Source organism: Delftia sp. 11MD (assembly GCF_050907895.1).
Taxonomy (GTDB): domain Bacteria; phylum Pseudomonadota; class Gammaproteobacteria; order Burkholderiales; family Burkholderiaceae_C; genus Comamonas; species Comamonas tsuruhatensis.
In genome coordinates this window covers 2,735,198-3,185,387 of sequence record NZ_CP194333.1, presented here as the reverse complement: position 1 = coordinate 3,185,387, position 450,190 = coordinate 2,735,198, and the positions used below count along the sequence as shown (strand labels likewise).

Below are 450,190 nucleotides of genomic sequence, written 5' to 3'. Positions count from 1 at the left end.
TCCAGGCTCACGGGCACGGTCAGTGTGAAAACGCTGCCCTGGCCAGGCGTGCTGGAGACGGTCAGCGTGCCGCCCAGCAGCCCCGCCAGATCACGCGATATCGACAGGCCCAGGCCCGTGCCGCCGAACTTGCGGTGCGTGCTGCCATCGGCCTGGCGGAAGGCATCGAAGATGAATTGCTGCTGCTGCTCGGCAATGCCGATGCCGGTATCGCGCACCGCGAAAGACAGCATGCCCTGGGGCGCGCAGGACACCTGCAGGCCCACCGAGCCCTTGGCCGTGAACTTGAGCGCGTTGGACAACAGGTTCTTGAGCACCTGGGCCAGCCGCATGGGATCGGTCTGCATGGTGGCGGGCACGCCCGGGTCCACGGTCCAGGACAGCTCCAGGCCCTTTTCGCGGGCAATCGGGCGCAGCGGCTCCATCAGCGTCTGCAGCGCCGTGGCAATGGTCACGGGCTCGGCGACCACGGTGACCTGGCCGGCCTCGATCTTGGACAGGTCCAGGATGTCGTTGATCAGCGCCAGCAGGTCGCTGCCTGCGGCGTGGATGGTCTGCGCGTACTTGATCTGCTCGGCCTGCAGATTGCCCGGCCTGTTGTCGGCCAGCAGCTTGGCCAGGATCAGGGTGGAGTTCAGCGGCGTGCGCAGTTCGTGGCTCATATTGGCCAGGAACTCGCTCTTGTACTGGCTGGCCAGCTCCAGCTCGCGGGCCTTGTCGGTCAGCGCGCCCTGGGCGCGCAGCAACTGCTCGCGCTGGTACTCCAGCTGCTGGGTCTGCTCTTCCAGGTGGGCATTGGTCTGCTCCAGCTCGGTCTGCTGGTGCTCCATCTGGGTCTGCGACTCCTGCAGGATGCGGCTTTGCTGCTCCAGCTCCTCGTTGCTCACGCGCAGCTCTTCCTGCTGGGCTTGCAGCTCTTCCGACTGGCGGCGCGTTTCCTCCAGCAAGGTCTCCAGGCGCGAACGGTCCAGGCCCGAGCGAATGGCCACGGCCAGCGATTCGGAGGCGCGCTCCAGCAGGCTGCGCTCGGCTTCGCCCACGGGGCGCAGAAAGCCCAGTTCGATCACGGCGAACACTTCGCCGTTTTCCATGGCGGGCACCAGCATCAGCTGCAAGGGGCTGGACTGGCCGGTGCCCGAGGAAATCTGCAAATGCTGGGCAGGCACATCGCTGACATGCAGCAGCTTGCGCGACGCGGCCGCCTGGCCCGCCAGCCCCTCGCCGGGCAGCAGCTTTTGCTGCAGTCGCTCGCGCGGCAGGGCATAGCCGCCGAACAGGCGCAACCCGCCATCGGCGCAGTCCACCACATAGCCGGCGCCCACATCGGCACGCAAATAGTTGGCCAGGTACTCCAGCGCCTTCTGGCCCAGGTCTTCCAGCCGGTGGTCTCCCTGCAACTGCTGCCCCAGGCCGGAAAGACCGGACGTCACCCACGACTGGCGCGCCTTGACGCGGTACTCGCGCACCGTCAGCGCGGCCGATGCCAGGATCAGGCCCAGCAGGATGAGGGAGCCGCCCCAGGAATAGTAGGTCGAGGTGGTGGATGCCTCCACCCACAGCTGGCGACGCTGGGCCAGCTCCCGTGTCTGGTGCGTGTAGAGGTCGTCGATCAGCTCGCGCAGCCGGTCCATGGCGTTCTTGCCCACGTCCAGGCGCACCAGGGCCATGGCGGCGTCCAGATCGCCGGACTTGCGCAGGTCTATGGTCTCCTGCAGCTCGCGCAGCTTCTGGGCCGATATCTCCTCGATCTGCGCCAGCAGCCGGTGCTGGTCGGAGTCATTGGAAGTGCGCGCCTTGAGCGCCTCCAGCTGCTGCATCAGCACATCGCGTGCCTGCTGGTAGGGCTGCAGGTAGGCCGGGTCGCCCGTGAGCAGAAAACCGCGCTGCCCGGTCTCAGCGTCCTTGAGCGAAGCATTGAGCTGGCTGAGCTGGCGCATGGCCAGTGTCGTGCGGTCCATGGCCACCACGGCCTGGCCTCGCGTCTCAGACGCCCTGAAATTGACGAAGGCAATGACCAGGGTGGCCAGTGCCGCCGCGCCAAAGCCGGCAACAAGTGTCCATGGAATGGCAAAGCGCTGGGTGCTCTGATTGCGGGAGGATCGTGGCATGCAGTGGAGTTTCTGGCAGGAAGGGACGGGGAAATCCGCCAAGGACTGTAAACGTTTTGCGCAGCCCTCGGCAGCACTGTGGCGCAGCTTGCGCTGGTTTCGGCGGCGCGCGACGCCCGCAGGCGCCATTGCAGCCGTTAACATGGCCCGATACTCTCCTTCCGGCACCCCGCTGCGGGCGTCGGCCCACTTTCCAGGACCCATTGCATGAAAACCTTTGCCATCACCGTCGCATCGCTGGCCGCTGCCGCTTCGCTGGTGTCCACCAGCGCCAGCGCTGCGGCTTCGATCTTCCTCAACGACACCATCGCCGCGCGCATTCCCGCCAGGGACCTGCCCGATGCCAAGGCCGCCGTGGCCAAGGTGCTCAACGAGGCCGCCGACGGCTCCGTGACCGAATGGACCAGCGGCCCGAACCGAACCAACCAGCGCGTGACGTTGGCCTTGCAGCCGCAGCAGACCGTGCAGACCGGGACGGCCGGAAGCTGCCGCCTGCTGTCGGCCGATGTGCGCCTGAAAAAGACCTCGGAAAACTGGCGCTTCTGGTTCTGCAAGCAGTCCGACGGATCGTGGAAGGCCAGCGGCAGCCAGCCCTGAGCAAGGATTGCGGTGGTCGGCGACCGGGAATCCGGCATGGACCTACGCCACCAGACCTGGGCGCGTGGGAGCATGTCGGCCGGAAGATAGACCACCGGAGAACAACCATGCCCCATGAATTTGTGCATGCCACGACACTTGCCAGACGGCTGGCCCTGGGCGTCGCCGCAAGCTCTTTGCTGACGCTGGCCGCCTGCTCGGGCGAGACCTCGTCGCAGCGCGCGGGATTTCCCATGGCCGAAGTGCCGCGCTTCAACCAGCCGCCACCGGACAAGCCCCTGCTGGGCCAGCCCGTGATCACGGCCGAGCAGGTCATGCCCCATGCCAAGGGCGACCCGCATGAGCCGTTGCCGGCTGCCGCGCCGCTGCCCGCCCGGGCGTCTGAACCGGCAAGCGGGTCAGGTGCCACCAACAAGGAAGATGCAGGCGGCGTGAATCCGGCCGCCGGCCAGGCCGCCGCCATCACCGACGGCCAGGGAGAGGGCTCCAAGTACGAGCTGGGCGCCCCCAAGTAACCTGGCCGGGCTCAGAACGAGGTCCAGTCCCCATCGTCCTTGCCAGTGGCGGGCACGGACTGCCGGGAGGCCGGCAGCTTGGCGGCTGCAGGCTTGGCGGCGGGTGCACCCGGGGACGCAGCAGCCGCAGGCGCGGCCAGCGGCCTGGCAGGAGCGCGCATCTGCGCTGCCGCAGGCTGTGCACGCCCGGCAGGGGCCGGGGCTGGGGCCACCGCCGGACGAGCGGACGCCACGCCCTCGATACGGAATACGCTCACTGCAGCGGCCAGCTGGTGCACCTGGGATTTGAGCGAGCCGGTTGCAGCGGCCGCCTCTTCGACCAGCGCCGCATTCTGCTGTGTCACCGTGTCCATCTGGGAAATGGCCTGGTGCACCTGGTTGATGCCGCTGCTCTGCTCCTGGCTGGCGGCGGTGATCTCGGCCACCAGGTCGCTGACCTGCTGCACGCTTTGCACGATGCCGTCCATGGTGCGACCGGCCTCGGCCACCTGGCGCGTGCCCGCCTCCACCTTGGAGACCGAGTCGGCAATCAGGTCCTTGATGTCCTTGGCCGCCGAGGCGCTGCGCTGCGCCAGCGCGCGCACCTCACCGGCCACCACGGCAAAGCCGCGGCCCTGCTCGCCGGCGCGCGCCGCTTCCACGGCGGCGTTCAGCGCCAGGATGTTGGTCTGGAAGGCAATGGAGTCGATCACGCCGATGATGTCGGCAATCTTGCGGCTGGACTCGCTGATGCCGCCCATGGTGTCCACCACGCCCGCCACCACCTTGCCGCCCTGCACGGCTGTCTGCGACGCCGAAGCGGCCAGCTGATTGGCCTGGCGCGCGTTCTCTGCGTTCTGCTTGACCGTGCTGGTCAGCTCCTCCATGGCAGCGGCCGTCTGCTCCAGCGAGCTGGCCTGCTGCTCGGTGCGCGAGGACAGGTCCTGGTTGCCCGCGTCGATCTCGCCCGAAGCCGTGGCGATGCTGTCGGCACCCGAGCGCACCTGCCCCACGACCTGGGCCAGGTTGTCGTTCATCTGGCGCAGCGCCTGCAGCAACTGGCCCGTTTCATCGCGCGAATCAACGGTGATGCGGCTGGTCAGGTCGTTGTTGGCCACGGTGCGCGCCACGCGCAGGGCCTCGGCCAGCGGCCTGGTGATGCCGCGCGTGATCCACCAGGCGGCCAGCGCGCCCAGCACGAAGGCCAGCGAGACCACCGTGATGATGGCAGCTCGACTGGCCGAGAAGCGCACCAGCACATCGGCGGCGGAGCTGTCGATGGCCGCGCGCTGCATGTCCAGCAGGCGCTGGACCATGTCGATATAGCGCTGCGTGGCGGGCTGGTATTGCTGGGTGAACAGGCGCTCGGCGTCTTCGGCGCGGCCCTCGGCCTTGGCCTTGGTCACCACGTCGCGGCCCGCCAGATAGCCGGCGCGCGCCTTCTTGATCTCGACCCAGATGTCCTTTTCCTCCTGGGTCTGCAGCAGCGGCTCGATGCGGTCCTGCAGCTTGCTGGACTGGCGCGAGGACTCGGCTGCGTCTTCGGCGAAGAAGGTGGCCAGCGAGGGATCGCTGCTCTTGGCAATGGCCGTGGTGCGGCGCGAACCCGAGTGGATGTTGCGGAACCAGTCGCTGATCATCCGCTCCTTGGCCAGGGCCACCTCGGTGATTTCCGTGGTCGAGCGGGCCATGTGCCCCATGCTGACGATGCTGGTGACACTGATGAGCAGCATGATCAGCAAAAGAATGGTGAAACCGCCTCCGAGACGAAGGCCTATGCGCAGATTTTTCATGATGGGGAAACAGGATGCGGGACGGAAACGCGGCGAAAACTAGTTCTTGAGGTAGGCGTCCAGCACCATGCGATTCCAGTTGGCCGAGCCGACCAGGGAATCGCCGAGCTTCTCGGCCGTCGCCACCACGGCGCTTTGCTGCTGCTGCAGCGCCTTGACCCGGTCGCCCAGGCTTGCCATGGACGAACTCAGCCGGCTGCCCGTGGACAGTGCATCGTTGGCGCTGTTTTCCACCGCCTTGCCAATGCCGGCCAGGGCCGAGGTCACGCCTGCGGGATCTGTGGCCATGGACTTTTCCAGGGCCTTGGCGTCCACCGCCAGCGTGCCGTCCTGGCGCTGGACGATGCCGATCCTGCCCAGGCTGGGCGAAGTCGCGCTGCCCGTGACACTCATGATGGCCGCACGCAGCTCGCGCAGCGCGCGGGTGGCCCCCACATCGGTGGTGGAGCCGGCGGCCGCGCTGGCATTGCCCTTGGCCGCGCTGGCGTTGTAGCGCGCCACCAGCTTTTCCAGCGCACCTTGGACCGACTGGGTGGTGCTGGTCGCCGTGAGGGCTGCCATCTCCTTGCCCGCCGTGGCCAGATCCACCAGGGACGACTTGAACTGCCCCAGCGCCGACAGCGAGGTCGAGCCCGCCTGGGCCTGGGCCGCAATGCGCTCGTGTGCCTTGGACAGCGAAGGCGCCAGCTTGCGGACTTTCTCCGCTTCGGTGGTCTCCGTCTGGGTGCTGTCCGTCTTCGTGGCGCCGGCCTGCGCATCGCTCTTCTTGATGGCCGAGTCCGAAGCCGTCTGCGCCGTGGTGCTGCTGTTGAGCCTGGACTGGGCTCGGGCCAACAGGCTTTGCACATTCAGGTTGTCGGTTCTGATGCTCATGTTCTCTTCCCTGTAAGTTTGCGGATGGTGCGGGCGCAGGGCCCGTCCACGGTTTGGCAGGGAGACTACCGGGACGCCGCCGCCGCAATGCAGGGATAAGCGGGCCGCTTACCCGCGACTTGCAGCCTTTGCCGGGCCGGATGCACGCCCGCCTTCGCCCAGCGGCCCGTGCGCCCATGAAAAAGGGCCTCCGAAGAGGCCCGTTCCACACATCCCGACCATCAAGCCGTCTGCTGCAGGGCTCCGTAGCGCTCGCGCGCCGTCTGCAGCATGTAGAAGGTGATGCGCTTGACCTCGGCACGGCTGTCGGCGATGTGCTGCTTCAGGCAGGACTGGGCCAGCGCGGCATCGCCGGCCTCGATGGCGGCAAGAATGGCGGCATGGTCGTCATAGGTTGCCGAGACGCGCGGCAGCTTGATCACATCCAGGCGGCGGATGATGCGGATGCGCTCTGTAATGTCCAGGTGGATGCGCGCCATCTCCTGGTTGCCGGTCGCGGCCACCAGGCCGGTATGGAAGGCCTCGTCCAGCGAGGCCACGACGGCGGGGTCGGTCTCGCGCTGCTCCTCGGGCACGCACCAGACTTCGCGCAGCGGCTGCAATGACTGCAGCGATTCGCCCACCAGGCTGGCCACGGCGCTGGTCTCCATCAGGGTGCGCACCTCGTACAGATCCTCGAAGTACTTGAAGTCGAAGGCCTTGATCTGCCATCCGCTCTTGAAGTGCACATCCACATAGCCATCGCGCTGCAACCAGAACAGCGCCTGGCGCACGGGCGTGCGGCTGACCTGCATGCGCGTGGCGATCTCGCCTTCACTGAAACGGTCGCCAGGCAGCAGGCGGAAATCGAAGATGTCGTTCTTCAGGCAGGTGTAGATCTGCGCAGCCAGCGAATGCGCGCTGCTTGCAGGCCCCTGGCGCGTCTCGCACACCGGCGAGGAAACAACCGCGATGCTCATGCGACTGCCGCGCCCGCTGGAGCACGCAGGCCTCGCCGCTGGCCGCCGCCAAGGCCTGGCAACGACATGCCCGGAGCCCTGAAGAAGGGCCAGGCCTTGCCTTCGACACCGGACTCGCGCATGGCCGAAGACAGGGTATACGCCGACCGTAGCAGCAATACCATTGCCTGATTTGCGATCAGGCAATGGGCAATGGTCCATTCACGCATTTAGTACTCTTTCTTGTACACAAGTTGGCAGTGGGATTTAATAAAGAAACGAATTGCGTTTTAATAATTGGACCTACAAGAATATCCTCGACAACGGCCGATCTTCGTGTATGCTCCGCGACTTGCCGCCGCAAAGGCCATACACACCATAGCGTTTGGCAACCCCCGGCACCAGACATTCAAAGTGACTGGACCAACACCAACAGGAACCCACTCGCGGTAATCCTGCGCATATTTGCGCCAATCCATTTTTTCCAGAGAGTTTCTGCACACACCTGGTGCAACGAGCACATCAATTTCCCCATGCCTGCGGCCATGGGTTTGTGTATTTGTTAAATATTGCAAGATATTGAGGCATTCAGCCTCTGACAGGAATGGAAGGCGGCTTTCTGTCAAGGAACTGACATGTGAATCTGCTAGCAGCGGCCTTGCGCGTGCAGAGACAAGGCACGTCCTGCCCGATATTCCATCCACCGCTCGATTCCAGCTTTCCATACTGGAAAGCCTCCATCGATGGATGGAGGCCATATTCCCGCGCATCCACGGCAAACCCACGCCGGATGCATCCGACGCGGGTTTGCCGCAGCAGCAAGCCTGCGCAAGAAGACTCAGGCTTCGCGGTTTTCCTTGATGTTGAAGCCCATCTGGCTCTCGGCGCCCTTGCCGCCCTGGTTGGTCTGTTCCCAGTACTGGGTCTTGACCTTGGCAGCCTGGAACGAGTAGTTGACAGTCACGGTGTCAGAGGAGTTGGCGCCGCTGACGGTCACGTTCGTCACCATGACGTCGGTCAGGGTGATCTTGGTGAACTCGATCTGCGAGCCACCGGCCTTGCACAGCGAGATGTCGACCTGGCCCAGGTGCTTGCCCGTGGCGCAGTGCTTGAGCACGGCGGGGTAGCACTTGTCCACCTTGGCGATGACGTTCAGGTCATGGAAGCTCACCTTGCCGGCGCCGGCACCGCCGCCGCTGGCCATGGTGTTGGGCTGGGTCGCGCCCCAGGTGAAGGAGTCGATGTCGGTCCAGCCCTTGTGGTTGGAATCCTGGGATTCGCCACTGGCGCCCTCGACCTTCATGAACATATCAACGGACATTGCACACCTCTCGAATTAATGGATTAAACGTTCGCATGCAACCCAATAGACCGACTGCATCGGATGGTTCACACGCGAACAAAGGGGAAAACCACTCCCGGGCAGAGCGCACGAAACCGATTCACTGAACATGTGATTCAGATCAGTGCGGCGCATACCCTGGATGGTCAAGGAATGTATTGACAATCGCCTGCAATCCTCACTGTCGTGAACCGCCCTCCTTTGTTGGAGCCGCGATGATAGTGGATAAGATCGGAAAAATACAAACAATTGGCCCGACTGAATTGTTACGGCCGATACATCTGAAAAAAAATGTATCCATCGCTTATCCATTCGATACGTGTCATGGCTTTTTGCAGAACTCAAGCTACACTCACGCCGCATTCGGAGTCCGATTGAAATACGATCTTGTATTCATGACGAGTCCATGACGTTCGTCTTTGGCCCCCGGCTTCAGACAATTGGCTGATCGAGGAAAACCAGCGGTTGCATAGACAGATTGCCGGTGCGATGCCGGCTTTGTGCTTGTCCAATGGCCTCGAACAGATTCGGCACCCTGGCACTGCGACAGACCTCGCCCGCCAGCGTGTGAAACAACATCTTGGGTGGGATTGCATGGATAGCGAAGCAGCATGTTCGACCAACTGCCTTCCGGCAGGTGTCCAGATTGGCGAATACCGCGTGCTCGATGTCATCGGCGAAGGCGGTTTCGGCATCGTCTACAAGGCCCGTGACCTCTCGCTGGACCGCGAGGTCGCGATCAAGGAGTACATGCCTTCGGCACTGGCCGGACGGCAAAGCTCCCATCAGGTGCATGTGCGCTCGCAGCACCGTGGCGCCTTCGACGCCGGGCTGCGCAGCTTCATCAACGAGGCCCGCCTGCTGGCGCGCTTCTCCCACCCCACCCTGGTGCATGTCTACCGCTTCTTCGAAGCCGGCGGCACGGCCTACATGGTGATGCGCCACTACGAGGGCCAGACGCTGGGCCAGGTGCTGAAGGCATCGTCCGGCCGCATGGATCAGGCCGGGCTCAGCGCGCTGCTGATCCCCTTGCTGGACGTGCTGGAAGTGCTGCATGCGCAAGACTGCTTCCACCGCGACATCGCGCCGGACAATATCTTCGTGCAGCGCGATGGCAGCCCCGTGCTGCTGGATTTCGGCGCCGCGCGCCGCATCATCGGCGACATGACCCAGGCGCTGACCATGGTGCTCAAGCCCGGTTTTGCGCCCATCGAGCAATACGTGGACGACGGCGCCATGCCCCAGGGCGCGTGGACCGACATCTACCAGGTCGGCGCCCTGATCCACCAGGCCGCCACGGGCCGCATCCCGGCCACCTCGGTCGCGCGCATGGTCACCGATCCCATGCAGCCGCTGACCTCCGAACAGGTCCCGGGCTACTCCGACGCTTTCCTGCAGGGCATGCAACGGGCGCTGGCCGTGCGCCCCCAGGACCGCCCCCAATCCATTGCCGAGCTGCGCAGCCTGCTGGGCCTGTCCACCGACGCCCGGGCAGCGCCTGCGCCGGGGGAGCCCAGCCCCATCTACATCCCGATCACGCCGCCTGCGTCCGTACAGGCCGCCATGGCCACCCAGTCGGCAGCCGTGCAGGCGCCGCGCTTCGTGCCGATCACGGAAATCTTCGTTCCTGCAGCAGCGCCGCAGGCAGCGCCCGCGGCCACGGTCATGCCCTTGCCTGCGGTCCCGCCTGTTGCATCTGTTGCACCGGTCCCTCCTGTCGCCACGGTCGCACCGGTGCCGCCCGCTCCCACCGCGCCTGGGGGTTTGGCAACAGGCGGCCCTGTCCAGCCATCTGCAGCCGCAGCCGCGCCCCAGATGACGCCTCAGGCATCTGCCGCCGATCCCATGGGCCTGGACAACGGTCCGTACATCGACATCGACCAGGCACTGCCCCCCGCTCAGCCTGCGCAGCCCCCGGTTCAGGCGCAGGCGCCTGCATCCCAACAGCCCGCCTCCGCACCCGCCGTTCAGGGCGCGCCCGCAGGGGTGCAGCCTCCGGCCGCTGCCGTCCAGGCAGTGCCCAAGGCCAGGCGCAGCGGCATGGCCGTGCCGATGGCCATCGGCGCCCTGGTGCTGGCGGCCATCGCGGGCGGCGGCGTGCTGTGGTACGACCATTCCCAGGACCAGGCCCGTGCCAAGACCCTGGCAGCCCGCGACAGCCTGGCATGGCAGCAGGCGCAAAGCCAGTCCAGCCTGGCCCGCCTGCAGGACTACCTGGACAGCTTCCCCGAAGGACAGCACCGCACCGAGGCCCAGGCGCTGCTCAAGCAGTTGCTCAACGAGGCCTCGCTGGCCTCCACGGAGCAGGTGCAGCCGATGACCCCGCCGGAGCAGGCCGCGCTGGCTGAACTCCCCCCTTCCCAGCCCGAGCAAGGGGCGCCCGTCGCCCCCGTCACGGTGGCCGCGGTGCCCGAGCCGTTGCCCACCGAGCCGCCCAAGACCGAAGCCCGCCCCGCCAAGCCCGCAGCGGCCACAGGCAAGGTGGTGTTCAGGGTCGTGCCCTGGGGCTATGTCTCCGTGAACCGCGCCCCGGCACGGACCAGCCCGCCGCTGACCCAGATGGAGTTGCCGGAGGGCGAGTACCGCATCGACATCAGCAACCCGGGTGCGGCCTCTACGGTGACCAAGACCATCACGGTCACCAAGGGCGAGTCGGTGACCGTGAACCATCTTTTCGAATGAGCGCGGCGCATGGCTCGACTGATGAACCACTGCTGGCGATGGATGCTGTGCACTGCAGTGCTCGGCCTGCCCTGCCTGGCGCATTCCCAGGCGGCATGCGAGGAGGCCGCGCCGGCCCAAACCGGCTCGGCAGGACGCCCGCAGCTGGCGCAGGGCATTGCGCTGTTCGAGGCGCGCGACCTGGCCCAGGCCGAGCGTGCGCTGCAGGCTGCGCTGTTTGGCGGGCTGGCGGATCCCATGGAGCGGGCCTCCGCCCACAAGTACCTGGCCTACACCTATTGCACGCACAAGGAATGGGCGCGCTGCGAGGCCGCCTTCGACGCCGCGTTCGCCGCCCACCCCGGCTTTGCGCTGCAGGCCTACGAGACCACGGGTACGCAGTGGCGGGACGCCTACAGCCGCGCCCAGGAACGCTGGACCCAGCGCTGCCCTGCCGCCCAACGGCTGCGCGTGGCACCCGCAGCGCCCACGGCCGGCGGCTTTGCACTGAACAGCCGCGTGATCACATCGATCACCGCACTGACATCGGGCTCGGCCCCGGTGCGCTCCGCCGCACTGGCCGCACGGCCTGAGACGCCACGGACAGATCACAACCTGCGCCTGAGGGTCAGCCCCTGGGCCAACGTGCTGATCAACGGCAAGCCGTCCGGCGTCACCCCTCCCGTCGTGCTGCTCAAGCTGGCGCCAGGCTCCCACACAGTGGAACTGCGCAACCCCGGCTTCGAGAGCTATCGGCAGGTGATCCGCATCACCGACGGCCAGTCGGTGACCCTTTCCCATGACTTTGATGCCCGATGACCATGTCCATGCATATCCCTCACTCCCTCCAGCGCCTGACCCTTGCCCTTGCCGTTGCCTTCGGGCTGGCCGCCTGCGAAACCGCACCCAAGCCGGTGGAGCCCGAGCCAGCACCGCCCGTGGTGCAGGCGCCTGTCGAGCCCGTCAAGCCCGTGGACCCGGTGGTGATCAAGGAGCAGGAGCTGGTCGAGGCCATCCAGCTCTACGTGGATGGCCGCTACGAGGATGCCATCACGGCCCTGACGCCCCTGTCCACCGCGCAGGAGCTGCCGATGAGCAGCCAGGTCAAGGCGCTCAAGTACATCGCCTTCAGCCACTGCGTGGAAGGCCGCCGCAAGCCCTGCCGGCAGCACTTCGACATGGCCCTGGCCCTGGACCCCACCTTCCAGCTGACCGAGGCCGAAAAGGGCCATCCCACCTGGGGCCGGGAATTCAACAATGCCCGCGCCGCGCTGCGCAACAAGCGCCCGGCGCCCGCGCGCAAGGCCTCCTGAGGCCTGCCGAGGCCCCCGACGCTTCCTGAAAACTGCCTAGCCTAAGACTCCATGGACAAAATCGAACTCAGGGTCGTGGACCACGATGGCGTTGCGGTCGACCGCCACTGGCATGCCGTATTCGGCATGGCAGGCGGCACGATCGGACGCAGTGGCCAGAACAAGCTCATCATCTCGGATCCGGACGCTTCCGTGGCGCGCGTGCACGCCATGGTCAGGCTCGATTCCGAGGGAGCCTTTGTTGCGAACCTGAGCGAGCGTGATCCCATCTGGGTGGCAGACCAGCCCGTGCGCTCGGGCCAGGAAGTGGCCCTGACACTGGGCGCGCGCATCCGCATCGGCGCCTACACCCTGGCCGCCGTGGCGCCGGGCACCCCTTTCGAAGCACCGGCCTCGCCCGGTGCAGCCGTGCCGGCGCCTGCCAGCGCAGCATTTGCAGCGGCTGTGACGCCCTCAGCACCTTCTGCGTCCTCAGCACGCTCAACGCCATCGGTTCCCTCGCCGGTCACGGCAATCCCGCAGCCACCGATCCAGCAGCCCCTCGCAGTTGACAGCCCGCTGCAGCCGCAAGCAACGGGGCCGGCAGAAGCTGCGCCACTGGCAGACGTTCTGCCTCCAGCCGCCGCCGGCATCGCCGATCCCTGGGAAGGCCTGACGGCGCTGAGCCTGGATGACATCCAGACCCCGCCTGCGCCTTCTGCCGAGAGTGCAATCCCCCCCGAGCAAGCGGCCATGGCGATGCCGCAGCCGGCCAGGCCGCAGCACCGCCCGCTGCTGATTCCCAATGATTTCGACCCCTTTGCACCGCCGCCCGAGCAGGCTCGGCAGCAGGAAGAAGGCTGGGCCGGCCTGCCCTCGCACGGCAAGGGCGAGCTGATTCAGCAGCGCCATGACGGCATGGTCCAAACGCTTCCCCTCAAGGGCCTGAGCACCGAGGCACTGCATGACGCCTCCCATACCGGCCTGCCTTCGTGCTTCGAGGCATCGCAAAAGCTCGATCCGCTCGCGCTGTTCGACCAGGGCGGCCTGCCCGGCGACGCAGCGCCGCTGCAACAGGCATCGGGCCGGGGCTCCGAGCTGGGCCAGGCCTTCAACCTGCCGCGCATGCAGCCGCCTGCGCAGCCTGCTGCACAGGGTGCAGCGGCGCCGGCCCAGCCGGCCGGCCTGGAGCAGTCATTGGCGCCTGCGGCGCAGACACAGCAACCTGTACAGGTTCAGGCCGCACCAACTGCCGTACCAGTTGCCGTACCAGCTCCCTTACCTGCCGCTGCACCAGTTGCTGCACCGATGGCCACGGCCCCCGCTGCCGCGACGGCCCCCGAAATCCCCGCCGAGCCCGTCGTGCTCGACGGACTGCTGCCCACCAACGGGCTGGACCTGGACATCTTCCAGTCCGGCGCAGGCCAAGCTGCGCCAGCCATCGTTTCTGCCGCAAGCGCTGCCGCCGCTCCCGCCAACACCAGCTCCAGCTCCAGCGTCCACTTCAACGCAGCCTCCAGCATCCTCGGCCAGGGCGCCGCCGCCATTCCCGTCGGCACCCTGCCCTGCACCGCCGCGCCTGTCGATGCTCCGGTGCAGCCCCAGCCGGCCGCCAGCGCCGCCCACGCCGACCTGCAGGCCCTGGCCACGGCCTTCATGGAAGGCGCGGGCCTGAACCCGGCCAAGACCCATTTCGAGGTCACGCCCGAATTCATGCGCACCTTCGGCGAAGCCCTGCGCATTGCCGTGCAGGGCACCATCGACCTGCTGGCGGCGCGCTCCGAGATCAAGCGCGAGTTCCGTGCCGGCGTCACCATCATTGCCACGGGCGCCAACAATCCGCTCAAGTTCCTGCCCAATTCCGAGGGCGTGCTCATGCAGATGGTCCACCAGACCTTCCCGGGCTTCATGAAGCCGCTGCCCGCCATGCAGGACGCCTTCCAGGATCTGCACGTGCACCAGCTGGCCCTGATGGCCGGCATCCGCGCCGCCTATGCCGAGGCCCTGACCCGGTTCGATCCGACCGAGCTGGAGCGCCGCACCGAAACCAACCCCGGCCTGCTGGACAAGCTGCTGACCAATGGCCGCAAGGCTGCGCTGTGGGACGACTACAAGCACAACTTCGACGTGCTGCGCCGCCATGCCGAGGACGATCTGATGGCCTTCTCGGGCCGCACCTTCGTCGAGGCCTACGAAAACGCCGAGCAGTCCGTGAAAGGCCAGCCGTGATCGCCTACCTCGACGGAGACGGCCACCGCTACAGCATCCAGGTGGCCAGCGCATCCCACAGCGGCAGGCGTTCCAGCAACGAAGACGCCATGGGCCTGATGGACCTGGGCGCCGCCGGCCTGTGCTGCACCCTGGCCGATGGGGCTGGCGGGCACGGGCATGGCGAACTTGCCGCCCAGCTCACGGTCCAGGCCGTGCTGGAGGGCTTCCGGGAGAACCCGCTGTTCGCCCCTGCCAGCCTGGCCTCCCTGATTTCCCAGGCGGAGCACCGCGTCAGCGGCCAGCAGTCCACCTCGGCCTCGCGCATGCACATGAGCGCCACCGTGGTGGTGCTGTGCATCGACCCAGGGCAGGGCCGCGCCCTGTGGGCGCACTGGGGCGACTCGCGCCTGTACTGGTTCCGCGCGGGCCGCATGCACCTGCGCACCGAAGACCACAGCCTGGTGCAGCAGCTGCTGCACGCCGGCCTGTACGAAGAGAACGACCCGCGCCGCCTGCCCAACCGCAACGTCCTGGCCGGCGCCATCGGTGCCGAAGGCCAGGTGCCGCCCAGCATCCGCTCCGCCGCCGTGGCCCTGGAGCCCGGCGATGTCTTCCTGCTGTGCTCGGACGGCCTTTGGGAGGGCATGCACGAGTCGGAAATGGAGCAGCTGCTGGCCGCGAGCCAGCGCCCCGACGAATGGATACAGCGCATGGTCGGCCGCGTCGTATCCAGCGGCAATCCGCACCAGGACAACCTCAGCGCGCTGACGGTGTGGATCTGCCCGCGTGACACCAATGACTGATATCGAGACAGGAGAAGCCATGTGGAAATCGCATGCACCGCATGTACCGCAAGCGCGCCGGCAGGCGCTGCAAACGCTGGGCGCCTTGGGCCTGGGCACGGCAATGGCGACCGGCCTGGCCGGCTGCGGCTCCCTCAATCCCCTGAGCCGCGCGCCTGAAGTGGCGCCCACGGCCGTGCCCGCCGCCGTGTTCGAGGTGGTGGCCGACATGGACATCAACCCCGACCGCGAAGGCATCCCCAAGCCCGTGCTGCTGCGCATCTACGAGCTGCGCGCCTCCGCCGCCTTCGACCGCGCCGGCTTCTTCGACCTGCAGGACAAGGACGACGGCCAGCTGGGCAGCGACTTCGTGCGGCGCGAGGAATTCCTGATCGCGCCCGGCCAACGCCAGGTGATTGAGCGCAAGGGCAACCCCGATGTGCGCGCCTTCGGCCTGTTCGCCGCCTACCGCGATCTGGAGCGCAGCACCTGGCGCGCCTCGGCCGCCGCGCCCAACTCCGTGGAGCTGCGCAGGCGGTGGTGGGGCATGGGCTCCACCGAAAAGCTGCAGCCCGTGCGCTACCAGGTGCACCTGACCCGCGAGGAGGTCACCGTGCGCATCCAACCCGCATCCCAATAAACGCACATCTATCCACCATGGTCTGGCAACGCAAAGTCATCTGGGCCGAAGGCATGTTCCTTCGGCCCCAGCACTTCCAGCAGCAGGAGCGCTTCCTGTTCCGGCAACTGCAGTCGCGCAGCCTGCCGGGACAGCCCTTTTTCTGGGGCTTCTCGGAACTGGAGCTGGACACCGATCTGCTGCGCATGGGCAAGCTGGGCATACGCTCGGCACACGGCGTGCTGCCCGACGGCACGCCGTTCCAGCTGCCGGGCGACGACGAGGCGCCCACCCCGCTGGACATCGGCAAGGACCTCAAGGACGTGGTGGTGCACCTGGCCCTGCCGCTGCGCCGCCTGTCGGGCAGCGAGGTCACCTTTGGCGAAGGCACGCAAAGCCCCGCGCGCTATCTCAGTGACGTGACCGAAGTGGCGGACAGCAACGACGTGGGCGCCCAGCCCGCCGAGGTGCAGCTGGGCCGGCTGCGCCTGAGCCTGCGCCCCGCCCACGAGCTGACCGAAGGCTGGGTCAGCCTGCCCGTGGCCCATGTGGTCGAGCGCCAGGCCAGCGGAGGCGTGCTGCTGGAGCCCGGCTTCATTCCCACCGTGGTCAACAACGGGCCCAGCTCGGTGCTCAATACCTTCTGCAAGGAAATCCACGGCCTGCTGCGCCAGCGCGGCGAGGTTCTGGCCCAGCGCATGATCCAGCCCGAGCGCGGCGGCATCGGCGAGGTCGGCGACTTCCTGCTGCTGCAACTCATCAACCACTGGACGGGCGCCGCCCAGCACTGGGTGCGCACCGGCAGCATCCATCCCGAGCGCCTGTTCGAGGAACTGCTGCGCCTGGCCGCCGAGCTGACCACCTTCGACCACGAGCGCCGCCGCCCCGAGGTGCTGCCCGTCTATGACCACGACGACCTGCGGCGCAGCTTTCCGCCGCTGATGCTGGAGCTGCGGCGCAGCCTGTCCTCGGTGCTGGAGCAAAACGCCATCCAGATCCCGCTGCACGACCGCCAGTACGGCGTGCGCGTGGCGCTGATCCCGTCCACCGAGCTGCTGACCACCTGCGACTTCGTGCTGGCCGCCCATGCCCAGACCACGCCGGAATTCCTGCGCACCCACTTCCCCACCCAGACCAAGCTGGGCCCGGTGGAGCGCATACGCGACCTGGTGAACCTGCACCTGCCCGGCGTCACGCTGCGGCCGCTGCCCATCGCCCCGCGCGAGATCCCCTACCACGCGGGCTACAACTATTTCGAGGTGGACACCACGCACGACCTGTGGAACCAGCTGCAAAGCTCCGGCGGCCTTGCCATGCACGTCTCCGGTGAATTCCCCGACCTGCAGCTGGAGTTCTGGGCCATCCGCCGCTGACGGCGCGACGCATCTTCCGACATGAACAGTTCCAACATCAGCCACCAAATGCCCTGGGGGAGAGACGGCGACGCGGGCCGTGCCGAAGGCGCAGCCAGCGCCTCGCCCGCGCCTGCCGGCCAGGAGCCGCTGCGCTCCAACCTGCCCGACGTGGTCAGCGGCGGCAACCCGCTGGTGGCCGCCGCCAACCAGCTGCTGAACCTCATCCCCCAGATCCGCGCCATGGTCACCAACGAAGACCCGCGCGCGCTGCAGCAGCTGCTGCTCGAACACATACGCGAGTTCGAGCAGCGTGCCGGCGCCAGCGGCGTGCCCATGGAAACCATCATCGGCGCGCGCTACTGCATCTGCACCGTGCTCGACGAAACCGCCGCCCAGACGCCCTGGGGAAGCGCAGGTATCTGGCCTCACTACAGCCTGCTCGTGGCCCTGCATAACGAAACCTGGGGCGGCGAGAAGTTCTTCCAGCTGCTGGCCCGGCTGGTGCAGACGCCGCACCAGCACATCGACCTCATCGAGCTGCTGTACTACTGCGTGATGCTGGGCTTCGAAGGCCGCTACCGCGTGATCGACAACGGCCGCGCCCAGCTGGAGACGCTCAAGGCGCGCCTGCTGCAGCTCATCGAATCGACGCGCGGCGACCGCAGCAGCCTGCTGTCCGTGCACTGGCGCGGCGTGCAGCGCCTGGCCTCGCCGCCCTGGGCCATGGTGCCGCTGTGGGTGGCGGCAGCCATCACGCTGCTGCTGGCGTTCTTCATCTACCTGTGGTTCAGCTACCGGCTGTCCAACAGCTCGGATGATCTGTTCGCCGCCATCAACGAGATCCGGTTCCCGCGCACCTCGGCGGCTGCCACCGTGGCCACCATCAAGCCGCGGCTGCGGCAGTTCCTGGAGCCCGAAATCCGCGAAGGCCTGGTCAGCGTGCGCGACGAAGCCGACCGCAGCACCGTCATCCTGCGCGGCGACGGCCTGTTCGACCCGGCTGCCACCGTCGTCAAGCCCCGCTACGTGCAGGTCATCCACCGCGTGGCCGCGGCGCTGGACGAAGTGCCGGGCAAGGTCATCGTCAATGGCTACACCGACAACCTGCCCATCCGCACGGCGCGCTTCCCGTCCAACTGGAACCTGTCGCAGGAGCGCGCCCAGGCCGTGTCCCAGATGCTGGGCGGCTCGCTGCGCGACCGCCAGCGCCTGCATGCCGAGGGCCGTGCCGACAGCGACCCCGTCGCCCCCAACAACACGGCCGAAGGCCGGGCGCTGAACCGGCGGGTGGAAATCGTCCTGCTGGTCGCGCCCCAGCAGCGTGACCAGCAACTGCAGGCCCTGCCTGCCGCACCCGAGACCAGGAACTGACCCCCATGATCCGTCGCATCGCCTCATGGCTGTTCAACCGCTACATGCTGGAGCTTCTGGGCCTGGTGGCCCTGAGCCTGCTCATCTGGTTCGTCGGCCCCCTCGTCTTCATCCAGCCCTACCAGCCACTGGGCAGCCCCACCGTGCGCTGGTGGTTGATCGCCGGCCTGTTCATCCTCTGGTTCCTGCGCCTGCTGCTGAAATGGTGGCGCGCACAGCGCATGAACGAGCACCTCATGACCGGCCTGTCCCGCCTGACCTCGCCGCGCGAGGCGGACGGCACGCCCGCTGCCGGCTCCGAGGAAGTGGCAGAGCTGGAGTCCCGCTTCAAGGAAGCCCTGGACACGCTGAGCAAGACCCGCTTCGGCCAGACCGAAGGCGGCCTGTTCGGGCGCTGGAACAAGCGCTACATCTACCAGCTGCCCTGGTACCTGATCATCGGCTCGCCGGGTTCGGGCAAGACCACGGCCCTGATCAACTCGGGGCTGGACTTCCCGCTGGCGGCCCAGTTCGGCAAGCGCGCCATCCCCGGCATGGGCGGCACGCGCAACTGCGACTGGTGGTTCACCGACCAAGCCGTGCTGCTGGACACGGCCGGCCGCTACACCACCCAGGAAAGCGATGCGGAGCAGGACAAGGCTGCCTGGAAGGGCTTCATGCAACTGCTCAGGCGCTTTCGCGGACGCCAGCCGGTCAACGGCGTCATCGTCACGCTCAGCGTGCAGGAGCTGCTCAGCAGCAGCGATACCGAGCGTGCCCAGCTGGCCCAGCTGATCGGCCTGCGCCTGAGCGAGCTGTGCGAGGAGCTGACCATCCGCTTTCCCGTCTACGTGCTGGTCACCAAGAGCGACCTGCTGGCGGGCTTCAACGAGTTCTTCGGCGCCATGAGCCGCGAGGAGCGCGCCCAGGTCTGGGGCTTCACCTACCCCTATGACGAAAAGACCCAGCGCTCGCCCGCCAGCGACCCGCAGGCCGCCAGCGCCCTGTACATGGAGGAATTCGACGCCCTGGTCGCCCAGATCAACCGCCTGTTGCCCCAGCGGCTGATGACCGAGCCCGATCTTGCGCGCCGCAGCCTGCTCTACGCCCTGCCCCAGCAGTTTGCCGGCCTCAAGGACGTGGTGCGCGACACGCTGGATGCGGCGTTCTCCGCCTCGCGCTTCAAGGAAAAGCCGCTGCTGCGCGGCGTCTACTTCACCAGCGGAACGCAGGAGGGCATGCCCTTCGACCGCGTGATGTCGGCCCTGTCGCGCCGCTTTGCGCTGCGCGGCCGCCTGCCGGCCGATGCCGTGCCCCAGCAGGGCCGCAGCTACTTCCTGGAGTCGCTGTTCAAGGACGTGATGTTCAACGAGTCCGGCCTGACCGGGCGCAACGCCAAGAAAGAGCGCCAGCTGCGCCTGATGCAGGCCGCCGGCCTGTGCGCCCTGCTGCTGGCCCTGGGCGGCGCGGCCCTGGCCTGGACGCTGAGCTACGAGAACAACCAGCGCTACCTGAACGAAGTGGCCGACAACGCCGGCACGCTGCGCCAGGCCGTGGAGGAATCCAAGGCCACCGATCCCGACAACGTGGTCGCCCTGGTGCCCATGCTCAACCACGCGGCGCGCGTGGCGCAGAGCAGCCGCTTCGAGGAATCGGCCCCGCTGGGCTGGCGCTGGGGCCTGCTGCAGGTGCCCAAGGTGCAGACGGCCGCCCACGCCACCTACCTGCGCCTGCTGGAAGACGCCTGGCTGCCGCGCCTGAGCAGCCATGTCGCGCGCTCGCTGCGCCAGGTCAGCACCGGCAGCCCCGAGGCCAGCTACGAAACGCTCAAGGCCTATCTCATGCTCTACGAGCCCGACCACTTCGACGCCACCTTCGTCAAGGCCTGGCTGCGCAGCGATTGGGAAAACACCCTGCCCCAGCATCTGGTGCAGGCCGGCCTGGTGGACCAGCTGTCCGAGCACCTGGACCGCCTCATCGACGGCCGCGTGGTGGTCTCCGCCCAGCCCATCGACGCCAACCTGGTCGCCGAAGTGCGCCAGCGCCTGGCCCAGATGTCGCCCGCCCAGCGTGCCTACAGCCGCCTCAAGCAGCTGCTGAACACCGGCGACAAGCTGCCGCCCGACTTCAGCGTGGTGCGTGCCAGCGGACCCGAGGCGCCCCAGGTCTTTGCGCGTGCCAGCGGCAAGCCGCTCACCCAGGGCATCAGCGGCCTGTTCACCTATGACGGCTACCACGGCCTCTTCCTGCACGAGCTGCCCAAGGTCACCACCTTGCTGGCCAAGGAGGAAACCTGGGTGCTGGGCCAGGCCGAAGGCCGGCGCAGCGTGGCCCAGGAAGTGCTCACGGGCCAGCTGGCCAACGAGGTCAAGCGCCTGTACCTGATGGAGTACGCGCGCCTGTGGGAAACCTTCCTGGCCGACATCCGCCCCATACGCACGGCCTCGCTGGAGCAGGCCGGCGAGCAGGCCCGCCTGTACTCGTCCGCCAACTCCAGCCTGGAGCAGTTCATCCGCGCCGTGGCCCGCGAGACCACGCTGGCCCGCCGCCCGGACCAGCAGGAAGGCGGCAGCTCGGGCAGCACCAGCAGCTGGCTGGGCGAGAAACTGCAGCGCATCCGCGAGGAACAGCAACAGCTCAGCCGCCTGACCGGCAAGCCGCTGAACGTGGGCGGCATGCTGGCCACCGGCACGCTGGAGGCCGACATCGTGGACTTCCGCTTCCGCGAATACCGGCGCCTTGCCACCAGCAACGGCTCGGGCCCGGCGCCCATCACCGCCAGCCTGCAGGTGCTCAACGAGGCGGCGGCCGTCATCGCCTCGGCGCGCCAGCAGGTGATCCAGGGCGGCGGCGTGCCTCCCTCGCTGAGCGGCACGCTGGAGAAGGTGCGCTCGGAGGCCAAGCGCGTGCCGCCTCCGCTCAACAGCATGTACGAGGCCCTGGCCACCTCCACCTCGTCCTTCGTGGGAAGCAGCGTGCGCAACACGCTGGGCGGCAACCTCAACGCCACCATCGGCGACTTCTGCCGCCGAGCCATCCTGGGCCGCTACCCCTTCACGCGCAGCGCCACGCGCGACGTGACCACGGACGACTTCGCCCGCCTGTTCGCCACCGGCGGCACCATGGACGAGTTCTTCCGCACCCAGCTGCAGACCATGGTGGACATCTCCACCGTGCCCTGGACCTTCAAGCAGGGTGTGGACGGCACGCCGGTGGGGGGCTCTGCCTCGCTGGCCGCCTTCCAGCGCGCGGCCTCCATCCGCGACGTGTTCTTCCGCGCAGGCGGCAACACGCCCGGCATCCGGCTGGAGATCAAGCCGCTGGACATGGACGCCTCCATCTCCCAGATGGTGCTGGACGTGGACGGCGAGATCGTGCGCTACCAGCACGGCCCGCAAATCCCCAAGGCCGTCTCCTGGCCCGGCACGCGCGGCACCGGCCAGGCCCGGCTGCAGATCACGGCGGCCGGCGCGCAGAACACCGGCATCGTGACCGAAGGCCCCTGGGCCCTGCACCGCCTGTTCGACCGCGCCCAGATCCTGCCGGGCAACTCGCCCGAGCGCTTCACGGCCATCTTCACCATCGACGGGCGCAAGCTGCGCATGGAAGTCACCACCAGCAGCGTCCTCAACCCATTCCGGCTCAAGGCCATGGAGGAATTCGAATGTCCGGACCGGCTGTGAACGCCATGACTGTCCAGCGGCCATGCGCCGCCTGGTGGGGCAAGCTGCCCAGCCAGGGCGATTTCGTCGGCCGGCGCATGCCCCACGCACTGACCATGCGCTGGGACGAATGGCTGCGCAACGGCATGGACCAGTTGCGCAGCGATGCGGCCGATGGCTGGTCCACGCGCTTCGTGCACTCGCCGCTGTGGTTCTTCCTGTGCCCTGCCTCCATCCTGGGCCAGTCCATGGTGGGCGTGATCGGCCCCAGCTCCGACCGCATCGGCAGGCTCTTTCCGCTGGCCATCATGGCCACGGTGGACGGCAGCTCCGGCATACCGGCGTCGGACCAGGACATCGAACGCTTTCTGAGCGGCGCACGCGATGCGCTCATCGACGCGCGACGCCTGCCCCTGTCGGCCCAGCAGCTCGACGAGCGGCTGGCCACCCTGCAATGGCCGTTCCAGCAGGAGCGCAGCGCGCCGGACAGCACCTCCATCCACAGCCTGCTGGCGGACCTTGACATGGGCGCCTCGCAAGGCAACGCCGCGCGCCTGCCGCGCATGGACTGGCGCGCCTGCATGCGCCCCGGTTCCACCACCTCCGTCTGGTGGATCTCGGCCACGCCGCGCCACGCCCCTGACGAAGTGGTCCAGCACGAAGTGCTGCACCGCCGCCTGTTCACCCGGCTGTTCAAGGGCGCCTGAACCCGCACAGAGCGCACGGCCCCTGCACACCAAACCCCAAGCCACATCGAATCCCGCCCATGGCCAATATCCAGGACCTGCTGACCGAGACCTCCGCCGAGCCCCCCTGCGGCCCGGACCTCACCTATGACAACGACTTCCAGTCCATGGAAAGCGCTGCGCAGGGCAAGGTCGAACAGCAGTTCGGCGACACCGTCATCCCCGCCGAGCCACCGGACTGGCGCGACGTGGAGCGCCAGGCCTCGGCCCTGATGCAGCGCACCAAGGACCTGCGCGTGGCCGTGCTGCTGTGCCGTGCCTGGACCATCCTGCACGGCCTGCCCGGCACGCTGCAGGGCCTGCAGCTGTGCGCCGCCCTGCTGGAGCGCCACTGGGAGCATGTCCACCCCCTGCCCGAGGACGGCGACGACTACTTCATGCGCATGAACGCCCTGGGCACCCTGTCGGACGTGACGGGCTTTGTGCGCGACCTGCGCAACGCCGACTTCCTGCGCGGCGCCCTGGGCCAGATCAGCGTGCGCGACGCCGAACTGATGGCCAGGGGCAACGTGCCCGAGGACCTGCCGCACCTGACCGCCGACGAGCTGCGCATGGCCTCGGCCCGCGCACATGCCGAGGGCCACGAAACCCTGCTGGCCGTCACCCCCGCGCTGCAGGAACTCGACCGGATCCGCGCCTGCTGCGAACAGCACCTGCCCAGCCACCAGCAGCCCGAGCTCGACGGCCTGCGCCAGCTGCTGCTGGCCCTCGGTCAATGGCTGCCCCAGTCCACAGGCGACGCCGACACGGCCGCTGAAACCGATCCGGCCGCACAGGCCGGCACCGGGGACGGCCTGGCATCCCAGCCCGCGCCCGGCACCCCCCACACCCCGGCACGCAACCGCGAACAGGCGATTGCCCAGTTGCTGGAAATCGCCGCCTTCGTGGAGCGCACCGAGCCCTCCAACCCCGCCCCCCTGCTCATCCGCCGCGCCGCCCGCTTCATGCGCATGGGCTTCATGGACATCCTGCGCGAACTGTCGCCCGACAGCCTGGCCCAGGTGGAAGTGATCACGGGCGCCCACCTGCAGGAGCAGCAGACATGAAGGCCAAATGCTGTTTCATGGCCCTGGGCGTGGGTCTCTCGACGCCAGCCTTCGCAGATGCCGGTGCACGGCATGCAAACGCCATCGAGCGCATCACGATCCGCGACGGCACCGCCAAAAGCGAAGACCCCCGCATCCATTGCGATTCACTGCGCATTGACGAAAAGCGCGCGCGCTACTTCCTGCGCCACGCCAAGTCCAGCAGCCAGTTCAATTACGCGCATGCCTATGAAACCGGTAGCTGCAGTGCCCGTGCCGTCGTGCGCTTCAAGGGCGGCCGCCAGGTCAATCTGACCATCGACAGCGGCACCGGCTGGGGGACGACGGAGAACAAGCGCTCCATCGCCTACCTCTACTGCGAGGAATGCACGGATCTGCTGGACCCGGACTTCGCTTTCAAGGAGCCGGCTGCCCCATGACACCCACCCCGTCCACCTGTTTCCACACGGCCTCTTGCGCCCTCAGCCCTTCGGTCCGCCGCAAGGCGGGACTCCAGGCTTTTTACTTCTGCGACCCATTTTTTTCTTGAAAGGAACACCCGCATGTCGCTCACCAAAACCGGCAAGAGTGGTCAGAAATTCATCGCGCGCAACCGTGCGCCGCGCGTGCAGATCGAGTACGACGTCGAGATCTACGGTTCGGAAAAGAAGGTGCAGATCCCCTTCGTGATGGGCGTGCTGGCCGATCTGTCGGGCAAGCCCGTCGATCCGCTGCCCGAGATCGCCGACCGCAAGTTCCTGGAAATCGACATCGACAACTTCGATGCGCGCATGAAGTCCATCAAGCCCCGCGTCGCCTTCCAGGTGGACAACACGCTGACGGGCGAGGGCAAGCTCAACATCGACCTGAGCTTCGAGAGCATGGAGGACTTCTCCCCCGCCGCCATCGCGCGGCGCGTGGGCGCGCTCAACTCGCTGCTGGAGGCACGCACCCAGCTGCACAACCTGCTGTCCTACATGGACGGCAAGCAGGGCGCCGAGGAGCTGATCGGCAAGGTGCTCAAGGACCCTGCGCTGCTCAAGTCGCTGGCCGCCGCGCCCAATATCACTGCCCCGCAGGCCTCGGGCCCTGCATCCGAGGCTTGAGGCAGCACATCAGGAAGGCAAGCACGTCATGAATACCGCAACCCAACTCGAACAATCGACCCAGGCGCTGGCCGGCAGCGAATTCGGCAGCCTGCTGCAAAAGGAATTCAAGCCCAAGACCGACCAGGCCCGCGAAGCCGTGGAAGCGGCCGTGCAGACGCTGGCCCAGCAGGCCCTGGGCTCGGCGATCACGCTGTCCAACGATGCCTACCAGACGGTGCAGGCCATCATTGCCGAGATCGACCGCAAGCTGTCCGAGCAGATCAACCGCATCATCCACCACGACGACTACCAGAAGCTCGAAGGCGCCTGGCGCGGCCTGCACCACCTGGTGACCAACACCGAGGTGGACGAGATGCTCAAGATCCGCGTCATGAACATCTCCAAGAAGGAGCTGCACCGCAACATGCGCCGCTTCAAGGGCGTGGGCTGGGACCAGAGCCCCGTCTTCAAAAAGGTGTACGAAGAGGAGTACGGCCAGTTCGGCGGCGAGCCCTTCGGCTGCCTGGTGGGCGACTACCACTTCGACCACAGCCCGCCGGACGTGGAGCTGCTCGGTGAAATGGCCAAGGTGGCCGCCGCGGCCCACTGCCCCTTCATCTCGGGCGCGGCGCCCGCCATCATGCAGATGGAATCCTGGCAGGAGCTGGCCAACCCGCGCGACCTGACCAAGATCTTCACCAACACCGAGTACGCCGCGTGGCGCAGCCTGCGCGAGTCCGACGACGCCAAGTACATCGGTCTGGCCATGCCCCGCTTCCTGGCACGCCTGCCCTACGGCGCGCGCACCAACCCGGTCGATGAATTCGATTTCGAGGAAGAAACCGACAGCGGCGACCACGGCAAGTACTGCTGGGCCAACTCGGCCTACGCCATGGCGGTCAACATCAACCGCTCGTTCAAGTACTACGGCTGGTGCACCTCCATCCGCGGCGTGGAATCGGGCGGCGCGGTGGACAACCTGCCGGCCCACACCTTCCCCACCGACGATGGTGGCGTGGACATGAAGTGCCCCACGGAAATCGCCATCAGCGACCGCCGCGAGGCCGAGCTCGCCAAGAACGGCTTCATGCCCCTGGTGCACCGCAAGAACTCGGACGTGGCCGCCTTCATCGGCGCCCAGTCGCTGGCCAAGCCCGCCGAGTACTACGACTCCGACGCCACGGCCAATGCCAACCTGTCGGCGCGCCTGCCCTACATGTTCGCCTGCTGCCGCTTCGCGCACTACCTCAAGTGCATCGTGCGCGACAAGATCGGCTCCTTCCGCGAGCGCACCGACATGGAGCGCTGGCTCAACGACTGGATCATGAACTACGTGGACGGCGACCCGGCCAACTCCTCGCAGGAAACCAAGGCCCGCAAGCCCCTGGCCGCCGCCGAGGTGCAGGTGCAGGAAGTCGAGGGCAACCCCGGCTACTACACCTCCAAGTTCTTCCTGCGCCCCCACTACCAGCTGGAAGGCCTGACGGTGTCGCTGCGCCTGGTGTCCAAGCTGCCTTCCGTGAAGCAGGGCGCGAAGTAAGACTGTCCGTCCACCTGGCTCCTGGTGCCGACACGCTCGCACCAGGGCCAGGCCCCATAACAAGAAACAGGCCTGGAGAAGCTTTCCCCTCCAGGACCCAACTCAGAGAGGCTTTTCATGCCCTGGAATGTAGACAACGCCGTCGCCACCCTGCAGACCAATGCCCGCGCCAGTTCTGCCGGCTACTGCGCGCGCTATGTGCGCGATGCGATCGGCGCTGGCGGCATCGCACTGCAGCGCACGCGTGATGCCAAGGACTACGGCACCAGCCTGGTGGCCGCCGGCTTCACACGCTACGACGCCATGCCCGAAGGTGGCTACAAGAAAGGCGATGTGGCGGTGATGCAGGGCTTCACCTCCTCGCCCGCCGGCCACATGCAGATGTTCGACGGAAGCGTCTGGATCTCGGACTTCAAGCAGAACGGCTTCTGGGCAGGCCCCGGCTACCGCACCCACAAGCCCGCTTTCAAGATCTACCGCCATCCCTGATGAGCCTGATGCGCCCATTGAGCCACGCCATGAACGCCTGTTCCAAAACCTTCTTCACCCTGCTGCTGGCCGGCACGGCCTGCGCCACGGTGCAGGCCGCCCCCGCCACGACAACGACGGCGGCAGCGGCAGCGGACATCTCCACCCTGTTCACCGACGCCCTGCATTGCCGCATCGAGTTTCCCGATGGCCGCGACGAAGCGCTGGCCCAGCGCCTGCGCGCGCAGGGCGTGACCGTGGTGGACCGCGCGCCCGGCGAAAGCCTGGACCTGCTCTACCTGTTTGCCACGCCGCTGGAGATCGATGGCACGCAGGTGTCCTCCATCACCGTGCGCGGCGGCAGTGGCAGCATTGTCGCGGCGCGCGCCACGGGCAGCCTGCAGGCGCTGGTCCAGCGCACCAAGGCCCGGCCGCAGGCGCGCAGCAGCTGGGATCTTGAAGGCTTTGGCGAGCTGCCCGCCCAGTACGCACGCGCCATGCCGCTCAGAAAGGGCCTGGACGAGACGCCACCGCGCATCGTCATCGGCCATGTGGCCGGCGAGGCGCCCGACGCCGTGCGCTGGGGCTGCCGCTCCTACGACGACTGACCGGGGCGCAGCCGCACCCCGCCCCTCTCTTTTTCCTGCGTTTTCACCATGCCCCTGCCCAGCTTCACCTCACAGCTTTCCCTGGACGAGCAACTCAAGGCCCTGAAGGACCAGATCCGCCAGGCCCCGGCCTCGGCGCCCCTGCGCGTCTACTACTTCCAGCTGCTGTGCGTGCTGGGCGAATGGCAAAAGGCGCTGGAGCAGTTGCAGCTGTGCGCGCAGCTCGACCCTTCGTGCGAGCCCATGGCGCGCGCCTACCGCGAGGCCATCCGCTGCGAGGTGCTGCGCGCCGAGGTCTTCGCCGGCAAGAAAAAGCCCTTTCTCATGGGCGAGCCCGCGCAATGGCTGGCCTGCCTGATCGACGCCCTGGCCCATGAAGGAGCAGCTGCCCAGGACCTGCGCGCCCGCGCCCTGGACGAGGCGCCCGCCACGGCCGGCCACATGGGCGAGCACCGCTTCGAATGGCTGGCCGACAGCGATACCCGCCTCGGCCCTGTCTGCGAGCTGCTGGCCCACGGCAGCTACTACTGGCTGCCCTTCGACGCCATTGCACAGATCGGCTTCGAGCCCGTGCAGGACCTGCGCGACCTGATCTGGCTGCCCTGCGAGGTCACGCTGCGCGAGGGCGGCGCGCTGCAGGGCTTCATGCCCGCGCGCTATCCGCTGGCGCCCGGCGATGACGACGCCGTCCGCATGTCGCGCCGCACGCAGTGGAGCCCGCTGGACTCAGGCTCCTCCGAGCCTGACGAATCCTCGGGCCACGTGGCCGGCCACGGCCAGCGCACCTGGGTCACCGACTCCGAGGACTTTCCCATGCTGCAGGTGCGCCAGCTGGCGCTGGAGACCGTCGGCTGATCTGGCCTGTCCCAATGACTGCCTATCCATATCGACACGCATGACCAACAAGACTACACCCAGCTTCCAATACGCAGGCACTTACGACCGCGCGGTGTTCCAGCGCGAATTCATGCAGCAGTTCGGCAAGGACGCGCGGTTCGATGCCGCTGCCATTCCTGCCGCCGCCCAACTGCTGGGCATGATCGAAAAGGACCCCGGCATCAACGACATCCGCTACGCGGCCTACATGCTGGCTACCGTGATGTGGGAGACGACCTCTCCGACCAGTGTGGAACGGATCGCAGTCAACAAGAAGGGTCAGCCGCTTCTGGACAAGCACAAGCGCCCCATCGTCGTGCGCGAGCGCAAATGGCTGATGACCATGGCGCCTGTCAACGAGGCGGGTAAGGGCAAGGGGCGGCGCTATCACGAGCCCGTGAAGATCAAGATGCAGCCTGACGGCAGGATACGCATCACCGAACAGGATGGAGACCAGTTTTACGTCTCTCCCAATGGCTCCGTGACGCCCCGCCAGGCCAAGGCGGTCATGGGCACCAAGGATGGCGGCGCCGCCGTCAAGGCCTACGAAACGGACGACGGTGCCGAGCAGGCGTTCTACGGGCGCGGCTACGTCCAGCTCACCTGGTGGTCCAACTATGCAGCCGCTGGCGTGGCCGTGGGCCGAGGCATGGGCCTGTTGCTGGACCCCGAACTGGTCAAGACACCCGAGGTGGCCTACGCCCTCATGTCACATGGCATGCGCACCGGGGAAGGTTTTGCCAACGGGCGACGCTTCAGTCAGTTCTTCCTGGGCAGTGCCACGGACTACGTCGGTGCGCGGCGCATGGTCAACGGCAGCGACCATGCCACCGACATCGCAGCCATCGCCACCAAGTTCCAGGCCATCCTCCTGGAGGCCCGCGTCCTCAAACCGGCAGCCACCGCCACGCCATGAAGGACAAGACAATGCCAAAAGCAAGTGCCACCCCGTTCCCGGCCACTCTTCGCTGCCCGCGCATTCTGCTGGCCGCCGTAATGTGCGTGGGCCCATGGCTTGCATCAGCTGCCGGCCCCGGCCCGTCCAATGCCATGCGCTGTGGCTGGTTCGACAACCCCACCCCGGGCAATGCATCGCTGACCGACAGCCAGGCCGAATGGACCATCGGCCAGCAGGGCGGCCACCAGGCGCGCGGCGAATGGCCGCATTTCACGGACCGTGACTGGGTGCGCACAAGTCATGGCAGTGCCGGTTATGGCTGCGCCTGCCTGAAGGTGTCCACTGACAATGGCAAAGAGCAGATCGTGCAGATCTTCTCTGCACGTGCACGGCCTCTCTCAGCCTGTCGCAAGGACCCTGCACTGAAAGGTAAGGAGCCCGAGAACCCACTGGCCGATTCGGGCCGCACTGGCCCTTGAGGACCCTGCATGCGCCCCAGTCCCCTCAACCCCATGCCCACGCTGCGCACGCGCCAGAACCAGGCGACCGCAGCCAAGGACCGGCTGCAGCCCGCCCTGCTGGACCGGCTGACCGACCATGAGCCCCATCTGCGCACCGAGCGGCCCGATGCGGTCTTCGTGAACGAATCCCGCCTGCGCGAGGCCCTGCTGCGCGACCTGGGCTGGCTGCTCAATGCGCGCGATGCCTGGGACCACGTGGAGATGGAGGGGCTGGAGCATGTGCAGCGCTCGGTCATCAACTACGGCATGCCGCCGCTGGCCGGCCAGCTGCTGTCCGAGCTGGACTGGGGCCATGTGGAACGCAGCATCCGCGAAAGCATCCTGGCCTTCGAGCCGCGCATCCTGCCCAAGACGCTGGCCGTGACGCTGCTGGCCTCCACCGAGCAGCTCAACCACCACAACACGCTGCAGTTCGAGATCCGCTGCCAGTTCTGGTCCATGCCCTATCCGCTGGAGCTGCTGCTCAAGACCAGCCTGGACCTGGAGACGGGCCAGGTCTCGCTGCAAAACCTCAGGGCCTGAGCCCGGACGCCGCCACACACACCATGAATCCCCGCCTCGTCGAGTACTACAACCGCGAACTGGCCTATCTGCGCGAGCTGGGCGCCGAGTTCGCTGCCGCCTTTCCCAAGGTTGCGGGCCGTCTGTCGCTGCACGACACCGATGTGGCCGACCCCTATGTGGAGCGCCTGCTGGAGGGCTTCAGCTTTCTGAGCGCACGCATCCAGCTGAAGATGGACGCGGAGTTCCCGCGCCTGTCCCAGCGCATGCTGGAAATGGTCTGCCCCCATTACCTGGCGCCCACGCCATCCATGGTGGTGGTCCAGCTCAAGCCCAGTGCCAAGGAAGGCAACCTGGTCGATGGATTCACCCTGCCCTCGGGCAGCGTGCTGCGCACCCACAAGGTGCAGGAAGAGCAGACCATCTGCGATTTCCGCACCGGCGGGCCGCTGACGCTGTGGCCGCTGGAGATACGCCAGGCCCGCCTGGGCGGCCCGGCGCTGGACCTGCCCCATGCGCTGGTGCCCCAGCTGGGCGAGGCCGGCGGCCACCTGCGGCTGCAGCTGGCCACGCTGGATGCCTCGCAGTGCATGCAGGTGGCGCTGGACCAGCTGTGGGTGTACATCCATGCGGGCGACGTCGTCGCTTCCCATCTGCAGGAGCTCATCCACACGCAGACGCTGGCCATCGTGGTCCACCACCCGCAGGACCCGCGCCAGGTCTGGGACGTGCTCCCGCCCGATGCGCTGCGCGCCGAGGGCCATGACAGCGAACAGGCCCTGATTCCCTATTCGCACCGCGCCTTCCAGGGCCACCGGCTGCTGCACGAGTACTTCGCGTTTCCCGCGCGGCAGCGGTTCTTCTCGATCAACGGCCTGTCGCGCAGCATGCGCCGCATTGCCCACGACGGCGTGGGCATCACGCTGCTGCTGCGCCGCGCCGCGCCCACGCTGGAGCCGCAGATCGACGCGGCCAAGCTGCTGATGCACTGCATTCCAGCCATCAACCTGTTCGAGTACACGGCGGACCGCCTGCACGTGGCCTCCAACGTGCACGAATACCACGTTGTTGCCGACCGCATGCGGCCGCTGGACTTCGAGGTCTACGGCGTGCAGGCCGTCACCGGCCACCACGAAGGCAAGACGCAGGACCGTGAATTTGCGCCGCTGTACGCATCCACTCACGGCCTGCACTCCACCGAGCAGGCCTACTTCACCACGCGGCGCGAGCCCCGGCTGTTTTCCGAACGCAGCCTGCGCAGCGGCCCGCGCACGCAGTACCTGGGCTCGGAAGTCTTCATCTCGCTGGTGGACCAGCGCGAGGCGCCGTTCTCCGACGAGCTCAAGCAGCTGTCCATGCATACCCTGTGCACCAACCGCGACCTGCCCCTGCTCATGCGCGTCAACCAGCCGGGCGGCGACTTTGCCCTTCAGGAGTCGGCACCGGTGGACTGGGCCCGCGTCATCGCCGGCCCCAGCGCCCCGATACCGGCCGTGGCCGATGGCGGCCTCACCTGGCGGCTGATCTCCCACCTGAGCCTGAACTACCTGGCCATGACCGACCTGTCCGACGAGGAAGGCGCGGCCACGCTGCAAGAGCTGCTGCGCCTGTACCTGGACCTGGGCAACCACCAACTGGCCGGACAGATCGCCGCCATCCAGGGCATGCGCATCGAACCCATCACGCGCCGCCTGCCCCAGCACCGCCAGCTCGTCTACGGGCGCGGCGTGGGCGTGCACCTGAGCGTGGACGAGCCGGCCATGGCCGGTGTCAGCCCCTGGCCCCTGGCCAACATGCTGGAGCGGTTCTTTGCCCGCCACGTGGGCGTCAACAGCTTCACCGAGCTGCAGCTGCACTCTCGCCAGCGCGGCCCCGTCGCGCACTGGGCGCCACGCCCCGGACAACGGCCCGGCATATGAGCAACGCCGCGCACGCTCCCCTTGCCCAGCCGGTGCCCGATCAGGACCCGGAGCTGCCCACCGTGCAGGCGAACGCGTCCGAGGACGCTCGGGCGCGCCTGTTCTGGCAGCGCCTGAGCGCCAGGCCCTACCAGTTCGACCTGATGCACAGCCTGCGCTACCTGCAGGCGCGCCACCCCGGCCTGCCGCGCCTGGGCCAGGCCACGCGCCCCAAGGACGAACCGCTGCGCCTGGGCCAGGACCCGTCGCTGGCCTTCGCGCCCGCCACCATCGCCGAGATCCTGCCCTCGCGCGCCGGCGAGCCCGAGCGCATGACGGTCTGGAACTTCGGCCTCTACGGCCCCAACGGACCGCTGCCCACGCACATCACCGAATACGTGCGCGAGCGCCTGCGCCAGCATGACGACGCCACGCTGGCGCGTTTTTCCGACATCTTTCACCACCGCATGCTGCTGCTGCTGTTCCGCGCCTGGTCGGACGCCCAGCCCACGGCATCGCTGGACCGCCCCGGCGAGGACCCCTTCGGCCGCTACATAGACAGCTTCATCGGCACCGGCCTGCCCAGCCAGCGCACACGCGACGACGTGCCCGACCACGCCAAGCGCTTTATGGCCGGCCACCTGACCCGCTGGACACGCAATCCCGAAGGCCTGTGCCAGGCCCTGTCGCACTACTTCCAGATCCCCGTGCGGCTGGAAGAAAACTGCCTGCACCACCTGGAGCTGGAACCCGGGCAGCAGACCCGGCTGCAAAGCCGCCCCTGCAACTCGCGCCTGGGAGTGGATGCCGTCGTGGGCTCGCGCGTGCCCGATGCGCAAAGCAAGTTCCGCCTGGTGCTCGGCCCGCTGGGCCTGGAGCAGTACCAGCAGCTGCTGCCCCAGGCCGCACTGTTCCAGACCCTGGTGGACTGGGTGCGCAACTACCTGGGCATTGAATACGCCTGGGACTATGTGCTGGTGCTGCGCCGCCAGGAAGTGCCTGCCGCCCGGCTGGGCAGCAGCACCCAGCTGGGCTGGACCACCTGGCTCACCCACGCCGAGCCCGCACAGGACGCGCGCGACTTCCGCCTGGACCCCGAAGCCTGGCTGCGCCAGCGCCGCCAGCCCGTGCGGGGCCGGCGCCCCGGCCCCGGCCCCAGTCCTCGAGCCACTGAATCACCGAACCACTGAATCACCACTTCCCTGCTCGCACACATGCCCACCGTACAGATCAAGTTCCCGCACAACGCACCGGTTCCTTCCACGCTGACGCTGGTCGAGGGCAACCGCCTGCGCGTCAAGATTGAGGCCGTCGCAAAGGCCTACAAGCTGGGTGCCAGGATCGATGCGCACAGCATTCTTGCGGCCCAGCCCCCCGTACACAACGCCCGCGCCGACAGCTGGCAATTCGACTTCGTGGCGCAGCAGCCCGGGCTCACCAAGCTCAGCATCGTGGCGGTGCAGGGAAGCGGGCTCAGCGTCATGCCCGCAGCCATCACCGTGCAGGTGGAGAAGAGCATTTCGCTGCCTGCGGAGAGCACGACGGAGGGGATGCTGGCAAGGCTGTTCCTGGCGGAAAGCGTCTCGCCGGGCGACACCTCACTGGCCTGGAATCTCGACAACGTGAAAACCGGAATGCAATGGATGCGCCGAGTCATCGAGAACCGCTTGAAAAGCGGAAAGCCTGAAGACTTCATGGCCCGCGGTGCCACCAGCGTCGAGGACATCGTCATGGCGGATGACCGGGGATCGGTCCAATTCCATGGCTTCAACGTCTATCCGAAGCTGGGTCCCGACATTGCCAAGAACCTCCGCGACTATGTGGACAACGCCAACAACGGCCTGCATCCCAAACGCAAGGCCTATCTGGACTTTGTGCAGGCGGCCCTGGACGTTGCCACCGGCGCGGTGCCGCCAGACCCTACCCCCACAGGCCTGTTCGCCTGGAGAACTGCGAAATCCAGCTCTCCCGGTGCCGACTTCATTCAGCACGCCGCGCTGGCTAGAAACATGTTCTACACACATGCCCGGCTGCGCAAACGCGACTGATCCCCAAACACATCGAAAACCAAGGAGGGCACTCCATGTCACCAACCCATACCGGATCAAGCGCTTTGAAACCGCATCGCCATTTCCCAATGGCCAGCCTTGCCACTGCCATTGCAGTGAGCGCCTGCTTGATAGGTGCCCAAGCCTCCGAATCATCGCCGCCCCCGGCATCGCCGGCTGAAATCAGCAGCCAGCAAACCCAGCCGACGGCTGCCGACTACTCTCGGCCTGCGCAGGAAAGAGTCGCGTCCATGACTGCGCTGCGGCAATACCTGAAGTTCAAGGATGAAGTCTGGGAAACCCAAAGAGCCCGCCAGAGCAATACCTTTTGCTTCGTGCAGCAGCGTCCCGACCATCCGTCCGATCCCGAGCCGAACGTGTGGATGGTCTGGCTCAATGGCGGCGAGATCGTCAATATGGGCTGGCATCTCTATTCGCCAAAAACGCTGACGAAAGAAGACGCCAAAGCGGATGGTGAAAGCCTGGCAAGAATGAAATCCATCAAGCTCGCGACCGACGTGCGGGAAACGGCCCAGGAAATCTACGGCAGCAGCTTCCTCGTCGAACGCGCCTGGGTGGACATGCTGCTGGCGCAGTGCAAGGCCAAGGGCCGCACCATCAAAGTGACTCCTGCCCGATAGCCGCATGCCGCATATCGGACGCAACCGCTTTCCCGGCCCATGCCGTGTCAGGCAAGGCCGTCGCCTGCTCGCAAGGTGTCTGCTGGCCACCCTGGCGGGGTCGGCCCTGCCTTTGCTGGCAGCGCCTGAAAGCGGGCGGGCTTCCGATTTCTCGCGTCCGGCGCAATCCCTGATTCCTTCTCCAGCCGCCCTGCGTATCTATTTGAAGAGCCGCCAGGCATCGACTGGCCCCGGAAAGCCTTCAGCCCTCCAGCGCTTTTGCTTCGTGCAACAGCACAACCGCAGCGCAGTCCCTGCGCGCTCGTCGGTCTGGATGGTCTGGCTGGAAGGCGGCCAGATCGCCAATCTGGGGCAGCGCCGCTTCACCGCCAAACCATCGCCGGATGAAGCGCAATGGGATGGCGATGCCTTGTCCGAAGCCAAGGCCATCCACCTCGCCGCCGACGTCCGTGAAACGGCGCAGGAAATCACCGGCAGCAGCTTCCTCGTCGAACGCGCCTGGGTCGACCGGCTGCTGGCGCAGTGCCAGGCCAAGGGCCGCAAGGTCGAAGTCCGCCCCCAACGCTAGCCGGCAATTCCTACCGCCCATTGATCCCTTCTTTTTAAGCACCCAAGACCCATGACAGAAATCAGCCGCCAATCCCTCTTCGGCAAGCTCAACCCGCTGCTGTTCAAGTCGCTGGAAGGCGCCACCGTGTTCTGCAAGCTGCGCGGCAATCCCTATGTGGAGCTGGTGCACTGGCTGCACCAGCTGCTGCAGGAAAACGATTGCGACCTGATCCGCATCCTGCGCCACTTCGACATCGCCTCCGACCGCCTGGCCGCCGATGTGCTGCGCCGCCTGGACCAGCTGCCGCGCGGCGCCACCTCGATCAGCGACTTCTCCGAGCACATAGAGACCGCCATCGAGCGCGGCTGGGTCTATGCCACGCTGATGTTCAACGACAGCCAGATCCGCAGCGCCTATCTGCTGTCGGGCATGGTGCGCACGCGCTCGCTGGCCAATGAGCTGCGCTCCATCTCGCGCGAATTCGACAAGATCTCCGAGCCCGCGCTCAGCGACGCCTTCGCCCGCCTGCTGCCCGACTCGCCCGAGGCACGCATGCGCGCGGCCGATGGCAGCGGGCTGGAAGGCACGCCGGGCGAAGCCAGCCAGGCCACGGGCACCGCGCCCGGCCAGGGCGGTGCGCTGCAGCAGTACACGGTGGACCTGACGGCCCGCGCCAAGGCGGGCGAACTGGACCCCGTCACGGGCCGCGATGACGAAGTGCGCCAGATGGTGGACATCCTGCTGCGCCGCCGCCAGAACAACCCCATCCTGGTGGGCGAGGCCGGCGTGGGCAAGACCGCCGTGGTCGAAGGCCTGGCCCTGCGCATCGCCCAGGGCGATGTGCCGCCGCCGCTGCAGGGCGTGGAGCTGCGCGTGCTGGACGTCGGCCTGCTGCAGGCCGGCGCCAGCATGAAGGGCGAGTTCGAGAACCGCCTGCGCGGCCTGCTGGACGCCGTGCAGTCCAGCACCACGCCCGTCGTGCTCTTCATCGACGAAGTCCACACCCTGGTGGGCGCGGGCGGCCAGGCCGGCACCGGCGATGCCGCCAACCTGCTCAAGCCCGCCCTGGCGCGCGGCACGCTGCGCACCATCGGCGCCACCACCTGGGCCGAGTACAAGAAATACATCGAAAAAGACCCGGCCCTGACCCGCCGCTTCCAGCTGGTGCAGGTGCACGAGCCCGACGAGCCCCGCGCCGTGGACATGCTGCGCGGCGTGGCCGCCAAGCTGGAAAACCACCACCAGGTGCGCATTGCCGCAGACGCCGTGGCCGCGGCCGTCAGCCTGTCGCACCGCTACATTCCCTCGCGCCAGCTGCCCGACAAGGCCGTCAGCCTGCTGGACACGGCCTGCTCGCGCGTGGCCATGGCCCTGCATGCCACGCCCGCCCAGCTGGAAGCCGTGCAGCGCCGCATCGAGGCCCTGGGCGTAGAGCAGGAAGTGCTGCTGCGCGAGGCCGCCCTCGGCCTGCCCACGGCCGAGCGCCTGCAGGCGCTGGAAACCGACCTGGCCGGCCTGCGCGAGCGCCAGGCCACGCTGGCCGAACGCTTTGGCCAGGAAAGCGCGCTGGCCCGCCGCATCCTGGAAACCGAGGCCGCCCTCATGGGCCTGAAGCCGCCCGTCTTCTCCACCGGCGCCGCCGCAGACCCGTCCGCTGCGGCACCGGAAACGGCCGCCGAAGCCACCTCAACCAAACCTGCCGAGCCCCCCAGCGTGGCCTCGCTGGAAGCGCTGCGCCGCCAGCTCGCCGAGCTGCAGGGCGATTCCCCGCTGCTGCAGCCCGTGGTCGATGCCGGCGTGGTCGCAGCCGTCGTGGCCGAGTGGACCGGCATTCCCGTGGGCCGCATGGTGCGTGACGAGGTGCAGTCCGTGCTCTCGCTGGCAGACACGCTGGAGAAGCGCGTCATCGGCCAGCGCCACGGCCTGGAGGCCATCACGCGCCGCATCCAGACCTCCCGCGCGCGGCTGGACGATCCGGGCAAGCCCATCGGCGTCTTCCTGCTCGCCGGCCCCTCGGGCGTGGGCAAGACGGAAACCGCCCTCTCCCTGGCCGAAGCCCTGTATGGCGGCGAGCAAAACCTCATCACCATCAACATGAGCGAGTTCCAGGAGGCGCACACCGTCTCCACCCTCAAGGGCGCGCCGCCCGGCTACGTGGGCTACGGCGAAGGCGGCGTGCTGACCGAGGCCGTGCGCCGCCGCCCCTACAGCGTGGTCCTGCTCGATGAAATCGAAAAGGCCCACTCCGACGTGCACGAGATGTTCTTCCAGGTCTTCGACAAAGGCTGGATGGAAGACGGCGAGGGCCGCTACATCGACTTCAAGAACACCGTCATCATCCTGACCTCCAACGTGGGCTCGGACCTGATCGCCAACATGTGCCGCGACCCGGACCTGGCTCCCACGCCGGAAGGCCTGGCACAGGCCGTGCGCCAGCCGCTGCTGCAGACCTTCCCTGCCGCGCTGCTGGGCCGCCTGACGGTGGTGCCCTACTACCCCATCTCCGACGCCATGCTGGAGCAGATCATCCGGCTGCAGATGCTGCGCATCCAGCGGCGCATCGAGGAACGCCACGGCGCGCAGTTCAGCTTCGATGAAGCCGCCGTGGACCTGGTGCGCCGCCGCTGCAGCGAGGTCGAATCGGGCGCGCGCATGGTGGACGGCATCCTCACCCAGAACCTGCTGCCGCGCATGGCTACCCACTTCCTGCAGGCCACCGTGCAAGGCCAGGAACTGCAAAGCCTGCATGCCGGCGCCAGCGGCGACGACTTCACGCTGGACGTGCGCACCCGCGCTGCGGAGCCGGCATGAGAAGGCACCGCCTGCCACGCGCCGCCACGGCAGTGATCGCAGCAGCTCTGCTGGCCGCCCCGGCTGCGCAGGCGCTGGACCTGGGCGCCATCGGCCAGGCCGCCGACACCGTGCAGCGGGCCTCGGGCGCCGCCACAGCCGGCCAGCAGGCGCTGGAGGCCGGCCGCAGCGCGGCCAGCACGGCCACCAACGCGGCCACCGGCGCCGCCAGCGAGGCCCGTGCCTGGTGGGACCGCAACCAGGCCCAGCCCGAGGCGGCACAGTCGGCGCCCTCCGGCGCCGCCCCCGTGCAGGACGACCAGGGCGGCCCACGCCGCGTCATGGCCGTGCTGGGCGACGCCTGGACGGACAGCGCCCGGCGCGGCCAGGCCGTGGTCGCGCTCATGGACCAGGGGCCGTACCTCGTGCAGCGCCAGGCCGCCCATGTGGCGCCGGCCAAGTCGCAATGGCTGGCCCTGCCGCGCGGCGACAGCACCGGCGTGGCCATCGAACTGCCCGGCGACCCCGACGGCACGACCTATGACCTGTCCACCGGCCGTGCCCGCCCCGGGGGCCGGGGCGTGCGCATCTTCGCCCTGTCCGTCCATGCCGACGTGCCCCAGCGCGCGGGCCGGCGCAGCCTGGACGCCATAGAGCAGCACGCCATGCTGCGCGCCAGCTCGGTGCGCACCGAATGGCCGCGCCAAAGCGGCGACATCCTGGAGCCCACGGGCGGCAAGCTGCTGGTCTGGGCCAGCGATGCCACGCAGCGCTTCCCTTCCGGCTTTGGCGCCGACGGACGCCTGTTCACCGCCGACGACCCCATGGTCACCCTGCCGCGCGGCTACACCGTGGTCACGCTGGAGCCGCAGGGCCTGCGCTTCGACCGCGCCCGGGAAATCGCCCTGGCCTTCCATGCCGTCCAGCCCGCGCAGGACATCGACCTGTCCCGCCTGGGCGCGGGCGATGCGGCCCAGGCCCTCATCGGCCTCATTGCCGAGCGCCACCCGCTGGCCGCTGCCAGCGGCTTTGATGCCGGCAAGCTGCGTGCCGACTACGGCCAGCGCCTGCAGACCGCCGCCGAGCGCGGCGACAGCGCCGCACAGGCCCAGGCCCTGGCAGAAATGGGGCAGCGCCTGGGCGATGGCCAGTACCGCGTTCTGCTGCCCGGCGGCCAGGCCTGGCCTGCCCGCACAGACCGGGGCCTGTCCCCGCAGCTGCTGGCACGCGGCAGCGTCAACCTGCCCATGCCGCGCACCTGGCTGCGCGAGGACGGCCGCATCGCCATCACCGGCGTGGCGCCAGGCTCTGCCGCCGCCAAGGCGGGCCTGCAGCCCGGCAGCGACATCCTCGCCATCGAAGGGGAAAGCCCCACCCGCTACCTGGACCGCATTGCCCCCGCCTCGCTGCGCGCCGGTGCCGAAGCCCGCCGCGCCGACCTGCTGGCGCTGGACCTGGGCACGCCCGCCACGCTGAGCCTGCGCACCGCAGCCGGCGCGCCCCCGGCCAGCCAGGAACAGACCCTGCGCCTGGACGCCGCCCCCGCCGCAACCACGGCCCTGCCTGCGGCCGAGCCCGCCCTCGCCTCCTTCCTGCTGCGCAGCGCCCAGGGCGGCAACCTGGCCTACATCGCCCTCGACAGCTTTGCCGACGGCGCCACCGGCCAGCTCAGCCGCTGGGAGGGCGCCCTGGCCGCAGCCACCCAGGCCAGGGTCACGGGCCTGGTCATCGACCTGCGCGCCCACCGGGGCGACGACGCCTACCAGCTGCTGCCCCACATGCTGGCCTCGCTCTACACACGCGACAAGCCGCTGCGCATGCAGGACGCCGCCCAGCGCCTGTTCGACCCCGCCGCCCGCGTCTGGCGCAGCCGTGGCGGCCTGGGCCTTCCGGCCCAGCTGCCGCTGGCCGCCTCGGGCACGCCCTTCACGGCCCCCATCGCCGTGCTCACCGGCCCGGGCTGCGCAGGCCCCTGCGAACTGTTCGCCGCCTGGCTGCAGCACAGCCAACGTGCCGACATCGTCGCCACCAGCGCCACGGCTGGCGCCACCGGCCCCGCCACGCGCGTGCACCTGCCGGCCGGCTTCATCGTGCAAGTCCCCCTGCTCGCAGAAACCGGCCCCGCTGGCGGCAACAACCCCGCCGCACAGGCCCAAGGCGTGACCCCGCGCCTGCGCGTGCCCGTGGACGCGGCCTTCACCGCCTCCATCCAGGCCGGCGGCGACCCGCTGCTGGACGCTGCCGTGCTCCACCTGGAGCGCGCCCGCGCTGTGCAGGCATCGCGCTAGGACCAGCCATCCATCGTCTTACGGAGACCCCTGAACATGCCACTTGCCATTACCAGCCAGCCCGCAGGACCGCAGTTCGCCATCACGGCCGATGCCCAAATGCCCACCATCACGGTGACTGCCGTCCTGCAGAACGAAGCGCTGCCTGCAGGGAGCACGCCCATCTTCGAATGGTCGGCCACGCTGACGTTCGAAGGCGGCACACCGCCTACCAACACCGCGTATGGAAGTGGCCGAAGCACTGCACACAGCCCTCTGCCACCGCAGACCAGCGCCAGCCCGAGCTGGCGCATCCCGTTCACCGAAGTCCGTGGAGGCCTGCTGACCGTGCAGGTCACGATGCGGGCGGCCGGTGTGGAGCGCCGGGCGCGCGCCACCTGGACCATCGTCGGCACCAATCCCACGAGCACCGCCATCCGTGCCTTTGCCAACAGCATTGGCGCCGACAGGATCGTGTTTCGAAAAAAAATGCGGCAGGAAAGCTCGCTGCAACAATTCCGCACTCCCGGCAATTGGCCGAAATACAGCAGCGATGGCCTGGGTGGCGTGGGCCTGTGCCAACTCACCCGACCGGCACCGACCGCCAATCAGACCTGGAACTGGAAGGACAACGTGCGCGGCGGCTGGAAGCTCTTCCTGGAAAAGGAGGCCTTCGCAAGGGCATATCCTGGCAAGCAGCGCAAGGGCGAGCGGTTCAAAGGTCTGGTCAGAGCCTGGAACCAGGCCCGAACCGCACAAGGATTGCCAGCCATTCCCGTGGAACTGCCGGACTACACGGCCGAGCAGCTCGAACTCGACACCCTGCGCGGCTTCAACGGCTATGCCAACAATCTGCATGAGTACCGCATACGCATGCAAGGCGATCAACTGTGGGTGACGGTCAGCGCCGACGGCAATACGGCCCGCGCCGAATGGGAAAGGATTCCCGCCGCCGAGCGCGGCGCCGTGGGCGATCGCAACTATGTCGACAACGTGCTTGCCCGCGAGGACTTCTAGCCATGCCCTGGAGTGCTACTTCCCGCCGCTTCGCGACGATTGGCGTAATGCTGGCCAGCGCTTTGCTGTCGGTCGCATGCACGCGCAATGCGGATGACAGCCCTGCCGTCTCGTCCGTGCAGGCGAAGCCGGCCAGCTTCGCCTCGTCGAACGACCAGGACCCGTACCGCTATCTCTATACCGTTTACTGCAACGGCACCGTTGATCGCCTGGACCTCGTCCAACGATCCAAAGTGGGCAGTTTCCAGCTGTCCGAGCGCAGCGGCAGCCCCCCTGCCGTTGCGGCGCTTGCACAGCCGGGAGTGCGCCCCGGCGGTTGCCTGGCCCGCTCCGTGGCCACGGACGATGCGCAGGATCGCACTGCCGCAATGGTCCACATCGTTGCCAGCAGCCATGTGGATCCCGATGCCGATGGCCGCAAGCCGTATCAGTTGCTGACATTCGAGCTGCCCCAATGGACACTGCAGCAGACCCGCAACCTGGGCAGCCTGGATGCACCGCCCCGTCTGGCCATCTCCGCCAACGCAAGCCTGACCGTGCAGCCCCGGGACGAGGACCCGGCTGCAGCCATGGCCGCGCAGGTTCAGTCCTGGGCGGGAGCCGATGCGATGACCTGGGCCAATGCCATCGAATGGTCAGCAGGCAATGTGCTGCTGACCTATGCCTTGCCCGATCAGCGCGGCACGGGCGCAGCGCTGGCGCTGCGCACGGATGCGCGCATCGTGCGCCTGGCCGAATTCCGCCATGGCTCCGGCGACATCCCCCCGGACCTGCGTTTGGCGCCGGGCGGCCAGTTCGTGCTGGCCACCATGAAGCGATCCGTCCCCCTTGGCGAGGGCCTCAGCAAGGTCGAAACCACCGGAGAGCTACGGCTGTATGGCGCTGACGGCCGCCAGCTCAGCGTTCTGAACCTGGAAAGCCTGGCAGGCAGCGTGCTTGCACTGAGCCAGTCCGGCAAGCTGGACCTGGACCAACCGCGCACCGACAACGACTGGTTCAACGTGGCCTTGACGCCTGGCGGCCTGGCTGTTTTCACCGACCGGCGCGGCAACTACCAGTTCATCGCGCTGGGGCACACCTTTCGCCCCGATCCCGTCATCGATCCAGCCCTGGATGACGCAGACGGCGCCCGTCCAGGGCTGGTGTACGCAGCCCGATAGCAGCAAAGGCACCTCTCCACCCGATCCACCGCCGGCGCACGCAGGTCCGCCCACCCGGACCTGACGCCCCCGCCCCTTGTCTACATCCAAGCACCGCGAGATCCGACACCATGACACGCAGAGTCACCATCAACACCCCCCTGGCAGACCAGCTGCAGCTGCGCCGGCTGCAGGGGCGCGAGGAAATCAGCCATCTGTTCGCCCTGGAGATCGACCTGCTCAGCGAGGACGACAGCATCGACCCCAAGGCCCTGCTGGGCAAGGGCGCCACCGTGGTGGTGGAGACCCAGGACGGCGGCAAGCGCTACATCGACGGCCTGGTCACTGCCTTTGGCATGCGCGGCCAGGACGAGCACCGCAACTTCCTGTACCGCGCACGCCTGTCGCCCTGGCTGTGGCTGGCCACGCGCCGCAGCGACTTCCGCATCTTCCAGAACAAGACGGTGCCGGACATCATCAACGAGGTCCTGGGCATCTACGGCCACCCCATGCAGCAGCGCCTGACGCGCTCCTACCGCACCTGGGAGTACTGCGTGCAGTACAACGAGACGGACTTCCAGTTCGTCTCGCGCCTCATGGAGCACGAGGGCATCTGCTACTACCACCAGCACAGCGCGGGCCAGCATGTGCTGACATTGGGCGACGATGTCATCGCCTCGCACGACCCGCTGCAGGGCGGTGCCGTCATCCCCTTCCACCCGCCGGGCAAGGCCGCCGTGGCGCGCGAGGAATGCATACACGCCTGGGAACTGCACCAGCGCGTCAAGCCTGGCCGGCACTACAACGACGACTACGACTTCAAGAAGCCCCGCGCCGAGCTGTCCAACATGCGCCGCAACCCGCCCGGCCACGCGCACGACGCCTACGAGATCTACGAATGGCCGGGCGGCTACACCGAGACCGGCGACGGCGAGGACTACATCCGCGTGCGCCTGCAGCAAAGCCTCACGCGCCAGAGCACGGTGCAGGGCCGCTCCAACCACCGCGCCATGGCGCCGGGCTACACCTTCACGCTGGACAACTATCCGCGCGGCGACCAGAACCAGACCTACCTGGTCACGGCGGTCGACTATGCCTTCGAGGAGAACCCGCGCGTCAGCGACGGCGGCAGCGGCGAAGGCTCGGTGCAGAAATTCGTGCTCCAGGCCCAGCCCACCAGCCTTCCCTTCAAGCCCCAGCGCATCACCGCCAAACCACGTACCACGGGCCCGCAGACCGCCGTCGTCGTGGGCCCCGCAGGCGAAGAGATCTGGTGCGACCAGTACGGCCGCGTCAAGGTGCAGTTCCACTGGGACCGCGTCGGCGGCATGAACGAGAACTCCAGCTGCTGGATGCGCGTGGCCACCAGCTGGGCCGGGCCGGGCTTTGGCGCCGTGCACATCCCGCGCATCGGCATGGAAGTCATCGTGGACTTCCTCAACGGGGATCCTGACCACCCCATCGTCATGGGCTGCGTCTACAACGCGGCCAACATGCCGCCCTGGGCACTGCCGGCCAACGCCACGCAATCGGGCATCAAGACCCGGTCGAGCAAGGGCGGCGCCCCGGGCGCGGGCACGAAGAACGGCCAGGGCGACGCCAACGCCATCCGCTTCGAGGACAAGGCTGGGCAAGAGCAGCTTTGGCTGCACGCGCAGAAGGACCAGCTCACCGAAGTCGAGAACGACGAGGACAAATGGGTGGGCAACGACCGGCGCAAGACCATCGACCGGGACGAGACCAACGTCATCCACCGGGACCGCACCGAGACCGTGGACCGCGACGAGACCATCACCGTGCACAACAACCGCACGGAGCGTGTGGACCACAACGAGAAGATCAGCATCGGCGACAACCGCAATGAAGACGTTGGCATCGACGAGAACATCTCCATCGGCAAGAACCGCAGCAAGACCATAGGCCGCAACGAGAAGGACAAGATCGGCAACAACTGGTCGATCAAGGTGGGCAGCTTCAAGACAGAGACCATCGGACTGGCCTACATGCAGAACGTGGGCCTGGCCAAGATGGTGAACATCGGCGCCGCCTACAACGTCAACGTGGGCGCAGCAATGGTGGTGAATGTGGGGCTGAGCCAGAGCACGACGGTGCTCATGAACCGCAGTGTTTCAGTGGGTCAGAACCAGTCCACCAGCGTGGGCAAGAACCGCACCGACGACACGGCCGACAACCATACGGCGACGGTCGGCAAGAACTCCGCCACCACCGTGGGCGAGGTGCAGACGATCACGGTAGGCAAGGAAATGGCCATCACCGTGGGTGACGCCATCGAAATCAAGTGCGGCAAGGCCGTGTTGCGCATGACCAGCGACGGCACCGTGCAGGTCAACGGACAGACGATCTCCATCAGCGGCAGCTCCAAGGTGACCGTTTCCTCCCCTGACAGCCACATCAACCCCGCTTGAAGGAAATCCCATGGCAATCGCACAAAAACGCCTTCCTGCCAAGCCATCCGACGTCGATGAGGCGCAACGCCTGCCGTCCAACGTACAGCTCCTGGCCGGGCAGGTCGTCGAGGTACTGGGGCAAGACCTCTATCTGGTGGCGTACACGCACGATCCCGCACTTTCGGTGCAAGCGCCTGCGGGCGTGCTGCTGCCGGTTCTGGTTCCGGGAGACGAGGTTTTGCTGGCAGTCCAGCCGACGGGGCGTGCCACGATCACCGCAGTGCTCTCACCCGCACCCACGGCGCCATGGGGACAAAGGAGCATCCACCTACAGTCGCAGGACTGCATCACGCTGGCCTGCGGGCAGGCCACGCTGAAACTCACGGCCCAGGGGCTTGCTCGCCTGGTGGCATTAACGATTGAGCAAGATGCGCGGGATCTGCTTGATCTGGACGCGGCCGAAGTCCGCATCAATTGAAGGCTGGCTCAGAGATGGATCTGAACACTTTCAAGACCACTGAGCACATGCGCGGCAAGCGTGTGTCGCCATATGAGGATCAGGTGCCCATGCTCGGGCTCGATGATCAGCGTGTCGAATTCCGGGCGTGCAGTGCCACGTTCACCGCGGAGCACCCAGCTCAGTTGCGGCCGGATCGCAGGCACGACGGTAGTGCCCATGCCCTGCGCGCTCAGGTTCATCCAGGCGATCTTCGTTCCTGGCTGCACCTGCTCGCGCCTGAACTGCATCCGGGGATGGGCGCAATTCCACGCGGCGGGATCAAACGAAGCCGGCATGCGCGTGAGAAGGCCTGGCGATGCGTCAACCTCCTTGCCCGTATAGCTGCCCCAGAGGGCGCGACGCGGCAACCAACTACGGCCTATGCAGCCGAAGCCGGCCGGCGAAACCCGGTCGACTGCAGAGCGAACCGGATCGTCAGGCCATTCGAGCTGATGCATGGGCTCGCCCTCCGGGGGCAGTCCTGCACTGAAGCCTGCTCCGATCGGATTGGCTCCGTGGAATACCTCCGGCTTTTCGGCATCCGCTCCCCCGAAGGCAAGGTTATAGGTAACAGGGACTTTCAAGGCGGGCTCCACCTCCTGTGCCAGGGGCAGCACTCCCAGGCGTCGGCGCCAGACCCGCTTGCCAAAGACTCTTATGACGCGGCTTTCACCGCCCACGGCCAGACCCGCATCGAAGTGGGCAGCGGGCTTGCCACCAGGAGCGTAGGCATAGCCGTTGAACAGCACATCCACCCGAGACTTGAGCGGAGCGATATCGGCCTCGTGGCGTACCACACCCATGGGTCCCTCCGCGCCAAAGAACTCATCGCCGCGAAACACAGGTACTGCATTGCCCTGGGCCACCGCGCGCCCTTCGAAATCCAGCGTGGCCTTGATCACCACGGTGGAGCACAGGGTGCCGTCGGCGCCATGTCCCGGCAGTATTTCCGCAGCAAACGGCGTCAGATTGTCCAGCATCGCTTGGGTTCCTCCTGGGGCGCATTGTCCCCCATGCATTCTCTTTTCGAGGGGGCTGCCAGGCTCTTTTCATCATGACCGTCATCGACCTTCCCATTCCCAGAGCCATCGACATTCCTGTGTCGGCCCAGCCGGCAGTGCGCATGGCCCGGACCCTGGTAACCCAGTACTGGCGCCGCTCCCATTTGCTCCAGCGTCCCGCGTCGCGCCCCGACGCATTTGCCGTGTTCGACGACAGCATCGTGCAGGCGCTGAGCGGCCTGAAGCAGCACCTGATGCACGCACCCGAGCTGGACCATGCCTGCCAGCACGCAATCGAAACAGCTGGCGCTGAAATCCTGGATGAGCCCTCCCGCATCTTCGCGCTGGCCTGCCTGCAAGCCCTGCACCTGCAACGCAAGCACATTCACGATGGGCTGGAGCGAACGCTGGGAGCCCATCTCCAGGCCCAGCCGAACGCGGTATTCAACGCCATGCGGTTTTGCTTCGACAACACCGTCGCCGAATACTTCACCTGGCTGCTCTCCCAGGGACAGCACAGGCAGAGCGCGCCATTGGCACAGTTGCTCCAGCGCCTCGCAATTTCCCGGCCGGCTGTCAGCGACGAATTCGCACAAGCCATCTCTGCATGGACATCCGGTCTGCCGGGCGGCCTGGCGGCCCTGTGTGATTGGCGATGCACCGGGCGTGGCGATGAAACCAAGGCCATCGCAGCCACGCAACAAGACAGCGATGCGCAGGCCGCCTTGCTGGCGCTGGCGCTCATGGGCAGCCGGCAGGAAACGCCTGTGGCACGCACTCTTTTGGCCCGGATGCCGCATTCCACCGTGGCCTTGGCCCTGCTGGCCGCCAGGGATGGACATGCGCTGGCAAGCGCCTTGCGGGAAGGCCGGCATCCCCAAATGCCCTGGGGCCTGCAGGTATATGCGGCCTCACTTGTGGGAGACGTTCCCCTGCTTCGCCAGCTCGCTGCCCATACGGCCTGGGACGACGAAGAGGCATGCCGCACCCTGGCTGACGCCACGGCCCTGCTCACAGGAGAACCCGCCGACATTGCCTTTGACTTGGGTCACGAGGCATCGGGCCGCTCCGCCACCATCGACGCCGCTTTGGCCGCACTTCCTCTGTCAGGGCCGGCCCTGCGTCTCGGACGCCCCCGCACGCAAGTGGTTCTGCAGGAGGCCGTGGCCATGGTAGGCGCGCCCTTGCGCCACCTGCTCTATCTGGAGCACCTCTCACGCGTGGGCGCAGCGCTGTGGATCGAGGCCGACGATCTGGCCGTCGTTCAGGCCCTGGCCTGCAGCACGGCCTCCGTGATCGAACGTGCGGCATTCAACATCGGCAGGGCACAACCATGAACCCTCTCGTCATCGCGGCCACTGGTGCATGCACCCCCATCGGGACCCGGGCCTGGCAGACCGGCTGCGGCTTCTTTGCTCGCCAGTCGAGCTTTACCCGGCAGGCCATTACCGGCCAGGCCGAGCACCGTGCCACCGTATCCCGGGTGCAAGCCATTGATGCAGCCTGCAAAGGAACGGAACGCCTGATCCGGCTCGCAGCCCCTGCCCTGCACGAAGCGTTGCGCGGCCAGCCGGCGCCTGCCGCAGGCTGGCCGCTGCAGCGGCCCATCCCCCTCTTCGTGGCACTGCCCGACTCCTTGCCTGAACTGCCGGGCTGGATAGACGCCGGCCGATTCGCACTGGAGCTTCCCCGCGCACTGGACCTCGCCGCAGAGTTCCTGCCCATCAAGGTCTACCCGGGCGGCGCAGTGGCAGGCGCCGATGCGCTGTCGCAGGCCTATCGTTTCATGCACGACAACCCCTCGGTGCCCGAAGTGATCATCGGCGGAGTGGACAGCTTCGTGGACACGGAGATCGCGGACGTGCTCTACCAGCGTCGCTGGGCCAAGGTCAACGGCGTCTGCGAAGGCTTCATTGCCTCGGAAGGCGCAGCCTTTGTACGGCTGTCCCGCAAGCCGGCCACTGCAGATTTCGTCACGGTCTATCCACCATTCTTTGCAGACGAGCCACGCTCACGCCTGGACAGCGACACCCTGCCCGATGGCCGCGCACTGATCGAGGCCAGCCACGGTGCGCTGAAGGCAGCGCACATGCCGGTCAACGCCCTGCACTCCTATTGGTCCGACATGGATGGCTCGGCATGGCGGGGCGCAGAGCTGGCCAGCCTCTCCGCGGCGCTGGCGTCACAGGGTGGCCTGCCGCAAGCCCAGGACCCGGCAGCATTGCTTGGTCAAATGGGCGCGGCCTGGGCGCCTCTCATGCTCAGCCTGTTCCATGAGATGCGCCAGTGGCTGACGCACCCCGTCATGCCGTCGCCCCTGGCAGGCCACGCAGGCCTGCTCACGGTCACCGGGCTGAACACCCGCGTGGCCGCCTGGAGCGCCACCTGGAATCGCCATACCCGCACGGCAGGAAGATCTTCCGCAGCCGGGCGGCGCCAATCCTCCATTTCCCAAGAGTCCTGAGTCCATCCATGGCCACCTACGTCAACGACCGCCGCGCCATCCACGAAGGCCGCAATCCGGCCATGATTCCTGGCCCGATCAACCCCGTCTTTCCCAAGCCCCAGGGACCACCGGTTCCCATCCTCAACATGGCCCATGGCCCGGGCCTGAAGAACGGCACGGCCACGCTCAAGATCGATGGGCACCCCGTGGCCGTTGCCGGCAGCCGCTTCGAGTCCATACCCGCCACGCCCGACAAGCTCGGTGGTATCGCGGGCGTGCGTTCTGGCGTTGTCGGCGGCGCGGCCGAGCCCACCAGCTACAGCAGCGATACCAAGTTCGAGAGCCGGGGCAGCGTGCGGTCCTTCGACACGACCAAAAGCAACGCCATGGTCATCAATCCTGGCTGGGCCATGCGCCTTGCCATGAAGGCGCTGCCCGGTCCCTATGACCAATTGGCGCAGAAGGTGATCGAAAAGCTGCCGGGCGCCTTCTCCAGCCAGTTGTCGGCCCTTGGAGAAAGCCTGGCCGATCCCAGCGCGCTGATCGGGCCCGCCCTCAAGCTCGTGGGCAAGCTCATTCCCGGCGTCAACCTCGTCGTCGGAGGGGCCGCCATGGCCCAGGCGGCCGAGCAAGTCGCCGAACTCGCCCAGGAAATCCAGGAGCTGCTGACACCGCCCCTGACCGACGAAAAAATCGACCAGATCGCCGAAGTTATCGCCGATGGCGTGGCCGCCATCACCATCGGCTTTGTCCTTGGCAAGATCGCCCAGCGCGCCAAGTCGCGCCGCAACCCCGTGGCACAGCGCACGGACAACAGCGTCAATCCCAACACGCAGGGCAATATCATCGATAACGCCTCCAAGGGAAGCATTGCCACGCCACCGACCTGCGAGCTGGGCACATGCCATCCCGTGATCTTTGCCACAGGCACCAAGATCCTGCGCGACACGGATTTCGAATTGCCCGGCCCCATGGCCCTGACCTGGCAGCGGTACTACCGCTCCAGCGACCGCCGTCCCGGCTGGCTTGGATGGGGATGGAGCACGCCCCTGTCCACCGAACTGGTGCTGGTCCACGATGCGGTGCATTACTACGACGCCCGCGGGCGCCGCATACAGCTGCCCGTGATTGCCGCAGGTACCAGCCACTTCGACCCGCGCGAAAAAATCACCGTCACCCACCACCAGCAAGGCGGCTGGAGCGTTGAAAGCGCCGATGGCACCCGACACCTGTTCGCCCCCCCGGCCACCGGCCAATGGCGTCTGCCACTGGTGCACCTGGTGGACCGCAATGGCAACACCATCAGCCTTCACTACCCGGCCTACACCGCCACAGGCATCGATGGCTGCGCGCCCCGCCCGCTGGGACTGACCGACAGCGCTGGCCGCAAGCTGCGCTTCACCTGGAGCGAAGACCTGGGCCCCTCCGGCCCGCTCCTGCAGGAGATCCACCTGGAATCCCGTGTGATCGACGGCGTGGAACAGGTCGGCGGCCTGCTGGCACGCTATGCCTATGGAACGGATGGCAACGTCCCGGATGACGCCCACGCCAACCTCCAGTCCGCCACGGATGCCATGGGCGGCGTGGCGCACTATCGCTATCGCCAGCACCTGATGGTGGCCTACAGCAGCCGCACCGGCTTCACCTACCACCAGGAATGGAGCCGGCTTGACGCGGGCGGCCGCGTCGTGCGGACCTGGACCGACGAGCCCGGCACGCTGGACACCCGCTTCGACTACGACCTGGGCCGCCGCACCACCCATGTCACCGACGCCCTGGGCCGGCGCAGCAGTTACGAATACAACGCCCGGCATGAGGTCATCGCCATCGTCGAACCCGGGCCGGATGGCCAGCCCGTCCGATCCGAGACGCGCATGGACGCCGCCGGCAACCCGCAACAGGCGCGGGACGCCATGGGCCGCATCACCCGCTGGCAATTCGACGGCCAGGGCAACCTGCTGGCCGTCACGGACGCATCAGGTGCCACCACCCGCCTCAAATACAACCAGCTCAACCTGCCCGAAGAAGTCACCGACGCGCTGGGCCATGTCTGGCGGCAGGCCTACGACGCCCAGGGTAACCTGGTCGAGCGCCTGGACCCGCTTGGCCACGCCACGCGCTGGAAATACGACACGCGCGGCCTGCCCGTCGCCATAGAAGACGCGCTGGGCAAAACCCGCCATCTGCAGTGGGACGAAGCCGGACAGCTCGTGGCCTACACCGACTGCTCGGGCCAGGTCACGCGATATGCGTGGGACATCCTGGGCAACCTCGTGGCCTCCACCGACGCCCTGGGCCAGACCACCCGCTACCTTCACGACGCGCTTGGACGCCTGCGCCGGATGTGGGGCGCCGATGGTTCCGAACATCACTATGCCTACGACCCCCAGAGCAACCTGCTTTCCTACACCGACCCGCAAGGCGCCATCACCCGCTACACCTACAACGGCCTGGACCAGCCCGTGGAGCGCCGCGATGCGCTGGGCGGCACGCTGCGCTACCGCTATGACGCCGTGGGCAGGCTCATCGCCCTGCAGAACGAAAACGGCGCCGTCACCAGCTTCACCTACGACGCCGCAGACAACCTGATCGAGGAAACCGGTTTTGACGGCCGCATACAGCGCTACCGCTACAACGCCGCCAGCGAACTGACCGAACTGCACGAGCGCGATGCCCACCTGCCCCCGGATACGCCCTACGATCCACGGCCCGACGCAGCCCTGCCCAAGCGCACCCTGTTTCGCAGGGATGTGCTGGGCCGCCTTGTCGCCAAGATCCACGTGGGCAGCGACGCGGCAGGTAATGGAGACGGAGGAACCACCACCTATGGCTACGACCTGCTGGGCCGCATGCTGCATGCCAGCAACCCCGATGCGCACGTGCGCTTCGCCTACGACGCTCTATCGCGGCTGGTGGAAGAGACCCAGGTGCACATGGCGCCCAGTGCAGACGAGCAAGCGCTGGCGACCTACAGCTATCGGCACGCCTACGACGCTCTGAGCAACCGCACGGACTGCTGGCTGCCCGGGGGCCGCCACGTCCAATGGCTCTACTACGGCTCGGGCCACCTGCACCAGATCCTCGCCGACGGCCAGGTGGTCAGCGACATCGAACGCGACGCCCTGCACCAGGAAATCGAACGCACCCAAGGCACGCTGACCAGCCGCTATGGCTGGGACCCCATGGGCCGCCTCACCTCCCACAAGGTCAGCCAGCAAGGCGCACTCAAGGGTCAGCCCGGCAAGCCTTCACCCCAGGCCCTCTGGGACCGGGATACTCCCCTGCCCTCTGGCCAGCGCATCGCCCGCCTGTACCAGTACGACCCCACAGGAAACCTCGTCGCCACGCGCGACGGCCTGCGCGGCGACAGCCAGTACCGTTACGACGCCCTGGGCCGCATCCTTGCCGCCCAGAAAAATGCTGCCGGCGGATCGCCCACCTCGGGCCGGAACCTGGAAACCTTCGCATTCGACCCCGCAGGCAATCTGCTCAACCCCAACCGTGGTGGAGACCTCAGCAGCGGCGGCACCAGCAACGAACGCGAACAGGTGCCCACCAACCGGCTCACCGTCTACCAGGACCTGCGCTTCCAGTACGACCTGCACGGCAACATCGTGGAGCGCCGCATAGGGTGGCACACCGTACAGCGCTTTCGCTACAGCGCCGAGCACCAGATGCTCGAATCCACGGTCACGCGCTACCACGACAGGCCCGAACCGAAGATCGCCGGATCGAACACGCAGCCAGAGCCTGCCGCCACCGTCCAGACCACGCGCTACCGCTACGACGCGCTGGGCCGGCGCATCGACAAGCATGATGCCTTCGGGCGCACCACCTTCCTCTACGACGGCGACCTGCTCGCCGGGGAAATCCGTGGCTCACGCCTGAGCGAATACCTCTACGAGCCCGACAGCTTCGTGCCCCTGGCCAAGCTGGAGTCGGAATGGAAGAGCGAGGAAAACCGCAACGCGCAGGCAGAAGCGGACCAAGCCAGCTTCGCCACCTACTACTACCACTGCGACCAGATCGGCGCCCCCCAGGAACTCACCGACGAAGCCGGCCGCATCGTCTGGGCCGCCAGCTACAAGGTCTGGGGCCAGACCCAGCAGCTGCAGTACCTGCGCACCGGCACGGACGATGCGGCGGTGTTCACCCACGACCAGCGCCCGCTGGCCCTGGCCGCCCAGGATGAGGTACAAAGCCTTGCGCTGGTGGAGCAACCGCTACGGTTCCAGGGACAGTACTTTGACGGCGAGACGGGGCTGCACTACAACCGGTTCAGGTACTACGATCCTGTGGTGGGAAGGTTTGTGCATCAGGATCCGATTGGGTTGGAGGGGGGTGATAATTTATTCTTGTATGCACCGAATACTAGTAATTGGAGCGATGCATTAGGACTAGCTCCCAAGAAGAGGTGCGGATGCCGCAGAGATCCATGCGATATTACAAGACACCGCGATCAACCATCACCACGTAGGCCCAAAGACTCGCATCATGTAGTTCAAGACGAATGGGCCAAAAGTCAAGGATACGCCAAATATAATTCAGGTGATGCGCCTTCTATTCTCTTAAATAGAAGTCCAAATCATGCCACAATCACCACGCGACAAAATGCCAGACGCGATGCTCGTGTTGCAGCAGGCAACGGGAAATGGTCAAGCACAATTCGAGAGGAATTTGAATATTCTTCAAAGGATCTTAAAGCTGCTGGAGTCTCGGAAAAATGCCGAAAGAGAGCACTAAAGAAGAGTTATCAGTATTTTGATGAAATTGGAGCATTTTGATTATGAATGATATTATTGAATCTATAAAAAATAGAGTATTAAATCAATATGACCGTGACCCACCCCTAGAAGAAAGAAATATTAATGATATATCCAAAATATTAAACCTGCCTGCAAATTACGTTGAGTGGATGCGCTGGGCCAACGGAGGAGAAGGGCAATTTGGTAGTCTATATTTATCATTTTGGCCAATAGATGAGCTGGAGATTCTAAATAATGATTTTTTGGTTAAAAAATATCTTGGGGATAAGGCCCTGTGTTTTGCCACTAATGGCGGCGGAGTAGGCTATATATTCAAACATCTTCCCAATGATTCTTCCGTCTGGGCTGTGCCTCTTGGTGATTTAGACTGGGCAAGTGCAAAAAAAATAGGTGATGATTTTCTCGATGCATTGCTCAATGCATTAAATCGAAGCGTCACCGAAGATTAGTCATTATGTAAAACTGTTCATATTCACAGCGGTGCATCTATTCGTAGGCAGCTGTGCTTTTCCGGAGGGTTAGACTTGTTTAATAGATCCGCCATACACATGGAACTTCAATACTTCCATAGAGTGGCGCGACAACTGGACAACAATCCACTGTATTTTTCAGTGGGCGCCGCGCATTGATCGCGATATGCATTCGAGCGCACCGCCCCGCGACATAACTGCGACATTCTCACCGGGGAAATCCGTGGCTCACGCCTGAGCGAATACCTCTACGAGCCCGACAGCTTCGTGCCCCTGGCCAAGCTGGAGTCGGAATGGAAGAGCGAAGAAAACCGCAACGCACAGGCAGAAGCGGGCCAATCCAGCTTTGCCACCTACTACTACCACTGCGACCAGATCGGCGCCCCCCAGGAGCTCACCGACGAAGCCGGCCGCATCGTCTGGGCCGCCAGCTACAAGGTCTGGGGCCAGACCCAGCAGTTGCAGTACCTGCGCACCGGCACGGACGATGCAGCGGTGTTCACCCACGACCAGCGCCCGCTGGCCCTGGCCGCCCAGGGTGAGGTACAAAGCCTTGCGCTGGTGGAGCAACCGCTACGGTTCCAGGGACAGTACTTTGACGGCGAGACGGGGCTGCACTACAACCGGTTCAGGTACTACGATCCTGTGGTGGGAAGGTTTGTGCATCAGGATCCGATTGGGTTGTTTGGTGGTGAAAATTTCTATTTATATGGGGTCAATCCAATTGAATGGATTGATCCTGCTGGTCTATCAACCCATCGAAATAGAATGGATCGGGTAGCAGGTAAATCTCCAGATCATCAAACACATCACAAAGTACCACAAGATATTTTTAACAAAAGACCTATTCTCAACTGCATAGACAGACACGCTTTAGAGAATCTTATCAATTTACCCAAGAAAACAGGGCAATTTGGAGGAAAGAAGGGAAAATGGTTTGGAAAATCCACCCACAATACTAATCACAATGACTATTCCGACGCCATATTATCTGCAATAGATAGAGAAATAGCATCATCGGGCGGATGTCCCAAGCAACTCTCAAAAAGAGTAAATGAAATGCAGGATTTCTTACACAAAGAGTTAAAAAAAGGAACGCCAATAATGAAAAGTGAAGGATCTACATTCAAACTTTGGGACGATCTCTTGAAAAAAGGAGGATTCTAATGACGACCATAACTGACTTTCCGGCAGATGTGCAGGAGATTTTAATTTTCATGAGGGATAATAAATTTCTCAGCACTATATATAAAGGCAGTGATAAAAATACAGAGATTGTCACAAATATACATAGAGCCTTAGAAATATATACAGATCAGGATACTAAAAAACCCTATTATTTTTTACAAGAAATATTTTCCTCCGCACAAAAGAAAATTGAAATCCCGCCTCCACCCAATTATTTGGAAAAATTTGCAATACATCGAGATTCGGAAAATTATTACGAAAAAATAATAAATAACAACAAACATCTTATTATGGAATTAGGTATAGATGACGATGACTATGAATTTCTAATGAATATATTTTATGAAGATTTGGTGTTTTGCGCAAAATCCAGATTATTCTCCGAGGAAAAAATAGATTTCTTTGAAAGAGTATTTAAAATATATAAGTCATCGGGATTTCCTTGTGGTTGGAAAGGCAGTAGCAATCCGAACAAAGGTAGTTTTGTGGTTTATTCCAAGAATTAGACTCTTGGCCAATTGAAAATTGATTCGCAAAAAACTGTTTTCAAACGATCATCACCCGTGAAATTTAATTTCATTTGGTTGAAATCACGGAAAACTAGATTTTGCAGAACTCCTCTCAAGAAGCCTGTGCGTACGTAGGCTACCGACAGCCACGACGCACTGGGCCGGCGAATCGACAAGCACGATGCCTTCGGGCGCCCCCCTCCTCTACGCCGGCGACCTGCTCGCCGGGGAAATCCGTGGCTCACGAAAGACCATGGATGCTTGAAGAGTATATGCAATCAGTGGAAGAGCTAAAGGATTTTGATTTTGATAAATATGTCGAAGACATGGCGTTATCTCATAAAGCCGTGAAACCAAAATTACCATCAACATAAGAAATATGATGAATACCGAAAGATTGCTATCCTTCCTAGGTCATACTTCGACAAGTGATGATTTTGAGTCATTTCTTCTCGAGAATGACATAAAAAAGATGCCAAAGGGAGATTCAACAACAAGAATAAAAACCAAAGACAAATTGATTTCCATGGAATTTGACCCCACAGATTCATACAAGGAAAAATATCTTTCCCCACCTATTGGGGATGGCTGGTTCACTTTTGAATCATTCGATATCAATAAAGGCTTTGAAAAAGAAAATCCATTCAACCTCGCTTTTGCAATGGACAAATCACAGGTTGAAGAAAAATTGGGAAAATCAGTCAGCAAGAATCAGGAAGACCTTGTCCAAGCGTATCAAAAGGACAACCACATAATTATCATATTCTATAAAAACAAGTGGAAAGGCATAGAAACCATAAGAATAAGAAAGATTAACAAATTCGACGCAAAGAATCTCAACCTTAAATAGAATCTCATATTCTATGGATGGAAAAATTCTCGTTTCATTCATTGGAAAATCTCCCAATGATCCTTCTTTCGATGCTTGGCTTCAGGAGCATCGAATCTTTGAACGACCTCATCTTGCAGAGCAAGACGAAGAATACGAAGAGGATACTGAAGCAGCAGCTATAAATGCAAGAAATAGCTAGATTGAAGAAAACGAGAAGCATAGCATTGCGTTGATCTATGAAAATCAAGACAACTATAATCGAATCTTTAAAGATAACTCCATCCATATGGACGGCGATTTTATTCTCAAACAGGTAGCTTTCTATGCTCAAGGAGTATCTAGCTATCGTGGTTTTCAGGGGACTCTAACTTTTGGCCTTGTTTTTTCAGATACCCAAACCTTAGTACATCAAAAACTAAGCAAACCCATTGCCTCCAGGTTTATTCATAACCTATCCGCCGATCTTTGGGCAACCCCAGATTGACACATAAATATAAGCTACGTGCATCTCACTGGAACCATTGCCATAATTCATATCCGCAGACCTAGTATGCCGCCTGCGCTTATACCAGGACCTGCACTTTGAATACGACGTGCGCGGCAACGTCACCCGCCGCACCCGCGGCAACCAAAAGACCGGCACCCAGGAAGTGCTGGACCTAACTTGGAACGCAGACCACCAGCTCGTCGAATCGAACACCACGCGCCACGGCGTCACCCAGGCCACCCGCTACGCCTACGACCCCACGGGCCGATGTGTCGCCAAAAGCGATGCCTTCTGCAGTACCCACTACCTTTGGGATGGCGACCTCATGGTGCACAGCCAGCGAGGTACAAGACAGGCGCTCTATATTTACGAGCCGGGGAGCTTTGTGCCGCTGGCCACCATTCAGGGAGCGGGCGAAGAGCACAGCACCTACTGGTACCAGTGCGACCAGATCGGAGCCCCGCTCGAGTTGACCGACGAACAAGGCCAGGTGGCCTGGGCGGCGGACTACAAGGTCTGGGGTGAGGCGGTCATGCGCAGCGTGTTGAGGACCGGCACCGATGATCGGCCGATCAGCGCGCGGGCTTGGGGAATCAAGGTCACTGTGCCAACTCCGCGCCGATCCGTCGAACAGCCACTGCGCTTGCAAGGACAACAATTTGATGAAGAAACAGGTTTGAACTATAACCTTTTCAGATATTACGACCCGAAAATTGGAAGATTTATATCGCAAGATCCTATCGGCGTAATGGGAGGCAGTAATTTATTTGAGTTCGCACTGAACCCATTGACATTGAAAGATCCATGGGGACTTAAATCTATTCCTCACACAGATACAAATGGTGGGAAAGGCTATGATATCTATGCAATCTGTAAAGAAGGCGGAGTCGTCGGCTATGTTGGGCAAACAGGTGACATGGATGTTAGGCAAGGCCAACATCGTGATTCAGGACGGCTACAAACTGGAGAAGATTTAAAACGTATTAGTAATGTACCCACTTATGGCGATGCTCGAGGCTTTGAACAAAAACTGATAGAGCATCACGATACTCTTGACGGAAAATGGGGATGCCCTTGCGGGAAAGGAAATATTGGAAATAAAAAGGTAGGCTACAACCGCGATAGCACCACAAGGCCTGCAGATCGACACAGTGCATTTGAAAAAGGCTATCAGAAAGCTGAAGAATGGTTAAAAAATGCCCCCTCTTCTCAAATTAACCCCTGCTAATATATGAAAATACGATTCAAGGAAGTTCAGCCCGGTGATATATTAGGCATATACATAGGAAATGGGTGCTACGCATATATGCGCCTTTTATACATGATAGCCGGCCATACATATCTGTGTGAAGTTTTTGAATTCAAGAGCACAAAGCTGGAATTTACGGAAGAGATACTTCATGCAAATCAGTTAACTCCACTTGTTAGTGCAAATTGGAAGGCATATCTTGACCCAAAATTTTGGCATGGAGAAGTGATTCACAGAGATAATTCATTTACCCCGCCAATAGATCGGATAAGCGACGCGAGACTAATGAATGTTTCCCAGATAATAAAATTCAACATGAACTGGACTCCAAATAGTGATCAAATGTTGATCATAGCTGAAGATGTTTGGGATGAAGAAAAACATGCTGCACTAAGTAAAAAGCACGCCAACTTAGAACTTTATGATATTCCAGAGAAGCTAATTTGTGAAATTAGAAATAAGCTCAAACTGAAGCCAACACTAGATTATAAAGACAGAACAAAACGAATGGAGATTTTTAATTGGCTGAAAAATAACAAGGTATATCTCGGATAAACAAAAATGGGAACTTGGAGTACAGAAATATTTGGCAATGATGAGTCATTCCATTGGCTTGGTCTATTGGAGAGAAAAAAAGATTATTCGTTGATCCGTGAATCTTTCGAAGAAATCAATGTAGCCAAAGATTCATATATTGAAATTGATTTAGCCTCTGGAGCGCTAGCGGCAGCAGAGGTTATTGCTCAAGCCTATGGACATCCAGGGTCATCAATCAATATTGTAGAGCGCATTGCAGAATGGCTCGAATTTGATTGCATTGAATCACCTTCACCTGACCTTTTGCCTATGGCTCGCCTGGCCGTAGGGCGTGTTCTGCGACCACCTTGCGAAGCTTTGGAGGGATGGCAGTCAGTGGAGGATTTGGAAGAGTGGTGTCAGCATGTAAGAGCGCTACAAGCACGACTGAATATGGTTAGCTGATAAAACAATTTATTCACACAACTCGCTACGCCTACGACCCCCTGGGCCGGTGCGTCTCCAAGAGCGATGCCTGCGGCAGCACCCACTACCTGTGGGATGGCGACCTCATGGTGCACAGCCAGCGGGGCGCAAGACAGGCGCTGTACATCTACGAGCCGGGGAGCTTTGTGCCACTGGCCACCGTGCGGGGCGCGGGTGAGGAACACAGCACCTACTGGTATCAATGCGACCAGATCGGTGCGCCGCTGGAGCTGACCGACGAACAAGGCCAGGTGGCCTGGGCGGCTGATTACAAGGTCTGGGGTGAGGCGGTCATGCGCAGCGTGTTGCGGACCGGCACCGATGATCGGCCTGTCAGTGCGCGGGCCTGGGGCTCCAAGCCCGTTGCACCGCCTCCACCACCACCCATTGAGCAACCCTTCCGGTTCCAGGGGCAGCAGTTTGATGAAGAGACGGGGCTGCACTACAACCGGTTTCGGTATTACGATCCGGTGGTTGGGCGGTTTGTTAGTCAGGATCCGATTGGTCTATTAGGTGGATCCAATCTCTTCCAATATGCACCCAACCCTGCTGACTGGATTGATCCTCTGGGGCTTTCTAATGGCAAATCTGTATGCCCTTGCGATTGCGAAATTAATCCTGTCACAGGAAAACCAAAAGGAACACTTCAAAAATTAGCGCAAAAAATTCGAGAAGCAGGCAAGCATAAGCCAGCTATCAACCAAAGAACGATTGCAGTCGGCCAAGATGAATCTGGCAACCTTCTAGCAGGGAGCAGCAATGGATTTGATGCCGGACAAAGAGAGATGGCTGATAAACTTGGTATCCGGCGTGTTCCAACATCAAAAGGATTGCATGCAGAAGAGAATTTAATGAAATGTGTCACTGGTTTGAAGTCTGTCGGAACGTCTAAGCGTGATCCTTGTGGACCATCTGAACATGATTGTGCCGGGCAACTAAATAGCTCTGGAATTGATGTTGACAATATTCATTAAGGAAAATTAAATGAATGAGAATAATTTTGAAATTTCCATTGATCATGCATTCGATGGAAATGGAGATACCGCATTTTTAATAAAAATAACAAATCAATTTATTGAAATTAATGTTTATATCCCATCCTCTCAAGCTGAAGAGTTAAAGAAATTAAATCTAGATTCTACTGAATATATAAAATTAGGTGAATCCGCCAACAGCCCAGTTCATTGGAAAAAAGGAGATGACAGAGATCTTTATCTTTTGATCGGGGAAGATTGTGAATCTTGGGATATAGCATTGACTATTAGCACCGAACTAATTACCGAAATTATTAATGGCATTGACGATCTTGCATAAAACAGGTCTTTCAAAAAGTAAAGCCACTTAAGACACTTGTAGAAATCTACAGATCTCGACGACCGCTGGCAGCGCTACATCTACAACGCCGCCGGTGAACTGACCCACGTCATCGAAGCCGGTGGCAGCGACGCCGGGCCCGGCAAGGTCACCTGCTTCGAGCGCGATGCCCTGGGCCGTCTGCTGGCCAAGCGCGCCCTGGGCCACACCGGCCCCGTGGAAGAAACCACCTACCGCTACGACGCCCTGGGCCGCCTGACCCAGGCCAGCAACGCCGCCTCCCACCTGGCCTTTGCCTATGACCCCATGGGCCAGTTGCTCAGCGAGACCCAGACCCTGCAGGCTCTCGGCAATGCCACAGGCCAGGCCCGCCAGAAACTGCAGCGCAGCCTCTCGCACGGCTACGACGAACTGGGCAACCGCACCCACACCCGCATGCCGGATGGCCGCACCCTGCACTGGCTGTTCTATGGCTCGGGCCATCTGCACCAGATCAACATCGCTGCAACACAAGGCCCTGACCAGCCCCCGGCCGCCCACCAGGTCATCGCCGACATCGAACGCGACGCCCTGCACCGCGAAGTGCGCCGCAGCCAGGGCGCACTGTCCAGCCGCTACGACTGGGATCCGGCCGGGCGCCTGCTGCGCCACCGCGCAGCGCTGCAAGGCAGCGGCCACGTGATCCGGCCCGGCAACTCCAACGCAACGCTGGAGCGTGGCTACGCCTACGACGCCGCAGGTCAGCTCATCGCCCGAGCCGACTCCCTGCGCGGCCGCCAGGACTTCCGCTACGACCCCACGGGCCGCATCCTCGCCAGCCTCCCGGCACAAGGCAGCCCGCTGGCCCGCGAACTGTTTGCCTTCGACCCCGCAGGCAACCTGCTGGACTCCATCCCCGGCAAAGACGGCCAACCCGTGGACACCACCCTGGGCGTCGTCGGCGACAACCGCCTGCGCTTCTACCAGGACCTGCACTTTGAATACGACGTGCACGGCAACGTCACAAAGCGCACCCGGGGCAACCAGAAAGCCGGTACCCAGGAAGTACTGGACCTGACCTGGAACGCAGACCACCAGCTCATCGAATCGAACACCACGCGCCATGGCGTCACCCAGGCCACCCGCTACACCTACGACCCCCTGGGCCGGCGTGTCTCCAAGAGCGATGCCTTCGGCAGCACCCACTACCTGTGGGATGGCGACCTCATGGTGCAAAGCCAGCGTGGGGGAAGACAGGCGCTCAATATTTATCTATAAGCCGGGCAGCTTTGTGGCGCTGGCCCCCATTCAAGGAGCGGGCGAGGAACACAGCGACGAGCAAGGCCAGGTAGCCTGGGCTGCGGTCTACAAGGTCTGGGGCGAGGCGGCCATGCGCAGCGTGTTGCGGGCCGGCACTTATGATCGGCCGGTCAGCTCTCGGGCTTGGGGTTCAAAGCCCGCAGCATCACCTCCACCCCCCCATCGAACCGCCCTTCCGATTTCAGGGGCAGGATCCGACTGGATTAAAAGGTTGAATAATCCTGTTCTTGAATTCGAACAATACAACCGGATGGATTGATCCATATGGCTTGGCATCGTTTAAACCCTGTCCCTGCACTTACAAGAAAATATTAGATAACATGAAAATGAATGGAAGAGGCTACGGTGCAAAATCAAATACAGCCAAAGATGGTCATCACATTATCCAAGATGCAGCGGCTAGAACCATACCGAAATATAGTTATACCGGAACACCAGCCATACAGCTGGTGCACCTTCTACAAAAATTGGATCTGAATACTATATTGCAACGCAAATTCAGCTTAAGTCAGGGGGGCGGAACATACGCTGCGAAAAGAAGAACAGGATACAAAGCAATTAGAAAGTCGGGATTGAAAGAAGAGCAGGCAAAATATTTATTCTTAATGCATGTCGCATCCTTATTTCAACAACCTTGGGGTTACATCAACAACACCCATGCAAACTGTAGCAAACAGGAGATGAAATGAATGAATCATACTTGAAAAATAATCCTAGAATCATTTCCAATATAAAGTCAATAATAAAAGAAATGGCTAATAAAAATTATGACGTATTGCATACAAAAAACCTGCTAGGTGATGCATCGCCACAGGAATATATTGAGCGTTCTCATGACATCTTTCGCGGAAAATTAATTACAATACCACCCGACGATGCATTGCAGAAATCATACGTATTTGACCTTCCCAAAGATCCTAATGATAAATACGCCATCGATGTATTTCTGTGGAGCAACGGCGAAGAAAGTGACGCTGTGGCAACCTTTTGCGTAAGAAGAAATCCTAAGTCCGATGCCCAAGCAGTTTATCTCTATGACCTAAAAATTCCATAACACTGCCGGATATACGCCCCCCGCCGGCCGTATCTTCGCCAGTCTCCCCTTCCAGGGCAACCCATGAGCCGGGAAATTTTGTGCCACTGGTCATCGTGGGCTTGATCAACTTGGCCTTGCAGGCGCCACTACGGACTCGAAAGGCGACACGACAATTACAGCGGACTATGGAAATCCAGATAAAGCACCTTTGAGCCAAAGCAAGGAATTGGGGAATATCAAAGACTAGGCCCTTATGGTCCAACGACACAACAGACAGCCGCTGTACAAAGACAACCTTGTGTAGTTTGTGGCCGCATTGAAGCAAAAATGGTAGCCGACCATATTGATCCACTTGTTGTGGAGCACTATCGAGTTGGAACTTAAGTTTTTTCAGTTCAGTTACACTATCCCTCATGCTCTAAAACTCAAGACGGACAAGCATCTGCATTCTCTAAATGTATGGCTGAAAAATATGAACAACCATAGCAATCTCAAGTCTCTTCAGAAAGAAAAATGTATCCTAGCTGGATCTCCAGAGTCTTATCCGGATGAGAGTTTACAAATTGGTATAGCATTGCAAACAAGAGGAAAACAACCTATAACAGGAATGAGAGCCAATCCTGAAAATGGGACTGCTGGCTGATATATTTGGGCAGGAGATTATTCTGAAGATCCTGATTTTTTCAGCCAATACACATTGGCCACGTCCCAGATGTATGGCCCGCACTAATGCCGTACTTGGCTCTTGCACCAGGTTATAGATTTATCATTGATGACGAGGGTTACGAGGATATTTGGCATGAGCCAGTTATTACTAAGAAATAAGGACCTTCTGCAAAATTCAGCTCTCCGAAACCTCAATCCCATCCAGCCAGCTTGATACGAATCATGATTAGCTGAAAATTTTTCATCAAATACATCAATCATCAAAAAATTCACCAAAACCAGTAATGAAGCATATTCTTTCATTTCACTGATTTTCATTTCAAACACTATTTAAATCCTCCAATGACTAGACAAGATATCTTAAGAGAATTTGGGAAGACTTTCATTACAGAGACAAGAGACTCCGCCATCGATAGAGTTTTGATTTGATACACGGAAATCTCAACACGCCTGAGTCCCTCAGATCTAGAGATTTCTATCTTTCTCTTTCGCAAGATCAAAAAGATGATTTCAAATATCTTGCGATCCTGGCTGTCGACTCTGCCATCTTCAGAGTACTCAGAATGACTGATCAAGGGATGATCGATATTAAATTCAACGATAGTGAAAGCATAGCTCAGCTAAGTGACGGTCTTGCTGGTGAGTTGTTTGGAGATAATGGCTGGATGAAAGAATTCAGTACCTATCCATCCACGACAATGTAGTTTCAGATATCGATGCGCCTTAATCCTTAGTGCCAAGGAAGCATCTATTTCTTTTTGATCATGCACACCATCCCTGAACTCGCCAGCCCCCAATCCTGGCAATCCACCCTGCCCTCCCGCCGCGCAGAGATTGCCCAAGCCATTCTGGAGGGGCTGCCGCGCGGCTTCGAGTTCGCCAAACCGTTCGTCTCTACAGAACCTGCTGAGGGCGCGGCACGGGAGGTTCCCTGCTTTTACGACGCGCAGCATGAGTCAACGCTGAAACTCGTGCTGGGCGGCGATTTCACCTACGGGGCAACGGCGCCGCGGCTTGCGACGTTGCGCGGTTTGATTCCTGCGGAGGACTGGTCCTTGATTGCGCCAGTGATCCATGCAGCGCATGAGGCGGGTCCCGTGCATGTGACCGCGTTTCTGATGGGCCGCTTTCCCACGTTCGAGTGGGTGATTGAAGAGCATGTGGAGTTGTGCGATGGGCTGGAGCGGCCTGATTTCTCCAGCGGAGACGCAGTTCCCCAGCGCGATCTGTCCGGGGATGTGTGCCTGACGCAGTTTGGCGATGGGCAGCTCAACCGCGCGGCCTCCAATCCCTGGGGAATGGCGGCGTTGGCGGTGGCCACATTCACCCGGCTGCAGGCCAGTCCGCACGAGTGGCGCATCCGTGGCGGTGCGGCGGCGTTCTATCCGTTTCAGCATCCCATGCAGCAGGCCATGCTGCTGACGGAGCTTCAGCTGCCGCTGGCCAACATGCCCGGGCAGATGGCGGGTCTGCGTCTGTGCCTAGATGTGCCAGCCATATAAGGGCATATAGGGCCATATGGGGGAAATCCGTGCACAGCCGTTGTTGTGGCGCTCCTGGCACAACAATGTTCTGGTGGCGTCATTTTTCGGCTTTAGGATGGCGGGCCATGCGCAATTCCCACTCCCTTTGGACGGCGGCAGCCCTGGGCCTGGCAGCCTGTCTCGGCACCAGCCCGGCCCATGCAGCCCGGCCCATGATCACGGACGATGCCCGCATCGTCGATGCCAAGTCCTGCCAGCTGGAAAGCTGGGTCAAGTCCAAGAAGGACAGCACGGAGTTCTGGGCCCAGCCGGCCTGCAATTTCACGGGCAATCTGGAGCTGACGCTGGGCGCGGCACGCACGCGAGAGGACGGCAGCAGCCGGACCACGGATGTGGTGATCCAGGGCAAGACCCTGTTCAAGGAACTGCAGCCCAATGGCTGGGGCTGGGGCCTGGCCGTGGGCAATGCCCGGCATCCGAATGACGAGGGCCAGGGCCGGGGGGATCTGTACGCCTATGTGCCCGTCACGTTCTCGCTGCGCGATGACCGGCTGTTCTTCCACACCAACGTGGGCTGGCTGCGCACGGCGCAGACGCATCGCAACCTCATGACCTGGGGCCTGGCCACCGAGGCCCAATTGAGCCAGAGCACCTGGCTGATTGCCGAGACATTCGGCCAGAACCAGGGCAAGCCCTTCTACCAGATGGGCCTGCGCTACTGGCTGGTTCCCAATCATGTGCAGGTCGATGCCACCTACGGCAACCGCGCGGGCAGCAGCACGCAGGAGCGGTGGTTTTCCATCGGCTTGCGGCTGCTGTCGTCACCGTTCCTGCCCTGAGCACTGCCTGGTGGCTGGCGTCGCGCCCGTATGCCTGCAGGCCCGGACGCCATGGAAACCGGTGCCCCGCACCGGCCGGTGCGGGGCGGTGCGGACCGTGCAGGACCGCAATGCCTGCCGCAGTGCCTATTTGTTGGGCTTGGCTGCAGGGCCGGCCGGGATGGCGGCGACGCCATCAGGCTTGACGTAGGTGACCGAGGTCACGTAGTGCACGCCGTCGTATTTTTCTGCACCGTTCGGGCCGGTACGCTCGCCGCCGCTGCGCTCGTCGTGCGTGGCTTCGGCCACGTAGGTGCCCTTCCAGGGCATGTCGAACTGCACCAGGCCCTGCTCGTCGGCATGGGCTTCCTTGCTCCAGCCCGATTGCACGGTCAGCACGACCTTGGCCTTGGGCAGGGGCTGGCCCTTGTAGATGACCTTGAATTCGCCGGCCTTGCCCGAGGGCACCACATCCAGCGTCAGGCGCGGGGCCTGGGCGGCAAAGCCGGTGATCAGGCGCGCGGCCGGGTGGTACCAGTTGCGCAGTTCCTGCTCGCCTTTCTTGCTGGTGTACAGCGGATAGCCGGCATCCTCGGCCACGATGCTTTCGCCCTGGCCGGCCTTGAAGGGTAGCGCAAAGCCGGTGCCGGTCTTGCGGCCATCGGCCGCCTTCTCGCCCTGGGCAGACACCAGGGTGGCCACGGGCTTGCCGAACTTGTCGAGCAGGCCCGGAGATGTCTCGCGCAGGTTGTCGCCAAACTCGCCAAAGCGGATCACGGCGGTTTCGCCGGCCGGCTGTTCCAGCCAGATCTGGTGGGCCTGGCTGGCGCCGCTGGCGGCCAGGAGTGCGGAGACAAGAATCCAGTGTTTCTTCATTGCAGCTTCCTCAAAGGACAAAAAAACAGCCATCGGCGCCACAACGGGCCGACGGCGTGAACGTGCTTGGGGAGTGGGGTGCGGCCGCATGGCGCCGCATTGACTATTGAATGCGAATGGTTTGCATTCTATGCGCATTGCACACCGCCCCGGCGCAGTTCACCAGGTGGCTGCAATGGGGTTCGGCCCAGCGCTCAGGCGGCATCCTCGATGCGCACCGGCTCGCCCGTGAAGGCCAGCGCCTCGGCGGCCTGCTCCCAAGGGCTCCGGTCAGCCGCCCTGGCCGGGCGCAGCACAAAGCCCTCGCCCTCCGCGTGCGTGGTGCTGTCGGCGGGCGGCAGCGGCAGGCCCATGCGCTCATGCGCCTGGGCCACCAGAGTGCGGGCGTAGATTTCCGCAGCCATGCTGCGCAGGCGCGGCTTGTAGACCTTGCCCACGTTGGTGGTGGGGAGCGCATCGATGATGCGCACATAGCGCGGGCGCGCAGGCGCTTCGTCCACGCCGGCTGCGGCAAAGGCCAGCAGTTCGGTCTCATCGGCCTGGGCGCCGGGGTGGAGCGCGACAAAGGCCACAGGCACCTCGCCCGCATAGGCATCGGGTGCGCCCACGGCGGCGCAGGCCTTGACGGCGGGATGGCGCTCCAGCACCTGCTCTATCACCTGCGGATCGATGTTGTGGCCGCTGCGGATGATCACGTCCTTGGAGCGCCCGCGCAGCCGCAGCAGGCCATCGTCGCCGACCGAGCCCAGGTCCCCCGTGATCAGCCAGCCGTCATCGGTGAGGTAGCTGGACGGCTCGATGCCGCCCAGGTAGCCGGAAAACAGATTGGGCGACCGGAACACCACCATGCCGGTTTCGCCGGGCGCCGCTTCCTGGTCCGATGGCCTGCCGTCAGGCCCCATGCGGCGCACGGCAAGGCGCGCAAACGGCAGGCGCAGGCCCACATGGCCCGCTGCCGCGTGCAGGCCAGGCGGCGTGATGGTGGAGATACCCGTCATCTCGGTCATGCCCAGGCTCTCGTGCACATGGAAGCCGCTGTGCGCCTTGAAGCGCGCCGCCACCTCCGGCGACAGCGGCGCGGCGCCCGTGCGGAAGTAGCGGATGGAGGACACATCGGCCCCCAGCAGCGGCACCTCCACCAGCGCGGCCAGCACCGTGGGCACGGCCGACATCAGCGTGGGCTTCCACTGTGCCGCCATGCGCCAGAAGCCGGCAATCACGGCCTTGTTGCGAAACAGCCCCGTGGTCGGAATGATGACGTGGGCCCCGGCCGAGAAGCAGGCCAGCGAGCCCGGCAGCACGCCCGCCACATGGAACAGCGGGTAGCCGTTGATGGTGCGGTCGGCCGTGTTCAGGCCCTGCATCTGCACGCTGGCCCAGGCGGTGTAGACCTGGGCGCCATGCGTTTGCACGGCGATCTTGGGCGCACCCGTGGTGCCTCCGGTATGGAAGTAGGCCGCCACGTCGCCGGCCTGGAGCTGGCGCCCGCTCACCAGCCGGTCGGAGGGCTGGGCGGCCAGGGCGGCGTTCAGATCGCTGGCGGGCCAGCGCTGTCCATCCCCCTGGGGAGTCCGACCTTCATGCGAGACCCAGAGCACATGCGCCAGATCCGCATCCAGCGCCGTGGCTTTCTCGCGGATGCCGGCATCGTCCTCGTCCGCCCAGGCGATCAGAAAGCGCGCGCCCGTGGTCCGCATCAGGGCAGAGATCTTCTCGGCACTCAGCAGCGGATTGATGGGCTGCACGATGCCCGCCGCCTCACCGCCCCACAGCGCAAAGTGGTACTCCATGCAGCCTGGCAGCAGGATGGCCACCGTGTCGCTGGCGCCCATGCCCAGCGCATGCAGGGCGTTGGCCGTCTGGTGGATCTTGCCCAGCAGTTCGGCATAGCTCAGGTGCCGGGCATCATCCACGCTGCCGGCCTGGGGCAGAAAGCTCAGCGCCCTGCCCTGGCCGTGCTCACGCGCGGAGTTGCAAAACAGGTCGTAGACCGTTTGCGCCGTGATCAGCCCGGCCATGGGCTGGCTTTCGATGGCCTCCACATCGGCCAGGGAACGCACGGCCCGCAGGGGCCGGAACATGGATTGCGCAGGAATAGGACTCATGGCCATGGGCTCACTCCGCGCCCAGGCCGTTGGTACGCACCACCTCGCCCCAGCGCGTGTAGTCGCTGCGGATCAGGCCCTCGGTGTCCTGGGGGTTGAGGTAGGCGGCCGTCACGCCGATCTTCTCGAAACGGTCGCGCACCTCGTCGGTGGCCAGCAGCTGGCGCGAGGTGGCGCTGAGTTTGTCGATGATGGCGCGCGGCGTGTCCCTGGGTGCCACCAGGCCGCCCCAGGACGATGCCTCATAGCCGCCAAAGCCCTGCTCGGCCATGGTCTGCACGCCGTCCAGCGCCTTCACGCGCTGCGGCGTGCCCACCGCCAGCGCCCTCAGCCGACCGCTGCGGATATGGGGCAGCGCAGACACCATGTCCGCATAGATCACCGGCACCACGCCGCCCAGCGTGTCGTTCATGGCTGGCGCGCTGCCCTTGTAGGCCACGTGCTGCATGGTGTGCAGCCTGGCGGATTTCATCAGTTCCATGCTCAGGTGGCCCGAGCTGCCCGCCCCGGAGCTGGTGTAGTCCAGCGTGGCGGGCTGCGCCTTGGCGTACTGGAACAGCGATTTGAGGTCCGTCACCTTGGGCAGCGACTGCGCATTGACCGCAATCACATTGGGCAGGTCGTAGATCTTGGTGACCGGGGCGAAATCCGTGGCCGGGTGGAACTTGACGTTCTTGAAGAAATGCGGCGCCATGATGGTGGGCGTGACCATCATCATCAGCGTATAGCCGTCAGGCGCTGCCGTGCGGAACTGGCCCGCCGCCACCGCGCCCGATGCGCCGGGCTTGTTCTCTATCACCACGGGCTGGCCCAGCTGGCGCGCCAGTGCCTCGGCGTAGACGCGCGCCGCGCCGTCCGTGGGCCCGCCCGGCGGGAAGGGAACGACCAGGCGAATCGGCCTGTCGGGCCAGGCGCCGGTATCGTTATTGGCCTGCGCCGCGCCGCACAGCGATGCGAACGCAGCCACGCCGATGGCGCCCAGCGCCATGCCCTTGGCCAACGCCTGTCTTTTTGTAATGCCTGCCATCTTGTCTCCTTGAATGCTTATGTGTTCTGGCTGGCCCATTCTGCCCAGCGCACCCTCTTTGACAATGGCGGCGGCGGTTGACATCATGTCAAACAATATTGACACCCCCTTGGACCGCAACGCATGGATCTCCTGGCATTCAACATCCTTGTCCAGATCATCGAACACGGAAACCTGAGCCAGGCGGCAAAGTTCTTGAACATGTCGCGGGCCAACGTGAGCTACCACCTGGCCCGGCTGGAGAAGTCCCTGGGCGCATCGCTGCTGCGCAGAACGCCCCAGGGCGTGGAGGCCACCGAGGTCGGCCAGCGCATCTACCGCCATGCACGCAACATCCTCAACGAGACCGAACTGGTGCGCGAGCTGGCCCAAAGCAGCACGGACGACATCTCGGGAAAGATCGGGCTGAGCGTGCCCACCGGCTACGGCCATCTGGTCATGGCGCCGTGGCTGATCGAGTTCAAGCGCGCCCATCCGCAGGTGGTGCTGGACATCCGCCTGGAAAACTTCATCGACAATCTGCTCAAGGACAGCGTGGACATCGCGATCCGCGTCATGTCCGACCCGCCGCCCATGCTGGTGGCGCGCGACATGGGGCCGGTGCGCTACAGCCTGTGCGCCTCCAGCGACTGGCTGCGCAGCCACCGCCTGCCGGAGACCCCGTCCGAGCTGTCGCGCACGCCGCTCATCACATCGGGCGGCGAAAGCGGCAAGGTGCGCCTGCAGATTGCGCGGAACGGCCAGCCGCTGGAGGAGCTGGACATCACGCCCACGCTGATGTCGCGCAGCTACCCTTTCCTGTGCGACTGCATCACCGGCGGCCTGGGCGTGGGGCTGGTGCCCGACTACATGGTGCGCCGCCAGGTGGAAGATGGCCGCGTCGTGCTGGCCATGCAGGACTACGAATTCAGCATCAACCAGGGCCGCATGTTCATGCTGTACATGCCCAACCGCTTCCAGTCCGGCGCCGCCCGGGCATTGATCGACTTTCTGAGCGACAGGATGGGCCTTGCGCGCATCATCCGGCCGGGTGACTTGGCCGACGGCACAGGCGTTGCGACCGCCGGAATGACGCTGGAACAAAGTTTGTAGACGACTGGTCGGTTTTTGCGTTAGACTTCGATCCCATGAAGAAACCCGCACAGGAAACACGCCAGCACATCCTTGATGTGGCCAAGGCGTTGATGACCCAGAAAGGCTACACGGCCGTCGGCCTGGCCGAGGTCGTCGCGGCCGCGGGCGTGCCCAAGGGCTCCTTCTACTACTACTTCAAGTCCAAGGAAGAGTTCGGCCAGGCCCTGCTGCAGGAGTACTTCGACGAGTACCTGGCCAAGATCGATGCGCTCATGGAGACGCCCGACCCGGCCATCTCCCGGCTGATGACCTACTTCCGCCATTGGACACAGAAACAATGCTCGGCCCATGCAGGAGGCCAGTGCCTGGTGGTCAAGCTGGGTCCCGAGGTCTGCGACCTGTCCGACGACATGCGCTCGGTGCTGCGCACCGGCACCGACGCCATCATCACCCGCCTGACCGACTGCGTGCGCGCAGGCCAGGCCGACGGCTCCATCACCTCCACCATGGATGCCCCCACGCTGGCCGAATCGCTGTACCAGCTGTGGCTGGGTGCCTCCCTGCTGTCCAAGCTGGGCCGGCATGAGGAGCCCTTTGCCGCAGCCCTTGTTTCCACGAAGCGGCTGCTGGGCTGAGCAGGCCTGGCCGCCGCTTTTTATTTGCCTTGCTTGTAGACGACTGGTCAACTTCAAACCCTTCACCTCTTACCCATCCCTCTTCCTTTTGTTCAACCACCACCACTGCACACCATGACCGACCACAGCCTTCACACCGATCTGTTCTCTCCCACCCAACTGGGCGGCCTGTCGCTCGCCAACCGCTTCGTCATGGCCCCGCTGACCCGCAGCCGCGCCGGCGACGACGGCGTGCCCACCGAACTGCACGCCACCTACTACGCCCAGCGTGCCAGCGCAGGCCTTCTGATCAGCGAAGCCGTCAACATCTCGGCCCAGGGCCGCGGCTACAACCTGACCCCCGGCATCTGGACCGAGGAACAGGTCGCCGGCTGGAAGAAGGTCACCGACGCCGTACATGCGGCCGGCGGCAAGATCGTGGCCCAGCTGTGGCACGTGGGCCGCTACTCGCACGTAGACCTGCAGCCCGGTGGCGTGGCCCCTGTCGCCCCCTCTGCCATCAAGGCCGAAGGCGTCACCTTCACGCCCAACGGCGTAGCCGAGGTGTCCATGCCCCGCGCCCTGGAAACCAGCGAAATCCCCGGCATCGTCGAGCAATACCGCCATGCGGCCGAATGCGCCAAGCGTGCAGGCTTTGACGGCGTGGAAGTGCACTCGGCCAACGGCTACCTGCTCGACCAGTTCCTGCGCGACTCCACCAACCACCGCAGCGACGCCTATGGCGGCAGCATCGAAAACCGCGCCCGCCTGACGCTGGAAGTCACCGACACCGTGGCCAAGGTCTGGGGCGCCGACCGCGTGGGCATCCGCCTGTCGCCCGTCACGCCCAACGCCGGCAACACGCCGCTGGACAGCGACGTGATGGCCCTCTACAGCTACCTCATCCCCCAGCTCAACCGCTTCGGCCTGGCCTACCTGCACGTCGTGGAAGGCGCCACCGGCGGCTCGCGCGAACTGCCGCCCGGCGTGGACCTGGACGCGCTGCGAAAGCTCTTTGACGGCGCCTACATGGGCAACAACGGCTATGACCTGGAACTGGCCATGGACCGCCGCGCCAAGGGCTTGGTCGATACCGTGGCCATCGGCCGCCCCTTCATCGCCAACCCCGATCTGGTGGCCCGCCTGCGCCACGGCAAGGAGCTGGCCGTGGCCCCGCACGAGGCCTACTACGGCGGCGGCGCCCAGGGCTACATCGACTGGCCTGCATTGGCGTAACTCCCCCTGAGCGGCTTACGCCGCTTCCCCCGTTGCACGGCGCCCTCTCTCGCTTCGCGGGAGGGGGCGTCCGGGCAACCGGCGACACCCTCGGTACGGGGCGGCGCGGCCGGCGTAGGCCCTTCCTCGGTGCCCCTTGCCTTGGGCTGCACCAGTTTTATGCGCCACGCCATCTACGGCACACTGGCTGATCCGTGTCCCCATCGAAAGACCAAGCCATGCAACTGCTGATCGTAGGCGCCACGGGGCTGGTGGGCAGCCAGGTGCTGCAACAGGCCCTGGCCGACAGCCGCATCACCCGTGTCGTGGCCCCGGTACGCCGGGCGCTGCCGGCGCATCCCAGGCTGCTCGCCCCCATCGTCGATTTCGAGCACCTGCCCGAAGGCGCCGACTGGTGGCGGGCCGATGCCCTGGTCTGCACCCTGGGCACCACCATCAAGACAGCCGGCAGCCAGCCGGCTTTTCGGCGCGTGGACCATGACTACCCGCTGCTGGCCGCCCGCCTGGCCCATCGGCACGGCACGCCCACCTATGTGCTGAACTCGGCCATGGGCGCCGACGCCGGCTCGCGCATCTTCTACAACCGCGTCAAGGGCGAGCTGGAGCGCGACCTGCAAAGCCAAGGCTTCGCATCGCTCACCTTCGTGCGCCCCGGCCTGATCAGCGGCCCGCGCACCGAGCACCGGGCGGGCGAGCGCTTCATGGTCAGCCTTCTTGGCGCCCTGGGCCCGCTGCTGCCCCGGCGCTGGCGGCTCAACCCCGCACACCGCATCGCCCATGCCTTGATAGAGGCAGCTGTCAACGCCAGGCCCGGTGTCCATATCGTGGGTTCCGAGGCGCTGGCCGAATGAGCCCGGCGCCTGCACGCGCAAAAACAGAACCCTTCAGGAACCCTTGCATGAACCCGCATATCGCCCCGGTCGATCTCGCCAAGTCCTACCGACTGATCAACCACGGCCCCACCGTCCTGGTCTCGGCACGCCACGGCGGCGTGGACAACGTCATGGCCGCAGCCTGGTGCTGCGCGCTGGACTTTGCGCCCCCGAAGCTCACCGTGGTGCTTGACAAGGCCACGGCCACGCGCGCCCTGGTCGAGCACAGCGGCATGTTCGTGATCCAGGTGCCTACGGCCGCCCAGTTGCAGCTCACGCACCAGGTCGGCACGCTTAGCCTGTCCACCGATGCCGGCAAGCTCGCCACCAGCGGCGTTCAGCTGTTCGGCATGGACGGGTTCGACCTGCCCTTCGTGGACGGCTGCGCCGGCTGGCTGGCCTGCAGGCTGATCCCCGAGCCCCACAACCAGCAGGCCTACGACCTGTTCATCGGCGAGATCGTGGGCGCGTGGTCCGACACCCGCGTATTCCGCAACGGCCACTGGCACTTCGAGGACGCCGACCCCGCGCTGCGCAGCCTGCACTACGTGGCGGGTGGGCAGTTCTATGCGATTGGGCAGGCGTTGAGGGTGCAGGAAAGCAAAGAATAGTTTCTTTTTCCATTTCAGAAATCTGGCAGTACTTCTACTGCAATGCTTGCTGCGTCCTGAAGATCAATACCGCATCTGCGGTATATTTTCACTGGGACAAACAATTCATTATTCCTTCCCGTGGGTGTTATTTTTCACATCAACTGAAGGGAATCAAAATGGAATGGAACTCAACAAGAAACCAGTGGACGCGTCAGCTTGTCTTTTCCTTGATCGCGTGTCCCATCGCGGTCTTGATGACAGGGTGCAGTGGTGCAGAGGAAGTCTTGGATGCCATCGCAGTCGCCACAGGAGATGGTGGCAAGCGTGTCAAGCTCACCGGTCCTATCATGGGCGATCAGCGCATGATCTGCATTGATAGTCCACCAAGCGTGGCACCGGCCGAATTGCAAAGAGAAATTGACAAATACCTGTTCAAGTCCATCCGTTGGGATAGTGGCACACCCGACAAGAAAACGACTGTCAACAAGGAAATCGAGGACAACCGGTCCTGCAGCTATCGGATATCACCTTACGAAACCATTTCCTGGGACCAGTTCGTTTCTGACGCCATCAATCAGCAATTGGCAGATTGGGGGAATTTCAGCGCAAATACAAATATGGCAGGCCAAAAATATATCGATGTCTGCATGAAAGACAATGAATGCGAGGATGGAGATATTCTAGCCATCACATTGAATGAAAGGGAAGTTGCTCGTTCCGAACTTTTCAACCAGCCAAGTTGTTTTGAGGTGCCCGTCAGCTCAGGAGTCAGCTATCTTGGCATACGGGCCATCAATGGCAGCGGCAACAAGGGAGCGTGCTCCTATGCGGATCGAAATACAGGGGAAGTGACGGTAAGCGGGGCCACAGGCGCGGGACGCACGCAGCTCTATAGCGTGCGTGGCGGCCAGGGCTCCTATGGATCACTCACCATCGTCAATTAGTTTTCGCATCCTGAAAGAGGATATGACCGCATATTGACCAGCTCAATAAAAAATTCGTTCGATAAACTCCTGGGTGCTGCAACAGTCCTGCGAGCTTTGATGTTTACAAAGGGCCAATCGCAAAATAAAGCGAATAGTGCCTGCAGCTCCTGAAAACTCCGCTCAAAAAATATTTCATCCCAGAGCCGGTGCCGAAGCCATCCCGCAAATGCGGTATGGCCTTGCGCACCATGGCTGGGAAGACTGCTGTCTAGGCGGATGAGGGAAACCATCGAATCCTTGCGCCGCCCATTCCCAATCGTTTGAAAGGCAGATACCCAATGACCAAGCAGACCCCCAAATTGCGCCCCACCCTCATCGCCGGTGCCGTGCTCGCGCTTACGGCTTGCGGAGGTGGCGGTGGCGGAGACAACGAAGTGACGCCACCGGTTGCACCACCAACACAAACGACCCAGGAGTTGGTGCAGAAGTACATGGATGCCAGACAGGCGCTGACCGCCACCCAGTTGCCCGCCAAAGGCACCGAGCGCTTTGCGCATCTCGACGACTGCTACCTGGGCAACGGCAGCAGCAAGGAGCGTCTGGTCACCCATTGGGATGAAAACCAGACCCAGGTCCAGGCCTCCAATGCCTATCAGATTGGGCGGAGCTTCGAAAATCTGCAAATCCTGGCAGAGCGCAAAGCCACCAATGCCGACGGATCCGCACGGCATGAGGTGGATATCAGCTACGACGAAAAATTCACGGACGGGACCAGCACAAGGGACCAGCGTGAAACGCTGATCGCAGGAAGCAGCAGCGGCACCTGCGCCACTCCCCGCAATGCAGCCGAGATGCGCAGCCTGGGCAATCAGCGCGTGGTAAGCGTGGGACTGGTGTCGCGCAACCGCGCCAATGTGATACGCCAGCTGTCCGACGGCGAACCGTCCTCCAGTCCGTTCCACTTGCGGCGCGAGGTGCAGTTTGGCATTTCCGATCCTGCTCGGCTGGCAACTTACGCCATTGTCAGTTGGCCGTCGGCGCAGGCAGGCGGCGCGCGCAACTCGCTCAAGCTGCTGTCGCCACGCATCATGCGCGATGCACCCGAAATGCAAGGCGTGCGGGGCAACGCCAGCTATGCGGACACCAACAACTTCCGGCAGTGTCGATCGAACGCCAGCAACGACGTGGCCAACGCCGGCACGGCAGATTGCACCAACGCGCAACTGGGTGTGGCCAACGACTCGTGGGGCTCCACCGTGCGCAGCGGGTTCGATGCTGCCGCCATGGCAGACGGTGACAACCGTTTCGCAGCGCTGGGCCTGGCAGCGGGAACCGAGGTGCGCTTCGATATCCATGCCGACGATGGCTGGAAAGCCGTCAACGGACAGCAAGGCAAAACACCCATCGCCACCTATCAGGTCACGCTGAAGAGCGGGTCTTATCCGTTTGCGCAGATACCTGTCAATGCCTATCCCCAGTTCAACACCATCTCGCCCTCAGAGGGCGAGATCGTGGCCGGCTTCAAGGCCGGCGGCGGCAGCGCGCAGGTTGTCTGGTCGGCTGCGCAACCGCCAGCGGGCAGCATGCCCATGGCACTTTCAGTACTCAGTTCCTACCGGCAGGGCGCTGCGGCGGGGTCTGCCTCCGGCCTGCCCACGGTACGCACGCCCAACCTGACCGTGCCTGTGCCCAAAGGAGCCACCTCGGCCACCATACCTTTTGGAGGCAAGCCGGACGGTGCATCGGCCACGAACTATGCCGAGTTCCTCCTCGTCTACGCTGACCGCAACGGCAGGGAGATGTACTACAACCTGCAATACACCCCCTGAAGCAAGGGCTGCGTGACCAGCGCCCAATCCATCGCCCAGCCCGCAAGGCGCTGCGCGATGGGCAGGGACTGTTCACACCATTCCCCACCCCTGCAGCAGTTGCACCAATTCCACCTGCCGATGGCAGCCCGTCTTGCGCATCAGGTTCTTCATGTGGGTGCGCGCCGTATGCCAACTGCATCCTTCCATCAAGGCATAGTCCTTCACGGTCTTTCCGCCTGCCAGAAGCAACAGAAGGCGGGTCTCGCTGGGTGACAGGCCCAGCATCTCGCCCACCAGGCCTTGATTCTGCAAAACCATGGAGCCGGGCAACGTCAGAAAGATCAGGGCCAGGGGCTGTTGCCACGGCGCGGCAAACGCATGGTTGGCCGCCAGAGGCAACGCAGTCAGCCTGAGCCGGGACTGGCTGGGCCGGCTGCCTTGGAGCACCAAGGCAGCCGCCTTTGCGGGATTGGCGCAAGCGGCGGAGACCAAGCCTTGCAAGCGTGCATGCGCCTCGCCCGATGTGCATCGCAGCCCGCCGTGCACACATTGCAACGTGCCGAATGTTGCGAGCAGGCGCTCTGCCGCCGGATTGGAATGCTGCAGCCGGCACCGAGCATCCACGACGAGCAGTGCCTGCGCCAGCGCATCCAGTGCCGCGAGTCCCCATGCTGCCTGGCCGCATAGCTGGCCCATGCGCGCGCGCAAGCGGCCGGCCCGCTCGATGTGCGGCATCAAATGCTCTAGGAATGCCTTGTCCTGTGCACCATAGACGCCGGCATCCCTGGGGCGCATGAAACTGATGAAATCACGCGCATTGCCTTCCACGCGAACGGTGGCAGCGGCGGTATGCCGCAGTCCCAGCGGAACCAGCCAATCCGTATAGACGCTATTCTGTGACGCCTGCCTGGCACTGATGTGCTCATGGTCCAGCATGACCTGGGCCACGGGCAGCCGCTGCACGGTTGCCATCCGCAGGTCGTTGTGCGCGTGGTGTGTCTCGTACTCCTGCATCAAGCCGTGATGCAGACCGAAGCTTTCCAGATTGCTTGCGCTTTGCGGAACGGCTGCCTCGCCAGCATTCAGCGTGAAATAGTGAAAGACGCCCGCCTGCAATTGCGCGCACATTCCCGCGAGCGCCTCGCTCCAGGCCTGGGGAGCGAGCACCCCCTCATACAGCTGACCGGCGATGGCATCAATGCGTTGTTGCACGGACTCACCTCGGCTGCAGGGATTGCAGCAGCCCCACCAATTCCACCTGCCGGTGGCAACCTGTCTTGCGCATCAGGTTCTTCATGTGGGTGCGCGCCGTATGCCAGCTGCACCCCTCTATCCGGGCGTAGTCCTTGACGGTCCTGCCCGTGGCAAGCAGCACCGCCAGACGCGCTTCCGAGGGCGACAAACCCAGCGCTTCCTGCACGAGTCCGGGACTCGGGCCAGAAAATGGCGTACCGGCATCCGCCATTACCAGCAAAGCCATGGGCCGCTGGCGGAACGCAGCGGCATGGCTGGGCTTGAGCGGCAGGACCGTCACCATCAACCGCAACGCAGAGCCTGCCGTCAGGCACAGCGCCCCGGCCAGGCCCTGTGCATGATGGCCGCAAGCCTGGGCCACAAGATGCAGCAGTTGCGCCTGGGCCTGCCCGTCAACGCAGCGCAGCAGGCCGTGGCGCACAGACAAGGCTTCGCAAAAAGCTGCCAGCAGGCAGTCGGCCGAGGGGTTGCAGTAGTGGATGCGGCAATTTGAATCCACAAGTGCAATGCCTTGCGGCAAGTTGTCCAGGGCTGTGAATCCCAAAGCCGCCTGCCGCGCCAGTCCGCCCATGTGCATGCGCAGGCGGGCGGCACGCGCCAGATCGGGCATCCACTGCTGCATGAAGACCCGCTCCTGTGCGCCATAGGTTCCACGGTCCGTGGGACGCATGAAACCCAGGAAGTCCTGCGTCCCCCCTTCGTCGCGCACCTTGACACCCAGCGTGTTGCGAAGTCCGTGGGGCGCCAGCACATCGACGTAGACCGCATTGCGCGACATCTCCCATGCGCTGAAGTGCTCATGGTCGAGCATGAACTGGCCCTGGGGCAGGCTCGCCACGACGGACATGCGCAGGTCCTCGCCAACGTAGTGGGTTTCGTATTCACGCAATTTATCGGCATCGATGCCCGCCAGGTCGTGGTTGTGCACGCTCTCGACCACCCCGCCACCAGTGCTGCCCAGCGTGAAGAAATGGAAAACGGACGCGCCCAGCGCCTGCCGCATGGCGTCCAGCGCAGACTGCCAATCCTCAGCGGAAAGTACTCCGTCGTACAGCAGTCCCGGTATTTGGCAACTGGCACCCTGTCGATCAATAAATTTGATGGAAATGAATTATTGATTCTTTATAGCTATTTTCAATCAGACAGCTCTGAATTTCGATACCGGTCTTGCCACGTCGATTTGGGGCAATGTTCACACGGTTGTATTGCACAATCCATCAATGCCCGCCGCCCCCGTCCGCTCCGCTCCCACGCGCGAAACCTATTCCGAACTGCAGCAGGCCTACGAGCACTACAACCAGCGCCTTTTTGACGATGCCCTGCCCCACTGCCTGATCACGCTGCAGCGCGAAAAGCGCACCTGCGGTTATTTCTCTGCCGCGCGCTTTGCCTCGCTGGACGGCAGCACCACCGACGAGATTGCGCTCAACCCCGCCTACTTCGCGGCGGTGCCCATCATCGAGACGCTGCAGACCCTGGTGCATGAGATGACGCACCTGTGGCAGCACCACTTCGGCAAGCCGGGCCGCGCGCGGTATCACAACGAGGAATGGGCGGACAAGCTGGAATCGCTGGGCCTCATGCCCTCGTCCACGGGCCGGCCGGGCGGCCGGCGCACGGGCGACATGATGGCCGACTACGCCATGGCGGGCGGCCCCTTCCTGGCGGCCTGCGATGCCTTGCTGACCACGCGCTTCCAGTTGAGCTGGTACGACCGCTTCCCGGCCATCGAGCATGTGGTAACGGGCCAGTGGAGCATGGCCACGCAGATCCAGGGCATGCAGGGTACGCAGCCGCCCATGTCCGCCGTGCCAGCCCTGGCCGAAGCCGTGCGGCCCGTGGGCACCTCGGTGGCGGTGGCGGGCTCCACCACGGGCGAGATGGCCGTGCAGCCGGCCAACAAGTCCCTGCGCGTCAAGTACCGCTGCGGCGGTTGCGCGGCGCCCGTCAATGTCTGGGGCAAGCCGGGGCTGAACCTGATCTGCGGGGAATGCCAGCAAAGCTTCGCCGCGCAATAGCTGGCACACCTTGCCCGGCAGGGCATTTGTATCGCAGGTGTATACCGGCCGAGACCATACAAAACCGCACGCAAGGCCGCGATGGCCCGGCATGCCGTCGCCACAATCGCACCAGCCTCTAGCTTTCCACCCACGATCCAAGGAATCTCCATGTCCTCATGGCTAACAAGCACACTACCCCGGCAAGATCCGCACCACAGGCGAACGCGATGGCACCGCGCGCAGCGATGATGGCCGCCTGGCAGTGGCGATCCAGTTGCCGCTGGAGATCTTCATTCCTGCACTATCGATATGCGCGGAGCCCAACGTCGTTTCTTCGAACTTTCCGCGCCTTCGTAGCATCGGCATTGCCGGCTGTCGGCTGATTCCATGCCACTGCAGGCATCGATGCAGAGCGCTGCGGCTGAGCTTGGGGGCGATCTCCAGGAACTGCCTCATGAGGTCGCCCAGCGATAGATGCACTTGCTTGCGCAGCGCAATTGCCAGGTGGGTGCAGCAGCCCGGGCGCCCTTCAATGGCGAACGCGATCGAATCCTATGGGCGTGCCATTTTTGTCCCGCACCTGGACCGCAAATCCCTTGTGGGGATAGTAGGTGAACCCCATGGATTGGTAGGTGGAAAAGGCCGGCACGGCACGGTTCTCGACAGATGCATCAAAGTTGAAGATGAACTGGCTGGTCGGCGATCCCAGGAACCGGAGGTAGCAGCGCACGATTCCGGGATACTCCGAGTCGCCAGGCTCACGTTGATAGTAGTGGCAGCTCGCGCTGTCGCCTTTGGCAAACTCCCCTTCCACCCGACTCAGCTCGAACATCAGATTTCCTTCACCCATGGCCTGGAAAGCCCAGAGTCCCAAAAGCGCCTCCGGGTTGGCCGCGCCATAACCGAACTGGAATTTCTCGATGGCCACCCAGTCTTCCCCAGGAAACTTGATCTGGCCCCGCAAAGGGGATTGAAAGGCGAGCTGGACCTCGCCCACATCGGCCACTTCCCGCCCGGTCAGGGCAGGGCCCCCAAAATAGCGGCCTCCCGCATAACGCTTGAGCCGGGCCTTGACATCGGGACTGGCCGTGGTTCCGACACCCATTCGGAGGTCGTACGTCATCTTCCCCACAGCCAAGTGAAAACTGGGGCTTCCATTGCTTTCATAGTTGTAGACCTGCATGACAAAGTTGCCATTTTGGACATCGATGGCCATTCCGCGTCCAGGCTTGCCGTTGAGCTCCTGGCTGACGATCCAGGTGCCAGGCTCTGGCACATAAAAGTGCATGCCGGAATCGCGCATTTCGCTAAAGCGGATTCCCTGGAACCTTTGGTGCAACATCCTGTGGCTCACATCAGCGGCGGCGTCGTAGCTGGCGTATTTGCTGCCACGCAGCCTGGTGCGCGTCTGTGGCGAGGCCGCTCGTGTAACAAAACCTTCAAGGCCGTGCACAGACTTGCGGATTTCAAAGACGGCGCGCTGCTGCTCGGGTGCGCCGCGCTCGAAGGTGACGTTGCACCGCACCCATCCGCCGGAGCCCATGGAGGTACAAGGATTGGAGGTGGCCAGAGAGCTTTCATACCAGGGGGAGGACGCCAGCAGCAGAGACTCCACGTCCCCGTTCGCAGGATCGCGGTACATGTCAATATGCCATGCCGATGTGGGTCGATCGGCCTCATCGAACTCCATGGCCACCCAGCTCTCGCGGAAATCGGGCTTGAGCAAAAACCCATCGGCCACTCCATCGAACCGGAAGCGGGACATGGCCACCTCCGGCTCGCCGGGAAACTGGATAAAGCCCGAGGTGGAGCTTTCGAACCGGATACGCACCTCGCCGGCCACCTCATCCTCCCGGCCTACGCGTTCGCCGCTACCAAAAAAGCGGCCACCACGATATTGAACCAGCCGGCCCTGGAATTGCACTCCATTGAGAGGACCGGAGGCTAGGTGGAACGTGGGCTGGCCTGCGCGGTTGTAGTTATAGACCTGCATGACCAGATGCTGGTTCTGCACGTCAATGGCCATGCCTCGGCCCGGCAGGCCATTGACCTCGGAGTCCACGATCCAGGTGCCGCTTTGGATGAAAATGGGGGTCGCAAAGCCGTTAGTGGCACAGGCGCACAAAAGTACGAAGCCATAAAATGCCTGTTTCAAAAAATTCATGATGATTCTTTTATGGCCTAAATCTGCCCATTAAATTTTAGCAGCTGGTGCCTTTGTCCACCAAATGGTGGGTTGACCGGAAGTCCGCCAAATCCAGGCATCGCAGATGACTTTAGATGCCCTGATTTTCTCAATGGAGAATACTGTCAAATCCTATGGGAGTACGATTTTTATCGAAAACCTGCACAGCAAATCCTTTCTCTGGGAAATGAGTTTTTCCATAAGATCTTTGATACGAGAATGCGGGAACTGCCCGGTACTCGGGTGAAAAATCAAAAGTGAAAATTTGCTGAAAATCTTCATTTTGATAATTCGTCACACAACGAACGGTTCCACGATATTCTAAAATTTTCTCATCGGGGTCATCAAAATGGCACATCACACTTTGACCTAAGGCATATTTTCCTTCAACCTTGAACAATTCCAGCCACCATCTTTGGTCCAACACATTTTGCAAAGCCCATATCCCGAGAAGCGCCTGCGGATTTTTTTCTCCATAGCCAAACTGAAATTTTTCCATATCCTTCCAAGACTCCCCAGGAAATTTCACCCGACCCTTCAGAGGCGACAGAAAGACCATTTGTACTTCGCCCACATCGGCGTCCTCATGACCGCTCATGCCATCACTACCAAAGTAACGCCCACCGGCGTAGCGTTTCAGCCGAGTCGTGACATCCATAGTGCCGGTCCCAGATGATGGATTATCGGAAACCTTGCCAACCCCCAGATGGAAACTGGGGTCACCATTTTCTTCATAGTTGTAGACCTGCATGACAATTACTCCGTTTTGCCAGTCCAGCGCCATTCCACGCCCAGGCTTGCCGTTGAGTTCGCTGCTAACGATCCAAGTGCCGGGCTCCGGCACATAGGTGTACTTGCCATGCAGATTCTTTGTATGTACCAGCCGATGGTCTACAGAATTAGCGTCATCGTAGAAATGATATTTATTCCCGCGCAGCTTTCTGATCAAATTTGGCAATGCAGTGCGGGTAATGAAACCCTCCAGTCCATTCACGGATCTTCTGATTTCAAATACCGCAGGCCTTTGCCAAGACTCTCCCTGCTCGAACATGACATCGCACCGTATCCAGCCGTCCTTCTTCAGGGTACAAGGGTTGACGGTGGACATGGATTTTTCGATCACCGGGGCGGATGCCACTGTCAGCGACAGTTTTTTATCAGGACCGGCGCCCTGCCTCAGTTCCAAATGCCATGCGGCATACGGGCTACCCTGTTCGTCGTACTCCATGGCCAGCCAACCCTCTAACGAGCCCGGTTTCAGAGCAAATCCCTCGGGCTCGGCGTCGAAACGAAAGCGAGACATGGCCACCTCCGGCTCGCCGGGAAACTGGATAAAGCCCGAGGTGGAGCTTTCGAACCGGATACGCACCTCGCCGGCCACCTCATCCTCCCAGCCTACGCGTTCACCGCTGCCAAAGAACCGGCCTCCCCGGTACTGGCTCAGGGGGCCCTTGAATTGCAGACCATTGAGCGGACCGGAAGCCAGATGGAACGTGGGCCGACCCGCGCGGTTGTAGTTGTAGACCTGCATGACCAAGTGCTGGTTTTGCACGTCGATAGCCATGCCCCTGCCCGGCAGGCCATTGAGCTCGGAATCCACAATCCAGGTACCGCTTTGAATGAAAAGCGGTGTCGCAAAGCCGTTGCCGGCACAGGCGCACAAGAGCAAAAGGCCATAAAAGGCCCGTTTCAGGAAGCACATAAAGAGGTTTGTTGCGTGTCGGTCAGTACGCCCGCCCATTGGAGCGCGGTAAATGTAACACCGCTTTCAAACCACCTCCTTCGCGGTTGGCCAGCACAATGCGCCCGCCGTGCGCCTTGGCAACGGCATCGGCAATGGACAGGCCCAGGCCAAACCCGCCAGAGCCCGCGTTGCGCGAGGCCTCCATGCGGTAGAACGGCTCCAGCACCTGGGCCAGTTGCTCCTGGGCAATGCCCGGCCCCCGGTCCAGCACGTCGATGCGCAGCAAATCGTCGCTGTCGCTGATGCGCAGTTCGGCGTCGCGGCCATAGCGCAGCGCGTTCTCCAGCAGGTTCTGCAGGCAGCGGCGCAGGCTGTGGGGATAGCAATCGAGCGGGCGCAGGGCGCGGCCCGTGATGGGGATGTGCACTCCATGCGCCTCGCCCAGGTCCTGGGCCACGCCCTGCACCAGGGCGTTGATGTCCAGCGCCTGGTGCTCGCCGCGCGCGTCGGCGCCGGTGAGCATGTCCAGCGTGGCGGTGACCATGGCTTCCATATCCTGCAGATCGCGGCGGAATTTGTCGCGCAGAGCTTCGGGCTCCAGCATTTCCGAGCGCAGGCGCAGCCGCGTGATGGGCGTGCGCAGGTCGTGCGAGACGGCTGCAAAGAAACGCGTGCGCTCGGCCACGCCATCGGCAATGCGCTGCTGCATGGCATTGAAGGCCTGAGCCGCCTGGCGCACCTCGCGCGGGCCGTCCAGCGGCAGGGGCGGGCTTTTGAGGTCCTTGCCCAGCGCGTCGGCCGCGCTTGCCATGCGCGCCAGCGGGCGCATGGCAAGGCGCACGGCCAGCAGGGCCACCACCACGACCACGATGATGCGCAGCAGGTAGATGCGCAGCACATAGTCGGCCAGCGCCCAGTAGGGCCTGACGGGGTAGCCGGCCTCTCCCTCCACGGCCTGCACCTGCAGCCACTGGCCGTTGCCCAGGCCCAGCAGCATGCGCACATGGGCCTCTGGCTCATGGGCGGTGAGCAGGGTTTCCGCGCCGCCGTGCAGCTCCAGCTCCAGCAGGTGGAACGGCACGGCCGCGCGCACGCGCCGCGCCAGCACATCGGCCAGCAGATCGCCGGCCATGGCGTCGGCCGCATCGGCGGGATCGGACGCCAGGTCCTCCATCAGGCGCCGCGCACGGGCCGCATCGATCAGGGTCAGCTGGTAGCCCTGCGTGCTCAGCGTGCCCACGGCGGCGGCCCGCGCCTCGGGCGGCAGCGAGGACAGCAGCAGCAGCGAATCGGCGGCGCGCGCGCCCAGCAGGCGCAGCGGCACCTCCAGCAGCTGGCTGCGCCGGCTTTCCCACCAGATGGTGCCCGTCAGCGCCTGGGCCGCCAGCATTCCGGCCACAAGGATCAGGGCCACGCGCCCGGACAGCGTCTGCGGCCACAGGCGCCGCAGCAGCGCGCCGGCCGACACCCAAGCCATCACGATGCCTGCGGCACCACGTCGCAGGTCAGCACGTCGCCGGCGTTGCGCACGGTGCGAATCAGGCTGGCCTGGCGCGCAGGGTCTTCCAGGTGCTGGCGCAGTCGGCTCACGCAGACGTCGATGGCGCGGTCCTGGGCCTGGCGCTCGCGGCCGAACACATGGTCGGCCAGGTAGTCGCGGCTCAGCGTGCGGTGCGGGTTGCTGGCCAGGGCGCAGAGCACGCGGTAGTCGGACTGGGCCAGCGGCACCAGCACGGCCTGGGGCGAGCGCAGCTCGCGCGCGCGCATGTCCAGCGTCCAGCCGGCAAAGCGCAGCACGGGCAGATGCTCCGGCTCGCTGGCCGGCGCCGGTGCCTGGGCCACGCGGCGCAGCACCACCTTGATGCGCGCCAGCAGCTCGCGCGGATCGAAGGGCTTGGGCAGGTAGTCGTCGGCCCCCATCTCCAGGCCCAGGATGCGGTCCAGCAAGGCGCCGCGCGCCGTGAGCATGACCACGGGGATGTGGGTGCGTTCGCGCAGGCTGCGGCACAGGGCCAGGCCGTCGGTGCCGGGCAGCATCAGGTCCAGCACGATGAGGTCGGCCGCATGCCGGCCCAGCCAGTCCCACATGGCCTGGCCGTCACCCACGGCGGCCGGGCGCATGCCCGAGGCGCGCAGGTAGTCGCACAGCAGCTCGCGGATGTCGGGATCGTCGTCCACCACCAGGATGCGCGGACCCTGGGCGGCCGGGGATGCGGCGGCTGGTGCGCTCATGGATTGCATTGGCGCACGGCGTTTTGTAATGGAATGTTGTGGCGGCAGCCTGTGCAATGGAGCATTGCATTTGCCCGGCGGTCGCTGCCCTGTCTGCGCTGTCGCGTCACTAGAGTCCTGCTCGTCAATAAGAACGATTTTCATTCCAGTGATTCGTCGCCATGTCTTCTCAGCACTCCAACAGTTTCCCTCCGGCCCTGTCCACCAACCTTGCGCTGACGCTGGGCGCCTTCTCCACCCTGGCCGTGGCCCAGACTGCGGCCGCTCCGGCATCGCCCCTGGGCACGGTCGAGGTCCGCTCCACGCGTGAGGCGCCTGCCTACCAGCCCGCCGCCGTGCAGTCGCCCAAGCTCACCCAGCCGCTGCGCGACACGCCGCAAAGCATCAACGTGGTGCCGGCCGAGCTGATCCGCGAGCAAAACGCCCAGAGCCTGCAGGAGGTGCTGCAGAACGTGCCCGGCATCACCTTCACCTCGGGCGAGGGCAATCTGGGCTGGGGAGATTTCTTCACCATCCGGGGCTTCTCGGCCGAGCAGGCCATCACCATCGACGGCGTGCGCGACGGCGGCATGGCCAGCCGCACCGACACCTTCAACCTGGAGCAGGCCGAGGTCTACAAGGGCACAGGCTCGGTGGAGTCTGGCGTGTCCGCCGTGGGCGGCAGCGTCAACCTGGTCAGCAAGGAAGCCAGGCGCGACACGTTCTACAACAGCTCGGTGGGCGTGGGCAGCGATGGCTACCGCCGCGCCACGGCCGACCTGAACCGCAGCGTGGGCGAGACCGGCGCCGTGCGCCTGAACCTCATGAAGCATCAGAACGACGTGGCCGGCCGCAACGTGGTGGACTATGACCGCTACGGCGTGGCAGCCTCGTTCGCCCACGGCCTGGGCACTTCCACGCGCACCGTGGTCAACGTCTTCCACCAGGTGGACGACAACATGCCCGATGGCGGCCTGCCCATTCAGCGCGGCACGGGCGGCCAGTTGATGCCGGGCGTGCCGCGCAATGCCTGGTACGGCGCCTCCAACCTCTACACCCAGCAGTCGCGCACGGATATGGCGACGGCCCGCGTGGAGCATGACCTCTCGCCCACGACCACGGTGCGCAACCAGTTCCGCTACGAGCGCTCGGACAACTGGAGCGTGCTGGCGCCCGCGCGCTTCAACAGCGGCAGCAGCAAGAACTCGCTGGGCTATGTGGGCCTGGGCGGGCTGGTGACGGCGCCGGGCGGCATCCTGTCCTATGGCGACTACGGCCTGGTGGACACCACGGGCGCCAATGCCTCGCTGCGCCTGGCCTCGGTGTCCGTGTCCAAGCGCTACACCATCGCCAACAACCAGACCGATGTGCGCACCAGTTTCGAGACGGCAGGTTTCAAGCACGACCTCACGGCAGGGCTGGAGCTGTACCGCGAGACCTATGGCGACCGCGAGCGCAGCATGGACCTGCCCACCGGGACGCTGGGCTTCGACATGGCCGACCCGGCCACCATCTTCCCGGGCACGCCCACGGTGGTGGGCGCGGGCAGCGCGCGCGCCACGGTGCAGAACGCGGGCGTGTATGTGAACGACACCATCACCTTCTCGCCGCGCTGGCAGGCCCAGACGGCGCTGCGCTACGACCGCTGGCAGGCGAACAACGGCGGCGCCAGCCGCACGGACGGCGCGCTCAGCGGCCGCCTGGGCCTGGTCTACAAGCCGGCCAGCGAGGGCTCCATCTATGTCTCCTACAGCCGCGCGGCCCAGCCCTCGGCCATGGGCGTGACCACGAACAACGGCGTCTACGGCACGGCCGCCCAGCTGGCCTATGCGCCGGCCCTGTCACGAACCTGGGAGGCAGGCAGCAAGTGGGACGTGCTGGGCGGGCGCCTGTCGCTGACCGGCGCCGTGTTCCGCACCGAGCTGAGCGAATCGTGGGAGTACAGCCCCGACAGCGTCTCGCCCGTGCGCGCCCTGCCCGCCAAGCGGGTGCAGGGTTTCGAGCTGGGCGCCCAGAGCGAGATCACGCCGCGCTGGTCGGTGTACGCCGGCCTGTCCCACTTGAAGAGCCGCCTCACCAAGGGCGCGAACGAAGGTGCCGAGGCCAGGAACGTGCCCGACTGGAGCGGCAGCGTCTGGACCTCCTTCCTGGTCACGCCCGCCGTCACCCTGAGCTGGGGCGCGCAGTACGTGGGCGAGCGCCGCTATACGGACAACGTCATGGTGGGCGGCCAGAACAATACGTCCAGCACCGTCAACGGTCCCAACGGCGTGCACCCCATCTATGTGGCCGACCACGAGAAAGCGCCCAGCTACTTCGTGCAGAACCTGGCGCTGAGCTGGCGCATCAACCGCCAGCTCACGGCCCGCTTCAACATCAACAACCTCACCAACCGCTTCTACTGGAGCCGCATCGGCGCCTCGCTGGACGGCTTCCAGCTCTACGGCGTGCCGGGCGCGGGCCGCACCTACACGGCGGGCCTGGACCTGTCCTTCTGAGCAGGGGCCACACCATGACATCCATCCAACGTCTCACCACACGCCGCGCCCTGCTGGCGCTGGCCGCAGCCTGCGCCGCCGCCCTGCTGTCCGCCTCCGCGCTTGCGGCCTCGCCTGCCGGCACCGCTGCCAATGCACCGGCCGCCACCGTGGTCGACATCGTCGGCCGCACGGTCGAAATCCCCGCCAAGGTGGAGCGCATCCTGCTGGGCGAGGGCCGCTTCCTCTACGCCCTGGCCCTGATCGAGGGTGACCAGCCGCTGGCCCGCATCGCCGGGTGGCAGGGCGAGCTGCCCTTCGCCGACCCCAACGGCTATGCCGACTACCGGCGCCGCTTCCCGGCCATAGACCGCATCCCGGTCATCGGCCGCACCTCGGAAGACAGCGTCAGCGCCGAGCAATCGGTCTCCACCCGGCCCGACATCGCCATCTTCGGCCTGGGCGGACATGGTCCGGGGCGCCAGAGCGGCCTGGTCAACGATCTCAAGAAGGCCGGCGTGCCCGTGGTCTTCATCGACTTTCGCGCCCAGCCCGTGCGCAACACCCTGGCCAGCATGCGCATCCTGGGCAAGGCCGTGCACCGCGAGGAACAGGCCGAGGCCTATGCGCGCTTCTACGAGCAGCACCTGCAGCAGGTGCGCCAGCGGGTGGAGGGCATTCCCACCAGCCAGCGCCCGCGCGTCTTCGCCGAGCTGCTGGCCGGCGTCTGGGACGGCTGCTGCCACACCGTGGGCAAGGGCAACATGGGCGAATTCATCGAGGCGGCCGGCGGCATCAACGTCGCGGCCGGCAAGGTGCCCGGCGCCATAGGCGACATGCACCAGGAAGCCCTGATCGCCGCCGACCCCGAGGTCTACATCGCCACCGGCAGCCGCCCGCAGAGCAACCGCCTCATGCTCAAGGCCGGCAGCGGCGTGGCGCCGGCCGACCTTTCGGCCAGCCTGCAGACGCTGACCGCGCGCCCCGGTTTCGAGGTGCTGAGCGCCGTTCGCCAGGGCCGCGCCCACGGCCTGTGGCACAACTTCTCCGACGCGCCCACCAACATCCTGGCCATCGAGGCCATGGCCAAGTGGTTCTACCCAGAGCGCTTTGGCGACATCGATCCCCAGGCCACACTGGACGAGATCAACCGCCGCTTCCTGCCCGTCCAGCCCATGCACGGCGCCTTCTGGGGCGATGCACCTGCCAAGGCAGCGGCCACAGCGGCCAGCGGAGCCGCGCGATGAACATGGCCGCCGACCTGCCCGTGGAGCTCGCCAGCCCGGCCGCCAATGCAGCACCGCTGGCCAGGGGCTACCGGCGCCTGACCGCCATGCGCGTGCTGGTGCTGGCCCTGCTGGCTGCGGCCATCGTGGGCGCGCTGCTGCTGGACTTCACCACCGGCCCCTCCGGGCTGGCGCTGGACCAGTTGATCGCCACCCTGGGCCATGCCGACCAGGCGCCGCCTGCGCTGCGCGTCATCGTCTGGGACATTCGCCTGCCCTACGCCTTGATGGCCGTGGCCGTGGGCCTGTCCCTGGGCCTGGCCGGCGCCGAGATGCAGACCGTGCTGGCCAACCCGCTGGCCAGCCCGTTCACGCTGGGCCTGTCCTCGGCCGCCGCCTTTGGCGCGGCCCTGGCCATCGTGCTGGACTGGAGCCTGCCCGGCGTGCCCACGGCCTGGGCCGTGCCTGCCAACGCCTTCCTGTTCGCCATGGCCTCGGCCCTGCTGCTGGACCTGGTGGCGCGCTGGGGCGGCATGAGCGCATCGGGCGTGGTGCTGTTCGGCATTGCCCTGGTGTTCAGCTTCAACGCCCTGGTCTCTTTGCTCCAGTTCGTGGCCACGGCCGAGGCACTGCAGGGCCTGGTCTTCTGGACCATGGGAAGCCTCTCGCGCGCCACCTGGCCCAAGGTGGCCGGGCTGGCCGCCGCGCTGGCCCTGGTGCTGCCGTTCTCGCTGCTCAACGCCTGGCGCCTCACCGCCTTGCGCCTGGGCGAGGACCGTGCCGCCAGCTTTGGCGTGGACGTGCGCCGACTGCGCCTGGGCGCCCTGCTGCGCATCAGCCTGCTGGCCGCGCTGTCCGTGGCCTTTGTGGGCAGCATCGGCTTCATCGGCCTGGTGGCACCGCACATCGCGCGCCGCATGGTGGGGGATGACCACCGCTTCTACCTGCCCGCCGCCGCCCTCATCGGCGCGCTGGTGCTGTCGCTGGCCTCGGTGGCGTCCAAGACGCTGATCCCGGGCGTGATCATCCCGGTGGGCATCGTCACCTCGCTGGTGGGCATTCCCTTCTTTCTGGCCATCGTGTTGCGCACGCGGGGGCGGACATGAGCACCACCCTGAACACCTCCCTGAATACCCCGCACTTCGCACCCACCTATCTGCCACCTCTCACGCAAGATGGTCTGCAGATCGAGGGTCTCAGCGTCGCCTACGGGCGCCGACGCGTCATCGACTCGCTGGACATCGCCCCGCTGCGCGCCGGCACGCTCACCGTGGTGCTGGGGCCCAACGGCAGCGGCAAGTCCACCCTGCTGCGTGCCCTGGCCGGCCTGGTGCGCGCCCAGGGCAGCATCACGCTGGAAGGCCAGGAACTGCAGCACGCCAGCCTGGCCGAGCGCGCGCGCCGCATCGTCTACCTGCCCCAGGCCCTGCCGGCCGCCGTGCACCTGCGCGTCATCGAATCACTGCTGGCCGCGCGCAAGGCCTCGCCACACACCACGCGCCCGCAGCAGGCCGGCTCCCCGGATGCGGTCACCCAGGCTGCCGCCCTGCTTGAGCACCTGGGCATCGCCCACCTGGCCATGCGCCACCTGGATGAGCTGTCTGGCGGCCAGTCCCAGCTTGCAGGCCTGGCCCAGGCCCTGATCCGCGAACCGCGCGTGCTGCTGCTGGACGAACCCTTGTCCGCCCTGGACCTCAACCACCAGTTCCACGTCATGCAGCTGGTGCGCGAGCAAACGCGCCGCCACGGCATGACCACCCTGGTCGTGCTGCACGACCTGGGCGCCGCCCTGCGCCACGCCGACCGCGTCATCGTGCTCAAGCAAGGCCAGCTGCTGGCCGACGGCCCGCCCGCCCAGGCCATCACCCCGCCCTGCTGGCCCACGTCTACGGCGTGCAGGCCCGGGTGGAGCCCTGCTCCCAGGGCCTTCCCCAGGTCATCGTAGACGGGCTGACGGCTGCGGCCTGAGCCCGGTCCCCGATTCCAGATCCATCCGCTTTTTTGGAGATTCCGAATGCATACCCGCATCACCGCCGCCGCTGCCTTGCTGGCCGCCTTCTGCCTGAACGCCCAGGCCCAGCATGCCCACCCCACGCCCGCATCCAGCGTGGCCCATCCCGCCTGCGAAACCACCATTGAAGGCCAGCCCGGCAAACGCTTCAGCCTGGCCGAAATCCGCGTCAGCGTGCGCTGCGAGAACTTCACCGTCCACCTGGTCCACACCGGCAGGAAGCCCTGGCAGGAAGCCGGGCACAACTGGGTGCTGGCCCGCAGCGCCGACATCGACGCCGTGATCGCCGACGGCCTGCGCGCCGGCCCCGACCGGGCCTGGGTGGACCACGCCGACGCACGCGTCATCGCCGCCACGCAAATGCTGTCGGGCGGTGAGCATGCCTCGGTCACCTTCCCCGTGGCGCGCCTGCGCAAGGGCGAGAGCTATACCTACTTCTGCTCGTATCCCTCGCATGCGCTGCCCATGCGGGGAAGGCTGGTACTGGAGGATTGAAGCCGCGTCACCGCGCGGCAAAGGCCCAAAGGGCCTGCGCGTTCAATGCAGCAGCGTGGCCACCAAGGTCACCTCGGGCACGCCTGCCAGCGCCTTGGACAGCGGGCACTGGGACTTGGCCTCCTGGGCGATTTTCTGGAACTGCGCATCGTCGATGCCGGGCACCTTGGCCTGAAGCGTGAGCGCGATGCGGTCGATCTTGAAACCCTCGCCATCCTTGGCAAGCCGGACCTTGGCCGTGGTGTCCAGCATCTCGGTGGCGATGCCCGCCTTCTCGCAGGCAAAGGCAAAGGCCATCGTGAAACACGCCGCATGCGCGGCGCCCACGATCTCCTCGGGATTCGTTCCCTTGCGGTCATCCCCGAAGCGGCTGCCGAAGCCATAGGGATGGTCCTTGAGCGCGCCGGTCTCCGTGCTGATGCGGCCCTGGCCGGTCTTGCCTGCACCTTCCCAATGGACGGAAGCGGTTTTCTCGGACATGTGTTTCTCCTGTGCGTTGGTTGGACAAGCCGCCATCACAGCACAGGCGCCACGGGGCAAGGCGTGGTCCCGGGGCGCGCCAGCCCCTGCGCGCACGTCCTACAGAGACAGAATCGACGACCCTGTCCCGGGCCATTCCTCCCTATTCGACACGAACAAAGCCATCTTCAAATTTCGGTGAAGAGACGCGGCGGACGGATGCGGCATCAAGTCGATCGGGTGCATTGCCGACCCGCTCGGGCGATCAGCACTTCTTCAGCCGAGGTTGCTGGCGTTGCCCAACTACGGCGAGGATATTGACAGTTTGCGCCTGGTCATCCACCTCATACAAAAGGTTCTGACCGGCAACACTGACGCGGCGGACACCATCGCCATAGCGCGGATCAGCTTCATACAAGCGCGGAAACTAGACAAGGCGGTCTGTGGAGCGCAGCACTTGCTCCGTGACGTTCTCCGCGTCCCACAGCGAAGCATGCTCGAGCAAATATTCAAAAAGCGCCCGCATATCCTCAATTGCAGGCGGACGCCAGTCGACCCTATGCGCCACCACGCAACTCCTCAGCACGATCCCGCAGGAGTTGCCGCACCTGATCCGTACTCATCCCGGTCTGTTTGTCCGAACGGGCGGCTGCCACCTTCGCGCGCACCCAATCGTCATATTCCGCCTGGGCCAGTTCCTCATCCGCCAAGCGCTGCAGCAGCTCCATCTTGTCGGAGCCACTGGTGGGGAGGATACGTGGCAGGTTCTCCGCAAGTTCACGAAGAAAATTGGCGTTCTCATAGTGCGTAGTGGTGGTCATAGCCGCTCTCCAGACGTTGCAGGCCGCACTGCCAGCGCAACAGACGGCTGTTACGCGGATGGACCTGACGGATGATGTTAGCCCACGGTTTGTCGCTCTTTCTGCCGCTCCATCGCGTGAGCAATCGGCACCCCGTCCGCGCAGCGGTGCCTGCGCCAAACCCGAGCCCAGGCCCCGCCCACCCCATGGCACTACAAAGACTGTGGATACCCCCGCCTGCGGCTGGATCAGCCTCCTGCCCCCTCACCCCACAAACACCTGCCGCGTATTCGTTCGCCCCACGATCACCGCCGCCAGCACCGCCGCCCCGGCCGCAACCCCAAAATTCGCCAGATAGGCCGCATGGGCCGAAGTCTCCAGCAAGGCCGCGAACAGCGATCCGCCAATGGCCAGGGTGGCCGCCACGGCAATGGCCTCGCACAGCTGCAGGGCCGAGCTGTTGGCGCCCTGCTCGCCGGGCGCGGACATGGACAGCGTGAGCACCGACAGGCTTGCCGACAGCAGGCCCATGCCCAGCCCCGACACGATCCAGCCCGCCACCGCCACCCACACGGGCACGGCCGGCCAGGCCACGGATGCCGTCAGCAGCACGCCCGCCAGCACCGCGCTGGTGCCCACGCGCAGGAAGCGGTGACGGCTCCAGCCGTTGCGGCTGTGTCCCTGGTACCAGGAAGCGGAGCACCAGCCCAGCGCACCCGCGCTCAGCACCAGCCCCGCCATGGGCGCTGACAGCCCGTGCTCGCGCGCCAGCACCAGCGGCAGGAACGCCTCGGCCCCGAAGAATGCTGCAAACACCAGACCGCGCAAGGCGATCACGCTGGGCAGCCCGCGCCCGGCGCGCAGCGTGCCGGCCGGCAAGAGCTTCCAGGTGCAGACCAGCGACAAGGCCGCGGCCACCACCACCGCCCCCAAGGCGCCCGCCGATTGCCTCTGCCCGCCCACATACAGAAGGCAGATGCCCGTGGCCGCGCCCAGGGCCCACAGCCCGCGCCGCACACCGCCCTGCATGCCCCGGCCATGGCCGCCCAGGCCCTGGAGCGCCGGGCGCAGCATCGCCCCGGCCGGCAAGGCCAGCAGGGGCACGCCCAGGAACACCCAGCGCCAGCCCAGGTGCTCCACCACCAGGCCGCTCAACGCCGGTCCCACCAGCGCGGGCACCACCCAGGCCGTGGCAAACGCCGCAAAAATGCGCCGCCGCAGTGCCTCGGGATACCGCCGGCCCACCAGCACATACAGCGCCACCGACATGCCGCCGGCCCCCAGCCCCTGAACCAGCCTCCCTGCCAGAAACACCGGCATGGAAGGCGCAAAGCCCGCCAGCAGCAACCCCGCCACAAAACACGCCATGCCAGACCACAGCGGCGCCGCCGGCCCGCGCGCGTCGCACCAGCCGCCCGCCACCGTCATGCCCACCACGCTGGTGGCCAGGGTCACGCCAAAGGCAACCGCATACAGCGGCACCCCATCGAGCGCGCGGGCCACCGCTGGCATGGCGGTGGCCACGGCCAGGGCCTCAAAGGCAATCAAGGCCACCAGCGAGACGATGCCGATCGTCGTCAGGCGGTAGGGGGAGGACAGGATGGACCAGCTCTCGGCGGTCGTCGGCCGGACATGATCGTCCAGCGTGAGGGAATCTTGATGGGGCATGGATGCCTCTTGGTTGCAGGGTCTGCGCCGGCCATGGCGCAGTGCCATGGCGACGAGAAGCCTGGAGCATGCAACCTCAAGTGCGGTTGAGATCAAGGGGGTCCTGCCCCCAAGTACCTCTTACCGCTCGATCACACGCCAATACTGGCCAGAGGAGCGGCTGGTGGCCGGCAGCATGACGGCAATGCCATTGTCATTGGCCGTATCCAGCACGACGGCATCCGACAGGAAGCGGTTGTAGAGATGGAACTGGCCCGGCAGGTCACTGGGCGCACAGCGCCATTGCTGGCCGCTGAAGCGTGGGGAGTCTCCCGCCGACGCCGTCATCTTCAGCTCAAGATGCGGTTTCCCGGCCACGCTGGTGACATCGAGCGCCATGGTGCCCGGTCCGAACGCCGCATTCTGGACAAGCCAGTAGCCCTTGCCGGTGCGCATGAACCTCCATCTGTCGGCGCCCAGAATCATGGCCGGGACGGAAATCTGCAATGGCTTGACGTTGTACAGCCCCGGGGGCGACACAAGGCCCGTGCCCTGCAGCAGCGCTACCGCGTTGCGCCTTTCACTCCAGTACAGGTTCTGCAGCCCGACCCATTGGCGGTCCTTGAGCATGGGGCATTGGTCGTACAGGTAGTCGCCCGTCTCGTAGCGTCGAAAATCCGCATCGCTGAGCCGCTGGGCCGAGAGTGCGTGCGCCTCGGCGGAGATCCGTGCCAGTTCCCGCATGGCGGCCGTCATGGCGATCAAGGGCGCAGACGAACCACGCACCGGCCTCACCGGCAAGATGCGGCGAGCATTTGCCAGGTCGGAGGCCACGGCCCGCCAGCGCAATGCCAGGGTGCTGAATTCCGTTGCCATCGCCTGCGGCGCAGGCCCAAGGCGGACCACCGCGTTTGCCGGTGGCGGCTGCCTGGCATGGTGCGCGGCGGCCACGCGAAGCAGCGAGGCATGACTTTCCAGCTGCGCCACGACGGGTGCAGCCGCCGCAATGGCCGTATCCATCTCCGTCTCGACGGCTGCGACACCCGCATTCCATCGGGCCTCGTCCAGCGGTGCGTCGGGGGCCAGCGAAACGGCATCCAGCTGGTCGCACAGCTGCTGCAAACGCCCCACGGCCTGCCCCAGCTTTTGCACCGTATCGGCCAGCCCGTCGATACGGGCACGCAGCGTGCCCCAAGCGGCCGATGCCGCCTTCAGCGAAGGGAACGACTGCATGCTCTCCAGGCTCCTTACCAGCGTCATGCGGCCGCTGGCATCGTCAAGATCCAGCCCGGTGAGGAACGAGAACTCGGCGATATCGGTCCATACCTGCCTTGCGACTGGCTCACGCGCGGGCTCGGCTTCGACGCGGCAGCTTGATGCCAGGGCGCCACCGCAGCACAGCGCCGTGGCAGCGGCGGGCAGCCACAGAAGCCGGGTCATTTGGCTGCAGTGCCGGCCATCAACAGGCGCAGGGCCCGAGGCGCTGCCGGCATCCGTCGGGGCTCCAGCACTTCGATCAGCCAGGTCGTGAACGGCGTCGGGCAGAGGTCTCCCAGATGCTGCGAGAACTCGATCTGGTCGCCGGCGTACGTGAAGTTGATCTTCAGGGGCGAGCAGAAAAGCCTCTCGTCCCCGTTGCCCGTGCTGTCGTGAAAGTCGCTGCCGGTCACCATATCGATATTGATGCGCTGGGCCGAGGCATCGGCAAACTCCAGCCAGGCCTGCACCGACGAAAGGCGGATGCGGCGGTAGCTGGCCAGTGCCGGATGGCTGGTGGCAATGGACAGGCTGATGGGCTGCCCATTCGCCAGCTGCTGCAGCAGCGCGGCGTCAGTGACCCGCAATTCCCGCCGCAAATCCCCTTTGGTCCTCGCATTGGCCGCCTGCGCGCTGGCGTGGTCTGCCAGCAGGGTGGCGTGTGCATCTGCCATGGCAGCGGCCGTGCCAGGCATCGACAGACGGTGGCCGGGCTGCTTGCCGGTCTCGTAGGCCTGTGCGGCGCGGACCCCGAAGCAGTCCACGAAGAAACCGCGGCGCGCACTTTCTGCCCTGAGGGTGATTTCCCCCTGCAGCCGCGCGCTGCGCTCCAGCTCTGTCAGCGCCTGCTGCTCCAGCGCCTGCAGGCGCTTGCGCTTGCCGATCACCGCAACGTACTCCAGCTTGAGCGTGGCAAGCTCACGGGCAATGGCATTCTTGGATGCGCTTTGCTCTGCCAGCAGGCGGCCATAGACGGCCACCTTCTGCACCTGTGTCTTGAGGGTGTTGGCAGCGTTGCGCACGGCCGCCTCGGTGCCTTCCGTGGCAAGCACCAGATCCAGCCGGTTGACTGCATCGTTCTCCAGCACCGTCCAGGCGGCCTTGGCTTCATTGGCATCCGGCATGAGCGCAAGTGCACGCATGGTGTCGCCCAGCTCCCGGGAAATCCCCTCGACATCCAGCCCGCCCAGCGGCCCACGGATCACCGGCAGCACCGCATTCAATGCGCCCTTGGCGGGATCCACCAGATTCTTGAGCGTGCTGGAGTTGTGCCTGGCCCATTGCAGCGGAATGGCAAACGACTGGCCCAGGGCCTTCAGCGCCTTGAGCGGGCCGTCTATGCTGCCGCCAAGCGTCTTGGCCTGCCCGTACAAATCCTTCAGGCCGAGCACGCCTTTCTGACCGGTCTCGGTCAACGCCTTCGGGTCGGGCGGCACGCCCACGCACAGGGCGGCCACACTGCCCGCGACTGCGATGACGCCAAAGGCGATTTCCAGGCTCATCTTCACGGTGCGCACGATCTGGGCAACGTTGCTTTCAAGCTTGAGCCGCATGGCGGCAAGTTCCGCTTCAAGCTCCTCCTGGCGCACCGTGCGTGCGGCGCGGTCAAGGGCCTCGATCTGCTGAATCAACCGCTGCTCCAGCTCGGTGCAACGTGCCTCCAGCGTCTTGAGGTCCAAGGTATCCCGGTCGGCAAACGCCTGCGCGACGCTGCCCACGGCACCTGCCAGCTCGCCGCTGGCGCGCAGGCTGCGCAGGTGGGCCTCCATGGCCGCCATCACCTCCTGCCGGGCCTTGGCCAGCGACAGATAGCTGCCTGCGCTCAGATCAGGAATCGGCCTGGCCAGCCCGTCAACGCCCATGACAGGCAGCAGACGCTGCAGCGAACCCGCCGCCTGGATCAACTCGCCAAACCCGGACTCGACCCCTGACCAGCGCGTGATCCAGCCCAGCGCCTCATGGCACAACGCCAGTTCGGCCGCGCTGTGGTCGCTATGGCCGGGCCTGCCCGCCATGCCGGCGCTCAGGGCAAACAGCGCGGCCAGCACCCTGTGCATCGGCTCGCCATGCTCCAGCAGGCCGGGCGGCACGGGGGTGTGCTTCACCACAGCCCGGTTGTCCTGCCACAGGAAATTGCTGAACTGCGGCCGCGTCACTGTGTCCCAGGCCTCCTCCAGCGCATAAGGGGTGTCGTGCGTGGGGCCGCCGTACAGCGTGAACCGGCCCTCCACGGCTTCCACGAAAATGCGCACCCTGCTGAGCTCGTTGTCCTCGTCATGCAGCATGCGCAGCACCGTCGTGCCTTCGGAAACAATGCGACGGGCAACCACCGTCAGCCGCCGCACCGCACCGTCAAGCCGCCTGTCGAACCCCTCGGGCACCACTACGGTATCGGCATGGATGTCCAGCGCCTGCAGGCCAGCCGCGTCGGCCTCTTCCAGCAACACCTTCAGGTCCACCACCAGATCGGCCACGATGCCGAAGGGATTGAAGCTGCCGTCCGGCGCCCGGCCACCGCTGCAGACCAGCGGCCCTGGCGGCACCAGGCCCTCGGCTCGGTAGCGATCGATCAGGGTTCGCAATTCAATGGGAGTTATCGCGGCAGTGAGCGCGGGAGTCATTGCTGAAGTCATGGCGGGTGGTTCCAGGTAAGGCACTGCACCTGTGCAGCGGTGGGACAAAGGCCGGAGCAGACCGCTCAGGCTGCCTTCTTGCTGGCAAGCTCCACCAGTTGGTCCACGCTCTGCGCCTTCTTCGGCGTGCCGCCAAAACGCCGGAAATGGTCTGCCTGTCCGGCGACACGCGCCCAGCCCTTCTTGGCCGTGCCCAGCACCACCGTCAGGCTGAACCAGTTTTCCCCTTGCAGGGACTTGCGGCCGGTGGTGCTCAAGACCTTGTGCATGTTGCCCAGATCGGCAGAAATCGCACGCCATGCCTCGCCCAGCGTCTTGAGCTTGGGACCCAGGTCTTCAATGCTCTTGCTGATGCTGTCAAAGCGATCATTGCTTCGGTTGTAGTAGCCGATGAAGCGCTCGTTCGTAGCCATCGTGGCCTGGATGGTTCTCACCTCATCCACCTTCTCGGCAATCTTCCTGCGCGTGACCGCAAGGTCCGCACCCACGCCGATATCCACCCCCGCCAGAATCAGCGGCCCGAAAAGCGGAATGGCCAGATAGGCCGGAGACGTGGACAGCACGATGACTTCATCCTTTTCCTTGCGGCGCAGGGCCTTCAAGTCGTTCTCCAGCTTCTCCACGGCGGCCTTCAGCTTCTGGTTGGCAGCACCCTCGGCGCCCAGAGTGGTCGTGAACTTCTGCTTTTGTCCATTGAACGCGGTCTTGCAGGCATTCAGGCGCATCAGTATTCCGTTGCCGTTGTCAAGAATGGAGTTCTGCAGCGCGAAGGCACGCACCGATCGCGCATTGGCGTCTTCAATCAACTGCTCCAGCGCGCTGCTGAAATTGCGCTTGATCTGCTCCGACCGCCCGCTGGGCGTATCGCTTTCCCAAACCTTGACCAGTGCCTTCCATTTCGCTTCCACCGCCGGCTCCGCCGATGGGGTAGGCGCTCCCTCCAGATCGAAACGGTCCACCAGCTCGATCAACCGCTCATAGGTGGTTGCCGCCACATCGTTGTACTGAACGATATCGTCGGCCAGCGTCAGCATCTTGTCCTGCACATCGGCCTTGAACTTCTGGCCGACACCCTTGAGCGTGACGAACAGCTCCACCGCTTCGGAAAACTCCGGCCTGAAAGCATCCTGCTTCTGCATGCCCAGCATGGCGCGCATCAGCTCCGTGGTGGTCGGGTTGTCGGTGACTGCAGACTCGAAGAACGTCGTCAGCCCGATCCAGTCCTCTGAACTGAGAACGGAAATTCCCTTGTAGATATCGGCAGACGGTGTGAATGCATTCGTTGAATTTGCAGAGTCGGACATGGCGAAGGCTCCTGATGGTGAAAGGCCGGATTCGGCCTCGAATCGGTGTGCAAACAAGCGGCGGCGTTGAAGAAATGACCGCACCGCAGTCATCGCCCGCCCCCCTTTTTGCGCTCCAGTCGACCGGATGCTAGGTAGCCACCGTGGCCCTGTATGTCCCCCAAACAAGTGACACAAATTCATACAGCACTGGGGATAAGGACAGCAGCCGGACTGCTCTCTCACACTCCAAGGAGCCTGTCCCCTGCGCGACCCATGGCAATGAGCACGATCAATCCATTGCCCCAAATGACAAGACAAGGAATTTTGCAGACCAGGCATACACCACCTGCTATGCAATCAATAGCGCATTGCACGCATTCATCGCCAGCCAGAAGACATCGTGAATGTCAATTTCTCTTGATTTCACCGCACCCATTGGCACAGGAATTCGCCTCACCCATAAATGTTGCAAAATGTTCGGCAATTTGAACGATGGAGGAGCGGGAGTGGCAAGAAAACGAAAGACCAGCACGGCAGAAGACCTCATGGATCTGATCGCCATGCTGCCCTGTTGGGCCGGCATCGCATTGGCTCTCACCAGCTACATGGTGCTGCACTCCATTGCCATCCGCCCCCTGCCTGCAGCCTTCAGCCCGTATCAGATAGGGCGATTGTCCACAACTGCCATTTGGCACCGTTGTGATCACCTCTTCCTCGCTCCTTGAAATCGGAGTTTCCCACTTGCAGATACCAAAATAAGCAATTTTTAAGGATTTAAATGACGATAGAACTCAGCGAACCGTTTGTCAGCAGCGCTCTTGAAAAACTGTCTTGGCAAGCCTTGGAAGATCACTTGAAAGGCATCATGTTGGCTCCGCCGGACGTCGACAAGCTGGTCGGACTAGTGCAGCGCAGTGAGGCGCTCGTCCTGAAACGACATGATCAAAAGAAGCAAAAGAACCGCGATAAGTTACTTGATAAGCTCGCAGGCTATCTGGATGCAAAGGGCTTTCCGAATCAAGCCGAGCTAGTGGGATCACACTCAGCCCGTTTAAACCAAATAGACAGCATCTATTGCTCGATTCTCGAATTACTTTCTAATAGCGATGCTGCGAATCTTTCTCCGGAACTTCGTGTCTCCGCATTGATCGAGCGATCCAATATAGAGTACGGCCTGATAGTTAAGCAGATGAACGAGGAAATCATCGCTACTGGGGAACTAGATCTTGGGAAAGTAACCATGCAGGGATCAAGTGGAAACGAATTCCACCCTGGAGGTGTTCACGAGGCCCTGCTTACGACTATAGCCAATACGCTCGGCATGGAGGCTCATATCAATCGATGGTATGACGACCAGGGCTTTCTTGTGTTGCCAGCGCTGCCAGTGCCGAGTAATCAGGACCAAATCACAGTGGGATCTGTACAGATGCTTGCAGTGGCTTGGGGGCACTGGCAGTTTTCTGAGCGGCGACATCGTTATTTGGGGGCTCCTTTGACTCGGATAGCAGAACTTGATCCTGCTTGGGCTGAGTTTGGGATCAAAGGCTTGTGGGATTCTCGTCCTGCAGATGACGATGTAGAGCTTTACAGTCAAGCTGCCAACATGCGACTAATGGAGCGTTTCAAGCAGCATTTGGCACCCGTTTTAACCAATCCGCACTATAAAAAATTGGTCTACGGCACTGAGGGTAAAGTTAAGCTTTTTCCCAATCAGGCAGTCTCACTTTTGGAGATTCATGCAGCGGAATGCCTCAGCCAACTGCTATCAGTTGATCTCAAACACGATCAGTCTGAGTATGCCGGACTGACTTTTTCGGAATGGATACGCGGCTACTCGGTTCTCCAAAATATCTCGGATAGTGCTATGGAAACAGGCGACGCAGATCGTTTGACTATGCGATTTAGTGAATCTCAACTCGTGGAGATGTTGCAGCGCCTAGGCCTCCAAGGCAACAAAGCCCATAGCTTTATCAGCCATGCAACCTACCGGAAGGCCAGCCGCGATCTGTTTGATCAGCCTTTGCTCAAACTAAAGGATGGAAGCTATTTGCTGCTTGCAATAGCTGCCGCAGCCTCTTCGATACCTAAAATAATTCTGTCAACGCTTGGAATGCTGGAGGTCAACCTTGACGCTCGTGGAAAGCGCTTCGAGAAGAGCATGATTGATCTTTTAAACCAGAATGGCATAAAGGCCAAGACGATCACCTGTACACGCGATAACGAGACATATGACTACGATGTCGCGTTTGTCTGGGGGGAATACTTGTTTCTGTTTGAGTGCAAGAGTCGTAACCTTCCCACCGGCGATCCTGCCCGGACCTACTTCTTCTCTCTTGGCATTCGCAAAGTCGTCAAGCAGGTCAACCGGTTGGCCGAGGGGCTCAATAAGCATCCCGACATCTTGAGTGTTCACATGCCCGAGGCGGTGGGCAAACGGATCGTGCATTGCGTAGTAAATTCTCTGCCGTTTGCAAAATTCACTGAGGAGAACAATCTCCATTTTGCGAACGAGGGTGGTATTTCCAGATTTTTCAAACAGTCGGAAATCGGCCCACGCAAGCTCACTCAAACAGGCTTGAGTGACATTGATCCAGCGTCAGTGATTGCGCATCTTTGGGATGGTGACAAGCCAACGCCGGAAGACTTCCTGAGACACCTTAGATCTCCCATTCAGCTTGCCCACGCTATTCATCACATGAGTATCAACCCAATCCACATCCCCGTGGGAAAGGACGAGGCTCTGCAGTTGTTTGAGTTTCAGCAGACCGACAAGAGCAATGACAGCCTTAGGGAGGCCTCCAAGCGAGCCGGCTATCGAACTGGTGGCGACTTAGTGCCTTAATCGATATATGCATGAATTGCTCTCAGGAGCTCGGCCTTATATGTTCAGTCCCACAGTGAGATGGTGCGGATGAAGTCTAAATCGGCTTGGATCTTTTCCCATGCCTCGCAAATAGCCCGGAATGGTGTCTTCCACCTGAGCGCCTTCAAGTGCTTGCCGAAGTTGTAGCTTTGAACGAAGGCCTGGACATGCTCCCGTAGCTGCTCCAGTCCTTCGTACTCGTACGCCTTGATCGTGGATTCCTTGATGGTCCGGTTCATGCGCTCAACCATGCCGTTCGTCCAGGGGTGATACGGCTTGGTATGCCTTTTCTCGATGCCATTTAACTTGCAGATGCGCTCGAAGATGTGACCGATGCATGTGTCGGTGACGCCGCCTCTGAAGCGCTCTTGCCCTGTAAAGGCCATGCCGTTGTCCGTCAGGACGGTATGTATTCGGTACGGAAAGGCTACAAGCACCTGCCGAAGGAAATGTGCTGCATTGGCTTTCGTGGCCCTGTCAAAGAACGCGACATGCGTGAATTTTGTGACGCGATCTATGGCAACAAACATGTGCTGTTTGCCACTGGAGATCTTCATTTCAGCGCTGTCGATGTGAACGAAGCCCAGCGTCGTTTCTTCAAACTTTCCGTGCCTTCGTGGCAGGTGTGTTGCGGGCTGTCGGCTGATTCCGTGACGCTGCAGGCATCGATGCAAGGCGCTGCGGCTGAGCTTGGGTGCTGTCTCCAGGAGATGTCCCATGAGATCGTCCAGCGACAAATGCCCTTGCTTGCGTAACGCAATTGCCAGGTGTTCTTGCTCTTAAGAAAGATGCCGGCTTGCTCTGTCCCGAGGACCCATGGGCTCGTCGAGCACCGAGGTGCGCGCACGCCACTTGGCCACGGTCTTGGGATTGATGCCGTAGAGCTTGGCCAATGACCGATGGGAGCCGGTCGCAGCCAGGATGTTGTGAATGGACGTATGTGGCCGATCGAACAGCTTGCCGATCTGGTGCAGGGTATCGCCCTTGCTCCAGCGATCCCACATCATGGCCTTCTGTGCTTCGGTGTAGTAGATCCGTGGTCGTTGCTTCATGACCAGCACTCCTTGCGCCAGGTGCAGTCATTGTGTTGCATCGACCGGTTGAATTCACAGCCGAGATCAGTCCTCAATAGATCCCCTCCAACTCCAACCCCGCTAGCGGCAACCAAACAACGCAGAAAGGCCACGCATTTCATGCGTGGCCGCCCAAGGCAGCATCCAGTCAGTCCTCTCTCACCCCCCCCGCTCGCTCACCTCCCCCATCACCCCCTCAAGCGCCTCTTCCTGCGCCTGAATAAACGCAAGTAATTGCCCAGGGGTCACCGGCTCCAAAGCATGCCCCGGGTAGGCACCCATGATCAAACTGGAAATCAGCCCCAACTGATCCTGCACGCGCCGCAGGCTGTTGTACTCGGGCTCGGAAAGTTGAAAGTACAGCATGGCAACTCCTCAATGAGCACGCTTGGCGGCTGACGGAAAGGAATGCCCATGCGCCAGAAGCACCGGGCCATGCAAAGGACTGGGGGAAGGTTCGGGCATTGACACGCCCGCAAAGAAAGCAGCCATAAGGCCTCCTGTGAGTTCGTCCAACTACACCTCCTGTTCAGAGAGGTGGCCGGGTACTTGAACACGGTCACAGGGCCGCCCGCAGATTTCCCCCGAAGAGTCTTGTATAGCTGCGCGCTACCCGGCCATAAAACGCATGCGCGCAAGCGCACGAATCGTATGGACGTGAAAAAGCCACTGCTTTCGGGAGTGTGGCGGTCCGCCTGTGAAGGTGTGTTCAGCACCTGGACGTGATGATACAGCGCTATGGTGCAGCGCCCGCATCCTGGACGTTGTCCGTTCGCCGCAGCTCAGCCAACGAGGCGCCGCGCTCAAAGACCCCAGCGCCCTCGGAACACAAGGAAGGCCCCCACGCAAACGCATAGCCAGACGCCCACCACCAGGGCGACTCCGGCACGGCTTCGGGGCTTGCGGCCCTGCGTCTGCATCCAGGCCTCGGCCTGCTGGCGGCTGTCGGCCAGCACGGCAGGGGGAAGCAGCCGCACGGTGAGCCAGATCAGCGCGGGCAGCAGCAGGACGTCATCCACATAGCCCAGCACGGGGATGAAGTCAGGGATCAGGTCGATGGGGCTCAGGGCGTAGGCGACCACAAAGGCGCCCAGGGCTTTAGGGCGTCATCGGGCTCTTGCAGGCAAACCACAGGGTGACGCCATCGCGCTTGATGCGTCGTGCCCAGGCCTTCAATTTTTCACTGGCTGTCATGGATATACGAGGTTGTGACCGGGCTGGATGATGGCGGCCGGCTGTTGCCGTTGGGGCTGCGCCGCCAGGCCCGCGCAGCACTCGATGATATGGAACGCCAGCCCGCTGCGCGCGGTGTCCTTGTATCGGGTCTTCATGACCGCATCACCACGGTGCCGTGCCTGTGGCCGCAAAGGCCCGCAGCACGGCGGTGCCGGCTGGCCTGGGCCCACCAAGGCACATGGCTGCACTGACTGGCAAAGCCTTGTCACCGCCCTCTTCCTCATTCCAAGTCCATATCGACTGCACTCAAGGCGTGCATCTCATATATGCATCTAGGAATAATCTGAAAATAATCAGCCACAAGCCTTTCTGCTTGACTTCCAGATACCCAAGAAATCAAATAGCCGGACTCCCACAACGGAATTCCCAGGCCATTGATTGACATCGGCCTTGGGAATGATTGCGAACGCGCAATTCCCACTCTCACATCTTGATCGGACCTGATTTCTCACAGGACCGAGGGTAGGCCTGCGTTTGTGATTTTTCTGGCATTTGGCAAACCACCATTTTCTTATTCATTCCATTAACCATTCGCTTGCAGGCCATGGCACCATCCACAGATCTCACCCGCCCGTATATCAGCTATGAAAAGGCCTTCAACAGGCAGATCACCCGCGCCATGGACAGCCAGCAGGTGGACGTGGTGGTACTCACGCCACAAGAGTTCCTAGGCGTCCTGCAAGACAGGTCGCGCAATGACCCGCGCCTGGAGGCCAGCCTGCGCGCCATCCTGGCCCAAAGCGCCCTGGGCCGGTATTGGACGCAGACGGCCAGCCCCAATGCCGGCAAACCCTGGACCATCCCCGCCTCCATGTTGGCCAATGACGCGTACCTGTTCACCAGAACGCTGATTGCATTGCGCCTTGCCGGTGCGCGCACCTATGTCAAGGCGACTCCCAAGGGCACCTATATCATCATCACGGGCCGAGCCGGGTTTCGCGGCAATCTGCTGCAGGGCACGCGCTTTCTCACCACCAATCCCCGCATGGTCCAGATGGGTCTGGGCATGCGCGGACTTCAGGGCGTTGCCAGAGGGGGCTTCATCTTGAGCTTGGTTGTGGGTATCGGCGTGGAGACATTGGACTTCATCTTCAACGACGAGAAGACCATGCATGACCTGGTGGGTGGGATTGGAGTGGAGGCGGTCAAGGCTGGGTTGGCGACGATGGTGGGCATAGGCGCGGGAATTTTTGTCGCAAGCGTAACCGCCATTGCTGTTTTTTCTTTAGGTGCCATGGCCTTAATGGTATTTTCTACCGGGATAGCTTTAAATGAAATAGATAAAATTTGGAAAATAAAGAAAAATGTTATTGCCTCACTAAGAATTTTGACAAACAGCACGCCTTCTGGCATATACCGCGTTAATACTGACGCTCTCGCCACAGAACAGTTGAGTGGCAATCATGAAACAACAGAGATCAAAGAAATACCCCAAGACCATCCTAAAAATTTACTATCCCCTATCAATCGCAAAAATTGATGAGTCTTAAAATGGACAAAAGAAATTTAACCGAAATCAGAAAATCACTAATATGGAGTATTCCACTTTTTCTGCTGCTTCTGACAATGTCAATTTGGAGTATTTTATATTCTCTATATCAAACCGTAGATGATTTAAACAAACTTGCCCCATCTGTAAGAATCACACCATTTGTTCCAATTGCGTTGTGTGTGCCAATAATTTCAATCACAGGAATTATCATTGCAATACAAAAATCAGTCCCTTGCACAGAAGACGCTATTAAAATCCCAACGCGTATTTTTTTATCCGCCATAGCCGTTGGAGTTTTTATTATGTTTTTTTGTATTTTTGCAGTTACTCCTCTTCAGTACTATGCCATGCCGAAACTGGGCTATACCCGCTGCAATATCCTGGAAGACCACCCCACCATTTATTTTACAGACTGGGTAAAGAATCCGGATTGGTGTGTGCGTGGAAAAAGCCGGAAATGGGTCAATGAGCAAGCTCGTTTGGGGAAATAAGGCAGCCGTACTCTTTTGAACGCAACGGCTGCAGTTACTATATTTACTAAAATTGGCTCAATTTTATTGATCGACGACCAAGCAGTCTTGCCGCGCAGAAACAGCAGCAAAAATTAGCAACCAGGAATACACAATGCAATATCGCGTCAAGCAGAACAGAAAAAATGCTATTTGGGTTATTCCTTTTGCCATAGCGCTGCTTATTGTCGATTTGTACCTTATCCGTGAAATTGTTATACCGGAGACTCTAGATCTCTTTGATCTTTCACCAGTAGTTAGAATAACACCACTATCTCCAATGATAGGCTCCTTCTGGGCAATCCCATTGACATTGATAGTGGCAGTTATTGCCAACGCAATTCCTTTCAAAAAGCAAACACTTAAAAAGGTGGAATGCATTCTCCTCTCTTCCACTTGCGTCAATATATTTTTTGCCGCTGTCGGATTTTTTGCAATACTACCTTTGCAGTACTACGCCATGCCCCAACTCGGATATACACACTGTAATATTCTAGAAGGTCACCCAAATAAAGATTCTATGGACTGGGTCAAAAACCCAGAATGGTGTGTGCGCGGCAAAAGCCGGGAATGGGTCAAGGAGCAAGCCCGTCTTGCCCAATGACCAAATGATTTTTCCCGGGTAGGTAAAGAGGGTCGAATGGCCTACCGGCCCAGGAACAGGCGGGTGGCGCGCAGGCCCAGGGGCGTCCAGTGCAGGCCCGGTGACATGGCCTGTACCAGCAACTCATGCTGGGCCGCTGGATCTAGCGTGGGGTAGCGCTGCTCGAAGAGCATCAGGTCGGTGTCCAGTTCCTGCGCGCTGCGGCCCGGGTCGGGTCGCGCGCCACGGGATGTGCGCAGGCGCTCGGCCACGCGAAAGCTCATGCGCCGCGCCGGTTTGCCGGGCTCGGCCACGGATTCGAAGGAGGCGCCATCCGCACTGGCCGGCCCACGCAGCCAGTCATGAATGACTTGCAGCTCATAGGGAGAGAAAACACCGAACATCTCTGCCCGCTCGCCCTGCAGCAGCTGCCAGAAGCGGCTTTCCTCCGCAGGCCGGTTGCGTTGTATCCAGCGTGCATGCTCCAGCGCGGCCAGGAAGGCAGGCATGTCCTGCGGACGGGACAGCCAGTCATTGACGCTGCGGCCGGCCACCTTGCAGAAGTCCGAGTGCGCGCCATGCCCGGAAGGCGATTTGCGCGCCAGGATGCGCACCACCTCAGCTTCGATATCGAACGACCTGATCACGTCCAGCGTGCTGGTGCCTGTGTCTGCCAGCCGGGCGCCTGCGCGTACGCGGCGCCAGTATTCGCCGCCATCGTCAATGCGCGGCGCGTTCTCCCAGGCGGCAATGCAGGCCCGCCGGGCATGGCCGGTGTCGGCGTTGTCCACGGTGACATGCAGCGTGAAGTAGTAGGGGTCTATTCCCAGTTCATTGAGTTCGTAGGCGGTGATAAGCAGGTGCAGCGGCAATTGCTCATAGCCCAGGTTGAATCCCACGATCTCGGGCAGGAACTGCTGTGCATTCCAGCCCAACGCCAGCTGTACCAGCCCCTGCCGGTACAGCTCGTCGGGCAGGTCCTCCACGGGATCAAGGCCATACCTGGCCAGCAGCTCCCGGTAGAGCTTGACGTGGTTCTTGTCGGCCATGCCGTCGCCCAGTTCTTCCACATAGGTGGTGACCAGGTCCGACATGCGTGAGTTGCCCGCGTGCGCGCACAGGCCGTAGAGCCAGGAACCGTCCACCAGCTTGGTAGGTGCCACATTGCGCAGGAAGTACAGGGCATGGGCGCGGTTGCCAAAGTAGCGGCGTGCCGCACCCGCCTTGCGCTCTGCAAGGTAGGCCTGGTACTGGGCGTGCACTTTTTCGACATTGGCACGCATCCAGTCGGTCAGGTGCTCCGGGTTGTCCGGCAGGCCATCGGCATCGGCAGAGGTCTCGGCGATCACGCCGTGCAGGAAGTCCGCAGCAGCCTGGCGCTCCTGTTCGGTGGGCAGATGGTTGGCCAGGCGCTCGTAGAGCGGCACATGCAGGAAAGAAGGCTCAAGCGTGCCTGCGCCAGCGGCCAGTTCGGTACGTGGGGGTTCCAGCAGTTCTGTGTTCATAGTGGGGCTTTGGTCCGTAACGCCTTCAGGATGCGGTGTGGCCCTCGGTACAGCCATCGGGCCAACGCCTTCCTGTGCGTCGTAATACGCCTACCCTTGGCGCAGGCGCCCGGGCCGGACCGCCGTCGCCCTGGCGCCCGCGCTCATGGCAGCGGAACAGGAACCGGCCCGGCCTTGCCGGCGAGCATTGGCTGGTACTGGGCGCCGGCCTGTTGGGCGTGGGCTGGGGCCCGGTTATGGACTAGCGCGGCGTCTTGCTGATACTGAGATAAAGCCGGTCTTCCTGTCGCTGCCCGGCCATCGCCTCACGCTGGCGTTCAGCGCGCATCCTGGTGCCCACGCGTACTCCCCCTCCCCACCACCTCAAACCCCATATCCTGCGCGGCCACCGCCACGCCACCGGCCATGCGCGCAATCAGTGCCTCTGCACCCAGGCGGCCGATGGCGGCGCCGTCCACGCGCACGGTGGACAGGGCGGGCCAGGCGTCCAGCGCCAGGGCCTGGTCGCCAAAGCCCAGCACGCCAAATTCCTCTGGCATGCGCAGGCCCAGCGCGTGGGCGTGGGAGAGAACGCCTTGCGCCAGCGCATCGGAGCTGCAGAAGACGGCATCGGCCTCCGGTGCCTGGGCGCGCAGGGCGTTCAAGGCATCGCGGCCACGGCCGGATTGGGGGATGGCTTCCGAGAAGACGATTTGCGCGGGAACCGGGGCACCGGCTTCTGCGGCGGCGCGGGTGAAGCCCAGGGCGCGGCGGGCGGCGCGGCTGTCGTCGGCGCGCAGGATAGCCGGGCGCCGGTAGCCGCAGGCGGCCAGGTGCCGGAAGGCTGCGCGGCCTGCGTCTTCCTGCGAGAAGCCGACCACCATGTCCAGCGGATGGGGCTGGTAGTCCCAGAGTTCGACCACCGGCACGTCGGCATTGACCAGCAGGCGCCGCGTGCGGGCCGTGTGCTCGGTGCCGGTGAGCACGATGCCGTCCGGGCGGCGGCTGAGCATGGCGGCCAGCCAGGTTTCCTCATGCTCCGGGTCATAGCTGGAGATGCCCAGCGTGGTTTCATAGCGCTGCGCGGCCAGGGTGTGGATGAGCGCATCGAGCATGTCGGAAAACAGCGAGTGACCCACCGAGGGCACGATGGCCGCCACCAGCCGCGTCTGGCGCGAGGTCAGCCCGCCCGCCAGGGAGTTGGGCACGTAGCCCGATTGCTCCACGGCCTGCGCCACGCGCAGCCGCGTGGCCTCGGCCACCAGTTCAGGCCGGTGCAGCGCGCGCGAGGCGGTGATGGGCGACACGCCGGCAATGCGGGCCAGGTCCTTGAGCGTGGGCGCATTGGCGTTGCGCAGGGTGCGGAGGGTCATGCGAGGCCTTTGCCTGGAATGGCGATGGAGAGGCGACTTGAGGATGATTGCGTGGTCATGTTAACGATGATGTCCATCAGCACGGTCTGATTGTTTCCCCTCGTACGTCCGAATGGAGAGCGCTGCCTTTGCTTGAAATGATTGCGCAATCATTCAAGAGGAGACCACCATGCGCCCTTCGCTCTCCAACCGCCGCAGCGCCATGGCGCGCCTGCTGGCTGCGGCCCTGGCTCCGGCCTCGATGCTGGCCCCGGCACACGCCCAGGCCCAGGCTGCCTGGCCCATCAGGCCGATCACGCTGGTGATTCCCTTCCCTCCCGGTGGCCAGACCGATGTGGTGGGCCGGCTGGTGGGAGAGCGCCTGTCGCAGCGCCTGGGCCAGCCCGTGGTGGTGGAGAACCGGCCCGGCGTGAATGGCTCGCTGGCCTCCGAGGCCGTTTCGCGGGCGCGGGCCGATGGCTACACGCTGGTGATTTGCGGGCCGGGCACGCACGCCATCAACCAGCTGGTCAATTCCAACGTGAAGTACGACGCGCGGCGGGATTTCACGCACATTGCCATGCTGGGGCGCGTGCCCATGCTGCTGCTGGCCTCGCCCAGGCTGAAGATCGCTTCGGTGGCCGACGTGGTGGCCCTGGCCCGGGCCAGCCCCGGCACGGTGAATGTGGCGCTGACGGGCATTGGCTCGTCCAGCCATGTGACGACGGAGCTGCTGCGCCAGGCGGCCGGCGTGAGCTTCAACAACGTTCCCTACAAGGGCGATGTGCCCGCCATGACCGATGTGATGGGCGGCCAGGCAGACCTGCTGTTCGTGCCCGCCACCTCGGCCGTGGGCTTTGCGCAGGCGGGCAAGCTGCGTGCGCTGGCCGTGGCAGGCGAGCGGCGTCTGGCGGCCCTGCCCGATGTGCCCACGATGGCCGAGGCCGGCCAGCCGCAGGTCGTCAACTATTCATGGACCAGCCTGGCGGGGCCGCCGGGCATGCCGGCCGATGTGGTGGAGCGGCTCAACCAGGCCTGCCAGTCCCTCCTGGCCGAGCCCGAGGTGGTGGCCCGGCTGGCCGCCATGAGCAACGAGCCCACGCCGGGCACGCCCGCCCAGGCCGCCAGCTTCATCGCCGCCGAGGTGGCGCGCTGGAGCGAGGTGGTGCGCAAGGGAAACATCCAGGTCCAGTGAAAAGCTCCAGGAGAGTCACCATGAGCATGCTGCCCGCCAATACGTTCAAGCGCGCGCTGCGCGAAGGCCGCCCGCAGATCGGCCTGTGGTCCACCATTCCCTCCCCCTTTGTCTGCGAGATGATCGGCGGCGCGGGCTACGACTGGGTGCTGCTCGATACCGAGCACACGCCCACCGACGTGCCGCTGATGCTGGGCCAGCTGCAGGCCGTGGCCGCCGCCCTGCCCGCACCGGGCGCCCTGCCCGTGCATGCCGTGGTGCGGCCCGCCTGCAACGATGCGGTGCTGATCAAGCGCTACCTGGACCTGGGCGCCCAGTCCCTGCTGCTGCCCTTTGTGCAGAACGCGCATCAAGCGCGGGATGCCGTGCGCGCCATGCGCTATGCACCCCAGGGCATGCGCGGCATGGGCGGTTCCACTCGCGCGGCTAACTTCGGGCGAACGGCCGACTATGTGGCACGTGCGGCCGACGAGCTGTGCCTGCTGGTGCAGGTGGAGACGGCCGAGGCGCTGGAGCAGATAGAGGCGATTGCGGCCGTCGATGGCGTGGACGGCATCTTCATCGGCCCCGCCGACCTGTCGGCCAGCCTGGGCTATCCGGGCCAGGCGCGCCACCCTGTGGTGAACCGGGCCATCGACCAGGCCATCGCCCGCATCCGCGCCTGCGGCAAGGCGCCGGGGATCCTGATGGTGGACGAGGCACGGGCGCGCGAATGCCTGGAGCTGGGCGCGCAGTTCGTGGCCGTGGCGCTGGACACGCTCTTGCTGCGCGACGGGCTGGATGCGGCGGCGGCGCGCTTCAGGAAAGGGCCGCTGGCCGCGAACACGCCAGGGCCCGCATCCACCGCCGGCAGCTACTGAGGAGCCCCACAACCATGACACGTTCCCCCGAATCCCTGCGCAGCGCACGCTGGTTTGCTCCCGATGATTTCCGCTCCTTCGGCCACCGCTCGCGCGTGCTGCAGATGGGCTATGGCTACGAGGACTGGATGGGCAAGCCCGTGATCGCCATCGTCAATACCTGGAGCGATGCCAACCAGTGCCACGCCCATTTCAAACAGCGCGTGGAAGACGTCAAGCGCGGCGTGCTGCAGGCGGGCGGCTTTCCGCTGGAGCTGCCGGCCATCTCGCTGTCGGAAAGCATGGTCAAGCCCACGACCATGGTCTATCGCAACTTCCTGGCCATGGAGACGGAGGAGCTGCTGCGCAGCCACCCGGTGGACGGCGCCGTGCTCATGGGCGGCTGCGACAAGACCACGCCGGGGCTGGCCATGGGGGCGATCTCCATGGGCCTTCCCTTCATCTACCTGCCGGCCGGCCCCATGCTGCGCGGCAACTGGAAGGGGCAGGTGCTGGGCTCGGGCTCGGACGCCTTCAAGTTCTGGGACGAACGCCGCGCCGGCCGCCTGGACGAGCAGGCCTGGCGCGAGATGGAAGCCGGCATTGCCCGCAGCCACGGCACCTGCATGACCATGGGCACGGCGGCCACCATGATGGGCATTGCCGAGGCCGTGGGCCTGGCGCTGCCGGGCGCTTCGTCCATTCCGGCCGCCGACGCCAACCACATCCGCATGAGCGCCGAGTGCGGCCGCCGCATCGTGCAGATGGTGTGGGAAGACCTCACGCCCGCCCGCATGCTCACGCGCGCACATTTCGAGAACGGCATTGCCTGCGCCATGGCCATGGGCTGCTCCACCAACGCCATCATTCACCTGATCGCCATGTCGCGGCGCGCGGGCCATCCGGTCAGCCTCGATGACTTCGACGCCTTCAGCCGCCGCGTGCCCGTGATCGCCAACATCCGGCCCAGCGGCGACCGCTATCTGATGGAGGATTTCTTCTATGCAGGCGGCCTGCGCGCCCTGCTGGAACGCATCCGCCTGCATCTGGACACCGGGGCCATGACGGTCAACGGCAAGACCCTGGGCGAGAACATTGCGGGCAGCCAGGTCCACCAGGACGACGTGATCCGCCCCCTGTCCAGCCCCATCTACGCCGAAGGGGCGCTGGCCGTGCTGCGCGGCAACCTGGCGCCGGACGGTGTGGTCATCAAGCCCAGCGCCTGCGCCCCGCACCTGCTGCGCCACACGGGCCGCGCCCCGGTGTTCGACGACTACCCCAGCCTCAAGCAGGCCGTGGACGACCCCCATCTCGATGTGAACGGCGAAGACATCCTGGTGCTGCGCAACGCCGGCCCCAAGGGCGCCGGCATGCCCGAATGGGGCATGCTTCCCATTCCCACCAGGCTGCTCAAGCAAGGTGTGAAAGACATGCTGCGCCTGTCCGACGCCCGCATGAGCGGCACCAGCTACGGCGGCTGCCTGCTGCACTGCTCGCCCGAGTCCGCCGTGGGCGGGCCGCTGGCCCTGGTCAAGACGGGCGACCGCATCACGGTGGACGTGCCCGCCCGCCGCATCCACCTGGAAGTCAGCGACTCAGAACTCGCCACCCGCCGCGCCGCATGGACGCCCCCGCCCGCGCGCTACGAGCGCGGCTATGGCTGGCTGTTCGGCCGCCATATCCTGCAGGCCAATGAGGGATGCGATTTTGATTTTCTGGAGACGGGCTTTGGGCTGGCTGTGCCGGAGCCGGATATTTTTTGAAGCATGCAAATCAATTCTTTCTTTCAGACTTCCCTATATGATGGAAATATTTTTTGATCCACATTGCATCAGAATATTGAAACCATGAAAGCAATTGAAAAGCAATTTTCCCAATGGGTCGACCAAACACTGTCCGGCGATCTGCCAGAAGGAATCGCGGCATTCCACTTCAATCTGTATGACTCGCCCACATCGCACGAGCTCCAGATTGTGGGCTGCCCGACCTACGACCCGCAGGACCCGGACTGGGCGTGCGATGACATATTCATGTCCGACGACCCTCACTTCGAGTTGCCGCACGAAGCCGTGGGAAGCGAGTGGGAGAAGGGACTTGCTGCTGCCAGGAAGCTGCTTGGCTCCTACATGGCCTCGGAAGCGGCAGGAGCCCTTCGGCTGCGCCAGTCGCAAGCGGTGAGCGCCGGTTTTGTGGATGGAGAACTCCACCTCATCTGGGCGCGAGATGCGTAATTGATGAATTCAGCTGGCGGGCAATAGATTTCATCCAAAAACTGGAATCCTGGGCCTGCAAGCAAGGCAGGCCTGTATATGTATCCGCTTTTGCTGACGGCGCAGTCCTACATTGCCGTTGGTCTTTGTCGTGAATAGTGGCTCTGTTCTCAACAAGGATTGACCCAAAGAAGCCAATGAAATAGCCATATTCGATTGAATATTTCTTGGTCACAATCATTTGTGCAGAAGTATTTTCGATAGCTATTTTCAATAGCGACTCGCCGTTTCCCAGTCCACGCGCACGCAATGCCCCCTGCCCTCCTGGGGCAGCCGCTTCCGTTGCCTTGCACCGCCGTGGACCTCAACCTAGAAGCAGAGGTGGCTGTGGACTTTCTCAGAAGCATCTTTCATCAGGCTCCGGAAATCGCGCTGTTCGCGGCCTTGGCGCTCGGTTACTGGGTGGGCAAGTTCAGGTTCGGGTCGTTCCAGCTGGGGGGCGTGGCGGGGTCGCTGCTGGCGGCGGTGCTGATCAGCCAGGTGGGGGTGACCATTGATTCGGGCATCAAGGCGGTGCTGTTTGCGCTGTTCATCTATGCCGTGGGCTTCGAGAGCGGGCCGCAGTTCTTCCGCTCGCTGGGGCGGCAGTCGGTCAAGGAGATCCTGATGGCCCTGGTGGTGGCCGTGTCGGGGCTGGTCACGGTGGTGGTGATTGCCCGGGTGTTCCATCTGGACAAGGGGCTGGCGGCGGGGCTGGCGGCGGGCGGGCTGACGCAGTCGGCCATCATCGGCACGGCGGGCTCGGCCATCGAGAAGCTGGGGCTGGCGCCCGACGAGGTGCAGCGCATGCAGGCCAATGTGGCCATCGGCTATGCGGTGACCTATATCTTCGGCTCCTTCGGCGCCATCATCATGTGCGTGAACGTGCTGCAGTGGCTGACGGGCCGCAAGATCCGCGAGGACGCGATCCAGGCCGAGCAGGAGCTGCTCAAGGGCGTGCGCGTGTACGGAACTGGCGAGTCACCGGCCGTGCCGGATCTGGTGGGCCGCATTTTCCGCGTGGGCCAGGCGGGCCGCACCGTGGCGGAGCTGGAGGCCAGCGCCACCGCCAACGGCGGCACGGTGACGGTGGAGCGCATACAGCGCAAAAACGCGATGGTGGGCGTGGACGGCAGCCTGGCGCTGGAAGCCGGCGACATCATCTTGCTGGTGGGCCGGCGCGCGGCCGTGGTGGCGCTGGGCGCCTCGGTGGGCGAGGAGCTGCAGGGCGCCGAGGGCATGGACGTGGTGATGGTGCGGCGCGACGTGGCCATCTCCAACAACCAGTACCTGAACCGCAGCGTGAAGGACATCCTGGACAGCCTGTCGCAGGAGTTCAAGCACGGCGTGTATGCGGTGGCGCTGATGCGCGCGGGCACGCCGGTGCCGATTGCGCCGGCCACCATGGTCATGCCGGGCGATGTGGTGACGCTGTTCGGCACGCCGCAGGATGTGCAAAAGGCTGCGCAGTCGGTGGGCCCCATCATCGTTCCCAGCGACAAGACGGACTTTGTCTTCCACGGCCTGGGCATCACGGTGGGCCTGCTGATCGGGCTGCTGGTGCTGCGCCTGGGCTCCATTCCCATCACGCTGGGCAGCGGCGGCGGCGCCCTGCTCGCCGGCCTGCTGTTCGGCTGGTGGCGCAGCCGCAAGCACACCTTCGGCAACATGCCCACGGCCGCTTCCACGCTGCTGCGCGACCTGGGCCTGGCCGGCTTCGTGGCCATGGTGGGCCTGCAGTCGGGCCAGCAGGCCGTGACCACGGTGATGCAGCAGGGCCTGACGCTGTTCCTGCTGGGCGTGGTGGTGACCATCGTGCCGCTGCTGATCGCCATGCTGTTCGGCAAGTACGTGCTGCGCTATGACAACGTGGCCGTGTTCGCGGGCTCGCTGTCGGGGGCGCGCAGCGCCAACCCGGCGTTTGGCGAGATTCTGGACAAGGCCGGCAACTCGATTCCCACGGCACCGTTCGCGATCACCTATGCGCTGGCCAATGTGTTCCTCACATTGCTGGGGCCGCTGGTCATCGCCTTTGCCTGATCACCCCTGACCGATCCCCAAGGACCACCAAGGACCATCACAAGGAGCTGCGCAATGAGCAAGGATTATCGGAGTCTGGCGAATTTGAGCCCGTTCGAACTCAAGGACGAACTGATCAAGGTGGCCTCGGGCAAGGCCAACCGCCTCATGCTCAATGCGGGGCGCGGCAATCCCAACTTCCTGGCGACCACGCCGCGCCGGGCCTTCTTCCGGCTGGGGCTGTTCGCGGCGGCGGAGTCGGAGTTGTCGTACTCCTACATGACGGTGGGCGTGGGCGGGCTGGCCAAGCTCGACGGCATCGAGGGGCGCTTCGAGCGCTTCATCGCCGAGCACCGCGACCAGGAGGGCGTCAAGTTCCTGGGCAAGTCGCTGAGCTATGTGCGCGACCAGCTGGGGCTGGACCCCGCCGCCTTCCTGCACGAGATGGTGGACGGCATCCTGGGCTGCAACTACCCCGTGCCGCCGCGCATGCTCACCGTGAGCGAGCAGATCGTGCGCCAGTACATCGTGCGCGAGATGGCAGGCGGCGCCGTGCCGCCCGAGTCGGTGGACCTGTTCGCGGTCGAGGGCGGCACGGCGGCCATGGCCTATATCTTCGAGAGCCTGCGCATCAGCGGCCTGCTCAAGGCCGGCGACAAGGTGGCCATCGGCATGCCGGTGTTCACGCCGTATATCGAGATTCCCGAACTGGCCCAGTACGACCTCAAGGAAGTGCCCATCCACGCCGACCCCGACAACGGCTGGCAGTACTCCGACGCCGAGCTGGACAAGCTCAAGGACCCGGACGTCAAGATCTTCTTCTGCGTGAACCCCAGCAACCCGCCGTCCGTGAAGATGGACCAGCGCAGCCTGGACCGCGTGCGCGCCATCGTGGCCGAGCAGCGGCCCGACCTGCTGATCCTCACCGACGATGTCTACGGCACCTTTGCCGATGAGTTCCAGTCCCTGTTCTCGGTCTGCCCCCGGAACACGCTGCTGGTGTATTCGTTCTCCAAGTATTTCGGGGCCACGGGCTGGCGCCTGGGCGTGATCGCGGCGCACAAGGACAACGTGTTCGACCATGCACTGTCGCAGTTGCCCGAGTCCGCCAAGAAGGCGCTGGACCACCGCTACCGCTCGCTGCTGCCCGATGTGCGCTCGCTCAAGTTCATCGACCGCCTGGTGGCCGACAGCCGCGTGGTGGCGCTGAACCACACGGCCGGCCTGTCCACGCCGCAACAGGTGCAGATGGTGCTGTTCTCGCTGTTTGCGCTCATGGATGAAGCGGACGCCTACAAGCAGGCGCTCAAGCAACTGATCCGCCGCCGCGAGGCCACGCTGTACCGCGAGCTGGGCATGCCCCCGCTGGAGAACCCCAACTCGGTCAACTACTACACGCTGATCGATCTGCAGAACGTCACCTGCCGGCTCTACGGCGAGGCCTTCTCGCAATGGGCCGTGCAGCAGTCCTCGACCGGCGACATGCTGTTCCGCGTGGCGGACGAGACCGGCATCGTGCTGCTGCCGGGCCGGGGCTTCGGGTCCGACCGGCCTTCGGGCCGCGCCTCGCTGGCCAACCTCAACGAGTACGAGTACGCCGCCATAGGCCGCGCCCTGCGCCGGCTGGCCGACGAGCTGTACGAACAGTACAAGGCGCTGGGCAAGGAGTAGGCCCTGCGCACAAGGCCCGCACGGCTCATCGCCCGCACGGCTCATCGCAGCTGTCGGGCCTTGACCACCAGCAGCGCCCCGGCCATCAGGCCCACACCGGCCAGTTGCACGGCGCCCAGCGCACGCCCGTAGACCACCCAGTCCAGCACGATGGCCGTCAGCGGATAGACGTACTGCAGCACGGCAATGCGGCCCAGCGTGAGACGGGCCATGCCTGCAAAAAGGATGGCATAGGCCAGGCCGGTGTGCAGCACGCCCAGCCCGGCCAGCCAAGCCCAGGACGACGGCGCCTGAGGCCAGCCATGAACCAGCGGCACCCACAGCAGCAGCACGGTGCCGACCGCGCACTGCCACCAGGCCAGCGCAAACGGCGTGACCACTTTCTCGGTCTTGGCCAGGATGGTCACGGCCGCATAGCACAGCGAACCGGCCAGGCACATCAGCAGTCCGGACACATGGTCCGGCCCCCAGGCCGCCACATCGCCACCCAGCAGCCCCGTGGTCAACACCAGTCCCAGCAACGCCGCCAGCATGGCCGCCACCTGCCGTGGCGCCACGGCCTCGCGCAGCACCAGGGTGCCGAACAGCATGATCCACACCGGCTGGATGTGGAACACGATGGTGGCCACGCCAATGGAGGTCAGCGGTATGGCCGCAAAGAACAGCGCCCAGTTCAGCACCATGAGGAGGCCCGTGGCCACCACCACCGGCCAGCTCCTGCCGCGCACGCGCAACTCCCCCATGCGGCCCGTGGCCAGGCCCCAGGCCAGCAGCGCCAGCGCGCCGAAGGCGCAGCGAAACAGCACGGTGACCAACGGGTGCTGGCGGGCCTCTTCCACAAATATGCCGACAGTGCCCAGCAGCACGCCGCCCGCGATCATCAGCCACTGGCCGCGTGTCTCCTGCGCTGTGGGAGCGGCTTGTGCGGTCGCGGCGGAAGCTAGGGATGCGGCCTGTAAGGAATGGGTTCTGTCTTGCATGGCCACGATCGTCTCGTGGCAGCAAATTCTCGTAAAGCAAATAGTTTGCAGGTTTAGTATTCGATATTCGAATCCATGGAGCATGCCGTGAACCACCCCGACCTGCAGATCGACTGGCTGCGCGCCCTGGTGGCCGTGGTGGATGCGGGCTCGCTCTCGGCTGCCGCGCCGCTGCTGCACCGTTCACAGGCCGCCGTGAGCATGCAGATCAAGAAGCTGGAGACCACCCTGGGCCGGCCCGTGCTGCTGCGCGGCCCGCGCCATCTGCAGCTCACGCCCGCAGGCGCCGAGCTGCTGGGCTATGCCCGGCGCATGCTGGAGCTGCAGGCCCAGGCGCAGCAGGCGCTGTTCGGCCCCGACCTGTCCGGGCGCGTGCGGCTGGGCGTGCCGGACGACTACGCATCCACCTATCTGACGCCCGTGCTGCGCAGCTTCGCGGGCCGCTACCAGGGCGTGGAGATCGAGCTGACCTGCGAGCAGTCCACCGCACTCATCCCGCAGGTGGTGCGCGGCACGCTGGACCTGGCCCTGGTCTCACGCGACAGGCCCCAGCGCGGGCGCCTGCTGTTCCACGAGCCCCTGGTCTGGGTGGGCGCGCCGCAGCACGAGGTGTGGAGGAAGAATCCCCTGCCGATTGCCGTCTACGAGGCCGCCAGCCTGGCGCGCACGGCCGCGCTGTCCAGCCTGGCGGCCCAGCGGCGCGCGCACCGCGTGGTCTATCACAGCTCCAGCCTTGCCGGCCAGCTGGCCGCCGTGGAAAGCGGCCTGGCCGTGGCGGTGTTCACGCGCTGCAGCGTGCCCCCGCACCTGCAGGTGCTGCAGAACCTGCCGGCCGGCTTCGAGCTGCCGCCGCTGGTGTCCATGGAAGTGTCGGCCCTGCGCAGCAAGGCCTCGCAGGGCTCGGCGGCCGTGGATGCCATGTATGGGCAGTTGATTGCGACACTGGGCCAGGCACCTCAGGAACTGACCAAGGCCTGACGCCTGGCGAGGTTCGGCAAGCATTCTGCGCACGCATTTCGCTGTATAGCTGCGCTCGCGCGTTCCCGTGCGCGAGCAATGGCTGGCCGCAGGGGCTGCCCTGGGCAACTTCCTCAATGCCGCCCACCATTTGGGCTTTGGTGCCATCGTGCTCAGTGGCGAGCGCTGTTTTGACCCGGCCCTGCATTCAGCGCTGGGTTTGCGCGAGGGCGAGCACCTGGCCGGCTTCATCAGCCTGGGCACCATCACCAGCCAGCCATCCCCGCGCGCAACGGTGGCGCCCTCTTCCATGCGCAGGGCATGGCAGGCGGAGCAGGCAGCAGCGGTCACGGCACAGGCCCTTCTCCAGCCAGACGGCAACCACGACAGCCACGGCAGCCACAGCAGCCACGGCAGCGATCTTTGAAGCCGCAGCCAGCGCGTGCAGGGTGGCGCACAGGTGGCGCACTGACTGCGCGGGGCGGTTAGAGTTGCGGGGCTGCTGCGCCCTCTTGCCCCCTCTTGCGCCCTCTTTTCCATCACGGAACAAGCTTTCATGATCATCCGGCCCCGCCCCCACTGGCTGCGCATGCTCTTCGTGCTGCGCGGCTCGGTGCTGCCCGACATCCTGCCCCAGCTGATGGCCGCCACCCTGTTCGCCGTGCTGGTCACGGCCCTGCACGGCCAGCTGTTCGCCTGGAAGGTGCCGCTGAACTTCGTGCCGTTTTCGCTGATCGGGCTCACGCTGGCCATCTTCCTGGGCTTTCGCAACAGCACCAGCTACGCGCGCTATTGGGAGGCGCGCACGCTGTGGGGCACCCTGCTCAACGAGACGCGCTCCCTGGTGCGCCAGGCCCGGACCTTGACCGACGCACCGCAGCACGCCCAGGCGCTGGCCTTGGTTCTGGCGGCCTTCGTACATGCGCTACGCCACCAGTTGCGCGGCACCGATGCCGCGGCCGACATGCGCCGCCTGCTGCCCACCGCCGACTGCGAACGCCTGGCCACGGCGCGCTTCAAGCCTGCCGTGCTGCTGCTCATGGCCGGCGAATGGCTGCAGGCGCGCCGCCAAGACGGCAGCCTGCAGCCGGTGCTGGTGCCCACCATGGAGGCGCCGCTGTGCAAGCTGGGCGAGGCACTGGGCGGCTGCGAGCGCATTGCGGGCACGCCCATCCCCTTCACCTACGCGGTGATCATCCACCGCACCATCTACCTGTACTGCCTGCTGCTGCCCTTCGGCCTGGTGGATTCCATCGGCTTCATGACGCCGGTGATCGTGGCCTTCATCGCCTACACCTTCTTCGCGCTGGAGGCACTGGGCGCCGAGCTGGAGGAGCCCTTCGGCACGGCACCCAACGACCTGGCGCTGGACGCCATGTCGCAGATGATCGAGGCCACGCTGCGCGAGCTGACCGGCGAGGTGCTGCCCCCTGCGCCGCAGCACAAGGATGTGCTGTTCCTGACCTGACCCCGCCTGCCGGCCCGGACAGCGCCAGCGGCACAATCTGCCACCCGCATCACAGAAAAAGGACAAGCGCCATGACGGAGACAAGCAAGGTCAAGGGACCGGCCTCGTATTTCCCTTCCATCGAGAAGACCTACGGCCAGCCGATTGCGCACTGGATGGACCTGCTGCAACAGCAGGACACCCGCAAGCACATGGAACTGGTGGGCTGGCTCAAGGCCCAGCACCAGATGGGGCACGGCCATGCGAATGCGCTGGTGGCCGTGTTCCTGGCGCAGGCCTGACCTGACCTGCACCCCGCAACCCTCAGCCGATGGCCGTGCCGAAAGCCTGGCGCACGGCGACACCCGCTTCGTCAAACAGGCGGCGTGATGCCGGCGCCAGCCCCAGCATGTGCATGCAGGCGTGCACCATGCCGGGCAGGCGCACGGCCTGCACCGCCACACCGGCCTGCGCCAGCCGCTGCGCATAGGCTTCGGCCTCGTCGCGCAGCGGGTCGTATTCGCAGCTGATCACCGTGGCAGGCGGCAGGCCTGCCACGTGGTCCGCGCGCAGCGGAGAGACAAGTTCGTGCCGCCCCGATGCCGCATCGCCCAGGTACGCGCCATAGCAGTACTCCATGGCCGCACGCGTGAGGTAGTGGCCCTCTCCAAACTGGAGGAACGACGGCGAGTCCATGGCCGCGTCCAGTGCCGGGTACAGCAGCAGCTGGTGGGCGATGGCCGGTGCGCCCGCCTCTCCCCAGCCTTCTTGCTGCCGCGCCAGCAGGCAGGCTGCGGCCGCGAGGTTGCCGCCCGCGCTGTCTCCGGCCACGCCGATGCGCCTGCGATCCAGGCCCAGCGCATCGGCCTGCCCAAAGGTCCAGGCAATGGCATCGCAGAAGTCATGCAGCGGCCCGGGAAAGCGGTGCTCGGGCGCCAGCCGGTAGTCCACCGAGACCACGACGGCGCCCGTTGCCATGGCCAGTGCGCGGCAGGGGTTGTCGTAGACCTCCAGCGAACCCAGGCACCAGCCGCCGCCGTGGGCGAAGACCAGGGCGGGCTGGGGCGTGGGTGTGTCCGAGGCCAGCGGCCGGTAGATGCGCACGCGCAGCGGCGCACCGTCGCGCGCGGGCAGCGTGAAGTCTTCGGTGCGGGCCACGGCCTCGGCCGGGCCATGCAGGGCGCGCAGCCCGGCGTCGGTGGCCTCGCGCAGCGCCGCCAGCGTGGGCTGCGTGGGCGGGGCCACGGCCTGGGTTGCCTGCGCCAGCTCGGCGAGATAGCGCGCAATGTCAGCGTCCAGGCCCATGGTCACAGCGTCCTTTGCAGGAAGGGCAGCAGCTCGGCGATGAAGGGCTCGGCGGCTTCCTCCATGATGAAGTGGCCGCAGCCCGGCACGATCACGCCCGACAGGTCATCGGCATGGCCGCGCAGCGTGGCCAGCGGCGCATCGGCCGTGGCGTGCTCGGCGCCAATGGCCAGCACGGGCATGGCCAGCGGGCGCAGCGCACGCTCGCGGTTCTGGCGGATGGTTTCGGGAATGGCGCGGTAGTAGGCAAAGCCGCCGCGCAGGCCACCGGGCGCCGCATAGGCATCGACATAGACGTCCACGGCCACGCGGTCGCGCCGCAGCGACCAGCGGTTGAACATGAATTCCAGGTAGGCACGCTCGCGCCCCGCGATCAGGGTCTCGGGCAGGTCGGCCAGCTGGTTGAACATGAAGTGCCACAGGAAGATGTTCTGCTCGGGCGGCGCAAAGATGCTGGGCTCGGGCGCCAGGCCAGGGATCACGGCCTCGGTCAGCGCCAGGGACTGCACGGCCTGCGGCTGGTCGCTGGCCAGCGCATAGGCCACCCACATGCCCACGTCGTGGCCGGCGACCTGGTAACGCTCATGGCCCAGCGCCAGCATGGTGCGGTGCAGGGTCAGCGCAATGGAGCCCGTGTCGTAGCCGGTGTCGGGCCGGTCGGAAAAGCCCGTGCCCGGCGGATCGACGGCAATGGCCTGGAAGCCCTGCGCCGCCAGCGCCTGCATGACATGGCGCCAGGCATACCAGGTCTGGGGCCAGCCCGGGATCAGCAGCACGGGCGCGCCCTGCCCGGCCGTGATGCAGTGGATGCGGCGGCCGTCGATGCGCACGTAGTCGTGCGAGAACCCGCAGGCCTGGTCTTCCTGCTTGCGCAGGGCGTTCGATGTGAAAGCGTTCATTGTTGGATTCTTTTTGAGGTTCTTTGGCTGCGGGCGTGCTCAGGCGATGCCGAGCATGGCGTTGATCTGGCGCTTGTCCACGGGGGCGCCGGCGAAGTCGTCAAAGATCTTGTCGGTCACGCGGATGATGTGGCGGTTGATGAAGTCCACGCCCTCGCGCGCACCGTCTTCCTGGTCCTTGAGGCAGCACTCCCATTCCAGCGAGGCCCAGCCCTGGTAGTCGTACTGGGCGAACTTGGAGAAGATGGCCTTGAAGTCCACCTGCCCGTCACCCAGCGAACGGAAGCGCCCTGCCCGCTCCAGCCACGAGGAATAGCCGCCGTAGATGCCCTGGCGCCCGCTGGGCAGGAACTCCGCATCCTTCACATGGAACATGCGGATGTGCTCGCGGTAGATGTCGATGTAGTCGAGGTAGTTGAGCTGCTGCAGCACGAAGTGGCTGGGATCGAACAGGATCTTGCAGCGCGCGTGCTGGCCCACCAGCTCATGGAAGCGCTCGAAGCTGGTGCCGTCGTGCAGGTCTTCGCTGGGGTGGATTTCGTAGCACAGGTTCACGCCCTGCTCGTCGCAGGCGTCGAGGATGGGGCGCCAGCGGCGCGCCAGCTCCTCGAAGGCGGTTTCGATCAGGCCGGCCGGGCGCTGCGGGAACGGGAACAGATAGGGCCAGGCGAACGAGCCCGAGAACGTGCCCATGTCGCTCAGCCCCATGCGGCGCGATGCACGGGCCGACAGCTTGAGCTGCTCCAGCGCCCAGGCCGTGCGTGCGGCCGGATTGCCGCGCAGCGCCTCGGGCGCAAAGCTGTCGCACATGGCGTCGTAGGCCGGGTGCACGGCCACGAGCTGGCCAAAGATGTGTGTGGTCAGCTCGCTGGCCACCAGGCCGTGCGAGGCCAGCATGCCGTTGACATCGTCGCAATAGGTCTGGCTGCTGGCGGCCGTGGCCACGTCGAACAGGCGCTGGTCCCAGGCGGGAATCTGCAGGCCCTTGAAGCCCACGCCGGCTGCCCAGCGTGCGATGTCTTCCAGGGAATTGAACGGTGCCTTGTTGTCGGCGAATTGCGCCAGATGAAGGCTGGGGCCCTTGATGGTCTGCATGTGATTTCCTTGCGTTGAGCTATTGTTTGTTGATCGACAAAGAATAGTATCACGCCAACGCGGCTGCTTTTGCGAAGCCGATGCAAGACAGCATCAAGGCGCCGCTAAGATGCCGCCCTGACTGTTGACAAGGATGAGGAAGATGGCCGGAAGACCCAGGGAATTTGACCGAGACCAGGCGCTGGAGCGCGCCATGCTGGCGTTCTGGCGGCGCGGCTACGAGGGCACGTCCATGGCCGACCTGGTGCAGGCGCTGGGCATTGCGTCAGCGCGCATCTATGCGGCCTTCGGCAGCAAGCAGGACCTGTTCCGCGAGGCCGTGCAGCACTACGAGGCCGGTGATGGCGGCTTTGCCGACCGCGCCATGGCCCAGGAGCCGCACGTGCGCGACGCCCTGGCCCGCGTGCTGCGCGATGCCGTGGCCACCTACACGGACGATGCCCATCCGCTGGGCTGCATGGTGGTCACCGCCGCCACCAATTGCGCCGAGGAAAACGAGGCAGTCGCCGCCTGGCTGGCCGAACACCGCCGCCTGCGCACGCAGTCCCTGATCGACCGCCTTCAGCGCGCGCTGGATGAGGGCGAGTTGCGCGCCGGCACCGATGTGCAGGCGCTGGGGGATTTCTATGCCACGCAACTGCACGGCATCTCCGTGCAAGCCCGCGATGGCGTGCCGCGCCAGCGGCTGCTGGCTGCAGTGCAAACCGCCTTGCTGCTGCTGGACACGGCGCTGGAGCCGGCGCTGCAGCCCGCAGCCAAGGCGGGCTGAGCCGTCAGGCGCCGAGCTTTTGCAGTTTTTGCAGCTCGGCGCGCAACTGGATCACGCTGGGCGTGACGATGGGGATGAAGGCCGATTCACGCCAGCGGCGGGCAAAGCCATCGTCCGCATCCAGGCTGTAGGCACGGCCACCGGCCGTCTGCAGCTCCAGCTGCATGGCCTGCTGCACGCAGTCGTGCAGGGCCAGGCGCAGCGCGAAAAGCCGCTCGGGCGCCTCCACGAAATCGCCGGCCTCGACACCGGCCTTGAGTGCCGCCACCGCCTGCTCCAGATGGCTGCGGGTATCGTCCAGCGGCTGCTGCAGCACATGCCCGCCCTGCCCCATGCGCGAGGCGGCCTGCGCACAGGCCGCGCGCGCCAGGCCGATGGACAGGCCGCATTGCATGCCCAGGAAGGCCGGCCGCACACGCGGCAGGAATCCGCCGGCGCGCTCGGCCAGCAAATCGTCTTCGGTGATGGCCACGTCCTTGAGTTGCAAGGCGGCGGTGTTGGTGCCGCGCAGGGCGATCAACTCCAGATCCGGCGAGCGCTCCAGGCCCGGCCGGTCGGACGGCAGGGCCACGATCATGGGCGGCGCGCCGTCGTCACGCGCCACGGCAATGGCGGCCAGAAAGCGCGGCCCGCGCAGGTTGGTGCACCAGGGCACGCTGCCGTTGAGCAGCCAGCCGCCCCCTTCCCGGGCCGTGGCGCGGATATTGAGTGCCTCCAGCCCGCTGAGGAATTTCATGATGTTGGACAGCCCCGAGGCACCGGCCGCCTCGCCCGCCAGCAGCGCGGGCAGCCAGCGCTCGCGCAGGGCCGCATTGCCGGTGTTCGCCAGCATCTCGATCAGCACGCGCTGGCCCCAGAAGGCAAAGGCGGCGGACATGGAGTGCGTGGCCACCTGGGCAATCGCCTCGATGGCATCGCCGGCGCTGCCGCCCTGCCCGCCCAAGGCATCAGCCAAGCCGTGGCCCAGCAATCCGGCTTCGGCCAGATAGGGCACGACGGCGGCCGTGGCCTCGCCGTTGCCGGCATCCAGCGCCTGGGCTCGTGCATCAAGCCATTGGCGGTTGGTGTCGGTCAGCAGGGGGAAATTGGGCATGGGCTCAGGCATGGGGTCGGGCATGGGGCTTGTCATCTTGCGGGTCACCATAAAAAAAGGGACCGCTGTGGGAACAGCGGTCCCTTGCCATCCTAGCGCAGCACACAGGCTGCGCAGATGACGCAGCGCAGGCTCAGTGCGCCGCCACCTTGCCGGGGCGTGTTTCCTCGCGCAGGGCCTTGACCTTGTCGCTCAGGCCGGGCCATGGCTGCAGGCCGTACTGGCTGCGCATGGTGTTGAGCAGCGTGGCGATCTGATCGTCGCTGAGGTTGTGGCGGAAGGCGGGCATGGTGCCCAGCTGCGGGCGCGCCGGTTGCGTGATGCCGTTGAGCACCACATGGATGGCGTTGGTCGGCGAGTCGCTGTACAGGTTGGTGTTCAGCGACAGCTGGGGACGCACCCCGAAGCTGCTGCCGGCCAGCACGCCGCTGGGATCGGCACGGTGGCAGGCCATGCAGGCGCCCTGGTACAGGCGATAGCCCTGGGCGTCGACCGGCAGCTTGGCAACCTCGGTCTTTTCCTTCACCAGCGCCTCGGCGTCACCCGTGCCAGCGGCATCGGCCACAGGCTTGCGGTACGACATCAGGTAGGTGGCCATGGCGTTGATGTCCTCGGCCGTCTGGTGGGACAGGCCTTCGATCACGGGCGCCATGGGGCCGGCGGCCACGCCGTGGCGCTCCGAGAAACCGGTCTGCATGTAGCGGACCAGGTCCTCGCGCGTCCAGGGTAGCGGAGCCACGGCCTTGTCGTTGAGCGCGGGCGCATCCCAGCCGTCGATGAAGGCGCCAGCCAGGTGGTCGGCACCCTTTTTCTCGGCGCCGAACTGGTTGCGCGGCGAGTGGCAGGCGGCGCAGTGGCCCAGGCCTTCGACCAGGTAGGCGCCGCGAATCCACTCGCCCGACTGGTTGGCCGGCGCGGGCTGCTCGCCCGGCTCCAGGTACAGCGCATTCCACAGGGCCAGGCCACGGCGCACGTTGAACGGGAAGTTCAGCGCGGTCTTGGGTGCCTGGTTGGAGACAGCCGGCTCGGTCATCAGGAAGGCATACAGCGCCTTCATGTCCTCATCGGTCACGCGGGTGAATGCCGTGTACGGGAAGGCGGGGTACAGGTAGTTGCCCTCGCGGTCCACACCATGGCGCATGGCGCGCTCGAAGGCCTCGTACGACCAGCGGCCGATGCCGGTTTCGGCATCGGGCGTGATGTTGGTCGAGTAGATGGTGCCGAAGGGGCTGGGCATGGCCAGGCCGCCTGCGTTGCGCTGGCCGCCCGGTGCCGTGTGGCAGACCGCGCAGTCGCCCATGTGCGCCAGGCGGCGCCCCTGGTCGATCTGCTGCTGGCTGAATTCCTGCACCGGGATCTGCTGCAGGGGCGCGATCTCGCTGCGGCCCGTGGCCAGCCAGAAGGCGGCGCCGGCCACGGCGGCCAGGCCGACCACGCCGAGGGTGATTTTCTTGAGTGTGTGCATGTTCCGGTCCTCCGCTCTCAGTTCTGTGCCTTGTCGGCCGGGGCTGCATCGGCAGCCTTTGCCTTGAGTGCGGCCAGCACGCGTGCCGGGGTGAACGGCACTTCGCGCAGGCGCACGCCGGTGGCGTCGAACACGGCGTTGGAGACAGCGGCGGCGCTGGGCACGGAGGCCGATTCGCCCGCGCCCATGGGGTCTTCGCCGGGGCGCTCGACCAGTTGCACGTCGATCTCGGGCAGCTCGTCAAAGCGCAGGATGGGGTAGCCGCCCCAGTCCAGCGAGGTCACGCCCTTGCTGTCGAAGGTCACGTACTCCTTGAGCACGCGGCTGGTGGACTGGATGATGTTGCCGTGCACCTGGTGGCGCACGCCGGCCGGGTTGACCATCTCGCCGCAGTCATGGGCCACGAAGACCTTGTCCACCTTGATCACGCCGGTCTCGCGGTCCACGGTCACGTCGCAGATCCAGGTGGCCCAGGCCGCGCCGTAGCCGGGGAACTTGCTGTGGTAGTAGCGGGCGTAGGCAAAGCCGCGGCCCTTGACCAGGCGCTGGTCGGCCGGCGCGGGGTTGCGGTGGGCCGGGCCGTCCTGCCAGCCGGCCTGCTTGCGGGCGGCGTGCGTCAGCGCCACGGCGCGCGGGTCCTTCAGGTAGCGCAGGCGGTAGGCCAGCGGGTCTTCGCCGGCCAGGTAGGCGCATTCGTCGATCCAGCATTCATGGGCAAAGACGTTGGGCAGGGCCGAGACGCCGCGCATCCACGAAGCGCGCACGATGGGCGCCGCATCCTGCGAGACCACGCGCATCTTGGGGTACTCGTACTGCGGGATGGCCGTACGGTCGCCCATCTGCAGCACCTTGGGCTTGTTGGGCACCTTGCCCGTCAGGATCAGGGCCAGGGCCGCCGCGTCGTTGGACGGGTAGCAGGTCTTGAGCTCATAGCCCAGCACGGCATGGTTCTCGTCCAGGCCGCCGCGCACGCGGATCAATTGGCCCGTGCCCTTGGGCTCCCAGGCGGCTTCCTGCTCGCGCATCAGCTGCACGCGCACCGGGCGGCCCACGGCCTGCGACAGCAGCACGGCGTCGGATGCCACGTCGTCCGCGCAATTGCGGCCATAGCAGCCCGAGGCTTCCAGGCGCGTCACATTGATCTGGTCGGCCGCCATGCCGGTCAGCGTGGCGATGTCCTTGCGCACGTCGTGCGGGTTCTGCGATCCGGTCCAGACCTGGATCTGGCTGGCGGACACCTCGGCCACGGCGCAGGACGGGCCGATGGAGGCATGCAGGTGGTAGGGCCAGACGTAGTCGGCCTCGATCACCTTCTTGGCGTCCGAGAAGGCCTCGTCAATGCCCGCGTCCTCGCGCAGCATGCGGTCGGTCTTCTCGTGCTTGACCAGGGTGTCGTGCATGGCGTTCAGCGACAGGTCGGGCACGCCGGCCCAGTCCTTCCACTTCACCTCCAGCTGGCGCATGGCGGCAATGGCCTGCTCTTCGCGCTCGGCCACGATGCCCACGAAATCGCCCTGCACCACTACCTTGACGATGCCCGGCAGATGCGCCACGGACTGTTCGTTCACCGAGATCAGGCTGCTGCCCAGCGGCGCCGACGCATCGGCACCGCCATAGGGCGGGCGCACCACGCGGCCGTGCAGCATGCCCGGCACGCGCACATCGTGCACATAGGCCAGCGCGCCCAGCACCTTGGCCGGAATGTCCACGCGCTGCACGGACTTGCCGATGTAGTTGAAACCGCCGGTGCGCAGCGGCACTTCCTTGTCCAGCGCAATGTTCAGGTCCTGGCCCTGGGCCAGTTCGCCGTAGCCGATGCGTCGCCCGCCCTTGGCCACCACCGCGCCCTTGGACGTGGTCAGTGCGGACACGGGCTGCTGCAGCTTCTCGGCAGCCAGGCCCAGCAGCAGCTGGCGCACCTGCGCGGCGGCCTTGCGCATGGGGATGGCATCCACCTGGATGGTGTTGCTGGCAATGGTCGGGCCCTGGTTGGGCGTGCGGCCCGTGTGGCCCAGAACCATGGTGATGCGTTCGAACTCCACATCGAGCTCATCGGCCACCAGCTGCGCCAGCGAGGTGCGGATGCCCGTGCCCAGGTCCACGTGGCCGTGGTAGGCCGTGACGCTGCCGTCCGCGCCAATGGCGATGAAGCTGCTCACCCGGTCAATGGGGGGAATGGGGAAGGCGCCGGCCACGGCGGGCGCCGTACCCGTGCTTTCAGCCACCAGGCCAGCGGCCGCCACCGAGCTGACCATGACCATGCCGCCCAGCTTGAGCAGGTTGCGGCGCGTCAGTTGAAGGGGGTTGGATGCACTCATGCTGCACCTCCCTGGGCGATCAGCACGCGGGCGCGAGCAGCCGCACGCATGATTTCCACATGCGTGCCGCAGCGGCACAGGTGGCCGGACAGGGCCTGGGTGACTTCCTCGTCGGTGGCCGTGGGCTTGTGGTCGAACAAGGCCACCAGGGCCATGACCATGCCGTTGGTGCAGTAGCCGCACTGGGCGGCCTGCTCGTCAATGAAAGCCTGCTGCACGGGGTGCAGTCGGTAGACGGCCTTGCCCTGTGCATCGGCTGCGGGCTTGCCGGCAGGCATCCCCGGCACGGCGGCCGGATGGGCGGCTTCCCAGTCACGCGCCACGCGGGCGTGCTCGGCCTGGGTCGCATCCTGGGACAGGCCTTCCAGCGTCGTGACCTTCATGCCCTGGACCACGCTCACGGGAACGGAGCAGGAGCGGGCCACCTTGCCGTCGATCAGCACGGCGCATGCGCCGCATTCGCCCAGGCCGCAGCCGAACTTGGGACCGTTGAGCTGCATGTCGTTGCGCAGCACATAAAGCAGCGGCGTCTCAGGGCTCACGCCCTGGATCTCGACCTCTTGTTGGTTGAGAGTGAATTTCATCGTATGCAAACCTTGTGGTTGACAACAGGTGCAAACCATAGGTGCGCACTGAAAAATCAGGCGTCAGGCACGCCGCAGCAGGGCCCGAAAAAGAAAGCCCACCGCCGGCGGGGTGGGCTATTTCACGTGGTTTTTAGAGGCAAGTCGGATGGCTGGCTGCCTGTTGTATGCAAACGATTCTATGCCTCGCACTTGCTCGCCGCTGCCAGCGTGCTGCCATCCCGGCACCCGCACAGACTGCGGATTTCCGTGGCTTTTTATGCACAAGACCAAACTCATCCATCGGAAATATCCACGAAAGCACAGCGCAGCAGGCTGATCAGTGAGCCTGCACCAAGAGCGAAAAGGAGTGCACCACCGCAGTGCACAGGAGGGCAGGACACGCTGCAGCAATTTCCGTCCGGATCTTTCAGCCATGCACGGCCGGGCATAGAGATCGCAGCCCGTCCAGGCGTTCAACGCGTCGGCTCGAAAATCACACCAACCCAGCAAAACACTCGGCTTTTACCTGCATCAAATTCCAGTGAGAACGCTTGAAATTCACGAATGCATCATGCGCAGCGCCTGCAAAACACCTGCTCGTCTGCAGGATCGGCACCACGCAAGGCTGCTGGCTGCCACCCCAAGCATCAGCGGGTGCCCGGTGTGATCTGGATCGTGCCAAGGCCCGAATCCATGGCCACACGCCGCCGGGGAGTCAGCCAATGCACCCACAGCCCCCAAAGCCACCCCAGCGCAAACACGCAGGCCAAGGCCAACATGCCCCAGCGCCCGGCAGACAGCGCGCTGTAAATCCAATACGGCATGCCCCCCAGGCCGAAGAGGCAGGCCCATCGCCGAAGCGCGGCGGAACGGGATTGGGACAGCCAGACGGCAAGGGCTGCGGGGAGTGCGAAGGCGATCTGATCGATGCTCATGACTGCATCATACTGTACAAATAAACAGCATTGCACAGAAAAATCCAGACGCTTGCACAAGGCACGTCGACGGGACGGCCACACCCTCTGATTTGTTCGCATCTCATCTGGCAAGCAGCGTACAGACTGGACTTGAAGGATTCCGAATCCGCACCGGAGTTTGGGTAAAGCGCGGCCCTTGCATCGCTCAATACCAGCACCGCCGGCCAAGAACCCGGAGTCACGGCTTATCCAGTTCCGCCCAGCCCGAAAGCGAGGGTGCACAGGATTTTGAAAACCCGCAGAACATACAGCGCCATACTGCGCAACGGCTCTTTAACCAAGGTTTACCTGGCAGTTTGAACGCATTCGGGACGGGCAATGGTGGTCATAGGGGGAAATAATCGAAAGCATGCAAACCGGTTCTTAAAAAACAGTTAATATTCGCGCTTCAATCCATGAAAGGCAAACTACCGTGAGCAACACATACAAAGAACTTCTGGCGCAGCGCGAAGCACTTGAGGCCCAGATCCAGACAGCACGCAAGCAAGAAGTCAGTGATGTGATCGCCAAGATTCGCGGTCTGGTTCAGGATTACGGCCTGACAGCCGACGACATTTTCACGGCACGCCGCGCCTCCTCCACCGTGGCCCCCAAGTTCCGCAATCCAGAGACAGGTGACACCTGGACCGGACGCGGCAAGCCGCCCGCCTGGATCAAGGACAAGGATCGCGCCCAGTTCGCCATCTGAAGCCCTGGATAAACGCCTCCATGAAAACAGCCTGCAGTCACTTGCAGGCTTTTTTCATTCTGGCCCCACCTGGAACGTGCACCTGAATTGGCGTGCCTGCACTTCTGCAGGGCGGCATTGCCCAGGCCTGGCCCCGTGCAATCGCGGCAAGCACGCGCACATGCCCTTAGACATGCACTGTGGATGGATGCCGTGGTTCAATCAGTCGGCCTGATCTGCATCTTGAAATTTCTCGCTGTAGAGACCGGCCCCCGACGTTCGGCCTTCCATGACAAAACAGATCTCCGCCCCGGACAGTGCCCCCACCGCACGCCGTCCTGACAAGCTACCGACCGCCTTTGGAACGACACCTGTCGCAGATGCACTCTTGCGGCCCCATCTGCCATTTTCAGGACAGCAGATTCTGTTCATCTCGTCATGCGACGATCAGCACACCCATCTGCTCCCTTTGCTCAAGGAGTGGGGTTTGGTGACCACGGCATGCCGCCATCCCACCGCGATTCGCCAGGATCGGCTACAGAAGTTCCACGTTGTCGTGCTGTGCGGGCCGAAGACTTCATGGAATGCCAAGGACGAAAACCGCCTGGTGGCAGGAGCGGCACGCATCATCGAATGTGAAGCCAGCCATCCCATGCAGCCCAGAGTGATCAATGCCCGCATCATCGCGGTATCCTGGCATTCACCGCAGGGGATTTTTGATGCGCTGACGATGGCGATCCATTCAACGCATCCCAACCCCGACAGCCTCCTGCCGACTGACGAAGTCGTCCATTTCGAGAAAATTGCGCCACCCATCAGAAATGCCTTCCTGGAATCTGCGCGCTCTTCTCTGGCAACCATCAAATCCAGCCCAAACTGCAAAGATGTGCAAAGAGAGCTTCACAACCTGTCTGGCTCACTGAGATTCTTTGATCTGGTCGAGTTGTCAATACGGTGCGCCGACCTGGAAAGCCGCATGGGCCATGATGGGCTGGCATATCACAGACATTCGCTCTCGCTGCTGGAGCTCCAGCTTGAAGCAGTCATCCAGGACATACAGGCACTGAAGGCGGAATGAACATGCATCATTGAGATCTCGATGATGTCACCCACCCACATTCCAAGGCATATTTCATAAGGTCTATGTCTCGCTCTATGCCGAGCTTTTGCATGGCCTTGACTTTTTGCGTGCTGATGGTCTTCTTGCTCCTGTTGAGCTTGGCTGCAATTTCATCAATGCGCAGGCCAGCAGCGTACAACCGCACTACCTCGGACTCCTTGGGGCTCAGCTCGGCAGGCACTCTTCTCTCCCCCTGCACTCCACCCAGCCCGCCCGCACCACCTCTTTCCAGCCGCTCGGCGATGGCTGGCGAAAAATAAACTCCGCCAGTGAATGCCGCGTGGATTGCGGGAACAAGATGCAGCACCGGATCGGCCTTGCTGACAATACTGATGTTCGAGACACGACCCAGAGCCTGGAGTATTGCCGAGTTATCCAGCATGGTCAGGACCACCAGACCCAATTTTGGGAATCTTCTCGATATATAACCGAATAGATGCAGTCCATCTCCATATTGCCCGGTCGGCATGGAGTAATCGGATACAAGCACATCAAAACCTCCCTCTTCCAGCTTTTGAATCAGATCGGTTGAATTTGAAACACTCCCATTCAATGCAATTTCTGACTCACCAGACAATTCATGCCTGACACCTGATATTATCCCAGGATGATCGTCCGCCAACAATACGGATATTTTCAGGTATTTTTTATAGTCCATGGTGCGTAAATATGAATAACCTGACACCAGCCGGCTTTCAACCTTTCTCACAAATCTTTCAGAACGTCCATGAAATTCACGAGCTCCACATCGACCGCTCGAAAATCTCGCGCATTGACAAGAGAAGAAATCCTATCAAGCGCCTGGACTATGTCATTGAACCCTGCCACTGCAAATGCCCCCTTCATGGCATGAATTTCCCTATGCACAGCCACGAGATCTCTTTTTTCCAAGGATTTCTTCAAGGAGATCAAGGATGCTTGTGTTGTTGAGACAAGAATGTCACGGTAGCCAGAAATCTTGCCTGTTCTTGCCGGCAATGCATCCACTTGGCAAACCCCGGACTTGCCGATATTTCTATCAATGAATTCCTTGATGCTTTTCAGGGAGGCTGGTTTGACGATGATGTCAGATATGCCGAATTTGGCACATTTATCCCTTTCATGCTTGCCTGCGTTTGCCGTTATTGCCCCCACTCTAATCCCGGGGTAATCCTTACGGATGTGCTGTGCAAGCACATAACCGTTCATGCCGGGCATCTGCAGGTCGGTTAGAACCAGGTCATAGGCCAGCTGTGCCAGCATGCTCAAGGCAGATTCCCCTCCTTCTGCAGAATCGGCCTCATACCCAATGATCCTCAGCTGATCCAGCAACAGCATTCTGTTAACAGGGTGGTCATCCACCACCAGAATCCTTGCCGAGAAATCCTCTCGCTCGTCCTCCGAAAGCAGGACATCGCCATCCTCCCAAGCGACAGCGGATGATGCGGGCTGCGCATGGTATGCGGGCAGCACCAGCTCGAAAATGCTGCCTTTTCCAAGGACACTTGAAAACCGGATCTCCCCTCCCATGAGGTGGGCCATCCGCTGGCACAGCGTCAGCCCAAGTCCGGTTCCTCCAAACTTCGTGGCGATTTCCGAGCCGGCCTGCTTGAACGCATCGAAGATGAACGCATGCTGCGAATGATGAATACCTATTCCAGTATCGGATACCTTGATGTTCAGCTCGCCGGATCTGTCGGATGCATATACCTCTATTTTTCCACTCTTGGTGAACTTCAAGGCATTGCTGAGAAGATTGTTGAGTATTTGCTTGATGCGCTCAGCATCGCCAAGATATCCAGACTTCAGCGAATCATCGATGGTCAGGGAAAATTCAATTTTTGCCTCTGTCACCAAGGGTTTATAGATGGATGCCACCTGCCTGATCACAGACTTGAGATCGAATCCGGCCATCTCGACACTCATCTGACCAGACTCGACCTTCGAGAAATCGAGGACATCATTCAACAGAGACAAAAGAGAATGTGAGGAATTCGAAATGATGTCCAGCCGTGTTTTCTGCTCCATGGACAGAATGCTTCTTCCCAGTATTTCCAGATTCCCCAGTATCGCATTGAGTGGAGTGCGTATCTCGTGGCTCATTACGGCGAGAAAAGATGATTTTTCATGGTTTGCCTCTTCCGCAGCCTTCTTTGCATCCTCCAGGCTTCTTTGGACCTGCTTGTGAGCCGTGATATCGGCAAACCCGCACAACAGCACGTTCCGACCTTGGTATTTTGCCTTCACCATGATCATGGAGAGCTCTGCAATGGTTCCATCGTTGGAAATCACCACCTCGCTGGACACGGGCACATAGTCACTTTTCCCGCCACCAAGATATTTCTCCACATAAACTCTGTGGAAATAGCCGATCAATAGCTCGCCAGGGACCGGGCCACGCAGTACTGCACTCTCCTTGTATTTGAACATCATGCTGTTTTCCAACAGCATTTTTTTCTCCTTGAAATCAAGAAGACCAAGTCCGTAAGGAGCCATGGCAATAATGGTTCGACTCAGCTGCTCGGTATCGAAAACATTCTTTGCCTTTTCATAGATTGGAATAAATACCTTTTCGTAGAAATATATCAAAAAACACCAGAACAAGACAATGAATATCAACGAAAGAATCAAATATACGAACGATTTTCCCTTTAGAAAAACCGCATCCTTCCACGAAAACACGTGGAGCAGAATCATGTTTGTATTCGATATCCTCGAGTAGTAATGAAAAAAACCATCCTTGTATACAGCACCATACTTGAACAGAAGATAGCGACTCACCAGGTTGCCTTGGAATTTCGATGATTCAATATCAAAGAAATCCGCTTTGCTGTAGCCCTCGGGTTCAACACCCAGGGCAACGCTTCCCTGGGAGTCCATGATCAGAAAGGAACTTCTATCCTCACCTTGCTGCATCAGATTCTCAATATGCTGGGTAGGCATGTCACTCACCACGGTGAGAAATGGCTTACCCCTATGGAATGCAGAAACAACAACCTGGAACGACATTTCACCCGTCAGAATACTTTTGGTCGGGGGAAGCCAAATGGGGTGGCGCACTTGTCCGGAATGAAGTGGAACGCCTTTGTCTTTCGGCAGCCCGGCAATCTGTTGCTGAAGCTCCAAGAGCATCCGTTCCCGCTCAGGCTCATCTGGAATCTGAGGCAGGAGAGCACCGATGAACCCGCCATCCGGACTGAAGGCATATACAGATATGGCTCTTCCATCCTGAAGAAAACTCGAGTTTGCCAGGTATGCAAGCTCCTCCAGCATATCCCTGTATCGCCTGCATGCAGGCTTGTCGCCCTTATCCTCGAGCAAAACCACCGGACTCACACCCGTGATCATAGCGCCCGGCCTGCCAACTCCCGCCGGTTGCGATATATGCGCTTGCCCCCAAAGCAATTCTGATGCGATTATTCCACGCATCATGATGACCTGCTTTGTTTCTATCTCCACCAGAATTCTAGTTCTCTTGTTCTGAAAAATTGACCTTCTTTCCTCCATGAAATCATTGAACTCGAACGATGCCGCAAATAACGCGACAATGATCACAAGGAAAGAAAAGATCAGCCCCCCACCAAAAAGCAGTCTCTTGTTATATCTGGCCAGAAGCAGAAGATCTTCCTTTTCTGCAATTTCTTTTTTATGGATTTCCATCTGGACATCGATATACAGCCATTGCTCAGGCCAATGATCGCCTCATGTAGTCGATAAAATCTTTGCAGGAAAGTGCTCTGGAATACAAGAATCCCTGGGCGACATCGGCATCCATCCTCCTGATCATTCCCAGATCATCAACGTCCTCCACTCCCTCAACAACCACCTGTGCCCGAACATCTTTCGCAAGCGACACCGCTTTGCTCAGCACTCTCTTTGCATGGGCCTGGTTTCTTGCAGCATGCAGCAAAGCCTTGTCAATCTTGATCTGGTTGAAAGGAACGCTAAGCAGGCGCCCTAGGGTCGAGCCGCCCACGCCAAAGTCATCCATTGCGCACTGAAAGCCACTCATTCGTAAATTCGCAATGACACCGCCCAGGGACTTGTCGAGATCATCCGCCCCATCTTCCGTCACCTCAAAACCGATATTTTCAGGGGAGACACCTGCATCCCTGATCACGCGCAATGCCGAATCCATCCACTCCCAGGATGCCGCCAGGGAGGCGGATACATTGATGCTGCAGATGAACTGCCCTGAAGGTGCTGCCGATTTGATGAAAGAGATGGACTGCAGGAGCATTTGGAGAGTGAGTTCATGCATCAATCCATGGTCTCCGATGGCCTTCATGAACGCAGCAGGTGGCAACAGTTCCGTGGCCGAAATAGGCCACCGGGCCAAGGCTTCCGCCCCGATGATTCTGCCCGAGCCTGCATGATGCAAGGGTTGAAAATGGGCAACGATTTCGCCGCTGTGCAAAGCGTTCGTCAACCTTGCTCTCGGGATCGGCAAGATCGTCCTGGGCTGACCCTCCGTCTTGGTCCGCCCCAGGATACGCAGCAGGAAATCCCCGTTGACCGGCACCTCTCTTGCCATTCTGGAGCGAGATATTGCACAGACGATGTTGAGTGCCAGGCTCCGGGCATAGTCAGCGACCGCATGGAATATTCTTGGTTCGCAGCTGCTGACAAGGATGATGGGAACATCCACTTCAGACAGTGCCAGATCATTGAGGAACCTCATCAGCTTTTCGCCGATGAAATCCATATCCACAAAGGCCGCATCCGCATTGAATTTCTTCAGTTCCGCCAGAAGCTCATCCGTATTGCTGATCCATTGAATGCCGTGAAAAATTCCTTGCTGTTTGCAACATTGCTGTATCCAATATGGGGCCATCGGATCGTTTGTGGCAACGATCATTCTTTTGCCATGATCGGGACTATTTTCTGGCATCAATCCATCCCATCTCTATTCCATAGCGAATGAGGTCAATGTCCTTGCGGATGCCCAGTTTATTCATGACCGCCACCTTGTGCGTACTGACCGTCTTGATGCTGCGATAGAGTTTTTTCGCTATTTCAGACACTGTCATTCCAGAAATGAAAAGGAGCAGAACTTCCTCTTCACGCTTTGACAGTTCTATCGATGTTCGTACCGCCCCGAGCCATTCGCCGCCAAGCAGTTTGCTTGCGCTCGGCGAAATGAATTGACCATCTGTGTATGCCGCATAGATCGCCGGCACCAGGCTCCCCAAAGAATCTGTTTTATGGACTATCCTGTAGATCCCCTGATTGGCAAGCGACTTGATGATCCCAATATTCTCAATCATGGTCAGCATCACGATCTTGACGCCGGGAAATCGTCGCCGGATGACATTCAGCATGACCAGGCCGTCACCATAGGTTCCGCCGGGCATTGAATAATCAGTCACCAGCACATCGCATTCGTTCTGCCTGAGAAAATTGATGATTTCCGTGGAGTTTTTCGCTCGACCCACAATCTCTATCTCATTTTTTTCCTCCAAAACACTTTCTATGCCTGCCAGAACTGCCGGATGGTCATCGGCAATCAGTATCCGCAAGACGAAATTTTTCATGACTCAAAAAAATAGCAAGAAGAACATTCCTATTCTAGGCAGTGGCGCACTAGGATTTAATTGGATTAATCTGATTTTTCCACTTCAAAATCTAAGATTTGTCTGATTTTTTGACCCAATTGCTGCGAATTCGGGCGTCAGTCCTAGGGAGCACTCCTAGAATTCAACAGATAGTTGAATCGGTGGTTGAATGCGTTGCAGGCCAAGCATCCGGACCAGACGGGAGTCTGTGGATGAGATGCACGCGCCCGGGCAGGAGCCCGCGACCGATGCCGGGGTGGGGCTGAAGCGACCTCACCCCATGGCCGAGCGCGTGAAGAGACCGCCAAATCCCGGCACAATCCGTGGATGCGAATCCTTCACACCATGCTGCGCGTTGGCAATTTCCAGCGTTCCATCGATTTCTACACACAGGTTCTTGGCATGCAGCTGCTGCGAACCTCAGAGAACCCCGAGTACAAGTACTCGCTGGCCTTCCTGGGCTTCGAGGGCGGCAACCCTGGCCAGGCCGAGATCGAGCTGACCTACAACTGGGGTACGGAGTCCTACGACATGGGCACGGCCTACGGCCATATCGCCATTGGCGTGCCTGATGCCTATGCCGCCTGCGAGAAGATCAAGGCGTCCGGCGGCAACGTGACGCGCGAGGCCGGCCCCGTCAAGGGCGGCACCACGGTGATTGCCTTTGTGACGGATCCGGACGGCTACAAGATAGAACTCATACAGGAGAACTCACGCGCCCATGCCGGCGTGCAGCCAGCTGGCGGCGAGAAGTTCGATCCCCTGCGCAATTCCTGATCCACGCAGCCCCAAAAACAAAGGCCCGGAGCGTTCATCGCTCCGGGCCTTTGTTTTTAGCTGCGGCTGCTGCCAGCCGCACTGCTGATTCGGTTCAATTCACCAGGATCACTTCCACCCGGCGGGCCTGGGCATTGCTGCCATCGGCCTGCAGTTGTTCGGGCTTCTTGAGTTCGACCTTTTCCTCGGCCACGCCCAGTGCCGACAGGGCAGCCTGGACTGCCAGGGCGCGCTTCTTGGCCAGTTCGGCGTTGAGTTCGGCGCTGCCGGTGGCGTCGTGGTATCCAGAGATCACGGCGCGCTTGCCGCCCTGCACACCAGCCACCACATCGGCCAGCGCTTCATTGGCGCCAGCCGCCAGCTCGGCCTTGGCCGATGCGAAGTAGAACTTGACCACGCCGTTTTCGACAACGACACGCGCCACGTCTTCCTCCAGGACCACAGGCGCCATCGCCGGCACAGGTGTGGCGCCGGTTGTCGTCTTTGCAGGACCATGCGCAATACCGCGCTGGTAGACCACGACACCCACGACCGTGGAGACGACGAGCGCAATCAGCGCAAACAAAAAGCCCAGGGCAAAACGTTGTTGGCTGTCGTCGTCGGATTGACTGAAGGACATGAAGCACTCTCCGTGAATGAACTGTTGAAGGAAACCAGAAAGACTGCGAAAAACCGGCCGATTGTAGAGGGCCGCCGCCAACGGCCCTGCGCACCGCCCAAGCCCCGTGATGCCACCCGGCACGAACTGTGGCGCCGCAGAGACAAAAGACCGGCCGTGCAAGGGCAACGCAGGCGCTTGTGCACCGTTTGGGCCGACAGGCGTTAAAACGTCATTGTTCCTTCACGCCACAGCGCCCATGTCCGCCCTGCCAGAATTCTCATTTGTCCGCCGAGAGTCCCAGCCCATGCTGGACGAGGCGCTGCACCGATGGGGCGGAAGCGATGACCTCTGGATCTTTGGCTACGGCTCGCTGATCTGGCGGCCGGATTTCGATTTCTGCGAACGCCGCACGGCCCGTGTCTTTGGCTGGCACCGGGCGCTGAAGATGTGGAGCACCATCAACCGCGGCACCCCCCAGAACCCTGGTCTGGTCTTTGGCATGCTGTCCGGCGGCAGCTGCCAGGGCATGGTGTTCCGCATTCCCCGGCACCACGGCCATGACGTCATGAGAAAGCTGTGGCAGCGCGAGATGGCCAATGCCGTCTATGACCCCCGCTGGCTGCCCTGCCGCACCGGCCAGGGCACGGTGCAGGCGCTGGCGTTCACGCTGTCCCGTCAAAGCCCCAATCACACGGGCGAGCTGGCGCCCGAAGACTATCGCCGCATCTTCAGCGAGGCCAAGGGCATCTATGGCAGCACGCATGACTATGCGCGCGCAACCTTCGATGAGCTCAAGCGCCTCGGCATCCGGGACCGTGCCTTGCAGCGCCTGCTCAGCTACGCGGGCCAGCCTGAAGCGGGTGCGCAAGCCGCGCGCTGACGCTTTGATGCGATTGATACGCTGATGCGCGCAGGCGCATAACGCTGCCCTCTCCGACATATCCACCGTATTGCACGCTGCAAGATGGCGGCTGCGCGCAATGCGCCTCACAACTTTTCCAGCACGGATATCAACCAGGAGATTGCCACCATGCGTTTGAACGCTTCCCCCTCCACCCCGTCCACCGCCGTGAAGCTGCTGATGGCAGCCGGCATGGTGCTGGCCCTTGGGGCCTGCGGCAGCCAGTCCAAGCCTCCTGCCGCAGCCGCGGCGTCCACCCCGGCAGCCGTCACCGCAGCCCCTGCCGCCCGCAACGTGGCCATGGCCCAGCTGCAGCCCACGCAAGGCAGCAAGGTCAGCGGCAGCCTGCAGTTCACTGCCCAGGCCGATGGCAGCGTGCGCGTTCAGGGCTCGGTTCAGGGGCTGGCGCCCAACAGCGAGCATGGCTTTCATGTCCATGAGAAAGGCGATTGCTCCAGCCCTGATGGCCTGAGCGCGGGCGGCCATTTCAACCCCACCGGCCACGCCCATGGCCGCTTCGATTCCGCTGTCCACCACGCAGGGGATCTGCCCAGCCTGCGGTCCGACGCGCAAGGCATGGCCAGCATAGATTTCGTTTCGCGCGGCCTGGCACTGGATCAGAGTCCCAACAGCGTGGTGGGCCGCGGCCTGATCGTGCACAAGGACCCTGACGACTACACCACGCAGCCCACCGGCAATTCCGGGGCGCGCCTGGCCTGTGCGGTGATCACGCGCGGATGATGTGCTCGGCCGGGTCTGCGTTCAGCGCAGGCAGTCGCGCAGCCACGCCGCGCACTGCTCGGCGCGCGCGCCCGGCCATTGGACGCTGACCGTGGTATCGCCACGGCGCAGCTCGACATGAATGGTGTCGGCAGCGCCCGCGCTGCCCTCACCGCTCAAGCTGCCGATTAGCCGCCCCCACCAGCCACGGCCCCGCAGGTCTTGGGCCGTGGAGGAGAGCTCCGAAGCTGGCGCTGGTGCTGGCGAATTCCGGGCTTGCACCACCGTTTCCCTGGCTGGCTCGGAGGCCGGCGCGGGCGCGACAGGTGCAGGCGCCTGCATGGTCGCCTTGCCCGCAGCGGGCTCCCCTCCCCCGCCTTCGAGCCGCGCGGCCAGATTGTTACCGAACTCCTCCCATATTCGGTCGGCCTTGGTCTTCATCACGCTCAGGCCGAAGGCGCCCAGACGGCCCAGCAGGTCCACGTCGATCTTGATGCGCAGTTCGGTGCCTCCATCCGGCGTGGCGCTCAGGAAGATTTCACTGCGCTGCTTGAGCGAGCTGGCCACCGAGGTGTCTTCTCCCGTTCCTTCCACGCGCAGATACTCGGGAGCGCGTTGCTCGACGATGCGTGTGCGCAGCTTGAATCTGGCGCTGATGAAGGAGATCTTCTGGTGCATCACCGCCACGTATTCGGTAGGGCTGACCACTTCGATGGACTGCATGCCCGGCACGGCACCTCCCATGACCTGGGGATCGAGCAACAAGGCCCATACCCGCTCTCGCGAGGCCGAAACAGTCAGGGTTTTCTCAATTTCCATGCATTTTCTCCGCGGCCACAAGGACCGATTCCACGATCTGGGTGTAGCCCGTGCAACGGCACAGGTTGCCGTTGAGGCCATGGCGAACTTCGTCCGCGCCGGGAAGGGGGTTGCGCCCCAGCAGATCGCAGGCGGCCATGATGAAGCCCGGTGTGCAGTAGCCGCACTGCAGGCCGCCGCATTGCATGAAGCTTTGCTGCAGCGGGTGCAGCCGTTGTGACGGGTCTGCGCCCGCACCCCCAGCAATACGGTCGGCCAGGCCTTCGATGGTGGTGAGCGCGCGGCCCTGGACCTGCACGGCCAGCAGCAGGCAGGACTTCACCACTTCGCCATCCAGCAGCACCGAGCAGGCGCCGCACACGCCCGTCTCGCAGCCGCGCTTGGTGCCCGTCAGGTGCAGGTCATCACGCAGAAAATCCGACAGCAGCCGGCGCGCAGGCACGTCCACGCTGCAGGGCTCGCCGTTGACGGTGCATTCGATGCGATGTCGGCTCATGCCAGCTCTCCTTGTTCCAGTGCCAGGTCCAGGCCAAACAGTTCGGCCACGGTGCGCCGCACGTTGACGCGCACCATTTCTCGGCGGAAATCCGCCGAGCCGCGCAGGTCCGAAACCGGTGTGATGTCGGCCGCGACGATGTCACCCGCCTCGGCCGCCAAGGCCCAGGTGAGGGCACGGCCTTCAAGAAAGCCCTCGGCGCGCCGCTGGCGCACGGGTATGGGCGTAGAGGCGCCCACGACGAGACGCGCGTCGCGGCAGATGCCCCCGGCGGTGTGCGCCACCAGGGCCACGCTGGCCAGCGGCCGGTGTTCGGCCGCTGTGCGCAGAAAGCGCGTGTACACACCGCTGCGCCGGTCGTCTCCTTGCCCCATGGGCGGCACGCGGATCTCGCTGACGATCTCGTCGCCTTCCAGCGCCGTGGCGTAGTAGTCGACCAGGAAGTCCTCGATGTCCAACAGGCGCTCGCCTCTTGCGCTGGCCAGCACGATCTGGGCGCCCAATGCCATCAGGCAGCCGGGCGGGTCGGTGGAGGGGTCGGCATAGCAGAGATTGCCGCCCACCGTGCCCTGATTGCGCACCTGCGGGTTGGCCATGCGCTGCGCCATGCCGGCCAGGACAGGATAGTGATGCGACACCAGCGGCGAGGCCGCCAGTTCGGCATGGCGCACCAGGGCGCCGATACGCAGGCCACGCACCGGGTCGAAGTCCAGGCCGCGCAACGCATCGATGCCAGCCAGCGAGACCAGGTGCGTGGGCGCGAGCATGCGCTGACGCATGCCCAGGATCAAGGCCGTGCCGCCGGCGATCACGCGGCAGTCCTCGCCCAGTTCGGCCAGCAACCGGCTGGCCTCCGCCACCGAGGTGGGCTCCAGGAAGTCGAAGTCATGCATGACGGCCCTCCTCGGCGCGTGCACGCAGCGCCGCCAGGATTTTTTCGGGCGTGATCGGCAGATCGCATATGCGCACGCCGATGGCGTCGTACACGGCGTTGGCGATGGCAGGCGCTCCCGGCAGGATGGCGGTTTCGCTGGCCCCTTTGGCGCCATAGGGGCCGTTGGGGTCGTTGGACTCGACAAAGCCGCCGCGCAGCAAGGGCACGGCGTCGGCCGTTGGCATGGTGTAGTCGGCGAAGTTGCCGTTGGCCAGGCGCCCGCCTTCCAGGTGCAGTTGCTCGTAAAGGGCCCAGCCCATGGCCTGGACGGTGGCCCCGTTGGTCTGCCCATGGATGGCGACGGGGTTCAGCGCCTTGCCGCAGTCGTCGGCCACATAGCTGTCAAGCACCAGGACCTGGCCGGTTTCCGTATCGACCTCGACCTCCACTGCCTGGGCCGCGAAGGAATAGGCCGGCGCGATGTTGCCGTGCAGCTGGGCGTCGTGCATCTGCGTCTGGGCATCCCAGGTGTGGCTGACCTGTATGCCCTCGCCGCCATGGCGCCAGATGTGCTGGCGTGCGAGCTCGGCCATGCCTGCCGCACGGTCGGTGCCGCGCACGCGCACCTGACCATCGGCCAGCTCCAGGTCGTCGACCTGCGCCTCCAGCACGACGGCGGCCAGGGCCAGCAGCTTGCTGCGGGCCGCCTGCGCGGCACCTATGGCGGCATTGCCTGCAGCCATGGTCACGCGCGAGGCCAGCGAGCCTATGGCGAAGGGCGTGCTGTCCGTGTCGGGTGCGGCCACGCGGACCTGCGACAACGGCAGCGTGAGTTCATGGGCGACGATCTGGCTGAGCATGGTGGCCGCGCCCTGGCCCATGTCGCACTCGCCACTGAGCACAAGCACCTGGCCATCCTCATGGATGCGCACCACCACGGTGGAGCCGTCCCAGTTGCCCATGGTGCGGTTGCCGCTGACATGCATGGCCGCGGCCATGCCCACGCCCCTGCGGCGGGCGCCAAGGGCCTGGCGAGGGCGGGCGCGCTTGCCGCGCCAGTCGATGGCATCGGTGGCCTGGTCTATGCACTCCTTGAGGCCGGCGCTGCCGATCTTCCAGCCATGCACTGTCACGTCGCCGGCTTGCACTGCATTGAGCTTGTGGACTTCGGCCGGATCCAGCCCCAGCTGCTCGGCCATGATGTGGATGTGGCTGTTGAGCGCGAACAGCATCTGCGTACCGCCAAAGCCGCGGAACGCGCCGTGCGGCGGGTTGTTGGTATAGACCAGGGTGGCGTGCGATCGGACGTTGCCCTGCCTGTGCATGTTGTCGCTGCGCATGGCACTGACGTGCATGACCTCGGCCGACAGACCCGCATAGGCACCGCACTCGGCAACGATGTGCACCTGCTTGGCGAGGATGCGGCCATCACGCGCCATGCCCAGCTTGAGCGTGATGCGCTCGGGGACGCTGGAGCAGCAGGCCAGGAAGTCCTCCAGCCGGTTGTTGACCAGGCGCACGGGCCGCCCGGTGCGCAGGGCCAGCAGGCCCGCCACAAGCTGGTTGTCGTCCTCGACGATCTTGCCGCCAAAGCCGCCGCCCGTGGTGGCCTGCACCACGCGGATGGCGGACACCGGCAGCTCCAGCGCCGCCGCCAGCCGGGCACGCGCCAGGAAAACCGACTGCGTGGAGGTCTGTACCAACAGGCGGCCATCGGCGTCGATGGAGGCCAGGGTTGCCATGGGTTCCAGGTAGCCCGGGTACTGCGCATGCGTGGTGTACGTGGCTTCGTGAACCAGATCAGCTGCGGCGAATCCGGCATCGGCATCGCCGCGCTCGAAGCGGATCTCGTGGGCGATGTTGCCCCGGCCCGGATGAACGCCGGGCGCTTCTTCATCCAGGGCTTCCTCGGGCGTCAGGATGGCGGGCAGTTCTTCGTACTCGACCTCGATCAGGTCCAGCGCATCGCGGGCGATCTCTTCTGTGGCGGCAGCCACGGCTGCCACCTCTTCCCCCGCAAAGCGCACCAGGCCGTCGGCCAGGATGCGCCGCTCCTTGTGGCTCACGCCCCAGGGCGTGCGCGGTGCATCTGCCCCGGTCAGCACGGCTTTCACACCGGGCAGCGCACGCGCTGCAGCAATGTCGATGCGCACGATGCGCGCATGCGGATAGGGGCTGCGCAACAGCTTGGCATGCAGCATGCCCGGCAGCTTGAGGTCGCCCGCGTACTGGGCACGACCTAGTACCTTGGACAGCGCCGTGACCTGGGCCGTCTCGCGGCCCAGCGTGGAATTCGAGGTATTCATGTCATTCAGCGGTGATGCCGAGTTCGCGGATCACCTTGCCCAGGCGCTCGTAGTCGGCAGCGTTGACATCGGCCAGCACCTGCGGCGACCCGCCCACGGGCACGGCACCGAAGGTGGCCATCTTTGCCGCCACCTCCGGCATCCTGAGGATCTCGTTGAGATGGGTGTTCAAGGTCTGCACCACGGCGGCCGGCGTGCCCTTGGGCGCGAAGAAGCCATTCCAGGCACCCGCGGCGATGTCCCTGTAGCCCAGTTCCGCCAGCGAAGGCACATCGGGCAGCAGGGGCGAACGCTTCGGGTCGGTCACGGCCAGCGCGCGCAGCTTGCCCGCCTGGATGTACTGGGCCACCGGCCCCAGCGTGACGTAGGCCAGTCCTACATGGCCCGCTGCCACATCGTTGACGGCCGGTGCCACGCCGCGATAGGGCACATGCTGAATGCTCACTCCGGCAGCGCGGTTCAGCCACTCGGCACCTATGTGCATGGGCGAGCCTGCGCCGGGACTGGCGTAGCTGAGCGTCTTGCCGGCCTTGGCCGCAGCCACCATGTCGGCCACGCTTTTGAATCCCGTGGAGGGATGGGCCACGAGCAGCACGGCCTGGCTGGCGGTCTGCACCACGGGGGTGAAACCTCTCAAGGGGTCATAGGTCGCGGCAGTAGGGAGCCTCATCACCATGGGGGCGATGGTGAAGGGGTTGGGCGTGAACAGCAGCGTGTAGCCATCGGGCACGGCCCGCGCAACCAGGTTGTTGCCCACGGTGCCGCCCGCCCCGGGCCGGTTGTCCACCACCACGGGCTGGCGCAGACGCACCGTGAGCTTTTCGGCGAACAGGCGCGCCATGGCGTCCGTGTCACCACCTGCGGGATAGGCGACCACCACGGTGATCGGCCTGGCGGGGTAGTCCTGTGCAAATGCCGGACCACAGACAGCGGTGGCAAAAGCCAATGCTGCAATGGTCAGGCCTTGCCGACGATGGGGGGTCATCACTGGCTCCTTTGAAAGCGCGGACATGCATCGGTCAGATACGGGCATGGCAGCTGGGGCTGGCTATGGGATGAATTCATACGATTCATCCATGAAACATTGATCCTCAAAAGAATCAATGACGATTTTCTCCGGCAAGTTGATGAATCAACTTACTGAAAACACCGATTGACCTCTATTGATTTCTCCAAAGAAATTCCACAAGACAAACGTCAGGCAGCCTGTGAAACAATTGATGGGAACATGTCCATCCCACCTTCTCCTTTCCCTGTGCCCAGCACGCCCGCAGGCAATCCCTGGACCCACCTTGACGAGGCAGGCAGCAGCCTGACCGTCGATGCCTTTCTGACCACGCTGATGAGCCAGGTGGGCAATGCGCTGCGGCGCACCATCACCGTGCCCTATGCCGATACGGCGGGCTTGACGGTTTCGGAGTGGCGGCTGTTGGCCCTTGTCGCGCATGCAGGCGAGTTGCCGTTCAGCGCGCTGGTGGTGCAATCCACTTCGGACAAGGCCCTGGTGAGCCGGGCGCTGCGGCTGCTCGAGGAACGCGGCCTGGTGGCCCTGCTGGCGCAAGGCTCCACTCCACGCAAGAAGATCCTGTGCTCCATCACGCCTGCGGGCCGGCAGTTGCATGACGAGGTGATGCCCGTGGCCCGGCAACACCAGGCCGCTGCTCTACTGGCGCTGACGCAGGAGGAACGGGAGGTGATGTATCGGGCCTTGCTCAAACTGCGCGGTTATTGCCAAGGCAGCCAAGCCGACCCAGCGACCGAAGGCGGCCCCGCTACGGCAGACGGCGAAGCCTGAATTCAGCCCACTTCAGGCCGGTTCTGCAGCAACACCTCAGCGCGCGCCAGATCGTCCAGCGTATCGATGTCGGTGAGCACACCAGCATCGTCCACATCGACCTGAACCACATGTCCGGCTTCGCGCAGCGCCTTCAGCACAGGCGCCCCGCCCTTCTCTCCGCTCAACGCCATGAGCGCCGCGCCGCATGCGGCGCCGAAACCCACGGGATGTCCACGCTCGCCTTGATGGACAGGCTGGGCGGCTCGGGCCCCCGCATGCAATGCATCGGCCACTTTCAGCAAGGTCTGTGGACTCACCAGCGGCAGGTCGGCCGGCAAGACCAGCCAGCCTGGCGCATCGGCTGTGGCACGCACGGCCGCAGACAGCGAATCGCCCATACCGGGGTGGCCCGCATCTTCCAGATGCCAGGGCAGGCCGCTGGCGCGGACGGCGGCCAGTGTGTGTTCCAGCACGGTGCTGCCGCCCAGCGGCGCGGCGAGCTTGTGCATGGCGCCGCCCGACGCGCGGAAACGCTCGCCACGGCCCGAGGCGAGGATGAGCACGCAGGGGCGGCCTTTGAAGTCTCTGAGCATGCGCAACTCTAGCGCAGCAAATGGCAGGTCGGGCGCAGGCACAATGCAGGCCATGAGCAGCATTTCCACCTCGATCGCCGATCTGCGCAAAAGCTACGAGCGCGCGGAACTCAGCGAATCGGCCTCCCTGGCCGATCCGCTGCAGCAGTTTGACCAATGGCTGCAGGAAGCCCTGAGCGCCCAGGTGCCCGAGCCCAATGCCATGACGCTGGCCACCGTGGGCGGCGACCTGCGGCCCAGCACGCGCATCGTGCTCATCAAGGGCTACGACGAGCGCGGCCTGGTCTGGTACACGAACTACGACAGCCGCAAGGGCCAGCAACTGGCGGGCAACCCCTTTGCCGCGCTGCAGTTCCACTGGGTGGAGCTTGAGCGCGTGGTGCGCATCGAGGGCCGCGTGGAAAAAGTCAGCGAGGCCGAAAGCGACGCCTACTTCAACAGCCGCCCGCTGGACTCTCGCATTGGCGCCTGGGCCAGCCCGCAAAGCCAGGTCATCAGCGGGCGCAGCGTACTGGTGGCCAATGCGGCCAAGTACGGCGCGCAGTTCCTGCTGAACCCGCCACGCCCGCCGCATTGGGGTGGATTCAGGCTGGTGCCCGAGCGCTGGGAATTCTGGCAAGGCCGCAAGAGCCGGTTGCACGACCGCCTTTGCTACCAGCTTGAAGCTGGAACCTGGCTGCGCCAGCGCCTGGCGCCCTGATCCCCTCGATTGCTGGCGCTGCTGAAACCCATCAGCCCGGCAGGCGCTGGGCCAGCCACAGCATCAGCGGCACGGTAAGCAAGGCCAGCGCAGTGGACACCGCGATGCTGGCGGACACCTCCTCCTGCATCACGCCATAGCGCTGCGTGAACAGGAACACGTTGGCCCCCACGGGCAATGCAGCCGCCGTGAACATCACGGCCACGGGCAGGCCACCCAGGCCGAAGGCCCAGGCCAGCGCAAGCATCAGCAGCGGATGCACCAGGTTCTTGACCAGCGCGATGCCAGCAGCCTCTCGCAAGTTCTGGCCCACCCTGGTGTAGGCCAGTGTCACGCCGACCAACAGCAGCGCCATGGGGCCCAGCGCCTGGCCCAGGACCTGTAGGGACCGGTCCACCGCTTCGGGCAGCACCAGCCCAGTCTGAGCGAACAGCAAGCCAGCGAGTATGGGCAGCGGCACAGGATGCACGATGCCGTTGCGCACGGCCTGCAGCACCGTGCGCCACATGGGGCGCGGTGCTCTTTGGCCGCAGCGCTGGCGTTCGTGGGCCTCGGCCAGCTCGAACACGATGGTGGCTGCGGTCAGCAGGATCAGCGCATGCAGCGAGACCAGGGTGAACAACGTGACAAGCCCTTCCTCCCCGTAGACCAGCCCCACCAGCGGCACGCCGATCATGACGGTGTTGCTGAACATATTGGCCAGCCCCCGCGCGGCCGAGCGCGTGGAAAAACCGCCCAGCACCATGGACACCACGAAGATCAGCGCAGTCGCCAGGAAATACAGGGCCACGGGCTGAAAGTCCAGCTCCTGTACCCGCACCGCACCCATGGTGCGAAACAGCAGCGCCGGCGTAAGCACCAGAAACACAAGGTTGGACAAATCCTTGATGGCTGTGGCACGCACCCAGGCCAGCCGGGCGGCAAGAAAGCCTGCTCCTATGCAAAGAATGACAGGGATGAGGGAGGCAAAGACGGGAGAGTTCACTGAAGCAGGACCGGGAAGCTGCGCCTGCGCAGGCTTGCGGCGCGCGCAGATTATGCGCCGCAGACCCGGCCCTGCCTCGTTCAGGCATCGTCCCGGGCCTCGAAGGCCCGGCCAGCCTCCACGGACGTGCCAAGGCTCAGATTCATGCCGAACAGCTCCCTTTTCTGGCGACTTGTCGCCACTGACATTCATCAGTCGATAACAAGGTTGCCACTCAACTTCATGTAAGTTACATTGAACATCCCTATTGGTTGATTCGTTTTGCTCTCGACGCCCATGACTTCATCACCATCCCAGGCACCCGCTGCCGGCAAGCCGCCGTCCACTGTCCCCGACGGACTGGCCCTGTTCCGGCATTGGCTGGAAACCGAGGGCACCAAGGGCTGGGATGCCCTGGACACGGCGCCCGACAGCGGCTACGAAAAGGTATGGCGTGCCTGGCTGCGCAGCCTGGGCGATGCGGGCATGCCAGCCAGAGAAAGTCCCCCCTCCCCCACCACGCCGAAAGGCAAAGTCAACGCAAAGGCCCGCGCCTGGCAACAGGCCACCGCCGTGGATGTCCAGAATTTCCTGCGCCCGCGCGAAGGCCAGTTGTCGGGCCACCAGCCCGGCCGCCGCATCAGCGAGGTCACGCGCAGGCGCTACTGGCGCCTGCTGGAACGCATCTACGACCATGCGCTGGACCACGGCTGGGTCAGCGCCAATCCCGCCGCAGGGTTGGCGCCGCAGGAGCGCCCCCCTGCCGAAGACGGCCAGGGCCATTGCCTTCCCGCGCCGCTGTGGAATGCCCTGCCCCGCCACATACCGATGGCCGACGGCTTTCAGTCGGCGCGCGACCGCGCCATCTTGCTGCTGCTGTACGAACTGGCGCTGGCGCCCGAGGAGGTGCGCGGCCTGTGCTGGCGCGATGTGCAATGCGCAGGACCAGGCGATGGCCTCCCCTGTCAATTGCATATCGATGGCGCACGCGCCGCGCAGCAGCGCACGCTGGATCTGTCGGAAACGGTGGTGAAGGCGCTGCAGGACTGGAAAGGCTTCAGCGCCGGCCAGCGCGGGCCGGAGGCCGTTCAACCCGGTGCCACGGTCTTTTATTCGCGCGAGGGGCAGCCGCTGTCGGTGCGCGTGCTGTTCCATGTGGCCTCGCAGCTGATACAGCGTGCCCATGCGGCCCAGCCCGCTTCTGCCCAGAAGGCGCCGCTGCACCGGGTCGGGCCGCAGGTGCTGCGCAACACGGCCATCGTGCAGTGGTTGCGCGCGGGCCGTGCCGAGACCGAAGTGGTGCAGTGGATAGGCGTCGACAGCGCACGCGCCCTGCGCCATCTGCAGCATTACCTGTAGCAGACGGCGCGGGAGCGCAGCGCGGGCAACCCGCCTTAGAACGACACCTTGACGCCCACGGTGATATTGCGCCCCATCAGCGGCGCAGCGTTCTTGATGAACGATGTGTGGGCGAAGGCCAGGCGGTTGGTCAGGTTGTTGCCCTTGATGAAGAACTGCCAGGGCGTGCCACCCGAGGTGCGCAGCGTGTAGCTGGCCGAGAGGTTGAGCATGCCGTAGCCGTCCGTCTCGGTCTCGTAGGCGGTGACACGGTTCTGGCGCAGCACCTGCACCCACTCGGCCTGGGCATCCCAGCCCTTGTAGAAGGTGTCCACGCGCAGGCCTACGCGCGCCGCGGGAATGCGCGGCAAGGCGGAGCCGTCTTCCAGCCGCGCACGCACGGCGTCACCGAACAGGGTCACGCCCCACTGGCGCGACAGCTTCTGGCGCACCTGGCCCTCCACGCCGGTGAAGCGTGCGTCGGCCTGGGTGTACTGCAGCAGTTGCAGGCCGTCATGCTCGTCCAGCGTGGCGCCATAGATATAGCCCTTGACGCGATGGTGGAAGGCATTGACGCTGAACGTGGTGTCCCCCGAGGTCTTGCGCAGGCCTATGTCCAGCGCCTGCGAGCGTTCACGCTTGAGGTCGGGATTGCCGCGCTCATAGGTGGATGTGGCCATGTGCAGGCCATTGGCATACAGCTCCTCGGCCGTGGGCAGGCGGTTGCCCTGCGTCAGCGAGGCCGACAGGCTGTAGCCCGGGGTGAACTTCCACACCGAGCCCAGCGAGAACGATGTGCCGCTGTGGCTGCGCGAGATGCCGCTTTGCTGGGCATCCACGGTCTGGCGCTCATGGCGCAGCGCAGCCTGCCAGCGCCAGTCCTGCCAGCGGTATTCCTCCAGCAGGTAGATGCTGTTGCGGCGGGTTTCGGTGGGCTGCACATAGGCCTCCTCCCCCTCGGCACTGAATTTGCGCTGCACGGTCTGCAGGCCGATGACGCCGCGCCAGCCGGCGATGGGCTCCAGCTCGGCCTCCACGCGCAGGTCATGGGCGCGGTTCTTGAAGGTGGTCGAGACCTGGCCGTCCTCGATCTCGTCATGGCGGTAGTCGGTCCAGCCGCCGCGCACGCGCAACGCCGCAATGCCTGCCGTCGGATTGCGCCATTCGCCGCGCAGATCCCAGCGCTCGCTGTTGAGGTCGACCACCGGCACGCTGCCATGGTCGTGATCGTGTTCTTCGTCGCCATGGTCATGTCCGTCCTCGTCGCCGTGGTCATGGCCGCCGCAGTGCAGATGGTCGCCATGGGTGTGGCAGCCCTCGAAGCTGTGGTTGTGGCCCGGCAGGCCATAGCGCGCGGTCTGGCGCGTGTAGGCCAGGCCCAGGTAGCCTTGCGTGCCGATCCAGGACAGGCCCAGGCTGCCCGTATCCGTGCGGTTGAAGCTGCCGCCCACGCGCCCCTGGGACTGGCCGTTGGGCGCCCAGCCGCTGCCCACGCGGTAGTCGCCGGCATCGCGCGCCATGCCCTCGGCGTGGATGGCCAGCTGGCCCGCGCCGCCCGTCAGCGAGAACGCGCCGGCCGTCTCGCCCGCGCCCGTGCTGCCGCGCAGCTGGGCCGAGCCCGTGATGCCGTTCTTGGGAATGGACGTGGGGATCTTGTCGTCCAGGATGTTGACCACGCCGCCCATGGCACCGCCGCCGCCGTAGATCAGCGCCGAAGGGCCGCGCAGCACTTCGATCTGCGTGGCCAGCATGGGCTCGCTGGCCACGGCATGGTCGGGGCTGATGGTGGAGGCGTCATGCAGCTCCGAGCCATCGCTGAGGATCTGCACGCGCGGGCCGTCCATGCCGCGGATGATGGGGCGGCTTGCGCCCGCACCGAAATGGCTGGCGTGGATGCCGGGCTCGCCGTCCAGCGTCTCGCCCAGCGTGGCGGCCTGGCGCAGCGTCAGCACATCGCCTTCCAGCACCGTGGCTGGCGTGGACATATCGGCCGAGGTCAGGCCCAGGCCGCTGGCCTTGACCGTCACCTCATTGAGCACAGGCGTGTCGCTGCGCGGGGCATCCGCCTGGGCGCCGGTGGCAGTTCCGGGCGCGGCGGCGACTCCAGCCTCCGCAGGCTCTGCTGCCATGGCCAGCCCTGCCATCGCGGGGCCGAGCACGCCCGCCAGCAGCAGTTGCTGCAGCAGCGGGCGCAGCTTCATCCTCTCCCCCTGCACCTTGGCGTCCTGGTGGTATTGCTTTGTTGTCACTCTCATCACTGGTCTTCCCGGCAGCGGCCGGCCACGGCCCCGGGGACGTGGGAATGCGGGCGCTGCAAAAAATGGCGTCGGAAACGGACAACCGGGGTGCGCCATGCAGGCGCACGCAGCCATCCGATCGGATATGCATTCAGGATCTGTCCAACCTGGGCACAGCGCCTCTTGCGTGCAATGCAGGAAGGCGCGCGCAAACAGCTTCAATGGGCGGGCGCATGCAGCGCCGCCGCCCAAGGTTCAAGCCGCCAGGCGGGCAGTGATGGGATGCGGGGGACCACGCGCATCGAAGAAAGCCGCCAGCACGCGGCCATCGCGCACGATGGGCGGCTGGGCGGGCTCGGCCTGTTCGCCCCAGAAAGGCGGCAGCGCCACGGCGGGCGGTGGCCCCGCCATGCCTTCGTGCAACTGGTCCAGCAGTTGGCAGTCCGCCGGGCCGTGGCCCGAGAACAGCGCATGCACCCAGTCGACGGGTGCAGCGCAGGAGGTGGCCACCACCTCGACCGGGCCATGGGCCGTGGCCGAGGCCAGGCCGCCAGCATGCACCACACGGTGCATCTGGCCCAGCAACGGCGCCAGTGCGATGGACCAGACCAGCAACCAGGCCAAAAGCCAACCCCGATTCGGCACGGCACCGCGCAACGCAAGCCGTGAGGCGGGCGCAGGCGAGTGGCGACTCGGGAGTTTGAAGGGCATGGATGAATCAGGAGCGGGTCAGGCAGCGCAGAGTGTATGCGCCAATTGGCGGGGCAGGTTCCAGCATCCCGTCACAAAGACGGGCGACTGCTCACAGCAGTGCACGGCGGGCAATGCCGCGCTCAATGCGCATGGCGCATGCCGCAGAACTTGCCCAGCGCCAGGCCCTTGCAGTCGGCCTGCAGCTGCTTGTGGCATTGCGCATGGTCACGCCCTGCCGCCAGACACTGTGCGGCGGCCTCGTGGGCCTTGGCCATCGAGCGGTGGCGCTCCATGTCGGCACGGGCATGGGCATCCAGTTGCACCGGGCCACCCTGTGCCTTGGCGTCCGCCGGGGTCTTGGCATGGTCATGGTCTTGGCCGTGATCGTGCGCCTGGGCCGCAGCGGCCAGAAAGACAGCGGCCAGGATCAGGGAAACGGAACGGAAGGGGGAAAAAGTCATGCGAGATCCTGAAGGGCTATGCAAGAGAAAAAGGGGAAGACGGCCACCTCACACGGACGGATCATTCCGGGAGTGCCCGGTGCCGCTGCAGACCTGGCACCGCCCCGTCACCGACACATCGATGGCCTGGCCCTGCAGGCCGCTGGCTGCCAGCGCCTGCCGCAATTGCAGCAAGGCGGCCTGCAGTTGCTCACCGCCCCCGCCTGCCTCGCCGCCCAGACGAAAGGCGCTGTGGCAATCCGCACACTCGAAGTGCGCAGCGGCGTCGCCTTCGCAGGCCGCGCCCTGAAGGGGCCTGCCGTACCGGGCCACGCGTGCCGCATCCACGCTGCGGCGCAACACGCCGGCTGCGGCCAGCCGGTCCAGCAGCCGGTAGACGGTGACGCGGTTGACCTGCACGCCCTGGGCATGCAGGGCGGCTTCCACATCCGCCTCGCTCAACAGCGCATCGGCGCGCGCCTCCCACAGCGCCAGCACGGCCCGCGTGGCACGGGTCGAACGCATGCCGCAAGGCAAGAGCAAGGGGGAGGGAGTCGGCGATGACATGGGCAATGCAAGAGCGGGCTGCAGAGCGCGACAGGACACCGTTATCGCAACCGGGTTGCATTATGCCCGCAAATCACAACCGCTTACACAACCCGCCCACCTGGGCTCATTGCTTGACCCAGCGCGCAAAGGCACCCCGGAATTTCTGCACCTTGGGCCCCACCACGAAGGCGCAGTAGCCCTGGCTGGGATGGTTCAGGAAGTAGTCCTGGTGATAGTCCTCTGCGGGCCAGTAGCTGGCCAGGGGCTGGACCTCGGTCACGATGGGAGCGTCATACGCGCCCGCCTGGGCCAGCTCGGAGATCAGCGTACGTGCGACCTCCGCCTGATGGTCATTCGTGGTGTAGATCGCGCTGCGGTACTGCGTGCCCACGTCGTTGCCCTGGCGGTTGAGCGTGGTCGGATCGTGCGTGCCGAAGAACACGGTCAACAGGTCGCGCAGCGGAATCACAGCAGGGTCGAACTGCACGCGGATGACCTCGGCATGGCCGGTCTGCCCGGTGCAGATGTCTTCGTAGCTGGGATCGTCCAGATCGCCATTGGCGTAGCCGCTTTGCACGTCGCTCACGCCGCGCACGCGGACGAAAACGGCTTCGGTGCACCAGAAACAGCCGCCGCCCAGATAAATGGTTTCAGTCGCCATATGCGCCTTTTCTGTGAAGAAATCGAAAAAATGACCACACGCAATGCATGCGGGCCGTCGCTCCTACAGGTTAGCCCATGCACAAGCCAGGTGACGACGAACGGTTCTGCGGTTACGATAACTAACCCATCAGTCATTAATTTTCCGTGACCGACTCCCCCGCCTCTTCACCCGCCCCCGCCGAGCCCTCCGGAAAGCGCAGCCGCCGCAAGCAGGAGCGTCCCGGCGAGTTGCTGGAAGCGGCGCTCGACCTCTTCGTGGAAAAGGGCTACGCCGCCACCCGCGTCGAAGAAGTCGCCGCCCGCGCCGGGGTCTCCAAGGGCACGCTGTTCCTCTATTTCGCTAGCAAGCAGGAGCTTTTCAAGGCCGTGGTGCGCCACAGCATCGCGGGCCGCTTCGGCGAGTGGAGCGAAGAGCTCGACAACTACTGCGCGCCTTCAACCGATCTGCTGCGCTACTGCTTCAAGTCCTGGTGGGAACGCATCGGCAGCACCAAGGCGTCGGGCATCACCAAGCTCATGCTCAGCGAGGCGGGCAATTTTCCCGAGCTGTCTCAGTTCTACCATCAGGAAGTGGTTCTTCCAGGCCATGAGCTGATCCGGCGCATCCTGCAGCGCGGCGTCGAGCGCGGCGAGTTCCGGCCCATGGATCTGGACCTGTCCGTGCACTGCGTGGTCGCCCCGATGATGTTTCTGATGATCTGGAAGCATTCGCTGGGCGGCTGCCTGCCCCATGGCGACTTCGATCCCGAGCAGTTTCTGGAATCCCAGATCGACTACCTGCTGCATGGCATGTGCCAGCCCCTTGCAGCCACCACACCACCCTCCTCCCCGCCCACACCATGAAGCGTCGCACCGGCTGGCTGATCGGCCTGGCCTTATTGATCGCCATCGGCGCCAGCGTATGGCGCGCCGCATCCACCCGGCACAGCAAGCAAAGCGCCATCGCCGCAGCTACCCAGCCGCGCGAGATGCCGGTGCGCGTGGGTCCGCAGGAGGTGGTGCCGCTGCAGCCGCGCCAGCTGCAATTGACCGTGCCCGTCAGCGGCGTGGTGCAGGCCGTGCGCAGCGCCGTGGTCAAGGCCTATGTGGCCGGCGAGCTGCGCGGCCTGCAGGTGCGCGAGGGCGACAGCGTGCGCAAGGGCCAGGAACTGGCCCGCGTGGACGCCACCGAGGTCGAGGCCCGCTGGCGCCAGACCCGCCAGCAGGCCGATGCGGCCCAGGCGCAGCTGCAGCTATCCCAGCGCCAGCACGACAACAACCAGGCCCTGGTCACGCAAGGCTTCATTTCGACCACGGCGCTGGCCACCTCCCAATCCAACCTCGACGCCGCACGCGCCAACCTGGCCGCCGCCCAGGCCGCCGCCGATGTGGCCCGCAAGAGCGTGACCGACAGCGTGCTGCGCAGTCCCATGGACGGGCAGGTCGCGCAGCGCCTGGTGCAGGACGGCGAACGCGTGGGCGTGGAAACGCGGGTGCTGGAGATCGTCGATCCGTCCGACCTCGAAGTCGTGGCCCAACTGGCGCCTGCCGATTCGGTGCGCGTGCAGGTCGGCCAGCAGGCCCAGTTGCAGGTCCAGGGCGCGGGCGACGATGTGGCCGCCGTGCCCGCGCGCGTGGCGCGCATCAACCCCAGCGCCCAGGCAGGTTCGCGCAGCGTGGCCGTCTATCTGCGTGTGCAGGCTGCACCGCTCAACGCAGGCGCCGCCGGCAGATCCATCCCCATCGTGCGCCCGGGCCTGTACCTGCAGGGCAGCATTGTCACGGGGCAGACCGAACAGTTGGCCGTGCCCCTGACCGCCGTGCGCACCGACCAGCCCCAGCCCTATGTGCAGCTGCTGCAGCCTGCGGGCGAGTCCGATGCGGACAAGAGCCTGCTGCGCGTGCAGCACCGCCCGGTCACGCTGGGCAGCCAGAGCGCGCAGGATGGCGCCACCTGGATCGCCGTGTCCAGCGGCCTGCAGGCCGGTGACAGGGTACTGGCCGGCAGTGTGGGCGGCCTGCGCGCAGGCACGGCGGTGCAGATGCAGCAAATGCAGCAGGCCCCGCAGCCCCAGGCTGCGCCAGCCCCCGGAGCCCGCTGACCATGTGGTTCACGCGCGTCAGCCTGGCCAACCCTGTGTTCGCCACCATGCTCATGCTGGCCCTCATGGTGCTGGGTGTGTTTTCCTACCAGCGACTCAAGGTGGACCAGTTCCCGAATGTGGACTTCCCCGTGGTCGTGGTCACGGTGGACTATCCGGGCGCCTCGCCCGAGATCGTGGAGTCCGAGGTCACCAAGAAGATCGAGGAAGGCGTCAACTCCATTGCCGGCATCAACGCACTGACCTCGCGCAGCTATGAGAGCACCAGCGTCGTCATCATCGAATTCCAATTGCATGTCGATGGCCGCCGCGCTGCCGAAGACGTGCGCGAGAAGGTGGCCTCGGTGCGCCCCACCCTGCGCGACGAGGTCAAGGAGCCGCGCGTGCTGCGCTTCGATCCGGCCAGCTCGCCCATCTGGTCCGTGGCCGTGCTGCCCCAGGCCGATGCCGGAGCCAAGGCGCCCGACGCCGTCGCGCTGACCAGCTGGGCCGACCAGGTCCTCAAGAAGCGGCTGGAGAACGTGCGCGGCGTGGGCGCCGTCAACCTGGTGGGCGCCACCCCGCGCGAGATCAACATCTACCTGCAGCCCGAGGCGCTGGAAGCCTATGCCATCACGCCCGACCAGATCGTGAACGCCGTGCGCAGCGAGAACCAGGACCTGCCGCTGGGCGCCATCCGCTCGCGCGAGCAGGAGCGCGTGGTGCAGATCGACGCACGCATGAAGCGCCCGCAGGACTTCGAGCGCATCATCGTCGCCCAGCGCGGCGGCGCTCCCGTGCGGCTGGGCCAGCTGGCGCGCGTGCAGGACGGCGCGGGCGAACTGGAGACCGTGGCCCTGTACAACAGCAGCCGCACCCTGCTGCTGTCCGTGCAGAAGGCCCAGGACGAGAACACCATCGAAGTCGTGGACGGCCTGAACGCCACGCTGCGCGAGATCGCCGCCGAAGTGCCGGCAGGCGTGCGGCTGGAGCCGATTGCCGACAGCGCCCGCCCCATCCGCGTGGCCGTCAACAACGTGCGCCAGACGCTGATCGAGGGCGCGGCACTGACGGTGCTCATCGTCTTCCTGTTCCTGAACTCCTGGCGCTCCACGGTGATCACGGGGCTGACGCTGCCGATTGCGCTGATCGGCACCTTTTTGTTCATGTACTGGTTCGGCTTCTCGATCAACATGATCACGCTGATGGCGCTGTCGCTGTGCGTGGGCCTGCTGATCGACGACGCCATCGTGGTGCGCGAGAACATCGTGCGCCACGTGCAGATGGGCAAGGACGCGCACGCCGCCGCGCTCGACGGCACGCAGGAGATCGGCCTGGCCGTGCTGGCCACCACGCTGTCCATCGTGGCGGTGTTCCTGCCCATCGGCTTCATGGGCGGCATCATCGGCAAGTTCTTCCACGAATTCGGCATCACGATCGTGGCGGCCGTGATGATCTCCATGTTCGTGAGCTTCACGCTGGACCCCATGCTCTCCAGCGTCTGGCATGACCCGACCATCCACGCCCATGGCGACAAGCGCGGCAACAGCCTTTACGACCGCACGCTGGGACGGGTCACGGCCTGGTTCGAGCGCGCTACCGACTCGCTATCCCACTTCTACCAGGACGTGCTGGGCTGGGCGCTGCGCCACAAGATCACCACGCTGGCGGCGGCGCTGGCCATCTTCGTGGCCAGCATCTTCCTGGTGCCGCTGCTGGGCACGGAATTCGTGCCCAAGGCCGACTTCTCGGAAACCACGGTGAGCTTCAACACACCCGTGGGCTCGTCCATCGAGGCCACGGAGGCCAAGGCCCGCCAGGTCGATGCCATCATCCGCGCCCTGCCCGAGGTCCGCTACACGCTGGCCACCATCAACACCGGCACGGCCCAGGGCAAGATATACGCCAGCATCTACATCCGCCTGCTGGACCGCCACCTGCGCCAGCGCAGCGGCGATGAACTCTCGGGCGTGCTGCGCGAGCAGCTGCAGAGCGTGCCCGGCATCACCGTCACCCATGTGGGCCAGCGCGAGCCAGTGGGCGGGCAAAAACAGGTCGAATTCTCGCTGCAGGGCCCGGACCTGGGCGAGCTGGAGCGCCTGAACCGCGTCGTGATGGAACGCCTGCGCGGCATTCCCGGACTGGTGGACCTGGACAGCAGCCTCAAGCCCGACAAGCCCGTGATCGACATCACCGTGCGGCGCGATGCGGCCGCCGACCTGGGCCTGTCGGTAGGCTCCATGGCAGCGGCGCTGCGCACCTGGGTGGCCGGCCAGACCGTGGGCAACTGGCGCGCCAGCGACGACCAGACCTATGACGTCAAGGTGCGCCTGGCGCCCGAGTCGCGCAGCACGACCCAGGACCTGGAGCGCCTGCCCTTCGCCCTGCCCTCCACCTCGGGCGACGGCGGCATGCGCATCGTGCGGCTGAACCAGGTGGCCACCGTCACGCCCGCCACCGGCCCCAGCCAGATCAACCGCCGCGACATGACGCGCGAAGTAGCCTTCAGCGGCAACGTCTACCTGCGCTCCAGCGGCGAGGTCTCGGCCGACATCCGCAATGCCCTGGCCGACATCGCCCTGCCGCCCGGCTACCGCACGCAGTTCAGCGGCGCCACCAAGAGCATGAACGAATCGTTCGGCTATGCGGTGTCCGCCCTGGCGCTGGCCATCATATTCATCTACATGATCCTGGCCAGCCAGTTCAAGAGCTTCCTGCAGCCGCTGGCGCTGATGACCTCGCTGCCGCTGACGCTGATCGGCGTGGTGCTGGCGCTGATGATGTTCGGCTCGGCCCTGTCCATGTTCTCCATCATCGGCGTGGTCATGCTCATGGGACTGGTCACCAAGAACGCCATCTTGCTGGTGGACTTCGCCATCCGCGCGCGCGGGCCGCACAGCGACCCGGACACCGGCCAGATCCGCGACGGCCTGCCGCGCGAGCAGGCCCTGCTGCTGGCAGCACGCGTGCGGCTGCGCCCCATTCTGATGACCACGCTGGCCATGATCTTCGGCATGGTGCCCCTGGCCTTCGCGCTCAGCGAAGGCTCCGAGCAGCGCGCGCCCATGGGCCAGTCGGTTATCGGCGGCGTGGTCACCTCGTCGCTGCTGACCCTGGTGGTCGTGCCCGTGGTCTATTGCTACCTTGACGACTTCTCCCAGTGGCTGCGGCGCCTGTGGAACGGCAACCGGCACGACGCGGCACCCGGCCAAGGCGCCGCCAGCGCCCCCACCCCGCCGCGAGACTCGTAGAATCAAAGGTTTGTCCTGACAAGTCTTTCTCCGGAGATACCCCATGAGCCTGCCCCTGAACAGCCTGCCCGAACACCACAGCGCCCAAGCGCACGCGCGCTACAACATGATCGAGCAACAGATCCGCCCCTGGAACGTGCTTGATGAAGAAGTGCTGGCACTGCTGGGCAAGGTGCACCGCGAGAATTTCGTGCCGCCCGAGCATGCCGGCCTCGCCTTCATGGACCTGGAAATCCCCCTGGTCGCCCCGGCCGAGGAAGCCGCCGCCAAGGGCTGGTGCATGCTGGCCCCGCGCATCGAGTCCCGCATGCTGCAGGACCTGAAGATCAAGCCCACCGACCGCGTGCTGGAAATCGGCGCCGGCTCGGGCTACATGGCCGCCCTGCTGGCCGCCCAGGCCAAGGAAGTCGTGACACTGGAGATCGTGCCCGAGCTGGCCGAGATGGCCCGCGAGAACCTGCTGGGCGCCGGCATCACCAATGCCGAGGTCAAGCTGGCCGATGGCGCCACGGCAGCGGCTGCCCTGGGCCAGTTCGACGCCATCGTGCTCAGCGGCTCGGTCGCCCAGGTGCCGCAGGCCCTGCTGGCCCAGCTCAACGACGGCGGCCGCCTGGCGGCCATCGTCGGCCAGCTGCCCATGATGCGTTTCACGCTGGTGCGCAAGAACGGCCACCAGTTCGAGACGAGCCAGCCCTGGGACGTGGTGACCGCCCGCCTGGCCAATTTCGAAGAGCCTTCGCGCTTCACGTTCTGAAACCCGCTGCAGCGGCCGATGCCCGCAGGACCATGGCCGCTGCCGCAACCCCATTCCATTCCGCAAGGATCTTTCCGATGCTTCCCCAAGTGCCTCCCGCGCAACTCAACGATTGGCTGACCCAGCACTCCAGCGGCTCCGATGCCCTGCCCCTGGTGCTGGACGTGCGCGAGCCCTGGGAAGTGGCCCAGGCCAGCGTACGCCCCGAGGGCTTCGAGCTGCGCTGCATCCCCATGGGCGAGATTCCCTCGCGCCTGCAGGAACTCGATCCGGATCACCCCACAGCCTGCCTGTGCCATCACGGCGCACGCAGCATGCATGTCGCTGCCTTCCTGATGAACAACGGCTTCGAGACCGTGGCCAATATCAGCGGAGGCATCGATGCCTGGTCGCGCGAGCGCGACCCAGGCGTGCCGCGCTACTGAGCGGCAACACGCAAAAGAAACCCGGGACACGGCGGCACACCCGCCGTCCCCGGTGCTTCGTGACGACTGTGTTTTGATTCGAGGACCTCTATGCCCCTGCTTCGGCCCCTTGCCCCTGTCGCTTCCGCCCTGACCCGCCCATACGCCTGGCCCCTGCGCCACATGGCCTTGCTGCTGTGCGCGGCGGGCATGGGCTCGGCCCTGGCACAGGCTCCTGCCCCAGCCGTCCTTGCGCCCGCCCCTGCGGCCCCGCAGTCTGCCCTGCCCTCTCTGACAGCCTCTGCGGCCTCGGGCCAGAACCTGTCCGAACTGGTGGCCAAGGCCCGCGGCTACGACGCCCAGTGGCAGGCCCAGCAGGCCGACGCCCAGGCCGCCGCCAGCCGCGCCGAGCAGGCGCGCTCGGGCCTGCTGCCCAGCGTGGGTCTGCAGGCCGGTGCCAACACCTCGCATGTGGAAGTCAGCGTGCTGCCGGGAAGCTTTCGCTCCCCCCAGCAGAACCTGCAGCTCAGCGCCCAGCAGCCGCTGTACCGCCCGGCCAACAAGATCGCCTACGACCAGGGCCAGCGCGGCATGGACGTGGCGCGCGCCCAGTTGGACAGCGGCGAGCAGAACCTGCTGGTTCGCGTGGCCCAGGCCTACTTCGATGTCCTCGGCGCCCAGGACAGCCTGGCCGTGGTCAAGGCACAGAAGGCCGCCATTGCTCAGCAGCTGGAATTTGCCAAGCGCAACTTCGAGGTCGGCACGGCCACCATCACCGACTCGCGCGAAGCCCAGGCCCGGTTCGATCTGGCCGGCGCGCAGGAAATCGCCGCTGAGAACGATCTGCGCGTCAAGCGCCTGGTGCTGGACCAGATCGTTGGCGCCGTGGGCACCGTGCCCCGCCCCCTGGCCCAGCCGCTGCAGTTGCCGGCCCTGATGCCCGCCGATGCCCAGTCCTGGGTGGACACCGCACTGCAAGCCCAGCCCCAGCTGCGCCAGGCCCGCCTGGCGCTGGACATCGCCCAGCTGGAAACGAAGAAAGCCGAGGCCGGCCACAAGCCCACCGTGGACCTGCAGGCCGGCTACGTGGTCAACCGCTATCCCAATGGCTCGGTCACGCCGCAGATCGGCACCAGCTACCGCACCAATGCCGCCAGCGTGGGCGTGGTCATGAATCTGCCCCTGTTCGCCGGCTTTGCCGTGCAAAACCGCATCAAGGAAACCCTGGCGCTGGAAGACAAGGCGCGCGCACAGCTGGACGACGCCCAGCGCAACGTGGAGCAGAGCACGCGCACGGCCTTCTTCGGCGTGCAGTCGGGCCAGGCCCAGGTCAAGGCGCTGGAGGCCGCGCTGGCGTCCAGCCAAAGCGCGCTGGACGCCAACAAGCTCGGCTACGAGGTCGGCGTGCGCATCAACATCGACGTGCTCAACGCGCAAAGCCAGCTCTACCAGACCCAGCGCGACCTGGCCCTGGCGCGCTACCAGGTGCTGCTGGGCCAGCTCAAGCTGCGCCAGGCCGCCGGCACGCTCAGCGACGACGACCTGCGCGCCATCGATGCGCTGTCGCTCCGCGCGCCAGCCCCTTGAATCCCTGAAGCGCCCGCACGGCCGGCAGTGCCCCGGGCTGATGCCCGGCCGCCGCAGGCCGCGCGCCTGGCGCAGCAGCCCTGTGCTCTGGCAAAGCCGAGGCACGCAAACCCGCCACGACCAGCATCCAGGCAGCCAGCGCGCACAGCACCGCCAGACGGCTCAGCAAGGAACAGCGGGAGAGTCTTGGCATGCGCGCCTTGCCTTCGTGGGAGTTGTCGAGCGGGCCACTGTGGCAAACCAGCCTGAAGACCTGCCCCGGCTTTCCTGAAGGGATGCTGAAGCGCATCGTCCCCGCCTTGACCGATACTCGCGGCAGCCCTCCCGCAGGCGCCGGTCCGCGGCATGGGAGCGGCACAGGAAACACACGATGAGACTGCTGCTGGTGGAGGACGATCTGGATCTGGGCAATGGCGTGCGCATCGCATTGGGCGATCACGCCATGGACGTGGTCTGGGTGCGCCGCCTGTCCGATGCGCTGCGTACGCTGGAGCAGCACAGCTTCGAGATGGTGCTGCTGGACCTGGGCCTGCCCGATGGCGACGGCATCAGCCTGCTCACGCGCCTGCGCCGCGAATGGCGCCGCCTGCCCGTGCTGATCCTGAGCGCACGCGACAGCCTGCACGACCGGCTGCACGGCCTGGACAGCGGCGCCGATGACTATCTGGTCAAGCCCTTTGCCCTGGCCGAACTGGTGTCACGCGTGCGCGCCCTGGCACGCCGCAGCTATGGGCAGGGCGACGGCACGCTGCATCTGCGCGGCCTGTCGCTGCACGAGCCCACGCGCCGTGTCAGCGTTGCAGGCCAGAACGTCGAGCTGTCCCGCTGCGAATTCGACCTGCTGGCCCTGCTGCTGCGGCGCATGGACCGCGTGGTCACGCGCAGCGGCATCGAGGAGGAAGTCATCCCGGGCGGCAGCGCCAACGGCAGCAATGCGCTGGAGGTCCATGTCTCCAACCTGCGCCGCAAGATCGGGCCGGGCTTCATACGCACGGTGCGCGGCATTGGCTATGTCATCGACTCGCAGCCGATGGCACCCCTGTCCTGACCATGACATCGCACACCCTGCAGGGGCACCAGGCCAGCCCGAGATGGCGCCGCTGGCTGCGGCCCACACTGGGCCGGCGGATGCTGCTGGCCCAGATGGGCGTGCTCACCGCGATCTGGACCGCGTTGCTGGTGGCAGCCATCTACATGGCCCACTTCCACAATGAATTGCTCGTCAGCAAGCCTGTCTACGAGCTCGTCATGGCTGTGGCCGAGGACCTGGCCGACCTTCCGGACCGCCAGCAGCACAGCCTGGCCGCGCTGGACACGGCCCTGCGCCATGAGTACGGCGACGGAGACGACGACATCCGCTTCACGCCCACGCTGCTGGTCTGGCAGCGCGGCCAGCTCCTGTACCGCTCGCCCACGCCGGCGCCCACGCTGCGCAACCGCGTGCTGGACACGGTCGAGGACATAGATTTCGAAGGGCAGACCTGGCGCATGAGCACGCTGCGCTCGGCCTCGGGCCAGACCGAAGTCACGCTGATGCTGCCGTCCTTCAAGGAAGTGCTGATCACCCTCAACACCCGCAGCTACTACCTGCTGCCGCTGCTGATCAGCCTGCCCTTCCTGGCCTTTCCTGCCTGGTGGTCGGTGCGCGCGGCGCTGCGCCCGCTGCGCCGCGTGGGCGACGAGCTGGCCACGCGCGGCCCCGACGACCTCAGCGCGCTCACCTATGCGCCGCCACACGCCGAGCTGCGGCCGCTGGTGCAGGACATCAACGCCCTGCTGGCCCGCGTGCGCTCCAGCAGCGAGCGCGAGCGCAACCTGATTGCCGATGCAGCCCACGAACTGCGCACGCCGCTGGCAGCCATGCACGTCAACGTCGAGGCACTGCTGCGCCTTGGCAGCGAACCGCGCCAGCAGGAACTCATGGACAGCCTGCTGCGCAGCAACCAGCGCGCCAGCCGCATGGTGGCCCAACTGCTGCAACTCATGCGCAGCGAGACCGAAGCGCCCGGCATGGCCATGCAGCCGCTGCGCCTGGACCTGCTGCTGGAGGACCGGCTCGCCGCACTCGACGCCCTGGCCTGCCGGCGCCCGGTGGAACTGGCCCTGGACGCCAGCGAGCCACTGAGCGTGATGGGCGAACGCGAAGGCCTGGTCTCGCTGATCGACAACCTGGTGGACAACGCCATCAAATACAGCCCCGCGCACGCCACCATCAGCGTGCGCCTGCAGCGCCAGGACGACCGGGCCGTGCTCCAGGTGCGCGACCGTGGCCCGGGCATCGCCGAGGCCTGGCGCCAGCGTGTCTTCGACCGCTTCTTCCGCGTACCCGACCAGAGCCAGAGCGGCAGCGGCCTGGGCCTGGCCATCGCCAGGACCGTGACCGAGCGGCACGGCGGCAGCATCGAGCTGCTCAGTGCGGAGGATGGCGGGCTGCTGGCGAGTGTGAGCCTGCCGGTGCTGCAGGAAGGATAGGGCCCTTGATGCGTGCATGGGCCCAGGATTGCAGAGCCAACAGTCCAGGAACTAGACTGGGCCCGTAACCCGTGAGCGAAGGAGCGCAATCATGAAATCCTGGCCTGTGCAAGATGCCCAAGACCACTTCAACGAGCTTCTCGAAGCCTGCCTGACCGATGGCCCGCAAGTGTTGACCCGGCGTGGCGCAGACACTGCCGTGCTCGTTCCGATGCAAGAGTGGCGCCGCCTGCATCCCGCTGCCGAACCTGCTTCGCTCAAGGAACTGCTGCTCTCGGAAGTGGGCCGCGCAGACCTCCTGATCCCGCCGCGCGGCCTGGCACACCGCAGGCCCATCGAACCCGCCAACTGAGTGCGCCAGAAATGTATTTGCTGGACACCAACATCATTTCAGAGCTGCGGCGCCCCAGGCCCCACGGAGCCGTCCTGGCCTGGCTTCAATCCCTGCCTGAGCCGGAGCTCCATCTGTCCGCGGTCAGCCTGGGCGAAATCCAGGCGGGCATAGAGCTGACCCGGCAACAGGATGCTGAGAAGGCCCAGGAAATCGAACGCTGGGCAGATCTGGTCTCCGCCTCCTACAACGTGCTGCCGATGGATGCCGAGACCTTCCGCATCTGGGCCCGGCTGATGCACGGGCGCTCCGATGCGCTGTATGAGGACGCAATGATTGCAGCCACGGCCATCCGCCACAGGCTGGTCGTGGCCACACGCAACATTCGCGACTTCACGAATTTTGGCGTGGCGCTTGTCAACCCCTTTGAGTCGCCCTTTCGCTGAACGGGCAAAAGCCCTTTTACTGCGCAGTCTTGCCTGCCCACCCCTGGCACAGGAGGATCAGGCGAGCGACTGCAACAGCCCGGCCACCGCCTGCGCCGTGGCCTGTGCGGCCCCGCGATGCTGGTCCAGGAAGCCGCGTGCCTGGGCCACGGCATGGGCGTGGGACTGGCGGTCCCCGGCCAGGTCCACGGCCAGGCGCAGCCCGTGCTCCATGTCGGGCGCCCGGAGCGCGGCGCCGGCTTCGCAGGCCAGGTCCGAGGCTTCGCTGAAGTTGAAGGTATGCGGCCCCAGCACCACGGGGCAGTCGCAGGCCAGGGCCTCGATGAGGTTCTGGCCGCCCAGCGGCGCAAAGCTGCCGCCCATGAGCGTGGCGTCGGCCAGGCCGTAGTACAGGGCCATCTCGCCCAGCGAATCACCGAGCCAGATGTCGATGTCATCCGCCGCAGCCCCGCAGGGCGGGCCACCCACCCACTGGCTGCGGCGCGAGACATGCAGGCCGCCGCCAGCCAGCAGCGCCGCCACTTCGTCAAAGCGCTGCGGATGGCGCGGCACGACCAGCCATTGCACGGCCCGGCCTGCCGGCCCCAGCGTGCGCAGGGCGGACAGCAGCATGGCCTCCTCGCCCTCGCGGCTGCTGGCCAGCAGCACCACAGGGCGGGACAGGCCGGACTTCCATTGCCGGGCGCACTCCAGCAGCGCAGCGTCCGGACGCGCATCGAATTTCAGGTTGCCGAGCACGCCGCGCACGGGCGCACCCAGCAGGCGCAGGCGTCGGGCATCGTCCTCGGTCTGCGCCCAGGCGGCGGCCAGGGCAGCATAGGTGGGCCGCGCCAGCGGCGCCACGCGCAGCGCCTGGCCCAGTGATTTGTCGCTGAGCCGTGCGTTGGCCAACGCCAGCGGCACGCCTTCTTCGCGGCAGATGGCGACCAGGTTGGGCCACACTTCGGTCTCCATGAGCACGCCGACCGCGGGCCGGAATTGCTGCACGAAGCGGCGCACGGCCGCTGGGGTATCCCAGGGCTGCCAGACCTGCAGGTCCCCGGGCTGCAGCAGCCGGCGGCCTTCGGTGCGGCCTGTGGCCGTGCCATGGGTCAGCAGCAGGCGCATACCGGGCAGGCGCTCGCGCAGCGCGGTCAGCAAGATGGCGGCAGCGCGCGTCTCACCCAGCGATACGGCATGGATCCAGATCCACCGGCCGCGTCCGTCCTGCCCCAGCGTGGCCGGCTGGTAGCGGCCAAAGCGCTCGGGAATGTGCTCGGCATAGACGGGCTCGGCCTCGGCGCGGCGCAGCAGCTTGCGGCGCAGCAGCGGCTGCGCCGCCCAGGTCACGGCGCTGTACAGCGCGCGCGCCCAGGACGTGGGAGAGCGTGAAGTCATCGCCTGGCGCGCAAATCAGTGCGCGGCGCCGCCAACCTGCGCGCCGGGCTTGACGCGCTCCAGCAGCGCCAGCATCTGCGCCTCGATGCGCGACAGCGCCTCCTGGGTCTGGCCCTCGAAGCGCAGCACCAGCACGGGCGTGGTGTTGCTGGCGCGGATCAGGCCGAAGCCGTCGGCCCAGTCCACGCGCAGGCCGTCGATGGTGCTGACCTGGGCCGGTGCGGCAAAGGTCTCGGCGGCCAGGGCCTGCAGTTCGGCGGCCAGGCGATGGGGCTCGCCCTCGGCGCAGGCCACGTTCAGTTCAGGGGTGGAGAAGCTGGTGGGCAGCGCGTTGAGCAAGGCGCTGGGGTCGGCCTCGCGGCTGACGATCTCCAGCAGGCGACAGCCCGCGTAGGTGCCGTCATCGAAGCCGTACCAGCGCTCCTTGAAGAAGATGTGGCCGCTCATCTCGCCGCCCAGCGGCGCGTCCAGTTCCTTCATGCGGGCCTTGACCAGGGAGTGCCCGGTCTTGAACATCACGGGCTCGCCCCCGGCCTCGCGGATGGCGGGCGCCAGGCGCTGCGTGCATTTCACGTCGTAGACGATGCTGCCGCCCGGCACGCGCGAGAGCACGTCCTTGGCGAACAGCATCATCTGGCGGTCGGGGAAGATGTTCTGGCCGTCCTTGGTGACGATGCCCAGGCGGTCGCCGTCACCGTCGAAGGCCAGGCCCAGTTCGGCGTCCGAGGTGCGCAGCGCCTCGATCACGTCGCGCAGGTTCTCGGGCTTGCTGGGATCGGGATGGTGGTTGGGGAATTCACCGTCCACTTCGGAGAACAGCTCGATCACCTCGCAGCCCAGGGCGCGGAAGATGCCGGGCGCCGAGGCCCCGGCCACGCCGTTGCCGCAGTCCACCACGATCTTGATGGGGCGCGCCAGCTTCACGTCGCCCACGATGCGCGCCTGGTAGTCGGCCTGCACATCGGCGCGGCGCACGCTGCCGGTGCCCGTCAGGGTCCAGTCGTCGCTCTCGACACGGCGGCGCAGCGCCTGGATTTCCTCGCCGTAGATGGCGCGGCCGGCCAGCACCATCTTGAAGCCGTTGTAGTCCTTGGGGTTGTGGCTGCCCGTGACCTGGATGCCCGAGCGCGCCAGTGTGCTGGCCGCGTAGTACAGCATGGGGGTGGTGGCCAGGCCGATGTCGATCACCTCGATGCCGACCTCGGTCAGGCCGGCGATCAACGCCGCGGACAGCGAGGGTCCCGACAGGCGGCCATCGCGTCCCACGGCCACCACGGTCTCGCCAGCCGCCAGGGCCGCCATGCCGAAGGCGCGGCCCACGCCAAGCGCGACCTCCTCGTTGAGCGTGGACGGCACGATGCCGCGGATGTCATAGGCTTTGAAGATGGAAGATGCGACCTGCACGTCGAAAACGCTTTCTCGTCGGTTGAAAACAGGGCGCCGCAGCCCGGAACCTGACCCGGCTGCGGCCCAAGCCGCGATTGTAGGCGCGGCAGGCTTGTAGGCGCGGCAGGCACGGGCGCCGGCGCACATCACCCCGGCTGAAAGCGGTTGCGCCGCGCGCCCTGCCTCACAGCTGCTGCTGCACCTGGGCCAGCGCAGCCGGGTCTTCCATGGTGCTGAGGTCGCCCGGGTCGCGCCCCTCGGCCACGGCCTGCATGGCGCGGCGCAGCAGCTTGCCGCTGCGCGTCTTGGGCAGCGCACTGACGAAGACCACGCGCGAGGGCCGGGCCACGGCGCCCAGCCGCGCATCGACCAGCTTCATCACATCGGCCTGCAGAGCCGCGCGCTCGGCGTCGCCTTCCAGCGCCGTGCGCGGCACGGCAAAGGCCAGCGCCGCCTGGCCCTTGAGCGCATCGGCCACGCCGACCACGGCGACTTCGGCCACCTGGGGGTGGGCGGAGATGCATTCCTCGATCTCGCGCGTGCCAAGGCGGTGGCCGGCCACGTTGATCACGTCGTCGGTACGGCCCAGGATGAAGAAGTAGCCGTCCTCGTCGCGTATGCCCCAGTCGAAAGTGCTGTAGATCATGCGGCCCGGAATGCTCTTCCAGTAGGTGTTGATGAAGCGCTGGTCGTCTCGCCAGACGGTCTGCATGCAGCCCGGTGGCAGCGGCCCTTCGATGGCCAGCACGCCCTTTTGCCCGGCGCCGAGCAGTTCCTCGCCCGTGGCCTCGTCGATCAGCTTGACGTCATAGCCATAGACGGCCTTGCCCGGGCTGCCGAAGCGCGTGGTCTGCTGCTCCACGCCGTTGCACAGCGTGAGGATGGGCCAGCCGGTCTCGGTCTGCCAGTAGTTGTCGATGATGGGCTTGCCCAGGGCCTGGCTGATCCACTGCGCCGTGGGCTCGTCCAGCGGCTCGCCGGCCAGCCACAGCGCCTTGAGGCTGGAGATATCGTGGCGGTGCAGGTACTCGGCATCATGCTTCTTGAGCACGCGGATGGCCGTAGGCGCCGAGAACATGTGGGTGACCCGGTACTTCTCCACGATGCTCCACCAGATGCCCGCGTCGGGGCGTATGGGCAGGCCCTCGTAGAGCACGGTGGCCATGCCCGCGATCAGGGGCCCATAGATGATGTAGCTGTGCCCCACGACCCAGCCGATGTCGCTGGTGCAGAAAAAGGTCTGGCCCGCCTCGGCCCCGAAGATCAGCGGCATGCTGGCGGCCAGCGCCACCGTGTAGCCGCCCGTGTCGCGCTGCACGCCCTTGGGGCGCCCCGTGGTGCCGCTGGTGTAGAGCGTGTAGCTGGGGTCGGTGGATTCCACCCAGGTGCAGACGACCTGGACGTCGGCGTGCAGCGCACGCAGGCTGGTCCAGTCGTGGTCGCGGCCGGCGCGCATGGGCGCAGGCGCCAGGCCACGGTCCACGATGAGCACGGCAGCTGGCTTGTGGCTGGCCAGTTGCAGGGCCTCGTCCAGCAAAGGCTTGTAGGCCACGACGCGCCCGCCGCGCGAGCCCGCGTCGGCACTGATGATGACCTTGGGCTCGGCATCGTCGATGCGCGAGGCCAGCGCCGCCGACGCAAAGCCGCCGAACACCACCGAATGGATGGCACCCAGCCGCGCACAGGCCAGCATGGCAAAGGCCGCCTCGGCAATCATGGGCATGTAGATCTGGACGCGGTCGCCCTTTTGCACGCCCAGCGACTGCAGCGCGGCGGCCATGCGCTGCACCTCGGCATGCAGTTCGCGGTAGGTATAGACCTTCTCGGTGCCGGTCTCGGTGGAGATGGCGATCAGCGCATTCTGGTCGGCGCGCTCGGCCAGGTGCCGGTCCACGGCGTTGTGGCAAAGATTGGTCTGGCCGCCCACGAACCACCTGGCGAACGGCGGGTTGTCATAGTCGCAGATGCGCTGGGGCGGCACATGCCAGTCGATGCGGCCGGCCTGCTCGGCCCAGAAGGCATCGCGCTCCTGGATGGAGCGGCGGTGGAAATCGTCGAAACGCGGGGCCATTGTCTGTCTCCTGTCGTTGTCATGGATTGGCGGCTTCTGAATTCATAATTATTCATAATGCGCTTGCCCAAAGCTGACAAATCCTGCACAGCGACCCGGGCCGGCCCCCTCCGTCCCATTCGTCTTTCATGGCCCCGCTTTGCGACGAGCGTAAAAAAAGGCGCCGTGCCGGCGCCTCGACGAAAACCATCGCTTCAGTGCCTTACTTGACCAGGGCCAGCAGATCCTTGAAGGCCGGGTGCTCGCAGCTGCGCAGCCACTCGAAGGCCACCATCTCCGTGGTCACCAGTTCGGCACCCGCGCCGGCCAGGCGATCGAAGGCAGCATCGCGGTTGCGCTCGGTGCGCGAGCTGCAGGCATCGGTGACGACCCAGACGTCGAACTCGTCCTCCAGCAGTTCCAGCGCCGTCTGCAGCAGGCAGACATGGGCTTCGCAGCCGGCAATCACCACCATGCTGCGCTCGGGCGCCTGCTGCTGGGGCTTTTGCAGGTGCTTGGGCAGGCTGCGCGCATTGCCGCCCTGGGGACGTGCAGGCGGACGCAGCCACTCGCCCAGTCCTTCGGACACGGCGCTGAAATGCATCTTGGACAGTGTCCTGTCGCACAGCGCGCGCAGTTGGGCATCGTTGGCACCCAGGCGCGAGGGGTTCTGTTCGGTGCCGAACACCGGCACTTCCACCAGATGCGCCAGACGAGCCAGTTTCACGGCATTGGCCAGGACTGCCGGGCCCTCGAAGATGGCCGGCATCAGGCGCTCCTGGTAATCGACGAGTACAAGCTGGGAGTCGGAGGCTTCAAGCAGCATGGCGGATCTTTCTTGGAATACGAGGCAGCGCGGGCCGCCCTTCTTATCGGAAAACAGGACAGCCCGCTATTGTCGCAGCTTGGGGGCCATCACCGCCGGGCGCCGGCGATTCCTGAGGTGGCTCAAAAACCCGGGCCTTCGGGGGTCTTATCGAATTTGTCCTACGTTTTTGCGTGGTAATCTCGCGCCCCATGTCCCGATGGCTTATCGCACTCCTGTTCGTCAGCGCCACTGCACACGCGGCTCCGCCCGAGCTGCGTGACGACGATATGAACCAGCTGCTGGTCAACCGCAGCCTCATCTCGCAGCTGCGCGAAGCCCGCCACCACATGGCGGAGCGCACTTCCGACTTCGTCAAGGAAGCCCGACAAAGCGTCGCCGAAAAGACCTCCGACCTGGTCGTGACCGCCATGGGCTTCATCGGCGTTCCCTACCGTCGCGGCGGCAACAGTGCCGAGACCGGCTTCGACTGCAGCGGCTTTGTCCGTGCCATCTACTCCGAGACCCTGGGCAAGGTCCTGCCGCGTCGCGCTGACCAGCAGGCACAGGCCACGGAAAAAATCGACAAGAACGAACTCAAGCCCGGCGATCTGGTGTTCTTCAACACCATGCGCCGCGCCTTCAGCCACGTCGGCATCTATGTCGGCGACGGCAACTTCATTCATGCCCCCCGCACCGGTGCACAGGTGCGCGTGGAAAGCATGCAAAGCGCCTACTGGGCCCGCCGCTTCGATGGCGCCCGTCGCGTGCAGGACTCCGACGGCCTGGGCCTGGATGCCAGCAAGGCTGCCTTGGCCATGCAGATGCAGGCAAGCCAGCTGCAGTAACCACGGCGGGCTGTCTGCCCTCCCCCAGTCCAGGCGCCTGCAGATGCAGGCGTTTTGTTTTTCAGGGCACTGCACTGCCTTCGTCCCAGGTTGAGACGCTGTCCGACAGGGCCGGCATGCGCCGGGCCCTAGAGTCGCGGCATGGAAGCTTCAGTTCGGAGAAAAGCATGATGTCCTTGATTGGCACCCTCATCGTTGGCCTGGTCGTTGGCCTGCTGGCGCGCGCACTCAAACCCGGCGACGACAGCCTTGGCTGGATCATGACCATCCTGCTTGGTGTGGCAGGATCGTTTCTTGCCAGCTATGTCGGTGTCGCCATGGGCTGGTATGAAGCCGGGCAGCCCGCTGGCTGGATCGCCTCCATCGTTGGCGCCATCGTCATCCTCTTCATCTACAGCCTGGTGCGCAGCAAGAGCGCACGCTGACCGCACCGGTGCCAGCCGCCTCCTCCGGCTGGCGCATTCTACTGATCGACATCTGCCCCGGACCCACTGGCACGCATGATCTTTCGCACATCGGACAAGACCCCTCCCCCTCCACCACCGCGCCACGATGTGGCGCAGGCCGCAGAGAGCGCGCGCAAGCTGCTGCACCGGCGTGCGCTGGTGGGAGCCGCAGCCAGCAGCCTGCCGATCCCGGGGCTGGACTGGCTGGTTGACGCAGCCCTGCTGGCGCGCCTGCTGCCGCGCATCAACCGTGAGTTCGGCCTCACGCCCGAACAGCTGGACAGGCTGGACCCCGGCAAGCGCGAGCAGGTGCAAAAGGCCGTGGCCATGGTCGGCTCGGTACTGATCGGCAAGCTGATCACGCGCGACATGGTGGTGCGCCTGGCACGCGCTGCCGGCATGCGCATGACGGCAACCCAAGCGGCAAAGTACGTGCCGCTGGCCGGCCAGGCTGCAGCGGCCGCTCTGGGTTACGCCACGCTGCGCTACCTGGGAGAGCGCCACATCCAGGACTGCATTCGCGTGGTCGAGCAGGCGGAGCTCGACATTCCCTCGCATCTGCCCACGCAGCTGGAACGCACGGCCCGCAAGGTCGAGCAGACCGACAAGCAATTGCATGAGCACGGCAAAAGCAAGGGCGAGGGCGAGCCCGGGGCCGAGCCATCCGGCAAGCGCCCGCGCTTTTGGCGCCAGCCGGACCGCGGCCCCTGGGGCCGCTCCCAGTAAATGGCGATCAGCCCAGGTCCGAGGCGCGGTGGCGCTCCGGCACCTGGGTGGCCTCGTCTCCCCAGGTGCGATTGACGCGGCGGCCGCACACCACCGCCGGCCGTTGGGCAATCTCGCGGGCCCAGCGCATCACATGCGTGTACTCATGGGCCGCCAGGAACTCGGCCGCGCCGTACACCTCGTTGAGCACCAGTGCGCCATACCAGGGCCAGATGGCGATGTCGGCAATGCTGTAGTGCTCTCCCGCAATGAAGGCGTGCTCGGCCAGCTGGCGATTGAGCACGTCCAGCTGGCGCTTGGTTTCCATGGTGAACCGGTTGATCGGGTACTCGAATTTTTCGGGAGCATAGGCATAGAAATGACCGAAGCCGCCGCCCAGGTAAGGCGCCGATCCCATCTGCCAGAACAGCCAGTTCAGCGTCTCGGTGCGTGCAGCGGGTTCGGCAGGCAGCAGCGCGCCAAACTTCTCGGCCAGGTACAGCAGGATGGAGCCCGACTCGAACACGCGCACCGGCGGCTCCACGCTGCGGTCCACCAGCGCGGGAATCTTGGAATTGGGGTTGACCTCGACAAAGCCACTGGAGAACTGGTCGCCATCGCTGATACGGATCAGCCAGGCGTCGTACTCGGCGCCGCCATGGCCCAGCGCCAGCAGCTCCTCCAGCATGATGGTGACCTTCACGCCGTTGGGCGTGGCCAGCGAATACAGCTGCAGAGGCTGCTGCCCCACCGGCAGTGTCTTGTCGTGGGTCGGCCCGGCGACCGGGCGGTTGATGTTGGCGAAGGTGCCGCCCGAGGGCGCAGGCTGCCATACGGCGGGCGGGACATAGGTGGAGCGGTCGGACATGCAGGATTCCTGTGGTTCGCGGGCATGGGAAAGGCGCCCGGCTGAAGGCCATTGTCCAGCCCCTGACACACTCCTGCCGCCGCGCGCAGAACGCCGCCACGGCGTCCGGGGATTTGCCACAATCGTTGCATGACTGCAGCCCCCACACCCTCCGCCCGCCAGTTCTGGCTCATGAAGAACGAGCCCGACGAATACTCCATAGACCATGCGCTGGCCGCGCCGCAGGCCACCATTGCCTGGGACGGGGTGCGCAACTACCAGGCGCGCAACTTCATGCGTGATGCCATGCAGGTCGGCGACGGGGTGCTGTACTGGCATTCCAGCTGCGCCGAGCCCGGCATCTACGGCATCGCCCGCATTGCCGGCAATCTGCGCACCGACGCCTCGCAGTTCGACCCGGCCAGCCCGTACTACGACCCCAAGTCTTCTCCCGACAAGCCGCGCTGGCTCACGCTGGACGTGCAGGCGCTGCGCAAGACACGCACGCTGCAGATTGCCGAGCTGCGCGCGCATCCTGAACTGGCGCAGATGCGTGTGCTGCAAAAGGGCAATCGGTTGTCGATCACGCCGGTCACGCCCGAGGAATGGAGCTTCATCGAAGGCCTGCTCAGGCACGGCTGAACACGCCTCGCACGGGCTGCTTTCTTACAAGCAAGAAGCCTCTTTCCTGCACTCCTGCCCTGCATCGGCCGCTATGCTTTTGGGCATTTGCGAACCTGGATTTCGCAAGCTGGAGGGACCATCTTCGTGCGCTGGCGAAAATCAAAAGCAAAAACAACCACTGGACCACTCAAGAGCGGCATGGCCGCGGCGCCAGGCCGCCTGCGGCTGGCGCTGCGCGATGCCATCGCCGCCTCGCTGGGCGCCATGCTGGCCTGGGAACTGTCCCACTACCTGCTGGGCCACCCCAGACCCGTCTTTGCCGCCGTCACCGCCCTGGTCTGCCTGGCGCCCGGCCTGCCCAGCCATCTCAAGCAAACCTGGGGCCTGGTGCTGGGCTGCGCCATCGGCATCATCGTCGGCGAACTGGCCTGGCTGCTGCCCGACACCATTCCCCTGCTGCGGCTGAGCCTGGCCTCGCTGGTCGCGCTGTCGCTGGCCGCCATGCTGGGGCAGCCGCCTGTGGTTCCGATACAGGCCGGCGTTTCCGTGGTGCTGGTCCTCAGCATGGGGCCCAGCGCGGCGGGCGAAACCCGGCTGGTCGACGTGCTGGTCGGCGCAGGCGTGGGCCTGATGTTCAGCCAGGTCATCTTCACGGCCAATCCGCTGCGTGCCGTATCACGTTCGGCAAGCGCGTTGCTGGGCCAGCTGGCCGACGGGCTGGACGCCACGCTGCGTGCCACCGCCACCCACGACACACCCGACGCCACCGTGGCACTGGGCCAGCTCACGCGCAGCAGCGATGCGCTGAGCGCGCTGCGCACCGCCATGGCGGAGGCGCAAAGCGCCAGCCGCTGGTCCGTGCGCGGACGCCTGGGTGGCGCGGCACTGCAGACCGTCACGGCGCGCTACGACCGCCATGCCGTGCGCCTGTACGCCAGCGCGCTGCTGCTGGGCGAAAGCCTGGTGCGCGGAATGTCGCATGACAGCGGCCTCATGCCGCGCGCCATCGTCCTGCACTGTGAATGGCTGATCGAAGCCTGCCGGCAACTGGCCGCCAATGGCAACGTGGTGGCCCTGCAGCCAGACGACGCCCTGGCCAGGTTGGCCGCCTCGGCCCCCCAGGCGCCCACCCAACCGCTGCCTGAGGCCTGGCTGCCCGCGCTGGACCACGCACGACAGATGGAAGAGGCCCTGAAGGCGCTCACAGGTTCGCGCGACGCGTGATCAGGCGGCAGCGCGTTCGCGCTGCCTTGCAGGCGCCGCGCTGATGCGGGCAATGGCGCCGGCCAGCCACCAGCCGATGGCGCACATGGCCGCCGTCACCACCCAGGTCCACTGCCATCCGCCCGCCTGCACTGCCACGGCCGCCACCAGAGGCGGCCCTGCAAACTGGCCCACGCTGGACCATTGCTGCATGAAGCCCACCGTGGTCGAAACAGTGGACTCATCGGGGGCAAGCCGCACGGCCATGGAAAACAGCGTGCCCGGAATCAGTCCCCCCGCTGCCGAGAACACAACTACCGCAGCAAAGCGCAGCCACAAAGGTGCCAACGGCTGGCCTTGCCATTGCACATAGGCCAGCAGCGCGCACAAAGCCATGCAGCCGAAGCCCAGGCGCAGCGCCCGCGATGCGCTCCAGCCGCCTTGCAGCAGACGGCCCGATGCCACATTGCCCACCATGTTGGCCAGCGCCACCACGGCCGTCAGCGTGCCCGACAACGCCGCTCCCAGGCCCGCCTCGGCATAGACCGTGGGAAGAAAGCCGATGACGGCCATCCACTGTCCCGAATACACGGCAAAGCCCAGCGCCACGCACCAGGGGCCAGGGCTGCGCAAAGTCAGCGCCAGGCGCGGACGCCACCCCCCGCCAGCCGCCGACGTGCCAACGGGTGCCTTCGGGCCGTCTGCCGGCACGCCGTACCACACGGCGGCGCAAGCCAGGGCAGAGACCAGCCCCAGAAGCAGCCACCACAGCGGCCAGGAAGCCCAGGCCATCACCCAGGGACCCAGCAGCAAGCCGATGGCACTGCCCAGCGGCATGTAGGTGCCCCACCAGCCCATGCGCGCGCTCAGATCGTGCGGCGCCACGCAGCGGCGAATCAGGCCTGGCCCCGGCATGGCGACCAGCAGAAAGCCCAGTCCTTCCACGGCGCGCAGGGCCAGCAACGGTGCAAAACCCGTGGCGATGGCGCCCAGTGCGCTGGCACCCGCCATCAACAGCAGGCCCGCCAGCATGCTGCGCCGCAGTCCCCAGCGGTCAGCCCCCAGGCCCACCACCAGGCCCAGCAGCATGCCGGCCACCTGCACGGTGGAAAGCAGAAAGCCGGCCTGCAGCAGGGACACGCCCAGCTGCTGCTGCAGCACCGGCACGGCCGGCGGCAGCTTGCCTACATGCAGGGCCGCGCTGACGCCGGCCATCACGACGATCCATGAGGGATGCACCCCCTGCCTTGTTGTTTCCATTGGATGCGGTTTCCTGGGGGCACATGCCGTGCGCCCTGTGGGTGATGTGTGAAGTATCGAAAGCATAGGCCAAGCGGCGCCCGCAAGCAGCGCCCCTGGCATCTGCCCACCAACCGGCTTGCGGCAGCGGGCATCGGCAGCGCATTCGACATAGCCCGTGGCACTGGAACGCCCAGGTGAGGCGCTCCAGCTGCGCGGCCAGGCATTTCCGCTGCCCCAGAAACAGCTTGGCCTGCGAGGCACCCCATGGCACCTCGCAGGCCTTGCATGCCGGGCAGAGGCCGCATGCGCTGCGGCCTTTCGCCCGTCCTCCCCCACCGATTCCTGTCAGGCCTTCATGGCATCACAGCCTCAGCTTGGCACTGGCCAGCAACACACCGAAGCCCACCAACATGCCGCCAAAGGCCCGGTCTATCCAGTGCCGTACGGCCAGCAGCCGGGCACGAACCCGCTGCGCGGAAAAGCACAGCGCCACGATGCAAAACCAACCCACATGGGCCAGCGAGATGAACCCGCCGTACGCCAGTTGCGTGGCCAGAGATGTGTCCTGCCCCACGATCTGCAGGAACAGGCTCACCACAAACACCGTGGTCTTGGGATTGAGCGCATTCGTCAGAAAGCCCGTGCGCAGCGCCGCCATGTCGGACAGTACGGCAGCCGGCTGGCTGGCCATTTCTCCGTCCGGCCGGCTGCGCAGCATGGTCACGCCCAGATAGATCAGATAGGCTGCACCCAGCAGCTTGACCACATCGAACAGCCAGGTGGCCTGCTGCATCAGCAACCCCACACCAAGCAAGGTATAGCTGACATGGACCAGCACGCCCAGGCCTATGCCCAGCGCCGTGAGCATGCCCGCGCGGCGCGAGCGCAGCAGGCTGTTGCGCGTGACCATGGCGAAATCCGCCCCGGGGCTGATCACGGCCAGCAAGGTAATGGTGACTACAGCTATCCATTCGGTCATGCATTCTCCGTTCGACTCAGTGCAACGCGGGATAGTATTGGCCTTCCATGAAAATACATAACGATGTTTTCTGACACAGTTAGTGAACTCAATTCACAGACTCCCAGCAAGCGGCTGCCGTCGTTGCAGGCCCTGCGCTGCTTCGAAGCGGCCGCCCGGCGGGAGAACTTCAGCAAGGCGGCTGAAGAGTTGCATCTGACCCACGGCGCCATCAGCCGGGCCGTGCGCCTGCTGGAAGACGATTTGGGCGTAACCCTGTTTGACCGCCGCAGCCGCCGCGTCTTCCTGACCGACGCTGGGCGCCATCTCGCACAGGCCGTGCATGAAGGCCTGGAGCGCATGCGCCAGGCGACGCAGGAGTTGCGCGCACGCGCGCGGCATGCGCGCCGCTGGGTGCTGTCCTGCGAACCCACCTTGCTGATGCGCTGGCTGATTCCCCGCTGGCCACAGTTCCAGCAAATGCATCCCGAGTTGCAACTGCACCTGGTGGCCGGCGGCGGCCCGTTCTCGTTTGCGGACGGGATCGACCTGGCCATACGGCGCGACGATTTCGCCCTTCCCGCAGGCTGCCATGCCGAAACGCTGTTCGCAGAGCGCATAGGCCCGGTCTGCCGGCCCGATCGCCTGGCGCAATGGTGCGACCGCCCCGCGCAAGAGCACACGCCCAGGCTGCGCGCCGATGCGCCCTTGCTGCAAAGCCGCACGCGCCCTGGCGCCTGGGCCACCTGGGCCGAGTGCAGCGGCCAGCCCCAGCCCTCGGGACCGCAGCTGCAGTTCGAACATTTCTATTTCACGCTCCAGGCTGCCGTGGCCGGAATGGGCGTGGCCATAGGCCCCTGGCAGCTGGTGCGCGACGACATTGCCAGCGGCGTGCTGGCGGCGCCCATGGGCTTTGTGGAGGATGGATCGCGCTATTGCCTGCTGTCCCCTGCCCCGCCTGCACCGAATGGCGTGCACGCCCAGTTGCTGCAGTGGCTGCGCTCCCAGGCCTGAGCCGGCCTGCGACCCGTACTACCCCCCAAAAGCACAAAGGCAGCCGAAGCTGCCTTTGTGTCCTTGCCCGTTCCGAAGGCCGGGCGTTGCGCTTACTTGCGCTGCGGCGGCAGGTCCGTGCAGGAGCCGTGCGCCACCTCCGCCGCCATGCCCAGGCTCTCGCCCAGCGTGGGGTGAGGATGGATGGTCTTGCCGATGTCCACGGCGTCGGCACCCATTTCAATGGCCAGCGCGATTTCGCCGATCATGTCGCCCGCATGCGTGCCGACGATGCCGCCGCCCAGGATGCGGCCATGGCCATGCGCCTCGGGGCTGTCGTCGAACAGCAGCTTGGTGACGCCTTCGTCGCGGCCATTGGCAATGGCGCGGCCCGATGCCGTCCAGGGGAAGACCCCCTTCTTGACCTTGATGCCCTGGGCCTTGGCCTGGTCCTCGGTCAGGCCCACCCACGCCACTTCCGGGTCGGTGTAGGCCACGCTGGGGATCACGCGGGCATTGAAGGCGCTGGCGGCCAGCTCCTTGTTGCCCTGCAGTTCACCGGCGATGACTTCGGCGGCCACATGGGCCTCGTGCACGGCCTTGTGCGCCAGCATGGGCTGGCCCACCACGTCGCCGATGGCGAAGATGTGGGGCACGTTGGTGCGCATCTGGATGTCGACTTCGATGAAACCGCGGTCCGTGACGGCCACGCCGGCCTTCTCGGCGGCGATCTTCTTGCCGTTGGGCGTGCGGCCCACGGCCTGCAGCACCAGGTCGTAGACCTGGGGCTCGGGCACGGTGATGCCGTCCTTGGCGGGCGCGAAGCTGACCTTGATGCCTTCGGGCGTGGCTTCGGCACCCACGGTCTTGGTGTTGACCATGATGTTGTCGAAGCGCGGCGCGTTCATCTTCTGCCAGACCTTGACCAGGTCGCGGTCGGCGCCCTGCATGAGGCCGTCCATCATCTCCACCACGTCCAGGCGTGCGCCCAGCGTGGAGTAGACGGTGCCCATTTCCAGGCCGATGATGCCGCCGCCCAGGATCAGCATGCGTTTGGGCACGCTGGCCAGGTCCAGCGCGCCGGTGGAGTCCACCACGCGCGGGTCCTTGGGCATGAAGGGCAGGTGCACGGCCTGGCTGCCGGCGGCAATGATGGCGCGCTTGAACTGCACGATCTTCTTGCTGCCGGTCTTTTCCTGGCCATCGCCCGTGGTCTCTTCCACTTCCAGGTGGTTGGCGCCGACGAAGTTGCCGTAGCCGCGCACCACGGTGACCTTGCGCATCTTGGCCATCTGGCCCAGGCCGCCGGTCAGCTTGCCGATGACCTTGTCCTTGTGGCCGCGCAGCTGGTCGATGTTGACCTCGGGCGCGCCGAACTTGACGCCTGCCACTTCCAGGTGCTTGACCTCGTCCACGACGGCCGCCACGTGCAGCAGCGCCTTCGAGGGAATGCAGCCCACGTTCAGGCAGACGCCGCCGAGGGTCTTGTAGCGCTCGACGATGACCACGTTCAGGCCCAGGTCGGCTGCGCGGAAGGCGGCAGAGTAGCCGCCAGGGCCACCGCCGAGCACGACCACGTCGCAGTCATAGTCGGCCACGCCACCAGCGTAGCTGGCTGCCGCAGGAGCAGGGGCCGGGGCCGCTGGAGCCGGCACGGCAGGTGCCGCGGCGCTGGCGGCTGCAGGAGCCGCAGCGGCAGCCTGGGGCGCAGCGGCCGCCTCGCCGGCAGCCTCCAGCGTCAGGACCACGGAGCCCTCGGCGACCTTGTCGCCGAGCTGCACCTTGAGTTCCTTGACCACGCCGGCGTGGCTGGAAGGAATCTCCATGGAAGCCTTGTCGGACTCCACGGTGATCAGGGACTGGTCCTTCGCCACGGTATCGCCGGGCTGGACCAGCAGTTCGATCACGCCCACTTCGGCGAAGTCGCCGATATCGGGCACCTTGATGTCGATGATTGCCATGTGTCGGGCCTCCGTTTACAGCAGGATGCGGCGGTAGTCCGCCAGCACTTGGCCCAGGAAGGCATTGAAGCGCGCGGCCGAGGCACCATCGATGACGCGGTGGTCATAGGACAGCGACAGCGGCAGCGTCAGGCGCGGCACGAACTGCTTGCCGTCCCACACGGGCTTCATCTGGCCCTTGGACAGGCCGAGGATGGCCACTTCCGGGGCGTTGATGATGGGGGTGAAGTTCGTGCCGCCGATGCCGCCCAGCGACGAGATCGAGAAGCAGCCGCCCTGCATGTCGGCAGCGCCGAGCTTGCCGTCGCGGGCCTTCTTGGCCAGCTCGCCCATTTCCTGGCTGATCTGCAGGATGCCCTTCTTGTCGGCATCGCGCAGCACGGGCACCACCAGGCCATTGGGCGTGTCTGCCGCGAAGCCGATGTGGAAGTACTGCTTGTAGACCAGGGTGTCGCCGTCCAGCGAGGCGTTGAACTCCGGGAACTTCTTGAGGGCCGCGACCACCGCCTTGATCACGAAGGCCAGCATGGTCACCTTGACGCCGCTCTTCTCGTTCTCCTTGTTGGTGGAGACACGGAAGGCTTCCAGGTCGGTGATGTCGGCCTCGTCGTTGTTGGTGACGTGGGGGATCATGACCCAGTTGCGCGACAGGTTGGCGCCGCTGATCTTCTTGATGCGCGACAGGTCCTTGCGCTCGACCGGGCCGAACTTGGCGAAGTCGACCTTGGGCCAGGGCAGCAGGTCCAGGCCGGCGCCGCCGCCGGAGCCGCCCTTGGGAGCCGCCGCAGCCTGGGCCTTGGTCTGCACGGCACCGGCCATGACGGACTTGGTGAAAGCCTGGATGTCGTCGGCCGTGATGCGGCCCTTGTTGCCCGAGCCCTTGACCTCGTCCAGCGGCACACCCAGTTCGCGGGCGAACTTGCGTACCGAGGGCGATGCATGGGGCAGCTTGCCCGTGGGCGCCACGGTGGGGTTGTGTGCAGGTGCAGCGGCAGGAGCCGATGCTGCAGCGGCAGCCACCGGAGCTGCAGCGGCCGGGGCAGCAGTTGCCGGTGCAGGGGCTGCAGCAGCAGGTGCCGGGGCCGCAGCCTGGGCTGCAGGCGCGGCAGCGCCCTGCACGCTCATCTGGCCGACCACGTCGCCCACATTGACCGTGTCGCCGATCTTGAGCGTCAGCGCCGTGATGGTGCCGGCCGCTGGCGACGGGATTTCCATCGAGGCCTTGTCGGATTCGACGGTGAACAGCGATTGCTCTGCCGTCACGGTGTCGCCGACCTTGACCAGCATCTCGATTACGGCCACGTCCTTGAAGTCGCCGATGTCGGGAATCTTGATGTCGATCTGCGTGGCGGCGCCCGAGGCCGCAGGTGCGGCAGCGGGAGCAGCGGCCGGCGCAGGCGCAGCAGATGCAGGCGCAGCCACGGGAGTCGGGGCAGCAGCTGCGGCTGCCGGTGCCGGTGCCGCAGCGTCTGCAGTCTCGATCACGGCAATGATGCTGCCTTGCTTGACCTTGTCGCCCAGGTTCACGCGCAGCTCCTTGAGCACGCCGGCGTGGCTGGACGGAATCTCCATCGATGCCTTGTCGGACTCGACGGTGATCAGCGATTGCTCGGCCTTGATCTGGTCGCCGGCCTTGACCAGCACTTCGATCACACCGACTTCATCGAAATCGCCGATGTCCGGAACTTGAATGTCTACCAATGCCATAGGTGTCTCCCGTTCTTACTCAGGCGTGCAGCGGGTTGATCTTGTCGGCCTTGATGCCGTACTTGGCGATCGCCTCGGCCACGGTGGTGGCGTTGATCTTGCCTTCTTCGGCCAGCGCGCGCAGTGCGGCGACCACGATGTAGTGGCGGTCCACCTCGAAGTGCTCGCGCAGCTTGCGGCGGAAGTCCGAACGGCCGAAGCCGTCGGTACCCAGCACCTTGTAGGTGCGGCCCTTGGGCATGTAGGGACGGATCTGCTCGGCGTAGGCCTTCATGTAGTCGGTGGATGCGATCACCGGGCCATTGTGCGACTGCAGCTGCTGCGTGACGAAGGGCACCTTCTGCGTTTCCAGCGGATGCAGCAGGTTCCAGCGGTCGGCTTCCTGGCCGTCGCGGGTCAGTTCGTTGAAGCTGGGGCAGCTCCACACGTCGGCGGCAATGCCCCAGTCGGCCAGCAGCAGTTCCTGGGCGAAGAAGGATTCGCGCAGGATGGTGCCCGATCCCAGCAGCTGCACGCGCAGGCCGCTTTCCGGCACCTTCTGGCCGGGCTTGCACAGGTACATGCCCTTGATGATCTGCTGCTCGGTGCCGGGCGTGAGGCCGGGCATGGCGTAGTTCTCGTTGAGCAGCGTGATGTAGTAGAAGACGTTTTCCTGCTCCTGCACCATGCGGCGCAGGCCGTCCTGCATGATCACGGCGACTTCGTGGGCGAAGGTCGGGTCGTAGCTCACGCAGTTGGGAATGGTGTTGGCCAGGATGTGGCTGTGGCCGTCTTCGTGCTGCAGGCCTTCGCCGTTCAGCGTGGTGCGGCCCGAGGTGCCGCCCAGCAGGAAGCCGCGCGCCTGCATGTCGCCGGCCGCCCAGGCCAGGTCACCGATGCGCTGGAAGCCGAACATCGAGTAGTACACGTAGAACGGGATCATGATCCGGTTGCTCGTGCTGTAGCTCGTGGCTGCCGCGATCCAGCTGCTCATGCCGCCGGCTTCGTTGATGCCTTCCTGCAGGATCTGGCCGGCCTTGTCCTCGCGGTAGTACATGACCTGGTCCTTGTCGACCGGGGTGTACTGCTGGCCAGCGGGGTTGTAGATGCCGATCTGGCGGAACAGGCCTTCCATGCCGAAGGTACGTGCCTCGTCCACCAGGATGGGCACGACGCGCGGGCCGATTTCCTTGTCGCGCAGCAGCTGCGTCAGGAAACGCACATAGGCCTGCGTGGTCGAGATCTCACGGCCTTCGGGCGTGGCTTCGAGGATGGCCTTGAAGGTGTCCAGCGCAGGCGCCGTGAACTGCTCGCTGGCCTTGACGCGGCGGTGCGGCAGGTAGCCGCCCAGGGCCTTGCGGCGCTCGTGCAGGTAGCGCATTTCCGGCGTGTCGTCGGCCGGCTTGTAGAAAGGCAGGTCGGCGATCTGGCTGTCGGGAATCGGGATGTTGAAGCGGTCGCGGAAGGCCTTGATGTCCTCGTCGCCCAGCTTCTTGGTCTGGTGAACGGTGTTCTTGCCTTCACCGATCTTGCCCATGCCGAAGCCCTTGACGGTCTTGACCAGCAGCACGGTGGGCTGGCCCTTGTGCGAGTTGGCCGCATGGAAGGCCGCATAGACCTTCTGCGAATCGTGGCCGCCGCGGCGCAGGTTCCAGATCTCGTCGTCGCTCATGTGCTCGACCATCTTCAGCGCGCGCGGATCGCGGCCGAAGAAGTTCTTGCGCACGTAGGCGCCGTCATTGGCCTTGAACGACTGGTAGTCGCCGTCGTTGCACTCGGCCATGATCTTCTTGAGCACGCCGTCCTTGTCCTTGGCCAGCAGCTCGTCCCAGCCCTTGCCCCACAGCAGCTTGATGACGTTCCAGCCGGAGCCGCGGAACTCGCCCTCGAGTTCCTGGATGATCTTGCCGTTGCCGCGCACCGGACCGTCCAGGCGCTGCAGGTTGCAGTTGATCACGAAGATCAGGTTGTCCAGCTTTTCGCGGGCGGCCAGGGAGATCGCGCCCAGCGACTCGACCTCGTCCATTTCCCCGTCGCCGCAGAAGACCCAGACCTTGCGGTTTTCGGTGTCGGCAATGCCGCGGGCGTGCAGGTACTTGAGGAAGCGCGCCTGGTAGATGGCCATCAGCGGGCCCAGGCCCATGGACACCGTCGGGAACTGCCAGAACTCGGGCATCAGCTTGGGGTGCGGGTAGCTGGACAGGCCCTTGCCGTCCACTTCCTGGCGGAAGTTCAGCAGCTGCTCTTCGGAGATGCGGCCTTCCAGATAGGCGCGGGCATAGATGCCGGGCGAGACGTGGCCCTGGATGTACAGGCAGTCGCCACCGTGGTTTTCGTTTTCGGCGTGCCAGAAGTGGTTGAAGCCGGCCGCAAACATGTTGGCCAGCGAAGCGAAGGAGCCGATGTGGCCACCCAGGTCACCGCCTTCGGGTGGGTGCAGGCGGTTGGCCTTGACCACCATGGCCATGGCGTTCCAGCGCATGTAGGCGCGCAGGCGGCCTTCGATTTCCAGGTTGCCGGGACAGCGCGCTTCCTGCGAGGCCTCGATGGTGTTCACGTAGCCGGTGTTGGCCGAGAAGGGCATGTCCACGCTGTTCTGGCGTGCATGTTCGAGCAGGTCCTCGATCAGCTTGTGCGCATATTCGGCGCCTTCACGGTCGATGACGGCCGACAGTGCGTCCATCCATTCGCGCGATTCTTGTTGGTCCAGGCCGGCGGGAACGCCTGCATTGCCTTGCGGGTCAGTCTGAGCTGTCATGGGAATGTCTCCTTGCAGAAGGTAGCGTCTTGGGGTCGAACCAGTGAGCGGCGCAGCGCGCCATCGCAGGCGGGTAGTTCACCACGCCTTGCGCGGCACAGACCCTGTCTGGCGAACTTGAAGATACCGATTCACTGCCTCAATGCTCGGCGAGTGTCGCATACTTTTTTCGAATTTCAAATGGTGCTTTTTGATTTCATAATTTGAAATTTTGCTGCAAACGCACATACAGTGAAGACCCCAAAGAACGTCGCCGAAGCGCCTGCGTGGCGACTCCAATACTCCTTAAAAACAGTCAGACTCTCCCCTACACTGGGCGCATGCAATCCTCCCCTTCCGAGCACGGCACGCACAGCCCTGCCCCCATGGCAGGCGTGGCCGCGCCAGTGCGCTGGTGGCGCAGCTGGTGGCGCAGTCTTTCCCCCACGCGCCAGGACCGCTTTGCGGCACTCGCCCCGCTGGCCGCCGTACTGATGTTCATGGCCGCCATCGTCGCGTCGTTCTGGTATCTGCGCATGGAGGAGATCGACCGCGAGAAGGAAGCGTTGCACCGCGACGTGGAATATGCCCAGCAGCGCGTGCGCCTGCGCCTGCTGGAGCGCCAGGAGCAACTGATGCGCATGGCGCGCGACATCAGCAACCACGATCTGGCCGAGTCCGATTTCGCCAGCCGCGCCGAAGCGCTCATCAGCCAGTATCCCGAACTGCAGTCCATCACCTGGATCGACTCCCAACGCCGCATTCTGGCCAGCCAGTCCGCCCCCACCGTGAGCAGCGACCAGTTGCGCATCCCCCGCGAGGTCCTGCGCGCCGGTGACGCCCTGGAGGCCTACCAGCTCGCGCGCGAGATGCAGCAGCCCATCTATGTGCAAGGACTGGCCCACAAGGGCGAGGCCGCGCCGCTGCTGCAGCTGCATGTGCCGCTGGCGCAGGACGGCCGCTACATCGGCGAGCTGCTGGGCGAGTATTCCGTGGACAGCCTGCTGCGCTACGGCACGCCCACCGAAATCATGGCCCGCTATGCCATGACCATGCTCGACAGCCGGGGCCAGGTTCTGGCCGGCACACCGCTGACGCCGCGCAAGCAAAATGCCACCGACCTGCTGCGCTGGCGCACGGTGGCCAATGAGGACGAGGCTCCGGTCGCCCTCGTGGGCAACAGTCTGGTGCTGCGCGCACAGGCCTACCGCACCTCGCTGGGCGTGGTGGGCAGCGGCCTGTTCTGGCTGGTGGGCACGCTCAGCGCGATGACGGCATGGCTGCTGCTGGCCACCTGGCGCCACACGCGACGCCGCCAGCGCGCGCAGGAAGCCCTGGTTGCCGAAACCAATTTCCGCCGCGCCATGGAGAACTCGGTGCTCACCGGCATGCGCGCGCTGGACCTGCAAGGCCGCATCACCTACGTGAACGCCGCCTTCTGCCAGATGACGGGATGGAGCGAATCCGAACTCGTCGGCCAGATGCCGCCCTATTCCTACTGGCCCGACAACGACTACGACAACCTGCACTCCAAGCTGCGCGAGGAGCTGTCGGGCAAGACCATCGTCGGGGGCTTTCAGGTGCGCGTGCAGCGCAAGAACGGCACGCAGTTCGACGCGCGCCTGTATGTCTCGCCGCTGATCGACGCCCACGGCCAGCACACGGGCTGGATGTCGTCCATGACCGACATCACCGAGCCCAACCGCATCCGCGAGCAGTTGTCGGCCTCCTACGAGCGCTTCACCATCGTGCTGGAGGCGCTGGACGCCTCGGTGTCCGTCGCCCCGCTTGGCAGCGCCGAGCTGCTGTTCGCCAACAAGCTGTACCGGCAATGGTTCGGCTCGCAGACCGATGGCCATCTGCAGCTCGTCGCCCAGGCCGGCGTGCTGCCCGTGCGCTCTCAGCCGCAGGGCATGGACGATGAGGATGGCCTGATGGGCCTGCCCACCGACTCGCTGACCAGCGCACGCAGCGAGAACGCCGAGATCTATCTGCCCGAACTGGGCAAGTGGCTGGAAGTGCGCTCGCGCTACCTGAGCTGGGTGGACGGACGCCTGGCGCAGATGGTGATCGCCACCGACATCACGCCGCGCCGCCTGGCCGAGGAGCAGGCCGATCGCCAGGCCGAGCACGCCCAGTCCGTCAGCCGCCTGATCACCATGGGCGAGATGGCCTCCAGCGTGGCCCACGAACTCAACCAGCCGCTGACCGCCATCAGCAACTACTGCAGCGGCATGCTCACGCGCCTCGAAAAAGGCACGCTGACCGAGGAGCAGATGAAGTTCGCGCTGGAGAAGACCGCCCACCAGGCGCAGCGCGCGGGCCAGATCATTTTGCGCATACGCTCCTTCGTCAAGCGCAGCGAACCCAACCGCACCCTGGCCCAGGTCACCGACATGGTCAGCGAGGCGGTGGAGCTGGCCGGCATCGAGCTGCGCCGCCGCAACGTACAGCTGACCTACCACGTGGCCGAGCGCATGCCGGCCATCATGGCCGACACCATCCTCATCGAGCAGGTGCTGGTCAACCTCATGAAGAACGGCGCCGAATCCATCGAGCAATCGGGCCGACCCAGCCACCAGCGCAACGTGGAACTGCGCGTGGTGCCGCGCACCATCGAGGACCAGCGCGTCATCGAATTCAACGTGCAGGACACCGGCAAGGGCTTGCCGCCCGAGGTGCTGGAGCGCCTCTTCGAGGCCTTCTTCACCACCAAGAGCGAAGGCATGGGCATGGGCCTGAATCTGTGCCGCAGCATTGTCGAGTCCCACCAGGGCCGTATGCGTGCCGAGAACCTCTACAATGGTTCCGAGGTTGTCGGCTGCCGATTTTCATTCTGGCTGCCGCTGGCCCCGCCGGGCGACGCGACAACGCCGGCAGCGACCATTGAACCCACAACAAGGACGATTGCATGAGCTTGATCCCCAAAAAAGGCACTGTGTACGTAGTTGATGACGACGAAGCGGTTCGTGATTCGCTGCAATGGTTGTTGGAGGGCAAGGACTATCGTGTGCGCTGCTTCGACTCGGCCGAGACCTTCCTCTCGCGCTACGACCCACGCGAAATCGCCTGCCTCATCGTCGACATCCGCATGGGCGGCATGACCGGCCTGGAACTGCAGGACCGACTGATCGAACGCAAGTCTCCCCTGCCCATCGTCTTCATCACCGGCCACGGCGACGTGCCCATGGCGGTGAACACCATGAAGAAGGGCGCACTGGACTTCATCCAGAAGCCGTTCAACGAGGAAGAACTGCTGAACCTGGTCGAGCGCATGCTGGACCATGCCCGCGAAGCCTTTGCCGGCCACCAGCAGGCCGCCAGCCGCGACGCCCTGCTGGCCAAGCTGACCAGCCGCGAAGCCCAGGTGCTCGAGCGCATCGTCGCCGGCCGCCTGAACAAGCAGATCGCCGACGACCTGGGCATCAGCATCAAGACCGTGGAGGCGCACCGCGCCAACATCATGGAAAAGCTCAACGCCAACACCGTGGCCGACCTGCTCAAGATCGCCCTGGGCCAGGGCCAGACCGCTGCGGCGGCCAAGGCGGCCGTCGCAGGATAAGCACCGACGCCTCCCCTGCTTTTTTCAAAGGGCTGCTAGCGCTTGACCAACAAGCCCTAGCAGCATTTTTATTTTGGTATCCACTGCAATGACAGCCCAACTCATCGACGGCAACGCCCTCTCCCGCCAACTGCGTGCCGAAGTCGCACAGCGCGCCACTGCCCTAAAGGCCCGAGGGACCACGCCCGGCCTGGCCGTGGTCCTGGTCGGCGACAACCCGGCCTCCCAGGTCTATGTGCGCAACAAGGTCAAGGCCTGCGAGGACGCAGGCTTTCATTCCGTGCTGGAGAAGTACGACGCCTCGATGACAGAAGCCGAACTGCTGGCCCGCGTCGAGGCGCTGAACAACGACCCCGACATCCACGGCATCCTGGTCCAGCTGCCGCTGCCCGCCCACATCGACGACCACAAGGTCATCGAGACCATCTCGCCGCTCAAGGATGTGGATGGCTTTCACGTAGCCAGCGCCGGCGCGCTGATGGTGGGTGAAGTCGGCTTCAAGGCCTGCACGCCCTATGGCTGCATGAAGATGCTCGAATCCATCGGCATGAAGGACCTGCGCGGCAAGCACGCCGTGGTCATCGGCCGCTCCAACATCGTCGGCAAGCCCATGGCCATGATGCTGCTGGCCGCCAATGCCACCGTCACCATCTGCCACAGCGGCACGGCGGACCTGGCCGCCATGACGCGCCAGGCCGACATCGTTGTCGCCGCCGTGGGCAAGCGCAATGTGCTGACCGCAGACATGTGCAAGCCTGGCGCCGTGGTCATCGACGTGGGCATGAACCGCAACGACGAAGGCAAGCTCTGCGGCGACGTGGACTTTGACGGTGTCAAGGAAGTGGCCGGCTTCATCACCCCCGTGCCGGGCGGCGTCGGCCCCATGACGATTACCATGCTGCTGGTCAACACCATGGAGGCGGCCGAGCGCGCCGCCGGCTGACCAGGAGCTGACAAGCATCGGGCAGCTCCCCGGGGAGCCGCTTGATTTCAATGCACCCGACGGCATCTGACACGCATGAGCAATCCCCTCCTCGAATCCTCCGACCTGCCCCTGTTCGATCGCATCCGCCCCGCCGACGTCGGCCCGGCCATCGACCATCTTCTGACCGGGGCCTGCGAGGCCCTGGAGACCGTCACGGCACCTGACTTCCCCGCGCGCTGGGATTCGATCTCCGCCGTGCTCGATGTCGCCACCGAGAAGCTGGGGACCGCCTGGGGCGCCGTCAGCCACCTCAACAGCGTGGCCGATACACCCGAGCTGCGCGCTGCCTACAACGAATCCCTGCCCAAGGTCACCGAGTTCTGGACGCGCCTGGGCGCCGACGAGCGGCTGTACGCCAAGTACAAGGCCATCGACCCTGCCACGCTCAACGTGGAGCAGCGCGCCGCATGGGACCATGCCATGCGCAATTTCGTGCTGTCTGGCGCGGAGCTGCAGGGTGAAGCCAAGCTGCGCTTTGCCAAGATTCAGGAACGCTCGGCCGAACTCACGCAGAAGTTCAGCGAGAACGCGCTGGATGCCACCGATGCCTTTGCCTACTACGCCACGGCCGATGAGTTGGACGGTGTGCCCCAGGACGTGTGCCAGGCCGCCCGTGCCGCCGCCGAAGCCGAAGGCAAGCAAGGCTTCAAGCTCACGCTGAAGATGCCCTGCTACCTGCCCGTGATGCAGTTCGCCACCAGCAGCGCGCTGCGCGAAAAGCTCTACCGCGCCTATGTGACACGCGCCTCCGACCAGGCAGAGGGCGATGCCCGCCGCTTCGACAACACGGCCAACATTTCCGAAATACTTGCCCTGCGCAAGGAAGAGGCGCAACTGCTGGGCTACCGCAACTTCGGCGAGATCTCGCTGGTTCCCAAGATGGCGCATTCGCCGCAGCAGGTGATCGACTTCCTGCGTGACCTCGCGCACCGCGCCCGCCCCTATGCCGAAAAGGATGTCGCCGACCTGCGCAGCTTCGCACGCAAGGAACTGGGCCTGGCCGATCCCCAACCCTGGGACTGGGCCTATATCTCCGAAAAGCTCAAGGAAGCGCGCTATGCCTTCAGCGAGCAAGAGGTCAAGCAATACTTCCCCGCCCCCAAGGTACTGGCCGGCCTGTTCAAGATCGTGGAGACGCTGTTCGACGTGGCCATCCGCCGCGACGTGGCGCCGGTGTGGCATCCCGCTGTCGAGTTCTATCGCATCGAGCGCAGCACGCCACAAGGCCCCCAACTGGTCGGCCAGTTCTACCTGGACCAGCCCGCGCGTTCGGGCAAGCGCGGCGGCGCCTGGATGGACGATGTACGCACCCGCTGGCTGCGCCCCGACAGCCACAAGCTGCAGACGCCGGTCGCGCACCTGGTCTGCAACTTTGCCACCGGCGTTGACGGCAAGCCGGCCCTGCTCACGCACGATGACGTGATCACGCTGTTCCATGAGACAGGCCATGGCCTGCACCACATGCTGACCCAGGTCAACGAGCGCGATGTCTCGGGCATCGCGGGCGTGGAATGGGACGCGGTGGAACTGCCGAGCCAGTTCATGGAAAACTTCTGCTGGGAGTGGGAAGTGCTCAAGCACATGACCGCCCACGTGGACACGGGCGAGCCACTGCCGCGCGCACTGTACGACAAGATGATCGCGGCCAAGAACTTCCAGTCGGGCATGCAGACGCTGCGCCAGATCGAGTTCTCGCTGTTCGACATGCTGCTGCACACCGAGCACGATCCGAAGGCCGACATCATGCCGCTGCTGGCCCAGGTTCGCGCCGAAGTGGCCGTGCTGCCCTCGCCCGCCTACAGCCGCTCGGCCCATACCTTCAGCCACATCTTTGCAGGCGGCTACGCAGCGGGCTACTACAGCTACAAGTGGGCCGAAGTCCTCTCGGCGGATGCCTATGCGGCCTTCGAGGAAACCATGCTGGCCGATGGAACCCCCAACCCCGAGACAGGCCGCCGCTACCGCGAGGCCATTCTTGAAGCCGGCGGATCCCGCCCGGCGATGGAGTCGTTCAAGGCCTTCCGTGGCCGCGAACCCCAGTTGGACGCGCTATTGCGCCACCAGGGCATGGCCGAGGCCTGAGCCTGGCAACCCGGTCTGCAGCGCCCCGATGGGGCGCTTTTTCCTGGCCCGGCAACTCCACCGGATGCGCGCAGCCACATCCTGCGACTCCAGAAGATGGCCCAGGATGAATGGCACGCTATGCTTGCAGGCACTCCTGTGCGGGCATCCATCCGGCGAGTGGTCGCCGCCCCGGCACGAAACCCTTCTTCCGAAACCGAGATCGTCCATGCAGTCTTCTCCCAGCCTTGGCCACGGCGCCCTGCGCCACCTGATGCCATGCCTCGCCCTCGCCTGCCTTGCCGCCGCGCTGCCAGCCGCCGCGCAGCAGGTCTACCGTATCGTCGGGCCGGACGGAAAAGTCACCTTCTCGGACCGCCCCGCCCAAAGCGCACAGCCGCAGGCAGCGCCCGCCGCCCAGGCAGTGGCGGGCGCCCCGGACAGCAACGCAGGCCTGCCCTATGCGCTGCGCCAGATTGCGAGCCGCTTTCCAGTGACGCTGTACTCCTCGTCCGATTGCACGCCCTGCGATAGCGCTCGTCAGTTGCTGCAGTCCCGGGGCATCCCCTATGCCGAGCGCCTGGTGCAGACCGAGGCGGACGCGGCAGCCCTGAACAAGCTCAGCGGGCAGACCGGACTGCCGTTTGCCACCATCGGCAAGCAGTTTCTGACCGGCTTCTCCTCCAGCGAATGGACGCAGTACCTGGATGCCGCAGGCTACCCCGCAAGCTCCCAGCTGCCAGCCCAGTACAAGCGGCCACCCGCGCAGCCCCTGACCACACCCAAGCCTGCCGCACCGGCCGCATCAGCGCCCGCCGCAGCACCCACCGCCGAGGAGCAGGCAAACAGGCGCGCCCCCATACCCGCCCCCGCGCCAGGTGCACGCACCAGCGACAACCCCGCAGGCCTGAGCTTCTAGGCAGACACTGCCGCCGTCAGGAGCCCGGCCGTGGATTCCATGCTGTCCGACGTGGCCTGGACCTTGGCCAGGCTGGGCATTCTTGTGGGCCTGCCTGCGCTCATCGGGTGGGTACTGGTGGCAAGGCCTTCGTGGCGAGAGCCGTTGCGGCTAACGTGCCTGGTGCTGGTGCCCTGCCTGATCACGCTGTGGTTCATGCATGACGGAGGCCTGGGCAACGGTCTCAACCGCCTGGCCTACTACATGACGACGGCTGGCTTCTTTGCCATCTACGCCGGGCTGGCGGCCGTCACCTGGCTCATTCAGCGCATCAAAAAGCAGCGCACGCAAGCCTCATTGCGCGCGCTGTGTATCGGTGGCATGGCCCTGCTCGTCTGGACCGCAGGCGCTGCGGTGTTCGAGAGCATCGGCTAGCAGCCGAGAGGCCAGGACCGGGTTCCTGCCTCAATAGTCGAGCGTCTGCACGCCTTCAGGCGTGCCCAGCAGGCAGACCGATGCCTTCTGGTGCGCAAAAACGCCCACGGTGACCACGCCGGGCCACTGGTTGACCTCGGACTCAAAGGCCAGCGGCGCAGCAATCTTCAGGCCGCGCACATCAAGAATGTGCTGGCCGTTGTCCGTCACCAAAGGAGCGCCGTCCTTCATGCGGATCTCGGCCCGGCCACCCCTGGCCTCGAAACGCCGGGCAATCTGGGCAGCAGCCATGGGAATCACCTCCACCGGCAGCGGAAAGTCTCCCAGCACCTCGACGCGCTTGGAGGCATCGGCGATGCAGACAAAGCGCTCGGCCAGCGCCGCAACGATTTTCTCGCGCGTCAGTGCCGCGCCCCCGCCCTTGACCATGTAGCCCCGACCGTCGATCTCGTCGGCGCCATCGATGTATACCGACAGGCGGTCCACCTCGTTGGCATCCAGCACCTTGATGCCCAGCGCCTTCAGGCGCTCGGTGCTGGCCACGGAGCTGGACACGGCCCCAGGGATCTGGTCCTTGATGGTGGCCAGCGCATCGATGAACTTGTTGACCGTCGAGCCCGTGCCGACGCCGACGATTTCGCCAGGCACTACGTAGGCCAGAGCGGCTTGCCCGACCAGGGCTTTGAGTTCATCTTGGGAAAAAGAGGCAGCAGATGTCGTCATGAGGGAAAATCCAGGTAATCCTTCGATTATCCCCATGTCTTTGATCCCCTACGCCCTGACCCGTCCCTTTCTCTTCGGCATGGACCCCGAATCCGCCCACGATCTCACGATGAACCTGATGGCAAAGGGGCAGAACACGCTCCTGCAGCAGGCCTGGGCCCAACCCATGGTGAGTGATCCCGTCGAGCTTGCCGGGCTCAGGTTCCCCAATCGCGTCGGCATGGCTGCAGGCCTGGACAAGAACGCACGCTGTATCGATGCACTGGCCGCCATGGGCTTCGGCTTCGTCGAGGTGGGCACCGTGACTCCGCGCGCGCAGCCCGGCAACCCCAAGCCGCGCATGTTCCGCATCCCCGAACGCAATGCGCTGATCAACCGACTGGGCTTCAACAACGAAGGCCTCGATGCCTTCCTGAGCAACGTCAAGCGCTCACAGGCCCGCGCCATGGGCAAGCCCATGCTGCTGGGGCTGAACATCGGCAAGAACGCCAGCACGCCCATCGAAGAAGCCACCAGCGACTACCTCAAGGCGCTCGATGGCGTCTACCCGCATGCCGACTACGTGACGGTGAACATCAGCTCGCCCAACACCAAGAATCTGCGTGCCCTGCAAAGCGACGAAGCGCTGGATGCCTTGCTGGGAGCGATTGCCGAGCGGCGCGAGCAACTGGCCACGCAGCACGGCAAGCGGGCGCCGGTGTTCGTGAAGATCGCACCCGACCTGGATGAGGAGCAGGTCGGCGTCATCGCCACCACGCTGCAGCGCCACGGCATGGACGGCGTGATCGCCACCAACACCACGATCAGCCGGGATGCCGTCAAGGGCCTGCCCCACGCCGAAGAAACGGGCGGCCTTTCCGGCGCGCCGGTGCTGGAGGCCAGCAACCAGGTCATCCGCCAACTGCGCTCTGCGCTGGGAAGCCGCTACCCCATCATCGGCGTGGGAGGCATTCTCAGCGGCGAAGATGCGGTCAGCAAGATCCGGGCGGGCGCCGATGTGGTCCAGATCTACAGCGGCCTGATCTATCGGGGCCCCTGCTTGGTACCAGAGGCCGCACGGGCCATCGCGCAACTGCGTTGACTGCCGCGTAATCCGCGTGCTGACCAAAGAAAACGCCCGGCATGCCGGGCGTTTTTTGTGCAAGAAGCCTTGCAAGGCCTTATCTCAGCCCCTGCGCTGCTGAAGGCGTGCCAGCAAAGGCATGAGTGTGGTGCCGATGCGGATCAGTTTGCGCGGCCCAATGACCAAGGCAGCGGCAGCCGCCACGCCCACGGCCACGGGGTGCAGACGCGCAAACGTTGCGACGCGCTCGATCAGCGGTGCATCCGGGCGCACGTGTGTGGCGGCACGGCTCAGCGCCCGGGCCTGGGCCACGGCCGCCGAGCGCGCCCTGAGGCGCTCGCGCTGCTGGGCAATGCGCTGCATCACCTGCTGCTGCTCCACGGTGGAAGTGGGCCACAGCGCCGCATTGGGGCCCGTGGGCCTAGGCCGCGCAACCTCGTCGCGGGATTGGGAAGCGTTGGAAGCATTGACCATGATTACAGCCTCTTCTTCAGCGCCTGCCAGTCCTGGCTCAGCTCGTTGCGGGTGAGGATGAAAGGGCGTGCCAGACGTCGTACGGCCGCAAGCAACTGCCACAAGGCAATTGCAAGGATAGCCAGCCAGCCGCCAAACAGCAGCCAGGCCACCATCACGCGGTGCTCGGTGTCCCAGAACTGCACCAGCACCGCCACGGACAGCATGAGCATGACCACGACGCTGAGTCCGGCCAGCGCAATCAGCAGCACGACCACGGTCTGCATGCTGCGCTTGTGCTGGACCCATTCAAGCCGAGCCAGGTCGGTACGGTCCTCGGCGGCAATGGCCAGCTCGATCACGGCAGCACGCCAGCGCGCCACCCAGGCATCCAAACCCAGAAGGGAAATCCAGTTCACAGGCATCCTTTTCTGGTCAGGCATGCCGTTGATCAGCGACGGCCCAGCATGAAGCCCAGCAAGGCGCCCACAGCCAGGGCTGCGCCAGCCACACGCCACGGCTCGTCGTGGGCATAGCGATCCGCCGCATAGGCGGCATCCTTGGCTTGGCGGGCCGCTTCCTGCGCGGCGCGCACAGCCGAGTCACGCACATTGGACATGCCGTCATCGATGCGCTGGCGCAGCATGTGGATTTCCGGCACGGCATCCAGCTCCTTGGCAGACAGCAGGCCACGCAGGTCGCTGACCAGTTTTTCAAGATCGGCTTGCGCGGTGGAGACGGTTTCAGTGATCGACTTCGTCATGATGAGCCTTTCTATTGAGGTGAAAACAAATACAGCGGGGAGCAGGCAATCATGTCGCCCGATACCTGTCACGCAACATGGGCAGGCCCTTGTTACATGCAAGCATCTTATCCAATTGTTCCCTGGCTTCCGGGAAGCGAGGGGGCCTGAGCCTTGTCAGACAAGGCCTGCCGTGGCCGTGTGTCGTGGACCGGCAGACCATCAGGCCAGCAGCTTCGCCACATGTGCGCCGATGGCCAGGCAGCTGGTCAGACCCGGCGATTCGATGCCCAGCAACTGCACCACGCCCGCAACGCCATGGACCTGCGGTCCCTGGATCGTGAAGTCTGCCGCCGCCTCGCCAGGACCGCTGATCTTGGGACGGATGCCAGCGTAGCCGGGCACCAGCGCGCCATCGGCCAGGGCCGGCCAGTACCGGCGGATCTCTGCATAGAAGGCGTCGGCGCGCGCTGGATCGACCTGCAGATCGCTTGCGCTTTCCACCCACTGCACATCGGGGCCGAACTTGGCCTGTCCACCCATGTCCAGCGTGAGATGAACGCCCAGACCTGCAGCCTCGGGCACGGGATAGATGAGGCGCGAGAACGGCGCGCGCCCGGACAGTGTGAAATAGTTGCCCTTGGCATAGAAGGCGCGTGGAACCAACTGCTGCGGAAAGCCTTGCAGGCGCGCCGCCAGCAACGGGGCATTCAGGCCTGCCGCGTTGACCAGGCTACGCGCCTGCAGCTGCGTGCCGTCGGCGGTGCGCAGCCACACGCCGCCAGACGTTGCGGCGGCCTCCTGCACCTCGGCATGGCAGACCACCATGCCGCCTGCGTTTTCGAGATCGCCCTGCAGAGCCAGCATCAGGCCGTGGCTGTCGATGATGCCGGTGCTGGGCGAATGCAGTGCCGCCACACACTGCAGCGCAGGCTCCAAGGCCCGTGCCTCGGGGCCATCCAGCCAGCGCAGATCATTGACGCCATTGGCCTCGGCCTTGCGCGCAATGGCCTGGAGCTGGCCGCGCTGCGCCTCATCCGTTGCCACGATGAGCTTGCCGCAGCGCTGGTGGGCAACGCCGCGTTCCTCGCAATAGGCATAGAGACGCTTGCGGCCTTCGACGCAAAACCGGGCCTTCAGCGAACCCTGGGGATAGTAGATGCCGGCATGGATGACCTCGCTGTTGCGCGAACTGGTGCCCGTACCAATGGCTTCAGCTGCCTCCAGCACCATGACTTCCCTGCCCTGCAACGCCAGGGCCCTGGCCACGGCCAGCCCCACGACGCCCGCCCCCACCACCACGCAATCGACCTGCTCGCTCATCCTGCCTGCCCTTTCGTCGTTCAGCCACTGATTATCAGACCGCGCCAGATACGAATACGCCGCAGATCACCGGGCTGCACTGGAATATCCAGGACCTGGAACAAATGGGAGCAACCAAAACGGAAAAGCCCTCCTGAACAAGTTTCAGGAGGGCTTGAATGGTGGGTGATACATGGATCGAACATGTGACCCCTGCCGTGTGAAGGCAGTGCTCTACCGCTGAGCTAATCACCCGTGAAGCACGGCTGCGAGGCCGTACTTCCTTGGAAAAAATTGGTGGGTGATACATGGATCGAACATGTGACCCCTGCCGTGTGAAGGCAGTGCTCTACCGCTGAGCTAATCACCCGTGAAGCATGGCTGCGAGGCCATGCTTCCTTGGAAAAAATTGGTGGGTGATACATGGATCGAACATGTGACCCCTGCCGTGTGAAGGCAGTGCTCTACCGCTGAGCTAATCACCCATGAAGCCGGCTGTGAGGCCCGCTTCCCTGGAAAAACTGGTGGGTGATACATGGATCGAACATGTGACCCCTGCCGTGTGAAGGCAGTGCTCTACCGCTGAGCTAATCACCCATATGTCGTTACTGCGACAAGACTTAGATTATGTCATAACTTCTAGGACTGATTTTCGAAGCTGCGCCAAATTGTCTTGCCGCCGCTCGATTTATCCATCTGCACCATCACGTCCTCGTGCGCGGCCAGCTCCTGATCATTGGCGCTCACCACGCGCAGCCTGAAGCTGCGCAGATCGACCTGCGCGACCACCAGGCCGCCCTCGGACTGGGCCGGCTCCTCCACCATCAGCAGGGCCTCCTGGCCTCGCGTGAGGTTGATGTAGACATCGGCCAGCAGTTCCGCATCCAGCAAGGCGCCGTGCAGCGTGCGCCCGGAGTTGTCCACTTCCAGGCGGTCGCACAGCGAGTCCAGCGAGTTGCGCTTGCCTGGGAACATTTCCTTGGCCATGACCAGGGTGTCGATGACACCGCTCACGCACTGCCTGATCGGCGGGCGGTTGGCAAGCTCCAGCTCCTTGTTCAGGAATCCCAGATCGAAAGGCGCGTTGTGAATGATGAGTTCAGCGCCTTGCAGATACTCCCAGATCTCATCGACCTTTTGCTCGAAGCGAGGCTTGTCCTTGAGGAACTCGGTGGTGATGCCGTGCACGCGCAGCGCGTCCGGATGGCTGTCGCGCCCCGCATTGAAGTACAGATGCAGGTTGTTGCCGGTCAGCTTGCGGTTGACCATCTCCACGCACCCCAGCTCGATGAGCCGGTCGCCGTTGTCGGCGGACAGGCCCGTGGTTTCCGTGTCGAGAATGATTTGACGCGACATGTGCTGGGTCCTCAGTGGTTTTCCTTGGCGTGGTTGAGCGAGTACTTGGGAATCTCGATGGTCACGTCCTCGCGCGCCAGGATGGCCTGGCAGGACAGGCGGGACTGCGGCTGCAGGCCCCATGCGCGGTCCAGCAGATCTTCTTCCTCTTCCTCGGCCTCGTTCAACGAGTTGTAGCCTGCCTTGACCACCACGTGGCAGGTGGTGCATGCACAGCTCATGTCGCAGGCGTGCTCGATCTTGATGTTGTTGTCCAGCAGTGCCTCGCAGATGGAGGTGCCGGCAGGCGCCTCGATTTCGGCACCCTGAGGACAGTATTCGGCGTGGGGAAGTATTTTGATAACGGGCATGGCGGATCTGCGTTCGGATCAGAAATCAGGAAAGGGATTGCACGCTCTTGCCGGCCAGGGCCTGCTGGATGCTGCGGTTCATGCGCTCGGCGGCAAAGGACTCCGTGCCCTTGGCCAGCGCCTGTGTTGCGGCCTCGATGACGGCGGCATCCTCGGAGCCCACGCTGGCGCGCAGGGCGTCGACCAGAGCGTCGATGGCTGCGCGCTGGTCTGCAGCCAGCACATCGCCATCGGCCTGCAGCGCGCTCTCCGTGGCCATGAGCATGCGGTCGGCATCGACACGCGCCTCCACCAGCGCGCGCGCCTGAATGTCCTGCTGGGCCGTGGCAAAGCCGTCCTGCAGCATGCGGGCAACCTCGTCGTCCGAGAGGCCGTACGAGGGCTTGACATGGATATGCGCCTCGACGCCGCTGATCTGCTCCTTGGCACCCACCGACAGCAGGCCGTCGGCATCCACGGTGAAGGTCACGCGGATGCGCGCCGCGCCGGCTGCCATGGGCGGGATGCCGCGCAGTTCGAAACGCGCCAGGCTGCGGCAGTCCGCCACAAGATCGCGCTCACCCTGCACCACATGAATGGCCAGGGCCGTCTGCCCATCCTTGTAGGTGGTGAAGTCCTGGGCGCGGGCCGTGGGAATGGTCTCGTTGCGCGTGATGATGCGCTCCACCAGACCGCCCATGGTCTCCACACCCAGCGACAGGGGAATCACATCCAGCAGCAGCATGTCGCCGCTGGAACTGTTGCCCGCGAGTTGATTGGCCTGAATGGCAGCGCCCAACGCCACGACTTCATCGGGATTGAGGTTGACGAGAGGATCGCGGCCAAAGAACTGGGCCACTGCCTCACGCACCTGGGGCATGCGGGTGGAACCACCGACCAGGACCACGCCCTGCACCTCGTCGCGCGTCAGGCCAGCGTCCTTGAGTGCGCGGCGCACCGCCGCCAGCGAGCGAGCCGTCAGATGGGCCGTGCTCGCATCGAAGTCGCCACGCTTGACATCGAAATGCACAGTGCCGGTGGACAGCTCTGCCGTGAACGTGGCGGCCTGAGCATCCGTCAATGCCTGCTTGCAAAGGCGTGCCGCCATGCGCCAGCGGGCCTTGTCCTCGGCGGTCTGCGGAACCACGCCGGTCTGCTGGGCCACCCACTCAGCCAGTGCCGCATCGTAGTCATCGCCACCCAAGGCCGAGTCCCCCCCCGTGGAGACGACCTCGAACACACCCTGGGACAGGCGCAGGACCGAAATATCGAAAGTGCCGCCACCCAGATCGTAGACGGCGTAAACACCTTCGGAGCCGTTGTCCAGGCCATAGGCAATGGCGGCAGCCGTGGGCTCGTTGATCAGGCGCAGCAGGTTGATGCCGGCGAGCTTGGCCGCATCCTTGGTGGCCTGGCGCTGCGCGTCGTCAAAGTAGGCTGGCACGGTGATGACCGCGCCATGGATGTCGTCGTTGAAAGTGTCCTCGGCGCGAAAGCGCAGCGTGGCCAGGATCTCGGCGCTGACTTCCACGGGGGTCTTCGTGCCATCGATGGTCTCGATCCCGATCACGCCACGACCGGCTTCTTGCTCAGCAAAGCGGTAAGGCAGCTTCTCCGGCGCGTCGATGTCCGCCAGCGTACGGCCCATGAAGCGCTTGGCCGAGGCGATGGTGTTGCCCGCATCGGTGGACAGCGCCGCCTGCGCGGCGTAGCCGATCTCGCGGCGTCCCTGGGGCAGATAGCGCACGACGGAAGGCAGCAGTACCTGGCCCTGATCATCCGGCAGGCATTCGGCCACGCCATTGCGGACTGCGGCGACCAGCGAATGGGTGGTGCCCAGGTCGATACCCACGGCAATGCGTCGCTGGTGGGGATCGGGGGACTGACCGGGTTCGGAAATCTGCAAAAGCGCCATGGAAATACTCGGGGAAATTGCAGGTCCGGGCCGGCCGGCCTGCCTTGTGAATGAGGGACTCTCGTGGGAGGTTCGGGTCGCGGACTATTGTCCCAGTTGATCGCGGCGACGCTCTATGTCCTGCGCAAATCGCGCAACAAACATGAGGGCTCTGACCTGCTGCACGGCCGCCTGGGCATCGTGCAGTTCATCGAGCTGGCGGCCGCATTCGGCCAGCATGCTCTTTCTGGCCTGCGACACTTCGCCGTCCAGCGCGTCCAAGGCGGCCTCGTCCTGCGCATCGTCCAGCGCCTCGCGCCATTCCATCTGCTGCATCAAAAAGGCGGTGGGCATGGAGGTGTTGTCCTCGGCACGCACGGGTGCACCCAGCAATTCGCAAAGATAGGCTGCTCGCCTGAGCGGCTCTTTCAGCCGTTGATAGGCCTCGTTGATGCGTACCGACCATTGCATGGCCACACGCTGCGCAGCTGCGCCCTGGGAGGCAAAGCGGTCAGGATGGGCCTCGCGCTGCAACTCCTTCCAGCGCGCGTCAATGGTGCTGCGCTCCTGCGCAAATTGGCGCGGCAGCGCAAACAGCTCGAAATCGTCCGATTGCAGGTTCATGTCGATAAAAAGCCGCCAGCACCGAAGCGATGGCGGCCTCTTGAGGGAGTAGAAAAGTCAGGGCCTGCCGGGCATGCCGCCAGGCCACCAGAGCCTGACCCCCCGGCAAATGCCGGTCAGATGCGAAAGCTCTCGCCGCAGCCGCAGCGATCGCGCTCGTTGGGGTTGTGGAACTTGAAGCCTTCGTTCAAGCCCTCACGCACGAAGTCCAGTTCCGTGCCATCGATATAGGCCAGGCTCTTGGGGTCGACCAGCACCTTGATGCCGTGGTCCTCGAAGATCACATCCTCGGGCAACTGTTCGTCCACATACTCCAGCTTGTAGGCCAGGCCAGAGCAGCCCGTGGTCTTGACCCCAAGGCGCACGCCGATGCCCTTGCCGCGGCGCGACAGGTAGCGGCTCACATGGCGGGCCGCGGACTCGGTCAGCGAGATCGCCATATCAGGCGGCCACCACCGCAGTGCGCTTGGCACGGTAGTCGTCCACTGCGGCCTTGATGGCGTCTTCGGCCAGGATGGAGCAGTGCACCTTGACGGGAGGCAGGGCCAGTTCTTCGGCGATCTGGCTGTTCTTCAGCGCAGCCGCTTCATCCAGCGTCTTTCCCTTGACCCACTCGGTCACCAGCGAAGACGAGGCGATTGCCGAGCCACAGCCATAGGTCTTGAAACGGGCATCTTCAATGACGCCGGTTTCAGGGTTGACCTTGATCTGCAGCTTCATCACGTCGCCACAGGCAGGCGCGCCGACCATGCCGGTGCCCACCGATTCGTCGCTCTTGTCGAACGAACCCACGTTGCGGGGGTTTTCGTAGTGGTCTACCACTTTGTCGGAATAAGCCATGATGTCTACCTCTTCAATACTTGATTCGCGTGCCGGTCGACGCTCAGTGCGCCGCCCACTGGATGGTGCTGAGGTCGATGCCGTCCTTGTACATCTCCCACAGCGGGCTGAGTTCGCGCAGCTTGACCACATTGGTGCGGATAGTGCTGATCGCGTAGTCGATTTCTTCCTCGGTCGTGAAACGGCCGATGGTCATGCGCAGGCTGCTGTGCGCCAGCTCGTCACTGCGACCGAGGGCACGCAGCACATAGCTGGGCTCCAGGCTGGCCGAAGTGCAAGCGGAGCCCGACGACACTGCCAGCCCCTTGATGCCCATGATGAGCGACTCGCCTTCGACGAAGTTGAAGCTCATGTTCAGGTTCTGAGGCACACGGTGCTCCATGCTGCCGTTGATGAAGACCTGTTCCAGATCCTTCAAACCGTTGAGCAGGCGCTGTTGCAGCGCATAGGCCTTGGCATTGCTCTCGACCATCTCTTCCTTGGCGATGCGGAAAGCCTCGCCCATGCCGACGATCTGGTGCGTGGGCAGCGTACCCGAACGCATGCCACGCTCATGACCACCGCCGTGGATCTGCGCCTCCAGGCGCACACGCGGCTTGCGGCGCACGTACAGGGCACCCACGCCCTTGGGACCGTAGGTCTTGTGCGCGGTCATGCTCATCAGGTCGATCGGCAACTTGGACATGTCGATCTCCACGCGGCCCGTAGCCTGCGCAGCATCCACATGGAACAGGATGCCCTTCTCGCGGCACAGCGCGCCGATGGTGGGAATGTCTTGGATGACGCCGATTTCGTTGTTTACGAAGAGCACGCTGACCAAAATGGTGTCGGGGCGCAGCGCGGCCTTGAAGGCCTCAATGTCGAGCAGACCATCAGGCTGCACGTCCATGTAGGTCACCTCAAAGCCCTGGCGCTCGAGTTCACGCATGGTGTCGAGCACGGCCTTGTGCTCGGTCTTGAGCGTGATCAGATGCTTGCCCTTGCCTTGATAGAAGTGCGCCGCACCCTTGATGGCAAGATTGATGGACTCGGTCGCGCCACTGGTCCACACAATTTCACGGGGATCCGCGCCAATCAGATCCGCCACCTGGCCGCGGGCCTTCTCGATGGCCTCTTCGGCCTCCCAACCCCAGGCATGGCTGCGCGATGCAGCGTTGCCGAAGTGCTCACGCAACCATGGGATCATGGCGTCCACCACGCGAGGGTCCACGGGAGTGGTCGCGCCATAGTCGAGATAGATGGGGAAATGCGGGGTCATGTCCATGACTGGCTCTTATCAAAGTTCCGGCTGGCAAAAATCGGGAAGGCGATGAACTCCGGTGAATCCATCCGGGCGGGCAGCACCGCGCCACACAGCCATGCGCAGCGGCGCCCTGCCCTCAGGGTGTCAAAAGTCGATCAGGACTTGGCGAAGGCGTTGCCCAGCGCGAATACCGAGTTCGGTGCATTCACGCGGATGGGCTTGACCACGGGGGCCGTGGAAATCGCACGACGCACTACGGGCTTGTCCTCGATCTGGATGCCCTTGGCCAATTGTTCGTCGACGAGCTTTTGCAGCGTCACGGAATCGAGGAACTCGACCATGCGCTGATTCAATGCCGCCCACAGTTCATGCGTCATGCAGCGGCCTGCTTCGCCCAGACAATTTTCCTTGCCGCCGCATTGGGTGGCGTCAATGGGCTCGTCCACGGAGACGATGATGTCGGCCACGGTGATGTCGCCAGCCTTGCGGGCCAGCGTGTAGCCGCCGCCGGGTCCACGGGTGGACTCGACGAGTTCATGGCGGCGCAGCTTGCCGAACAGCTGTTCGAGATACGACAGGGAAATCTGCTGTCGCTGGCTGATGGCAGCCAGCGTAACAGGGCCATTGTTCTGGCGCAGGGCCAGATCGATCATGGCAGTGACCGCAAAACGGCCTTTGGTGGTGAGACGCATTACGAGCTCCTTCAGTCAGGCTTGTACGTTACAGAAACACCCGCTCCAGCGATTTGACTGGAGTTGGGCACAGTCTCCGCCCTTACTCCGTCCTGTTCAAAAGGTTCAGAGCCCTTCTTTTCATCGAAGTTTTTGTTGTTGTTGAGTGTTGACCCTGAGTGTACCACATTCCCCATCAATTTTGTCGGGTAACAAGAGCCAACAGGCTTCAGACAAGGCACCGCCTCAGGAAACCTGCGCGGAAGAGCCTCCGAACAGTTGCTCCTTGAGCAGTGCCAGCTGATCGCGCACCCGCGCCGCCTGTTCGAACTCCAGGCTGCGCGCATGTTCGAGCATCTGCTTCTCCAGACGCTTGATTTCCTTGGCCACATCTTTTTCGGACATGTCCTCGACACGCGCTCTTTCGAGCTGATTGGCCTCCAGACGTTCCGCTTCCTTGCCGCTTTTTTCGCTGTAGACACCATCAATCAGGTCTTTCACCCGCTTGACAATCTGCTTGGGTTCAATGCCGTTTTCCTCGTTGAACGCCATTTGCTTGGCGCGGCGGCGCTCGGTCTCGCCGATGGCCTTCTTCATCGACTCCGTGATCCTGTCCGCGTAAAGGATGGCCTTGCCGTGCAGGTTGCGTGCTGCGCGGCCGATGGTCTGGATGAGACTTCGCTCGGCGCGAAGAAAGCCTTCCTTGTCGGCATCGAGGATGGCGACCAGCGAGACTTCAGGGATGTCCAAGCCCTCTCGCAGCAGGTTGATGCCCACGAGAACGTCGAAGACGCCCAGACGCAGGTCACGAATGATCTCCACGCGCTCCACCGTCTCCACATCGGAGTGCAGATAGCGCACCTTGACCCCGTTTTCGCTCAGGTAGTCGGTGAGCTGCTCGGCCATGCGCTTGGTGAGCGTGGTGATGAGAACACGCTCCCCGCGCTCGACGCGCAGGCGGATTTCCTGCAGCACGTCATCCACCTGGTTGGTGGCTGGGCGCACTTCGATTTCGGGGTCGATCAGCCCCGTCGGGCGCACAACCTGGTCCACGATCTGACCTGAGTGGGTTTTTTCGTAGTCTGCCGGCGTGGCCGAGACAAAGATGACCTGGCGCATGCGCCGCTCGAATTCCTCGAATTTCAGCGGCCGGTTGTCCAGCGCCGACGGCAGCCGAAAGCCGTACTCCACGAGCGTGGTCTTGCGCGAGCGATCGCCGCTGTACATGGCGTTGAGCTGACCGATCATCTGGTGGCTCTCGTCCAGGAACATGAGCGCGTCGCTGGGCAGGTAGTCGGTCAATGTGCTGGGGGGCTCGCCCGGGGCTGCGCCGGAGAGGTGGCGCGTGTAGTTCTCGATGCCCTTGCAGTGGCCGACCTCGGTGAGCATTTCAAGGTCGAAGCGCGTGCGCTGCTCCAGGCGCTGGGCCTCGACCAGCTTGCCGTCACCCACCAGTTGCTTGAGCCGCTCGGCCAGTTCCAGCTTGATGGTTTCCACGGCGGCCAGCACCTTGTCGCGCGGCGTGACGTAGTGGCTGCTGGGGTAGACAGTGAAGCGCGGAATGCTCTGGCGCACGCGGCCCGTGAGCGGGTCGAACAGCTGCAGGCTTTCAACCTCGTCGTCGAAAAGTTCGATGCGGATGGCCAGCTCGGAATGCTCGGCGGGGAAGACATCGATGGTGTCGCCGCGCACGCGGAACTTGCCGCGGCTGAAGTCCTGGTCGTTGCGCTGGTACTGCATGCGGATCAGCTGCGCGATGACGTCGCGCTGGTTGATGCGGTCGCCGGTACGCAGCGTCATGATCATGCGGTGGTAGCTTTCGGGTTCGCCGATGCCGTAGATGGCCGAGACCGTGGCCACGATGACCACGTCGCGCCGCTCCATGAGACTTTTGGTGCACGAAAGCCGCATCTGCTCGATGTGCTCGTTGATGGCGCTGTCCTTTTCGATGAAAAGGTCGCGCTGGGGCACGTAGGCCTCGGGCTGGTAGTAGTCGTAGTAGCTGACGAAGTACTCGACGGAGTTCTTGGGAAAGAACTCGCGGAACTCGCTGTACAGCTGTGCGGCCAGTGTCTTGTTGGGTGCGAAGACGATGGCCGGACGACCCAGGCGGGCGATCACGTTGGCCATGGTGAAGGTCTTGCCCGAGCCCGTCACGCCCAGCAGGGTCTGAAAGGATTCACCGTCCTGGATGCCCTCGACCAGCTTCTCAATGGCGGCGGGCTGGTCGCCAGCCGGTGGATAGGGCTGGAACAGCTCGAAGGGGGAGTCCGCGAAATGCACGAACTGGCCCGAGGCCGCAGGTGCTGGAGAGGAATCAGAGACTTCGTGCATGACGTGGGTTCGCAAAAGTGGGTATCGGCCGGCGAGATCGCTAGAATTCATGGGTTAACCCGAAAGCCTACCGCAGCTTGGGGCTAGCCGCGTTTTTTCCACCTCCCAAGACATCCCAAGGACGCTTCATGTCTCTGTTTACCGCCGTCGAAATGGCCCCCCGCGACCCCATCCTGGGTCTGAACGAGCAGTTCGCTGCCGACACCAACCCCAGCAAGGTGAATCTGGGCGTGGGCGTGTACTTCGACGACAACGGCAAGTTGCCCCTGCTCGAGTGCGTGCAGGCCGCCGAGAAGGCGATGATGGACAAGCCCACGGCCCGCGGCTACCTGCCCATCGACGGCATCGCTGCCTATGATGCCGCAGTCAAGGGCCTGGTGTTCGGCGCCGAGTCCGACGTCGTCAAGTCCGGCCGCGTGTCCACGGTGCAGGCCATCGGCGGCACCGGCGGCCTGAAGATCGGCGCCGACTTCCTCAAGAAGATCAGCCCCGCTGCCAAGGTGCTGATCTCCGACCCGAGCTGGGAAAACCACAAGGCCATCTTCACGAACGCCGGTTTCGAGGTGGGCACCTATGCCTACTACGATTCCGTCAACCGCAAGGTGAACTTCGAAGGCATGCTGGCCGACCTGAACGCAGCGGCCCCTGGCACCATCGTGGTGCTGCACGCCTGCTGCCACAACCCGACCGGCTACGACATCACGGCCGAGCAGTGGGACCAGGTGATTGCCGCCGTCAAGGCCAAGGGCCTGGTGGCCTTCCTTGACATGGCCTACCAGGGCTTTGGCCACGGCATTGCCGAAGACGGCGCCGTGATCGGCAAGTTCGTGGCCGCCGGCCTGAACATCTTCGTCTCGACCTCGTTCTCCAAGAGCTTCAGCCTGTACGGCGAGCGCGTGGGCGCACTGTCGGTGGTCGCCAACGACAAGGAAGAGGCGGCCCGCGTGCTGAGCCAGCTCAAGATCGTGATCCGCACCAACTATTCCAACCCGCCCACCCATGGTGGCGCCGTGGTGGCGGCCGTGCTGAACAACCCCGAGCTGCGCGCCCTGTGGGAAAAGGAACTGGGCGAGATGCGCGTGCGCATCAAGGCCATGCGCCAGAAGCTGGTGGATGGCCTGAAGGCTGCCGGCGTCCAGCAGGACATGAGCTTCATCACCACGCAGATCGGCATGTTCAGCTACTCCGGCCTCAGCAAGGACCAGATGGTGCGCCTGCGCACCGAGTTCGGCGTCTACGGCACGGACACGGGCCGCATGTGCGTGGCTGCGCTCAACAGCAAGAACATCGACTACGTCTGCCAGTCGATCGCCAAGGTGGTCTGACCGCCACCCCAGCCATCTGGCCCTGCGCCGGGTGAGAAGGCATGCCGCCAGCGCTCCCTGCCCTGGCGGCATTTTCTTTGTGCGGGCGGTTTTTGCATCCTGGCAGTCCGGTATGCGCCAGGTCTGCGCGGGTACCGGTGCGATCATCCGGGCAGCCGAAACATCGAATGAAGAACGAGACGCTCCATTCCCATGCCAGATCACGCCTGCCTCACTGCCGTCACCTCCTCGCCTGCAGACGGGCTGCCCCTGTCCGGCGTACGCATTCTGAGCCTGGCACTGAACCTGCCGGGTCCCGCCGCCCTGATGCGCTGCGCGGCCATGGGCGCGCAGTGCAGCAAGCTGGAGCCGCCCTCTGCGCAGCCAGGGCCTGCCGGCGCGGACCCGATGGCGCTCTACAGCCCGCAGGCCTATTCCGACATGCACCAGGGCATCGCGGTCTGGCAGGCACAGCTCAAGACCGAGGACGGACAGGCCGCGCTGCACAAGGCGCTGGACAGCGCCGATATCCTGCTGACCTCGTTCCGCCCCGCCGCACTGGCCAAGCTGGGGCTGGACTGGGCGTCGCTGCAGCAGCGCCATCCGCAGCTGTCGCTGGTGCGCATCGTCGGCAGCGCGGGAGCCCTGGCCGATGTGCCGGGCCATGACCTGACCTATCAGGCCGAGGCGGGGCTGGTACAGGGCGGCGCCATGCCACCCAGCTTGTTTGCCGACATGGCCGGTGCGCTGATGGCCAGCGAGGCCGTGCTCAAGGCCTGGCTGCTGCGCCAGCGCAGCGGCCACGGCAACCTGCAGGAAACAGGACTGGCACAGGCCGCGCAATGGCTGGCCCTGCCCTGGCACTGGGGCCTGACCCGGCCCGACGGAGATGTGGGCGGAGCACACGCAGGCTATCGCGTCTATGCCTGCGCCGACGGTTCGGTGGCCGTGGCGGCACTGGAGCCGCATTTCGCGGCACGCCTGTGCGCAGCAGCATCGGTGCCGGGCGATGGCAGCATCGCCTGCATGCGCAACCCGGCCACGCATGCGGCCCTGGAAGCCTTCCTGGCTGCCCTGTCCTGCGCCGAACTGGCAGACCTGGCCGAGCGCCACGACCTGCCCCTGCATCCGCTCGCCGCTCAGCCAGCGGCCTCGCGCCGCTTGTAGGCGAATGCCGAAAGGCAGCATCTGCGCACGGCCTACAAGCCGCCTGGGTCGCGGCTGCCCGCCGAGTATGAACATGCTGCTGCCGACGACCCTCTTTACCGCGATAGCCTGCTCCTCTTAAATCAGAACTGCGCATACAACCAGACAACCCGAACACATCTGGAAACACCCATAATCGGCTCATCTGGAGGCAGCCCCATGGTTCGAGAACATCCATCGACCGCCCCGCTATCCGGGATGCGTCAGCCACCTAGCCACTCAGCGCCTGGCCTGCAGCGCATCGGCGCCAGCGCCTAAGGCCGCCGCCGGGTCCCCCTTCCGTCCACCGCCTATGCAAAGCCAGCCCCCAGCCCATGTGCCGGTACTGCAGCTGGTGCAGCGCATCTGGCCCCTGGTGCTGGTGGTCGTGGTGCTGGTGGTCATGGCCAGCGGCAGCCTCTACCTTGTGTCTGCGGTGCGCGCCTTCGTGGCCGGAGAAAGCCTGTGGTCCAAGGCACAGAAGGATGCCATCTACGCCCTGAGCCGCTATGTGGACAGCGGCTCGGCGCGCGACCTGGCGCGCTTCGAGCAGGCCATGATCGTTCCTGCAGGCGACTGGCAGGCCCGCATGGCGCTGGACGATGTGCCGGCCAGGGTCAAGGACGCGCGCGCCGGCATTCTGCTGGGAGGCAACCACCCGGACGATGCCGACGCGCTGATCTGGCTGATGCAGACTTTTCGCCATGTCGAACTGCTGGAGGAGCCCTATCGTTACTGGAAGCAGGGCGACCAGTACCTGCAGCAGCTCGACCGGCTGGCGCAGGAGATAGAGCAGCGCCACACCGTGGGAAGCGTGAGCGCCGAGGACGTCATCACCTGGAAGCGCGAGATCGAGCAGATCAACGCCGGCGTCACACCCGCCACCCAGCAGTTCAGCGCCTCGCTGGGTCGCAGCTCCCGGCAGATGGTGATGTGGCTGCAGTGCATTCACCTGATGCTGGGCGTGGCGCTGATCCTGGTGGCGCTCTGGCATACGCGGCGCATGCTGCAGCAGCGCCAGCAGGTGCAAAACGACCTGCTGACCGAAAAGGAAAGGGCCCAGACCACGCTGGCATCGCTGGGCGATGCCGTGATCACCACGGACGCCCAGGGCGTGGTGGACTATGCCAACCCTGCCGCGCTGGGCCTGCTGGGCAGCAGCGAGCAGCAACTCAAGGGACGGCACCTGGCCAAGGGCCTGCATTTCAACAGCATCGACACCACCCAGACGGCGGAAAGCCTGCTGACCCATCTGCTGTCGGGTCGGCAATTGCGCGAAGAGCACACGCGGTGGCTGCGGCGCCATGACCGCAGCATCGTGCCGGTCAAGCTCATGGGCTCGGCCATCAGCGGCGGCGGGGAGCGCCCGGCAGGTGCGGTGATCGTGCTCAGGGATGTCTCGCGTGAGCAGCAGTATCTGGACCAGCTTTCCTGGCATGCCAGCCATGACGGCCTGACCGGGCTGGAGAACCGCGTGGAATTCGAGCGCCGCCTGCAGCGCCTGCTCAACCAGGGCCAGCACAGGCTGCGGCCCGCAGCCCTGCTGTACATGGATCTGGACCAGTTCAAGCTCATCAACGAGACCTGCGGCCATCCGGCGGGCGATGAAATGCTGTGCGAGGTCAGCCGTCTGCTGCTGCACAACCTGCGTGAGACAGACACCCTGGCCCGCCTGGGCGGCGACGAATTCGGCGTTCTTCTGGAGAACTGTCCGCCCGAGCCCGCGCTGCGCATTGCCGAAAAGCTGCGCCAGGCTGCCGAAGCCCTGCACGTGCACTGGGGCAAGCAGGTGCTGCGCACAGGACTGAGCATTGGACTGGTCCACATCGGCGGCGAGGTCCAGTCGGCCCAGGACCTGCTGCGCATGGCCGACATGGCCTGCTACCGCGCCAAGGAGCGCGGCCGCAACCGCATCTATGTCTACCGCAGCGACGACGGCGAATACACCCGCCACGTCAGCGAGATGGAATGGGTCACGCGCATACGCACGGCGCTGGAGCAGGAGCGCTTTTGCCTGTACGCACAAAGCATTGCACCGCTGCAGCCCGATGGCCAGCGCGGCCTGCATTTCGAGGTGCTGCTGCGGTTGCGCGACGAGCAGGGCCAGATCATCTCGCCAGCCGCGTTCATACCCGCGGCAGAGCGCTACGGCATCATGCCCACCGTCGACCGCTGGGTGATCGCCAGAACGCTGGCCACGCTGGCCGAGCATCCGGCCGCGCTGCGCCATATCGACACCTGCGCCATCAATCTGTCAGGCCCCAGCCTCGACGACGACGGGCTGCTGGACTTTGTGCAGGCGCAGCTGAGCACGCACGGCATCGCGCCGCAGCTGCTGTGCTTCGAGATCACCGAGACCAGCGCCATCGCCAGTCTGTCCAGCGCCACCCGGCTGATCCAGGCCCTGCGCACGCTGGGCTGCCGTTTTGCGCTGGACGACTTCGGCGTGGGCATGTCCTCGCTGACCTATCTGAAGCAGTTGCCCGTGGACTATCTGAAGATCGACGGCGGCTTCGTGCGCGACATGCTCCAGGACCCCAGCAACCACGCCATGGTGGAGATGATCAACCGCATAGGCCATATCCTGGGCAAGCGCACGGTGGCCGAGTATGTGGAAAGCCGGGAGATCGCCCAGGCCCTGCAGGCCGTGGGCGTGGACTACGCGCAGGGCTTTGCCCTGGCACGGCCCGTGCCGCTGGACACGCAGTACTTCGAAAGCGGTGCCCAGGCCGCCCGCCGCGAATGGCAGGGCACGCTGGCGCCGGCAGTCGGCTGAGGCGCGTCAGCGCGGCTTGCGCCCGCCCGGCGCGGCCTTGCGGCCGACCCCGGCAGCGCCTGCGGAGCCGCCCACGCCAGGGCGCGGTGGCAGGCCCGTGTGCTGGGTCAGCATGCGGCCGGGCTTGGGCTGGCTGGAGCGCAAGCGCACGTCGCCTCCGGGGTCGCGGGCCTGTGCCTGCGCCTTGCCCGGCCCCGCACTCTTGCCACCGGCCTTGTTGAGGGCATAGGCCTTGCCCTGCTGGGAGACAACGGCACGCGCGGCCACGCCCGTTCCCTGGGTGCTGTTCTTGCGGCGCGCGCTCTGGTAGCCGCCATCGACCAAGGGCTGGAAGGTGGGGATCAGGTGCTGCTTGCCGTTGCCGATGAGGTCGGCACGGCCCATGGCCTTCAAGGCCTCGCGCAGCAGCGGCCAGTTGTTGGGGTCGTGGTAGCGCAGGAAGGCCTTGTGCAGGCGACGGCGCTTTTCACCGCGCACGATGTCCACCGACTCCTCGTTCACGTCGCGCATCTGGCGACGCACCTTGGTGAGGGTGTTGCGACCCGAGTGGTACATGGCCGTGGCCGTGGCCATGGGGCTGGGGTAGAAGGTCTGCACCTGGTCGGCGCGAAATCCGTTCTTCTTCAGCCAGATGGCGAGGTTCATCATGTCCTCGTCGCTGGTGCCCGGGTGGGCGGCGATGAAGTAGGGAATCAGGTACTGCTTCTTGCCCGCTTCCTCGCTGAACTGCTCGAACATCTGCTTGAAGCGGTCATAGCTGCCTATGCCCGGCTTCATCATCTTGGTCAGCGGCCCGGATTCGGTGTGCTCGGGCGCGATCTTCAGGTAGCCGCCCACATGGTGCTGCACCAGTTCCTTGACGTACTCGGGCGACTTCACGGCCAAGTCGTAGCGCAGGCCCGAGCCGATCAGGATCTTCTTGATGCCCGGCAGATTGCGCGCGCGGCGGTAGATCTTGACCAGCGGGGCATGGTCGGTGTGCAGGTTCTGGCAGATGCCGGGGAACACGCAGCTGGGCTTGCGGCAGGCGGCCTCGATCTCGGGGCTCTTGCAGCCCAGGCGGTACATGTTGGCCGTGGGGCCGCCCAGGTCGGAGATGGTGCCGGTGAAGCCCTTGACCTTGTCGCGGATGTCCTCGACCTCCTGGATGATGGACTCCTCGGAGCGGCTCTGGATGATGCGGCCTTCATGCTCGGTGATGGAGCAGAAGGTGCAGCCGCCGAAGCAGCCGCGCATGATGTTGACCGAGGTGCGGATCATCTCCCAGGCCGGGATCTTGGTCTCGCCCTCATGGCTGCCGTTGGCGTCGGCATAGCTGGGATGGGGGCTGCGCGCATACGGCAGGCCAAAGACCCAGTCCATCTCGGCCGTGGTCAGCGGGATGGGGGGCGGGTTCAGCCACACATCGCGCGCGGTCACGCCTTCGCCGTGGGCCTGGACCAGGGCGCGGGCGTTGCCGGGATTGGTCTCCAGGTGCAGCACGCGGTTGGCGTGGGCGTAGAGGATGGGATCGGCCTTGACCTGCTCGTAGCTGGGCAGGCGCAGCACGGTCTTGTCGCGCGGCGGCTGCTTGCCCTTGCCGCGCAGCGACGGGTTGGGCACGAACTGGATGGTCTGAACGGCGGCGACCGAGGCGCCGTCCGGCTTCGCGTCGGCATCACCCTCTTCCTTGGAGCAGGTCTGGCCCTGGGCCTCGGCCTGCTCGCTGGTGGTCATGTAGGGGTTGATGTGGGGCTCGACCACGCCGGGCTCGTCCACCACGGAGGAATCCAGCTCGAACCAGCCCGCTTCCGACTCGCGGCGGAAGAAGGCCGTGCCGCGCACATCGGTAATGCTTTCCACGGGCTCACGCGCAGCCAGGCGGTGGGCCACCTCGACCAGGGCGCGTTCGGCGTTGCCGTACAGCAGGATGTCGCACTTGCTGTCCACGACGATGGAGCGGCGCACCTTGTCGCTCCAGTAGTCGTAGTGGGCGATGCGGCGCAGGCTGCCCTCGATGCCGCCCAGCACGATGGGCACGTCCTTGTAGGCCTCGCGGCAGCGCTGGCTGTAGACGATGGCCGCGCGGTCAGGGCGCTTGCCGCCCACGTCGCCCGGCGTGTAGGCATCGTCGGAGCGGATCTTGCGATCGGCCGTGTAGCGGTTGATCATGGAATCCATGTTGCCCGCCGTCACGCCCCAGAACAGGTTGGGCCGGCCCAGGGCCTTGAAGGCCTCGGCGCTTTGCCAGTCAGGCTGGGCAATGATGCCCACGCGAAAGCCCTGTGCCTCCAGCACCCGGCCGATCACCGACATGCCGAAGCTGGGGTGATCCACATAGGCGTCGCCCGTCACCAGGATCACGTCGCAGCTGTCCCAGCCAAGCTGTTCCATCTCGGCCCGGCTCATCGGCAGGAACGGGGCCGTGCCGAAGCGCTTGGCCCAGTAAGGACGATAGCTGGTCAGCGGCTTGGCGGCGCGATGGAAGAAGGAAACGTCAACGGGGGCGTTCATGATGGGCGGTTCGGCTTCTGGGAGCCTGTGCGGAAGGAACCGGCCAGTGTACGTTTCGGCACTCAACCCTGCTGGTCAAGGGTCTTGCTCCAGCCCCCTGATACGGCCTTCCTGCTGCTGCCAGCCCGACCTCTTTGCGGCCTCCTGCGCCAGCCAGGCCTTGGGCGTGTGCCCGGACCAGCGGCGAAATGCCCGTGCAAACACCTTCGGCGAGTCGTAGCCCGCGTTCTCGGCGATGCGGGCCGATGACAGCCCGCCGGCCTCCATCTGCTGGGCGGCCAGCGCCATGCGGTGCGCCGTCAGATAGCCGATGGGCGTGGCACCCACCAGCTCCTTGAAACGCATGCTGAAGCGGGTGCGCGACATGCCGGCCTCGATGGCCAGCGTCTCCACGCTCCAGGCCCGCTGCGGTTCGCGGTGCATGCACACCAGAGCACGCGCAACACAGGCATCGCCCAGGCCCCGCAGCCAGCCTTCACCCACGGCGGCCTCGCGCGCCAGGTGCTCGCGCAGGATGTTGACCAGCAGCAGCTCGCCCATGCGCGCGGCCGACAGGCGCCAGCCCGGGCGCCGCGCCAGCGTCTCCAGCGTGAGCGACTCCATGGTGGTGGCCAGGCAGTCGGCCAGCGGCAGGTCGCTTGCCCGGATGTGGATCAGCGGCGGCAGGATGCGGAACACCGAATGACGGCAGTAGGCGGAAAACCACAACAGGGCCGAAAACATGTCCGTGGCCTCGCCGCCGCCGCCATGGCTGAAGACCAGGGGATTCTCGTCCCGCGGTCCTTCGGCGTGGCGGGCGATCATGCGCGAGAACAGCTCGCTGGCAACGTCCATGTCGGACGCCACCACATGCGCGGCGCCCATGGGCAGCATGACCAGATCGCCGGGCTCGACCCGCAGCGCCGGCATGCCTTCCACCTGGATCCAGTAAGGCGCGCCGCGCGCCATGCGGATCATGGCGCCGGTGACGCCCGTGGACTTCAGGCTCCACGGCGCCGTCAGCGCAAAGCGCGCCGTGACGGCGCGCTCCGAGCGGCAAATATCGAGAACTTCACTGAGTACATCCATGGCTCGCGGGACCCTTGTTTTCGGGCCGATGTTAGCCAGTGCCGGCCATGCCACGGCCCGTCGGCACCCCGACAGCGATAGCGGTTTTCCCTGGAGCGCGACTACGCACTAGAGATCCTGCTGCGCCGCCTGCACCAGCTCCGAGAACACGGACGCGCTGCCCAGCCGTTCGGCCGCCAGCAGCGCCAGCTTGACCAGGAACAGCTCGGACCGCTGCGGGCCCGCCGTGTCGATGGCTGTGGCCAGCTGGTCGTAGACAGTTTCCAGGCCGGCGATATCGAGGGTGTGGGGTGATGTCTGTTCTTGGCTCATGCCGGAACTCCTTGCGTGCAGGTGGCGTTGTCGATGGCCGATTGCAGGCGCCGGGCATCCAGCGCCAGCCAGCGCGCGCAGACATGCTGATCGGGCCGCAGCAGATAGGCGGCACCAGGCGGGTGCCCTGCCGGCACGCCATGGCGTGCACGGCAGCGGCCATCTGCATCGGCCAGGGTCAGATCGGCACCCTGGACCGGCTGCGCGGCCGCCTGGCTGGAGATGGCCACGATGCGCAGGCCCACGCCACGGCCGCGCGCCATCCTGGCAACTTCGCACCACTGGGCAGGCACGGGCGTGCCATCGGTGAAATACAGCAGGTCGAATCCACCGCCCAGGTGGTCCAGCAGATAGTCATCGGGCCCCAGGCGCAGGTTCAGCGGCGGTGCGCCATGGCCAGGGCCGGCTTCAAACAGGTGGTTGTCGTCATCCGCGCTGTTGAGCGGCGAGTGCGCGTATTCGTGCGGCCGGGAGGTGCGCCAGTGGTACAGCGGCCGCACGAATTCCTGGGTGAGCGACAGCGACAGCACGGCATCGCGCAGCAGCCGGAAGCCGCGCGAGGGCGGCGCCATGAAGCGCGTGCTCTTGCCGGCCTCTTCGACAATCTCGCGCGCCGCGCCCACGCGCTCGCCGCTGTAGCTGTCCAGCAGCCTCACCGGCGCCACGCCGCGCGCCACCAGGGCCAGCCGCCAAGCCAGGGCCTGGGCATCCTGAAAACCCGTGTTGGCACCGCGCACGCCGAAGATGGGCAGCATGTGGGCCGCATCGCCCGCGAAGATCACGCGGCCGTGCACATAGTCCGGCAAGGTCAGCGCGCGGGCGGAGTAGACCGAACTCCAGTCCATTTCCCAGGGCGTGCCGCCGAAGCCGATCATCTCCAGCTGCGCGTCGATGCGCGCCTTGAGCGATTCGGGCTGCAGCGCCTGCTGCGCGTCCTCGCCCGCAGGCAGTTGGTAGTCCACGCGCCAGATGCCATGCGGCTCGCGGTGCATCAGGATGGTGTTGCCGGGGTTCCAGACCGGGTCGAAGAAGGCCAGGCGCTCCGTGGGCAGTGGCAGGTCGATGCGGATGTCGGCGATCACGAAGCGGCCCTCGTACGACGCCCCCTCCATCACCAGGCCCATGGCCGTGCGTATGCCGGAGCGGGCGCCATCGGCGGCGACCAGCCAGTCGGCCTCCATCGCATACGGGCCTTGCGGCGTGTCCACTTGCAGCCGCGCCTTTGCGGCGGCGCCGCTGCCGACCTGCTCCACCCGGTCCACGCGGTTGCCCCAGCGCAGCTCGATCAGCGGATGGGCCAGCACCGCATCGACCAGGTATTCCTCCAGGTACTGCTGCTGCAGATTGGTCATGGGATGGAAGCGATCGTCCTCGCTGTGCGGCGCCTCCATGCGGAACACGCGCTGCCCCCGGTAGAACGAGTTGCCACAGCGCCAGGGCAAGGCGTTCGCCATGACCCGCTCGGCCACGCCCACCTGCTGCAGGATCTCCATGGAGCGGCGCGTGAAGACGATGGCGCGGCTGCCTTCGGACACCTGCAGTTCGGACTCCAGCAGCACGCAGCGCTGGCCGTGGCGCGCCAGCTCCAGCGCCGTGGTCAGCCCCACAGGGCCCGTGCCGACGATGACGACAGGATGGCGCTGCACCCCTGGATGCTGCGAAGGCAGCCAGGGCTGGTGCACCCGGTACCGGTAGTAGATGGAATGCCGCGGCTGGGCATGGGGCTGATGCATGGATGTCTCCGTCTTGCGTCTTGCGTCTTTGTGAGGCCGCAGTGTAGGCAGCCCCCGCTCCGGCAATGTCCCCGGATGGGGACAGACAGGACCCTCCAGCCCCCAGGCTCAGGACAGCGCCTCGGGCTCCATCAGCAAGGCAAACAGCTCGCGCTGCCCCTGCACGCCCAGCTTGCCGCAGACGCGCTTGAGATAGGTCCGGGCACTGGCCACCGTGATGCCCAGGCGCTGCGCCAGCCGCTCGGTGTCCAGCCCCTCGACCACGCAGCGCACCACGTCCATATCGCGTTGCGTGAGATGCGCAAAGCGCCGCGCCAGGCGCGCCAGCACCAGGCCCGCCAGATCGTCCTGCAGGGCCTGGCCTGCGTAATGCAGGCGCATGGCCTGCATGACCAGCGGAGCAAAGGCCTCGATGCGTGCAATGGACTGCGGGTCAAAGCCGCCGTGCTCCTCACCCCGGTACAGATTCACCGCCAGCCAGCGTGCGCCGGTCTGCAGGGTCAGCAGCGAAAGCCGCTCCACCAGGCGGGGCAGGTCATAGCAGACACGGCGGTACTCGGGATGGCTCACGTCCGAAGGCTTCTGGCGATGGAGCCAGACGCGCGCTGGCGCCTGGGGATTGCGCTGCTGCCGCGCCAGCTCGGCCTGCATCACGCGCTGCGCGCCGTCCAGTGGATAGAAGCGCTCGCTGTAATCCTGGGAAATCAAAGGCAGTGCGCCTGTGCGTGCCCGGTCCCCGAACCCCACGATGCGCGGCCGAGATCGCCCCTGGAACGAAAAGATCGTGCACTGCGCCAACGGCACATGCCGGCCCAGCAGGTGCAGCAGCTGCCCGGCCACCTCGTCGCTGCTGCCGCTGGAGCGGCCCACCTGCTCCAGCAGCGCCGTCACATCGCCCAGCGGCACAGGCAGGCTGGCATCGCTGGCGCAGGCAGGTGCCAGCAGCCAATGGCTGCGAATGGTGTCATTGCTCATGGGTGCGGGAACAGGCTGTGGCAGGAATGCAAAAAGGCCGGTGCATTGCGCAGCCGGCCTGGGTGAAGATGTTGGAATGATAAATCCAGCGCAGCGAGGCCATTGCCTGCTGCGTTCCTGTCGGCGGTCGTTGGAGCCGCTCAGCCTGGCCGGATGGCCCTTGGCTGCACGGCTGCAGCCATCACCATTCGCCTACGTTGCGAATGCGCTGGTCCAGGTCCAGAGGAAGGCCGCCACCGGCGGCTTCATGGTCCTGGCCTGCCTGCTCCAACGCCATGGGCGGAGGACTGAAATGATCGCGGCCAAAGGTGTGTTCGGTGAGAACGGGATCGCGGGAAGGTGGGGTGTTCATGGTTGCGCCTCCTTGACAGAAAGCTTACTGCGAATCTTTCACGATTTCTGTAGGACAAACCTGGATGCAACCCTCTGAAGCTGAAATGACACAAGGTACGCATGCTCACAAATGTGTAGCGCTTCGTAATAAAGGCGTAATGAATCCATGCGCCAAACCCCGGGCCAGGGGCAATCGGGTAAGCTTGCCGCCCTCCATGCCACAGACACTCCGCGCGCCCGCGCACAGCGAACTCATCATCAAGAAAAGCCGCTTCATCGGCTGCGTGCAGCCCATGTCCGACCGCGCCAGCGCCCAGGCCGTGGTCGATGCGCTGCGCCGCGAGCACCCCGGCGCCGCCCATGTCTGCTGGGCGCTGCTGGCAGGCGGCCAGTCGGCAGCCGTCGATGACGGCGAGCCCAGCGGCACGGCAGGCCGCCCCATGCTGGACGTGCTGCGCCACCAGGACCTGGAAGGCGTGCTGGCCACCGTGGTGCGCTACTTCGGCGGCGTCAAGCTGGGTGCCGGCGGCCTGGTCCGTGCCTACACCGATGCCGTGGCCCAGGCCTTGCTGACCGCCGAAAAGGTGACGCTGCAGCGCATGCAATTGCTGCGCTGCAGTGTCCCTTATGCGCTCGAAGGCCTGGTGCGGCGCGAGATCGAGGCGGCAGGCGCCGAATTGCTCCAGGTCGAGCATGGATCGCTGGTGCAGTTCGATCTGCGCCTGCCGCAGTCGCAGGCTGAAGGCTTTGTGAGCCGCCTCAACGAGAGCGGTCAAGGACGCGTGGGCTGGCTGGAAGTCCACCCCAGCGAATGAGATGCGCCGGGCTCAAGCAGTTCAACCGGCCACCAGAAACCGCTGCGCCAGCAGCACCCAATAGGCGGCTCCCACGGCGATGTTGTCGTCGTTGAAGTCATAGCCCGGGTTGTGCACCATGCAGGCGCCTTGCTCGCTTCCCTCGCCATTGCCAATCAGCAGATAGCTGCCTGGCACGCGCTGCAGCATGAAGGCAAAGTCTTCGCTGCCCGGCAAGGGTGGCGCCTGCAGCGTGACATGTTCCGGGCCCAGCAGCTCCAGCGCGATCTGGCGCGCGAAGTCCGTCTCCTTGGGCGTATTGACCAGCACGGCATAGCCGGGTCGCCAGTCGAGTTGCGCCTGCACGCCGAAGCTCTCGGCCTGCGCACTCACCAGGTCGCGAATGCGCTCCTCCAGCAGCCTGCGCACATCGGCATCCAGCGCACGCACGCTCAACTCCAGCACCGCGCTGTGGGCGATCACGTTGTTGGCCTTGCCCGCATGGATGGCGCCCACGGTCACCACCGCCATCTGCAGCGGATCGATGTTGCGCGAGACGATGGTCTGCAAGGCCATGACGATGCTGGCGGCCGCAACGATGGGGTCGGCCGCGCGGTGCGGCATGGCACCATGCCCGCCCACCCCGGTGAGCGTGAGCGTGGCGTAGTCGGAGGACGCCATGGCTGCGCCCTCGCGCAAGGCCAGCCTTCCCTGGGGCAGGCCCGGCATGTTGTGCATGGCAAAGATGGCGTCGCAGGGATGTCGCTCGAAGAGGCCGTCCTCCATCATGCGCAGGGCGCCGCCGCCGCCCTCCTCCGCAGGCTGGAAGATCAGCGTGAGCGTTCCGTCGAAGCCGCCGTGCTCGGCCAGATGCCGGGCCGCTGCCAGCAGCATGGCGGTATGGCCGTCATGGCCGCAGGCATGCATGACGCCGGCATGCGTGCTGGCATGGGCGAATTCATTGGCCTCGGCGATGGGCAGCGCGTCCATGTCGGCGCGCAGGCCCAGGCGCCGGCTGCCGCTGCCGCGCACCAGCCGCCCCACCACGCCGGTGCCGCCCAGGCCGCGCTCCACCTCGTATCCCCATTGCTCCAGCTGCTGCGCGACCAGGGCGCTGGTGCGGTGTTCCTCGAAGCCGAGCTCGGGGTGCCTGTGGATGTCGCGGCGCACCTCGACGAAGGCTGCGGCCGAGCCGCGCAAAGTGTCCAGAAGGGTGTTCATGTGCGGCGTCTCACTGGGGTTGCAGGCGGATGGAGCGGGCAATGCTACGGTAGCGGGCGGTCTCGGCCTCATAGAACTGCGCGGCTTCGGCCAGCGACATGGGCGCCGCGGCCAGTTGGGTCTGCAGGGCCAGTTGCTCGCGCACGCCCGGGTCCTTGAGCATGGCGCCTATCGCCTGGTGCAGCCTTTGCACCACCTCCTGCGGCGTGTCCTTGCGCACCAGGAAGCTGGTCCAAGTCTTGTAGGCGAAGTTTTTCAGCTCCCGGCCCTCACGCACCGTGGGCACATTCTTGAGCAGCTCCGATCGCTGCTCCCCCAGCTGGCCCAGGATCTTGAGCCGGCCCTGCTCGGCCAGCGCGCCCATGGCAGCGCTGTAGACGAGCACAGCGAAATCGACCTGCCCGCTGCCTATGTCCTGCAGCAGCGGCGCATTGCCCTTGTAGGGCGCATGCATGAGTTGTATGCCGGCGTCCTGCTGCACCTTCTCCAGGATCAGGTGGTAGAGCGAGCCAATGCCGACACTGCCGTACGACAGCGGCCGGCTGGCGCTTTTGCGGGCCAGCGCGATCAGCTCATCCACGTTGCCGGCCTCCAGGTCCTTGCGAGCGACGAAGACCATCACGGCCTCGGCCACGGGATGGACCAGGCGGAAATCCTCGGCCTTGAGCCGCACGGCGGCATTGGCCAGCGGCGACAGGATCACCTCGTTGGGCGAGCCCTGGAAGACGTAGTGCCCGTCAGGCGGAGCGGCCAGCACTTTCTGCGCGGCCATGGCGCCGCTGACGCCGCCCAGGTTCTCCACGATGACCTGCTGGCCCAGGGTCTTGGACAGCGGCACGCTGAAGATGCGGGCAATGGCATCCGAAGGGCCGCCGGCCGGATAGGGAACCATCAGGCTCACGGGCCTGGAGGACGGGCTCTGCGCACAGGCCAGGCCCGCGCTCAGCAACAGGCCGGCGCCCGTCAGCCAAACGCGCTGGAACAAAAATCTCATCATGTCTCCTTGGATGGCTCCGGCTCGGTCGGCCGGATACGCGGCATCCTAGGAGCCGGGTCATCGAACGTCCAATGCATTGTTGGCTGCATTAGCATGAGTTTCATGCAGACTTCAGGGCGCGAAAAATCATGACGCTGGTGCAGCTCAGACATCTCATATCGGTGGCGCAGACCGGCTCCTTCAGCCGCTCGGCCGAGGCCATGCATCTGACACAGCCGGCCCTCAGCCGCAGCGTGCGCGCGCTGGAGCAGGAGCTGGGCATACCCTTGTTCGACCGCATCGGCCGCCACAGCGAACTCACAGCATTCGGCCGCGAGATGCTGGGACGGGCACGCGCCCTGGTGACTGAAGCCGACGAGCTGCGTGACAGGGGGCGCCAATTGCGCGAGGGTGCGGCCGGCACTGTGCGTGTGGGCCTGGGATCGGGCCCCGGCGCAATATTGATGACGCCGTTCCTGCAGCACATGACCGTGCACCATCCCGGCGTGCGAACCGAGGTGGCGCGCGGCAGCACCGATCTGCTGGTGCACTCGCTACGCGAGCGCCTGCTCGACGCCCTGGTCGTGGACCTGCGCGCGCTGCGGCCCGCACCCGACCTTGCGCTGGACGTCGTGCACGAAATGCGCGCCGCCTTCATGTGCCGCACCGACCATCCACTGGCCCGCCTGCAGCGGGATCTGCGCTTCGAGGATGTGCAGCGCTACCCCGTCGCCTCCACCCCATTGAGCGACCAGGTGGCCTGGCTGCTGGTGGAGACCTATGGCGCCATGGCCCACCCGGCGCGGTTCGTCACACTGCAGTGCGAGGAGTTGCCCAGCCTTGTGGACGTTGCGCGCAACAGCGACACCGTGCTGCTGGCCGTGCGCGCCGTCGCCCCGGACCTGGCCGAATTGCCCATGGACCCGCCCATGCGCAGCACCGCCCGCTTCGGGCTGGTCACGCTGCGTCAGCGCAGCGAGGCGCCGACGCTGGCAATCCTGCGAGGCCTGATGGGGAAGTTGATGGCCGACGATGCCCCTGCGCCGGAACAGGCGCCCAGCCATGGCGGAAGGCCGGGCCGCATGGCATTGCCAGACTGATTTGATGCTGGTAATTACTCATCAAATGGCCAAAAAGCAAATCGCAAGCAGGCAAAACAAGCCATGTGAAATTAGACAGTTAGCTTTCAAGCCCTGATCAATGTAGTTCCCTAAAGGAATACCCAAGGCAATAAGCAGCTGTCACCAACTTATTTCCCGATATCAAAACACTGCCACAAGTATGATAAAAGCCAGCTCCAACTGAACTACCATTTGCATACAGGCTGCTATTTTCCAAATTTATTAGACCATCTTCCGAAAAATAAATATTATTTGCATGCGCCGCAGATGAGGACATTAAAACACCAAATACCACCATAGTGGACAATGATTTTTCATATCGAAATCTCATTTCAACCCCTTTATCTCATCGTTTTTAAATTGATACTGACGAGCAGGAGTCCACAGATTCTGCACACAGCACGCGTTGTCTGTGGACGCCCAGATGATGGCGCGAAAGCTTTCATCGCCCAGTTCGCTGTAGCAAGCCACCATTGCGGTATCGCCTATATTCACCACAGGCGCATTCATACCGCAAACATGCTCATATTCATTTCGCCATCATCTGAAGTGGCATTAGTTCGGTTTTACCTGTATTCGCAGTCATCATTTCCATCAATTTCGACAACTCGCTCGTTCGCGCCATCATCAGGGGCAACATACTATATGAGCCCAAAAAAGCCTGTGCCGCATTGGAGGAGGAAAAATTCTCGAATGAAATGCCGTTCGCTTGCACTGCAGGGGCCCAGAGCCCGCACACAGCGATTGCCAGTGTGGTTGCAAGTCTTGGATATCGCATCTTCATGGTATTTCCTTTATGCACGGTGTGAGACGAGGCTGCGCCTTCATGGCGTGCACAGGTTCTGCACGAAGGCATGCGTGGCCAATTGCGCGACTTCGCTCCTTCCTGTCATGTAGCAGCCATCCTGGCTCAGTGCCGAGGCCGCACTGTTCTCGCCGCCTGCGAGGGTTCCCTGGTCCACGGTGCCGCCCAAGGGGGTCCAGGTGATGGCGTGCGAACTTCCGTCGGCCAGTTCGCTGTGGCCTGCCACCGTTCCGTTGTCACCGATATCCACCACACGTGCATTCATGCCGCCAGGCAGCGGAGGAATATCGCGGATGACACCGGTCTGGCTGTTCCAGTAATAGGGCATGCTGCGCCCGTCTGCCAACTGGTAGTGCCCAATCACCTCGCCGAGGATGTTGAGATCGACGCCGCTGTTTCGCGCGGGCGGGGACGATATGGACAGCACCTGCGGACTGGAGGACGAGTTGAGCCAGACGACGGTGCGTCCACCCTGGGCACCAAAATCGCAGTAGCCCATGATGCGGGTATTGACGACGGTCTTTGCGCGGCAGAAGACGGCATTGAGAGGCAGGTTCAGGGCCGTGGCCATATAGCCGCCCAGGACTGCGGCAGACCAATAGACAGGACGCGGATGCCCGCTGTTGTCGGGACAGTTGCCCACGATGCCCGGCATGTTGCCGCCCACCACGAAATTGTCCACATCGGACGGCACGCAGTTGGTGCTGTTCAGGCCCAGCAGGCCCGCCGGCAGCGCGCGTGCCGTGGTTTCATTGTTGCGCCACATGACAGGGCGGGCCGTGTTGCTGCCGCTCAGGCTGACGCCTGCCACATAGCCGCCCTGGTTGAATGCCGTGGGCATGCTGCGCACATCGAGCGTCAGCGGCTGCAGTGTCTGCACCGTGGCCGGCGTGGCCGCATTCCAGAACACGCCGACGGACACCGAATTGCCGTCCAGGCAGGTGCCCACCACCTGGCCGCTGTTGGTGATGGCCGCCGCGTTGCAGTTGCGCCCCGGCGACAGGCGCACAAGGTCTGCCGCACTGCCCGGCGCCAGCGACACGAAGCCTGCGGACGAGCCGTCGCTCTCTGCACAGGCGCCCACGACATGGCCGCTGTTGTTGATGTCCAGGCCCACGCATTGCGGGCCTGCCGATGTGCCCACGTCCTGCATGGGCAGGGCCTGCGCGGCCGGCAGTGCCAGCAACGCTAGGCACGCAACGGAAAAATTCAAATGCTTTGGCTGAAGGCGCATGAAGGGTTCTCCTGAAAAAGCAAAGAAGTCGTTCATGGAAATCGGGCGCCGAACAGGAAATCCGCATGGGGCTTGGCATATGCGCGCCGGTGCAGACGCTATTTCCGTGATCCGCATCCCGGCTCCACGATAGGCATCGCGGTATGGAGCCGTCCATCCGAGCAGCAATCAAAACAACAAAAACAATCAACAAAATCAAAAGCTTGCAAAAGAATCCCCCATCAATAATTGTCTCATCGGCATCCGGGATTCAGGCCATGCCATAGCGCAGCGCCATATGAATGGGGGCTTTCCATGGCAATCACACACTGCCTGACATCCGACAGCGCACGGCCCAATGGCGCAATTCGCCGCCGCTGGAGTCCCGCAGAACTGCTGGCACTCGAACGCTGGGCCGGCGTCCTGCCTGTGCAGGTGATCTGCCGCCGGCTGGACCGCAGCGAACGCTCCGTTCGCTGCCAGATGCACAGGCGCGGCCTGAGCACCCGGGTCCGCGAAGGCGTCGGGCTGCGGCAGGTCTGCGAGGACCTGCAGCTGTCCGCACGGTCGGTGAGGGCCTTCATCCTCGATGGCCGCCTGCGCCTGCACAGCGCACAGGTGCATGGCGAGATGGTGGCGCAGCTTCATTGGTCCCTGCGCCGCTGGCTGCAAACAGCCCAAAGCCGCTTGTGCCGTATCAGCCATTTGAGGGTTACCGAGACATCCCTCAGGCGCTTTGCGCGGGAAGCGGATTTCGGCGCATCAGGCAGCCGCACGGGCGCGGCATGGCAACACTGGGCATCCGGCTAGCCCCTGCGCGGCACGGGCCGGGCCCTGGATGTCCAGCAGCGGTTTCGGCCCTTCGCCTACGACTGCCGCGAGCGCCAGCATGCAGACTGGCACGCATGTCCCATGGCAGGCGAGGCAGTCATCTCGACCATCTGTCGGCACTTCAGTCGGCACTTCCGTCGGCACACCTTTCGGCACATCCACCGGCAGCGGAGACCTCCACGGGACCTGGTGCCACAGTCAAAGGAATCAGACAGCATGAAAAACCCACCCACCACCGCCCTCGACGTGATCATCGTCGGTGCCGGCTCGGCCGGACTGTCGGCACTGCGCGAGGTGCGCAAGCACACGGAGCATTTCGCCATCGTCAACGACGGGCCCTGGGGAACGACCTGTGCGCGGGTGGGATGCATGCCGTCCAAGTTGCTGATCGAGGCGGCCAACGCCTTCCATGCACGCCATCACTTCGATGCCTTCGGCATACGCGGCGCGAGCGGGCTGCAGCTGGACCTGCCCGCCGTTTTGCGCCGCGTGCGCAAGCTGCGCGACGAGTTCGTGGCAAGCACGATCAAGGCCACGGAGGGCCTGGGCTGGCGGGCCATCGACGGGCGTGCCAGGCTGCTGGCGGCCAATCGGATCGAGGTCAATGGCAAGGTGCTGGCTGCGCGCAAGCTCATCCTCGCTCCAGGCTCCAGCCCCGTGGTGCCGGAGGAATGGAAGCGCTTTGGCAAGCGCATCCTGACCACCGACACCTTGTTCGAACGCAAGACGCTGGGCCCGCGCGTAGCCGTCGTCGGCCTGGGTCCGCTGGGCGTGGAGATTGCACAGGCGCTGGCGCGGCTGGGACTGGAGGTCACCGCATTGGGACGCGGCCCGAAGCTTGCCGGCCTGTCCGACCCGAATGTCACCGACGCATTGCGGCATCTGCTTGAGAAAGAGATGACGGTGATCACCGACCACGCGGCGCAATTGAGCAAAGGTCCTGACAACACCATCGTCGTGCGCGCAGGCGATGCCCGCATCGTCGTGGACCACGTGGTGGCCGCCATGGGCCGACGCCCGCAGCTGGAAGGCCTGGGGCTGGAGACGCTGGGACTTGAGCTGGACGAGCACGGGCAGCCGCCCGTGAGCCGCGAGACACTGCAGGTCGGTGAGCTGCCGCTGTTCCTCGCGGGCGATGCCAATGGCGACCGCCCCTTGTTGCATGAGGCCGTGGACGAAGGCCATATTGCCGGCACCAACGCCATGGCAGAGAACGTGGCCTGCTTCGAGCGGCGCGCGCCGCTGTCCATCGTCTTCAGCTCGCCCAACGCGGCCGTCGTGGGCCAGCCCATGAAGGCGCTGCTGGGGCAGGACTTCGTGGTGGGCCGCGTGGATTTCGCGCACCAGGGGCGTGCGCGCGCTGCGCAGCACAACGCGGGCCTGCTTCACGTCTATGCGGACCCGGCCAGCGGCCGGCTGCTGGGCGCGGAAATGTGCGCGCCGGCCGGCGAGCATCTGGCCCATCTGCTGGCCCTGGCCGTGCAGCAGCAACTGACCGTGCATGAGTTGCTGCGTGCGCCCTTCTACCACCCCGTGCTGGAAGAGGGCCTGCGCACCGCCTTGCGCGACGCGGTGCGCCAGCTGCCCCAGCAGCCGCCCTCCGACCTGAGCAACTGCGATTCTTTGCCCATGGACGATTGATCGCGCGCGGCCCAGGGCCGCACGCGGATCAATCCTGGGGTGCGCTCTGCGGTGCGCTTACTTCCGACAGCGTCCAGCCGCCATTGCCATCGACCGCCAGCGCGTGGGTATGGAAACCCGCCAGCGTGCTGCGGTGGCCCACGCTCACCAGCATGGTCGAGCGCATCTGCTCGCGCAGCAGGTTGTACAGCGCATGCTCCAGGCCCTCGTCCATGGCCGAGGTGGATTCATCGAGAAAGACGATGGCGGGCCGGTTGAACAGCACGCGCGCAAAGGCCAGGCGCTGCTGCTCGCCAATCGACAGGATGCGGGACCAATCCTGGTTGACATCCAGCTTGTCGGCCAAATGGGCCAGGCTGACCTGGCGCAGCGCCTGTTGAAGGCGCTCGTCGTCCTGCGGTGAAGCATCCATCGGATAGGCAATGGCCGTGCGCAGGTCGCCCAGCGGCAGATACGGGCGCTGCGACAGGAACAGCGCCTGGTGGCCGCCCGGGCGGCCCACCGTGCCCTGGGCATGCGGCCACAGGCCGGCAATGGACCGCAGCAAGGTGGTCTTGCCGCTGCCCGAAGGCCCCTTGATCAGCAGCGCCTGGCCGGGAATGAGCTTCAGTTGCAGGCCGCTGAGCAGGTGGTGGCCGTCCGGGCGGCTGACCTGCAGGTGCTCGATGTCCAGGGCGCCGGGCTGCTCTCTGTGGACGACCTGGGGCAGTTCGCGGGTCTGCGCATTGGCATCCAGAAAGCCGCACAGGCGATCCAGCGCAGCGCGGTACTGGGCGAAAGTGTCGTAGGAGGTTCGGAAGAAGGACAGCGCATCCTGCACCTGCCCAAAGGCCTGCGAGGTCTGCATCACATCACCGAGCTTGATGGCACCGCTGAAAAAGCGCGGCGCCTGCAGCAGAAAGGGAAAGACCACGGCCACCTGGTTGACGGTGAGGTTGAAGCCGTCGAACTTCAGGCTGCGGTAGACCAGCGCCCAGACATTGGCGATCAACGCCGAAAAGCGCGTCAAAAGCGTGTTGCGCTCGATGGCCGCGCCCTGGTAGAAGGCGATGTTCTCCGCATATTCGCGCACGCGCACCAGGGCGTAGCGGAAGTTGGCGGTCAGCCTCTCGTTCAGGAAGTTCAGCCGGATCAGCGGCTGGCCCAGGCGAAAGGCGATCAGCGTGGCGACGATCACATAGAGGTAGACCGCGAACACCATGGCCCGCGGAACCTCCACGCCCGCCACCGCGATGGGCGCGGACAGCCCCCAGAGAATGCCCGTGAACGCCACCAGCGAGACCACCGCGCTGACGGCACCCAGCGCCAGGGTCAGCGAGTTCGAGACAAAGGTGTTCACATCCAGCTCGATGCGCTGGTCGGGGTTGTCCACCGGCTCGTCCAGGAAGTGGCTGCGATAGTAGGCATCGCCGCGCATCCAGTCGGTGGTCACGCGCTCGTTGAGCCAGACCCGCCAGCGGATGCGAAACGCCTGGTTCACATAGAAATTGAACAGCTCGCGCAGGATGTGGACCGTGGCCAGCACCGCAAAGATACCCAGGAAGCGCCAAAAGCCCTTCTGGTCCAGTTCCTGCAGCGCGCTGTAGAAGCCGTTGTACCAGTAGGAAAACAGCACGTTCATGCGCACCGAGACCAGGGCCAGCACCAGCAGCAGCGTGAACACCAGCAGCGGCCACCAGCTGTTTCTGGGGTGCAGGAACGGGCCGGCCAGCTGCCAGAACTGCCGACCCCAGCGGGTGAATCGAACCACCAGCAGCGCCACGGCCGCGAAAGCCACGACGGTGATCACTGAGGCCGCCGCCAGCCAGACCAGGCTTTCCTGCAGCGCCTTGCTCCAATCCATGTCCATGTCGGAGATCCTCGGGTTGTGTGGGTGGAGAGAATCTACTCCTCTTCAGACAGGCCGGCGGGCAGGCCTGGGCGCATGCCGGCAGCAAGCCATCTGCGCTTGCAATGCCCCCATCGCCGTTGCCGATGGGGCCGCTGCCGACAAGGCCGCTGCGCAGGATTAACATTCCGTGCGTGCCGCCCCGGCGGCAGGCACGAAGACAGGACCGGCCCGCGCGGTTCCCCCCACGACAACAGCGATGCCCTCCCGGGGCCCTGCCCGGGCGGCTCAGACACAAGCCAGAACATGCCCGCATCGCCGCCCCAGGCCCACCCGCCACACGACCCCGCCGATGTGCCGGCCCGGCGTCCCGCCCCCGTCAATCTGCGCGATCTGTTCTGGTCCTTCACCTGGCTGGCCCTGCAGGGCTTTGGCGGTGTGCTGGCCGTGGTACAGCGCGAGCTGGTCGAGAAAAAGCGCTGGCTGACCAATGAAGAGTTTGTGGAGGACTGGGCCGTGGCCCAGATCATGCCCGGCCCCAATGTGGTCAACCTGTCCATCACCATTGGCGAGCGCTACTTCGGCTGGCGCGGTGCCGTGGTGGCCGTGTGCGGCATGCTGTGCTTTCCCATGCTGCTGGTGCTGACGCTGACCGTGATCTATTCCCAGTTGGCCGACCACCCCGCCGTGGCCGGCGCGCTGCGCGGCATGGGCGCCGTCGCAGCCGGCCTGGTGGCGGGCATGGGCCTGAAGCTGGCCAGCACGCTGAGCCGCCACCCGCTGGGGCGCTGGTGCAGCGCGGGCCTGGCGCTGGCCTCGTTCATTGCCATGGCGGTGATGCGCATTCCGCTGGCCTGGGTGCTGCTGGTGGTCGGCGGCGCGGGCTGCGTGCTGACCTGGAGAAAGCTCACGCCATGAATGCTGCCCACCAGATTGCACTGAGCCTGCAGCCCGCCGACTGGTTGCAGTTGATGCTGTATTTCCTGACGCTGTCGCTGATGGCCGTGGGCGGGGCCATTGCCACGGCGCCCGACATGCACCGTTTTCTGGTCGATGGCCATGGCTGGCTCAGCGAGGCGCAATTCAGCTCCTCCATCGCCATTGCCCAGGCGGCGCCCGGGCCCAATGTGCTGTTCATCGCCTTGCTGGGATGGAACCTGGGCCTGAACGCAGGCGGAGGCACGGGCCTGCTGGCCTGGGCCTTTGGAGCACTGGGGGTGACCATCTGCATGATCGGCATCCTCTTGCCCAGTTCGCTGCTGGCCTGGCAGGCATCGCGCTGGGGCCAGCGCAACAGGAACCGGCGCGGCGTGCGGGCCTTCAAGCAGGGCATGGGCCCTCTGGTCATCGGCCTGCTGCTGGCCACGGGCTGGCTGCTGGGCACGGGCAGCGGTCGCGCCGCCCAGGATTGGCGCCTGTGGCTGCTGACCCTGGTCTGCGCCCTGCTGGTCTGGCGCACGCGCATCCACCTGCTGTGGCTGCTGGGCGCCGGCGCGGCGCTGGGAGCGCTGGGCTGGATCTGAGCGGATGCGCGAGAGGGAGGGGACTGCCCCGGTTGTGCGTCAAATGGAGCCGCCATGGCGCAAGCCCCTTCCCTCCCCCCCTGGGCCGCGTCGGGCGGCCTGCCCCTCCGCCTTCAGTCGCCCAGCAGCAGCGGCAGCACCTGTGCCGACGGGCCGCGCAGGCATTGGTGGGCCGCGTCATCCAGCTCGGACGGTGCGGGATTGATCACGGCCACATGTGCGCCCGCCCTGCGTGCGATTCGCGCCAGCCCTGCAGCCGGGTACACGGCGCCCGATGTGCCCACCACCAGCAGCACATCGCACTGCTGCACCGCCGCCTCCGCGGCCTGCCACACGCCCATGGGCAGGGACTCGCCGAACCAGACCACGCCCGGGCGCACCAGGTTGCCGCAGACGACGCACTGCGGCGGCTCGCCCGGCTTCACCTGGGCCAGATCGCAGCATGCGCGCGGCCTTTCCAGCCAGCGGTCCCGCATCAGCTCACCATGCAGGCACAGCACGCCGGGGCTGCCTGCGCGCTGGTGCAGGCCATCGACGTTCTGCGTGACCAGCGTCATGCGGCCCGGGTGGCGCAAGGCCCATTGCGCCAGCGCATGGTGGCCGGCGTTGGGCTGCACCGCAGCCACGGCTTCGCGCCGGTGCGCATACCACTGCCAGACGCGCTGCGGATGCGCGCGAAAGCCTGCCTCGCTGGCCATGTCCTGCGGGTTGAACTGTGCCCAGTAGCTGTTCTTGTCGTCGCGAAAGGTGGGTACGCCGGATTCGGCGCTGACGCCTGCGCCCGTGAGCACCGCGATATGGGCTGCACGCGCGATGCGGTCGCGCAGCTCGCCCTGGCCGGCCAGTTCAGGCTCGGCGGGGGAAGGCGAGGAAAGGGAATGTTCGTCGGGCATCGGGGCGGCGATGGAAAAAAGGCAGGCCATTGTGAGGCAGTGTCGCCCCGCCACGCATCAAATGCCTTTTTCCACCATCTCCAGCAGGCGCAGCGCCAGCGCGCGCCGCTGCTCGGCGGTGGCGTGGCGCAGCGGCCCGTCTATCACCAGCAAGGCCATGCCGTGCACCGCGGACCAGGCCAGGAACTCGGCCTGGGGCCGGCGCTCGGCAGGCAGCACGCCGGCCTCGGCCATGCTGTCCAGCGCATAGCCCAGCAGCTCGAACGGGTTCAGTCCCATGGCCGCTGCACGCGTGGTGTCCGGCGGCAGGTCCACGTCGTACTCGACCGAAGCAAAGGCCGTGCGAAACCAGCCGGTCTCCGTCTGGGCAAAGCCCAGATAGCCGCGCCCCACGGCAGCCAGCAGCGCGCGTGAGCGCTGCAGCACATCGGGCAGGGTGCGCGCCTGGGCCATTTCGGCCTCGATGGCTGCTGCCAGTGCGCCCAGGGCCGCAGCGCGCACGGCATCAAACAGCGCCTGGCGGTTGGCAAAGTGACGATAGGCTGCATTGGGCGCCACGCCCGCGCGGCGCGTGGCCTCGCGCAGCACGATCGCCTGGGGACCGCCTTCACGCGCCAGCGCCAGGCCAGCCTCGACCAGGGCTTGGCGCAGGTCGCCGTGGTGATATGACTCACGCCTGACACGTCGCTGCGTCACTGTTTTGCTTCCTTTTTTCTGCGTGACCGCATCACCCGAGAGGGAAGACAGCCCTGCCCCGCCGATTTACAGCTTGACACCGAAGCTGACAGCGCTTGATGTGGACAGCGTCCATTTTAGTCCCTAGCATATGTGAACGGCGTACACACGCCGGGCAGAAATCGATAAAAAGCCGGCATCGAACGGCATAAAGCGGTTATCACCGTCACCAAGGAGACAAGCATGGCTTTGCACACCGGCCGCATACAGCCCTGCCTCTGGTTCGACAACCAGGGCGAGCAGGCGGCGCGCTTCTATACCGAAGTCTTTCCCGATTCCCGCATCACGGCCATTGCGCGCTACGGCGAAGCAGGCCACGACATCCACGGCAGGCCGGCGGGCAGCGTGATGACGGTGCAATTCGAGCTGGAAGGCCAGCCCTTTCTGGCGCTCAACGGCGGCCCCATGTTCCGCTTCAACGAGGCCGTCTCGCTGATGGTCAGTTGCGATACACAGGACGAGATAGACCACTACTGGGGCGCCCTGTCCGAGGGCGGCGACCCGGCGGCGCGTCAATGCGGCTGGCTCAAGGACCGCCATGGCCTGTCGTGGCAAATCGTTCCGTCCCAGATGGCCAGCTGGATGGGAGGCCCCGACATGGCCGCCGCCCAGCGCGTGATGCAGGCCCTGCTGGGCATGCAAAAGCTGGACATCGCCGCTCTTGAGCGCGCGCATGACGGCGGCTGAAGCCTCCCCCGCCGTCCCGTTCCTCCACTCCCCTCGCCACCGTCCCTCCCAGGAGCGTTCCATGCAATTCATCCCCTATCTGAACTTCAACGGCAACTGTGCCGAGGCCTTCGCCTTCTACGCCAGGCTGTTCGGCGGCACCATCGTGCACCAGAGCACCTTTGGCGAGACGCCGGGCATGGAGCAGATGCCCGAGGCCGACAAGCGCCTGATCATGCATGCCCACCTGCAGATCAAGGACCAGGCGCTGATGGCCTCGGACGCCACCGACAACTGCGGTGGCGGCGGCTACCAGCAAGCCCAGGGCATGTGGATCTCGATCGGCGTGGACGACGCCACCGAAGGCGGCCGCATCTTCAACGCGCTGGCCGAAGGCGGCAAGGTGACCATGCCCTTCCAGGCCACGTTCTGGTCGCCGGGCTTTGGCATGGTGACGGACCGCTTCAACACACCCTGGATGGTCAACGTCAAGGGCGAGGCCTGAACAAGGCCGGCCGACACATTGCCTCAGTCACCCAAGAAGGAGTCCTCATGAACGCCAATCCCGTCGTCTGGTTCGAGATCCATGTGCAGGACATGGCGCGTGCGCGCCGGTTCTATGAAACCGTCTTCCAGGGCAAGCTGGAGCACCTGCCCGCGCCCGATGGCTCCGACAGCCAGGAGATGCTGTCCTTTCCGATGGACATGACAGGCCCCGGCGCGGGCGGAATGCTGGTGCGGATGGACGGCGCACCTTCCGGCGGCGGCGGCACGCTGGTCTATTTCGGCTGCGAGGACTGCGCCATAGAACAGGGCCGCGTCGAGGCCGCAGGCGGGCACATCGAGCAGGCCAAATTCTCCATCGGCCCCCACGGCCACTGCGCCGTCGTGGTGGACACCGAGGGCAACCGCATCGGCCTGCACTCCATGCAATGAGGAGCACCATGACAGCACAAGACCTTCCCGAACACGCCAACGACCTGGTGCTCACGCGCCTGTTCGACATCCCCGCCGACAGGCTCTACCGCTGCTGGACCGAGCCGGCGCTGATCCAGCAATGGTTTGCACCCAGCCCCTGGAGCGTGGCCCGGGTGGACAACGATGTGCGGCCCGGCGGCCACAGCCTCATCGTCATGCGCAGCCCCGAAGGCCAGGAGATGCCCGGCAGCGGTGTCTACCTGGAAGTCATTCCCAACCGGCGCCTGGTCTTCACCGACGCCTTCACCCAAGGCTGGGTGCCAGCCGACAAGCCCTTCATGACGGGCATCGTCACCTTCGACCCCGAAGGCAGCCAGACCCGCTATACCGCCCGGGTGCGCCATTGGAATGCCGCCGACCGCGCCCAGCACGAGGCCATGGGCTTTCACAGCGGCTGGGGCCAGTGCGCAGACCAGTTGGCGGAACTCGCAGCCCGGCTCTGACGCCGGTTTTCACCAGGAGAGCACCATGCACTACATCGACGGATTCGTACTGCCCGTTCCCCGGGCCAACCTGCAGGCCTACCGCGAGGTGGCCGAGGCCGCAGGCAAGGTCTGGATGGAATACGGCGCGCTGCAGTACTGGGAATGCGCGGGCGACGACGTGCCCATGGGCAAGCTGACCTCGTTTCCCCAGGCCGTGCAGCTCAAGGAAGGCGAGATCGTGTTCTTTTCATGGATCGTCTATGCCTCGCGCGCGGAGCGCGACCGCATCAATGCCGCCGTCATGAAGGACCCGCGCATTGCCTCCATGGACCCGGCCACCATGCCCTTCGACGCCAAGCGCATGTTCTGGGGCGGCTTCGAGAGCGTGGTGGAGCTGGGCGCCGACGGCGCGCCAGCCTAGATCTGGTCGGCCGGGGCGGCGGATACGGCAGGCGTGGTGCCCAGGCCGCGCTGGCGCAGCGCCTCGTACAGGCACACGCCGCTGGCCACGGACACATTGAGGCTGGAGACGGCACCCATCATGGGAATGCCGATCAGCTCGTCGCAGGTCTTGCGCGTGAGCTGGCGCATGCCGTCGCCTTCTGCGCCCAGCACCAGGGCCGTGGGGCCCTTGAGGTCCACCTCGTACAGGGTCTTGGGCGCATCGTCGCTGGTGCCGATGATCCAGATATCGCGCTCCTTGAGCTCATTGAGCGTGCGCGCCAGGTTGGTGACCATGAAATAGGGCACGGTCTCGGCCGCGCCGCTGGCGACCTTGGCCACGGTGGCGTTCACGCCCACCGCATGGTCCTTGGGCGCAATCACCGCATGGGCGCCTGCGCCATCGGCCACGCGCAGGCAGGCGCCGAGGTTGTGCGGATCGGTCACGCCGTCCAGCACCAGCAGCAGCGGGTTGCTGACGCCATCGGCCTCCAGTTGCTCCAGCAGTTCATCCAGCGAATGCACCTGGGCCACCGCCTCCACGCGCGCGGCCACGCCCTGGTGGCCGTGGCTGCCGGCGAGCTTGGCCAGGCGTTCACCGTCGGCCTCGATCAGCCGGACGCCGGCCGACTTGGCGCGGTCGAGGAACTGGCGCATGCGCGCATCACGGCGCGTGGCCTCGTAGTAGACCTCGATGATGGATTGGGGCGCGGTCTTCATGCGCACGCCGACGGCGTGGAAGCCGAAGAGAACTTTGGGGGACGACATGGGGCGCGATTATCCCGCCAATTGGGCGCAGCCCCGGCACCCGCCGGACGAAGCCCGTCTGCACGCAACGGCTCCTGTGGTTTTTACGTAGCCGCTACACTGCGCGGGTTGGCCGCTTTCCAGCGGGCCCCTCTCATTGCGGCATGCACCGAAGCCACGGGCATGCCGCTTTGCATTTTTCATCGCCCTGTTTTTCCATTTCTTTCTCAACCATCATGCTCAAAGCCTTTCTTGCCTGGCTTGCCCGCACCAGCCTGGTGGGCCAGATCGCCATCAGTCTGGTCGCCGGCGGCCTGTTGGCCTGGCTCTGGCCCGAGGCCGCCCAGTCCGTATCCCTGCTGGGGACGCTGTTCATCTCCGCCCTCAAGGCCGTTGCCCCTGTCCTGGTGCTGCTGCTGGTGGTCTCGGCCACCAGCAACCACCGGCCCGGCCACGCCACGCAGATACGGCCCATCCTGTGGCTGTATGTGCTGGGCACCTTTGCCGCGGCCGTGGTGGCCGTGGTGGCCAGCATGGCCTTCCCGTCCACCATCCAGTTCAAGGACGCCGCCCCCGCCCAGGGCGCGCCTGGGCGCATTGGCGAAGTGCTGATGGCCCTGGTGCAAAGCGCCTTCGACAACCCGGTACGCGCGCTGATGAATGCCAACTACATCGGCATCCTTGCCTGGGCAGTGGCCATGGGCCTGGCCCTGCGCCACGCCTCTGAGACCACGCGCGCCGTGATGCATGACCTGGGCCAGGCCATCACCCGCGTGATCCAGGGCGTGATCCGCCTGGCGCCGCTGGGCATCTTCGGCCTGGTGGCGGGCACCTTTGCCCAGTCGGGCCTGGAAAAGCTGCTGGACTATGCCCACCTGCTGGCCGTGCTGCTGGGCTGCATGCTCTTCGTGGCCCTGGTGGTCAATCCGTTCATCGTCTGGACGCAGACGCGCCGCAATCCCTATCCCCTGGTGCTGACCTGCCTGCGCGAGAGCGCGGTCACGGCCTTCTTCACGCGCAGCTCGGCCGCCAACATCCCGGTGAACCTGGCGCTGGCCAAGCGCCTGGGCCTGGATGAGGACACCTACAGCGTCTCCATCCCGCTGGGCGCCACCATCAACATGGCCGGCGCCGCCGTCACCATCAGCGTGCTCTCGCTGGCTGCGGCCCATACCCTGGGCATCCAGGTCGATCTGCTGACCGCCATCTTGCTGTGCGTGGTGTCCGCGGTGTGCGCCTGCGGCGCCTCGGGCGTGGCCGGTGGCTCGCTGCTGCTGATTCCGCTGGCCTGCAGCCTGTTCGGCATCTCCAACGATCTGGCCATGCAGGTGGTGGGCGTGGGCTTTGTGATCGGCGTGATCCAGGACTCGGCCGAAACCGCACTCAACTCCTCCACGGACGTGATCTTCACGGCCGCGGCCTGCGAGGCGGCAGGGCGGCGCGAAGCTGTCGCCGCCTGAGGTCCTGCCACTGGTTGCAGCCGCTTGACCCGGCGGCCGATCAGGCCGCCAGCGCCTGCCCCTCTTCGATGCTGGCGACGCGGCCGGCCTCGATGGTCACGCGCCGCTCGCAGCGCGCGGCGATGGCTCGGTCATGCGTGACCATGACCAACGTGGTGCCGCGCTCACGGTTGAGCGCGAACATCAGCTCCATGATGGTTTCGCCGGTCGCAAAGTCCAGGCTGCCCGTGGGCTCGTCGGCCAGCAGCACGGCGGGCTCGACCACGAAGGCGCGGGCCAGCGCCACACGCTGCTGCTCACCGCCCGACAGCAGCTTGGGATAGTGGCCCAGGCGCTGGCCCAGCCCCACGCGCTCCAGCATTTCGGTGGCGCGGCGGCGGGCGTCGCGGCTGCCGGCCAGCTCCAGCGGCAGCATCACGTTCTCCAGCGCCGTCAGATTGCCCAGCAGCTGGAAGCTCTGGAAGACAAAGCCCAGCTTCTGCGCACGCACGGCAGCGCGCGCATCCTCGTCCAGCGCAAACATGTCCTGGCCCTGCAACCGCACCGTGCCGCGCGTGGGCGTATCCAGGCCTGCGAGTATGGACAGCAGCGTGCTCTTGCCCGAGCCCGAGGCACCGACGATGGCCACGGTTTCCCTTGCCGCGAAGCGCAGATCGATATCCCTCAGAATATCCAGTGTTCCGGTCGAATCGCTGACCGACTTGAAGACATGCTCGACTTCGATCAGGGGCTGGGCAGTGCTTTGTGACATGGAGGATGGGAAGACGATGCAAGACAAGCTGCGCGCAATGCGCCGACGCCGCCACTTTATCTCGGCCGGCTTGGCCTTCGGTCTGCTGGGTACTTGGACGGCCATGCCCGCCCGGGCTGCAGACGCCGGCCCGTTGCTGGTACTGGGCGATTCGCTGAGTGCCGAGTACGGTCTGGCCCGCGGAACGGGCTGGGTGGCGCTGCTGCAAAAGCGCCTGCAGGAGAGCCAGAAAAATGTGCCGCTGGTCAACGCCAGCGTGAGCGGCGAGACCACCTCGGGCGGCCGCTCGCGCCTGCCGGCCCTGCTCAAGCAGCACAAACCGTCGGTGGTGGTGATCGAATTGGGAGGCAACGATGCGCTGCGCGGCCTGCCGCTGCAAAGCACGCAGGGCAATCTCGACGCCATGGTACGCGCGGCCCGTGATGCCGGGGCCAAGGTGCTGCTGGTGGGCATGCAGGTGCCTCCCAACTACGGCAGCGGCTATACGCGCCAGTTCGAGCAGTTGTTCTCCAAGGTGGCGCAGGAGCAGAAGGTACCGCTCGTGCCCTTCCTGCTGGCCGGTATAGGCGATGCGGCCGACTCGGCCCAGTGGTTCCAGGCTGACCGCATCCACCCCACGGCCAAGGCCCAGCCGCGCATGCTGGACAACGTCTGGCCACAGCTCAGCAAACTGCTGCCCTGAGCACAGGGCAGCCAGGCTGTCAGCTGCTGCGGCCTTCCTCGCCGGAATGCGCCGCTGCGGGGGATGCCTGGTCTTCACCCGCCATACCGCCGCCCTCATGGTCGTCGGGTTTTCTTTCGGCCTTGGCCTTCTCCTTTTCAAGCTTCTTCTGCTTCTTGGCCAGTTCGCGCTGGCGTTTTTCATAGGCGTAGTTGGGTGTCGCCACAGGTGGACTCCTCTGTTGTTGCAAGCCCCACTGTAGCCGCAAGACGGGGCCCGGCCGTAAAACCTCAGGATAGGGGGGACGCAGGGTCGGCAGATTCACCCACGCTGCAGCGGTAAGCATGCCAACTGGCGCAGCCCAGCAAAGGCCCCACCAGCAGCAGGCCCACGCCGTGCCACCACAGCGCAGCAGCCACCAGCACGGTGATGATCGCGGCCCATTGCAGCATGACGGCCAGGTTGAGGCCGACCACGCGCATGCTGGTGATGCAGGCCGTCAGCGCATCGCTGCCCCGGTCCAGCATGGCCGGCAGCGCCACCACCATGCTGGCGAACACCAGGGCCGCGAAGGCGCCGCCGACCAGCACGTAGATCGCCAGGAACTCCCAATTCTCCGGCCGTGCCACGGCCTGCAGCATGCCGGCCGTGGTGGGCATGCCGGTATCGAAGAACACGGCAAACACCACCATGGAGGCGCGCGCCCAGAGCATTTCCAGCACCAGCAAAACCATGACCAGCATGCCCATGCTGCCCATTTGCGTGTCCCAGCAGGTCAGCGAGCTGCCAAGCTCCGGCGGCAATCCCCGCTCCAGCCTGCGGCTGGTGTCGTACAGGCCCATGGCCAGGAAGGGGCCGATGAGCAGACAGCCGCTGGCCATGGCCATGCTGTATTCAGGGCTGGCACGGAACACCCAGCCGATGAGCAGGGCCATGGCCCAGAAGCACAGGCCATAGAACAGCGCAACGCCCGGCGCCCGCTGCAGATCGCGCCAGCCCAGCGCCAGCCAGCGCCAGGGATCGGCCATGCGCAGCGGTTGCACCTGCAGCGCGCCAGCCGGGTGGTCGGAAGCTTTCTCGGGAGCGGGGGATGCCTGCATGCCTGGACCTCCTGGATCAGCGAGCCCCAAGTTAGCGCAGCCATGGCCGCGCTGCCATGGCGGAAACTACCGAGGGCCCCCGCCCAGACCGCGCAGGCCCGCACCCCGGTCCGCCCTCAGGCCTGCACCAGCTTGCCCGGCTGGCCGGGCAGCACCTTCCAGGCCGCGTCCCGCACGGTCTGGTACTGGCGGCTGAACACCGTATCCACATAGATCCATTCGGCCTGGCAGGCCTGGGGGGTTGCCGTGACGATCATGTAGCCGCGGCGGGAGGTATCGCAGTACTTGAGCGTGTTGATGAACTGCAGCAGCGCGCCACGCAACTGGGCCGGATCCTGGCCGGGCAGGTAGTCCTCGAAGCCGGGCGAGCTGACGGACGAGGTGGCGAACTCCACGCCCACGCCCTGCCCGCTGCGGTCGCGCAGCTCGCTGGCCCAGGCGTTGTGGGTGTCACCGGCCAGCACGACCAGGTTCTTGCCCAGGCTGCGCGCCGTGGCCAGCACGGTCTCGCGAGCCACGGCGTAGCCGTCCCAGGCATCGAGGTTGTAGGGAATGCTGGGCTGGGCCAGGATGGCCTTTTCCGCCGCCGTCAGGCTGGCCGGGTTGGCCTGGGCCTTGGCCAGCAGCGCCGCGTAGGCCGGCAGTGAGACACCGCTGCCGGGGCTGAGGATGTCCATCAGCAAGGGCGCCGGCAGCTCCATGCGCCCCATCAGCACCTGCTGGCCCAGCACCTGCCAGGTGGCCTGCGAGGCCGCCATCTGCTGGCCAAGCCACTGGGTCTGCGTGGCGCCCATGAGCTGGCGTGCGGGATTGGCCATGTCGGAGGAAAAGCGCGCCGCGTCCAGCCCCTGTGCCGTGAAATAGTCGGCGTAGTCCAGCTGTTCATCACGGCCGATGACGCGCGTGTCCAGCATGTGCAGCGCCAGCAGGTCGCCGAAGGCGAAGCTGCGGTAGATGATCTCGGGCTGTGCGTTGCGCGTGGGCATCCACTCGTGATAGGCCTTGAGCGCGGCCACCTTGCGCAGCTCGAAGTCGCCTTCGGTGGCCGGCTGGTGGTTCTCGGCGCCGTGCATCCAGGTGTCATTGGAGACTTCGTGGTCGTCCCAGACCGCAATCATGGGCGCTGCCGCATGCAGGGCCTGCAGGTCGGCATCGCTCTTGTACTGGGCATGGCGCTGGCGGTAGTCGGCCAGGCTGACGATTTCGTTGGCCGGCAGGCTCTGGCGCTGCATGGCTTTGCCGTTGGCATAGCCGCCGCGCGCATATTCGTAGATGTAGTCGCCCAGATGCACGGTGGCGTCCAGGTCGCCCTGGCGCGCCGCATGCGCGTAGACATTGAAGTAGCCGGCCGGGTAGTTGGCGCAGGAAAACACGGCCAGCTTGACCTGCTGCACGGCGCCCACGGGCAGGGTTCGCGTGCGGCCCGTGGCGCTGGTCATGCCCTGGCAGCGAAAGCGGTAGTGGTAGCGCGTGGCGGGCCTGAGGCCCGTGGCATCGGCCTTGAAGGTGAAATCCTGGGTAGCGCGCGCCATGGCCTTGCCCGAAGTCACGAGGGTCTTGAAGTCGGCGTCCGATGCCACTTCCCACTCCACCTCGATGTCGCTGGAATGGCCCTGCGGCGGCGTCACGCGGGTCCAGAGGATGACGCGGTCACTCAACGGGTCGCCGCTGGCCACGCCGTGGCGGAACTCGACGGGAATGCGGCTGTCGCCATCCGACCCGCCGCAGCCGGCCAGTGGCAGCGCCAGGGCCGAGGCGCCCATGCCGCGCACGAAATGGCGGCGGCTGGCCACGAGGCCGGATTCGCGGGAGCCGGCTTTCGCCTGCTGCAGGATGTTGGTGATGCTCTCTTTGTGCTTCATGCTGGACCGGGGCCCGAAGGCCTCCGTGGGGTGGTATGAAGCCAGCGAGCATCGGCGGCGCAGGTGACAGGCAGATGTCACCGGCGCCTGGCGCTCAACTATGCAAACGCGGCGGCCAGGGCCTGCTCCAGGTCGGCACGCAGGTCCTGCACCGCCTCCAGGCCGATGGCAAAGCGCACCACGGTGCCGCTGCGCAGCTGGGGCGTGGGGCAGCTGCGCATGGACGACAGCTCATAGGGCACGACCAGGCTGATGGGACCGCCCCAGCTGTAGCCGATCTTGAACAGGCGCAGGCTGTCGCAGAAACGGTCCACGGCCTGCTGGCCGTGGCGCGGATCGATGACCACGCTGAACAGGCCGGCGGCCACGCCCTCGCCGCCTGCGGCTGCGCCACACAGCGCCTTCCAGTTCTCGTGGCCCGGAGCGCCTTCCAGCGCCGGGTGCAGCACCTGGGCCACGGCCGGCTGCTGCTGCAGCCAGCGCGCCAGCTCGCGCGCGGCGCGGTCCTGTGCGTGGTAGCGCAGCGCGATGCTGGGCAGGGAGCGCAACACGGCCTCGGTGTCGTTGCCGCCCACGCCCAGGCCCAGGCGCATGTGCGCCAGCTTGATGCGCATGTGCAGCGCCTGGTCGCGCGTGATGATGCTGCCCATGAGCACGTCGCCACCGCCGCTGGGGTACTTGGTCAGCGCATGCACGGTGGCATCCACGCCCAGGCTGTGCGCTCCATCGGCCAGCAGATCGAAGGGGTTGAAGGCCAGGCCCGCGCCCCAGGTGTTGTCCAGCACGGTGGTGATGCCCCGCTCGCGGCACAGGCGCACCATGGCGATGAGGTCGGGGAACTCCATGGTGACCGAGCCCGGCGCCTCCAGCCAGACCAGCCGCGTCTTGGGCGTGATTTTGGCTTCGAGGTCGGCAACATCCATGGCGTCATAGCACTGGTGGCGCACGCCGAAATGGGCCAGCTCGCCCTCGCTCAGGGTCTTGTTGGGACCGTAGGCGTTGTCGGGCAGCAGCATCTCGTCGCCGGTGCGCAGCAGGGCCAGGGAGGTGGTCGCAATCGCAGCCAGGCCGCTGGGTACCAGCAGGCACTGCAGGCCGCCTTCCAGCGCGCTCAGGCGCTCTTCCAGCAAGAAGGTGGTGGGCGTGCCGTGCAGGCCGTAGGTATAGCTGCTCTTGTCCAGCCACTGGCGCCGGCGCATGGCCGCCACGTTCTCGAAGATCACCGTCGAGGCCTTGTGCACGGGCGGCTGCGGCGCAACAAAGCCCTCGGGCGGCTGGTAGGGATGGTGGATGAGATGGGTGCTGATCTGCAGGTCGGGTGTGGTCATGCAGCGCATCTTATGCGCTGGGCTGCAGCGTTCAGGCATAAAAAAACCAGGCGGGGAATCCGCCTGGTTTTCACAAGGGCAACGGAGCCGGTGGCTGCGATCAGCTGGCCTTGATCTCCAGCATGTTGCTGACGTTGTTCACGCCCTTGACGGATTTGGCAATGTCGCCTGCGCGCATCTTGAGTGCTTCGCTGGGGACCGAGCCGGTCAGCGTCACGGCGCCTGCCTTGGTGTCCACGTCGATCTTGAGGGCGGAGATATCGGGCTCCTTGATCAGGTCGGCCTTGATCTGGGCCGTAATGCCGGCGTCGTCGAGTGCGGCGCCTGCCTGGCTCATGGCGTTGTTGGTGGCCGCTTCGGCCTTGGCAGCACCTTCCTCGATCTTGGTGCCGGCGCTGCTCATGGCGTTGTCGATCTTCTGGCCGGCGCTCTGCGCGGCCTGCTGGGACTGCTGAACCGCAGAGTCGAGCTTCTGGCCCGCAGTGTCTTCGGTCTTGCCGCAGGCGGCAAGGCCGAAGGCCAGGGCAGACACGGCGAGGATCTGGCAGCAGCGTTGGGTGATGAAAGTCATGCGGTTACTCCTTGAATAGTTGTGAGGCGGTCAACACAGGCCTCGACTTTATTGAGGGCCCTGGGACAAACCCATACGACGCCGACGCAAGCGCCTGTAGGACAAGCCCGAACATCCCGGCACCATCCAGTTAGCATGACAATAGCGGCCATGCATTCCCTGGCGCGCTGGTTTCCCTTCCTGGCATGGCCCAAACCTTCGGCAGCCGTGCTGCGCGGGGAGTTCTGGGCAGGTCTCACCGTTGGTCTGATGCTTCTGCCCCAGGGCGTGGCCTATGCCGCCCTTGCGGGCATGCCGCTGATCACGGGCATTTACGCATCCATCGTTCCAGCCCTGGTGGCCGTGCTGTTCAGCGGCTCGCCCCGTCTGGGCGTGGGACCCACGGCCCTGAGCGCGCTGCTGATCGGCGCCTCGCTCACAGGCCTGGCCGAGCCAGGCTCCGCGCACTGGGTGGCGCTGGCCGCATGGATGGCGATTCTGTCGGGCCTGGTGCAGTGGTCGCTGGGGCTGATGCGCGCCGGCTGGCTGCTCAACCTGGTGACCTCGCCCGTGCTCACCGGCTTCACGCAGGCTGCGGCGCTGCTGATCCTGGCCTCGCAGCTGCCCACGCTGCTGGGCCTGCGCTCGACCTGGGGTGCCGTCTGGAACACGCCGTCGCTGCAGCTTTTCGACTGGCAGTCCATCGTCTACGGCATGGCCAGCATTGCCTTGCTCGTGCTCGCCAAGCGCTGGCGTGCGGCCTTTCCCTCGGCCATCTTCATCATCGCGCTGACCGGCGTGATCAGTTGGGCCACGGACTTTGCCGACGACGGCGGCGCCGTGGTCGGCCATCTGCCCGCGGGCCTGCCCAGCTTCCAGCTGCCGGGGCTGCTGAGCTGGGACGAGTTCGGCGCCCTGGTGATGCCGGTGCTGGTGATCTCGCTGGTGAGCTTTCTGGAGACGGCCTCCAGCGCCCAGGTGGAGCACCAGCAGGCCGGCACGCGCTGGAACGAGAACCAGGACCTGGTCGCCCAGGGCCTGTCCAAGATCAGTGCGGGCCTGTTCGGCAGCTTTGCCACCAGCGCCTCGTTCTCGCGCTCGGCCGTGAACCTGCTGGCCGGCGCCAAGACGGGATGGTCCAACGTGTTCTCCATCCTGCTGGTGGTCATCGTGGTGATGTGGTTCATCCCGGCGCTGTACCACGTGCCCAAGGCGGCGCTGGCGGCCATCGTGATCACGGCCGTGGTCAACCTCGTCAAGCCGCGTGTGCTGCTGCAGCTGTTCAAGGTGTCGCGCGTGGAGGGCAGCATTGCCCTGGCCACGCTGCTGCTGACCATCGTCACGGCGCCGCGCATGTACTGGGGCGTGTTCGCGGGCATCGTGCTGAGCCTGGGCTACTTCCTCTACCAGCGCCTGCACCCGCGCATCATCGAGGTGGGCCAGCATCCTGATGGCAGCCTGCGCGACCGCAACCTCTGGCAGTTGCCTCCGCTGGCGCCAGGCCTGCTGGCCCTGCGCATGGATGCCGAGCTGGACTTCGGCTCGGCCTCGGCCCTGGAGCGACGCATCGGCGACGAATGGGCGCTGCGCCCCGAGACGCACCACCTGTGCCTGCTGGCCCAGCCCATCAACCGCATCGACGTGACGGGCGTGGAGACCTTCGTGCGCCTGCAACTGCTGGTGGCCAAGCGCAGCGGCGTGCTGCACGTGGTGGGCCTGAAGTTGCCGGCCGAGCAGGTGCTGCTGCGCGCCGGCGCCCTGCACCGCGGGCCGCACCTGCGGCTGTACCGCACCGATGCGGAATTCCTCGCCGCGCTGGCCCTGCCGCCCTTCATATCTCGGCCGGGATCAACATCTGTTACCAGCGATGGTGCAAAAGTCGACGCCGGCGCGGCGACAATTGAGCCTACACACTGATACACTTCACCGGCTTTTGATTCAGCCCTCTGTGACTGCCCCCGCCTCCCACCAATCCGTATACCTGCGCGACCTGCGCCTGGCCACAGCCCACGCGCTGGTTACCCACGCTGGCGGGGCGGTCCATTTGCCCACGGATTCGCCGACGCGATACCTGCAGGCGCTGATCGACGAACTGTGTTCGCTGTCGCTGCGCGACCCGCTCACGGGGCTGGCCAATCGCCGCCATTTCCGCACCATTGCCGAGCGCGAGATCGACCGCGTGGCGCGCTCGGGCGAAGCGGCGCTGATGCTGATGCTGGACATCGACCATTTCAAGCAGATCAACGACCAGCACGGCCATATCGTCGGCGACCGGGTTCTGCAGTCGGTGGCCCGGACCCTGACCAGTTGCGTGCGCCCCATGGACACGCTGGCCCGCTACGGAGGCGAGGAGTTCGCCATCGTGCTGCCGGCCTGCCCTGCGACGTTCGGCCTGTCCGTGGCCGAGCGCATACGCAGCGCCATCGAGCGCATGCCGGTGGTCATCTCACCCACGTTGACACTGCAGATCACCATCAGCATCGGCGGCGCCTATGCGCTGCAGTGGATACGCAGCACCACGACCTTGTGGACCGAGCGTGCCGACAAACAGTTGTACCTGGCCAAGTCTGCCGGCCGCAACCGCGTGCACATTGAAGAACAACCAGACAGTACGGTAAGCGCGGAGGAAAAAAGCCTGCTTTTCGGACCTTTGTATGCCCCCTCCCCGTTTGACAATGGGCTGAATCCAGATATTGCAACCGATGTGGACCCCGAAGATGGACTCCGCTGATAGCCCGGTGGTAAGCGACAACGCCATTCCCCACCCCTCCCTGCCCGCTGCCGTTTCGATGAGCGATGCCGTGCGCGCCAAGCCGCGCGGACACATCATCGCCGTGACCAGCGGCAAGGGCGGCGTGGGCAAGACCTTCGTTTCGGCCAACCTGGCCGCAGCGCTGACACGCCATGGCCTCAAGGTCCTGGTGCTCGATGCCGACCTGGGCCTGGCCAACCTGGACGTGGTGCTCAACCTCTACCCCAAGGTCACGCTGCACGATGTGTTCACCGGCCGTTCCACGCTGGAGGAAGCCATCCTGCCCGCCCCCGGCGGCTACTCGGTGCTGCTGGCCGGCTCGGGGATGATCGAGTACTCGCGGCTCACGCCCGAGATCCGCCAGCAGTTCACGCACACCATCGAGACGCTGGCTCCTCGCTACGACATCGTGCTGCTGGACACGGGCGCGGGCATCTCCGACGTGGTGCTGTTCTCGGTGTCCATGGCCACCGAAGTGCTGGTCATCGCCACGCCCGAGCCCACCTCGCTGACCGACGCCTATGCAGCCATCAAGGTGCTTGCCATTCAGCAAAAGCGCCAGCAGATCCGCCTGGCCATCAACCAGGCCGCGCGTCCCGGCGATGGCCGCGCCATCACGGGTCAGCTCCAGCAGGTGCTCAACCGCTTTGTCAGCACGGCCTCCGGCGAGCCATTGCGGCTCACGCACCTGGGCGACATTCCCTCCGACCCGGCCGTGCGCGAGGCCGTGATGCGACGCCAGTTGCTGCTGCAATCCATGCCCGGTGCACCGGCTTCGCTGGCCGTGGCCCAGCTGGCCAATAAAATCAAGGCCCTGCTGGTGTCGGGCGGCTGATCGGGCCGCCCCTCGCCGGCGACCCGATCCAACCTGCGGCCCTTGCCGCCCCCGCCTGCCTGCCTGTGCCCGATATCCTCAATATTTCCTGCTACAAGTTCACGCCGCTGCCCGACGCAGCGGCGCTGCGCGACACCCTGGCCGAACGCGCCCAGGCCCTGGCGCTCAAGGGCACCATCCTGCTGGCCGAGGAAGGCATCAACTTCTTCCTGGCAGGCCCCGCCCAGGCGGTGCACAGCTTCGTCGACCAGTTGCGCACCGACGAGCGCTTTGCCGACCTGGCCCCCAAGGAAAGCTGGTCCGACACCGTGCCTTTCCGCAAGATGCTGGTCAAGGTCAAGCGCGAGATCATCCGCATGGACCACCCCACCATCCGCCCGGCAGAGGGTCGCGCGCCTTCTGTCAGCCCCGCCACGCTGCGCCGCTGGCTGCAGCAGGGCCACGATGACGAGGGCCGCGAGGTGGTGACGCTGGATACGCGCAACGACTTCGAGGTCGATGCCGGAGCCTTCAAGGGCACCATCGACTGGCGCATCACCAAGTTCACCGAATTCCCGCCCGCGCTGCGCGCCCACAAGGCCGAACTGGCCGGCAAGACCGTGGTCAGCTACTGCACGGGCGGCATACGCTGCGAGAAGGCCGCCATCCTCATGCAGGACGAAGGCCTGGACCATGTCTATCAGCTCGAGGGCGGCATCCTCAAGTACTTCGAGGAGACCGACGGCGCCTTCTATGACGGCGGCTGCTTCGTCTTCGACGAGCGCCGCGCCGTGGGTGCGGACCTGTCGGCCGCACCCCAGCTGGAGCATCCGCAGGCCCAGGAGACTCCATCTGCATAGGCCGATCCCCCAGCCCTGACCTGAAGCCCGGGGCATGCACGCCACGCTTGCGGCGTGCACCACCAATGCGGCCGTACCGGCTGCAGCATCGGCTGCCGTTCAACCCAGGGCACGCACCGAGTTGCTGAGCGAGCGGGCGCAGGCCAGCAGCCCTGGGCCCAGGCGGGCCTGCGCCTCCTCCACCGTCCATCGGCTGGTCGGCGCGACGATGTGCACGGCAGCCACGGGGCGGCCATGGCTGCCGATGACGGGCGCGCCCAGCGTCATGTCACCCAGAAAGAGTTCCTCCCGGTTGACGGCATAGCCGCGCCGACGCGCCTGGGCCAGCTCATCGAGGATGGCGGCCTCGTCCGTGATGGTGAAACGTGTGTGCGCGGTTCGCTCGCTCTGGCGCAGCAGGGCCAGGGCTTCTTCATCGGGCAGTGCGCTCAGCCAGGCACGCCCCGAGGCAGTGCAGTACATGGGGATGCGGCTTCCAATGGGCATGTGCACCGGCACAAACTGGGCGCTGATGAAGCGTGCCACGTAGACCATCTCCAGCCCGTCGGGCTCGGTCAGGCAGGTGGTCTCGGTCGTGATCTTGGTCAGTTCCGAAAGATACGGATTGGCCAGGTCGATCACCGGATTGGCCGCCAGGTAGTTGTAGCCCACGCGCATGACGCGCGGCGCGAGCTGGTAGCGCCGGGTTTGCGGATGCTTGCGGACGTAGCCCAGTTGCTCCAGCGTGAACACCATGCGTTGCGCCGAGCTTTTGTTGATGCCCGCAGCGGCAGCCACATCGGCCAGCGTCATGCTCCGGTGCTGCGCGCTGAAGGCGCAGAGCACGGCCAGGCCCTTCTCCAGCGACTGGTTGAACAGGGGGTTGGTGTCGTCATCCATCGGTGACGAAGCGGGTTGAGACGGTGCTTGCATGGCGGCAAGTATAGGCATCCACATCAAAAAAATCGCATATCGATTTCTTTGAATTGCTTAGTGGTTTTCTCTTATTTCTTTAAGATTCATCCACATTGATCATTGGCACGGTTCCGAGAATTCTCCGCTGCAGGCGAGGGGCTGCCCCCCAAGGTGACCTGTCCCTGCTCTTTCCTTCCGTCGTTCACGCCAAGGAGTCAGGCAATGCCAGGTTTTGTCCACCGCGTCCTCCACCTCGCCTTGGGCCTGTGTGCCGCCGGCGCCGTCGCGCTGGCTGCGGCGCAAGGCGGCAGTGCCCCGGCCAGCTACAACGTGGGCGCCACGCCCACAGGCATTCCGTTCACCTTTCTGGACGTCAAGAGCAACAGCATCCAGGGCATGATGGTCGACACCATGCAGGCCGTGGCCAAGGCCGGAGGCTTCCAGGCCCATGTGCAGCAGACCAGCTTTGCGGCGCTGATCCCCTCGCTCACATCCAGCAAGATCGACATCATCTCGGCGGCCATGCTCAAGACCGCCGCACGCCAGCAGGTGGTCGATTTCAGCGATGCGGTCTACTCCTACGGCGAGGGCCTGATCGTCAAGGCCGACGATGCCAAGGCCTATGTGTCATTGGACGACCTCAAGGGCGAGGTCGTCGGTGCCCAGGTGGGCACGGTGTTCTACGACCTGCTGCAGAAAAAGGGCATCTTCAGGGAAGTGCGCAGCTACGACTCGGTAGCCGACATGACGCGCGACCTGGCGCTTGGCCGCATCAAGGCAGGGCTGGGTGACCAGCCCATCATTGCCTACCAGATACGCCAGCACAGCTTCCAGGGCGTGAAGCTGGCCGAAAGCTACAAGCCCTCCAACGTGGGGGATGTGTGCCTGGTGGTGCGCAAGGGTGACACCGAAACCCTGGCCCGCCTGAACAAGGCCATCGCCACCATCAAGGCAGACGGCACCCTGGCCCAGATCGTCAAGAAGTGGGGCATCTGAGGACATCGGACGCCCGTCGGATCGCCTCGCGCATCACCCCCCTTTGCCGCGCAATGCACGGCAATGACACCTTCGAGGAAAGTACGCCATGCAAGCATTTGTGCAGCACGCGCGAGAGTTCCTGCCCATCCTGCTGCAAGGAGCGGTGGTCACGGTGCAGGTCACCGCGCTGTCGTTCCTGTTGTCCAGCGCGATCGGACTGGTGCTGGCGCTGGGCAAGCTCTCACCCGTGCGCGCCGTCTCGTGGGCCGCGTCGACCGTGGTCAATGTGATACGGGGCCTGCCCATCATCGTGCAGCTGTTCTACATCTACTTCGTGCTGCCCGAGGTCGGCATCCAGCTCACCGCCTTCCAGGCCGGGGTGATCGGCCTGGGCATTGCCTATTCGGCCTATCAGGCAGAAAACTTCCGCGCCGGCATCGAGGCGGTGGACCCAGGCCAGCGGGAAGCCGCATTGGCCATGGGCATGCGACCGGCCCTGCTCATGCGCCGCGTGGTGCTGCCGCAGGCATTCCGCATAGCGCTGCCGCCCTACGGCAACACCCTGGTGATGATGCTCAAGGACTCGTCCCTGGTCTCCACCATCACCGTGGCCGAGATGACGCGCCAGGGCCAGCTGATCGCAGCGTCCACCTTCCAGAACATGACGGTCTACACCCTGGTCGCCCTGCTCTACCTGGCCATGAGCCTGCCGCTGGTATGGGGGCTCAGGCGTCTGGAGAAGCGCTTTGGAGTGGGAAGGAAGTCGCCATGATCGAGATCGATCACCTGGAAAAGGCCTACGGCGAGCATCGCGTGCTGCGGGGCGTCAACCTGCGCGTGGCACGTGGAGAAGTGGTGTGTCTGATCGGCCCTTCGGGATCAGGCAAGTCCACGGTGCTGCGCTGCATCAACGGCCTGGAGTCGTACCAGGGCGGCGAGGTGCGCGCCTTCGGTGAGCGCGTGGACACACGCGCGCCGTCCATCCACGCGCTGCGCAGCCGCATGGGCATGGTCTTCCAGCGCTTCAACCTCTTCCCGCACCGCACCGTGGTGCAGAACGTGATGGAAGGCCCCATCCATGTGAAGGGCCAGGCGCCCGGCCAGGCCCATGCCGAGGCATTGGAGCTGCTGCGCAAGGTAGGTCTGGCAGACAAGGCACAGGCTTGGCCCGCACAGCTTTCGGGCGGGCAGCAGCAGCGGGTGGCCATTGCCCGCGCCCTGGCCATGAAGCCAGAGGCCATGCTGTTCGACGAACCCACTTCGGCCCTGGACCCCGAGCTGGTAGGCGACGTGCTGGGCGTGATGCGCCAGCTGGCCGAAGAAGGCATGACGATGATCGTGGTCACGCACGAGATGGCCTTTGCTCGCGAGGTGGCCGACCGCGTGTGCTTTCTGCACGGCGGCACCATCGTGGAGGCAGGCCCTTCGGCCCAGGTGCTGGGCGCACCGCGCCATGCACGCACGCAGGACTTCCTGCGGCGCGTGCTGCACCAGCACTGTGCGCCATCAGAAGGTGCGGCATGACGATGGCAGCTACCGCCTCCATCGCATCGTCTTCGTCGGTACGCCCCGTGCTGTCGCACCCGTCAGCGCCATCGCTGTGGGCGGCCACTGCACCCGCCGCACCGCCCACGCCACCGCTGGCAGCAGCGCTGACCACCACCGACGTGCTGGTGATCGGCGCGGGATATACCGGCCTGTCGGCAGCACTGCACCTGGCCGAAAGCGGCGCCAGCGTGTGCGTGCTTGACGCCCATGCTCCCGGCTGGGGCGCGTCGGGCCGCAACGGCGGCCAGGTGAACCCCACCCTCAAGTACGACCCCGACGAACTGCAGCGCATCCACGGTGCCGCTCTTGGCGAGCGGCTGATCGACGCCGTCTCCCGCTCGGCCGACCTTGTGTACGGGTTGATCGAACGCCACGACATCGACTGTGCGCCCGTGCGCGCCGGCTGGCTGCAGGTCGGATACACCCAGCAGGCGGTGGACGGCATGCATGCGCGCGCCCGGCAGTGGGAGCGGCGCGGCGTGCGCGTGGAACTGCTGGACCGCACTGCCACGGCAGCACGCACCGGCACGCCCGCGTTTGCCGGCGGCTGGCTGGACGGCCGCGCCGGCGCCATACAGCCCCTGGCCTACGTGCGCGGACTGGTGCGCGCCGCACAGACCCTGGGCGCGCAGGTCCACAGCGGATCGCCCGTGCTGGCACTGGAGCGACAGGGCACGGACCATTGGGCCGCCACCACGGCCCAGGGTCAACGCATACAGGCCAGGCAGGTGCTGCTGGCCACCAACGGCTATACCGATGGCCTGTGGCCTGGCCTGGCGCGCACGGTACTGGCAGCCAACAGCTTCATCGTGGCCACACAGCCCCTGGGCAAGGCGGGCGCGCACATCCTGCCCGGGGGCGAGACAGGCTCGACCTCGCAGCGCCTGCTGCTGTACTTTCGCAAGGACGCACAAGGCCGTCTGCTCATGGGCGGGCGCGGACATTTTGCGGACCCGCAGGGTGCAGGCGACTATGCCCACCTGGAACGCGCCGTGGCGCTGATGTTCCCCGGACTGGGCCCCCTCCAATACGAGTACCGCTGGGCAGGGCGCATCGCCGTCACACGCGACTTCATGCCCCACCTGCACCAGCCTGCCCCCGGCATCACCATGGCCCTGGGCTACAACGGCCGCGGCATTGCCATGGCTACCCTGCTGGGGCGGGAGGCGGCCGAGCTGATGGCCGGCGGAAATGCGCCGGCCTGCCCCTTTCCGGTAACGCCGGTTCAGCCGATACCGCTGCATGGGTTGCAACGGTTGTACATAGCGGCAGGGGTGGCTTGGTACAGCCTGCTGGATCGGCTGGGTGCGTGAGGTTCAGTGGAGCCGGCCGATCAAGCCGCGCCGGCCTGGCGCATCAACCGCAGCGCCTGCTGCGCCACGCGCTCGCCGAACAGGCGCGCGGTCTCCAGGTCGCCCGGCAGCATCTCGGCGGCCGAGGCATCCGAGGCCGATTGCGCCATGGCGCCGCTGAAGGCGCCTATCCAGTTGAGGTCGTTGCGCTGCGCGGCGCGCGCGTTGGACGGCAGCATGCCGCTGCCCACCCACAGCCCGCCGTGCTGCATGGCCAGCTGGAACAGATAGTCCAGCGTGGTCTGCTTGTTGCCGTTGACGCTGGCACTGTTGGTGAAGCCGGCGAACAGCTTGTCCTTCCAGGCCTGCACGAACCACGGCTTGGACGAGGCATCGGCAAAGCGCTTGAACTGCCAGCTGGGCCCGCCCATGTAGGTGGGCGAGCCGAAGATGATGGCATCTGCCGCCGCCAGCAGCTCCCAGCCGCCGGCAGGCAGCTGGCCGTCGCTGTCTATGGCCAGCATGCGCGCACCCGCGCCATCGGCCACGGCCTGGGCCATGCGCTGGGTGTGCCCGTAACCCGAGTGGTAGACCACCACGATATCTGCCATACAAGAAATCCTCGGGCGCCGGCCACGGCTCCAGGCCGGCAGGCGCCACATTCATCGATCATCCACGCCAAAAGGCCCCACAGCGCTGCTGCGGGGCCCACTCAGGCCGGTAGCCTAACAAAAATAAAGGAGCCGGCGGCAGTGCGCGGGCCACTCAATGGCGCCGTGCATCCACACTCCAGCCACCGGCGCCATGGGCGGCAAAGCCCAGCAGGCCGCCCGTGACGGCGATGTTCTTCCAGAACAGCAGCTGCTGCATCATGGCCGCGTCAGCCGGCACGCTCCAGTAGGCATGGAAGAAGAAGCTGGCCACCAGCGTGAAGAAGGCCAGCGCCAGGGCCGCCCAGCGCGTGCACCAGCCCAGCAGCAGGGCCAGCCCGCCGACGATCTCCACCACCAGGGCCACGGCCACGCCGATCTGCGGCATGGGCATGCCCACCGAGGCCGCATAGCCCACCGTGCCGGCGAAGCCTCCGATTTTCTGAAAGCCCGCAGGCACGAACATCAGCGCGATCAGGATGCGGCCGGCCAGCGCCAGCGGGTTGCTCAGACGGTTCAGCATGATGGTTACTCCTCGTGAATGCTCAGGCTTGCAGATCGAACACCAGGACCTCGGACTGTTCCCCGTCGTGCAGGCGCAGTCGCGGTTCATTCTCCACAAGGGCCGCATCGCCCGTTGTCAGCCGTTGCCCATTGACGCTCAGCGCGCCGCGCACCAGGTGCACATAGGTTTTGCGGCCGGGGGGCAGCTCCATTTCGGCGTGCTCATCGCCGTCGAACAGGCCGGCATAGAGCCGGGCATCGGCATGGACGGTGACCGAGCCATCCGCGCCATCGGGCGAGGCCACCAGGCGCAGGCGGCCGCGCTTTTCCTCGTCGGCAAAGGCTTTCTGCGCATAGCCGGGCGCAATGCCCGTCTCGCTGGGCAGCAGCCAGATCTGCAGGAAATGCGTGGTCTGGCCTGGTGCGTGGTTGTGCTCGCTGTGCACCACGCCCGAGCCGGCGCTCATGCGCTGCACCTCTCCCGGCGAGATGGTCTGCTCATTGCCCATGCTGTCCTTGTGCGAGAGCCGGCCTTCGAGCACGTAGCTGATGATCTCCATGTCCTTGTGGCCATGGGCGCCAAAGCCCGTGCCCGGGGCGATATGGTCTTCATTGATCACGCGCAGGTTGCCAAAGCCCATGTGGCGCGGATCGTGATAGCCCGCAAACGAGAAGCTGTGGTGCGAGCGCAGCCAGCCGTGGTCGGCATGGCCGCGTTCGCGGGATTTGCGCAGGGCGATCATGTGTATGTCCCTTTCAACTGGTCAGATCTTCAAAACTCTTGCGTCGGTGGCTCCACTGTAGAAGCCGCTGTAGCAGGCCAGGCACAGCGGGATTGATGGCATCATTCAAAGCTTTTGAATCCATAACGCCCCATGCCCAGCCCCCGCGACGTGCTCACTCCCGACAGCCTGGCCATGCTCCAGGCCATTGCCGAGGCCGGCAGCTTTGCCGCCGCCGCACGCCAGCTGGGCCTGGTGCCAAGTGCCCTGACCTACCGCGTGCGCCAGATCGAGGATGCGCTGGACGTGCTGCTGTTCGACCGCCGCTCGCGCCACGCCCAGCCCACCGAGGCCGGCCGGGAACTGCTGCGCGAAGGCACCCGGCTGCTGCATGAGATCGACACCGTGGCCCACCGCGTGCGCCGTGTGGCCACGGGCTGGGAGCCGCATCTGACCATCGTGGTGGACGGCGCCGTGGCGCGCACGCCCATGCTGGAACTGGTCGAGGCCTTCTACGCCATGCAGCCGCCCACGCGGCTGAAGCTGCGCGACGGCATCCTCACCGGCACGCTGGAGACGCTGACCTCGGGCCGCGCCGACCTGGCCATCGGCGTGGCCGTCAACTCCAGCAACGTGGCAGGCCTGCAGGCCTGCGAGCTGGGCGAGCTGGACTTCGTCTTTGCCGTGGCGCCCCACCATCCGCTGGCCACGGCGCCCGAGCCCATCACCGACGCGACGCTGCTGCAGCACCGCATCATCGCCGTGGCCGATTCAGGCCTGCGCGACAGCGCTAGCATGGGCCTGCTCAGCGGCCAGGACATCTTCACCGTGGACTCCATGCAGGCCAAGATCGAGGCCCAGGTGCGCGGCATAGGCTGCGGCTTCCTGCCCCATTTCATGGCCGACGTCTATGTGCAGGCCGGCCTGCTGGTAACGCGCCAGGTCGCCCGGCCCTCGCGCAATGTGCGCATGCACTACGCATGGTCCTGCCCGCCGCAGCAGGACCCGCCGCGCGCGCTGCAGTGGTGGCTGCAGCAGCTGGAAAGCCCCGCCACGCGCCGCGCTCTCATGGAAAATCATCACCGACATTGAGCTGGCGCACGCCGCCGGGCGGTCTGTGCGGGTGTAGAGTGGTTACAGGTCCCGGCCTGCTCCGCCGCTGCGGCGAAGCAGGCCGGCAAGGACATGCTTCCCGGAATCTGCCACTGCCCGCAAAGGTCTGCTCCATGAACGCTTCCCGCGCCGCCTCCAAGTCCACGGTCAAGAAAAAGGCCACCAAGCCCCCCGAAGCCTCCAAGGCGCGCCCCAAGGCCGGCGCGCGCCGCATCGCCGTGATCGGTGCCGGCATGGCGGGCCTGGCCTGCGCCCGCACGCTGATGCAGGCCGGCCACGATGTCCATGTCTACGAACGGCTGCCCCAGGTGGGCGGGCGCATGCGCTCGGTCAACGCCGCGCATGGCGCCTTCGACATCGGCGCGCAGTATTTCACCGTGCGCGACAAGCGCTTCGAGCTGGCCCTGCAGACCGTGCCCGGCCTGTGTCGCCCCTGGAGCGTGAGCACGCTGCGCGTGCTGGATGCGCAGGGTCGCCAGTCCAGCGCCGCACCCGCACCCACCGAGGCCCATTGGGTGGCCACGCCCGACATGCAGGCCCTGCCCATGGCCTGGGCCGCGCCGCTGTGGGACGCCGACCGCCTGCATCTGGGCCAGCGCGTGACCAAGCTCGAACGCCAGCCCGGCTCGCGCGGCTGGAGCCTGCATGTGGAGACGACCGAGCCGACCACGCAGATCCGCACGGGATTCGATGAAGTGATACTCGCCCTGCCCGCGCCCCAGGCGCGCCAGCTGCTGCAGACCACGCCCCTGGCCCTGTCGCTGGTGCAGGGCATGGCGGCCGTGGAGATGGCACCCTGCTGGGCGCTGACGCTGTCCTATCCCATGGCCACCGAGGCCGGCCTGTCCACCCTGGGCCCACAGTGGAATGCAGCCCGTACCACCCATGAGCGTGCAGTCTGGGTGGCGCGCGAATCGTCCAAGCCGGGACGCTCCCAGAGCGAGCGATGGACCGTGCTGGCCAGCCCCCAATGGTCCCAGGAGCACCGCTCCGACGACGCGCCCCGCGTGCTGGCCAAGATGCAGAAGGCCTTTGGCGAGATCACGCGCATCCGCATCCCCCCCCGCCATGCCAGCGTCTATCTCTGGCCCCATGCCCAGACCCTGTCGCCGCTGGGCAGCAGCCATTTGCGCAACAAGGACGCCGGCCTGGGCCTGTGCGGCGACTGGTGCATTGGCCGCCGTGTCGAGGATGCCTTTGTCTCGGGGCTGGAGATGGCGCTGGCCATGGTTGCGGACTGAGCCGAGGCAGTGTCCGGCTCCCAGGTCATGGCAAGGGGCGGCGCGAGGCTTTAACATCCGGCCCCGATGATTTGCGCCGTCCCTCAGTCCCCCGATCCCGGCATTGCCACCGCGGCCTCCCCCTATGTGGGCCGCTTTGCGCCCTCGCCCACGGGCCTGCTGCACGCAGGCTCCCTGGTGGCAGCGCTGGCCAGCTGGCTGGATGCCCGGGCCCACGGCGGGCGCTGGCTGGTGCGCATCGAGGACATAGACCCCCCGCGCTGCCAGCCCGGTGCCGACATGGCCATCCTGGGCCAGCTCGCCGCCTGCGGCCTGCTGCCCGACGAGGAGCCGGTCTGGCAATCCCGCCGCGGCGCCCTCTACGAGGCCGCTGTGGAGCAGCTCAAGGCCAGCGGCCTGGCCTATCCCTGCGGCTGCACGCGCAAGGACATCGAGGCCGCCTGGGACCGCCTGGGCTGGATCCATGAACGCCATGTGGAGCGCCCCTACCCCGGCACCTGCCGCGGCGGCCTGCATGGCAAGAGCCCCCGCGCCTGGCGCTTTGCGCTGGACCACTTTGCCGGGCGCCACCCCGTGCTGCACTGGCAGGACCGCCGCATGGGCGCCCAGCAACAGGACGTGACCCACAGCGTCGGCGACTTCGTGCTGCGCCGGGCCGATGGCCTGTGGGCCTATCAGCTGGCCGTGGTCGTCGATGACGGCCTGCAGGGCGTCACCCATGTGGTGCGCGGCGCCGACCTCGCCGACAATACGCCCCGCCAGATGCTGCTGCAGCGCGCCCTGGGCCTGCCCGCCCCGCAGTACCTGCATACGCCGCTGGTGCTCATGCCTGACGGCGAGAAACTTTCCAAGCAGCACGGCGCCCCCGCCCTGGACCTGAGCGTCCCCCTGGCCACGCTTCGCACCGCCGCCACCCACCTGGGCCTGCCCCAGCCTTCTCCACAGACCGCATTGGGCGAAGCGCTGCAGTTCTGGGTACGGAGCTGGCGCCATACATACAATTGAGCCCGTGAACCCAATTCCTTCCTCCCACGCCGAGCAGTCCATGGACGGCGACATCCCGAACACCATGCCCGCTGCCTCCGGCACGCCGCATGATTGCCCTTCACCCTCCACGCCTGCGGCCGCGCGTACCGGCCAGCCGCCCGAGGGCGTGGCCCATCCCAAGACCATCAAGAGCTATGTGCGCCGCGCCGGCCGCACCACGACCGGCCAGGCCAAGGCCTTCGAGGAACTGGGCCCGCGCTTCGTGCTCAACTACCAGGCCGCGCCGCTGGACGCAGCAGCCACCTATGGCCGCCAGGGCCGGCTGATCCTGGAGATCGGCTTCGGCATGGGCGAGGCCACGGCACACATTGCGCGTGTGCGCCCGGACGACAACTTCCTTTGCTGCGAGGTGCACGAGCCTGGCGTGGGCGCCCTGCTCAAGCGCATTGGCGAGCAGGACATCACCAACATCCGCATCCTGCAGCACGACGCCGTCGAAGTCATAGACAACATGCTGCCCGAGGCCAGCCTCGACGGCGTGCACATCTTCTTTCCCGATCCCTGGCACAAGAAGAAGCACAACAAGCGCCGCCTGATCCAGGAGCCGCTGGTGGCCAAGCTGGCGCGCCGGCTGCGCCCCGGTGGCTACATCCACTGCGCCACCGACTGGGAACCCTACGCAGTGCAGATGCTGGAAGTGCTGGGCGCCGAGCCCCTGCTGGCCAACACGGCACAAGGCTATGCCGCCAAGCCCGACTACCGGCCGCTGACCAAGTTCGAGAACCGCGGCATCCGCCTGGGCCACGGCGTATGGGATCTGGTGTTTGAGCGCCGCTGAGCCGGTCGCGCCCTCCTCCAAGACAAGGCCTCGCATGCAGCCATTGCTACAGAATCTGGTCGAGATGACGGCCCACCGGGACCATCTGCGATTGGAAATCTCGGTGCTGTCCACCTTGTTCAAGCTCAACGGCGTGGTGCAGGTGCGGGCGCTGGAGCTGTTCGCCATGCCTGACGGCAGGCACTGCGTGCGTGCGCGCACCTGGAGCCAGGGCGATGAGGTCATGTCCACCGATGCCGAGGCCCTGTACGACCCGCAGAGCGTGGAGCTGTCCTCCATGCCCTCGCTGCAGCAGGCCCTGCAGCAGCGCGCCCTGGTCGCCTCGGCCGTGCAGCCCGATGGTCGCCATGTGCTGTGGCTGCCGCTGTGGCGCCAGGAGACGGCCTACCACTGCCTGGAGATTGCCCAGTCCACGGCCTTCTCGCCCAGCCGGCTGGATGTGATCCAGGGCATCTTCGGTGTCTATCACAACTACCAGAGCCTGCTGGACTACAGCGAGCGCGACGCGCTGACCGGCCTGCTCAACCGCAAGACCTTCGACGAGCAGTTCCTGCGCCTGTCTCTGCAGGAGCCGCCGGCAGCCATGCCTGGCGTGGCCACGCAAGATGTTCCGGGCCAGTGGCTGGCCGCCATCGACATCGACCATTTCAAGCGCATCAACGACCGCTTCGGCCATCTGTATGGCGACGAGGTGCTGATCCTGGTGGCCAACATCCTGCGCAGCTGCTTCGATGCCAAGGACCGCGTATTCCGCTTCGGCGGAGAGGAGTTCGTGGTGCTGCTGCGCTCGGTCAGCCTGGCCAATGCGCGCAAGGCGCTGGAGCGCCTGCGCCACGATGTGGAGAGCTACGAGTTTCCCCAGGTCGGCCGCATCACCGTGAGCGCGGGATTTGCCGCCATGGGCACGGGCGCGCCCGTGGAGGTTCTGGGGCATGCCGACCAGGCGCTCTACCACGCCAAGGAACATGGCCGCAACCAGACCTGGTACTACGGCGACCTGATCACCCAGGGATTGCTGGCACCCCAGGTGAACAGCAACGACATCGAACTGTTCTGAGCCCGACCTGAGGTCAGGCCGGGTCGGCCACGCGCACGCAGTCGCGCCCGGCGTGCTTAGCCTCGTAGAGCATGGCATCGGCACGCTGCAGCAGTTGCTGCACGCCCTCGCCGCCACGCAATTGGGCCACGCCAAAGCTGGCCGTCAGCATCAGATCCAGCCCGTGGACATGCACGGGCGTGGTGCGCACGGTCTCGCGCAGTTGACCGGCCAGTGCCCCGGCCCGGGCCGCAGCGACACCTGGGATCACGATCAGGAACTCCTCCCCGCCGTAGCGCGCCATCCAGTGCGCCGACGAATCCAGCTCCAGCGCACGCTGGCAGCGCAGCGCCACCTCGCGCAGCGCGGCGTCGCCAGCGGCATGGCCGTGCCTGTCGTTCACCCGCTTGAAGTGGTCCACGTCCACGAACATCACGCTCAGCGCCGCGCCCCGGTCCCGGCTCTGGACGACCTCGGTCGCCAGGCGCTCGTCCATGGCGCGCCGGTTGAGGCAGCCGGTCAGCGCGTCGGTCAGCGACATGCGCTTGACCTCTTCCACCAGCTCCTGCAGTTGCCCGGTGCGCTGGGCCACCAGCAGGTCCAGATGCTCGATGTGGCCGCGCAGGTCATGCTGCAGCTGGGCAAAGCCCTGCACCACCAGATCGATCTCGTCGTGCTGGCCGCGCCGGGTCCGCTCCAGCACCAGTGGCCGCGACAGCTCGTTGGGCTTGAGGCTGGCCGCAAAGCCTGCAATCTGCTGTAGCGGCTGGCGAAGTTCGCGGCGCATCACCCAGGCCACCATCAGGCAGACCAGGGCCGTGAACAGCGCATAGCCCAGCAGCACGCGCAGCGTGGAGTCGCGCAGCACCTCCAGGTAGTGGCCCCGGTTTTCCCAGACCTGCAACTCACCCAGCGGCAGGCTGGACTGGCTGTGCCTGGGCGCCGCAATGGCCATGGACACGGCGGGAGCCTGGCCATCCCTGGGCTCGCCGGCCTCGTACATCTCGCCCGTGGAGGTGACGCGCAGCTGCACATGGCCGACCAGGGGCAGCCGGCCCAGCCACTGCACCTGCTCGTGCACCAGGGCAGGCTCTATATCCCACAGCGCTGCCGACAGCGAGATCATGCTGTTGGTCACCACCGTCTCCATGGAACGGCGAAACTCCTGCTGCCCCTTGCGGTACTCCCACCAGGCGTGGGCACCGCCGAACACCAGCATGCAGGCCACGGCCAGCAGCATGATGCGCACAATCAGCAAGGAGGCGATCGAACGGAAGCGGGGCATGGAAGGCGCTCAGCGCAGCAGGTGCTTCAACTCGAATCCGTAGCGCCGCAGCCGGGGATTGAGGTGCTTGCTGTAGCTGCGAAAGTCCAGCGGAGCCAGGGGCGCGCTGATCCTGTGCTCGTAGCGGTCGATCTGGGACTTGTCCAGCAAGGCGAACATGGGCCGCACCTGCTCCAGCCCTTCGGTGGCGAAATCGCTGCCGTGCGCATGGTCGTACAGCATGACCAGGGCCCAGGCGCCCGTGAGGAAATGGCCGCCCGCCAACGCGCTCAGCTCGCCCGTGCGCAGCGCCGTCATGGCGGCGGCCGATGAATTGATGGCACTGAAGAAGGCATCGTGCCCGGGCGCTCCCCCGCGCGCGCGCCAGGCCTGCATGGCGCCAAAGGCCATCTCGTCGTTGCCGGCCCACACCAGGCGCACTTCGGGATAGCGCTGGAACAGCACGGCCGCCTGCTGCTCGGCGCGTTCGCGGCGCCATTCGCCAAAGACTTCCTGCTGCAGCACCACGTCGCCGGCCTCGGCCGCTGCGCGGCGCATGCCGGCATTGCGCTCCACCGACGAGGGCGTGGAGCGGTCGCCGGCAATGGCCACCATGTGCAGCCGGCCATCGGCCGCACGCGCGTGGCCCGACGCCCGCGCGGCGGCGAACAGGGCCTTGGCCGTGAGGTAGCCGGCCTCTTCGGCGCCCGGCTCCAGGCTGCCCAGCCAGTGGCGATAGCGCTCCCGCGCCACGCCGGTCTGGCCGCGCAATGTCTCGGGCACGCCACTGAAGGCCATGAAGCTGTCTATGCCTGCCGCCTCCAGCGTGCGCAGGATTTCGGGCGCCACGCTGTAGTCGTTGGTGAACATCACGTAGCGGGGCCGCTGCGCCTTGGGCAGGGCCGCGATCTGCCGCGCGATCTCGATGGGGCGCAGGTGGTCGCGCTGCGCATAGCGCACCTGCAGCTGCATGCCCAGGCTGCTGGCCGCGTCCTGCATGGCCTCGCTGACCGTGGTCCAGTAGCGCTCGTCGGATCGGCCGGGGTTGATGAAGACCACGCTTTGCGCGGCGGCAGCGGCCGATTGCGCCACCACGCCCATCACGCACGCCATGCGCAGCGCCCACGGCAAGACGCCCCGGTGGAGGAATCCACCGGGGCGTCCCGAAGCGGGAGCAGCAGCAATCATCTGCCGCGCAGCTGGATCAGGCGCGCTCTGCCACCCAGGCCTGCACGGCGGCCAGCGCGGCCGGCAGGCCCGCTGCATCCGTGCCACCGGCCATGGCCATGTCGGGCTTGCCGCCGCCCTTGCCGCCGACCTGGCTGGCCACGAAGTTCACCAGCTCGCCAGCCTTGATGCGCGAGGTCTCGGCCTTGGTCACGCCGGCAGCCAGCTGCACCTTGTCGCCATCGACCGCCGCCAGCACGATGGCGGCGGCGCCCAGCTTGTCCTTGAGCTTGTCCATGGTCTCGCGCAGGGTCTTGGCATCGGCGCCTTCCAGTCTGGCGGCCAGCACCTTGATGCCCTTGACGTCGACGGCCTGACCGGCCAGTTCGTCGCCCTGGCTGGAAGCGAGCTTGCCCTTGAGCGCAGCCACTTCCTTCTCCAGCGCACGGATCTGCTCCAGCGCGCCGCCGATGCGGGTGTTCAGCTCGGCCGTCGGCGCCTTCAGCGCAGCGGCCGCCTGGTCCACCGTGGATTCCAGCGATTGCAGGTAGGCCAGCGCGTTCTCGCCGGTCACCGCCTCGATGCGGCGCACGCCAGCGGCCACGCCGCCTTCGCCCACCACCTTGAACAGGCCGATGTCGCCCGTGCGCTGCACGTGGGTGCCGCCGCACAGCTCGCGGCTGGTGCCGATGTCCAGCACGCGCACGGAGTCGCCGTACTTCTCGCCGAACAGCATCATGGCGCCCGTGGCCTTGGCCGATTCGATGTCCATCACCCGCGCGTCGGTGGGCGTGTTGGCCAGGATCTCGGCGTTCACGCGGCGCTCGATCTCGCGGATCTCGGCAGCGGTCACGGCCTGGTTGTGGGCAAAGTCGAAGCGCGTGCGCTCGGCGTTGACCAGCGAGCCCTTTTGCTGCACGTGGTCGCCCAGCACTTCGCGCAGGGCCTTGTGCATGATGTGCGTGACCGAGTGGTTGCGCATGGTGGCGGCACGCAGCTGCGTGTCCACCTCGGCCTGCACGGCATCACCCACCTTCAGGCTGCCGGACTCCAGCACGCCGTGGTGGCCGAACACATCGGCCTTGATCTTGAGCGTGTCCTCGACCGCGAAGCGCGCGCCTGCGGTGCTGATCACGCCCTGGTCGCCCACCTGGCCGCCGGACTCGGCGTAGAAGGGTGTGGTGTCGAGCACGACCACGCCGCTCTGGCCGGCCTTGAGTTCCTGCACGGCGCTGCCTTCGGCATACAGTGCCACCACCTTGGCGGCCTCGGCCAGCTTCTGGTAGCCGGTGAAGGCATTGGCCTGGCCCGTGTACTCGAGGGCGCGGTCCATCTTGAACTTGCCAGCCGCGCGGGCCTTGTTCTTCTGTTCTTCCATGGCGGCCTGAAAGCCTGCCTCGTCCACGCCCAGGCCGCGCTCGCGGCAGACGTCGTTGGTCAGGTCCAGCGGGAAGCCATAGGTGTCGTGCAGCTTGAAGGCCACGTCGCCGGGCAGCACCTTGGCGCCACCGGCCAGCGCCGCATCCAGGATTTCCATGCCGTTGGCCAGGGTCTCGAAGAAGCGTTCTTCCTCGACCTTGAGCACTTCGGTGATGCGCGCTTCCTGCTCGCGGATCTTGGGATAGGCGTCGCCCATCACGGCCACGAGGTCCTTGACCAGCTTGTGGAAGAACGGCGTCTTCTGGCCCAGCTTGTAGCCGTGGCGGATGGCGCGGCGCACGATGCGGCGCTGCACGTAGCCGCGGCCTTCGTTGGACGGGATCACGCCGTCGGCCACCAGGAAGGAGGTGGCGCGGATGTGGTCGGCAATGACCTTGAGCGACGGGGTCTCGAGGTCGGCAATATGCGTCTCGCGCGCAGCCGCCTTGATCAGTGCCTGGAACAGGTCGATCTCGTAGTTGCTGTGCACATGCTGCAGGATGGCGGCCAGGCGCTCCAGGCCCATGCCGGTATCCACGCAGGGGGCGGGCAGCGGCTTGACGTTGCCCTGCTCGTCCATGTCGAACTGCATGAACACGTTGTTCCAGATCTCGATGAAGCGGTCGCCGTCTTCGTCAGGGCTGCCCGGAGGGCCGCCGGCCACGTGCGCGCCGTGGTCGTAGAAGATTTCCGAGCAGGGGCCGCAGGGGCCGGTGTCGGCCATCATCCAGAAGTTGTCGCTCTTGTAGCGGCCGCCCTTGTTGTCGCCGATGCGGATCACGCGCTCGGGCGGCAGGCCGATTTCCTTGGTCCAGATGTCGTAGGCCTCGTCGTCCTCGGCGTAGACCGTGGCCAGCAGGCGCTCCTTGGGCAGCTTGTAGACCTCGGTCAGCAGTTCCCAGGCCCACTTGAGCGACTCGCGCTTGAAGTAGTCGCCAAAGGACCAGTTGCCCAGCATCTCGAAGAAGGTGTGGTGGCGGGCGGTGTAGCCCACGTTTTCCAGGTCGTTGTGCTTGCCGCCTGCGCGCAGGCAGGTCTGCACCGAGGTGGCACGCGTGTAGGGGCGCTTGTCGGTACCCAGGAACACGTCCTTGAACTGGACCATGCCCGAGTTGGTGAACATCAGCGTCGGGTCGTTGCCGGGCACCAGGGGGCTCGACTCCACGATGGTGTGGCCCTTGGATGCGAAAAAGTCCAGAAAGCTCTTGCGAATGTCGGCAACGGTGAAAGTGGGTGTGCTCATGGTGTCTAGGAGTTCGGAGCGCGCACGCGGGGCGCTGTCCCTGGCGGGAGGGTGTCCCGTCGGGACCAACGCGCATTATAGGTTTGCCCCATCGTCGCGGCAGCGAGCCCTGCCTAGCCTCCATCACGCACGTGGCCAAAGAAGGCCTCTCCTCCCATCTGCCCGCCCTTGAGCACGATCTCCAGCCCGTCACTGGCCGGATCGCTGACATGCGCGCGCAACAGCGGCGCGCGACTGGCCGGACCTCGGCGCCTGCAGCTGTGGGTGGCGCCCCATCCGGGCCGCAGGGCCGACATTCTTGCGCTGGAGAAATGGCTGGTGCAGGAGATGGGGGAGATGGCTAGCACAGGCGATCTCGCCGTTCCCTGATTCCGCTCAGACTGCGCGCGATGGGCGCCCTGGATAATCGCCAGCCGGAACCACAGCAAGCACACCATGGCGCAACCACAGACACCCGAGCCTCATTCCAGCGAACCGGCCCCCGCTGCCAGCGCCAACGGATCCGATCCGGCCAAACAGCCAACACCGCCGAAATCGCCCAAGCCGCCAAAAAGCCGCATCGTGCCCTGGCTCATCGGCCTGCCCGTGGCCTTCTTCGCTGTGCTCATGCTGGCTGGCCAGTTGCTGTCCACGCCCGAAGGCGAGGCGCGCTGGGTGGAGCGCGAAACCATCAAGATCTGCCGCAAGGAAACCGCGCGGCCAGAGGCCGAGCGCAAGACGCAGCAGTTTGAATCGGTGCAGGACTGCGACAGGCTCGAATTCGACTTCAAGCAGCGCTACGGTGAAAACCCCTGAGGCGGAGCCGCAACGGAAAATGCCCCACGCTCCCCTGCTTCTCAAGGTCCGCTGCCCCCCAGGGGGCCAGCTTTTTGCCTTGGGGCGGCCCGGCGACAAAAAAGGCCGGCAGAGCCGGCCTTTGGCTTGCGAGGGCCCGTTCAGTCGCGCGTCTCGATGGCCCGGTTGATGCCCAGCGCCGCCAGCGTGCACAGCGCGCCCGACAGCAGATAGATGCCCAGCGCCACCAGTCCGAAGCGCGAGGACACGCCCAGCGCCACCAGCGGGGCAAAGGCCGCGCCGACCAGCCAGGCCATGTCCGAGGACAGGGCCGCGCCCGTATAGCGATAGCGCGAGGGGAAGTTGGCCGTCACCGTGCCTGCCGCCTGCCCGTAGGACAGGCCCAGCAGGATGAAGCCGACGATGATGAACACGTTGTTGCCCGTGGTGCCGCTGCCCAGCAGCCAGGGAGCCACAAAGCTGAAGATGCCGATCAGGCAGGCCATGGTGCCCAGCGTGTTGCGCCGCCCCACTCGGTCGGCCAGCCAGCCCGAAACCATGATGGCGCCGGCCGCACAGAAGGCGCCAACGATCTGCACGCCCAGCACATGGTTCACCGACTGGTCCGAATACAGCGAGATCCAGGACAGCGGGAAGATGGTCACCAGGTGGAAGAGCGCAAAGCTGGCAAGGGCTGCAAAGGCGCCGATGACCACGTTGCGGCCCTCGTCGCGCATCAGCGGCACCACGCCCATGGGCTCCAGCTCGCGCTGCGCCAGCAGCTCGGTGTAGGACTGGCCCACCACCAGGCGCAACCGGGCAAACAGTGCCACCACGTTGATGGCAAAGGCCACGCAGAAGGGATAGCGCCAGCCCCAGCTGAGGAACTCGTCGGCATCCACATGGGCATAGATGAAGGCAAACAGGCCTGCCGCCAGCACAAAGCCCAGCGGCGCACCCAGCTGCCCGATCATCGAATACCAGCCCCGCCGGTTCTGGGGCGCCGACATGGCCAGCAGCGACGGCAGGCCGTCCCAGGAGCCGCCCAGTGCAATGCCCTGGCCGATGCGCAGCAGCGCCAGCACGATGATGGCGTTCACGCCCGCCTGCTGGTAGCTGGGCAGGAAGGCCATGCCCACCGTACACACGCCCAGCAGGAAGAGTGCCAGCGTCAGCTTGGTCGCCCGGCCCCAGCGCCGCTGCACGGCCATGGACAGCGCCGTGCCCAACGGCCGCGCCACGAAGGCCAACGCGAAGATGCCGAACGACATCAACGTGCCGTCAAGCTTGGAAAGATAGGGGAACAGCAGTGCCGGGAAGACCAGCACGCAGGCGATGCCGAACACGAAGAAGTCGAAGTACTCCGAGGATCGCCCCAGAATCACGCCGACGGCGATCTCGTTGGGCGTGACATCTTCGTGGGTGTCGGCGCGGGACAGAGATTCCTTGCTTTCGTAGCTTCCGTTGGGGAAGCTTGCAGTTGTGTCGAGGCCGCTCATAGATGGATGCTCCTTGTCTCGTCTCACTGACAGCTCCGTTCTACGCCCTCGCTTGATCTGGCGCAAGGCGGTTTCACCTCGACCGGACTTGGTGTTTTTCCTGCTGCGCGCGGCCGAAAAATGCGGCCTCCGGGCCGCCGGGACCCCGCTGCCTGCCCCGCCAGGTAGCAGAAAGTTCCCGGCTTCTCCTTGACGTTGGACAAAATGTCCAATGGACAAATTTATACTTCGTAATACATTTGCCCGGATCTTGTAATCCGCGTTTCTATGTAAACGCGCTCTTGTTGCGCCCCTAGCATGCTAAAAATCAAGGAACTCCGTGGGCCTGCGTGGCTCACCGCGGCCGCTTTGACAGCCAGTCTCACTGGCTGCAGCAAAGCCGTCGTGCTCAACCCGGCCGGCGATATCGCCGCGCAGCAAGGCAACCTGGTGGTCACGGCCACCTTGCTGATGCTGATCATCATCATCCCGGTGATCATCCTCACGCTGCTGTTCGCCTGGAAATACCGCCAGTCGAACACCGAGGCCCACTACGACCCCGAATGGCACCACTCCACCACGCTGGAGCTGGTGATCTGGTCCGTGCCGCTGATGATCATCATCGCGCTGGGCGCCATCACCTGGATCAGCACCCACAAGCTCGACCCCTACCGCCCGCTGGACCGCGTCTCGGCCTCCAAGCCCTTGAGCACCGATGTCAAGCCGCTGGAAGTGCAGGTCGTGGCCATGGACTGGAAGTGGCTGTTCTTCATCCCTGAAAAGGGCATCGCCACCGTCAACGAGCTGGCCGCTCCCGTGGATCGTCCCATCCACTTCAAGCTGACAGCCACCTCGACGATGAACGCCTTCTACGTGCCTGACCTGGCCGGCATGATCTATGCCATGCCCGGCATGCAGACCGAGCTGAACGCAGTGATCAACAAGACCGGTGTGTTCCACGGCCTGGCATCGCACTACAGCGGCGCCGGCTTCTCGGGCATGACGTTCAAGTTCCACGGCCTCAGCGACGAGGAATTCGAGCAGTGGGTTGCCAAGGCCAAGTCCGAAGGCAAGGCCCTGAACCGCGACACCTACCTGAATCTGGTCAAGCCCAGCGAGCGCAACCCGGTCGAGCGCTTCGCCACCGTGGACGAAGGCCTGTACGACAAGGTGCTCAACCGCTGCGTCGAGGAAGGCAAGATGTGCATGCACCACATGATGGCCATCGATGCCGCAGGCGGTGAAGCCTATCTCAAGGCCGTGGGCATGAACCTGCCCCAGGATGTGTGCACGGTGCAAAACGCCGACCGCGTCGTGGCCTTCCTGGACCAGCGCGACGGCTCGGCCGCCAGCGCACAGCAATAAGCAGATAGCGGAAGCGGACGACGGCCAGCCCACCGCCCGTTCCAAAACGACCTAAGAGACTCGATATGTCTGAACATACCTCCCCGGCACAGGCCCACTGGCTGCTGGGACGCATCACCTGGGACTCCATCCCGATGGCGCATGAGCCCATCGTGCTGGTGACCTTCATCGCCGTGGTGCTCGGCGGCCTCGGCGTGCTGGGCCTTCTCACCAAGTTCCGCCTGTGGGGCCCGCTGTGGCGCGACTGGCTGTGCAGCATCGACCACAAGAAGATCGGCATCATGTACATGATCCTCGGTCTGGTCATGCTGCTGCGCGGCTTCGCAGATGCGCTGATGATGCGCCTGCAGCAGGCCATGGCCTTCGGCGACAACCTGGGCTACCTGCCTCCGCACCACTACGACCAGATCTTCACGGCCCACGGCGTGATCATGATCTTCTTCGTGGCCATGCCCTTCGTGACCGGCCTGATGAACTACCTGGTGCCGCTGCAGATCGGCGCCCGCGACGTGTCCTTCCCGTTCCTGAACAACTTCAGCTTCTGGATGACCACGGGCGGCGCCGTGCTGGTGATGATCTCGCTGTTCCTGGGCGAGTTCTCCACCTCCGGCTGGCTGGCCCTGTCCAACCTGGGGGCGCAGAACCCGGGGGTCGGGCTTGACTACTACATCTGGGGATTGCAGGTGGCCGGTGTCGGCACCACGCTGTCGGGCATCAACCTGATCGTGACCATCATCAAGATGCGCGCACCCGGCATGAACCTGATGAAGATGCCCGTCTTCACCTGGACTGCCCTGTGCACCAACGCGCTGATCGTGGCCTCGTTCCCCATCCTGACAGCAGCCCTGGTGCTGATGTCGCTGGACCGCTACGTCGGCACGAACTTCTTCACGAACGACCTGGGCGGCAACCCCATGCTGTACGTGAACCTGATCTGGATCTGGGGCCACCCCGAGGTCTACATCCTGATCCTGCCGTGCTTCGGCATCTTCTCCGAGATCGTCTCGACCTTCAGCCGCAAGCGCCTGTTCGGCTACACCTCCATGGTGTACGCGACGGTGTGTATCACCATCCTGTCCTACCTGGTGTGGCTGCACCACTTCTTCACCATGGGCTCGGGCGCCAGCGTGAACACGTTCTTCGGCATCACGACGATGATCATTTCGATCCCGACGGGCGCCAAGATCTTCAACTGGCTGTTCACCATGTACCGCGGCCGCATCCGCTTCACCGTGCCGATGCTGTGGACCGTAGGCTTCATGTGCACCTTCGCCATCGGCGGCATGACCGGCGTGCTGCTGGCCGTTCCCCCGGCCGACTTCGTGCTGCACAACAGCCTGTTCCTGATCGCCCACTTCCACAACGTGATCATCGGCGGCGTGGTGTTCGGCGTGTTCGCCGGCATCAACTTCTGGTTCCCCAAGGCCTTCGGCTACAAGCTCGACGAGTTCTGGGGCAAGTGCTCGTTCTGGTTCTGGCTGGTCGGCTTCTGGGTGGCCTTCACGCCGCTGTACGTGCTGGGCCTCATGGGTGTGACGCGCCGCGCCAACCACTTCGAGGACCCCTCGCTGCAGATCTGGTTCATCATCGCCGCCTGCGGCGCAGGCCTGGTGGCCCTGGGCATCGGCAGCTTCCTGATGCAGCTCGTGGTCAGCTACTTCAAGCGCGACCAGCTGCGTGACGAAACCGGCGATCCATGGGAAGGCCGCACGCTGGAGTGGGCCACATCCTCGCCCCCGCCCCAGTACAACTTCGCCTTCACGCCCGTGGTGCATGAGATCGATGCCTGGTGGGATATGAAGAAGCACGGCTACCAGCGTCCGCTGACCGGCTTCAAGCCCGTGCACATGCCCGCCAACACCGGCGCCGGTGTCGTGATCGCTGCGCTGTCCACGGTCTTCGGCTTCGCGATGATCTGGCACATGTGGCCCCTGGCCATCGTGTCCTTCGCCGCCACCGTGCTGGCGTCGATCATCCACACGTTCAACTACAAGCGCGACTACTACATCCCCGCCGCGGAAGTCGCGGCCACGGAAGAACTGCGCACACAACAGCTGGCACGTCATGTCTGATATCCGTTACACCGCAGGCGGCGCTGCCGCCCTGGCCCCGCGTGAGTACCACCTCGCCGAGGAGCCCCATCCCGAAAACGGCACCGCTCTGGGCTTCTGGCTCTACCTGATGAGCGACTGCCTGATCTTTGCAGCGCTGTTCGCCACCTATGGCGTGCTGGGCCGCAACTACGCTGCAGGCCCCACGGGCGCCCAGCTGTTCGACCTGCCCCTGGTGGCGATGAACACGGCCTTCCTGCTTCTGTCGTCCATCACCTTCGGCTTCGCCATGCTGCAAAAGCAGCAGGGCAAGCTGGGCGGCACGCAGATGTGGCTGGCCATCACCGGCCTGTTCGGCCTGTGCTTCCTGGGCCTGGAACTCTATGAGTTCTCCCACCTGCTGCACGAGGGCGCTGGCCCTCAGCGCAGCGCCTTCCTGTCCTCGTTCTTCACGCTGGTGGGCACCCACGGCCTGCACGTGACCTTCGGCCTGATCTGGCTGGTCACGCTGATGATCCAGATCAACAAGCACGGCCTGACGCACGAGAACAACCGCCGCCTGATGTGCCTGTCGATGTTCTGGCACTTCTTGGACGTGGTCTGGATCGGCGTCTTCACTTTTGTTTATCTGATGGGGGTGCTGTAAATGGCTGCACACGACATCCACGCCGGCCACGGTCACCACGACCATCACGGCCATGACGACCACCACCACGATGCCGGCCCGCACAGCACGTTCTCGGGCTACATGTGGGGCTTCGTGCTCTCGATCATCCTGACGGCCATTCCGTTCTGGCTGGTGATGGGCAACATCATCTCGGACCGCTCGACGGCCGTGATGGTGCTCGGCGGCTTCGCCGTGGTGCAGATCCTGGTCCACATGGTCTTCTTCCTGCACATGAACGGCAAGATCGAAGGCGGCTGGACCCTGCTGTCCACCATCTTCACCGTGGTCTTCGTGGCCATCGGCATCGCAGGCACGCTGTGGGTCATGTTCCACATGAACACCAACATGATGCCCCAGCACACCATGCCGGCCGATCCTGCGGCGCAGACGGCACCGGCCGTGGTCACGCCTTGACCGCATCCGGAAACTCCGGGCCCTCCAGCCGCGCAGGCGCATCGCGCCGGCGCGGCCCACTCGCTCAGGCGATGCTCATCTCGGTGGGCATCGCCTTGTTTTTGGGCTTCATCTTCCTGGGCAGCTGGCAGGTGCAGCGCCGCGCCTGGAAGCTGGATCTCATAGAGCGCGTGGAGCAGCGCGTGCACGCCGCGCCCGCTGCCCTGCCCCCGCCCGCCGAATGGCCGCAGATCACGGCCGCAGACCATGAATACCGCGCTGTGCAGGCCAGCGGCCAATGGCTGACAGGCAAGACCGTGCTGACCCAGGCCGTGACCGAGCTGGGAGCAGGCTTCTGGGTGCTGACGCCGCTGCAGCTGGACGATGGCAGCCAGGTGCTGGTCAACCGGGGCTTCATCCCCACGGAGCAGCGCGCACGCTGGCAGGCGCAGCCCGGGCAGGCATCCCAGGACCAGGTAACGGTGTCCGGCCTGCTGCGCATCAGCGAGCCGCGCGGCGGTTTTCTGCGCGAGAACGATCCTGCTCAGCAGCGCTGGTTCTCGCGCGATGTGGCGGCCATTGCACAGGCCCAGGGCCTTGGCAAGGCAGCGCCCTATTTCATCGACGCCGGCCTGCCCGGCCAGCCCGTGGCGGACGGCACCTGGCCGCGCCCGGGCATGACCGTGATCCGCTTTCCCAACAGCCACATGGTCTACGCACTGACCTGGTACGGATTGGCGCTGATGGTGGTCGGTGCCGCCTGGCTGGTCAGGCGCAATGACCAGCAGCCGGCCGGCAAGCCATAGAACCGCCTTGCGCAGGCAATGGGGCCATCGATGACATCGGTGGCCCTTTTTCTTCAGTCCTCTACAAGACCCTGCCGCGCCACGGCTGCCTGCGGTAGCGCACAATCGCCCGCGTGAATTCGCCTTCAGAGTCCCTGTTCCGCGTCGAGCGCACCACCGAACGCCAGAACATGCAGCTGCTGATACAGCTGCGCTGGTTTGCCGTGGTCGGGCAGGTGATCACCATCTCCCTGGTGCACTACGGCTTCGGCATCAACCTGCCGCTGCCGGCCATGGCCCTGGTGCTGATGGCCAGCGTGTTCACCAACCTCGGCTACATCTACTGGTACCGCAGCCACCGCCGCCAGATCTCGGCGCGCAACCTGTTCCTGGCCCTGCTGGCCGACGTGCTCGCCCTGGCCATACAGCTATATCTGAGCGGCGGCGCCAGCAATCCCTTCATCTACCTGTTCCTGCTGCAGGGCATTCTGGGCGCCGTGCTGCTCAGGCCCGTGCACGCCTGGATCATCGTTGCCAGCACATCGCTGTGCACCCTGGTGCTGGCCATCGTGCACTGGCCCCTGCCCATTGGCGCGGCGGGACCGGACGGGCTGCCCGGCCTGTACGTGAGCGGCATCCTGATCAGCTTCGGGCTGACCACGGTGCTGCTGGTGGTCTTCCTGCGCCGCATCGTCTCCAACCTGCGACGGCGCGACGCGCGGCTGGCCAACATGCGCCAGCGCGCCAGCGAGGAAGAGCACATCGTGCGCATGGGCCTGCTGGCCACGGGCGCGGCGCACGAGCTGGGCACGCCGCTGTCGACCATGTCCGTCATCCTGGGCGACTGGCAGCGCATGCCCGTCATCACGCAAGATCCCGATCTGCTCGCCGACCTGCAGGAGATGCAGCAGCAGCTGCTGCGCTGCAAATCCATCGTCTCCAGCGTGCTCATGTCCGCCGGCGAAACCCGCGCCGACGCTCCCCAGGCCACGACCTTGCATGCCTTCATGGATGGAGTGGTCGCCCAATGGCAGTCACGCCATGCGGTAGAGCGTTTCGACTATGTCCAGGCCGAAGAGGACTTCCCCATTCTTTCGGATACCGCGTTGCAGCAAATGGTTTGCAATGTGCTCGACAATGCCGCCGAGGCATCTCCCGGCCATGTGGCGCTGCACCTGTCCGTGCGCACCGGCATGCTGTGCATCACCGTGCGCGACAAGGGTCCCGGCTTTGCACCTGCCGTGCTGGAGCAGCTGGGCCAGCGCCATATCTCCACCAAGACGGAGCGCCCGGGCCGCGGACTGGGCCTGTTCCTGGTGCTCAACGTGGCGCGCTCGCTGGGCGGACGCGTTCAGGTGAGGAACACCCCGCCCAGGGGCAGCGAGGTGGAGATCCGCCTGCCCCTGTCATCGATTGCCATTGAACCCGGCGCCTGAAGCGGCGCCCACAGGAACCCGAATCGCCCATGGACAGCTCCCGCCTCCTGCTGCTGGTTGAAGACGATGCAACGTTTGCACGCACGCTGACGCGATCGTTCGAGCGGCGCGGCTACCGCGTGCTGCAGGCCGCCAGCGCCGAGGAAGTGCGCGAGCTGCTGCAGACGCATTCGCCGCAATACGCCGTCATGGACCTCAAGCTGGCCGGCAATGCCTCGGGCCTGAGCTGCGTGCAGATGCTGCACCAGCACAACCCCGAGGCGCTGATCGTCGTGCTCACCGGCTATGCCAGCATTGCCACGGCCGTGGAGGCCGTCAAGCTCGGCGCCTGCCACTACCTGGCCAAGCCGTCCAACACCGACGACATCGAGGCCGCCTTCGGCCGCCTCGAAGGCCGCACCGACGTGGAGCTGTCGCGCAACCCCACTTCCATCAAGACACTGGAGTGGGAACACATCCACGAAACCCTGGCCGAGAGCGACTTCAACATCTCCGAGGCCGCACGCCGCCTGGGCATGCACCGGCGCACGCTGGCGCGCAAGCTGGAAAAGCGGCAGATCAAGTAAGACGGCAGGCACCAAGACAAACCGGGCCTCAAGGGCCCGGTTTGTCATTGCGCGGCCATGGCCCTCAGGCCATCAGCCCAGCCAGAGGTAGTGATCGATCAGCAGTGCCAGGAACAGCACACTCAGATGCACCAGCGAGAAGCGGAAAGTCCTGCGCGACAGCTCGTCCGAGTAATTGCGCCACAGCGCGAAGGCATAGCCGCAAAAGCCCACGCTCAGCACCACGGCCACCACCAGGTACAGCCAGGAGCTCATGCCGTACATGAAGGGCAGCATGCAGGCTGCGAACAGGATCACCGTGTACAGCAGGATCTGCAGCCGCGTGTACTCGCTGCCATGCGTGACGGGCAGCATCGGCAGGCCCGACTGGCGGTAGTCCTCCACGCGGTACAGCGCCAGCGCCCAGAAATGCGGAGGCGTCCACAGGAAGATGATGAGAAACAGGATCAGCGCCTCGGGTCCGACCTGGCCCGTCATCGCGGCCCAGCCCAGCACGGGCGGCATGGCGCCGGAGGCGCCGCCGATCACGATGTTCTGCGGCGTGGCGGGCTTGAGGATCACCGTGTAGATCACGGCATAGCCCACGAAGGTGGCCAGCGTCAGCCACATGGTCAGCGGATTGGTGCACAGCAGCAGCACCAGCGCACCCAGCGTGCACAGGATGGCCGAGAAGGCCAGGGCCTGCTGGCTGGTCAGCTCCCCGCGCGCCGTGGGCCGCCAGGAGGTGCGCTTCATGCGCGCATCGATATGGCGCTCCACCAGGCAGTTGAAGGCCGCTGCGGCGCCCGCCACCAGCCAGATGCCCAGGCAGGCCAGCGCCATGTGCAGCCACTGGTCGGCGTTGGGCCAGCCCGGCACGGCCAGCACCATGCCGATCAGCGCGCAGAACACGATCAGCTGCACCACGCGCGGCTTGGTCAGGGCATAGAACTGCGTCCAGCGTGAGGACTCGACACTCAGGGAAGCTTGTTTACTCATGCAATCTCTCCACGGGCAACCGGCAACCCGGCCCGCAGCGTGCCCGGGCGACTGGCCGCCAGGCACCAAACAATCACGGTCACCAGCGCGGCTGCGCCACCCGTATGCAGCACTGCAGCCACCAGCGGCCAGTCCAGCACCACGTTCGACAGGCCTGTCAGCACCTGCAGCACCAAAAACGCACCCAGCACGCGGCGCTGCAACGCCAGTGCGGGCACTTCACCCAAACGCCACCACAGCCCGGCCAGCGCGGCCACCACCACATAGGCCGCCAGGCGGTGCAGATAGTGGATGGCCGTGAGGCCCGCAAGGCTGATGTTGCTGCCGTCCTGCAGCAGGCCCAGCGGACGCCAGATCTGCAGCGCCTGCGAAAAATCCATGGCCGGCCACCAACTGCCCTGGCAGGTCGGAAAACTGCTGCAGGCCAGCACCGCATAGTTGGTGCTGACCCAGCCACCCAGTGCCACCTGCAGCACCAGCAAGCCCAGGCCCAGCCACAGCAGAGCACGCAGGCCCGGGGAAATCACCGTTGCCTGCTGCTGGCGTGCCTCCCGGCTCAGCCCCACGGCGGGCACGCACAGCAAGGCCAGCAGGCCCGTGCCGCCCAGCAGGTGCAGGGTCACGATGGCCGGAAACAGCTTCATGGTCACGGTCCAGGCGCCAAAGGCACCCTGCAGGCAGACCCAGAACAGCGCCAGCGTGGGCCACCAGGGGCTCATGGCCCCCCGCCGTGCGCCTTCCACGCCTTGGGCGCCACCCGCCCTGCCCTGGCGGCGCGCACGCCGCCAGGCCATGATGGTCATGGCGATGATGAGCACGCCCACGGTGGTGGCCAGATAGCGGTGGACCATCTCTATCCATGCCTTGCCATGCGTCACCGGCCCGGTGGGCATGGCGGCCTGCGCCTCGGCAATCTGCGCGCGGGCGCCCATGGGGCTGGCGCTGCCATAGCAGCCCGGCCAGTCAGGGCAGCCCAGGCCGGAATCGGTCAAGCGCGTAAAGGCGCCGAACAGCACCAGGTCGAAAGTCAGGAACAGCGTCAGCACCGACAGTGCCTGCAGCCGCTTGAGCGAGCCACCGTTGCGGTTGCGCAGCCACACCCAGGCCAAGGGTCCCAGCGCCAGCAACAGGCCCAGCAGCATCAGCTCCAGAACGGGGGCCAGATCGTACAGCGCCTGCTCGTTCACCTCCGCCCTCCGCAGCGCAGCGTCCACCGGACGGAACTGACCCCAGGCAAGCCGCAAGGCAATGCCACAGGCGCATCCGGTTGGCGACAGCAGAACTTCATAAATGAGAGCAATTTGACGAGAAGGCTCAGCCCCATGCGCGAGATTGGATCGCAGGCCGGGCCCACAGAGAATCAGGACATGCACCCAGATACAGGCTGCGGGACGGCACCCCATGCACAAGGCCCGCCAAGCGGGCCCGGTCGCTGCAACTTTCAGAGCAGCATGTCTTTGATATGAAACAATTCTACTTGCCTGCGCACCACTCAAGCGCCCAAGCGCGCAGTGCCCCTAGACCGCAGCCAGCTTCTTTTGGCCGGCGTGATGCGGCTTGGGCCGGGCGCACACGAATTTGCGCAGGGTGCCACCCGAGGCATCGGTGGCCCGGCTTTGCACAACTGCTCAGATTCGCTCAGACTCAGACGCCCAGCGTTCCTTAGATTGACGCTTTTACTTGGGGACCGGCAACCGCCGGGTGAGGCCATGATTGCAGGACGCTCGTGGACTGTGCTTGATGGGCGCGGACACGAAATCGGGCGTGTCGAAGGCGATGAATTCGTCCGGTGCGGGACCAGGCTCATCTACCGCATCGATGGGCCGGCGCTGTACTCCATGGACGGCTCGGCCAGACTGATGGGCTTTATCGAAGGGACCGAGGTCAGAACGCGGCAGGGGCGGATCTTTCTCAAATTCCTCGCGCATTGAACTGCGCTGCTCTGATCTGCGCAGCACCGTGCGCGTGCAGCGGCAAGCTTTCGGCCCCCTTCTGCGCCAGCCGATGACAATCTATATCAATTCATTCATAGCCAGTCGCTAAGACGCACAGATAATTGCCGGCATCGTGTGAATTGTGAGAAGGGACCGGGCCACGTGCCACGCCCTTCGCATGCTGGAGGATTGGCAGATGAGCGCCCCGGAAATGGAGGCCATACAGGAGCGGCTGAAGAAGCTGCGGGCCGACGAGGCGCAGGTAGCCGAGCAGCTGGAACGGCTGCAGACCCAGAAGGCTGCGCTGGAGCACAGGCAGGCCATGATCCAGGGCGCCTTGGAGGTGCTGGAAGAGATGCGGCAGGAGCTGGAGCCATGAACCGCGGCAAGCCCGGTTCGTCCCCGTCCTCGTCACCGCCCGCCACTGCCCTGCCAACAACCCAGGACTGGCTGGAAAGAATTGCAGCCCTGGATGCCACGCAGCCGCCGCCTACCCCACCTCGTCCGCGCAACACCCGCAAAGCAGCGCGCCGCAAGGCGGTCACCATCGTGGCAAGGCTGGTGCTGCTGGTGCTGCTGGCCATCGCCCTGGCCGTGGCGGCGCAATTGATGTGGGTCAAGTAGCTGCCTGCGGTATACCCTCGCATCCTGGCGAAGTTCCCATATTGTTTGCATGCTCACTTGCGCCTAGCATGGAGGCACACTCAACGCAGTGGAGGTGTCATGGCCGATCCCGAAGAACCGCTGGAAATACGCTCAGAACGCTGGCAGTCGCTGAAGGGGCTGGACATCGCCTCCGTGGATCTGGGCCCCATCTGCGTGGTGCTCTTGCTGACGTTGATCTGCATGGCCGTGATGCTGCTGCTGGCCAAGTCCGGCGCCGAGCAGGTGCGGCAGGCCCAGCCATCGCCCCAGGCCAAAGGCCCTGCTCCCCGACCGCAACCGGCGCAGCCCGTGGCAGAACCCGCCCAGCAACAGACCTGGATACCGGCCTTGCGCACCTGAGCGCGGCAAGGCCGGTCCAGGCCGTAGGTAGCGCGTTCAGACCTTCATCGAACGTGTCGCAATGAAGGTCGGCACGAACTTCTCGATCACAAAACGGGCGTGGGGCTGCCAGTCCTCGTGGAAGCCCGTCAGCACAAGCCCCGCATCCAACTGCCCCCCGATCTGATCGGCCAGCGTATGGCCGAACACCAGGGCCTCGTTGCGCTCGCGCTTGGCCGCAATCGCCTCGGGCGGCAAATCCGCCACATCGGAATACGGCAGACGCCAGGCGGGCCGCACGAGTCCTTGCTCGCGCAATGCAGGATCACGGTCCTCCACGAAGACCACCGGATTCCAGAAGCTGGACAGAAGACGCCCGCCCGTCGTCAGCACCCGCGCGCATTCACGCCACACGGGCCGCACATCGGGCACGTAGAGGTTGGAGATGGGGTGAAAGATCACATCAAAGCTGGCGTCTGCAAAGACCCCCAGATCGCGCATATCGCCCTGCACGCAGGTCAGCGCAAGGCCTTCGCGCTCGGCCACGTGCCGGTCCTGCGCAAGCTGGCCGGCTGAGGCGTCGAAGACGGTGACCTGGGCGCCCGCCGCAGCAAGAATGGGCGCCTGCTGGCCGCCGCCGCTGGCAAGGCAGAGGATGCGCAGGCCGCGTACATCCTCCAGCCAGCCGGCAGGCAAGGGGCCTGGCGTGAGCCGCGCCTGCCAGCTTCCGGCGCGGGCCCGTGCTATTTCGGCGCTGTCGACCGGGCGCGACCAGTCGCAGGACTTGGCAGCCTGCTGGTTCCAGGCGGCCGTGTTGTGGGCAAGGATATCGATGGATTCCGTCATGGGCACTCTTTCAAAAATTCCGAAAGGAGGCCGCACGGCGACGCCGGGTTGCGTTCAGGAAACGCAGAGCAATCAACGAACAGGCAGGAGGTGACGCAGGCGTCCGCCGTCGGCCGGCAAAGGGCTTCGGGGGATTGGTCGGACGAAGGTCCGAAGGCGTCACAGGTTCATGTCAGGCTCGCAATGGTCGCAGGGATGGGAGCAAAAATTCTAGGGCTGCCCGAAGCACGCTGTCAAACAGCTGCGGCGCCTTCCCCACACGGTCATGCAAAAGTCACAACCGTGAGACGGCCTGGCTGTAAGTTGAACACGCACCCTCGATGGCGCCGGCTTCTGCTGCGCCTTGGCGCGCCCGCTGACGACCGCCTTTTCCAACCCGGCGCCCAATGGATACCGAGGAGCAACACTTTGAAGGAGAGCTATGCGTAGTCCCAAGAAAGGCAGAGAGCCGATCCGGCTCCTGGACCTGGCCCCCGCCGTCTTCTGCATGCAGTGCGAACAGGAAAAGCCCGCCACAGGCGCCCGCCAATTCCATGCGTGGCACGTGTGCAGCGATTGCTCGCAGAAGCTGGCCCGACTCCCCACGGCGCAAGCACCGACGGCGCACCCTGCGCACTGAGGCAAGCGATTCCCCAAAACGACAGCCCGCCAAATGGCGGGCTTTCTCATGCCCTTTCGGGCATGGGCGGGACCATGACAGTGGATCGCGCCTACCAGGGCGCAAACACCATCATCAGCGCCACGGCCACGACGGCTGCGGCGATGTACATGGTCCGCTTGGTGGCGAACCGGTTGCGGGACGACGACGTGGGCACTTGGCCAGGGGTGTTGGGAGGAGGTGTGTTCATGGCCTCAAGCATGGGTGCCGCCCAGGCACGCCCTTGTCGGACAAGCACAGGTCAGGGAATCAGCGCAAGGCAGGACCAGGCCGTCGGCATTGGCCCATGGCCCGGTGGTCTGAAAGACAAATGGCGCTGCAATCGCTAGCGTGTGCCTCAATATGGGCGGACTTCAGCAGATCAGGTGTGAACCGGTGCCGAGAAATCCCAGGCGTTTGCGGGCATGACCGCGCAAAACGCCCCTGCCAGCGTCGCGTTGTGGTGTTCCACAATCTTCTGCGCTGCAAGCTGGGGGGTGTCGGCACAAGTATGTCCATCCGCAATAAGGACGGCATCAAGGCCCAGATCGCGAGCGACCCGGCAATTGGTGTCCACGCAGTACTGAGTCTTCATGCCGGTGATGACCAGGCCGGTCACGTTGCGTGCTTGAAGCTGCTGCAACAGATCGGTGCCTGCAAAGGCGCTTGGGCGGTGTTTTTCGAACACAACCTCACTGCCGTCCAGTTGCAGTTCGGGTGCGAGTTGGGTCAGTGGGCTGCCTGGGCCAATGGGCGTTCCCACGGGACCGATGTGACGAGCCAGAAAAACTGGCGCTCCCGCACGGCGGGCCTGTGCCATCAAGGTGTTGATGGTGTCCAGCACCTCGGTGCAGCGCCACATGGGTTCAGGGCCTCGGACCAGGCCGACCTGAACATCGAGGACTAACAGAGCAAACATGAGAACAACTCCTTGCGTGGTGCCGGCGACGCAAGGGCAAAAAAAAGGGCCCTGTCCATCGCTGGCGGGCCTGGGAAGTGGTTCAACTGGGACTCACGGCACTTCACACGGTCCGCAGGAAGCGGTCGTGGAGATGGTAGTGGTGAGAGTGCAGTGAACCATGGAGTTCCATTGTAACGAGCGCCTTCGCCTGTCATCTCAGCACCTATGCGGCTTTTTTGCGTTTGTCGCGCCGCAGATCTCGCCCCTGTAGTTCCGGACGCTGTCCAGCTGTTTTCGGGGGATACGTCAGGCAAGAACAAGCCCACTGTTAGGCCTTGTCTGCACCTCGGTGTGCTTTACCTTCTTCGACGTCTCGTCACTTCCCAGGATGACAAGGTGCTGCGTCCTTTGCGAGACCAGTTCATGGAGAACCCTCAGGCGCTGACGGATCCGGGCAGCGACTACGCGGACAACAGCGCCCAGCGTTCGTGATCTCGCCAGCGACCACCGACCTTCATGAATGCGGGCGACAACCCCTCCAACTTGAAACCACAGGACTTCACCAGTGCTATGGCTGCCTTGTTCTCAGGCTGAATGTTGGCTTCCAGCCGATGCAGCTTCGAAGTCCTGAAGACCTGCTTCACGACATGCGCGAGGCCCTCCTTCATCAGGCCCTTCCCTTCGAAGCCCGAGAATGCAAAGAAGTCGATATGGGCAGAGCGGAACGGGTCCATCAGGATGTTCGTGATCTGCACGACCCCGGCAAAACCATCGCTGCGCCACTCCCAGATCACAAATGCCGCACCCGACGGCTCCTGCACGCGAGCCAGGTAGCCCTGGAACTCCTGTGCCGTGCTGGGCGGCGAAACCCATGGAGCGTGCAGTTTGCGGCTCTGTCCGACCGCGTCGATGAACTGCTGCTCCAGATCGGCGGTCAGCGTCGAAACGTAGATATCTGTGCCCATGACTTCCCTTCTCTGTGGAAAGAAAAGTGTAGCCAGCCCAGGAATCCGTCGGAAGCCTGGCAGCGCGCTTGCACCCTACAGCTTTGTCAAGTGCACCATTGAAACGACGAAGCCCGCTTTGAACTGACCCCATGAAGTTGGACGGTTGGAAGTTAGCGGCTCAAGGCCTGATTTCGGTACTGCACCGGACTCAGGCCTTCTAGCATGAGCTTGATGCATTGGTAGTTGCCCAAAGACCACCACCGCGACGATGCCCTGCCCTTCGGCGACTGCCCCTCTCAGAAAGGAAACCTCGAAATGACCGGTCACAAGCCCTTGCGGCAGCAGAAAGGACCGGCATCGTGACCACGAAACCCGAACCCATCGCCACTAACGTCTATGACAAACAGCCGGGCGGAACCTATAGGGCCACCATGCACGTCAGTGGGCTGGCCATCCAGCGCGCTCTGCGACATATCCGTCCGGGGACACGACAGGAGCTTGCGCGGTTCCGCCTGGGACAGCACCCGGCGCCGAAACCCCACATGCTTCCCCCCGGCGGTTTTCCCCTTGGAACACAGCTGGCGTTTGAGAAGGCTACGCCAACAGTTCGGCGCCTCCCTACCGATCTTTCCTGCATCGAGCCCCAGTCCCACGCCTGCCCCAGCTGTGCCCGCAGCTGCTTGGCCGCCGAGGGTCTCATCGCTTATCGAGTACGTCGTAAGCTTGGCCACAGGTCACGTCACGCGGCACTGTCCAGGCAAGCTCTGGTACCTCGCCCAGCATTCGCGCCAGAGCGCTCCGCGCAAGGTGATCGCGGAAACCCTCCAGCAGCGCACGCACCTTAGACGATACGGCAGGACCATGTTTGGCCAGTGCTGCCTTGCGACGGGCAGTGACCGGATCAACTCCTGCGCTACCCCCGCGCTTGTCTCCCTGAACTGAGACAGCCTCTGCAAAGCGCTATCTCGGGCCAGTGCCCGAGCCTCACCTACTTCATCAGGCCAGCAGAGCTGTTTGTAGCGGTAGGCCCGTGTTTTGTGCGATTGGGAGGTGACCTATCGCAATTCATCGCACCCCTTCACGAGCAGGTGCGAGCCTGGCTGAAGCTGCTTTGCAGACCGCGAATCGAATAGCACTAGAATCTCACCCAGAGTCATGGCGCAGGTTCTATTGCCAGCGACGTAGGAGGCAAAAACCTACGCCCGAACCTACGCCAAGGTTGCAGGTGCAGATAGATTTCGCTGGGTGCCAAGTTGAGGTTTTGCGGCAAACGCGCCGTGAAGCTCTCAAGAAAACAAGCATCTAGCGAAGAAATGCATGATTCGACAATGGCTCAACCAAGGCGGGCGTCGTTCAATGGCAGGACCTGAGCTTCCCAAGCTCATGACGTGGGTTCGATTCCCATCGCCCGCTCCACTTCGACTTTCCATGGTGTTCCAAGGACGTCCATGGAGTGTTGCAAGTCATTGTCACGGTTCGGCTTTTCCAGAAAATCCGTTCCAGTGACGTCCAGCGAAATCCACTGACGGCCGGCCCAAACTGGTACAAAAAGTGGCCCAAACAATGCGCGAACTTCCCCTGCCGCATTGTTGCTGGAGGAGCCGGGGTCCGATGGGAAACATGGCACTCAACTCGCCTTCATGGAGTTGGGATCATGCTTTCAGACCTCATGGCCCGGCAGGCCAAGTCCACCGGCAAGCCATACGCACTGGCCGACTTCGACGGCCTCTATCTCTACGTTTCCGCCATCGGCACCAAGGCTTGGCACTTCCGCTATTCGTGGTTTGGCAAGCGTGAGCGCATCACCCTAGGCAACTATCCGGCGCTTTCCCTGAAGGACGCCCGTGCGCTTCGCGATGAAGCCCGCTCGCTGCTCGCCAAGGGCATCAATCCCCACAGCGAACGCAAGCGCAAGCGGCACGCGATCGTCCTGGCCGGCGAGCACACCTTCATGGCCGTCTACGAGCAATGGCTGGCCCATCGCCGGCTCTCGCTGGAGGAAGGACGGCAGACCAGCCTGGAACAGATCGGGCGTGTCTTCAAGAAAGATGTGTTCCCCTCGCTGCGGCACCTGACCATCTACGAGATCACCCGCGCACACCTGCTGGACAGCATCGGTAAGGTGGAAAAGCGCGGCTCGCTGTCGGTGGCCGAGAAGCTGAGGACCTGGTTCACCCAGTTGTTCACCTACGCCACGGTGGCGATTCCCAACATGGGCGATAACCCGTCCAGAGACCTGGAAGTGGTCGCGCTGCCGTTGCCGCCGGTCGAACACAACCCGTTCCTGCGCATGCACGAGCTGCCGGTCATGCTGCAGACACTGCGCAAGTACCGCGGGCGTCTGAACACGCAGTTGGGCATCCGGCTGCTGATGCTCACTGGTGTACGCACCGGCGAGCTGCGCTTCGCCACGCCCGATCAGTTCGACCTCGACCGGGGCCTGTGGGTCATCCCGGTGGCCAGGCTCAAGCAGCGCAAGCTGCTGACCAAGAAGAAGCGCAAGCGCCTCATCGACATCCCGCCCTACATCGTGCCGCTGTCGGTGCAGGCGCAGGAGATCGTTCGCCACCTGCTGGACCAGTGCAAGCCGGCCCAGGTCCATCTCATCCCAGGCGACTGGTGCCTGAAGAACCCGATCAGCGAGAACACGCTCAACGCCGCGCTCAAGCGCATGGGCTACGAGGACCAACTCACAGGGCATGGCATCCGGGCGACGATCTCGACGGCGCTGAACGAACTCGGCTACCCGAAGAAATGGGTGGACGCCCAGCTATCGCATGCCGATCCAGACAAGATCAGCGCGACCTACAACCATGCCGAATACGTCGAGCAGCGCCGCGTCATGATGCAGGACTGGGCCGATCGTCTGGACCTGTTCGAGCAGAACCAGGTCGAGGTTGCCAGCCGGCATCTGACCATCACGCTTCAGGGCCTGCCGACCATCGCCGGCCAGGCGGCCGTGCAGCCGCCGGTGGTCGACCTCACCGCGCCGCAGCTGATCGTGACCGCGCCGACGTCCAACCAACCCGAAGCGCCGGCATCGGTGCAGCGGCTGTCGGCCGTGCGCATGCCCGAGTACGCGCGGCCGCGCCTGTCGGAGGTGCAGCGCGAACGCCTGCAAGTGCTGGAGACCTTCGAGGCGCCACACAACCTCTCGGTGGCGGACTACGCCAAGCTCGCGGGCAAGTCGCGCCGCTGGATCACCTACGAGATCCAGGCCGGCAACCTGCTGTCGATCCACATGGGACACCGCGGGCAGCGCGTGCCGGACTGGCAGCTCGATCCGCTCAAGCGCAGGCTGGTCCAGTCCGTCCTGAAGCAACTGCCACGGGGCATCGACACCTGGGACATCTACTACGCACTCCTGCGCTCGTACGAGGCTCTCGGGACACGGCCGGCCATCGAAGCCGTTAATCCAACGAACCTGCACCTTGCCGCGCGGCTGGTGGCCGCACAGTGCATGCAGGCGAGCGAGCCAGCCGTGACGACCGAGTTCCCTGAGCAGGTCCGGCAAAGCGTGCAGCGGCTGGTGCGCGAAGCCGTCGCTGCCGATGCCGCCGAAGTGACGCCCGGAGACTGATCGAGCCAGGGTCGCGCCGAAGTTCGGTCAGGCGCTTGCCTGGAGCGCTTGGAAGAACGGCTCCAGGCGGGTGCTGTCCGTATTTCGACGGCTCAGGAAGTACGTGGTGAGCATCAGCGCGCCCTCTTGCAAGGGACGCTGGACAACGCCAAGGGCACGATGGCCCTCGATGCGGGCGGCGGGTGCCAGGCAGACACCGTAGCCGGCGGCCACCAAGGTCATCATCAACCCGAACGATGTGGCCGTCATGACGGTCGAGGGGACGACGCCGGCCACCGTCAGCAGTGAGTCGATCTGCCCGCAGTATCCAGCACAGTCGCGCCCATCCAGGGCGATCCAAGGGTGGTCGGCCGCCTGCTCCAGGGACACTGACGCGAAGGCCAGCAAGGGGTGGTGGGCCGACACGGCCAATGCCAGCGCGTCGCGCCAGACGGGTCGGACTTCGATGCCTTCGGGTGCTGCGGGCGATTGGCAGAGGCCTGCCTCGAAAGCCCCCGCGAGCAGTCCTCGATGCTGATCCTCCAAGCGCTGTTCGTGAAGACGAATCGGGTTGTCCGGATAGCGCCGACGATGTTCCGCCATCGGTATCGACAACCGGGGATAGGCCAGGCAGTCCGACAGGGCAATGTTCAAAGGATCGGAAGCGATCATCGTGTCACCTGCACAACGCCGACACTGGAGAAAACCGCGTGCCATCGGTCAATGAGATAAGTTTAACGTGGTTTAAATTCGCTTGGCACGTAACGCTTCTGTTGATGCAGAAGCGATCGGTGCAACGCGGGAGACCTGCGGGAACAAGAACCTATGAAAGCGAGCCAGCGCGCGCTTTCGGCGTTGCCGTGCGCGAGGCCCGGTCCGCGCAGGGGCTGGCGCAGGAGGTGCTCGCGGAACAAGCGGGCATCGCCCGGTCGCACATGGGCAAGATCGAGCGCGGCGAGCACATGCCCACGCTGGTGTTGATCCTGCGGATCGCGAAGGGGCTGGGTTGCTCGGCCGCGGCACTGATGGCTGCGACCGAGGCGCAACTGTCCGAAAAACAGGAAGACGCTGTCTAGGTCGGCGTTGCGTCTCTCACCTACAACGAGGTAGTACGCAGGCGCCGCATTGCCGTCAGTGATTACCTATCGATAGACGGGATGGCGACGGCACAGATCCGCCACCTGCTGTCTTACTCGATCCCGCACGGCAATTAATCCAACACCACCGGTTTCCAATGCATCCAGCACGTCGCACAACCAGCCGGCCAGTTCCTCGCACTCGGCCACGCCGAAGCCGCGCGTGGTCACGGCGGGCGTGCCGATGCGCACGCCAGAGGTCACAAACGGCGAACGCGGGTCGCCCGGCACGCTGTTCTTGTTGGTGGTGATCCAGGCATCGGCCAGCGCCGCGTCCGCATCCTTACCGGTGTAGGGCCTGGCGGACAGGTCGATCAGCATCAGGTGATTGTCGGTACCGCCCGAAACGATTTTGTGGCCGCGCTGCTGGATCACGGCGGCCATGGCGCGAGCGTTCGCCACCACCTGGCGCTGGTAGGCCTTGAATGCAGGTTGCAGCGCCTCCTTGAACGCCACCGCCTTGGCGGCGATAACATGCATCAGCGGCCCGCCCTGGACGCCGGGGAATACGGCGGAGTCGAGCTTTCTGTAAAGGCCCTCGTCCTGCCCTTTCGAGAGAATGATACCGCCACGCGGGCCGCGCAGGGTCTTATGGGTGGTGCTGGTGACCACGTGAGCGTGGGGCAACGGGTCAGGATACTCGCCTGTCGCCACCAGGCCGGCGACATGGGCCATGTCCACCCAGAAGATGGCACCCGCCCTGTCGGCGATGGCGCGCATGCGTGCCCAGTCCTTGTGCCGCGAATAGGCGGAGAAGCCGCCGATCAGCAGTTTCGGCCGTGCCTGCATCGCGATGCGCTCCATCTCGTCGTAGTCAATCAGCCCGGTTAGGGGGTCGAGTCCATAAGGCACGATCTTGTAATGGCGGCCGGAGAAGTTGGATGGGTTACCGTGGGTCAGGTGGCCACCCTGAGCCAAGTTCATGCCCATCACGGTATCGCCGGGGTTGGCCAGCGCCAGAAACACGGCTGCGTTGGCCTGGGCGCCGGCATGGGGCTGGACGTTGGCCCAATCACAGTCGAATAGCACCTTGAGCCGCTCGATGGCTAAGCGTTCGGCCACGTCCACATGCTCGCAGCCGCTGTAGTAGCGCTTGCCTGGGTAACCCTCGGCGTACTTGTTGGTGAACACCGAATTCTGGATGGCCATCACCAAAGGGCTCGCGTAGTTCTCGGAGGCGATCAGTTCGACATGATCCTCCTGACGGCGCGCTTCGTGGTGGACTGCCAGGGCAAGTTCCGGGTCGAAATCGGCGAGGGCAACAGAAGTGTCATACATGGTGTGCGTCCTGGTCGGGCGGATAGCGGTTGGGGTTGGACGTCATACGGTGATGTCCATCGGCTGAGCCGGAACAGACCAAACCTCGCAATCAACCAGGTCCGATGAAAGCAGGCGCGCTACACGCACCACGATGTCGTCAATCTGACGCTCGTCGCAAACGAATGGTGGCAATAGCCTGATCACGGTGTCTCGGGTCACGGTGATGAGCAGGCGCTGCTCAGCCAGCGCGCGCCCAACTAGTTCCTTGCAGGGCCGGTCCAGTTCGATACCCACCATCAGTCCCAGGCCGCGAATGGCGAGGACGTGCGGGTGACCTGCCAGCGCCTTGCGCAGGCCCACCAGCAAGCGAGCGCCCAGCACCATGGCGCGCTCGGGCATCCTGTCACGGGCCATGATGTCGAGGACGGTGCAGGCCACCCGGCAAGCCAGCGGATTGCCGCCGAAGGTCGAGCCGTGCTGGCCCGGCGAGAACAGGTCTGCCGCAATACCGCGCGCCAGGCACGCGCCGATGGGAAAGCCATTGCCCAGCGCTTTCGCCAGGGTCACCACATCCGGTGAGATGCCCGCGTGCGCGTATCCGAACCACGCGCCGGTGCGCCCCATGCCGGCCTGGATCTCGTCGAGCATCAGCAACCAGTCCCTCTGGTCGCATAAAGCGCGCAGTTCGCGCAAGTATTCGGCACTGGCCACCCGAATGCCGCCCTCGCCCTGTACAGATTCGATCAACACCGCCACGATGTCCGGGGATTGTTCTGCCGCCTGGCGTACCGCGCTGATATCACCGTAGGGAGCACGCAGAAAGCCAGGCAGCAACGGCCCGAAACCCTGCTGGTTGGCCGCGTTGTCTGTGGCGGCGAGCGTGGCCAGCGTGCGGCCATGGAAGGCGTTGCCCATGACTAGGATCTGCGGTCGTGCCACCTGCCTGCGATGGGCATGCAGCCTGGCCAACTTGAGGGCGGTTTCGTTGGCTTCCGCACCCGAGTTGCAGAAGAAGGCGCTTTCCATCCCGGTCAGCGCACACAGGCGTTCCCCCAACTGCTCCTGCCAGTCGATGCGGAACACGTTGGAAGTGTGCAGCAGCGCCCCGGCCTGTTCGGCGATGACGGCCGCGATTTCCGGGTGGGCATGACCCAGGCTGGTAACCGCGACACCGGCAATGGCATCTAGGTACTCCACACCCTGATCGTCCCAGAGCCGCGCGCCGTTACCGCGCACGAAAGAGACAGGTTGGCGGGCGTAGGCGCGCATCAGGTGAGGGGCGGTCGTCTGCATGGGAGATTCCTCGAATTCGGCACGGTTGGCGTAACCGTCAGTCCGTGTGTTGAAAGCCTCGGTCATCACTTCACCCTCTCGTTTGCAGGCGTAGGCGTAATGACCGATGTACGTACCCGCAGCAGCACCCGCCCGTTGAGCACAGCATGCGCCGCCAGCCCTAGCACCAACCCCCAGAACGCCCCGCCAATGCCCAGCAGGGTGATGTTGGCGGCGGCCGCCAGAAACGTGATCAGTGAGGCTTCCCGGGTCCTGGCATCGGACATGGCGGTGGCTAGGCTGCCGCCGATCGTCCCCAGCAGGGCCAGGCCCGCCAGCGTGGTGATGAAGGTCGCCGGGAAGGCCATGAAGACCGCGGCCAACGTCACCCCGAACACGCCGATCAGAACGTAGAACACCCCAGCGGCCATCCCCGCGATCCAACGCCTGGACGGGTCTTCGTGTGCCTCCCGGCCCGTGCAGATGGCGGCGGTGATCGCCGCGATGTTGAAGGCGTGCGAACCGAACGGCGCCATCAGCAGAGAACCCAGGCCCGTGATGGTCACGATGGGGTTGGCGCTGGTCTTGAAGCCGTCATTGCGCAATACCAGCATGCCCGGCATGTACTGCCCGGTCAGGGTAATGAGGAACAGCGGCAACGCCACGCTCAACAAGGCGTTGAGCGAGAACGCGGGCATGGTGAACACCGGCGCGGCCAGTTTCAGGCTCAGTCCCGACAGATCGACGCGGCCCTGCGCCAGCAGGAATACCAATCCCAGCACCAGGATGCCCACCACCGCATAGCGCGCGGAAAAGCGCTTGAACACCAGATAGGCGGCGATCAGCAGTCCCGCCAGCAGCGGATCGACGCTCAAGCCGCCGAAGGCGCCAGTGCCGAATTGCAGCAGGATGCCGGCCAGCAGCCCGGCAGCCACGCCTGGCGGTATCAAACGGATAACGCGCTCGAACCAACCCGACAGGCCCAGCAGCACAAAGGCGGTAGCCGAGATCAGGTATGCCCCGACGGCCTCGGCATAAGGTGTGGTTGCCAGTGCTGTGACCAGAAACGCCGCTGCCGGCGTGGACCAGGCGGTGATGATCGGTTCGCGGGATACCCAGCTCAAAATGATGCCTGTCACGCCCACGCCAATGGAAATCGACCACACCCACGAGGCCGTCAGCTCCGGGCTCAGGCCCGCGACCTTGGCTGCCTGGAACACCAGGATGAAAGTGCCGCCATAGTTGACGATGACCGAAATCAGTCCGGCCACGACGGGATGGGTGAGATCGTTCCAACGAACGGGCGAAGCTGAAGGATCCGACGGCATGATCTGAATTGGGCTCCTGGCATGGGGATGAAATGACCATGAGACGATAGACTTGTAATGGCATGATGTTCCCTACCAATTTCCAGATGAAGTACCTACCAATTGTTCAAGCATGCCCAACTTGAATCCGTCAAAGCCTGGCTCGGCGACCCCGCGCACGGCGCCTTGCCCCTGCATGCACGGGTACAGCGGGCCATTCGCCAGTTGATCCTGGATGGCGCGCTCGATGTAGGCCGCCCCCTGCCCGCGTCGCGCGCGTTGGCGAAGTCGCTGGGGGTGTCCCGCGACACGGTGGAGTCGGCCTATGGCCAGTTGCACGCCGAAGGTTTCATTGAGCGGCGGGTCGGCAGTGGCAGCTTCGTGTCCGAGCAGGCCCGGTGGCTGCCCGGGCGCGGCAGACCACGGCGCACGAGCGTGGATCGCAAGGCACCCCTGCGCCTGAGCCGGCGCGGCGATGCCATGCTCCAGGGCGGCGGCGTGCGCGACTTCCTGATGTCGCGCCCCTTCGCGCCCGGCGTGCCGGAGACGCGCAGCTTTCCGCTGCCAACCTGGGAGCGCTTGCAGCGGCAGGTGTTGAAGGAGTACGGCACCCTGGCGCTGCTGCACAGCCCACCGCAGGGCATGGAGCCGTTGCGACGCGCCATTGCCGCCTACGTCAACCTCGAACGAGGCGCGCAGGCCACACCCGAGCGCGTGCTGGTGCTGACCAGTTCCCAACAGGCCATGACCCTGTGCGCCACCGTGCTGCTCGATGCTGGCGAGCGCATCTTCATCGAAGACCCCGTGTACCACGGGGCGCGCAAGGCATTTGACGCCGCCGGGTTGGATTGCGTGCCCGTGCCGATGGATGACCAAGGCATGCAGATAGCGCACCTGCTGGCAAAGGCGCAGACCCCTTGCAATGCCGCCCGGGTGGTGTTCCTGACGCCCTCGCACCAGTTCCCAACCGGGGCTACGCTGGCGTTGGACCGGCGCCTGGCCGTCATCGAATGGGCCCGCCAGCACCAGGCTTGGATCATCGAGGACGACTACGACAGCGAATTCCACTACGAAGGAAAGCCCACCGCATGCGTACAGGGGCTCGACCCCCACGGCCGCACGATCTACATCGGCACCTTCACCAAGTCGCTGTTCCCCGGCCTGCGCATCGGCTACATGGTGCTGCCGGAGGCTCTGGTGTCGCCCATGACCGTGGCCCGCACCCTGCTGGATGGGCACAGCGCACCGATCCCGCAGCTCACCCTGGCTCGCTTCATCGAGGGTGGGCATTTCGGAGCCCATGTGCGAACCATGCGGGCCGTCTATGCGGAACGCCGCGATGTGCTGGCGCAGCTGGTGCGCCAGCACCTGGCCGACTTCGTGGAGCCCAGGGTGCCCGCTGGCGGGATGCAGATGCCTTGCGTGTTCATCCGCGACATTCCCGAGCGCGAGGCGGTGGAATCGGCACGGCGGGTCGGCATCGACCTGCTGGGGCTGACCGCGCTGCATGCATCGCGCCGCCATGCATCGGGCAGGGATGGGGCCGGTTTCCTCATGGGATTTGCTGCCCATGCACCCCATGAACTGGAGATCGCTGTCAAGAAGCTGGCAAGCGTGCTGCGTGCGCTGTGTCGCCGATCACCATGAGGCGCGCTGGCGCCTTTCGTGCTGCTAGCTCCGCGTCAGGGACAGGTAGGGGTTGTCCGGCGGGACTTCCGCGAACAATGTCGAAGGCGTCGCCAACAGATAGCCGTGCAACCGCCGCGACTTGCGCGGCCCGGTGACTTCGCAGGTCCAGATGTTCAGGCCGCTGTCCTGTTTGCGGTGCAGTCCCAGCTTCTCGAAGCGCTTCTGCACCCATTGCCAGTCGTGCAGATTGTCCTGCCGGGCCAGCACCTGGATCTCCGGATGTTCCTGCACGTAGCGCTGGAAAACGCCGGGGCTGACCAGGTACGCCGTGCCAACGACGGTATGCACCAGTGCGTTCGCATCGTTGATGATGAGCTTGCGCGATTCGATGCCTTGCTTGAGCCAGGCAATGAAGTCTTCCCCGGACGGCGTGGCCTTGGTGGGAGCCGGCATGGTGGCAGGACTGGTCGGCGCCAAATGAGTCACTGCCGCAGTTGCGGCGGCGGATGGTGATGGCGGTTCCGCGCTGGCGGACGATGCACTGGTGGTGGTTGCGTCGGACGCATCAAGCATCGACAGCAGATCGGAGACCGGGTCCGCGATCCCGGCCGGCGAATCCGCCACCCCAGGGGACGGTGAGGTGGCCGGGATGCCGGCGGAGGCCGGCGCTGCCTCATCGCCAGGGAGGGCCTCTTCCGTCGTGACCGTGCCGGCGAACGGTGCGGGACGCTCGCCGGACTCCCAGATCAAGGCCGGCGACAGGCGCAGGAAGGTAAAGCTGTGCGACCAGCCGGTGCCGCTCGTGACGGTGGCCCGCCAGATCGCCTTCCCATCCGGGGCGGGCTGCACGATCCCATGGTCCTGGAGCACCGTGAAGACGGCAGTGTTGTTCGATGGAATGCCTTCGATGCCCTGCGACAGGAGGTGCGCGCGCAGCTTGTCGCTGACCGTCTTGCTGACGAGCCAGAGTGCCTCCGGGGTCAGCCATCCATCCGACGGGCCGCCGGGCTGGTTCAGCTTGAATTCCTCGCGCAGCAGGTAGCGCAGGCCATCCAGCAGCTTGCGCTGCAACGCATGCTTCGGCGCCGCCATCGCCCTGGCCGGATCACCGCCGAGCGCCAGGGCCACCGATGCCTGGTCAGCCTTGACGACCAGCTCTCCAAGCGTGCCGGCATGCTCGTACTGGCCCGCCAGCACGTACAGCAGCGCCGACCACAGGTCCTGGTAGTCGCTCAGCCAGTCGAGGATGCCGGCATCGAGCACACGGGTGTAGAGCAGTCCCGTGGCGGCGCCATGCAGCCGGTACTCGCGATCCGTCCGGTAACGAAAGCGGTACGGCTGCCGCAGCGGCCCGTGCCAGGGGTGCCAGACCAGGCCATCGGCCTGCTCGACGTGCAGGTCGACCGCGATCTTGCCAATGTCGTGCAGCAACGCGGCGTAGGCGGTCCCGGCGGTCCAGGCCTCGGCTTGCGCGGCCTGGGCCTCGGGCGAGGCGCCGGCCGGAAGCAAGTGGGACTGCCTCAGTTTGAGCGCGTAGGCCACGATCTCCAGGCCGTGGTCCAGCATGCCGCCCGGCCATGCATGGTGATACGCCTCCGAGGCCGGGAACTGCTGGACCAGCTCGGCGTAGCGCTCCAGCGGCGCGAGGTACAGCGAGCGGAACTGCCGACGCGACAGCGAGGTGCGCTGCCAGATGTGTTCCAGCAGCCGCTGCCGGCGCGGCTCCGCCAGCAGCGCTGCGGCCGACTGCGGTGGCGTCAGCCCTTTGGCAGGCTCGGCAGGAGGTGGCGCGGCGGCGGTGGCCAGCGGCACCCGTTTGCGCTGGAACAGCGAAAGCATGGCGACATCCTGGTGATGGGCTGGCCGGAGGAGCCTTTTGGCCTTTTCGGGTAGGGCCTTTCCCCTTGAGGCCATTCCCTTGCTCCATCCCCAGCCCTTTGGCCTTCGACAAGCCCTTTGATATAGGGGCAGTCGGCTTCGTGTGCCGCAATCAATGCGGAGCCGGTGCGCTCCAGGATCGAGCGGAACAGGCACTGTGTTTTCACCAGATCAGTCCGTTTCAACCGGCGCTGAAAGCGCAGCAGGCCCTGAAACCCCTGCGCCCGAAGGCATGCTTGTCGAGAATGAAGTAAGGAAGTAAGATTTCCTTTGAAACTTATGGAGGCCTCCAATGCTTGCCAAGCTCACATCGAAAAATCAGATCACGCTGCCCAAGGCGGCCGTGTCCGGCGTGGATGCGGCGGAGTACTTCGACGTCACCGTCGAGGGCGGTCGGATCGTCCTGACCCCCGTGCGCGTCCAGAAGGCACAGGCTGTGCGCGAGAAGCTGGAGCAACTCGGGATCACCGAGCAGGACGTTGAGGATGCCGTGGCCTGGGCACGGCAGTGATGCGCAGGGTCGTCATCGACACCAACATCGTGCTGTCGGCGCTGATCTTCAGTGCCGGACGCCTGGCCTGGATACGCCACGCCTGGCAGCACCAGCAGTTGCAGCCGCTGGTCTGCCGGGAGACGGCCAGTGAACTCCTGCGCGTCCTGGCCTATCCCAAGTTCAAGCTGTCGACCTCGGAACAGCAGGAGTTGCTGGCGGACTTTCTGCCCTACGCCGATGTGGTGGAACTGCCTGCGCCATGGCCAGACCTGCCGGTCTGCCGCGACAAGAAGGACCAGGTGTTCCTGGTGCTCGCGCATGTCGGCAAGGCGGATGCGTTGATCACGGGGGATGCGGACATTCTCGCCATGCGAGAGGACTTTCCCGGCTTGATCATGACCGCCGAAGCATTCGCGGCGCGGCAGGCATGAAGGAAACCGGCACGGCCTTGCCCAACGACCGTGGAACGACCATGAGGTAGCCAACCATGAAGCACACCGCACGCATGACCACCGCAGCGCGACTCGGCCGCTGGCTGGGCGGTGTATGGGGCGGTTGCCTGCGCGCGGAGCGTCGGGTGCATCAATGGCTGATGGCGCAAGGACTGCCGGCGGGCGGTGCAGCGGTGCTGATCTGGGGGGTCAAGCTGGCGACCCTCGGCGTGTTGCTGTATGTCTCGGTCTGGGCGGCGCTGTTGCTGGTCGCTCTCGCTGTGGCAGCCAGGATGGCGGAGCAAGCGCCGCAAGGTGACGATGATTTCCTCGGACGCAAGGCCGAAGAGCTGGATCATCGCGAAAGCCTTGCCTACGACCCCATCAACTACAGCGATGACCCAGATCCACGATTCGAAGACGATTGAACCGGCGGTTGGAGCTATTTCTGCTTGGCCGCACCGATCATCAAGCCGCCGCCCCTGCCACCGGCTTGTCCGGCATCCCGCGTGCCAGTACTCAATCCTTGAAGCACGTTGCCTGCACGGATACCAGCCCAGGCCAATGCCGCCACCCAGAACGTGGGCAAGATCAAAAACATCGTGGCCATCACGAAGTTCAGCAGCATGTCTCCGAAGGTGTTGTTGAGGCCCACCAGCGGATCGAAGTTCGTGTGCGGCCGGTTCCAGCCCCACCCCCAGCCGTAGAGTGCATCGAGGATCGTCGAGTCGATCCAGCGGGCGAGCTGAAACCAGAATTCGGTGAAGAACAGCGCGAACTGCACCACGCTCATCGTGACCACGGTCTTGAGGTCATAGGTGCCGGTCAGCATCACCAGCGGGATGCAGATGACCAGCGCCATCTTGAGCAGGGACAGCACCATCGGCAGCGCCTGCCGCACCACGTCCATCGCCGGGAAATAGCCCAGTGATCCGACGGTCAGCCCCACGTCGCTGGCGGCGCGGGTGACGATATTGGGCAGCGTCATGTCGATCTGGCCACCGTAGTCCGTGTAGACCGCCCCCTGGTTGAGCTTCTGCTGGCGAGGGCTTGCGACGGCGCGGATCACCGAGTCGTTGACCTCGGACTGGCTCAGGAAGCCCGCCCAGCCGACCAGTCGCGTCAGCAGGCTGGGATCGACCTGGGCCAGCAGTCGTGCCCGCAGGCCGTGGTCGCCGTCGGACCACCACTGCCGGCAGGTCGGGTAGCCGCCCCCGCCGGGCACCTGGGCTAGGCCGGCGTCGCGCGTGGCGTCGAACGGCCAGGCATCGCGCGGAGTCCTGGAGCGGTAGCTGTCGTAGAAGCCGGCGGTGCCGACGAAGTAGCTGGAGCCGATCCAGGTGACGTCGTGCATCTGCTCCTCGCTCAGGCTGGGCCGGGTCATGAACAGCTTGGCGCGGGCGGGGCCGTAGCAGTCGCGGGTGAAGTCGCTGATCTCCTGGGCCAGCACCGGGTCGTCGATGCGGGTCGCGTCGATGTCCATGCGGATCTGCCGCAGGTCGGTGCCGCAAGGAATGGCCGCGACCGAAGCGCCGGTGATCGCGCGCGAGATCGCGTGCATGGCGAACCACCACACCGGCACCTTGGCCGACTGGTTGTTGATCGTGCTAAACGATTGCGACCAGCCCGTATCGGTCGGCTCTGGGACATTTACTTGGCATTGGGTCGAACGCGAACGGTCGTACTTGATGGTGTTGAAATCGACGTCGATGAAGGGAATGCCCGCGAACATGATCACCACGATGGCGACGAAGACGCGGTTCTCGATGCGAGCCGAGGACAGCACGCCCTTGTTGCCTTCGTCCGCGCCTTCCGCGCGGGCCTTCAACCATTCCTGGATGACGATCGCCAGGAACGGGACGGCGAACACGCCGCTGGCGACCAGCACCGACCAGATGCCGTTGTGGACCACCCAGGACACCAGCGTCAGGTAGTACTCCAGGTAGTCGGTGGTGTACAGCGTCATGGCGAACCTCGCGCTACCGTGCCTGCATCAGCAGGCTGGCTTCCAGCACGATCACGGCGACGATGGCCGCAACCTCCGCGCGCAGCAGCCGTTGCCCGGCAGCGCGCTCCGGTTCCCGCGCGCGCAGGCGACGTCGCATCCAGAGCCAACCCCAGGCGGTGGCGGCGTAGAGCAACAACCGCCAGGCCAGGAAGGCCCCGGATTGCGCCGCCATCCAGCGCTGCCAGCCCTCGATGCCGCCCGCGATGCGGATGCCGACCACATTGACGGCGGTCGCGGCGATCAGCAGCGACACCGCCCACACCAGCACCAGGATGGCACGCCGGCTGGACAGCCAGCGCAGGCACCGCCCCACGGTATTCATGGATGGCTTCCGCCAGACGGCGGCCGCTGCAGTTCATCGACCCGATTGCGCACCGGGTCACCCTCGTAGATGCCACGCGCACCGGCGGCGCGGGTGCTGTGGCGCTGGATGATCGCCATCGGCGAATTGCTGGCCAGTTCGCGGCGCAGCTCCAGCTCTGCTTTCAGGTTGTGAATCTCGCGATCGAGGATGTCGCTTTCGTGGGTGACGGCCTTCTGGGCCAGTTCGTTGGCGGCCACGTTGGGCTCCTTGCGCCCGGTCAGCAGCGTGCGTTGCAGCAGCAGCGCCTTCTCCAGCACGCTGGCCAGCGCAACCTCCGAGGCCAGGCGCCGAGCCAGGATGTCCTGGTCCGTCTCGTCGCGCAGCGCCTCGATCACGCCACGGGTGATGGGCAGCGACGCGCTACTCGCAGCCTGCAGGTTCTGCGCCGTGGTCGGACGGCTGCCGGCGACCAGCTCCTGCAGGGCCTGCAGCTTGTCCTCGTATTCCTCCTGAATCAGCGGGGTCAGGCCAACGCCCGGCGTGGTGACGGTCTTGGTGCATGCATCGCAGGTGCGCTGCTCCTGCTCGCCCAGCACGCGAATGGCCCAGGCTGCGGCGGCATCGGGCGAACTCCAGGTCTGGCATGCCAGGTTGCCGCTGCAACTGGCTTGCGGAATCGAACTGGCATCGCCGACGCCACGGCCATTGAGCAGGTTGTAGCCGGCGCGGGTCACGTCGCCGACCACACGCACCGGACGTTGGCCCGCGCCGCCAGCGTTGTCTCCGCCGACCCACGGCACGCCATTGTTGCCACGGTTCGCCTCGGCGTCGTCGATCGCTGAGACCGCATCGGTGCTCGCGACGGCCTGCTTCAGCGCCATGCCTTCGGCGAGCTGGTCCCAGCCGAGCTGCCCACCCGCCATGTCGGCCATGCGATTGGCGATGGCACGGCAGGTCAGCTTGCTGCGATCGAAATCCAGCCTGGCTTGCAGCACCCCATTGGTCAACAGGTTGTACAGCCCTGGATCGGCGCGCTGGATGATCAAGGCGGGCAGCGACGCCACGGCAGCGGTGGCGTTCTGGATCACCGAGGACATGATGGCCTGGAAGCCATTGGTGATGCCGTTCAACTGGTTCTGCAGCGTGGTGGTGATGCTCATGTCGCCACAGATCAGGTTGCTGTTCCAGCCGACGCCAACGCCGATGGAGTGCATGTTGGCCGCACCGCTCATGGACACCGCGCGGCCGCCCCCAATGCTGTAGAGCACGTCGTCGCCTATCACGCTGCCTTGATGCTGGACGCCGTACTCGTTGACGCTGGTCTGCGCCCCGGCGCTGGAGTAGCACAACGCTGCGACAACGGCCAATGCGACGTACAGAAATCGACGGGCGCTCGGAAATGAAGTCGTCATGGCATCGGGTCTCACAGGAAATCGACGCTGCCGAGGAACACCTGGCCGCGGCGCTGGCAGCAGCTATAAGGACGCCACAATGCCCAGGCGTAGTCGCCTTGCCGGGCCTGCACCTTGGCATTGCCGTGGGGGAATACCGCGCAACTGCTGGACAGCGTGGGGGTCAGCTCCTGCCACTTGCCCGTGGCGGCATCGGTTTCCATCAGGGCGCCGGCCGGCCAGTAGCCATCGCGCGAACTGGCGAGCAGCGGTTGGTAGACGTGGATCTGGTTGCGGCGCGTCACGATGTCACCCGCGCGCTGGGCGACCACGGCTGCGGCCTTGTGGTCATCCACCTGGTGCAGGAAGCCGCCACGCGGATAGACGTTGCCCCAGAGATTCATGGCCGTGCGCGTGCCGATCTCGCGCCGGCCGGGAATCAGTGCTTCCGGATACAGCGCCTCGGGGATGTTGTAGCGCCATGCCAGCGTGTCGAGCGTGCTCAGCAGATAGGGCATGAAGGCGGTGCCTGCGCCCTCGCAGGTGTAGCCGGACGCGCTGGCAAACTGGCTGAACACATGGCCACCGGGATGGCCGATGACGTCGGCGTTCTTGAACTTCGCCAGGTTGTTCTCGTGATCCTCGTTGGTGGTGCCGTCGCCGCCGGCCTTCGCGGTCGGGTTCGGCAGGCTCATCGCCCGCACCTCGACCCAAGGGTTCTCGCCGGTGTTCGAGTAGCTCGACACCACGGCATCCGGGATGTAGTGGCGCACCTTGACCGAGGTGCGCACGGTGCATCCCGTCCAGGTGCAATAGAGCCAGTAGCAGATGCCGGTGACGCGGTACTCCAGGCAATCCGGCGACAGGGTGGAGGCCACGATGGTGGCGGTGTTCAGTGCAAAGGACGATGCGGAACACCCCAGCAACAGCGCTGCGATGGCCAACCGCTGGCGCCGGGATGGTGCGAACGGACGCCTCGTCATGGCTGCGTCCTCCGGTATTGGTCGATGCGGGAAACCGCACGGGCCACGTCCGTCTCGCCATAGACCACGTATCGGCGATCCACCACGATGGCCGGAACCTTGGCGACGCCAAGGCTCCAGGCATCGGCAACGCCCTGGTAGGCGGTGCCGATCCTTCGCTGCAGGTCTGTACCGCCCAGCTTCAGGCGTTGCTGGACGATGGCGCTGGCGCGCTCAGGATCGGTGGGCAGGTTGTCGGCCAGCTCCGCTTCGAGCACCGCGGCCGCGTCCAAGATGAGGTGTCGGTCAGCCTGGCCAAGGACCGGATGATGCGAGTCGGTAACGACCCATACTTCCGCTGCGGCGGCGCGGGTGGCCAACGTCAGGATGGCAATGCCCGGAGCAAGCCATGCTGGGCGGGTGCGAGTGGCATGAGGAACAGCGCAAGAGTCCATGAGACAACACCGGAGGGAAGCCAATCCGGTGACAGTCGAACCGAAATCCGGCTTCGACACGACAAACAATCCGGAGACCGCCTCATCCCGTTTTCGCCATCCCTGTCATCGCGTGATCACCCCAAACGGTGCCTGCGAGTGCGCCTGCGACAAGGCCGCGTTCGGATCGACAGCCAAGGCGGCCGCCACAAGTCGGTCTCGCCTTCAGCGGCGATGAATCGCCTGGAGAACGAAGTCGGCCCGTTCGGCCACACTGGCGCGCGGAAGCAACCTGACTTCGTAGCCGAGTGCCCGGTAGGTTGCATCCAGGTGGGCGTATTCCGCCTCAGCCTCGGGAAAGCCGTGCCGCCGCGCCTCGTCGGCGCAATAGATGTCCGGCCAGGGCGGAGCGAGGAACACGAGCCGCCCATAGGGGCGGGATTCGCCCAGGCTTTCCGACAGAGGTACACCGAACAGTCGCTGAAGCGCTGCGGCTGCGTCGATTAGCCCTCGGTCGAAGAAAACCGGACCAGCGTCCCGTGCCGCGCCTTCGAAATCCATGGCGGCGACGCTCAGCGCCTCGCGCAGAAAGGCCGCCATGTCGGTCCATGGCAGGGCGTTGCCGCCCTGTCGAATCTGCTCGGCGATGATCCTCCGCCCGGGTTCGGCGACGGTCGCATGACCACGCCGCCGCAGTTCCCCGAGCAGGGTCGACTTGCCGCCGCCGGAGCACCCCGATATGACCACCTGAGGTGGCATCGGCGTCATGTCAGGGTTTGCTTCGACCAGCAGACGGTTTGTCAATTCACTTGTCATCATTGGTTAGCCGAAGAGACAGGCCCACGCAATGGTGGTGCTGAGCATGCCAAAGGCGCAGACCCCGGCCCATCCATGGGCAGTGAAGGCCCACCCGCATGCAGCAGCGCCGAAGGCCCCGCCAAGCAGCATCGTGCCCATGAACACGGTGTTCAGCCGGCTGCGCGCACCCGCATCCAATGCATAGACCATGGTCTGGTTCGCCACCTGGGCCGACTGCACGGCCACGTCGAGCAAGAAGATGCCGAGGACGAGTGCGGGGATCGATGAGCCTCCCAGGTACAGCACGGCAAATGCCGTTGCGGTTCCCACCGCGCCTGCACGAACGACTGCGTCATGTCCGCGTCGGTCGGCAAACCGGCCAGCCGCCGGTGCAGCCAACGCGCCGCACACGCCGACCAGCGCGAACAGGCCGGCGGATACCGCGCCGAGCTGCAGTGGCGGCCGCTCCAGCCAGAGCGCGAACGTTGCCCAGAAGCCGATCATGCTGGCAAACAGCAGGAACTGGACGGCCACAGCCTGGCGCAAGGAAGCGTGCTTGCGCACCAAATGCCACATCGACAGCAGCAATCGTCCATAGCTGAGATCGGAGGACGGTGGTACCACCGGCAGCGTCCATGCCAGCCGAAAGCCCAGTACCAGCATCAGTGCCGCAGAAAAGCCGAAGACGGACCGCCAGCCCCAAAGCTCGGTCATCCAGCCGCTCACCACACGGGCCGCCAGGATGCCGATCAGGATGCCGCCCGTCACCACGCCGAGCACCTGCCCCTTGCGGTGGGAGGGTGCCAGGTGGATGGCCAAGGGAACCAGTTGTTGCGCCACGGTGGCGCACAAACCCACGGCGAGGCTCGCCAGTGCCAATTGAACGAAGCCGGAGGACGCGGCTGCCAGCACCAGGGAGAGCACCAGCGCCGCCAGCGTTCGCAGGATGAGCGACTTGCGCTCCAGGCGGTCACCCAGTGGTGCCAGGAACAGCACGCCCAGGGCATTGCCCGCCTGGGTGAGCACGGGCAGCCAGGTCACGGTCCCCGCAGAGAGCGCGAACTCCCGGCTCAATTCGCCGAGAAGCGGCTGGTTGTAGTAGCTGTTGGCCACGGATGCGCCCGCCGCCAGGGCAATGGTCCACAGCAGATGGGAGGGCAAGGCTGACGTGGCAGGCATCGGTGCGGCACGCGATGCATCGCCGGGGTGACCTGGGATATTGCTCATTCAAGGGGTCCGGCCGTATCAACTCTCGGCTTGCGGACAAGCTCTCACCAGTTCGGGCGATCCGTTCCCGGCGGCACTGACGGTCGCGCATAGCCGGCCGGTGTTCGCGCCATTTGCGCGCTGGGGCGCACGGCGCGCAGCAGGCCGAAGCCGGAGACTTCGTCGGCGAGCCAGGGGCTGAGGTCCGGCCTGCCGGCCCGCAGACCCTCTTCGATGCGCCCCAGCCCGCGCAGCCAGTGCCCGGTCTGCGCCAGCGACACCTGCACGTGCCAGCTTCCCCCTTCGCGCGACTGTCGCCACAGCGCGGCGGCGGCGCCGAAAGCCATCAGGAAGCCGCTGGCCTGGTCGAGGATCTGCATCGGCAGCGCGCGCGGCTTGCCGTCGCCCGCCGCCTCGCCCTCGGCGTGGTTGAAGCCCATTGCCGTCTGCACCAGCGAATCGAAACCGCGCCGGTCGGCCCAGGGCCCTTGCGTGCCGTAGGCGGTCAGCGACACGGCGACGATGCCGGGCCGGCGCGCGGCCAGGGCCTCGGGCGAGAAGCCGAGCGCGGCCAGGCCGCCGGGCCGGTACCCCTGCGAGAACACGTGGGCGTCTTCCAGGAGCTGCCACAGCGCTTCGCGCCCGGCCTCGCTGCGCAGGTCGATGTGCGCCGAGCGCTTGCCGCGGCTGGTTTCGGCAATAGCGGCGATGTTGGGCAGGTTCGGTGAGTTGACCAGCATCACGTCCGCGCCGAACGACGCCATCGCCCGCCCACCGACGGGGCCGGCCAGGATGCGCGTGAGGTCGAGCACGCGCAGGCCGGCGAGCGGCCGCTCATCGGCCGCCAGGGGCGGCAGTGCGCGCGGTGGCGCATCGGCGATTCGGGTGATGGTCATCAAGGGTTGCGAGGCCACCGCCTGACCCTGGGGCGTGGCATCCCACTCGGCGAAGCTGCGCAACGCCGTGGCCACCAGCGCGTGGTCGGCCGCGGCCTGCTCGAAGTCCAGCGCCTTCCAACCCCGCAGGGCCTGCTCTGCGTCGGCGCGTGTGGCAGCTGCGGGGTCCAGGCCCAGCAGGCGCAGCGCGCCATCGCGGTGGTGCGGGAAGTTGGTGTGTACACGCACGTAGCCATCGGCGCAGCGGTACAGGCCGGCGAACGGGTCCCACAGCTCGGGCTCCTGGCCGTCGAGCGTGAACCAGCCGGTGCATTCGGCGGCGGCGTGAGCCATGTCCACGGCGACACGCTGGCGCGGAGCACCCCGCTCATGGCCGAGTTCGCAGGCGGCGAGCGCAGCCGCGGCAATGCTGGTCTGCGCGGCGGTGCCGACGGCGAAGGACGAGGGGAACACCGGGTCGCTGCCCGTCAGCGCGATCCCGGCCAGCGCCTGCGGCGGCAGCCCGCCCAGCGACCAGAGCGCAGTCAGTGCATCGAGTGGATTCATCGAATGGACTCCTCACAGAAAGTTCGCCAACTAAATCGACAAGCTACCCCGTCGGCCGAGTCGGGTTGGCAGATCCAGGCGGGAGGCAGGGTCGGCGCCGCGTTGTCCGCAAACGCAGCGGACCGCGGAAAGCAGCATCGCGCGCCATTGGCGATGCCGGGGAGCGCCGTATTCGCACAGGCGTGGGCGTCGCGCGCCCGCTGCAAGCGATCCATCATGCGCCCGCCTTCAGCCCGAAGTACGCAGAGAGCGCCAGGCCGGTCGCCACGATCGTCCAACGCAGCGCCAGCGGCGGAATCCAGCGCGCCAACCGCGCGCCGGTATAGCCCCCCACGATCGCGCCCAGCAGGACCGCACTGCCTTGCGTCCAGGCGATGGACCCGGTGGCGACGAAGAGCATCACCGCGGCACTGGTCACGACGGTAGCCATCGCATTTTTGACGGCGTTGGCCTCCTGGACATCGCGCACACCCAGCAAGGTCAGGATCGCCATCAGCATGATGCCCAGGCCGGCGCCGAAGTAGCCGCCATAGAGTGCGGTCAGGAACTCCGCCCCCGCCGCCACCAGGTGCGGCACCTGACCGCGAGCATGCCGCTCGATGGCCTGGCGCAGCCAGGGCCCCAGGGCGAACAGAACGGTCGCGACGAGGATCAGCCACGGCACCAGACGGCTGAACTGTGCATCTCCGGTGAACACCAACAGTGCGGCGCCCACCAGCGAACCGGCACCGACCACGGGCAGGCTGCGCCGCAACGCGGCGCGGTGGCGCCCGAGTTCGCTGCGATAGCCGAGCAGACTGCTCGCATGCCCCGGCCAGATCGACACCGCGCTGGTGGCGTTGGCCACCACGGGTGGTACGCCGGCAGCCAGCAGCGCGGGAAAGGTGAAGAATGTGCCGCCGCCGGCCACCGCATTGCAGATGCCGCCGATCATGCCGGCACCGGCCAGCAGCAGGAAGGTTCCGATGTCCATGCCGCTCGCACCTCAGCTCGTCGGCCTGGACAGGGCCAGACGCAGGCCAAACCCCATCAGTGCCAGGCCGGTGAGCGCATCGAGCGAGCGCATCACCGTGGGCCGGCGCAGCCAGCGTGCCAGGGGCCGCGTGGCCAGCACCAGTGCGGCGAACCAGAGCAGTCCCATCGCGGCGTGGATGCCGGCCAACAGCACGCTGAACGCGACCACCGGCACATCGGCGGGAACGAACTGTGGCAGGAGGCTCACGTAGAACACCCCGACCTTGGGATTGAGCAGATTCGTCAGCAGACCGCACAGGAACCAGCGCTCGCCACGCACGAGCGGCGGATCGTCTGCGGGCAGCGTCGGCCGGCTCTTGAGCGCGCCAGAGATCAGCTTCCAGCCGAGCCAGAGCAGATAGGCCGCGCCCGCGATCTGCAGCAGGGTGTAGGCGAGTCGGGAGACCGCGAGCACCGCGCCGAGCCCGAGGGCCGCGATCAGCCCCCAGATCAGCACGCCGGTCACGATGCCGCCGCCCGCCCTCATCGCCTTGCGCCCCCCTTCCACAGCGGCCGTGCGAAGTACCAGCGCCGTGTCCAGGCCGGGGGTCAAGGTGAGCAGCAGCGCCGTCAGCGTGAAGCCCAGGATCGCAGTCGATGCATCCATTGGGGGATCTCCGTCAGAGCACAGACAAGTCCAGTGACTCGCTGTACGTCGTCGATTCGATGGTCTTGACGATGGCCTGGCCGCAGATCACTGCGCCACGCGCCGCGTCGTAGGTCAGGCTCGGCGCGCCATACAGCTCCCAGCCGCTGTTCAGGGCCGCGGTGACGCGGTGGCAGAACGCCGCGTCGTCGATGCCGGTCAGGTAGCGGTACGCGCGCATGCTCATGCTCCCGGTCGATTCGATGCCGGCATCTGGACGCGCAGCCCCGCTCCGAATGCCTGCAGCAGATGCCAGCCGGTGTCCCAGTCGCCCACGCCGCTGGCGGCATTGATATGCCCGAGGGCGCCGACTTCCAAGCATCCCGCTGCCCAACCCATGGCCATGCGCCGGGCGTGCTCCGGCGAGCCATAGGGGTCGTCGCTGCTGGCGACCACCAGTGCGGGAAACGGCAGGGGTTCGGTCGGTGGCGGGCCGAACTCGCTCGCCTCGCCTGGAAACGCCGGTGCGCCGGGGTCAGGGACGGCAACCAGGAAGGCGCCCCGGACCTGGGCGATCCGATGCTGGATGTCTTCTCCGATTCCCGGCCGCGATGCCCAGTGCGCGACGAGCAGGCACGAAAGGCTGTGTGCGACCAAGACGACGGGCGCACCGCACTCGTCGATAGCCGCATCGAGTGCCTGCAGCCAGTCGGCCAGGTCCGGCCTGTCCCAGTCGGCAGGCTGGAATCGCCGGCCATGCTCCTGGCGCGACGCCCAGCGCGTCTGCCAATGCTCCGGCCCGGAATTGCCGATACCGGGAAGCATCAAGAGGCGAACGGTCTGAAGGTGGCTCATGGTGGCGTGCGCGGATATCCGGGGTGAGGTTGTCTGGCTGGAAACCTTAAGACCGATGCGTCGAATTGCCGAGTGAGAAGGTCTCAGCAAGCGTCGAGAAAAGCTCAATGGTCAGCTCGAATGGCCTTGGCTATCGTCGAAGTGCACTTCCTTCACAACCGACGAAGAAGCCCCCCGAGTTCGCCATGTCCGATATCCCGCTCCTGATTTCCTACGTCCTGGCGGCCTGGCTGTCCATCCTTACGCCCGGCCCGGCCATCCTGCTGGCGATGCGCAATGGCGCTCGCCAGGGCGTGGTCGCGAGCCTGTGGTCGACGCTGGGCAACATGTTGGGGTTGCTCGTGGTTTCCGCGGCGGCCGCGTGGGGCGTCGGCCTGTTCCTGCTTGCATCCGCCCACGCGATGACCGCACTGCGGCTGGCCGGCGCCGCCTACCTGGCGTACCTCGGTCTTCGCCTGCTTGTGCAGGGCAGACACACACGGCCGCCGGACGCCGGTGCCCATGACGCAGGGCCGGTGCAGGCCTTCGCGCTGGCGAAGGAAGGATTCCTGGTGGCGACATCCAATCCGAAGTCGATCCTCTTCTTCACCGCCTTCTTCCCCCAGTTCATCCGGGCCGACCAGGCGCTCATCCCTCAGTTCATGGGCCTGACCGCGATCTTCGTGATCCTCAGCGGCGCCACCTTGACCGGCTATGCCGCCATTGCAAGCCGGGTGCGGGGAGCATTGGGCACTTCCGTCTGGCGCCAGCGCTGCACGCGCTTGGCGGGCATCGGCTTCCTCGGATTCGCCGCATGGATTCTTTTGTGGAGACCGTCGAGCGGCGCCAAGGCCCTGGCCGCGTGATTCATTCCCGGCCACGCGCACGCAACCGAGCACAGGCGGTGCGACCGAACCTGGAGAAGCGATGAACAAATCCTTCCTGCAAGTCGATGTGTTCACGAGCCAGCCGCTCAGGGGCAACCCGGCTGCCGTCGTGTTCGATGCCGACGACCTCGATGCGCGGACCATGCAGCGGATCGCGCGCGAGATGAACCTGTCCGAGACGGTCTTCGTGCTGGCCCCGGAATCGCCCGACACCGACTATCGGGTGCGCATCTTCACGCCCTCCAGCGAGCTACCGTTCGCGGGGCACCCCACCATCGCCACTGCGAGCGCGGTGCGTGCGCACCGTGGCGATCTGGTCGATGCAAGTCTGCTGCGGCAGGCCTGCGGCATCGGCATCGTGCCTGTCGAAGTCGTTCCGACCGAGGGCTCGCCGATCTACTGGATGACCCAGGCCAGCCCGCAGTTCCGCAACACGGCCATCGGTCCTGGGGAAATGTCGGCCCTGCTGGGCTGCGATGCGAACATGCTGGCCGCGATGCCGGTAGAAGTCGTCTCCACCGGCATCCCGTGGCTGATCGCCGAGCTGCGCAGCGTCGCCGCCCTGGCGTCGCTGCGTCCCAACCTGCCTCGCATCGCCGAACGCTGCCGCGCATCGGGTGCCGTCGGCGTGACCGTCTTTGCCGAGCACGAGGCCGACGCGCCGGTACGCTTGCGCCTGCGCACGTTTGCGCCAGGCGAAGGCGTGGCCGAGGACCCCGTCTGCGGGTCTGGAAACGGGTGTGTCGCGGCATTCCTGGCAAGGCACCGGCACGCATCGGCTCTCCAGGGTGGCTACCTTGCGGAGCAAGGCATCGAGATGGGACGCGATGGCCTGATCCACGTCGAATGGACCCGAAACGGCGACGAATTGACGGTGCGCGTCGGTGGCCAGGCCGTGACCGTCGCCAGCGGCACCCTGCATCTGTAGACGCGGCGGCACGTTCAGCCGCTCGGTCGCCCATGGCTTGCCATGGCACCTGCGCGGCGTCCCCGACGAAGGTCTGCGCTCCGAGGAACGCGGTTGCCCAGGGCTAGATCGGATCGACGGCGGGACTGTCGTCGCGCGAGAGCATGGCGCGTTCGATGAAGTGCTGCAGCGGTTCCGAGGGCTCACTGTCCGGCCGCAACAAGTAGGTGGTCATGCATGCCGACGGGTCCGACAGGGGCCGCGCAATGACCTCGGGATGACGGCAGACCGAAATCTGCGCCGCCGTGGCGAAACCCAGTCCGTAGCCCGCGGCCACCAGCGTCAGCATCAATTCCAGTGTCGCGACCCGCTCTGCGATCCGGGGCTGGATGGCGGCCGTCCGGAGCAGCCGTTTGATCTGCCGGTACGCACCCTCGCAGGTTTCCGGGTGGCACTTGATCAGGGGATAGCGCAGCAGTTCATCCAGAGGGACCTGCCTGAAGGCCAGCAAAGGATGGCGCGTCGGAATGGCCACCAGGATGGGATCGGACCAGACCGCCTCGCACAGGATGCCCTCTCCAGCCTCGTCAGACTGCGCAAACCCGGCATCGAAAGTGTCGTCGCGCAACCCGCGCACTTGCGATGCGAGCGGCGTCTCGAACAGGCGGATTTCCACATCGGGCTCCTCCTCCCGGCACAGGGCCAGGAGTGCCGCGAGGCGTGTCTGCGCGATACCGTCCGACAGCGCGAGGCGCAGCATGCCGCGATAGCCCGTGGCGGCGGCCCGGACGTTGGTTCGTGCCTGTTCCAGCACCGCGAACACGCGGCGGGCATCTTCCAGCAGGACCTGGCCCGCCCAGGTGAGCTGGGTGCCGCGCCGATTGCGCTCGAACAGCGTGGCGCCGAGGTCAGACTCCAGCTCCCGGATGGTGCGCGACAGCGGAGACTGCTCGATATGGAGCCGCACCGCCGCACGCGTGAAGTGCAGTTCCTCGGCCACTGCCACGAAACAGCGCAGGTGTCGCAGCTCCATCGCGCCACCTACGCGTACATGAGGCCGGGAGCTTGATTCACGCGAGCGGCTCCTCGGGCGCCGTGCCAGACAGCAGCGCCGTGATCGGCAAGGGTTGGAACAAGAGCTCGCGGCCGAGGACCTTCAGGCCGCCAGGACCGCTTTCGAGCAATCGGCGCTCTTCGCGCGCGACGAACAGTTCGGTGCGATAGCCATCGCATTCGGGAAGTCGCTGTAGCAGGTCGCAGATCGCGTCGCCCGCCCAGGGCGTTTCGCTGTCGAACTGACCCAGCAGCCGGCTATGCCGGGAAATCACGAGGCGGTAGGCATTCATGGCCGGACGCTCCCGGCCATAGCGTGGATGGCCATTTCCTCCCAGCCCAGGCGCCGGGTGCGGGTCAGTTGCTCGGCGGTTTCGCCGCAGGCGCGCTCGACGGCCTGAGGCATCTCTATGCCAAGCAGGCAATGGCCGGTCAGGCGCGCGGCGAAGTAGTCGCCGGCCCCTTTCACCACGCAGGGCACGTGGGGATGCTCGAAGAGGCGCGATACCCCCTCTCGCGTCTCCAGCAGCGTCTGGACGACGGCGCTTTCAGGATCATCCTGGACACTGGTCACCACCACCCATTGGGTGGGGCCGCGCAACAGCGCACGGGCAGCCTCGCGGCAATCCGCCAGACCCTGCAGCGTTCTGCCGGTGACCTGTTCCAGCTCGAACCGATTGGGGACGAGGCCGTGGGCTTCTGGAATCAGCAGCGTGCGCCAGGCCTCGGCCATGCCAGCCGCCGCATACACGCCTTGGTCGTAGTCGCCAATGACCGGATCCAGGTGCAGGCGCAGTTGCGGGTGGCGCTCGCGCATCGTCGACCACCAGGATGCGAGGATCCGTGCCTGCGACGGCGCGCCGAGGAAGCCGACCTGCACAACGCGAGCGCACGCGGGGATGCCGCGCGCCTCCAGGTCATCCAACCAGCCAGCGAACCACGCGTCGGGCACCGCACCGCCATGGACCGAGGGATAGTGCGGGGTGTTGCTGAGCAGCGCGGTCGGCACCGCGGTCGTAAGCAGCCCGCAGGCTTCCAACGCGGGAATCGCCGCGTTGTTGCCGACCCGCCCGTAGACCACCTGGGACTGGATGCTGATGACATCGATGGGCACAGGTTGGGTCACCGTCATTCAGGACGCCCCCCCGTGTCCTGCTGCCGGTCCAGCCACGCGCCGATCGTGCGGTGGGCCGCAGCCTTCAGCGTTGCCCCATGCCGCTCGGCATCCGCGCGCAGCGTGCGCGGATCGACGCCGGCCTGGCCCAGCTCGCAGCAATGGCCGACCAGCCAGCGTTCGATTCGGCTGGCATCGGCTTCCAGGTGGAACTGCAGACCCAGCACCCGGTTGCCGACCGCGTAGGCCTGCTGCACGCAGCTTTCGGTGCTCGCCAGCAGTTCACTGCCCTCAGGCAGCTCGAAGCGGTCGCCGTGCCAATGCAGCACCGGCACGCCGGCCAGCGGTGCCAGCACCGAGCGGCGGCCCGCATCCGTCAGCGTCAGCGCGCCGAAGCCGATCTCCTTGAAGCCCATGGGGGCGACGGCGGCGCCGAGCAGGCGCGCGATCAATTGCGCGCCCAAACAAATGCCGAGCAGCGGCCGGCCGCTGGCCAAGCGCCGTTCGAGCAGACGCAGTTCGTCGGCAAGAAAGGGATAGGCCCGCTCGTCGAAGGCGCCGATCGGCCCACCCAGTGCAATGAGAAGATCGCTTGCCGCGGCCTCCTCACCGGCCAGGTCGTCCGTCGCGGGGTCGAGGTAGCGCACGTCGAATCCACGCTCGCGCAGCAGCGGTTCGAGCGTGCCGAGGTCTTCGAAATGGATGTGGCGCAGGGCCAGGGCGGTCTTCATGCGGTCTGCTCCGATGCGGTCGATGTCGCAGCCCGGTCGTCGTCGGGCCAGTAATGGCTGTCCGGCGTCGCGCGAGCGCCAAAGATGGCCTGGCCGACGCGCACGACGGTGGCGCCTTCCTCAATGGCCAGCTCGAAGTCGCCGGACATCCCCATCGACAGTTCGTCCATGCCGATGCCCGCCGGCGCCTCCTGGCGCAGCCGATCACGCAGTTCGCGCAACAGCACGAAGCAGGGACGGACCCGCGCCGGATCGGCCGACAGCAGCGCCAGTGTCATCAGGCCTCGCACGCGCAGGGCGGAGAAGCCCGGCAGCGCCCGGACGAAGCCGGCCACCTCGGAAGGCGGCAAGCCGAACTTGCTGGCCTCGCCCGAGGTGTTGACCTGCACGAACACATCCAGTGCGCGCCCTTCGGCTTGCAGGCGACGGTCCAGCGCCTCCGCCACACGCAGGCTGTCCAGGGCCTGGAACTCGCTGGCGAAGCGTGCCACGACCTTGGCCTTGTTGGTCTGCAGGTGGCCGATGACCGACCAGCGCAGGTCGGCGAGATCCACCATCGCTTCGGCCTTGCGCTGCGCCTCCTGCACCTTGTTCTCACCCAGGTCGCGGCAGCCGGCGGCGTAAGCCAGACGGATGCGCTCCTCCGGCACGGTCTTGCTGACCGGCAGCAGGCGCACATCGGACGGATCGCGTCCCGCGCGGGAGCAGGCATCGGCGATGCGCCGATGCACCGCCGCCAGATTGCGCCGAAAGTCCTCGACGCTGTGTGCGGTGGGCCAGGGATGCGTCTGCGCGTTCATGGACAAGGGGTTCTCCGTGCTGCTAACATTGTCATAGGACAAAATATACATTGTCACGGGACAAACGGGAATGGCAGAAAAGACCGCATCGGACATCTTTGAGCGCATTCGCCGCGAGGCACATGCGGGCCAGCTTGCCGCGGGCCAGACACTGCCGTCCGTGCGCGAGATGGCCGATCAACTGGGCGTCAACCGCAACACGGTCGCCGCCGCGTACCGGAAGCTGGTGGCCGCAGGCATTGCCGAGACGCTGGGGCGCAACGGAACGGTGATCCGGCCAGCGGCGCGTCTCGGTGAGCAGGAGGGCCTGCAGCCCGGCTCGGCGCTGGCGGATCTGGCCAGCGGCAATCCGGACCCGGCTTGGCTGCCCGATCCATTGCAGGCGCTGGCAGCCAGCGGCTACCGGCCCGCGCTGTATGGCCAGCCTGTACTCGACCCAGCACTCGAACGGCTGGCGCGGCAGTGGTTCGGAGCGGATCTCCGGGAGGGTGACGGTCTGGTGCTGGCGCATGGTGCGGTCGATGCGATCGAGCGTCTGTTGGCTGCCTACCTCGTCGCCGGCGACAAGGTGGCGGTGGAGGACCCGTGCTTCCTCGGCAGCCTCAACATCCTGCACAGCACGGGCCTGGCAGCGGTGCCCGTGGCCATGGATGCGCACGGCATGCGCCCGCAGGCGCTGGAAGCGGCGCTGGCCAATGGCGCCCAGGCGGTGCTGTGCACACCAAGGGCGCAAAACCCCACCGGCTGCGGCCTGAGCGAGCAGCGCGCCCGCGAACTGCGCCGCGTGCTCGCCCGCCATCCGCACGTGCTGGTGATCGAGGACGACCACTTCGCCTTGCTGGCCGAGACGCCGTACTTCTCTATCGCGCCCGCGGCCACCACGCGGCGGGCGCTGGTGCGCTCCGTGTCCAAGGGCTTCGGCCCGGACCTGCGGCTGGCCTTCATCGCTACCGATGCGGGGACCGCCGCAAGGCTCGGCATGCGACTGGCTCCCGGCACGACCTGGGTCAGCCACCTGCTGCAGGCGGCCGTGCGCGGCCTGCTCGGATCCGACGCGGCCACGGCGCGCCTGCATGCGGCCAAGACCGCCTACGCCATGCGTCGCAAGGCCCTGATCGATGCACTCGGCGCCGTGGGCATCGCCGCCAGGCAGCCCTGCGACGGGTTCAATGTGTGGATTCCGTTGCCGGAAGACCGTGACGTTCACCGCACCGCGCAAAGCCTCGCACGCTGCGGCTGGGCCGTGCGAACCGGCGATGCCTTCGCGATCGCGCCCGCGGCCCCCGCGCTGCGAGTCACGGTCTCGACGCTCGAACCCGGGGACGCGGCGCGCTTTGCCGCGCAACTGCGCGACTGTCTGGGGCGTGTATGAAGCCAGTCTGCATGGCATCGTGCCTGTCCTCTCGCGGGTCCGTCTGCGTACCGGTCCATGGCGCGCTACGGCGCCTGCAAGGCGGAGGCGACGCGAGCGGGCCACGGGCGCCGTTCCAACAAGCCGGTCTCCCGTTCCCGCAGCGTCCGGCCGACCTGGCTCGCCTCGGTCACGGACGCGCGAAAGTCCCGGATCAGTTGTCGCGTCACCGGCCCCACGGGCCATTCGGTGGTCGCCGCATCCTCGACCAGCGCCACCACCGGCTGCAGTTCGACCGAGGTGCCGGCGGTGAATACCTCGGAGGCGGCGCGCAGTTCGTCCAGCGTCACGGTCCGCTCCTCGACCCGCAGCCCGCGCTGGCGCGCCAGTCCCATCACGTGCCGCTTGGTGATGCCGTCGAGGAAGCAGGTCGGCAATGGGGTCACCAGCACCCCGTCATGGACCATCAACAGGTTGGTTGCCGTGGTCTCGGCGACCCGGCCTTCGCTGTCGAGCAGCAGTGCGTCGTCGCAGCCCGCCGCTGCGGCGGCATGGCGCGCAAGGGTACCGATCATGTACAGCCCCGAGCACTTGGCCGCGGTGGGTGCGGTGTCAGGACGGGGGCGCCGCCAACTCGCCAGCTGCAGCCGGATGCCTTCCTCGGCGCGGCCCTGGGACGCCGCCGTGGGCCAGTCCCAAGCCGCGATCGCCACGTGGATGCGGGCGCGCGGCGAAGCGATGGAAACACTCTCCGCGCCGCGCCAGGCCACCGGGCGGATGTAGGCGTCGTCGAGCTGGTTGGCCCACAGCACCGCCTCGATGGCCTGTGTCAGTTCGCCTTGCGACCACGGCAGGTGGTAGTCCAGCAGCGCGGCGGACTGCTGGAAGCGTTCCAGGTGAGGCGCATTGAGGAAGACATGACCGCCATAGGCGCGCATGCCCTCGAAGACGGCCCCGCCCATATGCAGCGCATGCGTGAGCACGTGCAGGCGCGCCTCGCGCCAGGGCAGCAGCTCGCCATCGAGCCAGATCAGGCCATCGCGATCGTCAAGGGAATTGAGCATGGTGCGCACCGCTGTACAGGTTGTCGATGGCGTCAGTGTGCGGCCGGTTCGCCGTCGGCACGAGTGAGCAAATCTCAGACGATGCTGAGTTTTGGTCCTCGTGTCGGCGAGCGTGGAGACGACGATTTCCGGTTTAATGAGTCCATGAACGACCAATGACTTCCAGGAGGGTGAATCCCCCATGCGCATCCCTGTCCCGTTGAATGCCTTGCGCGCCTTCGAGGCTGCGGCGCGCCATCTCTCGATCAAGGACGCGGCCCTGGAACTGGCGGTCACCCCCTCGGCGGTCAGCCACCAGTTGCGCACGCTGGAGGACATGCTCGGCGTCGAACTGCTGCGCCGCATCGGTACGCGGCTGGAATTGACCAGCGCCGGCCGCCGGCTGGCACCTAGCCTCAACGAGGGTTTCGCCCTGATCGCCGAGGGCGTGAGCAGCTTGCGCGAGGAGCGGCGCGACGGGCCCCTGCGCGTGAACATGCTGCCGACCTTCGCGACCAACTGGCTGTCGCCCCGCCTGAGCCTGTATCCGTTCGAGCGGCGCGGCTTCTCGCTGGACATCTCCACCACGCAGGACGACGTGGATCTGGCCGCCGGCGTGGCCGATGCCGGCATCTGGTATGGCGACGGCCAGTGGGCCGGCCTGCAGGCCGACCTGTTGTTCGAGGCCACCATCGATCTGTACGCGCGCCCGGGCTTTGCCACCGGCTCGCGCCGGGAACGCCTCAAGCAGGTCGCGCGCGCCAACCTGTTCGTTTCGCGGCATTGCCTCACTTGGCAGCGCTGGATGGACAGCCTGCCCGGCGGGCCGTTCGAGCCGGCTGTCGTGACCCGCGTGGATTCGGGCGGCCTGACGATGCAGGCGGCCGCCGATGGGGCTGGCGTGTCGATCGCCGTCTGCGAACTGGCCGAGAGTGCCGTCCGGCTCGGACGCCTGGCCTCGGTCTTCGACCACCCCGTGAGCGCGGGTGTCGGCTTTTGGCTCGTCTATCCCGAGGCGCTATCCGAGGATCGACGGCTGGATAACCTGCGCGGCTGGCTGCGCGAGCAATGTCAGTCGGAAAGCGGAACTCGGAACCCAGAAGCGCGGACAGCATAGACACGTATGAATACCGCATATCCGAAAGACCAGAAAGCACCGCCGGATGACGATGTGACGCTTCGACGGCTCGTTGCCCATGAAGCCGTTGCGCTTGCCTCCCTGCTGGCCGCCTATGGCGACGAGATGCGCCACGGGCAAGGCGCTGGGGCGAATGCACTGGCTCATGCCAATGCCTTGATCGCCGATCCGATCGCGGAAGTGCTGGGTGGCTTTCTCGGCGACGAACTCGTCGCCTTCGCAGTGTTCTTCGATCTGCCCGAGGCGATCTCCGGAGGGCGGTCGGGCCAGCTCGACGACCTGTACGTCCTGCCCGCCGCGCGCGGAAAACGACTCGCTCAGCGGCTCATCGCGGCCATCGCCGATACCGGTCGATCACGCGCCTGGATCCATCTGCGCTGGCTGGTCCCCGAGGACAACCCCGATGCCATCCGGGCCTACGCGCGCTTCGCCGAACCCGCCGGCTGGAAGAGCTACGTGCTTTGGCTGGCCGGTAGCGAGCGGTGGTGAAGCCATGAATAACCTGCAGCAGGTCGATTGGTCGCGTCTTCCGCAGCCGGAGGATGATGGCGGCGCCCGCCACCTCGCGGGCATGCGCCTGCCCACGCTTGAACTGGCATCGACGGATGGTGGCCGTGTCGACCCTTCGCGCCTGCGCGGACGCACGGTGCTTTATCTCTTCCCGATGACGGGCCGGCCGGATATCGCACTGCCTCCAGGCTGGGACGAGATTCCAGGAGCACGGGGCTGCACCCCGCAATCCTGTGCCTTCAGGGATCATTTCGCCGAACTGAAGTCCTTGGGCGTCGCCCAATTGTTCGGCGTGTCGACGCAGGACACCGCGTACCAATGCGAGGCGGTGGCGCGCCTCCACCTGCCTTTCCCGTTGCTGTCCGACAACCGCCTTTCATTCGCAACCGCGCTCGGTCTGCCGGTCTTCGAGGTGCAAGGCCTGGCACTGCTCAAGCGACTGACCCTGATTGCGCGCGATGGCGTGATCGAGCATGTGTTCTATCCTGTGTTCCCGCCGGACCGGAATGCCGACGATGTCGTCGCATGGTTGAGGCAACGGCCAGCCACTTGACCTTGGCCAGTCAGCGACACGATCAGCGCTCATGGTCGTGCGAAGTTCTCGTCAGGTCCCGCTCACCCGCAGAAGGACCACTGCTCCAACCACACCCACAGCAGTTCCATCGACAGCCAGGCGCGGAACACCAGCACGCCCGCAGCCAGCAGCACAGCCAGCGGTGCCCAGCGCCTGAACCATTCGCGGTCTTGCCTCATGAAGTCGCCAACCGTGGATCGGCGCGAACGATGGTCCTGTCGTCGATCGGCCAGTGCAGAACCGTCGCCAGCAGGCCCAGCGCAATCGCCAGCAGCCAGATGCTCAGGTACGACCCAGTTGCCTCGAACATGCGGCCACCAAGCCAGACACCGAAGAATGATCCCAACTGGTGGCCGAAGAAGACGAAACCGAACAATGTGGTGATGTAGCGCACGCCGAAGATCTGAGACACCAGGCCATTGGTCAGCGGAACCGTCCCGAGCCAGAGGAACCCCATCACTGCAGCGAACAGGTAAACGCCCCATGTGCTGAGCGGCAGCAGGACGAACAGGGCCATCGCCACCGTGCGCGCCAGGTACAGGCCTGCAAGCAGGTACTTCCTGCGCAGCGTGCCACCCCAAAGCCCCAGCAGGTAGGTGCCGGCCACATTGGTCAGCGCAATGATCGCCAGCGCGGCGACGGCATCGGTAGCGGCCAGGCCCCGGTCCAGCAGGTAGGCTGGGAGGTGCGTGGCGATGAAGGCGAGTTGGAAGCCACAGGCCAGGAAGCCCAGGTTCAGCAGCCAGAAGCCGCGGTGGCGGAAGGCTTCACCGATCGCCGCCTTCATCGACAGCTCCGTGCCGACCACCGCGTTCGAGATGCTTGCGTCGCGCATCGGGAACGCCAGCGGCAGCAGCAACGCCATGACCACTGACAGAATCAGCAGCGCACCCGTCCAGGCCCAACCGCCGATCAAGGCCTGCGCAACCGGGACCATGGCGAACTGCCCGAGGCCACCGATGGCGCCGGCCAGCCCCAGTGCCCAACTGCGGCGCTCAGCCTGCACGAGGCGGCTGAGCGCGCCGTAGATCGCACCGAATGCCGTGCCCGACAGCGCGATGCCGACGCACACGCCAGCGCCCAGAACAAAGGCCACGTGGCTGTGCGCCTGAACCATGAAGAAAAGCCCCAGCGCATAGAACACGAGCCCGCCCGCGATGACCTTGGCCGAACCGTAGCGGTCGGCAATCATCCCGGTGAAGGGTTGGGCGAGACCCCAGGTCAGGTTCTGCACCGCCATCGCGAAACCGAACATTTCGCGCGACCAACCGCGATCCATCGTCACCGGCAGCAGAAACAAGCCTTGCACGTGCCGCACACCGAGGGCCAAACCCATGATCAGTCCGCCGGCCAGGATCGGAATCCAGAGCGATCGGCGCTCGTTTGCCGATGCTGTCGAGGGGGCGAGGTTCGTGTTCATGTCGTGGCTCCCGCTGCTTGCGGATCGTCCGCAGGTCGATGCTTCAGTGCGCCGAGTGGGTGGGTTGGTGGCTCGCCGGTACGCAACCAGTCCAGCGCCAGGGGCCACAGCGCCTCGCGGAAGCGCTCGTGGAAGAAGGCGAAATGGCCGATTTCGGCCTGCTCGATGGCCGCGGGAGCCAAGCGCAGGTGATGGCGCTCGCTGCCGGTGTAGTAATCCAGCAGGCGGTCCAGCGCCGGTACCGTGCCGAATGGATCGTCCTCGATGCCCAGCGCCAGGATCGGTGCGCGCACCTGGCCGAAGCGCCGTGCCAGCATTTCGGCTTCGGGCTCACCTTCCAGTGTCTCCCGGCCTCGGCGCACCGTGCCCTCGAAGCGGGGACCCATGCGTGCCCAGTCCAGTGCCACGCCCTTGGGCGTGTCCTCCATCCATCCCAGGCGCTTGGCTGGCACGTAGCCAAGCACCCGCGCCAGCAGCGGCATGGCCACGTGCCAGCGCAGGAACATGGCGCGGCGTGCGGCGGGCGCATAGTCGCGCCAGTAGGCGTACTGCGCCCCCATGGTGAAGATGCGCCGCACGCGGTGTGCGGACGCGGCCAGCCCGATCACGAAGCCCCCAGCGGAGTGGCCGACCACGTCGATCGGCTGGCCGGGGAATCGCCAGGCGAGGTACTGCAGCACACCCTCGAAATCGTGCTGCCCCCAGTCGATCCAGTCGGCCTGCAGCCGACGCAGCCCACGGTGTCGCGATTCGCCGATGCCGCGGTAGTCGTAGGTCACCACGTCCCATCCGTGGCTGTGGAGCCAGTCGGCAAAGCGCCCGTAGTACCGGCAGCGCACCGAGGTGGCAGCGTTGATGACCGCGACCGGATGCGGGCGTCGTGGATCGCAGGGGCGGCGCCAGGCGAATCCACCCAGTGCATAGCCGTCGGCGGCGCGAATGTCGATGGGCTCAGTCATTCACAGCGAGACCCTGGACCAGCAGCACCACGGCCTGCGCGCCGGCCATGCGATCCTGGGCAATGCGTTGGTACTCGTCCGATTCCGCCCAGTCATGGAAGGCGGCTTCGTCGGGAAAGGACATGAGCACGAGCTTCTGGTGCGGCCAGGTGCCTTCGATGGTGCGAGGCTGCTCGTCCGCGGCCAGCAGACGTCCCCGGTGGTGGCGGAACACCTCCATGAAGCGCGCCTGGTAGCGGTCGTAGGCGGTCCGGTCGTGGATGGTGAGTTGGGCAATGGCGAAAACGGTCATGACGCAGGCTCCGAGTCGCGATGGCGATCCGGTTCGGCGGCCGAGGTCGATTCGATGCGGTCGCCCTGCGTGCTGGGGCTGGAGAACACCAGAAAATTCACGTCCTCGTCGCCACCATTGGCGGCGATGTGGCGAGTGCCGGCTGGGACATGCACGCCTTGACGGGCTGCCAGCAGCACGTCCTGGTCGGACGTGCTCAGGCGCAGGTGGCCACTGAGCACGTAGAAGAACTGGTGCGCCCTGGCGTGCCAGTGGGGTGCTTCGGCGCCGCCTGCGGGCATCCATTCCTGCCGCACCTGCATGTGTTGCAGTTCCAGCAGTCGCCAGCCCAGGCAGACCCCACCCCAGTCATAGCGGTTGCCGTCGTCGGTCCGGACGGCGCGCAGCAGTGCCGTCATGGCGTGTCCTCCTCGGCGGGGACGCCGTGCAGAGCCTCGCCATGGACCTGCCGCCCGTTCTCGAAGCGCATGATCTCGCACATGCGCGTGCGCTTGCCGCAGGCCTGCGCCACGTAATGGACGACGACGGTCTGCGCCTCGACATCGCAGATGGCCGAGATGAGTTCGAACCGCAGGTCCGGCCTGTCGGCGAGCGCGGCCAGCCAGTAGCGGCGCAGCGCGTCCTTGCCTTGTACCCGCGTGCCACCGGTATAGGGCTGGGCCAGCGCGCTCACGAACAGTGCATCGTCGGCGTAGGCGGCCAGCACCGCCGGCACGTCGCGCCGGTTCCAGTCGTCGATCCAGGCCAGCGCATGGGCCCGGAGTTGATCATGAGAGAGTGTCGTCATGGCATCACATCCAGAAGAGAAGAACGGTCAGGGCGGCCAGGGCCGCCATCGCACGATTGACCACGCGAGCGACGGCGCGGTCGCGCAGCCAGGGCCGCAGGCCGGCGCCGAAGGCGGCCCAGACCAGCATGCAGGGCAGTCCGATGGCGGCGAACACCAGGCTGACCACCAGCAGGCGCAGTGCGTAGCCTTCGCCCGGCGGCAGGAAGGTGGACACCACCGTCACCGAGATCAGCCAGGCCTTCGGATTGACGAACTGGAAGGCCAACGCCTGCATGAAGCCGATGGGCCGGCCGGCTTCGGTCTCCTCCAGTTCGGCCGCGCGCCACAGGCGCGCGGCCAGCCAGAGCAGGTAGAGGCTGCCCACGACCTTCAATGCGACCTGCAGGCGAGGTTCGAGGGCAAACACCGCACCGAGGCCGGCGCCGGTGATCCCGAGCTGCACCATCACGCCCGCGGGGATGCCCAGCAGGTGCGGCCAGGTTCGGCCCAGGCCGAAGAGCAGGCCCGAGGACATCAGCATCACGTTGTTGGGACCGGGCGTGATCGACATGACGAAGGCGTAGACGATCAGCGCCACGAGGGCGGTATGTTCCATGGGAGTTCGCTGGGACGGGGAGTACCGGGGCGTTGAGGGAAAGACGAGGCCCGTCCGCGAATTGATTCTGGGCCGGGCATGGCGTCGGCTCCAGCGAGAAATTTTCAGTCCCACCTGAGATATTCGCGCTTGGCCGCAAGCGTCATCGCGCAGCAGACTTCGCAGGTACTGCCCGGCGCTGCCGAATCGATGACGGCCCGGCACTTCGGGCGGTTCCTCGCAGGAGAACCCATGTCTTCCGATTTCATTCGATGCGCGTCGCACCCAGACGGCTATGCCGAGTTGGTCATCGACCGGCCGGCAGCCCGCAACGCCCTGTGCCGCTCATTGACCGACGCGATGGCCGCGCACCTCGACAGGCTGGCGGCCGACGCCGCCGTGCGGGTGGTCCTGCTGCGCGCCGAAGGCGAACACTTCGCGGCCGGTGCCGATCTCAAGGAGATGCTCGGCATCAGCGCGGAGCAGGCGCGCGCCACTGACTTCGCCGGTTGCTGCGCGCCGCTGGGCATGTTCCCCAAGCCCGTGGTGGCGCTGGTGCAGGGCTTCGCGCTCGGGGGCGGCTGCGAGTTGGTGGAGATGTGCGACATCGTGCTGGCGGCCGAGAACGCCGTGTTCGGCCACCCGGAGGTTCGCGTCGGCACCATGCCCGGCGCGGGCGGCACCCAGCGCCTGCCGCGCCTGCTCGGCATGGCCAAGGCGCTGGACCTGCTGCTGACCGGGCGCCGCATGGACGCCCGCGAGGCCGAACGCAGCGGGCTGGTCTCGCGCATCGTGCCCGCCGATCACCTGCTCGAAGAGGGCCGCCGGCTCGCCGCCGACATGGCGTCGCTGTCGGGCGAGGTGCTGGTCCTGATCAAGCAGGCCGCGCGTGCCAGCGCCAGCCTGCCCATGGATGAAGGACTACGCCGCGAGCGGGCCGCCTTCCACCACACCCTTTCGCTGCCCGACCACGAGGAAGGCATGCGTGCATTCCTGGAGAAGCGGCCACCTCGATTCAACCCCCCTCTCCACTGCAAAGGAACCTTAGAACGATGACCCAAGCCGCCCCATCCTTGCCGCTCGATCCCCAGGTCGAGCGAATCGTCCGCGACAGCTTCGCCCGCCAGGGCCTGATGCACCACCTGGGCGCCGAACTGCACGAGGTTGCGCGCGGACGGGTCAGCATCCGGTTGCCGTTCCGCGAAACCCTCACCCAGCAGCATGGCTACTTCCATGCCGGGGGCACCAGCGCCATCGCCGACTCGGCCGGCGGCTACGCGGGCTTCACGTTGTTTCCACCGGACAGCTCCGTGCTGACCGTCGAGTTCAAGATCAACCTGCTCGCCCCCGCGCAGGGCGACTACCTCGAAGCGGTCGGCACGGTGGTGCGCTCCGGACGCACCCTGACCATCTGCCAACTCGAAGTTTTCGGCGTCACCGAACAGGGACGGGCCCAGGTGGCGCTCGGCCAGCAGACGCTGATCTGCCTGCAGGGCAAGCAGGATCGATGACGTTTCCGGTGTCCGCGCAAGGATGCGCCCGGCGGCCAGTACCGCCATTCATGAAGGAGAACCCATGACCTCAACCTCGACCCAAACCCTCGGGACCCTCGACACAACCCGCTGGCTGCGCGAACAGTCCACCGCTACCAAGGTGCTGGCGGTGCTGTTCGGCACCCTGGTGCTCACCGCGTCGTCCCACGTCAGCGTGCCCATGGTGCCGGTGCCGATGACCATGCAGACGCTGGCCGTCACGCTGGTCGGCGCACTGTACGGCTGGCGCCTGGGTGGCCTGACGATCCTCGTCTGGCTGGCCCAGGGCGCGCTCGGCTTGCCGGTGTTCGCCGGCGGCACGGGAGGCCTGGCGCGCTTCCTGGGACCGACGGGCGGCTACCTGCTGGCCTTTCCCGTGGCCGGCGCGCTGACCGGCTGGCTGGTCGAACGCGGCTGGCATGGCGGGCGCGTCGTGCTGGCCTTCGCGGCGATGCTGATCGGCAACGCCCTGTGCCTGCTGCTCGGCGGCGCCTGGCTGGCCGCGATGGTCGGCGTGCAGAAAGCCATCGCCGTGGGCGTGGCCCCCTTCGTTCTCGGCGGCGTGCTCAAGTCGGTGCTTGGCGCTGCGCTGCTCAAGGCCATCGACAGCGGAACCCGCAAGGCGGCGCACCGATGACGCGCGTTCCGGGTCGGCCCGGTACATCACGATGAACGCCCTCGATGCGGAGCAGGCGCGGCGCTTTGCGCTGGCGTGGCTGCCCGCCTGGACCGGCAACGATCCCCAGCGACTGGCTGCCTTCTATTCGGAGGATGCCTTCTATCTCGACCCTGCCGTACCCCAAGGGCTGCGGGGAAAGCCCGCGTTGCTGGGCTATTTCGAGCGCCTGTTGGCACGCAATCCGGCGTGGGTCTGGACGCAGGTCGAGGGCATCCCCATGCAGGATGGCTTCCTCAACAAATGGCGCGCGGACATCCCGGTCGGCGGCGAGGTGTTGACCGTGGTCGGCGTATGCCTGGTGCAACTGGACCATGCGGGCAAGATTCGCCGCAACGAAGTGTATTTCGACCGCGGCGACTGGATGACCAGGATGGGAGTGGCATCGAAGCGGGATCGGGACAGAGGGCCATGAGCGCACAGCGAGCGGGAAGCGTTTGGTGGACAAGGATCTACGTCTTCGTGGTGGAGCCGGTGCTTCTGGTGTCGGGCCTGACGCTGCTGCTTGCGTTGCTGTCATCCCTGCGCGCGGCCCCTGGCCCCGCCAGACTGGCTGCCACGGTCTTCCTCGTCACCTTCGTCATGGGGCTCATGGTCCTGGCCCGACAGTATGGACGCCGCCTGCGCTGGCGACGCCGGCACATGCCCTTGCCCCGCTTCCCGGCGACGCTGCGCATTCCCATCGCGCGCGCCGCGTGGTGGGAAGTGCTGGTCATGGGCATCGGGATCGTGTTCCCTCTGCTGGTCGTCGTGCTGCCGCCCCTCGTCAGGGACATCCACGAGACGGACCCTGTCGTGCTCGCTCTTGCGCTGGGCGGCGTCATCCTGGCCGTGGCGCTCACACGGGCGATCGTGCGAACACTCGTGCGGCGGTTGCGTCGCCTCGACCCACCTGCCGACCTCGTGGCCGATGCCCTCGGCCTCACGCGCGAAGGCCCCCAGCGGGTCTTCGTTCCCTGGCAGGCGATACGGGCCATCGAACATGCGAAGTTCCGAATCTGGAACTCGCACCTGCACCTACTGGCGCTGAAGGTCGATGATCCGCATCGATATGGCCTGGACACCAGTCGCTTCCAACGGCTGATGCTCAGGGGCACGGCCGACGAACGCTGCATGAACGTCGGGCTCATCAACCTGAGCGGCTACATGCCTTCGCCATCGGACAGCGTGCGCGCCCTCCGCGACTACTGGGCCTCGGCGAGGCCATGACGGCGACCACGGACCGCCGTGCCGGCGGCGTCGGCGGCCCCCACTGAACGAGCGTCCGGCCTGTCCGGCGATGCAACCAGATCGAGCGCCGACAGCAGCGCATCGCCCTCGACCGGACCGTGCAGCAGCAGCGATTTCCCGGTCAGGCCGTCGTCAAGCCGCACGGTGGGCGTGGCGTTGATGCCGCTGCGCAGGGCCTCGTCGGCCTGCGCGCGGACGATGGCTGCGGGGCGGTCGCTGTCCAAGCAGGTCCGCATGGCGGTCGTCAGACCTGGCCAGGCCTGATCGGTGGGCAGCCCCTGGCCATCGCCGCGGGTGTTTTGGTAGAGCCAGGCGATGGCACCGAAGAAGGCCTCGTGGCCTTGCGCTTCGCCTGCGCACTCGGCCACGCGGGCCAGCCGACTCGCCTCGGGATCGTGCATCGCCAGCGGCAGGTGATGCCACCGCAGGCTGGCTTCGGGATGGGCATCGATCCAGGCCATCAGGGTCGGGTAGTAGGCCTTGCAGAACGGACATTCCAGGTCGGCGTACAGCGTCAGCGTGAAGCGCGCATCGGCTGGGCCGTGGCGCCAGGGTGGGCCGACCGGATGCGCCTGCGCGATCTCAGCCACCGTGCGCGGTGTCGGCGCACCGGGCGTGCGGTACAGGAGCCAGCCCAGCAGGCCGGCTACAAGGATGCCAGCGACCACCCAGGACAGTCGTGGGAGGCGCCCGGCGCGCATGCGAAGGACCTGGGACCGGCTTGGCAAGGTGGTTTGCTTTGAGGGCATGACGCGCTCCGGTCATTTCGGCGGGAACAGCGGCGGCGATGCGATGCCACGCGCCTGGTCGATCTTTTCGGCCACCTTGAAGGCGGCATCCAGTTCGCCGATGCCGTACTGGCGCATGAGCTGGTAGCGTTCGGCCTTCTCTTCCGGTTCGGTCTGCGCAAGGGCCAGATAGAGGCTGGGCGGCACGGCGCGGAACAGCACTTCCATCGACTTGGAGAGGATGACGCCCTCGGTGAACTTCCCGGCTTCCTTGCGCGCCGAAAGCATCAGCGCCTTCTGCGCAGGCGAGAGTTCGCGGAAGCGGGCGATCTTCTCCACCTCATCGGGTGGCATCGACAGGCAGATCCACCACTCGATCATGTTGAGCATGGGCTCTGCGGCGCGCGGCAGATCGTCGATGTTTTGTGTGGCGAGCCAGAACCAGGCCCCCAGCTTGCGCCACATCTTGGTGATCTTCACCACGTAGGGGGCGAGCAGCGGGTTCTTGGTGATGATGTGCCCTTCGTCGGTGACGTTGATGATCGGGCGGCCCAGGTACTGATCGCGCTCGGCAATGTTGTTCACCGTGCTGATCAGGCTTATGTAGGCAATGGAGAGCTGCGCGTTGTAGCCCTCGCGCGCGAAGGTGGCCAGATCCACGATGGTGATGTCCGCCTCGGGCCAGGGCGTGCCCGGACGGTCGAACATCTCGCCGTCTGCGCCCTGGCAGAGCATGTCCATCGCATCGGCCATCTCCAGCAGCCGCGCGCGCCGGGCATCCGGCAGGTTGGCGTCGCGGGCGCGTTCGCGCAGCGCGTCGCGCACGTCGCGGGTCAGCACCGTGCGCGCCTGTGCCACGCAGCGCTGAGCGGCGTCCAGGATGCACTGGCGAATCAGGCTGCGGTCGGCGCGCGTCATGCGCGCTTCCTCCTTGTCCTCGCCGCCGGTGATCATCAGCCGGGCGGTGATTTCGAGTTCGCCGAGCACGTCGCGCTGGTCATCCCCGTCGTCGGCCTGATGGGTGTCGCCGTCCTCGTCCAGGGCGTCGGCATCCAGCGTCTGCACCTGGCCCGGTGTATCGACCAGGCGCCAGGCATCGGCGAATGGCGCCAGGCTCACGCCCGCGCCGGGTGCCAGCTTCACGCGATGCACGCTCAGGCCCAGCCGAGCGGCGAAGTCACCGAACAGGCCAAAGCTGTTGCCGGCCTCGACGATGAACAACCTGGGCCGGTAGATCGCCGTGACCTGGTTGAGGATGTTGTTCAGCGTGGCGCTCTTGCCGGAGCCGGTCGGGCCGAAGAGGAACAGGTTGGCGTTCATCTGCCGGTCGAGCCGGTTCAATGGATCGAAGGTGATCGTCCCGCCGCCCCGGTTGAAGAAGGTGATGCCCGGATGGCCGGTGCCCTGGCTGCGCCCCCACACCGGCGCCAGATTGGCCGCGTGCTGCGCGAACATCAGTTGCGTGTACCACTGCCGCTTGTCCGCCGCCGGGTCGAACAGGCAGGGCAGCCAGCGCAGGTAGGTGTTGAGCGGGGCCACCTCGTCCTCTTCGCGCACCGGCTGCAGGCCTGCATTGAGCATGACATTGACCAGTTGCAGGCCGCGGGCGTCGAGCTGCGCCATGTCGCGGCCGCGCAGGTAGAACGCCAGCGTGCCCCGGTACAGCTTGTGCGCACTGCCGATGAGGCCGCGGGCCTGCTGCACGTCCTGGCGCGCCTGTTCGCTGGCGAGCGTCTCGCCGACCGCCTTGCGGGCCAGGTGGTTGAGGTGCGCCTCCAGCACGTCCTGCGGCGTGGCGACCAGGGTCAGGCACATCACCGTGTCCTCGGGCATCTGGTCGAACAGCGCGTTCATCGCATCGCCGCCCTTGCGCGTCTCGCCGGTCACGTGTCCGGTCGCGGGCGGCGAGCGTAGGCGGTCCATGACGATGGCCCGGTGCGGCATGCCGTCGAAGAACCACAGGCCGCGGGCGACATCCGAGCGCGGCTGGCCGAAGAACAGACGTTGCGCGAAGTCGCCGCTGGCCAGTTCGATCTCACCTTCTTCCCGTTCCTCCGGGTAGCGGGCGAGCGCGTAGAAGCGTTCCCGGTCTTCGGCCGTGCTGCCCAGCGCGCCGGGATCCGGGTTGAACCAGCGCAGCAGCCAGTCGTGAATGTCCGCCGCGCCAAGGCGCCGGGCCTTGACGCCGGCATTCGCCAGGCCGCCGACCAGGCGGTCGCAAATCGTCGCCAGGGCCTGCTCGGGCGATTGCCCGCGCCGGGCCGATGCTGCGTCCGGGGTGCGCCGATAAACCACCATGCGCACGCGCCGGGTCTGGCCGCGCCACGGCAGGCGTGTGACCGCGGTGTCCTCGAACAGGCCGCCCGGCTTCGCGATCGCGCGCAGGTGGTGCCCGAAGAAGCGCAGATAGAACTCGCTGAACGCGCTGCCCTGCGCGCGTGGATGCAGGTACGCCCCCAGCGTGCGCAGGTAGTGGTCCCAATCGGCTTCGTCCTGCGCGTAGAGCTGCACCACCCACGGGTTCTCGTCCAGTTCGTCGAAGGAGTCCTGCAGCGCATTTTCCAAGGCATCGCGGGCCTGCCACAGCCAGGCGGTCTCGCGCCCTTCGGTACCGATCGGCTGTAACTCGAAGAACGCCGCCACCGATTGGCCATCTTCGAGCAGCATGCACTTCGTGGCCGGCAGGTACTCGACCCAGGGCAGCAGGTCGGCGAAGGACGGTGCCACGTCGTAGAGCGCCGCGTGGTCGGCCTGCGTTGCGGGTCGCCGATGATGCCGCCCAAGGGCGGCGCCAGGTGCCTCGATGCCGTGCGCGGCGAGGCTGGCAACATGCCGCGTCCAGGCGTCCGGCTCGATGTCGGCCTGGACTGGCCTGGGGGCCGGACGACGCGGCCACGGCAGTCGCCAGCCCATCAGTAGTCCTCCAGCCGTTCGCCCGGCATCGCGTACTGCACGCGCTGGTAGAGCGGGAAGACGGTGCTGTAGCCGGGCACCGGTACCGGGTCGGTGCCGGCCAGGTGCGGAAAGACGTACATCACCAGATCGGGGTTCGGCAGTCGATGGAACTGTCGCTGGATCTCGTTCGCTGCCGTGCGGGTGTAGGCCGCGTTCCGGGCGGGCGCCGCGAGGGTGTCAGCGTCGGCCAGCGGGCGGCGCAGGTCCTGGCGTGCGTCGAGCAGCAGGCGGCCGGCCTGGCCGCCGCTGTAGCCGCCAGTCTCGTGCTGCCAGATGTCCAGCATGGTGTGCTCGCCCCGGGGCAGCAGCTTTTCCGAGCTGGTGGCACAACCCGCGAGAACGGCGGCGGCGAGCAGGACAAGGGGGCGGTCAATCCAGGTCCGACGCATGCACTTCTCCCATGAGGTGATTCACCCGGCGCCCCTTGGCGTCGTGGTCGATGGCGATCGGCTGCTCCAGGTGCACGGCCACCCTGGCGCCGGGCTGCACGTAGACCGCCGCGAAGGCCTGGCCGTAGAGCTTGTTGACCCAGTCGGCCATGTCGCGCACGCCACCGGCCAGGATGCGGCCCATGGCCTCGTTGCCCGAAATGCCGACCGTGCCCAGCGAACCGTTGTTGTTGGCGACCACGGCCACGCTGCCGTTGTCGGACTTGATGAGCGAGGCGGCGCCCGCGCCGGCCGCGGTGATCAACGCCTGCGACCCCAGGTACTGCTGGGCATTGCTGCGGCGCTCGCCCGAGACGCACGGGATGCCGTAGGGATCGCTGATCCAGCCCAGGCCATCCAGCAGGCTGGTGCTGTTCTGGCTTCGACTGCGCTTGCCGTCGTCCTCCGGCACCGTGCGGATGGTGCCGTCGCTGAACACGAAGGTAATGGAACGGACCTGCCCACGCACGCACGAGAGCGTCCAGTCGCCCGAGGCCGTGCCGCTGACCACCGCACCGGCCACGTCGGGAATCTCGATGCCGTTGGCCGCCAGGTTGTCGGCCCCGATCAGCACCTTGAAGGGAAACGGGTCGTTGACGGTGCCGTCGATGGGAATGCGACCGATCAGTGCGGTCATGGCGACCGAGCCCATCAGCGTGGCATTGGTGGGCACCGTATAGACCGCCTGGGTGGTGCCGCCAACGGCCTGCGCCGTCCTGTCGCTGACGGCCTCCGCCGCGGCCGACAGCTCCGGCGAGGCCGGACCGAAGCTGGAGGGAAAGGCGGGCAAGCGCAGGCTGCTCGAACCGCCCTTCGGATCGGGCCGGGCGTCATCCGGTTCGATCCAGCGCATGCCGCCATCCTTGAGCGGCCCGCCGTCATGCCCGTCCAGTCCAAGGCCGATCGGCAGGTCGGCGACATCGCCCTTGCCGGACAGCCCGTCCAGGCGGCGCTGCAATTCCTGCATCAGCCCTTGCGTCTGCTGCCGGTCGCTGGCGGCCTGGGTGCGCTCCTGTTCCAGGCGGCGGCGTTCGCTGTGAAGGGCGTTCTGGATGCGCTGGTCGATCGCGCCCTCGCGAGTACGCAGGCGCTCGTTCTCCGCCTTGTGCTGGCGGTTGTCGCTCAGCGCGGTCTGCAGCTCGGTGCGAAGCTGCTTGACCTGCGCGACCAGGGTGGCGACGGTATCGCGCGGGGTGTCGCCCGCGATGCCGAGCGCCTTCATTTCTTCGGGAGTGAGCTGCCCCGGGACATCCTGCTTGCCAGGTGCAGCGTCACTGCCTGAGAACAACCTGGCACCGACGAACACCAGCAACAATGCCATCGGAATCAGCAGCCACTTCAACAGGGGATTACTCCTCATCGGACGTCCTCCCCGCAGCGGCGGCCGGCGGCAAGTTCGTGCCGGCATCGATGGGGCTGAGCACCGGCATCAGGGACTCGGCCAGGCCACGGCCGCGCGTGACCAGATACACCACCGTGGTGTCGGTCGAAGCGCCCGCCGGCCCCAGGTCGGGATGCTGGAAGGTCGCGGCCACGAAGTCGCCTTGTAGCGCCCTTGGATCGAGATCGATACGGTGAGGTGAGGTGTTGGTCAGGCGCACGGCGGTGACCCACTGGTCTTCGAGGCGCCACGCCGCCAGCGCCCGCGCCTTGAGCGGCAGCGTTGGCAGCAGGGTGTCCAGCGCGAGCGGGCGCCGCAGCGGCACGCGCCCGACGCCGGCCACGGGCTCGACGGTGCGCAGCGGTGCGTAAAGGTTCTGCGCCGCGTAGCGCGTCAGGACAACGGTTATCGGCGTCTGCCGACGCCTGGCGGGTTGCGCTGCTCGGGTCGGACCGGCGGCAGTGTCACCGCTGGCATCCTCGGCGGCGTCCTGCAGGACGATGCGTACCGGCTCCAGCGGCTGCTCGCCTTCCCGGGCGTCCGTGGCTGCGATGTCGACCAGCACGATGGCGCCGGATTCCACGTCCTGCAGTTGCAGCCGCGTCGGCGCGATGGCCTCGCTGGCGCGCAGGTAGATGGCGCCGCCCGCGCTCTGCACGCGCAGCCGCTCGCCCAGGCTCGGGGGCAGGCCGACACGCACGTTGCGGTCGATGAAGACCACGCGCTCCTGGCCGACGACCAGCGGGACGGCCAGCGGCAGCCGCTGCCAGCGCAGGATCTCGATGGCATGGCTGTCCGGCACCAGGCCGAAGCCGAGGGCCAGGCTCGCCACGATGGTGAAGACGTGGTGTTTCATGGGTTGCCTCCCTGCGAAAGGCCGCCGCCGGACGAAGGCACCGCCGGCGACGGTGCCTCGATGCGCTGCGGCGCGCCGTCATAGCAGTCCAGCGCAAGGCCGAAGGGGTTGTGCTGGGGATCGACGTCCAGCCGCACTACTTTCAGCGGATAGCGCACCAGGGCCCGCTTGACCTGCTCGGCGCCGTAGTACTCGTCCGCGCTGACATCGAGCGTGACGATCCAGTCGCGGCTGGAAACCGTCTTTACCCGCATCGTGGGGTTGTCGCCAAAGCCGCGCCCCGGAATCTCGTAGATGCCGCGCACCCGCTGGCGCAATTCGCCACTGCTGCGCCGGTGCTCGTAGTCCTGGCGCAGGAAGGCCTGGCAGGCCGGTGTGAAATAGGCCGACAGCGCGTGGAGGTTGCGCGGGTAGTCCTGTTCGCCATCCGTCGGCCAACGTTGTACCTGCTGCCAGACGTAGAAGGCGAACGCATAGACATTCTCGGGCGGCACATCCCACCAAGCGCGGGTGCTGCCCGAGCGCAGATCGGGGGGCACGTGGATCGTCAGTTGCCTCGGCGCACTCCACCAGCCGAAACCGAGCAGCAGCGCCACCACGAACAACGCACCGGCGCCCAGGCGCAGCGTGCGCACATGGGCCCGCAGGTGATGGACTTCGTTCCTGAAACGGCTCATGAGGCGGCTGCTCCGCGTGAGCGCCGGGTGGTCCAGTACCCCGAACGCGTGATGAGACGGTGTCCACCGAGCCAGGGCGCTGCCAGCGGATGGCGCAGCGCCAGGCGCCACTGCAGTTGCCGGTACAGCCAGGTGTCCGGGCGGCCGCGCTTCTGCCGGCGCAGGAAGCCGCCACCACCGAACACGCCAGCCGCCACGCCGGCCACGATCAGGGTCGGCACCATGGCGACGCTGTGCGTGGCCCAGGCCAGCGGCACGCCGGCGATGAACCCCGCCACCGCGGACAGACCGGCGCAGATCCAGAGCTCGTCGGCGGTCAGGCCCCTCACCACCACGGGCTGGCGGTTCAGCCTGTGCGGCAGGAAGGTCACCAACCCGTCACGCGCGATATCGTTCAAGGCAGCCATCGCCGCTCAGAGCACGCCAGTGGCCTTGGTCAGCAGCCAGATACCGACCACCAGCAGGATCGCACCCACGGCCACGGTGAGACCGAACTGGCCCCAGGTGGCGCGACCGGTATGGATTTCCGAGTAGCGCGTATAGGCGTGGTAGCACACACCGACGAACATCGAGGCGACCACGAGGAGCGCGATCAGCAGCACGATGTCATAGCCGTAGTTCTGCAGCGTCTGCATGATGCCGCTGCCCTGTCCGCGCGAGGGGTCCTCGATGGTCGGCAGGCCCTGCGCCCGGGCCATCAGCGGCAAGCCCAGCAGCATCAGTGGCGCGAGGATGGTGGTGGCAACGCGATGGGGAATCGGATGGGTCTTCATGGCGGTCGGGCCTTTCGTGGTGGTCAGGACAAGAGGAAATAGGTCAGCACCAGGTACATCGCAACGAAGCGCACGACGACACCCAGGAACTGACGCTGGGACAGGCGCTGCTCGGCCCACCCGGTGTAGGCGGTACGCATGGCCCAAACGCCCCACAGGAGCAGGACGGCGAACACGAGGCCGAGCACCACCGTGGCCACGGCGGCGGGGGCGAAGCCGCCATTGGCCTGGAAGGCGCTGACCTGGGCGGCGTTCATTGGGGTGCCTCCTGGTCGGAGGGCGGGCTGGACTGGCGGTAGTCACCAGACAGCTCGACCGGATCGCGCGGCTGGGCGCGCGGCGGCGTCAGGTAGTCCTGGATGCCCGCTCGGACGCGCTGAAGATCCTCGCGCAGGCGGGCATGGTCGAAGTGGTAGCGGGCGCGCTGCTGCGGAGCGGTATGGGCGGCGTGCTCGGCGAGGCGGTCGATCAGATCGAGCTGGCGCGCGAGGGTCGCCAACTGCGCATGCTCTGGGGTGTCGTCGGCGATGGCGGGTTGCAGCGCCGAGAACGACACAGCCAACACCACGGCAAGCGCAGGCCATGCGGATGTGCGTCGGTTGGTCTGTCCCATCGTGCCATTCCCCGTTGAAGCGGATGGCCAGATGCTGTGGCGCGCTCCCACTTTGCGCCGCAGGGAATGGGAACTACGGTATGACCGGATTCCCACGTCGAGCTGGCGATCAACCGTGCAATGCTCACCGCATTGCGGAGTTGGCCAGCGCCTACCGCAGCTTGGTAGAATTGGCTAAACTTGGCAATCGTAATCTACGAAAGGCCAGATCGGATGGTTTCCGGATGACTGAAGTCGAGAGCGAGATCCTTACGCTGGAGGAGGTCGCGGCCTATCTCAAAGCCGGGAAACGGACGGTCTATCGCCTTGCCCAGAAAGGCGAGATTCCGGCGTTCAAGCTTGGAGGTACCTGGCGCTTTCGCCGCTCGGAGTTGGATCGCTGGATCGCGGAAAGCATCAACAAGAAGCCGGAGGCGAAGTGACCGCGTACCAAGTTCGTGCAACTGGTCATGGTCAAGGGGAGGAGCGCTGCCAATGACGCAACAGCTTCTGACGATGCATCAGAGCCAGTACTACGCATGGCTCCTGCCCCTGCGCCGCATGGATCGGCAAACGGAACATGCCCGCAAATGGGGAGGTTTGATGTGACAGAAATTTCTTGTGTTGATTTGTTCTGCGGTGCGGGCGGATTGACGCATGGCTTCGTTCTGGAGGGCGTACCTGTCGTCGCCGGAATCGATATGGACCCCGCCTGCCGCTTCCCCTATGAAGCCAACAACCAGGCCCGATTCGTGGAGCGAGACATCAGCAAGGTCACCACCGCCGAGCTGAAGGCGCTGTTCGGTGACGCCGATCTAACGATTCTCGCGGGCTGCGCGCCATGCCAACCCTTCTCGACCTACGCGCAGCGCTACGAGCTGGACGGTAAAGATGGCAAGTGGGGCCTCTTGTATGAATTCGCTCGCCTAGCGAAGGGCTCCAGTCCCGATGTCATCACGATGGAAAACGTGCCGACCGTCGCCAAGCACGAGGTGTTCCACGACTTCGTGGATACGCTGAAACGGCTCGGCTACAAGGTTTGGTTCGATGTCGTCGATAGCTCTCGTTATGGCGTCCCCCAGATGCGGCGGCGGATGGTGTTGCTGGCCTCTAAGCACGGCAGCATCGAGATGATCCCGCCCACCCACGAGAAGCCGAAGACCGTGCGGCAGGCCATTGCGCATTTGCGTCCTCTCAGCGCCGGTGAATCCGCGCCTAGGGACAAACTGCACGTCACCTCGACGCTGTCCGAAACGAACCTCAAGCGGATCAAGGTCTCCAAGCCCGGCGGCACGTGGCGCGACTGGCCCAAACACTTGATCGCCGAATGCCACCGCGCCGAGAGCGGGCGCACCTATCCGGGCGTCTATGGGCGCATGGAGTGGGACAAGCCTGCGCCGACGATGACGACCCAGTGCTACGGGTTCGGCAACGGTCGCTTCGGTCACCCTGAGCAGGATCGAGCCATCTCCCTGCGGGAAGCCGCGATCTTGCAGAGCTTCCCGCGTGACTATGCATTCATCCCGCCGGATGGCGAGGTGAGTTTCAAGGTGCTCGGGCGGCTCATCGGCAACGCGGTTCCCGTCGATCTCGGTCGCGCCATCGCCCGCAGCATCAACCAACACCTCGCGTCGGTCGCGGCTCGGTGATGGACTGACGAGGACCGCTCCATGCTGCAACTTCTGCCCTCTTCACCCGATACCAGTCGCCGCATGGCGAAGGTGAGGCAGAAGGGAACGGACGCGGAAGTAGCGTTGCGGCAGGAGATGCATCGCATTGGTCTGCGCTACAGGGTCGACTACGAAGTTCTGAAGAAGCCTCGCCGCGTCGCGGACGTGGTGTTCCCCGGGAGAAAGATCGCTGTCTTCGTCGATGGCTGCTTCTGGCACGGCTGCCCCGAACATGCCTCTTGGCCGAAACGGAATGCGGAGTTCTGGCGAGAGAAGATCGAAGCGAATCGGCTGCGGGACGCAGATACGAATGAGCGCTTGCGATCCCTCGGTTGGACGGTGCTCCGGTTCTGGTCGCACGAATCACCGACCGAGGCTGCAAGAGCCGTCGCGCGCGTGATCGCCACGGTCGACGCACAGCGTCGCGCTTCGTCGTCCGGCGTGAATGCGAAAAACTAAAAAAGGGGAGATGGCAATCGCATGGGGGTCCAAACCGAGCAGCAAGCCCAGACGTATCGCGCGAGGCCCGAGCCAGGACAACTGGTCGAGGTGCGCCGTCGTCAGTGGGTGGTGGCCGATGTCGATGCCGCTGGGCTAGAAACCACCGCGCCTCAACATTGCGTGACGCTCTCGTCCATCGACGAGGACGGTCTCGACGAGGAACTGGAAGTCGTCTGGGAAATCGAGCCGGGCGCTCAGGTCATCGAGCGCGCGGGCCTGCCATCGGTCACCGGGCAGGACGATTCGGGGATGCTCGACGCATTCCTCGACGCCGTGCGCTGGGGCGCAGCCACCAATGCCGACCGGGGATTCCTGCAAGCGCCGTTCCGCAGCGGCGTCAGCATCGAGGATTTCCAGCTCGACCCGCTGGTGCGCGCCATCGACATGGCGCGCGTCAACCTGCTCATCGCTGACGACGTCGGTCTCGGCAAAACCATCGAAGCAGGTCTGGTCATTCAGGAACTGTTGCTGCGGCATCGCGCGCGCACCGTCCTGATCGTCTGCCCCGCTTCGCTTCAGGAGAAGTGGCGCGTCGAGATGCTGGAGAAGTTCGGCCTCGACTTCCGCGTGGTGGACACCGACTACATCAAACGGTTGCGGCGCGAGCGCGGCATCCACGCGAATCCGTGGACGTCGCATCCGCGCCTCATCACGTCGATGGATTGGGCCAAGGGCGGCGAGGGTTTGCGCGCCATGCGCGACGTGATCCCGCCGCACGTCGGTCATCCGCGCAAATTCGACCTGCTGGTCGTGGATGAAGCGCACAACGTCGCGCCCTCCGCAGGCGCGCACTACGCGTTGGAGAGCCAGCGCACGCGCTTCGTCCGCGCCATCGGCCCGCACTTCCAACATCGCCTGTTCCTGACCGCGACACCGCACAACGGCTACACCGAGTCGTTCACCTCGCTGCTGGAATTGCTCGACGACCAGCGTTTCGCGCGCAACATCCTCCCCGACGAAAAGCGCCTGAGCCAGGTGATGATCCGTCGCCTGAAGAGCGATCTGGTCGATGCCGATGGCAATCCCTTGTATGCCCGGCGCACCTTGCAGGCGCTTGAAGTCCCGTACACGGCGGAAGAGCGCGCGATTCATCGCAAGCTGGACGACTACTGCGCCAGCCGCGAGAAAGATGCCGAGAAATCAGGTAATGGCTTCGGCACGGCCTTCGTCAATCGCCTCCTCAAGAAGCGTCTGCTCTCGTCGCCAGCGGCGTTCGCGTCCACCCTGGAAAAGCACGTCGCATCGCTGTCCGAAGCAAGGCCCGCGAAGTCGGACGCGATGGCGGAGCGCATCCTGCACAAGGCCATCCTAAAAGTCGACGAAGACTATGCCGACGATCAGGAGGTCGAGAACGCCCAAGCTGAAGCCATCGAGGAAGCCACGCGCCGCTTGATGCCGCTGACGCCGGAACAGCGGGCGGCGCTGGACGACTTGAGGGTGTGGGCTCAGCGAGCCAGGAATCAGGCCGACTCCAAGGCCGAAGCCATCCTCGACTGGCTCACGGCCAACCTCAAGCCGGACGGTCAGTGGAACGATAGCCGGGTGATCCTGTTCACAGAATACCGCACCACACACCAGTGGATGCATCAAATCCTCGCCAGCCACGGCTTCGGCGGCGAGCGTCTGGGCCTGCTCCACGGCGGCCTCTCCCAAGAGGAACGGGAACCCATCAAGGCGGCGTTCCAGGCATCGCCACAGGATTCACCCGTCCGCATCCTGCTCGCCACCGACGCGGCGTCCGAAGGCATCGACTTGCAGAACCACTGCAATCGGCTCATCCACTTGGAGATTCCCTACAACCCCAACGTGATGGAGCAGCGCAATGGGCGTATCGACCGCCACGGACAGCGCGAAAAGGAAGTGCTGATCTGGCACCCGGTCGATGGTGGCGACAAGAGCGGCGCATCGGTCGGTGGTCACGGCGAGGACATCCTGCGGGCCTTGCGAAAGCTGGACTCGATGCGCGCCGACATGGGCAGCGTCAATCCGGTCATCGCGCCGCAGATGTCCGGTCTGATCGAAGGCTCCTTGAAGGATTTGGACACTCGTCTCGCCGAGGCGCGGATCGCACGGGCCAAGAACTTCGTTCGTGCCGAACGTGAGTTGAAGGAGCGCGTCGCCAAGCTGCACGATCGTCTGCGTACCACCAAGCACGATTTCCACCTCACGCCCGACCACGTCCTGATGGCCGTGAAGACCGGCCTCGCGTTGGCGGGCCGTCCGCCACTGGAGCCCGCCGAACTGGCTGGCACGCCCTCGGGCAGCGTCTTCCGGATGCCCGCGCTGTCTGGCTCCTGGGCGCGCTGTCTGGAAGGGCTGCGTCACCCGCACACCCAGAAGATGCGGCCCATCACCTTCGACCACTCCGTCGCCAGTGGCCGTGACGACGTCGTACTCGTCCATCTGAACCATCGCCTGGTGCAGATGTGCCTGCGTTTGCTGCGCGCCGAAATATGGGCGCAGGACGATGTGAAGAAGCTGCACCGCGTCACCGTCCGCACCCTGCCGGATGCGCTCGTCGATGGCCCCGCCGTGGTGGTCGTCTCTCGGCTGGTCGTCACTGGCGGCAACCATCATCGGCTGCACGAGGAACTGACCTTGTCGGGCGGCTACCTGCGCGATCAGTCCTTCCGCCGCGAAGAAGGCGTCGCCCGAGTTCAGCAATGGCTGGACGAATCGAAACCGATCACGGCGGCCTCGTCGCTGTTCGACGTGCTGCGCGTCCGCTTCGACCGGCAGCAGGAAGCCATCCTGAAAGCCGTGGATGCCCGTTCCAAAGAACGCCTTCGCTACCTGACCAACACGCTCCAGACCCGCAAACAGCAGGAAGTCGACGACATCGGCACCGTGCTCGACGAACTGGAGAAGGCGATCCAGTCCGAGTTGAAGAAAGGCGAGCAGCCCGAACAGCTCGCGCTCTTCACCGAGGATGAACGCACACAACTCCGCCGCGACATCGCTGCGCTGGAAGCGCGCCTCGCGCGCATCCCCGACGAGCGCCGGATGGAAACGCAGGCCATCGAATCCCGTTACGCCAAGCTCGACGACCGCACCTTCCCGGTCGCCGTGATCTTCGTCGTGCCCGAGTCCACGTCAGGGGTGGCGAAATGATGACCTGGCAGGAATATCAGGAGGCCGTCGCCGAGTTCTACGAGCAAATCGACGACTTCGGTAACGTCAGAAGAAACGTCATGGTTCCGGACAAGGTCACCGGCCAGTCACGGCAAATCGACGTGCTCATCGAAATCAAGGCCAAGGGGCATCCGCTGAAGATGATCGTCGATGCCAAGTTCCACGCCGTTCCCATCGATGTGCGAGAGGTCGAGTCTGTCCTTGCACTCGCTGATGCCGTTGGCGCAAACAAAGCCATCGTCGTCGTTGCGAATGGGTGGACGGAGCCAGCCAAGAAGAAGGCTGACCATGCTGGGTGCGGCCTCGAACTTCTGTCGGTGGAAGATGCCCTTGATTTGATCGTTCCTGACAAATGGAAGATGTGCCCATCCTGCGATGCCGACTGCATCGTGCTCGATCAAGAAGGTGCGGTCACCCTTGATGGAGGCGCGTGGTTCTGGTGGCTTGCAGGTCAGTGCCGCGGATGCAAGTGCGCGCGTATCCACTGCCAAGACTGTGGGACGAAGGCATTCGTCGAACTTCATGGCTCCATCGTTTGTGGTTGCGGACATCGCTGGTCGAGTACCGATGACGGCGTCACCATCTCATTTTTCGCGGAAGAGCCCGAATGGTGACGCAGACCCAACACCACGAATGGCTCGCGCTTGTCGAGATTTCCGGCCCTTTCCTCGCCGTTCCCGTCCTGAAGGAAGCCTTCCCGCAAGGGCTGGAAGAACTTGATGCAGCCAAGCGCAAGCGGCTGCGCCAAGCCTACGACGAATGGCGTGACGCGCTGGAAGCGGACGATCCTCGCTTCGCCGATCTGCACGCGGCATGGATCGACGAAGTCTTGTCGCGCGGACTGGAACTCGACGAGGACAGTCGCGGCGACGTACTCAGACGCAAGGAGTGGTGCGCCGCGCACGTTAACGTCGCTCTGCCCGAGCACGGCATCAGTCTGTCGCCGGACTTTGCCGTAGTCGGTAACGGCGACGCGCCACTGATGCTCATACACGCCTACGGGCCGGACGTCGATCTCGATGCCACCCAGAAGCTGGACGGCTGGGCCAGTACAGCGGCAGAACGCATGGTGACGCTCTGCCGTGCTATGGGCTGCCGTCTCGGGCTGGTGACCAACGGCGAACGCTGGATGCTGGTCGATGCGCCGGTGGGGGCGGTCACCACCTTCGCCAGTTGGTATGCGCGCATCTGGGTGCAGGAACCCGTCACCCTCCAAGCCTTCCTCCACCTCTTGGGCATCCGGCGTTTCTTCGTCGATGAATCCGAACGGCTGCCTGCGCTCTTCGACCGCTCGCTGAAGTTCCAAGACGAGGTCACCGACGCTTTGGGCGAGCAGGTGCGGCGCGCGGTCGAAGTGCTCATCCAGTCACTCGACAAAGCCGACCAAGACCGCGACCGCGAGCTGCTGCGCGGCGTGAAGGAAGCCGAACTCTACGAAGCGGCGCTGACGGTGATGATGCGGCTGGTCTTCCTGCTTTCTGCCGAAGAGCGCGGCCTGCTGCTCTTGGGCGATGAACGCTACGAAGCAAACTACGCGCTCTCGACCATGCGCATGCAGTTGCGCGCCGAGTCCGATGAGATTCTGGAACGCCGCTGGGATGCGTGGTCGCGCCTGCTGGCCGTCTTCCGCGCCGTGTACGGCGGCATCGAGCACGAAAACCTCCGCCTGCCCGCGCTGGGTGGCTCCCTGTTCGATCCGGATCGCTTCCCCTTCCTCGAAGGCCGCACCCGTGGCTCGGACTGGCGCACCGCCGTCGCCAAGCCACTGCCGATCGACAACCGCACCGTCTTGCTGCTGCTCGAAGCCATCCAGCAATTCCAGGGCCGCACGTTGTCGTATCGGGCGCTGGACGTCGAGCAGATCGGCTACGTCTATGAGGGCTTGCTGGAACGCACCGTCAAGCGGACCGCCGAGGTCACGCTGGAACTCGACGCCACTAAGAGCGCCCAGTCGCCCTGGGTCACGCTGGCCGAACTCGAATCTGCGAGGCTGGACGGTGCCGACCGCTTGACCGAACTGCTCCAGCAGCGCTCCGGCAGTTCCGCCAGTCGCGTACGCAACGATCTGGCTCGTCCCGTTGACGATGCGCTCGCCGATCGCATATTGACGGCCTGCCACGGCGACATGGCGCTACGCGATCGCATCAAGCCCTTTGGCCATCTGGTGCGCACCGACCCTTGGGGCTACCCGCTGATCTATCCCGCAGGGGCCTTCATCGTCACCACCGGCTCCGACCGGCGCGAGACCGGCACCCACTACACGCCGAAATCCCTCACCGAAGCCATCGTCGCCGAGACGCTCACGCCCATCGCCTACGTCGGCCCGGCGCAAGGTACTCCGCGCGGGGACTGGATGCTGAAATCGCCCGACGAATTGCTTGACCTGAAGATCTGCGACCCGGCGATGGGTTCGGGCGCGTTCCTCGTCCAAGCCTGCCGCTGGCTGGCCGACCGGCTGGTGGAGACATGGGGGCAAGCCGAGGCGCACGGCCGCATGGTCGGCATCAATGGGAAGGTGGTGGATGCCGACGCCAGCGCAGAACCACTGCCACGCGACACCGAGGCACGCACCATCGTCGCCCGCCGCCTCATCGCCGAACGCTGTCTCTATGGCGTCGATATGAACCCGCTGGCGGTCGAACTGGCCAAGCTTTCCATCTGGCTGGTGACGCTGGCCAAGGGGCGTCCCTTCGGCTTCCTCGACCACAACCTGCTCTGTGGCGACAGCCTGCTCGGCATCCATCGATTGGATCAACTCACCCAGCTTTCGATGAATCCCACCGGCCAGGGCCAGCTACGCCTGTTCGGCCAGAACGTCGAGCAGGCCGTGCGCGAGGCCATCGAACTGCGCTCACGCTTGCGCGAGATGCCCATCCGTGACATCCGCGACGTGGAAGCCATGGCGCATCTGGACGCCGACGCGCGCCGCAGGCTCGAAGTGCCCGAATGCATCGCCGATGCCTTCATCGGGGACGTGTTCGCATCGGCCGGCGGCACTGCACTGGAGAACGCGCTGGCGTCATTGACCATCCAGGCCGGGCAGGCCATCGATGGCGACCGCGAAGTGCTCGCCTCGATGCGCCGGAGATCGGTTGTCGCGCTCTCGACCGATCTCTCTGCCGACAAGCCTGCGCGTCGGCCTTTCCATTGGCCGTTGGAGTTTCCGGAGGTGTTCGCGCGCGAGCGCGGCGGCTTCGACGGTATCGTCGGTAATCCGCCCTTCCTGGGCGGACAGCGCATCACCGGCGTCGCGGGCACTGCCTTCCGCGATTGGCTGGTCGCACACATCGCCGAGGGGCGTCGCGGTTCCGCGGACTTGGTCGCCTATTTCTTCCTGCGGGCTTGGAGCTTGCTGCGGGAAGGTGGTGGCTTCGGGCTGCTCGCGGTCAACACCATCGCTGAGGGTGACACGCGGCAGGTCGGGCTGGAAGCGATGGTCGGCGCGGGTGCCGTCATCCATGCGGCCTACCCGAACGAGCCTTGGCCGGGAAAGGCGGCGGTCGTCACCAGTCGGGTACATGTCCACAAGGGCGAGTGGCGGGGCGAACGCTCGCTGCTCAGGCGGCCGGCTCCCTTCATCTCGGCCTTCCTGTCCGATCGTGAGGAGTGGAGTCCAGAAGTTCTGAAGGCGAACGAAGGTCTTACGTATCAGGGGGCGATCGTTCTCGGAATGGGCTTCGTGCTTCTGCCCGATCAGGCCCGAGCGATGCTGGATGCTGATCCAAGAAATGCCGAGGTGATCTTTCCGTACCTTGATGGAGACGACCTCAAAACGGTACCAGAGCAGAGACCTACTCGTTGGGTAATCAACTTCTGGGATTGGCCAGAAGCGAAGGCGAAAACCTACACACTGCCTTACGAGTGGTTGGAAAAGAACGTGAGAGCGGAGCGCCTTGTCAATAAAGACAAGGGTGCACGTGAAAGGTGGTGGCTGTTTCTCCGAGCACGATCCGAGCTATACCACGCCATCGGGCGTGGCTGCCATTTCGATCAGCACCCTGCAGCCTGGAATGCGCAGACCCGCCCGCTCGAACACATCCTCGTGGCTGGCCGGGTTGGCAAGTACTTCAACCCGTCCGTAGTCCCGAATGACGTCATCTTCCATGAGAAGTGCGTCGTCTTCGCTGTGGCAGATGCCTACGCCTATGCGGCAATATTCAACTCATCTCCAGTCGATGCTTGGGTTTGGAAACAGTCCTCTCGGATGAAGCTTGATCTGAACTTCTCGCCGTCCGACGCCGTTGAGACCTTTCCCTTCTTGGAGGCCGCCGAGATAGCGCGCCTCGACAAGCTCGGTCGCGAGTACCTGCAAGCGCGCCACGATGTGATGACCGATCCGGCCAATCCGATCGGCCTCACGAAGCTCTACAACCGTTTCCACAGCGCGGGCGACGGCGACCAGCGCATCGAACGTCTACGTGAACTGCACCGCGAGATCGATGCGGCGGTCATGCGCGCCTACGGGTGGGATGACATCGACCTCGGGCACGGCTACCACGAGCAGCCAAATCTCGCCCAGAACGACTCCGTGCGGTTCACCATCTCCGATTCCGCACGTGTCGAGGTTCTTCGTCGTTTCGCCGAACTGAATCGTCAACGTTACGCGGAAGAAGTCGCGCAAGGTCTGCACGACAGCAAAGCCACTGGCACGGCCACCCGCAAATCACGCACTCAGCGCACCGAAACCACACCCGTAAAGCAATCCTCATTCGGATTTGATGTAGCCCCAGCCAACGAAGGCCACGACCTCAAAGCCGCCGAACCCCGAGCCGACTACCGCGCCGGCCCTGCCCACGCCATCGTCGACTACCTGAAGGCCCGCCCCGGCTGGCACGCCAAATCCGACATCCTTGCCGCTACCCGCATCACGGACCGCCAGTGGAACGCCGCGACCGCCGATCTGATTTCGAGCGGCAGGGTCGAACGCCAGGGCGAAAGGCGCGGCGCGCGCTACCGCATCCAGCCCGGCAACGGGGACAACCATCACGAGGGGATGTCATGACTCGAACCCAAGCCACGCCGACGTTCGAGATGACCGTCGATCTCAACGTCCTCGAACATCTTGGCATCAACCTCTACAGCAACATCGCCGCCGTCTTGACCGAAGCCGTGGCCAACGCATGGGACGCGGATGCGTCGAGCGTGCAGATTCGCGTCGACCCGAACAGCGAATGGATCGAGATTGAGGACGATGGCATCGGCATGTCCGTCGAGGACCTGAACGGCAAGTACCTGCGTGTCGGCTATCGCCGCCGCGACGAGGACGCGGAGCATGGGCGCAGGACCGCCAAAGGCCGCCCGGCGATGGGCCGCAAGGGGCTGGGCAAGCTTTCACTATTCTCCATCGCAAACGTCATCGAGGTGCAGTCCTCCAAGAACGGCGACACGCACGGATTTCGCATGAGCGTGCCGGGCATTCACGAGGCCGTGCAAGAAAAGCGCCCATACCACCCAGAACCACTGGCGAGCGAAACGCTCACCGTGACGCGGGGTACGAAGATCGTGCTGCACGAAATCAAGCGACAGCGCCTCGGCAAGGGGGTGAGCGCGTTGCGAAAACGCCTCGCCCGGCGCTTCTCGATCATCGGTCAGGCCAACGGATTCGAGATCAGGATCGACGGCCTGCCCATCACGGCGGCCGATCGCGGCGATCTGCCCAAAGCCCAGTTCCTCTGGACGTTCGATGGCTACGAGCCGGAGGCCAGCACGATTTCACACGTCCTGGAGCGCGAGTCGCTGTCCGCGCGGTTCGATGCATGGGATTCGGCGTGGCGCGTAAGCGGCTGGCTCGGCACGGCGCGCAAGCCCAAAGACCTCGACGACGACGAAGCGGGCAATCTTAACGGCATCGTGGTCTTCGCCCGAGGTCGCCTGTTCCATGAGAACGTGCTCGACCGCCTGAACGACGGGCGGCTCTACACGAAATACCTCACCGGCCAGATCGAGGCGGACTTCCTCGATGCCGACGATCAGCCGGACATCGCCACCAGCGACCGCCAGCGTGTGCAGGAGGACGACGAGCGGTACATCCAGTTGATCGCGTTCCTCGGATCGCGGCTCAACCAGCTCGAAAAACGCTGGAACGAATGGCGCAGGAAGCACGAGGTCGAGAAGGCCAAGGAGACATCTCCGGCCCTCGCCGAGTGGCTCGATACGCTCCCCGAGGGGTACAAGAAGAGTGCGGAGACGCTGATCGCCAAACTGAGCGCGCTGCCGGTCGATGACGAGGACGACCGCAAACTCATGTACCGGCACGGTATCCTGGCCTTCGAGCGCATGAAGCTGCGTGGCTCGACGGAAGAGTTCGTGACGAGCGTGGAGAGCGCCGACCGGCTGCTGGCCGTTCTCGCCGACCGCGACGCGCTAGAAGCCTCGCTCTACCGTGACATCGTGAAATCGCGTCTGGACGCGATCCGCGACTTCCAGACCATCATCGACGAAGACGCGAAGGAACGGGTGCTCCAGAAGTACCTGTTCGATCACCTGTGGCTGCTAGATCCAGCGTGGGAGCGCGCCACGGGCAGCCAGATCATGGAGTCCCGTCTCACGACGGAAGGCGTGCTGATCGAAGACCTGACCGAGAAGGAACGTCTGGGCCGCGTCGACATCGCTTACCGCACGCACGCGGGGAAGCATGTCATCGTCGAGCTCAAGAAAGTCGGTCGCAAGATGGGTCTGCTCGAACTGGTCGAGCAAGGTCAGACCTATGTGGACAAGCTGAAGAAGATTCTGCGCGAGCAGAACGTAGCGACGCCGGACATCGAGGTGGTCTTCATCCTCGGCAAGGCGGTCGATGAAGAGGCCACGAACCCGGATCGGCTCAAGTCCTCAATGGAGTCCATTGCGCCGGGCAGTCGCATCGTCCACTACGACACCCTGATCCGTGGGGCGCAGGAAGCCTACTCGGCCTACATCGACCAGAGCAAGGCACTCGACAAGCTCGAAAAAATCGTGAGCGCAATCTGAGGAAACGTGCGATGTCTTGGAACCCTGGACAACTCGTCCGCCACATCGACGATCCAGCAAAGATCGGCACGGTCACGGATCAAACTCGGGCGCGCGCATCTGGCCAGCAGTATCGCGTGAACTGGAACGGCCGGCTGGACTGGCACTACGAGGAGGAGTTGGTCGAGGTCGATGCGGGCGGCAACGATCCTCTGGAGCTGATCCGTGAAGGGCGTTACGGACGCGTGGATGACTTGCGCCAGTTGCTGACGCACATCCATCTGGCCGGGCGGCTGTCGAACGTCGTCTATGCAATGGGTCTGACCCAGACCGACTTCTACCCGCATCAATACAAGCCCTTGCTCACCCTGCTGGACTCGCCCGTCAATGGCCTGCTGATCGCTGACGAGGTGGGTCTAGGCAAGACGATCGAGGCGGGACTGATCTGGACTGAACTGCGTGCCCGCTACGACATGCGCCGCCTATTGGTGGTGTGCCCCGCCATGCTGCGGGAGAAGTGGCGGTTCGAGCTTTCGTCTCGCTTCGGTCTAGATGCCCGTGTCGTCGATGCGGAAACGTTGCGACAAGAACTGAGTTCGGCCGAACACCGGGAACGCGCGTGGATCGTCAGCTACCAAGGCATCCGCGTTCCGAGCGATTGGAACGCCAACGAGAGCGACAAGCCCAAGCGATCGGTTCGCGCCCGGCTCGCCGACTTGCTCTACCAGCAGGCCGATCAAGAACCCCTGCTGGATTTGGTGATCTTCGATGAAGCGCACTACATGCGCAACGAAGAAACGGGCGCATGGCGGACGGGCAGCTTGCTGAGGGATGTCAGCACACACCAGTTGATGCTTTCGGCGACGCCGATCAATCTCGGTTCGGATGACTTGTTCAATGTATTGCGGCTGCTCGACCCGGATCATTTCGAATATCCGGAGGACTTCCGAAACGTCGTCCTCGCCAATCGTCCGGTGATCGCCGCGAGCGACGTCGTGCGTGATCCGACGAGTGATGCCGACCAGATCATGGCGGCGATACGCGAAATCGAGTCGTCACGATGGTTCGAGCGATCCGAGCGCGTCGATCGCTTGATCGAGGAAGCGGAGGCGATCAAGGACTGGACGAACGACAGGCGTATCGACATCGCCGCGAAACTCGAACGGCTCAACCTGCTCGCGCACATCGTCAGCCGCACGCGCAAACGGGAGGTGCAGTCCGACCGCGTGTTGCGTGACGTCACGGTGTTCGAGGCGGAAATGTCGCCCGTGGAGCGGGAGCTTTATCAGGCGATCACCGAAGGAACGCGGGAGTATGCGCTGGCCAATGGCATCGAGCACGGTTTCCTGCTCTCCACGCCGCAACGCATGGTTGCGTCCAGTCCGGCCGCCTTGCTGCGGACGTGGCGCGACGACGGCCTCGATGCCGACGCCCTCGCGGCGGCGATGGACGAAATCGACGAAGACGAGGAAAAGCTGGCCGAACGGACATCTGGCCTCAAACAGTGGCTGGCGAGCAGAACACTGCCCCAGTTCGGGTTCGGCGACCTGAGCAGGAACGACTCGAAATTCGCCGAGCTTTCCAAGGCGTTCAAGCGATTCATGACCGAGGATCGAGACGCCAAGGCCATCGTGTTCACCACCTTTCGCGGCACGGCGCGCTATCTCGTCGAGCGGCTTTCCGCCGAAAACGTGGAGGCCGGGTTGCTGATGGGTGGGGCGGAGTTCGACAAGGAAGCCGTGGTGTCTGGTTTCCGCGAGGACAGGAACTGCCGCGTGTTGGTCTGCACGGACGTGGCCGCGGAAGGCGTGGATTTGCAGTTCTGCCGCCTCGTCGTCAACTACGATCTGCCGTGGAACCCGATGCGCATTGAGCAGCGGATCGGTCGTATCGATCGCATCGGTCAACAATCCAAGCGCATCTTGGTGTGGAACTTCGTCCACAAGGACACGATCGATGCACTCATCATTGCGAGGCTGGCCAAGCGCATCGGTGTTTTCGAGAGCACTTTGGGGGAAACGGAGGAAATCCTCGGTCAAGTGCGCAAGCTCGAAGACGTCTTGTTGTCGAAGCATCTGACCACCGACGAAGAAGCGCGCTTGATCGAGGAAGTGGCGCTGGCGATCGAGAACGCCAAACGCAAACAGGAAGAGCTGGAGCGAGAGGCGATCCAACTGGTGGCACACGGTCAGCAACTGCTGGCGCAGATCGAAGCCGCGCGCGGCGATGGAAAGATCGTCACCCGGCACGATCTGATTCGTTACGTCGATGGGTGCCTCAGAAACGTTCCCGGTTGTCGGATCAATGCTGCGCATGGTGATGCCGACACATTCGACATCGGCTTGAGCCCCGGCTTTGCTGCGGAACTGGACGAGTTCGTGAGGCGGGAGAATCTGGTCGGGAAGACGGGTCTTGCCTCCGGCCAGACGAAGCGTTGCCGCTTCACCGACAGGATCACCGACAAGCCGAAGCCCGGCGAGGAGATCGTCCATCGCTTCCATCCGATCGTTCGCTTCCTGTCGCGCAATGCCGACGGGTCGGCGGATCGCTTTCCGCTCTACGCCGCCAGAGTCGCTGCCGAAGGCATCAAGGCGGGCCGATATGCGCTGATGACTCGGCTGGCGAGCTTTTCCGGCGTGAAGGAAGAAGAACACCTCTTGGTCGCTGCCGTTCCTCTCGACCGTGGGCCATCCCTCGACGACCGAGTGGCGGAAGCCTTGCTCGACTCGGTCAGGAAGTCGGGGGACGACTGGCCGACGGTGGCGGTGGATGTCCTTTCGGATGCCGGGGTAGCCGCCGCAGAGCGGAGCGAGGAAATGCTCAGGGATCGGTACAAGGCGATTAAGGATGAGAAATGGCGCGAGAACAGAGACCGCGCCGACGTGCTTTCCCAACTATTGGATGACCACATCCGAAAGAAACGCGAGGGGTTCGAGAAGCGGATCAGCAATCACGAATACTCTGCATCGTTGTATGGAAGTAGCCCGGATGGCAAGCGGCGCAGGGGCTTGGCGAATGCCGAACGCAAGAAGATGGAGGATTTTCTGGCCCGGATGGAGACCCGTCGGGCGACGCTGGAGCGCAAAAGTCAGGCCTTTTCGGCCGAGACGCGCGACATCTGCGTCTTGCTCGTGGACGTGGTGCAGGCGGGAGGTCGTCCATGAAGAGTTGGAAAGATCAACTGCGGGATCTCAAGAACGCACTGCGTGGGCCGGGACGCGGCAAGGAACGAGGTGATGAGCCGCCCAAGATCGACTTCGACCCACCACCAGCGTGGCTGGCTGGTGGTCAGCCGACTCCGAAGAAGCCGCCTGCACGGAATCCCGTTCCGAAACCTGCCGCTCCGGTCGCCGCAGTCGTAGCGCCAGCTACCAAGCCGCCACCAAGGCCCAGCGTTCCAACACCACCGCCATTCAAACCCCGCATCGACGACGGATGTGTGCTGAACATGCCGGAGTGGAGCGATGTCGGCAGATTGTTGCAGCATCCCGAACATCGAGGTGAACGCTCGGCACCGATGGCCGTCAGAGTCGGGGTGGATTTCGGAACCGCTTTCACGAAAGTGGCGATTCGCGCAGGTGTCGATCTGGTACCCGTCGAATGGTCTGCCGTCACGGGAGACGATTCGGAAACGGGGCGCTACGTCGTTCCCGGTTTCGTCGTTCGTGCACCAGATGGCGAATTCTGCTGGCGGCGTTTCACCGAAGCTGATATTCGAGGGAACCTCAAGCTCCCGGTCATCGAGATGGCCGGGACGTATGAATGCCCGATAGCCACCGTGGCATATCTGGCGTTGGTCATCCGCTACGCGAGGGCGTTCTTGTACCGGAACGCGGAAATTGGACGCAAACTCGTGGGGCGTTCGCTGCGCTGGGAGCTGAACATCGGCTGCCCCACCGAACCACACGAGAACCCGAAGGTCGTCGATGTATTCCGGCGCATCGCCCGAACTGCGTGGCTGTTGGCGGCGGAAGATCGGCTCGCAGAGCAGGACGTCCTGGCTGCATGGTCTTTGGCCGATTCTGCAATAGACCTCGAAGCAGAACCGGGTGTCGTCCCGGAGTTCGTCGCCCAGATCGCGGGATATCTGGGGTCGCCGCAGGTGATGGAAGGCCTGCACGCGCTGATCGACGTCGGTGCGGCCACCCTCGACGTGGCGACGTTCAACGTCGTCTTGCGAAATGATCGGGCATCTCCGCCACGCATCCCCATCTTCTTTTCTGCGGTTCGTCCCCTCGGAACACACTATCTACGCCACAACCGTCATTCCAGATTCGGCCTCGATCTTTCGTGGAACGATGCAGCACCCGTCGAATCGTCCGATGACTTCGGACAACGAAATCGAAAGCCATTGGACGCGGTCGTGGCAGTCGATGAGGAATTCGTGGGACAAGTCGTCCGCTGCATCGTCGGCGTCATCGATGGAACCCGCACCAACGCACGGGGAGACCCGCGCAGTGCGGCTTGGCGAGAGGGCTTGCCGATATTCGTCACCGGCGGTGGGGCGAATTGCATCTTGTATCGCCAAGCCATCGGGGTGGTGCAACGGGAAGTGAGTTTGAGCGTGGGGCAGCGGCCGAATTCTTCGACGCATTTCCGACTCATCGAATTGAACCCAACTTCCGGCAATTCACGACAAATCGAGGCGGGCGACAGGCTGACCGTGGCGCTCGGGCTGACGGAGGATGCCGAAAACATCGCTCGCGTCGTCCCTCACCGGGACATCGAGCCGATCACATATGGCACGCCGGAACGTGTCGATCACACGGATCTGTATGGAGACCGATGATGAAAAATGATTCGAATACGGGCACGGCCAGTGTTCCCAACGCATGGCTCGCCGTCGATCACGGTCTCGGCACCGATCGCAGGCTCGCGCCCTATACGTTGGTCTTGAAGGGTGATCGTTCCGTGTATCAAACCATCGCCGAGGAAGATTGGGTGCTCGTGCTGAACCCTGCCGGGGAGATCGTGCGTGCCGGGCGCGTGCTGCGGCTTCGCTCCAACCTCGAAATCACCACGATCTTTTTCGACCGGTTGTCCGTCGCCGACGCTCCCATGTCGGTCGCCAGCGTTTCGTTGGCTCCGCTGTCGTCGGGCAACGTCGGGCGCATCCAGTGGGACGAGTTTGTCGCGGCCCTGTCTTCGGCGCTGCATCAGACCGTGGGTGGCGTGCCGCCGGTCGAGGATCGGGCCTACATCCGCGAGCTGCTGCAACTGGCTGTGGTAGATGATCTACTCGGCCCGGCGGGTGGCCCGCACGAACGCATCGTGGACATGAGCGTGCGAGACCGCTATCTGGTTGGCAAACTGGCACCGCGTGAAGATGCCCAGGGCGGCATCGAAGGACTGGAAGGCCCGTTGGCAGAGGAGGATGTGGAGGAGCCCGCCGACCCCATCGTGCCCGGCCAGCACGAACCCGGTGCCGAGTTCGGCACGGCCACGGGGCGGGTGGAACCGGAATCGGATTCCTCCGACGAGATCGACGCCGCCAGTAATCAATCGCTGGTGCCCAGCAGCTTCGGCATGACCTTCTGCGTGGATGGCGATGCCGAGCGCATCGAGGTCGAGGCGCGTTGGGGCAGTTACGAGCGCGTGCCCAACGAAGAACACGAGCTGATGCGGCCCAATGGACAGAAGGCCAAGGTCTGGCAGCGCATTCCCTGCGGCGGGAAACTGGTGCTGCCGCTCGCCGAGGGTGTGATTCCCCATCAGGCACCGGACGCGAACCGTCCAGCAGTGCGGATTCAAGGCTCCATCCGCGGCAAGAACGCCAACGGCGACCGCTTGGTGACGCTGTTCTTGATCAACACGCAGGAGGAACCCGACACCAACCGCGACACGGCATGGTTGTTCCAGCCGGAACTGATCGTGCGCGCGGAAGCAGAAGCATCCAAGCGCGCCATCTTCCGCCGCCGCCCGGTTCCGGATGCCGACGGGAACGATCCGGAGCGTGAATCGCTGGAGATGATCTACCGCAACCGCGTGGAGTTCGCGGTCGGGCACGGCGTCGCCATTCATGCCGAGACGGCGGACGACGTGACGCTGGCGACAGAGGTGCGCAGCACCGTGATGCCTCGATACGAAGTGCAGGTCACGGAGACACCGGGCCTCGACCCTGCCGACCGTCCGGCGATGAAGGAGATGGTGGCGAGCGGCCTGCTCGACATGCAGCGGCTCGCCACGTTGGGCGTGGACGAGTTGATCGACGTCCTGAACGTGCTGACGAAGGACTACGCAGCTTGGATCGCCGAGCAACGCGGGCGCATCGGCAATGACGTGATCGGATACGACACGTCGGCGGTACAGGCGTTGGAGCGGTGTCAGGAAATCCAATCGCGCTTGCAGCAGGGCATCGACACGCTGAAGAATGACGGCAAGGCGCTGGCTGCTTTCCGTTTTGCCAACAAAGCGATGGCTATCCAGCGCGTGCGTAGCCTGTATGCGCTGGAAGTGCGGCGCGGGCGCGACGTGACGGTCGATCAATTCGACCTGCCGAAGAATCGGAGCTGGCGTCCGTTCCAGTTGGCGTTCCTGCTGCTGTCGATCCCGTCACTGGCCGATCCCACGCACCCGGATCGCGTGCAGCCGATGGAAGCCCATGCCGATCTGCTGTGGTTCCCCACCGGCGGTGGCAAGACCGAAGCCTACCTGGGCGTGGCGGCGTTCACGATGGCGATCCGCCGTCTGCAAGGCAAGCTCGGCGGCTACGACGGTTCGCGCGGTCTGGCCGTGATCATGCGCTACACCTTGCGCCTGCTGACCTTGCAGCAATTCCAGCGCGCCACCGCGCTGATCTGCGCGATGGAAAAGCTTCGGCGAGATGCTCTCGTGCAAGGTGATGAGTCGCTCGGCAAGGAGCCTTTCACCATCGGACTGTGGGTGGGCAACAAGGTGACGCCGGGCACGACCGAGGAAAGTCACTACGCCATTCAAGCTCTGCGTGATTCGGGAAAGAACAAAGCAGGACGTACTTCACCACTTCAGCTCACCAGTTGTCCTTGGTGTGGCTCTGCGATTGATCCTGGGAAAGATGTCGTTGTCGATAAGGATCGTGGCCGAACAGTGGTTTACTGCGGAGACAAAAAGAGCAGTTGCACGTTCTCTCGCGGCAGGTCGAGCAGTTCGCCGTATCCGGGCATTCCGGTGCTGACGGTGGACGAGGAGATCTACCACCGCCCGCCGACGATGATGATCGCCACCGTGGACAAGTTCGCCATGATGGCTTGGCGTGGTCAGGTGCGCACGTTGTTCGGTCGTGTGAATCAGGAATGCGAGCGCCACGGCCTGCTGTGGCCTGATTGCGATTGCACAGGCAATCACACCGCGTCGAAGAGTTCGCCAGCGGTCAAGGTCAAGAACGTTGCGCCGATCCGCCCGCCCGACCTGATCATCCAAGACGAGTTCCACCTCATCAGCGGTCCGCTGGGCACGATGGTCGGCCTGTACGAGTCCGCCGTCGACGAACTGTCCGGCTGGACGCTCGATGGCAAGACGGTCAAGCCCAAGATCGTCGCGTCCACGGCGACAGTGCGCAAGGCCAAGGAACAGGTGAACAACGTGTTCATGCGGCGCGTTTCGGTGTTCCCGCCGCACGGCTTGGACGTGGAGGACAACTACTTCTCGGTGCAGCGCCCGATCGAAGAGCGGCCCGGCCGGCGCTATCTCGGCGTGTGCTCGCCCGGCAGCTCGCGACCCGCGATGCTGATCCGTGTCTATACCGCCTTCCTCACCGCCGCCCAAGCTCTGTTCGATCGCTTCGGCGAGCCCGCCGACCCGTACATGACGATGGTCGGTTACTTCAATTCGCTGCGCGAACTGGGCGGGATGCGGCGTTTGGCCGAGGACGACGTGCAGACACGTTCCTATCGCGTGCAGATGAGCATGGTCGAACGGCCCGCACTCGCACAGCGCAGCGTCAACAATATCCGCGAGCTGACCTCGCGCGTCTCCAGTCAGGACATCCCGAAGTACCTCGACGATCTGGAGGTCAAGTTCAAGGCCGCGCTTGATGCGGCCACCGGGAAGTACGTGACGAAATGGAACGAGGGCGACACCCGCGCCATCGACGTGGTGCTGGCGACCAACATGCTGTCGGTGGGCGTGGACGTGAATCGCTTGGGCCTGATGGCGGTGAACGGCCAGCCCAAGGGCACGGCGGAATACATCCAAGCCACCAGCCGCGTGGGCCGTTCTTTCCCCGGCTTGGTCTGCACGGTGCTCACATGGGCACGGCCGCGCGATCTCTCACACTACGAGACCTTCGAGCACTACCACGCCACCTTCTACAAGCATGTGGAAGCGCAGTCGGTGACGCCGTTCTCGCCACGCGCGATGGATCGTGGCCTGACCGGCGCGCTGCTCTCTCTGATGCGTCTGGAAAACGATGCCTTCAGCCCGAACGTGGGCGCTGGCGAGCTGGACAAGTCCGACAAGCCCGAGATCACCGATGCCATCGATGTGCTGGTGCGGCGGGCTTGGAACGTCAGCGAGACGACTGCCATCAAGAGTCTGGCCGAGCGTGAACTGAAGGAACGCGCGGACGAGTGGGCGAAGGAAGTGAGCGTGCCCGGTCGCACGCTGGCCTATGAGAAGCGCGGCGCACAGGCAGCGACGATGGTCGGGCTGGTCAAGTCGCCGGGCATCCATGCGTGGGACAACTGGACGGTGCCGATGTCGATGCGCGAGGTAGAGCCGGGCGTGCGCCTGATCATGAACACAGGACACATCTCGGATGACCACGGGTGGAAGCCGCGCCCGGTGCCGAAGGACGAGGACTGACCATGACCACCAACAGAACACCCGTCGGGGAAGTCCGCCCCAGTCAACTGCTCTGGACATACGGGCCGGGCGCGCTGATCGACCTGCCGAGCCTCTCGGTGGTGACGCTGGGCATCGACCAATGGGAGAAGGATCGTTGCCAGCCCATCGCCGAGCCGCGCCTGCTCACCGCCGTGCGCAAGGTTCTCGGGGCGCAGGTGGAGAGCTTGCGCATGCCACCGTTCCAGAAGAGCGAACTCGTCGATCCGTGGTCGGCGGAGGCGAACATCGGTGTGCCCGTTCGTCCGTTTCCGCGTTGGATGCGCTGCGTGAAGTGCGGCCTGCTGTCACCCTTCGACGCGGGGCTGTTCGAGATCAAGGAGAACCGCTTCCGCCCGGAACGCACCCGCTTCGTCCACAAGGGATGCCGAGGCTCCAAGGGCGACCAGCCCGCGAAGGACGCCGACGCCGTTCCAGCGCGTTTTCTCTTGGCCTGCCGAGACGGTCACCTCGACGACTTCCCGTGGCACTACTTCGTCCACGGCGGCAACAGCTCGTGCAAAGGCACGCTGCGCTTCTTCGAGAGTGGCGCTTCGTTGCAAACCGAGAACCTGTGGGTGAAGTGCGATGCCTGTGGGGCGTCGCGCAGCATGGCCCACGCCTTCGGCAAGGCCGGGAAGGAGAACCTGCCGAGCTGCCGGGGCAGGCATCCCCACCTCGACCACTTCGACGAAGAGTGCGACGAAGAGGCGCGGGCCGTCCTGCTGGGTTCGACGAACAGTTGGTTCCCGATCACGCTGTCGGCGCTCGCCATCCCGCAGGCCAAAGACCCGCTCGGTCAACTGATTCAGGACGGCTGGGAGTTTTTCGAGGATCTGGATTCCGAGGCCTCGGTTGCCGTAACGGTGAAGGCGCTGAAGAAGACCGGAGCCTTGCCGGGCATCGACAAGTACCCGGCATCAGCCATCTGGTCGGCCATCGATGCCCATCGCCTCGGCGGCGAACAGGAGGTCGTCGGCGAGGCCGACATCAAGGGCCCGGAGTGGGAGGTGCTGACGGCGGCCAATCCACCCGCGGACTATCCGCACTTCATGAGCAAGAAGGTCGCCACGCCCACGGGCTTCGAGCAGCGCATCGGCAGGGTACTGCTGTTGGAGCGACTCCGCGAGGTCAACGCCTTGTTGGGCTTCACCCGCGTGGAGGCTCCCGAAGAAACAAGCGATCCGAATGAGCGTCCTCAGATGGCGGGGCTCGCGCGCCGCAAGCCGGACTGGGTTCCCGCCAATCAGGTTCATGGCGAGGGCATCTTCATTCAGTTCGACGAAGATGCGCTCCGGACGTGGGAGGCGCTCGACGGCGTAAAGCACGTGGATCAGATGCTCAATGCTGGTCACCGAGGATGGCGCAATTCGCGCCACCTCGATCCCAACGAGGGCTATCCCGGCATCCGGTACGCCATGCTTCACACGCTCTCGCACCTGCTCATCCGAGAACTGGCACTCGAATGCGGCTACAACGCGGCGAGCATCCGTGAACGAATCTACGCCGACACGTCGGGCGCGAATCACCAAGCAGGCATCCTCATCTACACGGCGGCAGCCGATTCCGATGGGACGCTGGGTGGCCTCGTCGATCTGGGCAAACCGGACAACCTCGGTCGTCTGCTTCGGCAAGCGCTGAACCGTTCGAAGGTCTGCTCGTCCGATCCGCTCTGCTCGGAGCATGACCCAGGCAAAGACCGCTCGCTGCACGCCGCTGCCTGCCATGCATGCAGTCTTGTCGCCGAGACCTCCTGCGAGCGGGGCAACCGTTACCTCGACAGATCGTTGCTGGTGCAGACCCTCGAACGAGGGGATGCCGCGTTCTTCGCGGGGCTGTGACATGGAAAGATTGCTCGAAGCCGTCACAGCTGTGGTCTGTCTCGTGTCGCCGGAGAAGGTACGGGCGCTGGCGAGCACGATTCGGAAAATCGGGGATGGGAAGGCGAACGTCGCGTTGTCGGATGTCGTCGGCACGGCTGCGGCCAAAGCCGTCGTCGAGCAGCTCGTCGACGCATGGCGGGCCACATCGGTCGGCTCGGGTGAGCTGGCCTTGATGCTGCTCGCCGCCAGCCATACGTTCGAGAAGGTGTCGAAGCATCAGTCCACCGAACTCGTGTGGACGGGTCCGACGACGCCCTTCGTTTCCGCACGTCGCACCGAGCAGGCGCTGTTGCAAGTAATCGGCGCGGCCAAGCAGACCTTGTTCGTCACCAGCTTCGTGGCCTACGACGTATCGACCATCGTGAAGTCGCTGAACGACGCGAACACGCGCGGCGTTAGCATCTCGATGCTGCTCGAATCGTCGCGGGATCACGGCGGCAGCATCTCGTTCGACGTGATCGAGAAGATGCGGACATTGGTCCCGAACGCGAAGCTCTACGCCTGGCGCGAACGGGCAGCACAGTTCGCCGACGGGCGAGTTCACGCCAAAGTTGCAGTCGCAGACGGTAACGTGTGCTTCATCACCAGCGCCAACTTGACGGGTCATGCCATGGACAAGAACATGGAAGCGGGCCTTTTACTCTCTGGAGGCAATATTCCGCGACTGCTGGAAGAGCATTTGAATTCACTTGTCTATATGAGAGTGGTGTCCTCTGTGTAAACAGCGATCTGCTTTTGTGCCATGCTCATATGTACTTTTTGAAACTACTGGCTGCGATGTTCATTACCACCCCGAGCATTGCCGCGCTGGGCAGCAGAACCATCAAAGGGTGCAAGGACACCGGCAGCGCCAGATAGGTCACCCACGGCAACACCGCCAGCGGCATCAAGGCCGCCTTAGCCCGGTGGTAGACGAAGCCCGATTCCCGCCCCGCGCCGAACTTGCGGATGTCGCGGCGAACCAGTCCATCGACCAAGCCGACGAAGGCCGCGAGCAGGAACAGCGGCAGCGTGAGCACCAAGACCAGCAGGCGGACGATGAACGTCAGTACGGTGAAGCCGGCGGCAATCAGATAGCGCTCGGTCCAGACATAGACCTGGGCGAGGTAATAGCGGAAGTCTCGGTGCGTGCCTCGACTGGGTGCGCTAGCCTGCGCCGAGGCGTCGCGCATCCAGTCCAGCAAGCCCGTCTTCACGAAAACCCACTCGTAGGTGCCCTCCACCAGCCAGCGCGCGGTGCGTCCCGGCTCCTGCACGACGGCACTCCGGGTGAAATGGGTGGAGAGCTGGTTCAGTTCGTAGTCGAGCATGCCCTGCGCGTGGCGCCAGCCCTGGTCGGGCCAGAACAGGTGCATGCCGACGCATTCGATGACGATGGACAGCAGCAGCGAGGCGACCAACACGCCGAACAGGCGCCATGGCAGCGTGACCACGCTGGCGACCAGGCCGCGTTGGCGTGCCTGCTGTCGCTCGGCGGTCGCGGCGGGCTCTTTCACGATGGGGCCTCTTCATCCGGCGTGCCTTCTTGCACTTCCTCGGCCAGATTCGCTGGCAACGCGTCGTCGTCGTGCAACGGGGGCTGCCCGTTGCCCTCCCACCATTCGCCCGCCTCGGCGTAGTGCTGGCGCATGTAGCCGGCCAGTTGTTGCAGGTCCCGGGGCATGGCTTCGTCCGGATCAGGCGCTGGCAACGGCATGCGGACCTTCCACAGGTTACCGCCTTCGATGAGGGCGAAGCACTGACCCTTGGGCAGGCCGACCACGTGTGCGGGCTCGATGAGCGGCACGCTCGACGTGCTGATGCGGTCCTGCGCGTTGCTGGTGAAGTCGGTCTGACCGTGGATGTCGGAACTGTCGGTCGCGCCGCTGACGATGGTGGTCGTATAGACCTCGACCTTCGGCAATTGCCGGGTCAGCAATTCAGCGGTAGCCGTCTCGCGCACGCGCAGCATGAACAGGTTGTTGAAGTTGCCGATCACCTGACCGGCCTTCGCGCGGTTGCCAATGCGTGCTTCGATGTCCGAGAGCGTCTGTGTGTACGCGGTGACTTGCAGGCCAGCGCCGCCGCCCTTGTTGATCAGCGGGATGAACTCATCGCCCATCAGTTCGTTGAACTCGTCCGCATGAACGTTGATGGCGACCTTGGCATCGGCCGATGGCCCCGGCAAGCCGTCGTCGATGCCGTGCTTGTAGATGTGCCCTGCTACCGACACCAGGTCGCTGAACATGCTGTTGCCGACGGCCGCCGCCACTTCGGCGTCGGACAGCGCATCCAGTCCCACATAGACCACGGCCCGCTTCCTGATGATCTGCATCCAGTCGAAGATCGGGCGCGGGTCGGACAGGTCGGAGTAGTTCGGCGCGAGCAGTTGCGCGATTTTGCCGGTGGTGAGCTTCTCCAGCAGCGGCAACAGCGAAGCGACGATCTTGTCGAAGTAAGTGCGGTCGTAGCGCACCGCAGAGCGCAGGCCGTCGAGCACCGCGTCATAGGTTCGCGTCTGCGACAGGTACTGCTCCAGTGCCACCACCCGCTTCTCTCGCCCGACCATGTGGCGCGGGATGGTCTTGTCGTTGAGACGTCCTTCGAGCTGGACGATCACCTCCCAGGCCTTGGGCTCGGTTCGGGCAAAGAAGTGCTGGGCGTACTCGATGAACAGCGCGTCGATGTTGACGACGTGCCGCTGGATCAGCAGGTAGTCTGGCCGCTGCCCCAGTTCCACCAAGGCACGCGCGATGATGTTGACGAAGCGCCAGGCGAACTCGCGAAACGCGGCGCTGTTGCCCTCGCCGGAAAGCTGCCCCGCAATTCGGGTGGCGACTTCCGAGATGCGCCCGAACCGGCCCACGGCGTTGTAGCGTGCCGAGATGTCGGGCCAGCCCAGGTGGAAGACGTACATCTCACCCTCGCGTCCGGCGCGCCTGGCTTCGACATACATGCGCTTGAGCAGGTCGGCATCGCCCTTGGGATCGAAGACGATCACCACCTCATGCTCGCCATGGATCTTGCGACGGATGTCCTGGGTGATGAACAGTTCGGCCAGGCGCGTCTTGCCCACGCGCGTGGTACCGAGCACCAGGGTGTGGCCCACACGCTCGCCCAGCGGCAGGGTGACGTCGGTTTCGTGCGGCTCTATGCCATGCAGGCGCGGCATGCCACCCACTGCCGGCAACGGCCGGACCGGGTTGAGCGGGCTGTCCCAGGCCAATGCCCGCGCCAGCCTAGGCAGCGGCGACGGCGCGAACTCCAGCCGCTCCTCCAGGCGGCGCGCCAGGCGGTAGAACGTCGTCGGCTCGGCGTAGCGCCGGAACTCGGGCTTGTAGGTCTGCGTCAGCCGATGAGTGTGTCGTTGCTCCCAGCGGAAGCCACGCCCAACGAACAGGCGGTACTGGCTCACCGGCACGTCGCGGCTCGTCATCACGTAGCGTGGCAGGCGGCGGATATGGCGGCGGTAGCGCAGGATGGTCCAGGCGTCGCGCAGGCGAATCGCGCCGAAGGTCAGGAAGGCCAGCGCGCTGCCGAGGCCGAGTACCGGATTCAACGCGAGCGACCACGGTGCCACCACGCACACCAGCGCGGCGCCTGCGCATACGGCAACGGTGTATAGCTCCACCGCTGGCCGCAGCAGGACTTCGACGGCGTGCGGCTGGGCCATCGAGCAGTTCTCACTGTTCGATGCCGGTGGAGGTCACCAGCACCGGGTAGTGGCGCAGCCCCAGGCGCCCGGCCAGTTCGTCCCCGGACGCCGGCGCCAGCATCAGCCCGGGCGCCAGGGCACGCAGTGCCGCAAGTGCCTGCGGTGACTCGACCTGGACCACCAACCCCACGGCCCCGAGCTCGCGCAGCGCCGGGGCACGCTGGCGCAGCCAGGCATGGGAGCGCTGGTCATCACCAACCAGGAACATCGGCGTGAGCCCCGGCGCCTGGATCGCCCGGGGAGCCACATCGCCAGGGGCTAAATGGGCCGAACGCACCGGCAGCATGGCCGCCTCGCCAGAAGGCCCTTCGGGCAGGCGTGGCATCTCGATCCTGGGTGATGGCCGGTTTCCGGTGCGCGGTTGCAGGTCCAGGGCTTGGTAATAAGGCAGCGCGGAGGCCCCGCCGCGATCTTCGACGACGATCAAGGGCGGCGATTGTGCGAAAGCGGCTGGCACGGACACGAGCGGCAGCAAGCCGATCAGCCACGGCACAGCCGGACGGAAGATTCGAGGCTTCATGGCAGGGTTCTCCGGGTATCCGAGCCCCGCGCTGGCTCGCCCAGTACGCGGGCCAGGTGGCGGCCAACACTCTGGCGGTAGCGCGCAGCGGGTGCGCCACCAGCGGGACGGTGGTAGCGGCCGATCGTGATCAGCCAGTCCTGGCCAGGCGCGTGCTGGTCGCGCAGGATCTGCGCGGCCAGCGCCAGGTTCCGATAGGGATCGAGCAGTTCGCAGGGGTGGTCGTAGCGGTGGCGCTGGTAGCCCAGGTTGATCTGGCCCAGGCCGGCGTCGATGCGGGTGCGCGGCACGTCGCGCAATGCCTGGTGCAGGCCGGCGCAGGCCTCGGTGCGGGTGGCGAATCGACGCGATGCCCCGGCCACGTTGAGCGTCCAGGGCCAGGGCACGAGGCGGCCGTGGTACCGGGCGCCACTCTCCTGCAAGGCCACGGCGTATAGCACCGCTGCCGGGATGCCCGCGCGCTGTGCCGCGAACTGGTAGGCCGGCGGCGGGACCTCCTCGGCCTTCGCCTGGCCGAGCGCCCAGCAAGCCAGCAGCAGGAGCGCGAGACGCGCGAGGCCTACTGTCGCTGCCATTGGCCGCCGACCTGGCGCACGACGGCGGGCAGTTCGCCCTGCAGGCCGAGGGACAGCCAGCGGCCACCGTCGTGGTTGAGGGTGATGTGCCGGGCGCGCACCTTCGCCGGGTCGATACGGGCCCGGCGTGCCCATTCACGGATGCGCGCGTCGTCGGCGCGACTGCCGACGACATAGACATCGAACTCGACGCCCGACGTCTGCAGCCGCTGCACGGCCTGGTCGCAGGCGGTACAGCCGTCCTTCACGAAGATGGCGGTTCGGTCGGTGCCTGATGCGATGGCGGTGCTCGCGCCGGTCGGCTTGGCCCCGGGTAGGTTGACCCTCGCCATGCCCGGCGCGATCCGTTGCCAGGCGGCGTCGTAGGCACGCTGGTAGGCCAGCGTCTTCTCGACCCGCTGGGCTTCGGCCCGAACCTGCAATTCCGCGTAGCGGCGGCGCTCCTCGTCGGAACGTGCTTCGATGCCGAGGGCGGTGAGCGGGTCGAGGCTGGGCGAGTAGACGCCCAGCGGCCCCTGCATCAACTCGCGATAGCGCGTCCATTCATCCGTGCTCAGCCCCCAGTCCTTCGCCCGCTGTTCGTCGCTGCGAGCGATGGCCGCAGGCACTTCACGGCTCGGCGCCGTCCTGGCCGCGGTGGTTGCGCCGGTGGGCTGCGCGAGCGCCGCCTGCATGGCGGAGGCGGCCAGCAATGCAACCAGCAACGGCGGGGTCAAGTGGCGCGGGACCATCGGTGTGGGCCTCCTTATCGGGGCGGGATGGGCAGCCTGCGGATCTCGTCTCCCTGCCGGAAGACGGCGCCATCGCGCTCGATCCCGTCCAGTCGCCAGCCACCCTCCGACTCTCCGGCGCGCAGCAGGCGGACATCGGCCAGCCCGGTGCCATCGGCAGGCATCACCGACACGAAGTGTTCTCCCGCACGCAGTTCCACTCCGATCAGGCGGAATGAAGGCTCAACAGGCTTGGGTTGGGTCGCCACAGGTTGGGATGGCCGTGGTGCGGGCAGCTTGGGCTGGCGCGAGACCGGGCGGGCTTCCAGTCGCGTGACGCGGGTTTCCAATGCGTGCAGCGCATCGGTCGCGGCGTGATGGGCCTGCGCCAGCTCGATCGCTGCCAGCCGTTGGTCCAACGCCGCGGTGTCCTGCTCGTAGCGCGCCTGCGGCAAGGCGGCGGGCTGAGTGTGGCGTTGTTCGATCCGATGCGAGAGGCCGTCCAGTCGGGATTCGAGCAGGGACACCTGCGCGGTGGGCGCGAAGGCCTGGGTCTGTTTCGCCAGCCCGGACAAGGCCATGTGATCCACCAGCACCACCGCGCTGACGAGCAACAACCAGGTTGCGGCCGCGACCCGCAGCAGCGTCGTGCGCTGGCCCGTCGCCGAGTCCCGGATGGTCATGGCGAAACCTCCCGGATCAGCGGAGGGGGCTCCGCCGAACGGTTGATTTCCGGTGGCTTGGGCTCGTGCGGCGTATGAGCCTCCCTGAGGCTGCGGATGAAGCACACCTTCCGCTCGCCGTCGTCGACCTGCAGATCCCAGGCGGGGCCGGCCAGGGTCAAGAGCGCGTCGCGCAGCAGGACCGGGCCGAGCCGGTAGTGAGCCGCCGGCAGCGGCAAGGCCAGCAGATCGGCGGACTGCTCATCGCACAGCCGGTAGCCGGAACGCAGGACGAGGTGCCGGAGGGCATCCCCGACGGTGGCGCCCAGCGTGCCGGGGACCTCCACATCCACCACTTGCAGCAACAGGTCGTGCTGGGCCGCCGTCGGCGCGAGTTCAACCAGGGTGTAGCGGCCATACCGCGTCACCGGCACGAACTCCGGCACGGCTTCGGGCGCGATGTCGATGGCTTCGGATGCGGGCGTCGGTGGCACGGCGTTCGTCATCGCGCAGCCGCTGGCCATGGCGGCCAGGAGCAAGCCGGGCAAACGGATCAGATGGCTGCGTCCGGCGATACGGAAGGGCTGGCGGGATGGGCGCATGGATCGGTGTCCTGAAACAACGAGCCATTACCATCGCCGTGCAGGCCCTTTGTCACAGCAAACAAAGCGAATCCGTCGGCTCCCGATTTGCCGAAAGCAATGCCGGCAACCACGCGGTTGCTGGGATGCATGTCGGGATCATGCCGCGGCGAATGGTCGTGCCGGGGCGATCTCGCCGCCTAACGCCGCGTCCGATCGTTGATCACGATATAGAAGACAGCCGGCTCGCCGCCTTCATTGCGGAACTCATGCACGCAATCCGAAGGAAAGAACAACGTATCACCGGCAGCGACGTCGAAGCGCCTGCCATCGATGACCACGGTAAGCGCCCCCTCATGCACGACGAGAAACTCCTCCACGCCCGCATGGTGCGGGGGGAACTCGACGGACTTGCCCGGTGGCAACACGTTGAAGGCCAGGTCGACCGCGCCGTCCTCGAACAGCGGTGAAAGAGAACGGCGTTCAAAGCCGGAAGCGGGATCGTGATAGACCGCCTGGCGCTCCATGCCATGCAGCCTGGGCTGGCGCGCATGGAATTCCCCCAGGAGTTGAGACAGGCTGACCTGCAATGCCGCGGCAAGCTTGCCCAGCACCGTGGCAGTGGGCACCGAGGCGCCACGTTCGATCTTGGAGATCATCGCGCGGCTCACGCCCGACAACGCCCCGAGCCGATCGAGGGTGAGCTGCGCCTCCAGGCGCAGACGTCGAAGATTGGCCGGGAGCGCTTCGGCGCGCTCACCTTTCTGCCTGGTCTGGGGAGCGGAGGAGTTCGGCATGGGCCGCGATCAAGTCAGGATGGATGCGTGGGGTCTCGATGGCGCTGAAATCGATCGCGCCACGGATTTCTACTATAGTAGAAATTCTCAACTTCAAACAGGAGCATGGCCATGCGTCTTCTGGTGCTGGGTGCAGGTGGGATCGGGGGCTATTTCGGCGGGCGTCTGGCCGCGGCCGGCGTGGACGTGCGTTTCCTGGTTCGGCCGAGACGCGCCGCACAACTTGCCGAGACCGGGCTCGTCATCAAGAGCCCTTTGGGTGACCTGACCCTTCCCGTGAAAACAGTCGTCGAGGCACCGCCGTCCGTGGATGCCGTGCTGCTGGCCTGCAAGGCCTACGATCTTGAGGGCGCGATGACTGCCATCGCGCCCGCCATCGGCCCCTCGACATGCATCGTTCCGCTGCTCAATGGGGTGCGGCATCTGGATCACCTGGATGCGCGCTTCGGCGCCGAGCGCGTTCTGGGCGGCCTGTGCCACATCGGTGTTGCGCTCGGCCCGGCCGGTGAAATCCAGCATCTCAACACGCTGCAGCGCCTCGTCGTCGGCGCACGCACCCACAGCCAGCAGGACGCGGCGCAGGCGCTGCATGGATTGATGGAGCGCGGCGGCTTCGCACCGGTGTTGAGCCAGGACATCCTGCAGGAGATGTGGGAGAAGTTCGTATTCCTCACGACCTATGCCGGCATGACCACGCTGATGCGCGCGCCCGTTGGCGCAATCGTGCAGGCACAAGATGGCGAAGCGCTGGTGCGCCAGATGCTTGGCGAATGCGTGGCGACCGCCGCCGCCTCAGGGTACATCCCATCGCAGGACGCCTATGCCCGCATGTTCACAACGTTGTCCGAGCGCGGGTCCACCGGCACCGCATCGATGCTGCGCGATCTGCAACGTGGTGGCCCCACCGAGCATGAGCACATCATTGGGGACATGCTGCGTCGTGCGCATGAAGCTCGACTGGATGCGCCGCTGCTGAGGGTGAGCCTTGCACACATGCAGGCCTACGAGGCGACCCGCATGGCCCATGGCGGTGGATGAGGCCCTGTCTTCCGCTTCCCGGATCGATGTCACCGTCTGGATGACCAAAAAAGAACGGCTCCCGGAGGAGCCGTTGAAGTGAAGCAGTGAGGTTCAGCACACCAACTGTCGTGCCAGCGCGACTTCCACCGAGTCTCCGTCCTGATTCAGGACATCAAGCCCGGACTCCGGCACGTCGCCCGACGTGCTTTGCGACACCATGATCTTCCGGGCCATCAACCCCAGGCAGGTCATCTGCGAGGAGTTGGCGTAGCCCAGGTAGATCACGCGCACCGGCTGCTTCTGGCCGATGCGCCATGAGCGCCGGGCGGCCTGCTGCAGCGAATACACGTTGTAGCCGGACTGGAGGAATACGATGGTCGGGAACTCCAGCAGGTCCAGGCCGGTTTTCACCAGCTCGGGATTGGTGATGAGCACGTCGATGCCACGGTCCAACTGCTCGGCGATCCAGTCCTCGCGGCGGGAAGCATCCACGCTCGCGCGCAGTACCGCCACCTTGAAGCCTTCCTGCTCCAGCAGCACCCTCAAGCGCGACGTGGTGTCGCGCGTGCCGGTGTAGACCGAATAGACCAGGGTCTTGCGACCCTCTGCCTTCTCCCGCTTGCAGATCTCGATCAGCTCGCGTTCCTTAGGCATCACCTCCAGCTCGTTGAACTGAGCCGGCACGAACGCCAAGGTGCTGCGCGTGCGCGGATGCACCACCGTCTCCGACCGGAAGCAGCAGTCCGGCCAGGCCAGCAACACGTTGAGGACCACACCGAGCAGCGTCGTGTCGCGCTTCGCCAGGGCCTGCTTCAGCTCCTGGGTCAGGCGACCCGCCAGATCGCGGTAGGCCGCGGCTTGCGCCGTGTCCATCGCGACTTCGCGGAACTCCTCGTCGTAGGGCGGCAGCACGTTGCCACCGATGTCCTTCAACTTGAGGAAGACCGTGAACGGCAGGACGCAACGCAGCACGCCCTTGGGACCGAAACCCGGCGCCTTGACCGTGCGCACCGATACCTTGGTGCCTTTGGCCGTCTTGTGCGCCGTGCCGGTGCTCTCGGAGTAGATGTCCTTCAAGACACCGTGATCGCGCATGAACGCCATCGCGGCCGACGTCATGCTGCCGCTCTTCGTCGGCCGGTAGCCGTCTTCGATCATCCGCCCCGGCAGGGCTCGGAACAGCAGGTGGAACAGGTCGTCGCCGTAGCCGCCCATCAGTGTGCCGGTGAGCAGCAGCGTCTTGCGCGCCTTGGCCGCCAACACCCCCATGGCCTGGCCCTGTGCGGAGCCGCCGTTCTTGTACTCGTGTGCCTCGTCGGCGATGAGCAGGTCGAACGTGCCTTGGGGAAGCTGCCTCTTGATGAACTCAGACGGCTGGTAGCCGCCCTCGCCGAAGCCGAACTCCATGTTGGCCATCGCGCGTTCCATGCGATGGGCTTGCCGGTCCGAGAAGACCAGCTCGCCGTTGCCATCCATCAGGTTGATGAACTCGTGGATGTTGTCCCCGAGCATCGACGCGAGGAAGGCGTCACCGAACTTCCGCATCAGCTTCTGCGCGGTGACTTCGCCTATGGTAGGAATGCGCTTCAGTGCCTTGAGCACGGTCGAGGACTGGTCGCTGGCGGACAGGCCTCTGGGACGGATCAACGACCACAGCGGTGCACGGCAGTGGCTGCACTTGCGGCGGGACTCCTCGGCTTCGAGTTCGACCGGGTTGATCGGCTCGCCGTCGAGGTCGGTGATGACATGCCCGCAATCCGGGCAGGCCCCCACGTCGCCGTGAGGCGTGCGCCGCCGAACGAAGACAGGTTTCCAGTGGAACCCCATCCGCATCCGCACGCGGCCCAGGACGAAGAACTCCTGGCCCTGGGCCGGCACGCCCAACTGCTCGCGCAGTTTCAGCAGCTTGACCAGCGTGTCCGGGCCGTTGAGCACCCAGACCTTGGCACCGGCCACCGTCTCCTGAATCTCGCGCCGCCACTTGTAGACCAGGTGGGGTGGCGAGAGCACCAGGGTACGGCGGTAGCCTTCGGCGTTGAGCACGGCTGCGGTGGCAATACCCACCGTCGTCTTGCCGCAGCCCATCTCGCCATTGACGATCGCGGCACGTTCGCCGCGGTCGACCAACAGCTCGGTGACGGCGTGGACCACATCGGCTTGCGCCGGGAACAGCTTGCGCTTCAGCGCGGCGAGGATCAATTGCCGATGCACCCGCACTTGGCCGGTGTAGACCGGAGGATTGGCGCGGTTGAGCGAGTCGAGCAACTCGTCGCCGAACTCGGACACGAAGTCCTGCAGGCTGAGCGTGAGGGGTGAAGCGGCCGCTTCGAGGAGGTCGCGCTGCACAGCGGTTTCGGGAACGGTTTCGAGATCGAGGGACATGGTGATGCTCCAGAGCAATGGGGCATGCACCTCCCCCACGGGGCGGTGACATGCCCCTGGGTGGGAAGAAAGAAGCGGCGCGAGGCCGCTGGATGTGGATCAGTACTCGCTGGGCAACAGCAGCGTGGTGACGCTGCGATCCCATTCGGTGATGATCCAGAGCTTCAGGCCGGGTGTGACCTGGTAGGAAGAGAACAGGCGATCCTCACCGGACTTCAGCGCGGCATCGTTCTGCCGCCTGTCGCTGTCGTCGAGGTCGCCCCAGTCGCCATGAAGATGGCGGCGCAGGTACGCGCTGGGATTGAGCCGGCCCTGTCGGACCAGCTCGTCGACGCCGGCGGTCATGACCACTTGCCCGGGCGAAAAGCGTGCTTGTGATGCGAGGTTGAGGATTGCGAGTGCCATGGTGGTTTCTCCTTCTGGAAGAAGGGGCCACGGCACCCCATCGGGGGCAACGTGACCCCGGTGGGTGGATGAAAGCGACGGCGAACCGTCAGGGAACAGGGATCAGCGGATGGTCAGCACTTCGCCCCACGTGGGCGAGCCCAGCGTCAAGTCCCATGCACGAATGACCGGCACGAACTTGTCGGTGAGGATGCGCGTCTCGGCCACGGAGCCGTCGTCGCGTTCGGTGTATTCCGTCTGGAGGGTCTTCTCCTTGTGGGTATCACCTTTGACGACGAGCACGCGCCCGCTCTTGGACTTCACTACGCCGGAGATCGCGCCTGCGGCCAAGGCCAAGGCGAGATGCCAGTGCGACAAGGCTCGCGCGGGCGGACGCAGCGATTGCTGCGCGGCGCCCAGGTGCGTATCGAGCGCCGGCCAGAGACCTTGCAGCCGGCCGACTTCATCGGCGAACTGCTCGGGCTCCATCGTCACGCGATAGAAGTGCTCCGGCTCGGCCGGGCTGGCAGGGACGGTGTACGGCAGGAACGGCCATTCGAGCGGCAGTTCCTCGGCTTCGGCGTCACCCTGTCCGATCTGCAGCAGCAGACCGCGCAAGGACTTGGCCGACTCCGACGCCTGGTCGCGTTGACGAATCCTGCGACCGAAGATCACCACCTGCTTGAACTGCGTTTCCACCGCACGGTAGATGCGCAGGTCGGCGAAGTGGCGCGTCAGCCATCCGACCAGCTCGGCATCGAGCACGTAGGACGGCACGATGAAGATCAGCACGCCGCCGTACTGCAGCAGCGGCAGCGCGCGCTGATAGAAGAGCTTCTCCAGCCGCGCACGGCCCTGGCCCTGATAGCCGATGTTGCCGTTCACGTCCTTGCTCAGGTCGCCATACGGCGGGTTCAGCCACAGCAGCCCGAAGGACTGGCGCGAGATCAGCGTGTCCATCAGGTCACCTTGGATGCAGCGATCGACCAGTTGCCGTGCGTGGCGGGCGCGCTCGGCGTCGTACTCGACGGCGAAGGCCTGGACCTGCTCGCGCCCGAGGGCGTGAGCGGCTTCGGCGATCGCCACGCCTTCGCCGGCGCAGGGATCGAGGATGGACATGGCGCCGGGAGACGGCGCCAGTGCGGACAAGGCCCGCTCCAGCGTCGGTTCGTCGGTGGGGAAGTAGCCGTTACGGATGAAATTGCGCGCCAGGCGCGGAAACATGAGTGTCATGGATTTCTCCTGGTGATGGATGAGGGAAGGCGGGCACGCGCGGCGCGCATGCCCGTGGGGATGGCTCACGCCACACGCCGAAGCGGTGCGTTCGCGGCCAGTTCGTACTGCGTGGCGCCGAGGGTGCCGTTGCGGATCAGCTCGCCCAACGCCTTCGTCAGCGCCGGGACATCGAGGGCCAGCCGATGGCCTTCCAGCGGCCCGAGGGCCAAGGGAAGACCGGTCAGCATCCGCCGTGTCTGCAACAGCTCCAGCACGGTGTCTCGCCAGTGGTCGAGCAGTGGCAGCGGGCAGGTGTCCTGCACCAGGGTCCACAGCCGGTCGAGCCGGTGAGCGGAATCCCTGGGCAGCAGCGCCAGCGCGCTGGCGTTGGCCTTGTCTGGCTTCACGCAGCGACGATCGAACAGCCACACATTCGTCAGCGAACCGAACAGCGTTCGCCGATAGGCGCGGGTGATGCGCTTTTCCAGGTTCTCGGCGTTGCCGACGAAGACCGGGATGGATGTGCCCTGCTCGGTGATGACGTGGAACTGGTCCAACCCCTGTTCATCCCGGCTGAGGGTCAGGCGGGCGAGGAACTCCTGAACGGCGGTGTCGCGCGCCCAGATCGAGAGAAAGACGAGATTGCCCTGCTCGTCACCGACGCAACCGTCGGCCATGAGGTCGGGGCATTCGTCGATGCGGTACAGCGGTTTCGCGGAAGAAGGTGCAGGCATGGTGATGTCCTCTTGGAAAAGAAGGAGCAACCACAGCCCGCGGGGCCGTGCTCGCCCCGGTTGGGTGAAGGAAGATGCGTGCCGCTAGACAGCGCGCCCCGCGTGGAAGCGGTGAACCCGCTCGCGCCACTCGGAGCTTTGCACCGGCGCCATGTCGAGATAGCGCAGCGGGCACGAGTAGTAGTACGGATGCACGGACTCATCGAGGGACTTGTAGCCCCAATCGCGGCCCGAACTTTCCAGCAGATGGCAGCCGATGTAGCAGACGGACTCACCGGCCGCGAGGCCCATGACGCCCGCCTGCCTGGCGGTGACGCGAACCACGGTCCACAGAACGTCGCCGTCCAGCGTGTGGTCGATGACTTCGCAGCAAGCGCGTTCGGACGCCTGCGGAGCGATCAGCTCGCGGATCAACTGATCGCGCGTCTGACGAACGAAGGTCCAGCCCATGAAGGTCTCCTTGAAGAAATGGCCGGAGCCCTCCCCGTCGGGGGAGAACCCCGGCGGGTGGCGGAATGCCGCGCAAGGCGGCGGATGGATCAGGCAGCTTTGAGGTGCCAGTCCTGGGACAACGGAGCGAACTCGTAGCCCAGCTTGTCGAGACGGTCGCGCTGCTGACGCAGCACACGACGATCCACGGTCGCATCGAGCTTCACGGTCTCGCCCAGGGGCCACAAGGCACCGAACAGCGCCGCGTCGTCTGCCTCGGCCGAGGCCGCAGCGGACACGGTAGCCGGTTCGCTGCCGAACGGCGTGGTATCGACCAGGGGATCGCGCGGACTGCGCGGCTTCGCCTTCGGCTTGGCCGGGGGCGTTGCCGGCACGGGCGCCTGCGCTTCCTCGTCGATCGGATCGACTTCCTGCGGACTCAGCCGGCGGGCTTCGTCGCGGCTCAGGGCGTCGATGTTGGACAGCGTCATCCCGCCCAGATGGGCGCGGATCTCGATGACCATGCGGCCGTTGGCGTTGTACGTGGAGGGGCGAATCTCAACGATGACGAAATCACCGTCGTACTTGCCCTCGCGGTACTGATCGAGTTCGGCGTTCTTCACGACGAACTCGCCGATCGAGGTCGCCAGGCGGCCGACGTTGAAGTCGCCGTTCCTGCCGTGGATGGTCTTGATGGCCAGTTGGCCGGGGATGGTGATCATGAAGGTCTCCTGCTGACGAAGAGAAGACAAGTCCCCGGGGATGGGGCCTTGCGGATCAGAACGACTCGGCAACGGCCAATGCGGGGGCATCGGCTGCGTCGTCGGCAGCATCGGCGACGGGCTCGGAAGGCTCCGGTGCCGAGGCTTGCTGCGCGGCGGGCGCGTCGGACGTCACAGGGACTTCCGGCTCGCGCTCGTCGGTCTCGGTCGGCTTGGGTTCGGCCTTGTAGACTAGCTTGCCGTCGACCTTGATCCAACTGACGAACAGCAGGCGGGCCTTGAGGCTGACCCCCTGCTCGCCGGCACGCTTGCCCTTGGAGTAGGTGAAGGTGTCGGTCCACAGGTCGCCCAGGCGGAAGCCGATCATCACCTTCTTCTCGGCGTCGACCGCCTGAATGCAGCGGCGCACCAGGTGCTGCGCTTCCGATCCCGATACGCGCGTGTCGAAACGCACATACGAGACGTCATCGCTGGGACCGTTCAGGGCTGCGATGTCGCAGGCCAGGAACGCATCGCCTTTCTTGGGCTTCACTTCGCGGATGCGATTGAGGTACCCGAGGCCGGTGATGTGCAGATCGAAGTAGGATTTTTCGTTGGAAGTGGTCATGGTGAATCTCCTGGGAACAATGAGGCGGAGACACACCCGACCCAAGGCGGGGAAGGTGTGGAACCCCCGCGTGGGTTGATGGAACAGCTTGGTGGCATCGCCATCGAGAACCGATGGCCGTTCGCGCATGGATGCCGGTGCGAACTGGGGTGATCAACGCGGTCGGAACCGCGTCGCAGCCTTGAAGATCGTGGCTGCCTGGGCATGTCGCTGACGGACGTCAGCGGAACATGGCCGGAAGCGTGGCGCCGGGATGGCGCGCAGGCGAGCGGCAATCGGCACTCGCGGCTGTCCACATTGCCGGGAAGAAAGAGGCCCCCGAGCGGGGGCCAGGGATGGGCGGTCAGTTGCCGCTGGGCGTGGAAGGAACCGCCTGCAGCGACAGGTGTGTCGCGGTGGCGGACACGTCGAGGTCGTCCTCGCTGTGCAGGATGCGCGCAAACACGCCCTCCTGCGGATCGAAGAACTCGCCGAAGTCGTCGCCACCGAACTCGGCGCGCGCCAGTTCCCACCAGTCATCGAACGCATCGACATCCGGGTTGCAACCGGCGGCGTAGGCGATGGTCTTCTGGCGACCATCGGGCCGGCGCTCGCCGCGCTCGGCCAGGAAGTACACGCCCTGATCCTTGACCAGGATGATGCGGCATTGATTCGCCACCGCTTCGACGAGCACCGGCCGCAGCTCCGTGCCTTTGAATCGAACAGTCATGGGTGTCTCCAGGGAGGCAGGAAGAGAGGCTTCCCGCCGCGAGGGCGGGAAGCTGCTGGGAGGTCAGTGCCGGACAGCCTTACGACCCGACAGGCACTGCACGCGGATGCGTCTCCAGCTCCCGTCGTCGATCAGCCGTTCCAGCGTCTCGCCGAGGGTGTCGAAGAACACCTCATCGACCCGTTCGATCAGCTCGCCGTCGCGGTGCAGCTCCACCGCGTAGAGGTCGAGGCCACGCTCATACAGCACGGTGACGCGACCCCGGAACTTCATCGTGGCGACGGTGAAGCCGATGGCCGGCGGCGTGCGGATGATGTCGGCGGGCAGCGGATCGACCCAGGTGATGTCCCGCGCACCGGCATCCACCAGCATGTGGGTGATGCGCCGGAAGCCGTCGGGAGCGGGCAACTGCTCCAGTTGGTCGATCAGTTCCTGCAGCTCGGGGCAGCGCGGCTCGGGGATCGGCAGCTTCGCCGGTGCAGACCCGAGCACGAACCGCTTCACCGTGTAGGGCTGGCCGTCGGCGGTGAACTCGGTCTGCTCCTCGGGCGTGTCCGCCCGCTGACCGTCGAAGCGGCGTCTGACATAGGGTTCGACCTGCACCCTGGCGCCTTCGTCGGGCACCTCGGTCACGAGCGTACGATCGAGTACCGCGAACTCGGCTCGTCCCGTCTTGACGACGATGGCCTCGTCGGTGGTGGCGATGACCTTGCCCTCGAAAGGCTTCGGGTCGATGTGAAAGCCCAGCGTCGAAACCTTGGGCTGGCCGTCGAAGATGTTGAACTTGAACGAACGGACGTTGGAAGGCACATGACCGACAACGAGCGTCGGCATCTGTGCGCGGATGGCTTGGGTATCCATGGGGAGACTCCTTGTGGCAACCAAGGGACTCCCGCCCGCAAGGGAGGTATGTCCCTTGAGGGTGAGGTGGATGGACGCGGCATGCGTCCGGCGAAAGAAACGACCAACGCGGCGGACCGCACCGCAGTCTCGAAGGTCTCGACTGCCTGGGCATGCTGCCGGCAACGCCAGCGAACATGCGGCCAGCGTGCGGCACATTGCGGCGGACGTCCGCCGGGAATCGGGAATGCGCCGCCGCCGCGTTCCGCGAAAAAGAAGAGCCCCGACGTGGGGGCTCGAATGGGTTGCGGGTTACTCGTTGTCGTAGAGCGTCAGTCCGTCCAGCACGGGCGCGTCGGCATCGAAGATCAGCAGCCGCACGTCGGCGAGCGCGGCCAGGTGCAACACTTCCACGAGGGACTCCGGCATGCCCTTGGCCCGGTGCTCCTGCCGCAGCTCTTCGGCGGTGATGCCCTCGACATGCTGCAGGTTCGCATCCGTCCAGGGCGTGGCGATCAGCTTCATGCCGACCGCCGGGCTGTAGGGAATGCGGAAGGCCACGAACAGAAAACCGCTCGGCGTGGCGATGTCCGCCAGTTCGGCGAGGAAGCGACCGGCCTCCTCGGTGATGTGCGCCGAACTGATTTCCCAGGCACGGCTGTAGAACCCGGTCTCGAAGCGCAGGCGGTGTACCACCTCGCGCGCGGCTTCCTCGGAGTAGGTATCGCCGACGTGCAGCGGCTGGCCGGCCTGTTCGGCCATGACGGCGTAGACGAGGTTTCGGGCGATGCCGTGACTGGGGCACTGCGCGTCCAACTCGGGCGGCACGTTCTGGCCCTCGGTGATCAGCGCGAATTCGTCGCAGAAGACGCAGGCATGGCGCTCGACCTGGCTGTCCGGCAGGTGCGACTGCGAGACGTGCAGCGGCAGATAGCTCAGCGGGCAGTCGTCGTCGTAGGAAATCGCCAGCAGCCGTTGCACGGACAGGCCATCGTAGCCGCGGACGAAGGGGTTTTTGGAATGGGACATAGGATTCCTCCAGCAGAGGATGGCCGAGGCAATCCCCTGCCGGGGATTGAACCCCAGCGAGTGGATGAAGTGGCAGCCGGTCAGCCGGCCGCGGCGTCGGGCCGCCCTGGTGGCGGTCGGCGAAGGTCAGTGGAAGATGGTGATTCGGGACATGGCCGCTCCTGCGAAAAGAAGGAGGGACATGGCCCCGAAACGGGGACGCATGTCCCTCGTGGGGTGGGATGCAACGACGGTGGGTTGCCAGGCGCGGCTCACCAGCCGTTGTAGTGCAGCGTGAGGTCAGCGATGACCTGGCGCCGTTCCAGATCGAGGCCGCCGAAGTCGGACAGCCCCTCGAATCCGCAACGCTTGAGCATCGCACCGCCCTCGCGGGCGTTGTAGAAGCTCACCATCGCGGACAGGAACATGCGTTGACCGCTGCTCAGCACGCCCAGGGCGTCGTTGAGCATCAGCATGTTGGGCCGCAGGTCCCACTTGGTGGTGGCACGCTGCAGACCTTCGCGTGTGCCGTCGCCGAACCACTCGTGACCGGCGATCTGCGCGCCGCGCTTCCAGGCCTCGAAGAAGGCCTGCGGTGCAGCGTTGAAGTGCGCCTGTTCCAGCGCCATCTGATCGAGCACGTCTTCGGGTAAAGACAGATTCATGAGAGAACTCCTTGAAGGGTGGGAATCAGGGGTGAGCGCGCTGTGTCCAGGCATGGGTATCCAGGGCGCGCTGTGCTGCGAGGTGGTTCGGGAAATACTCGACGGACTCCCGCGATACCGGGCCTTCGTCGTCTTGTGTGCCGATGTAGTGGCCGGCCGCGCTGCGCAGCACCTGTAGCGGCAAACGCTTGCCGGTCCAGGTCAGCGCCAGCGCACCACTGCGCACTGCGGTTGCAGAGGAAGATGCGGAAGGTTCAGACATGCCGTGCTCCTTGGTGGGTCGGGGAGCACGCATCCCGCAGGGGATGGGGTTCCCCTCGGGTGGTTGAGAAAAGTGCATCGTCGCCAGGCCGGCGAGCGTCCGCGGTGGGCGATGCGAAGCGGACTGGTTCGGTCAACGCGGCGAACCGCGTTGCAGTCTTGAAGACCGAGACTGCCAGGGCATGCCGCTGACGACTGTCAGCAACGCATGGCGTGAGGATGGGCGCGAAGCATGGCTGCCGTCGCAGGGAAAACCGAATCGCGGACGGCCCGCTTTAGGGCAATGGCCGGCGTCACGGGACAAGGCAAAGACCAGGGCGCCGAAGGCCACGCGGGCCTTCGGCTGGAGAGGAAGGAAAACCACCTGTGGGCTGCGTCAGCGCGGGCCGTCGTCAAAGCCGTTCGCTGCGTCAGCAATCGCACCCGGCCCGTTTCGTGGCTGGGGCCGGAAACCTTTGGCACGCATACGCGCACAAAGGGAGCCCGTTGTTCCGCCGGCGGGCACCGGCACGGAATACCCTCGGCCCAAGGGGCCTCCTCACGGCTCGCGCGGCGGCAAGGCGTCAGGAAGCCCCTCATGACCGAGGCAAGGCACACCGATCAAGGGAATGGCGGCGGGCGCGATTCGTGGAGCAATGACCTTCTCGCCCCGTCGCCCGATGGCGGGCAGACGGGGCGCGCACACCGTTGCAGAAGGAGACGCGCGCTTTGGAGTCCCGCGCGGTGCGGGACGTTTGCCTCGCCGCCAGTGAAGTGGCCGGCGCGGCAGAGGGAAGCGAGGATCAGGACGCCTTGGAGGCAGCGCGCCGCTTGCGCGGTGCGCTGCGCCGGCCCGTCGGGGACTCGATCGGCAACGTGCCCTTGCAGTCCGGGTAGCGCGAGCAGGACCAGAACGCGCCGCTCTTGCCCGTGCGCTGCTGCATCGGTGCGCCGCACTGCGGGCAGGCCGGCGCCGGCGGCAGCTTGAGCGAGAGCGTTGCGCCGCGATACTGCTGCACGAGCTGGCCGACCCACACGGACTGCTTCTCGATGAAGGTGTCCAGCGCCATCTGGCCGGCCTCGATCATGTCGAGCGCCTGCTCCCACACTGCCGTCGTGCCGGGGTCTGCAATCGCTGCGGGCACGGCGTCGATCAGCGTGAACGCCGCATCGGAAGCGCGGACGGCGCGGCCTTTCTTGACCAGGTAGCCGCGACCGATCAGACCGCTGATGATGTTGGCCCGCGTCGCCTCGGTGCCGATGCCCGTCGTGTCTTTGAGCTTCTGCTTCAGGCGCGGGTCGGTCACGAACTTGGCGACGGTCTTCATGGCCTTGATCAGCTCGCCCTGCGTGTAGGGTTTGGGCGGCAGCGTCTTCAGCGCCTTGAGATCCACCTTTCCGACCGGGCAGGACAGGCCCGCATGCAGGGCGGGCAGCACCTGGCTGCGCTGCGCATCCTCGCCACCGGCATCGTCCGGCCCCGGCGTCGCCAGCACCTCACGCCAGCCGATGACGGCGATCTGCTTGCCCACGGCCGCCAGCGACTGACTGCCGCACGAGAACTGCGCCACCGTCCGGTCGAGCTCATGGTGCGGGAGGAACTGCGCGAGGTAATGGGCGCGGATCAGCCGGTAGACGGCCAGTTCCTTCTCGTTCATGGCCGACAGGTTGGCGGGCTCCAGCGTCGGGATGATGCCGTGGTGAGCCGACACCTTGCGGTCGTTCCACGCACGCGAACGCTGTTGGCGATCCAGGCGCTCGATCAGCGGCCGCAAGCTGGGGTCGGTCTTGACCAGGCTGTCGAGTACGGTCGGTACCTCAGCCAGCATGCTCTCGGGCAGGTAGCCCGAATCCGAGCGCGGATACGTTGTCGCCTTGTGCGTCTCGTACAGCGCCTGGGCAATGTCCAGCGTCTCCTGCACGTCGAGGCCCAACTGCTTGGAGCACACCTCCTGCAGCGTGCCCAGGTCGAACGGCAGCGGCGGCCCTTCGCGAACGCGCTCGGTTTCTACCGACAGCACCTGGGCGGAGCCGGCCGTGCGCAGGCGCTCGGCGGCCTGCTGCGCCACCGGCTGTTGCAGGCAGCGGCCCGCGTCGTCGGTGCTGCCTTGCGGCGGCGTCCAGCTTGCGACGAAGGACTGGCCTGCCTGCGATAGCGCAACCTCGATGGCCCAGAACGGTACGCAGACGAAGCGCGCGATCTCGCGATCACGATCGACGACCAACTTCAGCGTCGGCGTCTGCACGCGCCCCACCGACAGCACGCCGGTATAGCCGGCCTGGCGCCCCAGCAGTGTGAACAAGCGGCTCAGGTTCATTCCGATCAGCCAGTCGGCGCGCGATCGGGCGAGTGCGGAGAAATACAGCGGCAGCGTCTCGGCGGACGGCTTGAGCGCACCCAGCGCTTTGCGGATCGACGCATCGTTGAGCGCCGACAGCCACAGGCGCTGAATCGGCCCGCGGTAGTCGCACAGGTCGATGATCTCGCGGGCGATCATCTCGCCCTCGCGGTCGGCGTCGGTCGCAATCACCAGCTCGCCCGCCTTGGCGACGAGCTGCTGCACGACCTTGAATTGCGCTGCGGTCGCCGCCTTGGGCTCGACACGCCAACGCTCAGGAAGAATGGGCAGTTGCTCGATGGCCCAGCGCTTGTATTGTTCGCCGTAGCCTTCGGGCGGAACCGCCTCCACCAGATGACCGATGCACCAGGTCACGACGACACCCGCGCCGCTGTAGCAGCCGTTGCCGCGTTGGCCGGCGCCCAGCACACGGGCGATGTCCTTGCCCTGGGAGGGCTTCTCGCACAGAAACACGCGCATGAAGCCTCCTGGGTGTGCGTGACGGTCATCGAATGGACGTCAGCATTCCCGGCCGACGTGTGCGCGGCAGCAAACAAAATGGAAGCGGAGGACACCAGGTTGTGCTGGTGCAGAACGCGGGCGGCAGATGCGCTGGCGCAAGGGAAGCGGGTGCGGGCTGCTACAGCCGCTTCCTGGGGGACGGGGATCGCGTGGCCGGACAGACCTCGTCGGCATTCGGATTGCGGGAGATGGCCTTCAGGGGTAGCATCCATAGTCAGGCGCCCGCCCAAGCTCTGGACAGCTTGAAACAGGCATTCGCAGCTCCCCGCAGTACCCCTCGCTTTCAATCATCCGGAGTACCGGCTGTTCGACAGCGACAAAACGTCCAGCGCTCGAACAGTAGCGGAGTATTCCGATGAGCAACTATGTACGTTCAGCCGCCTTCGCGGCTTCCCGGGTCCTTGCTGCGCAAGGCTTGACGGTCAAGCGTTCCCACCTCTCCGAGGTCATTGCCGCGTTGCTGGGATACCGCACGCACGCGGCACTGTCCGTTGAGGAGGCGGATCCCAAGCTCGACTACCACCTGGAGGATGCCGAGATCCTCGTGCTCAACCTGCCGATGGGCGAGAGGCGGGCCGCGGAACTCGGCCTTGCAGCGGCGGGCGCGGCACCGTCGGCCGTCACCACGGCTTGCGTCGAGGCGTTGAAGGCCAGCGCCGGTTCCACGGACGTGTACGTCAGTGTGGCCGACTTCTACGACTTGCATGCCCGCCAGGCATTGGCCGAAACGATCTACAACGCCGATGATGTGGCCGGTGCGATGGCTGAGAGTAATGCCTCGTTCCCCGACGAGCCCGATATGGACATCGAGTGCCCCCCGACAACGGACCTGTGGGCGGCGGTCGACGAATGGACGATCGAGGCCGACGGCACCATGACGGGCGAATACGACCCCGAAGGTGATCGCATGTTCAACGGGGACACGCTGAACTGCCGTGGCTGGCTGATCTACCGCAAGGCAGGTCGCGCCGGGCTGGTGTTCATCGAGGGCGATGGAACGGGTGGAGCCGACGACAGTTGGCGTGACCTGGATCGCGATGACGAATGGGCGTATCAGCAGAGCTTGGGCAGCAATCCGGCGAACTGATGAAGCGACAAGCTCCGGCGGCAGTGGAAACTGCCGCCAGTCTTTGTTCTGCGGTTCGTCACACCGAGATAACTACCTTGGTACGAGATGGTTCTTGAGTAGGAACCAGCACATGTTGAGCGCGAAGGAAGGGCCAAGGCGCGTCATCTGACCTTCCGGGATGCCAACAGGGCGATGCGCGCCTGGGCTCAGAAAGCCGAACACGCCAGCAAGTCCTTTCTCCTCCTCAGTCGTGAACTCGTCGCATCCAAGCCAGGACTCCAGGGAAACAAGACCGCTGCAGGTAACTGCGCTATAACCGCGATAGCGAATAATCGATGCGGGGACGGAGGATATATGCGCGTCAGGCGTTTGAAGATTGAAAACTTCCGATGCGTCTCTCAAGGGAGTGTTGATTTTGCTGGGCACACACTTCTGGTCGGAGGCAACAACATTGGGAAGTCAACGGTGTGCGAGGCTCTTGATCTCGTCCTCGGTCCTGAGCGCATATTCCGCAGGCCTGTCGTTGACGAGCATGACTTTCATTGTGGCCGCTATCTGAATGCGGAAGGCGCGCCGGTTGAAATTCGCATTGAGGCGATCCTGGTCGATCTTTCCGAAGAGGCGCAGCGGCGCTTTGGTGGCCATCTCCGCAGGTGGGACGACTTGGCGGGTACGTTCATAGACGAGGAGCAGGATGGTCTTGGAAAGGCCGATGGTCCGGCAGTGATCTGGGCTCTACCACTTCTGTTTGTCGGTCGGTACGACCCGGAAGAGGACGATTTCGTCGGCAACACATTCTTCGACCATCCAACCAAAGAGGTCGATGCTCTCGACGAAGAAACCGAGGTCAAGCTCGGTCAGGGCCGTGTTCCGTTCACGCGTGTGCACAAGCGCCTTTGCGGCTTTGTGTTTTTGCGGACGTTGCGGACCGGTTCACGCGCTCTCAGCCTGCAGCGCGGTTCGTTGCTCGATTCCGTATTGAAGCTGGGCGGCGCCGGTGCCGTCGAGATGTGGCGGGACACTCTGGCCAGACTACAAGCGCTTGACCCGGCAATCGGCGAGATCGAGCAACTGAAGCATATCCGCTCAGAGTTACGATCCCGGATGGGACGCTTCGTCAACTTGGCGCCTGGTGACGATGCGACGGCCTTCTTTGCTTCGGACCTGACGCGCGAGCATCTCCGGGAAGTCGTGCGGCTGTTTATCGCAGCTCAACCTGGTCAGCATCTCGTACCGTTCGGTCGGCTGGGTACTGGTTCAATCAACCTGCTGGTCTTCGCTCTCCTGACCTTCATTGCCGAATTGAAGGACAAGCAATCGGTGATCTTCGCGATGGAGGAGCCGGAAATTGCGCTCCCGCCACACACGCAGCGCCGGGTGACGCGGTTCGTGCTCGCGGAAATGGGGCAATCGATTGTCACTTCGCATTCACCCTACGTGATCGAACAGTTCGATCATGAGCAGATTGTCATCCTGAACCGCAACGAGACCGGCGCTCTGACAGGCCAGCCGATCGATGGCCAGGCGATTAAGTCCAAGACGTTCCGCGTCGAACGGCGTCAATTCGCCGAGGCAATTCTGAGCCGGGCGGTGCTGGTCGTGGAGGGATCGACGGAGGCAGCCCTATTTCCGGTAGCTTCGTCGATCATGGAGGCGTCCCTCAATCCGGAGGACTACACCCACCTCGATCTGGCTGGCGTCAGCATTTTCAATGCCGGCGGGGATGGCTCGGTACCGCGTCATGGTCCGGTGTTTTCGGCGCTCGGAAAGCTCGCCTTCGGTTTCTACGACAAACCCAACGCCCCGCTGAACCAGGATGCGATGGACAAGCTGAAGAGCTATACGCAGGTTTGGGAGTCCCCCGAGAAGGGCATTGAGGAGCTGCTCGTAAAGGAGACGCCCATCGCAGTTGTGAGGCGGTTTCTCAATGAGGTGAAGGATCGACCCGACTATCCCAGTGTCGGCGTCTATGATCCGGCGGCGGGCGATGGTGAGGTAACTGCATTGGCGACGAAGGTTTTGAAGGCGCGCAAGGGCGACGCTTACGGCTATGCCGCCATGATGATCAGCCAGTGCCAGCACGCCGACCAGCTACCGGCGACGATCCGAGAAATCCTTGAAACCATCCACAAGGCGCTGAGCGCCGTTTCCGAAGATGTCGCAGCACCGCCGCCGGACGACTTGGAGGATCTCTTCTAATGAAGCTGGAGCTGTGCGAAAAACGCAAGGCGGTCATCGCACAAGGCGGACACCTTTTGGTCCTCGGCGGGCCCGGCTCCGGCAAGACCACGATCGCCCTGCTGAAGGCCCAGCGCCAGTCTGCGACGCTCAAGCCAGGACAGGGAATCCTCTTTCTCAGCTTCTCGCGCGCTGCCATCCGCCAGGTTCTCCTGCGCTGCAAGGAGATCCTGACGCCAGCCGAACGGCGGGCCGTCACCGTCCAGACCTATCACGCCTTTTGCATGGAGATTCTGGAAGCCCACGGCCGCCTCCTGCACGGCCGGCCGATCCGCTTTCTCTACCCCGGGGAGGAACGTCTTCAGAAATCGGCGTTCGATGGGGATTGGATGGTCGAGCGACGACGTCTGGCATCGGAGCAAGGGCTCTACTGCTTCGATCTCTTCGCAGCGGGCGCGGCAGACCTACTGGGGGGATGCGCGGCGCTGCGCGACCTCATTGCCGATCGGTTTCCGATGATCATCGTCGACGAGTTCCAGGACACCGACGACAACCAGTGGCGGATCGTTCGCGCTCTGGCTGAAGTCACGGACGTGTTCTGCCTTGCCGATCCAGAACAGCGGATCTTTGATTACCGGGATGATATCGATCCGCGCCGGCTGGATATTCTCCGAGAGGATATCCAGGTCACCGAGTTCGATCTGGGCGGGGAAAACCACAGAAGCCCAAACGCGGGAATCCTTCAGTTCGCCGACGCAGTACTGCACAACCACAGTCCGCTGCCGGCCACCCCAGACATCAAACAGGTTTCGTACTGGCAGAACACGTTTGCCGCAACGGTCCATGCAGCGGTGATATGGACCTTCAGCGCGTTGCGGAAGAAGGGGGTCGAGCATCCGAGCGTGGCGGTGCTGTCGAGAAGCAATTCGCTCATCGCCGACCTTTCGGTGATCCTGTCGGAGACGCACACTTACAACAAGCAGACCCTACCCGTCATCGAACATGATGTCGTTTGGGATGCTGAGCTTTCCGCGGCGGCGGCGGTGGTCGTGGCGTCAATCCTAGAATGGCCGACCGGCCCGGCCGAAGAGACCCTTGCGCGGACGCTCCGGGTCATTGCTGGATATTACAAGCTGAAGAACGCGGAGGAGCCGACCAACGCCGCGGCGGAGCACGCACGTAAGTATGACGAGGCGGCAGCCAAGGTGGCGACGGGCGAAGGACCGCGCATCAATGCCGCGAAAGCCCTCGTCGCGGTCTACAAGGCTGGCATCGATCTGGTCGGAGAACCTGTCGCGGACTGGAAAGCGGCGCGCTGGGTGCTTCACGATATTCCAGCGCTGAATGAGCTGTTCCGCGAGGCCCGGCTAGTGCGGCTGTTCAGGGCGACCGACGCTCTGGCCTCCGGACTCGGCGAGCGTTGGCTCGCCTTGAGCAGCTATGCAGGTGCGAGCGAACTAGTCAAACGTATCCTCGAGCAGGAGCGGCTCGTGGCAGCCGAGCGCGACCCCCAAGGCTGCATCCTGATGAATATGCACAAGGCCAAGGGAAAGGAGTTCGATGGGGTCGTTCTCGTGGAAGGCGCTTTCAAGTCGAGCTTCTTCGATGAGAGGAATGAGCAGCCGCCGTTTGAACGTAGCCGCCGGCTGCTGCGGGTCGGCCTGACGCGAGCTAGGACGCTAGTGACGATCGTGCGACCGCAGAATGCCCGGCCGCTGGTCGATTGAGCGGATCGGTGGCCAGTCTGACGAACAAGGCGACCGATGACGCGACCGTCCTCGTCATCAAGCTGAACGGGAACAGCCGTGGGGATCCTGCTTGGCTGGTCAGGATTGCGGCGCACCACTATCAGATGCAGAGGGCTTCGCACCCAACGTCACCGCCTCAATGCGATACGGCAGAATGCCCACGCGCCGCGCTTCGATCTTGAAGGTCACCCGTTCGTTCTCGTCGGCGTCCTCCCATTCGTCGCGCACGGTGCGGCCCTCGACCAGCACCCGCATACCTTTCTGGTACAGCGTCTTCCAGTGCTCGGTGTCGCGGTGCCACAGCTCCACGGGCGCCCAGAAGCCGCCGCGATCTTCGTACTCGCCGTCCTTCTTCGGGATCGGGTTGTCGAAGTAGACGTTCAGGCGAAGCAGCCGGCGCGGCTCGTCGTTGCCGTTCGGAAATTCGCGGTAGTCCGGCGCAGAACCGATGTTGCCCTCGCCGACGAAGTGCGTGCTCATGGTGACTCCTTGGTGGTGGGTGGAACGGACGCGGTATGCCCGTGGACGCGCCGCAGGTAAGCCGCTTCGGCCTGCGCGGCCTTGTTGGCGCATTCCAGGGCTTGGCGAGCGATGCTGTGGGTCAGGCTGATCTGCATGTTCAGCACGATGCGCTGCAGTTCGATCGCGTACAGCTCGTCGATCAGCGAGGCCGGCGTCGCGGGGTTGGCCAGCAGGGCCTCCCACAACGCCACGCCCATGGAGGAACGGTCGAGGTTGCGCCAGCGCAGGAAGGTCGTCCCTGCACCAGTGGCCTGCTGGGCCAGTTGCACGTCGAGCAGGCTGAAGGGGTAGGCGCGCGCCTGGGGCAGCACGCGCCGCTGCGCCAGGCCAATCACGTCGTCGCGCAGCGCTGCGCACTGGTTGGCCCAGGTCTCCAGACTCCCCTTACCCTTAAAAGGCTGTAAAAGGCCTTTTAGGTAGCCTGCGTGTTCCAGCCGCTGGAAGTCCGCCTGTTCCAGCGCCACGAAGCGCGTGGAGTGGCTGATAGGGGGCGATGCTGTCATGCGCCAGCACCCTCATCGCCCGCAGCACCATCGGCTGCGCCACCCGTGGGAGCGTGCGCATCGGGCACGATGGCAGGCGCAGCAGGCGGCGTGCTGGGCTTGGTTGTCCGCCGCGCGATCGGTGGCGCAAAGCGCGAACGGCGCGTGCCTTCGAGCACATCCAGCGGCAGCTCGCCGAATTTCTCCAACGCCGCCCGCGCCGCCGCGTTCTTCGCCGCGAAGTCGTCGCGCGTCGTGCCCGAGTAGCGGTACTGCTGGGCCAGCGAGAACAGGCTGCGCAGCGCGTGCGCACCATCATTGAGCCAGCGCTCCAAGGTGCTGCGGTCGATCAGCGCCGTGTGGTGCGCCAGGATGAGTTTGCGTGCCAGGTCGTCGTAGTCGGCCAGCAGATACACCGCCATGAAGCCGAGCTGGGCGTTCACGAACAGCGGCAGCTTCACCGGCTGCACGTTCATGTTCTCGCCCAGCGACAGCGCCGCTGGCACGTCGGCCAAGGCCTGATCCACCTGTTCGCGCAGGGTCTGCAGACGGGTCTTGGTGTCGGCGAGCTTGTCCTCGATCCGCAACATCCACCAGTCCGAGTACGGGTCGTCCTGCTCGGCGCCGCGCTTCATTTTGTTCATGGCGCCGATGAAGCCGTTGAGACCGATTATGCCTGGGCGCCCCTCGGTCGGCGCGCGGCCGTGCCAGATGCGCGAAGCGTGGTGCGTGTGCAGCGTCAGCGACATCGCGCTGCGCAGCGATCCGAGATTCAGTTGCAGGGGTTCTGTGCGTTCGTTGGCCATGGGAGCGACTCGCGGTGAAGGGGCGAGTCGCCAGCATCGGCATCGGCCGGAAGGCCGTCAGTCAACAAACCGCAGCCCATGCGCGCCCGGTTTGTTCCGCACGGAAGGCTGTGTGTGCCGGCTATCCCCTGGGGATAGGTCTTGAGCCACCAATGCTTGATGTCGGGGCTTGAACCATGACAATGACCGGGGGCGCATCGCACCTGGGGTTGCTGCGCAGAAGAACGAGGGGAAAACATGCAGGATGGGAAAGCCGTTCAGTTGCTGTTGAACGAGGAAGAGCACGGGCACGGCCACGTGGTCGAGAAGCTGCTGAAGCGGGCGGAACGCCTGGAATGCCTGGTGGCCTTCGCGAAGATCTCGGCCCTCGGCGACTTGTTGAAGCCCTTGCGCAAGGCGCTGGAAAGCGGATTGAAGGCCAGGTTTGCGATAGGTCTGGACTTCTACCTGACCGAACCCGAAGCACTCCGACAGCTCTTTGCGCTCGCCGAGAAGCACGCGCTCGTCCTGTACCTCAGCAACGCCAGCGACACCTTCCACCCGAAGATCTACGCCTTCCAGAATGGCAAGCAATGCTCGGTGATCGTCGGCTCGGCCAACCTCACCCACGGAGGCTTCTACGGAAACTACGAGGCATCGGCCCTCATCGACGACGCGAGCGGCGCGCTGATGGCATCTGTCACGCGACACCTCGATGCGCTGGTCGCGGACAGGATTCTCGTGCCAGCGACCAAGCCACGGATTGATGCCTACGAGCGGGAATACATCATCCACGACACTTGCCGGAAGGTGGCCAAGAAGCGTGCGCAGAAGGCGAGCCGAACCGAGGGGCCGGACTTCACGATCCTGGCCGACCTCCTGGAGCTGATGAAAAGCGACGATTCAGCGCATGGATTCACTGCGCAGAAGAACGGCCGCAAAGGGAACCTGCGCCAGGCAAGGCGCAGGCTGGCAGAGCTGGCGGCCCTGAGCAGCAATGTCAGGCGGGACTTTCCGAGTAAGTACGACGCGCTGATCGGCCTGTTCCATTCCGGCGGGCTGCACCGCGGCAAGAGCCGGATCGCCAACCACCCAGGGCAGTTCATGGCCGCAGTGGCGGACATCCTTGACCGGCGCAACCTCTCGCCTGCCGAAGCGTTTACCGTTCTACATCGACATTTCGGCGCCATCACCGGAGCAGGCATCAACCTGCTGACTGAGATTCTGCACGCGCTGGACAACAAGCGGTTCGCCGTGATGAACCAGAACGCGGTGTCGGGACTGGCGCTCGCCGGCATCCGGGACTACCCACTGCATCCAACCAAGCAGAACGTCAGTGCGGAAAGCTACGCAAGGTACTGCGGGCATGCCGATACGGTCAGACGATCGTTGGGCCTGGACGACTTCACGGAGCTGGATGCACTGTTCAACTACGCCTATTGGCGGGAAACGGAAGAAGACGAAGCCGCGACCTGACCGGATCACCCCACGGAAGGCGACCTGTTCCGTCTATCCCCTGGGGATAGCTCAGGGATCGCGCAAGGCTGAACGCAGCCGTGCGAGGTAGGCGCGCGCCACCTCGGGGTCGGCTGGGCGGGAGGCCGAAGGCGACGACGATGACGCGGGCCCCGCAGCTCGCGGCGCGAGCGGCGCTGCTGCGTCGGTGCCCGCCCACGCCTTGAACTCTCCGCGGATCGCCTTCTGGATGATGCCGAACAGGTAGCCGGCCGGGTTGCGCACCGCGCTGTTGTGGCAGCGTGCCGCCCACTCGTCGAGAACGGCCTGCCGCTGCGCTTCGTCCACCTGCTGCAGCGCCACCAGCGCGCCGGCCTGCTGTTCGTCCTTCAAGCGCAGGAAACGCTCCGGCAGCCGCAGGTTCTGCAAGGCCCTCGCGCGCGGTACTGTACGTACTTCATTTATACGATCATTACGTACTGTACGGTCCTCCTTCGGAATCCGAAGAGAGCCGTCCGGCGCGGGTTTCGGCCCTGCTTCGGATTCCGAAGACGGGCGTGCGCCATTCCGAAGCAGGGCTTCCTGGCCTTCTTCGGATTCGTGGTCCGCACCCTCCTGTGGATAACCTAGCGTCGTCCAGCCATGCCGCGCCATGCGCTGCGCGAGCACCTGCAAGCGGGTCGGCAGCGTGCGGCCGCTGAGCAGCGGGTCTTCGGCAATCTCCTTGAGCGTGTTCATGCCCACGATCTGCACCGCCTTGGCGGCATGGGTCAGCGCCTGGCTGACCAGGCCGAGGTAGTCGGCATCGAGCTGCATCGCCTCGAAAGGTGACAGCGGTTCGTCGTGCAGCACGTAGAGATTGCCTTGAATGCGGCCGGTCTTCGGATCGCGCCGCCGCCGCACCAGGCTGAGCCAGCGCGTCAGCCGCAGCAGCGTCAAGGCGCGCGCCACGGTCTCGTGCGAGGCCTGCGCTGCACAGGGCATCGAGGCCAGGTAAGGGCGCAATTGGTCGTAGGTGGGAAAGGCGGTCACGCCGTCTTCGTTGAGCTGCAGGCGGAACACCTGCCAGGCGTTGCGCTCCAGCGGCGTCAGGCGCCGGTCGAGGAACAGCCTGCGCGGCACGCTCTCATGGCGGTTGCCGCTGTAGAGGAAACCGTCGGCGGCCGGCGCCGTTCCCTGCGCTGGCTGCAGGTGCTGCAGGGCCTCGTCGAAGAGCGCGGACAGCGCAACGGGGCCTTCGCGCCGTGGTGCGCCGCCCGTGGTCATGGCCTACACCAGCCCCTGGTCGATCCAGTTCCGTATCGCCGCCCACACCACCGACATCGGCAGGCTCAACGCCTCGGCCAGGTCCATGGTCAGCGCCAGCATCGCCATGTCGTCGGACAGGGCGATATGGCGCTCGGTGACGCCGGCCTTCCAGCGCTCCCACAAGGTCACGTCCTGTGCCTCGTCGAGCACCGGATGCCGGCCCTTGCGCTTGGGCAGCCCAAGGATGTCGCGGCGCAGCGCCACTTCCTGATGCGTGAGGCCGTAGAACTTGCTGACCATCTCCGTGCTCGCTCCCAGGCGCAGCATGCGGTCCACCGTGGCGATCTCCCGCTCCACGTCGTGCATCTGGCTCAGCAGCCGCTTCAACACATCCCGGTTCACCGACACCGAACACCACGATACCGTGGCATTCACCAGCATGCTCACGAGTTCGGGGTGCTTCAGCGCATCCAGCTCTTCCTCGCCGAAGCCCATGGCCTTGCAGCGGCGCAACTGGCCGTTGCGCAAGTCATGCAGGGCCTGAGCGATCACGGCTTGGTTGAGTGGGTGCGGTGCCGACATGCGGAAGCCTCCTGCGCTCAGGAATCCTGGCTCGCTACGCCGGCTTCCAGATCCAGCAGCCGGCGCGCCAGGCGCAGCAGACGGAACAGCTTCACCAGCGCAGCATCGCTCAGGCGTGTAGCCGAGCCGCCATGGCCATGCAGCAGCGCAGCCAGCTCGTCGGCCAGCCGCGCGCGGTCCACTCCGTTCGCGGAGGGCGGCGCCGCACTCAGCACATGCAGCAGGGTCAGCACCGCCCGCGCGAACGCCGGCAGCGCCTTCGCCTGGCCCACAACCGGCGCCGCGCAGACGAAGCCGATGCCGCCGACGCTGGCCTCGATGTGGTCGGCGACCGCCGCTTCCTCGCCGATTTCGCGCGCGAACTGCGCGATGTGCACACGCAGGCGATCCGGCACGTCCAAGCTCGGCTCGATGTACCAGACGTCCGAGATGGGATAGAGCCCGCCCGCCTGCACGGGGATCGCACGCAGCGCATCGGCCTCGAAGTCGGGCAGCTTGTCGCCGAGCTGGTCGGCGACCATCCGCTGGATGGACTGCAGGCGCTCGGTGGTCGGTGCCGGTGTCACGATGTGCCCTTGCAGGCGCTCGTCGCGTTGTCCGTGCTGGTCCTGCGGCGCTTCGGGCGATGCAGGCGGTGGCGCTGCTGACGCCGCAGGCGAGACCGGCGTGGTGTCGCGCGGACCGGACGACACGGGTGGCTGCTGAGGCGCGGAGACCGGTGCGGAAGGAGCAGCAGGCACGACAGGCGCCGGTTCGCTGGTCAGCGCACGCTGGCGGCTTTCGCTGTCGTCGATCTCCAGCGCCAGCGTGTCGTAGTCCGCCTCCAGCAGCTCGGCCATCTGGCCCACCAGTTCGTCCTGCACCCGCTGTGGCGAGAAGTCGTCCGGTTGTGTGTCGAACTGCGTCAGCACGTCCTGAAACAAGGTGGCGAAGTCCACGGCCACGGTGCGGCCCAGCGCACGCCGCTCCCAGGTGCGCTCGCACGCCTTGCGCAGCACCGCGAGCCGGTCCACCTGATGCCGGCCCAGTCCGCCGTACAACAGCGTCGGGATCGCCGGCAGCAGGTAGCGCACCGCATCGTTCATGCGGCTGATGTGCGACTGCGGCACCGGATAACCGTCGGCAGTCAGCCGCCGCGCGAGTTCGCTCTGCGACAGTGCCTGGCCGCTTTCCTGCTCGTAGAACTCGCGCGCCTTCTCGATGCCCAACGCCCGCTCGATGAAGGTCAGCCCGCCACGCAGCTCGTTCTCGGCCAGATGCCCGGTCAGCGCCACGATTTCGCCGCGCGCCGGCCACGGGCGGAACAGGCACGCGATGCGGAAGAAGCGTTCTTCCTTGGTTTCGCTCCACAATTCGCGCAGGATCGCCAGCCGCGTATTGCCACCGTTCCTGATGATGTAGTGCGCCTCGCCCGGCCGGCGCGTGATCGCGGGCGGTGCGTCCAGCCCGCGCTCGCGGATCGAGGTCTTGATTTCCTCGTAGGCCGGGTTGCGCGTCACGCGTGGGTCATGTTCATAGGGGCGCAGCTCGTCCAGCGTCACCACCATCGGTGTGTCGGCGATGGGGTCGGTCAACGCCGCGGCCGAAGGACCGTTGCGTTCGAAGCCCTTGGCCAGCAGCTTGGTGGCCATGTCCTGCGGCGTCGGATCAGCCATCGCTGCTCTCCCGAGATGCCGTCAGTGCCTGTCGATCGGCGCGGCGAAGCTGCGCGCGTGCGTTGCGGCTGGCGCGGTGATCGCTCGCAGTCGAGCTGGTATAGATCGCGGCGCAGCCGGGCTTGGTGAACATCAGGTGCCCGCCGCGCGTGCGTTTCACGTGCCAACCTTCGCCCAGCGCGAACTCGATCAGCGCGCGTAGCCGCGCATGGCCGCGGGCCAGTTCATGCCCGATCGCCATGACTGGCTCCTCCTGCGCGGCCTCTGCCGGTAACGCATGCAAAGCGCTCCCGCCATGCCGGGAACAGCTCGCCAGCCAGCGCACGCATCGTCTCCAACGCCGCAGGCGCAGTACGGCCCACTGGTTGCCGGTATTCGACGCGATGCACTGGCAGCCCCCGTGTTGCGGCACGTGGGTAGGCTTCAATGGCCGGGACGTCGGTGCTCAGGACCTGTATGCCAGCGTGCGCCTGGAACACTTGTCGCAGGGCCTGCTGGATCAGTCGGGCGTTCGACGAAACCGGATGCACACGGTTGATGAGCAAGCGCAGCGGTGGCGGCTCGATGCCGAGGTGCCGATACGGAGCGATGTCCTCGATCAGTTGCAGCGTGCCGCGCCTCAGCTCACGCGCCGCCAGGATTTCCGGCGTCACCGGTGACAGCGCCAGACTGGAGGCCAGTACCGCCATTTCCAGCAGCACACTGCGCGCTCCCTGGGTATCGATCAGCAGCAGGTCGTAGTGCGACGCCAGCGCGGGGAGCAGGTGACGCAGGCGTAGCCGACCGTCGGGTGCGTGCAGCAGCAGTGTGTTCAGTTCGCCGCGATGGTCGTTCGACACCACCAGGTCGAGACCCGCCACAGCGGTCTGCGAAGCCAATTGCTCGATACGCTGCTCATTGAAGGCCAGCATCTCATAGATGCCTGCAGGCGCATGCGTGCCGAGCGTGAAGTAGCTCGACAAGGTGGGCTGTACGTCCAGGTCCAGCAGCAGCACGCGCAGTCCCGCATCGGCGATGAAGCCGCCCAGGTTCGCTGCGGTGGTCGTCTTGCCGACGCCACCCTTGGTCGAAATGATGGATACCACCTGCATGGTGCGACTCCTCGTGGAAGGGATTCCGGGGGGCGCGGGCTCACGCCCGCTCCCTGAGTCGATCGGTGATCCACTGATCGATCTCCACCGAATCCCATCCGATGGCGCGTACCCCGAGGCGCAGGGGCTTAGGAAACTTGCCCTCCTTGATCAGGTTGTAGATGTGGGCGCGTTTGAAGCCGGTCTTGGCCTCGACTTCCGCGCGGCGCAGGATGCGGTGTTCGTTCGGCGTCGCGGTGGCGATGGTCTGGGCAGTCACGAGGGACACTCCTTGGTGCTGTGTAGCGGCGGTGATGGAAGTGCCCCGTATTCAATAGCGCGGTTCCCGCGCGGTCACCGCAAGTGCAGACACGCCGTCTGCACTTGCAGTCAGCGGTCCTGGGTAGCGAGATGACGCTTGGCTGCCGAAAACTTCGCCCACAGCGTTCGCTCGCTGATTCCGGATTTGTCGCCGTAATGGGCAACCAGCGCATTGATGACCGATTCCAGCGTCTCGAAAGACGAATAGGGAACGCCATTGGGTGACTTGCCCAACAGCAGGGTCAGAAGACCGCCAACGATGTTCAGGTAGGTGGATTCACTGCGGGCGCCCGGCATCCCGGATCGCTTCTCGCGCTCCGTGCGCGCCTGGTGCTCCTGGCTGAGCGTCTGGAACTGCTCATAGAGCGCGTCCCAGGCCTGCACCTTGTCGGCAAGCTGGAGCTTCAACGCCTCGCGATCCATGACCAGTGCCTGCACGGCATCGACACTGACGGCCGGATGCAGGTGACGCTCGAAGACATCGAACAGGAATGCCGGTCGCTGGTCGGGATAGAAACGGATCATCCAAGCCTTCAGATCGACGTGGCGGATCGTGAGGCCAGGATCATCGAGCAAGGCGGGATCGTTGATCGTGAGGCCATCCTTGCCGTAGGGAAGGTCGAGATGCACCAGTGCGTCGTAGATCCGTTCCGCGTTCAGGCGAAGCTGTGGCCAGCGCGCCAGCGCAGCGTGCTCCGGCAGCCGGTTCATCCCTTCGGCAATATCAAGGATACGGCGCTCGAAGCGTGACAGTCCCGCCCACTGGATGGCCGCCTCGATCGGACGATAGAAGACCTTGGCTTGGGCACCGGAAGAAGATGACTTTCTCATGGGCTACTCCCTGGTGAACGGGTTCAGGACATCGGCTTTTCTCGTGGTCTGGTCGACGCCATCCACACCTTCGCGGCGCGGAGCGGTGGCGACTTGGCTTGTGGAAAGGTTGTAGTGACGGCGAATGGCTGCAATGCTCACCCCAGCAACCAGTCGATGTGGCACCTTGTCCACCAACACCGAGCCTCTGCGTGGCGGTATGCTTCAAGATGTTTCTCGCCCGAGGCGGGGAGGCTTGGTGGTGAGGTTTTGCTACAGATGCCATCGCGGCGAAAGACGCATTCGGTCTACGTGCTTTCAAGTCTGGGCATCACCCGCATGTCAGACGCCGAGGGTCTTTCAGCAGACGCGGTTCGGGTGGCACCAGGCGCGGCGACGCCGTCTCGACGGGCAACGATGAGGCTTCGAGCCAGACGGCACGGGTCTTCGTTCAGATCAAGAAAGAATGACAGGCGAATGCCATCGATTTACCGACAAGTTTCAGAACATCAACAGTTCTATTGCGGGCAACCGAAATGACAGAAAAGCCGATCACGGTCTTCCAGCATCTTCACCTCAGGGGCAAGACAGCAACCGCAATGCGCAGTGGCATCCTCGCGCAGGTGGGTGGCTCTTGGCGTCACGACGCTGAGCGGGAAGAAGACCTCAAGCAACACATGGGCGACGACGATGTGATCGTGCTTGTACGATCTGCATTCGACGACGTCGATGAATCGGCTCTGGTGCTGTGGCAAGAGCCTGATGGCTACAAGGTTTCCAATATTGTGCCGCGAAACGTCGGTGAGCTTGGTATTGACAAGTACAACGCGATTCTTCGCGACTTCGTCGCCCAAGTCGCGGAACCGGCGTCCCGGGCCGGCGGTTTCGGCGTCGAACTGACCTCTCCCAACCAGACTCTTGATGATTGGCTGGATGCCGAACCGGCAGCAGCCCTGCGGCGCTTTTCGCGGCTCGCCAATAAGTCCACAGGTGCGGCCCATCCCATGGACAAGGAGCGCTGGTACGCGTTCCTGATTGCCGCGCACCGTGCATCGAAACGACTGGATAGTGACCAATTGGCACGGTGGCTTGTCGAGGTGGAGGCCTGGTCCGCAGGGCGGGCGCAGGACTTGGCCATCGACTATGAATTCGCACTCGGACTGCTTGAACAGTATGACCAGTCGCATACATGAGCCTGAATACTTCAGTCATTGACGACTTGGTTGCTTTAAACGCGCCAGTGTTGTGCGTGGATACATGCACCGTCCTTGACGTCATCCGTGACATCACGCGCGAAACAGCGGTAGCACACGATGCCAGCGCCGGGCTTGCCTTGCTTGCGGCAGCCGAGGCCGGCTCCGATCTGATTGTTCTGATGGCAGAACAGGTGACCATCGAGCTTGCTGCTCATGTCGCTGGCGTCGAGGTAGAGGCTCGAAACGCTTTGGCAAGGTTCCGGGCACAAGCTCAACGTATCCATGAAGTGGCCTTGGCCTACGGTGCCCAGGGAATGTTGCCGCTGGACCACCTTGAGGGACACGTCGCGCGGGCCAGGACAGTGCTGAACAGGTGGCGGGACGTTGCCAGCGTGGTGCCGCACAACGATGGGGTCGCCAGCCGTGCGTTCAAGCGAGTCAACGAACCTCGTGCTCCCGCCCGACTGGGTAAAGAATCAATGAAGGATTGCGTGATCGTCGAAGCCTATATCGAGGCGGCTGGCCAGCTTCGCTCCGCAGGGCTGGTGGCGCCGATCGTGTTCGCCTCGTCGAATACGAAGGAGTATTTCGCGCCGAACACCCGACGTCTTCAAGATGAAATCGCTGCCGATCTAGAGGACGTTGGTGTGGAGTACGCCCCAAACTTCGGCGCAGCGAAGCACAGTCTCGGCCTATAGGCGCATCTGGACATGAGCCTGGTGGCTGTGCATGGACGTTGCTGGGCGATGGCAGACGATCCCGGGTTGCCGGGCAGGTGGGGCTGGTACATAATCTGGTCTAATTCCGTGGCGCTCACGGAAGAAACCCGTTATCAATCAACGGGTTGAGTGCGGCGTGATGTTCCCATCACCCGCTCCAGCTTTCCTCGCGCACTCTTCATTTGCGCGCGCGGGCCAATCTCTGGACTGAGGAGCAGGCGCCGCCGCAGCGGCGCCGGGGCGCTATCGCACGCCAGGCGATGAACTGCCCATCTCGACTTTCAGGTCCGGGAAGGAGTTGACCATCTGGACCTTGAAGTCAGGGAAAGAGGTGACGATCTGCCACTCTCCGCAACGGTCTGCGGAGGAGTTCACCACCTTGACCTTGAGGTCCGGGAAAGAACTGGTTGCCTGGACCTTGATGTCGGGGAAGGACTGCACGAGCTGGACCTTGCCGTAGAGGCGGATGCCTTTGTAGGTGCAGTTTTTCTTGTCGAAGTCTGCGGCGTGAACGAATGCCGGCAGGGCAAGACAGGCAAAGACAAAGCTACAACGCTGCAGAAGATGCATATGCGAAAAGGGAGTGGGTCTTCGGAAACAAGCCAAGCCGTGGCTTGCGGCCGCCCTATTAGATCATCCTGCATGCAGAAGCCCCTGACGTTTTCGACCGAGCGTCAGCCTGGGGCAAGACCATCCATCCGGCACTCAGGCCATGAGCCCCAGCAGCCAGTCCGCATACTCCACGGTGGCGGGAGTGGTCCCGGAAGGAGGCTTGATGCATGCCGCGCGTGTGGAATTCGCCATGGCGCGTATGTCGCTGGGTGTGTGGCCGAATTTGGCCCGGAATGCGCGGCTGAAGTGGGCCTCACTGGCAAAGCCCAGGCGTGCGGCCACCTCGGCGACACGCAGGCGTCGGTAGGCAGGGTTTGACAGGGCATGGAAGGCCTCTTGCAACCGTCGCTGCTGCACATAGCGCATCACACCCCCCAAAGGTTCGAAAAGGTGGTAGAGCCGGTGACGTGAGATGCCGAAGCACCGGCAAAGCAGCTCGGGCGAGAGGGGAGCGGCCAGGTTTCGTGCGATATGGCGCTTGATACGGTCCAGCATTGCTGCCTGCAATTCAGTCCGAGCCTCGGCCACCGTCCGTAGACTGGGGCGCAGGCAGGCTGCCAGCATCTGGGTAGTGGCATGCACTATGTCGTCAGCCTGCTCCAGGCCGATGGAAGGCAGGCGTCGCTGCAGAGCGCAAAGATGATCTGCCAATAGCCCGGCGAAGATGCTGCTGCCGGTCAACACGGTTCCGTGCAAGCCTGAACTCGATGCACCCATTGCCTGGTCGCCAAGGCTACGGGGCACGATCAACGAGAGCACATGGGAGTCGTCCGCAACGGTATGCTGGCAGCGAGCCATGTCGAAGAAGACCACATCACCTGCTTGCACCGTCAGCTCGTGACCATCGTCACAGCGCCCTGTGAAGCCGCCTCCCCGGTACCACTGCACCAGATAGTGGTCCAGCCCGTCATGAGCCGCGCGTGCATGTCCGCGCGAGAAGCGCTGTGCACCGAAGCGCAGGTCTCCCAAAAGCAATTGTCCCAAGTGGACTGCATCTACCGAGGCGTGGAAGCCGCCGCGCACCGTACCGCGTTCCAGCGGGGTCACATCGAACAGTACAGAGATGCCGCTGCGCCAAGCGTCGAACCTGTCCGCCTCCAGGCACTGCTCGGTGGTGAAGGTGGTGCTCGGCAGGGCTGAGGTCGGAGTCTGCATGTCGAATGATCTGGGCAAAAGAATGCCGTGGTGAAGCCGTCCCTCCGATAGCAGCCAAGGCGTTGCGACACACTCGCCCAGGACGGCTTTCATTTGAGAGCCGCGGCATCGTAACGCAATGTGTGCTGGGGCGAATCGAACTGACGAACGGTAGCCCGTCAAGATGCAACCCAGGCAGTGATGCAGGAAGATGCGCAGAAGTTGGTGCCTCGGCAGGTCCAGCAGCCATTCAGCCTGTGGCGGTGGATAGCGTTCACAGGCCTTGGAGAATCGATGCTTGAGTTTCTCAAGAGTCAAAACGGAGTGTTCCATGACCCCTACCACCGAACAAAAACGTGCCAGCTTCCGGGCCCTGCACCGCCAGGGCTGCTTTGTACTGCCCAATCCATGGGACGCCGGCAGCGCCCGCATGCTGCAGGGCCTGGGCTTCAAGGCGCTGGCCAGCACCAGCTCGGGCCATGCATGGTCGCTGGGCCGGCCCGATGGCGCCATCTCGCGCGACATGACCCTGGCGCATCTGCGCACCCTGGTCGCGGCCACCGACCTGCCCGTGAACGCGGACTTTGAAAGCGGCTTCGGCCTGGGTCCGCAGGAGGTGGCAGAGAGCGTTCGCATGGCCTTGGACACCGGCGTGGCAGGGCTGTCCATCGAGGATTCGACAGGCGATGCGGCCAACCCCTTGCGCAGCATCGAGGACGCCGTGGCCCGGCTGCGCGCCGCCCGCGCTGCCATCGACGAGGCAGGCGGTAGCACCTTGCTGGTCGGGCGTGCGGAGAATTTCTTCGTGGGCCGGCCCGATCTCGACGACACCATTGCCCGGCTCAAGGCCTATGCCGAGGCCGGCGCGGACTGCCTGTACGCACCCGGCATCCGCAGCGCCGAGCAGATCCGTGCCGTGGTGGCGGCCGTGGCACCCAAGCCGGTGAATCTGCTGATCGGAGGGGCCAGCGAATGGAGCCTGCAGGATGCCGAGGCCATGGGCGTGCGCCGCATCAGCGTGGGCGGCGCACTGGCGCGCGCAGCCTGGGGCGGCTTTCTGCATGCGGCGCGCTCCATTGCCGAGACGGGGCGCTTCGACGCGTTCGCCCAGGCCATGCCGGGCGCCGAGCTCAATGGCTTTTTTCAGGGCAAGGACTGATCCGAACCGGCCTGCAGCCGCTGCGCGGTCATGACCCAGACCGCGATATCGAGCAGGGCGGCCGCGCGCTCCACCGGCGCGAGCTGCGGGTCCAGCACGCCGTCCATCAGCCGTGCCAGGGCGGACCAGCCCAGCAGTGCGGCCTGATCGGCCCAGGCCCGGCCTGCGGCCAGCAGCGGTGCGCCGGCACCCACCAGGCCTGCGGCCTGCATATCGGCCAGCCAGACCTGGCCCTGTGCCAGCCAATGGCGCAGCGGCGCCTCGGCGTTTTCGTTCGGTGCCGTGCTCATGGCTGCTTCTCCCTGCTGCCCTGCGCTGGCGGCGGCTTCCAGGCCGTGCTGGGATGGTGCCAGTCCGTACTGTCCCGCCAGCGCACCGATGCCACGGCCATCTGCAATCGCCCGGCCACGAATTCCACGCGGCCAAAGACCTCCTGCAGCACCCGGCCGCACGCCAGCTCCCGGCGCAGGGCCTCGCCCGCCCTGCCCTGCATGCCGTGCAGATCACCGGCCAGGCATATGACGGGGCCGGAGGTTGGCAGCTGCGGTTGCAGCTCCATCGTCCAGCGCTGCAGCAGCAGGTCAGTCTGCGGCAGGCCGCTGCCGCTCACCTGCCATCGCGCCCAAAGGGGCGGCTGCTGGCGCCAGGGGTCTGCATGCAGCTCCTGCAGATGGCGGCGCAGCAGGACCTGGGGGTCGTCGGCCCCCGGCAAGGGGCCGGCCGCCTGGGCCGCCACCATCCGGGTGGCATCCCGCGCCGAAAGGCGGCCGTCGTCGCTGACCCAGCCGTCCACCAGCACATGAGGACCTTGCAGCAGCTGCCTTGCCGTGAGGCCGCCCAGGGTTTCCGATTCCAGCGCCTGGGCAGGCTCCCATTGCGGATCAAAGCCCTCAGCGCGCGATGCCGACCAGGTCAGGAACCGGCCGCTGGCCGCATCCTGCAAGTGCACCGAAAAACCGCGCTGCCCTCCGCGCGCCAGCCACAGCTCGGCCGCCACGGCATGCAGACACAGGCCTTGTACGCGCCGGTAGCTGCGCCTATGCACGCCAGCCAGCTCCTGCAGGGGCCGAGGCAGGGGTTGCTGGGCCAGGCCGCGCAGCAGCATCCACAGCGCGGCCAGCAGGGGCGCCACGCGCTCGGCCGCGCCGGCACGGCCCGAGCGCTCGTCGCGCAAGGCGCGCACCAGCAGGTTGAGCACGCTGGCGGGGCGCGGCAGGTCGGCCTGGCGCAGTTCGGTGGACAGTGCCTCGCCCTGATCGAGGAAGGCCGGGCTCATGCCGGCACGGCCCTGCAGCACCCAGCCGGTCAGCCAGAGCCTCACCTGCGCCAGGCGCTGCAGTGCGCCGGCTTCCAGCGCATGCGCAGGCAGCTCGGGCATGGGTGCGCCCGCTGCGCGCCGGGCCTGCAATGCCACCAGGGCGCGGTGCGCGCAGGTGGCGGCCTTGCAGTTGCAACTGGCCGCCGCCAGGCCGCCAGCACGCGGCAGGCGCACGGTCACTTCGTCGGGATTGGAGAGTTCACCGACCAGCGCGGCCGGCGTCTCTTCCAGCACGGCCTCGAAACCCTGTGCCATCCAGCGCAGGGCCTTGCGCTGGGCAGCGCTGCCGAAGGCCCGCGCCACGGCCTCGGCATCGCCCTCCAGCCATGGCGCGATAGGGGCCTGTGCTGCCTCATCGGCCGCCACTCCGCTGGCCAGGCGCGCGCGCAGGCCCAGCAGCAGGGCGCACAGATGGTGGCAGGGTCCATACGCGGGGCAGCTGCATTGCAGCGTGGCAAAGCCCGCACCCGCCAGGGTCTGGACATGGCCTTCGATATCGGCCCGGGCATGGCTGGCATCCAGCTCCCAGGCCGCCGCATCCAATGTCGCCAGGGCCTTTGCGCCGCGCTTGAGCAGGCCCTTGTTGGCCCAGTCGGCAATGGCGTCATCGTCCAGGGTGCGAAGCCATTCCTGCATCATGAGGATCGCCCTCCCTGCATGGCACGGGCCAGCCAGTCCACCAGATGGTCGGGCGTCATGGCGCCGATCTGCGCACCGCGTTCCACCAGTTGCGCAGCCAGGTCCCGGTCGTAGTCGGGATGGGCGCGGCGATCCAGGGCGGCCAGCACCAGCACGCGCGCACCGCTGGCGATCAGCCGCTCGGTCTCGGCGATGACGCGGGCCTCGTCATGGCCTTCGTAGAGATCGGTGATCAGCACGACCACGCTGCGGCGCGGCGCGCCCAGCTGCCCGGCCGCATGCGCCAGGGCGGCACCGATATTCGTGCCTCCGCCCAGTTGCGCGCCCAGCAGCAGTTCTTCGGGCGCATGCAACTGGCCGGTGACATCGGCCACCTCGTCGGCGAACAGCAGCACATGGGTGCGCAAGGCGCGCACGCGCGCAAAGATGCTGCCCATGACGGCGCTGTGGATGACGGATTCATGCATGGACCCGCTCTGGTCCACCACCAGCCACAGGTCCCAGGTCAGGCGCTGCGCCTCGTTCTCCCTGAAGAACAGGCGCTCCAGCACCAGCACCTGCTCCTCGCTCTGGTAGTGGCGCAGGTTGTGGCGCAGGGTGCGCGGCCAGTCCAGATCGCTCATCTGCCCCTGGCCCCGGCCACTGCGGCGCCTGCGCCGCCGCCCCAGGGCCGAGTGCACGCGCGAGGACAGCCGTGCCTGCAGATCGGCCACCACACGCGCCACCAGCCGGCGGGCCTCGGCCAGCACCTGCACGGGCAGGCTGGCGCGCACGGCCATCAGCGCGGCCACCAATTCAATGCTGGGCGTGGCCTGGGCCAGTACCTGGGGGTCGCCGAGCAGGCCGTGCAGCCCGTAGCGCGACAGCGCATCACGCTGCAGCGTTTCCACGGCGCTGTGCGGAAACAGGTCGCGCACCTCGCCCAGCCAGTGCACGGCCTGCGGCTCGGGCACGCCGCTGCCGCCCTGGCGCGCGGACAGCCCGCCCGTGCCCTGCCAAGCGTCGGTGCCTGCACCGTCGGGCTGCTCGCGCAGGCGGTGCTCGCGCTGGTAGAGATAGTCCAGTGCCGCGTCGCGGCGCGCATCGGCGTCATCGAGCGGCTGCGCGGCAGCCAGGGGCTGGGCCGCCTCGGGCCCGAGGATGAGGCGCCAGCGCCGCAGGGTGGCGGCATCGATTGCCTGTTCCTGCATTGGCGGCTCGTGCATTGGCAGTTTGTGCATTGGCGGATCTTCCCGGCTCATGACAGTCCCCAGGGTTGCAGCAGCCGGCCCACCTGGGCCGCCAAGGCGCGGCTGTGCGCCAGGGCCTTGTCCGATGGCAGGTGCACGCAGGCCAGCGTGATTGCGCCGGGTGGCGTGGCCGCGCCCGACAAACCGGCCAGCCGCCCGGCCAGCTGCCGCAGTTCGGCACGGGTCAGCTGGGCAAAGGCCAGCCGCAAGGCGGGCAGGCCGGCCAGGAAGGCGTCTTGCGGCCAGTGCGCAATGCCGTCGCTGAGCAGGCGCAGCAGCGGCGGATGACTGAGCAGCCAGCCCTTGGCCACGCGCACAAAGCCCTGCAGGTACTCGCCCATGGCGGCAGCATCGACCTGCGCCAGGCCCAGCATGGCGCGCAGGGCGGCATCGGTCTGCGCAATCTGCCAGCGGCCGGCCATGCTCAGGATGCCGGCGGTGGCGCCGCGCACGCGCGCAGGCGTGCTGCCGGCTCCTGCCTCATGCAAGGCGGCACAGGCATCGTGGAACAGGCCGGCGTCGGCCCAGGGCGCGTGGCGGCAGACCATGCCGTGCAGATCGGCCAGGGCATCCAGGGCCTGTGCCTGCTGGGATGCAACGCCCTCGCCCAGCCAGGGCAGGCGCAGGCAGGCCTGCGCAAAGCAGCGCCGCAGCAGCGGCAGCAGGCGCGCCAGGCCCACGCCGCCCAGCGCATGGCGGGCCTCGTAGGCCAGGGCCAGGCAGCCGGTGGCGCGGGCCAGGGCCAGGGCGTCGTGGCTGCGCTCCATCCAGGCCTGCACGGTGTCCAGCACCTGCTGGGCAATGCCGTCCAGGCCCATGACCAGCACTTCCAGCACGCGCTGCGCCGGCTCGGTGTCGGCGGTCTGCGACAGCCGCTCCAGCACGCGGTGGACAGCGGCCTCTTGCAGGCTGGAGCCGTGGCGCATGGCCTCGGTGAGTGCCACCGTGGTCTCGACCTGCCAGCCCAGCGTCCAGACCTCGCGCACGCGCGCCAGGCCGGTGCCCGCCACAAAGTCCGGTCCCGCCAGGCATTGCGCATAGGGCACGCCCAGGTAGCGCAGCCGGTGCAGTCCCTGCGACAGGCGGCGGTGACGGGCGCTGCGGTAGATGTCCAGCTCCTTGCGCACGGGTGCGGCAGGCCGCACGGGCAGGCGGTGGCGCAGGCAGAAGGCCTGTACATCGACCAGCAGCGGGGCGGCCGGCGCGTTGGGTGGCAGCTGGCCGTAGTCGTCGGCGTCCAGCAGCCATTGACCAGTCTGCTGCCCGGCCTGCGGCTCCATAGGCTGCGGACGCAGGGCCTGGGCATGCTCCTTGAACACGGCGCTGTCCAGCGCTTCCAGCAGCTCGGCCCGGCCGCCGTGGCAGGCGCGCAGTGCAGCCAGGCCATGGGCCAGGCGCACGGCCTCTGCCGCGTCGGGCAGGCTGGCGGGCAGGCCCCGGGCACGCAGGCCGTTCACGGTGCGTGCCGCCATCTCGGGCCAGGCCTGGGCATCGGGTTGCGAGGCGCCCTGCTCCAGCGCCTGCCAAACGCCCTGGTAGTAGCCGGGCATGGGCATGCCGGCCGCGTAGCCGCTGGCACGCTCCAGCCGCTGCAGCGTGTAGGGGATGAGATGCACGCCCACATCGATGGGCTGACCGGCCGCAGCCGGACGCTCGGGCGCCGACAGGCCAGCGGTGATCCCAGCCACGATGCCCGCCACATGAAAGCCGCCGCAGACCACCAGGCAGCGCCCGCCTTCGGCCAGGGCCTTGCGGACCTGGGCGGCCATGTGGGCCTCGCGAGCCCTGTCTTCGGCATCAGGGCCCGCGCCGCCCGCTGCCTCGTCCCGCTCGCGCAGCAGCTGGCTGAAGGCCAGCACGCCGGCAAAGTACGCCTGGGGCGAGGCGTCCTCATTGCCCGATTCGTAATGCCGGTCCCACCATTCGTCGAAGTCTCGGCAGCCGCCGGCCTGGATGAGGCCGGCCAGCACGTCGGGCGCGCGCCGCGAGGGTTCGTCGGCCAGCAGGGGTTCGGGCGCGCAGGCGAAGTAGTCCAGCTGCGCGGCCTGGGCCAGCCGCGCCGCATAGGGCAGGTCGATGAAGCGCACATGGCTGCGCAGCCGCACCGCCTCGCGCAGGGCCACCCATTCAGGAGAGAAGGCCGCAAAGGGCACATAGCAGCGGCAGCGCCAGTCGTCCTCCAAAGCGCCATTCGAGCCATTCGTTTCATGTGCGCCATCGCCGCCTGCCACGGTCGCATGCAGGTAGGCCGCCAGCGGTGGACGCGCCTGGGCGTGCTGCAGCGCAGGCAGCAGGGCATCGAGTTCGCCCGGGCCTTCGATCAGCACGTGGGTGGGCTTGAACTCGCGCATCAGCGCGCGCAGGTGATGGGCGCAGCGCGGGCTGTGGTGGCGCACGGGCACCAGGCGCAGCTGCGGCAGCGGCGCCAGCCACGCGGCAGCGTCAGTGCTCACGGCCGCCTGCGACAAAGTCCTGCCAAGCCGGCTGCCCTGCACGCTGGCGTGCCACCACGCGCAGGTATTCGGCGAAGCGGCGGCGATCCTCGTCGTCGTCCTTGATCACCGTGCCCAGCAGGTGGCGCGCCAGGTGGGCCGGACCCACGCGCTCCTGCCCGAAGTACCAGCACTGGCAGGCGGCGTTGAAGGCCACGTCGATGGCCTCGGCCGTGGACAGCACGGTGCCCGGCCGCTCCACGGCCGTGCCCTCCACGCTGCCGCTGCGCAGCTCCTGGAAGGCCGTGGCCAGCAGGGCCAGCACATCGGGCGCGACGGTGGTGCCGATGCGCTGCTGCGCCAGTGCGCGGCCCACCTCCTGCCCTATCAATGCGGCCTGCGCGGCCACGCCTTCGAGCGGGCGCATGGTCTCGAAGTTGAAGCGGCGCTTGAGCGCGGCCGACATCTCGTTGACGCCGCGATCGCGCAGGTTGGCCGTGGCAATCACATTGAAGCCCGGCCGTGCCAGCAGCCAGGGCTGCTCGTGCTTGAGTTCGGGAATCTGCAGCAGCCGGTCGGAGAGCACGGGCACCATGCAGTCCTGCACTTCGGTGGAGCAGCGCGTGATCTCCTCGAAGCGCAGCAGCCGCCCTTCGCCCATGGCGCGGTGCAGCGGGCCGGGCACCAGGGCCTCGGGGCCGGGGCCGTCGCGCAGCAGCAGGGCGTAGTTCCAGCCATAGCGGATCTGCTCCTCCACCACGCCGGCACCGCCCTGCACGGTGAGCTTGCTGTCGCCGCTGATGGCGGCGGCCAGCAGCTCGGACAGCAGGGATTTGGCCGTGCCCGGCTCGCCCACCAGCATCAGGCCGCGCTGGCCGGCCAGGGTGACGATGGCGCGCTCGACCAGGGCATCGTTGCCGTGGATCTTGCGGGCGATTTCGGGGCCGCCGCCATCCGGGGCCGGGCCGCCCAGGATGAAGCGCCGAACGGAGCGCGGGCTCAGGCGCCAGCCGTCGGGGCGCGGGCCCTGGTCGGCGGCCTGCAGGGCCGCAAGTTCCTGGGCGTGGGCCATCTCGGCCGGCAGCCGCTGGGCGGCAGGTTCCGGGGCGGGTGCTGCAATGCGTTTGGTGGCCATCAGTCGCTCTCTTTGGTGCTGGCCGATTTGGCGGCGATGGCCGCGAACTGCGCCATCAGCGTGGCCTGCAGCGCGCGCGGCCACTGCTGCGGCTGCAGCCGGGGCCAGCGGCCATCCTCGCCGCGGTGGCTGCTGTCATAGACCACGGCGTGGGCGATGTCCACGCGGTGGTCCAGTTCCATGAACGGCATGTAGCGCCCGTGGTGAAGCTCGATGTACAGCTGCGGGCCCGCCAGGTCCAGCCTGTGCTCGTAGATGCCGGGGCCGTCTTCCACGGGGCCAGGGCGGTAGTTCCACTTGGCCAACAGGCCGGACAGCGCGCCCTGGCGTATCTGCAGCGGGCCGGCAGGGTGCAGGGCATGGTTCTTCCACTGGCTGGCGTCGGGCAGTTGCGCACCCGCGCCCAGCTGGTCGATCAGCGGCTGCAGCTCGTAGTCGGCCAGGCAGGTGCGCCAGGCCTCAACCTCGCCCGCTGCGGCATCGACCGGATGCCAGAGCAGCACCTGCGCATCGTCGGGCAGCTCCACGGCATCGTCTGCGGCATCGAGCAGGGAAAAGTCCTCGGCAATGCGAAAGCTGGCGCCCTGCTCCAGCCGCCAGATCAGGGTGCGGCCCATGATGCGCAGCAGGGGATGCTGCAGGAACAGGCGGCGCCAGCGCGGGACGGACCAGCGCTGTCCCGTCATGAAGGCGGTACCCATGCGCGGCGCCTGCTGCTTGGCGATGGCCTTGACGCCAGCGGCAACGGTCTTGAATTCGGCCTGTGCCGCATTCCACTGAAGGCGCAGCGATTCGTCCTTGAGCGCAGGCAGGGTCTTGGAGGCCTTGCCCTTGTCGCCCACCACGCGCAGGCTCAGGTCGCCCTGCAGCTGCAGGCGGTAGCGCTGCGGGCCCACCTCCAGCACCAGGCCTTCGCCGCCCAGGCCGAAATCGGGCGTCAGCTCGTCATACAGCTCGATCAGGCTCAGGCCGCGCCGCTGGGCGGCTGCCTCCAGCGCGTCATGCGCTGCCGCAATCACCAGGTCCTTGAGCTTGCGCGAGGTGGACAGGGTCTGGACCTGGGACAGCGCATACAGCGTGTCCAGCGCACCGAGCTGCTCCACGGCGATGATGGCGCGCAGCTTCTTGCTCCAGCCCCAGGCCTTCACGGCGGCCACCAGGGTCTGCACCAGGCGGTCGTCGACATGGCCGTTGGCCAGTCGCAGCGCCCAGCGCGCCTTGGGCTCGCCCTCCAGGGCCACCCAGGCATTGACCAGGTGCAGGGACAGCTGGGCGCGGCTTTCGGCCGGCACATGGGCCAGCAACTGCTCCACCAGCGGCGGCAGCTCTTCCTCGGCCGTGGCCACCAGATGCAGCACGGTGCGGGCCGCATGCTCGGACAGCGGCGCGAACAGGGCCAGGGTCTCTGGCTGGTCATAGGCCTTGATGCTGCTGGAAAAGCGCTTGAAGCGCGCCACGCGGGCCTCCAGTGCGTCAAGCGGCACCCGGCCCCCCTCCCCCTGCGCCACGGTCAAAGCACCCGGCACTGGGACGCCCAGGGCCAGCAGCCGGCCCTCGACCATGCTTTCGGAGCCCAGGTCCAGGCCCGTGCGCAGCAGCGCCTGCAGCAGCGGCGCGACCCCGGGATCGGGGTGGACCAGCAGGATGTCGCGGCAGGCCAGCTGCATCGCCTTCTCGCGCCGCTGCAGCCAGGCGTTGGACTCGAAGACAGCGCCTACGGCCTGCGCATCCAGTCCCTGCATGAAGCGCGCCACCGCTTCGCGCAGCGCCCGCGAGCTGCTGGCAGCCAGCAGTTCGCCCAGCAGGGGCAGCCGGGCATGCAGCATGGCCGGGTCCAGCTGCGCCAGCAGCGGGGCCAGGCGCACGGTGGGAATCTCGCGCAGGTAGTCGGGCTGCTCGGTCAGCATCTGGTTGAGCAGGCCGATGAAGGGCTCGATCCGCGATTTCTGCAATATGCAGCGCAGCAGATGGGGCAAAAGCTCCGGGTAGCGTGCCTTCCAGATCTGCTGGGCGACCACCGCATCGAAGTGGTACTTGGGCTGCCATCCTTCGATCCAGGCGACGAAGGGCGCGGCATCCTCCCGCACCAGGCGGTCGAAAATGGGGATGAAGTAGTCGGCCGGCTCATGGTCCGCCCTGCCCAGCAGCAGGTTGACCAGTTCCAGGCGCCGCTGGGCATCGGCGCCCAGGTCCCAGCGCAGCGCGATCAGGCCCGGGTCTTCGTTGATGGGCTTGTCGTCGAACCAGTCGGGATGGCGGCGGTAGAAGTCGTACCAGGGCGCGCAGCGCTGCGGGTGCGGAACGTCGCTGTGCCGCGTCATGTAGACATCGCGGATGTCGGCATAGAGCGCGCCGCCGCGCTCGGCCAGCTCCATCAGGTCCTGGTCGTCCAGGCTGCCCAGCAGCAGCTTCCAGTCGGCTCTGTCATACCCGCCACCGGACTGGACGTTCAGCTCTGCGGCCCAGTCCAACAGCTGCATCACCCGTTCACGGCTGATGCCCGGGTACCAGAGCCAGCCGAACATGTCCAGGATGCGGATTTCACGGTAGTCGTTGTCGCCGTCCGGCGCAGGTGGACGGGCCAGGCTGGCGCGCGCCATCTGCTCGAACTCGGCCGCAAGCTCGGGGCTGTGGCGTGGAATGTCGCCGTCCAGGCTGCCGTCGATCCTGCACCCGAAGGGGATGGTCTGCCGCGCGAAGGCCAGCCACAGGTCATGGTCATGGGTCCAGGGCAGATCGAAGTTGCCCAGGGCGCGGATGGGGTTGGAATAGTCGTCGAAGGCCTTGCGCGTGAAGGCGCCCACTTCGTCATGCCGGCCCGCGCGCATGCGGCTGGCCAGCACCTGGACCAGTTCGGCGGGTGGCAGCGAGGCGCTCAGTTCCTCGAGCGTGGCCTGGTCGGTGTGTTCTAGGGTCGAAGAGTTCATGGATTCAGGGGTTCTGGAGGGAGTCAAACCTGGGCTGCAGCCGCGCCCGCAGCGCGCGAGGCCAGGGCCTGGAGCATGGCGCACAGCGATGCCTGCAGCGGCAGCGGCCATTCGGCCGGGGGCAGCAGGCGGTCGGTGGCCATGTCGCGCAGGGCAAAGCCTTCGATGTCGATCTCATGGCCGGGCTCGTAGTACGGCATGGCCGCGCTGTGCAGCAGTTCCACGCGCCAGCGCTGCACGGCAAAGTCCCGCAGGTGCAGGTAGATGCCGGGGCCATCGCACACGGGGCCGGCATGAAAGCGCCATGGCCCTGCCAGGCCGTCCAGCGCCTGCTGCGCGAGCCGTATCGGTGCCAGGGGCTGCAGCAGTTCCTGCTGCCACTGGCTGGCCAGCGGCAGGTCGGCGGGCGCATCGACCTGCTCTATCAAGGCCTTGAGGCCGTAGTCGGCCAGGCATTCGCGCCACTGCGCACGCTCCTGTTCGGTGGCCTGCGCGGGGTGCCACAGGGCGATGCGGCCCTCGGCCGGCAGTTGCACCACGTCGCTCTCGGCATCGACCAGGGACAGGTGCTCGGCAATGCGCAGGCTGAACGGCTGGCCGGCCGCGGGCTCCACCCGCCAGACCAGGCCCTGTGCCACCACGCGCAGCAGCGGGTGTTCCAGGAAGAGGCGGCGCCAGGTGGCCAGCGGCCAGTGCCGGCCCAGCATCAGGCAGGACTGCAGGCGCGGCGCCTGCTGCTGCAGCACGGCCTTGATGCCCTTGGACAGCGTCTTGAGCCGCGCGGCGGCCGCATACCACTCCGTGCGCAGGCCCTCGTCGTCCAGGGCCGGCAGGCTGCGCACCAGCTTGCCGGCCGGCGTGCGCAGGCGCAGCGACAGGTCGCCCTGCAGCAGCACGTCATAGGTCTGCGCGCCCACCTGCAATTGCACGCCCCGGCCCAGGTCGAAGTCCGGGGTCAGCTCGTCGCCGAGGTCGGCCAGCGCCATGCCGCGCCGCGTGGCGGCCTCGGCCAGCACGGCCTGCGCGGCGGCCAGCACGCTGGGCTTGAGGGTCTTGCCGGTGGCCAGGGCCTGCACGCAGGACAGGGCATAGACCGTGTCGAGCCGGCCCAGCTGCTGCAGCGCGACCACGGCGCGCTCCTTGCGCGTCTTGTGCCAGGCCAGGGCGGCCGAGGACAGCACATCGACGATGCGGTCGTCCGCCGCGCCGGGCAGCAGCTTGAGCACCCAGCGCGATTCGGGCGCGCCATCGGCAGCCACCCAGTGCTGGACCAGAGCCAGGGCCAACCGCGCACGGTTCTCCGCGCCGGCCTGGGCCAGCAGCTGGTGGGCCAGCGCAGGCAGCTCCTGCGGGCTGGTGGCCGCCAGGTGCAGCAGCGCGCGCGCGGCCTGGGCCGACAGGGGCGCGAGCAGGTCCAGCAGCGCCGGCTGGTCCAGCGCGGCAATGGCGGGCGACAGGCGCTGCAGGCTGGCGGCCTGGGCTTCAAGCTCTGCCAGGGAGCCGGCATCGCTGCCCGCTGGCATGGCCTCGCCGCCAGGTGACCCGGCTGCGTCCGCAACCGGGGCTGCGGCACCCAGATCCTTCAGTCGCGCCTGCACCGGGCCTTGCTCGGCCACGTCCAGCAATCCACCGGACAGCAGTGCCGACAGCAGGCTGCCAGACGCCGGATCAGGATGGGCCACCAGCACATCGCGGTAGGCCAGCACCAGGTTCTTGTTGGGCTTGGCCAGCCAGCCGGCGGCCTGGGGCGCATCCACGGGCAAGGCAGACAGCGCCCGTGCCAGCGCCGCACGCAAACCCTTGGAGGCACTGCCGGAGGCGGCCTTGCCCAGTTGCGGCAGCAGCCGCTGCAGCGTGTCCACGCGCAGCGCGGGCAGCAGGTGCGTGAGCGGGCCGGCGGCCAGCCGGGCCAGGTCGCCAGGGCGATCGGCAAGCAAGGTTTCGGCCACCGGGGCGTAGCCGGCGCGGTCGGATTCGTGCTTGCAGCCGTCTGCGCAGGCCGGCAATAGCAGCGGCAGCAGGGCCGGCCACCGGGCTTCCCACAGCCGCTGCGCCACGGCGGGATTGATCGCCAGGTGGCCCAGTTGCTTGAACCAGGCGGCCAGGGGCGCAGCGTCGGTCTGCAGCATGCACTCCACCAGGGCACGGTCATGCGGCCAGTCATAGTCCGAGGCAAAGCACAAGGCCTTGAACAGGTCCTGGGCCAGCAGGTCGCGGCGCGCGGCATCGGCCGTCTCCCAGCGCGATGCGATCAGCACGGGCTCGGGCAGGCGCAGCTGGTCAAGCACGGCGGGGAATTGCGCAAAAAAATCCCGCCACAGCGCCCAGCGCTGCGCTGCAGGCCGCGTGCGCTGCAGCGGCAGCTGGCGTTGGACGATGTCGCGGCTGAGCTGGCCGCCGCCGTCCTCGATGGCCATGGCCAGCAGTTCGGGCTCGGGCAGCTGGTGCAGCAGGTGCTGCCAGTGGCAGTAGTACTGCGCGCCGGGCGCAATGCCGGCCTTTGCGCTCAGTTCCCGCGCCCAGCGCAGCAGGGCGGTGATCTCGGCACTGGACATGCCTTCATGGCCCAGCACGCCAAACACCTGCCTGAGCACGAGGTCGTAGCCATCGCGCAGTCTCCAGGGCTGGTGGCTGCGGCTGCCCCTGTCATCCAGCCAGGCGCGGGCCAGTGCCGTCAGCTCCGCGGTCAGCTCGGCACTGCGCCGGGGCACGCCCGGGTTGCCCCCATAGAACTGTCCCAGCGGAAGGCTGATGCGCGCCAGCGTTAGCCACAGCGCGTGGTCACGCTGCCAGGGCGCATGCTCGCCGGGCAGCTGGCGCAACCGCTCCTGGCACAGGCTGCTGCTGTCGCGCAGGAAGTCCGCCACCTCGGCATCACGCCCCTGGGCCAGGCGCTTTGCCAGTTCGGCGGCAAAGGCCGGCATGCCCTCGCGCCCGGCCGGCGCGGCCGTGTGCAGTTCGTACAAAGCCTGCAGGGGAAGCGCTGCTGTCTCGTTGTTGCTCATGGTCTGTGGAGTCTTCGGTGATGGGCGATCAGCCGGCCAACGTTTCAAGGGAGCAAAGGTTCACAAAGACAAGGGCTCAGGCAGCCGCCTTGGCCGCCAGGGCCAGCCACTGGCCTTGCAGCGTGGCCAGCAGCGGCTTGGGCAGCCGCGCCGGGTCGGCGCTGGCCCCGTAACCCTTGCTCAGGTCGTGCACGCGCAGGCCTTCCACGGCCACGGGCAGGCCCAGGTCCAGGTAGGGCGGGAAATAGCCGTGCGACAGCTCCAGGCTCAGCTCCAGCGCGGGCAGGCGCCACACATGCTCGTTGATGCTGGGGCCATCGCCCACGGGGCCGGGCCGGTAGCCGAACTTCTTGAGCATGGCGCCGAGCTGCTCCTGCGCCAGCGTGATCGGCGCGGGCGGCAGCAGCATGCCGTTCTTGAACTGGCTTGGCGCGGGCTGCTCGGCGCAGGCGCCCAGCTGGTCGACCAGGGGCTCCAGCTCATAGTCGGCCATGTAGGCCTGCCAGGCCTCGCGCTCGCCGGGCTGGGCCGTGGCCGGGTGCCAGAGGCTGATGCTGCAGCCTGCCGGCAGGGCCACGGTTTCATCCTCCACATCGACCAGCGAGAAATCCTCGGCCAGGCGGAAGCTGGTGCGCGCCAGGCCCGGCGCATCCTCTGCGCGCCAGATCAGGCTGCGCCCCACGATGCGCAGCAGCGGGTGGGCCACGAACAGCCGCTGCCAGCGATCCAATGGCCAGCGCTTGCCGCTGACCAGGGCCGCCAGCATGCGCGGCGCCTGCTGCTTGACCACGGTCTTGAGGCTGGTGGCCAGGGTCTTGAGCTGCGCGGTGGCCGCCTCCCATTCGGGCTTGAGCGCCTCGTCCTTGACCGCAGGAATGGTCTTGCTGGCCTTGTTTTTGTCGTTGAGGACGCGCAGGCTCAGATCGCCCTGCAGCTCCACGCGGTAGCTGTGCGGCCCGACCGTGACCGTCAGGCCCTGGCCCAGGCCGAAGTCGGGGGTCAGCTCGTCGAAGAGCTCGGGCACGCTCATCTTGCGGCGGGCAGCGGCGGCACGCAGGGCGCTGCGCGCCGTGCGCTGCACCTGGTCCTTGAGCGAGCGCGATTCGGAGATCTCCTGCACGCGCAGCAGAGCGTAGAGGCTGTCCACCTCGCCCAGATGCTCGACAGCGGCGGCCGCGCGCTGCAGGCGCGGGCGGTTCCAGGCCTGGACGGCGGCCACCAGCGCATCGACCACGCGGTCATCGGCATGGCCGGGCAGCAGCCTGAGCGCCCAGCGCTGCTTGGGTTCGCCCTCGGAAGCAATCCATTGCTGCACCAGGGCCAGCGCCAGGCGGGCACGGTTGTCGGCCGGAATGCGCGCCAGCAGCTCGCCGGCCAGCGGCGGCAGGCCGCCTTCGGCAATGGCGGACACATGCAGCAGCACGCGGGCCGCGTGCTCGGACAGCGGCGCGCACAGCGCCAGCAGCTCGGGCGTGTCGAAGGGCTTGATGGCCGCGCTCAGGCGCTTGATGGAGGCGAGCTGGGCTTCCAGGTCCACACCGCCAGCGGCAGACGCTGGCGATGCGGCATCCGCCTGGCTTTCTTCCGATGCCGAGGCGCCCTGCCCGGTCAGGCCCAATTGGTTCAGCCGCTGCTGCACGCTGCTGGCCGAGGCCGCATCCAGCTTGCCGCCGGCCAGCAACTGCGCCAGCAAGGGACCGACGGCGGGGTCGGGGTGGGCCAGCAGCACGTCGCGGCAGGTCAGCAGCAGGTTCTTGGGCGGCTTGTTCAGCCAGCCGGCATCCACCAAGCTGGCCAGCGGAATATGGGCGGCCAGGCCGGCCATGGCGGCGCGCAGGCCCTTGGCGCTGCTGCCTGCGATGAGCGGGGTCAAGGTGGGCAGCGTGGCCTTCAGGCTGGCGGTGTCGAACGCGGGCAGCACATTGACCAGGTCCTTGACAGGCACCTCGGCCAGATCGGTCGGTCGGCGGGTCACCAGTTCGCGGATCGCGCTGCGGTAGCGGCGCAGCTCGTCCTCGCGGTCGCAGTGCTGGGCAATGGCCGGCAGCAGCAGGGGCAGCAAGGCGGCATCGTCCTGCTTCATGACATGCATGGCCAGCGCCAGGCTGATCCGATAGCCGCCGTTCTCACGCAGCTGCCTGGCAAAGGGCGCGGGATCCTCGGCCACCAGGCGGTCCAGCAGCTGCAGCGCACGGGTACGCTCCCCGCCCTGGGCATGGCCCAATTGGCCCATCAGGGTGCCCGCCAGTTCCTCACGCCGTGGGGCATCTGCGCTGGCCCAGCGCTGCTCTATCAGGTCCGGTTCGCCTATGTAGGTCTGGTCATACAGCTCGGGATGCGCGGCAAAGAAGCCCATCCAGGACTTCCAGCCCTGCCCCTTGGGCTGCTTGGGTTGGCGCTCTTCGCGGTAGTGCACTATCACATCGGCGAACAGCTTGCCGCCCACGGCGGCGTAGCGCTGCAGGTCGGCATCGTTCAGCTGGGCGATCAGCCGCTTCCAGGGCGCGTGGTACTCGGTGTCGGGCTTGTACTCACCTTCCTTGCGCAGGGCCAGCGTCCAGTCCAGCGTGGCCGTCACTTCCTCGTAGGGCATGCCTGGATAGCAGAGCCAGGGCACCAGGTTGCCCAGCACCATGCCTATGCCTTTGAAGACCGGCAGATCCGCGCTGCGGGCATGGGCCAGCCATTGCTCGGCCATCACGCGCACTTCGGCGGCCACCTTGGCATTGGTCAGCTTCTCGCTGAGCCCTGCCGGCGCATGGCCGCGCGGCACCGTGAGCCGTGCCAGGGCCAGCCAGCGCTCACCGTCATGTGTCCAGGGCGATTCGCTGCTGTTCAGGCGCCCCAGCATGTAAAGGCAGCGCTCCTCGCAATCACGCAGGAAAACCTGCACCTCATCGGCCCGCCCGTCATGAAGCCGGGCATCAAGTTCGGCGGCAAAGGCCTCTTCGCTGAGGCCTTCGTCCAGCCGGTCATAGAGATCGCTCAGGGAAGCTGCGTGAAGATCGGTAGTGCTCATAAAGATGAGGAGATGAACAATGTGGGCAGCCGCAAACCGGGGCCTGCCGGGATGGAGACGGGGGTGGAGCCTGCACGGGATGGACGCAAAGGTTCTTGATCCATTCGGACAGTTCCTCGGAAAACTCACAGATTCATGCCCTGCGTATGTCGTCAGCTTCGGAAAAATCTGTAGCGCCGTCGGCAAGGAATGCGCCATTGTTCAGCGGCACGCGCGCGGCGCGGGCGCCGATCTTGTCAGGTCGCGGACCCGGGCACTTGACAGGCTGTCAAGCAGCCGACTGCCACCGCTGCGGGCCATGGACTGTACTGGGGACTTTTCGCCCAGGCGTACTGCCCGGCCCCGCCATGCCGCCGATACCATGGACCGCGACATGACCCCGGAGACACCCCATGCCCATGCCCCTGTCCCAGACGCACAAGCTCTTTGACGACGACGCCTACCTGGACCGCTGCGAAGCCACCGTGATCGCGGTCAGCCCCGAAGGCATCGAGCTGGATGCCACGGTCTGCTATGCCCGCAGCGGCGGCCAGGCCGGAGACACCGGCACGCTGATCCTGGCCGACGGACGCAGCCTGGCGGTCATCGACACCGTCTATGCCGATGACCGCCAGCGCATCCTGCATGTGCTGCAGACCGATGCGCCGCCCCAGGTCGGCGAGCGCGTGCAGGTAGCCATCGACTGGGACAGGCGCCACCGTCTGATGCGCCTGCACACCTGCCTGCACCTGCTGGGCGTGCTGGTGCCCGTGCCCGTGACGGGCTGCAGCATCTCGCCGGACTCGGCACGCCTGGATTTCGACCTGCCTGAATCCACGCTGGACAAGGCCGATCTGACGGAGCGCCTGAACGCCCTGATCGCCGCCAGCCATGCCGTGAACGTGGACCGCATCACGCCCGAGCAATTGGCCGCCCAGCCCGACCTGGTACGCACCGCAGGCGCGGCGCCCCCGGGCGGCACGGCGACGATCCGCATCATCGACATCCCCGGCCTGGACCGCCAGCCCTGCGGCGGCACGCATGTGCGCAGCACGGCCGAGATCGGCACGGTGGCCGTCACCAAGATCGAGAAGAAAAGCCGCACCAACCGGCGCGTGGTCGTGCAGTTCGCCTGAGGCCTGCCAGACCTGCCAGACCTGCCTGGCCTGCCTTGGCTGCCGCCCCGCGCCTCAGGACATCCAGGACCTGGGCGCCGAGGGGCCACCCGGCTCACGGGACCCCTCGCCGCCCGGAGCCACCCCTTCTGGCTGGCTGCCGGACTTTCGCATCAGCTGCAGGATCTGATCGAGCTTGTCCTGCTCGACGGCGATCGAGTGCAGCCTGAACAGCACGTACGGAATGAGGACGCTGGCACAGGCCATGCCCGCCAGCGCCGTCTGTTGCTGGGAGCTGTCGACGAAGAACGCCGTCAGCAGAAAGATGGCGCCAATGACAGCGCCTATGAAAACAATCACTCTCATAAACCCCCTCTATGTTCCGCAATCGTACCCAAATGTGACTGAGGTGAGTAGAGGCATGCGAGCTGTGGGGTTGCCCGTCGCCAAAAGACGACGGACGGCAAGTGATTCCCGGCGACAGCCACCGCGCATACCCTGCCGGCGTGACGCCATACCGCATGCTTGGAGCGCAGGTCTTCGAACTGTTTTGACTTGATTCAAATCAACCCGCCCTCCCCCATCCTGTCTATGCTGGAGGCAGCCATACAAAGCATCCATGGCGACAGACCGCCTGCCGGTCCATGGCCACCGGATGCCAGCCACCTCACCCGCTTTTCAAGGAGAAAACAATGGCAATGCAATGGAAACCCGTCCTCTTGGCCCTCGCAATGACTGCCGTCGCCGCGCCTGTGCTGGCCGCCGACTGCGCCGTCGAGATCGAAGGCAATGACGCCATGCAGTTCAACAAGCCCACCATCAGCGTGCCCGCCAGCTGCAAGCAGTTCACGGTCAAGCTCAAGCACGTGGGCAAGCTGCCCAAGACGGCCATGGGCCACAACTGGGTACTGAGCAAGACGGCCGACCTGCAGCCCGTGGCCAATGACGGCATCGCCGCCGGCGCCGCCAAGGACTTCGTGAAGGACAAGGACGCCCGCGTGATCGCCCACACCAAGGTGATCGGCGGCGGCGAGACCGACTCCGTGACCTTCTCCACCGCTGCCCTGAAGGCGGGCGAGGCCTACAGCTACTTTTGCTCCTTCCCCGGCCATTCCGCGCTGATGAAGGGCACGCTGACGCTGGCCAAGTAAGCCGGCGATCTGCCTTGGCCCGGGACCTTGCGCCCCGCGCCCTACCCGGCGGCACTTCGGTGCCGCTTGTCGTTTCCGCCCCTCACATTTGCGGGACCGGGCAAGCCACGCTTGCCTGGCCTGCCGGTCCCTGCCGATGCATGCCGATCCGTGCCGTTGTGCGCTGCCTCTCAGTGCCGGCTGGCGGTCCTGCCGTGCGGGCGGCCCTGCATTTCCATGCAACCCTTTTGCATCAGGCGCAGCAGCAGCTGGGTCCAGCTGGCGTCGGCCCATTTGGTGCTTTCCAGCACCAGGGACCGTGCCGACTGCAGGCCGTCGCCGGGCTGCAGCTCCACGCGGAAACTGCCGCGTTCACGCTGGGACGTGACGGCCACCACGCTGCCCAGCAGGGCGATATCGAGGGAAGGGCGCGGGCCTTGCGGGCCGTCCAGGTCCACGCGCAGCACGCAGCCGGGGCGAAGTTCGTAGGTCCAGCGGTGGTCGGCATGGCCGGCCGCGCCCATGGCGTTCATTTCGGCAAGCCGCTGCTCCTGCGTCATGTCGTAGGGGCTGATGATGGGCGCCTGCTGCTGCGGGTAGCCCTGCACGCCGTCCAGGCAGGCGGCCATGAAGACCACGGCCGCCGCGCATGCCAGCAGTTTCCAGGCGCAGCGCGAGGCCCGTCGTTCAACGCGGTGCATGGGCTGCTCCTGCGTCTTCGTCGCCGGGCACCTGCAGCGACACGTCCACGCGCATGGCCAGCACCTTGTCGATGGCCTTGCCGTCCATGTCCACCACCTCGAAGCGCCAGCCTTCCCATTGCACGGTGTCGGTGACACGCGGCAGCCGGCCCGTGAGCAGCATGACCATGCCGGCCAGCGTGTGGTAGCGGCCGCGCTCTTCCTCGGGCACGGTGGCCAGCTCCAGCCGGTCCTTGAGCTCGGGCACGGGGATGTGGCCGTCCAGCAGCCAGCTGCCGTCCTCGCGCTGCAGCGCCCAGGAGTTGCGCGGATCGCGGGGCTGGAATTCGCCCGTGATGGCCTCCACCAGATCCTGCAGGGTGACGATGCCCTGGACCTCGCCGTACTCGTCGATCACGAAGGCCATGTGCACGTCGGACAGCCGAAAGCTCTCCAGCAGCTCCATGCCGGTGATGGTCTCGGGCACATAGAGCGCGGTCTGCATGGGCTGGTCGGTCAGGCCCTGATCCTTGCCCTGCAGCGCGCGCGACAGCCACTGGCGCGCGTTGAGCACGCCGATGATGGAGTCCATGCCGCCGCGCACCACGGGAAAGCGCGCGTGGTCGGACTGCTCGATCACGCGCAGGTTGTCCTCGAATGGCGCATCGGCATCCAGGCAGACCACGTCGCTGCGCGGCACCATCAGCGAGCCGATCTGGCGGTCGTCAAGGCGGAACACGTTGCGCACCATGGTGTGCTCGTGCGATTCGATGACGCCGGCCGTCGTGCCTTCGGCCAGCATGGCGTGGATCTCTTCCTCCGTGACGGCGCTGCCGCTGTTTTCCTTGACGCCCAGCAGGCGCAGCAGCGCATGGGTGGACACGGACAGCAGCACCACGAAGGGCTTGGTCAGATGGGCCAGCCAGTTGACTGGGCGTGCGATCAGGCGCGCAAAGGTCTCGGGATAGGTCTGGCCGATGCGCTTGGGCACCAGCTCGCCGACGACGATGGAGAAATAGGTGATCAGCACCACCACCAGCGCCGTGGCCGTGTAGCCGCCATAGGGCGCGGGCACGCCCAGGCGCTGCAGCCACTCGGCCAGGGGAGCGGCCAGCGCGGCCTCGCCGACGATGCCGTTGAGCACGCCGATGGAGGTGATGCCGATCTGGATGGTGGACAGGAAACGCGTGGGGTCGGCCCCCAGCTGGGCGGCTGCGGCGGCGCCGGCGTCCCCCTCGTCTATGAGTTTTTGCAGGCGAGCCTTGCGCGCCGTCACCAGCGCGATCTCGGACATGGCGAAGACGCCATTGAGCAGGATCAGCGCAAAAAGAATGGCAATTTCCATGATGCTTGTTCTGGGAACCGGGAGCCGCCGCTGCGGCAAAAAGGGCCCATGCTGCGCTGGGTCCGGAGAGATTGGAAGCGATAGGCCAGCCCCGCAGACAGGGCATGCCGGACAGGACCCGGCGAACGGCGTGGATGCCGCATGCGCCGACCCGGCGGAGCCAACGGCCCCGGCAGGTCGCAAAGGGGATCAGGCCGCCCGGGGAGGCCGGTCGGGCGGGGCCAGGCTGCGCCACGGTCCTTCGCGAAGGCTGCTGGCGACATGGCGATCGGCCTGCAGCCGGGGGGCATCCACGCCATCGACGGCATGCATGACATCGGGGAGGTCCTGCTGATCGTCCATCAGCGCATGGTCGAAGTCATCGAGCAGGGAGGCCGTGTCCACCAGCGGCGCTGCCGTGCGCTGCACGCTGGCGCAGGCGGCGCCGGCCGGCTCGCAAGCGGCCCCCGGCAGGGCCCGCCATGGCACAAGCCCCAGCGTGGACAAGGCCACGCTGACGACGAAGTGCAGGGAAAAAGCCACGATGAACCATCTGGACATGGTCCGGGGATTTTATCCATGCGCCGCACCCGCGGGCAGGCACCGCGCCTGCCCACCGCTGCCTGCCACTGTCCACGGCTGTTCGCCGTTTCCTACAAGCGGCGCGCCGGCGCCGTGGAAACATGCGCCACGGCCCACTCTCCGCCCTTTGCCATGAAAGCACTCCATACCCTTTTCACCGTCGTGCACGCGCTCATCGCCCTGCTGTTTTCGCTGGCGGCCATCGCCCTGCTGTGGATTGCAGGCCTCAAGGGCTGGAATGCCATGGCGCATGGCGTGGATGGCGATTCGGGCCTGCGCATCGTCGAGGCGCTGGGCATTCTGGCCTCGGGCGTGGTCGCGCTGCAGATCGCCCAGACCATCACCGAAGAGGAGGTCATACGCGAGGCCCATATCAGCGGCCCCACGCGCGTGCGCCGGTTTCTCTCGCGCTTTCTGGTGGTGCTGGTCGTGGCCCTGGCCGTCGAAGCCCTGGTCGCTGCCTTCAAGACGCAGGAAGAGCCGGCCCACCTGCTCTATCCCGCCGCCCTGGTCAGCGCCGTGGGTGTCCTGCTGCTGGGCTGGGGTGCCTTCATCCACCTCAACCGCTCCGCCGAGGAGCTGGAGCCAGAGGCCATGGAACAGGCCAAGGGCGAGGACCACAAGGTGAACAAGGATTGATGGCAGGCAGCTTCCCTTCGGGTTGCCTGCATTCGTGCGAACAGGCCCTAATATGGGTATCAGCCCTTGAAGCAATTCATGGAAGGTGGATGCCGCCCGCCCCGGCCGGCAACGCACAGGAGCCCGCCATGCCCGAATCTCTTGCCCCGACGGCCGCAACGGCCTTGCCCGACGCGCAGCCCTCCTCGCCACGCCAGGAAAAACTGTCCGATGTCAGCGAGACCTTGCGCATTCCACTGGCCGCACGCGCCCTGGGCGAGCGGCTGTTTCCCGGCATGGCCGTCAGTGACGCCCACGCCTTGGACACCCTGACCCAGCTGGGCGACGACGGCAGCCGGTGGCTGCAGGACCGGCAGAGCATCTACGGCGTGCTGGCGCGCACGCACTGCTTTCGCGCGCTGGCGCAGGACTTCTTGCAACGCCAGCCGCAGGGCCATGTGGTGAACCTGGGCTGCGGCCTCAGCGACTATTTCCAATGGCTGGACAACGGGCAGATGCACATGACGGATGCGGACCTGGGACCGGTGACCGCGCTGCGCAGGCAGCTGCTGCCCCGGCAATCGGAGCGCCAGGAGATCCGCGAATTCGACCTGGCCGATGCCGACTGGTGGCAGCGGCTGGGACTGCCAGCCGACAGGTCCGGGCCTGCGGTGTTCATGATGGCCGAGGGCGTTTCCATGTACCTGCAGCCAGAGCAGATGCAGGCGCTGTGGACCACGTTTGCGCAACGCAGCCCGCCGGGCTCGGAGCTGGTGTTCGACGCCATGTGCTGGCTGGCGGCCGGGCGCGCAAGCCAGCACCCTTCGGTCCGGCTCACCCAGGCCCAGTTCCATTGGGGCCTGCGCCGCGAGGCCGATCTGGCGCAAGCCCATCCCCGCCTGCAGCTGGTGGCCGCGCACCAGGTGATGGAAGGCTACGGCCCGCCCTACTCGCTGGTGGGGCCGGCATTCCGCTGGACCTTTGGCGTGCACTTCTATGCCATCTACCAGCTGAAGTCGGTCGAGACGGCGGCTTAGGCCGATTGCGCAGCCGCAACGAAAGATGCCCGGTCAAGCCGGGCATCTTTGCTTGAAGGAAGCAGGATCAGCCTGCGTCGGCCGCGCTGGCGGACAGGGCCAGGGCCAGGCCTTGCACCAGGTCTTTCCCGGGCTGCCATTCGCGCACAAAGCGGTTGCGCGGCGGCCGCAGGGCTTCGCGGCCGGCCGAGACGGGCGTGCCCACATACAGCAGGCCGACGAGCCGGTCATGGGGCTCGAATCCCAGGGCCTCGCGCACGCGCGCATCGTGGCTGTTGGCGCCGCTGGCCCAGAAGCCGCCAAAGCCCAGGATATGCAGGGCGTTGAGCATGTTCATGGCGGCAGCGCCACCAGCCAGCAGTTGCTCGCTCTCTGGCACCTTGTGCTCGGGCTGCAGGTGCACGCCCAGCGCAATGATCAGCGGGGCGGACAAGGCCTTGGCGCGGAAGCGCTCGGCGTCGGCCTGCGGGTCGCGCGCCCTGGCGGCCTGCACGAACACCTCGCCCAGCGCATGGCGCGCATCGCCCTGCACCAGCACGAAGCGCCAGGGCCGCAGCTGCCCGTGGTCGGGGGCGCGCAGTGCGGCATCGATGACGGTGTCGATCACGTCTGCGCCCGGCGCCGGGTCCTGCAGCGGCCAGCGCGACTGGCGCGACATCAGCAGGTCCAGGGCGGCGCGCTGCTCGGGGGTCAGGGATCTGTCGTTGGTGCTCATTCGTTGTCCTGCAGCGCAGGCTGTCTTGCCTGCTCGGGCTGTGCCGGTGATTCGGGTGGCAGCTGCGAGCACGCGCCGCAATGGCCGTACAGGGCCAGGCGGTGGTCGGCCAGGCGGTAGCCGTGGGCCTGGGCCACCTGGTGCTGCAGTGCCTCGATGTGGTCGTTGCTGAATTCATCCACGCGTCCGCACTGCAGGCAGATCAGGTGGTCATGGTGCGGGCCCTCGTTGAGCTCGAAGACGGCCTTGCCGCTTTCAAAGGTCTGGCGCAGCAGCAGGCCCGCCGCCTCCAGCTGCGACAGCACGCGGTAGATGGTGGCCAGGCCCACTTCGGCACGCCGCTCGGCCAGCAGGCGGAACACGTCCTCGGCATGCAGGTGGCGCGATGCGCTCTGCCTGAAGATTTCCAGCACCTGCATGCGCGGCAGCGTGGCCTTCAGGCCCACGCTGCGCAGTTCGGGTTCGCCACCCGGGCTCAGGGGCATCTTGCTGCGTGTCATGCGGTCGTGTCTCCGTGGCTCAGCGTCATGGCGGGGTTGTCGCCGCCGTCGGCGCCCCGGTGTATGCGGACGATGCGCAGCGCATCGGGCTGCTCCACCAGCACGCAGGTCTTGCCCGTGCGCTGGCAATGGTCCTGCACGCGCCAGTACTCGCCGTGGCTCAGGCAGCCGGTCTGGCAGATCACCAGGTCGGCCTCGTGCAGGCTGGCCTCGAAGGCCTCGGCGTCCTGTTCGGGCTCCCGCGCATGCGCGCCCGCTGCAGGCACGGCGGGCTGCGCCAGGGGCGCGGCCGATTGGCGCTGCCAGCGTGCGCGCTCGCGCAACAGGTCCTGCACGCGCACCAGCAGCGACTCCACGCGCCGCGCCAGCGTGACGCGGCGCGAGAGGCCGGGAATGGCCTTCTCCAGCGCCTCGCGCTCCTCGCGCGCCCACAGCAGCTGGGTTTCCTTGGCCATCAAGGCCGCGCGCTGGCGGATCACCAGCCTTTGCAGCCTCTCTATTTCCTGGGCTTGAAGGCACAGCAGCTCGCTGCTGCGCAACTGGGCGTGGCCGTAGCCACGCAGCAGCACCTGGTGCTCGTGCGCCAGCTGCTGAATGTCGTCCAAGGTCTGGGTCATGGTTTCCTCGGCAAACCTGAGCATCGCGCGGCGGTCGCGCGAAGGCCTTTGCGCATGGCCCTGTGCGGCACGGGCCGGGCTTGCCGGCAAGGCGGTGTGCTGCGGTGCAAGCCGGATGCGTCGGCAAATCAGTGAGAATGATTCTTATTAAATCATGAAATGCCGGCCGTCAAACCGATGACCGTACGCCGTCTGGTGCAAAGGCCGCACCGGCGCAGATGCGCTTGCAGGGCGGCCGTCAGCGCCCTGTCCCTTGCAGCAACGCAGGCCTGCGCCCGGCCTGCCGTTGCCTGTCCGATCCGCTCAAAGACCCTTGAGCAGCCGCCCGTTGACCTCGGTGCCGTACAGCGAGTACGGGTTGTCGTGGAACTGCTTGCGCGTGTCGGCCACGTTGCCGGTGAAGCGCGGGTCCTGGGGGCGCTCCATGCTGTTGATGTAGGTGGCCACGTCCCAGGCCTCCTGGTCATCCAGCGTGGGGTTGCCGTAGGGCATGTTGCCCTTGATGAAGCTGGCGGCCTTGTCCACTTCGTGCGTGCCCGCGCCCCAGTTGTAGGACTGCTTGCCCCACAGCGGCGGGAACACGGTCACGCCGCCCGCTTCCTGGCCCTGGCCCTGCGCGCCGTGGCACAGCGCGCACTTGGCCTCGTAGACCTTGGCGCCGCGCTCGAAGCTGGGCTCCTGCGCGGCCTTGCCCACCTTGGTGAAGCCCGCGCCGGGCAGCTTCTCGCCCGTGGGCGCCTTCTGCGCCATCCAGTAGGCATAGGCCTCCAGCGCCACGAGGATGTCGTGGCCGTCGTCGGGGGCCTTGCCGTTCATGCTGTACATGAAGCAGCCGCGCACGCGCTCGGCGAAGGTGTCCACGTGGTTGGTCTTCTTGCGGTAGGCCGGGTACAGCGGGTAGGCACCCCACATGGGTGCGGCGCCCTTGAGCCGGCCTGCGTCCAGGTGGCAGTTCACGCAGTTGAGGGTGTTGCCCGAAAAGCCCACGGCGTTGGCCGGCGTGCGCAGGAAGATGGCCTCGCCACGGCGGATCCACTCGCCCATGGGGGTGTCCGGAATGTCGCGGGCACCGGGCGGCGTGAAGGCTGCGCCGTCGGCAGCCCCCTGAACGGGCTGGGCATCGGGCTTTGCGGGGACAGCAGCGGGTGCGGCGGGTGCGGCGGCCACGTTGACCGGCACGTCGGGCCGGGCAGGACGGCTGACGTACATGCCATAGGCGAGTGTGCCCGCCAGACCGGCGAACAGGCAGGCAACGACGATGTATTCGGCGGTGTTGGAACTGCCGGGGGCGGGATTGCGTGGTGTGTCGGACATGATCGGCTCCCGGTCCATCAGGGTTTGGCCGGCGCGGAGGCCGTGGCTGCGGTGGCTGTGCCCGCGCCATGCAGGCGGGCGTAGTAGGACGCCACCGCCTGGATGTCTTCGGGCGTGAGCTTGCGGGCGATCTTGCCCATCAGGCCCAGGGGGCCGGCCTCGCGCTGGCCCTTGTTCCAGGCGGCGACCTGGCTTTGCATGTAGTCGGCCGTCAGGTGGCCGATGGCGGGGAAGTCCGCTCCCACGCCCACGCCGCCAGGGCCATGGCACTGGGCGCAGGCAGGAATGCCGTCGGCCCAGCGGCCACGCTCGACCAGCCAGGCGCCGTCATCGTCCTTGCCCTTGGGCAGCGGGCCGCGCACGGGCTGGATGGGCAGCGGCAGGCTGGCGTAGTAGGCCGAGACGTCGGCACGGTCCTGGGCCGAAAGGGCCTTGGCCATGGGCGCCATCACGGGCGCCTGCCGGCTGCCGTCGGCCAGGTGCTGCAGCTGGCGCGCCAGATAGCCGGCGTGCTGGCCGGCCAGTGCCGGAAAGCCCGCCATGCCCTCGCCCTTGGCGCCGTGGCAGGTGGCACATGCCGCCGCACCCTGGGGCGTGCCCGACTGGGCGATTTTCTGGCCGGCTGCTGCACTGCCTTGCACCGCAGCTGTGGGCGCTGCTGCGGGCGCTGGTGCCTTGGGCGCGGCGTCTTGCGCCCAGGCGCTGCCCATCAGCATGCAGATGCCGATGGCGATGCACGACCGGGACAGGGTCTGTTTGTTCATGCGGATCATCGTGGGAAGAGGCATTTGCCCTGCCATGCGTCCGCGCCACGCACCGAGGAGCGCACGGCTGCGGCGGACAGGATCGAATAGGGATACCGGCCGCCGCCCCGCAAGGCGCAATGCCCGCAGGGCTGGCCAGCCAGGCCCGCACGATACGGAGCCGAGATTAAGCCGGCGTTAATGGGCCGGCGCTAATGGGCCGGCGGCCGGGGCCTGCGGGCCCGGACCGTCCGCCAGCGGCAGGTACAGGCGCGCGACCAGGCCGCTGGCCTGGCCTTCCTCGGGCCGCCACAGGCTGCGCGGCTGCAGCAGCAGGCAGCCGCCTGCGCATTCGGCGATGCGCTGCACGATGGGCAGTCCCAGGCCGCTGCCATGCTCCTGGGGACGCTTGCGCCAGAAGCGGCGCGTGGCCTCTTCGCATTCCTCGGCGCTGAGCCCCGGGCCGTGGTCGGCCACGGTGAACTCCACATAGCCTGTGCCCGGCTGCTGTGTCTTGCCCGGCATGGCGCCAATGGGCCGCACCGCCAGTTCCACGGCATGCTGCGGCGCATGGCGCAGGGCGTTTTCCAGCAGATTGCGCAGGGCCGAGACCAGCAGGGGCTCGGAGATGGCCAGCGGCCAGGCGCCGTTGCCGGGCTGCTGGTGCGTGTCCAACCATTGGCGCTGCGCCGGCGCCGGTGCTCCGGCGCTCACGGCATTCACCGCCAGTTGCCAGGCCTTGTCCAGCGCCTGCAGCGCATCGGCAGGCGCATCGCCGCAGGCCAGCGCATTGGCGGCGCCCGGTTCATGCTGCTCCAGCCGCGCCAGCAGCAGCAACTGCTCCAGCGTGTGCTGCAGGTGCTCCACGCCCTCGCCCGCCTGGGCCAGCGAATCGCGGGCCATGGAGCCGGGCGGCGCGGCCAGAAGGCCGGCAGGCATGCCGGGCGCCGCCAGCGCCATCTGCGCCACCTGCACATGGGTCTTGATGGCCGTCAGCGGCGTGCGCAGCTCATGGGCCGCGTCGTCGCTCCAGCGGCGCTCGCGGTCTATGGCCGCGCGCACGCGGTGCAGCAGCTGGTTGAGCGTGCCCACCAGCGGCGCCAGCTCGCGCGTCTGCAGGCCCTGGGCCACGGGCGAATCGTCGCCGGGCGGGCGGCGCGCCAGTTCGCGCCGCAGGGCCTCCAGCGGCCTGAGGCCCTGGGTCACGGCCCACCACATCAGCCCCATGCTGGCCAGCAGCGCCAGCACGAAGGGCAGGACGATGGTGTAGGCAAAGCCGTGGATCAGGCCCTCGCGCACATCGATGCGGTCGGCCGTGGCGATGCGCACGCCGTGGTCCTCCAGCACATAGGTGCGCCAGGGCTTGCCCCCCTTGATGATGGTAGAGAAGCCCAGCGGCATGCTCTGCGGGAACACGGGGCTGCCCTCGGTCTTGGCCAGCACCTGCGGCAGGGCCGATTCGGGCCGCACGGGCTGGACCTCGCCGCGCACCAGGCTGACCTCGCAGGCCACGCCGTCGCGCGCGATCACGTTGAGCATGGGGCTCCAGTCCTGCGGCAGCTCCCGGGCAGGCCGGAACTGGTGGACGATGCCGGCCACCATGCGCGCCGAGGCGATCAGCCGGTCATCCAGCACGGTGCGCAGCTCGTTGCGCATGTCCGAGAACATCCAGGCCGCCACCCCGCCCCACAACGTGCACAGCGCCAGGCACAGACATGCCAGCAGGCGCACGCGCAGGCTGCGCATCATGGGTGCAGGCCCAGGCGGTAGCCCTCGCCGCGCACCGTCTCCACCAGTTCATGGCCCAGCTTGCGGCGCAGGTGGTGCACATGCACGTTGACGGCATTGCTCTCCACGTCCTGGCTGTAGCCGTAGAGGCTGTCGCGCAGTTGCTCGGTACTCAGGATGCGGCCCGGCGACTGCAGCAGCGCGCGCAGCAGCGACCACTCGCGGCGCGACAGCTCCACGGTGCGGCCCTGGCGCTGGATATGGCCGGCAGCGGGGTTGATGCGCACCTCGCCCAGCTCGATCCAGTCCACGCTGCGGCCGGCCGCGCGGCGCAGCAGCGCATGCAGGCGCGCCGCCAGTTCGTGCAGGTCAAAGGGCTTGACCAGGTAATCGTCGGCGCCGGTCTGCAGGCCTTCGATGCGCTGTGACACGGCATCGCGCGCCGTCAGCACCAGCACGGGCACCTGCAGGCCCTGGCCGCGCCAGCGCGCCAGCAGCGAGAGACCATCCTCGTCCGGCAGGCCCAGGTCCAGCACGCAGGCATCGAAATGCGAGGAACGGATGGCCGCATCCGCCTGCCCGGCCGAGGCCACGGTATCCACGCCAAAGCCCTGCAGCTGCAGGCCGGCCCGCACGCCGCTGGCCACCAGCGCGTTGTCTTCCACCAAGAGAACATGCATGTTGTTGTCCGCAGGGCCTGGCTCCAGGCCCCGCCGTCTGTATCCAAGTCGAGAACGAAAAGCGACTGAGCATCGCAGATTTGTAGCGAGGTGTGCGCCAGCATGCCGAATCTCGCAGGCACGCGCACAAGAATGCGGCCAGGCGGCCCGCTCAGGGCCGGGCCAGCAGCCCGCCCAGCAGCAGGTCCAGCGCCGCCGCGCCGCGCTCCAGCCGCAGGTCGGCGTCCTCGCCCTCGGCAATCCAGAAAGCCGCTTCGGCCAGGCTGCCGTAGATCAGCGATGCCAGCGCCTGCGGATCGGCCCGGGCCACGATGCCCTGCGCCATGAGGTCCGCAATCAGTGCCTGCATGGACGCAATGCAGTGGCGCTGCGATTGCGGCAGCGCTCCGCCCAAAGCCGCGCGCGCATCGCGCAGCACGATGCGCTGGATTTCAGGCTCCAGCGCCATTTCCAGGTAGGCCCGGCAGCGGCTGCGAAAGCCCTGCCAGGGATCCCGGGCATGGGCGGTGATGGCCTTCAGGCGTTCATCCACCTCGGCATCGATCTGCTCGACCACGGCCGCCAGCAGGCCCTGCTTGTCGCCGAAATGGTGGTACAGCGCGCCCCGCGTCAGGCCCACCTGCGCGGTGAGATCGTCCATGGAGGCATCGGCGTAGCCCTGCTCTCCAAAGGCCTTGCGGGCCGTGGCCAGCAGCGTGGCGCGGGTTTCTTCCATCTCGGCGCGGGTGCGGCGAACCATGGCCAATCTCCTTACATACGGCGTGCATGATTATTTACATACGCTTCGTATGTATATAGGATTCTATTCATACGCAGCGTATGTATTTTCTCTGTCCCGCGACGGCGGTGCAACACCCCCCCACCTGTTTGAAGGGATCTGGACCATGAATTCGTCTTCCTCCACGCGGCCCGAACCCGCCGCGCGCCGCCCGTGGCTGGCCGTGTCCGCCGTGGGCCTGGCCACCTTTTCCGTGGTGACCACGGAAATGCTGCCGGTCGGCCTGCTCACATCCATTGCTGGCAGCCTGGGCACCTCCATGGGCAGGGCCGGCCTGATGATCTCGCTGCCGGCGCTGCTGGCCGCGCTGTTCGCGCCGCTGGTGGTGATGGCGGCGGGCGGCATGGACCGGCGCCGCATCCTGTGCGGACTGCTGGCCCTGCTCGTGCTGGCCAACCTGGCCTCGGCGCTGGCGCCGTCGCTGATCTGGCTGCTGGCCGCGCGCGTCCTGGTGGGCTTTTGCATGGGCGGCATCTGGGCAATCGCGGGCGGGCTGGCGGCACGGCTGGTACCCCAGGCGTCGATGGGCCTGGCAACCTCCATCATCTTTGGCGGCGTGGCGGCGGCCTCGGTGCTGGGCGTGCCGCTGGGCGCGCTGATCGGCGATTTCGCGGGATGGCGCTGGGCATTCGGTGGCATGGCAGGCTTCAGCGCACTGGTGCTGGCGCTGCACATGGCCGTTCTCCCCGCCCTGCCTGCCACAGGCTCGGCCAGCCTGCGCCAATTCAGTCATCAGCTGGCCAACCGCAGGCTGCAGGCCGGGCTGGCACTGACGCTGCTGCTGGTGGCCGGGCATTTCATGTCCTTCACCTTCGTGCGCCCGCTGCTGCTGACGGTGTCGGGGTTCGATGCGCAATGGATGAGCGCGCTGCTGCTGGCTTACGGCATCGCGGGCATTGCGGGCAACTTCCTGGCGGGCATCATCGCGGCGCGCCGCACGGTGCCGAGTCTGGCGGCGATCGCCATGGGCCTGCTGCTGGCGCCTGTGCTGTTCCTGTCCGTGGGCGACTCGCCAACCGGTGGTGGCGCCGTGCTGCTGGTCTGGGGCCTGGCCTACGGCGGCGTATCGGTGGGCCTGATGACCTGGATGATGCAGGCTGCGCCACGCGCCGTGGAAATTGCCACGGCGCTGTACGTTGGCGTCTTCAACATCGGTATTGCGCTGGGCTCATGGGCAGGCGGCCAACTGGTCGATGGCTGGGGGCTGCACGCCACGCTCTGGCTGTCTGGCGGCTTGGCCGCTGCGGCCTTGCTGCTGTCTGCGGCCATGGGATTGGTTGGGACTGGAAGCAAAGCAGATTGGGGCCATCAACAGGCAAAGAATCACCAAGTCTGAATTACGCAGGAACTTCAGGACAAGTCCTATGCCACCTCGGAAATATCCTGAAATATTTCGGAATTCTCCTTGTCTTCCACAGCGGAAATTCACGCAATTACCAATGCACAATCCAAGCCTTGCCCTCACGGATTCGCATCGCTCGCGACCCCGTATTCCGCTTGATGGAAGGATATGCAATGAACGAACTTCAGACACGGCTTATCGTCGTGTGTGTGCTAACCCTTGTCGTCGTCATGCTCGTTTCCAAATACAAGATAGTGAAGCCATCGACTTCATCGAAAAACAAGCTGGTTTTCAAGGCATCCCTCTTCATTGCCATTTCTTTCGGTGCATTTGCAGCACTCTGGAATAAGTTCTGACACTCGATCCATGAGGTGGATTTTCTTGCGAGCGCAAGAGGTGGCGCTGCCGCCCGGCAAGCCAGGTGAGGCCGTGAGGCCATCAGGCCGTTAACCCCCCGTTAATTCCCCGCTGCCAGCATCCACGGCCTGTCAGCCCGCATGGCTGAAACTCCCTTCCATGCATCTCCGGTCATCCCCTCTTCTTTCGTCCTTCCTGCCCTTGCTTGCCGGCCTGCTGCTGTCGCCTTCGCCTGTTCTTGCCGGAGCGGCAGAGCCTGGCGGGCCGTCAGCGCTATCGGCGCTGGGCGCCTGGCTGCACCTGCCTGCCAGCCTGGCGCTGGGGCCGCTGGTCCTGCCGATGGGCGTGGTGGTGGCCATGCTGGCCTGGCTGCTGGCGCAGTGGCTGGCGCGCAGGAATGAAAGGCGCACGGGCCAGGCCGTGGATGCGCTGCTGTGGCAAAGCACCCTGGCCGGCCTGCTGGCGGCGCGCCTGGCCTATGTCGCGCAGTGGTGGGCCGAGGTCGCGCCGGCCCCCTGGGATTGGAGCGGGATGCCTGCCTTCGCAGGCCGCATCATCGATATCCGCGACGGGGGATGGAACCTGTGGGCCGGCCTGCTGGCCGCGCTGCTGTACATGCTGTGGCGCAGCCGCCGCTCCCCGGTGCTGCGCCGCGCCACAGGGCTGGCGCTGGGCGCGGGGGCGGCCCTGCTGGTGCTGGGCAGCCTGCTGCAGGCGCTGCCCTCCGCAGATGCACCGGCCCTGCCGGCCTTCACCCTGGTCAACGGACAGGCGCAGCCGGTCTCTCTGCAGCAGTTGCAGCAGGCCGATGGCAAGCCCATGGTGATCAACCTCTGGGCCACCTGGTGCCCGCCCTGCCGGCGCGAGATGCCGGTGCTGGCCCAGGCCCAGCAGCAGCGGCCCGATGTGCGTTTCATCTGGATCAACCAGGGCGAGTCTGCCGAGGCCGTGATGGGCTACCTGCGGCGCGAGCAGGCGACGGCCCCGCTGCCGCTGGCCCAGGTGCTGTTCGACCCGCAGCAGCAGGCCGGCCGGCACTGGCGCCAGCGGGGCCTGCCTTCCACCTATTTCTATGGCGCCGACGGCCGGCTGTGCGGCATGCGCATGGGCGAGCTGTCGCGCGCCAGCCTGGCCCAGCATCTGAAGGAATGTTCATGAGCGCTTCCCCCCTGTTCCCCCTGCCTGCACTGGCAGGAGCCCTGGCCCTATCGGCAGCCTTGGCCCTGCCGGCTGCGGCGTCCGAGCTGCCATCGGAGGATTTCCTGGCCCAGCAGGGACTGACCCTGGTGGGACCGCTGCCGGCCGTGGGCGGACTCAAGGCCTGGGCCGCCTACCGCGACCGCCAGCCCGTGCCCATCTACCGCATGCCTGACGGCAAGCACTGGGTGCTGGGCACGGTGATCGACGCCCAGGGCCGCGACGTGAACGCCCAGGCCCTGCAGGCCGCCGTGCAAAAGCCCATGGGCGAGCAACTGTGGAGCGATGTGCAGCGCGCCCAGTCCATACCGGATGGCCGCGCCGACGCGCCGCGCACGGTCTATGTGTTCACCGACCCCAACTGCCCCTATTGCAACCAGCTGTGGAACGATGCCCGGCCCTGGGTGGAGAGCGGCCAGGTGCAGTTGCGCCACATTCTGGTGGGCATCCTCAAGCCCAGCAGCGAGGGCAAGGCCGCCGCCATGCTGACCGCGCGCCAGCCAGAGCAGGCCCTGGCCGAGCACGCACGTGCCTATGCCAAGGCCGGCCGCGCCAGCGCAGAAGGCGCGGGCGCCACGCCGCTGGCCCCGGTGCCGCAGGCCACGCGGCAGGTGCTGGCCAGCCATGCCTCGCTGATGTCCACCTGGGGCCTGCGTGCCACGCCGGCCCTGGTCTGGAAGGATGACAAGGGAGTGGTGCAGGTACGCACCGGCCTGCCGCCGGGCCTGCTGGAAGAGGTCATGGGGCCGCGTGGCAGGAAATGATGAGGACGACCATGAGCACAAGCCGTTGTCCCGCCGATTCAACCGCCTCCAGCGACTGGAGCGACCTGTTCCCCGCCCGGCCGGATGCGCCGCCGCTGCGCATCGTACTGCATGCGCCCACGCCCGGCGCCCTGGCCCGTGCACGCAGCAATCTGGCCAACCTGCGCCAGGACCGGCCCGGTGCCGAAGTCCGCATCGTCATCAACGGCCCGGCCGTCGAGGCACTGCTGGATGCCGCGCCGGGCACGCCGCAGCATCTGGATGCAGAGGCCCTGGCCCATGCGCTGGTCTGCCCGAACACGCTCAGGAAGCTGGGCCGCGAGGCGCCTGCCGGCATGCGCGTGCTGCCGCAGGGCGGCATCGAGTCACTGGCCCTGCTGCAGCAGTCGGCCTGGTGCTACGTGCGCTGCTGAGCGGCCTGCGCCAGCGAGGCCAGGCAGCGCGCCTGCCATTGGTATTCAGGCTCGAACGACTCGCGGTCCGTGACGGCGCCGTGGCCGCCCTCGCCATAGACCATGGCGTAGGCCGCGTAGTCGGCCGCCTGCAGCGCCCGGCCCGCCAGCCCATGGGCCGTGGCATAGGTGGCGGACACGGCGGCATGGCCGCAGCCGTCGAGGGAGCGTGATCCCTGGTGGTGGTTGGCCAGGCTGGCCGCCTCGCGGGCCAGGCGGTCCAGCTCCTGCCGGTCGATCTGGCCGTCCAGGTAGCGGCGAAGGCCTTGTGCGCAGCGGATGACGTCCGGGTCTTCCAGCAGGTGCGCGATGCGGTCCACGCAGGCCTGTGTGAATTGCAGCCTCAGGTGCTCGCCGGCTTCGGCGGCAAGGTCCAGTTCCGAAGCAAGGCTGTTCAGGGCATGGTTCATGGAGAACTCCTTGGCAGTGGCGACACAAGCAGCGTAGACCGGGGCCGCGCACGGAAACAAGAGGGTGATTTCCGATACGCGCCCTGCATTCCCGAGGAATGCAGTCACCCTGTTAACCCCGTCTTAATCCCTGCGCCACACGCTATGGACTGCCTTGGGCGCCTGTCCATGGCAGGCAGTCGGTGGCGCTTTGCAAGCCCATTGCTTGACTCACATCAAGCCGCCAAGGCCCTGAATTTCATATATTAAATTCAATATAAAAAGCATATTTTTAATGCTTTATTGAGTTTGAGCGACCACGATCCGTGGCCGCAGGACGATGAAAGACAGGCCATGCCAAAAACATCCCGCGCCGGCAGCGGCTGCAACGACTGCAGCTGCAAGCCCTCCACCCAGGACATCCTTGCCCCTACCCTCTCCCATGCGCAGCCCGCCGCAGGCAAGCGCGGCTTCCTGCAGGACCTGCTGGCCGCCGCCATGGCGGCCGTGGCCCTGCCCGTGGCGGCGGCCGCGCCCGGCACCACGGGTTTCCAGCCGCCGCGCCGCCCCGGCGAGGCCGGCAAGCGCTACGGCATGCTGGTGGACCTGCGCCGCTGCATAGGCTGCCAGGCCTGCACGGTGAGCTGCTCCATGGAGAACCTGCCGCCGCTGGGCCAGTTCCGCACCACGGTGCTGCAGTACGAGGTGCAGCACGCGGGCAACGAGGACCTGCCGCCGGCCATGCTCAACCTGCCGCGCCTGTGCAACCACTGCGACAACCCGCCCTGCGTGCCGGTCTGCCCAGTGCAGGCCACCTTCCAGCGCAGCGACGGCATCGTGCTGGTGGACAACGAGCGCTGCGTGGGCTGCGGCTACTGCGTGCAGGCCTGCCCCTATGACGCGCGCTTCATCAACCACGAGACGCAGACCGCCGACAAGTGCACCTTCTGCGAGCACCGCCTGGAAGCCGGCCTGCTGCCGGCCTGCGTAGAAAGCTGCGTGGGCGGCGCCCGCGTGATCGGCGACCTCAACGACGAGGGCAGCGAGATCCGCCAGCGCATGCGCGAGCACGCCAAGGACCTCAAGGTGCTCAAGCCCGCCATGGGCACGGACCCGCATGTGTACTACCTGGGATTGCCCGACGCCTTCGTCGACGGCGTGGACGGGCAGGCCAGCGTGCGGCTGGTCACTTCCCACTGAACGCAAGGAGCACCCCATGCACATCGTCGAACTCCTGACCCCCGCCTACGAATCGGCCTGGCTGCCCTGGGCCGTGCAGTACTTCTTCCTGGCCGGCATTGCCACGGGCGCCGCCCTGCTGGCCGCCGCCTGCGCCTGGGCGCCGCGCGCCAGCGCCATGGCGCGCCTGCTGCCGGCCGCCGTGCTGGTGCTGGCCGTCAGCGCCATCGCCGCGCCCGTGTCGCTGCTGGCCGACCTGCACCAGCCTGCGCGCTTCTGGCATTTCTATGCGCACTTCACGCCGTGGTCGTGGATGTCGGTGGGCGCGCTGCTGCTGCCTGTCTTCGTGGGACTGGCGCTGGCCTTCGTGCTGGCCTGGTGGCTGGGCCGGCCGCAGTGGCTGCGCTGGCTGGCGCCGCTGCTGGCCGTGTCGGCGCTGACCATCACCGCCTATACCGGCGCCGAGCTGATGGCCGTGCGCTCGCGCCCGCTGTGGAACACGCTGTGGGTGCCGCTGAACCTGGCACTCACGGGCTGGCTGGCCACGGTGGGCTGCATGCTGGTGACGGCGCGCTTTCTGCCCGCCCGCCACCGCCCCGATGCCGGCGCCCTGCAGGCGCTGCGCATGCTGGGCCTGGCGCTGGCGCTGTGCCTGCTGGCCATGGTGGTGGTCTGGGCCGTTGCCGGCTGGCTGGGCCAGGGCCGCTCCTTCCAGGCGGCGCTGCAGCTGTGGCAGCAGTTTCCGGTCTGGCGCCTGAGCATGCTGGGCTCGGCCGTGGCCGGTGCCGCCCTGCTGTGGGCCCTGGTGCGGGGTGGTCAGCGCATGGCCTGCCCGCGCTACACGCTGGCCCTGGGGCTGGGGCTGGCCGCCGCGGCCTGGGCCTTCCGCTGGGCGCTGTTCATGGGCGTGCAAGGCGTGCCCAAGTACGGCGCGGGCCTGTACATCTACCACATGCCGCTGGGCGGCGACGGCCTGCTGGGCATGCTGGGCGTGGCCGGCCTGTGCATTGCACTGGTGACGCTGGCCACCTGGGCGCTGGAGCTGTTTCCCGCGCGCTCGGCCGCGGCCCGCGCCCTCTGACACCGCCGCCCTGACGACCCCTCACCCATTCACGGAGCGCGGCCCGCCACCGGCCGGCCGCGCCACAGAAAGCCTTTCATGACCGACAAGAAGAAACTCCCCCAAGCCCCCGAAGATTCCCTGGATGCCGAGGCCGCCCGCCGCCGCCTGCTGCTGCGCGGCGGACTCACCGCCGGTGGGCTGGCCGCCTTTGCGGCCGGCTACGGCGAGACGCTGGCACGTGGCGCCAAGGGCCTGGTGACAGGCAGCTCGGGCACGCCCACGGCCAGCGCCACGCGCGGCAATTCGCTGACGCCCGAGTTCCGCATCGACCCGGCCACGGGCGCGCTCGCCACCCAGCCCGGCCAGGTGGTCAGCCCGTCCAGCTGCCTGGGCTGCTGGACGCAGTGCGGCGTGCGCGTGCGTGTCGATACCGCCAGCAACCGCATCCTGCGCGTGGCAGGCAACCCCTACCACCCGCTGGCCACCACGCGCCCGGCCGCCATGGAAGAACCCGTGCGCGAGGTCTACGCCAAGCTGGGCAAGGAGCTGGGCCTGGAGGGCCGGGCCACGTCCTGCGCGCGCGGCTCGTCCATGCTGGAGCACCAGAGTGCACCGCACCGCGTGCTCACCCCGCTCAAGCGCGTGGGCCCGCGCGGCAGCGGCCGCTGGCAGAGCATTTCCTTCGAGCAGCTGGTGCAGGAAGTCTGCGAGGGCGGCGATCTGTTCGGCGAAGGCCAGGTCGATGGCCTGCGTGCCATCTGGGACACAAAGACGCCGCTGGACGCCGACAACCCCGAGTTCGGCCCGCGCTCCAACCAGTTGCTGGTGACCGACGCCTCCAACGAAGGCCGCGCCCAGCTGCTGCGCCGCTTTGCGGGGCCGTCCTTCGGCACCGTGAACGTCAGCAACCACGGCGCCTACTGCGGCCAGAGCTTTCGCGTGGGTGCGGCAGCGGCCCTGGGCGACCTGCCCGGCATGCCGCACGGCAAGCCCGACTGGAGCCATGCCAGCTTCGGCCTGTTCATCGGCGCGGCGCCCGCACAGTCCGGCAACCCCTTCCAGCGCCAGGGCCGCGAACTGGCCGAGGCCCGCTCGCGCGAGGACAACCGGTTCCGCTACGTGGTGGTCTCGCCCGTGCTGCCCACCTCGTCCAGCCTGGCTGCGGGCAGCGGCAACCGCTGGCTGGCCGTCAAGCCGGCCAGCGACCTGGCCCTGGCCATGGCGCTGATCCGCGTCATCCTGGACGAGGCGCGCCATGACACGGGCTTTCTCGCCCAGCCCGGCCCGGCCGCCATGCAGGCGGCGGGCGAGGCGTCCTGGAGCAATGCCACGCACCTGCTGGTCAACGAGCCCGGCCACCCGCGCCACGGCAGCTTTCTGCGCGGCGCCGACCTGGGCTGGGCCCTGCCCGCGCCAGCCGAAGACGGCAAGCCGGCCCAGGATGTGTTCGTGGTGCAGCGTGCCGATGGCCGCCTGGCGCCGCACACCCAGGCCGAGCCTGCACAGCTGATGGTGCGCACCCGCGTGGCCGTGCCCGGCCTGAAGGCCGAAGGCGCGGACCAGGCCCCCGAGCTGTCGGTCTGCTCCTCGCTGGCCAAGCTGCACGAGCAGGCCAGCCTCAAGACACTGGACGAATACGCAGCGCTGTGCGGCGTGGCGCGCGGCGAGATCGAGGCGCTGGCGCGCGAGTTCACCAGCCATGGCAAGCGCGCCGTGGCCGATGCGCATGGCGGCACCATGAGCGGCGCGGGCTTCTACACCGCCTACGCCATCAGCATGCTCAACACCCTGGTGGGCAACCTCAACGTGCAGGGCGGCCTGGTGCTGGATGCCGGCCCGTTCGGCCCCTTCGGCCCGGGCCCGCGCTACGACTTCGCCAACTTCGACGGCAAGGTCAAGCCGCGCGGCCTGGCGCTGTCACGCCACCGCCAGCCCTACGAGAAAAGCGCGGAATTCCAGCGCAAGCGCGAGGGCCAGCCCGAGGGCGCGAAGGACTACCCCGCCGCCCAGGCCCCGTGGTACCCGGCCGTGGGCGGCCTGTCCAGCGAGATGCTGGCCAGCGCGCTGGCCGGCTACCCCTATCGCGCCAAGGCCTGGATCAACCACATGAGCAACCCCGTCTACGGCATTGCGGGCTTTCGCAATGCGCTGGTGGACGATCTCAAGGACCCGAAGAAGCTGCCGCTGATCGTCTCCATCGACCCCTTCATCAACGAGACCAGCGCGCTGGCCGATTTCATCGTGCCCGATACCGTGACCTACGAGAGCTGGGGCATCTCGGCGCCCTGGGCCGACGTGGTGGCCAAAAGCTCCACCGTGCGCTGGCCCGTGGTGCAGCCCGCCGTGGCGCGCACGGCCGGCGGCCAGCCCGTGAATGTGGAGAGCTTTCTCTTCGCCGTGGCAGAACGGCTGGGCCTGCCGGGCTTTGGCGAGGCCGCCATCAAGGACGCCCAGGGCCAGCCCCATGCGCTGCGCTCGGCCGAGGACTTCTTCATCCACGCCCTGGCCAACGTGGCCTGGGCAGGTGGCAAGCCCGTGCCGGCGGCCAGCGATGACGACATCGCCATCACCGGCGTGGACAGGCTGGTGCCCGCGCTGCGCCAGCGCCTGAAGGACGATGAATGGCGCCAGGTGGCCATGCTGCTGACGCGCGGCGGGCGCTTCGACCGCATCGAGGACGCCTGGAAGGATGGCCACACCCGCAAGGCCCACGCGCCTGCCCTGCAGGTCTGGAGCGAGGAGCTGGCCCGCATGCGCCACGCCATGACGGGCGAGCGCTACAGCGGCTGCCCCACCTGGTATCCGGCACGGCTGGCCGACGGCAGCGCCATGCGCACGCATTTCGGCGAGCAGCAATGGCCGCTGCTGCTGACCTCGTACAAGTCCAACCTGATGAGTTCCATGTCGATTGCCGTCTCGCGGCTGCGCCAGGTGCATCCGCACAACCCGGTGTCCCTGCACCGCGATGACGCCGAGCGGCTGGGCATCGCCAACGGGGACACGGTGCGCATCCGCACGCCGGGCGGCGCGGTGACGGCCGTGGCCATGGTGCGCGACGGCGTGATGCCGGGGACCGTGGCCATCGAGCACGGCTACGGCCACCGCGAGCTGGGCGCGGGCCGCCACAGCATCGACGGCCAGCCCATGCCGGTGAACGCCGAGCATGCCAATGGCGTGAACCTCAACGACCTGGGCTTTGCCGATCCCACGCGGCCCGGCTGCAAAAACGTGTGGGTGGACTGGGTGTCGGGCGCCGCGGTGCGCCAGGGGCTGCCTGCGCGCATCGAGAAGGTCTGATCAGCGGGCGGGGCTGGCGACAGGTGCAGCGACGGGTGCGGCCACTGGTGTGGTGGCGGCCTGCCAGCCGCCGCCCAGCGCCTGGTACAGCGCAATGGCGTTTTCCAGCTGGCTCTGGCGCAGGCGTATGACTTCCTGCTGGGCCTGGAAGAGATTGCGCTGGGCGTCCAGCTCTTCCAGGTAGCTGGCGTAGCCGGCCTCGTAGCGGTCCTTGGCAAAGCCCAGGGAGCGCTGCAGCACCGCCTCGCGCTCGCTGGCGTGCTGCCACTGCGACTGCAGGCGCCGGGTGCCGACCAGGGCGTTTTCCACATCGGCCAGGGCCTTGATCACCACGCCCCGATAGGCATAGGCGGCCTGGTCGCGCTGGGCGGTCACGGCGTCGAACTGGCCCTGCAGCCGCCCGCCCGTGAACAGCGGCGCCAGCACGCTGCCGCCCAGGGCCCAGACCGTGGCCGGGTGGTATTGCAGGGCATTGACCAGCAGGCTGCCGGCGCTGGCCGTCAGCGAGACCTGGGGCAGGAAGGCGGTGCGCTGCACGGCCAGGCTTTCGTCGGCGGCCGCCAGCTGCAGCTGCGCCCGTGCAATGTCGGGGCGGCGCTGCAGCAAGGCCGAAGGCAGGCCGGCGGCCGGCGCAGGCGGCGGTGCGCCCAGCGCAGCGGACTGGCCGTCGGTTGTTGCCATGAGCGCGGCGGCCTGCTCGTCACCCTCGCCGCCGGCCAGCAGCAGGAGCGCCGTGCGCTGGCGCGCCAGCGACAGCTCCAGCTGCTCCACGGCCTGCTGCACGCCCTGCAGCTCGGCCTGGGCCTGGGTGAGCTGCAGCTGCGAGGTGTAGCCGACGCGCGCCTGCTCGTCGGCCAGGCGCAGGGCCTGTTCGCGCGAGCGGGCCGTGGCCTGGGCCACTTGCAGCTGCGATTGCAGCGAGCGCAGGCCCACATAGGCCTGGGCCGTGGTGGCGGCCACGGCCAGGGCCACGGCGTCGCGGTCGGCCTCGCTGGCCTGCAGGCGCAGGGCGGCGGCCTTTTCCAGGTGGGCGATGCGGCCCCACAGATCAGGCTCCCAGCTGGCCTGCAGGCCGGGCTGAACCGAGCGAGTGTGCGCCAGGCCCCGCGCGCCCAGGCTGCGGCCCGTGGAGGCGCCGGCCGTGGCCGAGAGCTGGGGCAGGCCCGCAGCGCCTGCCACATCCAGGTTGGCCCGCGCCTCATCCACGCGCGACAGGGCCAGCAGCACATCGTTGTTGCGGGACTGGGCCAGTTCCACCCAGCGCGTAAGCAGCGGATCGCCAAAGGCCTGCCACCACGATGCCTTGACGGCGGCGGCCGGCTCCTGCCCTGCCCCGCTCCACTGGGCGGGCATGGCGGGCCGGGCCGCTTCGGGCGCGGTGCTCAGCGGCGGCACGCTGCAGCCGGCCAGCGCGGTGGCGCAGGCGATGGCCATGGCCAGTGCGCGGGCGGTCATGGGCGGGCCTCCGGTTGGGGTGCGGGCTGCTGTGCGGGTTGCTGTGCGGGTTGGGGCTCAGGCTGCGCCGTATCCAGCCGCACCACCACCGACATGCCCGCGCGCAGCCTGGCGGCCAGCTCCTGGTCGGGATCGATTGCAATCTTGACTGGCAGGCGCTGCACGACCTTGGTGAAGTTGCCCGTGGCGTTGTCGGCCTTGAGCACGCTGAATTCCGAGCCCGTGGCCGGCGCGATCTCCAGCACGCGGCCCGTGAGGTGGGCGCCGCCCAGCGCATCGACGCTGAAGCGCACTGCCTGGCCTATGCGCACCTGGGCGGTCTGGGTTTCCTTGAAGTTGGCCACCACCCACAGCGTGTGCGGCACCACGTACATGAGCTGGGAGCCGGCCGTGACGTACTGGCCCCGGCGCACGCCGACTTCGCTGACCTGGCCATCGCCTGGCGCGTGCACCACGGTGTTGTCCAGGTTGATCTGGGCCTGGCGCAGCTGGGCCTCGGCCATCTGGACCTGGGCTTCGAGCGAGGCGCGGTTCACCGTCGTCGCCTTGATCTTCTGGGCGTTGATCTCGATGTCGGCCTGGGCCTTGGCCACGTTGGTGGCCGCCAGGCGCGCGGTGGCACGCACCTTGTCACGCTCGTTGAGCGAGACGGAGCCGCGCTCGGACAGCGCCTGCACGCGCTGCAGCTCGGCTGCGGCGCGGTCGGATTCGGCCTGCGCCGCCGCCAGGCCGGCGCGGCTGGCGCCCAGCGTGGCACGGTTCTGGGCCTGGGTCTGGTCGGCATTGGCCAGCTGTGCGCGGGCATTGGCCAGCTGGGCCTGGGCCTGGGCCTGGGCGGCTTCGTAGGTGCGTGCGTCGATGCGCACCAGGGGCTGGCCGGCCTTGACGTTCTCGTAGTCCTGCACCAGCACCTCGGTCACATAGCCGCTGACCTGGGGCGCGAGCACGGTGACGGCGCCGCGCACATAGGCGTTGTCGGTGCTGACCACGGTGCCCGCGAAGGGGAACAGGTTCCAGGCACGCAGCACCAGCAGCACGCCGGCCAGTGCGACCACCAGCATCACCAGCACGCTGCGCAGCGAGGGCTTGATGAGCTTGGGCGATGGCGATGGCGAGGGTGAAGGCGAGGGCGAAGGCGCCGCAGCGGGAGCCGGCGCAGGCGAGGCAGAGGCGGCCGTGCCGCCATTGGAATTTTCGGAGTCACTCATGTTGTTGTCTTTTCTCTGGGCGAACGGTTTCAGGCGCGGGCGACGGGTTGGGTGGGCGGCTGGCCCGGCGCGTCCTGCGGCGCGGCGGCATCGGTGCCGCGCATGGCCGAGGCATCGGCAGCGGCGGCGCGCATGCGCTCCACGAAGGCGCGCTGGCGTGCGCGGCCGGCCAGGGCCAGCATCCACAGCAGGTAGAGCACGGCCACGCCGGCCGTGAGGGCGAACACGTCGTTGTAGGCGCGCACATTGGCCTCGCGGCGTGCCGCCTGCGCCAGCTGGGCCGTGCCCTGGGCCGCGCGCAGGGCCGGGTCGGCAATGACGCGGGCCAGGCTTTGCTGCTGCAGGCGCAGGCGGTCGGCCACGATGGGGTCGGTGGGATCGACATCGGCCACGATGGCGGCCGAATACACCTGCTCGCGGTGCATCTGGTAGGTGCTCAGCAGGGCCGAGCCCATGAGCGCGCCCATGGCCTGCGTCATGGAGATGGTGACGATGGCCGTCAGCATGTAGTGCGCGCCGAACTTCAGGCCCTGCACCACGCCGATCAGCATCAGCGGCCCCATGAACAGGCCCGCGCCCACGGCCATGAGGAACTGGCTGCCGAAGAAGTCCTCGGGCCGGGCCAGGCTGGTGCGGCTGTGGTCCAGCCAGGCCGCCAGCGCGAACAGCACGATGGAGCCCACGATCTGCTTGCCCATGTTCTCCAGCCCGAAGGTCAGCGCCGACACGGCAATGCCCGCGATGGTGCCCAGCAGGATGACGATGAACAGCGGCTGCATCTGGTCCACCGTCATGCCCAGCATGCGCTGCATGCCGATCACGCCATAGGTCTGCTCGGTGGTCAGAAAGCGCAGCAGCAGCGCACCGATCACGAAGCGCACCGTGGGCGCCAGCACGAACCAGCGCGTCTGCAGCATGGGATTGCGGCGGTGGTGCTCGATGTACAGCGCCACGCTCAGCAGGACGATGGAGCCGATCAGCATCCAGGCCAGCCAGGGCGTGTCCAGCCACCAGTGGTTGTAGCCCTGCACCAGCACGGAGATCAGCAGGCCCACGCCGGGCACCATGAGGAAGAAGGTCAGGAAGTCCAGCCGCTCGAAGCTGCGGATGTGCACGCCCGGCGGCAGCTTGAGCACCACCACGCCCGCGAACGAGATCAGGGCCAGGCCGGCCTCGAACAGGTAGAGGTTGTGCCACTCGCTGTTGAACAGCAGGCCCGGCGACAGGATCCAGGCCAGCGGCGTGGCGATCTGCCCCAGCCCCACGCCGATCACCAGCATCTTGAGCACATGCTTGCGCGGCGCGGCCTGCAGCATGTAGAGCGTGCCCAGCGTGCTGCAGGTGGCGCCCGCCAGGCCGCTGGCCGCACGCAGCATGAGCAGGCTGGTGTAGCTGCCCAGCACCAGGTGCAGCAGCGTCAGCAGCGCATACAGGCCCAGGCCGATCTCGGCGAACAGCCGCATGCCGAACTGCTGGCGGAACTTGTAGACCAGCAGGTTGGCCGTCATGTTGAGCATGACGTAGGCGCCGGTCAGCCAGGCGGCCTCGGAAGACGTCAGCCCCATCTGCCCCTGGATGGTGGGCAGGTTGGCCGTGAACAGTGCATTGCCCAGGCCGCCCGTCAGCGCCACCAGCACGGCGATCAGGCCATAGGCGGCGCGCACGGCCGGCTGGTGCAGCGGCATGGACGGCGAGCCCGGCAGGCTGGGCTTCTCGTGCTCTTCCCAGTCCGGCGGGGGCTTGAGGTAGACGACGGGGGGCGACGGGGGCAGCACGGGCCCCGGTGGAGTGGGGGTGGTGGCCATGTCAGGCCTTCAGGCCTTGCCAGACGATCTGCAGCGCCTTGCGCGCCAGTGTGCGCCGCTGCTGCGGCGTCTCGCCGCGCAGCGAGGCGCCCAGCATGCCGAAGACCAGGGACAGCTCGGCCTGCGTCAGCGGCTGGCGGCAATGGCCACAGGCCACGGCCCGGTCCATGGCCGGCCGAAAGATCTGCCACATGGCAACGCGGGCCTGGGCGATGACCTCGTCGCCGCGCTCCACGGTGCGCCAGTAATCGGTGATGGGGGCCGAGACCGCAATGCGCTCGGCCAGGCGCGACAGCAGCTTGTAGAAGGCGTCGTCGTCCTCGGCCATGGCTTCGGCCGCGCTGCGCATGCTGTCCAGCGAACGCTCCAGCAGCGCCAGCATCAGCGCACGCCGGTCAGGAAACTGCCGGTACAGCGTGGCGCGGCCGACCTCGGCGCGCTCGACCACCAGGTCCAGCGGCGCGGTCACGCCATGCTCGGAAAACACGGCATCGGCCGCGTCCAGCAGCTGGGCGCGGCGGATATCGGCACTGGGTCTTTTGGAAGTCATGCGGACAATTATCGGACAAAGTTGTCCGTTAAATGTCCGCAGCCGGCCTATCCCATGGCGGGGCCATGGGCAAAAAACCAACGGTTTCCGGCAGCGGCAAGGCCTCTACAGGTCGGTCAGCGGCAGCAGCTGGCGGCGGCTGTCAAAGCGCCGCGACTGGCCGTCCAGAGGATCGGTGAAGGCCAGGCTGCGCGCCAGCAGCTGCAGTGGGCGCGAGTAGTCGCCCTCGGGCAAGTCATGCACTTCGGGATAGAAGCCGTCGCCCCACAGCGGCAGGCCCAGGGCGGCCATGTGCACGCGCAACTGGTGGCGCTTGCCGCTTTCGGGCTCCAGCCGGTAGCGTGCCCAGGGGCCGTGCTGCTCCAGCACCTGCATGTGGGTGCGGGTGTTGGGCGTGCCGGCCACCTCGTGCATGCGAAAGAAATGGCCGCTTTCCTCCATGCGGCTTTCATGCGTGCGCGGGAAAACCACGTCCTCGCGCCAGGGAGCGACGGCCTCGTAGGTCTTGTGGATGGCGCGGTCGCGGAACAGCGCCTGGTAGATGCCGCGCGTGGCGCGCTGCACCGAAAACACCACCAGCCCCGCCGTGTCGCGGTCGATGCGGTGGATGGGCGACAGCTCGGGCAGGTCGAACTCGCGCTTGAGCCGCACCAGCAGCGTCTGCTGCAGGTACTTGCCGGCCGGCACCACGGGCAGGAAATGCGGCTTGTCGGCCACCAGCAGATGCGCGTCGCGGTGGAGGACCTCGGCCTCGAAGGGAATGGGCGGCTCGGCCTGCAGCTCGCGGTAGTAGTAGTAGCGCAGGCCCGGCGCAAAGGCCGTGCCTGCATCGGCGGCGCGGCCATGCTCGTCCACCACCTCGCGCAGCGCCAGGCGCCGCAGCCAGTCTTCGCGCGCCACGGCCGGCAGGCGCTCGGCCAGAAAATCGATCAGCAACCCGCCGCCCTGGCTGGGCAGCACCACGCAGCTGGGGCTGACGCCGTCGCGTATGGGAAGAACCTTGGGGTCGTGGGCGTTGTGCATGGGGCGGCGATTCTAGCGGCGCAGGACTTCCGGCGCGCCGTCATCCCCACCGTCCGCGACACCATCGGCCGTCACCAGCACGCCCGCCGAAACGATGTAGTCGGCCGCGCTTTCGATGTCGCCGCGCAGCGCCTCCTTGGCGGCGGGCGCATCGCCGCGACGCAGGGCCTCGACCAGGCGCGCATGGTGGCCGACCGCCACCTGTTCGCTCACGCGGCGCGAGCCCGAGCGCATGTCGTGGTTGAGGATGGGGCCTATGCGCAGCCACAGCGCCTCGATCATCTGCAGCAGCATGGGCATGCCGGCCGCGCTGTAGACGGCGAAGTGGAAATCCTTGTTGAAGGCGATGAGCCGCGCGCCGTCCGGCGAGGCGCTGGCCATCTCGGTCGCAAAGCGGTCCTGCAGTGCGGCGATGCGTTCCAGCCCGGCGGCCGGCAGTTGCCGGGCCGCCTGCTCCGTGGCCAGGCCTTCGAGGTTGACGCGGATGCGCGTGATCTCGCGGAAGGCGCTTTCCGTCATCAAGGGCACGCGCAGCGCGCGGTTGGGCGTGAGTTCCAGCGCCTGCTCGGCCACCAGCCGGTGCACGGCCTCGCGCACGGGCATGACGCTGACGCCCAGCGCGCTGGCCGTGGTGCGCAGCGAGATCTGCTCGCCCGGAATCATCTGGCCCGTGATCAGCAATTCCCTGAGCTGTGCATAGACATCGCTGCTGAGGGTCTGCCGTTTGAGTGGGGTGACTAGTTCGTTGATGGCCATGGCGGCGATGGTAGCGCGGCGCCGCCGCTGTCATGCCTCATAGGGTATTTACCATATTTGATCTGTGATCACAGATACAAAATCCAAACCCAACCCGAATCCCTTTCACTTTTGTTTGAGTTCCCAAGGAGTCCCCGCATGTGGAAAAACGATCTTCTGGCCGGCCAGCGCGTCCTGGTGACGGCGGGCGCCGCCGGAATCGGCCTGGAAATCAGCCGCGCCTTTGCCCAGGCCGGCGCGCGCGTCATGGTCTGTGACGTGGCCCAGGCCAGCCTGGATGCGCTGGCTGCCGCCCTGCCCGGCGCCAGCGGCCGTCTTGCCGATGTGTCGGATGCCTTGCAGGTGCAGGCCCTGTTCAAGGCCGTGGACAGCGAGTTGGGCGGCCTGGACATCCTCGTCAACAACGCCGGGGTGGCCGGCCCCACGGGCGCGGTGGAGACGCTGGAGCTGGCCGACTGGCAGCGCACGCTGGATGTGAACATCACCGGCGCCTTCCTGTGCACGCGGCTGGCCGTGCCCCGGCTTCGGCAATCGGCACGCGAGGGCCGGCAGGCGGCCATCGTCAACCTGTCTTCGGCGGCAGGCCACCTGGGCATGCCGGGCCGCTCGGCCTATTCGGCGTCCAAGTGGGCGGTGATCGGCCTGACCAAGTCGCTGGCGCTGGAGCTGGGCGCAGACGGCATCCGGGTGAACGCCATCCTGCCGGGCGCCGTGGACGGCCCGCGCATCCGCGACGTGATTGCCGCCAAGGCGCAGGCGCGCGGCCTGCCGCTGGAGGACGTCACGCGCAGCTACACGCACCAGGCCGCGCTGGGCCGCATGGCCACGGCGCGCGACATTGCCAACATGGCCGTGTTTGCCGCCAGCCCGCTGGCCGGCCATGTCACGGGCCAGGAGCTGGCCGTCGATGGGCTGACCCAGGCGCTGAGCTGAGCGCCCTCTCCTCGTCCTCCCCCACCTCTACTCCTCTCGCCTTTTTCACCGTTCGCAAGGACCTTCCATGGCCACCCGCACCAAAGCCATCATCACCTGCGCGCCCACGGGCGCCATCCACACGCCCAGCATGTCGCCCCACCTGCCGGTGACGGCCGAGCAGATTGCCCGCGCCGCCATCGATGCCGCCGAGGCCGGCGCCGCCATCGTGCACCTGCATGCCCGTGATCCCCGCGACGGACGCCCTTCGCAGGACCCTGAGCTGTTCCGCCCCTTTCTCAAGGCGATCCGTGCCGAGTGCGATGCCATCGTCAACATCACCACGGGCGGCAGCCCGCACATGACGGTGCCAGAGCGCATGCGGCCCGTGACCGAGTTCCAGCCCGAGCTGGCCTCGCTGAACATGGGCTCGATGAACTTCGGCCTGTTCCCCATGCTGGAGCGCTTCCCGAACCTGGAACACGCCTGGGAGCGCGAGCACCTGGAAAACAGCCGCAACCTGGTCTTCAAGAACACCTTTGCCGATATCGAAGGCATCCTGCGCCTGGGCCAGGCCCAGGGCACGCGCTTCGAGTTCGAGTGCTACGACATCAGCCACCTGCACAACCTGGCGCATTTCGTGGACCGGGGGCTGGTGCAGGGGCCCGTGTTCGTGCAGTCGGTGTTCGGCATCCTGGGCGGCATCGGCGGCCACCCGGAGGACCTGATGCACATGCGGCGCACGGCCGACCGCCTGCTGGGCAGCAACTACCAGTGGTCCATCCTGGGCGCCGGGCGCAACCAGCTGCCGCTGGCCACCATGGGCGCGGCCATGGGCTCGCATGTGCGCGTGGGGCTGGAAGACTCTCTGTGGATAGGCCCGGGCCAGCTGGCCACCTCCAGCGCCGAGCAGGTGCGCCGCATCCGCACCGTGCTCGAGGCCCTGAATGTCGACGTCGCCACGCCTGACGAGGCGCGCAGCATGCTGGGCCTCAAGGGTGCGGCCAACGTGGCCTTCTGAGTCGCCTTCCCGGGCCAGCCCCCATGCCACCGAACAGGAGACTCCCATGCAGATCGATATCGTCGCCGACCTCAAGACCACGCTGGGCGAAGGCCCGCTGTGGGACGTCGGGCAGCAGCGCCTGTACTGGATAGACAGCTTCGACGGCCGTATCTTCCGCTGCACGGCCGACGGGCGGGAACTGCGCGCCTGGGAAGTCGGCCAGAAGATTGGCTCCATGGCACTGCGCCGCGACGGCCGCTCGGCCCTGGTGGCTCTGCACGGCGGCGTGCACACGCTGGACCTGGAAAGCGGCGAGCTGGAGCTGGTCGTCGCCCCCGAGTCCCACCTTCCCGGCAACCGGCTCAACGACGGCAAGGTGGACCGGCAGGGCCGCTTCGTCTTCGGCTCCATGGACACTCTGGAGGAGCAGCCTTCGGCACGGCTGTACCGGCTGGACACGGACCTGAGCCTGCATGTGCTGGACAAGGGCATCATCTGCTCGAACGGCCCGTGCTGGAGCCCGGACGGCACGACGCTCTATTTCTCGGACACGTGGAGCGGCGAGATCCGGGCCTACGACTACGACACGGCCACGGGCCATGCCAGCGGCCGCCGGACCTTTGCCCCGGTCGACACCAGCGGTGGCGGCGCGGCCGACGGGGCCACGGTCGATGCCGAAGGCTGCCTGTGGCAGGCCCTGGTGTACGCGGGCCAGCTGGTGCGCTACACGCCGGACGGCCGGGTGGACCGGGTGATAGAGATGCCGGTGCGCAAGGTGACCAGCGTGATGTTCGGCGGGCCCGGGCTCGACACGCTGTACGTCACCTCCATGGGCAAGCCGCCGTTGCCGCGTTTCCCGGGCGACGGCCAGTCCCGTGGCGCGCTGTTTGCCGTCAAGGGGCTGGGCGTGCGTGGCCTGCCCGAGCAGCGCTTCGGCGCCTGAGCACGGAGCCGGGCATGCAGGCCCGGAGCCTTCGCACCGCAACGCCGCCCGCCCCGCGAAGCGGCGCCTTCATCCACACAACAATGAAACGGCACCCACCGCTGGTGCCCGGGAGACCGCCATGGCCCAGGCCCCGCGCGCTTCGCTGCGCCAGATCCACCGCTATTCATGGGTATCCCTGCTGGTCTGCTGGCTGATCTGGGTACTGAATGCCTACGACCGCGAGATCGTGCTGCGGCTGGGGCCGACCATCTCCCGGCACTTCGGCCTGTCGGCCGACGAATGGGGCACGGTGGCCACCATCGTGATGCTGGCCCTGGCCGTGCTGGACATTCCCGGCGCGATCTGGAGCGACCGCTACGGCGCGGGCTGGAAGCGCGCACGCTTTCAGGTGCCCCTGGTGCTGGGCTATACGGCGCTGTCGTTCGCCTCGGGCTTCAAGGCGCTCAGCGGCAGCCTGGCGGGCTTCGTGGCGCTGCGCGTCGGCGTCAACCTGGGCGCCGGCTGGGGCGAGCCCGTGGGCGTGAGCAACACCGCCGAGTGGTGGCCGGTGGAGCGGCGCGGCTTCGCGCTGGGCGCCCACCACACGGGCTATCCGGTGGGCGCCATGCTCAGCGGCCTGGTCGCCGGCTTTGTGCTGTACGCCTTCGGCGAGGAGAACTGGCGCTATGTGTTCTTTGTCGCGCTGGTCGTCGCCATCCCGCTGATGTGGTTCTGGGCGCGCTACTCCACGCCGCAGAAGATGGAACTGCTGTATGCCGACATCGCCGCCCGGGGCATGACCCCGCCGCAGGCCAGCGTGGCGGCGCAGGTGGAAAAAGGCCAGGCCTGGCGCACCCTGCGCAGCACGCTGGCCAACCGCAGCATCGCCCTGACGGCTGGCAACACCCTGCTCACGCAGGTGGTCTACATGGGCATCAACGTGGTGCTGCCCGCCTACCTCTACAACATCATGGGCCTGTCGCTGGCCGAATCGGCAGGCATGAGCGTGGTGTTCACGCTCACCGGCATCCTGGGCCAGCTGGTCTGGCCGGCTCTGTCGGACGTGATCGGGCGCCGCGTCACCCTGGTGATCTGCGGCCTGTGGATGGCCGCCAGCGTGGGCGCCTTCTACTTCGCCGACACCATGGCCCTGGTCGTGGTGATGCAGCTGCTGTTCGGCCTGGTCGCCAATGCGGTCTGGCCCATCTACTACGCGGTGGCCTCGGACTGCGCCCAGCCTGCGGCCACCTCCACGGCCAACGGAATCATCACCACCGCCATGTTCGTGGGCGGCGGCATCGCGCCCGTGCTGATGGGCAGCCTGATCTCCCTGGGCGGCGGCTGGACCAGCCCCGGCGGCTATGCCCTGTGCTTCCTGGTCATGGCCGGCTGCGCGCTGGGCGGCGTGGCCCTGCAGCTGGGCACGCGCGGCAACGCCGCCTCCACCGCCACCGCCTGACTCCGCTTTCATCCACCCATCTTTCCAAGGATTTGCCATGGTCCATCACCCATCACCCGCCCCTGTTCACGCGCCGCCCGCACGGCCGCAGCCGGCCGCCGGCGACAGGCAGTCGCTGCTCAACGCCCGCATCTTCCGCAGGCTGATGCCGCTGCTGGTGCTGTCCTATGTGATCAGCTTCATAGACCGCACCAATATCGCGCTGGCCAAGTCGCACATCGAGGTGGACCTGGGCATCTCGGCGGCCGCCTACGGCCTGGGCGCGGGGCTGTTCTTCCTGAGCTACGCCCTGCTGGAAGTGCCCAGCAACCTGATCATGCACAGGGTGGGCGCGCGGTTCTGGATCACCCGCATCATGGTGACCTGGGGCCTGCTGTCGGCCGGCATGGCCTTCATCACCGGAGAGACCTCGTTCTACGTGATGCGCGTGCTGCTGGGCGCGGCCGAGGCGGGGCTGTTCCCCGGCGTGATGCTCTACCTGACCTACTGGTTCGGCCGCGAGGAACGGGCCCGCGCCATCGGCTACTTCCTGCTGGGCGTGTGCATTGCCAACATCCTCAGCGGCCCCGTGGGCGGCGCGCTGCTGCAGATGGACGGTTTCCTGGGCTGGCACGGCTGGCAGTGGATGTTCGTGATCGAGGGCCTGCCCGCCGTGGCCCTGGCCTGGGTGGTCTGGAAGAAGCTGCCCGACGGCCCAGCCAGCGCGCCCTGGCTGACGGCCGCCGAATCGCGCGAGGTACTCCAACGCCTGCAGGCCGAGCAGGACCAGCAGGCCAGCGCCGGCCAGGTGGGCCACTCGCTCCGGGACTGCCTGCGTGACCGCCAGATCTGGCTGGCCATCCTTGTCTACTTCTGCCACCAGATCAGCATCTATACGGTGATCTTCTTCCTGCCCGGCATCATCGGCACCTACGGCCAGCTCTCGCCGCTGCAGATCGGCACGCTCAACTCCGTGCCCTGGATCGCAGCGGCCATCGGTGCGGCCTGGCTGCCGCGCTTTGCCACCCACCCGCAGCGCTGCCGGCGCATGCTGCTGGCGGGCCTGGGCACCATGGCTGCAGGCCTGCTGCTGGCGGCGCTGGCGGGCAAGGCCTCGCCCGCGCTGGGGCTGCTGGGCTTCAGCCTCACGGCGCTGATGTTCTTCGTGGTGCAGTCCGTCGTCTTCCTGTTCCCGGCCTCGCGGCTGGCGGGTGCGGGGCTGGCGGGCGGCATTGCCCTGGTCAATACCTGCGGCCTGGTGGGGGGCTT

The 450,190-nt window shown here is 65.6% G+C and carries 418 protein-coding genes, 5 tRNA genes and 6 pseudogenes (2 of these 429 cut by a window edge); 209 read left to right on the top strand and 220 right to left on the bottom strand.

From position 1 onward, the window contains the following. A protein-coding gene (locus ACRSCF_RS14475) for a response regulator (protein WP_034367184.1) crosses the window boundary here: on the bottom strand, positions 1 to 2,108 show its 5' portion. It extends 1,396 nt beyond the left edge of the window; only the first 2,108 of its 3,504 coding nucleotides appear in the window; it begins with the start codon at positions 2,106 to 2,108; its stop codon lies off the left edge, out of view. A 207-nt stretch (positions 2,109 to 2,315) separates the two neighbouring features. Between ACRSCF_RS14475 and ACRSCF_RS14470 the strand changes: the two genes are divergently transcribed. Both ACRSCF_RS14470 and ACRSCF_RS14465 read left to right on the top strand, forming a co-directional pair. Then, positions 2,316 to 2,705 carry a hypothetical protein gene (locus ACRSCF_RS14470; protein ID WP_017407005.1) on the top strand — a complete coding sequence of 130 codons (390 nt, stop codon included), beginning with the start codon at positions 2,316 to 2,318 and terminating at the stop codon, positions 2,703 to 2,705. Positions 2,706 to 2,812: 107 nt separating this feature from the next. Beyond that, complete coding sequence (locus ACRSCF_RS14465; RefSeq protein WP_034367181.1) at positions 2,813 to 3,220, top strand: hypothetical protein; 408 nt, start codon at positions 2,813 to 2,815, stop codon at positions 3,218 to 3,220. Positions 3,221 to 3,231: 11 nt separating this feature from the next. On the opposite strand, the gene ACRSCF_RS14460 is transcribed toward ACRSCF_RS14465, so the two are convergent. The 5 genes from ACRSCF_RS14460 to ACRSCF_RS14440 all read right to left on the bottom strand — a co-directional run bounded on the left by ACRSCF_RS14460 (position 3,232) and on the right by ACRSCF_RS14440 (position 8,124). Continuing rightward, a complete protein-coding gene (locus ACRSCF_RS14460) occupies positions 3,232 to 4,992 on the bottom strand; it encodes a methyl-accepting chemotaxis protein (protein ID WP_034367177.1) in 1,761 nt (586 codons plus the stop codon). Positions 4,993 to 5,031: 39 nt separating this feature from the next. Beyond that, positions 5,032 to 5,865: a flagellar filament capping protein FliD gene (gene fliD / locus ACRSCF_RS14455; RefSeq protein ID WP_034367174.1), complete on the bottom strand. Its 834-nt coding sequence runs from the start codon at positions 5,863 to 5,865 to the stop codon at positions 5,032 to 5,034. A gap of 221 nt (positions 5,866 to 6,086) precedes the next feature. Next, entirely contained in the window at positions 6,087 to 6,824 is a 738-nt protein-coding gene (locus ACRSCF_RS14450; protein WP_034367171.1) for a GntR family transcriptional regulator, read from the bottom strand. Next, the gene (locus ACRSCF_RS14445) at positions 6,821 to 7,033 is read right to left on the bottom strand and encodes a hypothetical protein (protein ID WP_139223830.1); all 213 of its coding nucleotides are present in this window, start codon (positions 7,031 to 7,033) and stop codon (positions 6,821 to 6,823) included. Before ACRSCF_RS14445 ends, ACRSCF_RS14450 begins: the two co-directional genes overlap by 4 nt. Positions 7,034 to 7,641: 608 nt before the next feature. Next, positions 7,642 to 8,124, bottom strand: a complete 483-nt coding sequence (locus ACRSCF_RS14440) for an Hcp family type VI secretion system effector (RefSeq protein WP_016446977.1) — start codon at positions 8,122 to 8,124, stop codon at positions 7,642 to 7,644. A gap of 615 nt (positions 8,125 to 8,739) precedes the next feature. Here ACRSCF_RS14440 and ACRSCF_RS14435 point away from each other — a divergent pair. The 31 genes from ACRSCF_RS14435 (at position 8,740) to ACRSCF_RS14285 (ending at position 45,584) form a co-directional block, all read left to right on the top strand. Beyond that, positions 8,740 to 10,827 (top strand): serine/threonine-protein kinase, encoded by a 2,088-nt coding sequence (locus tag ACRSCF_RS14435; protein ID WP_244451640.1) that lies wholly within the window; start codon positions 8,740 to 8,742, stop codon positions 10,825 to 10,827. A 9-nt stretch (positions 10,828 to 10,836) separates the two neighbouring features. Continuing rightward, positions 10,837 to 11,625, top strand: a complete 789-nt coding sequence (locus tag ACRSCF_RS14430) for a PEGA domain-containing protein (protein WP_034367165.1) — start codon at positions 10,837 to 10,839, stop codon at positions 11,623 to 11,625. Positions 11,626 to 11,633: 8 nt separating this feature from the next. Next, positions 11,634 to 12,119: a TssQ family T6SS-associated lipoprotein gene (locus ACRSCF_RS14425; protein WP_223275220.1), complete on the top strand. Its 486-nt coding sequence runs from the start codon at positions 11,634 to 11,636 to the stop codon at positions 12,117 to 12,119. 51 nt (positions 12,120 to 12,170) lie between these two features. After that, positions 12,171 to 14,327, top strand: a complete 2,157-nt coding sequence (gene tagH / locus ACRSCF_RS14420) for a type VI secretion system-associated FHA domain protein TagH (RefSeq protein WP_244451639.1) — start codon at positions 12,171 to 12,173, stop codon at positions 14,325 to 14,327. Next, on the top strand, positions 14,324 to 15,112 hold the full coding sequence (locus ACRSCF_RS14415; protein WP_016446982.1) for a PP2C family protein-serine/threonine phosphatase: 789 nt from the start codon (positions 14,324 to 14,326) through the stop codon (positions 15,110 to 15,112). The genes tagH and ACRSCF_RS14415 overlap by 4 nt, the downstream gene beginning before the upstream one ends. A 19-nt stretch (positions 15,113 to 15,131) precedes the next feature. Continuing rightward, positions 15,132 to 15,731 carry a type VI secretion system lipoprotein TssJ gene (gene tssJ, locus ACRSCF_RS14410; protein WP_016446983.1) on the top strand — a complete coding sequence of 200 codons (600 nt, stop codon included), beginning with the start codon at positions 15,132 to 15,134 and terminating at the stop codon, positions 15,729 to 15,731. A 17-nt stretch (positions 15,732 to 15,748) separates the two neighbouring features. Next, the gene (gene tssK / locus ACRSCF_RS14405) at positions 15,749 to 17,083 is read left to right on the top strand and encodes a type VI secretion system baseplate subunit TssK (protein ID WP_016446984.1); all 1,335 of its coding nucleotides are present in this window, start codon (positions 15,749 to 15,751) and stop codon (positions 17,081 to 17,083) included. Positions 17,084 to 17,104: 21 nt separating this feature from the next. Next, positions 17,105 to 18,436: a DotU family type VI secretion system protein gene (locus ACRSCF_RS14400; RefSeq protein WP_016446985.1), complete on the top strand. Its 1,332-nt coding sequence runs from the start codon at positions 17,105 to 17,107 to the stop codon at positions 18,434 to 18,436. A gap of 5 nt (positions 18,437 to 18,441) precedes the next feature. Then, the gene (gene tssM / locus ACRSCF_RS14395) at positions 18,442 to 22,098 is read left to right on the top strand and encodes a type VI secretion system membrane subunit TssM (protein ID WP_244451638.1); all 3,657 of its coding nucleotides are present in this window, start codon (positions 18,442 to 18,444) and stop codon (positions 22,096 to 22,098) included. Continuing rightward, on the top strand, positions 22,080 to 22,784 hold the full coding sequence (gene tagF, locus ACRSCF_RS14390) for a type VI secretion system-associated protein TagF (protein ID WP_016453379.1): 705 nt from the start codon (positions 22,080 to 22,082) through the stop codon (positions 22,782 to 22,784). The genes tssM and tagF overlap by 19 nt, the downstream gene beginning before the upstream one ends. Positions 22,785 to 22,843: 59 nt before the next feature. After that, positions 22,844 to 23,869 (top strand): type VI secretion system protein TssA, encoded by a 1,026-nt coding sequence (tssA, locus tag ACRSCF_RS14385; protein ID WP_017405326.1) that lies wholly within the window; start codon positions 22,844 to 22,846, stop codon positions 23,867 to 23,869. After that, on the top strand, positions 23,866 to 24,288 hold the full coding sequence (locus ACRSCF_RS14380) for a hypothetical protein (RefSeq protein ID WP_016446989.1): 423 nt from the start codon (positions 23,866 to 23,868) through the stop codon (positions 24,286 to 24,288). Before tssA ends, ACRSCF_RS14380 begins: the two co-directional genes overlap by 4 nt. Before the next feature lie 123 nt (positions 24,289 to 24,411). Then, positions 24,412 to 24,954, top strand: coding sequence for a type VI secretion system contractile sheath small subunit (gene tssB, locus ACRSCF_RS14375; RefSeq protein ID WP_012205675.1), 543 nt, complete (start codon positions 24,412 to 24,414; stop codon positions 24,952 to 24,954). 28 nt (positions 24,955 to 24,982) lie between these two features. Further along, complete coding sequence (gene tssC / locus ACRSCF_RS14370) at positions 24,983 to 26,476, top strand: type VI secretion system contractile sheath large subunit (protein ID WP_012205676.1); 1,494 nt, start codon at positions 24,983 to 24,985, stop codon at positions 26,474 to 26,476. A 117-nt stretch (positions 26,477 to 26,593) separates the two neighbouring features. Next, positions 26,594 to 26,965: a hypothetical protein gene (locus ACRSCF_RS14365; RefSeq protein WP_013802359.1), complete on the top strand. Its 372-nt coding sequence runs from the start codon at positions 26,594 to 26,596 to the stop codon at positions 26,963 to 26,965. A 29-nt stretch (positions 26,966 to 26,994) separates the two neighbouring features. After that, entirely contained in the window at positions 26,995 to 27,552 is a 558-nt protein-coding gene (locus ACRSCF_RS14360) for a hypothetical protein (protein WP_034347842.1), read from the top strand. Between the two features lie 48 nt (positions 27,553 to 27,600). Next, complete coding sequence (locus ACRSCF_RS14355) at positions 27,601 to 28,407, top strand: type VI secretion system accessory protein TagJ (protein WP_151019486.1); 807 nt, start codon at positions 27,601 to 27,603, stop codon at positions 28,405 to 28,407. Positions 28,408 to 28,447: 40 nt separating this feature from the next. Beyond that, positions 28,448 to 29,344: a glycoside hydrolase gene (locus ACRSCF_RS14350; RefSeq protein WP_034393887.1), complete on the top strand. Its 897-nt coding sequence runs from the start codon at positions 28,448 to 28,450 to the stop codon at positions 29,342 to 29,344. Continuing rightward, positions 29,341 to 29,805, top strand: a complete 465-nt coding sequence (locus tag ACRSCF_RS14345) for a DUF4087 domain-containing protein (RefSeq protein WP_224986301.1) — start codon at positions 29,341 to 29,343, stop codon at positions 29,803 to 29,805. The genes ACRSCF_RS14350 and ACRSCF_RS14345 overlap by 4 nt, the downstream gene beginning before the upstream one ends. Positions 29,806 to 29,814: 9 nt before the next feature. Continuing rightward, positions 29,815 to 30,369, top strand: coding sequence for a type VI secretion system baseplate subunit TssE (gene tssE, locus ACRSCF_RS14340; protein WP_016453373.1), 555 nt, complete (start codon positions 29,815 to 29,817; stop codon positions 30,367 to 30,369). A 23-nt stretch (positions 30,370 to 30,392) separates the two neighbouring features. Further along, positions 30,393 to 32,267 carry a type VI secretion system baseplate subunit TssF gene (gene tssF, locus ACRSCF_RS14335; protein WP_016446993.1) on the top strand — a complete coding sequence of 625 codons (1,875 nt, stop codon included), beginning with the start codon at positions 30,393 to 30,395 and terminating at the stop codon, positions 32,265 to 32,267. Next, a complete protein-coding gene (tssG, locus tag ACRSCF_RS14330) occupies positions 32,264 to 33,436 on the top strand; it encodes a type VI secretion system baseplate subunit TssG (protein WP_244451636.1) in 1,173 nt (390 codons plus the stop codon). The genes tssF and tssG overlap by 4 nt, the downstream gene beginning before the upstream one ends. A 24-nt stretch (positions 33,437 to 33,460) precedes the next feature. Then, the gene (locus ACRSCF_RS14325; protein WP_034367159.1) at positions 33,461 to 34,294 is read left to right on the top strand and encodes a hypothetical protein; all 834 of its coding nucleotides are present in this window, start codon (positions 33,461 to 33,463) and stop codon (positions 34,292 to 34,294) included. 35 nt (positions 34,295 to 34,329) lie between these two features. Next, positions 34,330 to 34,935: a hypothetical protein gene (locus ACRSCF_RS14320; protein ID WP_227472492.1), complete on the top strand. Its 606-nt coding sequence runs from the start codon at positions 34,330 to 34,332 to the stop codon at positions 34,933 to 34,935. A 4-nt stretch (positions 34,936 to 34,939) separates the two neighbouring features. Then, entirely contained in the window at positions 34,940 to 35,503 is a 564-nt protein-coding gene (locus tag ACRSCF_RS14315) for a hypothetical protein (RefSeq protein WP_083281164.1), read from the top strand. 51 nt (positions 35,504 to 35,554) lie between these two features. Continuing rightward, positions 35,555 to 38,296, top strand: coding sequence for a type VI secretion system ATPase TssH (gene tssH, locus ACRSCF_RS14310; protein ID WP_244451635.1), 2,742 nt, complete (start codon positions 35,555 to 35,557; stop codon positions 38,294 to 38,296). After that, positions 38,293 to 40,563: a S41 family peptidase gene (locus ACRSCF_RS14305; RefSeq protein ID WP_034367153.1), complete on the top strand. Its 2,271-nt coding sequence runs from the start codon at positions 38,293 to 38,295 to the stop codon at positions 40,561 to 40,563. Before tssH ends, ACRSCF_RS14305 begins: the two co-directional genes overlap by 4 nt. Before the next feature lie 36 nt (positions 40,564 to 40,599). Further along, entirely contained in the window at positions 40,600 to 41,559 is a 960-nt protein-coding gene (locus ACRSCF_RS14300) for a hypothetical protein (RefSeq protein ID WP_016447000.1), read from the top strand. A gap of 2 nt (positions 41,560 to 41,561) precedes the next feature. Beyond that, entirely contained in the window at positions 41,562 to 42,719 is a 1,158-nt protein-coding gene (locus ACRSCF_RS14295; RefSeq protein WP_244451634.1) for a hypothetical protein, read from the top strand. Positions 42,720 to 42,829: 110 nt separating this feature from the next. Further along, complete coding sequence (locus tag ACRSCF_RS14290) at positions 42,830 to 45,124, top strand: type VI secretion system Vgr family protein (RefSeq protein WP_034367188.1); 2,295 nt, start codon at positions 42,830 to 42,832, stop codon at positions 45,122 to 45,124. A gap of 10 nt (positions 45,125 to 45,134) precedes the next feature. Beyond that, positions 45,135 to 45,584: a hypothetical protein gene (locus ACRSCF_RS14285; protein ID WP_017405412.1), complete on the top strand. Its 450-nt coding sequence runs from the start codon at positions 45,135 to 45,137 to the stop codon at positions 45,582 to 45,584. Positions 45,585 to 45,592: 8 nt separating this feature from the next. On the opposite strand, the gene ACRSCF_RS14280 is transcribed toward ACRSCF_RS14285, so the two are convergent. After that, positions 45,593 to 46,585, bottom strand: a complete 993-nt coding sequence (locus ACRSCF_RS14280) for a DUF2169 family type VI secretion system accessory protein (RefSeq protein ID WP_034367150.1) — start codon at positions 46,583 to 46,585, stop codon at positions 45,593 to 45,595. 74 nt (positions 46,586 to 46,659) lie between these two features. Here ACRSCF_RS14280 and ACRSCF_RS14275 point away from each other — a divergent pair, with 74 nt between their 5' ends. The 20 genes and pseudogenes from ACRSCF_RS14275 (at position 46,660) to ACRSCF_RS14180 (ending at position 66,193) form a co-directional block, all read left to right on the top strand. Next, entirely contained in the window at positions 46,660 to 47,943 is a 1,284-nt protein-coding gene (locus ACRSCF_RS14275) for a hypothetical protein (protein WP_244451633.1), read from the top strand. After that, positions 47,940 to 49,070, top strand: coding sequence for a 3-oxoacyl-ACP synthase (locus ACRSCF_RS14270; RefSeq protein ID WP_034367147.1), 1,131 nt, complete (start codon positions 47,940 to 47,942; stop codon positions 49,068 to 49,070). Before ACRSCF_RS14275 ends, ACRSCF_RS14270 begins: the two co-directional genes overlap by 4 nt. A gap of 8 nt (positions 49,071 to 49,078) precedes the next feature. Next, entirely contained in the window at positions 49,079 to 53,836 is a 4,758-nt protein-coding gene (locus ACRSCF_RS14265) for a DUF6531 domain-containing protein (protein ID WP_244451632.1), read from the top strand. Between the two features lie 2 nt (positions 53,837 to 53,838). After that, positions 53,839 to 54,267, top strand: a complete 429-nt coding sequence (locus tag ACRSCF_RS14260) for an SMI1/KNR4 family protein (RefSeq protein ID WP_152683584.1) — start codon at positions 53,839 to 53,841, stop codon at positions 54,265 to 54,267. 375 nt (positions 54,268 to 54,642) lie between these two features. After that, positions 54,643 to 55,455, top strand: a pseudogene (locus ACRSCF_RS14255) (RHS repeat domain-containing protein); the annotation flags it as partial. After that, the gene (locus ACRSCF_RS14250; RefSeq protein ID WP_244451630.1) at positions 55,455 to 55,982 is read left to right on the top strand and encodes a hypothetical protein; all 528 of its coding nucleotides are present in this window, start codon (positions 55,455 to 55,457) and stop codon (positions 55,980 to 55,982) included. The pseudogene ACRSCF_RS14255 and the gene ACRSCF_RS14250, both read left to right, overlap by 1 nt. Before the next feature lie 385 nt (positions 55,983 to 56,367). Then, on the top strand, positions 56,368 to 56,835 hold the full coding sequence (locus ACRSCF_RS14245) for a hypothetical protein (protein WP_139093507.1): 468 nt from the start codon (positions 56,368 to 56,370) through the stop codon (positions 56,833 to 56,835). 211 nt (positions 56,836 to 57,046) lie between these two features. Continuing rightward, positions 57,047 to 57,301: a hypothetical protein gene (locus tag ACRSCF_RS14240; RefSeq protein ID WP_156136077.1), complete on the top strand. Its 255-nt coding sequence runs from the start codon at positions 57,047 to 57,049 to the stop codon at positions 57,299 to 57,301. 109 nt (positions 57,302 to 57,410) lie between these two features. Beyond that, on the top strand, positions 57,411 to 58,532 hold the full coding sequence (locus ACRSCF_RS14235; protein ID WP_244451629.1) for an RHS repeat-associated core domain-containing protein: 1,122 nt from the start codon (positions 57,411 to 57,413) through the stop codon (positions 58,530 to 58,532). A 3-nt stretch (positions 58,533 to 58,535) separates the two neighbouring features. Then, positions 58,536 to 59,108, top strand: coding sequence for a hypothetical protein (locus ACRSCF_RS14230; RefSeq protein ID WP_244388195.1), 573 nt, complete (start codon positions 58,536 to 58,538; stop codon positions 59,106 to 59,108). A 6-nt stretch (positions 59,109 to 59,114) separates the two neighbouring features. After that, positions 59,115 to 59,534, top strand: a complete 420-nt coding sequence (locus tag ACRSCF_RS14225) for a DUF4259 domain-containing protein (RefSeq protein ID WP_154834262.1) — start codon at positions 59,115 to 59,117, stop codon at positions 59,532 to 59,534. 20 nt (positions 59,535 to 59,554) lie between these two features. Further along, positions 59,555 to 60,529: pseudogene (locus ACRSCF_RS14220) on the top strand (RHS repeat domain-containing protein); the annotation flags it as partial. Between the two features lie 10 nt (positions 60,530 to 60,539). Then, positions 60,540 to 60,869, top strand: coding sequence for a hypothetical protein (locus ACRSCF_RS14215; protein ID WP_238004128.1), 330 nt, complete (start codon positions 60,540 to 60,542; stop codon positions 60,867 to 60,869). Positions 60,870 to 61,085: 216 nt separating this feature from the next. Further along, a complete protein-coding gene (locus ACRSCF_RS14210) occupies positions 61,086 to 62,126 on the top strand; it encodes an RHS repeat protein (protein WP_052151721.1) in 1,041 nt (346 codons plus the stop codon). Positions 62,127 to 62,488: 362 nt separating this feature from the next. Beyond that, on the top strand, positions 62,489 to 62,857 hold the full coding sequence (locus tag ACRSCF_RS14205) for a hypothetical protein (protein WP_244388194.1): 369 nt from the start codon (positions 62,489 to 62,491) through the stop codon (positions 62,855 to 62,857). Further along, positions 62,854 to 63,222 (top strand): DUF7668 domain-containing protein, encoded by a 369-nt coding sequence (locus ACRSCF_RS14200; RefSeq protein WP_158528289.1) that lies wholly within the window; start codon positions 62,854 to 62,856, stop codon positions 63,220 to 63,222. Before ACRSCF_RS14205 ends, ACRSCF_RS14200 begins: the two co-directional genes overlap by 4 nt. Before the next feature lie 454 nt (positions 63,223 to 63,676). Beyond that, on the top strand, positions 63,677 to 63,847 hold the full coding sequence (locus tag ACRSCF_RS14195) for a hypothetical protein (protein WP_432675997.1): 171 nt from the start codon (positions 63,677 to 63,679) through the stop codon (positions 63,845 to 63,847). Positions 63,848 to 63,894: 47 nt separating this feature from the next. After that, positions 63,895 to 64,029 carry an immunity protein Imm33 domain-containing protein gene (locus ACRSCF_RS14190; RefSeq protein ID WP_425164790.1) on the top strand — a complete coding sequence of 45 codons (135 nt, stop codon included), beginning with the start codon at positions 63,895 to 63,897 and terminating at the stop codon, positions 64,027 to 64,029. Positions 64,030 to 64,634: 605 nt separating this feature from the next. Then, a complete protein-coding gene (locus ACRSCF_RS14185; RefSeq protein ID WP_034367093.1) occupies positions 64,635 to 65,372 on the top strand; it encodes a hypothetical protein in 738 nt (245 codons plus the stop codon). 107 nt (positions 65,373 to 65,479) lie between these two features. Beyond that, entirely contained in the window at positions 65,480 to 66,193 is a 714-nt protein-coding gene (locus tag ACRSCF_RS14180; RefSeq protein WP_047327284.1) for a hypothetical protein, read from the top strand. Positions 66,194 to 66,319: 126 nt separating this feature from the next. Here ACRSCF_RS14180 and ACRSCF_RS14175 read toward each other — a convergent pair whose 3' ends face one another. From ACRSCF_RS14175 to ACRSCF_RS14165, 3 genes are all read right to left on the bottom strand, one after another. Continuing rightward, positions 66,320 to 67,048: a DUF4198 domain-containing protein gene (locus ACRSCF_RS14175; protein WP_016447013.1), complete on the bottom strand. Its 729-nt coding sequence runs from the start codon at positions 67,046 to 67,048 to the stop codon at positions 66,320 to 66,322. A gap of 194 nt (positions 67,049 to 67,242) precedes the next feature. Beyond that, a complete protein-coding gene (locus ACRSCF_RS14170) occupies positions 67,243 to 69,159 on the bottom strand; it encodes an AMP-binding protein (protein ID WP_244388190.1) in 1,917 nt (638 codons plus the stop codon). 4 nt (positions 69,160 to 69,163) lie between these two features. After that, entirely contained in the window at positions 69,164 to 70,180 is a 1,017-nt protein-coding gene (locus ACRSCF_RS14165) for a Bug family tripartite tricarboxylate transporter substrate binding protein (RefSeq protein WP_034367092.1), read from the bottom strand. A 123-nt stretch (positions 70,181 to 70,303) separates the two neighbouring features. Between ACRSCF_RS14165 and ACRSCF_RS14160 the strand changes: the two genes are divergently transcribed. From ACRSCF_RS14160 to ACRSCF_RS14130, 7 genes are all read left to right on the top strand, one after another. After that, a complete protein-coding gene (locus ACRSCF_RS14160) occupies positions 70,304 to 71,272 on the top strand; it encodes a LysR family transcriptional regulator (protein ID WP_070080423.1) in 969 nt (322 codons plus the stop codon). Positions 71,273 to 71,307: 35 nt separating this feature from the next. Next, a complete protein-coding gene (locus ACRSCF_RS14155) occupies positions 71,308 to 71,889 on the top strand; it encodes a TetR/AcrR family transcriptional regulator (RefSeq protein WP_016447017.1) in 582 nt (193 codons plus the stop codon). A 114-nt stretch (positions 71,890 to 72,003) separates the two neighbouring features. After that, positions 72,004 to 73,104 carry an alkene reductase gene (locus ACRSCF_RS14150; RefSeq protein ID WP_016447018.1) on the top strand — a complete coding sequence of 367 codons (1,101 nt, stop codon included), beginning with the start codon at positions 72,004 to 72,006 and terminating at the stop codon, positions 73,102 to 73,104. A gap of 218 nt (positions 73,105 to 73,322) precedes the next feature. Further along, a complete protein-coding gene (locus tag ACRSCF_RS14145) occupies positions 73,323 to 73,955 on the top strand; it encodes an NAD-dependent dehydratase (protein ID WP_034367090.1) in 633 nt (210 codons plus the stop codon). Between the two features lie 47 nt (positions 73,956 to 74,002). Further along, the gene (locus tag ACRSCF_RS14140) at positions 74,003 to 74,587 is read left to right on the top strand and encodes a flavin reductase family protein (protein ID WP_034367088.1); all 585 of its coding nucleotides are present in this window, start codon (positions 74,003 to 74,005) and stop codon (positions 74,585 to 74,587) included. A 158-nt stretch (positions 74,588 to 74,745) separates the two neighbouring features. Then, positions 74,746 to 75,513: a hypothetical protein gene (locus ACRSCF_RS14135; protein ID WP_244388188.1), complete on the top strand. Its 768-nt coding sequence runs from the start codon at positions 74,746 to 74,748 to the stop codon at positions 75,511 to 75,513. 320 nt (positions 75,514 to 75,833) lie between these two features. Continuing rightward, positions 75,834 to 77,324 carry a hypothetical protein gene (locus tag ACRSCF_RS14130; protein WP_034367085.1) on the top strand — a complete coding sequence of 497 codons (1,491 nt, stop codon included), beginning with the start codon at positions 75,834 to 75,836 and terminating at the stop codon, positions 77,322 to 77,324. 72 nt (positions 77,325 to 77,396) lie between these two features. Here ACRSCF_RS14130 and ACRSCF_RS14125 read toward each other — a convergent pair whose 3' ends face one another. Together ACRSCF_RS14125 and ACRSCF_RS14120 are read right to left on the bottom strand one after the other, a co-directional pair. Beyond that, entirely contained in the window at positions 77,397 to 78,518 is a 1,122-nt protein-coding gene (locus ACRSCF_RS14125) for a helix-turn-helix transcriptional regulator (protein WP_244388186.1), read from the bottom strand. Positions 78,519 to 78,522: 4 nt separating this feature from the next. Continuing rightward, positions 78,523 to 79,662, bottom strand: coding sequence for a helix-turn-helix transcriptional regulator (locus ACRSCF_RS14120; protein WP_046987814.1), 1,140 nt, complete (start codon positions 79,660 to 79,662; stop codon positions 78,523 to 78,525). A 118-nt stretch (positions 79,663 to 79,780) separates the two neighbouring features. On the opposite strand from ACRSCF_RS14120, the gene ACRSCF_RS14115 reads away from it, so the two are divergent. After that, positions 79,781 to 80,578, top strand: coding sequence for a SprT-like domain-containing protein (locus tag ACRSCF_RS14115; protein WP_432675991.1), 798 nt, complete (start codon positions 79,781 to 79,783; stop codon positions 80,576 to 80,578). Between the two features lie 258 nt (positions 80,579 to 80,836). On the opposite strand, the pseudogene ACRSCF_RS14110 reads toward ACRSCF_RS14115, so the two are convergent. From ACRSCF_RS14110 to ACRSCF_RS14090, 5 genes and pseudogenes are all read right to left on the bottom strand, one after another. Continuing rightward, positions 80,837 to 81,067 (bottom strand): annotated as a pseudogene (locus ACRSCF_RS14110) (integrase core domain-containing protein); the annotation flags it as partial. 22 nt (positions 81,068 to 81,089) lie between these two features. After that, positions 81,090 to 82,724, bottom strand: coding sequence for a hypothetical protein (locus tag ACRSCF_RS14105; RefSeq protein ID WP_034367077.1), 1,635 nt, complete (start codon positions 82,722 to 82,724; stop codon positions 81,090 to 81,092). A 130-nt stretch (positions 82,725 to 82,854) separates the two neighbouring features. Then, positions 82,855 to 84,447 carry a hypothetical protein gene (locus ACRSCF_RS14100; RefSeq protein WP_034367101.1) on the bottom strand — a complete coding sequence of 531 codons (1,593 nt, stop codon included), beginning with the start codon at positions 84,445 to 84,447 and terminating at the stop codon, positions 82,855 to 82,857. A 22-nt stretch (positions 84,448 to 84,469) separates the two neighbouring features. Further along, a complete protein-coding gene (locus ACRSCF_RS14095) occupies positions 84,470 to 85,906 on the bottom strand; it encodes an ATP-binding protein (protein ID WP_244388184.1) in 1,437 nt (478 codons plus the stop codon). Beyond that, complete coding sequence (locus ACRSCF_RS14090) at positions 85,906 to 86,670, bottom strand: response regulator (protein WP_244388182.1); 765 nt, start codon at positions 86,668 to 86,670, stop codon at positions 85,906 to 85,908. Before ACRSCF_RS14090 ends, ACRSCF_RS14095 begins: the two co-directional genes overlap by 1 nt. Before the next feature lie 152 nt (positions 86,671 to 86,822). On the opposite strand from ACRSCF_RS14090, the gene ACRSCF_RS14085 reads away from it, so the two are divergent. From ACRSCF_RS14085 to azu (ACRSCF_RS14065), 5 genes and pseudogenes are all read left to right on the top strand, one after another. Next, the gene (locus ACRSCF_RS14085) at positions 86,823 to 89,138 is read left to right on the top strand and encodes a TonB-dependent receptor (RefSeq protein ID WP_244388181.1); all 2,316 of its coding nucleotides are present in this window, start codon (positions 86,823 to 86,825) and stop codon (positions 89,136 to 89,138) included. A gap of 14 nt (positions 89,139 to 89,152) precedes the next feature. Beyond that, a complete protein-coding gene (locus ACRSCF_RS14080; protein WP_244388180.1) occupies positions 89,153 to 90,364 on the top strand; it encodes an ABC transporter substrate-binding protein in 1,212 nt (403 codons plus the stop codon). Further along, positions 90,361 to 91,449, top strand: coding sequence for a FecCD family ABC transporter permease (locus ACRSCF_RS14075; RefSeq protein ID WP_244388178.1), 1,089 nt, complete (start codon positions 90,361 to 90,363; stop codon positions 91,447 to 91,449). The genes ACRSCF_RS14080 and ACRSCF_RS14075 overlap by 4 nt, the downstream gene beginning before the upstream one ends. Further along, positions 91,446 to 92,311, top strand: a pseudogene (locus tag ACRSCF_RS14070) (ABC transporter ATP-binding protein). Before ACRSCF_RS14075 ends, ACRSCF_RS14070 begins: the two are co-directional and overlap by 4 nt. A 46-nt stretch (positions 92,312 to 92,357) precedes the next feature. Next, a complete protein-coding gene (gene azu, locus ACRSCF_RS14065; protein ID WP_244388177.1) occupies positions 92,358 to 92,849 on the top strand; it encodes an azurin in 492 nt (163 codons plus the stop codon). 42 nt (positions 92,850 to 92,891) lie between these two features. Here azu (ACRSCF_RS14065) and ACRSCF_RS14060 read toward each other — a convergent pair whose 3' ends face one another. From ACRSCF_RS14060 to ACRSCF_RS14035, 6 genes are all read right to left on the bottom strand, one after another. After that, positions 92,892 to 93,329, bottom strand: coding sequence for an OsmC family protein (locus ACRSCF_RS14060; protein ID WP_016447025.1), 438 nt, complete (start codon positions 93,327 to 93,329; stop codon positions 92,892 to 92,894). A 536-nt stretch (positions 93,330 to 93,865) separates the two neighbouring features. Then, the gene (locus ACRSCF_RS14055) at positions 93,866 to 94,129 is read right to left on the bottom strand and encodes a plasmid stabilization protein (protein ID WP_034367074.1); all 264 of its coding nucleotides are present in this window, start codon (positions 94,127 to 94,129) and stop codon (positions 93,866 to 93,868) included. Between the two features lie 243 nt (positions 94,130 to 94,372). Further along, positions 94,373 to 95,776 carry an MFS transporter gene (locus ACRSCF_RS14050; RefSeq protein WP_244388175.1) on the bottom strand — a complete coding sequence of 468 codons (1,404 nt, stop codon included), beginning with the start codon at positions 95,774 to 95,776 and terminating at the stop codon, positions 94,373 to 94,375. A 120-nt stretch (positions 95,777 to 95,896) separates the two neighbouring features. After that, positions 95,897 to 97,195, bottom strand: a complete 1,299-nt coding sequence (locus ACRSCF_RS14045) for an RICIN domain-containing protein (protein WP_034367071.1) — start codon at positions 97,193 to 97,195, stop codon at positions 95,897 to 95,899. Next, positions 97,192 to 99,645 (bottom strand): hypothetical protein, encoded by a 2,454-nt coding sequence (locus ACRSCF_RS14040; RefSeq protein ID WP_244388172.1) that lies wholly within the window; start codon positions 99,643 to 99,645, stop codon positions 97,192 to 97,194. The genes ACRSCF_RS14045 and ACRSCF_RS14040 overlap by 4 nt, the downstream gene beginning before the upstream one ends. Before the next feature lie 65 nt (positions 99,646 to 99,710). Further along, a complete protein-coding gene (locus ACRSCF_RS14035) occupies positions 99,711 to 101,042 on the bottom strand; it encodes an alpha-xenorhabdolysin family binary toxin subunit A (protein ID WP_432675984.1) in 1,332 nt (443 codons plus the stop codon). 293 nt (positions 101,043 to 101,335) lie between these two features. Here ACRSCF_RS14035 and ACRSCF_RS14030 point away from each other — a divergent pair, with 293 nt between their 5' ends. Further along, positions 101,336 to 101,656, top strand: coding sequence for a hypothetical protein (locus ACRSCF_RS14030; RefSeq protein ID WP_244388168.1), 321 nt, complete (start codon positions 101,336 to 101,338; stop codon positions 101,654 to 101,656). A 53-nt stretch (positions 101,657 to 101,709) separates the two neighbouring features. After that, complete coding sequence (locus ACRSCF_RS14025) at positions 101,710 to 103,773, top strand: hypothetical protein (protein ID WP_432675982.1); 2,064 nt, start codon at positions 101,710 to 101,712, stop codon at positions 103,771 to 103,773. Between the two features lie 36 nt (positions 103,774 to 103,809). Here the strand turns inward: ACRSCF_RS14025 and ACRSCF_RS14020 are convergent. From ACRSCF_RS14020 to ACRSCF_RS14005, 4 genes and pseudogenes are all read right to left on the bottom strand, one after another. Next, positions 103,810 to 104,846, bottom strand: a pseudogene (locus ACRSCF_RS14020) (IS481 family transposase). A 180-nt stretch (positions 104,847 to 105,026) separates the two neighbouring features. Further along, positions 105,027 to 105,233, bottom strand: a complete 207-nt coding sequence (locus tag ACRSCF_RS14015) for a hypothetical protein (RefSeq protein WP_244388166.1) — start codon at positions 105,231 to 105,233, stop codon at positions 105,027 to 105,029. Positions 105,234 to 105,670: 437 nt separating this feature from the next. Continuing rightward, positions 105,671 to 106,061, bottom strand: a pseudogene (locus tag ACRSCF_RS14010) (YkvA family protein). Further along, entirely contained in the window at positions 106,058 to 106,198 is a 141-nt protein-coding gene (locus ACRSCF_RS14005; protein ID WP_156493770.1) for a hypothetical protein, read from the bottom strand. The pseudogene ACRSCF_RS14010 and the gene ACRSCF_RS14005 overlap by 4 nt, the downstream one beginning before the upstream one ends. 449 nt (positions 106,199 to 106,647) lie before the next feature. On the opposite strand from ACRSCF_RS14005, the gene ACRSCF_RS14000 reads away from it, so the two are divergent. The 3 genes from ACRSCF_RS14000 to ACRSCF_RS13990 all read left to right on the top strand — a co-directional run bounded on the left by ACRSCF_RS14000 (position 106,648) and on the right by ACRSCF_RS13990 (position 108,708). Beyond that, on the top strand, positions 106,648 to 107,583 hold the full coding sequence (locus ACRSCF_RS14000; RefSeq protein WP_244388164.1) for a hypothetical protein: 936 nt from the start codon (positions 106,648 to 106,650) through the stop codon (positions 107,581 to 107,583). A gap of 11 nt (positions 107,584 to 107,594) precedes the next feature. Beyond that, complete coding sequence (locus ACRSCF_RS13995; RefSeq protein ID WP_244388163.1) at positions 107,595 to 108,086, top strand: hypothetical protein; 492 nt, start codon at positions 107,595 to 107,597, stop codon at positions 108,084 to 108,086. A gap of 133 nt (positions 108,087 to 108,219) precedes the next feature. Further along, positions 108,220 to 108,708: a hypothetical protein gene (locus ACRSCF_RS13990; RefSeq protein WP_244388162.1), complete on the top strand. Its 489-nt coding sequence runs from the start codon at positions 108,220 to 108,222 to the stop codon at positions 108,706 to 108,708. A 41-nt stretch (positions 108,709 to 108,749) separates the two neighbouring features. Here the strand turns inward: ACRSCF_RS13990 and ACRSCF_RS13985 are convergent, their stop codons facing one another. Next, entirely contained in the window at positions 108,750 to 110,192 is a 1,443-nt protein-coding gene (locus tag ACRSCF_RS13985; RefSeq protein WP_034367060.1) for an iron-containing redox enzyme family protein, read from the bottom strand. A gap of 317 nt (positions 110,193 to 110,509) precedes the next feature. Continuing rightward, complete coding sequence (locus tag ACRSCF_RS13980) at positions 110,510 to 111,544, bottom strand: LacI family DNA-binding transcriptional regulator (RefSeq protein ID WP_034367056.1); 1,035 nt, start codon at positions 111,542 to 111,544, stop codon at positions 110,510 to 110,512. Between the two features lie 169 nt (positions 111,545 to 111,713). On the opposite strand from ACRSCF_RS13980, the gene ACRSCF_RS13975 reads away from it, so the two are divergent. The 6 genes from ACRSCF_RS13975 to ACRSCF_RS13950 all read left to right on the top strand — a co-directional run bounded on the left by ACRSCF_RS13975 (position 111,714) and on the right by ACRSCF_RS13950 (position 119,496). Then, positions 111,714 to 112,718 (top strand): Bug family tripartite tricarboxylate transporter substrate binding protein, encoded by a 1,005-nt coding sequence (locus tag ACRSCF_RS13975; RefSeq protein WP_034367052.1) that lies wholly within the window; start codon positions 111,714 to 111,716, stop codon positions 112,716 to 112,718. A 20-nt stretch (positions 112,719 to 112,738) separates the two neighbouring features. Further along, complete coding sequence (locus tag ACRSCF_RS13970) at positions 112,739 to 113,578, top strand: HpcH/HpaI aldolase family protein (protein WP_244388160.1); 840 nt, start codon at positions 112,739 to 112,741, stop codon at positions 113,576 to 113,578. A gap of 14 nt (positions 113,579 to 113,592) precedes the next feature. Beyond that, the gene (araD, locus tag ACRSCF_RS13965; protein ID WP_034367049.1) at positions 113,593 to 115,320 is read left to right on the top strand and encodes an L-arabinonate dehydratase; all 1,728 of its coding nucleotides are present in this window, start codon (positions 113,593 to 113,595) and stop codon (positions 115,318 to 115,320) included. Positions 115,321 to 115,404: 84 nt separating this feature from the next. Continuing rightward, the gene (locus ACRSCF_RS13960) at positions 115,405 to 115,788 is read left to right on the top strand and encodes a hypothetical protein (protein WP_016447044.1); all 384 of its coding nucleotides are present in this window, start codon (positions 115,405 to 115,407) and stop codon (positions 115,786 to 115,788) included. A 366-nt stretch (positions 115,789 to 116,154) separates the two neighbouring features. Then, complete coding sequence (aspT, locus tag ACRSCF_RS13955) at positions 116,155 to 117,846, top strand: aspartate-alanine antiporter (RefSeq protein ID WP_205626944.1); 1,692 nt, start codon at positions 116,155 to 116,157, stop codon at positions 117,844 to 117,846. A gap of 54 nt (positions 117,847 to 117,900) precedes the next feature. Then, complete coding sequence (locus tag ACRSCF_RS13950) at positions 117,901 to 119,496, top strand: bifunctional aspartate transaminase/aspartate 4-decarboxylase (protein WP_016451742.1); 1,596 nt, start codon at positions 117,901 to 117,903, stop codon at positions 119,494 to 119,496. Positions 119,497 to 119,537: 41 nt separating this feature from the next. Here the strand turns inward: ACRSCF_RS13950 and ACRSCF_RS13945 are convergent, their stop codons facing one another. Further along, on the bottom strand, positions 119,538 to 120,476 hold the full coding sequence (locus tag ACRSCF_RS13945; protein WP_244388159.1) for a DMT family transporter: 939 nt from the start codon (positions 120,474 to 120,476) through the stop codon (positions 119,538 to 119,540). A 75-nt stretch (positions 120,477 to 120,551) separates the two neighbouring features. Between ACRSCF_RS13945 and ACRSCF_RS13940 the strand changes: the two genes are divergently transcribed. From ACRSCF_RS13940 to ACRSCF_RS13925, 4 genes are all read left to right on the top strand, one after another. Beyond that, positions 120,552 to 121,454: a LysR family transcriptional regulator gene (locus ACRSCF_RS13940; RefSeq protein ID WP_016451740.1), complete on the top strand. Its 903-nt coding sequence runs from the start codon at positions 120,552 to 120,554 to the stop codon at positions 121,452 to 121,454. Between the two features lie 67 nt (positions 121,455 to 121,521). Next, complete coding sequence (locus tag ACRSCF_RS13935) at positions 121,522 to 121,860, top strand: nitroreductase family protein (RefSeq protein ID WP_016447049.1); 339 nt, start codon at positions 121,522 to 121,524, stop codon at positions 121,858 to 121,860. A 129-nt stretch (positions 121,861 to 121,989) separates the two neighbouring features. Continuing rightward, positions 121,990 to 122,901, top strand: a complete 912-nt coding sequence (locus ACRSCF_RS13930) for a bestrophin family protein (protein ID WP_203400943.1) — start codon at positions 121,990 to 121,992, stop codon at positions 122,899 to 122,901. A 71-nt stretch (positions 122,902 to 122,972) separates the two neighbouring features. Next, complete coding sequence (locus tag ACRSCF_RS13925) at positions 122,973 to 123,182, top strand: DUF4287 domain-containing protein (RefSeq protein WP_013802290.1); 210 nt, start codon at positions 122,973 to 122,975, stop codon at positions 123,180 to 123,182. Between the two features lie 22 nt (positions 123,183 to 123,204). On the opposite strand, the gene ACRSCF_RS13920 is transcribed toward ACRSCF_RS13925, so the two are convergent. The 3 genes from ACRSCF_RS13920 to ACRSCF_RS13910 are packed head-to-tail and all read right to left on the bottom strand — an operon-like array spanning position 123,205 to position 126,179. After that, positions 123,205 to 124,185: an alpha/beta hydrolase gene (locus ACRSCF_RS13920; RefSeq protein ID WP_034368779.1), complete on the bottom strand. Its 981-nt coding sequence runs from the start codon at positions 124,183 to 124,185 to the stop codon at positions 123,205 to 123,207. 2 nt (positions 124,186 to 124,187) lie between these two features. After that, positions 124,188 to 125,084: an alpha/beta fold hydrolase gene (locus ACRSCF_RS13915; RefSeq protein ID WP_016447052.1), complete on the bottom strand. Its 897-nt coding sequence runs from the start codon at positions 125,082 to 125,084 to the stop codon at positions 124,188 to 124,190. 39 nt (positions 125,085 to 125,123) lie between these two features. Next, a complete protein-coding gene (locus ACRSCF_RS13910) occupies positions 125,124 to 126,179 on the bottom strand; it encodes a sugar phosphate isomerase/epimerase family protein (protein WP_034368777.1) in 1,056 nt (351 codons plus the stop codon). Positions 126,180 to 126,321: 142 nt separating this feature from the next. Between ACRSCF_RS13910 and ACRSCF_RS13905 the strand changes: the two genes are divergently transcribed. Continuing rightward, complete coding sequence (locus ACRSCF_RS13905) at positions 126,322 to 126,948, top strand: TetR/AcrR family transcriptional regulator (RefSeq protein ID WP_034368775.1); 627 nt, start codon at positions 126,322 to 126,324, stop codon at positions 126,946 to 126,948. A gap of 4 nt (positions 126,949 to 126,952) precedes the next feature. Here the strand turns inward: ACRSCF_RS13905 and ACRSCF_RS13900 are convergent, their stop codons facing one another. The 5 genes from ACRSCF_RS13900 to ACRSCF_RS13880 all read right to left on the bottom strand — a co-directional run bounded on the left by ACRSCF_RS13900 (position 126,953) and on the right by ACRSCF_RS13880 (position 133,325). Next, positions 126,953 to 128,092: an acyl-CoA dehydrogenase family protein gene (locus tag ACRSCF_RS13900; RefSeq protein WP_244388158.1), complete on the bottom strand. Its 1,140-nt coding sequence runs from the start codon at positions 128,090 to 128,092 to the stop codon at positions 126,953 to 126,955. Positions 128,093 to 128,174: 82 nt separating this feature from the next. Next, positions 128,175 to 129,506, bottom strand: coding sequence for a c-type cytochrome (locus tag ACRSCF_RS13895; RefSeq protein WP_244388152.1), 1,332 nt, complete (start codon positions 129,504 to 129,506; stop codon positions 128,175 to 128,177). Positions 129,507 to 129,523: 17 nt separating this feature from the next. Continuing rightward, positions 129,524 to 131,824, bottom strand: a complete 2,301-nt coding sequence (locus tag ACRSCF_RS13890) for a molybdopterin cofactor-binding domain-containing protein (protein WP_432675970.1) — start codon at positions 131,822 to 131,824, stop codon at positions 129,524 to 129,526. Next, complete coding sequence (locus ACRSCF_RS13885) at positions 131,821 to 132,408, bottom strand: (2Fe-2S)-binding protein (RefSeq protein WP_013802282.1); 588 nt, start codon at positions 132,406 to 132,408, stop codon at positions 131,821 to 131,823. The genes ACRSCF_RS13890 and ACRSCF_RS13885 overlap by 4 nt, the downstream gene beginning before the upstream one ends. A 629-nt stretch (positions 132,409 to 133,037) precedes the next feature. After that, a complete protein-coding gene (locus ACRSCF_RS13880) occupies positions 133,038 to 133,325 on the bottom strand; it encodes a hypothetical protein (RefSeq protein ID WP_016447059.1) in 288 nt (95 codons plus the stop codon). Positions 133,326 to 133,779: 454 nt separating this feature from the next. On the opposite strand from ACRSCF_RS13880, the gene ACRSCF_RS13875 reads away from it, so the two are divergent. Both ACRSCF_RS13875 and ACRSCF_RS13870 read left to right on the top strand, forming a co-directional pair. Next, a complete protein-coding gene (locus ACRSCF_RS13875) occupies positions 133,780 to 134,055 on the top strand; it encodes an H-NS family nucleoid-associated regulatory protein (RefSeq protein ID WP_016447060.1) in 276 nt (91 codons plus the stop codon). A 268-nt stretch (positions 134,056 to 134,323) separates the two neighbouring features. Next, positions 134,324 to 135,112, top strand: coding sequence for an Hpt domain-containing protein (locus ACRSCF_RS13870; protein WP_244388150.1), 789 nt, complete (start codon positions 134,324 to 134,326; stop codon positions 135,110 to 135,112). A 7-nt stretch (positions 135,113 to 135,119) separates the two neighbouring features. Here ACRSCF_RS13870 and ACRSCF_RS13865 read toward each other — a convergent pair whose 3' ends face one another. Genes ACRSCF_RS13865 through ACRSCF_RS13850 form a run of 4 tightly spaced genes read right to left on the bottom strand, consistent with a single transcriptional unit; the run spans position 135,120 to position 140,667 of the window. Continuing rightward, on the bottom strand, positions 135,120 to 135,812 hold the full coding sequence (locus tag ACRSCF_RS13865) for a response regulator (RefSeq protein WP_016451730.1): 693 nt from the start codon (positions 135,810 to 135,812) through the stop codon (positions 135,120 to 135,122). A gap of 47 nt (positions 135,813 to 135,859) precedes the next feature. Beyond that, complete coding sequence (locus ACRSCF_RS13860) at positions 135,860 to 138,793, bottom strand: hybrid sensor histidine kinase/response regulator (protein ID WP_244388148.1); 2,934 nt, start codon at positions 138,791 to 138,793, stop codon at positions 135,860 to 135,862. 25 nt (positions 138,794 to 138,818) lie between these two features. After that, positions 138,819 to 139,991 (bottom strand): EAL domain-containing protein, encoded by a 1,173-nt coding sequence (locus tag ACRSCF_RS13855; protein ID WP_244388146.1) that lies wholly within the window; start codon positions 139,989 to 139,991, stop codon positions 138,819 to 138,821. A 19-nt stretch (positions 139,992 to 140,010) separates the two neighbouring features. Beyond that, on the bottom strand, positions 140,011 to 140,667 hold the full coding sequence (locus ACRSCF_RS13850) for a response regulator transcription factor (protein WP_016447065.1): 657 nt from the start codon (positions 140,665 to 140,667) through the stop codon (positions 140,011 to 140,013). A 348-nt stretch (positions 140,668 to 141,015) separates the two neighbouring features. Between ACRSCF_RS13850 and gloA the strand changes: the two genes are divergently transcribed. After that, the gene (gene gloA / locus ACRSCF_RS13845) at positions 141,016 to 141,465 is read left to right on the top strand and encodes a lactoylglutathione lyase (RefSeq protein ID WP_026062330.1); all 450 of its coding nucleotides are present in this window, start codon (positions 141,016 to 141,018) and stop codon (positions 141,463 to 141,465) included. 94 nt (positions 141,466 to 141,559) lie between these two features. On the opposite strand, the gene ACRSCF_RS13840 is transcribed toward gloA, so the two are convergent. Then, complete coding sequence (locus tag ACRSCF_RS13840; protein WP_034369134.1) at positions 141,560 to 142,084, bottom strand: OmpA family protein; 525 nt, start codon at positions 142,082 to 142,084, stop codon at positions 141,560 to 141,562. Between the two features lie 238 nt (positions 142,085 to 142,322). Here ACRSCF_RS13840 and ACRSCF_RS13835 point away from each other — a divergent pair, with 238 nt between their 5' ends. Continuing rightward, positions 142,323 to 142,946 carry a gamma-glutamylcyclotransferase gene (locus tag ACRSCF_RS13835; RefSeq protein ID WP_034369131.1) on the top strand — a complete coding sequence of 208 codons (624 nt, stop codon included), beginning with the start codon at positions 142,323 to 142,325 and terminating at the stop codon, positions 142,944 to 142,946. A 150-nt stretch (positions 142,947 to 143,096) separates the two neighbouring features. Next, positions 143,097 to 143,708: a superoxide dismutase family protein gene (locus tag ACRSCF_RS13830; RefSeq protein ID WP_244388145.1), complete on the top strand. Its 612-nt coding sequence runs from the start codon at positions 143,097 to 143,099 to the stop codon at positions 143,706 to 143,708. Positions 143,709 to 143,729: 21 nt separating this feature from the next. Here ACRSCF_RS13830 and ACRSCF_RS13825 read toward each other — a convergent pair whose 3' ends face one another. From ACRSCF_RS13825 to ACRSCF_RS13805, 5 genes are read right to left on the bottom strand one after another with little or no spacing between them, the layout of a single operon-like run. Further along, positions 143,730 to 144,506, bottom strand: coding sequence for a CoxG family protein (locus ACRSCF_RS13825; RefSeq protein ID WP_026062333.1), 777 nt, complete (start codon positions 144,504 to 144,506; stop codon positions 143,730 to 143,732). Beyond that, positions 144,496 to 145,002, bottom strand: coding sequence for a (2Fe-2S)-binding protein (locus ACRSCF_RS13820; protein ID WP_016447071.1), 507 nt, complete (start codon positions 145,000 to 145,002; stop codon positions 144,496 to 144,498). The genes ACRSCF_RS13825 and ACRSCF_RS13820 overlap by 11 nt, the downstream gene beginning before the upstream one ends. Beyond that, positions 144,999 to 145,895, bottom strand: a complete 897-nt coding sequence (locus tag ACRSCF_RS13815) for an FAD binding domain-containing protein (protein WP_244388143.1) — start codon at positions 145,893 to 145,895, stop codon at positions 144,999 to 145,001. Before ACRSCF_RS13815 ends, ACRSCF_RS13820 begins: the two co-directional genes overlap by 4 nt. Then, positions 145,888 to 148,182, bottom strand: a complete 2,295-nt coding sequence (locus ACRSCF_RS13810) for a xanthine dehydrogenase family protein molybdopterin-binding subunit (protein ID WP_244388141.1) — start codon at positions 148,180 to 148,182, stop codon at positions 145,888 to 145,890. The genes ACRSCF_RS13815 and ACRSCF_RS13810 overlap by 8 nt, the downstream gene beginning before the upstream one ends. 1 nt (position 148,183) lies before the next feature. Continuing rightward, positions 148,184 to 149,167, bottom strand: a complete 984-nt coding sequence (locus tag ACRSCF_RS13805; protein ID WP_034369170.1) for a Bug family tripartite tricarboxylate transporter substrate binding protein — start codon at positions 149,165 to 149,167, stop codon at positions 148,184 to 148,186. Positions 149,168 to 149,410: 243 nt separating this feature from the next. Here ACRSCF_RS13805 and ACRSCF_RS13800 point away from each other — a divergent pair, with 243 nt between their 5' ends. Further along, on the top strand, positions 149,411 to 149,977 hold the full coding sequence (locus ACRSCF_RS13800) for a MarR family winged helix-turn-helix transcriptional regulator (protein ID WP_034369167.1): 567 nt from the start codon (positions 149,411 to 149,413) through the stop codon (positions 149,975 to 149,977). A 2-nt stretch (positions 149,978 to 149,979) separates the two neighbouring features. On the opposite strand, the gene ACRSCF_RS13795 is transcribed toward ACRSCF_RS13800, so the two are convergent. After that, entirely contained in the window at positions 149,980 to 150,552 is a 573-nt protein-coding gene (locus tag ACRSCF_RS13795) for a nucleotidyltransferase family protein (protein ID WP_034369173.1), read from the bottom strand. Positions 150,553 to 150,604: 52 nt separating this feature from the next. On the opposite strand from ACRSCF_RS13795, the gene pdxH reads away from it, so the two are divergent. Beyond that, positions 150,605 to 151,252, top strand: a complete 648-nt coding sequence (gene pdxH / locus ACRSCF_RS13790; protein WP_017405177.1) for a pyridoxamine 5'-phosphate oxidase — start codon at positions 150,605 to 150,607, stop codon at positions 151,250 to 151,252. Positions 151,253 to 151,283: 31 nt separating this feature from the next. Here the strand turns inward: pdxH and ACRSCF_RS13785 are convergent, their stop codons facing one another. Next, the gene (locus tag ACRSCF_RS13785) at positions 151,284 to 152,237 is read right to left on the bottom strand and encodes an AEC family transporter (RefSeq protein WP_244388139.1); all 954 of its coding nucleotides are present in this window, start codon (positions 152,235 to 152,237) and stop codon (positions 151,284 to 151,286) included. A gap of 276 nt (positions 152,238 to 152,513) precedes the next feature. Here ACRSCF_RS13785 and ACRSCF_RS13780 point away from each other — a divergent pair, with 276 nt between their 5' ends. After that, on the top strand, positions 152,514 to 153,575 hold the full coding sequence (locus ACRSCF_RS13780) for a tyrosine-type recombinase/integrase (protein WP_244388137.1): 1,062 nt from the start codon (positions 152,514 to 152,516) through the stop codon (positions 153,573 to 153,575). A gap of 35 nt (positions 153,576 to 153,610) precedes the next feature. On the opposite strand, the gene ACRSCF_RS13775 is transcribed toward ACRSCF_RS13780, so the two are convergent. From ACRSCF_RS13775 to msrA, 5 genes are all read right to left on the bottom strand, one after another. Then, complete coding sequence (locus ACRSCF_RS13775) at positions 153,611 to 155,809, bottom strand: TonB-dependent receptor domain-containing protein (RefSeq protein ID WP_126311415.1); 2,199 nt, start codon at positions 155,807 to 155,809, stop codon at positions 153,611 to 153,613. 237 nt (positions 155,810 to 156,046) lie between these two features. Next, positions 156,047 to 156,415, bottom strand: a complete 369-nt coding sequence (locus tag ACRSCF_RS13770; protein WP_223275282.1) for a hypothetical protein — start codon at positions 156,413 to 156,415, stop codon at positions 156,047 to 156,049. Between the two features lie 209 nt (positions 156,416 to 156,624). Continuing rightward, entirely contained in the window at positions 156,625 to 156,945 is a 321-nt protein-coding gene (locus ACRSCF_RS13765) for a hypothetical protein (RefSeq protein WP_016447082.1), read from the bottom strand. 48 nt (positions 156,946 to 156,993) lie between these two features. Further along, positions 156,994 to 157,449, bottom strand: coding sequence for a transcriptional repressor (locus tag ACRSCF_RS13760; protein WP_016447083.1), 456 nt, complete (start codon positions 157,447 to 157,449; stop codon positions 156,994 to 156,996). A 148-nt stretch (positions 157,450 to 157,597) separates the two neighbouring features. Next, entirely contained in the window at positions 157,598 to 158,134 is a 537-nt protein-coding gene (gene msrA / locus ACRSCF_RS13755) for a peptide-methionine (S)-S-oxide reductase MsrA (RefSeq protein WP_034365886.1), read from the bottom strand. Positions 158,135 to 158,280: 146 nt separating this feature from the next. Between msrA and ACRSCF_RS13750 the strand changes: the two genes are divergently transcribed. The 10 genes from ACRSCF_RS13750 to ACRSCF_RS13705 all read left to right on the top strand — a co-directional run bounded on the left by ACRSCF_RS13750 (position 158,281) and on the right by ACRSCF_RS13705 (position 169,441). Beyond that, entirely contained in the window at positions 158,281 to 158,979 is a 699-nt protein-coding gene (locus ACRSCF_RS13750) for a TetR/AcrR family transcriptional regulator (protein ID WP_013802244.1), read from the top strand. Next, positions 158,976 to 160,217 (top strand): efflux RND transporter periplasmic adaptor subunit, encoded by a 1,242-nt coding sequence (locus tag ACRSCF_RS13745; protein ID WP_244388135.1) that lies wholly within the window; start codon positions 158,976 to 158,978, stop codon positions 160,215 to 160,217. The genes ACRSCF_RS13750 and ACRSCF_RS13745 overlap by 4 nt, the downstream gene beginning before the upstream one ends. Positions 160,218 to 160,219: 2 nt before the next feature. Beyond that, entirely contained in the window at positions 160,220 to 163,447 is a 3,228-nt protein-coding gene (locus tag ACRSCF_RS13740) for an efflux RND transporter permease subunit (protein WP_244388134.1), read from the top strand. Positions 163,448 to 163,490: 43 nt separating this feature from the next. Continuing rightward, positions 163,491 to 164,201, top strand: coding sequence for a protein-L-isoaspartate O-methyltransferase family protein (locus tag ACRSCF_RS13735; protein ID WP_034365888.1), 711 nt, complete (start codon positions 163,491 to 163,493; stop codon positions 164,199 to 164,201). A 77-nt stretch (positions 164,202 to 164,278) separates the two neighbouring features. Continuing rightward, complete coding sequence (locus ACRSCF_RS13730) at positions 164,279 to 164,626, top strand: rhodanese-like domain-containing protein (protein WP_016447089.1); 348 nt, start codon at positions 164,279 to 164,281, stop codon at positions 164,624 to 164,626. Between the two features lie 90 nt (positions 164,627 to 164,716). Further along, on the top strand, positions 164,717 to 166,192 hold the full coding sequence (locus ACRSCF_RS13725) for a TolC family outer membrane protein (protein ID WP_244388132.1): 1,476 nt from the start codon (positions 164,717 to 164,719) through the stop codon (positions 166,190 to 166,192). Positions 166,193 to 166,562: 370 nt separating this feature from the next. Continuing rightward, positions 166,563 to 167,240: a response regulator gene (locus ACRSCF_RS13720; protein WP_034365891.1), complete on the top strand. Its 678-nt coding sequence runs from the start codon at positions 166,563 to 166,565 to the stop codon at positions 167,238 to 167,240. Positions 167,241 to 167,242: 2 nt separating this feature from the next. Continuing rightward, positions 167,243 to 168,664, top strand: a complete 1,422-nt coding sequence (locus ACRSCF_RS13715; protein ID WP_034365894.1) for a sensor histidine kinase — start codon at positions 167,243 to 167,245, stop codon at positions 168,662 to 168,664. 91 nt (positions 168,665 to 168,755) lie between these two features. Further along, a complete protein-coding gene (locus ACRSCF_RS13710) occupies positions 168,756 to 169,016 on the top strand; it encodes a type II toxin-antitoxin system Phd/YefM family antitoxin (RefSeq protein ID WP_012205786.1) in 261 nt (86 codons plus the stop codon). Positions 169,017 to 169,027: 11 nt separating this feature from the next. Next, the gene (locus ACRSCF_RS13705) at positions 169,028 to 169,441 is read left to right on the top strand and encodes a type II toxin-antitoxin system VapC family toxin (RefSeq protein WP_034365897.1); all 414 of its coding nucleotides are present in this window, start codon (positions 169,028 to 169,030) and stop codon (positions 169,439 to 169,441) included. Positions 169,442 to 169,498: 57 nt separating this feature from the next. Here the strand turns inward: ACRSCF_RS13705 and ACRSCF_RS13700 are convergent, their stop codons facing one another. The 4 genes from ACRSCF_RS13700 to ACRSCF_RS13685 form a co-directional block, all read right to left on the bottom strand. Continuing rightward, complete coding sequence (locus ACRSCF_RS13700; RefSeq protein ID WP_244388129.1) at positions 169,499 to 170,818, bottom strand: 3-deoxy-D-manno-octulosonic acid transferase; 1,320 nt, start codon at positions 170,816 to 170,818, stop codon at positions 169,499 to 169,501. Between the two features lie 15 nt (positions 170,819 to 170,833). Further along, on the bottom strand, positions 170,834 to 172,222 hold the full coding sequence (locus ACRSCF_RS13695) for a phosphomannomutase/phosphoglucomutase (RefSeq protein WP_065346582.1): 1,389 nt from the start codon (positions 172,220 to 172,222) through the stop codon (positions 170,834 to 170,836). A 166-nt stretch (positions 172,223 to 172,388) separates the two neighbouring features. Further along, positions 172,389 to 174,275, bottom strand: coding sequence for a propionate--CoA ligase (locus ACRSCF_RS13690; RefSeq protein WP_244388127.1), 1,887 nt, complete (start codon positions 174,273 to 174,275; stop codon positions 172,389 to 172,391). A 202-nt stretch (positions 174,276 to 174,477) separates the two neighbouring features. Continuing rightward, complete coding sequence (locus ACRSCF_RS13685; protein WP_016447096.1) at positions 174,478 to 175,080, bottom strand: isochorismatase family protein; 603 nt, start codon at positions 175,078 to 175,080, stop codon at positions 174,478 to 174,480. Positions 175,081 to 175,271: 191 nt separating this feature from the next. On the opposite strand from ACRSCF_RS13685, the gene ACRSCF_RS13680 reads away from it, so the two are divergent. From ACRSCF_RS13680 to ACRSCF_RS13670, 3 genes are all read left to right on the top strand, one after another. After that, on the top strand, positions 175,272 to 175,907 hold the full coding sequence (locus ACRSCF_RS13680) for a C40 family peptidase (protein WP_016447097.1): 636 nt from the start codon (positions 175,272 to 175,274) through the stop codon (positions 175,905 to 175,907). A 167-nt stretch (positions 175,908 to 176,074) separates the two neighbouring features. Then, entirely contained in the window at positions 176,075 to 176,332 is a 258-nt protein-coding gene (locus ACRSCF_RS13675; RefSeq protein ID WP_012205794.1) for a GlsB/YeaQ/YmgE family stress response membrane protein, read from the top strand. A 75-nt stretch (positions 176,333 to 176,407) separates the two neighbouring features. Beyond that, positions 176,408 to 177,079 (top strand): hypothetical protein, encoded by a 672-nt coding sequence (locus tag ACRSCF_RS13670; protein ID WP_034365900.1) that lies wholly within the window; start codon positions 176,408 to 176,410, stop codon positions 177,077 to 177,079. A gap of 7 nt (positions 177,080 to 177,086) precedes the next feature. On the opposite strand, the gene yghU is transcribed toward ACRSCF_RS13670, so the two are convergent. Continuing rightward, positions 177,087 to 177,926: a glutathione-dependent disulfide-bond oxidoreductase gene (yghU, locus tag ACRSCF_RS13665; protein WP_047217023.1), complete on the bottom strand. Its 840-nt coding sequence runs from the start codon at positions 177,924 to 177,926 to the stop codon at positions 177,087 to 177,089. A gap of 129 nt (positions 177,927 to 178,055) precedes the next feature. On the opposite strand from yghU, the gene ACRSCF_RS13660 reads away from it, so the two are divergent. After that, positions 178,056 to 178,547: an EVE domain-containing protein gene (locus ACRSCF_RS13660; RefSeq protein ID WP_016447100.1), complete on the top strand. Its 492-nt coding sequence runs from the start codon at positions 178,056 to 178,058 to the stop codon at positions 178,545 to 178,547. A gap of 180 nt (positions 178,548 to 178,727) precedes the next feature. Further along, on the top strand, positions 178,728 to 179,753 hold the full coding sequence (locus ACRSCF_RS13655; protein WP_016447101.1) for an FUSC family protein: 1,026 nt from the start codon (positions 178,728 to 178,730) through the stop codon (positions 179,751 to 179,753). Here ACRSCF_RS13655 and ACRSCF_RS13650 read toward each other — a convergent pair whose 3' ends face one another. Beyond that, complete coding sequence (locus tag ACRSCF_RS13650; RefSeq protein ID WP_016447102.1) at positions 179,754 to 180,992, bottom strand: MFS transporter; 1,239 nt, start codon at positions 180,990 to 180,992, stop codon at positions 179,754 to 179,756. Between the two features lie 343 nt (positions 180,993 to 181,335). After that, positions 181,336 to 181,953 (bottom strand): LysE family translocator, encoded by a 618-nt coding sequence (locus ACRSCF_RS13645; RefSeq protein ID WP_016451705.1) that lies wholly within the window; start codon positions 181,951 to 181,953, stop codon positions 181,336 to 181,338. 63 nt (positions 181,954 to 182,016) lie between these two features. Between ACRSCF_RS13645 and ACRSCF_RS13640 the strand changes: the two genes are divergently transcribed. Beyond that, entirely contained in the window at positions 182,017 to 182,946 is a 930-nt protein-coding gene (locus ACRSCF_RS13640; RefSeq protein ID WP_016447104.1) for a LysR family transcriptional regulator, read from the top strand. Between the two features lie 92 nt (positions 182,947 to 183,038). Here ACRSCF_RS13640 and lpdA read toward each other — a convergent pair whose 3' ends face one another. From lpdA to aceE, 3 genes are read right to left on the bottom strand one after another with little or no spacing between them, the layout of a single operon-like run. Beyond that, the gene (lpdA, locus tag ACRSCF_RS13635) at positions 183,039 to 184,886 is read right to left on the bottom strand and encodes a dihydrolipoyl dehydrogenase (protein WP_034365904.1); all 1,848 of its coding nucleotides are present in this window, start codon (positions 184,884 to 184,886) and stop codon (positions 183,039 to 183,041) included. Positions 184,887 to 184,901: 15 nt separating this feature from the next. Continuing rightward, positions 184,902 to 186,593: a dihydrolipoyllysine-residue acetyltransferase gene (aceF, locus tag ACRSCF_RS13630; RefSeq protein WP_244388125.1), complete on the bottom strand. Its 1,692-nt coding sequence runs from the start codon at positions 186,591 to 186,593 to the stop codon at positions 184,902 to 184,904. A gap of 19 nt (positions 186,594 to 186,612) precedes the next feature. After that, positions 186,613 to 189,330 carry a pyruvate dehydrogenase (acetyl-transferring), homodimeric type gene (aceE, locus tag ACRSCF_RS13625; protein ID WP_016447107.1) on the bottom strand — a complete coding sequence of 906 codons (2,718 nt, stop codon included), beginning with the start codon at positions 189,328 to 189,330 and terminating at the stop codon, positions 186,613 to 186,615. Between the two features lie 320 nt (positions 189,331 to 189,650). On the opposite strand from aceE, the gene ACRSCF_RS13620 reads away from it, so the two are divergent. From ACRSCF_RS13620 to ACRSCF_RS13595, 6 genes are all read left to right on the top strand, one after another. Next, positions 189,651 to 192,224, top strand: a complete 2,574-nt coding sequence (locus tag ACRSCF_RS13620) for a PAS domain-containing sensor histidine kinase (protein ID WP_432675950.1) — start codon at positions 189,651 to 189,653, stop codon at positions 192,222 to 192,224. Next, positions 192,221 to 192,871: a response regulator transcription factor gene (locus ACRSCF_RS13615; protein ID WP_012205807.1), complete on the top strand. Its 651-nt coding sequence runs from the start codon at positions 192,221 to 192,223 to the stop codon at positions 192,869 to 192,871. Before ACRSCF_RS13620 ends, ACRSCF_RS13615 begins: the two co-directional genes overlap by 4 nt. Positions 192,872 to 192,959: 88 nt before the next feature. Next, a complete protein-coding gene (gene folD / locus ACRSCF_RS13610; RefSeq protein ID WP_016447109.1) occupies positions 192,960 to 193,814 on the top strand; it encodes a bifunctional methylenetetrahydrofolate dehydrogenase/methenyltetrahydrofolate cyclohydrolase FolD in 855 nt (284 codons plus the stop codon). A gap of 75 nt (positions 193,815 to 193,889) precedes the next feature. Next, positions 193,890 to 195,938 (top strand): M3 family metallopeptidase, encoded by a 2,049-nt coding sequence (locus ACRSCF_RS13605; protein ID WP_017405846.1) that lies wholly within the window; start codon positions 193,890 to 193,892, stop codon positions 195,936 to 195,938. A 208-nt stretch (positions 195,939 to 196,146) separates the two neighbouring features. Then, positions 196,147 to 196,836, top strand: coding sequence for a glutaredoxin family protein (locus ACRSCF_RS13600; protein WP_034365907.1), 690 nt, complete (start codon positions 196,147 to 196,149; stop codon positions 196,834 to 196,836). Positions 196,837 to 196,875: 39 nt separating this feature from the next. After that, positions 196,876 to 197,250, top strand: a complete 375-nt coding sequence (locus ACRSCF_RS13595) for a hypothetical protein (RefSeq protein ID WP_227469563.1) — start codon at positions 196,876 to 196,878, stop codon at positions 197,248 to 197,250. Positions 197,251 to 197,280: 30 nt separating this feature from the next. On the opposite strand, the gene rpiA is transcribed toward ACRSCF_RS13595, so the two are convergent. Then, positions 197,281 to 197,973: a ribose-5-phosphate isomerase RpiA gene (gene rpiA / locus ACRSCF_RS13590; protein ID WP_016451695.1), complete on the bottom strand. Its 693-nt coding sequence runs from the start codon at positions 197,971 to 197,973 to the stop codon at positions 197,281 to 197,283. Positions 197,974 to 198,007: 34 nt separating this feature from the next. Here rpiA and ACRSCF_RS13585 point away from each other — a divergent pair, with 34 nt between their 5' ends. Further along, positions 198,008 to 199,054 carry a quinone-dependent dihydroorotate dehydrogenase gene (locus ACRSCF_RS13585; protein ID WP_046239218.1) on the top strand — a complete coding sequence of 349 codons (1,047 nt, stop codon included), beginning with the start codon at positions 198,008 to 198,010 and terminating at the stop codon, positions 199,052 to 199,054. An 84-nt stretch (positions 199,055 to 199,138) separates the two neighbouring features. Here the strand turns inward: ACRSCF_RS13585 and ACRSCF_RS13580 are convergent, their stop codons facing one another. From ACRSCF_RS13580 to uvrB, 17 genes are all read right to left on the bottom strand, one after another. Then, positions 199,139 to 199,510, bottom strand: a complete 372-nt coding sequence (locus ACRSCF_RS13580) for a hypothetical protein (protein ID WP_034365910.1) — start codon at positions 199,508 to 199,510, stop codon at positions 199,139 to 199,141. 2 nt (positions 199,511 to 199,512) lie between these two features. After that, complete coding sequence (locus ACRSCF_RS13575; protein WP_016447116.1) at positions 199,513 to 199,932, bottom strand: phage holin family protein; 420 nt, start codon at positions 199,930 to 199,932, stop codon at positions 199,513 to 199,515. 8 nt (positions 199,933 to 199,940) lie between these two features. Continuing rightward, complete coding sequence (locus ACRSCF_RS13570; protein WP_016447117.1) at positions 199,941 to 200,252, bottom strand: DUF883 domain-containing protein; 312 nt, start codon at positions 200,250 to 200,252, stop codon at positions 199,941 to 199,943. A gap of 201 nt (positions 200,253 to 200,453) precedes the next feature. Beyond that, the gene (locus ACRSCF_RS13565; protein WP_034365914.1) at positions 200,454 to 201,554 is read right to left on the bottom strand and encodes an NAD(P)/FAD-dependent oxidoreductase; all 1,101 of its coding nucleotides are present in this window, start codon (positions 201,552 to 201,554) and stop codon (positions 200,454 to 200,456) included. A gap of 159 nt (positions 201,555 to 201,713) precedes the next feature. Next, positions 201,714 to 201,788: transfer RNA gene (locus ACRSCF_RS13560), tRNA-Val, on the bottom strand. Positions 201,789 to 201,828: 40 nt separating this feature from the next. Continuing rightward, positions 201,829 to 201,903, bottom strand: a tRNA-Val gene (locus ACRSCF_RS13555). 40 nt (positions 201,904 to 201,943) lie between these two features. Further along, a tRNA-Val gene (locus tag ACRSCF_RS13550) sits at positions 201,944 to 202,018 on the bottom strand. Between the two features lie 37 nt (positions 202,019 to 202,055). Then, positions 202,056 to 202,130, bottom strand: a tRNA-Val gene (locus ACRSCF_RS13545). 42 nt (positions 202,131 to 202,172) lie between these two features. Beyond that, the gene (gene dnaQ, locus ACRSCF_RS13540; protein ID WP_016447119.1) at positions 202,173 to 202,889 is read right to left on the bottom strand and encodes a DNA polymerase III subunit epsilon; all 717 of its coding nucleotides are present in this window, start codon (positions 202,887 to 202,889) and stop codon (positions 202,173 to 202,175) included. An 11-nt stretch (positions 202,890 to 202,900) separates the two neighbouring features. Then, complete coding sequence (gene fdx, locus ACRSCF_RS13535) at positions 202,901 to 203,239, bottom strand: ISC system 2Fe-2S type ferredoxin (RefSeq protein ID WP_013802212.1); 339 nt, start codon at positions 203,237 to 203,239, stop codon at positions 202,901 to 202,903. Positions 203,240 to 203,264: 25 nt separating this feature from the next. Then, positions 203,265 to 205,133: a Fe-S protein assembly chaperone HscA gene (gene hscA, locus ACRSCF_RS13530; RefSeq protein ID WP_016451691.1), complete on the bottom strand. Its 1,869-nt coding sequence runs from the start codon at positions 205,131 to 205,133 to the stop codon at positions 203,265 to 203,267. A gap of 84 nt (positions 205,134 to 205,217) precedes the next feature. Continuing rightward, positions 205,218 to 205,736, bottom strand: a complete 519-nt coding sequence (gene hscB, locus ACRSCF_RS13525; protein ID WP_016447121.1) for a Fe-S protein assembly co-chaperone HscB — start codon at positions 205,734 to 205,736, stop codon at positions 205,218 to 205,220. 116 nt (positions 205,737 to 205,852) lie between these two features. Beyond that, positions 205,853 to 206,176 (bottom strand): iron-sulfur cluster assembly protein IscA, encoded by a 324-nt coding sequence (gene iscA / locus ACRSCF_RS13520; protein WP_016447122.1) that lies wholly within the window; start codon positions 206,174 to 206,176, stop codon positions 205,853 to 205,855. A gap of 1 nt (position 206,177) precedes the next feature. Next, a complete protein-coding gene (gene iscU, locus ACRSCF_RS13515; protein ID WP_016447123.1) occupies positions 206,178 to 206,576 on the bottom strand; it encodes a Fe-S cluster assembly scaffold IscU in 399 nt (132 codons plus the stop codon). A 43-nt stretch (positions 206,577 to 206,619) separates the two neighbouring features. Then, a complete protein-coding gene (locus tag ACRSCF_RS13510; protein ID WP_017403940.1) occupies positions 206,620 to 207,840 on the bottom strand; it encodes an IscS subfamily cysteine desulfurase in 1,221 nt (406 codons plus the stop codon). 134 nt (positions 207,841 to 207,974) lie between these two features. Then, positions 207,975 to 208,511, bottom strand: a complete 537-nt coding sequence (iscR, locus tag ACRSCF_RS13505) for a Fe-S cluster assembly transcriptional regulator IscR (RefSeq protein ID WP_012205825.1) — start codon at positions 208,509 to 208,511, stop codon at positions 207,975 to 207,977. Between the two features lie 225 nt (positions 208,512 to 208,736). Continuing rightward, positions 208,737 to 210,824, bottom strand: a complete 2,088-nt coding sequence (gene uvrB, locus ACRSCF_RS13500) for an excinuclease ABC subunit UvrB (RefSeq protein WP_034365932.1) — start codon at positions 210,822 to 210,824, stop codon at positions 208,737 to 208,739. A gap of 128 nt (positions 210,825 to 210,952) precedes the next feature. On the opposite strand from uvrB, the gene ACRSCF_RS13495 reads away from it, so the two are divergent. The 3 genes from ACRSCF_RS13495 to ACRSCF_RS13485 all read left to right on the top strand — a co-directional run bounded on the left by ACRSCF_RS13495 (position 210,953) and on the right by ACRSCF_RS13485 (position 216,089). Continuing rightward, complete coding sequence (locus ACRSCF_RS13495) at positions 210,953 to 212,149, top strand: amino acid aminotransferase (RefSeq protein WP_016451689.1); 1,197 nt, start codon at positions 210,953 to 210,955, stop codon at positions 212,147 to 212,149. A gap of 192 nt (positions 212,150 to 212,341) precedes the next feature. Beyond that, positions 212,342 to 213,295, top strand: a complete 954-nt coding sequence (locus tag ACRSCF_RS13490; RefSeq protein WP_034365917.1) for a CoA transferase — start codon at positions 212,342 to 212,344, stop codon at positions 213,293 to 213,295. A gap of 331 nt (positions 213,296 to 213,626) precedes the next feature. Further along, complete coding sequence (locus ACRSCF_RS13485) at positions 213,627 to 216,089, top strand: EAL domain-containing protein (protein ID WP_017403936.1); 2,463 nt, start codon at positions 213,627 to 213,629, stop codon at positions 216,087 to 216,089. Between the two features lie 6 nt (positions 216,090 to 216,095). Here ACRSCF_RS13485 and ACRSCF_RS13480 read toward each other — a convergent pair whose 3' ends face one another. From ACRSCF_RS13480 to ACRSCF_RS13455, 6 genes are all read right to left on the bottom strand, one after another. After that, on the bottom strand, positions 216,096 to 218,582 hold the full coding sequence (locus tag ACRSCF_RS13480) for a YgiQ family radical SAM protein (protein ID WP_046987224.1): 2,487 nt from the start codon (positions 218,580 to 218,582) through the stop codon (positions 216,096 to 216,098). A 75-nt stretch (positions 218,583 to 218,657) separates the two neighbouring features. Continuing rightward, positions 218,658 to 219,650 (bottom strand): AraC family transcriptional regulator, encoded by a 993-nt coding sequence (locus ACRSCF_RS13475; protein WP_016447130.1) that lies wholly within the window; start codon positions 219,648 to 219,650, stop codon positions 218,658 to 218,660. A gap of 108 nt (positions 219,651 to 219,758) precedes the next feature. Continuing rightward, the gene (locus ACRSCF_RS13470) at positions 219,759 to 219,962 is read right to left on the bottom strand and encodes a hypothetical protein (protein WP_016447131.1); all 204 of its coding nucleotides are present in this window, start codon (positions 219,960 to 219,962) and stop codon (positions 219,759 to 219,761) included. Continuing rightward, positions 219,959 to 221,695 carry an FAD-dependent monooxygenase gene (locus tag ACRSCF_RS13465; RefSeq protein WP_017403933.1) on the bottom strand — a complete coding sequence of 579 codons (1,737 nt, stop codon included), beginning with the start codon at positions 221,693 to 221,695 and terminating at the stop codon, positions 219,959 to 219,961. Before ACRSCF_RS13465 ends, ACRSCF_RS13470 begins: the two co-directional genes overlap by 4 nt. A 108-nt stretch (positions 221,696 to 221,803) precedes the next feature. Beyond that, positions 221,804 to 222,670 (bottom strand): helix-turn-helix transcriptional regulator, encoded by an 867-nt coding sequence (locus ACRSCF_RS13460; protein ID WP_034365923.1) that lies wholly within the window; start codon positions 222,668 to 222,670, stop codon positions 221,804 to 221,806. Positions 222,671 to 222,851: 181 nt separating this feature from the next. After that, entirely contained in the window at positions 222,852 to 223,022 is a 171-nt protein-coding gene (locus tag ACRSCF_RS13455) for a hypothetical protein (protein WP_016447134.1), read from the bottom strand. Positions 223,023 to 223,218: 196 nt separating this feature from the next. Here ACRSCF_RS13455 and ACRSCF_RS13450 point away from each other — a divergent pair, with 196 nt between their 5' ends. Next, complete coding sequence (locus ACRSCF_RS13450; protein ID WP_016447135.1) at positions 223,219 to 223,818, top strand: IMPACT family protein; 600 nt, start codon at positions 223,219 to 223,221, stop codon at positions 223,816 to 223,818. 21 nt (positions 223,819 to 223,839) lie between these two features. Here ACRSCF_RS13450 and ACRSCF_RS13445 read toward each other — a convergent pair whose 3' ends face one another. Further along, positions 223,840 to 225,018, bottom strand: coding sequence for a M20 aminoacylase family protein (locus ACRSCF_RS13445; RefSeq protein WP_016451680.1), 1,179 nt, complete (start codon positions 225,016 to 225,018; stop codon positions 223,840 to 223,842). Positions 225,019 to 225,028: 10 nt separating this feature from the next. Further along, positions 225,029 to 226,012, bottom strand: a complete 984-nt coding sequence (locus ACRSCF_RS13440) for a tripartite tricarboxylate transporter substrate binding protein (protein ID WP_016447137.1) — start codon at positions 226,010 to 226,012, stop codon at positions 225,029 to 225,031. A gap of 131 nt (positions 226,013 to 226,143) precedes the next feature. Here ACRSCF_RS13440 and ACRSCF_RS13435 point away from each other — a divergent pair, with 131 nt between their 5' ends. Continuing rightward, positions 226,144 to 227,094 (top strand): LysR family transcriptional regulator, encoded by a 951-nt coding sequence (locus tag ACRSCF_RS13435; RefSeq protein ID WP_244388123.1) that lies wholly within the window; start codon positions 226,144 to 226,146, stop codon positions 227,092 to 227,094. A 348-nt stretch (positions 227,095 to 227,442) separates the two neighbouring features. On the opposite strand, the gene ACRSCF_RS13430 is transcribed toward ACRSCF_RS13435, so the two are convergent. From ACRSCF_RS13430 to ACRSCF_RS13420, 3 genes are read right to left on the bottom strand one after another with little or no spacing between them, the layout of a single operon-like run. Continuing rightward, entirely contained in the window at positions 227,443 to 227,625 is a 183-nt protein-coding gene (locus ACRSCF_RS13430) for a hypothetical protein (protein WP_158528271.1), read from the bottom strand. 19 nt (positions 227,626 to 227,644) lie between these two features. Beyond that, on the bottom strand, positions 227,645 to 227,899 hold the full coding sequence (locus ACRSCF_RS13425) for a hypothetical protein (protein ID WP_158528272.1): 255 nt from the start codon (positions 227,897 to 227,899) through the stop codon (positions 227,645 to 227,647). Positions 227,900 to 227,939: 40 nt separating this feature from the next. Continuing rightward, entirely contained in the window at positions 227,940 to 229,154 is a 1,215-nt protein-coding gene (locus ACRSCF_RS13420) for an HAF family protein (protein ID WP_034365935.1), read from the bottom strand. A 294-nt stretch (positions 229,155 to 229,448) separates the two neighbouring features. Here ACRSCF_RS13420 and ACRSCF_RS13415 point away from each other — a divergent pair, with 294 nt between their 5' ends. Further along, complete coding sequence (locus tag ACRSCF_RS13415; RefSeq protein ID WP_034365926.1) at positions 229,449 to 229,943, top strand: hypothetical protein; 495 nt, start codon at positions 229,449 to 229,451, stop codon at positions 229,941 to 229,943. Positions 229,944 to 230,180: 237 nt separating this feature from the next. Beyond that, positions 230,181 to 231,605, top strand: a complete 1,425-nt coding sequence (locus ACRSCF_RS13410; protein ID WP_034365929.1) for a dihydrolipoyl dehydrogenase — start codon at positions 230,181 to 230,183, stop codon at positions 231,603 to 231,605. A 28-nt stretch (positions 231,606 to 231,633) separates the two neighbouring features. Here the strand turns inward: ACRSCF_RS13410 and ACRSCF_RS13405 are convergent, their stop codons facing one another. Continuing rightward, on the bottom strand, positions 231,634 to 233,454 hold the full coding sequence (locus tag ACRSCF_RS13405) for an ABC transporter ATP-binding protein/permease (protein ID WP_244388121.1): 1,821 nt from the start codon (positions 233,452 to 233,454) through the stop codon (positions 231,634 to 231,636). 285 nt (positions 233,455 to 233,739) lie between these two features. Between ACRSCF_RS13405 and ACRSCF_RS13400 the strand changes: the two genes are divergently transcribed. Continuing rightward, positions 233,740 to 234,351 carry a chromate transporter gene (locus ACRSCF_RS13400; protein ID WP_016447143.1) on the top strand — a complete coding sequence of 204 codons (612 nt, stop codon included), beginning with the start codon at positions 233,740 to 233,742 and terminating at the stop codon, positions 234,349 to 234,351. Beyond that, complete coding sequence (locus ACRSCF_RS13395; protein ID WP_244388119.1) at positions 234,348 to 234,956, top strand: chromate transporter; 609 nt, start codon at positions 234,348 to 234,350, stop codon at positions 234,954 to 234,956. Before ACRSCF_RS13400 ends, ACRSCF_RS13395 begins: the two co-directional genes overlap by 4 nt. Before the next feature lie 113 nt (positions 234,957 to 235,069). On the opposite strand, the gene ACRSCF_RS13390 is transcribed toward ACRSCF_RS13395, so the two are convergent. Beyond that, the gene (locus tag ACRSCF_RS13390) at positions 235,070 to 235,849 is read right to left on the bottom strand and encodes an SIR2 family NAD-dependent protein deacylase (protein WP_244388117.1); all 780 of its coding nucleotides are present in this window, start codon (positions 235,847 to 235,849) and stop codon (positions 235,070 to 235,072) included. A 57-nt stretch (positions 235,850 to 235,906) separates the two neighbouring features. Beyond that, the gene (locus ACRSCF_RS13385; RefSeq protein WP_016447146.1) at positions 235,907 to 236,545 is read right to left on the bottom strand and encodes a TetR/AcrR family transcriptional regulator; all 639 of its coding nucleotides are present in this window, start codon (positions 236,543 to 236,545) and stop codon (positions 235,907 to 235,909) included. 222 nt (positions 236,546 to 236,767) lie between these two features. Here ACRSCF_RS13385 and ACRSCF_RS13380 point away from each other — a divergent pair, with 222 nt between their 5' ends. The 5 genes from ACRSCF_RS13380 (at position 236,768) to ACRSCF_RS13360 (ending at position 239,074) form a co-directional block, all read left to right on the top strand. Next, positions 236,768 to 237,271, top strand: coding sequence for a VOC family protein (locus tag ACRSCF_RS13380; RefSeq protein WP_016447147.1), 504 nt, complete (start codon positions 236,768 to 236,770; stop codon positions 237,269 to 237,271). Between the two features lie 61 nt (positions 237,272 to 237,332). Next, entirely contained in the window at positions 237,333 to 237,755 is a 423-nt protein-coding gene (locus tag ACRSCF_RS13375; protein WP_034365141.1) for a VOC family protein, read from the top strand. Positions 237,756 to 237,802: 47 nt separating this feature from the next. Beyond that, a complete protein-coding gene (locus tag ACRSCF_RS13370; protein WP_017403915.1) occupies positions 237,803 to 238,186 on the top strand; it encodes a VOC family protein in 384 nt (127 codons plus the stop codon). 8 nt (positions 238,187 to 238,194) lie between these two features. Next, positions 238,195 to 238,671, top strand: a complete 477-nt coding sequence (locus ACRSCF_RS13365) for an SRPBCC family protein (RefSeq protein ID WP_017403914.1) — start codon at positions 238,195 to 238,197, stop codon at positions 238,669 to 238,671. 25 nt (positions 238,672 to 238,696) lie between these two features. Continuing rightward, the gene (locus ACRSCF_RS13360) at positions 238,697 to 239,074 is read left to right on the top strand and encodes a DUF1428 domain-containing protein (protein ID WP_016447150.1); all 378 of its coding nucleotides are present in this window, start codon (positions 238,697 to 238,699) and stop codon (positions 239,072 to 239,074) included. Here ACRSCF_RS13360 and rlmB read toward each other — a convergent pair. Continuing rightward, a complete protein-coding gene (gene rlmB / locus ACRSCF_RS13355; RefSeq protein ID WP_016447151.1) occupies positions 239,071 to 239,862 on the bottom strand; it encodes a 23S rRNA (guanosine(2251)-2'-O)-methyltransferase RlmB in 792 nt (263 codons plus the stop codon). The two genes, ACRSCF_RS13360 and rlmB, sit on opposite strands and share 4 nt — an antisense overlap. A 215-nt stretch (positions 239,863 to 240,077) precedes the next feature. Between rlmB and sstT the strand changes: the two genes are divergently transcribed. Beyond that, entirely contained in the window at positions 240,078 to 241,301 is a 1,224-nt protein-coding gene (gene sstT, locus ACRSCF_RS13350; RefSeq protein WP_016447152.1) for a serine/threonine transporter SstT, read from the top strand. A gap of 40 nt (positions 241,302 to 241,341) precedes the next feature. On the opposite strand, the gene ACRSCF_RS13345 is transcribed toward sstT, so the two are convergent. Continuing rightward, positions 241,342 to 242,052, bottom strand: a complete 711-nt coding sequence (locus ACRSCF_RS13345; protein WP_017403911.1) for an ABC transporter ATP-binding protein — start codon at positions 242,050 to 242,052, stop codon at positions 241,342 to 241,344. 16 nt (positions 242,053 to 242,068) lie between these two features. On the opposite strand from ACRSCF_RS13345, the gene ACRSCF_RS13340 reads away from it, so the two are divergent. Continuing rightward, positions 242,069 to 242,734, top strand: coding sequence for an arylesterase (locus tag ACRSCF_RS13340; RefSeq protein WP_016447154.1), 666 nt, complete (start codon positions 242,069 to 242,071; stop codon positions 242,732 to 242,734). Positions 242,735 to 242,753: 19 nt separating this feature from the next. On the opposite strand, the gene ACRSCF_RS13335 is transcribed toward ACRSCF_RS13340, so the two are convergent. From ACRSCF_RS13335 to ACRSCF_RS13315, 5 genes are all read right to left on the bottom strand, one after another. Next, positions 242,754 to 242,939, bottom strand: coding sequence for a hypothetical protein (locus tag ACRSCF_RS13335; protein WP_016447155.1), 186 nt, complete (start codon positions 242,937 to 242,939; stop codon positions 242,754 to 242,756). Between the two features lie 64 nt (positions 242,940 to 243,003). Next, positions 243,004 to 243,813: a DUF2189 domain-containing protein gene (locus ACRSCF_RS13330; protein ID WP_244388114.1), complete on the bottom strand. Its 810-nt coding sequence runs from the start codon at positions 243,811 to 243,813 to the stop codon at positions 243,004 to 243,006. 116 nt (positions 243,814 to 243,929) lie between these two features. Then, positions 243,930 to 245,675 carry an alkaline phosphatase D family protein gene (locus ACRSCF_RS13325; RefSeq protein ID WP_432675930.1) on the bottom strand — a complete coding sequence of 582 codons (1,746 nt, stop codon included), beginning with the start codon at positions 245,673 to 245,675 and terminating at the stop codon, positions 243,930 to 243,932. Positions 245,676 to 245,773: 98 nt separating this feature from the next. After that, positions 245,774 to 247,003, bottom strand: a complete 1,230-nt coding sequence (locus ACRSCF_RS13320; RefSeq protein ID WP_034365283.1) for a PLP-dependent transferase — start codon at positions 247,001 to 247,003, stop codon at positions 245,774 to 245,776. A 100-nt stretch (positions 247,004 to 247,103) separates the two neighbouring features. After that, the gene (locus tag ACRSCF_RS13315) at positions 247,104 to 247,574 is read right to left on the bottom strand and encodes a BON domain-containing protein (RefSeq protein WP_016447159.1); all 471 of its coding nucleotides are present in this window, start codon (positions 247,572 to 247,574) and stop codon (positions 247,104 to 247,106) included. Positions 247,575 to 247,724: 150 nt separating this feature from the next. Between ACRSCF_RS13315 and ACRSCF_RS13310 the strand changes: the two genes are divergently transcribed. The 4 genes from ACRSCF_RS13310 to ACRSCF_RS13295 all read left to right on the top strand — a co-directional run bounded on the left by ACRSCF_RS13310 (position 247,725) and on the right by ACRSCF_RS13295 (position 251,979). Next, positions 247,725 to 249,470 carry a SulP family inorganic anion transporter gene (locus ACRSCF_RS13310; RefSeq protein ID WP_016447160.1) on the top strand — a complete coding sequence of 582 codons (1,746 nt, stop codon included), beginning with the start codon at positions 247,725 to 247,727 and terminating at the stop codon, positions 249,468 to 249,470. A 31-nt stretch (positions 249,471 to 249,501) separates the two neighbouring features. Beyond that, on the top strand, positions 249,502 to 250,284 hold the full coding sequence (locus tag ACRSCF_RS13305; RefSeq protein ID WP_017403908.1) for a GGDEF domain-containing protein: 783 nt from the start codon (positions 249,502 to 249,504) through the stop codon (positions 250,282 to 250,284). Further along, positions 250,271 to 251,140, top strand: a complete 870-nt coding sequence (locus ACRSCF_RS13300; RefSeq protein WP_016447162.1) for a MinD/ParA family protein — start codon at positions 250,271 to 250,273, stop codon at positions 251,138 to 251,140. The genes ACRSCF_RS13305 and ACRSCF_RS13300 overlap by 14 nt, the downstream gene beginning before the upstream one ends. 65 nt (positions 251,141 to 251,205) lie before the next feature. After that, complete coding sequence (locus ACRSCF_RS13295; protein ID WP_034365147.1) at positions 251,206 to 251,979, top strand: sulfurtransferase; 774 nt, start codon at positions 251,206 to 251,208, stop codon at positions 251,977 to 251,979. 99 nt (positions 251,980 to 252,078) lie between these two features. On the opposite strand, the gene ACRSCF_RS13290 is transcribed toward ACRSCF_RS13295, so the two are convergent. Beyond that, complete coding sequence (locus ACRSCF_RS13290; RefSeq protein WP_034365152.1) at positions 252,079 to 252,858, bottom strand: IclR family transcriptional regulator; 780 nt, start codon at positions 252,856 to 252,858, stop codon at positions 252,079 to 252,081. A gap of 237 nt (positions 252,859 to 253,095) precedes the next feature. Here ACRSCF_RS13290 and ACRSCF_RS13285 point away from each other — a divergent pair, with 237 nt between their 5' ends. The 4 genes from ACRSCF_RS13285 to ACRSCF_RS13270 all read left to right on the top strand — a co-directional run bounded on the left by ACRSCF_RS13285 (position 253,096) and on the right by ACRSCF_RS13270 (position 256,712). After that, positions 253,096 to 253,869 carry an ABC transporter substrate-binding protein gene (locus ACRSCF_RS13285; protein ID WP_016451665.1) on the top strand — a complete coding sequence of 258 codons (774 nt, stop codon included), beginning with the start codon at positions 253,096 to 253,098 and terminating at the stop codon, positions 253,867 to 253,869. Between the two features lie 88 nt (positions 253,870 to 253,957). Next, positions 253,958 to 254,623, top strand: coding sequence for an ectoine/hydroxyectoine ABC transporter permease subunit EhuD (ehuD, locus tag ACRSCF_RS13280; protein WP_034365154.1), 666 nt, complete (start codon positions 253,958 to 253,960; stop codon positions 254,621 to 254,623). Further along, positions 254,620 to 255,375, top strand: coding sequence for an amino acid ABC transporter ATP-binding protein (locus tag ACRSCF_RS13275; protein ID WP_016451663.1), 756 nt, complete (start codon positions 254,620 to 254,622; stop codon positions 255,373 to 255,375). Before ehuD ends, ACRSCF_RS13275 begins: the two co-directional genes overlap by 4 nt. 2 nt (positions 255,376 to 255,377) lie before the next feature. Then, entirely contained in the window at positions 255,378 to 256,712 is a 1,335-nt protein-coding gene (locus tag ACRSCF_RS13270) for an NAD(P)/FAD-dependent oxidoreductase (protein WP_034348151.1), read from the top strand. A 20-nt stretch (positions 256,713 to 256,732) separates the two neighbouring features. Here ACRSCF_RS13270 and ACRSCF_RS13265 read toward each other — a convergent pair whose 3' ends face one another. From ACRSCF_RS13265 to ACRSCF_RS13255, 3 genes are all read right to left on the bottom strand, one after another. Then, positions 256,733 to 257,302, bottom strand: coding sequence for a flavodoxin family protein (locus tag ACRSCF_RS13265; RefSeq protein ID WP_016451661.1), 570 nt, complete (start codon positions 257,300 to 257,302; stop codon positions 256,733 to 256,735). 154 nt (positions 257,303 to 257,456) lie between these two features. Then, entirely contained in the window at positions 257,457 to 257,864 is a 408-nt protein-coding gene (locus ACRSCF_RS13260) for a DoxX family protein (RefSeq protein ID WP_016447170.1), read from the bottom strand. Between the two features lie 22 nt (positions 257,865 to 257,886). Continuing rightward, on the bottom strand, positions 257,887 to 258,588 hold the full coding sequence (locus ACRSCF_RS13255) for a pirin family protein (protein WP_016451660.1): 702 nt from the start codon (positions 258,586 to 258,588) through the stop codon (positions 257,887 to 257,889). Positions 258,589 to 258,720: 132 nt separating this feature from the next. Here ACRSCF_RS13255 and ACRSCF_RS13250 point away from each other — a divergent pair, with 132 nt between their 5' ends. The 5 genes from ACRSCF_RS13250 to ACRSCF_RS13230 all read left to right on the top strand — a co-directional run bounded on the left by ACRSCF_RS13250 (position 258,721) and on the right by ACRSCF_RS13230 (position 263,803). Next, positions 258,721 to 259,659, top strand: a complete 939-nt coding sequence (locus ACRSCF_RS13250; RefSeq protein ID WP_016447172.1) for a LysR family transcriptional regulator — start codon at positions 258,721 to 258,723, stop codon at positions 259,657 to 259,659. A gap of 134 nt (positions 259,660 to 259,793) precedes the next feature. After that, positions 259,794 to 260,921 (top strand): NAD(P)/FAD-dependent oxidoreductase, encoded by a 1,128-nt coding sequence (locus ACRSCF_RS13245; protein ID WP_016447173.1) that lies wholly within the window; start codon positions 259,794 to 259,796, stop codon positions 260,919 to 260,921. 66 nt (positions 260,922 to 260,987) lie between these two features. Continuing rightward, on the top strand, positions 260,988 to 261,926 hold the full coding sequence (gene gluQRS, locus ACRSCF_RS13240; protein ID WP_046239825.1) for a tRNA glutamyl-Q(34) synthetase GluQRS: 939 nt from the start codon (positions 260,988 to 260,990) through the stop codon (positions 261,924 to 261,926). A gap of 64 nt (positions 261,927 to 261,990) precedes the next feature. Next, positions 261,991 to 262,746: a tRNA (guanosine(46)-N7)-methyltransferase TrmB gene (trmB, locus tag ACRSCF_RS13235; protein ID WP_197065211.1), complete on the top strand. Its 756-nt coding sequence runs from the start codon at positions 261,991 to 261,993 to the stop codon at positions 262,744 to 262,746. Between the two features lie 34 nt (positions 262,747 to 262,780). Beyond that, positions 262,781 to 263,803 (top strand): GGDEF domain-containing protein, encoded by a 1,023-nt coding sequence (locus ACRSCF_RS13230; RefSeq protein WP_016447176.1) that lies wholly within the window; start codon positions 262,781 to 262,783, stop codon positions 263,801 to 263,803. A 13-nt stretch (positions 263,804 to 263,816) separates the two neighbouring features. Here the strand turns inward: ACRSCF_RS13230 and ACRSCF_RS13225 are convergent, their stop codons facing one another. The 3 genes from ACRSCF_RS13225 to alaS form a co-directional block, all read right to left on the bottom strand. Continuing rightward, positions 263,817 to 265,067, bottom strand: a complete 1,251-nt coding sequence (locus tag ACRSCF_RS13225; protein ID WP_074921317.1) for a GGDEF domain-containing protein — start codon at positions 265,065 to 265,067, stop codon at positions 263,817 to 263,819. Positions 265,068 to 265,076: 9 nt separating this feature from the next. Further along, a complete protein-coding gene (locus ACRSCF_RS13220) occupies positions 265,077 to 266,159 on the bottom strand; it encodes an ABC transporter substrate-binding protein (protein WP_016447178.1) in 1,083 nt (360 codons plus the stop codon). A gap of 91 nt (positions 266,160 to 266,250) precedes the next feature. Beyond that, the gene (gene alaS, locus ACRSCF_RS13215) at positions 266,251 to 268,875 is read right to left on the bottom strand and encodes an alanine--tRNA ligase (protein WP_016447179.1); all 2,625 of its coding nucleotides are present in this window, start codon (positions 268,873 to 268,875) and stop codon (positions 266,251 to 266,253) included. Between the two features lie 168 nt (positions 268,876 to 269,043). Here alaS and ACRSCF_RS13210 point away from each other — a divergent pair, with 168 nt between their 5' ends. Both ACRSCF_RS13210 and ACRSCF_RS13205 read left to right on the top strand, forming a co-directional pair. Further along, on the top strand, positions 269,044 to 269,244 hold the full coding sequence (locus ACRSCF_RS13210; RefSeq protein WP_128422700.1) for a hypothetical protein: 201 nt from the start codon (positions 269,044 to 269,046) through the stop codon (positions 269,242 to 269,244). A 192-nt stretch (positions 269,245 to 269,436) separates the two neighbouring features. Then, entirely contained in the window at positions 269,437 to 269,670 is a 234-nt protein-coding gene (locus tag ACRSCF_RS13205) for a hypothetical protein (RefSeq protein ID WP_017403895.1), read from the top strand. Between the two features lie 140 nt (positions 269,671 to 269,810). Here the strand turns inward: ACRSCF_RS13205 and ACRSCF_RS13200 are convergent, their stop codons facing one another. After that, positions 269,811 to 271,148, bottom strand: a complete 1,338-nt coding sequence (locus ACRSCF_RS13200; protein WP_016447181.1) for an MFS transporter — start codon at positions 271,146 to 271,148, stop codon at positions 269,811 to 269,813. Positions 271,149 to 271,445: 297 nt separating this feature from the next. Here ACRSCF_RS13200 and cyoA point away from each other — a divergent pair, with 297 nt between their 5' ends. The 7 genes from cyoA (at position 271,446) to ACRSCF_RS13165 (ending at position 278,390) form a co-directional block, all read left to right on the top strand. After that, positions 271,446 to 272,492, top strand: coding sequence for a ubiquinol oxidase subunit II (cyoA, locus tag ACRSCF_RS13195; protein ID WP_016447182.1), 1,047 nt, complete (start codon positions 271,446 to 271,448; stop codon positions 272,490 to 272,492). Between the two features lie 65 nt (positions 272,493 to 272,557). Further along, a complete protein-coding gene (cyoB, locus tag ACRSCF_RS13190) occupies positions 272,558 to 274,564 on the top strand; it encodes a cytochrome o ubiquinol oxidase subunit I (RefSeq protein WP_016447183.1) in 2,007 nt (668 codons plus the stop codon). After that, positions 274,557 to 275,189 (top strand): cytochrome o ubiquinol oxidase subunit III, encoded by a 633-nt coding sequence (gene cyoC / locus ACRSCF_RS13185; RefSeq protein WP_016447184.1) that lies wholly within the window; start codon positions 274,557 to 274,559, stop codon positions 275,187 to 275,189. Before cyoB ends, cyoC begins: the two co-directional genes overlap by 8 nt. Continuing rightward, a complete protein-coding gene (cyoD, locus tag ACRSCF_RS13180; RefSeq protein WP_016447185.1) occupies positions 275,190 to 275,624 on the top strand; it encodes a cytochrome o ubiquinol oxidase subunit IV in 435 nt (144 codons plus the stop codon). 71 nt (positions 275,625 to 275,695) lie between these two features. Then, positions 275,696 to 276,409: an SURF1 family protein gene (locus ACRSCF_RS13175; RefSeq protein ID WP_046239819.1), complete on the top strand. Its 714-nt coding sequence runs from the start codon at positions 275,696 to 275,698 to the stop codon at positions 276,407 to 276,409. Positions 276,410 to 276,522: 113 nt separating this feature from the next. Next, positions 276,523 to 277,824, top strand: a complete 1,302-nt coding sequence (locus tag ACRSCF_RS13170) for an ATP-binding protein (protein WP_016447187.1) — start codon at positions 276,523 to 276,525, stop codon at positions 277,822 to 277,824. A gap of 29 nt (positions 277,825 to 277,853) precedes the next feature. Continuing rightward, a complete protein-coding gene (locus tag ACRSCF_RS13165) occupies positions 277,854 to 278,390 on the top strand; it encodes a response regulator transcription factor (RefSeq protein WP_012205888.1) in 537 nt (178 codons plus the stop codon). Between the two features lie 72 nt (positions 278,391 to 278,462). Here ACRSCF_RS13165 and cyoE read toward each other — a convergent pair whose 3' ends face one another. Both cyoE and ACRSCF_RS13155 read right to left on the bottom strand, forming a co-directional pair. Further along, positions 278,463 to 279,368 carry a heme o synthase gene (gene cyoE / locus ACRSCF_RS13160; RefSeq protein ID WP_016447188.1) on the bottom strand — a complete coding sequence of 302 codons (906 nt, stop codon included), beginning with the start codon at positions 279,366 to 279,368 and terminating at the stop codon, positions 278,463 to 278,465. Beyond that, positions 279,365 to 280,555 (bottom strand): COX15/CtaA family protein, encoded by a 1,191-nt coding sequence (locus tag ACRSCF_RS13155; protein ID WP_244388111.1) that lies wholly within the window; start codon positions 280,553 to 280,555, stop codon positions 279,365 to 279,367. The genes cyoE and ACRSCF_RS13155 overlap by 4 nt, the downstream gene beginning before the upstream one ends. 943 nt (positions 280,556 to 281,498) lie before the next feature. Between ACRSCF_RS13155 and ACRSCF_RS13150 the strand changes: the two genes are divergently transcribed. The 3 genes from ACRSCF_RS13150 (at position 281,499) to ACRSCF_RS13140 (ending at position 282,307) form a co-directional block, all read left to right on the top strand. Then, positions 281,499 to 281,681: a hypothetical protein gene (locus tag ACRSCF_RS13150; RefSeq protein WP_016447190.1), complete on the top strand. Its 183-nt coding sequence runs from the start codon at positions 281,499 to 281,501 to the stop codon at positions 281,679 to 281,681. Further along, positions 281,678 to 281,926: a hypothetical protein gene (locus ACRSCF_RS13145; protein WP_017403886.1), complete on the top strand. Its 249-nt coding sequence runs from the start codon at positions 281,678 to 281,680 to the stop codon at positions 281,924 to 281,926. The genes ACRSCF_RS13150 and ACRSCF_RS13145 overlap by 4 nt, the downstream gene beginning before the upstream one ends. A 99-nt stretch (positions 281,927 to 282,025) precedes the next feature. Then, a complete protein-coding gene (locus ACRSCF_RS13140) occupies positions 282,026 to 282,307 on the top strand; it encodes a hypothetical protein (RefSeq protein WP_016447192.1) in 282 nt (93 codons plus the stop codon). A 36-nt stretch (positions 282,308 to 282,343) separates the two neighbouring features. On the opposite strand, the gene ACRSCF_RS13135 is transcribed toward ACRSCF_RS13140, so the two are convergent. The 5 genes from ACRSCF_RS13135 to ACRSCF_RS13115 all read right to left on the bottom strand — a co-directional run bounded on the left by ACRSCF_RS13135 (position 282,344) and on the right by ACRSCF_RS13115 (position 285,868). Then, positions 282,344 to 283,132: a class I SAM-dependent methyltransferase gene (locus tag ACRSCF_RS13135; protein ID WP_244388109.1), complete on the bottom strand. Its 789-nt coding sequence runs from the start codon at positions 283,130 to 283,132 to the stop codon at positions 282,344 to 282,346. 710 nt (positions 283,133 to 283,842) lie between these two features. Further along, positions 283,843 to 283,980: a hypothetical protein gene (locus ACRSCF_RS13130; protein ID WP_162233967.1), complete on the bottom strand. Its 138-nt coding sequence runs from the start codon at positions 283,978 to 283,980 to the stop codon at positions 283,843 to 283,845. Between the two features lie 171 nt (positions 283,981 to 284,151). Next, complete coding sequence (locus ACRSCF_RS13125; RefSeq protein ID WP_016447196.1) at positions 284,152 to 284,688, bottom strand: cysteine hydrolase family protein; 537 nt, start codon at positions 284,686 to 284,688, stop codon at positions 284,152 to 284,154. Between the two features lie 443 nt (positions 284,689 to 285,131). Further along, the gene (locus ACRSCF_RS13120; RefSeq protein ID WP_016447197.1) at positions 285,132 to 285,635 is read right to left on the bottom strand and encodes a GNAT family N-acetyltransferase; all 504 of its coding nucleotides are present in this window, start codon (positions 285,633 to 285,635) and stop codon (positions 285,132 to 285,134) included. Between the two features lie 152 nt (positions 285,636 to 285,787). Further along, positions 285,788 to 285,868 carry an IS3 family transposase gene (locus tag ACRSCF_RS13115; protein WP_354004185.1) on the bottom strand — a complete coding sequence of 27 codons (81 nt, stop codon included), beginning with the start codon at positions 285,866 to 285,868 and terminating at the stop codon, positions 285,788 to 285,790. Positions 285,869 to 286,959: 1,091 nt separating this feature from the next. Here ACRSCF_RS13115 and ACRSCF_RS13110 point away from each other — a divergent pair. After that, positions 286,960 to 287,033: transfer RNA gene (locus ACRSCF_RS13110), tRNA-Gly, on the top strand. Positions 287,034 to 287,271: 238 nt separating this feature from the next. Continuing rightward, on the top strand, positions 287,272 to 289,197 hold the full coding sequence (locus ACRSCF_RS13105) for a tyrosine-type recombinase/integrase (protein WP_034365164.1): 1,926 nt from the start codon (positions 287,272 to 287,274) through the stop codon (positions 289,195 to 289,197). Between the two features lie 27 nt (positions 289,198 to 289,224). Here ACRSCF_RS13105 and ACRSCF_RS13100 read toward each other — a convergent pair whose 3' ends face one another. Then, positions 289,225 to 289,848 carry a LysR family substrate-binding domain-containing protein gene (locus ACRSCF_RS13100; RefSeq protein ID WP_324623210.1) on the bottom strand — a complete coding sequence of 208 codons (624 nt, stop codon included), beginning with the start codon at positions 289,846 to 289,848 and terminating at the stop codon, positions 289,225 to 289,227. A 104-nt stretch (positions 289,849 to 289,952) separates the two neighbouring features. On the opposite strand from ACRSCF_RS13100, the gene ACRSCF_RS13095 reads away from it, so the two are divergent. Next, entirely contained in the window at positions 289,953 to 290,252 is a 300-nt protein-coding gene (locus ACRSCF_RS13095; RefSeq protein ID WP_029578094.1) for a helix-turn-helix domain-containing protein, read from the top strand. Between the two features lie 66 nt (positions 290,253 to 290,318). Here the strand turns inward: ACRSCF_RS13095 and glyA are convergent, their stop codons facing one another. From glyA to ACRSCF_RS13080, 3 genes are all read right to left on the bottom strand, one after another. After that, complete coding sequence (glyA, locus tag ACRSCF_RS13090) at positions 290,319 to 291,590, bottom strand: serine hydroxymethyltransferase (RefSeq protein ID WP_024889556.1); 1,272 nt, start codon at positions 291,588 to 291,590, stop codon at positions 290,319 to 290,321. Between the two features lie 42 nt (positions 291,591 to 291,632). Then, positions 291,633 to 292,865, bottom strand: a complete 1,233-nt coding sequence (locus ACRSCF_RS13085; protein WP_029578096.1) for an aspartate aminotransferase family protein — start codon at positions 292,863 to 292,865, stop codon at positions 291,633 to 291,635. A 65-nt stretch (positions 292,866 to 292,930) separates the two neighbouring features. Then, complete coding sequence (locus ACRSCF_RS13080; RefSeq protein WP_124086453.1) at positions 292,931 to 294,172, bottom strand: benzoate/H(+) symporter BenE family transporter; 1,242 nt, start codon at positions 294,170 to 294,172, stop codon at positions 292,931 to 292,933. A gap of 102 nt (positions 294,173 to 294,274) precedes the next feature. Between ACRSCF_RS13080 and ACRSCF_RS13075 the strand changes: the two genes are divergently transcribed. After that, entirely contained in the window at positions 294,275 to 295,798 is a 1,524-nt protein-coding gene (locus tag ACRSCF_RS13075) for a PLP-dependent aminotransferase family protein (RefSeq protein ID WP_034365169.1), read from the top strand. Positions 295,799 to 295,822: 24 nt separating this feature from the next. Here the strand turns inward: ACRSCF_RS13075 and mobH are convergent, their stop codons facing one another. Beyond that, entirely contained in the window at positions 295,823 to 297,619 is a 1,797-nt protein-coding gene (gene mobH / locus ACRSCF_RS13070) for a MobH family relaxase (protein ID WP_034365172.1), read from the bottom strand. Positions 297,620 to 297,950: 331 nt separating this feature from the next. On the opposite strand from mobH, the gene ACRSCF_RS13065 reads away from it, so the two are divergent. From ACRSCF_RS13065 to ACRSCF_RS13055, 3 genes are read left to right on the top strand one after another with little or no spacing between them, the layout of a single operon-like run. Further along, positions 297,951 to 298,169 (top strand): AbrB/MazE/SpoVT family DNA-binding domain-containing protein, encoded by a 219-nt coding sequence (locus ACRSCF_RS13065; protein WP_021205410.1) that lies wholly within the window; start codon positions 297,951 to 297,953, stop codon positions 298,167 to 298,169. Then, complete coding sequence (locus ACRSCF_RS13060) at positions 298,169 to 298,582, top strand: putative toxin-antitoxin system toxin component, PIN family (protein WP_034365179.1); 414 nt, start codon at positions 298,169 to 298,171, stop codon at positions 298,580 to 298,582. Before ACRSCF_RS13065 ends, ACRSCF_RS13060 begins: the two co-directional genes overlap by 1 nt. 56 nt (positions 298,583 to 298,638) lie before the next feature. Further along, entirely contained in the window at positions 298,639 to 299,010 is a 372-nt protein-coding gene (locus ACRSCF_RS13055) for a DUF3742 family protein (RefSeq protein WP_024889561.1), read from the top strand. Positions 299,011 to 299,024: 14 nt separating this feature from the next. On the opposite strand, the gene ACRSCF_RS13050 is transcribed toward ACRSCF_RS13055, so the two are convergent. The 12 genes from ACRSCF_RS13050 to ACRSCF_RS12995 form a co-directional block, all read right to left on the bottom strand. Further along, a complete protein-coding gene (locus tag ACRSCF_RS13050; protein WP_034365183.1) occupies positions 299,025 to 300,548 on the bottom strand; it encodes a conjugal transfer protein TraG N-terminal domain-containing protein in 1,524 nt (507 codons plus the stop codon). Positions 300,549 to 300,561: 13 nt separating this feature from the next. Next, positions 300,562 to 300,912 (bottom strand): hypothetical protein, encoded by a 351-nt coding sequence (locus tag ACRSCF_RS13045; RefSeq protein ID WP_009618109.1) that lies wholly within the window; start codon positions 300,910 to 300,912, stop codon positions 300,562 to 300,564. Then, complete coding sequence (locus tag ACRSCF_RS13040) at positions 300,909 to 302,306, bottom strand: integrating conjugative element protein (protein WP_009618111.1); 1,398 nt, start codon at positions 302,304 to 302,306, stop codon at positions 300,909 to 300,911. Before ACRSCF_RS13040 ends, ACRSCF_RS13045 begins: the two co-directional genes overlap by 4 nt. Before the next feature lie 11 nt (positions 302,307 to 302,317). Next, positions 302,318 to 303,268, bottom strand: a complete 951-nt coding sequence (locus ACRSCF_RS13035; RefSeq protein WP_031635008.1) for a TIGR03756 family integrating conjugative element protein — start codon at positions 303,266 to 303,268, stop codon at positions 302,318 to 302,320. Next, positions 303,265 to 303,702: a TIGR03757 family integrating conjugative element protein gene (locus ACRSCF_RS13030; RefSeq protein ID WP_034365193.1), complete on the bottom strand. Its 438-nt coding sequence runs from the start codon at positions 303,700 to 303,702 to the stop codon at positions 303,265 to 303,267. The genes ACRSCF_RS13035 and ACRSCF_RS13030 overlap by 4 nt, the downstream gene beginning before the upstream one ends. Positions 303,703 to 303,906: 204 nt before the next feature. Next, complete coding sequence (locus tag ACRSCF_RS13025; protein WP_257671759.1) at positions 303,907 to 304,485, bottom strand: AAA family ATPase; 579 nt, start codon at positions 304,483 to 304,485, stop codon at positions 303,907 to 303,909. An 18-nt stretch (positions 304,486 to 304,503) separates the two neighbouring features. Continuing rightward, a complete protein-coding gene (locus ACRSCF_RS13020) occupies positions 304,504 to 305,640 on the bottom strand; it encodes an MFS transporter (protein WP_432675912.1) in 1,137 nt (378 codons plus the stop codon). Positions 305,641 to 305,750: 110 nt separating this feature from the next. Next, positions 305,751 to 307,127, bottom strand: coding sequence for a CoA transferase (locus tag ACRSCF_RS13015; protein WP_034365199.1), 1,377 nt, complete (start codon positions 307,125 to 307,127; stop codon positions 305,751 to 305,753). 214 nt (positions 307,128 to 307,341) lie between these two features. Next, positions 307,342 to 308,100 carry a sulfite exporter TauE/SafE family protein gene (locus ACRSCF_RS13010; RefSeq protein ID WP_034365203.1) on the bottom strand — a complete coding sequence of 253 codons (759 nt, stop codon included), beginning with the start codon at positions 308,098 to 308,100 and terminating at the stop codon, positions 307,342 to 307,344. Positions 308,101 to 308,112: 12 nt separating this feature from the next. Then, positions 308,113 to 308,748 (bottom strand): LysE family translocator, encoded by a 636-nt coding sequence (locus ACRSCF_RS13005; RefSeq protein ID WP_324623202.1) that lies wholly within the window; start codon positions 308,746 to 308,748, stop codon positions 308,113 to 308,115. Between the two features lie 13 nt (positions 308,749 to 308,761). Continuing rightward, entirely contained in the window at positions 308,762 to 308,968 is a 207-nt protein-coding gene (locus tag ACRSCF_RS13000) for a DUF1737 domain-containing protein (RefSeq protein ID WP_024889570.1), read from the bottom strand. Between the two features lie 2 nt (positions 308,969 to 308,970). Continuing rightward, positions 308,971 to 309,582: an RBBP9/YdeN family alpha/beta hydrolase gene (locus ACRSCF_RS12995; protein ID WP_024889571.1), complete on the bottom strand. Its 612-nt coding sequence runs from the start codon at positions 309,580 to 309,582 to the stop codon at positions 308,971 to 308,973. 185 nt (positions 309,583 to 309,767) lie between these two features. Between ACRSCF_RS12995 and ACRSCF_RS12990 the strand changes: the two genes are divergently transcribed. Further along, entirely contained in the window at positions 309,768 to 310,427 is a 660-nt protein-coding gene (locus tag ACRSCF_RS12990) for a LysE family translocator (RefSeq protein ID WP_020649383.1), read from the top strand. A gap of 61 nt (positions 310,428 to 310,488) precedes the next feature. After that, positions 310,489 to 311,376 (top strand): PhzF family phenazine biosynthesis protein, encoded by an 888-nt coding sequence (locus ACRSCF_RS12985; protein ID WP_134552533.1) that lies wholly within the window; start codon positions 310,489 to 310,491, stop codon positions 311,374 to 311,376. A 103-nt stretch (positions 311,377 to 311,479) separates the two neighbouring features. Here the strand turns inward: ACRSCF_RS12985 and ACRSCF_RS12980 are convergent, their stop codons facing one another. The 5 genes from ACRSCF_RS12980 to ACRSCF_RS12960 are packed head-to-tail and all read right to left on the bottom strand — an operon-like array spanning position 311,480 to position 315,053. Next, the gene (locus ACRSCF_RS12980; RefSeq protein ID WP_029578113.1) at positions 311,480 to 312,388 is read right to left on the bottom strand and encodes a LysR family transcriptional regulator; all 909 of its coding nucleotides are present in this window, start codon (positions 312,386 to 312,388) and stop codon (positions 311,480 to 311,482) included. A gap of 37 nt (positions 312,389 to 312,425) precedes the next feature. After that, positions 312,426 to 312,701, bottom strand: coding sequence for a hypothetical protein (locus ACRSCF_RS12975; protein WP_034365211.1), 276 nt, complete (start codon positions 312,699 to 312,701; stop codon positions 312,426 to 312,428). After that, positions 312,698 to 313,540 (bottom strand): PfkB family carbohydrate kinase, encoded by an 843-nt coding sequence (locus ACRSCF_RS12970; RefSeq protein WP_150084259.1) that lies wholly within the window; start codon positions 313,538 to 313,540, stop codon positions 312,698 to 312,700. The genes ACRSCF_RS12975 and ACRSCF_RS12970 overlap by 4 nt, the downstream gene beginning before the upstream one ends. Next, a complete protein-coding gene (locus ACRSCF_RS12965) occupies positions 313,537 to 314,253 on the bottom strand; it encodes a glutamine amidotransferase (RefSeq protein WP_024889577.1) in 717 nt (238 codons plus the stop codon). Before ACRSCF_RS12965 ends, ACRSCF_RS12970 begins: the two co-directional genes overlap by 4 nt. Beyond that, positions 314,250 to 315,053, bottom strand: a complete 804-nt coding sequence (locus ACRSCF_RS12960; protein ID WP_052151667.1) for a YggS family pyridoxal phosphate-dependent enzyme — start codon at positions 315,051 to 315,053, stop codon at positions 314,250 to 314,252. Before ACRSCF_RS12960 ends, ACRSCF_RS12965 begins: the two co-directional genes overlap by 4 nt. 70 nt (positions 315,054 to 315,123) lie before the next feature. Here ACRSCF_RS12960 and ptsJ point away from each other — a divergent pair, with 70 nt between their 5' ends. Beyond that, the gene (gene ptsJ / locus ACRSCF_RS12955) at positions 315,124 to 316,425 is read left to right on the top strand and encodes a transcriptional regulator PtsJ (protein ID WP_029578116.1); all 1,302 of its coding nucleotides are present in this window, start codon (positions 315,124 to 315,126) and stop codon (positions 316,423 to 316,425) included. Between the two features lie 65 nt (positions 316,426 to 316,490). On the opposite strand, the gene ilvE is transcribed toward ptsJ, so the two are convergent. Continuing rightward, positions 316,491 to 317,468, bottom strand: a complete 978-nt coding sequence (ilvE, locus tag ACRSCF_RS12950; RefSeq protein WP_009463302.1) for a branched-chain-amino-acid transaminase — start codon at positions 317,466 to 317,468, stop codon at positions 316,491 to 316,493. Positions 317,469 to 317,649: 181 nt separating this feature from the next. On the opposite strand from ilvE, the gene ACRSCF_RS12945 reads away from it, so the two are divergent. From ACRSCF_RS12945 to ACRSCF_RS12935, 3 genes are read left to right on the top strand one after another with little or no spacing between them, the layout of a single operon-like run. Further along, entirely contained in the window at positions 317,650 to 318,564 is a 915-nt protein-coding gene (locus ACRSCF_RS12945) for a LysR substrate-binding domain-containing protein (protein WP_029578117.1), read from the top strand. Between the two features lie 6 nt (positions 318,565 to 318,570). Then, positions 318,571 to 319,074, top strand: a complete 504-nt coding sequence (locus ACRSCF_RS12940; protein ID WP_052151668.1) for a GNAT family N-acetyltransferase — start codon at positions 318,571 to 318,573, stop codon at positions 319,072 to 319,074. Between the two features lie 4 nt (positions 319,075 to 319,078). Continuing rightward, positions 319,079 to 319,648, top strand: coding sequence for a peroxiredoxin (locus ACRSCF_RS12935; RefSeq protein ID WP_020649397.1), 570 nt, complete (start codon positions 319,079 to 319,081; stop codon positions 319,646 to 319,648). Between the two features lie 62 nt (positions 319,649 to 319,710). Here ACRSCF_RS12935 and ACRSCF_RS12930 read toward each other — a convergent pair whose 3' ends face one another. Genes ACRSCF_RS12930 through ACRSCF_RS12900 form a run of 7 tightly spaced genes read right to left on the bottom strand, consistent with a single transcriptional unit; the run spans position 319,711 to position 323,725 of the window. Next, a complete protein-coding gene (locus ACRSCF_RS12930; protein WP_176392680.1) occupies positions 319,711 to 319,848 on the bottom strand; it encodes a hypothetical protein in 138 nt (45 codons plus the stop codon). Beyond that, positions 319,845 to 321,089 (bottom strand): MFS transporter, encoded by a 1,245-nt coding sequence (locus ACRSCF_RS12925; RefSeq protein WP_169518324.1) that lies wholly within the window; start codon positions 321,087 to 321,089, stop codon positions 319,845 to 319,847. Before ACRSCF_RS12925 ends, ACRSCF_RS12930 begins: the two co-directional genes overlap by 4 nt. Then, a complete protein-coding gene (locus ACRSCF_RS12920; RefSeq protein ID WP_088928741.1) occupies positions 321,086 to 322,048 on the bottom strand; it encodes an alpha/beta hydrolase family protein in 963 nt (320 codons plus the stop codon). Before ACRSCF_RS12920 ends, ACRSCF_RS12925 begins: the two co-directional genes overlap by 4 nt. Continuing rightward, positions 322,041 to 322,340: a DUF1330 domain-containing protein gene (locus ACRSCF_RS12915; RefSeq protein ID WP_024889585.1), complete on the bottom strand. Its 300-nt coding sequence runs from the start codon at positions 322,338 to 322,340 to the stop codon at positions 322,041 to 322,043. The genes ACRSCF_RS12920 and ACRSCF_RS12915 overlap by 8 nt, the downstream gene beginning before the upstream one ends. Next, the gene (locus ACRSCF_RS12910) at positions 322,337 to 322,738 is read right to left on the bottom strand and encodes a cupin domain-containing protein (protein ID WP_088928742.1); all 402 of its coding nucleotides are present in this window, start codon (positions 322,736 to 322,738) and stop codon (positions 322,337 to 322,339) included. The genes ACRSCF_RS12915 and ACRSCF_RS12910 overlap by 4 nt, the downstream gene beginning before the upstream one ends. Further along, positions 322,735 to 323,127 carry a nuclear transport factor 2 family protein gene (locus ACRSCF_RS12905; RefSeq protein ID WP_026353018.1) on the bottom strand — a complete coding sequence of 131 codons (393 nt, stop codon included), beginning with the start codon at positions 323,125 to 323,127 and terminating at the stop codon, positions 322,735 to 322,737. Before ACRSCF_RS12905 ends, ACRSCF_RS12910 begins: the two co-directional genes overlap by 4 nt. Positions 323,128 to 323,131: 4 nt before the next feature. Then, on the bottom strand, positions 323,132 to 323,725 hold the full coding sequence (locus ACRSCF_RS12900) for a LysE family translocator (RefSeq protein WP_324623190.1): 594 nt from the start codon (positions 323,723 to 323,725) through the stop codon (positions 323,132 to 323,134). Positions 323,726 to 323,956: 231 nt separating this feature from the next. Between ACRSCF_RS12900 and ACRSCF_RS12895 the strand changes: the two genes are divergently transcribed. The 5 genes from ACRSCF_RS12895 to ACRSCF_RS12875 all read left to right on the top strand — a co-directional run bounded on the left by ACRSCF_RS12895 (position 323,957) and on the right by ACRSCF_RS12875 (position 327,121). Beyond that, entirely contained in the window at positions 323,957 to 324,760 is an 804-nt protein-coding gene (locus tag ACRSCF_RS12895) for an enoyl-CoA hydratase/isomerase family protein (RefSeq protein WP_034365219.1), read from the top strand. Continuing rightward, on the top strand, positions 324,757 to 325,215 hold the full coding sequence (locus tag ACRSCF_RS12890) for a PaaI family thioesterase (protein ID WP_024889590.1): 459 nt from the start codon (positions 324,757 to 324,759) through the stop codon (positions 325,213 to 325,215). Before ACRSCF_RS12895 ends, ACRSCF_RS12890 begins: the two co-directional genes overlap by 4 nt. A gap of 64 nt (positions 325,216 to 325,279) precedes the next feature. After that, complete coding sequence (locus ACRSCF_RS12885; RefSeq protein ID WP_034365222.1) at positions 325,280 to 325,873, top strand: biotin transporter BioY; 594 nt, start codon at positions 325,280 to 325,282, stop codon at positions 325,871 to 325,873. Between the two features lie 31 nt (positions 325,874 to 325,904). Further along, a complete protein-coding gene (locus ACRSCF_RS12880) occupies positions 325,905 to 326,327 on the top strand; it encodes a nuclear transport factor 2 family protein (RefSeq protein WP_034365225.1) in 423 nt (140 codons plus the stop codon). Continuing rightward, positions 326,324 to 327,121 carry a hypothetical protein gene (locus ACRSCF_RS12875; protein WP_324623188.1) on the top strand — a complete coding sequence of 266 codons (798 nt, stop codon included), beginning with the start codon at positions 326,324 to 326,326 and terminating at the stop codon, positions 327,119 to 327,121. Before ACRSCF_RS12880 ends, ACRSCF_RS12875 begins: the two co-directional genes overlap by 4 nt. Here the strand turns inward: ACRSCF_RS12875 and ACRSCF_RS12870 are convergent. The 10 genes from ACRSCF_RS12870 to ACRSCF_RS12825 form a co-directional block, all read right to left on the bottom strand. Beyond that, positions 327,097 to 327,891 carry a DsbA family protein gene (locus ACRSCF_RS12870; RefSeq protein WP_324623187.1) on the bottom strand — a complete coding sequence of 265 codons (795 nt, stop codon included), beginning with the start codon at positions 327,889 to 327,891 and terminating at the stop codon, positions 327,097 to 327,099. The two genes, ACRSCF_RS12875 and ACRSCF_RS12870, sit on opposite strands and share 25 nt — an antisense overlap. A gap of 12 nt (positions 327,892 to 327,903) precedes the next feature. Continuing rightward, complete coding sequence (locus tag ACRSCF_RS12865; protein ID WP_432675900.1) at positions 327,904 to 330,783, bottom strand: conjugative transfer ATPase; 2,880 nt, start codon at positions 330,781 to 330,783, stop codon at positions 327,904 to 327,906. Next, positions 330,783 to 331,214, bottom strand: coding sequence for a TIGR03751 family conjugal transfer lipoprotein (locus tag ACRSCF_RS12860; protein WP_009463344.1), 432 nt, complete (start codon positions 331,212 to 331,214; stop codon positions 330,783 to 330,785). Before ACRSCF_RS12860 ends, ACRSCF_RS12865 begins: the two co-directional genes overlap by 1 nt. Then, complete coding sequence (locus ACRSCF_RS12855) at positions 331,195 to 332,613, bottom strand: TIGR03752 family integrating conjugative element protein (RefSeq protein ID WP_034365232.1); 1,419 nt, start codon at positions 332,611 to 332,613, stop codon at positions 331,195 to 331,197. Before ACRSCF_RS12855 ends, ACRSCF_RS12860 begins: the two co-directional genes overlap by 20 nt. Further along, positions 332,603 to 333,490 (bottom strand): TIGR03749 family integrating conjugative element protein, encoded by an 888-nt coding sequence (locus ACRSCF_RS12850; protein WP_034365235.1) that lies wholly within the window; start codon positions 333,488 to 333,490, stop codon positions 332,603 to 332,605. Before ACRSCF_RS12850 ends, ACRSCF_RS12855 begins: the two co-directional genes overlap by 11 nt. Continuing rightward, entirely contained in the window at positions 333,487 to 334,167 is a 681-nt protein-coding gene (locus ACRSCF_RS12845; protein ID WP_034365236.1) for a PFL_4703 family integrating conjugative element protein, read from the bottom strand. The genes ACRSCF_RS12850 and ACRSCF_RS12845 overlap by 4 nt, the downstream gene beginning before the upstream one ends. After that, positions 334,164 to 334,574 carry a TIGR03750 family conjugal transfer protein gene (locus tag ACRSCF_RS12840; RefSeq protein ID WP_034365239.1) on the bottom strand — a complete coding sequence of 137 codons (411 nt, stop codon included), beginning with the start codon at positions 334,572 to 334,574 and terminating at the stop codon, positions 334,164 to 334,166. Before ACRSCF_RS12840 ends, ACRSCF_RS12845 begins: the two co-directional genes overlap by 4 nt. A 6-nt stretch (positions 334,575 to 334,580) precedes the next feature. Further along, the gene (locus ACRSCF_RS12835) at positions 334,581 to 334,886 is read right to left on the bottom strand and encodes a TIGR03745 family integrating conjugative element membrane protein (protein ID WP_432676097.1); all 306 of its coding nucleotides are present in this window, start codon (positions 334,884 to 334,886) and stop codon (positions 334,581 to 334,583) included. A gap of 77 nt (positions 334,887 to 334,963) precedes the next feature. After that, positions 334,964 to 335,197, bottom strand: a complete 234-nt coding sequence (locus ACRSCF_RS12830; RefSeq protein WP_009463356.1) for a TIGR03758 family integrating conjugative element protein — start codon at positions 335,195 to 335,197, stop codon at positions 334,964 to 334,966. Next, complete coding sequence (locus ACRSCF_RS12825; protein ID WP_034365243.1) at positions 335,194 to 335,553, bottom strand: RAQPRD family integrative conjugative element protein; 360 nt, start codon at positions 335,551 to 335,553, stop codon at positions 335,194 to 335,196. The genes ACRSCF_RS12830 and ACRSCF_RS12825 overlap by 4 nt, the downstream gene beginning before the upstream one ends. 224 nt (positions 335,554 to 335,777) lie before the next feature. Here ACRSCF_RS12825 and mads1 point away from each other — a divergent pair, with 224 nt between their 5' ends. From mads1 to drmC, 12 genes are all read left to right on the top strand, one after another. Next, positions 335,778 to 335,975, top strand: a complete 198-nt coding sequence (gene mads1 / locus ACRSCF_RS12820) for a methylation-associated defense system helix-turn-helix domain-containing protein MAD1 (RefSeq protein ID WP_023093119.1) — start codon at positions 335,778 to 335,780, stop codon at positions 335,973 to 335,975. A gap of 147 nt (positions 335,976 to 336,122) precedes the next feature. Beyond that, positions 336,123 to 337,181, top strand: coding sequence for a DNA cytosine methyltransferase (locus tag ACRSCF_RS12815; protein ID WP_034365246.1), 1,059 nt, complete (start codon positions 336,123 to 336,125; stop codon positions 337,179 to 337,181). A 21-nt stretch (positions 337,182 to 337,202) separates the two neighbouring features. After that, complete coding sequence (locus tag ACRSCF_RS12810) at positions 337,203 to 337,661, top strand: very short patch repair endonuclease (RefSeq protein WP_034365249.1); 459 nt, start codon at positions 337,203 to 337,205, stop codon at positions 337,659 to 337,661. 21 nt (positions 337,662 to 337,682) lie between these two features. Then, entirely contained in the window at positions 337,683 to 340,814 is a 3,132-nt protein-coding gene (gene drmD, locus ACRSCF_RS12805) for a DISARM system SNF2-like helicase DrmD (RefSeq protein ID WP_324623181.1), read from the top strand. Further along, a complete protein-coding gene (locus ACRSCF_RS12800; protein ID WP_034365252.1) occupies positions 340,811 to 341,449 on the top strand; it encodes a restriction endonuclease in 639 nt (212 codons plus the stop codon). Before drmD (ACRSCF_RS12805) ends, ACRSCF_RS12800 begins: the two co-directional genes overlap by 4 nt. Beyond that, on the top strand, positions 341,443 to 345,837 hold the full coding sequence (locus ACRSCF_RS12795; protein ID WP_324623180.1) for an Eco57I restriction-modification methylase domain-containing protein: 4,395 nt from the start codon (positions 341,443 to 341,445) through the stop codon (positions 345,835 to 345,837). Before ACRSCF_RS12800 ends, ACRSCF_RS12795 begins: the two co-directional genes overlap by 7 nt. Further along, on the top strand, positions 345,834 to 347,801 hold the full coding sequence (locus tag ACRSCF_RS12790; protein ID WP_324623178.1) for a BbrUII/HgiDII family restriction enzyme: 1,968 nt from the start codon (positions 345,834 to 345,836) through the stop codon (positions 347,799 to 347,801). Before ACRSCF_RS12795 ends, ACRSCF_RS12790 begins: the two co-directional genes overlap by 4 nt. 11 nt (positions 347,802 to 347,812) lie before the next feature. Continuing rightward, a complete protein-coding gene (gene drmD / locus ACRSCF_RS12785; RefSeq protein ID WP_324623177.1) occupies positions 347,813 to 350,944 on the top strand; it encodes a DISARM system SNF2-like helicase DrmD in 3,132 nt (1,043 codons plus the stop codon). Next, a complete protein-coding gene (locus ACRSCF_RS12780) occupies positions 350,941 to 352,569 on the top strand; it encodes a hypothetical protein (RefSeq protein ID WP_034365255.1) in 1,629 nt (542 codons plus the stop codon). Before drmD (ACRSCF_RS12785) ends, ACRSCF_RS12780 begins: the two co-directional genes overlap by 4 nt. Continuing rightward, the gene (gene drmA / locus ACRSCF_RS12775; RefSeq protein ID WP_034365258.1) at positions 352,566 to 356,561 is read left to right on the top strand and encodes a DISARM system helicase DrmA; all 3,996 of its coding nucleotides are present in this window, start codon (positions 352,566 to 352,568) and stop codon (positions 356,559 to 356,561) included. Before ACRSCF_RS12780 ends, drmA begins: the two co-directional genes overlap by 4 nt. A gap of 2 nt (positions 356,562 to 356,563) precedes the next feature. After that, positions 356,564 to 358,420 (top strand): DUF1998 domain-containing protein, encoded by a 1,857-nt coding sequence (locus ACRSCF_RS12770; RefSeq protein ID WP_324623175.1) that lies wholly within the window; start codon positions 356,564 to 356,566, stop codon positions 358,418 to 358,420. Position 358,421: 1 nt separating this feature from the next. Further along, positions 358,422 to 359,183, top strand: coding sequence for a DISARM system phospholipase D-like protein DrmC (gene drmC / locus ACRSCF_RS12765; protein WP_032963617.1), 762 nt, complete (start codon positions 358,422 to 358,424; stop codon positions 359,181 to 359,183). Between the two features lie 25 nt (positions 359,184 to 359,208). Here drmC and ACRSCF_RS12760 read toward each other — a convergent pair whose 3' ends face one another. The 9 genes from ACRSCF_RS12760 to ACRSCF_RS12720 form a co-directional block, all read right to left on the bottom strand. Further along, positions 359,209 to 359,958 (bottom strand): TIGR03747 family integrating conjugative element membrane protein, encoded by a 750-nt coding sequence (locus ACRSCF_RS12760; protein ID WP_034365263.1) that lies wholly within the window; start codon positions 359,956 to 359,958, stop codon positions 359,209 to 359,211. After that, entirely contained in the window at positions 359,955 to 362,114 is a 2,160-nt protein-coding gene (gene traD, locus ACRSCF_RS12755) for a type IV conjugative transfer system coupling protein TraD (protein WP_432675892.1), read from the bottom strand. Before traD ends, ACRSCF_RS12760 begins: the two co-directional genes overlap by 4 nt. 10 nt (positions 362,115 to 362,124) lie before the next feature. Further along, positions 362,125 to 362,676 carry an integrating conjugative element protein gene (locus ACRSCF_RS12750; RefSeq protein ID WP_324623173.1) on the bottom strand — a complete coding sequence of 184 codons (552 nt, stop codon included), beginning with the start codon at positions 362,674 to 362,676 and terminating at the stop codon, positions 362,125 to 362,127. Then, positions 362,673 to 363,251 (bottom strand): transglycosylase SLT domain-containing protein, encoded by a 579-nt coding sequence (locus tag ACRSCF_RS12745; RefSeq protein ID WP_034365266.1) that lies wholly within the window; start codon positions 363,249 to 363,251, stop codon positions 362,673 to 362,675. Before ACRSCF_RS12745 ends, ACRSCF_RS12750 begins: the two co-directional genes overlap by 4 nt. Then, positions 363,236 to 363,925 carry a TIGR03759 family integrating conjugative element protein gene (locus tag ACRSCF_RS12740; RefSeq protein ID WP_411165109.1) on the bottom strand — a complete coding sequence of 230 codons (690 nt, stop codon included), beginning with the start codon at positions 363,923 to 363,925 and terminating at the stop codon, positions 363,236 to 363,238. Before ACRSCF_RS12740 ends, ACRSCF_RS12745 begins: the two co-directional genes overlap by 16 nt. Positions 363,926 to 363,996: 71 nt before the next feature. Next, positions 363,997 to 364,644 carry a hypothetical protein gene (locus ACRSCF_RS12735; RefSeq protein ID WP_034365269.1) on the bottom strand — a complete coding sequence of 216 codons (648 nt, stop codon included), beginning with the start codon at positions 364,642 to 364,644 and terminating at the stop codon, positions 363,997 to 363,999. Continuing rightward, complete coding sequence (locus tag ACRSCF_RS12730) at positions 364,641 to 365,225, bottom strand: PilL N-terminal domain-containing protein (RefSeq protein WP_175202968.1); 585 nt, start codon at positions 365,223 to 365,225, stop codon at positions 364,641 to 364,643. The genes ACRSCF_RS12735 and ACRSCF_RS12730 overlap by 4 nt, the downstream gene beginning before the upstream one ends. Continuing rightward, positions 365,177 to 365,356 (bottom strand): hypothetical protein, encoded by a 180-nt coding sequence (locus ACRSCF_RS12725; RefSeq protein WP_198818673.1) that lies wholly within the window; start codon positions 365,354 to 365,356, stop codon positions 365,177 to 365,179. The genes ACRSCF_RS12730 and ACRSCF_RS12725 overlap by 49 nt, the downstream gene beginning before the upstream one ends. A gap of 48 nt (positions 365,357 to 365,404) precedes the next feature. Next, positions 365,405 to 366,001: a helix-turn-helix domain-containing protein gene (locus ACRSCF_RS12720; protein ID WP_034365275.1), complete on the bottom strand. Its 597-nt coding sequence runs from the start codon at positions 365,999 to 366,001 to the stop codon at positions 365,405 to 365,407. Positions 366,002 to 366,112: 111 nt separating this feature from the next. Here ACRSCF_RS12720 and panE point away from each other — a divergent pair, with 111 nt between their 5' ends. Beyond that, positions 366,113 to 367,039 (top strand): 2-dehydropantoate 2-reductase, encoded by a 927-nt coding sequence (panE, locus tag ACRSCF_RS12715; RefSeq protein ID WP_124128678.1) that lies wholly within the window; start codon positions 366,113 to 366,115, stop codon positions 367,037 to 367,039. Between the two features lie 93 nt (positions 367,040 to 367,132). Here the strand turns inward: panE and ACRSCF_RS12710 are convergent, their stop codons facing one another. From ACRSCF_RS12710 to ACRSCF_RS12650, 13 genes are all read right to left on the bottom strand, one after another. Then, complete coding sequence (locus ACRSCF_RS12710) at positions 367,133 to 369,403, bottom strand: helicase-related protein (RefSeq protein WP_324623170.1); 2,271 nt, start codon at positions 369,401 to 369,403, stop codon at positions 367,133 to 367,135. Between the two features lie 99 nt (positions 369,404 to 369,502). Next, a complete protein-coding gene (locus tag ACRSCF_RS12705) occupies positions 369,503 to 369,808 on the bottom strand; it encodes a hypothetical protein (RefSeq protein ID WP_432675887.1) in 306 nt (101 codons plus the stop codon). Positions 369,809 to 369,910: 102 nt separating this feature from the next. Continuing rightward, positions 369,911 to 371,020 (bottom strand): DUF6094 domain-containing protein, encoded by a 1,110-nt coding sequence (locus ACRSCF_RS12700; RefSeq protein ID WP_034365946.1) that lies wholly within the window; start codon positions 371,018 to 371,020, stop codon positions 369,911 to 369,913. 65 nt (positions 371,021 to 371,085) lie between these two features. Then, on the bottom strand, positions 371,086 to 371,736 hold the full coding sequence (locus ACRSCF_RS12695; RefSeq protein WP_058875873.1) for a hypothetical protein: 651 nt from the start codon (positions 371,734 to 371,736) through the stop codon (positions 371,086 to 371,088). An 84-nt stretch (positions 371,737 to 371,820) separates the two neighbouring features. Then, on the bottom strand, positions 371,821 to 372,186 hold the full coding sequence (locus ACRSCF_RS12690; protein ID WP_034365949.1) for a hypothetical protein: 366 nt from the start codon (positions 372,184 to 372,186) through the stop codon (positions 371,821 to 371,823). An 89-nt stretch (positions 372,187 to 372,275) separates the two neighbouring features. Next, complete coding sequence (locus ACRSCF_RS12685) at positions 372,276 to 372,887, bottom strand: DUF3275 family protein (protein ID WP_020308044.1); 612 nt, start codon at positions 372,885 to 372,887, stop codon at positions 372,276 to 372,278. 55 nt (positions 372,888 to 372,942) lie between these two features. Beyond that, entirely contained in the window at positions 372,943 to 373,494 is a 552-nt protein-coding gene (locus ACRSCF_RS12680; protein WP_020308043.1) for an STY4534 family ICE replication protein, read from the bottom strand. 343 nt (positions 373,495 to 373,837) lie between these two features. Further along, the gene (locus ACRSCF_RS12675; protein ID WP_034365954.1) at positions 373,838 to 374,203 is read right to left on the bottom strand and encodes a DUF3085 domain-containing protein; all 366 of its coding nucleotides are present in this window, start codon (positions 374,201 to 374,203) and stop codon (positions 373,838 to 373,840) included. 63 nt (positions 374,204 to 374,266) lie between these two features. Then, positions 374,267 to 375,064 (bottom strand): hypothetical protein, encoded by a 798-nt coding sequence (locus ACRSCF_RS12670; RefSeq protein WP_034365958.1) that lies wholly within the window; start codon positions 375,062 to 375,064, stop codon positions 374,267 to 374,269. Positions 375,065 to 375,355: 291 nt separating this feature from the next. Beyond that, complete coding sequence (locus ACRSCF_RS12665) at positions 375,356 to 376,072, bottom strand: hypothetical protein (protein ID WP_034365960.1); 717 nt, start codon at positions 376,070 to 376,072, stop codon at positions 375,356 to 375,358. Positions 376,073 to 376,323: 251 nt separating this feature from the next. Next, positions 376,324 to 376,716, bottom strand: coding sequence for a hypothetical protein (locus tag ACRSCF_RS12660; protein WP_324623169.1), 393 nt, complete (start codon positions 376,714 to 376,716; stop codon positions 376,324 to 376,326). Between the two features lie 25 nt (positions 376,717 to 376,741). Further along, complete coding sequence (locus tag ACRSCF_RS12655; protein ID WP_080700298.1) at positions 376,742 to 376,978, bottom strand: hypothetical protein; 237 nt, start codon at positions 376,976 to 376,978, stop codon at positions 376,742 to 376,744. Between the two features lie 781 nt (positions 376,979 to 377,759). After that, positions 377,760 to 379,775 (bottom strand): DNA topoisomerase III, encoded by a 2,016-nt coding sequence (locus ACRSCF_RS12650; RefSeq protein WP_432675883.1) that lies wholly within the window; start codon positions 379,773 to 379,775, stop codon positions 377,760 to 377,762. A 397-nt stretch (positions 379,776 to 380,172) separates the two neighbouring features. On the opposite strand from ACRSCF_RS12650, the gene ACRSCF_RS12645 reads away from it, so the two are divergent. The 3 genes from ACRSCF_RS12645 to ACRSCF_RS12635 all read left to right on the top strand — a co-directional run bounded on the left by ACRSCF_RS12645 (position 380,173) and on the right by ACRSCF_RS12635 (position 384,791). Then, positions 380,173 to 380,904, top strand: a complete 732-nt coding sequence (locus ACRSCF_RS12645) for a hypothetical protein (RefSeq protein ID WP_051594437.1) — start codon at positions 380,173 to 380,175, stop codon at positions 380,902 to 380,904. A 174-nt stretch (positions 380,905 to 381,078) separates the two neighbouring features. Next, positions 381,079 to 383,085: an ATP-dependent nuclease gene (locus ACRSCF_RS12640; protein ID WP_324623167.1), complete on the top strand. Its 2,007-nt coding sequence runs from the start codon at positions 381,079 to 381,081 to the stop codon at positions 383,083 to 383,085. Then, positions 383,085 to 384,791 carry a UvrD-helicase domain-containing protein gene (locus ACRSCF_RS12635; RefSeq protein ID WP_034365966.1) on the top strand — a complete coding sequence of 569 codons (1,707 nt, stop codon included), beginning with the start codon at positions 383,085 to 383,087 and terminating at the stop codon, positions 384,789 to 384,791. The genes ACRSCF_RS12640 and ACRSCF_RS12635 overlap by 1 nt, the downstream gene beginning before the upstream one ends. A gap of 99 nt (positions 384,792 to 384,890) precedes the next feature. On the opposite strand, the gene ACRSCF_RS12630 is transcribed toward ACRSCF_RS12635, so the two are convergent. Genes ACRSCF_RS12630 through ACRSCF_RS12620 form a run of 3 tightly spaced genes read right to left on the bottom strand, consistent with a single transcriptional unit; the run spans position 384,891 to position 386,622 of the window. Further along, positions 384,891 to 385,292 (bottom strand): single-stranded DNA-binding protein, encoded by a 402-nt coding sequence (locus ACRSCF_RS12630; protein ID WP_034365968.1) that lies wholly within the window; start codon positions 385,290 to 385,292, stop codon positions 384,891 to 384,893. Further along, entirely contained in the window at positions 385,289 to 385,837 is a 549-nt protein-coding gene (locus tag ACRSCF_RS12625; RefSeq protein WP_034365971.1) for a DUF3158 family protein, read from the bottom strand. Before ACRSCF_RS12625 ends, ACRSCF_RS12630 begins: the two co-directional genes overlap by 4 nt. Next, entirely contained in the window at positions 385,834 to 386,622 is a 789-nt protein-coding gene (locus ACRSCF_RS12620) for a PFL_4669 family integrating conjugative element protein (protein ID WP_032963671.1), read from the bottom strand. Before ACRSCF_RS12620 ends, ACRSCF_RS12625 begins: the two co-directional genes overlap by 4 nt. A 237-nt stretch (positions 386,623 to 386,859) precedes the next feature. Here ACRSCF_RS12620 and ACRSCF_RS12615 point away from each other — a divergent pair, with 237 nt between their 5' ends. Further along, on the top strand, positions 386,860 to 388,077 hold the full coding sequence (locus ACRSCF_RS12615) for a phospholipase D family protein (protein ID WP_034365974.1): 1,218 nt from the start codon (positions 386,860 to 386,862) through the stop codon (positions 388,075 to 388,077). A gap of 51 nt (positions 388,078 to 388,128) precedes the next feature. Here ACRSCF_RS12615 and ACRSCF_RS12610 read toward each other — a convergent pair whose 3' ends face one another. The 7 genes from ACRSCF_RS12610 to ACRSCF_RS12580 form a co-directional block, all read right to left on the bottom strand. Further along, the gene (locus ACRSCF_RS12610) at positions 388,129 to 389,322 is read right to left on the bottom strand and encodes an STY4528 family pathogenicity island replication protein (protein WP_217980179.1); all 1,194 of its coding nucleotides are present in this window, start codon (positions 389,320 to 389,322) and stop codon (positions 388,129 to 388,131) included. A 3-nt stretch (positions 389,323 to 389,325) separates the two neighbouring features. Beyond that, entirely contained in the window at positions 389,326 to 389,886 is a 561-nt protein-coding gene (locus ACRSCF_RS12605; RefSeq protein WP_029578160.1) for a DUF2857 domain-containing protein, read from the bottom strand. 17 nt (positions 389,887 to 389,903) lie between these two features. After that, positions 389,904 to 391,541, bottom strand: coding sequence for a ParB family protein (locus ACRSCF_RS12600; RefSeq protein WP_032963678.1), 1,638 nt, complete (start codon positions 391,539 to 391,541; stop codon positions 389,904 to 389,906). Then, positions 391,534 to 391,782: a hypothetical protein gene (locus tag ACRSCF_RS12595; RefSeq protein ID WP_029578162.1), complete on the bottom strand. Its 249-nt coding sequence runs from the start codon at positions 391,780 to 391,782 to the stop codon at positions 391,534 to 391,536. The genes ACRSCF_RS12600 and ACRSCF_RS12595 overlap by 8 nt, the downstream gene beginning before the upstream one ends. Further along, positions 391,766 to 392,632 carry a ParA family protein gene (locus ACRSCF_RS12590; protein ID WP_024889635.1) on the bottom strand — a complete coding sequence of 289 codons (867 nt, stop codon included), beginning with the start codon at positions 392,630 to 392,632 and terminating at the stop codon, positions 391,766 to 391,768. The genes ACRSCF_RS12595 and ACRSCF_RS12590 overlap by 17 nt, the downstream gene beginning before the upstream one ends. A gap of 40 nt (positions 392,633 to 392,672) precedes the next feature. Then, on the bottom strand, positions 392,673 to 392,891 hold the full coding sequence (locus ACRSCF_RS12585) for an AlpA family transcriptional regulator (protein WP_009461157.1): 219 nt from the start codon (positions 392,889 to 392,891) through the stop codon (positions 392,673 to 392,675). Between the two features lie 110 nt (positions 392,892 to 393,001). Continuing rightward, entirely contained in the window at positions 393,002 to 393,763 is a 762-nt protein-coding gene (locus tag ACRSCF_RS12580) for a hypothetical protein (protein WP_034365977.1), read from the bottom strand. 515 nt (positions 393,764 to 394,278) lie between these two features. Between ACRSCF_RS12580 and ACRSCF_RS12575 the strand changes: the two genes are divergently transcribed. Continuing rightward, positions 394,279 to 394,935, top strand: a complete 657-nt coding sequence (locus ACRSCF_RS12575) for a hypothetical protein (protein ID WP_029578164.1) — start codon at positions 394,279 to 394,281, stop codon at positions 394,933 to 394,935. Further along, positions 394,932 to 395,636, top strand: coding sequence for a hypothetical protein (locus ACRSCF_RS12570; RefSeq protein WP_029578165.1), 705 nt, complete (start codon positions 394,932 to 394,934; stop codon positions 395,634 to 395,636). The genes ACRSCF_RS12575 and ACRSCF_RS12570 overlap by 4 nt, the downstream gene beginning before the upstream one ends. A gap of 264 nt (positions 395,637 to 395,900) precedes the next feature. Here the strand turns inward: ACRSCF_RS12570 and ACRSCF_RS12565 are convergent, their stop codons facing one another. Together ACRSCF_RS12565 and ACRSCF_RS12560 are read right to left on the bottom strand one after the other, a co-directional pair. Continuing rightward, positions 395,901 to 396,227, bottom strand: a complete 327-nt coding sequence (locus ACRSCF_RS12565; protein ID WP_016446204.1) for a hypothetical protein — start codon at positions 396,225 to 396,227, stop codon at positions 395,901 to 395,903. Positions 396,228 to 396,362: 135 nt separating this feature from the next. Then, on the bottom strand, positions 396,363 to 397,736 hold the full coding sequence (locus ACRSCF_RS12560) for a helix-turn-helix domain-containing protein (protein ID WP_227469556.1): 1,374 nt from the start codon (positions 397,734 to 397,736) through the stop codon (positions 396,363 to 396,365). Here ACRSCF_RS12560 and ACRSCF_RS12555 point away from each other — a divergent pair. Beyond that, positions 397,735 to 398,562 (top strand): isocitrate lyase/PEP mutase family protein, encoded by an 828-nt coding sequence (locus ACRSCF_RS12555; protein ID WP_034365980.1) that lies wholly within the window; start codon positions 397,735 to 397,737, stop codon positions 398,560 to 398,562. The genes ACRSCF_RS12560 and ACRSCF_RS12555 overlap by 2 nt on opposite strands. On the opposite strand, the gene ACRSCF_RS12550 is transcribed toward ACRSCF_RS12555, so the two are convergent. The 8 genes from ACRSCF_RS12550 to ACRSCF_RS12515 all read right to left on the bottom strand — a co-directional run bounded on the left by ACRSCF_RS12550 (position 398,547) and on the right by ACRSCF_RS12515 (position 414,266). Further along, a complete protein-coding gene (locus ACRSCF_RS12550; RefSeq protein WP_034365983.1) occupies positions 398,547 to 398,852 on the bottom strand; it encodes a hypothetical protein in 306 nt (101 codons plus the stop codon). The two genes, ACRSCF_RS12555 and ACRSCF_RS12550, sit on opposite strands and share 16 nt — an antisense overlap. Further along, entirely contained in the window at positions 398,849 to 400,519 is a 1,671-nt protein-coding gene (locus ACRSCF_RS12545; RefSeq protein ID WP_034365986.1) for a hypothetical protein, read from the bottom strand. Before ACRSCF_RS12545 ends, ACRSCF_RS12550 begins: the two co-directional genes overlap by 4 nt. After that, a complete protein-coding gene (locus tag ACRSCF_RS12540; protein WP_034365990.1) occupies positions 400,516 to 401,709 on the bottom strand; it encodes a VWA domain-containing protein in 1,194 nt (397 codons plus the stop codon). Before ACRSCF_RS12540 ends, ACRSCF_RS12545 begins: the two co-directional genes overlap by 4 nt. A gap of 47 nt (positions 401,710 to 401,756) precedes the next feature. Then, a complete protein-coding gene (locus ACRSCF_RS12535; protein WP_034366029.1) occupies positions 401,757 to 404,201 on the bottom strand; it encodes a DUF5682 family protein in 2,445 nt (814 codons plus the stop codon). Next, complete coding sequence (locus ACRSCF_RS12530) at positions 404,191 to 405,315, bottom strand: ATP-binding protein (RefSeq protein ID WP_034365993.1); 1,125 nt, start codon at positions 405,313 to 405,315, stop codon at positions 404,191 to 404,193. Before ACRSCF_RS12530 ends, ACRSCF_RS12535 begins: the two co-directional genes overlap by 11 nt. Further along, positions 405,315 to 408,242, bottom strand: a complete 2,928-nt coding sequence (locus tag ACRSCF_RS12525) for a DUF4132 domain-containing protein (RefSeq protein WP_244388107.1) — start codon at positions 408,240 to 408,242, stop codon at positions 405,315 to 405,317. The genes ACRSCF_RS12530 and ACRSCF_RS12525 overlap by 1 nt, the downstream gene beginning before the upstream one ends. 23 nt (positions 408,243 to 408,265) lie before the next feature. After that, positions 408,266 to 411,247 carry a DUF4132 domain-containing protein gene (locus ACRSCF_RS12520; RefSeq protein ID WP_244388105.1) on the bottom strand — a complete coding sequence of 994 codons (2,982 nt, stop codon included), beginning with the start codon at positions 411,245 to 411,247 and terminating at the stop codon, positions 408,266 to 408,268. Positions 411,248 to 411,323: 76 nt separating this feature from the next. Then, entirely contained in the window at positions 411,324 to 414,266 is a 2,943-nt protein-coding gene (locus ACRSCF_RS12515) for a DUF4132 domain-containing protein (RefSeq protein WP_244388103.1), read from the bottom strand. Between the two features lie 392 nt (positions 414,267 to 414,658). Here ACRSCF_RS12515 and ACRSCF_RS12510 point away from each other — a divergent pair, with 392 nt between their 5' ends. After that, positions 414,659 to 415,381, top strand: coding sequence for an alanyl-tRNA editing protein (locus ACRSCF_RS12510; RefSeq protein WP_016451616.1), 723 nt, complete (start codon positions 414,659 to 414,661; stop codon positions 415,379 to 415,381). A gap of 54 nt (positions 415,382 to 415,435) precedes the next feature. Here the strand turns inward: ACRSCF_RS12510 and ACRSCF_RS12505 are convergent, their stop codons facing one another. After that, on the bottom strand, positions 415,436 to 415,726 hold the full coding sequence (locus tag ACRSCF_RS12505) for a hypothetical protein (RefSeq protein ID WP_034365997.1): 291 nt from the start codon (positions 415,724 to 415,726) through the stop codon (positions 415,436 to 415,438). A 326-nt stretch (positions 415,727 to 416,052) separates the two neighbouring features. On the opposite strand from ACRSCF_RS12505, the gene azu (ACRSCF_RS12500) reads away from it, so the two are divergent. Continuing rightward, positions 416,053 to 416,511, top strand: a complete 459-nt coding sequence (gene azu, locus ACRSCF_RS12500; protein ID WP_016446217.1) for an azurin — start codon at positions 416,053 to 416,055, stop codon at positions 416,509 to 416,511. 170 nt (positions 416,512 to 416,681) lie between these two features. Here azu (ACRSCF_RS12500) and ACRSCF_RS12495 read toward each other — a convergent pair whose 3' ends face one another. The 3 genes from ACRSCF_RS12495 to ACRSCF_RS12485 all read right to left on the bottom strand — a co-directional run bounded on the left by ACRSCF_RS12495 (position 416,682) and on the right by ACRSCF_RS12485 (position 419,055). Then, entirely contained in the window at positions 416,682 to 417,191 is a 510-nt protein-coding gene (locus tag ACRSCF_RS12495; RefSeq protein ID WP_034366000.1) for a hypothetical protein, read from the bottom strand. Further along, on the bottom strand, positions 417,178 to 418,515 hold the full coding sequence (locus ACRSCF_RS12490) for a hemolysin family protein (protein ID WP_016446219.1): 1,338 nt from the start codon (positions 418,513 to 418,515) through the stop codon (positions 417,178 to 417,180). Before ACRSCF_RS12490 ends, ACRSCF_RS12495 begins: the two co-directional genes overlap by 14 nt. A gap of 189 nt (positions 418,516 to 418,704) precedes the next feature. Beyond that, positions 418,705 to 419,055, bottom strand: a complete 351-nt coding sequence (locus ACRSCF_RS12485; RefSeq protein WP_016451613.1) for a hypothetical protein — start codon at positions 419,053 to 419,055, stop codon at positions 418,705 to 418,707. A 153-nt stretch (positions 419,056 to 419,208) separates the two neighbouring features. Here ACRSCF_RS12485 and ACRSCF_RS12480 point away from each other — a divergent pair, with 153 nt between their 5' ends. Both ACRSCF_RS12480 and ACRSCF_RS12475 read left to right on the top strand, forming a co-directional pair. Then, positions 419,209 to 419,715 (top strand): hypothetical protein, encoded by a 507-nt coding sequence (locus ACRSCF_RS12480; RefSeq protein WP_026061999.1) that lies wholly within the window; start codon positions 419,209 to 419,211, stop codon positions 419,713 to 419,715. A gap of 128 nt (positions 419,716 to 419,843) precedes the next feature. Next, on the top strand, positions 419,844 to 420,731 hold the full coding sequence (locus ACRSCF_RS12475) for a class I SAM-dependent methyltransferase (RefSeq protein ID WP_016446222.1): 888 nt from the start codon (positions 419,844 to 419,846) through the stop codon (positions 420,729 to 420,731). 67 nt (positions 420,732 to 420,798) lie between these two features. Here ACRSCF_RS12475 and ACRSCF_RS12470 read toward each other — a convergent pair whose 3' ends face one another. The 8 genes from ACRSCF_RS12470 to ACRSCF_RS12435 all read right to left on the bottom strand — a co-directional run bounded on the left by ACRSCF_RS12470 (position 420,799) and on the right by ACRSCF_RS12435 (position 427,767). Continuing rightward, the gene (locus ACRSCF_RS12470; RefSeq protein ID WP_034366005.1) at positions 420,799 to 421,446 is read right to left on the bottom strand and encodes a nitroreductase family protein; all 648 of its coding nucleotides are present in this window, start codon (positions 421,444 to 421,446) and stop codon (positions 420,799 to 420,801) included. Further along, a complete protein-coding gene (fur, locus tag ACRSCF_RS12465; RefSeq protein WP_016446224.1) occupies positions 421,443 to 421,946 on the bottom strand; it encodes a ferric iron uptake transcriptional regulator in 504 nt (167 codons plus the stop codon). Before fur ends, ACRSCF_RS12470 begins: the two co-directional genes overlap by 4 nt. Then, positions 421,943 to 422,563, bottom strand: a complete 621-nt coding sequence (locus ACRSCF_RS12460; RefSeq protein ID WP_244388101.1) for a DUF2325 domain-containing protein — start codon at positions 422,561 to 422,563, stop codon at positions 421,943 to 421,945. The genes fur and ACRSCF_RS12460 overlap by 4 nt, the downstream gene beginning before the upstream one ends. Positions 422,564 to 422,866: 303 nt before the next feature. Then, a complete protein-coding gene (locus ACRSCF_RS12455) occupies positions 422,867 to 423,877 on the bottom strand; it encodes a c-type cytochrome (RefSeq protein ID WP_034366032.1) in 1,011 nt (336 codons plus the stop codon). A 17-nt stretch (positions 423,878 to 423,894) separates the two neighbouring features. After that, complete coding sequence (locus ACRSCF_RS12450; protein WP_016451609.1) at positions 423,895 to 424,650, bottom strand: c-type cytochrome; 756 nt, start codon at positions 424,648 to 424,650, stop codon at positions 423,895 to 423,897. Between the two features lie 168 nt (positions 424,651 to 424,818). After that, entirely contained in the window at positions 424,819 to 426,369 is a 1,551-nt protein-coding gene (locus ACRSCF_RS12445; protein ID WP_034366008.1) for an ATP-binding protein, read from the bottom strand. Continuing rightward, positions 426,366 to 427,028 (bottom strand): response regulator, encoded by a 663-nt coding sequence (locus tag ACRSCF_RS12440; RefSeq protein WP_012206042.1) that lies wholly within the window; start codon positions 427,026 to 427,028, stop codon positions 426,366 to 426,368. Before ACRSCF_RS12440 ends, ACRSCF_RS12445 begins: the two co-directional genes overlap by 4 nt. A gap of 151 nt (positions 427,029 to 427,179) precedes the next feature. Then, positions 427,180 to 427,767, bottom strand: coding sequence for a TetR/AcrR family transcriptional regulator (locus ACRSCF_RS12435; RefSeq protein ID WP_016446229.1), 588 nt, complete (start codon positions 427,765 to 427,767; stop codon positions 427,180 to 427,182). Between the two features lie 145 nt (positions 427,768 to 427,912). On the opposite strand from ACRSCF_RS12435, the gene ACRSCF_RS12430 reads away from it, so the two are divergent. The 5 genes from ACRSCF_RS12430 (at position 427,913) to ACRSCF_RS12410 (ending at position 431,879) form a co-directional block, all read left to right on the top strand. Then, complete coding sequence (locus ACRSCF_RS12430) at positions 427,913 to 429,142, top strand: MFS transporter (protein WP_052151681.1); 1,230 nt, start codon at positions 427,913 to 427,915, stop codon at positions 429,140 to 429,142. Between the two features lie 179 nt (positions 429,143 to 429,321). Continuing rightward, positions 429,322 to 429,504: a hypothetical protein gene (locus tag ACRSCF_RS12425; protein ID WP_034366011.1), complete on the top strand. Its 183-nt coding sequence runs from the start codon at positions 429,322 to 429,324 to the stop codon at positions 429,502 to 429,504. 160 nt (positions 429,505 to 429,664) lie between these two features. Then, complete coding sequence (locus tag ACRSCF_RS12420; RefSeq protein ID WP_244388099.1) at positions 429,665 to 430,663, top strand: TlpA family protein disulfide reductase; 999 nt, start codon at positions 429,665 to 429,667, stop codon at positions 430,661 to 430,663. After that, entirely contained in the window at positions 430,660 to 431,466 is an 807-nt protein-coding gene (gene dsbG, locus ACRSCF_RS12415) for a thiol:disulfide interchange protein DsbG (RefSeq protein ID WP_016446232.1), read from the top strand. Before ACRSCF_RS12420 ends, dsbG begins: the two co-directional genes overlap by 4 nt. Positions 431,467 to 431,477: 11 nt before the next feature. Continuing rightward, entirely contained in the window at positions 431,478 to 431,879 is a 402-nt protein-coding gene (locus ACRSCF_RS12410; RefSeq protein ID WP_016446233.1) for a hypothetical protein, read from the top strand. Here the strand turns inward: ACRSCF_RS12410 and ACRSCF_RS12405 are convergent. Further along, complete coding sequence (locus ACRSCF_RS12405) at positions 431,864 to 432,328, bottom strand: hypothetical protein (protein ID WP_012206046.1); 465 nt, start codon at positions 432,326 to 432,328, stop codon at positions 431,864 to 431,866. The genes ACRSCF_RS12410 and ACRSCF_RS12405 overlap by 16 nt on opposite strands. A 333-nt stretch (positions 432,329 to 432,661) precedes the next feature. Here ACRSCF_RS12405 and dsrO point away from each other — a divergent pair, with 333 nt between their 5' ends. The 3 genes from dsrO to ACRSCF_RS12390 all read left to right on the top strand — a co-directional run bounded on the left by dsrO (position 432,662) and on the right by ACRSCF_RS12390 (position 437,846). Then, positions 432,662 to 433,507: a sulfate reduction electron transfer complex DsrMKJOP subunit DsrO gene (dsrO, locus tag ACRSCF_RS12400; RefSeq protein ID WP_034366039.1), complete on the top strand. Its 846-nt coding sequence runs from the start codon at positions 432,662 to 432,664 to the stop codon at positions 433,505 to 433,507. Between the two features lie 16 nt (positions 433,508 to 433,523). Beyond that, positions 433,524 to 434,567, top strand: a complete 1,044-nt coding sequence (nrfD, locus tag ACRSCF_RS12395; RefSeq protein ID WP_016446235.1) for an NrfD/PsrC family molybdoenzyme membrane anchor subunit — start codon at positions 433,524 to 433,526, stop codon at positions 434,565 to 434,567. A 78-nt stretch (positions 434,568 to 434,645) separates the two neighbouring features. Further along, positions 434,646 to 437,846, top strand: a complete 3,201-nt coding sequence (locus tag ACRSCF_RS12390; RefSeq protein ID WP_244388098.1) for a tetrathionate reductase subunit A — start codon at positions 434,646 to 434,648, stop codon at positions 437,844 to 437,846. On the opposite strand, the gene ACRSCF_RS12385 is transcribed toward ACRSCF_RS12390, so the two are convergent. The 6 genes from ACRSCF_RS12385 to ACRSCF_RS12360 form a co-directional block, all read right to left on the bottom strand. Continuing rightward, positions 437,847 to 439,301, bottom strand: coding sequence for an efflux transporter outer membrane subunit (locus ACRSCF_RS12385; protein WP_244388096.1), 1,455 nt, complete (start codon positions 439,299 to 439,301; stop codon positions 437,847 to 437,849). It lies immediately after the preceding gene. Further along, positions 439,298 to 440,509 (bottom strand): HlyD family secretion protein, encoded by a 1,212-nt coding sequence (locus tag ACRSCF_RS12380; protein WP_034366014.1) that lies wholly within the window; start codon positions 440,507 to 440,509, stop codon positions 439,298 to 439,300. Before ACRSCF_RS12380 ends, ACRSCF_RS12385 begins: the two co-directional genes overlap by 4 nt. 29 nt (positions 440,510 to 440,538) lie before the next feature. Beyond that, a complete protein-coding gene (locus ACRSCF_RS12375) occupies positions 440,539 to 442,314 on the bottom strand; it encodes an MFS transporter (protein WP_034366017.1) in 1,776 nt (591 codons plus the stop codon). Position 442,315: 1 nt separating this feature from the next. Then, entirely contained in the window at positions 442,316 to 442,864 is a 549-nt protein-coding gene (locus tag ACRSCF_RS12370) for a TetR/AcrR family transcriptional regulator (protein ID WP_016446240.1), read from the bottom strand. Positions 442,865 to 442,969: 105 nt separating this feature from the next. Next, positions 442,970 to 443,887: a pseudouridine synthase gene (locus tag ACRSCF_RS12365; protein WP_034366020.1), complete on the bottom strand. Its 918-nt coding sequence runs from the start codon at positions 443,885 to 443,887 to the stop codon at positions 442,970 to 442,972. Positions 443,888 to 443,899: 12 nt separating this feature from the next. After that, positions 443,900 to 444,643 carry a GntR family transcriptional regulator gene (locus ACRSCF_RS12360; protein WP_052151683.1) on the bottom strand — a complete coding sequence of 248 codons (744 nt, stop codon included), beginning with the start codon at positions 444,641 to 444,643 and terminating at the stop codon, positions 443,900 to 443,902. 138 nt (positions 444,644 to 444,781) lie between these two features. On the opposite strand from ACRSCF_RS12360, the gene ACRSCF_RS12355 reads away from it, so the two are divergent. The 5 genes from ACRSCF_RS12355 to ACRSCF_RS12335 form a co-directional block, all read left to right on the top strand. Then, entirely contained in the window at positions 444,782 to 445,576 is a 795-nt protein-coding gene (locus ACRSCF_RS12355; RefSeq protein ID WP_244388094.1) for an SDR family oxidoreductase, read from the top strand. A gap of 67 nt (positions 445,577 to 445,643) precedes the next feature. Next, complete coding sequence (locus ACRSCF_RS12350) at positions 445,644 to 446,576, top strand: 3-keto-5-aminohexanoate cleavage protein (protein ID WP_017403843.1); 933 nt, start codon at positions 445,644 to 445,646, stop codon at positions 446,574 to 446,576. 46 nt (positions 446,577 to 446,622) lie between these two features. Beyond that, positions 446,623 to 447,501, top strand: a complete 879-nt coding sequence (locus ACRSCF_RS12345; protein ID WP_034366024.1) for an SMP-30/gluconolactonase/LRE family protein — start codon at positions 446,623 to 446,625, stop codon at positions 447,499 to 447,501. A 121-nt stretch (positions 447,502 to 447,622) separates the two neighbouring features. Then, positions 447,623 to 448,942: an MFS transporter gene (locus ACRSCF_RS12340; RefSeq protein WP_016451591.1), complete on the top strand. Its 1,320-nt coding sequence runs from the start codon at positions 447,623 to 447,625 to the stop codon at positions 448,940 to 448,942. A gap of 37 nt (positions 448,943 to 448,979) precedes the next feature. After that, on the top strand, positions 448,980 to 450,190 hold the 5' portion of the coding sequence (locus ACRSCF_RS12335; protein ID WP_034369055.1) for an MFS transporter. Its footprint extends 136 nt past the window's final position; 1,211 of the gene's 1,347 nt are visible here — the first part of the coding sequence; its start codon is at positions 448,980 to 448,982; its stop codon lies beyond the right edge, outside the window.

Bases quoted from the DNA above. Each gene is read 5' to 3' on its own strand.
- ACRSCF_RS14470 (WP_017407005.1), top strand. From the start codon at position 2,316: ATGAAAACCTTTGCCATCACCGTCGCATCGCTGGCCGCTGCCGCTTCG.
- ACRSCF_RS14465 (WP_034367181.1), top strand. From the start codon at position 2,813: ATGCCCCATGAATTTGTGCATGCCACGACACTTGCCAGACGGCTGGCC.
- ACRSCF_RS14460 (WP_034367177.1), bottom strand. From the start codon at position 4,992: ATGAAAAATCTGCGCATAGGCCTTCGTCTCGGAGGCGGTTTCACCATT.
- fliD (WP_034367174.1), bottom strand. From the start codon at position 5,865: ATGAGCATCAGAACCGACAACCTGAATGTGCAAAGCCTGTTGGCCCGA.
- ACRSCF_RS14450 (WP_034367171.1), bottom strand. From the start codon at position 6,824: ATGAGCATCGCGGTTGTTTCCTCGCCGGTGTGCGAGACGCGCCAGGGG.
- ACRSCF_RS14445 (WP_139223830.1), bottom strand. From the start codon at position 7,033: ATGCGTGAATGGACCATTGCCCATTGCCTGATCGCAAATCAGGCAATG.
- ACRSCF_RS14440 (WP_016446977.1), bottom strand. From the start codon at position 8,124: ATGTCCGTTGATATGTTCATGAAGGTCGAGGGCGCCAGTGGCGAATCC.
- ACRSCF_RS14435 (WP_244451640.1), top strand. From the start codon at position 8,740: ATGGATAGCGAAGCAGCATGTTCGACCAACTGCCTTCCGGCAGGTGTC.
- ACRSCF_RS14430 (WP_034367165.1), top strand. From the start codon at position 10,837: ATGGCTCGACTGATGAACCACTGCTGGCGATGGATGCTGTGCACTGCA.
- ACRSCF_RS14425 (WP_223275220.1), top strand. From the start codon at position 11,634: ATGCATATCCCTCACTCCCTCCAGCGCCTGACCCTTGCCCTTGCCGTT.
- tagH (WP_244451639.1), top strand. From the start codon at position 12,171: ATGGACAAAATCGAACTCAGGGTCGTGGACCACGATGGCGTTGCGGTC.
- tssJ (WP_016446983.1), top strand. From the start codon at position 15,132: ATGTGGAAATCGCATGCACCGCATGTACCGCAAGCGCGCCGGCAGGCG.
- tssK (WP_016446984.1), top strand. From the start codon at position 15,749: ATGGTCTGGCAACGCAAAGTCATCTGGGCCGAAGGCATGTTCCTTCGG.
- ACRSCF_RS14400 (WP_016446985.1), top strand. From the start codon at position 17,105: ATGAACAGTTCCAACATCAGCCACCAAATGCCCTGGGGGAGAGACGGC.
- tssM (WP_244451638.1), top strand. From the start codon at position 18,442: ATGATCCGTCGCATCGCCTCATGGCTGTTCAACCGCTACATGCTGGAG.
- tagF (WP_016453379.1), top strand. From the start codon at position 22,080: ATGTCCGGACCGGCTGTGAACGCCATGACTGTCCAGCGGCCATGCGCC.
- tssA (WP_017405326.1), top strand. From the start codon at position 22,844: ATGGCCAATATCCAGGACCTGCTGACCGAGACCTCCGCCGAGCCCCCC.
- ACRSCF_RS14380 (WP_016446989.1), top strand. From the start codon at position 23,866: ATGAAGGCCAAATGCTGTTTCATGGCCCTGGGCGTGGGTCTCTCGACG.
- tssB (WP_012205675.1), top strand. From the start codon at position 24,412: ATGTCGCTCACCAAAACCGGCAAGAGTGGTCAGAAATTCATCGCGCGC.
- tssC (WP_012205676.1), top strand. From the start codon at position 24,983: ATGAATACCGCAACCCAACTCGAACAATCGACCCAGGCGCTGGCCGGC.
- ACRSCF_RS14365 (WP_013802359.1), top strand. From the start codon at position 26,594: ATGCCCTGGAATGTAGACAACGCCGTCGCCACCCTGCAGACCAATGCC.
- ACRSCF_RS14360 (WP_034347842.1), top strand. From the start codon at position 26,995: ATGAACGCCTGTTCCAAAACCTTCTTCACCCTGCTGCTGGCCGGCACG.
- ACRSCF_RS14355 (WP_151019486.1), top strand. From the start codon at position 27,601: ATGCCCCTGCCCAGCTTCACCTCACAGCTTTCCCTGGACGAGCAACTC.
- ACRSCF_RS14350 (WP_034393887.1), top strand. From the start codon at position 28,448: ATGACCAACAAGACTACACCCAGCTTCCAATACGCAGGCACTTACGAC.
- ACRSCF_RS14345 (WP_224986301.1), top strand. From the start codon at position 29,341: ATGAAGGACAAGACAATGCCAAAAGCAAGTGCCACCCCGTTCCCGGCC.
- tssE (WP_016453373.1), top strand. From the start codon at position 29,815: ATGCGCCCCAGTCCCCTCAACCCCATGCCCACGCTGCGCACGCGCCAG.
- tssF (WP_016446993.1), top strand. From the start codon at position 30,393: ATGAATCCCCGCCTCGTCGAGTACTACAACCGCGAACTGGCCTATCTG.
- tssG (WP_244451636.1), top strand. From the start codon at position 32,264: ATGAGCAACGCCGCGCACGCTCCCCTTGCCCAGCCGGTGCCCGATCAG.
- ACRSCF_RS14325 (WP_034367159.1), top strand. From the start codon at position 33,461: ATGCCCACCGTACAGATCAAGTTCCCGCACAACGCACCGGTTCCTTCC.
- ACRSCF_RS14320 (WP_227472492.1), top strand. From the start codon at position 34,330: ATGTCACCAACCCATACCGGATCAAGCGCTTTGAAACCGCATCGCCAT.
- ACRSCF_RS14315 (WP_083281164.1), top strand. From the start codon at position 34,940: ATGCCGCATATCGGACGCAACCGCTTTCCCGGCCCATGCCGTGTCAGG.
- tssH (WP_244451635.1), top strand. From the start codon at position 35,555: ATGACAGAAATCAGCCGCCAATCCCTCTTCGGCAAGCTCAACCCGCTG.
- ACRSCF_RS14305 (WP_034367153.1), top strand. From the start codon at position 38,293: ATGAGAAGGCACCGCCTGCCACGCGCCGCCACGGCAGTGATCGCAGCA.
- ACRSCF_RS14300 (WP_016447000.1), top strand. From the start codon at position 40,600: ATGCCACTTGCCATTACCAGCCAGCCCGCAGGACCGCAGTTCGCCATC.
- ACRSCF_RS14295 (WP_244451634.1), top strand. From the start codon at position 41,562: ATGCCCTGGAGTGCTACTTCCCGCCGCTTCGCGACGATTGGCGTAATG.
- ACRSCF_RS14290 (WP_034367188.1), top strand. From the start codon at position 42,830: ATGACACGCAGAGTCACCATCAACACCCCCCTGGCAGACCAGCTGCAG.
- ACRSCF_RS14285 (WP_017405412.1), top strand. From the start codon at position 45,135: ATGGCAATCGCACAAAAACGCCTTCCTGCCAAGCCATCCGACGTCGAT.
- ACRSCF_RS14280 (WP_034367150.1), bottom strand. From the start codon at position 46,585: ATGCTGGACAATCTGACGCCGTTTGCTGCGGAAATACTGCCGGGACAT.
- ACRSCF_RS14275 (WP_244451633.1), top strand. From the start codon at position 46,660: ATGACCGTCATCGACCTTCCCATTCCCAGAGCCATCGACATTCCTGTG.
- ACRSCF_RS14270 (WP_034367147.1), top strand. From the start codon at position 47,940: ATGAACCCTCTCGTCATCGCGGCCACTGGTGCATGCACCCCCATCGGG.
- ACRSCF_RS14265 (WP_244451632.1), top strand. From the start codon at position 49,079: ATGGCCACCTACGTCAACGACCGCCGCGCCATCCACGAAGGCCGCAAT.
- ACRSCF_RS14260 (WP_152683584.1), top strand. From the start codon at position 53,839: ATGAATGATATTATTGAATCTATAAAAAATAGAGTATTAAATCAATAT.
- ACRSCF_RS14250 (WP_244451630.1), top strand. From the start codon at position 55,455: ATGACGACCATAACTGACTTTCCGGCAGATGTGCAGGAGATTTTAATT.
- ACRSCF_RS14245 (WP_139093507.1), top strand. From the start codon at position 56,368: ATGAATACCGAAAGATTGCTATCCTTCCTAGGTCATACTTCGACAAGT.
- ACRSCF_RS14230 (WP_244388195.1), top strand. From the start codon at position 58,536: ATGAAAATACGATTCAAGGAAGTTCAGCCCGGTGATATATTAGGCATA.
- ACRSCF_RS14225 (WP_154834262.1), top strand. From the start codon at position 59,115: ATGGGAACTTGGAGTACAGAAATATTTGGCAATGATGAGTCATTCCAT.
- ACRSCF_RS14215 (WP_238004128.1), top strand. From the start codon at position 60,540: ATGAATGAGAATAATTTTGAAATTTCCATTGATCATGCATTCGATGGA.
- ACRSCF_RS14205 (WP_244388194.1), top strand. From the start codon at position 62,489: ATGAAAATGAATGGAAGAGGCTACGGTGCAAAATCAAATACAGCCAAA.
- ACRSCF_RS14200 (WP_158528289.1), top strand. From the start codon at position 62,854: ATGAATGAATCATACTTGAAAAATAATCCTAGAATCATTTCCAATATA.
- ACRSCF_RS14195 (WP_432675997.1), top strand. From the start codon at position 63,677: ATGAACAACCATAGCAATCTCAAGTCTCTTCAGAAAGAAAAATGTATC.
- ACRSCF_RS14185 (WP_034367093.1), top strand. From the start codon at position 64,635: ATGCACACCATCCCTGAACTCGCCAGCCCCCAATCCTGGCAATCCACC.
- ACRSCF_RS14180 (WP_047327284.1), top strand. From the start codon at position 65,480: ATGCGCAATTCCCACTCCCTTTGGACGGCGGCAGCCCTGGGCCTGGCA.
- ACRSCF_RS14175 (WP_016447013.1), bottom strand. From the start codon at position 67,048: ATGAAGAAACACTGGATTCTTGTCTCCGCACTCCTGGCCGCCAGCGGC.
- ACRSCF_RS14170 (WP_244388190.1), bottom strand. From the start codon at position 69,159: ATGGCCATGAGTCCTATTCCTGCGCAATCCATGTTCCGGCCCCTGCGG.
- ACRSCF_RS14165 (WP_034367092.1), bottom strand. From the start codon at position 70,180: ATGGCAGGCATTACAAAAAGACAGGCGTTGGCCAAGGGCATGGCGCTG.
- ACRSCF_RS14160 (WP_070080423.1), top strand. From the start codon at position 70,304: ATGGATCTCCTGGCATTCAACATCCTTGTCCAGATCATCGAACACGGA.
- ACRSCF_RS14155 (WP_016447017.1), top strand. From the start codon at position 71,308: ATGAAGAAACCCGCACAGGAAACACGCCAGCACATCCTTGATGTGGCC.
- ACRSCF_RS14150 (WP_016447018.1), top strand. From the start codon at position 72,004: ATGACCGACCACAGCCTTCACACCGATCTGTTCTCTCCCACCCAACTG.
- ACRSCF_RS14145 (WP_034367090.1), top strand. From the start codon at position 73,323: ATGCAACTGCTGATCGTAGGCGCCACGGGGCTGGTGGGCAGCCAGGTG.
- ACRSCF_RS14140 (WP_034367088.1), top strand. From the start codon at position 74,003: ATGAACCCGCATATCGCCCCGGTCGATCTCGCCAAGTCCTACCGACTG.
- ACRSCF_RS14135 (WP_244388188.1), top strand. From the start codon at position 74,746: ATGGAATGGAACTCAACAAGAAACCAGTGGACGCGTCAGCTTGTCTTT.
- ACRSCF_RS14130 (WP_034367085.1), top strand. From the start codon at position 75,834: ATGACCAAGCAGACCCCCAAATTGCGCCCCACCCTCATCGCCGGTGCC.
- ACRSCF_RS14115 (WP_432675991.1), top strand. From the start codon at position 79,781: ATGCCCGCCGCCCCCGTCCGCTCCGCTCCCACGCGCGAAACCTATTCC.
- ACRSCF_RS14105 (WP_034367077.1), bottom strand. From the start codon at position 82,724: ATGAATTTTTTGAAACAGGCATTTTATGGCTTCGTACTTTTGTGCGCC.
- ACRSCF_RS14100 (WP_034367101.1), bottom strand. From the start codon at position 84,447: ATGTGCTTCCTGAAACGGGCCTTTTATGGCCTTTTGCTCTTGTGCGCC.
- ACRSCF_RS14095 (WP_244388184.1), bottom strand. From the start codon at position 85,906: ATGGCTTGGGTGTCGGCCGGCGCGCTGCTGCGGCGCCTGTGGCCGCAG.
- ACRSCF_RS14090 (WP_244388182.1), bottom strand. From the start codon at position 86,670: ATGCAATCCATGAGCGCACCAGCCGCCGCATCCCCGGCCGCCCAGGGT.
- ACRSCF_RS14085 (WP_244388181.1), top strand. From the start codon at position 86,823: ATGTCTTCTCAGCACTCCAACAGTTTCCCTCCGGCCCTGTCCACCAAC.
- ACRSCF_RS14080 (WP_244388180.1), top strand. From the start codon at position 89,153: ATGACATCCATCCAACGTCTCACCACACGCCGCGCCCTGCTGGCGCTG.
- ACRSCF_RS14075 (WP_244388178.1), top strand. From the start codon at position 90,361: ATGAACATGGCCGCCGACCTGCCCGTGGAGCTCGCCAGCCCGGCCGCC.
- azu (WP_244388177.1), top strand. From the start codon at position 92,358: ATGCATACCCGCATCACCGCCGCCGCTGCCTTGCTGGCCGCCTTCTGC.
- ACRSCF_RS14060 (WP_016447025.1), bottom strand. From the start codon at position 93,329: ATGTCCGAGAAAACCGCTTCCGTCCATTGGGAAGGTGCAGGCAAGACC.
- ACRSCF_RS14055 (WP_034367074.1), bottom strand. From the start codon at position 94,129: ATGACCACCACTACGCACTATGAGAACGCCAATTTTCTTCGTGAACTT.
- ACRSCF_RS14050 (WP_244388175.1), bottom strand. From the start codon at position 95,776: ATGCCCCATCAAGATTCCCTCACGCTGGACGATCATGTCCGGCCGACG.
- ACRSCF_RS14045 (WP_034367071.1), bottom strand. From the start codon at position 97,195: ATGACCCGGCTTCTGTGGCTGCCCGCCGCTGCCACGGCGCTGTGCTGC.
- ACRSCF_RS14040 (WP_244388172.1), bottom strand. From the start codon at position 99,645: ATGACTTCAGCAATGACTCCCGCGCTCACTGCCGCGATAACTCCCATT.
- ACRSCF_RS14035 (WP_432675984.1), bottom strand. From the start codon at position 101,042: ATGACTGCGGTGCGGTCATTTCTTCAACGCCGCCGCTTGTTTGCACAC.
- ACRSCF_RS14030 (WP_244388168.1), top strand. From the start codon at position 101,336: ATGTCAATTTCTCTTGATTTCACCGCACCCATTGGCACAGGAATTCGC.
- ACRSCF_RS14025 (WP_432675982.1), top strand. From the start codon at position 101,710: ATGACGATAGAACTCAGCGAACCGTTTGTCAGCAGCGCTCTTGAAAAA.
- ACRSCF_RS14015 (WP_244388166.1), bottom strand. From the start codon at position 105,233: ATGCTGTACTTTCAACTTTCCGAGCCCGAGTACAACAGCCTGCGGCGC.
- ACRSCF_RS14005 (WP_156493770.1), bottom strand. From the start codon at position 106,198: ATGAAGACCCGATACAAGGACACCGCGCGCAGCGGGCTGGCGTTCCAT.
- ACRSCF_RS14000 (WP_244388164.1), top strand. From the start codon at position 106,648: ATGGCACCATCCACAGATCTCACCCGCCCGTATATCAGCTATGAAAAG.
- ACRSCF_RS13995 (WP_244388163.1), top strand. From the start codon at position 107,595: ATGGACAAAAGAAATTTAACCGAAATCAGAAAATCACTAATATGGAGT.
- ACRSCF_RS13990 (WP_244388162.1), top strand. From the start codon at position 108,220: ATGCAATATCGCGTCAAGCAGAACAGAAAAAATGCTATTTGGGTTATT.
- ACRSCF_RS13985 (WP_034367060.1), bottom strand. From the start codon at position 110,192: ATGAACACAGAACTGCTGGAACCCCCACGTACCGAACTGGCCGCTGGC.
- ACRSCF_RS13980 (WP_034367056.1), bottom strand. From the start codon at position 111,544: ATGACCCTCCGCACCCTGCGCAACGCCAATGCGCCCACGCTCAAGGAC.
- ACRSCF_RS13975 (WP_034367052.1), top strand. From the start codon at position 111,714: ATGCGCCCTTCGCTCTCCAACCGCCGCAGCGCCATGGCGCGCCTGCTG.
- ACRSCF_RS13970 (WP_244388160.1), top strand. From the start codon at position 112,739: ATGAGCATGCTGCCCGCCAATACGTTCAAGCGCGCGCTGCGCGAAGGC.
- araD (WP_034367049.1), top strand. From the start codon at position 113,593: ATGACACGTTCCCCCGAATCCCTGCGCAGCGCACGCTGGTTTGCTCCC.
- ACRSCF_RS13960 (WP_016447044.1), top strand. From the start codon at position 115,405: ATGAAAGCAATTGAAAAGCAATTTTCCCAATGGGTCGACCAAACACTG.
- ACRSCF_RS13950 (WP_016451742.1), top strand. From the start codon at position 117,901: ATGAGCAAGGATTATCGGAGTCTGGCGAATTTGAGCCCGTTCGAACTC.
- ACRSCF_RS13945 (WP_244388159.1), bottom strand. From the start codon at position 120,476: ATGCAAGACAGAACCCATTCCTTACAGGCCGCATCCCTAGCTTCCGCC.
- ACRSCF_RS13940 (WP_016451740.1), top strand. From the start codon at position 120,552: ATGGAGCATGCCGTGAACCACCCCGACCTGCAGATCGACTGGCTGCGC.
- ACRSCF_RS13930 (WP_203400943.1), top strand. From the start codon at position 121,990: ATGATCATCCGGCCCCGCCCCCACTGGCTGCGCATGCTCTTCGTGCTG.
- ACRSCF_RS13925 (WP_013802290.1), top strand. From the start codon at position 122,973: ATGACGGAGACAAGCAAGGTCAAGGGACCGGCCTCGTATTTCCCTTCC.
- ACRSCF_RS13920 (WP_034368779.1), bottom strand. From the start codon at position 124,185: ATGGGCCTGGACGCTGACATTGCGCGCTATCTCGCCGAGCTGGCGCAG.
- ACRSCF_RS13915 (WP_016447052.1), bottom strand. From the start codon at position 125,084: ATGAACGCTTTCACATCGAACGCCCTGCGCAAGCAGGAAGACCAGGCC.
- ACRSCF_RS13910 (WP_034368777.1), bottom strand. From the start codon at position 126,179: ATGCAGACCATCAAGGGCCCCAGCCTTCATCTGGCGCAATTCGCCGAC.
- ACRSCF_RS13905 (WP_034368775.1), top strand. From the start codon at position 126,322: ATGGCCGGAAGACCCAGGGAATTTGACCGAGACCAGGCGCTGGAGCGC.
- ACRSCF_RS13900 (WP_244388158.1), bottom strand. From the start codon at position 128,092: ATGGTGACCCGCAAGATGACAAGCCCCATGCCCGACCCCATGCCTGAG.
- ACRSCF_RS13895 (WP_244388152.1), bottom strand. From the start codon at position 129,506: ATGCACACACTCAAGAAAATCACCCTCGGCGTGGTCGGCCTGGCCGCC.
- ACRSCF_RS13890 (WP_432675970.1), bottom strand. From the start codon at position 131,824: ATGAGTGCATCCAACCCCCTTCAACTGACGCGCCGCAACCTGCTCAAG.
- ACRSCF_RS13885 (WP_013802282.1), bottom strand. From the start codon at position 132,408: ATGAAATTCACTCTCAACCAACAAGAGGTCGAGATCCAGGGCGTGAGC.
- ACRSCF_RS13880 (WP_016447059.1), bottom strand. From the start codon at position 133,325: ATGAGCATCGATCAGATCGCCTTCGCACTCCCCGCAGCCCTTGCCGTC.
- ACRSCF_RS13870 (WP_244388150.1), top strand. From the start codon at position 134,324: ATGACAAAACAGATCTCCGCCCCGGACAGTGCCCCCACCGCACGCCGT.
- ACRSCF_RS13865 (WP_016451730.1), bottom strand. From the start codon at position 135,812: ATGGACTATAAAAAATACCTGAAAATATCCGTATTGTTGGCGGACGAT.
- ACRSCF_RS13860 (WP_244388148.1), bottom strand. From the start codon at position 138,793: ATGGAAATCCATAAAAAAGAAATTGCAGAAAAGGAAGATCTTCTGCTT.
- ACRSCF_RS13855 (WP_244388146.1), bottom strand. From the start codon at position 139,991: ATGATCGTTGCCACAAACGATCCGATGGCCCCATATTGGATACAGCAA.
- ACRSCF_RS13850 (WP_016447065.1), bottom strand. From the start codon at position 140,667: ATGAAAAATTTCGTCTTGCGGATACTGATTGCCGATGACCATCCGGCA.
- gloA (WP_026062330.1), top strand. From the start codon at position 141,016: ATGCGAATCCTTCACACCATGCTGCGCGTTGGCAATTTCCAGCGTTCC.
- ACRSCF_RS13840 (WP_034369134.1), bottom strand. From the start codon at position 142,084: ATGTCCTTCAGTCAATCCGACGACGACAGCCAACAACGTTTTGCCCTG.
- ACRSCF_RS13835 (WP_034369131.1), top strand. From the start codon at position 142,323: ATGTCCGCCCTGCCAGAATTCTCATTTGTCCGCCGAGAGTCCCAGCCC.
- ACRSCF_RS13830 (WP_244388145.1), top strand. From the start codon at position 143,097: ATGCGTTTGAACGCTTCCCCCTCCACCCCGTCCACCGCCGTGAAGCTG.
- ACRSCF_RS13825 (WP_026062333.1), bottom strand. From the start codon at position 144,506: ATGGAAATTGAGAAAACCCTGACTGTTTCGGCCTCGCGAGAGCGGGTA.
- ACRSCF_RS13820 (WP_016447071.1), bottom strand. From the start codon at position 145,002: ATGAGCCGACATCGCATCGAATGCACCGTCAACGGCGAGCCCTGCAGC.
- ACRSCF_RS13815 (WP_244388143.1), bottom strand. From the start codon at position 145,895: ATGCATGACTTCGACTTCCTGGAGCCCACCTCGGTGGCGGAGGCCAGC.
- ACRSCF_RS13810 (WP_244388141.1), bottom strand. From the start codon at position 148,182: ATGAATACCTCGAATTCCACGCTGGGCCGCGAGACGGCCCAGGTCACG.
- ACRSCF_RS13805 (WP_034369170.1), bottom strand. From the start codon at position 149,167: ATGACCCCCCATCGTCGGCAAGGCCTGACCATTGCAGCATTGGCTTTT.
- ACRSCF_RS13800 (WP_034369167.1), top strand. From the start codon at position 149,411: ATGTCCATCCCACCTTCTCCTTTCCCTGTGCCCAGCACGCCCGCAGGC.
- ACRSCF_RS13795 (WP_034369173.1), bottom strand. From the start codon at position 150,552: ATGCTCAGAGACTTCAAAGGCCGCCCCTGCGTGCTCATCCTCGCCTCG.
- pdxH (WP_017405177.1), top strand. From the start codon at position 150,605: ATGAGCAGCATTTCCACCTCGATCGCCGATCTGCGCAAAAGCTACGAG.
- ACRSCF_RS13780 (WP_244388137.1), top strand. From the start codon at position 152,514: ATGACTTCATCACCATCCCAGGCACCCGCTGCCGGCAAGCCGCCGTCC.
- ACRSCF_RS13775 (WP_126311415.1), bottom strand. From the start codon at position 155,809: ATGAGAGTGACAACAAAGCAATACCACCAGGACGCCAAGGTGCAGGGG.
- ACRSCF_RS13765 (WP_016447082.1), bottom strand. From the start codon at position 156,945: ATGACTTTTTCCCCCTTCCGTTCCGTTTCCCTGATCCTGGCCGCTGTC.
- ACRSCF_RS13760 (WP_016447083.1), bottom strand. From the start codon at position 157,449: ATGCGTTCGACCCGTGCCACGCGGGCCGTGCTGGCGCTGTGGGAGGCG.
- msrA (WP_034365886.1), bottom strand. From the start codon at position 158,134: ATGGCGACTGAAACCATTTATCTGGGCGGCGGCTGTTTCTGGTGCACC.
- ACRSCF_RS13745 (WP_244388135.1), top strand. From the start codon at position 158,976: ATGAAGCGTCGCACCGGCTGGCTGATCGGCCTGGCCTTATTGATCGCC.
- ACRSCF_RS13740 (WP_244388134.1), top strand. From the start codon at position 160,220: ATGTGGTTCACGCGCGTCAGCCTGGCCAACCCTGTGTTCGCCACCATG.
- ACRSCF_RS13735 (WP_034365888.1), top strand. From the start codon at position 163,491: ATGAGCCTGCCCCTGAACAGCCTGCCCGAACACCACAGCGCCCAAGCG.
- ACRSCF_RS13730 (WP_016447089.1), top strand. From the start codon at position 164,279: ATGCTTCCCCAAGTGCCTCCCGCGCAACTCAACGATTGGCTGACCCAG.
- ACRSCF_RS13725 (WP_244388132.1), top strand. From the start codon at position 164,717: ATGCCCCTGCTTCGGCCCCTTGCCCCTGTCGCTTCCGCCCTGACCCGC.
- ACRSCF_RS13720 (WP_034365891.1), top strand. From the start codon at position 166,563: ATGAGACTGCTGCTGGTGGAGGACGATCTGGATCTGGGCAATGGCGTG.
- ACRSCF_RS13715 (WP_034365894.1), top strand. From the start codon at position 167,243: ATGACATCGCACACCCTGCAGGGGCACCAGGCCAGCCCGAGATGGCGC.
- ACRSCF_RS13710 (WP_012205786.1), top strand. From the start codon at position 168,756: ATGAAATCCTGGCCTGTGCAAGATGCCCAAGACCACTTCAACGAGCTT.
- ACRSCF_RS13705 (WP_034365897.1), top strand. From the start codon at position 169,028: ATGTATTTGCTGGACACCAACATCATTTCAGAGCTGCGGCGCCCCAGG.
- ACRSCF_RS13700 (WP_244388129.1), bottom strand. From the start codon at position 170,818: ATGACTTCACGCTCTCCCACGTCCTGGGCGCGCGCGCTGTACAGCGCC.
- ACRSCF_RS13690 (WP_244388127.1), bottom strand. From the start codon at position 174,275: ATGGCCCCGCGTTTCGACGATTTCCACCGCCGCTCCATCCAGGAGCGC.
- ACRSCF_RS13685 (WP_016447096.1), bottom strand. From the start codon at position 175,080: ATGCTGCTTGAAGCCTCCGACTCCCAGCTTGTACTCGTCGATTACCAG.
- ACRSCF_RS13680 (WP_016447097.1), top strand. From the start codon at position 175,272: ATGTCCCGATGGCTTATCGCACTCCTGTTCGTCAGCGCCACTGCACAC.
- ACRSCF_RS13675 (WP_012205794.1), top strand. From the start codon at position 176,075: ATGATGTCCTTGATTGGCACCCTCATCGTTGGCCTGGTCGTTGGCCTG.
- ACRSCF_RS13670 (WP_034365900.1), top strand. From the start codon at position 176,408: ATGATCTTTCGCACATCGGACAAGACCCCTCCCCCTCCACCACCGCGC.
- yghU (WP_047217023.1), bottom strand. From the start codon at position 177,926: ATGTCCGACCGCTCCACCTATGTCCCGCCCGCCGTATGGCAGCCTGCG.
- ACRSCF_RS13660 (WP_016447100.1), top strand. From the start codon at position 178,056: ATGACTGCAGCCCCCACACCCTCCGCCCGCCAGTTCTGGCTCATGAAG.
- ACRSCF_RS13655 (WP_016447101.1), top strand. From the start codon at position 178,728: ATGGCCGCGGCGCCAGGCCGCCTGCGGCTGGCGCTGCGCGATGCCATC.
- ACRSCF_RS13650 (WP_016447102.1), bottom strand. From the start codon at position 180,992: ATGGAAACAACAAGGCAGGGGGTGCATCCCTCATGGATCGTCGTGATG.
- ACRSCF_RS13645 (WP_016451705.1), bottom strand. From the start codon at position 181,953: ATGACCGAATGGATAGCTGTAGTCACCATTACCTTGCTGGCCGTGATC.
- ACRSCF_RS13640 (WP_016447104.1), top strand. From the start codon at position 182,017: ATGTTTTCTGACACAGTTAGTGAACTCAATTCACAGACTCCCAGCAAG.
- lpdA (WP_034365904.1), bottom strand. From the start codon at position 184,886: ATGGCAATCATCGACATCAAGGTGCCCGATATCGGCGACTTCGCCGAA.
- aceF (WP_244388125.1), bottom strand. From the start codon at position 186,593: ATGGCATTGGTAGACATTCAAGTTCCGGACATCGGCGATTTCGATGAA.
- aceE (WP_016447107.1), bottom strand. From the start codon at position 189,330: ATGACAGCTCAGACTGACCCGCAAGGCAATGCAGGCGTTCCCGCCGGC.
- ACRSCF_RS13620 (WP_432675950.1), top strand. From the start codon at position 189,651: ATGCAATCCTCCCCTTCCGAGCACGGCACGCACAGCCCTGCCCCCATG.
- ACRSCF_RS13615 (WP_012205807.1), top strand. From the start codon at position 192,221: ATGAGCTTGATCCCCAAAAAAGGCACTGTGTACGTAGTTGATGACGAC.
- folD (WP_016447109.1), top strand. From the start codon at position 192,960: ATGACAGCCCAACTCATCGACGGCAACGCCCTCTCCCGCCAACTGCGT.
- ACRSCF_RS13605 (WP_017405846.1), top strand. From the start codon at position 193,890: ATGAGCAATCCCCTCCTCGAATCCTCCGACCTGCCCCTGTTCGATCGC.
- ACRSCF_RS13600 (WP_034365907.1), top strand. From the start codon at position 196,147: ATGCAGTCTTCTCCCAGCCTTGGCCACGGCGCCCTGCGCCACCTGATG.
- ACRSCF_RS13595 (WP_227469563.1), top strand. From the start codon at position 196,876: ATGCTGTCCGACGTGGCCTGGACCTTGGCCAGGCTGGGCATTCTTGTG.
- rpiA (WP_016451695.1), bottom strand. From the start codon at position 197,973: ATGACGACATCTGCTGCCTCTTTTTCCCAAGATGAACTCAAAGCCCTG.
- ACRSCF_RS13585 (WP_046239218.1), top strand. From the start codon at position 198,008: ATGTCTTTGATCCCCTACGCCCTGACCCGTCCCTTTCTCTTCGGCATG.
- ACRSCF_RS13580 (WP_034365910.1), bottom strand. From the start codon at position 199,510: ATGGTCAATGCTTCCAACGCTTCCCAATCCCGCGACGAGGTTGCGCGG.
- ACRSCF_RS13575 (WP_016447116.1), bottom strand. From the start codon at position 199,932: ATGCCTGACCAGAAAAGGATGCCTGTGAACTGGATTTCCCTTCTGGGT.
- ACRSCF_RS13570 (WP_016447117.1), bottom strand. From the start codon at position 200,252: ATGACGAAGTCGATCACTGAAACCGTCTCCACCGCGCAAGCCGATCTT.
- ACRSCF_RS13565 (WP_034365914.1), bottom strand. From the start codon at position 201,554: ATGAGCGAGCAGGTCGATTGCGTGGTGGTGGGGGCGGGCGTCGTGGGG.
- dnaQ (WP_016447119.1), bottom strand. From the start codon at position 202,889: ATGTCGCGTCAAATCATTCTCGACACGGAAACCACGGGCCTGTCCGCC.
- fdx (WP_013802212.1), bottom strand. From the start codon at position 203,239: ATGCCCGTTATCAAAATACTTCCCCACGCCGAATACTGTCCTCAGGGT.
- hscA (WP_016451691.1), bottom strand. From the start codon at position 205,133: ATGGCGCTTTTGCAGATTTCCGAACCCGGTCAGTCCCCCGATCCCCAC.
- hscB (WP_016447121.1), bottom strand. From the start codon at position 205,736: ATGAACCTGCAATCGGACGATTTCGAGCTGTTTGCGCTGCCGCGCCAA.
- iscA (WP_016447122.1), bottom strand. From the start codon at position 206,176: ATGGCGATCTCGCTGACCGAGTCCGCGGCCCGCCATGTGAGCCGCTAC.
- iscU (WP_016447123.1), bottom strand. From the start codon at position 206,576: ATGGCTTATTCCGACAAAGTGGTAGACCACTACGAAAACCCCCGCAAC.
- ACRSCF_RS13510 (WP_017403940.1), bottom strand. From the start codon at position 207,840: ATGGACATGACCCCGCATTTCCCCATCTATCTCGACTATGGCGCGACC.
- iscR (WP_012205825.1), bottom strand. From the start codon at position 208,511: ATGCGTCTCACCACCAAAGGCCGTTTTGCGGTCACTGCCATGATCGAT.
- uvrB (WP_034365932.1), bottom strand. From the start codon at position 210,824: ATGCACGAAGTCTCTGATTCCTCTCCAGCACCTGCGGCCTCGGGCCAG.
- ACRSCF_RS13495 (WP_016451689.1), top strand. From the start codon at position 210,953: ATGTCTCTGTTTACCGCCGTCGAAATGGCCCCCCGCGACCCCATCCTG.
- ACRSCF_RS13490 (WP_034365917.1), top strand. From the start codon at position 212,342: ATGCCAGATCACGCCTGCCTCACTGCCGTCACCTCCTCGCCTGCAGAC.
- ACRSCF_RS13485 (WP_017403936.1), top strand. From the start codon at position 213,627: ATGCAAAGCCAGCCCCCAGCCCATGTGCCGGTACTGCAGCTGGTGCAG.
- ACRSCF_RS13480 (WP_046987224.1), bottom strand. From the start codon at position 218,582: ATGAACGCCCCCGTTGACGTTTCCTTCTTCCATCGCGCCGCCAAGCCG.
- ACRSCF_RS13475 (WP_016447130.1), bottom strand. From the start codon at position 219,650: ATGGATGTACTCAGTGAAGTTCTCGATATTTGCCGCTCGGAGCGCGCC.
- ACRSCF_RS13470 (WP_016447131.1), bottom strand. From the start codon at position 219,962: ATGAGCCAAGAACAGACATCACCCCACACCCTCGATATCGCCGGCCTG.
- ACRSCF_RS13465 (WP_017403933.1), bottom strand. From the start codon at position 221,695: ATGCATCAGCCCCATGCCCAGCCGCGGCATTCCATCTACTACCGGTAC.
- ACRSCF_RS13460 (WP_034365923.1), bottom strand. From the start codon at position 222,670: ATGAGCAATGACACCATTCGCAGCCATTGGCTGCTGGCACCTGCCTGC.
- ACRSCF_RS13455 (WP_016447134.1), bottom strand. From the start codon at position 223,022: ATGAACACCCCACCTTCCCGCGATCCCGTTCTCACCGAACACACCTTT.
- ACRSCF_RS13450 (WP_016447135.1), top strand. From the start codon at position 223,219: ATGCCACAGACACTCCGCGCGCCCGCGCACAGCGAACTCATCATCAAG.
- ACRSCF_RS13445 (WP_016451680.1), bottom strand. From the start codon at position 225,018: ATGAACACCCTTCTGGACACTTTGCGCGGCTCGGCCGCAGCCTTCGTC.
- ACRSCF_RS13440 (WP_016447137.1), bottom strand. From the start codon at position 226,012: ATGAGATTTTTGTTCCAGCGCGTTTGGCTGACGGGCGCCGGCCTGTTG.
- ACRSCF_RS13435 (WP_244388123.1), top strand. From the start codon at position 226,144: ATGACGCTGGTGCAGCTCAGACATCTCATATCGGTGGCGCAGACCGGC.
- ACRSCF_RS13430 (WP_158528271.1), bottom strand. From the start codon at position 227,625: ATGAATGCGCCTGTGGTGAATATAGGCGATACCGCAATGGTGGCTTGC.
- ACRSCF_RS13425 (WP_158528272.1), bottom strand. From the start codon at position 227,899: ATGAAGATGCGATATCCAAGACTTGCAACCACACTGGCAATCGCTGTG.
- ACRSCF_RS13420 (WP_034365935.1), bottom strand. From the start codon at position 229,154: ATGCGCCTTCAGCCAAAGCATTTGAATTTTTCCGTTGCGTGCCTAGCG.
- ACRSCF_RS13415 (WP_034365926.1), top strand. From the start codon at position 229,449: ATGGCAATCACACACTGCCTGACATCCGACAGCGCACGGCCCAATGGC.
- ACRSCF_RS13410 (WP_034365929.1), top strand. From the start codon at position 230,181: ATGAAAAACCCACCCACCACCGCCCTCGACGTGATCATCGTCGGTGCC.
- ACRSCF_RS13405 (WP_244388121.1), bottom strand. From the start codon at position 233,454: ATGGACATGGATTGGAGCAAGGCGCTGCAGGAAAGCCTGGTCTGGCTG.
- ACRSCF_RS13400 (WP_016447143.1), top strand. From the start codon at position 233,740: ATGCCCGCATCGCCGCCCCAGGCCCACCCGCCACACGACCCCGCCGAT.
- ACRSCF_RS13395 (WP_244388119.1), top strand. From the start codon at position 234,348: ATGAATGCTGCCCACCAGATTGCACTGAGCCTGCAGCCCGCCGACTGG.
- ACRSCF_RS13390 (WP_244388117.1), bottom strand. From the start codon at position 235,849: ATGCCCGACGAACATTCCCTTTCCTCGCCTTCCCCCGCCGAGCCTGAA.
- ACRSCF_RS13380 (WP_016447147.1), top strand. From the start codon at position 236,768: ATGGCTTTGCACACCGGCCGCATACAGCCCTGCCTCTGGTTCGACAAC.
- ACRSCF_RS13375 (WP_034365141.1), top strand. From the start codon at position 237,333: ATGCAATTCATCCCCTATCTGAACTTCAACGGCAACTGTGCCGAGGCC.
- ACRSCF_RS13370 (WP_017403915.1), top strand. From the start codon at position 237,803: ATGAACGCCAATCCCGTCGTCTGGTTCGAGATCCATGTGCAGGACATG.
- ACRSCF_RS13365 (WP_017403914.1), top strand. From the start codon at position 238,195: ATGACAGCACAAGACCTTCCCGAACACGCCAACGACCTGGTGCTCACG.
- ACRSCF_RS13360 (WP_016447150.1), top strand. From the start codon at position 238,697: ATGCACTACATCGACGGATTCGTACTGCCCGTTCCCCGGGCCAACCTG.
- rlmB (WP_016447151.1), bottom strand. From the start codon at position 239,862: ATGTCGTCCCCCAAAGTTCTCTTCGGCTTCCACGCCGTCGGCGTGCGC.
- sstT (WP_016447152.1), top strand. From the start codon at position 240,078: ATGCTCAAAGCCTTTCTTGCCTGGCTTGCCCGCACCAGCCTGGTGGGC.
- ACRSCF_RS13345 (WP_017403911.1), bottom strand. From the start codon at position 242,052: ATGTCACAAAGCACTGCCCAGCCCCTGATCGAAGTCGAGCATGTCTTC.
- ACRSCF_RS13340 (WP_016447154.1), top strand. From the start codon at position 242,069: ATGCAAGACAAGCTGCGCGCAATGCGCCGACGCCGCCACTTTATCTCG.
- ACRSCF_RS13330 (WP_244388114.1), bottom strand. From the start codon at position 243,813: ATGCAGGCATCCCCCGCTCCCGAGAAAGCTTCCGACCACCCGGCTGGC.
- ACRSCF_RS13325 (WP_432675930.1), bottom strand. From the start codon at position 245,675: ATGAAGCACAAAGAGAGCATCACCAACATCCTGCAGCAGGCGAAAGCC.
- ACRSCF_RS13320 (WP_034365283.1), bottom strand. From the start codon at position 247,003: ATGACCACACCCGACCTGCAGATCAGCACCCATCTCATCCACCATCCC.
- ACRSCF_RS13315 (WP_016447159.1), bottom strand. From the start codon at position 247,574: ATGACTTTCATCACCCAACGCTGCTGCCAGATCCTCGCCGTGTCTGCC.
- ACRSCF_RS13310 (WP_016447160.1), top strand. From the start codon at position 247,725: ATGCATTCCCTGGCGCGCTGGTTTCCCTTCCTGGCATGGCCCAAACCT.
- ACRSCF_RS13300 (WP_016447162.1), top strand. From the start codon at position 250,271: ATGGACTCCGCTGATAGCCCGGTGGTAAGCGACAACGCCATTCCCCAC.
- ACRSCF_RS13290 (WP_034365152.1), bottom strand. From the start codon at position 252,858: ATGGATGACGACACCAACCCCCTGTTCAACCAGTCGCTGGAGAAGGGC.
- ACRSCF_RS13285 (WP_016451665.1), top strand. From the start codon at position 253,096: ATGCCAGGTTTTGTCCACCGCGTCCTCCACCTCGCCTTGGGCCTGTGT.
- ehuD (WP_034365154.1), top strand. From the start codon at position 253,958: ATGCAAGCATTTGTGCAGCACGCGCGAGAGTTCCTGCCCATCCTGCTG.
- ACRSCF_RS13275 (WP_016451663.1), top strand. From the start codon at position 254,620: ATGATCGAGATCGATCACCTGGAAAAGGCCTACGGCGAGCATCGCGTG.
- ACRSCF_RS13270 (WP_034348151.1), top strand. From the start codon at position 255,378: ATGGCAGCTACCGCCTCCATCGCATCGTCTTCGTCGGTACGCCCCGTG.
- ACRSCF_RS13265 (WP_016451661.1), bottom strand. From the start codon at position 257,302: ATGGCAGATATCGTGGTGGTCTACCACTCGGGTTACGGGCACACCCAG.
- ACRSCF_RS13260 (WP_016447170.1), bottom strand. From the start codon at position 257,864: ATGCTGAACCGTCTGAGCAACCCGCTGGCGCTGGCCGGCCGCATCCTG.
- ACRSCF_RS13255 (WP_016451660.1), bottom strand. From the start codon at position 258,588: ATGATCGCCCTGCGCAAATCCCGCGAACGCGGCCATGCCGACCACGGC.
- ACRSCF_RS13250 (WP_016447172.1), top strand. From the start codon at position 258,721: ATGCCCAGCCCCCGCGACGTGCTCACTCCCGACAGCCTGGCCATGCTC.
- ACRSCF_RS13245 (WP_016447173.1), top strand. From the start codon at position 259,794: ATGAACGCTTCCCGCGCCGCCTCCAAGTCCACGGTCAAGAAAAAGGCC.
- gluQRS (WP_046239825.1), top strand. From the start codon at position 260,988: ATGATTTGCGCCGTCCCTCAGTCCCCCGATCCCGGCATTGCCACCGCG.
- trmB (WP_197065211.1), top strand. From the start codon at position 261,991: ATGCCCGCTGCCTCCGGCACGCCGCATGATTGCCCTTCACCCTCCACG.
- ACRSCF_RS13230 (WP_016447176.1), top strand. From the start codon at position 262,781: ATGCAGCCATTGCTACAGAATCTGGTCGAGATGACGGCCCACCGGGAC.
- ACRSCF_RS13225 (WP_074921317.1), bottom strand. From the start codon at position 265,067: ATGCCCCGCTTCCGTTCGATCGCCTCCTTGCTGATTGTGCGCATCATG.
- ACRSCF_RS13220 (WP_016447178.1), bottom strand. From the start codon at position 266,159: ATGGCGTGCGTGATGGGCGTGGTGGCGCAATCGGCCGCTGCCGCCGCG.
- alaS (WP_016447179.1), bottom strand. From the start codon at position 268,875: ATGAGCACACCCACTTTCACCGTTGCCGACATTCGCAAGAGCTTTCTG.
- ACRSCF_RS13200 (WP_016447181.1), bottom strand. From the start codon at position 271,148: ATGAGCGGCCTCGACACAACTGCAAGCTTCCCCAACGGAAGCTACGAA.
- cyoA (WP_016447182.1), top strand. From the start codon at position 271,446: ATGCTAAAAATCAAGGAACTCCGTGGGCCTGCGTGGCTCACCGCGGCC.
- cyoB (WP_016447183.1), top strand. From the start codon at position 272,558: ATGTCTGAACATACCTCCCCGGCACAGGCCCACTGGCTGCTGGGACGC.
- cyoC (WP_016447184.1), top strand. From the start codon at position 274,557: ATGTCTGATATCCGTTACACCGCAGGCGGCGCTGCCGCCCTGGCCCCG.
- cyoD (WP_016447185.1), top strand. From the start codon at position 275,190: ATGGCTGCACACGACATCCACGCCGGCCACGGTCACCACGACCATCAC.
- ACRSCF_RS13175 (WP_046239819.1), top strand. From the start codon at position 275,696: ATGCTCATCTCGGTGGGCATCGCCTTGTTTTTGGGCTTCATCTTCCTG.
- ACRSCF_RS13165 (WP_012205888.1), top strand. From the start codon at position 277,854: ATGGACAGCTCCCGCCTCCTGCTGCTGGTTGAAGACGATGCAACGTTT.
- cyoE (WP_016447188.1), bottom strand. From the start codon at position 279,368: ATGAGTAAACAAGCTTCCCTGAGTGTCGAGTCCTCACGCTGGACGCAG.
- ACRSCF_RS13150 (WP_016447190.1), top strand. From the start codon at position 281,499: ATGAGCGCCCCGGAAATGGAGGCCATACAGGAGCGGCTGAAGAAGCTG.
- ACRSCF_RS13145 (WP_017403886.1), top strand. From the start codon at position 281,678: ATGAACCGCGGCAAGCCCGGTTCGTCCCCGTCCTCGTCACCGCCCGCC.
- ACRSCF_RS13140 (WP_016447192.1), top strand. From the start codon at position 282,026: ATGGCCGATCCCGAAGAACCGCTGGAAATACGCTCAGAACGCTGGCAG.
- ACRSCF_RS13135 (WP_244388109.1), bottom strand. From the start codon at position 283,132: ATGACGGAATCCATCGATATCCTTGCCCACAACACGGCCGCCTGGAAC.
- ACRSCF_RS13130 (WP_162233967.1), bottom strand. From the start codon at position 283,980: ATGAACACACCTCCTCCCAACACCCCTGGCCAAGTGCCCACGTCGTCG.
- ACRSCF_RS13125 (WP_016447196.1), bottom strand. From the start codon at position 284,688: ATGTTTGCTCTGTTAGTCCTCGATGTTCAGGTCGGCCTGGTCCGAGGC.
- ACRSCF_RS13120 (WP_016447197.1), bottom strand. From the start codon at position 285,635: ATGGGCACAGATATCTACGTTTCGACGCTGACCGCCGATCTGGAGCAG.
- ACRSCF_RS13105 (WP_034365164.1), top strand. From the start codon at position 287,272: ATGCTTTCAGACCTCATGGCCCGGCAGGCCAAGTCCACCGGCAAGCCA.
- ACRSCF_RS13100 (WP_324623210.1), bottom strand. From the start codon at position 289,848: ATGATCGCTTCCGATCCTTTGAACATTGCCCTGTCGGACTGCCTGGCC.
- ACRSCF_RS13095 (WP_029578094.1), top strand. From the start codon at position 289,953: ATGCAGAAGCGATCGGTGCAACGCGGGAGACCTGCGGGAACAAGAACC.
- glyA (WP_024889556.1), bottom strand. From the start codon at position 291,590: ATGTATGACACTTCTGTTGCCCTCGCCGATTTCGACCCGGAACTTGCC.
- ACRSCF_RS13085 (WP_029578096.1), bottom strand. From the start codon at position 292,865: ATGCAGACGACCGCCCCTCACCTGATGCGCGCCTACGCCCGCCAACCT.
- ACRSCF_RS13080 (WP_124086453.1), bottom strand. From the start codon at position 294,172: ATGCCGTCGGATCCTTCAGCTTCGCCCGTTCGTTGGAACGATCTCACC.
- mobH (WP_034365172.1), bottom strand. From the start codon at position 297,619: ATGCTTTCGCTGTTCCAGCGCAAACGGGTGCCGCTGGCCACCGCCGCC.
- ACRSCF_RS13065 (WP_021205410.1), top strand. From the start codon at position 297,951: ATGCTTGCCAAGCTCACATCGAAAAATCAGATCACGCTGCCCAAGGCG.
- ACRSCF_RS13060 (WP_034365179.1), top strand. From the start codon at position 298,169: ATGCGCAGGGTCGTCATCGACACCAACATCGTGCTGTCGGCGCTGATC.
- ACRSCF_RS13055 (WP_024889561.1), top strand. From the start codon at position 298,639: ATGAAGCACACCGCACGCATGACCACCGCAGCGCGACTCGGCCGCTGG.
- ACRSCF_RS13050 (WP_034365183.1), bottom strand. From the start codon at position 300,548: ATGACGCTGTACACCACCGACTACCTGGAGTACTACCTGACGCTGGTG.
- ACRSCF_RS13045 (WP_009618109.1), bottom strand. From the start codon at position 300,912: ATGAATACCGTGGGGCGGTGCCTGCGCTGGCTGTCCAGCCGGCGTGCC.
- ACRSCF_RS13040 (WP_009618111.1), bottom strand. From the start codon at position 302,306: ATGACGACTTCATTTCCGAGCGCCCGTCGATTTCTGTACGTCGCATTG.
- ACRSCF_RS13035 (WP_031635008.1), bottom strand. From the start codon at position 303,268: ATGACGAGGCGTCCGTTCGCACCATCCCGGCGCCAGCGGTTGGCCATC.
- ACRSCF_RS13030 (WP_034365193.1), bottom strand. From the start codon at position 303,702: ATGGACTCTTGCGCTGTTCCTCATGCCACTCGCACCCGCCCAGCATGG.
- ACRSCF_RS13015 (WP_034365199.1), bottom strand. From the start codon at position 307,127: ATGAATCCACTCGATGCACTGACTGCGCTCTGGTCGCTGGGCGGGCTG.
- ACRSCF_RS13010 (WP_034365203.1), bottom strand. From the start codon at position 308,100: ATGGACATCGGAACCTTCCTGCTGCTGGCCGGTGCCGGCATGATCGGC.
- ACRSCF_RS13005 (WP_324623202.1), bottom strand. From the start codon at position 308,748: ATGGATGCATCGACTGCGATCCTGGGCTTCACGCTGACGGCGCTGCTG.
- ACRSCF_RS13000 (WP_024889570.1), bottom strand. From the start codon at position 308,968: ATGCGCGCGTACCGCTACCTGACCGGCATCGACGACGCGGCGTTCTGC.
- ACRSCF_RS12995 (WP_024889571.1), bottom strand. From the start codon at position 309,582: ATGAGCCACCTTCAGACCGTTCGCCTCTTGATGCTTCCCGGTATCGGC.
- ACRSCF_RS12990 (WP_020649383.1), top strand. From the start codon at position 309,768: ATGTCCGATATCCCGCTCCTGATTTCCTACGTCCTGGCGGCCTGGCTG.
- ACRSCF_RS12985 (WP_134552533.1), top strand. From the start codon at position 310,489: ATGAACAAATCCTTCCTGCAAGTCGATGTGTTCACGAGCCAGCCGCTC.
- ACRSCF_RS12980 (WP_029578113.1), bottom strand. From the start codon at position 312,388: ATGGAGCTGCGACACCTGCGCTGTTTCGTGGCAGTGGCCGAGGAACTG.
- ACRSCF_RS12975 (WP_034365211.1), bottom strand. From the start codon at position 312,701: ATGAATGCCTACCGCCTCGTGATTTCCCGGCATAGCCGGCTGCTGGGT.
- ACRSCF_RS12970 (WP_150084259.1), bottom strand. From the start codon at position 313,540: ATGACGGTGACCCAACCTGTGCCCATCGATGTCATCAGCATCCAGTCC.
- ACRSCF_RS12965 (WP_024889577.1), bottom strand. From the start codon at position 314,253: ATGAAGACCGCCCTGGCCCTGCGCCACATCCATTTCGAAGACCTCGGC.
- ACRSCF_RS12960 (WP_052151667.1), bottom strand. From the start codon at position 315,053: ATGAACGCGCAGACGCATCCCTGGCCCACCGCACACAGCGTCGAGGAC.
- ptsJ (WP_029578116.1), top strand. From the start codon at position 315,124: ATGGCAGAAAAGACCGCATCGGACATCTTTGAGCGCATTCGCCGCGAG.
- ilvE (WP_009463302.1), bottom strand. From the start codon at position 317,468: ATGCTCAATTCCCTTGACGATCGCGATGGCCTGATCTGGCTCGATGGC.
- ACRSCF_RS12945 (WP_029578117.1), top strand. From the start codon at position 317,650: ATGCGCATCCCTGTCCCGTTGAATGCCTTGCGCGCCTTCGAGGCTGCG.
- ACRSCF_RS12940 (WP_052151668.1), top strand. From the start codon at position 318,571: ATGAATACCGCATATCCGAAAGACCAGAAAGCACCGCCGGATGACGAT.
- ACRSCF_RS12935 (WP_020649397.1), top strand. From the start codon at position 319,079: ATGAATAACCTGCAGCAGGTCGATTGGTCGCGTCTTCCGCAGCCGGAG.
- ACRSCF_RS12930 (WP_176392680.1), bottom strand. From the start codon at position 319,848: ATGAGGCAAGACCGCGAATGGTTCAGGCGCTGGGCACCGCTGGCTGTG.
- ACRSCF_RS12925 (WP_169518324.1), bottom strand. From the start codon at position 321,089: ATGAACACGAACCTCGCCCCCTCGACAGCATCGGCAAACGAGCGCCGA.
- ACRSCF_RS12920 (WP_088928741.1), bottom strand. From the start codon at position 322,048: ATGACTGAGCCCATCGACATTCGCGCCGCCGACGGCTATGCACTGGGT.
- ACRSCF_RS12915 (WP_024889585.1), bottom strand. From the start codon at position 322,340: ATGACCGTTTTCGCCATTGCCCAACTCACCATCCACGACCGGACCGCC.
- ACRSCF_RS12910 (WP_088928742.1), bottom strand. From the start codon at position 322,738: ATGACGGCACTGCTGCGCGCCGTCCGGACCGACGACGGCAACCGCTAT.
- ACRSCF_RS12905 (WP_026353018.1), bottom strand. From the start codon at position 323,127: ATGACGACACTCTCTCATGATCAACTCCGGGCCCATGCGCTGGCCTGG.
- ACRSCF_RS12900 (WP_324623190.1), bottom strand. From the start codon at position 323,725: ATGGAACATACCGCCCTCGTGGCGCTGATCGTCTACGCCTTCGTCATG.
- ACRSCF_RS12895 (WP_034365219.1), top strand. From the start codon at position 323,957: ATGTCTTCCGATTTCATTCGATGCGCGTCGCACCCAGACGGCTATGCC.
- ACRSCF_RS12890 (WP_024889590.1), top strand. From the start codon at position 324,757: ATGACCCAAGCCGCCCCATCCTTGCCGCTCGATCCCCAGGTCGAGCGA.
- ACRSCF_RS12885 (WP_034365222.1), top strand. From the start codon at position 325,280: ATGACCTCAACCTCGACCCAAACCCTCGGGACCCTCGACACAACCCGC.
- ACRSCF_RS12880 (WP_034365225.1), top strand. From the start codon at position 325,905: ATGAACGCCCTCGATGCGGAGCAGGCGCGGCGCTTTGCGCTGGCGTGG.
- ACRSCF_RS12875 (WP_324623188.1), top strand. From the start codon at position 326,324: ATGAGCGCACAGCGAGCGGGAAGCGTTTGGTGGACAAGGATCTACGTC.
- ACRSCF_RS12870 (WP_324623187.1), bottom strand. From the start codon at position 327,891: ATGCCCTCAAAGCAAACCACCTTGCCAAGCCGGTCCCAGGTCCTTCGC.
- ACRSCF_RS12865 (WP_432675900.1), bottom strand. From the start codon at position 330,783: ATGGGCTGGCGACTGCCGTGGCCGCGTCGTCCGGCCCCCAGGCCAGTC.
- ACRSCF_RS12860 (WP_009463344.1), bottom strand. From the start codon at position 331,214: ATGCGTCGGACCTGGATTGACCGCCCCCTTGTCCTGCTCGCCGCCGCC.
- ACRSCF_RS12855 (WP_034365232.1), bottom strand. From the start codon at position 332,613: ATGAGGAGTAATCCCCTGTTGAAGTGGCTGCTGATTCCGATGGCATTG.
- ACRSCF_RS12850 (WP_034365235.1), bottom strand. From the start codon at position 333,490: ATGAAACACCACGTCTTCACCATCGTGGCGAGCCTGGCCCTCGGCTTC.
- ACRSCF_RS12845 (WP_034365236.1), bottom strand. From the start codon at position 334,167: ATGAGCCGTTTCAGGAACGAAGTCCATCACCTGCGGGCCCATGTGCGC.
- ACRSCF_RS12840 (WP_034365239.1), bottom strand. From the start codon at position 334,574: ATGGCTGCCTTGAACGATATCGCGCGTGACGGGTTGGTGACCTTCCTG.
- ACRSCF_RS12835 (WP_432676097.1), bottom strand. From the start codon at position 334,886: ATGCTGCTGGGCTTGCCGCTGATGGCCCGGGCGCAGGGCCTGCCGACC.
- ACRSCF_RS12830 (WP_009463356.1), bottom strand. From the start codon at position 335,197: ATGAACGCCGCCCAGGTCAGCGCCTTCCAGGCCAATGGCGGCTTCGCC.
- ACRSCF_RS12825 (WP_034365243.1), bottom strand. From the start codon at position 335,553: ATGGGACAGACCAACCGACGCACATCCGCATGGCCTGCGCTTGCCGTG.
- mads1 (WP_023093119.1), top strand. From the start codon at position 335,778: ATGACTGAAGTCGAGAGCGAGATCCTTACGCTGGAGGAGGTCGCGGCC.
- ACRSCF_RS12815 (WP_034365246.1), top strand. From the start codon at position 336,123: ATGGGGAGGTTTGATGTGACAGAAATTTCTTGTGTTGATTTGTTCTGC.
- ACRSCF_RS12810 (WP_034365249.1), top strand. From the start codon at position 337,203: ATGCTGCAACTTCTGCCCTCTTCACCCGATACCAGTCGCCGCATGGCG.
- drmD (WP_324623181.1), top strand. From the start codon at position 337,683: ATGGGGGTCCAAACCGAGCAGCAAGCCCAGACGTATCGCGCGAGGCCC.
- ACRSCF_RS12800 (WP_034365252.1), top strand. From the start codon at position 340,811: ATGATGACCTGGCAGGAATATCAGGAGGCCGTCGCCGAGTTCTACGAG.
- ACRSCF_RS12795 (WP_324623180.1), top strand. From the start codon at position 341,443: ATGGTGACGCAGACCCAACACCACGAATGGCTCGCGCTTGTCGAGATT.
- ACRSCF_RS12790 (WP_324623178.1), top strand. From the start codon at position 345,834: ATGACTCGAACCCAAGCCACGCCGACGTTCGAGATGACCGTCGATCTC.
- drmD (WP_324623177.1), top strand. From the start codon at position 347,813: ATGTCTTGGAACCCTGGACAACTCGTCCGCCACATCGACGATCCAGCA.
- ACRSCF_RS12780 (WP_034365255.1), top strand. From the start codon at position 350,941: ATGAAGAGTTGGAAAGATCAACTGCGGGATCTCAAGAACGCACTGCGT.
- drmA (WP_034365258.1), top strand. From the start codon at position 352,566: ATGATGAAAAATGATTCGAATACGGGCACGGCCAGTGTTCCCAACGCA.
- ACRSCF_RS12770 (WP_324623175.1), top strand. From the start codon at position 356,564: ATGACCACCAACAGAACACCCGTCGGGGAAGTCCGCCCCAGTCAACTG.
- drmC (WP_032963617.1), top strand. From the start codon at position 358,422: ATGGAAAGATTGCTCGAAGCCGTCACAGCTGTGGTCTGTCTCGTGTCG.
- traD (WP_432675892.1), bottom strand. From the start codon at position 362,114: ATGGCCCAGCCGCACGCCGTCGAAGTCCTGCTGCGGCCAGCGGTGGAG.
- ACRSCF_RS12750 (WP_324623173.1), bottom strand. From the start codon at position 362,676: ATGAAGCCTCGAATCTTCCGTCCGGCTGTGCCGTGGCTGATCGGCTTG.
- ACRSCF_RS12745 (WP_034365266.1), bottom strand. From the start codon at position 363,251: ATGGCAGCGACAGTAGGCCTCGCGCGTCTCGCGCTCCTGCTGCTGGCT.
- ACRSCF_RS12740 (WP_411165109.1), bottom strand. From the start codon at position 363,925: ATGCAGGCGGCGCTCGCGCAGCCCACCGGCGCAACCACCGCGGCCAGG.
- ACRSCF_RS12735 (WP_034365269.1), bottom strand. From the start codon at position 364,644: ATGACCATCCGGGACTCGGCGACGGGCCAGCGCACGACGCTGCTGCGG.
- ACRSCF_RS12730 (WP_175202968.1), bottom strand. From the start codon at position 365,225: ATGCGCCCATCCCGCCAGCCCTTCCGTATCGCCGGACGCAGCCATCTG.
- ACRSCF_RS12725 (WP_198818673.1), bottom strand. From the start codon at position 365,356: ATGCATCCCAGCAACCGCGTGGTTGCCGGCATTGCTTTCGGCAAATCG.
- ACRSCF_RS12720 (WP_034365275.1), bottom strand. From the start codon at position 366,001: ATGCCGAACTCCTCCGCTCCCCAGACCAGGCAGAAAGGTGAGCGCGCC.
- panE (WP_124128678.1), top strand. From the start codon at position 366,113: ATGCGTCTTCTGGTGCTGGGTGCAGGTGGGATCGGGGGCTATTTCGGC.
- ACRSCF_RS12710 (WP_324623170.1), bottom strand. From the start codon at position 369,403: ATGTCCCTCGATCTCGAAACCGTTCCCGAAACCGCTGTGCAGCGCGAC.
- ACRSCF_RS12705 (WP_432675887.1), bottom strand. From the start codon at position 369,808: ATGGCACTCGCAATCCTCAACCTCGCATCACAAGCACGCTTTTCGCCC.
- ACRSCF_RS12700 (WP_034365946.1), bottom strand. From the start codon at position 371,020: ATGACACTCATGTTTCCGCGCCTGGCGCGCAATTTCATCCGTAACGGC.
- ACRSCF_RS12695 (WP_058875873.1), bottom strand. From the start codon at position 371,736: ATGCCTGCACCTTCTTCCGCGAAACCGCTGTACCGCATCGACGAATGC.
- ACRSCF_RS12690 (WP_034365949.1), bottom strand. From the start codon at position 372,186: ATGGGCTGGACCTTCGTTCGTCAGACGCGCGATCAGTTGATCCGCGAG.
- ACRSCF_RS12685 (WP_020308044.1), bottom strand. From the start codon at position 372,887: ATGATCACCATCCCCGGCCAACTGGCCATCAAGACCATCCACGGCAGG.
- ACRSCF_RS12680 (WP_020308043.1), bottom strand. From the start codon at position 373,494: ATGACCACTTCCAACGAAAAATCCTACTTCGATCTGCACATCACCGGC.
- ACRSCF_RS12675 (WP_034365954.1), bottom strand. From the start codon at position 374,203: ATGACTGTTCGATTCAAAGGCACGGAGCTGCGGCCGGTGCTCGTCGAA.
- ACRSCF_RS12670 (WP_034365958.1), bottom strand. From the start codon at position 375,064: ATGGATACCCAAGCCATCCGCGCACAGATGCCGACGCTCGTTGTCGGT.
- ACRSCF_RS12665 (WP_034365960.1), bottom strand. From the start codon at position 376,072: ATGTCCCATTCCAAAAACCCCTTCGTCCGCGGCTACGATGGCCTGTCC.
- ACRSCF_RS12660 (WP_324623169.1), bottom strand. From the start codon at position 376,716: ATGAATCTGTCTTTACCCGAAGACGTGCTCGATCAGATGGCGCTGGAA.
- ACRSCF_RS12655 (WP_080700298.1), bottom strand. From the start codon at position 376,978: ATGTCTGAACCTTCCGCATCTTCCTCTGCAACCGCAGTGCGCAGTGGT.
- ACRSCF_RS12650 (WP_432675883.1), bottom strand. From the start codon at position 379,775: ATGCGCGTGTTTCTGTGCGAGAAGCCCTCCCAGGGCAAGGACATCGCC.
- ACRSCF_RS12645 (WP_051594437.1), top strand. From the start codon at position 380,173: ATGAGCAACTATGTACGTTCAGCCGCCTTCGCGGCTTCCCGGGTCCTT.
- ACRSCF_RS12640 (WP_324623167.1), top strand. From the start codon at position 381,079: ATGCGCGCCTGGGCTCAGAAAGCCGAACACGCCAGCAAGTCCTTTCTC.
- ACRSCF_RS12635 (WP_034365966.1), top strand. From the start codon at position 383,085: ATGAAGCTGGAGCTGTGCGAAAAACGCAAGGCGGTCATCGCACAAGGC.
- ACRSCF_RS12630 (WP_034365968.1), bottom strand. From the start codon at position 385,292: ATGAGCACGCACTTCGTCGGCGAGGGCAACATCGGTTCTGCGCCGGAC.
- ACRSCF_RS12625 (WP_034365971.1), bottom strand. From the start codon at position 385,837: ATGACAGCATCGCCCCCTATCAGCCACTCCACGCGCTTCGTGGCGCTG.
- ACRSCF_RS12620 (WP_032963671.1), bottom strand. From the start codon at position 386,622: ATGGCCAACGAACGCACAGAACCCCTGCAACTGAATCTCGGATCGCTG.
- ACRSCF_RS12615 (WP_034365974.1), top strand. From the start codon at position 386,860: ATGCAGGATGGGAAAGCCGTTCAGTTGCTGTTGAACGAGGAAGAGCAC.
- ACRSCF_RS12610 (WP_217980179.1), bottom strand. From the start codon at position 389,322: ATGACCACGGGCGGCGCACCACGGCGCGAAGGCCCCGTTGCGCTGTCC.
- ACRSCF_RS12605 (WP_029578160.1), bottom strand. From the start codon at position 389,886: ATGTCGGCACCGCACCCACTCAACCAAGCCGTGATCGCTCAGGCCCTG.
- ACRSCF_RS12600 (WP_032963678.1), bottom strand. From the start codon at position 391,541: ATGGCTGATCCGACGCCGCAGGACATGGCCACCAAGCTGCTGGCCAAG.
- ACRSCF_RS12595 (WP_029578162.1), bottom strand. From the start codon at position 391,782: ATGGCGATCGGGCATGAACTGGCCCGCGGCCATGCGCGGCTACGCGCG.
- ACRSCF_RS12590 (WP_024889635.1), bottom strand. From the start codon at position 392,632: ATGCAGGTGGTATCCATCATTTCGACCAAGGGTGGCGTCGGCAAGACG.
- ACRSCF_RS12580 (WP_034365977.1), bottom strand. From the start codon at position 393,763: ATGAGAAAGTCATCTTCTTCCGGTGCCCAAGCCAAGGTCTTCTATCGT.
- ACRSCF_RS12575 (WP_029578164.1), top strand. From the start codon at position 394,279: ATGACAGAAAAGCCGATCACGGTCTTCCAGCATCTTCACCTCAGGGGC.
- ACRSCF_RS12570 (WP_029578165.1), top strand. From the start codon at position 394,932: ATGAGCCTGAATACTTCAGTCATTGACGACTTGGTTGCTTTAAACGCG.
- ACRSCF_RS12565 (WP_016446204.1), bottom strand. From the start codon at position 396,227: ATGCATCTTCTGCAGCGTTGTAGCTTTGTCTTTGCCTGTCTTGCCCTG.
- ACRSCF_RS12555 (WP_034365980.1), top strand. From the start codon at position 397,735: ATGACCCCTACCACCGAACAAAAACGTGCCAGCTTCCGGGCCCTGCAC.
- ACRSCF_RS12560 (WP_227469556.1), bottom strand. From the start codon at position 397,736: ATGGAACACTCCGTTTTGACTCTTGAGAAACTCAAGCATCGATTCTCC.
- ACRSCF_RS12550 (WP_034365983.1), bottom strand. From the start codon at position 398,852: ATGAGCACGGCACCGAACGAAAACGCCGAGGCGCCGCTGCGCCATTGG.
- ACRSCF_RS12545 (WP_034365986.1), bottom strand. From the start codon at position 400,519: ATGATGCAGGAATGGCTTCGCACCCTGGACGATGACGCCATTGCCGAC.
- ACRSCF_RS12540 (WP_034365990.1), bottom strand. From the start codon at position 401,709: ATGCAGGAACAGGCAATCGATGCCGCCACCCTGCGGCGCTGGCGCCTC.
- ACRSCF_RS12530 (WP_034365993.1), bottom strand. From the start codon at position 405,315: ATGGCCACCAAACGCATTGCAGCACCCGCCCCGGAACCTGCCGCCCAG.
- ACRSCF_RS12525 (WP_244388107.1), bottom strand. From the start codon at position 408,242: ATGAACTCTTCGACCCTAGAACACACCGACCAGGCCACGCTCGAGGAA.
- ACRSCF_RS12520 (WP_244388105.1), bottom strand. From the start codon at position 411,247: ATGAGCAACAACGAGACAGCAGCGCTTCCCCTGCAGGCTTTGTACGAA.
- ACRSCF_RS12515 (WP_244388103.1), bottom strand. From the start codon at position 414,266: ATGAGCACTACCGATCTTCACGCAGCTTCCCTGAGCGATCTCTATGAC.
- ACRSCF_RS12510 (WP_016451616.1), top strand. From the start codon at position 414,659: ATGCCCATGCCCCTGTCCCAGACGCACAAGCTCTTTGACGACGACGCC.
- ACRSCF_RS12505 (WP_034365997.1), bottom strand. From the start codon at position 415,726: ATGAGAGTGATTGTTTTCATAGGCGCTGTCATTGGCGCCATCTTTCTG.
- azu (WP_016446217.1), top strand. From the start codon at position 416,053: ATGGCAATGCAATGGAAACCCGTCCTCTTGGCCCTCGCAATGACTGCC.
- ACRSCF_RS12495 (WP_034366000.1), bottom strand. From the start codon at position 417,191: ATGCACCGCGTTGAACGACGGGCCTCGCGCTGCGCCTGGAAACTGCTG.
- ACRSCF_RS12490 (WP_016446219.1), bottom strand. From the start codon at position 418,515: ATGGAAATTGCCATTCTTTTTGCGCTGATCCTGCTCAATGGCGTCTTC.
- ACRSCF_RS12485 (WP_016451613.1), bottom strand. From the start codon at position 419,055: ATGTCCAGATGGTTCATCGTGGCTTTTTCCCTGCACTTCGTCGTCAGC.
- ACRSCF_RS12480 (WP_026061999.1), top strand. From the start codon at position 419,209: ATGAAAGCACTCCATACCCTTTTCACCGTCGTGCACGCGCTCATCGCC.
- ACRSCF_RS12475 (WP_016446222.1), top strand. From the start codon at position 419,844: ATGCCCGAATCTCTTGCCCCGACGGCCGCAACGGCCTTGCCCGACGCG.
- ACRSCF_RS12470 (WP_034366005.1), bottom strand. From the start codon at position 421,446: ATGAGCACCAACGACAGATCCCTGACCCCCGAGCAGCGCGCCGCCCTG.
- fur (WP_016446224.1), bottom strand. From the start codon at position 421,946: ATGACACGCAGCAAGATGCCCCTGAGCCCGGGTGGCGAACCCGAACTG.
- ACRSCF_RS12460 (WP_244388101.1), bottom strand. From the start codon at position 422,563: ATGACCCAGACCTTGGACGACATTCAGCAGCTGGCGCACGAGCACCAG.
- ACRSCF_RS12455 (WP_034366032.1), bottom strand. From the start codon at position 423,877: ATGTCCGACACACCACGCAATCCCGCCCCCGGCAGTTCCAACACCGCC.
- ACRSCF_RS12450 (WP_016451609.1), bottom strand. From the start codon at position 424,650: ATGATCCGCATGAACAAACAGACCCTGTCCCGGTCGTGCATCGCCATC.
- ACRSCF_RS12445 (WP_034366008.1), bottom strand. From the start codon at position 426,369: ATGATGCGCAGCCTGCGCGTGCGCCTGCTGGCATGTCTGTGCCTGGCG.
- ACRSCF_RS12440 (WP_012206042.1), bottom strand. From the start codon at position 427,028: ATGCATGTTCTCTTGGTGGAAGACAACGCGCTGGTGGCCAGCGGCGTG.
- ACRSCF_RS12435 (WP_016446229.1), bottom strand. From the start codon at position 427,767: ATGGTTCGCCGCACCCGCGCCGAGATGGAAGAAACCCGCGCCACGCTG.
- ACRSCF_RS12430 (WP_052151681.1), top strand. From the start codon at position 427,913: ATGAATTCGTCTTCCTCCACGCGGCCCGAACCCGCCGCGCGCCGCCCG.
- ACRSCF_RS12425 (WP_034366011.1), top strand. From the start codon at position 429,322: ATGAACGAACTTCAGACACGGCTTATCGTCGTGTGTGTGCTAACCCTT.
- ACRSCF_RS12420 (WP_244388099.1), top strand. From the start codon at position 429,665: ATGCATCTCCGGTCATCCCCTCTTCTTTCGTCCTTCCTGCCCTTGCTT.
- dsbG (WP_016446232.1), top strand. From the start codon at position 430,660: ATGAGCGCTTCCCCCCTGTTCCCCCTGCCTGCACTGGCAGGAGCCCTG.
- ACRSCF_RS12410 (WP_016446233.1), top strand. From the start codon at position 431,478: ATGAGCACAAGCCGTTGTCCCGCCGATTCAACCGCCTCCAGCGACTGG.
- ACRSCF_RS12405 (WP_012206046.1), bottom strand. From the start codon at position 432,328: ATGAACCATGCCCTGAACAGCCTTGCTTCGGAACTGGACCTTGCCGCC.
- dsrO (WP_034366039.1), top strand. From the start codon at position 432,662: ATGCCAAAAACATCCCGCGCCGGCAGCGGCTGCAACGACTGCAGCTGC.
- nrfD (WP_016446235.1), top strand. From the start codon at position 433,524: ATGCACATCGTCGAACTCCTGACCCCCGCCTACGAATCGGCCTGGCTG.
- ACRSCF_RS12390 (WP_244388098.1), top strand. From the start codon at position 434,646: ATGACCGACAAGAAGAAACTCCCCCAAGCCCCCGAAGATTCCCTGGAT.
- ACRSCF_RS12385 (WP_244388096.1), bottom strand. From the start codon at position 439,301: ATGACCGCCCGCGCACTGGCCATGGCCATCGCCTGCGCCACCGCGCTG.
- ACRSCF_RS12380 (WP_034366014.1), bottom strand. From the start codon at position 440,509: ATGAGTGACTCCGAAAATTCCAATGGCGGCACGGCCGCCTCTGCCTCG.
- ACRSCF_RS12375 (WP_034366017.1), bottom strand. From the start codon at position 442,314: ATGGCCACCACCCCCACTCCACCGGGGCCCGTGCTGCCCCCGTCGCCC.
- ACRSCF_RS12370 (WP_016446240.1), bottom strand. From the start codon at position 442,864: ATGACTTCCAAAAGACCCAGTGCCGATATCCGCCGCGCCCAGCTGCTG.
- ACRSCF_RS12365 (WP_034366020.1), bottom strand. From the start codon at position 443,887: ATGCACAACGCCCACGACCCCAAGGTTCTTCCCATACGCGACGGCGTC.
- ACRSCF_RS12360 (WP_052151683.1), bottom strand. From the start codon at position 444,643: ATGGCCATCAACGAACTAGTCACCCCACTCAAACGGCAGACCCTCAGC.
- ACRSCF_RS12355 (WP_244388094.1), top strand. From the start codon at position 444,782: ATGTGGAAAAACGATCTTCTGGCCGGCCAGCGCGTCCTGGTGACGGCG.
- ACRSCF_RS12350 (WP_017403843.1), top strand. From the start codon at position 445,644: ATGGCCACCCGCACCAAAGCCATCATCACCTGCGCGCCCACGGGCGCC.
- ACRSCF_RS12345 (WP_034366024.1), top strand. From the start codon at position 446,623: ATGCAGATCGATATCGTCGCCGACCTCAAGACCACGCTGGGCGAAGGC.
- ACRSCF_RS12340 (WP_016451591.1), top strand. From the start codon at position 447,623: ATGGCCCAGGCCCCGCGCGCTTCGCTGCGCCAGATCCACCGCTATTCA.